This is a genomic window from Vibrio diazotrophicus, from assembly GCF_038452265.1.
GTDB classification, from domain to species: domain Bacteria; phylum Pseudomonadota; class Gammaproteobacteria; order Enterobacterales; family Vibrionaceae; genus Vibrio; species Vibrio diazotrophicus.
In genome coordinates, this window is the sequence record NZ_CP151842.1 from 2,883,568 (window position 1) to 3,324,879 (window position 441,312).

Sequence of the window (441,312 nt, forward strand, 5' to 3'; positions counted from 1 at the left end):
CGCTTCAATGATAACCAAGATAAAGCTCAGTTAGAAAAGCAAGCTAATGAACTGGTTGAACAACTCAACTCCGGTGCTGACTTTAGTAAAATGGCGTACAGCTACTCCAAAGGGCCAAAAGCACTGGAAGGCGGTAACTGGGGTTGGATGCGTAAAGAAGAGATGCCAACCATTTTTGCCGACCAAATCAAGATGCAAAACAAAGGTAGCATTATCGGACCATTCCGCAGCGGTGTTGGTTTTCATATCTTAAAAATTGATGATGTTAAAGGCTTAGAAACCGTTGCGGTAACTGAAGTAAATACTCGCCATATTCTGATCAAGCCAACCATTATTCTGAGTGATGAAGGCGCGAAGAAGAGACTTGAAGGTTTTATCGAGCAGATTAAAGCTGGTAACGCAAACTTTGGCGACCTAGCACAGCAATACAGCCAAGACCCAGGGTCCGCTGCACAACACGGTGAGCTAGGTTACCAAACGCCAGATTTGTACGTTCCAGAATTTAAACATCAGGTAGAAACACTACCTGTCGGACAAATCAGTGAACCATTTAAAACAGTACACGGCTGGCACATAGTAGAAGTACTTGATAGACGCGAAGTAGACCGAACAGACTCTGCGTTGAAGAACAAAGCCTACGGTATTCTGTTCAACCGTAAATTCAACGAAGAAGCTGGTGCTTGGATACAAGAACTGCGAGCAAGTGCATTTGTTGAAGAGTTAAAAGGTGATCAGGATGAAAATTAAACGCATCGTGGTTACCGCTGGTGAGCCTGCGGGTATTGGACCCGATCTTGTTTTAGCGCTATCTAAAGAAGACTGGACGCATCAAATCGTTGTCTGTGCGGATAAAAACATGTTGGCGGAAAGAGCAACAGCGCTCGGCATCAATGTTGAACTGCTTGATTACAATGCAGAGCTAACGCCACAACCTCAAAAAGCAGGCACACTGGTCGTCGACCACATAGCGACCGCCGCACCTGTTGTTGCAGGTCAGCTCGATGAACAAAACGGACATTACGTATTAAAAACATTAGAAAGAGCCGCTTTGGGCTGTATGAATAATGAATTTGATGCTATTGTCACCGGCCCTGTACACAAAGGGGTGATCAACCGAGCCGGAGTTGCCTTTAGTGGCCACACTGAGTTTTTTGCCGAGCAATCTAATACACCTCTGGTGGTGATGATGCTGGCAACGGAAGGATTACGAGTTGCACTTGTAACCACGCATATACCATTGGCTTACGTTTCTAAAGCGGTAACCAGTGAGCGTCTAGAAAAGATCATTCATATTCTCCACAAGGATCTCGTTGAGAAATTTGCGATTGAGCAGCCTACTATATATGTATGCGGCCTTAATCCTCATGCAGGTGAAGATGGCGTACTGGGTCGAGAAGAAATCGACACCATTACTCCAACATTGGAAAAATTACGTCAGCAAGATGGCATAAATCTGATTGGTCCACTGCCAGCAGACACCATCTTCAACGACAAATACTTGCAAAAAGCGGATGCCGTTTTAGGTATGTACCATGATCAAGTTCTCCCTGTATTGAAATACAAAGGCTTTGGTCGTTCTGTGAATATCACATTAGGTCTGCCTTTTATCCGAACGTCTGTCGACCACGGAACAGCGTTAGATCTTGCTGCTACGGGTAGAGCCGATATTGGTAGTTTCAGAACAGCACTCGCTCAAGCTATTGAATTAGTTGATAAGAAAACGAATTAACTTCGAGAACACTATGAGAAATGATGTCCACTTAGGACACAAAGCGCGTAAACGTTTTGGTCAAAACTTTCTAAACGATCCTTATATTATCGACGGTATCGTTTCAGCAATAAATCCACGTCCGGGTCAAAACTTGGTTGAAATCGGTCCGGGTCTTGGCGCTATCACTGAGCCCGTTGGTCGTGAAGTAGATAAGTTCACAGTAATCGAGCTAGACCGTGACTTGGCCGAACGTCTGCGTAACCATCCTGAATTGGCAGATAAACTGACCATTCATGAAGGTGATGCAATGCGTTTTGACTTTACTCAGTTAGTAAAGCCAAACAACAAACTGCGTATTTTTGGTAACCTGCCATACAATATTTCTACCCCACTGATGTTCCACTTGTTTGAATATCATAAAGACATCCAAGATATGCACTTTATGCTACAAAAAGAAGTGGTGAACCGCCTCGCTGCAGGTCCAGGTAGCAAAGCGTATGGTCGCTTAACAGTTATGGCTCAGTACTACTGCAAAGTAGTGCCAGTACTTGAAGTGCCACCAACAGCATTTGTTCCGCCACCAAAAGTAGATTCAGCAGTTGTGCGCTTGGTTCCTTATGAAGAATTGCCTCACCCAGCGACGAGCCTGAAATGGCTAGATCGCGTAGTTCGTGAAGGTTTCAACCAGCGTCGTAAGACTGTACGTAACTGCTACAAAGCATTAATGCCGCTTGAAGTGTTAGAAGAGCTTGGCGTGAACGCTTCCATGCGTCCAGAAAACCTAACTCTGCCTCAGTTTGTTGCGATGGCAAACTGGCTAGACGCAAATGCTTCTGATAGCAATAAGAGCGACGAGTAGTAAACTAAAAACAGGACGACATAGCTCGTCCTGTTGTTTTTCCTATCTTGATAAGGAGTTCACATGGATGATGTCTCTGCGCCTTGTATTAAGATTCAAGTTCATACCAAATATATCCCTGAACAATCGACTCCTGAGCAGATGCGCTACGTATTCGCGTACCTGATTACCATTAAAAACCTGAGCCCTGAAACCGTACAACTCATCAGCCGTCGTTGGTTAATTACTGACGCCAATGGTAAGCAACTGGTTATAGAAGGTGATGGCGTGGTCGGCGAACAACCTTTTATTGATGCCAATGATGAGTACACCTATACCAGTGGAACGGCAATTGAAACACCTGTTGGCGTAATGCAAGGGCACTACATCATGCACGATCATGAGGGTAAAGAGTTCATCGCCAATATCGAGCCTTTCCGTTTGGCCGTCCCTAACGTTTTAAACTAACCGGAGTAACAGTGGCGAATTATATTGTTGGTGATATCCAAGGCTGTTTTGACGAACTTCAGTTACTGCTTGAACAAGTTAATTTCGATCCGAAAGAAGATATCTTGTGGGTAGCGGGTGATCTCGTTGCTCGCGGCCCTAAATCTTTAGAAACGTTGCGCTTCATTCGTTCGTTGGGTGATGCCGCAAAAGTCGTTTTGGGTAATCACGATTTGCATCTCCTTGCGGTCGCCTGTGGCATTCATCCAATTAAAAGCAAAGATAAAACACGACCAATATTAGAAGCAGAAGACAGAGATGAACTCCTGCACTGGTTACGTAAACAGCCATTGTTTTTAGAACACGATGAGTTTGTTGTTTGTCACGCAGGAATCTCACCTAAGTGGGATTTAGACACTGCGCGTGAATGTGCAAAAGAGATCGAATCCATACTGCAAAGTGATCGTTGGATGTGGCTGATTGAAAACATGTATTCCAACCAACCAGATCAATGGCGATCTGATCTTAAAGATCTGGATCGCTATCGCTATATCATTAACGCTTATACTCGCATGAGATTCTGTTTTATCGATGGAAGACTGGATATGAAGTGCAAACTTCCTCCGACGGAAGTCAGTGGTAATCTGCTACAGCCTTGGTTCGATCTCAAAAACAGAGTACCAATTGAAAAGACCGTTCTGTTTGGACACTGGGCAGCACTGGAAGGTTATCACGGCAAAGATGTAATTGGACTTGATACAGGATGTGTGTGGGGTGGACATTTGACTCTGCTGCACTGGGAAGAAAAGAAGTTCTTCACTCAGGATGCACTCAGCGCCGCCGTTGAATAGAACTCAAATAAACAAAGCCCAGCGATAATGCTGGGCTTTGTTTTTTTATCCAATGATTTAGTGACGTTCTAGAATCACAAACTTCATATCGTAGGCGTTCTTTTCATCAGCCGAAAAGGTTTCTCTATGGCTTTCCAGCCAACCATCTCCCCAATCAGGGAACTGAGTATCACCTTCAACATTGGCATCAATATAGGTAACATACAGACGGTCAGCCTTAGGCAGACAAGTCGCATACACACTACCGCCACCAATGATCATCACCTCTTCAACGTCACCAGCTAGTTTAATAGCTTCTTCAATTGAAGTAGTCACCTTCACGCCTTCAAAGTTCAGACTAGGATCACGACTGATCACAATATTCTGCCGTCCCGGTAGAGGGCGTCCAATCGATTCGTAAGTTTTACGCCCCATGATAACGGGCTTACCTAAAGTACAACGCTTAAACCAAGCGAAATCAGCAGGTAAGTGCCAAGGCATTTGGTTATCTTTGCCAATAATTCGATCATTTGCCATCGCGGCAATCATACTGATGATCATTATTCTTCCCTATTAGACGATTACTTCTTCAAACTGTCCGTTTTTTAAACCACGGGTTTGCGGCGATAGAATAACAGCCCCGGCACCGCAAGACCAACTGCTAGGCCAGCGATAATAAACATCGCCTTGAGGAAGTTCTCAAATAAAGTTTCTAACAGTTCTGGTCGAAAACCTAAATGGTTGATTTCCACCATAGCGATCATCGCCTTATAAGTGAAAACACCGGGCACCATTGGAATAAGTGCGGCGACAGTAAACACTTTAGGATGAGCCAAAAACTTATGCGACCAGTGAACACCTATCATGCCGACAATTGTGGCGGCAAAGAAGGTTGCCCACTCAATAGGAATGCCAAACTGCATCATTAAAAAGCGCGAGCCATGGCCTATAGCGCCACCCAGTGCACAATATTTCAGCGCAGGAACAGGGACGTTAAAAACCAAAGCAAAGCCAACCGCCGGAATGGCAGCAAAAAACATGTCATTAATAAGACCAAACAGCAATTGCCAACTTAACATCTCTACCACCCCCACACGCCAGTAATACTCATGGCAGCAATAATTCCCAAACAGGTTGCTAGAGTCAGAAGGCTTGCCATCACGAAACGGGCAATACCCACGTTTACAAAGCCTTTGAGCATATCAGCAACAGAGTTTATTAATGGAAAACCGGGTACCAGCATCAGCACCGAAGATGCCATAACGATGGTTGGCTTATTGCCGAGTTGATAGATCACAGCTTGAGCGGAAATGACTGACGTGACAAAAGCGGTCGCCGCAAAATTTAACAGCGGATTGAAATGACGGTGTCCTATTTCCTGACGAACAAACATACCGACAGCTGAAGCAACAAAGGTAATAGCAAATACAGTCCAGTCACCACCAGCGAGGCGGGAAAAAGAGGAACAGGACAGGCCAATCATCAATACCACTAACCAACGGTTGTAACGCTCAGGGCTAATCTGGTTAAGTTTCTTCTGCGCTAAGGAGTGATCAAGCAGACCTTTTTCCATCATGATGCAAATACGCTGAATCTGAGTCACAGCGCGCATGTTGATACCACGATCAGCGCAGCGTCTGGTGGTAGTAATACAGTGGTCACTTTCCAGTGTCGTGACAACCAAAGATCCTGCTGAGAGTGAAACTTCCACCTCTGTCATGCCACAGGCACGCCCCATCCTTTCCATGATCCCAACCACCAAAGCGCTTTCAGCGCCGTGAGCCAGTAACATTTGACCTGCTTGTGCGATTAACCTCGATACGGCTCTCTGTCTGGATGCCATGATTCCTTTCCTAACGTCCTAAGGGTAAAAACTGTGAAGCACTAGTTTGCATGAAAATCATATCGTGAAATATGATTTAGACACAAAAAAGCCGCAATAAATCATTGCGGCTAATGTCAGTAAGCAGAACTATTCACGTACATAGATAACGTGACCGTCATCTTCTTCGTCGTCCCAGTCATCCCAATCGTCATCATCATCTTCAGTGATAACATTGCGACCTGCCATTGCGTCTTTGTGGTAATCATCCCACATAAACTCAACTTTTTGCTCTTCGCTTAACTCTTCTTCTGCACGAGGTAGAGTTTCCATGAAGTCAGCCAATTCGCGACAAAGCTCAGCAGTACCCTGTTTGTTTACTGCTGAAATTTTGAAGTGTGGGCCTTCCCAAGCTAGCGCTTCTAAGATCTCTTGGATCTTTTCATCCGCTTCTTCTTCAAGCATCAGATCCGCTTTGTTAAATACTAACCAAACTGGCTTCTTCGCTAGTTTTTCGCTGTACTGTTCAAGCTCATCCATAATGGTCAGAGCATTTTGTGCAGGCTCACTTCCATCAATAGGTAAAATATCGATCATGTGAAGCAGTACGCGACAACGCTCTAGGTGTTTCAAGAAACGAATACCTAGACCAGCACCTTCTGCTGCACCTTCAATAAGTCCAGGGATGTCAGCAACAACAAAGCTTTTCTCAGGTACAACACTCACTACACCCAAGCTTGGGATCAATGTCGTAAATGGATAATCCGCTACCTTTGGTTTCGCCGCTGATACAGAGCGAATAAAGGTTGATTTACCTGCGTTTGGCAAACCTAGCATACCTACGTCAGCAAGCAGCAATAGCTCAAGACGAAGTTCACGAACCTCACCTTTCGTACCCATGGTCTTTTGACGTGGAGCACGGTTTACAGACGATTTAAAACGAGTGTTACCTAGGCCGTGCCAACCACCTTTAGCGACCATCACTTTCTTGCCGTGTTCAGCTACTTCACCAACGATTTCGTTAGTGTGAATATCCACTGCGCGAGTACCTACAGGTACTTTCAGAGTAATATCTTTACCACGCTTACCAGTACAGTTACCGCCACCACCATTTTGGCCGCGTTCAGCTGCGTAAAAACGCTGGAAACGATAGTCAACCAGTGTATTCAAGTTCTCATCAGCTTCGATGTAGACATCACCACCATCGCCGCCGTCGCCACCATCAGGGCCGCCTTTCGTTACGAATTTTTCACGCCAAAAGCTAACAACGCCGTTACCGCCATCGCCCGCTTCGACTTTAATTACCGCTTCATCAACGAATTTCATTACTTACTCCGCATTACTTGCGTTGCAATATCACTTATTACCAGTGATATAAATTTTAGCAGATCCAGATTCATCGCGTGACGAGGGATCTAAACCTACATATTGGAACAGATAAGGAGGGACTCTATATTCTTCTACTGAAGAACCCCTTCTTTTTTGTTCTGCATAAATAAAAAACCCCACCGTAACGGTAGGGCTTTTGAATTCAGTTAGGTATTAAATTTATTCAGCTTCGATGCTAACAAATTTACGGTTTTTAGGACCTTTAACTTCAAATTTCACTTTACCTTCAGTAAGAGCGAAAAGAGTGTGGTCTTTACCGATACCAACGTTAGTGCCAGCGTGGAACTTAGTACCACGTTGACGAACGATGATGTTACCTGCTAATACAGATTCACCACCGAAACGCTTAACACCAAGACGTTTACTTTCTGAATCACGGCCGTTACGAGTAGAACCGCCAGCTTTTTTGTGTGCCATTGTTAAACTCTCCTAAGTTACTTAAGCGTTGATGCCAGTAATTTTCACTTCAGTGAACCACTGACGGTGGCCTTGTTGTTTACGAGAGTGCTTACGACGACGGAACTTAACGATTTTAACTTTATCGCCACGGCCGTGTTGTACTACTTCAGCAGTAATTTTACCGCCTTCAACAAGAGGTGCACCAACAGTGATTTCTTCACCGTTAGCAACTAGAAGAACTTTATCAAATTCAACAGTTGCACCAGTTTCAACGTCTAATTTCTCTAAACGAAGAGTTTGACCTTCGCTTACACGGTGTTGTTTACCACCAGATTGGAAAACAGCGTACATATTTTACTCCGCTCTTTCCGCACAGCCTATGCCATATGTGAGCAATGAGGGTGTGCGCTAAACTAATCATCAATAGGGCGCAGATTCTACGTGAATGATGGTCCTATGACAAGCCATATTTTAAAAAAATTGGCGAAAAGCTAATCGCCAAACAAAAGTGCCGCAATCATGCCTTTATGGCGTGTATTAATCAATGCTTTTTAGTGTATTATTCAACAATTCTAGAAGACAAAATGCCTTACAAGCTCTAACTTCAGCCGGATGTACAATGGATTTTAAAGCTATCCAAGCGCTTACTGCCGATGACATGGCAAAAGTGAATGAAACAATTCAAGCTCAGCTCAACTCTGATGTGTCTTTGATCAATCAACTCGGGTTCTATATTGTCGGTAGTGGCGGCAAGCGTCTAAGGCCTTTACTGGCTGTATTGTCAGCCAAAGCCCTAGGTTACGAAGGCACCGCACATACAACCGCTGCGGCATTTATCGAATTTATTCATACTGCAACCCTGTTGCACGACGATGTCGTCGATGAATCAGACATGCGTCGAGGTAAAGAAACAGCCAATGCTGCATTTGGAAATGCTGCCAGTGTGTTAGTCGGCGACTTTATCTATACTCGCTCATTTCAGATGATGACAGAGCTAGGATCAATGAAGATCCTTAAGCTTATGAGCGATGCAGTAAACGTGATTGCGGAAGGTGAAGTTCAGCAATTAATGAACTGCAACGATCCGAATACCACTGAAGAATTGTATATGCAGGTTATCTATTCTAAAACTGCTCGCCTGTTCGAAGCGGCAACTCAAATCGGTGCGATTTTAGTTGAGGCTCCAGAAGAAGTAGAAACGGCTTTGCAGAACTACGGTAAATATTTAGGTACCGCATTCCAGCTAATTGATGATGTGATGGATTACACTTCTGACGGCGAAGAAATGGGTAAAAATGTCGGCGATGACCTAGCAGAAGGAAAACCGACTCTGCCGCTACTGCACGCAATGCGCAATGGCACACCGGAACAAGCTGAAATGATTCGCGACGCAATTGAGCATGCAAACGGTATGGAACGTCTGAACGATATCCTCGCTGCGATGGAGCAAACAGGTTCCCTCACATATACCGTGAACAAAGCATTGGAAGAAGCAGATAAAGCGATTGCACAGCTAGAAGTTTTACCAGAGAGCGAATATAAGCAGGCATTAGTTACTCTTGCCCATATGGCAGTGAATCGCAGTAAATAATCATAAATAAGTAGTCATAAAAAAGCCGCTCCATCTAGGAGCGGCTAGAAAATTATTTAAATACAGAATTACTTAACGAACTCAACACCAGTTTGAATATCGCCGTTAAGTGTTTCTAACATGCCATCCAACGCAGCTTTTTCAAACTGGCTAAGCGGACCGTAGCTCAACACTTCTTCTATTCCGTTTTTACCCAACTTAACTGGTTGAGCAAAGAAAGGTGCATGTTCGCCGCTACCTTCAACATACGCGTATTCAATAACATCTTCGCCTTGTAGAGCTTTCACTAGAGACAAACCAAATCGGCAAGCCGCTTGTCCCATAGATAGCGTTGCACTACCGCCACCCGCTTTTGCTTCTACAACTTCTGTACCCGCGTTTTGAATGCGCTTAGTCAATGCTTCCACTTCTGCATCTGTGAATTCAACACCTTCTACTTGAGAAAGAAGAGGAAGAATCGTCACACCGGAGTGACCGCCAATCACAGGAACTCGAACATCACCTGGATCTTTCTGTTTCAGTTCCGCAACGAAAGTCTCAGCACGAATAACGTCCAGAGTAGTAACACCAAACAGTTTGCGCTTGTCGTAGACACCCGCTTTTTTCAAAACTTCAGCAGCGATAGGAACAGTGGTATTCACAGGGTTGGTAATAATACCCACACACGCATTTGGACAAACTACTGCAATGCGTTCAGCCAGAGATCTTACAATCCCAGCATTCACATTAAATAGATCCGCACGATCCATGCCCGGTTTACGAGCGACACCAGCGGAAATTAAAACAACATCAGAGCCTTCAAGGGCAGGAGTTGGATCCTCACCACAATAGCCTTTGATAGATACAGGGGTTGGTATATGACTTAAGTCCGCGGCAACACCAGGTGTTACCGGAGCAATATCATACAGGGCAAGATCTGAACCTGCCGGTAAACGGTTTTTAAGCAATAAAGCGAGGGCTTGACCAATGCCGCCAGCGGCGCCAATTACAGAGACTTTCATTATCGTTCTCCTTGTGAGTTTTTGTCTTATTTATGTTTTGTAGGGTAGTGTAATATCTGACCAAAAAATTATAGTAATCACAAGTTGATTACAAACAGTTAACGCCAGCTTTGCGACTTCGAACACTTCCTAAATAACTTGCATATCGTTAACTGAGTATTGACATATCCCTTGCCCCTTTAAATCTTCCTATTTCTCTCTCCTTGAGCTCGAATTGTATCTATTTAAAGTGACCTTTTAGACAGTTTTGAACCTTAATTTGCCTGTAAGTGAATATCTATGCGAGAATATGCACCATTATTGAATTAGTGGTAACCAAAATATGCGTAGTGCAGATAAACAAGACAACCTAGTCCGCGCTTTTAAAGCTTTATTAAAAGAAGAACGATTTGGCTCCCAAGGCGATATCGTTGACGCTCTTAAAAATGAAGGCTTTGACAATATTAACCAATCTAAAGTCTCTCGCATGCTTACGAAGTTCGGTGCTGTACGCACACGTAACGCAAAAATGGAGATGGTCTATTGCTTACCCGCTGAATTAGGCGTTCCGACTGTATCAAGCTCTCTGAGAGAACTCGTACTGGATGTTGACTACAACAATGCACTCGTGGTTATCCACACAGGCCCAGGGGCTGCTCAACTTATCGCGCGTTTACTTGATTCTCTAGGTAAATCTGAAGGTATCCTTGGCGTTGTCGCTGGTGACGATACTATCTTCATTACCCCTACACTAAACATTACAACTAAGCAGCTATTTACCTCTGTTTGTGAACTGTTTGAGTACGCTGGTTAAATAGCTATCTGAGTGTAACTCATTAATCGATATACATTATTACCTTTCTAGAAGTCACGTACTGGGATCAGTACGTGACTTTTTTCTATCTATAATCCTCAAAATCAACAATTGTTTGCTCACTCAAAACTAATGCAACCCGTGAATTACAAAATTGAAACATGATGAAACAATTCATTCTAAGTTAGTGGTAATACTTAGCTTTTATGACTACATTTTTAAACATCACTATTATTATGTGATGCTTTTTTGCTATTATCCTGACACTTTTTCAACATAATGATTGAAAAAGATACTGTTTCTCATGAAGAAACGACCAAAGCAGCTACACTTGTTTTGGGTAATTATGAATGAAGGAAGGGAAATTCATGGCATTGAATAAAATCATAAAGGTCGGCGCTATTGCTGCAACAATTCTTGGTGCAGGCGCTGTTAACGCGCAAGAGTTCATCACAATCGGTACCGGTTCTGTCACTGGTGTTTATTACCCAACTGGTGGTGCAATCTGTAAGCTTGTTAACAAAGACCGTAAAGAACACAACATTCGCTGCTCTGTAGAATCTACCGGCGGTTCTATTTACAACGTAAATACAATTCGCTCAGGCGAGCTTGATTTCGGTATCGTGCAGTCTGACTGGCAATACCACGGCTACAACGGTACAAGTGAATTTGCAGAACAAGGCCCATTCAATAAATTACGCGCGATGTTCTCTCTTCACACAGAACCTTTTAACATCATCGCTCGCACTGATGCTGGCATTAATGGTGTGGCAGATCTTGCTGGTAAACGTGTAAACATTGGTAACCCAGGCTCTGGCGACCGCGCAACAATGCAAGTCGTTATGGATGCATTTGGCTGGACAAATGACAGCTTCACATTGGCTTCTGAGCTAAAAGGCTCTGAGCGTTCTCAAGCATTGTGTGATAACAAAATTGACGCATTCATCTACATGGTTGGTCACCCAAATGGCTCAATCAAAGAAGCAACTACATCATGTGACGCTAAGCTAGTTCCTGCGACTGGCGAGCAGATCGACAAGATCGTTGCGGGCAACCCATACTACGCATACAGCACAGTTCCAGCTGGTATGTACCGTGGTACAGATCAAGATGTGAATAGCTTCGGTGTAGCCGCGACTCTAGTAACAACGTCTGATGTTTCTGATGAAGTCGCTTACAACGTTGCAAAAGCGGTATTTGAAAACTTCGAAACTTTCACTCGTTTGCACCCTGCATTTGCAAACTTGAAGAAAGAAGACATGGTTAAAGCGGGTCTTTCTATCCCTCTTCACCCAGGTGCTGCGAAGTACTACAAAGAAATCGGTCTGCTAAAATAATTACTGGCAACTCCGACAATAAGGAGGCTTAGAGCCTCCTTATTGTTAATCACTATTTACGTTCAATATTTTGGGTTTTCGCTCATATTTAGAAAACCTCTCTTCGTTGTAACTCTTTACCATCATTAAAAGGATAATGTACATGACGCAGACAAATTCTCCGTCTCAAGATGTGCAAGAGATGGTCGCACAAGCGGATACAGGCGCCAGAAACCCAAGTGGTATTCCGGGTCGCATTTTGTGGTTTGTGCCACTATGTTGGTCATTGTTCCAGCTTTGGTACGCATCTCCGTTACCGTTCATTTTTAACTTCGGCGTACTTAACGATACTCAAGCAAGAGCAATTCATTTATCGTTTGCTGTCTTTCTTGCCTTTACAGCCTATCCGGCTCTAAAGAACTCTTCACGAGACCGAATCCCGCTTATTGACTGGGTATTCGCACTTGTAGGTAGCTTTTGTGCTTCATATATTTATATCTTCTACGCACAGTTAGCAGGCCGCTCAGGTGCCCCAACCTTGCTTGATGTAGTTACCGCATCTGCCGGTATGCTATTGCTGCTGGAAGCAACTCGCCGAGCGCTTGGTCCACCGTTAATGGCGGTTGCTGCGGTATTCTTGTTTTACACCTTTGCTGGCCCATATATGCCAGAGGTTATTGCTCACAAAGGTGCGAGCTTAAATAAAGCAATGTCTCACCTATGGCTAACAACAGAAGGTGTGTTCGGTGTAGCTTTAGGTGTTTCTACCTCATTTGTATTCCTGTTCGTGCTCTTTGGTGCAATGCTGGAAAGAGCAGGTGCTGGTTCATACTTCATTAAAGTTGCTTTCTCTTTATTAGGTCACATGCGCGGCGGCCCAGCAAAAGCGGCTGTTGTGGCATCCGGTTTATCAGGGCTGGTTTCTGGTTCATCGATTGCCAACGTTGTGACAACAGGTACGTTTACTATTCCTCTAATGAAGAAAGTTGGCTTCCCAGCATCAAAAGCAGGCGCTGTCGAAGTTGCGGCCTCAACTAATGGTCAGCTCACGCCGCCAATCATGGGTGCGGCTGCATTCTTAATGGTGGAATACGTCGGCATTTCTTATGTAGAAGTTATCAAAGCTGCACTTTTACCTGCGCTAATCTCTTATATCGCTTTGATCTACATTGTCCACTTAGAAGCGTGTAAAGCAGGCATGCAAGGTCTGCCAAGACGACACACTTCGACATTCTTACAAAGCATGCTCTCTTTCACCGGAACTATTCTGGCTATCTGTGTCATTAGTGCAGTGGTTTATTACGGAATTGGCTGGACAAAAGATGTTTTCGGCTCATTAGCAACCGTGCTAGTGGGCATAGCCTTACTTGCTTCCTATATTGCGCTGGTCAAGGTGTCATCTAAATATGCCAAAGAAGGCGGCTTTAATCTTGACGAAGATATTCAGGAGATCCCTGATGTTGGTCCAACAGTAAAATCTGGCCTGCACTTTCTATTACCGATTGTTGTTTTAGTTTGGTGTTTAACCGTTGAACGTTTTTCTCCGGGCTTGTCTGCGTTTTGGGCAACCGTCTTTATGATGTTCATTCTGCTGACACAACGTCCGTTAATGGCAGTGTTTAACCAATCGAATGATGCGGCTGAACAAGCAAAAGTAGGTGTTGTCGATTTGCTTGAAAGTTTAGTGTCTGGTGCTCGAAACATGATTGGTATCGGGGTTGCAACCGCAGCTGCCGGCACGGTCGTGGGTGTGGTAACGCTGACAGGTATTGGTCTTGTGATGACAGACTTCGTTGAGTTCATCTCAGGCGGTAGCGTGATTATGATGCTACTGTTTACTGCTGTGATCAGCCTGATTTTAGGTATGGGCTTACCAACAACAGCAAACTACATTGTGGTTTCAACGCTGATGGCTCCGGTTATCGTCACCCTTGGTGCTCAGCACGGATTAATCATCCCACTTATCGCCGTTCACTTGTTTGTGTTCTATTTCGGTATTTTGGCTGATGATACACCACCTGTAGGTCTGGCTGCATTTGCCGCAGCTGCAATTGCTAAATCCGATCCAATTCGTACCGGTATTCAAGGTTTTACCTACGACATACGAACCGCCATTTTGCCGTTTATGTTTGTATTCAACACCCAGTTACTGTTAATGGGTATTGATACGTGGTGGCATCTTGGACTAACCATCATCTCATCCATTATCGCGATGTTACTGTTCTCAGCCGCGACACAAGGTTGGTGGTTTACCAAGACAAAATGGTGGGAAGTTGTTGCTCTGCTCGCTTTGACATTTACATTCTTCCGTCCGGGTTTCTGGTGGGATATGGTTTACCCAGCACAAGAAGAGCATCCAGGTATAGAACTTGCTCAAATCGTAGAACAGACGCCAATTGGTGAGCCTGTACAACTGCTGGTTGCTGGTGAAACCATTGAAGGCGACTTTGTATCTAAGACGGTACTACTGCCATTTGACGACAGAGCAGTCACCCCAGAAGAACGTATTTCTTCAATGGGCCTAATGCTCAACAATGATGGTGAGAAAATGATCGTTGATATGGTGGAGTTCGGTAGCCCTGCAGAATCAGCAGGTATCGATTTTGGATGGGAAATTGAATCGATCATTATTGATAGTGAACGACCAATGAAAGAATGGGTATTCCTTCCTGCTCTACTACTGACAGTGCTACTTGGCTGGAATCAACGAAGAAGAGCGAAAAAAGAGCAAGTTATAGCCTAACCCTTCGTCTGGCTAATCCATTAACGGAATAGCCAGACTTTATCACTCAGAGAAATGACATTATGTATAAAAACATTCTTGTTCCTGTTGATTTAAATGAGCACGGTTTCTGTGACAAGGCTGTTGAACATGCGGTTTGGCATGCAAAACAGAACAACGCTAAAGTTCATCTGCTCAATGTTCTGCCTGGCATTCACATGTCGATGGTTGCTACCTACTTCCCTAAAGAAGCAGCAAAGCAAATGAAAGAAGATGTGAAACAGCAACTGAAAAAATTTGCACAGCAGTTCAGCACTGACGGCGTTGAATTTGAAGTGTATGTTGCTGAAGGGAAAGCTTATAGCACCATTCTTGATTACGCTAAAAAGGTTCACGCAGATCTGATTATCATGCCAAGTCACAAACGATCTCGAATCGATAAAGTGGTATTAGGTTCTGTCGCCAGCAAAGTTGTTGAAAACTCACCTGTCAATGTACTGGTTATCAAACCAACGGGTCTATAACAGCTTAACAATAGAAAAAGGCGCTCAATGCGCCTTTTTTGTTAGTTTTTGCCTATCACAGTAATTCAAAAATACCACTAGCGTTAATGCGAATAGTTATCAATAATAAACCCAACAAAGAGAGACAAGGTTGGGCACTTTATGAAAAAGACTATCAGTTTTGCAGCATTACATTTCAGCATTGCATTTACCGTTGCATACGTACTGACAGGCGACATCATTCTAGGTAGCCTGATCGCAATGCTTGAGCCAATGGTGAACACCGTAGCATTCTACTTCCACGAGAAAGTTTGGGACAGACACGCTCCGCTACAGCGCTATGCTCATAACCCAAGAATCAAAACCATGAGCTTTGCTGTTATTCACTACACAGTGGCATTTAATGTGGCCTACATGCTAACAGGTAGCTGGTTAATTGGCGGCGTTATGGCACTGATTGAGCCAAGTTTTAACACTTGTGCTTACTACTTCCATGAAAAATTCTGGCAAAGTAAAGCCGATCATAATCACTGGCAATGTGTTCACTAAGAGAAAACCCCAACTCTAAGAGCTGGGGTTTTTGGTTTCTACTCTATACGAAGTGAGTCACGCAGAACTCTCTAGATAGACCGAGCTGGCACACTTTTCTCTGCCCATCCAACTGGATGCTTAACTCATAAAGATCTTTCGGATTTGGATTAGCTTTATCGTAATACTTCGGGGCGTCGACCTGAAACAGTGCACTGACATGGTCACTACGGATATCAATTGGCAGCTGATACGTCATGCCATCAAACTTGACCGCTGCTGATACTAGACCCGGAAAGAACGTAGTGAAGTGCAAATTCACCAGCAACTCACAACCACCACCGTAGTGCCAGATTTGTTCTGTAGTGACAGCACCTAAACGTACATGACGGATAAATTGCAAATAAGGCTCACGCCATATGCCTATTCTGTCATCGTACTTATTCACCTCTTCACTCAACAAACAAACTTCAGCGTCTTCTTCATCCAGCAGGCAATCTTCATCTTGTTCCAGAAAGAGGATCTCAAAACGATTTCTTCCTAGTGTTAGCTGCGGAAGAACATCTTTTCGATAAATCTTCTGAGAGCCGTCACAATCAAACAGAGCGACACCGTTCAAACGGACTTCCGCATGATAATCGATACCTTCCAGAACAAGGTCGACGGCTCCGAAGTTCAACATGCTCTCATCGACTTCAATATCGTGCATGAGATGCCATTCCTGATGTGCAATCTCGTCTTCAGACAAAGTTTGAGGTAACACAGCACTGAGTGGTGACGGAAAAGTGATATCGTCCTGCGGTATGGATAAATCGGTGAGCGGTGAAAGTTGCCATAAACCGGCGAGAGAAAGCTGCATAATATTCTTATTGAATGATTTTCTTTTAGGAGAGTTGGCACCATTTAAACATAGTGGCAATAAAAAATACCAGCCTAGGCTGGTATCTATATTAAGACTTACTCTTCATCATCGTCTTCATCTTCGTCAGGGTACAAGGCATCTTCGCCCTCGTAGTAAGTACCCCACCCGTCATAGATGATGTCGTATTTTTCAGCCAGATTAACCAGTTTTTCAACTTGAGCGTCGATCGCTGCTGGATCAAGAGCAGACTGCATAGTTGCATCAAAGCACAGCAGTTTGCTGCCGTCTTCATCTTCTGCTTCTTCAGCTTCAAGAACTTCAAAGCCCATTTTAAAAGCTTCAACAGCAGCTTTTTCTAGCTTTTCGAAATCTTCAGCGAAAAAGTGGTGTTCAATCTCATACAGCGCTTCAGGATCACTGCCATCTTCCAGCAGTGCTTGAATGATTTCGCGAGTATCTTCCTTTTGAATTTCTAGGAAGTCTTCCACTGATAGATAATCATCTTGTTGAGGCATAAAAATGTGCTCCAAAGTGTACAAAAAGGGTATCAATTTAATTGCGCGCAATATCGCATGGATCGTTGTGAATTACCACCTGCATGACGATCTTAAAACGATCTTTCTGGTAATACACAATTTATTGCTAACAAGTCATTCTCTGTTAACAAGCAACAAAGCCTACAATATTCCATAGGCTTTGATTTAATGCTCACGATTTGGAGGACACGGTTATTCCGTGCCACCCACTGTCAACGCATCCAGTTTCAGTGTCGGCTGACCAACACCTACAGGCACACTTTGTCCAGCCTTGCCGCACACACCAACACCACGGTCAATGCTCAGGTCATTACCCACCATAGAGACTTGCTGCATTGCTTCAATGCCAGAGCCAATTAAGGTTGCGCCTTTAATTGGGCGAGTCACTTTACCGTTTTCAATTAAGTAAGCTTCGGATGCTGAAAACACGAACTTACCGGAAGTGATATCAACCTGACCACCACCGAAGTTAGGCGCATACACCCCTTTCTTAACCGTAGAAATGATCTCTTCAGGAGTATGTTGACCCGGCAGCATGTAAGTGTTGGTCATACGAGGCATTGGCAAATGAGCGTAAGACTCTCGGCGGCCGTTACCCGTTGGAGCAACACCCATTAAACGCGCGTTGAGCTTATCTTGCATATAGCCTTTAAGAACACCGTTTTCGATCAGTACATTGTATTGACCATTCACACCTTCATCGTCCACGTTCAGTGAACCACGAAGATCTTTCAAAGTGCCATCATCGACAATAGTACAAAGATCGGAGGTCACCTTCTGTCCGATTTTTCCAGAGAATACTGATGACTCTTTACGGTTGAAGTCGCCTTCTAGACCATGGCCTACCGCTTCATGCAGTAGAACACCCGGCCAACCAGAGCCTAATACCACTGGCATAGTGCCCGCAGGTGCTGCATCAGCTTCTAGGTTAACCAGTGCCTGACGGATCGCTTCATCAGCATAAGCAAAAACGATCTTCTGTCCGTTCTCTTCATTTAAGAAATAGTCGTAGGTAAAACGGCCACCGCCACCAGCACTGCCGCGTTCACGGCGATCGCCACGTTGCGCTAATACGCTGATAGATAAACGAACTAATGGACGAATATCGCCAGCATAAGTACCGTCTGTCGCCGCAACTAACACTTGTTCATGCACGCCACTCAGGCTAACAGAGACTTCTTGAACGAGTGGTTCTTTGGTACGGATGTAAGCATCTATCTGCTGTAGTAATTCTGTTTTCTTCTGTTTTTCCCAGCTTTCTAATGGGTTAACAGCCGCATAATAGGTTTGGTTACTATTGCGTTTAAAGGCTTGTACAGATGCATTCTGCCCTTGTTGTGCAATACCGCGCGCAGCAATCGCACTTTGCTGTAAACCTTCTAACTGGATTTGGTCGGAATACGCGAAACCTGTTTTCTCGCCAGTGACAGCTCGCACGCCCACACCACAGTCGATGTTGAATGAACCATCTTTGATAATGCTGTCTTCTAAAATCAAAGACTCATGCCAGCTAGACTGGAAATAAATATCTGCATAATCAATCTGGCGGGTTGCGATGCTCGACAGAGTATCGGCAATGTCTTGCTCAGTAAGCCCTGCCGGTTTTAATAATGCTTCTTCAATGCGGGTTATACTCATGTTTAGCTCTTTTTCTCTATAAATTGATTATGAAAGCGTGTGTGGGCACTAATAGGCATAGCAGCACGCACACTCTCTATTTGTTCTAACTCGATATCAACAATCAGACTTGCAGCATCTTGCTCTAGTGAAGCAATGATCTCACCCCAAGGACTGATCACCATTGAGTGTCCCCAAGTTTCTCTTCCGCAAGCATGATGGCCACCTTGACCAACTGCGATAACCCAACACTGGTTTTCTATCGCACGAGCCCTTAGAAGAACTTCCCAATGCGCCTTACCAGTTACGGCGGTAAACGCAGCAGGTACCAACAGTATCTGGGCTCCTAATCGACGTAATTCTGCATACAGATTAGGGAAACGAACATCATAACAGATGGACAATCCCAGCTTAGCAAAGGGCGTTTCTGCCACAACGATATCGTTACCCGGCGTAAACGTTTCTGATTCACGATAACGCTTGTGGCCATCAGCAACGTTAACATCAAACATGTGCAGCTTATCATAGTGAGCCACAATATGACCTTGCGGATTAAACAGAACGGATGTGGTAGTCACGCCTTGAGTCTCCGCTGAAGTTCGGCGAATCGGCATACTACCGATGAGAACCCAAACCTGCTGCTCTACAGCTAAGCGCGATATTCTTGCCTGAACAGGCCCATCACCCAGTTCTTCAGCACTGTTGTGGTAATCCTCTTTGTTACCAAACACTACCGCATTTTCTGGGGTAACCACCCATTTAGCACCTTGCTTTGCCAGCAGTCTGGTTTGCTGTTCAATATAAGTGAGATTCTCATTCACATCCGAGCTGGATGTCATTTGAATTAAACCAATACGTTCCATGTAAATAGCCCAACCTACTTTTGTCTGACTTATTGTGCGAGATCTCTAAGTTTTTTCGGCAGCTTAAATTCACCGCGACTACGAGAGAGTTCTTTTACTGTCGGTGAATCCATCGGACCTTTCACCTCATAATTTACTTCGGTGAAAACTTCGACTACAGGTGCTATCACCGTGGTAATCGCCAACACATATAACGCCGTTTGCGGCGTTACCGCAAATGCGGTCAGTACCGGAATACCAGAAGTAATGTCCGGTACAAAGTTAACTTCTGCATCTACGGTACGAGTATTGAGATCCGCTAATCCCTTAATGGTCATGTCACCAGCAATAGCATCCATCTTTATATCATTGGTAACAAAAATGCCTTTATCAACTTCACCGCTGCCAGTGATCGAATCAAAGGCCATACCTTTATCGAATACATCACTGAAATCGAGCTGCATTTTACGAATGATAGAGTCTAAGCTGAACAGGCCCAAGAACTTCGCAGCGCCGCTGACATCGGATATCACCCCTTTACCCAGCTCCGTTTTTACATTGCCTTGAACGGTATTGACCTTCATCGACCAAGGAGCGCCATCCCATTGCAAGTCACTCCACATGTTGAACGAAGCTTTTTGAATTCCTGAACTGATACCGAATCGTTCCATCAGGTCGCTGTTGTTTTCACCCTGAACTTCAAACTTTAGCTTAGTGTGGCTGGTTGTGTCAGTCAGTGTCCAGTCGCCACTCATATGAACAGTATTAGTACCACTCACCACATCCACTTTTTTCCACTCCAGAGTGTTGCCTCTACGCTGGAAATCCATATTCACTTTGCCAACTTTATAACCTTGCAGCCAAAAGTCGTTAATGACCAGAGTAAGATTCGGCATCAGGCGATGAAACTCTCGGTCAAACTCGGAAATCAGAGGGTCCGATTGTTTAGTATGCGCCGCCAATAAAGGTTTCGGCTGTTCTTCATCTAACGATGGAACAAACACATGCAGACGATCGAAAGAGACCGATAAATCATAAGGCTGAATATAATTGGCTTGCCCTTTTGCTTCTTGGCTTTCCAAGTTCATCACCCAGCCAAGACCTTTCCGACGCGCATTAAAGTCAACATCGTGCCACTCAATATCGGCAAGGGTCAGTTCTTGAGTTTTTAGATCGACACGTTGCGGAACTGGAATCTCCGGAGTGTTCATTTTATCTAGACTTGACTTGCCCGCTTTAGCGACAGGCACATCATTCATCACAGCAATCCAGTCATCTAAGTTAAATCGGTCAAGACGAACCTGAGCATGGTGCCCAACAACAGGACTGATTTTAAAACCACCTTGCCCAAGCACTAAGTTGGTCGCTGTTAACACTGGCGTTTTAGGTCTGATATCAATCTCAGCCTGATACTTGGCTTGAGGAAGCTGAAGACGCGCAGTAATCGATTCCTGATTCCCTGAAGCCTGCAGATGCGCTTTGCCCGCTGCTTTCGTTTTCTTTGCCAATGGGTACGGGTATTCACTCGCAACCATTTTCAGGTCTGCGGTACTATCTATCTGGTAAGTAAAGCCAACATCATTTAACTGCAAAGCCACACTGGTTTGCCACGGTGCGTGACCTTTCAGACGCTTGAGCCAACGTTCTCCAACATAAGGCACCAGAGGTTTCACATCCCAGTCACCGATAACATCAATGTTTACCGCATAACCTTGAGGCGTACTTTCGCCCTGAAAATCAAAGGAGATCGGTTGCTTTAACAACTTCGATGACAAGCCCGCAGCGGTAATCACATCGTTGTCGAAGTTAATTCGACCGGATACCGAATCCAACATCATTGGTGGAGCATCAATATCCACATGATTTTTTGATAATTCAGCCCACCCCCAAGCGCGAGGTTCTTTGTCTCGGGTAAAAGGAATATTTAACTGAAATTCAGAAGTGACTTCACCGCTCACTTGAACGGCGTTAAGCGCCGCCCCCACAGAATCAACCAGCGGGGTCGCCGTCATATACGCTCGAACGGCATTCCCTTCCGCCACAGCACTGGCTTCAATCTCGATATGACCATCCGGAGCTAAACTTGGGATGCGCCCTGTGATTCGTTTGGCGTTCACATCCATTAACGTTGCCGCATTTGAATCTAAATACATGGCATCGTTTTCGAACAACAAATCCAATTGCAGATTAGTGATCGTCGGCCAAGCGGTATCAAAACTAAACTTGCCTTCTTTCAGCCCAACCCATGCCTGAAATACACCATTATGCTCCTGATACGGAAATGAGCCTAAATCGCCATACCAAATCAGTTTGGCGGTATCGACTCGACCACCTTGAATGGCGGTAGACAAGTAGTCAGTCAAGTCATCGCCCAGCGCAAGAGTTGGCAAATAACGCCAAGTTTCACCCGCGTTATAAGCATCCGCTTCTAGATAGAATGACAGGAAAGGACTTTTATCGTGAGGGAAATCGAGACGAAATGCGCCTAATGCCTGCAAGTCAGGAGTCGCAACGGTGACTTTATCAGCCCAAAGCGACCAACCGTCACTGCCCGTTTGCCAAACCAAATTCACATCACCATGGCGAATGTTCAGTGGTGCCTGAAATACATCGCCATACGGCAAGGTATCATCAATCAAGGTGGCATGAATTTTTGCAATATCGGCAGAACCGCTAATCTTTGCCTGAAGTTGATGCACTTCAGGAAGTAAGTACCATTGTGCGATCCGGCCGTCTGTTAGCTGCGCTGAATAACGCAGTGAGTCGATGGTTTGCCCCATAGAAACTCGGATATCTTCCAGTAATCCGCCCGGCTTCAGGTCATGAATCAGCTTGGTTGATTGCTGAGAATCTGGCATCAAAGCCGCCAGAGGCAAGAGCGTTTCTACATCAATTTGAGAAAGATTTAACGTCCAGCCTTCTGGTTGCCAATCGAGAGCAACATCGAGATCTGGCCAAGCCGTATCATTAGTTCGTAGCTGTAAAGAGTGGGCATTAACCTGCCACCCTTTATCAGTAGGCATTAGCTTAACAATGCCAGACTCCAGTAATAGTTCGTTGGAACTGCCTTCTTCCCCCCAGATAAGCTCTGACGGTTTCAGTTCAACATACCCATCAACAGGTTGATTGTGATTCAGGGTCATCCACGCGTTAAAGCTTACTCTTCCGCGCTCAATACCTGTTTCTTCCTTTAGGTAGCGAGTTAACCAAGGGGTAACACGAAGATTGTCGGCACTCGCGTAGAAATCACCAGAAATATCAAGCAGCGAGCCATGGTCTTCAAAGTCAGCACTCACTAACAGAGAGTTGATATTGGCATCCGCCAAGCTCACTTCACCTTCTGCAAAATGGTGAGAGCCTTTGTTTCGCCAACGCAGCTTAGCGATATCAAGCTGACGGATTTCGCCGGCCATTGTCTGGTACAAAATGGTTGAGTTAAGAAGCGAAAAATTATCTAGCTGGCGTAAAAACAGGTCGTCCAGCAGTTGCACAACTTGTCCTTCATTGCTCGCCTCAGTGTTTGCATCAGCGCTATCGTCCCGATCAGAATCAGCAATACGGTTCCAGTCAATGGAACTGATATCTAACTTCATGCCATGAATGCTCATATCCGCTATCACCGGCTGGCGATTTAGCAAAGACTGAAATAAGTCAAATTCGATATCAATTTGCTGAGTAGATATGTGGATTTTACTGCTTACGGGAAGTTCCGCTCTTACTGCTTTAAGAGCGAGTGAAGGGTGCGTGTTTTTCCAAAAACCACGCACATCGGTCACTTTAAACTGTATGTTGGTTTGCTGAGTCGCCCAGCGCTCGATTTCACTTTGGTAGCGATTCATTTCAGGCAGCAGTACCCGCAAAGCAGTTACCACAACAGCCAATAACACCAATAGGCTAACAATAAGCCATAAAATAAATCGCCCAAGGCGGGTAAAGGTTGAGCTCACTCAATATCCTTTTACATCATCACAACATCAAATTGTTCTTGGATATACAGAGGTTCCGCTTGAATACGAACTTCTTTACCAATAAACAGCTCCAGCTCAGCAAGCGCATGAGACTCATCTCCTTGCAAAGTCTCTGCCACTGCCGGAGATGCGTACACAACAAACTTGTCTGAGTCGTAGGCTCGGTTCACTCGCGTAATTTCACGCAGTATTTCAAAACAAACCGTTTCAACGGTTTTCACCGCTCCACGACCTTCACAAGTTGGACAAGTAGAACACAGAACATGTTCAATACTTTCTCGTGTACGTTTACGAGTCATCTCAACTAATCCCAACTGCGTAAATCCGTTGATATTCGTTTTGACTCGGTCTTTGCTGAGCGCAGCTTCCAGCGAAGCAAGTACTCGCTTGCGGTGATCATCGGAAGCCATATCGATAAAGTCGATGATGATGATGCCGCCCAGATTTCGTAAACGCAGCTGGCGAGCAATAGCCTGTGTTGCTTCGATGTTGGTGTTGAATATGGTCTCTTCGAGATTACGGCGGCCGACAAAAGCGCCAGTGTTGATATCAACCGTCGTCATGGCTTCTGTCTGATCGATAATCAAATAGCCGCCAGATTTAAGCTCGACTTTACGCTCCAAAGAACGTTGAATTTCGTTCTCCGTGTCGTACATATCGAAAATGGGTTTATCACCTTCGTATAGCTCAAGTTTGTCGGTCAGCTCTGGAACGAACTCGGACGTGAACTCTTTGAGGTTTTCGAATTCCAGACGTGAATCAACCAAGATGCTGGTCAGTTCTGTGCCGACAAAATCACGAATAATACGTTGAGACAGCCCAGGTTCACCGTACAGCGTTGAACGAGTTTTGTATTTCGCACGACGCTCCATGACTTTAACCCAGAGGCGTTTGAGGAAAGCCGCATCTTGCGCCAATTCTTTTTCGTCCGCACCTTCAGCCGCGGTACGAATGATGAATCCACCATTCTCGTCGCAATACTGTGCCACTACTGCTTTTAGGCGATTACGTTCAGCTTCACTTTCAATTCGCTGAGAAACACCTACGTGCGCAGAACCCGGCATATAGACCAAGTAACGCGATGGTAAAGTGATATCTGTGGTTAAACGGGCACCTTTGGTTCCCAAAGGATCTTTCACGACTTGCACAACAATATCCTGACCTTGGCGAACCAATTCAGAAATATCGCGCACTTGGAACTGTTGTTTTTCATTTTCCGCCACACATTCTGTGTGAGGAACGATATCTGAAGCGTGTAAAAAAGCTGCTTTGTCTAGGCCAATATCCACAAAAGCCGCTTGCATACCGGGTAGAACTCGACTGACTTTACCCTTGTAGATGTTTCCGACAATGCCTCTTTTTGCTTCACGTTCAATATGGATCTCTTGAAGGACTCCACCTTCGATCATTGCCACCCGTGTTTCACTCGGTGTGACATTCAAGATCAACTCTGCACTCATGAGCGCACCTCAATTTTTAATAATACTAAAATATAAATTCGTGCAAGAGCTGGTCAGTTTCATAGAGCGGTAATCCCACCACTGCGTGGTAGCTACCTTCAATCCTAGTTACAAATCGCCCACCCAATCCTTGAATGCCATAACTGCCAGCTTTATCGCAAGGCTCACCACTTTGCCAATATTGTTCTATTTCTTGCTCTGACAAGGGTTTGAACCATACATCTGTGGTCACGACCACAGAACGATGTTTTTCTTTTGCAGCGACCGTCACGGCCGTCATTACTTGATGCTGAGTCCCCGAAAGATACTCAAGCATCTCTTTGGCGTGAGAAAAGTTTTGTGGCTTTTCTAATACGCGATTGTCTTGAACCACTATTGTGTCCGAGCCTAAAACCACATAGTCCTGCTCGTTCACATTAAGATTAGCCGCGTTTTGCTTAGCCAATTCTAGGCCAGCTAGAGCTTTATCGCGGGACAAACGTTCTACATATTGAACGGGAGATTCACCGTCTAAACGCTTCTCTTCAACATTTGGGACTAACACGTCAAACTGATATCCCAATTGAGAGAGTAGTTCTCGGCGTCTAGGTGAACCAGACGCCAGAATTAATCGTTGTTTGTTCATTCTATTTTATGTGCCAATGACGTCGAACTCGACGCAGCAATAAAAACATCCATGGCCAAAGTATACAGCTAATTAAACCACTCCAGAGAGATAATGGGTTAAATGTGACATCCTGAATGAGATATTCTCCAAAGAAAATCAACACTTCAAGCGCCATAGCGAGCAGACCAACCACAAAAGCTTGCTGCCAAAGTGCCATATTTCGCATTACGAGGAAGTTCATGGCGACAATGTAAATCACGATGGACATCATCATCCCTCGGATACCGAGAGTCGAGCCTAATAACAAATCCCAAAGAAGACCTAGCACCAGAGCAGAACCCACATTGACACGGTGAGGCAGAGCAAGAACCCAATAACAGGTCACCAACAAGATCCATGATGGTCTCAACAGATCAAGGGAACCCGGCCAAGGGATCGTCTGGAAAATTAAGGCACACAGGAAAGAGCCCCAAATAACAAATCGGCCTCCCCAATCACTACTGCCCATCTGTTACGCCCTCTTCAATATCTTCTGGGTTTGCGAGTAATACTTTTTGTTGGCGGTCTTCATTCGGCCAAATCAATAACAGGTAACGTAAGCGATCAAAATCGACTACAGGCTTAGCTTTTATCGAGGCAAATTCGCGACGTGTATCTTTATCAACATCGGTAATGTAAGCCACCGGATATCCTTCCGGATAGACACCACCAAGACCAGACGTTACCAGCATGTCACCGACATCGATATCGGTACTGGTTGGAATATGCTCTAACTGGATTTCGTCACTTTGTCCGTTACCGGAAGCGATCACTCGAATATCGTTGCGGATATTCTGCACTGGAATAGCGTTGTTCGGGTCGATAAGCAGTAATACACGGCTGTTGTGCGCGGCAACAAACGTTACCTGTCCGACAATACCTTTCTCATTGATAACAGGCTGACCTTCGTAGACACCGTCCGTTCTGCCTTTATCAATCACCACCTGATGGCGATATGGTGATGTATCAACAGCCATTACTTCTGTAACAACTTTCTTCTCATCACGGACAAACTCAGAACCAAGCAATTTTCGTAAACGTTGGTTTTCTTCACGGTATTGATCAAGCAGGGTTAAGTCGCTTTTAAGCGTCATCACTTCACGTTTAAGATTCTGATTCGAATTCAACAGTTGATCACGAGTGCTGAACAGAGAGTAAAAGTCGTTAAACATGGTACGCGGCAAATCTGCAGCATACTGAATAGGCGCTACTAGGCTATTGAGCAAATAACGTACATTTGCGAATGCTCCTAAACGACTATCAGCCAGCATTAGGCTGGCTGATAACATGACCGCGAAGAACAGTCGTTGTTGGAGAGATGGTCCTCGACCAAATATTGGCTTCATCTTATAACAATCCTATTGGGCACCTCATTACAAGGTGCCTGACAAGCCATTACTCATCGCTGAACAGATCACCGCCATGCATATCGATCATTTCTAAAGCTTTACCGCCGCCACGAGCCACACAAGTTAGTGGTTCTTCAGCGATCACAACAGGAATGCCGGTTTCTTCCGTTAATAGACGATCAAGATCTTTCAGTAGTGCACCACCACCAGTCAGAACCATACCGTTTTCAGAGATATCAGAAGCCAGTTCTGGTGGACATTGCTCAAGCGCAACCATCACAGCAGAAACGATACCCGTTAGCGGCTCTTGCAGTGCTTCCAAAATTTCGTTTGAGTTTAGTGTAAAGCTACGTGGAACACCTTCAGCGAGGTTACGGCCACGAACTTCAATTTCCATCACTTCATCGCCAGGGTAAGCCGAACCGATTTCGTGCTTAATTTTCTCAGCGGTTGCTTCACCGATTAAGCTGCCGTAGTTACGACGAACATAGTTGATGATAGCTTCATCAAAACGGTCACCACCGATACGAACAGAAGAAGAGTAAACAACACCGTTCAATGAGATAACTGCAACTTCAGTTGTACCACCACCGATATCGACCACCATTGAACCTGTTGGCTCAGAAACACGTAGGCCAGCACCAATTGCTGCTGCCATTGGTTCATCAATAAGGTGCACTTCGCGTGCGCCTGCACCTAGTGCAGATTCACGAATCGCACGGCGCTCAACTTGAGTGGAACCACAAGGAACACAAACAAGTACGCGTGGGCTTGGTTTTAGAAAACTGTTGTCATGCACTTGACGGATAAAATGCTGAAGCATTTTTTCAGTCACGTAGAAGTCAGCAATAACACCATCTTTCATAGGACGAATTGCAGAGATATTACCCGGCGTACGACCTAACATTTGCTTAGCTGCATGACCGACAGCCGCTACAGTTTTTCCACCACGGCCTTTGTCTTGGCGAATAGCAACTACAGATGGTTCATCAAGGACAATGCCTTGACCTTTAACATAAATAAGAGTGTTGGCAGTACCTAAGTCAATTGATAGGTCGTTTGAAAACATGCCACGAAGTTTTTTGAACATATTCTTCGTTCATCCTGCAAGAATTGAAGATAAAAATTGCACTAAATGTACCAACGCCTTGCCGTCACAGCAAGGCATTGACGCATAAACATGGACTCAAACACGCAATTTCTAACATATTCCTAACTTAGGTTAAGAAAAATTGCTTGCTATTGTCCTGTTAGCCCACTTTCCCCTCGGAAAATAATGCGGTCATTACCACGATAGACCCCGAAAGTCACAACGGCGGACGGATCTTCATCGCCCCGATCGCGCCAGTTGTATTGTAACCAAGGTTGATTTGTATAACTTGTACCACAGCTTACATTCATTTCTGATAATTGTGGTGAAGTATCTGACATTCTGAGCCAAAAACGGATTTGCTCCCTCAAAGAGCTGGCATCCACATTAGAATGCGGCTTAGCAGAAAGCTTATTGCTAACACCATTTGTTACTGCAACGGCAGGATCAGCTCCTTGAAGTGATGCACTCGAAGCCGAGCCAGAACCAGACCAAACTGTTTGCTGACACACATATCCTCCGAGTGAAACAAACGTCGAACCAGAGTCTTGCTCGTTTCCGATAAACCGCGAGCCATTCCAGTATTCGGTGCGCAGAGGAATATAAATGGTACTGGTTGAGGTTCCGCCCACATCATCGAGCACCATGCGACCGTAACGGATATCGGGTTGAGCTGAAAATGGCTTACCTGTGTCCAACGTGACGCCTGAACTGTTGAGCTCTAAGTTAGGTGCTTCTGATGTTTTGAAATCCACGCCATCGGCTTTCACTCCTGATGAATTTGCTGTGACACGAAGTCCAAAACCATCTTCATACGGGCCATCTGCACGGGTAATTAAAGGACTAGAGGTGGTTTGTAACTTGTTAAATTGAAATGGTGCATCACTCACCTGCAACTCAGCACCAGACCATTGACTGCTGCCATCCCAGAAATGCAGATCATAATCTTCGACACGAGAGCCGAATTCACTGTTGTCATCAGAAGTGTCAACCGCAAGAAGCTTCACATCCGCAATCAGGCTCGGACTAAAACTGCTGTAGTTGGTCGTCGCCCCGCCCTGCATATTTTGTGCTTCAACGACAAAATCATAGGCAATGGACTGCCCCATATACATGAATTCATCATGGTTTGATGAGTAATTCCAGTTGTTGCTGATAAGCGATAACCACGCCGGATAGAAACGGCCAATGTCTCGATATCCCTGATTGACGTTCATGCCCAAATAGCTTGCCTGAGTATCAGCATTTACACGCAGAACACCGACTTCACTCCACGCTAAACCGCCAAATGGCAAGTAGCTATTGCTAACGCCTTCGCTATTGCTAAGCGCGAGCGTTCCTGACAATGTTCCATCCGCACCGCCACTTGGTTGGGCAACAGCATGAGTCAGTTCAACAGTGGATTTCAGCTCACTACCTGCAATGAAAAAATTCTGTGTAACGGGAGAACTACAGTAACTCGACGTTTCTATGGCTTCGCTACCACTGACGGGATCACTGTCATTGCCAGTTGAAACCCAACGCAGTGGTCGAACATTTAGCGCAAACACATTACCGGCCGAGGTAAATCCTGTGCTCGAAGCATCGGTGATATTGCCGTTCATGGGTGTATTATTTGGCGAGCAAATTGCGAATGTCCACGGACGAGAGTAAACCGTGAACTGGCCTTTTAGCGTATCTCCGTCAATAGGACAATGATCACCTGTACAACTAAAATTTTCATCCGCCATAGTAACAAGGTACTCACCAGATTCTTCCAAGGTAAGTTCTGAGGTTGACTGACCATTATTAAATACAGGCGAGTAACTTAAACTTCCGAGTCCCGTAGATGGCCTCACCCAAGAGGATTGGATTGTTGGAGAACCGTTGTAGCCAAGATCCACAACAGCACCATTATCATCACAGGCCTGTGCAAACGCAGAAACTTCAACTGGTTTGTTCGCTATAACGTATTGTGATTCAACATTCAGCTTATAAGGGACAAATTCATAGCTACCACTCACAGTGTTATTTGCTTCATCACCTTCTATGTAAGCCAAAACCGATACCTTTTTACTTTCGGTGGTGCTAAGAAGTAAAGACAGGTTAAAAATACCATTCGTTACCGAGTAAGGGGTTGTCACTCCATCTACCGTTACAACAACGGTACCCGTAAAATCTCTCGCCAACATACCTTCCGAGAAAACAGATAGCTCAGGCTTTAATGTCTGACACACAAGGGCAATATCAGATTTAGGTTGCAGTATCAGATTGTAATTTTTGTTTGTATCGGTCTCGTTCCAACATTCAGGATCGGCTGAATCACGGGCTACCGTAACATTCCCGACCACGTTTAAAGTGTGTGCAGTAATCGATCCTTTTATCGATATACCGACATCGAAGTTCATTGATTTAGCCAGCAAATACGCTTCGAGAACCCCACTTGCCTTTATGTGGTAGTTTGCGGCTGGGCCGTAAAATAGAGGTTTCTTATAGTTTGATGAACCACTTGATGGATAGATTGGAATAAACCTAATCGGTCCTGTCGTTAAGTCGCTGGTGGTATCATTACCATCGCCTGCAATACTAATAACTGAATCGCTGCCTAAGTAGACCTGAGTATCTCCCCACTCACCTATAGAAGCAGTTCCCAATAACACGGAACTATCCTCAGCAAAATACACAGCCGTATTACCATTTACTGAAAACTTCTCGATTTTTAGACCAGGCGAAAGACGAACATTTAGTTTTTTATCACTCCGTACATTTTGCACTGTCAGGGATTTTAAGTTTTTAAGTATGGTTAATTCGAAAGCCCCCCCCGTATCGGCGTATGAACATAGTCCATTGTTATTACAAAAAGAACTAAAGTCAGTCGAACTACTGTTAACTTGAATATATAAATCATTGATGGAATCAAACGATACATTTAACGGCTCTGGCGGCTCAGCCTTTCTCTCTTCAAACAAACCATCGTCAATATTGTAATCAGCCCCTTCAAATGTTACGTGCAGAGATTTTGTACCGCATCCGTAACCCTGACAGTTAGCAATGTATGTATTACTATTTTGGGTCGTATCAAAACCAATTCGCAGTGCTTGTCTTTCGGCAGCCCCCCACCATGGCTGGTAGCGGAACACATTTTGTGCATCGTTAACGTAATTGTCAGACCACCCTACGATATTCTCAGTGGCATTGGATGCGGTAAACGAACTTGGCCCATAGCTCGAGTAGACTGTCCCTTCTGTTTTCCAGCTCTGGACCGCTTGTGGGAAATACTCACATTGTTCAAAGGTCGGCGGAATATAGTCTTCAATATCTTCGGGTTCTACCGCTTCACAAGTGAGATCAGCGCCATCATTAGTCTGAACCGTAACATTTCCGGGCTTCATCTCCATATTCATTGAATCAATAAGCGCCCAACTGTTCACATTTGAGTCTAAGTTCTTACGGTAATAGCGACTAGGGATCGAGCCCGTGGCCTCGTTGAGAATTCGCACTCTATATCGAGTACTTTGCTGCAGAGTGTGATCATTAAAAAAGTAGAGGCTGTCAGATACGTGCTCTTCGGTGTACCACAACGTTTTTAGCGGATTATTCCCCGACTCTTGGAAAGTTGCAGACTGAAAGATTCCTGGGCTACCCACAACCGTGAATTCAATAACGGCAAATTTTTGACCTTTGAACGTACATATTTCAGCAAAAGCACTCTGTATAAAAAACAAAAGTAACAGTGGCAGACAACGAAATAACTTAGCCATGCTTACTCCTTCACCCAAACTTCTTGCTTACGCTCAACCTGATACTGCCCGCTGCCACAAACAGCGACGCTCTCAACTTTGTAATAATTCACGGAATCTAATGCTCCCAGTGAATAACACTGAGTGTTCACAGAGCAACCTACAAATTGAGTCATCAAATTATTTGCCTTAGTTTGCACATTTCCCCAATTGCTAAGACACACATTAGCAACCACGCTGTTAGCCGTGTTCAATGGATACAACTGAGTAAGTGCTAACTCATTAACTGAGTGAGCAACAAACCATGCTCTTGTTCCCAACAGATCTTTCGATAGTGCATCTCGGTTTGACCATTCCATACGAGCAAGCGCATTGGCAAGAAAGCCCATCACCACAATCACAAAGATAGCAACGATATAGAGATTACCAGCCTGCTTTTTAACGCTAGGGAACATACGTTTTCTATGGAACATTCAGCACCTGCACATCAATATCAAAGTGGCTGGATTCGCCATTTTGAGCAAAAGTTAATGCCAGATGCACCACGCCACCTCTTTGCAGAGTAGGTTGTGCGTAACTGAACTCTCCCGTATTAACGCTATCAGCAACTTGGATACCATTACGAGTCACGCTTTGTGCAGAAAAATCTAAGCAATAACTCACCAAATCTTTGTATATGAACTGCCTTTGGGCAACCGACTGACTCGGTAACGGAGAAGAAAGAGTAAAAGTGGTGTTGCTACCGCTCAATGGGAAGTTCGTATTTTGCCCCACAGCAAAATCCGTTTGTCTCGACGGATTAATAATCATCCTTAGCCCATCAAAACTAGAAGGAGCTGGTGTATTACCGACAATAAAACTCATGGTCTTATTGTTACTACCGGACACAGAATAAAAACCAGAATAAACAATGGGATAAAACGATAAACATTGCTGTCCGGCAGAACTACTAACAGCAAAGCTGTTTGGTACTGCATGGCGAATCTCACGGGTCATTTTTTCTAATACAAATTTGGCTTGAGTCTGCAATCTTTGCCTTGCTACGGTATCGGAATAGCCTTTACTGCCCAGTTCCACAAACCCCGCAATACCCAAAACCAAAATAGCGCCCACCACCATGGTCAAGACCATTTCAACCAGAGTGAAACCACGAACTTTCATTAGTAGTTTCCTCGAAAACCAGTGAAATCAAACTCACCGTAACGCCCAGTATCAATCTTGATCTGGATTTTCTTCATGGTCGCAGTGTCGTAGTTAACATCAATTGTTACCGTGAAATGCGCATACTTACTCGCTATCTCAGTGCCCAGAATATTGCTAAGAGGGTACCCTGAGCCGCCACAATCGTTCGTGCTGTCTGTCCACCAGCAACCGATGTAGTCATCAACATCGTTGAACTGAGCGGGGTTACTTTCGCCAGAATCACGTCCCAAAGTAGTAGAACATGGGTTAGCTACCCCATTCCTATCCGGTTCATCACAGCGATATTGCCCACCATCAAAATCGCTGTGGTTATCAAAGCCTCGTGCAAGAATTTGGCTCATCAGGCTTTGTCCTAAGTTAGCCGCACGAGTTTGATAATGCGGCGTCGCAGAACGCTCAATTTGAGGGTAAAGAAAACTCACGAGAGTCACCATGGCAAACCCAAGGATCACCATAGCCATAATACTTTCAACCAGCGTAAATCCGTTGCTACGTTTCATCAGCAACTTCCTTTCGCCACATAGCCTTCCGAGTTCAAACATAGTGATGTCGAGTTTGCAGATGAGGCAATATTGATTGTCACGCCATTAGACGCACCACCTAAAGGATTCCCCAACAGGCTAAATTCAATAACGGAGAGAGAAGGCGAGCTGGTGAATGTGAGTTCATCATTCCGCAACAAGTCACTTCTTCGGTCATCATTAGCAGAGCTGCATGCCTGTACTGAGCCGATACAGTGGTTGGTTATTTGCAAAGCATAATCACTGTCTGCTGAAGTGGATGATAAGTTGGATTGCATTCGGTCAATTTGAATTTGACGAATAATAGAGATGATTTGCTCTTGTGCGGCAAACGCAGAAACACTGGAAATACCGGAAAAACGGCTGGCAGCATAAACAGAGAGAATTGATACAAGCAGTATTACCACGATCAATTCAACTAAGGTAAAACCTCGCATTCGTTGCTGGTTTCTCTGCATTGGCTTGCTCACCATGTTAGCCAGTAAGTATTTAAAATTTTAGATGAAATGGCGCAGACCAGAAGGGGCTGCGCCAAGCAAAATCATATAATTCAATACTGAACAATTAACAGCCAGTTGATACGACCGTTGTAGTTGCTGCGTCAGCTACAGCTGCAGTAGTAGCTTCGTTATATCGAATATAGCAATTGGTCGCTATTATAGCTGCGCCACTATCCGTTGAATTATCACCTACAGTGATAGTAGTACCGGAAGGAAATGTGGCTACTAAAGTTGTACCAGAGGACGCAGCCCACCCCCAATCGGTATTTAGACCTTTAACCGACGAAACGATACCAGTAGCGTCAGCAGAAGGGTATCCAAAATCAGTTGTAACTAAAATTGTTGTACCATTAGTATCTAATAAAGATTGACCAGCCAGACCTTCAAGACCTTGAATAGCGGCTTTACCATAAACAATACCAGCAGCTCCATCCATTGCGCCTTTTAACCCCTGTAGCGCGGAAACACGAGCATCACCTTGTAGGTTTAGGAAACGAGGAGCAGCTGTCACTGCAAGGATACCCAGAATTACAATGACTACGACCAATTCGATAAGGGTGAAACCACCTTGTCTTTTCATGAACTATCTCTCTTTCTAACAAGCTAAAAATTAATTGAAAGTGACCGCTACGCGACCAGTTTTTATGTTGTACACAAACTGATGTGCACTGCTCTTTTCTTGTTGTATATAGGTACAACTAGCATTGGCATTATCAGCGATGGCTGAATACTGTAGTGAGACATCACTACTTACTTCAGCGGCGGTCCCTACCTTTGGAGAGCTATGAAGCAAGTTCTCCATCAAATCCACACAGGTTTGATCAGTAATCGTTTCCGAATAAACGCTTTGTCTTAAAGCTAGCGGATAACCATCACTGAATCCCGTACTGCTACCTGCACTCGTTTTTGAACGAGTGAGCCAAAACTCCACACCGTCATAGTCGACGAGGTTATATTTTTCACCACCAGATATTACCGATGGCCTTGCCTGAGCTTCCCATTGAGTCCGCGCAGCCATAACAGCAGATAAAAAACCACTGGCAACGCCTTGAATACTCGCCTCTCTCGCATCGTCAATCGTACCTAATAACCTAGGTAAAGCCGTCACAGCTAATAAGGCGACAATAACGATAACAATAATTAATTCGAGTAAAGAAAAACCCGGCACTCTCTTATTCATTTTAGAACCAATACCTCTTCAGCAGAGGAATTATACCTACCCTCATACGAAATATCGCATGCGCTACGTCAATAAAACATTAAAGCTAATGTTTTTAAAGGATTTTTTAACCACCTATCCTTTCATCGCATCCATCATGTTCCACATAGGTAAGAAAATACCCAAAGCCAGAATCAATACCATACCAGCAACAATCACCAGTAAAATCGGCTCAATCCGAGCGGTTAAGGTTTTTAAGTCATAATCCACTTCTCGGTCATAAAAATCCGAGACTTCCAGCAACAACTCATCAATTCGCCCCGTTTCTTCGCCTACAGAGATCATTTGAATCACCAGAGGCGTAAAAATATTGGCATTAATTGCCGTTGATGAAACGCTGCTACCAGCTTCAATTGCAGATTTCATTTCCATTAAGCGAGCTTCGAGGAATTTATTATCCAAAGCCTCAGCTGACAATGCCAAAGACTGATTTAACGGAACGCCTGAGTGCAACATCAGAGAAAACGTACGTGAGAATCGAGATAACTGTGCTCGATTGACGATTCCACCAACTATAGGCATTCGCAAACGAAACTTATCCCAGCGCTCTCTTCCTTTCGATGTCCCCAACCAAGATCGAAAACCGAAAAACGCTATCGCCATTGCCACCAGCATAAACATCCAGTAGTTGACGAAAAAATTCGACATACCAATCAAAATTCTGGTTGGCAAAGGCAAGTCCACACCAAAGCGATTAAACATGGTCGCAAACTGCGGTATTACCTTGACGTTCAAAATGAACATAGCAATAACAATAAAGCCAATAACAAAAGTGGGGTAACGCATTGCGGTCTTAATTCGCTTACGGGTTTCCACTTCTTGTTCATAGTAGTTCGCCAATTGCAGCAGAGCTTGATCCAATCGACCGGTGTTCTCACCCACATGCACCATAGAAACAAACAGTGAGCTAAACACTTTCGTGTGCATCTGCATTGCAGCGGAAAGACTGCGACCATTGGTCACTTCACTACAAATTTGTTCCAATGCATCTTTTAACTGCTTGTTTTCACAGTTCTGCGCCAGACCTCTCATTGAACGCAGTAAAGGCACGCCGGCTTTGGTTAAGCTGTACAGCTGGCGACAAAAAATCACCAATACTTCCAGTGGAACAACTGGAGCAAACAACTCTTTCCAATCAATAGTGGCCATACCAACACCGGATGCCCCTTCACTAATAGAAGTAGGGATAATCCCTTTATTGATCAATGTTTCAGCAGCTACATCTTCGTTAACTGCTTCTAAGCTGCCTTTCGTAGCGCTGCCATCTAAATTGCGTCCTTGGTACTGATAAGTCGGCATACCTTTCCTTACAGATAAATAGGCTCAGCGGCTGTGTGAGCTTCACCTTCACCCAACGCCATGACTTCATCAATACTGACGATACCTTTAACTGCCAGCTCCATCGCTGATGCGAGCAATGGCTTATAGTTCTCTGAAGCTCGGGCGGCTTTGGCAAAGCCGATAGAATCATCAGCGCGCAATGCATCCATCATATGGTGCTCAAGCTCCAGCATTTCGAAGACACCAATACGACCTTTATAACCCGTTAGGTTACAGTTCTGACAGCCACGACCATGGACAAACGGTGAATTAACTTGGTTAGGAAAACGAACCGCAAGCCACTGCTTCTGAGCTTCATCCAACTCATCATGCGTCTTACAATCTGGGCAAACTTTACGTACCAGACGCTGAGCAATCACAGCTCGAACAGCACTTGCGACCAAATAACCAGGAGCCCCCATATCAATTAAACGTAATGCGGTTTCCACAGCATCATTGGTGTGTAATGTACTCAATACTAAGTGACCAGTTAGTGCGGCTCTCAAACCGATCTCCACCGTTTCTTGGTCACGCATCTCACCAATCAGAATAATATCGGGGTCTTGGCGTAAGAAGGTTCTCAACAAGGTCGAGAAATCCAGCCCAATTCGAGAGTTCACCTGTACTTGGTTGACTCGCGGCAGTCGGTATTCCACTGGGTCTTCTGCGGTAATGATTTTTTTGCCCACTTCATTCAGTTCACTTAGCGCGCCGTACAAAGTGGTCGTTTTACCCGAACCGGTCGGTCCAGTGACGAGGATCATACCATGCGGGCGCTTAAGCTGACGTCGGAAGCGCAGTAACAGCTCGTCAGGAATGCCTGATTTATCCAGCTCCCGAATACCAGAGGACTGGTTTAATAAACGCATTACAACCGATTCACCATATTGCACAGGCATTGTCGACATACGAATATCAACCGACTGCCCTTTAGCTCGGATGTTAAATCGGCCATCTTGCGGCAGACGTTTTTCAGAAATATCGAGATTAGCCATCAGCTTCAGTCGCGAAACGAGCGCTGATGCGATACCCACTTCATTTAGAACCGTTTCATGAAGAATACCGTCCACACGCTGACGAATACGCAATATCTTTGAATCTGGCTCGATGTGAATATCCGACGCCCCCACCTGAATTGCATCTTCAAACAGCGAGTTAATCAGCTTAACAACCGTTACTTCTTCGCTGTCATCATTCGCGATATCAAAGTCGAACGCTTCTGTAACTTGGTGTTCAGCCTGTAACTGTTCAGCGAAAGAGGCAATTTCTTTGGTACGGCGGTAATAACGGTCAAAACCATCCACCAGTTGCTTTTCTGGTGCGATAACAAACTCAAAGCTGTACTGAGACAGTTGGTTGAGGAGAGACTCCTGAGCAAACAAATCCGCAGGGTCACTCATTGCGACACGCAGAGTATCGCCATTGCGGCCAATCACTAGTGCACGCAGACGGCGTGCATGAACTTCGGAAAGCAGCTGTACCGCGTCAATATCGACCGTCGCACGGCTCAAATCAATCAGCGGAATCGCCAGTTGCTGAGACAAAAAGCTCAGCATTTGCTGTTCAGATAAGAAGCCTAACTCAATTAAGGTATCACCCAGCTTACGACCAGTATTCTTCTGAGCTGACAATGCCTGCCCAATCTGTTCGTCAGTAACAATGCCCTCTTCGACCAGCAAGTCACCCAGTCGTTTTCTTAACTTAATTTGCATTGTTGTTCTCCTCGAGGTGATTCAGCACATCTAGACGATTACGAATAAAGGCTTGTGACTGAATCGATACCCCAACCTTTGTTAACGCCTTTTGATAAGACGCTTTCGCCTCTTCTAACAAAAACGAACGCTCTTGCTGAATCGCTAAACCAAGCCACCAGCGACCATTGTTCGCCTCTTTCTCTGTTAGCTTCTGATAGCTTTCTAGTGCAATTTCATTCTGTTTCACTTTTTGCGCCAACGCCGCGCGTAATGAAAGATACTCCACACTTACCGATGCAGGTAAATAAGCGAGCGGTGTTAATGCCGCTTCTGCTTGCTGCTCTTTCATCAGCAATTTTGACAGCGCAATTCTCAAAGTTTCACCTTCAGGGTTTATTTCGATACCACGCTGCATCAAATCAAATGCTTTGCGCACTTCACCTTTACCGTAATACAACGCCGCCAATTTTTGACGTACAGATTCATTATCCGGTGTATAGCGAAGAGCCTCGCTGTAAGCACTGACAGCATTTTGAAAATCGCTAGAATCCATTGCTTTATTTGCTCGGGAAATTGCTTTTTCTGCCAGTTTTTCAGGGCTCATTTCTACCTGTTCAATGGTTACCGTGTTCTCTTGTGCGCTTTTCGATTCTGAAGACACCGTTACAGGCGCCTGAGTTGCTGAACCTGAGTTCACTGATGCAGAAGTGGTATTGCTCGCTAACAACACAGGCTTTTGAATGAGTGTTTGATTCCCTGCCGCCTCATTTAAAGCAATGGCCTTTGGCGTTGAGATTGCTGGTTCAACAGGCAGTGCAAAATCGGTAGCTTCTGTTGCTTCTTCTGTAACTTGACGAGATTCCAATAGCGGCTCTTCAATCGGCGCCGAGTGATAAACCACCACTGATGCCTGATTTACTTTCTGTGTTGGCGAAGCAACAACAGGAGCAGGTTCAACAAACGCCTTTACTTGCATTGGTTGACTGATAATTTGGGCATTCTGTACTTCAGGCGCTTGCTGCGACACAGCCCAACCGCCAACGCCTAAACTCAGACCAAACCCTGCCATCATCCATACCCAAACTGGACGTGTTTTGATTGGCTCAACGTGCGCTTTCTCGATCGGATCAAGTGATGATTGCTGCTTATCGGCAAGTTGAGATAAAGCTTTGTTCATAACACTCATCAATGGCTCCATCCCCAGATAACTGGAGTTTTATGTTTGGGTTTACAAGTATCGTACGTATCGTGAATAGCGGCGTATAGCTGCTGATTTTTCACCCGCTGGGTCTTTTCGTAGAACGCAAGCAACAGGGTTTTATGGCACACCTGATTGATAAGGCGAGGTGTTCCCTGACACGCTTTCCAAATCGCTTTCTTCTGATTCAAACTGAACAGCTCACCTTGATAACCGGATTTAGACAGTCGATTGTCAATATAAGCAACGGTTTCCGCCATATCTAATGGTCTTAACTTGGCACTAAAGGTAATTCGCTGACGAAACTGCCTTAAATGGTATTGTTCGAGTCTTTCATCCAGTTCTGGCTGCCCAATCAAAACCAGTTGTAAAAGCTTGGTTTGTTCGGTCTCCAGATTGCCAAACAACCGCAACACTTCCAACGCTTCATCAGAAAGCGCTTGGGCTTCATCCAGTAAAGCAACCACTCTTTTACCACTGGTATGGAATTCAATGAGTCGCTCTTGAATTGCTTCGACCAAACCAACTTTTGAACTGTCATTGATGTTCAGTTCTTTTGCTATCGCCGTACGTAAATCGTCACCATTCAAGGCAGGATTGGGCAAATATATCAGCTGGACATACTCTTTAAGATGAGTCAGCAACATCCGACACACCATGGTTTTTCCCGTTCCGATTTCACCAGTTACTTTTATGACACCTTCACCCATTTGCAGAGCCGCGCTGACGGTTTGAATCGCTTCATAATGCGGGTCTAGCCCCAGAAACAAACCAGTATCAGGCGTTAATTGAAAAGGCTGTTGTGTAAAACCAAAGTGCTCCAAATACATATTCATTACTCAGAGTCAGGGAACCACTCCTGCAACAAATCACGTGAGCGCTCCAACTCTTTTTGCCACGTATTGACACCAACTACCGTTGGTTTTAGCAAGATGACCAATTCTGTTTTCTGTGTCACTTGAGATGTGTTGCGAAACGCATGCCCTAACACTGGGATGTCCCCTAAAAACGGGACTTTCGATGTTTGGTTCAAGGTATTGGTTTTCATCAGACCACCAATTACAACCACATCGCCATCTTTGGCACGAATTACAGAGTCAGATTCGCGGATAGAGCTTCTCGCCAGCGGCAGAGAAATCACTTTGTTGTTGTAAGTGATGGTTTTGTTCTGTTGCTCCACTTCAATAACAGCAGGGTGAACATGCAGCAGTACATGGCCTTTGTCGTCAATTTGAGGAGTTACATCCAGTGAAATACCCGAGAAAAATGGCGTCAGTTCCACATCAGGAGATGCTTCAGAATTATCGCCATTACCAACGACACTGGATAAATCGGTAACGTAATACTCATCCGTCCCCACTTTGATCACTGCTTTCTGGTTATTTGCAGCGGTAACGCGAGGGCTTGATAGCACATTTAAGTCGCCTTGCGTTGCCATAAAGCTCAATACCGACTCAAAGCTGCCACTCGACATAACAATGTTGGTTTGCCCGCCCAGCAGTGTACCAATAGTGTCAATACCGGGTAGCGCAGCAATGGTACCTAGACCATTGCTGATTGCAGAGCCAGCGCCCGATGTGTCACCAGTACCAATTCGGTAGTTAACACCATTAGAGGTAAACATCTTGCTCCAGTTAATTCCTTGCTGGTAGCCGTCATTTAAAGTGACCTCTAGAATCTTCGCTTCCATAATCACTTGGCGATGCATACGCTCTTGAGAAATACCTAAAAATCGGCGAACTTCGCGAATTTCATCTGGATACGCACGCAACGTAATCACACTCGCTTGCGGTGTTACAACCACGCTTTGACCACGACCAGAGCCCACCAACTGGGCTACAGCGGTTTGTAGCTGTGGCCAGAAATCACTCTCGCTCAACGTTTCAATCTCTGTACCACCTCGGTCCGACGTGGCATTACTATCACTGTTGTTCGAATTATTGTTATTCGAACTACTTGAAGACGAAGAAGAGCTGTCGCTTGAAGAATTGGTGTCCGTATTGGTAATAGTACCTGTAGTGATGGTTGTCAGTGAGCGACCACTTCGTTTAAATTGCAGGTAATCAACAGGGATAGTCACCGTGCGTAAGCCCGCTGGATAAACTTGGATAACCTTACCGACTTTTTCAATTTGGTAACCGTAAAGATCGCGAACCACATCTAACACTTCATCAAGTGTGACTTCCGATAAATTGACAGTGACAGTGCCATCCACCATCGGATGAATTGCAACGCTGTATTCTGTACCTTTCACTAAGCTGGTAAAAAAAGCTTTCGCCTGAACACCGTTCGCCTGAATACGAAAACGCTTCAAGCTAGGATCCGATGTCGCTATTGCTCCGTCCATATCAGGCATAAGATCCGCTTCTACCGATGGCGGTAGATTTTCTAAATTGCGGCTATTCGCTTCATTAATAGCCTGATTCAGCGACTGTTTGGCTTCCACTGGGTCACGATGCCCCATAGAGCAGCCCACTAAACTCACCATCACTACGCCGATGATCATATTACGCATATGAATTCTTAACCTTATTTCTTAATGTCCAGAGAGAACAGCTTCAAAGTCCAACTTTTACTGCCTTGCTTAAGTTCGACCTGCGATGGCGTGACTTTAGACACTTTATAGCCTGACACACTATCGCCCTTGTCCACGACCTTATCATTTAAAATGGCATAGCATTGATTATCATCTTTACAAACAATGCTTTGCAGTTCAGGTACAGGTACGTTTCTTTTTGCTTTTTTAACTTGTTCTGTTTTCATCCAACCTAATGGCGCGGTTGGATCTTGTTCTTGGCTCGCCGAGACAGAAACCGAAACGGCAGCAAGTATCATTAACCACCATGCCTTATTTAGCATCGATATCCTAGCCACCGATAAACTCCTCACGGGTTCCAAGTGTGTAGACTTCTAATACCAACTTGGCATTAGGGTAGGTTTCAACTTGATAGTGAAAACTACGCCAATAATATTTCACAGGCAGGCTTTCTAACGCGTGCAAATAATCCCTGATAGCGAAATAAGTGCCATTCAGTTCCATCCGAACCGGATGTAGGAAATATTCGGCATTGCTATCTGTCTCATTAATTGGACTAGCTGGCAATGATGTCAAGCTCACTAATTTCAATTTAGCACTATGATCCAATACGCTTTGTAGCAAATTAGCCATCTGTGATGGTGAGACCAAATTACTCATAACTTCAGAAAGCTGCATAGACAGTTCCTGACTCTGCTGTTGCAGTTGTTCTAACTCTTTAATTATCTCTGCGTTGGGATCTTTAGCCAGTTCGCGCTGCAAAATGATGATTTCACTTTCCATTCGCTGATTAGCGGATTGCTGCGACATTAACTTCTGTTGGGCGTCTTTTCTCTGCTGCAATAGTGGGTCGATTAACAGTGTCTGCAACACCATCGTAATCAAAATCAAACCACAAATGGCGATTAACCACTTTTCGCGCGGAGCTCTGCCTTCGAACTGTTGACTCCATTTCTGCCAGCGTTCGTTCATTTCTCCACACCTCGTTTTGATTTCAATTCAAACGTCACTATGTCTTGCTCGTCACGACCAATCGTGAGTTGTTCGAAACTACGTCCAGTCAAACTCACTTCATCCTTAAATTGCGCAATCCATGTTGGTATAACGTTGGCATCTCTCGCCATACCTTTTACATCCAACGTTGCTTCATTTATCTCTATCTCACTTAAGCTAATATCACGGCGGGAAAGTTTTGCTAAACCATCCATCACTCCGGAATAGCCCAACTGTCGCGAAGCGTCATACTGGCCAATCGCAGCTAGTGATGCTTGCTGTGATTCAATCTCTTTCTTTAAACGAGCTGAAGCCGCCACTTTGTCTGCTGAAGGCAGATGCGCCGCATGCTTTTGTTTCAGCTCTCCAAGTTGCGCCGTCAGTTGGGTATTTTGTTGGTTGGCTTGTTTAAGTTGTTGCTGATATTGAATATTTTGAAATTGAAACCATGCAAAGAAGCATAGCATAACAACAGCAACAGCCCCCCAGACAGCAGTGATGGATGATAGCGTCATCAACTCTTTCTTTGGCTTCAGGTGCTCTTGATAAAAGTTGATCGCATCAGCAGGAACAAACAGTGCTTTTTCTGCCAACACTTGGCCAGAAACGATATGCTCAGCACCTTCAACCAGAGGGGCAACCTTGACACTTAAACGCTCACCCAATGCTTGAACGAGTTCAGCGTGTTCTTCTTCATCACAACACACTTTTAGCTGATGCAGAGAGGTGCCTTTGAAATGAGAAGACAAATAGTCGATTGAACGTTGCAGCTCTAGCGCAAGACCATCAAGTTGAAGTGCTGTACTAGCAACGCCTGTAATCGGTGCGACAACACCACGCAGTGTACGTTGGAAAATACAACGCTCATTGACGAACGCTTCTAATTTAAAATGGCTGCCTTTGCTGCGTTGCACTAATAAGTAATTTTTCAGCTCACCATTGTTTCGGCCCCAAACTTCTTGTTCAGGAACAACACTCTCGAGACTACACCCCATACTCTCAAGTAAACTGCTCGCTTCTAAAACGACCTTTTTGTTAATCACGTAGGCTTGCGCCTTATTGCCGCCGTCGAGCGGGTAAGCATCCGCAATTACATCTGAAGATTTTTCGGTAATCAGGTCTTTTAACAAAAATGGCAGCGCACTTGACCACTCTTGCTGAGGAATAGATGGCTTATCAATTTGATAGCTTTGAAACAGTTGGGCGTGCAACACCACGTGAACACTCAACCCTTTCGCTCCGGCGGTAAGAAGTGCATTCACTAAGGCATTAGGCCAAGTATTATTGGCCAAAGGGTAATGTTCAGGCAAGGCAAGGGATTCTGATGACGAGAAATAAATCGCATCAGGTTGAACCACCGCAAACACTGCCATCTGCTTAGATTTTTTTCTGGTGAACCGCTTTAACAATGCTTCAATCTTCATTTATCTCTACTTTGTGCGCCATCGGTTTCGTTTACCGGGTTTAACTTGACGTTCCGCCACAGGTAACTTGCTCGGATTTAGTGGTTGTTCAGTATCAAATAACCGCCCTTGAACACCATCAACCCCAAGATTATGCAAAACCTGTAACTCTGACTGGTTTTCAACCCCTACGGCAATGACTTTTGTTTGTGTGCCTTTGCAGACCCCTAACAGGCTACGCACTATCAACTGATTTTCATGTCTTTGATCGATTTGCTTTATTAGGCTTCGATGCAATTTAAGATAGTTGATCTTTAAGTCTTTGATATAGTGGGTTGCAACGATTGTTCGCCCTGCTTGTCCAACTATCAACTCGCACCCAAGTGCGGATATTGTTCTGAGTACCGGACGCATATAATCCAGATGTTGAACTAAATGCCCTTCGGTAAATTCAAACGATAACTGACCACGCTGGCGGAAGGTTAACTGCATTAACTCATTACGGAACCAGCGAAAATATTGTTTATCAGAAAAAGGAAGTACATACAGGTTTACCGACAACGCGGATTCGTTAACTGAAGACTTAATCAGTTGTAACGTTCTTCTCATCACCGCTTTATCTAGGACAGCTTCATAGCCAACGGTTTCTATAGCTGAACTAAATCGAGACGCTTTCAACACCCCTTTGTCAGGGTCGTTAATTCTAGCGAACAATTCGTTATGCAATAATTCTAAGTGATTAGAACGACCGGACAAATAGCAAGCCTGTCGGAATAGGATGATATTGTCATCAATAAGAGCCTTATCGAATAGAGTCCGCCAGCGTACGCTGCCTCTGTCTTCGGAAACCGCCGCTTTTTCAAAGCGACTCCAAGCATTGACTCTCTGCAACTGAGCACTTTTCAAAGCCGTTTCTGTCTCATCAATAATTCGACCTCTACGCTCACCTTCCTTGTACATACTGACACCAATGTGGAACCAATTATCTTTATCTAGTGGCTCCGGCGGCGTTAGACGTTCAATAAATTTCAGGCATTGAGAAGCAACATGAGAGACATCTTTTGCTGTTTGGTGTGGCATAAAGAGAGCAAATACAGAATCATAGTAACGAGACAAAATTACGTCTGGATAACGAGCAATGACGTTTGAGATACACTGACCAACTTCAACAACAAAATCATCAATGACGCGTTTCTCGTTTTCTTCTTTCGCTACATCAAGATCATCAATACGTAGCATCAAAACGCCACCTTGAGCGCCGCTCTCCTGCAACGCCGATTCTAATTTGCTGTCGAACAGGACTCGATTTGCCGTACCCGTTAACTGGTCGAGAAATGTCTGTGTACGGATAAAAGTATCAAAACGGCTACGCTCTTGACGCGCATCTTGTAACTCTTCGATCAGAACATCTAAAGCTTCACTGGCAGTATATGGCCACTCTCTGTCATCGCCTTTTGCGTATTGCTCAACTCTACCGGCCAATATCATTCGCCCACGCTCTTCCAGCATTTCCGATCCCAAAAGCTGAAAACGCAACCACTTAACACTCTGTACCAAGCAGAAAACAATGAATAAAACAGCGACTGTTATCGACCACATAGCACCGATGGAATAGCTAAAGCCAACATAAGGCGGTACGACTTTAAAGTGCACCGAATAACCTTGAATGCGTTGCAAAGGAAAATCGGCTTGATACAGCCGTGCAGGGTCGATTTTTGAGGAGGTGTCTTTAAAACGGTAAATAATGCCAGCTTGAGATGACAGTTCCATCTCAACAATATTACTTGCTTGCAGCATCTTGGGCATCCAACGCTGCATAGAATAGGCAGCATCTGGGTCTTCCATCTCTTTATCCACCACTTCCACTATGCCCTGCATGTAGTGGTTGAGATATTCCTGCCCTAACCGCTGAAAGGATAAGGTCCCACCTATAAACAAAATGAACATCGCACTGGTCACAATCAGAGTGACGAAAACCACTAAACGTGTACTGAGTTTTAGCGTAGGCGTGTAGCGCATAGAAATTGAATTCCCTTTCAATTTATCGATGGGTGGCATTATTCATCGAAGAAGGCTGCTCGCAAAAATTATGTAAACAGTGCGCTAAGTATATAAAAAAAGCCACAAAATTGCGGCTTTTTTAAAATCGAGACAATTAAAACGGGATGTCGTCGTCAAAATCCATTGGCGGCTCATTGTATTGAGGCTGAGGAGCTTGTTGAGGTGCTTGCTGAGCAGCTGGCTGATACGCTGGTTGGCTCTGTCTCGCTGGCTGTTGAGGTTGCCCCCATCCGCCTTGTTGCTGAGGTTGACCTTGACCCGCGCCTCCAGCTTGTTGCTGACGACCACCAAGCATTTGCATAATGCCGTTGTAACCTTGCACAACTACTTCTGTTGAGTAACGATCTTGACCACTTTGATCTTGCCACTTACGAGTTTGTAACTGACCCTCAATGTAAACTTGAGAACCTTTACGCAGGTACTCACCCGCTACTTCTGCAAGTTTTCCATAAAGAGCAACTCGGTGCCACTCAGTTTTCTCACGCTGTTCGCCCGTTGCTTTATCACGCCATGTTTCTGACGTTGCAATGGTGATGTTTGCAACAGCACCGCCACTTGGCATATAGCGAACTTCAGGATCTCCACCCAAGTTGCCCACCAAAATTACTTTATTCACGCCACGGCTTGCCATGTTTCGCTCCGTCTTTAAATCGTATAATTTTTGAAAAAATTTCAAACAGTCAGTTAGGATAACACGCTTTTTCTCGAGCTTAAATGTCCGGTCGAATTGTTATCAAAAACTCATTCCAATTTCATTTTTAAGCTTCTAATTTTCGGGGGAAATCTTCCATTTGCAATTTGATATAAAACTCATTTACTCAATCGATTGAAATCCCACGCAAACTCGCTATCCCAATTCGCTCTATCTTTTAATTTTAGGCATTGTTGACGCATTTCACCGCATCCTACTAAGGAATAATCCATGCCAAAACACAACTATGCCAGAACCATATATTTTCTTTGCATGGACGACACATGCGTCCCTGAGCAATTAGAAAAAGCTCTAGAACTTCTTGCTTTGCCAATACCTCAAATTCTCCCTGAGCAGTTACTTCGAAATTATCACACAGATAAACACAAAATTTTGCTGATTAACTATCAGGAACATCATCTGATTAGACAAAATTTAAAAGCGTTAAAGATTACGAGTCCTCACTTTGAAACGATTCTGTTTAACGTTGATAAAAGGCTGCATACAGAAGAATTGCTCACTTTTGGTAACTTAAAAGGGCTGTTTTATCAGGATGATACTCCCGAGAGTATCTGTGAAGGCTTGGGAGAAATAATCAACGGACAAAATTGGCTTCCACGTCATGCATCAAGCCAGCTTCTACATTATTACCGATATCATTTTCAGGCCCACCACGCACAAGCTTCGGTTGACCTCACAGCAAGAGAAATCCAGATTTTGCGTTGCTTACAGACTGGGGCATCAAATATGCAAATGGCAGAAAGTCTTTTTATCAGCGAGTTTACAGTGAAGTCTCATTTGTATCAGATATTTAAAAAGCTTTCGGTGAAAAACCGAGTTCAAGCCATCAGTTGGGCAAATCAAAATCTACTTTCATAAATGCGCCTTTCAGCACATTTTCATTTTCATGACGCAGAATGTGCTGAATCTCACGAAAGTATCATGCTAAAGTCTGCAGTAAATCTATGTTTAAATATGACAACTCCGTTTTAAGACAAAAACAGATAGTTTAGCAGGGCGAAAAAATGATCAAAAAATGCCTATTTCCGGCAGCTGGCTACGGCACTCGCTTTTTACCAGCAACCAAATCAATGCCAAAAGAAATGATGCCAGTAGTAAACAAACCTCTAATTGAATATGGTGTAGAGGAAGCAATTCAAGCCGGAATGAACGGAATGTGTATTGTGACGGGTCGAGGTAAGCATTCGATCATGGATCACTTTGACATGAACTACGAGCTTGAGCACCAAATCCAAGGAACGAACAAAGAAGACCTACTTGTTGATATCCGAGACATTATCGAAACGGCTAACTTTACTTTCATTCGTCAACGAGAAATGAAAGGCTTAGGGCACGCGATTCTCACAGGCAGAGAGCTCGTGGGAGACGAACCCTTTGCTGTTGTTTTAGCGGATGATCTTTGTGTCAATGAAGAGAAAGGTGTTCTGGCACAGATGGTAGCACTGTACAACCAATTCCGCTGTTCAATCGTTGCAGTACAAGAAGTTCCCGCAGACGAAACACACAAGTATGGTGTGATCTCGGGTGAAATGATCAAAGACGACCTTTTCCGCGTGGATGACATGGTAGAAAAGCCAGAACCGGGTACAGCCCCAAGCAATCTGGCTATCATTGGTCGTTATATTCTAACTCCTGATATTTTCGAGTTAATCGAACAAACTGAGCCAGGCAAAGGCGGTGAAATCCAAATCACTGACGCGCTATTAAAACAAGCAAAATCAGGTTGCGTTTTGGCCTATAAATTTAAAGGTAAACGCTTTGATTGCGGTAGCGTAGAAGGTTATATCGAAGCGACAAACTACTGTTTTGAAAATTTATACAAGAAAAACGAACAACAAGTTGCTTTAGCGAAACACTCTACCCAGAAGAGCTAATACTCATCGCCAATAATCTTCAAAAGAGCGGCAATCAAGCGGCTCTTTATTTATTGATTAACTGTTTTTATATCCAGTATTTCTTGCACATTTCTCACTCTATGTAATACTTGCTCGACTTAGCCTTTAACGAAGCCAAAGACAGAGCAAATCAAATGGACAAAATTGAAGTACGTGGTGCTCGAACCCATAACCTGAAAAATATCAATCTCACGATTCCCCGTGACAAGCTGATCGTCATTACCGGACTTTCTGGTTCAGGGAAATCATCTTTAGCCTTTGATACTTTATATGCCGAAGGTCAGAGACGTTATGTTGAATCTCTCTCTGCCTACGCTCGCCAGTTCCTGTCTTTGATGGAAAAGCCCGATGTAGACCATATTGAAGGTCTATCGCCGGCGATCTCTATTGAGCAAAAGTCGACATCACACAACCCGCGTTCAACAGTGGGCACCATTACCGAAATCTACGATTATCTGCGCTTGCTGTTTGCTCGTGTTGGTGAACCTCGTTGCCCAGAACATAAAGTTCCGCTTGCCGCTCAAACAATCAGCCAAATGGTTGACAAAGTATTAGAGCTTCCTGAAGGCTCAAAACTGATGTTGCTTGCTCCTATCGTGAAAGAGCGTAAAGGTGAGCATGTTAAAACTCTGGAAAATTTAGCGGCTCAAGGTTTTATTCGTGCACGAATTGATGGTGAGATTTGCGATTTGTCCGATCCACCGACGCTTGAACTGCATAAAAAGCACACGATTGAAGTTGTAGTTGACCGATTTAAAGTGCGTTCTGACTTGCAACAACGTCTAGCCGAATCATTTGAGACAGCTCTGGAACTCTCTGGCGGCAACGTTGTGGTTGCCCCGATGGATGAGGAAGGCGAGGAGCAAATATTCTCAGCCAACTTTGCCTGCCCACATTGTGGTTACAGCTTGCGTGAACTTGAGCCTCGCTTGTTCTCATTCAACAACCCGGCTGGTGCATGTCCAACGTGTGATGGTCTTGGTGTACAACAGTATTTTGACCCAAGTCGAGTGATTCAGGATGAGAAACTGAGTTTGGCTGAAGGCGCAATTCGCGGTTGGGATCAAAAGAACTACTATTACTTCCAGATGCTCAGCTCTTTAGCGGCCCATTACGACTTTGATTTGCAAACGCCTTTCAACAAACTGGGCAAGAAAATCCAAGAGATCATTCTTCATGGCTCTGGTCGCACCGAAATCGAATTTAACTATATCAATGACCGGGGTGACATCCGCGTTAAGCGTCATCCGTTTGAAGGAATTCTCAATAATCTCGAGCGTCGCTATCGTGATACTGAATCCAATTCGGTTCGTGAAGAGTTAGTGAAATACATTTCTAACAAACCGTGCAGCCATTGTGAGGGTACGCGTTTACGTCTTGAAGCTCGCAACGTATTCGTCAATGACACACCACTACCGCAAGTTGTAGAACTCAGCATTGCTGATGCGCTGCAGTTTTTTCAATCTCTGACACTTGAAGGTCAGCGAGCTCAAATTGCAGAAAAGATCATGAAAGAAGTGAATGATCGTTTGCAGTTTTTGGTCAATGTTGGTTTGAACTATTTAAACTTATCGCGCAGTGCAGAAACACTCTCTGGTGGTGAAGCGCAACGAATCCGCTTAGCGAGCCAAATTGGCGCAGGGCTGGTTGGTGTGATGTATGTACTCGATGAACCTTCCATCGGTCTCCACCAGCGAGATAACGAAAGATTGTTAAAAACCCTAGAACATCTGCGCGATTTGGGAAATACCGTTCTTGTGGTTGAGCATGATGAGGATGCCATTCGCATGGCTGACCATGTGATTGATATCGGCCCTGGCGCTGGTGTACATGGTGGTAACGTAGTGGCTGAAGGTAATGTTACGGATATCATAAACAACCCGAACTCCCTTACAGGCCAATACCTAAGTGGTGTGAAAGAGATTGAAATACCTAAACAGAGAACACCAAAAGACGCGAAGAAAACAGTCGAGCTTCTTGGTGCATCTGGCAACAACCTAAAAGATGTCAATCTTTCTATCCCAGTCGGATTATTTACTTGTGTAACAGGAGTTTCAGGTTCAGGTAAATCAACACTGATCAACGATACTTTCTTTAATATCGCGCATATCGCATTAAATGGCGCAACCACATCAACACCCGCGCCATACAAATCGATAAAAGGATTAGAGCATTTCGATAAAGTTATCGATATTGACCAGAGTCCTATAGGCCGCACACCTCGCTCAAACCCTGCGACCTATACCGGTATTTTCACTCCAATTCGTGAGCTGTTTTCAGGCACGCAAGAGTCTCGTTCACGTGGTTACAAGCCGGGACGCTTTAGTTTTAACGTTCGAGGTGGTCGCTGTGAAGCGTGTCAGGGCGATGGCGTAATCAAAGTTGAAATGCACTTCTTACCCGATGTGTACGTTCCTTGTGATGTGTGTAAAGGAAAACGCTACAACCGCGAAACATTAGAAGTTCGTTACAAAGGCAAAACGATTGATGAAGTTCTCAACATGACCGTTGAAGACGCTCATGAGTTCTTTGAGCCAGTACCTGTGATAGCACGTAAACTGCAAACGCTAATGGACGTAGGTTTGTCGTACATCCGGCTTGGTCAGTCTGCTACGACATTGTCTGGTGGTGAGGCTCAACGCGTCAAACTCTCGCGAGAGCTGTCCAAACGTGACACTGGTAAAACACTGTATATTTTGGATGAGCCAACCACAGGTTTGCATTTCCATGATATTCAACAACTACTCAATGTATTGCACCGTCTGCGTGATCACGGGAACACAGTTGTCGTTATTGAGCACAACCTTGATGTGATTAAAACCGCAGACTGGATAGTAGATTTGGGCCCCGAAGGTGGGCAAGGTGGCGGTGAAATTATTGCGGAAGGTACTCCTGAAGATGTGGCGAAAAGCAAAGTTTCCCATACCGCTCGTTTCTTAAAACCGATGTTGAAATAGAAAAAATCTGTAGAAACTGAAAAAAAACGGTAAATTAGGGCCTGTCAGCCCTAATTTGCCTGCTCCAATAAAGCAGGTTTCTTCGTAAAGGACATTGAACCCCCTATGGCAACCTTGCTGTTAAGCGGAACACAACTTGAACCACAAGCACCGAGTGTGCCTAAAAACAAACCGTTCCTGATAGCGGTTAGCTTTGTTTATCTCATAGCAATGCACGTTTTTATGCCCAATTTAGGCGGTGATGGATTGTCGTTACCCTTCAATGCAGCGACTTGGATTGCTATCAGTATTCCCTTAGCAATCGGCCTATATCAAATGAGCAGCTATCAGCGTTTGAGATATTCCAAACTGACTATCGGTCTTTGGATCTGCTGTGTGATCATGACGCTTCCGCTGTTTTTTGCTAACGCGCAGTGGTACAACGAATTAACCAGAATCATTGGTTTATGGGCTGGATTTTCACTTTTCTTAGTACTACAACAATTTCATTTCAGTAATAAAAACAAACAGAAGTTACTTCTGTTTGTTGTCTTTGCTAGCCTCATTGAAGCTCTATTTGGTGTTTATCAATTCAGCGTTTTACACGCTGACAATATCTTTAAGTATGACACTGTAAAAAACCTGCCTTACGGCATTTTTCAGCACCCTGATGCCATGGCCAGCTTCCTTACTACCGGTCTAGTGCTTTCAGGGTACTTATTGGCTCGCCAACCGAAAAAATACAATAAAAAACTCAGTGAAGTGAGCTTACTGTACATAACGCCTGTGGTTTCTATCCCACTAATAATCGTCTTGCATTCTCTGGTTGGTTGGATATCTGCTGTAGTAGGTGTGTTACTTATTCTTCCATATCTGTATCGTTTTTCACCTCGTCAACGTTTTATAAACTGGGTTTTAGCAACGGTTTCAGGATTAATCATTGGCCTAGGTGCGCTGTATTTATCCCACAATCAAGATCGCGATGTAGAGCCTTACCTTTCATCCGTTCCTTATAGCAGCGTTCTTCCTCAATCCATCGATATGCTGATTGAAAAGCCATTTACAGGCTATGGTTACGGTAAGTTTGAATCAAGTTATATCCTGTATACCGCTAGACAACATCAACTCAATCCAAACTACAAAGTAGGAATTCCATCGATGGAACATCCTCATAATGAGTTTCTATTTTGGGGGATTGAAGGCGGATTATTACCCGTATTAGGAATGGCTTTAGCGGCGAGCTTTGTACTGATTCGGATATACTCAGCGAAGAAAGGTACCCGATTGGCCATGTTCGCTTTGTTACTGCCAATCGTCATTCACAGCCTAGTCGATGCACCTTTCTACCAGTCAAGCATTCACTGGTTAACCTTCATGATATTACTGTTCTGGATTGACCAGCGCGTAGCGAAATATCGTGTGTTTCGTTTTAGCAAACTCAGCAAAACACTATTACGAATCACAAGTTTGACTCTGCCAATCGTCACCTGTTTTTATATGGTGAGTGTGCTGCATACCAATTTCTACCTGACTAAATTTGAAACATCCAACCCAAAGCAACTGGATATATTGAATAAAGTCGTCAATCCAGTGCTCATCAAAGACAGATTGGATTGGGAGATGTACAGCACTTATTTAGATCTAGGGTTAAACGAGAAGAAATACGAGTACATCCAGCCTTATATCGACTGGTCTTTGAAGATTATTCAAAGCAAACCGAGACCAGGATTGTATGAGAAGTTGATCATGGCTTATCAAGCAATTGGCGATACCAGCCGAGCTGAACAAACTAAAACTGAGGCCGAGTTTCTGTTTCCTGAATTAGATTTTAGCCATATACAATACCAGAGCTTATTCGATAACTCGGAGCAATCTGAGACAGATATTGAGTAAAAAGAAAGGTGGCAAAAGCCACCTTTATTAACCAAAGTTTTATTGAGTAAGAGATTCTTCCAGTGCTCTGAGACACAAAGCGATATTTTCAGAACGGGCGCCATAACCCATAACACCAATACGCCACGCCTTACCAGCTAACGCACCGAGCCCTGCACCAATTTCCAAATTGTATTCATTGAGAAGATGGCTACGAACTTTAGCGTCATCAACACCTTCTGGAATATACACCGCATTCAGTTGTGGTAAGCGATATCCTTCTTCCACCACAAATTTGAAACCCATTTGTTCTAAACCAAGCTTGAGTTTTTCATGCATCGCTTGATGACGAGACCAAGCATTCTCCAACCCTTCATTTTTCAAAATCAGCAATGCTTCGTGCAGTGCGTATAAGCTGTTCACGGGCGCAGTATGATGATAGCTGCGTTTATTACCACCACTCCAATACCCCAACACTAAACTCTGATCTAAGAACCAACTTTGGATCGGCGTCTTTCTCGCTTGGATCTTTTCGATCGCTGTTGCTGACAGAGTCAAAGGAGATAGCCCCGGCACACAAGAAAGGCACTTCTGACTTCCAGAATAAACTGCATCCAATTGCCATTCATCCACCAGCAGTGGAACGCCACCTAATGAAGTCACGGCATCAACAATCGTCAGCATATTATTTTGCTTAGCCAAAGCGCCAAGTGTTTGAGCGTCACTCAAAGCCCCTGTTGATGTTTCAGCATGGACGAAAGCAAGAATTTTTGCATCGGGATGTTGGCTGATGGTTTGCTCTACTTTGCTAACAGAGACTGGCGTTCCCCACTCATCATCGACTGTGATAGCAATACCGCCACAACGGACAACATTTTCACGCATACGCTCGCCAAAGACACCGTTGCGGCAAACAATCACTTTATCGCCGGGCTCAACCAAATTGACGAAACACGCCTCCATACCCGCACTACCCGGTGCTGATACCGCAATGGTGAACTCGTTTTCAGTCTGGAAAGCATATTTAAGTAGCACCTTTAGCTCATCCATCATAGCGACAAACAACGGGTCTAAATGCCCAACAGTTGGACGACTAAGAGCCTGTAATACTTGAGGAGAGATATCCGAAGGACCTGGTCCCATAAGAGTTCGGTGCGGAGGGATGAAGCTTTGTATAGTCATAGGTGCTCCCAGTTATTATTAGTAATAAGCTTTCACGTACGAAAATGTAGAGTACGGCAGAATCAAGACGGCGACAATTCGACAGAGGTCTATGCTGCCTGACAATTTCGACACATTTATTTTCATTTATCACAAATTTACAATTGACAACAGTTTCACAAAACCGTTCAATGAGTGAGCTATTTATCCCTTACTCATTAGGGTTGTATACGTGAGCTGATTTGAGCACAAATCGTAGCCGCACAGATACAACACTAAGCAGGATGGGATAACAGAAGAGGAGCACTGCCCAGGCAGATGTTTTGTGGAGCCTCAACTCCAAAACAAAACATTCAGGGGGAGCAGTGCCGAGATAAATCAAAGTTGTGGATTTGGTTTATCGGTTGTCAGGGTTGAATCCCTTCAACTGTCATCGGTGCTATGCTGATGAAGAGCTTCTGAGGAATTTTATACAACCTGCCTGTTGTTACTCCCCTCTATTTTGCTCTAAGAAACTCTCTTCAAAACATTGGAAGTTGGATTACCAACCTTTTTTATTTCTAGGAAGTCCGGGAGAAATGTAGTGAGCGCATTCAATGTCGCCAAGTTTGGTGGAACAAGTGTTGCAAATTTTGAAGCAATGAGCCGTTGCTCTGCAATTATCGAAAATAACCCACAAACACGATTAGTCGTCAGCAGTGCTTGCTCTGGCGTAACGAACTTACTTGTTGAACTTGCTAATGGCGTTCAGGATGCAGACCAAAGATTAAGCATCATGAAACAGTTGGCTGATATTCATGATTCGATTATCGACCAATTGTCTGAACCGACCCAAGTAGAAAAAGAAGTTCATTCGATGCTAGATAGCATCGCTAGCGCTGCCGAAGCTGCATCATTTCAGTCCAGCAAAAAGCTGACAGATCATTTGGTCGCTTGCGGCGAACTGATGTCGACGTATATCTTGACCCAGTTAATGCGTGAGCGCGGTGTTAATGCCGTTCGCTTTGATATTCGTGAAGTATTAAGAACAGACAGCCATTACGGCCGAGCCGAACCACAAATCGAAGAGATCGCGAAACTGGCTCAAGAAAAACTTGCACCACTTTGTGCGGAATATGTGGTGGTTACTCAAGGTTTCATCGGTTCTGATGAACAAGGTAATACCACAACACTTGGTCGTGGCGGCAGTGATTACTCTGCAGCTCTGATTGCGGAATCGGTAAAAGCTTCCGGCTTAGAGATTTGGACGGATGTTCCGGGAATTTACACAACAGATCCTCGCATTGCACCTAAAGCTGCGCCAATTCCAGAGATCAGCTTTAGTGAAGCCTCTGAAATGGCGAACTTTGGTGCGAAGATCCTACACCCTTCAACACTGGTGCCTGCGCTGCGTCATGAAATCCCTGTTTTTGTCGGTTCTTCTAAAGAGCCAGAAAAAGGTGGCACCTGGATTCGTCAACAAGTCGAGAACTCACCGCAGTTCCGAGCGCTAGCACTACGTTGCAATCAAACTATGGTGACGTTACGCAGTGCGAAGATGTTCCATGCGTATGGTTTCTTAGCGAAAGTATTCGAAGTTTTGGCAAAATACAAAATCTCGGTAGACCTTATCACCACATCTGAAATCAGTGTGTCGCTGACGCTAGATAAAACGGACACATCAGGCGGTGCGCCTGAGCTGCCACAAGAAGCAAGAGAAGAGTTACAAGAGCTTTGTACTGTAGAAGTTGAGCATAACCTTTGCCTAGTAGCATTGATTGGTAACCATATGGAAACCAAAGGCTATGCGAAAGAAGTGTTCAGCACCTTAGGTGATTTTAACTTGCGTATGATCTGCTACGGAGCAAGCGACCACAACCTTTGCTTCCTCGTCGATGCTCCTGAATCTAAAGCCGTTATTCAGAAGCTACATTTGGATCTGTTCGAGAATCGATAATCAGATAACTCACACGTAAAACAAAGGTCACCAAGCGGTGACCTTTTTCGTTTCTATGCTCGGTAATCCTAACCGTTAATGCTAGGACCCAACCATTTTTCAGCTTCAAGTATGTCCCAGCCTTTACGCTGTGAGTAACTCTGAACTTGATCACCTTGGATCTGAGCAACGGCAAAGTAACGAGAATCAGGATGTGAGAAATACCAGCCAGAAACAGATGCACCCGGCATCATGGCGTAGCTGGTTGTCAGTTCCATACCTATCTTCTCTTGAACGCCTAATAGCTCCCAAATCGCACCTTTCTCCGTATGCTCAGGGCAAGCCGCATAACCCGGAGCAGGGCGAATACCCTGATACTTCTCGCGAATCAACTCTTCATTACTTAGATTTTCATCAGGAGCATAACCCCAAATCTCAGTACGCACTTTCATATGCAGATATTCAGCAAACGCTTCTGCCAAACGGTCAGCAACCGCTTGAACCATAATCGCGTTGTAATCGTCACCTTTGGCTTTGAAGTCGTCAGCCAGTTCACGTTCACCAATACCGCCTGTCACAGCAAACATACCAATCCAGTCTTGTTTGCCACTGTGCTTAGACGCCACAAAATCGGACAGACAGTAGTTCGCACCTTTTGGCTTCTCGGTTTGCTGACGCAAGTTATGCAGCACTTTAATCACTTGTTGGCGTGATTCATCCGCATACACTTCAATGTCGTCATCCACACTTGCCGCAGGGAACAGACCACAAATACCGTTCGCCTTCATAAGCCCTTCACTTTCGATACGGTCAATCCAGTCATTCGCATCTTTGAACAGCTTACGGGCCTCTTCCCCGACCAATTCATGGTCAAGAATTGCAGGATATTTTCCAGACAGCGACCAAGTCATAAAGAATGGTGTCCAGTCGATGTACTGACGTAAGACTGAAACATCAAAATCTTTAAATACATGAATACCCGGTTTAACTGGTGCCGGTGGTGTGTATATCTGCCAATCTATTGCAGCCTTGTTTGCTCGGGCTTGCTCTAAAGTCACAGGGCGGCTCTTCGGCTTTTTACGTGCGTGCTGTTCACGCGTTCTTTCGTAATCAAGATTCAGACGCTCAACAAATTCAGGACGACGTTCATCAGAAAGCAATGCGGAACATACGCCTACCGCGCGTGACGCATTGTTTACATACACCACTGGCTGATGATAGTTCTGCTCAATCTTAACAGCCGTATGCGCCTTTGATGTGGTTGCGCCACCAATCAGTAGTGGTAACTCAAATCCTTGGCGCTCCATCTCTTTCGCTACGTGAACCATTTCGTCCAAAGACGGCGTAATCAAACCTGACAGACCGATAATGTCGACATTCTGCTCGCGAGCCACTTTCAGAATTGTCTCGCACGGCACCATTACGCCAAGGTCGATGATTTCATAGTTGTTACATTGCAGTACAACACCAACGATATTTTTACCGATATCGTGAACATCACCTTTCACGGTTGCTAATAGGATCTTACCGTTTGTCGACCCTGCTTGTTTCAGCGCATTGATGTAGGGCTCTAGGTACGCAACAGCCTGCTTCATCACACGGGCAGATTTCACCACCTGCGGCAGGAACATTTTCCCTTCACCAAACAAGTCACCGACGACATTCATGCCGTCCATTAATGGACCTTCGATAACTTCAAGAGGCTTGGTCGCTTTAGCTCTCGCTTCTTCAGTATCTTCAACGATAAATTCGGTAATACCTTTAACAAGTGCGTGCTCTAAACGCTTTTCAACTGGCCAAGTACGCCATTCCAGTAAAGAGGCATCTTCCTCTTTGCCAACAGCGTTTTCACGATACTCTTCAGCGATTTCCAACAGACGCTCAGTGGCACCGTCGTCGCGGTTCAAAATGACATCTTCAACCGCATTACGCAGTTTATCTGGCACGTTGTCGTATATCTCTAACTGACCAGCGTTGACGATGCCCATGTCCATACCATTCTTAAAACAGTGGTATAGGAACACCGCATGAATCGCTTCACGTACGTAGTTGTTACCGCGGAAAGAGAAAGAGACGTTAGACACACCACCAGAAATCATTGCATGTGGAAGTTCTCGCTTGATATCTGCAACGGCGTTGATGAAATCGAGAGCATAGTTGTTGTGCTCATCAATACCGGTAGCAACGGCAAAGATGTTCGGGTCAAAAATAATATCTTCCGCAGGAAAACCCACTTGGTCGACAAGAATATGATAGGCGCGACGACAGATTTCTATCTTACGTTCACGAGTATCCGCCTGCCCTACTTCGTCAAAGGCCATAACGATAACGGCAGCACCATAGCGACGAATCAATTTCGCCTGATGAATAAATTTTTCTTCGCCTTCTTTTAGCGATATTGAGTTAACGATACCTTTGCCCTGAATACATTTCAGGCCGGCTTCAATCACTTCCCATTTCGATGAGTCAACCATGATTGGCACTTTCGAGATCTCTGGTTCTGATGCACACAACTTAAGGAATCGTTCCATACAAGCCATCGCATCCAACATGCCTTCATCCATGTTGATATCAATGATCTGTGCGCCATTCTCGACTTGCTCACGAGCAACATCTAAAGCCTCATCATAGAGTTCTTCTTTAATAAGACGTTTGAAGCGGGCTGAACCCGTAACGTTAGTACGCTCACCAACGTTAACGAACAATGTTTCTGGAGCAATGCTCAGAGGCTCTAAACCAGACAGTCGACACTCTACGCTGATCTCCGGAATAGCGCGAGGAGCTACCCCTTCAACCACTTTAGCCATTGCTGCGATATGCTCAGGGGTGGTACCACAACAACCGCCAACTAAGTTGAGGAACCCTGCTTGAGCCCATTCACCAATGTGCTCCGCCATATCTTCTGGTGATAAGTCATATTCACCAAATGCATTTGGTAATCCCGCATTCGGGTGAGCAGAAACATAACTTTCTGAAATGCGAGAAAGCTCTTCTACGTATTGACGCAGCTCATCCGGGCCCAAAGCACAGTTCAAACCAAACGAAATTGGGCGAACATGGCGCAAGGAGTTATAGAATGCTTCTGTGGTTTGGCCGGACAGAGTTCGACCTGATGCATCAGTGATAGTACCTGAGATCATGACAGGCAATTCGATGCCAAGTTCTTCAAACACAGCATCAACAGCAAAGGCACATGCTTTCGCATTCAAAGTATCGAAAATAGTTTCGATCAAAATCAGATCGCTGCCGCCTCTAATTAAAGCACGTGTAGATTCAGAGTAAGCTGTGACTAGCTGATCAAACTCGACATTACGGTAACCGGGATCATTTACATCTGGAGAGATAGAACACGTACGGTTGGTTGGCCCTAACACACCTGCAACGTAGCGAGGTTTATCCGGTGTTTTTGCCGTCCATTCATCCGCAACTTCACGAGCCAATTTGGCTGCGGCAAAGTTAATTTCTTCGCTCAAAGACTGCATGTCGTAATCAGCCATTGCAATCGTGGTCGCGTTGAAGGTATTGGTTTCAAGGATATCAGCCCCTGCTTGCAAATAAGCAGAGTGAATTCCTCTAATTAACTGAGGCTGAGTGAGAACTAAGAGATCGTTATTTCCTTTTAGATCACAATGCCAATTGGCAAAACGTTCACCACGATAATCTTCCTCTTGCAATCTATGCTCTTGGATCATGGTGCCCATGCCACCATCAATCAACATAATACGTTGCTTCAATTGCGCTTCGATCTGGTGCTTTAGATTACTACCCACAGTACAGCCTCATTATTCCTTTATTGCTTGTTCGACATCCTATCATACATTGATTAGAAATCTAGACGTCTAAAACATCTAATTACCACAAATGCGTTCGTTATAAAATTGATAAATCTATAGGTAAAAAGTGTTTGCTATTTGTTCATCATCAAAGGACAATTTCTCTCACATTTAGTTACATTTGAAGAAGAAAATGTCGGTCTACTATACCCTGTGCTTTCTATCTGCTGCTGCAATGATGATTGCTTTTTTAAACAGCAAGATAGGTAAAATGCAAACCACAATAGCCATTACTGCTGGCTCTATGGTGCTCTCATTACTTATCCTTATTGCTGGTCAAAATGACTGGTTCCATCTCACTCAAATTGCAACTGAAACAGTGACCAGTATAAATTTTGAGAGCTTTCTGCTAAAAGGCATTTTGGGCTTCCTTCTATTTGCTGGCGGCCTCGGTATTAAACTCCCTCACTTAAAAGATCAAAAATGGGAGATTACCGTACTCGCACTTGGGGCAACTCTGTTCTCTACTTTCTTCATCGGATTTGGCCTTTACGGCTTCTGTTACTTTATCGGTATTCATTTAGATCTTGTTTACTGTTTATTGTTTGGTTCGCTGATTTCACCAACCGACCCAATCGCAGTACTGGCTATCGTGAAAAAGCTAAACGCGCCTAAGCGAATCTCGACCCAAATCGAAGGTGAGTCGCTGTTTAACGACGGCTTCGGTTTAGTCATATTTGTAACTATCTTTACCGTCGCATTCGGCAAAGAAGCACCAACAGTAGGAAGTGTAGTCGCATTATTTGCACAAGAAGCGCTTGGCGGCATCGTTTACGGCTTTCTATTAGGGTTACTGTTCCACTATTTAATTAGCGCAACCAACGACCACTCAATGGAGCTCTTACTGACTATCGGTGTGCCAACCGCTGGTTATGTATTTGCAGACGTAATACACGTGTCTGGTCCATTAGCCATGGTGGTATCAGGAATAATGATTGGTAACTGGACTCGCTTTATTGGTTTCTCTAAAGAGAGTGAGGAACATCTCGATCACTTCTGGGAGTTAGTGGATGAATTCTTAAACGGCGTCTTGTTCCTTTTAATCGGTATGTCGATGCTTCTTTTCGAATTCCACGAAGAAGACTGGATCCTAATGGCTTTTGCTGTTCCTCTAGTACTGGCAGCCCGTTACTCTAGCGTGTTTGTCTCTTATATAGGCTTCAAGCGTTACCGTAAATATAACCCTTGGTCGATAAAGATCTTAACTTGGGGTGGACTACGCGGAGGATTAGCTTTAGCGATGGCACTATCGATTCCTTCAGGAATGATGGTCATCCCAGATAAGCTTATCGACGTTAAAGAGCTGATTCTGGTAATGACCTACGCTGTCGTGGTGTTCTCTATCCTGATTCAAGGTTCTACAATCACTCCGATGATTGAAAAAGCCAAACTGAAAGAGAAAGAGATGGAAGAAGAAAGTGCTCAACACAGCGACGTACAAGAAAGCCAACAACAAAATGTCTAAGCATTAATCTTCTGGAAAGCAGCAACCTCGGTTGCTGCTTTTTTTATGCCATTTGATATGCACCAAAACAGCATGGCGAATTTGCCTAAGCTCCCTTCTTTTACTATCCAGAATTTCCCCACCACTAGTGCTCCGTTCATCTCCTTTACCATAAGCACGTAATACTCGCTGCTCTATGATCTTATAAGAGGCTCTAAACTAACCATTATTTATAGAGAGCAATAAGCACTAATCCACGTAGACTCATCAACGAACGCATCCTCAAGTATCGAAGCTTTAGTATCACTCTATATCGTTGAGTGGAGAGGGAATGAAGAATCTGGAAAGTGACAGCTCTGTTTATGAGCAGAAAAGATCATGTTTTTAAAGTAAAACATACGTTAGAGCTCAGGGGGCTTTAAATATACTACTTTGATACTCTATAGGCGTTGAGCCTGCTTAGACTTAAACAAAACCAACTGTCGAACTATATAAGTCGCGTGTTCATGAAGGCCATCATTTATGACGAGGCTTTAGATAATGGCGGAGAAAACTAGACTTACTATCATCTTACTTAGCGCTTCCCCGGTGTAACAGACCAGCTTTCTGTTAAACAAAGAGCAACCCACTGAGCTGCCGCTTCGTGTTGGTTCGTCTTTCTCCAGACGCAAAAAAGCCCCGTCATTTCTGACGAGGCTTCAAATAGTGGCGGAGCGGACGGGACTCGAACCCGCGACCCCCGGCGTGACAGGCCGGTATTCTAACCAACTGAACTACCGCTCCGCATTGGTTAGCGCTTGGTGCTAAATAAAAGCCTGGCGATGTCCTACTCTCACATGGGGAGACCCCACACTACCATCGGCGCTAATTCGTTTCACTTCTGAGTTCGGCATGGAATCAGGTGGGTCCAAATCGCTATGGTCGCCAAGCAAAATTTTAAAATTCGGAAAGCTGTTAATGTTCTCTACACATTCAATTCTGTTCTTGCTTTGAGTCCACAAAACCCCTTGGGTGTTGTATGGTTAAGCCTCACGGGCAATTAGTACAGGTTAGCTCAATGCCTCACAGCACTTACACACCCTGCCTATCAACGTTCTAGTCTCGAACAACCCTTTAGGACACTTAAAGTGCCAGGGAGAACTCATCTCAGGGCTTGCTTCCCGCTTAGATGCTTTCAGCGGTTATCAATTCCGAACTTAGCTACCGGGCAATGCTACTGGCGTAACAACCCGAACACCAGAGGTTCGTCCACTCCGGTCCTCTCGTACTAGGAGCAGCCCCCTTCAATTCTCCAACGCCCACGGCAGATAGGGACCGAACTGTCTCACGACGTTCTAAACCCAGCTCGCGTACCACTTTAAATGGCGAACAGCCATACCCTTGGGACCGACTTCAGCCCCAGGATGTGATGAGCCGACATCGAGGTGCCAAACACCGCCGTCGATATGAACTCTTGGGCGGTATCAGCCTGTTATCCCCGGAGTACCTTTTATCCGTTGAGCGATGGCCCTTCCATTCAGAACCACCGGATCACTATGACCTGCTTTCGCACCTGCTCGAATTGTCATTCTCGCAGTCAAGCGGGCTTATGCCATTGCACTAACCACACGATGTCCAACCGTGTTTAGCCCACCTTCGTGCTCCTCCGTTACTCTTTGGGAGGAGACCGCCCCAGTCAAACTACCCACCAGGCACTGTCCTCGACCCGGATAACGGGTCTGAGTTAGAACATCAAACATACAAGGGTGGTATTTCAAGGACGGCTCCACACAAACTAGCGTCTGCGCTTCAAAGCCTCCCACCTATCCTACACATGTAGGTTCAATGTTCAGTGCCAAGCTGTAGTAAAGGTTCACGGGGTCTTTCCGTCTAGCCGCGGGTACACTGCATCTTCACAGCGATTTCAATTTCACTGAGTCTCGGGTGGAGACAGCGTGGCCATCATTACGCCATTCGTGCAGGTCGGAACTTACCCGACAAGGAATTTCGCTACCTTAGGACCGTTATAGTTACGGCCGCCGTTTACCGGGGCTTCGATCAAGAGCTTCGACCGAAGTCTAACCCCATCAATTAACCTTCCGGCACCGGGCAGGCGTCACACCGTATACGTCATCTTACGATTTTGCACAGTGCTGTGTTTTTAATAAACAGTTGCAGCCACCTGGTATCTGCGACTCTCATCAGCTCCATCCGCGAGGGACTTCACCGTCAAGAGCGTACCTTCTCCCGAAGTTACGGTACCATTTTGCCTAGTTCCTTCACCCGAGTTCTCTCAAGCGCCTTGGTATTCTCTACCCGACCACCTGTGTCGGTTTGGGGTACGATTCCTTACAATCTGAAGCTTAGAGGCTTTTCCTGGAAGCATGGCATCAATGACTTCACTACCGTAGTAGCTCGACATCGTGTCTCAGCCTTAAAGAGAGCCGGATTTACCTAACTCTCAAGCCTACGCACTTGAACCTGGACAACCGTCGCCAGGCCCACCTAGCCTTCTCCGTCCCCCCATCGCAATTGTAAGAAGTACGGGAATATTAACCCGTTTCCCATCGACTACGCCTTTCGGCCTCGCCTTAGGGGTCGACTCACCCTGCCCCGATTAACGTTGGACAGGAACCCTTGGTCTTCCGGCGAGGAGGTTTTTCACCCCCTTTATCGTTACTCATGTCAGCATTCGCACTTCTGATACCTCCAGCATGCTTTACAACACACCTTCAACGGCTTACAGAACGCTCCCCTACCCAATACAATAAATTGCATTGCCGCAGCTTCGGTTGATTACTTAGCCCCGTTACATCTTCCGCGCAGGCCGACTCGACTAGTGAGCTATTACGCTTTCTTTAAATGATGGCTGCTTCTAAGCCAACATCCTAGCTGTCTGAGCCTTCCCACATCGTTTCCCACTTAGTAATCATTTGGGACCTTAGCTGGCGGTCTGGGTTGTTTCCCTCTCCACGACGGACGTTAGCACCCGCCGTGTGTCTCCCGGATAGTACTTACTGGTATTCGGAGTTTGCAAAGGGTTGGTAAGTCGGGATGACCCCCTAGCCTTAACAGTGCTCTACCCCCAGTAGTATTCGTCCGAGGCGCTACCTAAATAGCTTTCGGGGAGAACCAGCTATCTCCGAGTTTGATTGGCCTTTCACCCCTAGCCACAAGTCATCCGCTAATTTTTCAACATTAGTCGGTTCGGTCCTCCAATTGATGTTACTCAATCTTCAACCTGCCCATGGCTAGATCACTCGGTTTCGGGTCTATATCCAGAGACTAAAGCGCCCAGTTAAGACTCGGTTTCCCTACGGCTCCCCTATACGGTTAACCTTGCCACTGAATATAAGTCGCTGACCCATTATACAAAAGGTACGCAGTCACCCCACGAAGAGGCTCCTACTGCTTGTACGTACACGGTTTCAGGTTCTATTTCACTCCCCTCACAGGGGTTCTTTTCGCCTTTCCCTCACGGTACTGGTTCACTATCGGTCAGTCAGGAGTATTTAGCCTTGGAGGATGGTCCCCCCATATTCAAACAGGATATCACGTGTCCCGCCTTACTCGTTTTCACTCAAAATGACATGTCGGTTACGGGGCTATCACCCGGTATCGCGATACTTTCCAGAATCTTCACCTGTGTCATTAAAAGCTTAAGGGCTAATCCAATTTCGCTCGCCGCTACTTTCGGAATCTCAATTGATTTCTTTTCCTCGGGGTACTTAGATGTTTCAGTTCTCCCGGTTCGCCTCATTAACCTATGTATTCAGTTAATGATACTCACTTATGTGAGTGGGTTTCCCCATTCGGAAATCGTAGACTCAAGTGGCTTTTACTGCCTTATCTACGCTTATCGCAAGTTAATACGTCCTTCATCGCCTCTGACTGCCAAGGCATCCACCGTGTACGCTTAGTCACTTAACCATACAACCCCAAGAGGTCTTTATGTATGGCAAACAACCAAGGTTTAGTTGTCTCTCATTATTTGAATGAGCGAGAGACATTTCGATTTTGCCGGACTCAAATATGAATACTTACTTAAAAAGTAAGATTCCCAAGAACACTTGAATGTGTATTGGTACCTAAATGACTATGTCATCTAGGATTTGAGAACTTTTAATAGTTAATAATTAATCAAATTATTAACTGTCAGCTTTCCAAATTGTTAAAGAGCAAAGTGCATTTTCATCACTTTTTAAGGATTCTCGTCGTCAAAAGTCCGAACCACGTACGTTTTATTGAAGTGGTTTGGATTCTTTATCCAAAAATGCTTAAAGAGTGGTGGGCGATACCGGGTTCGAACCAGTGACCCCCTGCTTGTAAGGCAGGTGCTCTCCCAACTGAGCTAATCGCCCACATTTTCTAACTTGTCTTCACTTTAAAAAGTGAAATCAAACTAGTTTCCTGTGGAAGGAAATGGTGGGTCGTGCAGGATTCGAACCTGCGACCAATTGATTAAAAGTCAACTGCTCTACCAACTGAGCTAACGACCCATGGTATCCCGTAGGGGAGTCGAACCCCTGTTACCGCCGTGAAAGGGCGGTGTCCTAGGCCTCTAGACGAACGGGACACTAAGATACTCTTATCTTTCTAAACCTAATCAATCTGTGTGGACACTCATCAAGAGAATCTTTACGTAAGGAGGTGATCCAGCGCCAGGTTCCCCTAGCGCTACCTTGTTACGACTTCACCCCAGTCATGAACCACAAAGTGGCAAGCGTCCTCCCGAAGGTTAAACTACCTGCTTCTTTTGCAGCCCACTCCCATGGTGTGACGGGCGGTGTGTACAAGGCCCGGGAACGTATTCACCGTGACATTCTGATTCACGATTACTAGCGATTCCGACTTCATGGAGTCGAGTTGCAGACTCCAATCCGGACTACGACGCACTTTTTGGGATTCGCTTACTATCGCTAGTTCGCTGCCCTCTGTATGCGCCATTGTAGCACGTGTGTAGCCCTACTCGTAAGGGCCATGATGACTTGACGTCGTCCCCACCTTCCTCCGGTTTATCACCGGCAGTCTCCCTGGAGTTCCCGACATGACTCGCTGGCAAACAAGGATAAGGGTTGCGCTCGTTGCGGGACTTAACCCAACATTTCACAACACGAGCTGACGACAGCCATGCAGCACCTGTCTTACAGTTCCCGAAGGCACTCCCGCGTCTCCGCAGGATTCTGTAGATGTCAAGAGTAGGTAAGGTTCTTCGCGTTGCATCGAATTAAACCACATGCTCCACCGCTTGTGCGGGCCCCCGTCAATTCATTTGAGTTTTAATCTTGCGACCGTACTCCCCAGGCGGTCTACTTAACGCGTTAGCTCCGAAAGCCACGGCTCAAGGCCACAACCTCCAAGTAGACATCGTTTACGGCGTGGACTACCAGGGTATCTAATCCTGTTTGCTCCCCACGCTTTCGCATCTGAGTGTCAGTATCTGTCCAGGGGGCCGCCTTCGCCACCGGTATTCCTTCAGATCTCTACGCATTTCACCGCTACACCTGAAATTCTACCCCCCTCTACAGTACTCTAGCTTGCCAGTTTCAAATGCTATTCCGAGGTTGAGCCCCGGGCTTTCACATCTGACTTAACAAACCACCTGCATGCGCTTTACGCCCAGTAATTCCGATTAACGCTCGCACCCTCCGTATTACCGCGGCTGCTGGCACGGAGTTAGCCGGTGCTTCTTCTGTCGCTAACGTCAAATGATGCTGCTATTAACAACACCACCTTCCTCACGACTGAAAGTGCTTTACAACCCGAAGGCCTTCTTCACACACGCGGCATGGCTGCATCAGGCTTGCGCCCATTGTGCAATATTCCCCACTGCTGCCTCCCGTAGGAGTCTGGACCGTGTCTCAGTTCCAGTGTGGCTGATCATCCTCTCAGACCAGCTAGGGATCGTCGCCTTGGTGAGCCATTACCTCACCAACTAGCTAATCCCACCTGGGCATATCCTGACGCGAGAGGCCCGAAGGTCCCCCTCTTTGAGCCGAAGCTATTATGCGGTATTAGCCATCGTTTCCAATGGTTATCCCCCACATCAGGGCAATTTCCCAGGCATTACTCACCCGTCCGCCGCTCGCCACCCGAGAAACAAGTTTCTCTGTGCTGCCGCTCGACTTGCATGTGTTAGGCCTGCCGCCAGCGTTCAATCTGAGCCATGATCAAACTCTTCAATTTAAGATTTTGTCGGCTCAACGAATACTGACTTCAAAACTGCTCTTACTCGAAAGTAAGACGTAATTTTAAAGCTATTACCATTCCAACAGAATGGTAATGAATTGACTGTGCCAAATAACCGAAGTTATTTGTATTGGTCACTCAGTTCATTGAAACCTAAGTTGCTTTGTTACAAGAACAAAGACTTAACTTTGATTTTCATCAACGAGTGCCCACACAGATTGATAGGTTTAAATTGTTAAAGAGCTTTGCTTTCAGTGCCTTAGCACTTGGGCAGGACGCGTATATTACGCTTCATGCTTTGAAAGTCAACATAAAATTCTAAACATTTTAGAACTCTATGTTGACTCGCTTAATAAGTAAGCAAGTCATGAATATGAGCCTGGCGATGTCCTACTCTCACATGGGGAGACCCCACACTACCATCGGCGCTAATTCGTTTCACTTCTGAGTTCGGCATGGAATCAGGTGGGTCCAAATCGCTATGGTCGCCAAGCAAAATTTAAAATTCGGAAAGCTGTTAATGTTCTCTACACATTCAATTCTGTTCTTGCTTTGAGTCCACAAAACCCCTTGGGTGTTGTATGGTTAAGCCTCACGGGCAATTAGTACAGGTTAGCTCAATGCCTCACAGCACTTACACACCCTGCCTATCAACGTTCTAGTCTCGAACAACCCTTTAGGACACTTAAAGTGCCAGGGAGAACTCATCTCAGGGCTTGCTTCCCGCTTAGATGCTTTCAGCGGTTATCAATTCCGAACTTAGCTACCGGGCAATGCTACTGGCGTAACAACCCGAACACCAGAGGTTCGTCCACTCCGGTCCTCTCGTACTAGGAGCAGCCCCCTTCAATTCTCCAACGCCCACGGCAGATAGGGACCGAACTGTCTCACGACGTTCTAAACCCAGCTCGCGTACCACTTTAAATGGCGAACAGCCATACCCTTGGGACCGACTTCAGCCCCAGGATGTGATGAGCCGACATCGAGGTGCCAAACACCGCCGTCGATATGAACTCTTGGGCGGTATCAGCCTGTTATCCCCGGAGTACCTTTTATCCGTTGAGCGATGGCCCTTCCATTCAGAACCACCGGATCACTATGACCTGCTTTCGCACCTGCTCGAATTGTCATTCTCGCAGTCAAGCGGGCTTATGCCATTGCACTAACCACACGATGTCCAACCGTGTTTAGCCCACCTTCGTGCTCCTCCGTTACTCTTTGGGAGGAGACCGCCCCAGTCAAACTACCCACCAGGCACTGTCCTCGACCCGGATAACGGGTCTGAGTTAGAACATCAAACATACAAGGGTGGTATTTCAAGGACGGCTCCACACAAACTAGCGTCTGCGCTTCAAAGCCTCCCACCTATCCTACACATGTAGGTTCAATGTTCAGTGCCAAGCTGTAGTAAAGGTTCACGGGGTCTTTCCGTCTAGCCGCGGGTACACTGCATCTTCACAGCGATTTCAATTTCACTGAGTCTCGGGTGGAGACAGCGTGGCCATCATTACGCCATTCGTGCAGGTCGGAACTTACCCGACAAGGAATTTCGCTACCTTAGGACCGTTATAGTTACGGCCGCCGTTTACCGGGGCTTCGATCAAGAGCTTCGACCGAAGTCTAACCCCATCAATTAACCTTCCGGCACCGGGCAGGCGTCACACCGTATACGTCATCTTACGATTTTGCACAGTGCTGTGTTTTTAATAAACAGTTGCAGCCACCTGGTATCTGCGACTCTCATCAGCTCCATCCGCGAGGGACTTCACCGTCAAGAGCGTACCTTCTCCCGAAGTTACGGTACCATTTTGCCTAGTTCCTTCACCCGAGTTCTCTCAAGCGCCTTGGTATTCTCTACCCGACCACCTGTGTCGGTTTGGGGTACGATTCCTTACAATCTGAAGCTTAGAGGCTTTTCCTGGAAGCATGGCATCAATGACTTCACTACCGTAGTAGCTCGACATCGTGTCTCAGCCTTAAAGAGAGCCGGATTTACCTAACTCTCAAGCCTACGCACTTGAACCTGGACAACCGTCGCCAGGCCCACCTAGCCTTCTCCGTCCCCCCATCGCAATTGTAAGAAGTACGGGAATATTAACCCGTTTCCCATCGACTACGCCTTTCGGCCTCGCCTTAGGGGTCGACTCACCCTGCCCCGATTAACGTTGGACAGGAACCCTTGGTCTTCCGGCGAGGAGGTTTTTCACCCCCTTTATCGTTACTCATGTCAGCATTCGCACTTCTGATACCTCCAGCATGCTTTACAACACACCTTCAACGGCTTACAGAACGCTCCCCTACCCAATACAATAAATTGCATTGCCGCAGCTTCGGTTGATTACTTAGCCCCGTTACATCTTCCGCGCAGGCCGACTCGACTAGTGAGCTATTACGCTTTCTTTAAATGATGGCTGCTTCTAAGCCAACATCCTAGCTGTCTGAGCCTTCCCACATCGTTTCCCACTTAGTAATCATTTGGGACCTTAGCTGGCGGTCTGGGTTGTTTCCCTCTCCACGACGGACGTTAGCACCCGCCGTGTGTCTCCCGGATAGTACTTACTGGTATTCGGAGTTTGCAAAGGGTTGGTAAGTCGGGATGACCCCCTAGCCTTAACAGTGCTCTACCCCCAGTAGTATTCGTCCGAGGCGCTACCTAAATAGCTTTCGGGGAGAACCAGCTATCTCCGAGTTTGATTGGCCTTTCACCCCTAGCCACAAGTCATCCGCTAATTTTTCAACATTAGTCGGTTCGGTCCTCCAATTGATGTTACTCAATCTTCAACCTGCCCATGGCTAGATCACTCGGTTTCGGGTCTATATCCAGAGACTGAACGCCCAGTTAAGACTCGGTTTCCCTACGGCTCCCCTATACGGTTAACCTTGCCACTGAATATAAGTCGCTGACCCATTATACAAAAGGTACGCAGTCACCCCACGAAGAGGCTCCTACTGCTTGTACGTACACGGTTTCAGGTTCTATTTCACTCCCCTCACAGGGGTTCTTTTCGCCTTTCCCTCACGGTACTGGTTCACTATCGGTCAGTCAGGAGTATTTAGCCTTGGAGGATGGTCCCCCCATATTCAAACAGGATATCACGTGTCCCGCCTTACTCGTTTTCACTCAAAATGACATGTCGGTTACGGGGCTATCACCCGGTATCGCGGCACTTTCCAGAGCCTTCACCTGTGTCATTAAAAGCTTAAGGGCTAATCCAATTTCGCTCGCCGCTACTTTCGGAATCTCAATTGATTTCTTTTCCTCGGGGTACTTAGATGTTTCAGTTCTCCCGGTTCGCCTCATTAACCTATGTATTCAGTTAATGATACTCACTTATGTGAGTGGGTTTCCCCATTCGGAAATCGTAGACTCAAGTGGCTTTTACTGCCTTATCTACGCTTATCGCAAGTTAATACGTCCTTCATCGCCTCTGACTGCCAAGGCATCCACCGTGTACGCTTAGTCACTTAACCATACAACCCCAAGAGGTTTCTGTTTGCTTTTACTTTTGAAAGTGAAGACAAAAAGGTGTATGGCAAACAACCAAGGTTAGTTGTCTCTCATTATTTGAATGAGCGAGAGACATTTCGATTTTGCCGGACTCAAATATGAATACTTACTTATAAAGTAAGATTCCCAAGAACACTTGAATGTGTATTGGTACCTACATCCTTTCTCTAATAAAAGAGTGAGACATAGGATTTGAGAACTTTTAATAGTTAATAATTAATCAAATTATTAACTGTCAGCTTTCCAAATTGTTAAAGAGCAAGATTTTCTAACGAAAACCATTTTTAAAAGCACTCATCGAATGCGCTTAAAGATGGTGGAGCTATGCGGGATCGAACCGCAGACCTCCTGCGTGCAAGGCAGGCGCTCTCCCAGCTGAGCTATAACCCCATCAGGTGTCGATACTGTTCAATCTTCACAAGGAAAGATTGGTGGGTCTGAGTGGACTTGAACCACCGACCTCTCGCTTATCAGGCGAACGCTCTAACCACCTGAGCTACAGACCCAATATCGTCTCTTTACTTTCTAAACCTAATCAATCTGTGTGGACACTCATCAAGAGAATCTTTACGTAAGGAGGTGATCCAGCGCCAGGTTCCCCTAGCGCTACCTTGTTACGACTTCACCCCAGTCATGAACCACAAAGTGGCAAGCGTCCTCCCGAAGGTTAAACTACCTGCTTCTTTTGCAGCCCACTCCCATGGTGTGACGGGCGGTGTGTACAAGGCCCGGGAACGTATTCACCGTGACATTCTGATTCACGATTACTAGCGATTCCGACTTCATGGAGTCGAGTTGCAGACTCCAATCCGGACTACGACGCACTTTTTGGGATTCGCTTACTATCGCTAGTTCGCTGCCCTCTGTATGCGCCATTGTAGCACGTGTGTAGCCCTACTCGTAAGGGCCATGATGACTTGACGTCGTCCCCACCTTCCTCCGGTTTATCACCGGCAGTCTCCCTGGAGTTCCCGACATGACTCGCTGGCAAACAAGGATAAGGGTTGCGCTCGTTGCGGGACTTAACCCAACATTTCACAACACGAGCTGACGACAGCCATGCAGCACCTGTCTTACAGTTCCCGAAGGCACTCCCGCGTCTCCGCAGGATTCTGTAGATGTCAAGAGTAGGTAAGGTTCTTCGCGTTGCATCGAATTAAACCACATGCTCCACCGCTTGTGCGGGCCCCCGTCAATTCATTTGAGTTTTAATCTTGCGACCGTACTCCCCAGGCGGTCTACTTAACGCGTTAGCTCCGAAAGCCACGGCTCAAGGCCACAACCTCCAAGTAGACATCGTTTACGGCGTGGACTACCAGGGTATCTAATCCTGTTTGCTCCCCACGCTTTCGCATCTGAGTGTCAGTATCTGTCCAGGGGGCCGCCTTCGCCACCGGTATTCCTTCAGATCTCTACGCATTTCACCGCTACACCTGAAATTCTACCCCCCTCTACAGTACTCTAGCTTGCCAGTTTCAAATGCTATTCCGAGGTTGAGCCCCGGGCTTTCACATCTGACTTAACAAACCACCTGCATGCGCTTTACGCCCAGTAATTCCGATTAACGCTCGCACCCTCCGTATTACCGCGGCTGCTGGCACGGAGTTAGCCGGTGCTTCTTCTGTCGCTAACGTCAAATGATGCTGCTATTAACAACACCACCTTCCTCACGACTGAAAGTGCTTTACAACCCGAAGGCCTTCTTCACACACGCGGCATGGCTGCATCAGGCTTGCGCCCATTGTGCAATATTCCCCACTGCTGCCTCCCGTAGGAGTCTGGACCGTGTCTCAGTTCCAGTGTGGCTGATCATCCTCTCAGACCAGCTAGGGATCGTCGCCTTGGTGAGCCATTACCTCACCAACTAGCTAATCCCACCTGGGCATATCCTGACGCGAGAGGCCCGAAGGTCCCCCTCTTTGAGCCGAAGCTATTATGCGGTATTAGCCATCGTTTCCAATGGTTATCCCCCACATCAGGGCAATTTCCCAGGCATTACTCACCCGTCCGCCGCTCGCCACCCGAGAAACAAGTTTCTCTGTGCTGCCGCTCGACTTGCATGTGTTAGGCCTGCCGCCAGCGTTCAATCTGAGCCATGATCAAACTCTTCAATTTAAGATTTTGTCGGCTCAACGAATACTGACTTCAAAACTGCTCTTACTCGAAAGTAAGAAGTAATTTTAAAGCTATTACCATTCCAACAGAATGGTAATGAATTGACTGTGCCAAATAACCGAAGTTATTTGTATTGGTCACTCAGTTCATTGAAACCTAAGTTGCTTTGCTACTAGAACAAAGACTTAACTTTGATTTTCATCAACGAGTGCCCACACAGATTGATAGGTTTAAATTGTTAAAGAGCTTTCTACCGTTCTTAGTGACTTAGGTCACTTCGGAAGAGGCGGCCATTCTAGCTGGAAATTAATTCGTGTCAAACACTTTTTTAATTTTCTTTTTTGGCCTGTTGAAGCGGCTTAGTGGCTTGCTAGCCCTTGCTGCGTCAACGAGGAGGCATTATAGGGATCCAAATCACACTGGCAAGTATTATTTTGCAAAAAATACAAAAATAATGCTTAACCGGAGAAAACATCGCCAAAGCCTTATTTATCCAACTTTACCCAAAAGTTGAATACAAGTTATCCACAGAGTTATCCTTTTTGTTGCTTATCCAGTCGCTGATCAGGCTTAATAAAAAAGCTGCGATTGCAGCTTTTTTATTGGTAGATAGAAAATTAACTAATTAAAACGGACGCTTTTCTTAGTTGTTATCTTCATGAAGACCACATTCTCGCTTCAAGCCGAAGAAACGAGTTTCCTCTTCTGCCATTCCAGGCTCCCATTTACGAGTTGTGTGTGTATCACCAACCGACAGGTAACCTTGTTCCCAAAGAGGATGATATGGAAGGTCATTATCTTTTAGGTAATAGTGGACATCTTTATTCGTCCAATCGATAACAGGGAGAAACTTAAACACGCCATTTTGAACCGCTAATATAGGCAACGTTGCTCTAGATTGAGATTGCTCTCGGCGCAAACCTGAAAACCAAACTCCGACAGACAGTTCTTCTAAAGCTTTGCGCATTGGCTCTACTTTATTAAGACGGTTGTATTGTTCGATCCCCTCGACACCCTGCTCCCAAAGTTTACCAAAACGCGCTTCTTGCCATGCTGGCGTCAGTTCAGACTTATAGATTTGCAAATTCAGATTCAAACGCTGAGTTAACTCATCAATAAACTGATAGGTTTCTGGGAACAAGTAGCCTGTATCCGTCAAGACTACAGGCACATCAGCTTTAATACTCGATACAAGATGTAGCATTAAAGCTGCTTGAATACCGAAACTTGAAGATACTGCATGAGTGCCCGGTAAGTTTTCGAATGCCCATTCCACACGTTCTTGAGCGGTTAAACTTTCAAGATAAGCATTAACTTCTGCAAGACGAAGTGTTTGTTCCACTTTTGTCAGAGTGAGCAGTTCTGACAAATCAGGCACAGAGACAGTATCAAGCATAAAAGTCCCTCTTAGATACAACAACTTCTTGAATGATCCCAGCTCGGATAGTGAAATCGCCAAAACCTTCACCTGCTTCACGCTCTTTCGACCAGCGCTCCACTAGCTGATCGATCTCTTCTAAGATCTGTTGCTCAGTGATGTTCTCTTTATACATCTTAGGAATTCGCGTACCCGCTCTGTTACCACCGAGATGCAAGTTATAACGACCTGGCGCTTTACCCACCAGACCAAGTTCCGCCAACATCGCACGGCCACAACCATTTGGACAGCCTGTGACACGCAAGATGATGTTGTCTTCTTTTGGCAGATTGTGTTTTTCGAGAATTCCCTCAACATCAGTAACAAAAGAAGGAAGGAAACGTTCTGCTTCTGCCATTGCAAGCGGACACGTTGGAAACGCCACACACGCCATTGAATTCTTACGCTGCTCGCTGACAGAGTCATCCATCAAACCATGTTCACGTGCAATCTTCTCAATCAGATCTTTTTGGTCGGCAAGTACACCCGCAACAATTAAGTTCTGGTTTGCAGTCATGCGGAAGTCACCTTTGTGGATCTTCGCAATTTCAGCAACGCCCGTTTTTAGAGGTTTACCAGGATAATCAAGTAAACGGCCATTCTCTATAAATAGAGAGAGATGGAACTTGCCATCGATACCTTCTACCCAACCAATACGATCGCCACGCTCAGTGAACTCATAAGGACGACTTGCTTCAAACTGAATTCCAGCCCGCTTCTCGACTTCAGCTTTAAATACATCAACACCCACACGATCTAGTGTGTATTTGGTTTTCGCATTCTTACGATTTGAACGGTTACCCCAATCACGTTGAGTTGTCACCACTGCCGCTGCTACGTCTAATGTTTTTTCTGCTGGAATATAACCTAAGTCATCCGCACGACGAGGGTAAGTAGACGTATCACCATGAGTCATGGCTAGACCACCTCCTACGAGAACATTGAAGCCCACCAGCTTGCCGTTATCAGCAATAGCAACAAAGCTAAGATCGTTAGCATGCACGTCGATGTCATTATGAGGAGGGATCACAACCGTTGTTTTGAACTTACGAGGAAGATAAGTGCTTCCGAGAATAGGTTCTTCGTCCGTTGTTTCTACTTTCTCACCATCTAACCAAATTTCCGCATAAGCACGAGTTTTTGGTAGTAAATGTTCACTAATTTTCGCCGCCCATTCATAAGCTTCTCGATGCAACTCAGATTCAACAGGGTTAGACGTACATAATACGTTTCGGTTTACGTCGCCCGCGGTAGCAATTGAATCAATACCAATACTATTGAGTGTCTGATGCATCAGCTTAATATTTGGTTTTAATACACCGTGGAACTGGAAAGTCTGGCGAGTCGTCAAACGAATACTTCCATACATAGTATGTTCAGTGGCGAACTTGTCGATAGCTAGCCATTGCTTAGGCTGAATAATCCCGCCAGGCATACGAGCTCGAAGCATCACATTATGTAATGGTTCCAGCTTTTGCTTAGTTCGTTCGTTGCGAATATCACGGTCGTCTTGCTGATACATACCGTGGAAACGAATAAGCTGGAAGTTATCTGCTGTGAATCCGCCAGTGATACGATCTTGCAGATCTTGCTCGATCGTTCCACGTAGGAAATTACTTTCTCTTTTTAAACGCTCGTTATCCGACAGAGGGCCAAGCACTTCGCCCAATACTTCTTGGCTGTTGTTTTCGATTTTAGTGCTCATTAATAAACATCCCTTTGGTAACGTTTCGCTTTACGAAGTTCATTCAAATACTCTTCAGCCTTTTCTCGAGTCAGGCCACCTTGCTGCTCTGCAACAATAACTAGTGCTTCATGGACATCTTTCGCCATACGAGTTGCATCGCCACAGATATAGATATACGCGCCTTCTTGAAGCCACTGCCAAACCTGTTCGGCTTGCTCAAGAATGCGGTGCTGAACATACACTTTTTCATGTTGGTCACGGCTAAATGCCACATCCAAACGACTCAAAGCGCCTGACTTCAGATATTTCTGCCACTCTACTTGATACAAGAAATCTTGAGTGAAAGTACGATCACCGAAGAACAACCAGTTCTTACCCTCTGCGCCACGATTATCACGCTCTTGGATGAAACTGCGGAATGGTGCAATGCCAGTACCCGGACCAACCATGATGATCGGTGTAGAGTCATCCTGTGGCAGTTTGAAGTTGTTATTGTGTTCGATGAAAATTTTAACTTCATCGCCCTCTTCCAGTCTGCGACCTAAGAAGCTAGAAGCTCCGCCTTGGCGAACTTCTTCACCTTGTTCGTATTCAACGATACCAACTGTCAAATGCACTTCTTCATCCACTTCGGACTGACTGGATGCAATAGAATAAAGACGAGGCGTTAAACGACGTAACAAAGAGACTAGCTCTTCAGCTGACAGCTTGGTTTGCTTCTCTTTTAATACATCAAGAATTTGAGTATTTGATGAGTACTCACGAAGTTTATCTTTGTCTGCGACCAGAGCTTGTAGCTTTTCACTGCCCGATAGCTCAGCAAACTTAGTGATGAACTGAGGATTTGCTGCAGTAATTTCATATTTACTGACCAGAGCGCTATGAATAGAAAGACTTTCTCCATCAACATCTACACTTTCAACGCCTGATAAGCCTACGGCCCCTGCTACAGCGCTTGCCAATTCAGAACTGTTCTCATACCAAACACCTAGAGCGTCACCCGGCTGATAAGTCAAACCTGAGCTTTCTAAATCAATTTCAATATGACGAACGTCTTTTCCTGAATCGCGACCTGTGATTTTTTGGCTAGTCAGTAAGGTTGCTGTATACGGATTTTGTTTTGTGTATTGAGAGTGAGAGACTGACGTCTGACCGACTGGCAGTTGAACAACTTCAGCTTGAGTACTTGCCAACGATTCTTTGACAATTTCAATGACTTTAGCTCGCCACTCTGCTGCAGGCTGATCGTAATCAACGTCACAGTCAACTCGGTCGATAAAACGTTTCGCGCCTAACTTTTCTAGGAATGCATCGAAGTCTTTACCCGTCTGGCAGAAAAACTCATAGCTGGAATCACCCAAACCAATCACACCATATTCCAAATTCGGCAGCTTTGGTGCTTTCTTTGATTGTAGAAATTCATGCAACTCGAGAGCATTATCTGGCGCTTCACCTTCACCGTTGGTTGAAGCGACGAAAATAACGTGCGTCTCTTTGGCTAAGTCTTTGCCTTTGTAATCACTTGCGTCAAACAGACGAACTGCAACACCAGCAGCTTGCGCCTCATGCTCAAGCGCTTCTGCAACACCTTTTGCATTACCCGTTTGCGAAGCATAGATGATGGTTAACTGGCTATCTGGTTTAGCAATAGCAAATGCTGAAGCCTGATTAAGAGGTGAGTTCGTTGTCACTGATTGAGATTGACTTAAACCCCAAAAATAACCGCTCACCCACGCTAGTTGCTGAGGTGAAAGTTGTGAAACCGTTTGTTGCAGCTGATTTAACTGCGAGTCGTTTAGCGGGCCAGTTAAACTAACCAGCTCTTTTGGTATGGTATTTCCTGAAGACATTGTCACGACTTCCTTATTCATTGCGTGACGATAGATTAACCACTCTCCTTAATAACAAGAAAGAATAGAAGAGAATGTTTTATAACTTTTTGGAAGTAAGAAGGTTAAAAACTCAATCTCTGGTTGATTCCACCCTGACTTGTTTGAAACCTACCGCCATCGCCGATTTCGATGCCAGGTCCAAATCTGCATAGTGGCATTCTTCACCGCTGGCATTTGTTAGCAGAACAAAACCACCCGCTTGATGGCGAAATTCTACTATCCACGAGCCTTCGTGAGCGGAGGGCTCTATGATCGCCTCCACCAGCATCTTCTCACGATACAAGTTTCTCAGTTCCGCGATTGTCATTCCCTATACTCTCACCTAGCTAAGTCCACTTCTTAAGCATGGCTCAATTATGATGAAGTACTAAATAACGATGAGAAATAATTTCTAACGGCTAGATGTAAAAAAAGTCACGTCGTGCGTGGCTTTTTATTTTGAATCAGGGTTAAAACTTAAACTGAGTGCCTAGGAACCAACCGTCTGCGAACACATATGACATTTTGTTGTTCGGGGAAGCGGTCGCTAAATCGGTGAATTCAAGGTCAATCACTCGATAGCCGCCGCGGAAAGAAAGATCGCCCTCAGCTAAAGGCACAACATACTGAACCCCAGCAATCACATCCGAACTCTTTATGCCGTCACTATCACCAAACTCAAATTGACCAATGATGTCGAAATTGGTTTCCGGAACAGAGATTTCAGCATGTGCATACCAGTTAAACGTCAGATCATCGAACGAGTACTTCTGCCCATCTGTTGCTTTATATTCACTGTTCGCATACTGGGTCATCGAAATGCCCGCATCGAACGTCATCAAATCACGCTCTAAGATATTGTAATAGAAGGTGTAGTCGAGTTTATCGTAAGAAGCATAGTCGGCATCCATATTGGTATACCTAACACTAATATTAGGCAAATACGGTAGCTGATGCTCGAACGCCAAATTCAAGACAGGAGAGTTCGCGTCATCACGACGTGTATTATCAATTTTAGTACTTGGTAACCACATATCAGCGGCAACGTTCACCCCAACAGGCGAGTTGGCACACCAAACAGGAGCCGAGCCTATCATGAGTAGAGAAGTAAATACGGCTACGATAGGTTTGTTCATCCTATGTTTGCTCCAAAAATTTTCACTAACGAATAAACGTGATACTAGCATATTCCCTATGCGGGAAAACGCATATTCATAAGAATTAACGTGGCGCTTTATCTCCCTGACGAAAAATCCACACAATCACTGCAATCGCCAATATCCAAGGTAACAGTTTAATCGCCATGCCAAACATACCGAGCACCAGCATCACTAATAAAGATAAGCCAATCGCGGCAAACACACTCATAAGAGTTAGCCCTGTCACCAGCAATGTCGCCACAAAAACCAATATAAAGATAATCTCGAACATCATTCACTCTCCTTTTAGCTATGCTTTTTTCATCATGCTGCAGAAGTATTAGCAGTATTCATTCCAAGTTTATAAAAGATGTAATTAGCTGAATTTAAAAAATAAAAAAGCCAACACATCAAAGACTGTTGGCTCTCAATAAAATTTAGAGGTAAAAATCACTAACTAGTGGTGAGATTTACACACCCAAATCTTGGTATGGGATTTTGGCTAAAGCGGCTTCAACAACTTCAATACCAGCTCCAGCCTTGTGTGCATTTTCACTGATGTGACGGCGCCATTGACGCGCACCCGGCATACTTTGGAACATACCAAGCATGTGGCGAGTAATGTGACCAAGATAAGCGCCTTGTGATAATTGCTGCTCAATGTATGAGAACATTTCAAAAATCACTTCAGAACGTTTCTTAACTGGTGCATCTAAACCGAATATCTGTTGATCAACTTCAGCCAGAATATAAGGACTTTGGTACGCTTCTCGGCCAATCATTACACCGTCTAAATGAGCTAAATGCAGTTTCGCTTCTTCCAGACTTTTCACACCGCCATTGATAGCGATGTTTAAGTGAGAGAAATCTTTCTTGATTTGATATGCGCGGTTGTAATCCAACGGTGGAATTTCGCGGTTCTCTTTCGGACTCAATCCACTCAGCCAAGCTTTACGAGCATGAATCGTAAACTGCTCACAGCCACCTTTCTCTGACACTATGGAGATGAAATCTGTCAGAAACTCATACGAATCTTGATCATCTATGCCAATGCGTGTTTTTACCGTCACAGGTACATCAACAACCTCTTTCATCGCAGCAACACAATCTGCAACCAACTGAGGTTCAGCCATTAAGCACGCACCGAAGCGACCATTCTGAACACGGTCTGACGGGCAGCCAACATTGAGGTTAATTTCATCATAGCCACGCTCTTGAGCCAGCTTTGCACAATGGGCAAGATCAACCGGGTTTGAACCACCGAGTTGCAGCGCTACTGGATGTTCTTCTTGGTTATACGCAAGAAAATCACCTTTACCGTGAATAATCGCACCGGTAGTCACCATTTCGGTATACAACAGAGTTTGCGATGTCATGAGTCGGTGGAAGTAACGACAATGGCGATCCGTCCAATCCAACATGGGAGCGACTGAAAGGCGGTTAGCTTTATATGTTGAAGTGTCTTTAGCAATAGTCATGATTTATATCGAATTCAGATACCGTGATGAAATACTTCGCTAGCAGAAGTTAGCTGCCAGCCCAGTCAAAAATAGAACGAATTTATACGCTTACATTAATGACCGAAGATAGCGTGCAAAACGGTTCCTTCGCTTTACATCTCAGAGAGCGGCGATTATACACACAGAGCGGAGAAATTCATAAAAAAGCGAGCTAACGCTCTCGATGTAGCGTCTGAAAAGTGCAAATTATGTCAACGAGCTCAACGAACAGTTGTTATATAGTATCGTTTTTTGGCGATATAAGGTAAGTTACCGCTAATTCGTTTTTTATCGATACACCATGTTCTTCAAGCGTCATTATTTTAAGAATGCGCTTTATTCACTAAGAAATGGTATATCATTACTAAAGTCCAAAGATTATGGTGATAGAATTGGACACTAAGCTAACTAAGCAAGTAGAAGAAATTTGTGCAGCACGAGGAGTCAGACTGACCTCTCAACGTAAGCGTGTGTTTGAGCTTATTTGTGCAAGTGAAAAAGCGTCAAGTGCTTATGAATTGCTGGACGACTTAAAAAAGAGTGAACCTCAGGCTAAGCCACCAACGGTCTATCGAGCGTTAGACTTCTTAATGGAGCAAGGCTTTATCCATAGAGTGGAATCCACAAACAGTTTTATTTCTTGCTGCTCTTGCAATGCACATAAGCATTTTTCACAACTATTAATTTGTGACCAGTGTGGTAATGTCGTAGAGCTACAAGATGATAATCTGATTGCCCAGCTGGCGAAGAATGCTGAGCAACACGGTTTTACCATTAGCAACCAAGTGATCGAATCACACGGTGTGTGTAAAACCTGTTCCTCGAAATAATTTTTTGATTCAGATAGAAGAAGGTTATGCGCGCTGAATTTGTAAATCCGTTTCTAGCGTCCTTAATGAACGTTTTAAAAACGATGGCTTCATTAGAATTGAAGCCTCAGAAGCCTCGTCTAAAGAAAGATGAGATTGCCCGTGGAGATGTCTCGGGGCTAATTGGCATGGTCGGCAGTCAAACGCGTGGCTCAATGTCTATTACATTTGATGAAAACCTAGCATTAGAAATCATGCAGAATATGTTGGGTGAGAGGCCAAATGGCCTAAATGAAGAAGTTACCGATATGGTTGGCGAGATTACCAATATGGTCACAGGTGGCGCTAAACGAATTCTGGCTGAAAGCGGCTTTGATTTCGATATGGCAACACCAGTGGTTGTCTCTGGTAAAGGGCATACGATTCGTCACAAATGTGAAGGCTCGATCATTATCATGCCGTTTTCTTCACAATGGGGTAATGCTTTCATCGAAATCTGTTTCGAGTAGCGAGCACTCAACATCCCGTTCCATTGAACTAGAAAAGGCTGATGTAAAATACATCAGCCTTTTTGCATTCTAAATGCCCATGTAAAACACAGGCTCTAGTCAATATTAGCTACGCAATGCTTTGAATGCGTTGATCAGACCGTTAGTTGAGCTGTCATGTGAAGTGATTTCAGATGCATCAGTCAACTCTGGCAGAATTTGGTTTGCTAGTTGCTTACCAAGTTCTACGCCCCATTGGTCAAATGTAAAGATGTTCCAGATGATGCCTTGAACGAAGATTTTATGTTCGTACATTGCAATCAAGTTACCTAGTGAACGAGGCGTAATTTGCTTAACCAGAATAGAGTTGGTTGGGCGGTTACCTTCGAATACTTTGAATGGAACAAGCTTCGCTACTTCTTCTGCGTTCATACCCGCTTTTTCAAGCTCAGCTTTTACAGTTTCAGCCGATTTACCAAACGCTAACGCTTCAGTTTGAGCAAAGAAGTTAGACATCAGTTTTTGGTGATGATCGCTGGTTGGGTTGTGAGTCACTGCTGGAGCAATGAAGTCACAAGGGATCATCTTAGTACCTTGGTGGATCAACTGATAGAAAGCGTGTTGACCGTTAGTACCAGGCTCACCCCAAATAATTGGGCCAGTTTGGTAAGTTACTGGGTTACCGTCACGATCTGTGTATTTACCGTTTGATTCCATGTTGCCTTGTTGGAAGTAAGCAGCAAAACGGTGCATGTATTGATCGTATGGAAGAATCGCTTCTGATTCCGCACCGTGGAAGTTGTTGTACCAAATACCAATCAACGCCAAGATCACTGGAATGTTGCTTTCAAATGAAGTTTCAACGAAGTGGTTATCCATTTCGTGAGCACCCGTTAAAAGCTCAACGAAGTTCTCGTAACCGATTGAAAGAATAATAGACAGACCGATAGCAGACCATAGTGAGTAACGGCCACCAACCCAGTCCCAGAAACCAAACATGTTGTCAGTATCAATACCAAACTCTGAAACAGCGCCAGCGTTAGTAGAAAGAGCCGCAAAGTGCTTAGCTACATGAGCTTCATCACCAGCCGATTTCAAGAACCAATCACGAGCAGAGTGCGCGTTAGTCATCGTCTCTTGAGTAGTGAAAGTCTTAGATGCAACTAGGAATAGCGTTGTTTCTGGGTTCACTTTTTTCAACGTTTCAGCGATATGAGTACCGTCAACGTTAGAAACAAAATGCATAGTCAGATGGTTTTTGTATGGCGTTAGAGCTTCAGTCACCATGTATGGACCTAAGTCTGAACCACCGATACCGATGTTAACAACATCAGTAATTGCCTTACCTGTGTAACCTTTCCATTCGCCACCAATAACGCGTTCAGAGAAAGCTTTCATCTTTTCAAGCACAGCATTTACTTCTGGCATTACATCTTTACCGTAAGCCAAAACTGGCTTGTTGCTACGGTTACGTAAAGCAGTGTGAAGTACTGCACGGCCTTCAGTTTGGTTAATAGCTTCGCCACTGAACATCGCTTGAATCGCGCCTTTTACGTCAGTTTCTTCAGCTAATGCAAACAGGTGCTTCATCGTTTCTTCGTTTACAAGGTTCTTTGAATAGTCGACAAGAATGTCGCTACCAAATTTTGCTGAATACTTAGCGAAGCGCTCACTATCTTCTGCGAACAAAGAGTTAAGGTTCATGCCTTGCACTGACTCAAAATGCGCAGTCAGAGCTTTCCAAGCTTGAGTTTGCGTTGGATTGATGTTTTTCAACATGGTATCTATCCCGATATGACTGTAGGTTTTGTTCAAACAATCTTAGCCTCTCTTCATCGATGAAGCACAGGTGATTGTTCGACCCCCGATTAATAAAAATAAAAAGTAAAAATGCTACCAACAAGAGTAGCAAAAAATGTAATTAATTTTCAGTACATAATTATGACTCAACCTTTAATCACTCGCTTTGAGTTAAGTCAGTAAAGAGCCGCCGCTAACGCCATAATTATTATCGTAAGGCGCTCACCATAACGCTAAACTATCTGTTTGCCAATTAGATTATGGAACTCGGAAATGTGGACACAAACTCATATTCATTTGCCTTCATACCCTAGAGGTTTTCATTTAATAACCGACGAAGTTGAACGTCAGTTACCAGATTTGAAGAAAGTTTCAGTTGGCATAGTGCATCTGTTCATTCAGCACACCTCTGCGAGCTTAACCATCAACGAAAATGCGGATCCGACCGTACGTTCCGATATGGAGCAGCACTTTAATCATTTTGTTCCAGAAAGAGCACCATACTACGTGCACACATACGAGGGTGATGATGATATGCCAGCACATATTAAAGCATCGCTACTGGGGTCAAGTATCACAATCCCAGTTTCAAATGGGCGGCTGGCATTAGGAACTTGGCAGGGAATCTATCTTGGAGAACATCGTAACCACGGTGGAAAAAGAAGAGTGATAGCTACCATTCAGGGCGAATAAACAAAAAACAGCAGGTTGATTAGCCTGCTGTTTTCTATTGCCAATAAATGATAACTATGTGATTGGGGAGAATAAGTGAAACCAAAGCCCCTAGAGTTTCAAACAGGCAGGATGATGATTATTCGTTGTCGAAATCGAATGCAGGTCCCGCATAGTTATCAAATCGCGAATACTGACCTTGGAATGTCAGACGTACCGAACCGATAGGACCGTTACGCTGCTTACCGATAATAATTTCAGCCGTACCTTTCAAAGCACTATCTGGGTGGTAAACCTCATCACGATATATGAACATGATTAAGTCTGCATCCTGCTCGATAGAGCCCGATTCACGTAAGTCCGAGTTAACCGGACGCTTATCAGCACGTTGCTCAAGAGAGCGGTTAAGCTGAGAAAGTGCCACCACAGGTACGTTCAATTCTTTAGCTAACGCTTTCAGTGAGCGCGAAATTTCCGCGATTTCTAAAGTACGGTTATCAGACAAAGCAGGTACACGCATTAACTGCAGGTAGTCGACCATGATAAGTGATAAACCACCACGTTCACGGGCAATACGTCTTGCTCGCGAACGCACTTCTGTAGGCGTCAGGCCTGAGCTGTCATCGATATACATGTTTTTCTTCTCCATCAAAATACCCATGGTAGAAGAAATACGCGCCCAATCTTCATCATCCAATTGACCAGTACGGATTTTGGTTTGGTCAACGCGAGACAGAGACGCGAGCATACGCATCATGATCTGTTCGGCTGGCATCTCTAGAGAGAAGATCAAAACAGGCTTGTCTTGCTCCATCGCTGCGTTTTCACATAAGTTCATCGCAAAGGTCGTTTTACCCATCGATGGACGAGCCGCGACAATAACCAAATCTGAACCTTGAAGACCCGCTGTTTTCTTGTTTAGGTCGGTAAAACCAGTGTTTACACCTGTAACACCATCTTGTGGGCTCTTATAAAGCAGTTCGATACGCTCTAGAGTCTTCTCAAGAATGTTATCGACGTTCTGAGGGCCTTCATTTTCATTGGTGCGCGCTTCAGCGATCGCGAAAACTTTACTTTCTGCTAAGTCCAGTAAATCTTCTGAACTGCGACCCTGAGGATCATAACCTGCATCCGCAATCTCATTGGCGACACCAATCAGGCTACGAACCAGAGCTCGTTCTGCCACGATTTCAGCGTACGCATTAATGTTCGCCGCACTCGGTGTATTCTTAGCAAGATCGGCTAAGTAAGCAAAACCACCAACATCTTCAAGTTGCTCACGCTGCTCTAAGTATTCTGAAAGCGTAATCAGATCGAGAGGCTTACCTGCTTCAAGAATGGATTTAACTGCTTCAAAAATATGTCGATGTGGGCGGCTGTAAAAGTCAGACGACACAACACGTTCAGAAACGGTATCCCAACGTTCATTATCCAGAAGCAGACCACCGATAACCGACTGTTCAGCTTCCAATGAATGAGGTGGAACTTTGATAGCATCAACTTGTGCATCTGCAGTTTTACGATATCGATTCTCTATACGGGGTTCTGCCATTATCTTACTCAATAATTCTGGGGCCGGATTTGGCCTTAAGAGGTGAATTGCCTTAGAGCTATACCCTAAATTGCCGTTTATTATACCCAAGTCCCTTCAATATGCGAGAGCGTGGACAAATGCGCATAAAAACAAAGATCATGAGGGCATGTGTATTGCTGTCATATTCAATAAAAGCAACAACTTCTCGTTAGCAATTGGGCACTTTTCATCTTCTAATGGCGGATTTTTCCTAATCTCACAGCCAGTGCTCTACTTTCAATATCCTTTGGTGCAGAATTAACGTTAATCTGACTAAAGAACCATCAGCTGCATTTATGATTTGCGGCCTATTATGATTCACCGAGGTACTCTGTGTCCAAACTGTGGCTTCTCAGTATTAGCTTGCTAGCGTTCAATGCAGCTTATGCAACGGAAGATGCGAACAAAGATAAGGACATTGAAGTGCCCTCCCCATGGGATACCCAAGTTGAGTTTGGCTATCAAGCTCACTCAGGCAACACCACATCTGAAGCTCTGAATTCACGCCTAAAATCGGAATACACATCGGGTCGCTACCGAACTACCGGCGACTGGAAGTTCTATCGGCTTGAAAAAAACGGTAAAGAAACCAAACGTCAATCTACGTATTCGCTACAAAGTGACTATAAGCTGGGTTCAGATACTTATCTTTACAGTAGCTTCAAAGGCATGGATTCACAGTACACCGCCTATTTTAAAGACTTCACAGTGTCCGGTGGTTTGGGTTATCAGGTAGCAAACAGTAAGAACTTGTTGCTTGAAGTAGAGCTAGGACCGGGTTATCGATATCAGGAACCAAACTTAGATGAGATCGATGATGATGACATTGTGTTTCCTGATGTGGTTCAGGAACCGATTTTCCGCACCAACGTCCGGGGAAACTGGCAGGTACTGGATAATTTGAAATTTGGTATCGACATTACCCACGTCACAGGTGAAAGCAATACCATGTGGGACAGTGACATCAGCATTACCAACAATATTACCGATGACATCGCATTAAAGCTTAGCCAATCGCGCCAGTATCACGACAAAGTACCAGAAGGCTTAAGCAAAGCAGACAGTATCTTTTCGATCAACTTGCTGTTTATCTTCTAGAACATCGTATATTTCAGACATAAAAAAACACCAGCCGAGGCTGGTGTTTTTAAGCTTGCGTAAACTGAATTACTCAGCAACAACTTGTAGTTTAACTTCAGCAAAAACTTCAGAGTGAAGTTGAACGCTGATTTCGAACTCACCAGTGTTACGTAGAGCGCCTTCAGGTAGACGAACTTCGCTCTTAGTTACTGCAACGCCAGCCGCTGTAATAGCGTCAGCGATATCGCGAGTACCGATAGAACCGAATAGTTTACCTTCGTCACCAGCTTTAGAAGCGATAACAACAGCTTCTAGTGCGTTAACTTGGTCAGCACGAGCTTGAGCAGCAGCTAGTTGCTCAGCAACTTTAGCTTCTAGCTCAGCACGACGGCCTTCAAACATTTCAACGTTAGCTTTAGTTGCCATAACAGCCTTACCTTGAGGGATAAGGAAGTTACGAGCGTAACCAGATTTAACGTTTACAGTATCGCCAAGACCACCTAGGTTACCGATTTTATCAAGTAGAATAACTTGCATTGCTTAATCCTCTTTCTAATAAACGGTGCCGATTACTGATGTTTGTCAGTGTATGGCAGAATAGCTAGGTAGCGAGCACGTTTGATTGCGCGAGCTAGCTGACGCTGGTATTTAGCGCTAGTACCAGTGATACGGCTAGGTACGATTTTGCCAGCTTCAGTGATGTAGTTTTTAAGAGTTGCTACATCTTTGTAGTCAATCTCTTGTACGCCTTCTGCAGTAAAACGGCAGAATTTACGACGACGGAAGAAACGAGCCATGGGCTATCTCCTGATCTAAATTTGAATAATGTTGTCGGCGTGTAGTACTAATTTCCCCAAACCATTTCGGCCGGTTTGATAAGCGACAAAGCCACTTACCTGAATACTACTGCCTTGTACTAAGTCTTGAGTTAAGATTTTTGACCGCTGCCCACTCACTACCACCGGAATTCGACAATAAACTTGTCGCGGGAAGTCAGCTTCAACCACCGTAGAGCGATGCTCTAGCCAAAAATGACAGTGTTCAACACCCGATGGACTTTGGCTTCGAATCGGAGGTTTAGCGACTGAGCCACTTAACTCCATTCGATTGGTCATAAATTCAATTACTCAGCAGCTTCTTCTGAACGGTCTTCAAACTGTTCGCGACGAGGAGCACGCTCTTCTTTCGCTTTTAGCATGATTGAAGGTTCAGTGATCGCTGATTTAGTACGCATGATCATGTTACGTAGAACTGCATCGTTGAAACGGAAAGCAGTTTCTAGCTCGTCAATCACAGCTTGGTCAGCTTCAACGTTCATTAGAACGTAGTGAGCTTTGTGCAGCTTGTTGATTGGGTAAGCCATTTGACGACGACCCCAATCTTCTAGACGGTGTACTTTACCGCCAGCTTCAGTGATAGAACCAGTGTAACGCTCGATCATGCCAGCAACTTGCTCACTTTGATCAGGGTGCACCATGAATACGATTTCGTAATGACGCATTTATTGCTCCTTACGGATTATTAGCTTCCAAAGTTGGCCCGGTCATCCACAGGAAGCAAGGAACTAATGATAATTGACCGAGAATAAAGGAGCACGAATAGTACAGAATGTCAGCAGTGTTAGCAAGGGAAATTGTTGGGGATACGTGAGAATTAAATCGCTAGCGAGTAATGATTCTCGCCAGCGTTAAAGGCATTAATCTTCATCGACAAATTGCGCCTGAAGATAGTTTTCAATACCGGTTTTTTCAATCAGACCAAGCTGGGTTTCAAGCCAGTCAACATGCTCTTCTTCATCTTCCAGAATGTCTAGGAAGAGATCTCGAGACACATAATCACGAATGTCTTCTGCATACGCTATTGCGTCTTTCAAATCAGGAATCGCTGCCATCTCTAACTTGAGATCGCATTCGAGCATTTCTTTGGTATCTTCACCTATCATCAATTTACCGAGGTCCTGCAGGTTTGGTAAACCTTCCAAAAACAAAATCCGTTCGATTAGGTGATCTGCGTGTTTCATTTCATCAATAGATTCATGGTACTCCTTGTCAGCAAGATGCTTTAATCCCCAATCTTTGTACATGCGTGCATGTAAAAAGTATTGGTTTATAGCAACCAGCTCATTACCAAGAATTTTATTGAGATGTTGGATTATTATTGGATCGCCTTTCATGACAAAGCCCTCCTCTTTGGCTCTTATAACTTTAGAACCAATTAAGAGAGTGTCAAAAAAGTCACACCATTTAGTCGTTCTTTATCTCGACTAAACTGCTCGTCGCTAACTCGCTTGTTGCAGCTGAATAACCTCAACTTCACTTAATATTTCTTTTGCCTGACGTACACACTTACCACACTGAGAGCCCAGTGGTGTGCATTGCCTGATCCCACGGATATCAGTAATACCTTGCTCAATAGCAAGCTTCTTTATTTTCTTATCAGAAATACCGTGACACAAACAAACGTACATACTGCAACCTTATTAACGACCTTTGTCCGAAATATAAAAAAGAATCGTTCTTATTACCAGTAAGTTTTATCCGTTATTCAGATCGATTAGTTATAAAAAAAGCAGCGAATACGGACCGAAAAACACTTAGGTCAACCACCATAAAGAATTCAGAAATTAAGCGACTGTTTTTATGAAGGTTATGGATAGATGTGTGAATAGATATAGATAAAATCTTTATAACTAAAGCAGATTATTGAGTGAAAACAGGTATGCAATGAAAAAGCAAAAGGGAAGCCAAAGCTTCCCTTTTTAATGCGATATTCGCAGTAAAGATTTGCGATTAAGCAATAACTTTAGCTACAACACCAGCACCAACTGTACGGCCACCTTCGCGGATCGCGAAACGTAGACCTTCATCCATTGCGATTGGAGCGATTAGCTCTACAACCATTTGGATGTTGTCGCCAGGCATTACCATTTCTACGCCTTCTGGTAGAGAGATATCACCAGTTACGTCAGTTGTACGGAAGTAGAACTGTGGACGGTAGCCTTTGAAGAATGGAGTATGACGGCCACCTTCATCTTTAGACAGTACGTATACTTCTGATTCAAAAGTAGTGTGTGGAGTGATTGAACCTGGTTTCGCTAGTACTTGACCACGTTCAACTTCGTCACGTTTAGTACCACGTAGAAGTGCACCAACGTTCTCACCCGCACGACCTTCGTCTAGAAGCTTACGGAACATCTCAACACCAGTACATGTAGTAGTTGTAGTGTCGTGGATACCAACGATCGCTACTTCATCACCTACACGTAGAATACCGCGCTCGATACGGCCAGTTACTACTGTACCACGACCTTGGATTGAGAATACGTCTTCGATTGGCATTAGGAACGGCATGTCTACTGCACGCTCTGGCTCTGGAATGTACTCATCTAGTGCTTTAGCAAGCTCGATGATTTTCTCTTCCCACTGTGCTTCGCCGTTTAGCGCGCCTAGTGCTGAACCTTGGATAACTGGTAGGTCATCACCTGGGAAATCGTACTCAGATAGAAGTTCACGAACTTCCATTTCTACTAGTTCTAGTAGCTCTTCGTCATCTACCATGTCACATTTGTTCATGAATACGATGATGTAAGGGATACCAACCTGACGGCCTAGTAGGATGTGCTCACGAGTTTGTGGCATTGGACCATCTGTTGCAGCAACAACTAAGATACCACCGTCCATTTGCGCAGCACCAGTGATCATGTTTTTAACATAGTCAGCGTGTCCTGGGCAGTCTACGTGTGCGTAGTGACGAGCTGGAGTATCGTACTCTACGTGTGAAGTAGAGATTGTGATACCGCGCTCACGCTCTTCTGGAGCGTTATCGATAGATGCGAAGTCACGAGCTGAACCACCGTATACTTTTGATAGAGTAGTACAGATAGCTGCTGTTAGAGTTGTTTTACCGTGGTCAACGTGGCCGATAGTACCAACGTTTACGTGCGGTTTCGTACGTTCAAATTTTTCTTTAGACACGATCGTGTTCCTTCCTAGTTATGATTCACCTTAAGTCACGTACACTCAAGGCGCGCCAGAAATTGCTATTTTATGCGCCAACGCTCGTCAGCGCAATAGATTCGTTATTAATCAAATAACGTTAACCGCGTTCCGCAATAATTGCTTCTGCAATATTTTTAGGAACCTCAGAGTACTCAGCAAACTCCATAGAGTAAGAAGCACGTCCTTGGGTCGCAGAACGTAGGTCCGTTGCGTAACCAAACATCTCAGATAGAGGTACCTTAGCATGGATAATTTTCAGACCAGCAAGGCCATCATCCATACCTTCGATCATGCCGCGACGACGGTTTATGTCACCAACAACATCACCCATCCAATCTTCTGGAGTGGTTACTTCAACTTTCATTAGCGGTTCAAGAATGACTGGGTTTGCTTCGAGCGCACCTTTCTTGAATGCCATTGAGCCAGCGATTTTAAACGCCATCTCACTTGAGTCGACATCGTGGAATGAACCATCGAATAGTGTTGCCTTAACATCCAATACAGGATAGCCAGCTAACACACCGTTGTTCATTTGCTCCTCGATACCTTTCGCTACCGGGCTAATGAATTCCTTAGGAATTGCACCACCAACGATCTCATCAACGAAGACAAAGCCCTGACCTACTTCAGCAGGTTCAATCTTCAGCCAAACGTGACCGTATTGACCACGACCGCCAGACTGACGAACAAATTTGCCTTCAACTTCCGATTTACCACGAATGGTTTCACGGTAAGCAACCTGAGGTTTACCCACGTTGCAGTCAACGTTGAATTCGCGTTTCATACGATCAACGATGATGTCTAGGTGAAGTTCGCCCATACCAGAGATAAGCGTTTGACCCGTTTCTTGGTCTGTTTCAACGCGGAAAGATGGGTCTTCTGCTGCTAGTTTACCTAGCGCGATTGCCATTTTCTCTTGGTCGGCTTGAGAACGAGGCTCTACGGCGATCTGAATAACAGGTTCAGGGAATTCCATACGCTCCAAAATCACTTTGTGATTTTGGTCGCACAGAGTATCACCTGTCGTTACATCTTTCAGACCGATAGCCGCAGCGATATCGCCTGCACGAACTTCTTTAACTTCTTCACGCTTGTTAGCGTGCATTTGCACGATACGACCAAAACGCTCACGCTTTTGTTTTACTGAGTTGTATACAGCATCGCCTGAATTCACAACACCAGAATAAACGCGCATGAAGGTTAGAGAACCTACAAATGGGTCAGTCGCAATCTTAAATGCTAATGCTGAAAACGGTTCGTTGTCGTCAGCATGACGCTCAACTTCGTTGTCGTTTTCATCGATACCTTTGATTGAAGGTACGTCAATAGGTGCTGGTAGATATTCAATCACCGCATCCAGAACCGCTTGCACACCTTTGTTTTTGAACGCACTACCACAAGTAGCCAGCACGATTTCGTTATTCAGTGTACGTTGACGTAACGCTTGTTTGATTTCAGCTTCAGTTAACTCGCCATCATCAAGGTATTTTTCCATCAATTCTTCGCTTGCTTCAGCGGCAGTTTCAACCAAGTGGCTGCGCCATTCTTCAGCAAGTTCTTGCATGTCAGCCGGAATGTCTTCGTATGTAAACGTCATGCCTTGATCGGCTTCATTCCAGTTGATTGCTTTCATCTTGATAAGGTCGATAACACCTTTAAACTCTTCTTCTGCACCAATGTTTAGTTGGATTGGAACCGGAGTTGCACCAAGACGATGTTTAATTTGGTCTACAACGCGTAAGAAGTCTGCGCCTGCACGGTCCATTTTGTTTACAAATACAATACGTGGTACGTGGTATTTGTTTGCTTGACGCCATACAGTTTCAGACTGAGGTTCAACGCCTGATGCTCCACAGAACACAACCACTGCACCATCAAGTACACGCAGTGAACGCTCTACTTCAATAGTAAAGTCTACGTGTCCTGGGGTATCAATGATGTTGATGCGATGATCTTGGAACTGTGCTTCCATACCACGCCAGAAAGTCGTAGTCGCAGCTGAAGTGATAGTGATACCACGTTCCTGCTCCTGCTCCATCCAGTCCATGGTTGCGGCACCATCGTGAACTTCGCCGATTTTGTGAGAAAGGCCAGTGTAGAACAGAATACGCTCAGTAGTGGTAGTTTTACCTGCATCTACGTGAGCACAGATACCGATGTTACGGTAGCGCTCAATAGGAGTTTTGCGAGCCACGATTGAATCCTCTTATTAGAGATAGGGACTATTGCTATAGCTAAAAACGATTCTCAGCTAAAAAACTATCTTCGAGAAAAATACTGTCCTCTAGATATAGCAATAGTTCCTAGCATAAGCATAGGAACTAAAAAAGTGCTGCAAGGAACCTTGCAGCACTGAAAAGGTATTACCAACGGTAATGAGCAAACGCTTTGTTCGCTTCAGCCATACGGTGAACGTCTTCACGTTTCTTAACAGCTGTACCTTTGTTTTCTGACGCGTCTAGCATTTCAGCAGCTAGGCGAGCAGCCATAGATTTTTCACCACGCTTGCGCGCAGCTTCAACTAACCAACGCATAGCAAGTGCGTTACGGCGAACCGGACGTACTTCTACTGGTACTTGGTAAGTTGAACCACCAACACGGCGAGACTTAACTTCTACCGCTGGGCGTACATTTTCAAGAGCTTCTTCAAATACAGCTAAGTGATCTTTACCAGATTTCTCAGCCATAGTGTCTAGTGCAGTGTAAACAATTTTTTCTGCAGTAGATTTTTTACCGTCAACCATAAGGATGTTAACGAATTTTGCCAGCAGTTCTGATTTGAACTTTGGATCTGGAAGGATCTTACGCTGACCAATAACGCGACGACGTGGCATGGATTTTCTCCGTTGTCTTCTTCAGGTTTTATCCAAAACTTTTCAGTTTTATCAAAAAATACAAATTAATTTAGTGTTTGGCCTTACTTAACGCTTTCTTTACAGAGAAAAATTAAGACTTAGGACGCTTCACACCGTACTTAGAACGAGCCTGTTTACGGTCGTTCACGCCAGCACAGTCAAGTGCACCGCGAACAGTGTGGTAACGCACACCTGGAAGGTCTTTAACACGACCACCACGGATTAGAACAACTGAGTGCTCTTGAAGGTTGTGACCTTCACCGCCGATGTACGAAGTCACTTCGAAGCCGTTTGTTAGACGTACACGACAAACTTTACGAAGTGCTGAGTTAGGTTTTTTAGGTGTAGTAGTGTAAACACGAGTACATACACCACGTTTTTGTGGGCACGCTTCTAGTGCAGGCACGTTGCTTTTAACAACTTGCTTTACACGAGGCTTACGTACCAACTGGTTAATAGTTGCCATTAACTAGCTCCTGATTTGCTGAAATTAGCTTTGTGAAAAATCTATCCCTACTCACAATGCGTAAATAGGGACGCAAAATTCTATGCAGCAGTGGGATGTGTGTCAAGAAATATACAGATCTTTTTTTAGCCCATTGCTGAGGATAAAAATGAGAGAAAATTGATAAAGAGATGAATAGCTACCAAGATATTGATTTTGCGTGACTTACCGTTAGCTCAACAAACTCGAATTTATTGATAATTTGAATGTTTTCCGCCGTCTTTTTCGACCACCCTCTCGCCAGAAGATCCTCTTCCAAAACAAATACCAGATTTGCCTGTGCAATTTGCTTGAAATACTCAGAATGTTCACTGGTTGCGTAAACGGCATTCTCCACCAGCAATAACGCATCTTCTTGTAGCAGATAACGAGACACAAGCTTCAGTTTTTCCAAAGATTTTACAATGTGTAGCACGCGAGCCCCTCAGAAAGTTAAAAGTTGGTCGAACTCATTCCAATGAGCTGCGATTTGCTGTGAGGACAGAACTTCTCCCTCAATAATTAAGTCGCTCGGCTCAAGCCCCCAGTCTTGTAGGCTTTGAGAGCAAATATAACGCTGCTCAATATCATATAAATCAAGCAGTTTATAAGCGCTAATGTAATCGCGACTCAATACTTGAGACGATTCCTGAGCCTTGAGGAGTTGTAGAACCCCTTCTCCTACGAAAAAAATGGCTAAATCTTCTGAATAGGCAGAAGCGGCTAAAATTGCGTCCAGCCCTTCACGTGCGGAAGATGTAGCATGAGGAGGAGTATGAAAAATAAAGGCGACTTTTTTCAAAACTGAATCACTCTATCCTGACTAAGCAACGCTTCGGCTAGACTACCCAGCCCAGATTGCTCAAAGTGCTCTGCAAGATTATCTGAAGGCAATTGATGCTGACTTGCTTCTTCTTTGCCAATCACACCACGACGTAATGCTGCAGCTACGCACGTTTCCAAACGAACCTGATGCTTAGTCGCCAGTGATTGCCATGCTTTGACCAGATCAAACTCATCGTTGGCGGGAACCGTCAGTGATGATGCATTGAACACACCGTCTTGATAGAAGAAGACACTTTTTAGCTGGTGCCCTTTTTCTATCAAAGCTTGTGCAAACAAATAGGCATTACGTGCAGACTGAGTTCCGTACACAGACCCATTGACCACCAAGGTATAAGTCAACGAAGTGTGAATCGAACTCACGCTTCATCATCCTCAGTCTTACGCTGACGGATATACAGATAAACAGTGTGCTTAGAAATATTCAGACGGTCCGCAACGCGGTTAATCGCATCTTTAATATCGAAGATACCTTTATCGAACAGAGCCATAACAATCTGACGGTTCTTCGTATTATTCGATACCGTTTTGTCAGTGTTGATTTCTTCAATTGTGCGTTCAACCGTTTGGTCCACAAGCTCTTCGACATCGCTCGCGAAGTTAACTGAAGATGCTGCGTCTTGTGCTTCTTGAGTTGGCATAAAAGATTGAAGAACTTGAGAGAATGGAGCATCAAGGTTGACGTTAATACACAGCAAACCAATAACACGATTCTCACCATTACGAATTGCAACCGTAATGGATTTCATCAAGACACCACCCTTCGCGCGGGTAAAGTAAGAACGAGAAAAATTGCGTTCTGAACCTTCAATATCTCTCAGCATCTTAAGCGCAAGGTCGGTGATCGGTGAGCCGACTTGTCGACCTGTGTTTTCACCATTGGCGATTTTAATTGCAGAGGTATTTAAATCTTCTAATGAGTGCAAAACAATCTCACAAAAAGGACCAATCAAGCTGGCGATACCATCTACAACAGCTTCATAAGAGCGCAAAATCACCTTGTCGTGCTCAGTGAATGGTTTCACGTGCACGGATTCCATTTCGAGCAGCATGTCTGCATTATTAAATGTTTCTGTTGTTGTCACTGTACTTTGACCTTAAAACGCAAAATCAACAAATTGTTGTAAGTCTATCAGAAAATTTTATTTGAATGCTTAGCTATATCACTAACAAGTGATTTGAGACAAATTATGTGCTCAAACTCACTGAAAGAAAAAAGACCTGAACAAGTCAGGCCTTTATCAACGATTAAAGATAACTTATTGAGCCGCAGCGTCACCGTTATCAATTTTCAGTAACTCAACTTCAAATACCAGTGTTGAGTTCGCTGGAATTGTTGGCGTGTCTTGTTCGCCATATGCAAGTTCAGGCGGAATAACGAACTTGAATTTTGAACCAACAGGCATCAACTGAACACCTTCTGTCCAACCCGGAATAACTCGGTTTAGAGGGAATGTTGCTGGCTCACCACGATCGTATGAACTGTCGAACTGAGTACCGTCAGTCAAAGTACCTTTGTAATGTACTTGAACAGTATCGGTTTCTTTTGGCTTATCACCTTCTGCTGGCGTGATCACTTGGTACAGTAGGCCAGATTCAGTTTTCTTCACACCTTCTTGCGCTTCAAACTCAGAGCGGAACTTATCGCCCGCTTCTTTGCTTGCTGCTGCTTTCTCAGCCGCTTTCGCTTGCATGGTTTCAGCCACACGTTTGTCCAACGCTTCTAGTGCTGCGCGAGTATCTTCTTCAGTAAGTTCTGCTTTGCCAGCAAAAACGTGTTCAATACCCTGAAGTACAAGATCTTTGTTTAGTTCGATACCAATTTCACGAGGCTTGTCTAAGCTGGTGTTTAGGTAGTTAGCGAAAGAAACACCAATAGCGTATGCCGCTTTATCATCGTCCGTTTTAAAAGTGACTGCCTGAGCTTGCTCTTGTGCTGCCGGGGTCGCTTCCGCTTTCGGTGCTTCATCTTTCTGGCAGCCGACTGCAAGAATGACTGTTGCAGCTAGCAGTGACACTTTAAATAGTGATTTCATTGAATTCTCCAAATTGTTGGCAAAGCTTTTGTTATCATGCACAAAAACAGTTATCTAACTGGTGCATAACAAAAAGTTGTACCAATATAGCGGTATGTTTTGAGATTGTCTCTACGGATAATTAGACCTAATGCGGATAATTTACCATCTCACACTCTGTTTTACTGTCATCGTTGCGTTAAACGGCTGCTTTTTCTCTGGAAAAGAGCTAGAGCGCTGGGATTTAGAACCTAATGGTTCTGCCAGCTTCGGCTTAAGTCGTGATGGCCGATTTGCTCTTATCTATTCTCAAGAACACCAATTGGTTCTCTGGGATTTAAACTCTCGCGAGCAACTCGCGGAGCTCGGCGCTCAGGATCCTCAGCAAAACACCGTATCACGTATTCGAATTTCGGATAACGGACAATTTGCCGTTACAGCTAGCCAAATTAACTTTGCCGTTTGGAATCTCGCTTGGTCACAAGCAAAAGGGCTGTGGTCCATATCCGATGGATTAATCCGTGATATTGATATCAGCAGCGATGGTCAACAAGTCTTACTCGGTCTGTCTAATGGCAAAGCCATCTACGTCGATTTAGTCAGCGGAAGACGGATGGAGTTCCTCGCACACCAAGAAAAAGTCAATTCTGTCGCTCTTTCACCGAACGGACGCTATGCCCTCACCGGTGGCAATGACTATAAAGCTTACTTTTGGGACACAAAAACAGGACAAATCATACACACCTTTGAACATCAGCAAAGAGTCAATCGAGTCGCACTGCAACGTGATGGTAAATTCGCTTTTACTTCTGATGGTGGAGATGAATCTTTTATCTGGCAACTACCAAGTGGAACTCAGCAAGCACAGTTACACAGCTTTTCTCGCCAATTAATATTTTCTACAGCCCGCTTTTCTGATGACGGAACTTTATTAGTCACAGGAACTCCATCAAGCAGAATAGAAGTTTGGGACAGTAAAACCGGCGATAAACTGGATAGCTTTGAAGCTGAGCCGAGAAAAGATGCGCGCCCTCCGCGAGCAGTAGTGTATGATGCCGCTTTCGATTCAAAGCAGCGAATCATATCAGGCACCTCCGCAGGCATAGCACAAGCTTGGCAGATGAGTAATTAAACCTGTAGAACGAACAACTGTAGACCATGACGATGTGGGTATTACGATGACAGAACAACACACAGTACAGTTACAGCAACGTATTGATGATTTGGAATGCAAAGTCGCGTTTCAAGAACAGACGATTGATGAGTTAAACGAAGCTCTTGCTCAGCAGCAGTTATTGATCAACAAAATGAAAGATCAAATGAAGTATGTCGTTGGAAAAATGAAAAATATGGAAACGTCAAATATGGCGGATCCAAGTAAAGAGCCACCACCGCCACATTACTAGCGTTCTTTGGTAAATCATGGGGTTTAAGCAAAGTAATACGCGATAACGGCACCCGCTACCACTAGGCACCCACCAAGGCGACGAAGCTGATTATCCGGTTGTTCACTAAGTTGAGCGACCATTTGCCGCCAACCGTTGGGGGCAATTAAAGGGCCAAGTCCTTCTGCCACCAGCACAAGTCCCAGTGCCATCCAAAGTGAATTCGACATTATTTGTTCCCATAAAGAAAGGCTCCCAAAGGAGCCTTTTTAGTCAAATTTAAATACGTTATTTCGCAACAGCGCCTTTTGCATTATTCATGTACTGGAAGAAGTCACTCTTCGGATCCAACACTAGAATGTCGCCTTTATTGCTGAACGATTTCTCATAAGCTTTTAACGAACGTACGAAACTGAAGAACTCAGGATCTTTGTTATACGCTTCAGAGTAAATTTTCGCCGCTTTTGCGTCAGCTTCACCGCGAGTAACACGCGCTGTTTTATCTGCTTCGGCTAGAATAGTCGCCACTTCAAGTTCTGCTTGAGCACGGATAACTTCCGCTTTCTCACGACCTTGAGAACGGTGTTTACGAGCAACAGATTCACGTTCTGCACGCATACGACGATAGATAGACTCACTGATTTCGTCAGGTAAGTTGATTTTCTTCATACGGAAGTCAACCACTTCAACACCTAAGTCTTTCATCGCACTCTTACGAGTATCGTTAAGCACGTTTTCCATGATCTGATCACGCTGACCATCAATTTCTAACGCTTGCTTCGCCGCTTCAGTTGTCACAACTTCAGCATCTGCACTGTCTGGTAATACATCTTTGTTGCGAGGACCAGAAACGATCTGCTTGATTTCGCGCGAACCGATTTCAGAACGTAGTACGTCAGTCACTTTACGCTCAAGTAGCGCTTCAGCAGTCAGGGCATTACCGCCACCTGTTGCTAAGTAGTATTGACCGAAGTCTTTGATACGCCACTTAACATAAGTATCGATAATTACGTCTTTTTTCTCTGACGTTACGAAACGGTCAGAACGGCCATCCATCGTTTGAATACGTGCGTCTAAAGATTTCACACGGTCAAACAAAGGCATTTTCATGTGTAGGCCAGGTTCGTAAATTTTCGCCGCATCGTTAGCATCTTTCATTACTCGGCCAAAGCGAATAACAAAGCCGCGCTCACCTTCCGGGATGACGAATACTGACATCAACAACAAAGCAAGAACAACAACCACTACAGGGATCATTAACTTACGCATAATTAGTATCTCCCTTGACGTGAAGTAGTTGAACGATTTTGAGTATCGGTCTCGTTATCTGTAGCTGTACGTTGAGACTCTAACTCAATGTGGTCATAAGTCGCTGAAGACTTGTCTGAACGTTTGGTCGGCGTTGTTTGTTGACCTACTAACTTATCCATTGGCAAGTAAAGCAGATTACCGCTTGATTCAGAGTCAATCAGCACTTTAGAAGTATTGCTGTACACTTCTTCCATCGTGTCTAGATACATACGGTTACGTGTAACTTCAGGTGCCGCTTTGTATTCAGGTAACAGTTTTTCAAACTGAGCAACTTGACCCAATGATTCGTTAACTACTCGCTCACTATAACCCAACGCTTCTTTTTTCAGACGTTCTGCACGACCAGTCGCTTTAGGAAGAATCTCGTTTTTGTAAGCTTCTGCTTCACGAATGAAACGCTCTTCATCCTCACGAGCCGCAATCGCATCGTCAAAGGCATCTTTAACTTGCTCTGGCGGACGAGCAGACTGGAAGTTCACGTCAACAATCATTAAGCCCATATCGTAGCTATCAATGACTTGATTTAGCGTCTCTTGAGTGCTTTGACGAATTTGTTGGCGGCCACTTGTCAGGATGCTATCCATCAATGAGTCACCAATCACCGCACGTAGCGCTGAATCTGTCGCTTGGCGTAAGCTGTCGTCAGCATTGGTCACACGGTATAAATACTTGAACGGGTCAGCAACACGGTATTGAACATCCATTGCTACCGTCACAACGTTCTCATCTTTAGTCAACATAAGACCTGATGCACGCATTGAACGGATTGCCTGAATGTTTACTGGTGTAACTTCATCAATAAAGCGAGGACGCCAGTTCAGACCTGGGTCAACAATACGGTCGTATTTACCTAGTCGTAAAACCACGCCGCGCTCAGCTTCGCTGATGGTATAGAAACCAGCAAAGAACCAGATAGCAATAGCGATAACTGCGATAACACCAAAACCAATGGCACCACCACCAGGGAAAGAAGGCCCTTTACCGCTTCCACCTTTGTTACCAAATTTTCCGCCCAGTTTTTGACTTAGCTTGTTAAATACTTCGTCCAAATCTGGCGGACCTTGCTCACGGCCGCCTTTGTCACCACGATTATTGTTATTACCCCAAGGGTCATTATCGCGGCCATTGTTGCCGTTGTTATTTCCGGGCTCATTCCACGCCATTAGAAAGCTCCATCATTTGATATGACGTTATACTTTAGCAGTCCTTTAAGTAACTATAAAGTCACGTAAAACTGCCTCTTCTCTTTTTTCTAGTCTAGACCAATCTACTTGCTGCATACGAATAGATATCAGCAAATTGCCATCAGAATCATACTCTTCGTCTTGAATGCACTTCATTTGGAAGAACGTACTGCGAATTCTACCTTGATGTTGTGGTGGAACACACAATCTGTATTCAACTATTTGGCTAGCCAGACGCTCTGTCAGAGCTTGGAATAGCAGATCAATGCCTAAACCATCCATCGCCGAAATCCATACGGTTCTCGGCAAACCTTCATCATCTCTTTCAATGCGAGGTTCTTGAACGTCTAGATTGTCAATCTTGTTCATGACTAGCAGGGTTGGCACTTCGTTAGCGTCAATCTCCTGTAACACATCATTTACAGCTTGAATATTCTCACGAAAACGGTCATCGCTGGCATCAACAACATGTAACAAAATGTCAGCTTCTTGCGTTTCTTGTAACGTCGCCTTAAATGCCGCTACCAAATCATGCGGTAGATGACGAATAAACCCTACAGTATCAGCCAAGATTGCAGGGCCGACATCCTTGAGTTCAATTTTTCTAAGCGTAGGGTCCAGCGTTGCAAACAATTGGTCTGCAGCATATACCCCAGCTTCAGTGATTCGGTTAAATAGGGTCGATTTACCCGCGTTGGTATAACCAACCAATGACACCGTAGGTATCTCTGCACGGGTTCTAGCACGCCTACCTTGCTCACGCTGCTTAGCTACTCGATCTAAACGGCGCAAAATCGCTTTAATACGTTCACGCAGTAAACGTCTGTCGGTCTCTAACTGAGTTTCACCCGGTCCACGTAAACCGATACCACCTTTCTGACGCTCCAAGTGAGTCCAACCACGAATCAAACGAGTCGAGATGTGACGTAACTGAGCTAACTCAACTTGCAACTTACCTTCATGGGTACGAGCGCGTTGAGCAAAGATATCGAGGATCAAACCCGTTCTGTCTATGACACGACACTGGCAAAGATGTTCGAGGTTACGTTCTTGGGCAGGAGAAAGAGAATGGTTAAAGATCACGACATCTGCTTCTGTCGCTTGAACCGCTTGTGCGATCTCTTGGGCTTTACCTTCACCAACATAATATTTAGGGTGAGGAGATTGACGACTTCCTGTTACAACTTGAAGTGTCTCTACTCCTGCAGAAGATACCAGCATTTGACACTCGCTGAGATCTTCCCATTCACCCTGTTGCGTGAAGTTGATATGAACAAGTACGGCTCGCTCACCGGCTTCATAACGGTCAAACAAGCTATCAACTCCTTAATAAATATAGCTTTATGTTACTATTAATCTTCTGATTTCTCTGAAGGACGATCTGAAGGAGAACGCTCTGCAGTGTGGTGACTTACTGGACGAGCAGGTACCACAGTAGAAATTGCGTGCTTGTAAACCATTTGGTTAACAGTGTTCTTCAGTAGGATCACAAATTGATCGAAAGACTCAATTTGGCCTTGTAGCTTAATGCCGTTAACCAGATAGATAGACACTGGAATACGCTCGCGACGTAATGCATTTAAGAATGGGTCTTGTAGAGATTGCCCCTTAGCCATTTTATTTTCCTTATTTGTATTTTGTTGTAGTTATTTAGCTAGCGGTGCACTAAAAGTCTGTGCAGACCATGCCTATGAGCTAAATGAATAAAACCCCGTTGTTACTAGATATGGTGATAAAAACACCAAAAACAAGTAACGATCCCTGACAGGGTAAATTACGCAAAAGCGATCACATTATACACAGCGAAATCAATCTAACGCTATGGCATTTGAAACTGTTTCGAATGCAAGATCAATGTTTTCACTATCTAACCAAGTTAGATCATCCCAGCTGCGCAACCAAGTGATCTGGCGCTTGGCCAATTGACGGGTTGCACAGACTCCACGAAAGATCGCTTCATCTAAAGTACAGTTCCCATCTAAATAGTCCCACATCTGTCTGTAGCCAACACATCGAATCGACGGCAGATCAGGATGAAGATCTTTTCGAGCATAGAGTGCTTTCATTTCATCTTCAAATCCATTCTCAACCATTTTTTCGAATCTTAGCTCAATTCGACGATGGAGCTCTGCCCTTTCCTTGGGTGCTATTGCAAACTGCTTAACTCGAAATGGAAGTGGTTCTCCTTTCGTTTTAGTCAGCTCAGTTAGAGTTTTACCTGAAATTCGATAAACTTCCAATGCCCGTGACAATCTTTGTGGATCATTTGGGTGGATTCTCTCAGCAGAAACCGGATCGATTGCTTTTAACTGGTCATGCAAAGCATCCCAACCCAGTTCGATCGCTTCTTTTTCAATCTGTTGACGAATTTCTGGATCCGCCGCCGGAAGTGGCGATAACCCCTCCAACAGCGCTTTGTAATAAAGCATTGTGCCGCCCACCAGCAGTGGGATCTTGCCCTCGGCAACGATGTCGTTCATTTCTTTTAGTGCATCGCGTCTAAAATCCGCAGCAGAATAAGATTCACTCGGATCCAAAATATCAATTAAGCGATGCGGAGCAAGTTCTTGCTCGCGAGCGTCAGGCTTCGCTGTACCAATATCCATACCTTTATAAATCAAAGCCGAATCGACACTGATGATTTCAATCGGGTACTTTTGGCGCAGGCGTATTGCCAGCTCTGTTTTGCCCGATGCGGTTGGCCCCATAAGAAACAGAGCTAAAGGTAATTGTTTGGTCATGAGTTTTGCTTAAATGTTTAATGCTTGGATAGTCGCTGTAAAATCTACAGGCTTAACAAAATGAGCATCATGCAAAGGCAACTTGCCTTGCCATAACTGCTCTAATTCAGCAATCAACTGAATCGCTTCAGACAAAGTGTAGCTGGATTTGTTCACGGTCACATGATCACTTAACCACTGAGCGAGCACTTGAGTATCAAGCTCACTTTCAGCCTGCGCTAAGTTTGAAGCGGCGTAAGATAACAGATCTTCAACTAAATTTTGTAAGTTTTGCTGGCGCAATGGTTGGGGCACACCCATCAACATGACGCTTTGTGCTGAGCGACGCTGAAACTCAATACCAAACCTAGCAAATACAGCCTGATAATGCTCTAAGGCTGAAACTTCTTGTGACGATATTTTTAGTGATAACGGGACGAGCAGCGGCTGGCTTTTTAACGCCCCTTGCTCAACATTCAGTTGCCCAAGCACTTTGAACCATTCCGCTTTGTGCAGTGAGATCAGAACACAACCACTAGGGGAGTTCATCAGCAAATATCGCTCTTGAACAATAGAGATCGCTTTGCCCAGTTGCTCAATAAGCACAGGTTCGAGAGAAGATTGAGAAGAACCTGTTATTTCAAGCTCGCGTTTATCAACGTTGTTTACCGGTGCAGTTGCTGGCTTTTCAGTATGCTCAGGTGTTTTCATTAATTCCTGATAGGCATAAACCTCAGCTTTGCTCGGCGATTTAGAAAGCACTCTCTCCTGAGACGATTTACTCTTCGCTCTATCGGATTCCATCCACTCACTACGTTGCGCATTTTCTCGCACCTGATAGGAATCGCTTTGTGGTGAATAACTTCGCTCTGAACTCGCCTTTCTTGGATAGGCCGGTGAATTCTCGACCGCTTGCCTAGCTCTTTCCGCAGCCTCTTCAGACCGCTTGACGGGTTCTTGAGTATCTTGCGTATGATTCAGTTCGTCAGGAGAGTGGAACGCTCCCTCATTAATGCTTGGAGCATCAATATGCTGACTCTCAGCCAACGCGCTGCTTAACGCTTGATAAATAAAATCATGCACTAAACGAGCTTGATGGAATCGCACTTCGTGTTTAGCAGGATGGACATTGACATCCACCTGATGAGGATCGATTTCGATATAAAGCACATAAGTAGCGAATTGATCCGCACGCAGACTACTTTCATAGCTTTGACGAATGGCATGATTGATCAACTTATCGCGCATCATGCGTCCGTTGACGTAGCAATACTGAATATCGCTTTGCTGACGGGCACCTTCAGGCGTCGTGATCCAACCATGCAAACGCAAGCCCTGATGCTCAAGCTCAATCTTCAGCATTGAACGAACAAAGGCGCTACCACACACTGCGGCGATGCGTTTTTCCGCCTGAATTTCTGTTTTGGCGGCTCGGTACTGACGCACCATTTTCCCGTTGTGTCGCAGGTTGAATGTCACATCAAAACGACTTAATGCAATGCGCTTCAGAAGTTCATCAATGTGAGTAAATTCGGTTTTCTCGGTACGCAGAAATTTTCGGCGAGCAGGAGTGTTGAAAAACAAATCCAGAACTTCAACCGTGGAACCAATGGGATGCGCTGCTGGTTGAAGCTTAACTTCCATCTCGCGCCCTTCGCTATAAGCGGACCAAGCTTCTTCTTGAGTAGCAGGACGCGAAGTCAGCGTTAAACGAGAAACAGAGCTGATACTAGCCAGCGCTTCGCCTCGGAACCCGAGGCTGATAATCGCTTCAAGATCATCCAAAGTATGGATTTTTGACGTCGCATGGCGACTCAACGCCAAACCAAGTTCCTCTTTTGCTATTCCACAACCGTTATCGCGGATACGAATAAGCTTAGCGCCACCCTTCTCGATATCGATATCGATTCGTGTAGCGCCAGAGTCTAAACTGTTTTCCACCAGCTCTTTCACTACTGATGCAGGTCTTTCCACTACCTCGCCCGCAGCGATTTGGTTTGCTAAACGGGCGGGTAATATTTGGATGGTCATAATCTTGATTACTTGTTTGGAATAATGAGCACTTGTCCGACGGCGAGCTGATCGGAGCGTAAATTGTTCGCTTTTCTGACACTATCAACATCGACGCCATACTGGCTAGATATCTTGCCTAAGTATTCGCCTCTTTTCACTGTATGTTTGCGTAAAGGCTTATCTTTCAGGCTCACCGTAATTCTCAATTTCTGCCCTAGTTTAAGAGTGTCAGATTTTAAACTGTTTTCACGCTTAATCTCAGCCACAGAAACTTTATAAGTACTGGCGATCTTACCCAAGTAATCACCTTTCGCGACCGTGTGGGTAATTGTTTCGGTTTCTACCGGATTAATCACGACAGGAACCGGAATCGGGCTTGAAATACCACCCGGAATAGTGATGACTTGTCCAACTGATAAACTGTTACTGGTTAATTTATTGGTTCGTTTAATCGCTTCAATGCTCGTGCCGTATTTGTGGGCAATAGCAGAGAGTGAATCGCCTCGCTGCACTTTGTATTTCTGAGTCTTATTACGATTCGCGAAAAGAGTTCCTTCTGGCGGGTTCTCTTCAAAATATTGGGTTATCGCCTTTGCAAGCGCACGAGCCAGTTTGTCTTGATGGCTACGTTGGAAGAGTAACTGCTCTTCAGTAGGGTTAGAGATAAACCCAGTTTCCACAAGAACTGAAGGAATATCCGGTGATTTCAGAACAGCAAGGCTGGCATTGACCGGATCAGCTTTGTGCAGGTGTGCCACTTTACCCATTTCGCTCAGGATGTTGGTAGCCACCTTGTAGCCTTCTTTTTGCGAATGGCTAAACTGTAAATCCAATAAGGTTTGGCTTACGTTTCGGTCACTGTTGTTCTTAGCTAATACCTGTCCAGCACCACCAAGCAACTCGGATTGCTGCTCATGATTCTCAACCCAACGGGCAATTTCTGTATTCGCACGACGTGTATTGAGAACGAACACAGAAGCTCCCCTCGGTTTCGGCGAGCTAAATGCGTCAGCGTGAATCGAAACCAACAAATGGGCTTTATTCTTACGAGCAATTTCGGAACGTTTATTGAGGTTAACGAAGTAATCTCCGCGACGGGTGAGCACACCTTTAATTCCCGGAACTGCATCCAACTGGTCAACTAACTTCTTTGAGATACTCAGTGTGGCATTCTTTTCGTATTTGCGAGTCGGGCCAATTGAACCTGGGTCTTCGCCACCATGTCCAGCGTCAATAGCAACGACAATATTGGCATTGCCATAAAATTGAGAGGCATCTCTGCTCACCTGAGTTGGAGAGCCAGAGCTAGAACTGCCTTGTGAAGAGACATCATCATGAGGTAGGTCAACGACCAGACGGTGCCCATATTGTCCGCCGGGAGTCGGCGCTAATGTGAATAGTTTAGCTGGGGATTTTTTCTTTAACTCAAACACCAGACGATAAGTGCCCTTGTCTGGAGGAGAACTGGCACGAATCTTCGTCAATACATCACTGTCCGTTACCTTCATCGGTAACTTGGATTTAGATGAGGTATTTTTAAGATCAATCACTAGCCTTTCGGGGCTAGTCAGAGTGAAATAGGTAAAACTAACTTCCGATTGAACATCTATCACCACTCGAGTTTCGTCTGGAGAGGGCCAAACACGAACCCCCTCTAGAACATTGGCACTCGCATTAGAAGTGATGAATGCTATCGCTAAAGTGAAAAAAACTACAAAAAGGCGCAGGCGCGATCCTATCAACATAACTCCAACTGACTCAGTAACGTACGTCCATAATCGTTATTAGCTGTCAGCAACGCTTGGCGTTGTTCACCATCGTAACGAATTTCAATATCTATATCCGATGTCGGCAATAGCCCTTGGCCTTTCTCTGGCCATTCCACCAAACAAATTGCATCGGCTGTAAAATAGTCGCGGATCCCCATGAACTCTAGTTCTTCAGGATCAGCCAAACGGTAAAGATCAAAGTGATAAACCTGCCAATCAGCCAATTGGTAAGGCTCAACCAGTGTATATGTTGGGCTTTTCACATTACCTTGATGGCCTAAAGCACGAATAAAACCACGGCTAAAAGTTGTTTTGCCAGCACCAAGATCTCCGTGCAAATAGAGGGTCGTTTGCTGAGAACACAACTTTGATAGCGCTGTGCCAAGTTTTACCGTCTCTTGCTCATCTTTTAAAATAAACGTCTTAGTGCTCATTCAATACTTTCTCAAATTCATCTCAGGATCGTTAGATCCCAATGACTATATAAAAACCAATAGAAACCGAATAGTAAACTGGTATCGAATTGAGAGACAAGATCTCTTGTGTAAGCAAACAGAAAAATGTCTGTATGAACTCGCTAAATAACGTAAAGATCCTATCTTTTTACCTTGAGTGGTTCGAGTTTGAACTAGATCCACTTGGTGAGATCCGTTAAGATCCGATCCCTTTTAGGCTATTAATCCTAGTACATACTTCGCCATGAACTATCAAGCACTCGCTGATCAAATAAAACAATGGGCTACTGAACTCGGTTTCGAGAAAGTAGGCATCTGCGATATTGATCTTCATGAGCATGAAGCGGCTCTGCAAAAGTGGTTAGATGCCGGATATCATGGCGAGATGGATTGGATGGCAAGGCACGGGATGATGCGTGCTCGCCCAGCGGAGCTTTTTCCTGGAACAATCCGAGTTATTAGTGCACGGATGAACTACCTGCCTCCACAAGCACAATTCGCTTCGAACTTGTCTGATCCGACTCAAGCCTATATAAGCCGATATGCTCTTGGACGTGACTATCACAAATTAGTTCGCAACCAATTGAAAAAACTCGGTGAAAAGATAGAAAAGGAAGTCGAAAAGTTAAGTTATCGTCCTTTTGTCGACTCAGCGCCAATCCTGGAACGCCCTCTTGCCCAAAAAGCAGGATTGGGTTGGACAGGTAAGCATTCGCTTATTCTCGACAAAGACGCTGGCTCTTGGTTTTTCCTTGGTGAACTATTGGTAGATATTCCTCTACCCGTGGATACACCGTCGGAAAATGAATGTGGCAAATGCAAAGCCTGCATCACCTCTTGCCCAACAGGTGCAATTATCGCTGATGGTATTGTCGACGCAAGGAAGTGCATCTCCTATCTCACCATAGAGTTCGACGGTATTATTCCTGAAGAATTTCGTACAGCGATGGGAAATCGTATTTATGGATGTGACGATTGTCAGCTCGTCTGCCCTTGGAATCGCTTTTCCGAACTCACGCAGAAAAAAGACTTTCATCGCAGAGAGTCTTTTGAATCACCAGATTTATTGAGTTTGTTCGCATGGGATGAAAAAACCTTCCTGCAAAAAATGGAAGGCTCTGCCATTCGAAGAATTGGTCATCTGCAATGGCAGAGAAATATAGCCATAGCACTAGGCAATGCTCCCTATTCGGAAAAAATTGTTTCTGCTTTAGAAAATGCTAAAGGTCAATCAGAGACTTTAGATGTGCACTTAAATTGGGCTATTGAAAAACAATTGGCGAATCTACCAAGCTCCATCGCGAGCCATCAAAGGCTAATTCGTATTATCGAGAAAGGTCTTCCGAGAGACGCCTAGTGAGCCAATAAACCATCCGATTACGCACAATTAATAAGCATATTCTTTGATACGGTTCTCAAAATGCACCAATGTGGAAAAAATTTTAAAGACGCGTCTATTTTTATATTTGAGAAAAGTTAGTCACATTAGCAGGAAATGATTAGGATCAATGAAAATACAGTTAATGATCGTTTTTTGACTGCCAACGTTAACATCAAGAACATTACATTTTCATTAAAATCATACAGTTAAGGAAAATCCCAGCTATTCGCACAATCTCTATTACCGCAAAAGATCCTACTAGCTCAAGCATTTTTTCTTGTAAAAAACAAATTATTCACTGAGTTATCCACATGAAAAATTTGTGGATAAGTCTGTTAATGAACAGTACAAAGAATGCCTGAACACACAGTATCAAAGGGATAAAGAGGCAAGTTTATGATTTGCGTTTATCTGGGGGTATTCTGCCTATGAAGATAGGAGAATTTCTTATTAGGGGGCTTATGCTTCACAGCATTATAGAAAGAGCATTGGCAGATTGCCAAATAATTGCAGTATTAAAAGAAAAAAAATCTGCGAACAAGCGCAGTTTACTTTTAATATTTTGAAATTGGTTGCGGGGGCCGGATTTGAACCGACGACCTTCGGGTTATGAGCCCGACGAGCTACCAAGCTGCTCCACCCCGCGTCCGTATTGTATCACCGTTAAGCACGATGAAGGCTTTTACTTTCTAATGAAAGAAAGAAACTGGAGCGACACACGAGGTTCGAACTCGTGACCTCAACCTTGGCAAGGTTGCGCTCTACCAACTGAGCTAGTGTCGCACGATTAACCGCATTTTGCGTTTAATCTAAATTTGGTTGCGGGAGCTGGATTTGAACCAACGACCTTCGGGTTATGAGCCCGACGAGCTACCAAGCTGCTCCATCCCGCGTCCGTATCATTGTTAAGCACAATGAGAGCTTTACTTTCTACTTAAAGAAAGGAATTTGTAGTGACACACGAGGTTTCCATTTCTTAACAAAAAGGCGTGACCTCAACCTTGGCAAGCTTGCGCTCTAAAGGGTGTGCAACTCTTCAAACTGGAGCGACACACGAGGTTCGAACTCGTGACCTCAACCTTGGCAAGGTTGCGCTCTACCAACTGAGCTAGTGTCGCACGATTAACCGCATTTTGCGTTTAATCTAAATTTGGTTGCGGGAGCTGGATTTGAACCAACGACCTTCGGGTTATGAGCCCGACGAGCTACCAAGCTGCTCCATCCCGCGTCCGTATCATTGTTAAGCACGATGAGAGCTTTACTTTCTAACTAGAGAAAGTGGAGCGACACACGAGGTTCGAACTCGTGACCTCAACCTTGGCAAGGTTGCGCTCTACCAACTGAGCTAGTGTCGCATGTCATTGTTCAGCACAATGAGAGCTTTCGCTTTCTAACTAAAGAAAGTGGAGCGACACACGAGGTTCGAACTCGTGACCTCAACCTTGGCAAGGTTGCGCTCTACCAACTGAGCTAGTGTCGCATGATTAACCGCATTTTGCGTTTAATCTAAATTTGGTTGCGGGAGCTGGATTTGAACCAACGACCTTCGGGTTATGAGCCCGACGAGCTACCAAGCTGCTCCATCCCGCGTCCGTAATCATTGTTAAGCACAATGAGAGCTTTCGCTTTCTAACTAGAGAAAGTGGAGCGACACACGAGGTTCGAACTCGTGACCTCAACCTTGGCAAGGTTGCGCTCTACCAACTGAGCTAGTGTCGCATCAACAACGTTTCCGTTGTTCAGGGCTGCGAATTATAAGAGCATTTTTGTGTGATGCAAGCCCTTATCGAAAAAAAAATTCTTTTTTTTATCGCTTGACTAAAAAGCATCCGCAAACAGCGCATTTTGCTTAAAAGACCACCAGTCTCGGTTAGTCATTTAAGGTTTCACTTAAATTCGAGCCCACGCATTATGCGAGATAAACCGTTATTCTGACAGAATTATTTGCAACTTATTTTGCGACCGACGTATTTTTAACCGTACAGCACTAAAATCTGCGTAAACTGACATTCGTAAAAGCTTCCATCTTTGAAAGCTTCTGACAAGGAAAGTAAAAAGGAAAATGGATTGAGAAAACTAATCCCTCAGCCACTCAAGCGTGAAATTTCACTACTGCTGGTGCTGATCACCACTTTTTTCTTCCTATCTGGTTGTGGCTCAATGCCAAAACCTATGCGCAATTTAGGGAAAAGTGATGTTGATTTTGTTATGGATGTTCACGCCAAACAGCAAAAACAAATGCTGATGGAATTGACTCGAAAACTTTACGTTCGAAATCCTTGGCAACTCAGAAAAAGTTCCGGCATGAGTGTGGACGCTCGTATGGCACAGATATTCGGTACCTACAATACGATTGAAATTCCCTCTTTGATTTTTGATGAACTAAACGGTGTCACTGGTATTGATGCGATTCTTCTTAGCTTCGATGAAAACTTTCAGGGAGACAGGGTTTTTGCCGCTATGGTTGGATTAACAGAGATGCTCAGGCGATCTTACAACCACCAGCAGGAATTTTTCATTATCGATTCATTAAATGAGCAATCCCTTTATAACAGCGCTCGTAACATTGAAATTTTTGTCTGGCGCCTCTATCAACGCAGAGACAGTAAAGGTGAGTTATTTCTGTTATCAAACCGCATGGGTGAATCAGATTACGACATCAGCTTTGATCGGTTGTTTTCCAAAATGGTGATTGTTCAGGACATGATGGCCTTGATCGTGGCCGATAAAACTAATCGTGGTATTACCAAAGTGGTTCAAAGTGTTGCTCAACTTGCCTTTCTACCCGTTCCATAATCAAACCGCAGCGATTGCTGCGGTTTGATTCATGTATATACGCTTAAATCGACATGATGGTTTGACGATAATACTTAAGCTCTGCGATTGATTCGCGAATATCATCCAACGCCAAGTGACTCCCCTTCTTAGAGAAACCGTCCAACACTTCAGGTTTCCAACGACGAGTCAGCTCTTTCAAAGTACTAACATCGATATAGCGGTAATGGAAATACTCTTCTAATTCCGGCATATGTTTATAGAGAAAACGGCGATCTTGTCCAATACTGTTACCGCAAATCGGTGATTTTCCGCGAGGAACCCATTTTTCTAGAAACTCGATAGTTTGTGCAACGGCTTGTTCTTCTGTCACTGAACTTTGGCGAATACGCTCTACCAGACCGCTACCTGTGTGCGTGTTGGTACACCAATCATCCATTTTGTCTAACTCTGACTCTGGTTGGTGAATCGCCAACACAGGACCTTCCGCTAGAATATTTAACTGACTATCGGTGACAATAGTGGCAATTTCGATGATTTTGTGAGCTTCAGGGTCTAAGCCAGTCATCTCTAAATCGATCCAAATAAGATTTTGATCGCTATAAGACATAAGTGAGTGCCTATATGGGTTTGTCGATAAAAGAGGTACTATACCCAAATTCAGATAGCCAAGAAACCTAGCTCAACGCATTTACTCAAATGTGTACAGCTTCAAATTTGGCACCAAACTCAATCAAATTCATCAGTACCATCGAATTCATAAAAGTAGATCATAGTGGCAAAGAAAAAAAAGCTAACTAAAGGCCAAGTGAGGCGAGTAAGAAACAACCAACATCGCAAACTCAAGCAAGAAGACTCCGTGCAATGGGAAGAATCGATGCTTGAAAGCGCAAAATTAGGCTTGGTTATTACTCGTTTTGGTCAACATGCTGACATTGAAGATCCGGAAACAGGAACGATTCATCGCTGCAACTTACGACGCGGCATTGAAAGTCTCGTCTCTGGTGACAAAGTGATTTGGCGACCGGGCAATGAAATTCTGGCGGGAATATCCGGCGTAGTTGAGGCTGTAGAACCTCGAACCTCAGTATTAACTCGCCCTGATTATTATGACGGTTTAAAACCAGTTGCTGCCAACGTTAATCAGATGATCATCGTCTCTTCTGTATTGCCTGAATTATCGCTCAACATCATTGACCGATACCTAATCGCTTCAGAAACACTGGAAATTGCGCCACTGATTGTCCTCAATAAGATTGATTTATTAACTGACGCTCAGCGCTTGCAGTATCAAGAGTCTCTGGCTGAGTATGAGCGCATCGGTTACGAGGTGCTTTACGTCAGTAAGCAAACTGGCGAAGGCATTAAGGCTTTGGAAGAGAAACTGCGCGATAAGATCAATATCTTCGTGGGTCAGTCAGGCGTGGGCAAATCCAGCTTAGTCAATGCACTAATGCCAGAATTAGCCGAGTCGGTAGAAGAAGGGGCTATCTCTGAAGCTTCAGGTTTAGGTCAACACACAACTACTGCGGCTCGTCTCTACCACATTCCATCTGGCGGTGACTTGATAGACTCTCCGGGAGTTCGTGAGTTTGGTTTATGGCATTTAGAAGCAGATGACATCACAAAAGCTTATGTGGAATTTCGTTCTTATTTAGGCGGTTGTAAATTCAGAGACTGTAAACACGGTGATGATCCTGGATGCATATTACGAGAAGCCGTTGAGAAAGGTGAAGTGAGCCGAACTCGATACGAGAACTATCACAGAATCATCGAAAGTATGGATGAAAACAAAGCCAATCGTCAGTACTCGCGTAATAAGAAAGCGGATCTGTAGCGATATTTTGTTGCCATTTATAACCAAGTTGCTGACACCTGTGGTGAATTTCAGTAACATCTCGCGCCCAAAGCATAAGGTTTGCTGACCTTTTGAACAGAACAAACAATTTGGTTTATTGACCTAAACACATTGGAATGACAGACAATGGATAAAATTAAAGTTGGACTGCAGTATTGGATTCCACAACACGGTTTAACTCGCTTAGTCGGTAAGTTAGCCTCAGCTAAGGCGGGTGGTCTAACTACAGCCGTTATCCGCTGGTTCATCAAACAATATAACGTGAACATGGATGAAGCTCTGCATTCAGATCCAAAGCATTTTAAATCATTTAACGAATTCTTTGTGCGTGAACTAAAGCCTGGCGCTCGCACTATTGTTGAAGATGAATTAGTGATTACTCACCCAGCGGATGCTTGCGTGAGTCAATTTGGCTCTATCAACAATGGGCAGTTAATTCAGGCAAAAGGCCATGACTTCTCAGCACAAGAGCTGTTAGGTGGCGATGCTAAATTGGCTGAAGAGTTCCGTGATGGCGAATTCGCAACACTGTACTTATCTCCTCGCGACTACCACCGAGTGCACATGCCATGTGATGGCACTTTACGCCAGATGATTTACGTACCGGGTGATTTGTTTTCAGTTAACCCACTAACGGCTGAAAACGTACCAAACCTTTTTGCACGCAATGAACGCGTAGTTTGTATCTTTGATACCGAGTTCGGTCCAATGGCTCAGGTATTAGTAGGTGCAACCATCGTTGGTAGTATTGAACTAACTTGGGCAGGAACGGTAACGCCTCCTCGTGGTAACACGGTTTATCGTTGGGATTATCCGGCAACAGGTAACAAAGCAGTTTCATTCAAGAAAGGCGAAGAAATGGGTCGCTTTAAACTTGGTTCAACGGTCATCAACCTGTTTGCTAAAGACGCAATCCGCTTTGATGAGAGCATGAAAAATAATGTACCGACTCAACTAGGTACACCATACGCTCACATCAACAAATAAGCGTGTCTTCATCTTTTAAAATGCCCAGCTAAGTCTGGGCATTTTGTTTTTGACCTAACCCACACATCCGCCTTTTATCTCAGCAAAAAAACAAAACTTTAACCCCGCTCTAAGACCCTATTATTTCAATGGGTTAAGATTTAGCCATTATTCTTGGAGTGAGGATATACCCATGCCGACTTTGCAACCCATGTTGCTCATAAAACTGTTAGTGTGTCTTTTGATTCCTCTTGGTGTCCTGATGATGCCAATAGATGCAATTCCCATTGATAACCTCACTCTGATACAGCATCGATTGCTGGCGATCTTCTTACTTGCAGCGCTCTTATGGGTATTGGAGCCTGTACCTGTGTTTGCAACTTCGATATTCATCATCACTCTTGAGCTCATTATGATCTCAAATAAAGGATTGCATTGGTTTCGTGCACCTTCCGAAGGTCATGAGTTAGGTGTACTCATTCCTTACACTGAAATATTTAGTGCATTCTCCTCTCCCATCATCATTTTATTTATGGGTGGCTTTGCACTGGCAATCGCGGCATCAAAATATGAGTTGGACAACAACTTAGCCCGAGTACTGCTCAAGCCTTTTGGTACTCAACCTAGATTTATCATGCTTGGTCTAATGTTGATTACCTCTGTGTTTTCAATGTTTATGTCCAACACCGCAACCACGGTAATGATGCTGGCGTTATTAGGACCTATTGTGGCATCGGCACCCAAGGGCGATTTAGGTATTAAAGCTTTAGTGTTGTGCATCCCTATTGCGGCAAACACAGGTGGTATTGCCACGCCAATAGGTACACCACCCAATGCTATCGCACTGCAGTATCTAACGGGTGAGCACAGCATCAGCTTCTTATCTTGGATGAAGATGGGTCTGCCCTTTGTCTTTATCCAGCTCACCTTCGCATGGTTCTTATTACAAAAGTTATTTCCCTCTTCTCAACCATCTATGACGCTTAAACTTGAAGGAACGTTTATGCGCAGCTGGCGAGCTATCGTGGTGTACATCACTTTTGCTGCAACCATACTTCTATGGATGACAACCTCGCTACACGGTATGAACACCTACGTTGTAGCTGTAATCCCGCTAGCGATATTTACCTTAACTGGCATTATGGGCAAGGAAGAGCTCAAACAAATCAACTGGGACGTACTCTGGCTGGTTGCCGGTGGTATCGCCATTGGCATTGGCTTAGAACAAACCGGTTTAGCAAAAGCTCTCGCGCACGCGATTGATTATGAGTCTCTATCACCAATGTCCGTTGTTATTACGCTCTCAATCATCTGCTGGTTAATGGCGAACTTTATGTCAAATACCGCAACGGCTAACTTGTTGATGCCGATAGCAGCCGCAATTGGCACATCGATGCAAAGCTTATCCGATGTTGGTGGTATTCAGGGATTGCTGGTTGTTGTCGCGTTTTCAGCTTCTTTAGGGATGATTTTGCCCGTCTCTACACCACCGAATTCACTGGCGTATTCAACAGGATTAATCGAAAGCAGAGACATGGCAAAAGCAGGTGTCATCATTGGTGTAGTTGGCTTGTTGATTGTGTATATCGCTACCTGGATACTCACTTAAGCGACTTTTCCCTCTCTCAAAATCTCCCTTGTACAAGGGAGATTTTTGTTTTCAGCTATAAAAAGTTTTCCTGTCACTGCACTACCCATAAAAAGCACCAATAAAGCTGCTGTTGCTTCCATCGTAAATGATATGAATTTACTTTGTTTTCCCATATCTTGATGGCATATTGAGTACCCTTTTCTCTCCCTCTCAAGGATCAATCATGGGCTATGAATGGCTGGCGCTTGCTGCGGCATTTCTGTGGGCTATTGCCAGTTTACTTTCTGTTACTCCCGCCAGACATCTTGGAACCTTTGCCTATAGCCGATGGAGAATGGGGTCGACGTTTACCATTTTAGCCACAATGGCACTGATTACTGGTGGATGGTCAACGGTAGAAGCATCAGCCGTTCCACCAATGATGCTGTCGGGACTTATCGGCATATTCATCGGTGATACCGCACTCTTTGCCTGCTTGAACCGTATGGGGCCTCGCCAGTCCGGTCTACTTTTCTCTTGTCATGCCGTTTTTTCAACGGTGCTGGGATACTTTCTCTTTAGCGAAAGCATGACGCCTCTTGAACTCTTAGGTTCAACGCTGGTTTTCTCTGGTGTATTGACTGCCATCTTTTTCGGCAGAAGAGGACAAGCAAGCAACCATTTAGAAATGGTGCATGGCAACGTTTGGATAGGGCTAAGCTTAGGATTAACCGCGGCGCTATGCCAAGCTTTGGGTGGTGTGATTGCAAAACCAATTATGCAGACAGATATTGATCCTGTAGCTGCATCCTCAATCCGAATGCTGACGGCGTTTGTCGCCCACTGCTTACTGCGAGCGACAGGAACTCGCGTTGCACGCCCGACTCAGAAAATGAACTGGAAAATTTTTGGTATTACTACCATCAACGGCTTTATCGGTATGGCGCTGGGCATGACGTTGATTTTGTATGCCCTGCGTGAGGGGAATGTCGGCATGGTAGCTCTGCTTTCTTCCACTACACCTATCATGCTATTGCCTATACTTTGGATCTATACCAAGCAAAGGCCGAACCGTTTTGCTTGGCTAGGCGCGATTGTCGCCGTCGCTGGAACAAGTATTTTGGTCTACTAACGAACTATTTTTAGTTTACTAACTATAAGAATAAACAAGCAATTTGAGACAATTTTTTTGATCAATTGGCTACATTTTATTGCAACGATAGGGAGAATCATTGATCTTGCCCTACAGTAACGGCTATAAAGTGTAGTAAAATTACGCTAATTTCAGTTTTTAGTTACTTTGAATTTGACGAGGTTATAAGTATGTCAGCTAAGAAGCCAATGGCTCTAGTGATTCTTGACGGTTGGGGTTACCGTGAAGACAGCAGCAACAATGCTATCAACAATGCGAACACTCCTGTGATGGATGCATTGATGGCAAACAACCCAAATACTCTGATTTCGGCTTCTGGTATGGATGTAGGTCTGCCTGACGGTCAAATGGGTAACTCTGAAGTAGGCCACACTAACATCGGCGCAGGTCGTATTGTTTATCAAGACCTAACTCGCATCACTAAATCTATCGCTGACGGTGATTTCCAAACAAACGAAGCACTAGTAACAGCAATTGATAACGCCGTTACTGCTGGTAAAGCGGTTCACCTAATGGGTCTTATGTCTCCAGGTGGTGTTCACTCTCACGAAGATCACATCTACGCAGCTATCGAATTAGCAGCAGCTCGTGGCGCAGAGAAGATTTACCTACACTGCTTCCTAGATGGTCGTGATACACCGCCACGTAGCGCTGAAGGTTCTCTACAACGTTTTGATGAACTGTTCGCAAAACTAGGTAAAGGCCGTATCGCATCTTTAGTTGGTCGTTACTACGCTATGGACCGCGACAACAACTGGGAACGTGTAGAAAAAGCTTACGACCTATTAACTGCAGCTAAAGGTGATTTCACTTTCGACTCTGCTCTAGCAGCTCTAGAAGCGGCATACGCTCGTGATGAAAACGATGAGTTCGTTAAAGCTACAGAACTCCGCGCAGAAGGCCAAGAGTCTGCTGCAATGCAAGACGGTGACGCGGTTCTATTCATGAACTACCGTGCTGACCGTGCGCGTCAAATCACTCGCACTTTCGTTACTGATTTTGCTGGTTTCGAGCGTAAAGTATTCCCTGCTCTTAACTTTGTTATGTTGACTCAATACGCAGCTGACATTCCACTACCAGCCGCTTTCCCACCAGCATCACTAGAAAACACTTACGGTGAATGGTTATCGAAAGCAGGTAAAACTCAGCTACGTATCTCTGAAACTGAGAAATACGCACACGTAACTTTCTTCTTCAACGGTGGCGTTGAGAATGAATTTGCTGGTGAAGAGCGTCAACTTGTTGCTTCACCAAAAGTGGCAACTTACGACCTTCAACCAGAAATGAGCTCTGCTGAGCTAACGGATAAACTTGTAGCGGCTATCAAATCTGGCAAATACGACGCTATCATCTGTAACTACCCGAACGGTGACATGGTTGGTCACACAGGTGTGTACGAAGCGGCAGTTAAAGCTTGTGAAGCGGTTGACGAATGTATCGGTCGTGTTGTTGAAGCAATCAAAGAAGTGGATGGTCAACTACTTATCACAGCTGACCACGGTAACGCAGAAATGATGATCAACCCAGAAACGGGTGGCGTACATACTGCACACACTAGCCTTCCAGTACCTCTAGTGTATGTTGGTAGCAAAGACATCGAGTTTATCGAAGGCGGTAAACTGTCAGACCTAGCACCAACGATGCTTGCTTTGACTGATACTGAAATTCCAGCAGAAATGTCTGGTCAAGTTATTTACAAATAAGTAGAACTTGCGAAGTGATTGTGGAAGCCCTAACTCAGTTAGGGCTTTTTTATCGCCAAATTTCGCTATAAGGCAAATACTATGACAAAGTTTTTGCATCCGGCACTCGCCTCATTCCACTCTTTGAGTATACTGGTTACTCATTGAATCTATTGGCGAACATACTCCCTACATGACAATCACGTTACGACACTACCTAAAGCACAACCTCGTCCACATGACAGTGGCGTTGTTTTTCTGTTTTTCTGTTTTGTCTTTGTCCAATGTTTTTGCAGCTTCGCAGCAAGAACTCAAAGGCGTGACTGGAGAAATATCTCGCCAGAAACAAGAGTTGACCAAACAACAGAGCCAGCTTGATCAATTACAACAATCTCTGAAACAACAAGAGATTAATATTTCGAATCTTGAAAAGCAGATCAAAGACAGCAAAAGAGAGCTCACATCTGCAAATAAAAACATCAGTAAACTTCACGCGAAAATAAAAGAACTTGAAGCAAAGCGCACACAGCAAGCTGATAAGTTAGAACAACTGCTTCAGACTTATTACATCACTAAAAACTCAACCGCAAACGGCAACTTACTCAACAACAACGTGGAAGAAGACCGCATCAGTCAATACTTCCAACATTTAGCCAAAGCACGTAGTGAGACCATTCAAGCGCTGAAACAGACTAGAGAACAGCTCGAAGAAAGTCAGAAACAAATACAGTTAGAGCGGGACCAAATTGCCTCGTTGTTAGAAGAACAAACCCAAAAACGTGATCAGCTAGCAAAGACCCAGTCTCAGCGTAAAGGCACGGTAAACAAGATTCAGAAGAGCATCTCAGGCGACAAAGTGTATCTTGCAGAGCTGCAACGTAATGAAACACGTCTGAAAGCTGAAATAGCCAAAGCAGCGAAACGTAATGCCATCCCTATGGATGGTATAAGCCAGCAACGCGGCAAACTCGCTTGGCCAATTAAGGGCTCCGTTTTGCATAATTTTGGCGAGCGTCAAACCGGTCAGGTGGATTGGAAAGGCATCGTGATATCTGCCAATTATGGCCAAGCCGTCACTGCGGTCTATCCGGGCACGGTTGTATTTGCGGAATATCTTCGAGGTTATGGTTTAGTCGTCCTGTTAGATCATGGTAAAGGTGACATGACCTTATATGGTTTCAATCAGTCTTTGATGAAAAAAGAGGGCGATAAGGTTACCGCTGGTGAAACCATTGCGTTGGCTGGCGATACCGGCGGTCAATCCCGACCTAGCCTATACTTCGAGGTGCGACGTAATAGCCGTGCTGAAAATCCTCGCACTTGGCTGACTCGATAACCTATTACTGAAACCGACCACTCTGTAACGTCAGTATCCATTGATATCCTAGCGTTGATTTAGCCTCGATTTATAAGCCAAATCTATTAGTTATCTATATTAATTAACCCCATCTTTACTTGTGCCATCTTTCGAATAGGTACAAAGCCAAAGCGTTGTCAGATAACCCTTATCTCTCACTCCACGCCGTAATTCCCTCAGCAAAACAGGTTAAAATTAAACCGTCTATTCACCAAACCCATAATCATTATGTCTATTACTGAAAAAGCGAAAAAGCTCATCACAGATAGCACTGACATTCTAACGGACAATGTCATTACATTAGGGAACCAGTACGGCTATATTGCCTATACATCAAACACCAGTGCGGCTTGGAGAGAGTCCATTGTTGGCGTTTCCAAAGGTTTAAATACTTTGCTATCTAACGACAAAGTACACACCCTTGATCCGAATATCCGTATAGAACTTAATGATTGGGATGAAGAAATCACAGCTTATTTCAGTGATCGTGCCATCGTGCATCAAAAAAGAGCCATAGAGCTCTATATGTACACGGGGTTACTAAAACATTATCGTCAGGCTTACATCACTTTAATTCAATCGCTGGATGCCAGCCATGATGATATTAACTGGTTGATTTCATTAATTCACGGTTACTTTGACCGTGGAGAGGCTATCACCTGTTACGAGTACCAAAAATTATCGTCTAACTCAAACCAAGAACTGGAAGAGATCAAACGGAGCCACAGAGAAGTGCTCAACAACAAGAACCAGTTGCTGTCGATTATCGAAAGTATTGACCAGCCTCTGTTTGGTGTTGATAACCAAGGCTATATCCGCCACGCCAATGGTTTAGGTCACAAGATACTCTCACTACAATCCCTCGAAGGTGATAATCAAAATTATTGGGATGTGAACCTAGACGATAAAGAATTTAACGTTAACAAACTCATCCCTGATTTCAATACCATCAGTGATTCGGATAAAACGAATAAGCACCTGTACAACATCGTCAATATCCACGGTACTCCTTATGAGTTGTATTTCTACAAATACAAAGGCATGGTACGTTATCGCGATGAACATGATTCCATCATAGTGATGCTGCGTGAGATCTCCAGTTTAGTGGCCTATGAAAATCAACTGGAATCAGAACGTCAAAAACGATTTGCAGAAAAACAAGAAATCATCCAAGTTTTGGGCGACATACTTGAAAACCGTTCAGATGAAACGGGGTTGCACGTTCGACGTGTTGCCTGCGTTGCAAGCAAATTAGGTATGCTTTATGGTCTCAGTCATGAAGAGGTGACCACTATTTATACCGCAAGTCCGCTTCACGATGTGGGCAAAATCGCAGTTCCTGATGCGATACTAAACAAAGCGGGCAGACTCACCAAAGAAGAGTTTGAGGTGGTTAAAAAACATTCCGAAGTTGGCCGAAACTTGCTGCAAGGGAGCGATTCACACCTAATGCAGATGGCTTGTATCATCGCGCATGAACATCATGAGAAGTGGGATGGTAACGGCTACCCATGCGGAAAAGCAGGAGAAGAGATCCATATTTTTGCCCGCATTGTGGCGATTGCAGATGTATTTGACGCCCTACTGAGCAAGCGTCCATACAAGAATGCTTGGGCGAAAGAAGAAGTTCTACAAGAATTTATTGACCAAAAAGGTAAGCACTTTGACCCAGAGTTAACTCAGTTACTTATCGATAACTTTGAAGAACTTGCACATTTACATAAAGAGGCTAACGAGTTTAATTTGCCGCAAATTCACCAGTTGCATGCCATTAACTACGCCGCTTAAGCGTTTGCTCAATAGATTCTTGAACAGGAAAGCGATATCGCTTTCCTGTTTTAATTTCCGTAATAGCTTTCTAGCGTGTTAATTAACCTTGATAGCTCCTGCTTGGCTAAACGGTTGATACCACCAGCCGCTTCCCGTCCTCCACCAGTCACAAACTGCGAGCACAACTGCCCTGCACCTTGCTTATTATTTAATGGCGCGCGAAGAGAAACAGCGAAGCTGTTATCGTCAATTTTGGTCAATACAAGGTGAGCTTGAGAAGGCGATTGATTGGCAATTAAGTTGCCATATACACCACTGACACGATGAGAGAAATCCTCATCTGGCAGTTCAAATGCTCGTAAAGTTTCACTCTCATAGAAACTAGGGACAGAGATAGCTTGTGCAACATCCGCTTCATACGCCGCTTTTAGCTGATAAAAAGGCGATGATTTATCTTTTATCACCTCGAATGGCGAAGGATAAGTCAGCAGTATTTGATAGAGCTTTTCAGGGTGAAAATGCAGCTGCTCAGTACTTTTTCCATAACCGTTGTAATTGATAAGGGTGCCGAGCTCTTTAAGCTGCCCTGACTCTTGCTGTGTTAGCCCCAACTCTTTACACAATTCATCAGCAACCCTATTCAAGTTATCGCCGTAAGCGGCAGTAATCGCCCATTCACGGAATCGCCCTTCTAACAATCTGTCGACAATCAAAGCAGTGCACATATCGGGTTCTAAATGAATATGAGCAGATAACAGACTGTGAGAAGGAATATCACCGGCTTGATGATGATCCGCATAAAACACATCGGCACCTGCTTCAAGAGCCGCAAGTAACCCTGCATGGTTTTTCTGCATAGAGATATCAAGCACAGTGAGGGAATCTCCCGCTTTGACATTCAGTTTATCGAGCAACTGAATATCTCTTTTAACACCCGTAACAAGCTGAGCTTCTTTAGGCTGAGCAAGCCTGAGCTGAAGAAGAGAGATGATACCATCGGCATCACCATTAAAAACATCGTAGTGCATGGCTGATAATTCGTTAAAAGTGGGGTTAATCAATAAACTATCAGCGTTTGTTGTTCAGAGACAAGATTGAAAGGTTATAACTCATCACCTTTCAACCCTACGCTTAGTGGTCACTCTTCTAAACATGAAGTGCCAGAATACCATCTTCCAAAAGTTGCAACTGTTCATAACCTTGCGGAGTGGTACAAGGTTTAACGAGTGAGATCATTTGTAACATGCCTTTATAAATCACTTGCTCGGTAATTTCGGTTTTCAATGACATTGCAGATTGATATGCCAGCCAACCTGAATAGACCATATGCAATGAGGTTACCAAGGTTTCTAAATCTTCTTTTTCAACATCAAGAAGCTCCATATCGACGAAGTTTTGCATGATATTGATTAAGTTTACATGCAACTTCTCTTGAGAAGCGATGTATTCAACGTGCAGTTCCTCATCACGCTGTAAGATTTCAGGCAAGTTTGAATAGAAGAAACGATATTTCCACATCAAGTTGAACATTGAATCGAGATAGTGCTTTAACAGAGTTAAGCTTTCATATTGCCCTTGAAGCGGTGTAAATCTTTCAATCAGCTCTTTCGAATAAAGTGCAAAGATCTCTCGTACAATCTCTTGTTTATTGCGGAAGTGGTAATAGAGATTACCCGGGCTAATCTCCAGATGGGCAGCAATATGGTTGGTGGTCATAGCGCGCTCACCGTTTTCATTAAACAGCTCCAAAGCTGCGTGAACGATTCTGTCTCTTGTCTTCATTGGCTCGCCAGATTGTAATTAACTCTATCGCAGTATAAATCAGTGATAGCTAAAGTAAAAAAAAAGCGCTCGATTATGAGCGCTTCGTATGTCATTCATTTATTTGTTATAAGACTGGTTGTGGTAAGGCTTGGATAGCTCATGTACCGCTTCAACAAACACTCCAGCGTTCTCTGGCGGAACGTCCAAGTGAATACCATGACCAAGGTTAAAGACATGACCTGTGCCTTCATCACCAAAACCTTCGAGGATAGAAGCCACTTCTTCGCGAATGCGTTCTGGCTGAGCGTATAAAATCGATGGGTCCATGTTACCTTGCAGCGCAACTTTGTCACCAATACGAGCTTTGGCATCAGCAATGTTGATTGTCCAGTCAAGACCAACGGCATCACAACCTGTTGCTGCAATGCTTTCCAGCCACATACCACCGTTCTTAGTGAACAGAGTAACAGGAACTCGGCGACCTTCGTTTTCACGAATGAGACCATCAACAATCTTATGCATGTATTGCAGTGAGAACAGGTTGTAGTCACGAGGAGTCAGTACGCCGCCCCAAGTATCAAATACCATTACAGATTGCGCACCCGCTTTAATCTGAGCATTTAGGTACTCAATAACACTGTCTGCAAGCTTGTCCAACAATGTATGTAGCGTTGCTGGTTCTGCGTACATCATCTGCTTAATCTTAGTAAAAGCTTTTGAGCTGCCGCCTTCTACCATATAAGTCGCTAATGTCCATGGGCTACCCGAAAAACCGATCAAAGGTACTTCACCTTTAAGGTCTTTGCGGATTTGGCGCACTGCATTCATTACATACTGCAATTCACCTTCTGGATCGGGTAGACCAATTTTATCCACGTCAGCTTTGCAGGTAATAGGACGGTCAAATACAGGACCTTCACCAGCTGAAAAACGTAGCCCTAAACCCATAGCGTCAGGAATAGTCAGAATGTCTGAAAACAGAATCGCAGCATCAAGAGGAAAACGACGTAGTGGCTGTAATGTCACTTCAGAAGCAAGCTCTGCGTTTTTGCACAGCGACATAAAGTCTCCAGCTTGTGCACGTGTCGCACGATACTCTGGCAAATAACGCCCTGCTTGGCGCATCATCCACACTGGAGTACAGTCAACGGGCTGCTTCAACAAAGCACGAAGATAACGGTCATTCTTTAATTCTGTCATTCTGGCTTCCAACTTCTAGGCTTATTTCTTTAGTTTCTTTATTAATTAGGCGCGTATTCTATCACTTATTTCCCTGCAACTGACCATAGATTTACGGTTTGTAGAACAGAGCTTTGCAACCTAGATCATGTTATTAACTTTTAAATCAATGGTTAATTTGCGTGCAAACTGAAACAGTGTTTAAAATCTCGGTGCTAGCGAAAACTACAATAATATACGGGTACTCAGTACTCGACATCTCATAACGACATCTTACTTACCCCCTCCCTCACCGGAGGGTTTTTTTTGCCTGTTTTCTCTCGCTTTTTAATTATATCGACGTCGAATATTCATCTTTGATAGCGTTAACCGTGTGTTCTATCAGCGCTCTGGCAATCGTACCTTTTGGCGCGACCGGCGGCATTTCACTCGGTGTAAACCATTGGGCATCACTCAACTCTGAATAATCAGGGCGAATATCACCACCAGCGAAATCAGCCAAAAATGCCATCATCATACTGGAAGGAAAAGCCCAAGGCTGACTACCAAAGTATCGGATGTTCTTAACGCTAATACCCGTTTCTTCCAACACTTCGCGAGCCACACACTGTTCTAGGGTCTCTCCTACTTCCAAGAATCCTGCAATCACCGTATACATACCCGTTTGATGACGAGGATGTTGTGCCAGAAGAATTTGATTCTCTTTTCTCACCGCAACGATGATGCATGGGAAAATGCGTGGATAATGAATAGTTCGGCAGTCTTGACATTGCATCGCCAGATCACGATGGTTGAGATGGTTACGTCCACCACACTGCGGGCAAAAGCGTAGCGTTTGGCTCATGTGTCCATACTGAACGGCTCGGCTTGCGGCGAAAAATAATGCTTCATCGACAACCAATAATTCGCGCAAAGAGGTCATCTCAAAGTCTTTATCGAGATCGGCGTGATTCAGCCAATAAACCGGATGTCCTTTGTATTGTTCAACTTCGATTGCAGTTTCGATCGGCAGCTCAAGATCTTTTGCCGTTCCGAATGGTACGGTTCCGTCAATGGTCCAAAGTTCACTTCCTGAAACAACACACCAATAAGCTGATTTGAGGTCACTATTTTTTAACATACAAACTCCTGTTGCTTGCAGTTCGCTCATTTTACTGGCAATCTAATTTCATACCAGAGTTTGTCTCTATTTGTTTACCACACATAAACTCTCGTGAAAACAACAGGCTGTATCCTACTCATACAGCGAAATGTGCAAAGGACAGTCTATCCTACGATAGCTCTATCTTGAGGGCGTGGCCATGCTAAAAAAATTCAAACAAACACAAGAGCAATGGGGCGGAGCCAGTGACGTTATCGATCATTGGTTAGAGAAGAGACAGCATGTAGTTGTTGAATATTGCAAAATTGCTGCACTTCAACCTTGTGCTTCTAAAGCCTCGGTTTCAGAACTCCCTTCACCTCAAGAACTTCAGTATTTCTGTCAGGAAATCGTCGACTATATTTCTGAAGGCCATTTTAAGGTCTACGATATGGTGATGAATAAATGGCAATCGACTGGTTTTAAAGCCACTGACGAGATTAATCGAGCTTATTCAGAGATCATCTTAACCACCGTTCCTCTACTGAATTTTACCGATAAGTATGCTGCTGTAAGTGAAGAAGATGAGTTGGAAACTTTCGATGAAGATCTATCTAAAGTTGGGCAAATTTTAGAATCCCGATTTGAGTTAGAAGATCATCTGATCCAGTTAATCATTGATAGCCTTTCGATTCCACCAGGCGCATAAGTTAACTTAGATTCAGTAGCTAACCTCTTTATTTGATTACAAATCTTTTCCAATAAAAAAGGCACCTTTCGGTGCCTTTTTTCATATCGATAGTTCGATTACTCTTCTGAAGAGAAACCAGCGTTCAGTAGCGCAGCTAGGTTATCCGTAGCTTGCTCTGCTGAAGGGCCTTCTTTCTGAGCTTCACGCTTAGATTGACGCTCTTGGTGGTACGCAAAACCAGTACCAGCAGGAATCAAGCGACCAACGATAACGTTCTCTTTCAGACCACGTAGGTCATCACGCTTACCAGATACCGCAGCTTCAGTCAGTACGCGCGTCGTTTCTTGGAACGATGCCGCAGAGATGAACGATTCTGTCGCTAGAGACGCTTTCGTGATACCTAGAAGTTCACGTTCGAAACGTGCTGGCTCTTTGCCTTCTGCTTCTAAAGCACGGTTAGCAATCTTAACTTGTGAGTATTCAACTTGCTCACCAGGTAGGAACTCAGAGTCACCTGCGAAAGTAATTGTACACTTACGTAGCATCTGACGAACGATGGTTTCGATGTGCTTATCGTTAATCTTAACGCCTTGCAGACGGTAAACTTCCTGAACTTCGTTAGCAATGTAAGAAGTTACAGCATGGATACCACGCAGACGTAGGATGTCATGTGGAGACTCTGGACCATCTGCGATCACGTCACCACGTTCGATACGCTCACCTTCAAACACGTTCAACTGACGATGCTTAGGAATCATCTCTTCGTAAACTTCACCGCTGTCGCGAGTGATAACTAGACGACGTTTACCCTTAGTCTCTTTACCGAACGACACAGTACCTGTGTACTCAGCAAGGATTGCAGGCTCTTTCGGCTTACGAGCTTCAAATAGGTCTGCTACGCGAGGTAGACCACCCGTGATGTCTCGGTTACCGCCAGATTTCTGAGGAATACGAGCAAGAGTATCACCCACATTCACTTCAGCGCCATCTTCGATGTTCACGATAGCTTTACCAGGTAGGAAGTATTGAGCTGGCATATCTGTACCAGGGATCACTACATCGTTACCTTTCTCATCCACAAGTTTGATAGCTGGACGCATATCTTTACCTGCTGCTGGACGAGCTGCTGCATCCGTTACTTCGCTTGAAGATAGACCTGTTAGATCATCTGTTTGACGAGAAACGGTTACGCCATCGATCATGTCTACGAACTGGATGCGACCTGCCACTTCAGTGATGATTGGCAATGTGTGCGCTTCCCAGTTTGCTACTGTTTCACCAGCTTCAACTGCGTCGCTATCTGCTTTGCTTAGCAATGAACCGTAAGGAAGTTTGTGCTTCTCTTTGGTACGACCAAATTCGTCAATGATAGTTAGCTCAGATGCACGAGATGTGATTACTAGCTTGCCATCTTTGTTAATTACGAACTTAGCATTGTGTAGCTTAACAGAACCAGTGTTCTTAGCTTGGATGCTGTTCTCTGCTGCTGCCGTAGATGCCGCACCACCGATGTGGAACGTACGCATCGTTAACTGTGTACCCGGTTCACCGATAGACTGAGCAGCGATAACACCTACTGCTTCACCTTGGTTCACTAGGTGACCACGAGCTAGGTCACGACCGTAACATAGTGCACAACAACCGAAGTCTGCGTCACAGGTTACTACTGAACGTACTTTAATACGGTCAACAGAGTTGTCGTTTAGAACCTGACACCATTTCTCATCAAGAAGTGTGTTACGAGGAACTAGAACTTCTTCTGTACCTGGTTTCAGAATGTCTTCTGCAACCACACGACCAAGCGCAAGTTCAGTTAGCGGAACTTTAACGTCACCACCCTCGATGTGAGGCATCATGTCTACACCCTCATGGGTGCCACAGTCGTGCTCATAAACTACTACGTCTTGAGCAACGTCTACTAGACGACGTGTTAGGTAACCTGAGTTCGCTGTCTTCAATGCTGTATCCGCAAGACCCTTACGAGCACCGTGCGTTGAGATAAAGTACTGAAGTACGTTTAGACCTTCTTTAAAGTTCGCAGTGATTGGCGTCTCGATGATTGAACCATCTGGACGAGCCATCAGACCACGCATACCTGCTAGCTGACGAATCTGAGCTGCAGAACCACGAGCACCTGAGTCAGCCATCATATAGATGCTGTTAAATGACTCTTGCTTCTCTTCTTCACCGTCACGGTTAATAACCATTTCAGATGAAAGGTTCTCCATCATCGCTTTTGCTACGCGATCGTTGGTCGATGCCCAAATATCGATCACTTTGTTGTAGCGTTCGCCCGCAGTTACAAGACCAGACTGGAACTGTTCTTGAATTTCGCGTACTTCTTCTTCCGCTTCTGCGATTTCAGTGTATTTCGCAGGTGGTACAACCATATCGTCGATACCAACAGATACACCTGAAAGTGCCGCATAAGCGAAACCAGCGTACATGATTTGGTCAGCGAAGATTACAGTATCTTTCAGACCTAGCTTACGGTATGCCTCGTTAAGTAGGTTAGAAATTTGTTTCTTACCTAGCTTTTGGTTAACGATGCTGTAAGGAAGACCTGACGGTACGATTTGCCACAACATTGCACGGCCGACAGTAGTGTCTACCATCTTAGTTTCTGTTGTGCTGTTACCATCTTCGTCAACAACGGTTTCTGTAATACGTACTTTAACGCGTGCGTGTAGCTCTGCGCTCTTAGTGCGGTATGCCTTTTCAGCCTCTTCTGGGCCAGCAAGGTACATGCCTTCACCTTTCGCGTTGATCTTCTCACGAGTCATGTAGTACAGACCCAATACAACGTCCTGAGAAGGTACGATGATCGGATCACCTGACGCTGGCGACAGAATGTTGTTTGTCGACATCATCAGAGTACGAGCTTCTAGCTGTGCTTCTAGAGTTAGAGGCACGTGCACCGCCATTTGGTCACCATCGAAGTCCGCGTTATACGCCGCACACACTAGTGGGTGTAGCTGAATCGCTTTACCTTCGATAAGTACAGGTTCAAATGCCTGGATACCTAGACGGTGAAGTGTTGGTGCACGGTTAAGTAGCACTGGGTGTTCGCGGATTACTTCATCCAAGATATCCCATACAACAGCTTCTTCACGCTCTACCATTTTCTTAGCTGCTTTGATTGTAGTCGCAAGACCACGAGTCTCTAGCTTGCTGTAGATAAATGGTTTGAATAGCTCAAGTGCCATCTTCTTAGGAAGACCACACTGGTGCAGACGAAGGTATGGACCTACTGTGATTACAGAACGGCCAGAGTAGTCTACACGTTTACCTAGAAGGTTCTGACGGAAACGACCTTGTTTACCCTTGATCATATCAGCAAGAGATTTCAGAGGACGCTTGTTCGAACCTGTGATCGCGCGACCGCGACGACCGTTGTCTAGAAGCGCATCAACAGACTCTTGTAGCATACGTTTTTCGTTGCGTACGATGATGTCTGGAGCAGCAAGCTCAAGAAGACGTTTCAAACGGTTGTTACGGTTAATAACACGACGGTATAGATCGTTCAGATCAGAAGTCGCAAAGCGACCGCCATCTAGTGGTACTAGAGGACGTAGATCTGGCGGAAGCACTGGAAGAACAGTCAGAATCATCCACTCAGGTTTGTTACCTGAACTTACGAATGCTTCAACTAGCTTCAAACGCTTCGTTACTTTCTTACGCTTAGTTTCTGAGTTAGTCGTATCTAGCTCTTCACGCATCTGTTCGATTTCTGCATGAAGGTCCATTGAGCTTAATAGATCTTTGATCGCTTCAGCACCCATCTTAGCGGAGAATTCATCACCCCACTCTTCTAGGCGATCTAGGTACTCTTCCTCAGTCAGCATTTGACCTTTTTCAAGATCAGTCATGCCAGGTTCCGTTACTACGTACATTTCGAAGTAAAGAACGCGCTCGATATCACGTAGCGGCATATCCATTAATAGACCGATACGAGATGGTAGAGATTTTAGGAACCAGATGTGAGCAACTGGAGATGCAAGCTCGATGTGGCCCATACGGTCACGACGAACTTTAGTCTGTGTAACTTCAACGCCACACTTCTCACAGATAACACCACGGTGTTTTAGACGCTTATATTTACCACAAAGACATTCGTAGTCTTTTACTGGGCCAAAAATACGCGCACAAAACAGACCATCACGTTCAGGTTTGAACGTACGATAGTTAATCGTTTCAGGTTTTTTAACTTCACCAAAAGACCATGAACGAATCATGTCTGGTGAAGACAGACCGATTTTGATTGCATCAAATTCTTCGGTCTTATGCTGTGCTTTTAGAAAGTTTAATAAGTCTTTCACAATCAGCTCCTGTAAGGAGTTAAAAGCAGCCAGCCAAACGCCAGCTGCTTTCTACCAGATAATCACATTTCTCTGACGAGAAACGAATTACTCTTCGTCTTCTAGCTCGATGTTGATACCTAGCGAGCGAATCTCTTTCAACAATACGTTGAACGATTCTGGCATGCCAGGTTCCATGCTGTGGTTGCCATCTACGATGTTCTTATACATCTTAGTACGGCCGTTAACGTCATCCGACTTAACTGTTAGCATTTCTTGTAGCGTGTAAGCAGCACCGTAAGCTTCAAGTGCCCATACTTCCATCTCACCGAAACGCTGACCACCGAACTGAGCTTTACCACCAAGTGGTTGCTGAGTAACAAGGCTGTAAGAACCCGTAGAACGAGCATGCATCTTGTCATCAACAAGGTGGTTCAGTTTCAGCATGTACATGTAACCAACAGTTACAGGACGCTCAAACGCATCACCTGTACGACCATCGAACAATGTCAACTGACCAGACGTTGGAAGGTCTGCCAGTGTCAATAGTTCTTTGATTGAAGCTTCGTTCGCGCCATCAAATACTGGTGTTGCAATCGGTAGACCGTTGCGTAGGTTACCAGCCAGCACACGTACTTCTTCATCGCTCATAGAAGCGATGTCAACGTTCTGACGAGTTTCACCAAGATCGTAAACCTTCTGTAGGAATTCGCGCAGCTTAGCAAGCTCTTGCTGTTCCTTAATCATTTGGTTGATCTTGTCACCAATACCTTTAGCCGCCAGACCTAAGTGAACTTCTAGGATCTGACCGATGTTCATACGCGAAGGTACACCCAGTGGGTTAAGTACGATATCGACTGGCTGACCAGTTTCATCGTAAGGCATGTCTTCAACAGGGTTGATCTTAGAGATTACACCCTTGTTACCGTGACGACCCGCCATCTTATCACCCGGTTGGATGCGACGTTTCACCGCTAGGTAAACTTTAACGATCTTCAGTACACCTGGTGCTAGATCATCACCTTGAGTGATCTTGCGACGCTTAGCTTCGAATTTCTTATCGAAGTCAGCTTTCAGTTCGTCGTACTGCTCTGCTAGCTGTTCTAGCTGAGTTTGTAGTTCGTCGTCTTCTAGCGTTTGTTCTAGCAACTGCTTACGGTCGATAGATTCAACTTTAGCTTCGCTGTAGCCTGCAGTAAGTAGCAGAGAACGAACACGTGCAAATAGACCGCCTTCAAGAATTTGGAACTCTTCAGTAAGATCTTTCTTCGCTTCTTTCAGCTGCATTTGTTCGATTTCAAGTGCACGCTTGTCTTTCTCTACGCCATCGCGAGTGAAGACTTGTACATCGATAACCGTACCTGCAACAGAGTTAGGCACACGTAGTGAAGTATCTTTAACGTCAGAAGCTTTTTCACCGAAGATAGCGCGTAGTAGCTTCTCTTCTGGAGTTAGCTGAGTTTCACCTTTAGGTGTTACTTTACCAACTAGGATGTCGCCACCCTTAACTTCTGCACCAATGTAAACGATACCTGACTCATCCAATTTAGATAGAGCAGCTTCACCTACGTTTGGAATATCCGCAGTGATCTCTTCAGCACCAAGCTTAGTATCACGAGCCACACAAGATAGTTCTTGAATGTGGATAGTGGTAAAGCGGTCTTCTTGAACAACACGCTCAGAAACTAAGATCGAGTCTTCGAAGTTGTAACCGTTCCAAGGCATAAATGCGATACGCATGTTTTGGCCAAGAGCCAATTCGCCTAGGTCAGTTGAAGGACCATCTGCAACTACGTCACCACGAGCAACAAGTTCACCTGGCATCACACAAGGACGCTGGTTGATACATGTGTTTTGGTTTGAACGTGTGTACTTAGTTAGGTTGTAGATATCGATACCCGCTTCACCTGGTACCAACTCTTCTTCATTAACCTTAACAACGATACGAGATGCGTCCACAGACTGAACAACACCACCACGTTTAGCAACAGCAGTTACACCTGAGTCAACAGCTACGTTACGTTCAATACCAGTACCAACTAGAGGCTTGTCTGCTCTTAGAGTTGGAACTGCCTGACGTTGCATGTTCGCACCCATCAATGCACGGTTCGCGTCATCGTGTTCTAGGAACGGGATAAGCGAAGCTGCGATAGATACTACTTGGTTTGTAGCAACGTCCATGTAGTCAACGTGTTCACGAGGGTGAAGACCAGATTCACCTTTTTGACGTGCTGTGATCAGTTCGTCAGCAAAAGTGCTTTCTTCTGTCAGCTTCGCGTTCGCCTGAGCGATAACGAATTGACCTTCCTCGATAGCTGATAGGTAATCAACTTCATCAGTAACAACACCATCAACTACACGACGGTACGGAGTTTCTAGGAAACCGTACTCGTTACAACGTGCAAACGCAGATAAAGAGTTGATCAAACCGATGTTTGGACCTTCAGGCGTTTCGATAGGACATAGACGACCGTAGTGAGTTACGTGTACGTCACGTACTTCGAAGCCAGCACGTTCACGAGTAAGGCCACCAGGACCCAATGCAGAAATACGACGTTTGTGCGTAACTTCTGAAAGCGGGTTGTTTTGGTCCATAAATTGTGAAAGCTGTGAAGAACCAAAGAATTCTTTTACAGCAGCAGAAATCGGTTTCGCGTTGATCAGATCTTGTGGCATCACGTTATCTAGATCGCCTAGGCTTAGACGTTCTTTAACTGCGCGTTCAACACGTACAAGACCAACACGGAATTGGTTTTCTGCCATTTCGCCTACGCTACGGATACGACGGTTGCCAAGGTGGTCGATATCGTCCACTTCGCCAATACCGTTACGGATCGCGATAAGCTTCTTCATCACTTCGATGATATCAGTTTCATCAAGAGTGCCTTGCTCACCAGCGTCTTCACGACCGATTGAGCTGTTGAACTTCATACGACCTACAGTTGATAGATCGTAACGTTCTTCAGAGAAGAATAGGCTATTAAATAGCGTTTCAGCCGCTTCTTTCGTTGGCGGCTCGCCAGGGCGCATCATGCGGTAGATTTCTACAAGCGCAGAAATACGGTCAGTTGTGCTGTCAACACGGACAGTGTCAGACATGAATGGACCGTGGTCTAGATCGTTCGTAAATAGAACTTCTAGTTTTTTGTATCCCGCTTGAGATAAGTTCGCTAGTGCTTCTAGGCTAATCTCTTGGTTAGCCGCGATGATTACTTCGCCAGTCGCTTCATTGATGTAATCTTTAGAAGATACTTTACCAACTGTGTATTCAACTGGTACTTCAATGAATTCAACGCCATCTTTTTCAAGTTGACGGATGTGACGAGCCGTAACGCGACGACCTTTCTCTACATAGACCTTGCCATCAGCTTCGATGTCAAACGTAGCCGTTTCACCACGTAGACGCTCAGGCACCAACTCCATCATTAGAGTTTGGTCTTTCACTTCGAAGTTTACTTTTTCGAAGAAGATATCAAGGATCTCTTCAGTCGTCTTACCTAGAGCACGAAGAATGATCGATGCTGGTAGTTTACGACGGCGGTCAATACGTACGTATAGGTTATCCTTTGGATCGAATTCGAAATCCAACCATGAACCACGGTAAGGAATGATACGCGCGTTATATAGAACTTTACCTGAAGAGTGGGTCTTACCCTTATCGCTGTCGAAGAATACGCCTGGGCTTCTGTGCAGCTGGGATACGATAACCCTCTCGGTACCATTAATTACAAAGGTACCATTATCTGTCATGAGTGGAATTTCACCCATGTAGACTTCTTGTTCTTTAATATCTTTGACAGTACCTGCTGGCGCGTCTTTATCAAAAATCACAAGGCGTAGTTTTACGCGCAGTGGTTTTGAATAAGTTACACCACGGATTTGACATTCTTTAACGTCAAAAACTGGCTCACCAAGACGGTAGCTAACGTATTGCAGCTCTGAATTGCCGTTGTAGCTCTGAATTGGAAATACAGAACGAAAAGCAGCTTCAAGACCGTATTGTCCCTCAGGATCCTGTTCGATAAATTTATCGAATGAATCGAGCTGGATCGATAGCAGGTATGGAATGTCCAGTACTTGTGGACGAGTACCAAAGTCCTTACGGATGCGCTTTTTCTCGGTATAAGAGTAAACCATGGGGTTCCTCAGCTCGCTGATAAGTGACCCAAACTGTCCACCTTGAAGGTTTAGGACAGTGACTAAATCGCTGTTTACTGTAGTGACGGTTTGTCAGTTCGACTTCCGCTTTTTGCATGAATATGGGACGCTTAAACAGCGGGAAAATTCGCCCATACCCTACAGCGCAAAAAGGCCGGTGGTTATTAAACCACCAGCCATTAGCCTTTCGGCTAAGAAATTAAGTAATTATTACTTAACTTCAACAGTTGCACCAGCTTCTTCAAGCTCTTTCTTCAGTGCTTCTGCTTCTTCTTTAGAAACAGCTTCTTTCAGAGGAGCTGGAGCGCCGTCAACTAGAGCTTTAGCTTCTTTAAGACCTAGGCCAGTTGCACCACGTACTGCTTTGATTACAGAAACTTTGTTCGCACCAGCAGCAGTTAGGATTACGTTGAATTCAGTTTGCTCTTCAACAGCTGCACCAGCAGCAGCGCCGCCAGCTACAACTGCAGCAGCAGCAGAAACACCGAATTTTTCTTCCATTGCAGTGATTAGTTCAACAACTTGCATTACAGACATTTCTGCAACTGCGTCTAGGATTTGCTCGTTAGTAATAGACATAACAATTCTCTTTTAAGTCAACAATAAGTTTATTTTGCAACCAGTAAAAAGCAAGGCAATTAAGCAGCTTCTTTTTGATCACGGATAGCAGCGATAGTACGTACCAATTTGCCAGCAGAAGCTTCTTTCATGCACATCATTAGTCGTGCGATTGCTTCGTCGTAAGTTGGTAGTGTCGCTAGTACTTCAACGTCAGTGATAGAACCTTCGAATGCAGCAGCTTTGATTTCGAATGCTTTGTTCTCTTTAGCGAAGTCTTTAAAAAGACGTGCTGCAGCACCTGGGTGCTCATTAGAGAAGCCGATCAAAGTTGGACCTACGAATACGTCTTGTAGACATTCGTAAGCTGTGCCTTCTACAGCGCGACGTGCAAGTGTGTTACGAACAACTTTTAGGTAAACACCAGCTTCACGAGCTTGTTTACGTAGAGTTGTCATAGCAGCAACTTGTACACCACGAGAGTCAGCTACAACTGCAGAAAGTGCACCACTGGCCGCTTCGTTGACTTCAGCAACAATTGCTTGTTTGTCTTGAAGGTTTAAAGCCATCTTGGATTACTCCTGGTTGATATTACACCACTCACTATTGTCACAACAGTGAGAGATTATTAGGTGCAGTTCCAGAAGAAAGGTAACCCATTCTTTAAAATAAAAAATGAAATCTTTCTGTCAGGTTCGGGCACCATCTACGTAGGTTGTATTAAGTTATCGAATGATAACGCCTACGGTCTTGGACGGAGACTGAATTCTGATTCAGAGAATCGGGCTTCAGCCCCAACCACAAATATTAGGCGCAAAATTATACACAAATTTTGCGCCTAAGCAAATGCATTATGCTTGAGTGTTCAGAGTATTCTGATCAACAGCAACACCAGCACCCATAGTAGTAGAGATGCTTACCTTCTTCAGGAAAGTACCTTTCGCTGAAGATGGTTTTGCTTTCTTAAGCGCAACTAGTAGAGCTTCTAAGTTCTCTTGTAGTTGGTTAGCTTCGAAAGACACCTTACCAATAGTAGTGTGGATGATACCGTTCTTGTCGTTACGGTAACGAACCTGACCAGCTTTAGCGTTCTTAACCGCTTCAGCAACGTTAGGAGTTACAGTACCAACTTTAGGGTTTGGCATTAGACCACGTGGACCAAGGATGGTACCAAGTTGACCTACAACGCGCATTGCATCTGGAGATGCGATAACTACGTCGAAGTCCATAACACCTTTCTTAACTTGATCAGCTAGGTCTTCCATACCCACTAGGTCAGCGCCTGCAGCTTTAGCAGCTTCAGCGTTTGCACCTTGAGTGAATACAGCAACACGGATATCACGACCAGTACCGTGTGGTAGTACAGTTGCACCACGTACGTTTTGGTCAGATTTACGAGCGTCGATACCTAGGTTAACAGCAACGTCAACAGACTCTACGAATTTTGCAGTTGCTAGTTCTTTAAGAAGAGCAACAGCTTCGTTGATTTCGTACTCTTTAGTTACATCCACTTTCTCGCGGATTGTACGCATACGCTTAGTTAGTTTTGCCATTATATTAACCCTCTACCACTAGGCCCATTGAACGAGCAGTACCAGCGATAGAACGCTTCATCGCTTCGATGTCAGCACCAGTCATATCAGCAGCTTTAGTTTCTGCGATTTCTTGGATTTGAGCGTCAGTGATAGTACCCACTTTTTCAGTGTTTGGACGACCAGAACCAGACTTGATACCAGCTGCTTTCTTAAGAAGAACTGCTGCAGGTGGAGTCTTAGTTTCGAATGTGAAAGAACGGTCGCTGTATACAGTGATAACAACTGGAGTAGGTAGACCTTTCTCGATAGATTCTGTACGTGCGTTGAACGCTTTACAGAATTCCATGATGTTCACACCACGTTGACCTAGAGCAGGACCAACTGGTGGACTTGGGTTAGCCATACCCGCTGCAACTTGCAGCTTGATATAAGCTTCAACTTTCTTAGCCATGATATTTCCTAAATTTTGGGTTCAAACGCTAATTAACAATCAGCTCCCCGAAGTAACAAAACCAATTAAAGGTTTAGAAAACCTGATTCTCAAGTGGTAACACTCAAAAATGGTATTAATACCTGTAAAAAGGCGCGAAATTATAGCTAGCATTCGCGCCTTAAACAAGCCTAAAAGGTGTTTTTTTAGTCAACCTTTTCAACTTGTCCAAATTCAAGCTCAACTGGTGTCGCACGACCAAAGATCGATACAGACACTTTCAGGCGGCTCTTCTCATAATCCACTTCTTCAACCGTACCGTTAAAGTCAGCAAATGGACCTTCGTTAACACGAACCACTTCACCCGCTTCGAACATAGTCTTAGGACGTGGAGCTTCGCTCGCCTTCTCTAGACGGTTCAGAATCGCGTCTGCTTCTTTATCAGTAATTGGCGCTGGACGATCAGAAGTACCACCAATGAAGCCCATTACACGAGGGACGCTACGTACTAAGTGCCAAGATTCATCATTCATAATCATTTGCACAAGCACGTAACCAGGGAAGAATTTACGTTCACTTTTACGGCGTTGACCCGCGCGCATCTCAACAACTTCTTCAGTTGGGACAAGCACTTCACCGAATAGATCTTCCATGCTGTGCATCTTGATATGTTCACGTAGAGATTGTGCTACGCGACCTTCAAAGCCAGAGAAGGCTTGAACTACATACCAGCGTTTTTTTGGAGCTTCACTCATGTATTAAACCCTCTATACCCCAGTAGCAAAGGCCACTAGACGAACCATAATTCCGTCAATGCCCCAAAGTACTAGAGCCATTACAATACTTACCGCTAACACAATTAGTGTTGTTTGCATCGTTTCTTGGCGTGTAGGCCAAACAACTTTACGAACTTCCATTCGTGATTCACGTGCAAAACTAATTGCGGCTTTGCCTTTTGATGTTGTTGCAGCGACGCCTAGCGCAGCAGCAATTAACACAATTACACCTGCAGCGCGAATCACTACAGACAATTCACCATACAGGTAATTACCCACAACAGCGGCAGCTAGCAGAACGAAAGTGACAATCCACTTAAATGTATCTGCTGCATTTGAGCTATCAGGAGCTTCAGCATTTGCTTTCATAAACCAACCTGTCACACAAGTCTTACTATAGACGACAACAACCCCGCTGCTGCAGGGCAAATCCATAACATCAAGGTAAAATACCTCGATGCACTCTCTTTTTTATTTGTTAAAGAGCTAAATTCTTTAACAAATAGTCCTGTTTTCACACTTGCTTGTATAAAAAACTAGCTAATGCTTAATACAGCGCATAAAAAGGGCATCAAATGATGCCCTTTTTACTAGTGTCACGTCAAATCTTATTCAAAGATTTTAGCTACAACACCAGCACCAACTGTACGGCCACCTTCGCGGATCGCGAAACGTAGACCTTCATCCATTGCGATTGGAGCGATTAGCTCTACAATCATTTGGATGTTGTCGCCTGGCATTACCATTTCTACGCCTTCTGGTAGAGAGATATCACCAGTTACGTCAGTTGTACGGAAGTAGAACTGTGGACGGTAGCCTTTGAAGAATGGAGTATGACGGCCACCTTCATCTTTAGACAGTACGTATACTTCTGACTCAAACTTAGTGTGTGGAGTGATTGAACCTGGTTTCGCTAGTACTTGACCACGTTCAACTTCGTCACGCTTAGTACCACGTAGAAGTGCACCAACGTTCTCACCCGCACGACCTTCGTCTAGAAGCTTACGGAACATCTCAACACCAGTACATGTAGTAGTTGTAGTGTCGTGGATACCAACGATCGCTACTTCATCACCTACACGTAGAATACCGCGCTCGATACGGCCAGTTACTACTGTACCACGACCTTGGATTGAGAATACGTCTTCGATTGGCATTAGGAACGGCATGTCTACTGCACGCTCTGGCTCTGGAATGTACTCATCTAGTGCTTTAGCAAGCTCGATGATTTTCTCTTCCCACTGTGCTTCGCCGTTTAGCGCGCCTAGTGCTGAACCTTGGATAACTGGTAGGTCATCACCTGGGAAATCGTACTCAGATAGAAGTTCACGAACTTCCATTTCTACTAGTTCTAGTAGCTCTTCGTCATCTACCATGTCACATTTGTTCATGAATACGATGATGTAAGGGATACCAACCTGACGGCCTAGTAGGATGTGCTCACGAGTTTGTGGCATTGGACCATCTGTTGCAGCAACAACTAAGATACCACCGTCCATTTGCGCAGCACCAGTGATCATGTTTTTAACATAGTCAGCGTGTCCTGGGCAGTCTACGTGTGCGTAGTGACGAGCTGGAGTATCGTACTCTACGTGTGAAGTAGAGATTGTGATACCGCGCTCACGCTCTTCTGGAGCGTTATCGATAGATGCGAAGTCACGAGCTGAACCACCGTATACTTTTGATAGAGTAGTACAGATAGCTGCTGTTAGAGTTGTTTTACCGTGGTCAACGTGGCCGATAGTACCAACGTTTACGTGCGGTTTCGTACGTTCAAATTTTTCTTTAGACATGAGTTGTCCCTCTAGGTACGGATTTAAGTGGCTTTATAAATGACCACGCAACCAAAAATTTGGTAGTAAAAAGTATATATCAAAAGGAAAAGTTTGCTTAGAGCTGGTGCTGATAGGCAGAATCGAACTGCCGACCTCATCCTTACCAAGGATGCGCTCTACCATCTGAGCTATATCAGCACTCTTAAATGGAGTGGAGCGGGCAGCGGGAATCGAACCCGCATCATCAGCTTGGAAGGCTGAGGTAATAGCCATTATACGATGCCCGCAACACGTAACTCTGAGAGCTATTTCCTAATAATATGGTGGAGGGGGACGGATTCGAACCATCGAAGGCGGAGCCGGCAGATTTACAGTCTGCTCCCTTTGGCCACTCGGGAACCCCTCCAAATTTTTACGCCACTTCTCTCATTAATAAGCAGTTTTCATTACAGAAAAGCTCTCACAAAGGAGAAAATGGTGCCGACTACCGGAATCGAACTGGTGACCTACTGATTACAAGTCAGTTGCTCTACCTACTGAGCTAAGTCGGCATAAGTGGTGCGCATTCTAGTGAATGATTTATTGGCTTGCAATACTTATGAGAAAAAAAATGCGAAATTTCGCGTTCTTTTGTTTGTTCGATGATTTTTCAAGCGAATTCACGCCTAAACACTAAATATTCCATCTTTCTCGTTTGAATTGTGGCTACCATATTGTATGTTCGCTGGTCTTACTCTAATTTCGACAATTGAGCATGTTATGACCCCATATTTGTCTTTTGATCGCCAACAATGGTCTGAACTTCGCAATTCAGTGCCAATGATGCTGTCAGAAAGTGATCTGCAAGAGTTGCAAGGTATCAATGAGAATTTGACGGTAAAAGAGACTGTAGAAATCTATCTCCCTCTCGCTCGCCTTCTTAACTTGTATGTCGCGGCAAGACAGAGTCGTAATAGCGTGCTCAATCAGTTTCTCGGTAATAAAGAAAGCGCTCCCCCTTTTATCATTGGGATTGCAGGCAGTGTCGCTGTGGGAAAGAGTACAACAGCTCGCTTACTAAGAGCTTTGCTCGCCCGATGGGAAAACCATTCTAAGGTTGAACTCGTCACGACCGATGGCTTTCTACATCCAAATAGAATATTGGAAGAGCGCGGTATTATGCATAAGAAAGGATTTCCTGAATCTTATGATATACGTAGCCTTGTTCAATTTGTTTCCGATGTCAAAGCAGGGAAACCGAATGTCGAAGTCCCTGTTTATTCACACCTGACTTATGACATCACAGAGCAGAAGAAAGTTGTCGATCGCCCTGACGTATTGATCATAGAAGGGCTCAATGTTCTACAAAGTGGCATGGATTATCCGCACGATCCTCATCGAGTGTTTATTTCTGATTTTCTTGATTTCTCTATCTATGTCGATGCAGATAGCCAGATGATCGAAAAATGGTATGTTGAACGCTTTATGAAATTCAGAGACAGTGCATTCAAAGAGCCGGGTTCTTATTTCAGCCATTACACTTCATTAAGCACAGAAGAAGCCATCGCAAAAGCGAAACAAATTTGGCATTCAATTAATGGTAAGAACCTACAAGGGAACATTCTTCCTACGAAAGAACGGGCTCAACTGATTTTGAAAAAAGGCCTCAACCATACCGTGGAAGAGATACTTCTTCGTAAGTAACGATAAAACATAAAAAGAGGCCTCAGCCTCTTTTTTATTCGTTGTTTCTTAAGGAAATCTCGCCACCGATAAAACTCTTAATGCCTTGTTCTGTTTCCAATAGAACACCACCTTGCTCATCAATACCACGTTCTATTCCCGTGACCTCATTCGTTCCCATAATGAGCTTAACTTTACGCCCGATAAAGTTATCTAAGCGATTCCAACGTTCTACAAAGTTTTGCATACCGTGAATTTCGTAATTCTTTAACGCTGTATCTAGGGTGTTAATAAACTCTGCAGCCAAAACATTGCGATCAATATGATCGGTACCGATCACCTCAGACAAACTTGCCCAAGGCTGATCGATAGCAGAATCACGATCTTGCATCGCCAAATTCATACCCATACCGATAACCAAGTGTGCTGCGCCACCGGCTTGACCTGACATCTCGACTAATATGCCCGCCAGTTTTCGGTCTTGATAATAAAGGTCGTTTGGCCATTTCAGTTTCACACCTTCCAAGCCCATATTTTCTAGAGCCTCTACCATAGCAACACCAACAACAAGGCTAAGCCCCATCGCTGCAGCCATACCAGCATCAAGACGCCAGTACATTGATAAATATAGGTTTGCACCGAATGGCGATACCCAATGGCGTCCACGTCTGCCTCGACCACTCTCTTGATACTCAGCAATACAAACCGTACCGGACTGCAAGTTGGCAGTATTATCAATCAAGTACTGGTTGGTTGAGCCGATTACTGGATGAAGCTCTACCGGATTTGAAACCTTTGATTGGATTAAAGTTTCATCCAACATGATCAGCGGTTGAGACAATTGATATCCTTTTCCTTGAACACGGAAGATATCAACGCCCCACTCCTGAATGCCTTTGATATGCTTACTGATCGCCGCACGAGACATTCCAAGATCTTCGCCTAACGATTCTCCCGAGTGAAAAGAGCCATCAGATAGCTTACTCAGTAACTTTAACTTTACGTCTGGATTTTTCACTCATGATTCTCCAATCAAACAACTCAAATACGTTTCTTTGTCTCGCCCCATGAAGCGAACTTCATGTTCCAACAATACACCATACGTCTCTAGTACTTTACTTCGGACTATGCCAGCCAATTCAACGATATCTTGGGCTGTGGCATTGCCTTTGTTAATCAATACTAAAGACTGATTAGGATGAACCTGAGCTCCGCCATGTACTGTTCCTTTAAGTCCCGCATGTTCAATGAGCCATCCGGCGGCAAGCTTCACACCGTCAGCAACCGGATAGGCGACAATATCTGGAAATGAAGACTTTAGCATTTCAAAATGCTGCTCGATAACAACGGGGTTTTTGAAGAAACTTCCAGCATTTCCGATGACAGCAGGATTAGGTAATTTTTCACTACGAACCTGACATACACGCTCAAACACTTGTCTGGCAGAGCAGTCTTCGCCGAGTTCTTTTAAAGGACCATAGTTAATGTTTGGTTGCCAATGCTTAGTGAGTTTAAGACCCACTGCGACGACGATTGCCTTGTTATAAAGCGTTTTCTTAAAAATAGAATCTCGGTAGCCAAAAGCACATTCTTCTTTAGTGAGACGCTTAACTTGCAATGAATCTAGGCAAAGGTAGTCAACGTATTCACACACATCTTGAAACTCTACCCCATAAGCGCCAATGTTTTGTATTGGAGCAGAACCGGCGCATCCGGGAATCAAAGCCAAGTTCTCTAACCCTGATATATTCTCGTTTATACTCCATTCAACGAGATCCGGCCAATCTTCCCCGCCCTCTACATGCAAATAATGAAAGTCTTCATCTTGAGTGTGCTTAATGCCAAGCATACGGTTAACCATGATCAAACCTTGATAGGTCTCGGTAAAAAGCATGTTGCTCCCCTTACCTAACATCAATTTGGGCAAAGCTTTAAGCAGTGGAGAACGATACACTTCTTTTAGATCATCGACTGTTTCAATGAATACTAATGTATGGCATAACTGCTCAATGCCAAACGTATGATAAGGGGCTAAATTCACATCGTGATGTAATTGCAAAGGGCTATGTAATTGCATGAGACTCTTCAGATAAACTAAACTTCGGACATTCTACAACAGATGCCATGATAAGACACAAATGCCTGAACTCAAGTTTGGACACTTAGATCCAATAAAACTCCCACTGCTTAAACGCTTCTACAAACAACATTACCCAAGCACTAAACCTAAAAGTGACGAATTATCGATTGTTGCGTATAGCGATTTTTCTATGGTTGCTGTAGTACGATTTCGCTCGATTGCAGAATGTAGGTTGCTAACTGGGATGGCTGTAGATGAATCCAAAAGAGGGGAAGGTATAGGCTCTCAACTACTCAACTATTGCTTAAACGAGGTTTTGGCCAAAAATGATTTTTGTTTTTCTTATACCCATCTACAAAACTTCTATGAACAGGCTAACTTCAAAAAAATAGATATTGAAGAATTACCAAATGACCTTAGAACCTTATTTCTTAGATACAGTCAAAACGGTAAAGATCTCATTCCAATGCAGTTTTTTGCCGAGCGCAGTGAAGTTTAAACAGCTTTTCTAGCCTTTTGTTTCACTAGTTTGGTATTATCCGTTGTTCGCACATTTGCACATTTGCACATAAGTAAGGTAAAGCATTCAAAATGATCGCTCGTAGAAACCCATTCGACCAGCTGCCGACTATTGCGCAAGATCCGACTAAATTTGCCATTCTCTTCTCTGCCAAAGAATTTCGTACTCATCTCATTGAGTCAATTCGCCAGGCTAGTAAGCGAATTTACCTTGTAGCCCTATACCTAGAAGACGATGAAGCTGGCCGAGAGATTCTTACTGAGTTGTTCGAAGCTAAGCAACGTAATCCTGGATTAGATATTAATATATGTGTCGATTGGCACCGAGCACAACGCGGCCTAATAGGTAAAGCAACCTCCGAAGGTAATGCTGCGGCTTATAAAAAGTTTAACCAAGAGTACAAACATACCATTCCAACTTATGGAATCCCTGTACGCGGCCGTGAAGTTTTTGGCGTGTTACATCTGAAAGGTTTTGTTATTGATGATACTGTCATATATAGCGGAGCCAGCTTAAACAACGTTTACCTACACTATAAAGAACGTTATCGCTTTGATCGGTACCATTCAATCGAAAATGCCACCTTAGCTGACAGCATGGTCAAATTCGTTCAAGAAGAGATGTTAGCCCATCCTGCGGTTAATGATCTTAGTGCTCAAGATAAACCAGCAACGAAAGAGATCAAAACCGATATTCGTCAATTCAGAGCTTCACTGGCTCAGGCAAGCTACAAGTTTGAACCGGATGTTGTTGCTCAGGACAAAGTTGCTATTACCCCAATTGTTGGTTTAGGTAAGCGTCGTAACAGACTTAACCAATACATCGTACAACTTATCGCTCAAGCGAAAGATGAAGTATTCATCTGCACACCTTATTTTAATTTCCCAAGAAGTATCGCAAAGGAAGTAAAGAAGGCGCTCAAACGTGGCGTTAAAGTACATATCATCATTGGCGATAAAACAGCAAACGACTTCTACATTTCACCGGAAGAAGAATTCAAGACGATTGGCGGGCTACCTTATCTTTATGAGATAAACCTGCGTCGCTTCGCTAAAGCGAATGAAGCTAACATTGCCAGCCGTAAACTGTCCATTCACCTATGGAAGCACGAAGACAATAGCTTCCACCTAAAAGGGATTTGGGTAGACAAACGCTATATGTTGTTAACGGGGAATAACCTAAATCCTAGAGCTTGGAAACTCGATTTAGAGAATGCTCTATTGGTAAAAGATGACTACCACTTGTTAACAGAGCAGTTTGAGAAAGAGATCCAAAACATTCTTCAGCATACTCACTTAGTTTGTACATACAGACAATTAGAGAAGCTTGAAGACTACCCAGAAGCGGTACAACGCTTAGTACGGAAGATCACTCGAGTGAAAGCGGACAGAGTCTTAAAACAAATACTGTAAAAGCACATAATCAAGAAACCGACACCACTGTGTCGGTTTTTTTATATCTGTTTTTAGAGGTAGTGAAACATTTAAGAATGTGTAATGAAAACGATGGAGGTGACTTCTTAAATTAATACCTAGGGCGTGTAAAGCTCAGATATTCTTATCTTGCGCAGCTTACTTTCTATTTTGGTTTAGGGTATACAGCGGAACCGCTGGAACTTCACATAGTTTGCTTTTTGTATCTACGTAGTGACAGACTGTTCGGCTCTTAAACAAAAGCAAGCAGCAGAACTACTGCTCCACATCCGTTCGCCTTTCTCCAAATACAAAATATCCCTGTCATTTCTGACAAGGCTTCAAAATAGTCTCGGAGCGGACGGGACTTCCTATTACTTTACTTGGCGCGCCCCCCGGCGTGACAAGTCGGCTTTCTCTTAAACCAAGTGAAACCCACTGAGCTGCCGCTTCGTGTTGGTTCGTCTTTCTCCAGACGCAAAAAAGCCCCGTCATTTCTGACGAGGCTTCAAATAGTGGCGGAGCGGACGGGACTCGAACCCGCGACCCCCGGCGTGACAGGCCGGTATTCTAACCAACTGAACTACCGCTCCGCATTGGTTAGCGCTTGGTGCTAAATAAAAGCCTGGCGATGTCCTACTCTCACATGGGGAGACCCCACACTACCATCGGCGCTAATTCGTTTCACTTCTGAGTTCGGCATGGAATCAGGTGGGTCCAAATCGCTATGGTCGCCAAGCAAAATTTTAAAATTCGGAAAGCTGTTTTCTCTTTAATAAAGAGCATGTTCTCTACACATTCAATTCTGCTCTTGCTTTGAGCCCACAAAACCCCTTGGGTGTTGTATGGTTAAGCCTCACGGGCAATTAGTACAGGTTAGCTCAATGCCTCACAGCACTTACACACCCTGCCTATCAACGTTCTAGTCTCGAACAACCCTTTAGGACACTTAAAGTGCCAGGGAGAACTCATCTCAGGGCTTGCTTCCCGCTTAGATGCTTTCAGCGGTTATCAATTCCGAACTTAGCTACCGGGCAATGCTACTGGCGTAACAACCCGAACACCAGAGGTTCGTCCACTCCGGTCCTCTCGTACTAGGAGCAGCCCCCTTCAATTCTCCAACGCCCACGGCAGATAGGGACCGAACTGTCTCACGACGTTCTAAACCCAGCTCGCGTACCACTTTAAATGGCGAACAGCCATACCCTTGGGACCGACTTCAGCCCCAGGATGTGATGAGCCGACATCGAGGTGCCAAACACCGCCGTCGATATGAACTCTTGGGCGGTATCAGCCTGTTATCCCCGGAGTACCTTTTATCCGTTGAGCGATGGCCCTTCCATTCAGAACCACCGGATCACTATGACCTGCTTTCGCACCTGCTCGAATTGTCATTCTCGCAGTCAAGCGGGCTTATGCCATTGCACTAACCACACGATGTCCAACCGTGTTTAGCCCACCTTCGTGCTCCTCCGTTACTCTTTGGGAGGAGACCGCCCCAGTCAAACTACCCACCAGGCACTGTCCTCGACCCGGATAACGGGTCTGAGTTAGAACATCAAACATACAAGGGTGGTATTTCAAGGACGGCTCCACACAAACTAGCGTCTGCGCTTCAAAGCCTCCCACCTATCCTACACATGTAGGTTCAATGTTCAGTGCCAAGCTGTAGTAAAGGTTCACGGGGTCTTTCCGTCTAGCCGCGGGTACACTGCATCTTCACAGCGATTTCAATTTCACTGAGTCTCGGGTGGAGACAGCGTGGCCATCATTACGCCATTCGTGCAGGTCGGAACTTACCCGACAAGGAATTTCGCTACCTTAGGACCGTTATAGTTACGGCCGCCGTTTACCGGGGCTTCGATCAAGAGCTTCGACCGAAGTCTAACCCCATCAATTAACCTTCCGGCACCGGGCAGGCGTCACACCGTATACGTCATCTTACGATTTTGCACAGTGCTGTGTTTTTAATAAACAGTTGCAGCCACCTGGTATCTGCGACTCTCATCAGCTCCATCCGCGAGGGACTTCACCGTCAAGAGCGTACCTTCTCCCGAAGTTACGGTACCATTTTGCCTAGTTCCTTCACCCGAGTTCTCTCAAGCGCCTTGGTATTCTCTACCCGACCACCTGTGTCGGTTTGGGGTACGATTCCTTACAATCTGAAGCTTAGAGGCTTTTCCTGGAAGCATGGCATCAATGACTTCACTACCGTAGTAGCTCGACATCGTGTCTCAGCCTTAAAGAGAGCCGGATTTACCTAACTCTCAAGCCTACGCACTTGAACCTGGACAACCGTCGCCAGGCCCACCTAGCCTTCTCCGTCCCCCCATCGCAATTGTAAGAAGTACGGGAATATTAACCCGTTTCCCATCGACTACGCCTTTCGGCCTCGCCTTAGGGGTCGACTCACCCTGCCCCGATTAACGTTGGACAGGAACCCTTGGTCTTCCGGCGAGGAGGTTTTTCACCCCCTTTATCGTTACTCATGTCAGCATTCGCACTTCTGATACCTCCAGCATGCTTTACAACACACCTTCAACGGCTTACAGAACGCTCCCCTACCCAATACAATAAATTGCATTGCCGCAGCTTCGGTTGATTACTTAGCCCCGTTACATCTTCCGCGCAGGCCGACTCGACTAGTGAGCTATTACGCTTTCTTTAAATGATGGCTGCTTCTAAGCCAACATCCTAGCTGTCTGAGCCTTCCCACATCGTTTCCCACTTAGTAATCATTTGGGACCTTAGCTGGCGGTCTGGGTTGTTTCCCTCTCCACGACGGACGTTAGCACCCGCCGTGTGTCTCCCGGATAGTACTTACTGGTATTCGGAGTTTGCAAAGGGTTGGTAAGTCGGGATGACCCCCTAGCCTTAACAGTGCTCTACCCCCAGTAGTATTCGTCCGAGGCGCTACCTAAATAGCTTTCGGGGAGAACCAGCTATCTCCGAGTTTGATTGGCCTTTCACCCCTAGCCACAAGTCATCCGCTAATTTTTCAACATTAGTCGGTTCGGTCCTCCAATTGATGTTACTCAATCTTCAACCTGCCCATGGCTAGATCACTCGGTTTCGGGTCTATATCCAGAGACTGAACGCCCAGTTAAGACTCGGTTTCCCTACGGCTCCCCTATACGGTTAACCTTGCCACTGAATATAAGTCGCTGACCCATTATACAAAAGGTACGCAGTCACCCCACGAAGAGGCTCCTACTGCTTGTACGTACACGGTTTCAGGTTCTATTTCACTCCCCTCACAGGGGTTCTTTTCGCCTTTCCCTCACGGTACTGGTTCACTATCGGTCAGTCAGGAGTATTTAGCCTTGGAGGATGGTCCCCCCATATTCAAACAGGATATCACGTGTCCCGCCTTACTCGTTTTCACTTAAAATGACATGTCGGTTACGGGGCTATCACCCGGTATCGCGGCACTTTCCAGAGCCTTCACCTGTGTCATTAAAAGCTTAAGGGCTAATCCAATTTCGCTCGCCGCTACTTTCGGAATCTCAATTGATTTCTTTTCCTCGGGGTACTTAGATGTTTCAGTTCTCCCGGTTCGCCTCATTAACCTATGTATTCAGTTAATGATACTCACTTATGTGAGTGGGTTTCCCCATTCGGAAATCGTAGACTCAAGTGGCTTTTACTGCCTTATCTACGCTTATCGCAAGTTAATACGTCCTTCATCGCCTCTGACTGCCAAGGCATCCACCGTGTACGCTTAGTCACTTAACCATACAACCCCAAGAGGTCTTTATGTATGGCAAACAACCAAGGTTTAGTTGTCTCTCATTATTTGAATGAGCGAGAGACATTTCGATTTTGCCGGACTCAAATATGAATACTTACTTATAAAGTAAGATTCCCAAGAACACTTGAATGTGTATTGGTACCTAAATGACTAAATCATCTAGGATTTGAGAACTTTTAATAAATAACAATTCAATCAAAAATCGTTATTTGTCAGCTTTCCAAATTGTTAAAGAGCAAGATTCTGTTTTCTATTTAAAGAAATGAACCATTTTTAAAGATTCTTTTTCAAGAACACTTAAAGATGGTGGAGCTATGCGGGATCGAACCGCAGACCTCCTGCGTGCAAGGCAGGCGCTCTCCCAGCTGAGCTATAACCCCATCAGGTGTCGATACTGTTCAATCTTCACAAGGAAAGATTGGTGGGTCTGAGTGGACTTGAACCACCGACCTCTCGCTTATCAGGCGAACGCTCTAACCACCTGAGCTACAGACCCAGTATCGTCTCTTTACTTTCTAAACCTAATCAATCTGTGTGGACACTCATCAAGAGAATCTATACGTAAGGAGGTGATCCAGCGCCAGGTTCCCCTAGCGCTACCTTGTTACGACTTCACCCCAGTCATGAACCACAAAGTGGCAAGCGTCCTCCCGAAGGTTAAACTACCTGCTTCTTTTGCAGCCCACTCCCATGGTGTGACGGGCGGTGTGTACAAGGCCCGGGAACGTATTCACCGTGACATTCTGATTCACGATTACTAGCGATTCCGACTTCATGGAGTCGAGTTGCAGACTCCAATCCGGACTACGACGCACTTTTTGGGATTCGCTTACTATCGCTAGTTCGCTGCCCTCTGTATGCGCCATTGTAGCACGTGTGTAGCCCTACTCGTAAGGGCCATGATGACTTGACGTCGTCCCCACCTTCCTCCGGTTTATCACCGGCAGTCTCCCTGGAGTTCCCGACATGACTCGCTGGCAAACAAGGATAAGGGTTGCGCTCGTTGCGGGACTTAACCCAACATTTCACAACACGAGCTGACGACAGCCATGCAGCACCTGTCTTACAGTTCCCGAAGGCACTCCCGCGTCTCCGCAGGATTCTGTAGATGTCAAGAGTAGGTAAGGTTCTTCGCGTTGCATCGAATTAAACCACATGCTCCACCGCTTGTGCGGGCCCCCGTCAATTCATTTGAGTTTTAATCTTGCGACCGTACTCCCCAGGCGGTCTACTTAACGCGTTAGCTCCGAAAGCCACGGCTCAAGGCCACAACCTCCAAGTAGACATCGTTTACGGCGTGGACTACCAGGGTATCTAATCCTGTTTGCTCCCCACGCTTTCGCATCTGAGTGTCAGTATCTGTCCAGGGGGCCGCCTTCGCCACCGGTATTCCTTCAGATCTCTACGCATTTCACCGCTACACCTGAAATTCTACCCCCCTCTACAGTACTCTAGCTTGCCAGTTTCAAATGCTATTCCGAGGTTGAGCCCCGGGCTTTCACATCTGACTTAACAAACCACCTGCATGCGCTTTACGCCCAGTAATTCCGATTAACGCTCGCACCCTCCGTATTACCGCGGCTGCTGGCACGGAGTTAGCCGGTGCTTCTTCTGTCGCTAACGTCAAATGATGCTGCTATTAACAACACCACCTTCCTCACGACTGAAAGTGCTTTACAACCCGAAGGCCTTCTTCACACACGCGGCATGGCTGCATCAGGCTTGCGCCCATTGTGCAATATTCCCCACTGCTGCCTCCCGTAGGAGTCTGGACCGTGTCTCAGTTCCAGTGTGGCTGATCATCCTCTCAGACCAGCTAGGGATCGTCGCCTTGGTGAGCCATTACCTCACCAACTAGCTAATCCCACCTGGGCATATCCTGACGCGAGAGGCCCGAAGGTCCCCCTCTTTGAGCCGAAGCTATTATGCGGTATTAGCCATCGTTTCCAATGGTTATCCCCCACATCAGGGCAATTTCCCAGGCATTACTCACCCGTCCGCCGCTCGCCACCCGAGAAACAAGTTTCTCTGTGCTGCCGCTCGACTTGCATGTGTTAGGCCTGCCGCCAGCGTTCAATCTGAGCCATGATCAAACTCTTCAATTTAAGATTTTGTCGGCTCAACGAATACTGACTTCAAAACTGCTCTTACTCGAAAGTAAGACGTAATTTTAAAGCTATTACCATTCCAACAGAATGGTAATGAATTGACTGTGCCAAATAACCGAAGTTATTTGTATTGGTCACTCAGTTCATTGAAACCTAAGTTGCTTTGTTACAAGAACAAAGACTTAACTTTGATTTTCATCAACGAGTGCCCACACAGATTGATAGGTTTAAATTGTTAAAGAGCTTTGCTTTCAGTGCCTTAGCACTTGGGCAGGACGCGTATATTACGCTTCATGCTTTGAAAGTCAACATAAAATTCTAAACATTGTAGAACTCTATGTTGACTCGCTTAATAAGTAAGCAAGTCATGAATATAAGCCTGGCGATGTCCTACTCTCACATGGGGAGACCCCACACTACCATCGGCGCTAATTCGTTTCACTTCTGAGTTCGGCATGGAATCAGGTGGGTCCAAATCGCTATGGTCGCCAAGCAAAATTTTAAAATTCGGAAAGCTGTTTTCTCTTAAATAAAGAGCATGTTCTCTACACATTCAATTCTGCTCTTGCTTTGAGCCCACAAAACCCCTTGGGTGTTGTATGGTTAAGCCTCACGGGCAATTAGTACAGGTTAGCTCAATGCCTCACAGCACTTACACACCCTGCCTATCAACGTTCTAGTCTCGAACAACCCTTTAGGACACTTAAAGTGCCAGGGAGAACTCATCTCAGGGCTTGCTTCCCGCTTAGATGCTTTCAGCGGTTATCAATTCCGAACTTAGCTACCGGGCAATGCTACTGGCGTAACAACCCGAACACCAGAGGTTCGTCCACTCCGGTCCTCTCGTACTAGGAGCAGCCCCCTTCAATTCTCCAACGCCCACGGCAGATAGGGACCGAACTGTCTCACGACGTTCTAAACCCAGCTCGCGTACCACTTTAAATGGCGAACAGCCATACCCTTGGGACCGACTTCAGCCCCAGGATGTGATGAGCCGACATCGAGGTGCCAAACACCGCCGTCGATATGAACTCTTGGGCGGTATCAGCCTGTTATCCCCGGAGTACCTTTTATCCGTTGAGCGATGGCCCTTCCATTCAGAACCACCGGATCACTATGACCTGCTTTCGCACCTGCTCGAATTGTCATTCTCGCAGTCAAGCGGGCTTATGCCATTGCACTAACCACACGATGTCCAACCGTGTTTAGCCCACCTTCGTGCTCCTCCGTTACTCTTTGGGAGGAGACCGCCCCAGTCAAACTACCCACCAGGCACTGTCCTCGACCCGGATAACGGGTCTGAGTTAGAACATCAAACATACAAGGGTGGTATTTCAAGGACGGCTCCACACAAACTAGCGTCTGCGCTTCAAAGCCTCCCACCTATCCTACACATGTAGGTTCAATGTTCAGTGCCAAGCTGTAGTAAAGGTTCACGGGGTCTTTCCGTCTAGCCGCGGGTACACTGCATCTTCACAGCGATTTCAATTTCACTGAGTCTCGGGTGGAGACAGCGTGGCCATCATTACGCCATTCGTGCAGGTCGGAACTTACCCGACAAGGAATTTCGCTACCTTAGGACCGTTATAGTTACGGCCGCCGTTTACCGGGGCTTCGATCAAGAGCTTCGACCGAAGTCTAACCCCATCAATTAACCTTCCGGCACCGGGCAGGCGTCACACCGTATACGTCATCTTACGATTTTGCACAGTGCTGTGTTTTTAATAAACAGTTGCAGCCACCTGGTATCTGCGACTCTCATCAGCTCCATCCGCGAGGGACTTCACCGTCAAGAGCGTACCTTCTCCCGAAGTTACGGTACCATTTTGCCTAGTTCCTTCACCCGAGTTCTCTCAAGCGCCTTGGTATTCTCTACCCGACCACCTGTGTCGGTTTGGGGTACGATTCCTTACAATCTGAAGCTTAGAGGCTTTTCCTGGAAGCATGGCATCAATGACTTCACTACCGTAGTAGCTCGACATCGTGTCTCAGCCTTAAAGAGAGCCGGATTTACCTAACTCTCAAGCCTACGCACTTGAACCTGGACAACCGTCGCCAGGCCCACCTAGCCTTCTCCGTCCCCCCATCGCAATTGTAAGAAGTACGGGAATATTAACCCGTTTCCCATCGACTACGCCTTTCGGCCTCGCCTTAGGGGTCGACTCACCCTGCCCCGATTAACGTTGGACAGGAACCCTTGGTCTTCCGGCGAGGAGGTTTTTCACCCCCTTTATCGTTACTCATGTCAGCATTCGCACTTCTGATACCTCCAGCATGCTTTACAACACACCTTCAACGGCTTACAGAACGCTCCCCTACCCAATACAATAAATTGCATTGCCGCAGCTTCGGTTGATTACTTAGCCCCGTTACATCTTCCGCGCAGGCCGACTCGACTAGTGAGCTATTACGCTTTCTTTAAATGATGGCTGCTTCTAAGCCAACATCCTAGCTGTCTGAGCCTTCCCACATCGTTTCCCACTTAGTAATCATTTGGGACCTTAGCTGGCGGTCTGGGTTGTTTCCCTCTCCACGACGGACGTTAGCACCCGCCGTGTGTCTCCCGGATAGTACTTACTGGTATTCGGAGTTTGCAAAGGGTTGGTAAGTCGGGATGACCCCCTAGCCTTAACAGTGCTCTACCCCCAGTAGTATTCGTCCGAGGCGCTACCTAAATAGCTTTCGGGGAGAACCAGCTATCTCCGAGTTTGATTGGCCTTTCACCCCTAGCCACAAGTCATCCGCTAATTTTTCAACATTAGTCGGTTCGGTCCTCCAATTGATGTTACTCAATCTTCAACCTGCCCATGGCTAGATCACTCGGTTTCGGGTCTATATCCAGAGACTGAACGCCCAGTTAAGACTCGGTTTCCCTACGGCTCCCCTATACGGTTAACCTTGCCACTGAATATAAGTCGCTGACCCATTATACAAAAGGTACGCAGTCACCCCACGAAGAGGCTCCTACTGCTTGTACGTACACGGTTTCAGGTTCTATTTCACTCCCCTCACAGGGGTTCTTTTCGCCTTTCCCTCACGGTACTGGTTCACTATCGGTCAGTCAGGAGTATTTAGCCTTGGAGGATGGTCCCCCCATATTCAAACAGGATATCACGTGTCCCGCCTTACTCGTTTTCACTTAAAATGACATGTCGGTTACGGGGCTATCACCCGGTATCGCGATACTTTCCAGAATCTTCACCTGTGTCATTAAAAGCTTAAGGGCTAATCCAATTTCGCTCGCCGCTACTTTCGGAATCTCAATTGATTTCTTTTCCTCGGGGTACTTAGATGTTTCAGTTCTCCCGGTTCGCCTCATTAACCTATGTATTCAGTTAATGATACTCACTTATGTGAGTGGGTTTCCCCATTCGGAAATCGTAGACTCAAGTGGCTTTTACTGCCTTATCTACGCTTATCGCAAGTTAATACGTCCTTCATCGCCTCTGACTGCCAAGGCATCCACCGTGTACGCTTAGTCACTTAACCATACAACCCCAAGAGGTCTTTATGTATGGCAAACAACCAAGGTTTAGTTGTCTCTCATTATTTGAATGAGCGAGAGACATTTCGATTTTGCCGGACTCAAATATGAACAACATCAATGATGTTATTCCCAAGAACACTTGAATGTGTATTGGTACCTACATCTCTAAGAGACATAGGATTTGAGAACTTTTAATAAATAACGATTAATCAAATCGTTATTTGTCAGCTTTCCAAATTGTTAAAGAGCAAGAGTTTTTATAAACAAAGAGTTTACGAAAACCATTTTTAAACACACTCGTAAGAATGCTTAAAGATGGTATCCCGTAGGGGAGTCGAACCCCTGTTACCGCCGTGAAAGGGCGGTGTCCTAGGCCTCTAGACGAACGGGACACTAAGATACTCTTATCTTTCTAAACCTAATCAATCTGTGTGGACACTCATCAAGAGAATCTTTACGTAAGGAGGTGATCCAGCGCCAGGTTCCCCTAGCGCTACCTTGTTACGACTTCACCCCAGTCATGAACCACAAAGTGGCAAGCGTCCTCCCGAAGGTTAAACTACCTGCTTCTTTTGCAGCCCACTCCCATGGTGTGACGGGCGGTGTGTACAAGGCCCGGGAACGTATTCACCGTGACATTCTGATTCACGATTACTAGCGATTCCGACTTCATGGAGTCGAGTTGCAGACTCCAATCCGGACTACGACGCACTTTTTGGGATTCGCTTACTATCGCTAGTTCGCTGCCCTCTGTATGCGCCATTGTAGCACGTGTGTAGCCCTACTCGTAAGGGCCATGATGACTTGACGTCGTCCCCACCTTCCTCCGGTTTATCACCGGCAGTCTCCCTGGAGTTCCCGACATGACTCGCTGGCAAACAAGGATAAGGGTTGCGCTCGTTGCGGGACTTAACCCAACATTTCACAACACGAGCTGACGACAGCCATGCAGCACCTGTCTTACAGTTCCCGAAGGCACTCCCGCGTCTCCGCAGGATTCTGTAGATGTCAAGAGTAGGTAAGGTTCTTCGCGTTGCATCGAATTAAACCACATGCTCCACCGCTTGTGCGGGCCCCCGTCAATTCATTTGAGTTTTAATCTTGCGACCGTACTCCCCAGGCGGTCTACTTAACGCGTTAGCTCCGAAAGCCACGGCTCAAGGCCACAACCTCCAAGTAGACATCGTTTACGGCGTGGACTACCAGGGTATCTAATCCTGTTTGCTCCCCACGCTTTCGCATCTGAGTGTCAGTATCTGTCCAGGGGGCCGCCTTCGCCACCGGTATTCCTTCAGATCTCTACGCATTTCACCGCTACACCTGAAATTCTACCCCCCTCTACAGTACTCTAGCTTGCCAGTTTCAAATGCTATTCCGAGGTTGAGCCCCGGGCTTTCACATCTGACTTAACAAACCACCTGCATGCGCTTTACGCCCAGTAATTCCGATTAACGCTCGCACCCTCCGTATTACCGCGGCTGCTGGCACGGAGTTAGCCGGTGCTTCTTCTGTCGCTAACGTCAAATGATGCTGCTATTAACAACACCACCTTCCTCACGACTGAAAGTGCTTTACAACCCGAAGGCCTTCTTCACACACGCGGCATGGCTGCATCAGGCTTGCGCCCATTGTGCAATATTCCCCACTGCTGCCTCCCGTAGGAGTCTGGACCGTGTCTCAGTTCCAGTGTGGCTGATCATCCTCTCAGACCAGCTAGGGATCGTCGCCTTGGTGAGCCATTACCTCACCAACTAGCTAATCCCACCTGGGCATATCCTGACGCGAGAGGCCCGAAGGTCCCCCTCTTTGAGCCGAAGCTATTATGCGGTATTAGCCATCGTTTCCAATGGTTATCCCCCACATCAGGGCAATTTCCCAGGCATTACTCACCCGTCCGCCGCTCGCCACCCGAGAAACAAGTTTCTCTGTGCTGCCGCTCGACTTGCATGTGTTAGGCCTGCCGCCAGCGTTCAATCTGAGCCATGATCAAACTCTTCAATTTAAGATTTTGTCGGCTCAACGAATACTGACTTCAAAACTGCTCTTACTCGAAAGTAAGACGTAATTTTAAAGCTATTACCATTCCAACAGAATGATAATGAATTGACTGTGCCAAGACCGAAGTCTTGATTGGTCACTCAGTTCATTGAAACCTAAGTTGCTTTGTTACAAGAACAAAGACTTAACTTTGATTTTCATCAACGAGTGCCCACACAGATTGATAGGTTTAAATTGTTAAAGAGCGTTGCTTTGCAGAAACTTTCTTCTCAAAGCGGAGGTGCATTCTAGCTAGATAACTGTCAGTGTCAAACACTTTTTCAATTTTTCTTTTTTAGAAGTCTTATCCTCTACCAACACCTGCTGAAGCCTTGCGACGTCTGCCGTGTCAGTGAGGCGGCATTATAGGGAGGAATTAAAACCGCGCAAGTGCTTTTTTTAAAAAAAATTGAAAAAACAGCTCATTCGTTTAAGAAAGCAGCAAAAATAACAAAAAGAGGGCTTTTAGCCCTCTTTTTTATCTCGAATTGAGTAAGTTTTTATATAAAAGCGTATGCATCCGCAAACATCTTTTCACTCAACGCTTGTTTATTTTGCGTAAATTGTTCTCTCGCAGCACCAGCCATTTCAAAGCGTCCGGCAATATAGATATCAAAATCTGCCAAAGAATCGAAATCAGAGCTTATTGCTTGCAGCACATTACCTACTTTTCCTTGCCAGTTTGTGCCAGCTTCTTCAACTACTGGAATAAAATGAACATTTTCATGTTTCGCAGCTACTTGCTCTAATTCAGTCAAAGCATAAAGTTGGCTTTCGTCACGAGCCCCCCAATATAAATAGATAGGATTAGCTTTATTTTGGGCGATGCAGTGATCCAAGATTGAACGAACGTAGCTAAAACCAGTGCCGCCAGCAATAAGCAATATCGGGCTTTTACTCTCTTCTCTAACCCATGCATCGCCATGTGGTGCATCAATTTCAACTTCAAGTTGCTTCTCTAAAGCTTCACGCATCAGTTGAACAACTTCAATTGCGTAAGCATTATGCTCCGCAGCACCAATGTGCAACTCAAGCTCGCCCTCGTGACGACAAGGACTACTCGCGATTGAAAAAGGACGCTTATCTTTCTCGCCCATCACCACCATTAAGTACTGACCAGCTTTGAAAGTGACTGGCTGTTCAGGATGGAGCAATATTTGATATGTGTTACTGGCTAAAGACTGTATCGACTTTACTTTACATTTAATGGTCATATTTATCCTTCTTACTTACTCTTCAAAAGTAAGTACCAAATGACTTTCTGCTATAGCTTGGCAGGGGAATATCCATCCTTCAGCTTGCTCTTTCTCTGTAAGCATAGGCTCTAGATGGTAAGTTACATCACCTTCCACTTTACGGCACAGGCATGCAGCACATGCCCCAACTTGGCAACGATGAGGAAATGGAATCTGCTGGTTGAGCGCAGCCTCCAATATCGTTTGCCCTTTTTCAACTTCAAACTGAAGCTCGCTTGGCAGCAAACGTACAGTAAAAGTCATAGAATTCCTAGTTCATCCCAAAGGGCATCGATTTTCGCTACCAACTTAGGATCTTTATGAATTGGTGTTCCCCACTCCCGAAATACTTCACCCTCAAATTTATTGGTTGCGTCCAAACCTAGTTTTGACACAGCTCCATTTGTAGCAGGAATGACGTAGGTATCTCGAGCAGGATCCATTCTTGTTGTGATAGCCCAGATAATATCATTCCAATCTCGGACATTCACATCATCATCGCACAATACAACGAACTTAGCGTCCGTGTACTCTGCCAAAAATGTCCACACTGATTCCAACAGAGCTTTTGACTCACCGGCAGCATATTTACGCATTGAAACTATGGCGATGCGATTTTCAGTTGTCGGCGGGAAATAGATATCTTCAACTTGCGGATAACGTCGTTTGAACTCTTCAATATCCGCACTCTTTATTTCGTGCGAAGGTCGAGCTTCGACTTTAGGCGTCATCGCAAGTTCCGCATCCCATTTAATCGTTGCATCTAAGCCCATCTTGGAACCTAAACCAGCCACAGGAGAAGCAAAATCCAACGAATCGATTGGCGTATTCTCTATCATTAATGTATCGCGTGCCGGATCCATATGTTCACACATGGCTTGGGTCACGGAATTCCAGTCTCGAGAATTTACGCTTTCATCAAGCACAACAACATATTTGGTGTACATGAACTGACGTAAGAAAGACCACACTCCCATCATGACTCGCTTAGCATGACCTGGGTATTGCTTTTTCATTGTCACTACAGCCATACGGTAAGAACAACCTTCGGGCGGTAGGTAGAAGTCTACGATTTCAGGAAACTGCTTTTGAAGAATAGGCACAAAGACTTCATTAAGCGCAACACCTAGAACTGCGGGTTCATCTGGCGGACGACCAGTATAAGTACTGTGGTAAATAGGCTCATTACGCATAGTAATGTGAGTCACAGTGAAGACATGATGTCTTTCTACTTCATTATAGTAACCCGTGTGATCACCATAAGGGCCTTCGTCCGCGTACTCATTCGGGTCAATGTAACCTTCCAGTACTATTTCAGCACTGGCTGGCACCTCCAAATCATTGCTGATTGATTTAACCACTTCGGTTTTGCTGCCTCGTAGTAAACCTGCGAAAGCATATTCGGATAGCGTATCCGGCACTGGGGTAACAGCACCTAAGATAGTGGCAGGATCAGCACCAAAAGCGACCGAAACAGGGAAGTTCTTTCCTGGATTTGCTTCCATCCACTCTCTAAGGTCAAGCGCTCCGCCACGATGAGCTAACCAGCGCATAATAACTTTATTCTTCGCGATCTTTTGTTGACGATAGATGCCCAGATTCTGGCGTTTTTTATTTGGGCCTCTAGTGATGGTCAACCCCCAAGTTAAAAGAGGAGCAACATCATCAGCCCAACAACTCATCACCGGAATTTTATCTAAATCAACATCCCCTCCCTGCCAAATTATGTCCTGACACGGTGCTTTACGCAGCTTTTTGGCTGGCATGTTCAGAACTTGCTTGAAGACTGGGAGTTTATCCAGAGCATCACGAAACCCACGAGGCGGCTCGGGCTCTTTCAGATATGCCAACAGTTTTCCAACTTCACGTAAATCCTGAACGTTTTCACGTCCCATCCCTATGGCAACACGCTCTGGCGTACCAAATAGGTTCGTCAGTACAGGAACATCGTAACCAATAGGGTTTTCAAACAGCAAAGCCGGACCAGCTTGACGTAGTGTTCGGTCACTGATTTCCGTCATTTCATAATGCGGATCAATGGGATGAGAAATACGTTTGAGTTGTCCGTGTGCTTCGAGATGGTCTAAGAAATCACGTAAGTTTTTAAAGCTCATATCTGCTCTATGAATGATTAAACTGCAAGCAGTATAACAAAAAACACTATGCTATCGATTTCTCTTTTCTAAAAAGTGTTGCGCTTTTGTAGAGAGATTGTTCCGAGGGTGATGAACGCTTATTGCTGAGAAAGAACCTGTAAGATCGCTTGGCTTTCAACACGACGATTACTGTTCAAGAGTTCTTTCAGCCAAGATTGATATCCTTGTTCCACAAGCGCTTGAGCCACAATGGGGGCATCTGAAGAATTTTCTAAGCGTTTCACCAAAAACTGCTTCACTTGCTCAGAAAAAGGTTTCGGTATTTTGACTAAATACTGCAATGCATTGTTCGCTAACCTTGGATTGTCTGCGGCTAACATAATTTGATTAATGGCAAAATCATCAGCGACATTTGCTAAACGCTCAAGCTCTTGCTCGACATAAAAATCCGCGCGCATCAACCACAACAACTTATATAGCTGAAGGTCACCAGTTACTTGTGCCATTTTGACCATCACACTAGAAGACGGCAACCAAACAACGACATTAACCTGAGTCAGTTGTTGAACGAGATCGTGCTGAACTTTCGCAGACAAATTATCGAATTCACTCAGCAGCAAATTTTCTCGCTCCTGTACTAAATAGTCAGGCCCGGACAACCATTCATCCAGTATCAACTCACCACTTTCGGCTTTTAGGATGAAGTTAAGCACGCTCTGCTCTTGCTTCCATTGCTTTGTTAAGCGGTGAGCAATAGCAATGTAGTCAAATGCAGGGACGGAGAATTCATACCCTTCCCCTTTCTCCAATACTTGATAAACAGGAACGATGTTTTTTTGCTTTTCCACAAAATGGAACAAATTCTCAGACAGGGCGACTTGCTGTTGTTCTAAGTGCTGCAGTAATAGAAAGCGAGCGGCTTCCTGCTGCGGCAACGATATACGTTCTACAGCAAATGAAAGGGCATCAATATCGTCTTTTATCGCCAAGTCGACCAGTTCTGAGACCTTCTGCTGTAGCAGATGATCTTGCAGGAACTTTTGCTGACTTGCTGATGAAACCTCAACAGCAGAAGCAGGTGTCCAAGCAAATAAAAGAGAGAGGAATAAACTAAACAACAGTCCTTGTTGCATATTAACCTCCTGTTAACATTCCTCATAATTGTCGTGTGGTAATGAAAAGAATGCAAACAAAAACACCACCCAATGGGTGGTGCTTCAAAATAATCAATGTTTATTCATTACTGACGGCGCATTGCGTCAAAGAATTCATCATTGGTTTTGGTCATTGCCAGCTTGTCGATGAGGAATTCCATTGCGTCACTTTCGCCCATAGGGTGAACAATCTTACGCAGAATCCACATTTTTTGCAGCTCATCAGGCTTAGTTAATAACTCTTCACGACGAGTACCAGAACGGTTGAAGTCAATTGCAGGGAAAACGCGTTTTTCTGCAATCTTACGGTTCAAGTGCAGTTCCATGTTACCTGTACCTTTGAACTCTTCGTAAATCACTTCATCCATCTTAGAACCAGTATCAACTAGCGCTGTAGCAATGATAGTTAAGCTACCACCTTCTTCTACATTACGAGCTGCACCGAAGAAACGTTTTGGACGGTGCAATGCGTTAGCGTCCACACCACCGGTAAGAACTTTACCTGATGAAGGGATTACTGTGTTGTATGCACGCGCTAGACGGGTGATAGAGTCAAGAAGGATAACAACGTCCTTCTTGTGTTCAACAAGACGTTTGGCTTTTTCAATAACCATTTCTGCAACTTGAACGTGACGAGACGCTGGCTCATCAAACGTTGAAGCGATCACTTCACCTTTTACAAGGCGTTGCATCTCTGTTACTTCTTCAGGACGTTCGTCAATAAGAAGTACCATCAATTCACATTCTGGGTGGTTATTAGCAATACTTTGGGCGATGTTTTGTAGCAACATAGTTTTACCCGCTTTTGGCGGAGCTACAATCAGACCACGTTGACCTTTACCGATAGGAGAAGCAAGATCAAGAACACGTGCTGTAATGTCTTCAGTCGAGCCATTACCACGCTCCATTACCATACGCTCATTGGCGTGTAGCGGAGTTAAGTTCTCAAATAGGATTTTGTTACGTGCGTTATCAGGTTTGTCGTGGTTAACAGTGTTCACTTTCAATAGTGCAAAGTAACGTTCACCTTCTTTTGGCGGGCGAATTTTCCCGGCAATCGAATCACCTGTACGTAGGTTGAAACGACGAATTTGGCTTGGAGATACGTAGATATCATCTGGGCCAGCAAGGTAGGAACTGTCCGCGCTGCGCAAGAAACCAAAACCGTCTTGAAGAATTTCCAAAACACCGTCGCCGAAGATATCTTCACCGCTCTTCGCGTGCGCTTTTAAGATGGCAAAAATAATGTCTTGTTTTCTCAGGCGCGCAAGGTTTTCTAAGCCTAGGCTCTCACCAAGTTTGACAAGATCAGATACGGGTCTGTTCTTCAGTTCTGTTAGATTCATTGTGGTGGATACTTGTTTAGTCAAAATAGGATCTATTTTCTAGTTAAGATGGATTTGGTCTCAGGATTGACCAAGAAGTGAACACTTGTTTAATTTACGTGCGATAAACTAGCACTAAATATTAGCCTAGTCTAGAAATTGTTTTTTACAAAAACAAAACCGTACATATTTCTATGTACGGTAAAGTTATGGCGAATTATAGGTTTGCGTCCAAGAACTCTTTTAGTTGAGTTTTAGACAGCGCACCTACTTTTGTCGCTGCTACGCTGCCATCTTTAAATAGCAATAGCGTAGGAATACCACGAATACCGAACTTAGGTGGCGTACCTGCGTTGTGGTCGATATTCAATTTACCGATAGTGAGTTTACCTTCGTATTCTTCTGCGATTTCATCAAGAATAGGAGCAATCATCTTACAAGGACCACACCATTCTGCCCAAAAATCAACTAGAACAGGACCTGCAGCTTTGATTACATCGTTCTCGAAACCATCATCAGATAGCTGCAAAATTTTATCACTCATCTTCCACTCCAATGTGCTTTTTTCTGCACTGATTATTAACAATCATTAGACTGATTATCGACTAACCAGTAAATAGATGCCCTATTGGAATGTATTTACTTCCGTATTGCAAGTGGAAGCTGATATTCTATAGCAATGAAAAAGACACATATCACAGAGCAAAAATTCGCCGACTTGGATTTACATCCCCAAGTAATTGAAGGATTGGAAAAAAAAGGGTTCGAATTCTGTACCCCTATCCAAGCGTTGGCGTTGCCGGTACTGCTCACCGGCCAAGACATTGCAGGCCAGGCCCAAACGGGAACTGGTAAAACCATCGCGTTTCTCGCTGCGACTTTTAACCATTTGCTAAAAACACCCGAAATTGAAGGACGTAAAGTCACTCAGCCTCGTGCAATTATTATGGCTCCGACGCGTGAACTCGCGATTCAGATCTTTAATGATGCAGACTCGCTTGTGGCGAGTACCGGTCTTAAAGCTGCACTGGCTTATGGTGGCGAAAGCTACGATAAACAGCTAGGTAAACTTCAAGAAGGCGTGGATATCCTGATTGGCACAACAGGCCGTATCATCGATTTCTACAAGCAACGCGTTTTCAATTTGAACAACATTCAAGCTGTGGTTCTGGATGAAGCAGACCGTATGTTTGATTTGGGTTTCATTAAAGACATCCGTTTCTTATTCCGCCGTATGCCTGAACCGAAAGATCGTTTGAACATGCTGTTCTCTGCGACCTTATCTTACCGCGTTCAAGAATTGGCATTTGAACACATGCATAACCCAGAGCACGTGGTGGTAGAGCCTGAACAGAAAACAGGTCACCGTATTAAAGAAGAGTTGTTCTACCCTTCTAATGAACACAAAATGGCACTTCTACAAACTTTGGTTGAGGAAGATTGGCCGGATCGCGCCATTATTTTTGCAAACACTAAACACCGTTGTGAAAACATCTGGGGTGCTCTTGCAGCCGATGGTCATCGTGTAGGCTTGCTAACAGGTGATGTTCCACAGAAAAAACGTGAACGCATTTTAGAGCAGTTTACTCAAGGGGAAGTAGATATTCTGGTTGCTACAGATGTGGCAGCGCGTGGTCTACACATCCCACAAGTAACACACGTATTTAACTACGATCTACCAGATGATTGTGAAGATTACGTTCACCGTATTGGCCGTACTGGTCGTGCAGGTGCAAGTGGTCACTCAATTTCATTTGCATGTGAAGAGTATGCTATCAACCTGACTGCAATTGAAGAATACACTGGACACTCTATTCCTGTGTCTGATTACGATCCATCCGCACTACTGACGAATTTGCCGAAACCTTTAACGTTACGCTCATCGTCACCACAGCGCCGCACGAATACAGGCGGTTCTCGCAACGGAAATCGTAAGCCACAAAGACGCCCTCGCGCGCCACAAAAGCCAAAGGATTCGTAATTCATCTATGAGCCAAACTGTTTCTTCACCGTTATATGCCGCGATTGATTTAGGCTCTAACAGCTTCCATATGCTGGTAGTGCGCCACGTCGACGGTAGCGTTCAAACCATGGCTAAGATTAAGCGTAAAGTGCGTCTTGCCGCCGGTTTAGATGACAATAACGCGTTAAGTCATGAAGCCATGCAACGCGGTTGGGATTGTTTAAGTTTGTTTGCTGAACGCTTACAAGACATCCCACACGAGAATATTCGTATCGTAGGTACTGCAACATTGCGTACAGCGACGAACATCAATGATTTCCTAGTGAAAGCGAATGAAATTCTAGGACATTCGATTGAAGTCATCTCAGGTGAAGAAGAGGCTGCCACTATCTATAAAGGTGTCGCTCACACCTCTGGAGGCGTTGGGCGTCGATTAGTGGTGGATATTGGCGGAGCCAGTACCGAAGTAATTATCGGTGAGGGCTTTGAAGCAAAAGCGTTAACCAGCTTAAAGATGGGATGTGTGACTTGGCTTGAACGTCATTTTAAAGATCGCCAGCTCAACAGCACCAACTTTAACAACGCAATAGATGCAGCGAAAAAACGCTTAGCTCCCGTGTTAGAACAATATACCCAGTTAGGCTGGGATGTGTGTGTGGGAGCAAGCGGCACTGTTCAAGCTCTGCAAGAGATCATGTTGGCTCAGGGGATGGACGAAGTCATCACTTTGGCAAAGTTAAATCGCCTTAAAAAGCAGGCAATGCAGTCTGATCATCTTGAAGAGCTTGAAATTGAAGGTCTAACTCTAGAGAGGGCATTAGTCTTCCCTAGTGGTTTATCGATTCTTATCGCTATTTTCGAATCGTTAAACATTGAATCTATGACTCTAGCTGGCGGCGCTTTGCGTGAAGGCCTGGTCTACGACATGATGGATAACTTGCGCCAAGACGACATTCGTTCGCGCACGATTCACAGTGTCCAGATTCGCTATCAGATAGACCAATGCTACGCACAACAAGTTTCTGATCTTGCCAGCAAACTGCTTACTCAGTGTGGTGGGCAAGATTGGATTTCTGAGCCACAAGCAGAGATGCTTCTGCTTACTGCTGCTCAGTTACATGAAATTGGTCTCTCTATCGATTTTAAAAAAGGCGGTGAGCATAACGCTTACCTGTTACAGAATCTTGATTTACCCGGGTTCACTCGTGCACAGAAGCACTTACTTGCTGAATTGACAAGACGCTACCGCGAACAGTTAACAAGCTTGCCTGAACAACATGCGTTGTCCGTAACCAGCAGTAAGCGAGTATTACGCCTATTACGTTTAGCTGTACTTCTGAGTCACCGTCGTTGCGTAGAGTTAGAACCGAATATAATTCTCACTGCCGAAGATGACGAATTGACGTTATCTATCGACAAACAGTGGCTACAAGCAAATCCATTAACACGCGCGGAACTTGAACTTGAAGCAAACCGTCAAACAGATATGGGTTGGCCGTTGAACATTCAAGCGAATGAATAAACGAACAATAGCTTTACCGTAATACGCTCAAATATTAAGAAGCCCTCAAATGAGGGCTATCTTTTATCCAATACGATTCAATAGAGCTCTTAACTTCAACGGTTTAACGGGTTTGGCCATAAAGCTAAAGCCGTTGGATTTAATACCATCCAGAATATCCGGACTGCGGTCGGCACTGATGATCACCCCTTCAAAGCAATCACCTAGACGCAATCGGCACTGCTGGAGCACTTCTAATCCGGTACGTCCATTATCAAGGCGATAATCAGAGAAAATCACATCAGGGATCCATTGGTTATCAAGAGCCTTCATACTCTGCTTGATGTCGAGCGCCGTTTTTACCTCACACCCCCAGCGTTCCAACAAGGTCTGCATGCCCACTAAAATGTCTTGTTCGTTATCCACACACAACACACGTAAATGCGCCAAATCATGCACCGCTTCCAATACCGCTGCTTTTTGCGGAACCACCTCATGTGGCTCAGCTTTATCCAAAGTAAGCGAGAACACACTGCCTTGATCCGGCCAAGAACGCATTGATATTTCATGGCCTAACACAAACGCAATCCCTTTCGAAATCGCTAAGCCTAATCCTAAACCTTGGTCTGAACGTACTTGACTGCCTCGGTTAAATTCTTCGAAAATCTCTTGTTGTTTATCTTGTTCTATCCCGATGCCGTTGTCCCAAACATCGATACGCACCCTACCAGCGACTCTTCTTACACCTAATACAACCTTGCCTTTCGGGTTGTAGCGAAAAGCATTGGTTAAGAAATTTTGAATAACTCTACGCAGCAGCTTAGGATCAGAGTGAACATACAACGAGGAAGATACCGTACTGAAATTGACCCCTTGTTGATGTGCCAGCGCTTCGAATTCCGCTTTCAAATTGGAAAGCACATCATTCACCTTGAAGCTCTGCAAATGCACTTCAAGTTTGCCAGACTCCAAACGAGAAATATCGAGTAAGTCACCAATCAAATCTTCAGCAGCACTAAGCGCACTTTCAATATGACGAGACAAACGCTTCGACTCTTCTTCCTGAGCAACCTCGGAAAGTGAAGATGCAAATAATCTTGCAGCATTGAGCGGCTGCATCAAATCGTGGCTGACCGCAGCTAAAAATCGCGATTTAGATTGCGATTCTTGCTCAGAACGCTGTGTGGCGGAAACGAGTTTTTTGTTCAGTGCTTCCAGCTCGCGAGTCCGCTCTAGTACTCTTTCTTCAAGATTTTCATTCGCTTCTTTCAGTGTACGCTCTGCATCTCGGAACACAGTGATATCGGTAAAGCTCATAACGAAACCACCACCGGGCATTGGGTTTCCTTGTACTTCAATCACTCGGCCATCAGGGCGAATACGCGAAGAGGTATGGCGAGTCCCTTGCTCTAAGTGATAAACCCTTCGACGTACATGTTCTTCAGGATCGCCCGGTCCACACAAACCCTGTTGAGCATTATGACGAATGACATCGGCTATCGGTCTTCCGACTTGTATCAGACCCGGAGGAAAATCAAACAGTTCCAGATAACGTTGGTTCCAAGCCACCAGCCGAAGTTGTTTATCGACTACCGCAATGCCCTGCCCAATATGTTCTATCGCCCCCTGCAACAAGCCGCGGGTGAAGTCATAAAGTTCAGAGGCTTCATCAACGATGGTTGCCACCTCTTCCAGCTGCATATTGCGGCCTTGCAAAGCAGAAGTAAGCACTAACTTGGCAGACGAAGCGCCAAACACACCAGCAAGAACACGTTCCGTATGACGAATTAATGTTGCCGGTGCTTGCTGATTGGGCATCAGAGTTTCACGTTGCTGATCCCAATACTGACCAAATGCCGCGCGCACTCTTTGTCGTCCAACAAATCGCGATGCCAGCATTTCAAGCTCGGCGACGGTTACACGGCTTTGATACAAACTGATGTTTTCGTTTTCCGGCAACGGTGTGCCAACGAAAGATGCCGACTGTAATCGCTCACTTAAACTTGAGCGTGTCGCGATAGAAATCACCACATAACAGATACTGTTCAGAGTAACGCTCAGCAACATACCCCAGTCGGAATTTTCTAACCCCATGTTGCCAAGGAACTGAGGCGGCGTGATCACCCACAACAGCACGTTACTTTCATGGTCGCCCGCCAGCATATTGGTTGCGCTCATCAGAGTGATCAGCCACAAGGTGAAGCCCACCAAGAGACCGACATAAACCCCTTTGCGGTTTCCTTCTCGCCAGTACATACCACCAATTAATGCAGGAGCAAACTGAGTAATGGCAGAGAAAGACAAAAAGCCAATGGCAGACAGCGAAGGAATAGTATCCAAAACCAGATAGAATCCCCACGCCCCCATCAATAACAACAAGATCAAAGTGCGACGAATGATGACCAGCAGACCGGAAAAGTGTCGGTGATTTCGCTGTGACAAGCGCATGCGACGCAGCAGTAAAGGCATTACCAGATCATTGGACGCCATAATCGCTAATGCGATAGTCGAGACAATCACCATTCCAGAAGCGGCAGAAGTGCCACCAAGGAACGCCAGCAAAGCAATATCATTCGCACCTACAGCAACAGGGACACTAATAACGAAAGTATCCGGTGATGTGCCACTCAATAAACTCTGCCCCACCCATGCAATCGGCAGAACGAATATTCCCATCAGAATCAAATAAGAAGGGAAAAGCCAACGCGCAGTGTGCAGGTCTTGCGCACGCTCGTTTTCTACCACCATGGTATGAAACTGACGAGGCAAGCAGATGATGGCTATCATAGTTAAAACGGTGTGGATAATTAACGTTGGCCAGTTCGGAGCCTGATAGGTTTCTCGCGCCACATCCAACAACGCGACATCTTGTTCTCGTAATGCAAGATAGAGGATGAACATTCCCACGACCAGAAACGCAACCAGCTTGACGATCGATTCAAAAGCAATCGCCATCATCATGCCTCGGTGGTGTTCGGTATTATCAATATGGCGGGTACCAAACAGCATGGTAAACAGCGCTAATGCCAGAACCACAAACCAAGAAACATTGTCATCCTGATAACCAAAATGCGTACCCAGATCAGGAGCAATGATATTTAACCCCATGGTAATACCGCGCAGCTGCAACGCGATATACGGCAGTATGCCAGCAACCGCAATCAGAGTGACGGCAACTGCTAAGCCCTGCGATTTCCCATAACGTGCGGCAATAAAGTCAGCAATTGAAGTGATGTGTTCCCGTTTCGCAATCAGGATCAGACGAGCTAATATGCGCCAGCCAAACGTAAAGACGATAATTGGGGCGATATAAATCGGTAAAAATGACCACGGGTTCTCACTGGCTTGCCCCACCGTGCCATAAAAGGTCCATGAGGTGCAGTAAACCGCAATCGATAGGCTGTATATCCAAGGTCGCCATTTCGCCAACCAACGAGTTTGACGATCGCCATACCATGCGATAAGAAACAGCACGCCTAAATAAGCGAGTGAGACTGGAACCACCAACCAACCCTGCATCCGACTTCCCTATTCCCTGTGAAATCTTTGAATGTTCTAAAGCCGCCAGTGCGGCTTATAAAGAAATAAAGCTTCTCCAATAGCCTATACCCAAATAACCTCAAGATACTTGTTCAGCGAGAATTTATTCACTTTTAGCCAAGGCACTGATTTGAATACATAGTCATTCTACGTTGAGAATCAGTAACACAGGATAAAAGTGAATAAAACTCGCCCTTTGGGAGCTCATCTACGAACCCATTTCTTCGCTAAATAACATTGAAAGGGTTAACATTCCTACTGTTATTTAACCTTGATCTGGGCTCGTAGATGAAGCTCTGAATCCTGCATCTTGGGGTTATTTGGGTATATAAGAAGCTTTATTAAACAGGTATGGGATTTTATCTCAATCTGATTGGGTTAATTTTGTGCTTCAGGCTCCGCTTTATGCACTGAAACATCATTAACTTGTGATTGAAGTAATTCGACTTTCACAAACAGCGCAAGCAAGCCCATCAACGCCATTCCCCAGAACACACCTGCGCCCCAGCTTTCGTAGCCCCAGCCGCTCAGCGTCGTCATCATTGCAATCACTGCGCCAAGAGGGATCGCGTTATACAGCGCCTGAAGTGCAACCATTTTATGTTGCGGTGCGTGCTGAATGTATTTAATCGTCGCGATATGAGCCAAAGCAAAAGTCACCCCATGCAAGGATTGAATCGCCACCAATGCCACTAATGCCGTTGTTGATGCCGTTAATCCCCAGCGTACAATGACCCCTAACGCAGATATGATAAACAGGGTGCGGATATTCCAGTTGGAAAACACTCGCTTGCTGATAGCAAACACCAGAATTTCGGAAACAACCCCTAAGCTCCACAAGTAACCAATGATATCTTCTGAATGACCGGCCGCACGCCAGTGGATAGAACTAAAGCTGTAATACGCCGCATGGCTACCTTGGATCAGAGCGACCAAAAGCAAAAACTTAATCACCGGCCATTCGCGAAGTAACTCCGTTAGCTTAGGGCGAATTTTATGTTCGTGACTTTCTGTAACAGGCATAACCTTAGGATTGCGCAGACTGATCAACAAGGTGACCAGTGTGCCGAACAGTGCGGTGTAAACGATCATGTCTGAACCATAAAGCACAATCAGATACCCCACCACAGTAGAGCCTGCGATAAAGGCGATCGAGCCCCAGAGACGAGTGCGTCCATAATCGAGCATATTGCGCTTGGCATAGTGGTTAGCAACAGAATCCGACAACGGTAATACTGGGCCACACATCATATTGAAAAGAACCGTCGCCAAAGCTAGTAGCCAAAAACTACCACCAGTGAAAAAGTGAAAAGCGGTAAATAACATCAGTGCGAATGTCACCCAGCGAAGTGCTGGCAGAAGATGTTCCACTTTATGAATACGAGGTGTAATAACCAAGTTTGCGACACAACGTGTTGCAAAACCAATCCCCACTAACACACCGATGTCACTGGCAGACACACCCTGCCCTTCAAACCATAGCGCCCAAAACGGTAGATATACGCCGTAAGCAAAGAAGAAACCGAAAAAGTATTGAGAGATCCATCCGTAGGGAGAGGGCTTAAACATTAGTTATCCTAAACAACATGAGAAAAATAAACGCGCCCATTATGCAACGAGTCACGTCCACGAAAAAGGGAACTTTGTTAAACGAACTGTTTCCCCTATCACAACTTTCATCAGGTGAAAAATGGCGTCATTAGACCAAAGTCGTCTGGAGGGCTGAGGGAAATTTGTCACACTTACCCTAGATACCTCTCACTGACGAACTTTTGTGATGCCCAATTCAATAAGCATTTCAGCAAAGTAAAAAGTGAATGAGCCCCCATGAACACAGAGAATTAATTGCAGATAAACTATCTGCCTGTATTAAAGTTCAGTGTGATTGGGGCAAATGAACGCAGCGAATGTAGCGGCAGCTTCAAGTAGGAAGGGTATATGCCTGATAAATTCAACATGCAATCTCCACCCTTTGATCGTTTAACCTCTGATCAACAGAAAAAACTTCGCGCCTCATTAGATGTGGCTTATTACCGACAAGGCGCCCCCCTACTAAAAAGCGGTCAAACCAGCACCCATTTACACGTCCTTATTAAGGGAACGGTAGAAGAACGCTCCACATCTGGAAAAGAAATATTCGCTCATTACGCCAACGACGACATGTTCGATGTGCGCGCCTTATTTGAAGAGCATACCCGCCACCAGTACATTGCGTTAGAAGATACGCTGTCTTACCTGATCCCAAGAGAAATCTTTCTTTCCCTCTATTCTGAAAATGGGCAGTTTGCCGCTTACTTCGATAACAACTTAGCCAAAAGACAAGAGCTGATTGAAGCGGCACAGCAACAGAAAAACATCGCTGAATTCATCCTGACCAAGGTCGACAACTCCATTTATTCTCCACCAATGATTGTCACTCCTGAGCAATCATTGAAAACGGTCACCATGCAGATGAAAGAAAACGGTGTCGATGCCGCACTGGTCGAGCTGGCTGAATCCGATATTCGCTTAATTGACTCTACTCATCATCCGTATGCCATCGTCACCCGAACTAATATGCTGCATGCTGTGATGCTGGAGAACCATCCGCTTGATACACCCGTAGGCAAAATAGCGACATTCCCTGTCATGCATGTCGATGAAGGGGATTTTCTGTTTAATGCCATGGTGATGATGACCCGTAATCGAGTCAAACGCGTGATGGTATGCGATGGTAACAATGCCATTGGTATGCTGGATATGACGCAGATCCTCAGTACCTTCTCTACCCACTCGCATGTACTAACACTGGCAATTGCACGAGCCTCCAGCGTTGAAGAGCTGGCCTTAGCATCCAATAAACAAATAGAGTTGATCGAAAGCTTGCTCAGCCGAGGCGTCCGCACCCGTTTTATCATGGAACTCATTTCTGCGGTCAATGAGCAGATAATCGAGAAAGCATTTGAACTCGTGGTGCCACCAGCACTGCATGATCACTGTTGTTTCATCGTGTTAGGGTCAGAAGGACGCGGAGAACAAATACTCAAAACCGATCAAGACAACGCTTTAATTATTAAAGACGGGTTGGAATGGCATCAGTGTGAAAACGTCATGCATGAGCTAACCCATACCTTGTTGCAGCTTGGTTATCCTCTATGTCCTGGCAAGGTGATGGTGAACAACCCTAAATGGGTTAAAAGCCAGTCACAGTGGAAAAAAATGCTCAGCAGTTGGGTCAATGCCGCTAAGCCTGAACAAGTGATGGATATTGCTATCATGGCTGATGCTCATGCGATTGCAGGTAATAAGTCCTTGCTCGCTCCTATCAAGTCACATTTGAGTCACCTGATGGCCGATCAGGAACTGATTCTTACCGAATTTACCCGTCCTGCGCTGAATTTTTCCGTGCCGCTCACTTTATTCGGGAACGTGAAGAATTCGAAAACCGGTTTGGATATCAAGCAAGGCGGTATATTCCCTATCGTTCACGGCATTCGTGCCTTGAGCTTAGAACACATGATTGAAGTAAATAACACCTTCGACAGAATCAGCGAGCTGGTAAAACGTCGTGTACTGGAAAAACAGACTGGCGATAACCTAAGCGAAGCGCTGAAGCAGTTTTTCAAATTACGTCTCGCGCAGCAACTCGCCCATCCTGTCGGTGCAGACACAAAAGGCACGAACAACATCGACATAAACTTGCTTGACCGAACTGAGCGAGACTTACTGAGACACAGCCTGCACGTCGTGAAGAAATTTAAACAGTGGCTTGGCTATCATTACCAAATCAGAGACTAGGCATATCAGAGATAAACGGGCAGTACTATGAATTGGATAAGTCGCCGCTATTGGCAGCATAAGCTTAAAGGATCTCATTATCAGTCACTGTTTGAACCAAGCAGTGGCAATGAGTATGTCTCGCTCGACTGTGAGACCACCAGCCTAGACCCAAACAGAGCGGAACTGGTGACCATCGCGGCAACCAAAATTATTGATAATCGCATTATCACTAGCCAACCTTTCGAAGTGAGGTTAAGGGCACCGCAGTCCCTTGACTCCAGTTCAGTCCGTATTCACCGTATGCGCCATCAAGACTTAATTGACGGTATTTCAGAAAAAGAAGCGCTCATTCAACTCATCGCCTTTATTGGTAACCGCCCTCTGGTTGGCTATCACATCCGTTATGACAAAAAGATCTTGGATATTGCTTGTCGTAAACAGCTTGGTTTTCCGCTGCCAAACGAACTGATTGAAGTCAGTCAGATTTATCACGATAAACTTGAGCGCCATCTGCCTAACGCTTATATCGATTTGAGTTTGGATGCTATTTGCAAACATCTCGGTCTGCCACAACAAGACAAACACGATGCACTGCAAGATGCCATCTCAGCCGCTTTGGTTTATGTACGCCTAACTCATGGAGACTTACCGACTTTCACCTCGTCCTATCACTAAAGTCTGATTTGTGGGTCATTTCCCTTTTCAAACAAACGCCTAATCAAACAAAAATCCGTTTTATTCCGCCTTAAACAAACCGCATTTATCCTAAAGTCTAATTGTGAAACTTCCCCTTGTGACTAAGAGTTATAGCTATAACGATATTCCTTGCTGAGTGTTTTAAACGCCATCAAGGTAATCGCCGTATTCACAAGGAGAATTTGTAATGAGTGAAGCCCACATTTATCCGGTAAAAGAAAATATTAAATCTCACACGCATGCGGATAATGACACTTACCTAGCCATGTACCAGCAATCAGTTTCCGATCCTGAAGGGTTCTGGAGCGAACACGGTAAGATTGTGGATTGGATTAAACCATTCACTAAAGTAAAACAGACTTCTTTCGATACTGGACATGTCGACATTCGCTGGTTTGAAGACGGCACACTAAACGTTTCTGCTAACTGTATCGACCGTCATCTTGCTGAACGTGGTGATGACGTTGCCATCATTTGGGAAGGCGACAATCCTGAAGAAGACAAGACGCTTACTTTTAAGCAGTTGCATGAGCAAGTCTGTCGCTTCTCAAACGCAATGAAAGAGCAAGGCGTTCGCAAAGGCGATGTGGTGTGTCTATACATGCCAATGGTTCCAGAAGCCGCGATTGCAATGCTGGCTTGTACACGTATTGGTGCCGTGCATACGGTAGTATTTGGTGGCTTCTCTCCAGAAGCACTGTCAGGCCGTATCATCGACTCTAACGCGAAACTGGTTATCACTGCCGATGAAGGTGTTCGTGGTGGCCGCGCAGTTCCTCTGAAGAAAAACGTCGACGAAGCACTGACTAACCCTGAAATCAAAAACATCAGCAAAGTTATTGTGTTTAAACGTACTGGTGGTGATGTTGCATGGCATGAGCATCGCGATGTTTGGTGGCATGAAGCAACAGCAAAAGTATCTGCTGACTGCCCTCCTGAAGAGATGAAAGCGGAAGATCCTCTATTCATCCTTTACACCTCAGGTTCAACAGGTAAACCAAAAGGCGTACTGCACACCACGGGTGGCTACCTTGTTTACGCGACCATGACGTTTAAATACGTGTTCGACTACCAACCAGGTGAAACTTTCTGGTGTACTGCCGATGTGGGCTGGATTACGGGGCATACTTATCTGATTTACGGACCGCTGGCGAACGGCGCGAAAACCATTCTGTTTGAAGGTGTACCAAACTACCCTGATACAAACCGTATGAGCCAAGTTGTCGACAAACATCAGGTCAATATCCTTTACACAGCGCCAACGGCAATACGTGCTCTAATGGCAAAAGGCGATGAAGCGGTAAAAGACACTCATCGTAATAGCCTTCGCATCATGGGCTCAGTAGGTGAACCAATCAACCCAGAAGCTTGGGAGTGGTACTACAAGACCATTGGTAACGAGAAATCTCCAATTGTGGATACTTGGTGGCAGACAGAAACTGGCGGTATTTTGATTACGCCGCTTCCGGGCGCAACAGATTTGAAACCGGGCTCAGCGACTCGTCCATTCTTTGGCGTGCAACCTGCGCTGGTTGATAACATGGGTGAAATCGTAGATGGCGCGGCTGAAGGCAACCTAGTCATTCTGGACTCATGGCCGGGTCAAATGCGCACTGTGTATGGTGACCACGAACGCTTCGAGCAAACTTACTTCTCTACCTTTAAAGGCATGTACTTTACTGGTGACGGTGCTCGCCGCGATGAAGATGGTTATTACTGGATCACTGGTCGTGTCGATGACGTACTCAACGTATCTGGTCACCGCATGGGTACTGCTGAAATCGAATCTGCTCTGGTTGCATTCGAGAAAATTGCGGAAGCAGCTGTCGTTGGTGTACCTCACGACATTAAAGGCCAAGCGATTTACGCTTACATCACGCTCAATGATGGTGTATATCCAACAGCGGAACTGCACAAAGAAGTGAAAGACTGGGTGCGTAAAGAAATTGGTCCTATCGCAACACCTGATGTGCTGCACTGGACAGATGCGCTACCGAAAACACGTTCAGGTAAAATCATGCGTCGTATTCTACGTAAGATTGCTACTGGTGATACCGGAAACTTGGGTGATACCTCGACCCTAGCGGATCCAAGTGTTGTCGATAAACTGATCGCTGAGAAAGCCGAGCTAGTTTAACCACACAAACGAATATCGAAATATCGAAAATTAGAAAGCCCCAATTCGTTGGGGCTTTTGTTTATCTCGACATCAATATTTGTCTCAATATTAATCTCGTCGACTTCGCTCAATTAGTTAAATTGGTAGGTGTATGACGCAATAACGCGTTTATCGGCTTCATCTAAGTAAGTATTGTTGTCCATCATAAAACTCATCAAGCTGAATGAGTGGTTCTTGTTGGCTAAATAGCTGACACCACCACCAAGGAAGAAACCTTTATAGTTTTCACCTTCATCGTTTTCAGATCCATAAGTGCCAGCCGCAAAGCCCATCAATGTCACTTCTTGCGATAGCGGTTTCAAACCAAAAGCACCCACATAGCCACTACTGCCCGCAGAGTCTGCCATATAGAAGCCATTTTCAGCACTTGGTGTATCGATGAAAGTCACATCTGCACATGCACCAATACCATCACAGCGAGGAGACTCACCATCGTTGTAGGTGTAACCCGCCATTGGGAACAACTGAACACCCAAAGGTTCAATGCCAAATAAACTCAGAGGAATAAAAGTACCCACACTGTAGTTAGTTTGTGTAGCGCCGTTAGTGTACTCATTCTTACCAAAGTTAAAGTTCAAGATACCAACTGGAAATAACCAAGAGCCGCCCACACGCCATTCACTCGCATCTGAATTAAGACGAACGTTAATCTTTCTCGCAGGGTCAAACGCTAATGATCCAGAAAAAGAGACGTTTGAGTCATCAAAATCATAGTTATTCGCATAAGACACACCCACTTTGGTTACTACCTTGGTTGGGTCATCTGCTAACTTAGATTCATTATCTTTAATATCCGAGTTTGGCGCCGCATGCACTGCACTAGCGAAAACTAACGTTGCTATCGATATAAATGGGGCTGTTTTCATTTTTAAATACCTTCATTGAGAAGAAATGCTTGAATGCAGGAGTCTGCCCCCTTCAATCAAATTCGCTCTTCTACTAGACCACTGACTTGAGTGTAACAACACTTTTTAAAGCCGAATTCATAAACTATAGTTTTTGATTGAGTCTCGAATATCAGATTAATAACAATATTCTGAATTTTCAGACAAATCTGATATTAGCTTACTCATAAAAGAATGAAAGACTGATGGATCGAGCCACTGTGTGCTGTTCCTTCCATTTCATCTATACTTAAAAGCTAAATAAAAGTGATAAGACCAGTAATTTGCTGCCATTTGCTGTGAATTAGCTATAATCTTGGTCAATTTAAAAATTTCTACGAATTTTTGACAAAAAATAGTGTCGAATACGAGAAGATTCCCAAGAATCTCCGATTCGCTCCACATTAGAGGAAGATAACGACACAATGGCTGCCAAATCACGCATTCTTGTCTTAAACGGCCCCAACCTAAACCTTTTAGGTTTACGTGAGCCGACACATTATGGTTCTAACACCTTAGAGCACATTGTCGCGACTTTACGTGAAAATGCGGAAAAAGCAGGTGTTGAGTTGGAACATCTTCAATCTAATCGCGAATATGAGTTGATAGAAGCCATTCATCAGGCTCATGGCAATGTGGATTTCATTATTATCAACCCAGCAGCATTTACGCACACCAGTGTCGCTATTCGTGACGCTTTGCTCGGCGTTGCCATTCCGTTTATCGAAGTGCATTTGTCGAACGTGCATGCTCGTGAGCCATTCCGTCATCACTCTTACTTGTCCGATAAGGCGCAAGGAGTGATTTGCGGTCTAGGCGCACAAGGTTATGAATTTGCTTTGTCTGCAGCCATAAAAACTCTGCAGGCAAAGTAACCAAACACTCTGCAGTTCTAACGAACTGTCTTACTCAACAAGATAAAAGAGAAAAGAAACAATGGATATTCGTAAAATCAAGAAGCTAATCGAGTTAGTTGAAGAATCAGGCATCGCTGAGCTAGAAATCTCAGAAGGCGAAGAGTCGGTACGAATCAGTCGTCACGGTGTTGCTGCGCCAGCACCAATTCACTATGCGGCGGCACCAGCTCCTGTAGCTGCACCTGCACCAGTAGCGGCACCAGCTCCTGCTGCTGCACCAGCAGCATCTGCAGAGCCAAGTGCACCTGCAGGTCATAGCGTTCTTTCTCCAATGGTTGGTACGTTCTACCGCTCACCAAGTCCAGATTCAAAACCATTCATCGAAGTGGGTCAAAAAGTGTCTGTTGGCGATACTCTATGTATCGTTGAAGCGATGAAAATGATGAACCAAATCGAATCAGACAAATCTGGTGTTGTTACTGCGATCCTACTTGAAGACGGTCAACCTGTTGAATTCGACCAACCACTTGTTGTTATCGAATAATAGAGGCCTTTTCTATGTTAGATAAAGTAGTCATCGCGAACCGAGGTGAAATTGCACTTCGTATTCTTCGCGCATGTAAAGAATTAGGGATCAAAACGGTTGCTGTTCACTCAACAGCAGACCGCGATCTAAAACATGTATTGCTAGCAGATGAGTCTATCTGTATCGGTCCAGCATCAAGCATGGAAAGTTACCTAAACATTCCACGCATCATTTCTGCTGCAGAGGTGACAGGTGCTGTTGCGATTCACCCAGGATACGGCTTCCTATCTGAGAACGCAGACTTTGCTGAACAAGTAGAGAAAAGCGGCTTTATTTTCGTTGGCCCTAGAGCAGAAACCATTCGCCTAATGGGTGACAAAGTTTCAGCAATCAACTCAATGAAAAAAGCTGGCGTACCTTGTGTTCCGGGTTCTGACGGTCCTCTGGACAATGACGAAGCGAAAAACAAAGCTCACGCTAAACGCATTGGTTACCCAGTAATCATTAAAGCGTCTGGCGGCGGCGGCGGTCGTGGTATGCGTGTTGTTCGCTCTGAAGCAGAACTTGTTAACGCAATCAGCATGACTCGTGCAGAAGCAAAAGCAGCCTTCAACAACGACATGGTTTACATGGAAAAATTCCTAGAAAACCCTCGCCACGTTGAAGTTCAGGTTCTTGCTGATGGCCAAGGTGGCGCAATTCACTTAGGTGAGCGTGACTGTTCAATGCAGCGTCGTCACCAGAAAGTTGTTGAAGAAGCTCCAGCTCCAGGTATCACTGAAGAGATGCGTAAATACATCGGCGAACGTTGTACTCGTGCATGTATCGAGATCGGCTACCGCGGTGCAGGTACATTCGAATTCCTATACGAAAATGGCGAGTTCTACTTCATCGAAATGAACACGCGTATTCAGGTTGAACACCCAGTAACCGAAATGGTAACTGGCGTAGACTTGATTAAAGAGCAACTTCGTATTGCAGCTGGTCAGCCTCTGTCATTTACTCAAAGTGACATCAAGATCCGCGGCCATGCAGTTGAGTGTCGTATCAACGCTGAAGACCCAGTACGCTTCCTGCCAAGCCCAGGTAAGATTACTCGTCTACACACTCCGGGTGGTATGGGCGTTCGTTGGGAATCGCACATCTACTCTGGTTACACAGTTCCACCGTACTACGATTCAATGATCGGTAAGCTGATCACTTTCGGTGAGAACCGTGATGTAGCGATCGCACGTATGCGTAACGCGCTGAACGAAATGATTGTAGAAGGCATCAAAACAAACGTACCTCTACAACAAGAAATCATGAAGGATGAGAACTTCCAACATGGTGGCGCAAACATTCACTACCTAGAGAAAAAACTGGGTTTGAATAAGTCTTGATAGACAAATTGAAAGAAATGCCCACTTCGGTGGGCATTTTTATTTCTGTGATTTTTTCTTTTTGTGGCTTTTCTTTTTGTGATGGCCGTCATTAACGAACAAAGTTGCAGCAGCATCAGTGCGAGAGTAAACTCTGCGCCAACATAAAGTACGAAGAGAGCAATAACATGCCTTGGATTCAAATTAAGCTTAACGCGACTAATGAAAACGCCGAACAAATTAGCGATATGCTAATGGAAGAGACTGGCGCGTTATCCGTCACTTTCCTAGATGCAAAAGATACCCCTGTATTCGAACCTTTACCGGGTGAAACTCGCTTATGGGGTGATACAGACGTATTAGCTCTCTACGACGCTGAAGTGGATACCGCACTCATCATCAGCCAAATTCGCGACAGCCAGCTTCTTCCTGAAGGTTTTGCACATAAAGTTGAACAGATTGAAGATAAAGACTGGGAACGTGAATGGATGGATAACTTCCACCCAATGAAGTTCGGTGAACGCTTATGGATTTGCCCAAGCTGGCGTGATGTTCCAGATCCAAGTGCTGTTAACGTGATGCTCGATCCGGGTCTTGCATTCGGTACGGGTACTCACCCAACCACAGCACTGTGTCTTGAGTGGCTTGAGTCCCTCGATTTAAGCGGCAAAACCGTCATCGATTTCGGTTGTGGTTCAGGCATCCTAGCTATTGCAGCGATCAAACTCGGCGCAGCAAAAGTTATCGGTATCGATATCGATCCTCAAGCTCTGCTTGCTTCTAAAGACAATGCTGGTCGTAACGGCGTTGAAGACCAAATCGAAGTCTATCTGCCTCAAGACCAACCAGAAGGTCTAGTAGCTGACGTTGTCGTGGCAAATATTCTTGCTGGTCCACTGCGTGAGCTTTCTGGTGTTATCAAAGGGCTTATGAAACCAAATGGTCTGTTAGCAATGTCTGGCGTGCTAGATACTCAAGCCGAAGACGTCGCCAACTACTACCGAGATGAACTGCGTGTTGACCCTATTGTGGAGCTCAATGAGTGGTGCAGAATCTCTGGACAGAAATTAAGCTAAAGATAAGTTATCTGCTTAATTGATTGAAAATTGGACTATTTACAAAAACAATTTGTAAATGCTCAAATATTAGTCTTTTCACGCAGTAAAAAAATGCGTAAAATGCGCGCCCTTGCTGGTACTAAGCTGTGAAGACGTTTTGAAGATCGGAAATTATCAACTTAAGAACAATCTTATCGTTGCCCCTATGGCAGGTGTCACTGATAGACCTTTTCGTGAGTTGTGTCTTCAATATGGTGCAGGAATGGCCGTCAGTGAAATGATGTCTTCCAACCCTGCACTGTGGAATACCGATAAATCAAAAAACCGTATGGTACATGAAGGCGAATCGGGCATTCGTTCGGTACAAATTGCGGGAAGTGATCCACAGCTTATGGCTGATGCGGCTCAATTCAGTGTTGAAAACGGTGCGCAAATCATCGACATCAACATGGGCTGCCCAGCGAAAAAAGTGAATAAGAAGCTAGCCGGCTCTGCACTACTTCGTTTTCCAGATCTTATAGAAGAGATTTTAAAAACGGTGGTAGATGCGGTGAATGTCCCAGTGACACTCAAAACCCGCACTGGCTGGGATACAGACAATAAAAACTGTGTCTACATCGCTCAATTAGCCGAAGACTGCGGCATACAGGCATTAGCACTCCACGGGAGAACGCGAGCTTGTATGTACAAAGGTGAGGCCGAATACGACAGCATTAAAGCGGCGAAAGAGGCAATCAGTATTCCGGTTATCGCTAACGGTGATATCGATTCTCCGGAGAAAGCCAAATATGTGCTTGAGTACACAGGCGCTGACGCTTTAATGATTGGACGCCCTGCCCAAGGTCGTCCGTGGATTTTCCAGGAAATCCAACACTATTTGGAAAACGGCACCACAATGCCCGACCTTCCTCTTGAGGAAGTGAAAAGTATTATGCTTGGTCATGTGACAGCTCTGCATGGTTTCTATGGAGAGTATTTAGGGCCACGAATCGCGCGTAAGCACGTGGGTTGGTACTTAAAAGAACATGAAGAAGCGAGTGAGTTTCGCCGTACCTTCAACGCCATAGAGGCAGCATCGCTGCAATTGGAAGCGCTTGAAGGTTATTTTGATAACGTTGCATCATAATTAAGAGAAGAGCTAGACCGAATATGTTCGAACAAAATCTGACTTCAGAAGCTTTAACAGTAACTACAGTAACTTCACAAGACCAAATCACGCAAAAGCCACTACGTGATTCCGTTAAAGCATCTCTTAAAAACTATCTTGCTCAGTTAAATGGCCAAGAAGTAACAGAACTATACGAGTTAGTTCTAGCGGAAGTTGAACAGCCACTATTAGACACAATCATGCAGTACACTCGCGGTAACCAAACTCGCGCAGCAACTATGATGGGTATCAACCGCGGCACTCTTCGTAAGAAACTTAAAAAATACGGCATGAACTAATAGAAAGTGCTAACTAATTGAATCTAAAAAGCTCAGCTAGAAGTAGTTGAGCTTTTTTATTGCATCTTTGCCAAGCCTCTGTCCCATCATCAAATTCTCGCTACAACACCCACGCCAAATTTCAACTAATAATTGTTAGATCTCACCAACAGTTTTTACTTTTCTATCCTTTAGTCTCATATACAAATCAAAAGCCACATTGTTACATTAATGTTAACAACACAACTCAATATTCAGTTTGCTAGCCCGAATTGCCGTATTACAAGGAGTGGCTTTATGATTTTTGTCTCTTTACGCCGAATCAGCATCCGTGCTCGCTTATATCTGCTTAGTGGGATGATCACTCTATTCCTTCTATTTCCGCTTATGGTAATGGTGCAGGATTATCAAAGTGACCTAATAAAAGCCAAACAGACTCAAACTCGCCATTTGGTTGAAAACACCCACTCTCTGCTCAACCACTTCTATCAACTCCAGACTCAAGGAACCTTGAGCGAACAACAAGCTCAAGACCAAGCCAGACAAGCCGTAGCCCAGTTGCGTTATGGAGAAGAGGACTACTTCTGGATGAATGATCTGACTCCGACAATGATCATGCACCCATTTAAGCCTCAACTTGATGGAAAAAACCTTTCTGCTGTGAAAGATCCACAAGGCAAAGCCTTATTTGTCGAAATGGCGAACATTGCCCGTGAGCAAGGCGAAGGAACCGTTTATTACATGTGGCCTAAACCAGGTTCAGACACTGACGTTGAAAAAGTCTCTTACGTTAAACTGTTTGAGCCGTGGGGCTGGATTGTCGGTTCAGGGGTTTATATTGATGATGTAAACGCTTTGGTTTGGCAACGTCTGCAAAGTGTATTTACTGGCTTAGCTATCGTACTGGTAGCTATGTTGACTCTTGCGTATTTGATCGGTCTAAGTATTACCAAACCATGTGTTGCGACATTGCAGGCGATGGAAGATATCGCTAAAGGTGAAGGAGATCTTACTAAACAACTTGATGCATCAGGCAAAGACGAACTGTCTCGTATCGCTCAAGCCTTCAACCAGTTTACTCATAAGCTTCGCCATATAGTGTTGGATATCGTGCCAGTAACGGATGGGGTGACCGGTTCAGCACTTGAGCTGACTCATGTTGCTCAAAATGCGGCAGGTAAAGCAATGGAACAACAGCAATCGGTGGATACCGTTGCTTCAGCCATGAACCAACTTCACTCCAGCAATCAGGAAGTGGCTAACGCGGCACAAAATGCGGCAATTGCAGCTCAAACTGCTAATGAAAAAAGCCAGCAAGGGCGTGATGTCATTAATCAAGTATCCGTTTATATGGATTCACTATCAGAAAGACTTACCGCTACCGACAGCAACACCCAAGCCTTAGCCAAAGAGATTCAGCAAGTAAGTGCGGTACTTGAGGTGATCTACGGCGTAGCAGAACAAACTAACCTGTTGGCTCTCAACGCAGCCATTGAAGCAGCTCGTGCTGGCGAGCAAGGGAGAGGTTTTGCGGTAGTTGCTGATGAAGTGCGTTCACTGGCAACCCGCACTCAGAGCAGCACTCAACAAATAGAACAGATCATTGCAGGGCTACAAGAGCGAGCACATCAGGTGAGCGCGTCAATGGACGAAACTCAGCTACAATCGAAAGGTACTCAAGAGCAAGCAGAAAAAGCTCAGCAGGCATTAGATGATATTGATCAGCAGATTCGACAAATCCTGCAATTGAATGAACATATTGCCGAAGCCAGTGCCCAGCAATCTTTGGCAACAGATGAAATCAGCCGGAACCTTACCCTGATAGCCGATCACAGTGCTCAAGCGGCCATTCAGGCAGAGCAAGTAACGGCAGCAAGCGAGCAGCTACAAGAAAACGGGCAACGTCTAACTCATAGCTTTTCTGTGTTTAAGGTTTAAAGGAGAAGTGGGCAAATGCCCACTTTTTTCTTTCTCACATCGAGCTTTAACTTGTTAACGCATCTATATCTTATTTTCTGACTACAATATCAACAGCTCAATCCACTCCCACTTCCCAACTAGAAATAACTTGCTTTATTTACCTCTTCGTTACTTTTTTCTCTTGAAAAACCTGTTTTTAGATATTATTTTCCCCATGCCAAACGATTGCGCGAGATCTTTTGTAATAAATTGGTTAGAATACGCGCCATCCGAAATCTGGAAGACTATTGATACAGATATAGGGTCTTTACCAAAACTGACCAAGCTGTGATGAATCACCATTACCCATGAACAGTTTTGGCAAACACCTTTCGTATCAACTCCATGAATTAAAGGAAAATGGAAGCATGAGTAACGCTCGTCCAATTCGCCGCGCACTGATCAGTGTTTCAGATAAAACTGGCATCGTTGAGTTCGCCCAAGCGCTAGCACAGCGCGGTGTCGATATCCTATCTACTGGCGGTACCGCTCGCCTGCTTGCAGAAAAAGGCATCGCTGTAACTGAAGTTTCAGACTACACCGGTTTCCCGGAAATGATGGACGGGCGTGTAAAAACGCTACACCCGAAAGTTCATGGTGGCGTATTAGGCCGTCGCGGCCAAGATGATGAAATAATGGCTACTCATGGCATCAACCCTATCGATATGGTGGTTGTTAACCTTTACCCATTCGCTGAAACAGTCGCGAAAGAAGGTTGTACGCTAGAAGATGCTGTTGAAAACATCGATATCGGTGGTCCAACAATGGTTCGTTCTGCAGCGAAAAACCATAAAGATGTCACTATCGTAGTTAATGCTTCAGATTACGACCGCGTTATTGCTGAAATGGATGAGAACGAAAAATCTCTGACTCTTGCTACTCGTTTTGACCTCGCTATCGCAGCATTCGAGCACACAGCAGCATACGACGGCATGATCGCTAACTACTTTGGCACAATGGTTCCATCTTACGGTGAGAACAAAGAAGGTGATGAAGAGAGTAAATTCCCTCGCACATTCAACATGCAGTTCGAGAAGAAACAAGACATGCGCTACGGTGAAAACAGCCACCAAGCAGCGGCTTTCTATGTTGAAGCTAATCCGCAAGAAGCGTCTGTTTCTACAGCTAAGCAAATTCAAGGTAAAGCGCTTTCTTACAACAACATCGCAGATACAGATGCTGCGCTAGAGTGTGTTAAAGAGTTCGCTGAACCAGCATGTGTGATCGTAAAACACGCAAACCCATGTGGTGTAGCACTAGGTAAAGATATTCTTGAAGCCTACAACCGCGCTTACCAAACTGACCCAACGTCAGCATTCGGCGGCATCATCGCATTCAACCAAGAGTTAGATGCAGCAACAGCTTCCGCTATTGTTGAGCGTCAGTTCGTTGAAGTAATCATCGCACCAAAAGTTTCTGCTGAAGCGATTGAAGTTGTCGCAGCGAAGAAAAACGTTCGTCTACTAGAGTGTGGCGAATGGTCAACGAAAACAACTGGCTTTGATGTTAAACGCGTTAACGGCGGCCTTCTTGTTCAAGACCGCGACCAAGGCATGGTTTCACTTGATGACCTGAAAGTGGTTTCTAAACGTCAACCAACTGAAGAAGAGCTGAAAGATGCCCTATTCTGCTGGAAAGTTGCAAAATACGTGAAATCAAACGCGATTGTTTACGCAAAAGGCGATATGACAATTGGTGTCGGCGCAGGCCAAATGAGCCGCGTATACTCAGCTAAAATTGCAGGCATCAAAGCAGCAGACGAAGGTCTTGAAGTTGCGGGTAGCGTAATGGCTTCTGACGCATTCTTCCCATTCCGCGATGGTATCGATGCAGCCGCAGAAGCTGGCATTAAGTGCGTAATTCAACCGGGTGGCTCAATGCGCGATGACGAAGTAATTGCAGCAGCAGACGAACACGGCATGGCGATGATCTTTACGGGTATGCGTCATTTCCGCCACTAATTTAAGGATTTTAAAGAATGAATGTATTAATTATTGGTTCCGGCGGCCGTGAACACGCCCTTGGTTGGAAAGTTGCTCAAAATCCGAACGTTAAAAACATCTTTATCGCACCGGGTAATGCAGGTACAGCTCTTGAACCTAAACTACAAAATGTGGCGATTCAGGTAGAAGATGTTGCTGGTTTAGTCGCATTCGCAAAAGAAAACGCAATTGACTTAACGATTGTTGGCCCAGAAGCGCCACTAGTCATCGGCGTAGTTGATGCTTTCCGTGCAGCAGGCTTACCAATTTTTGGCCCAACGCAAGCCGCGGCTCAGTTAGAAGGTTCAAAAGCGTTCACGAAGGACTTCCTAGCTCGCCACAACATTCCAACAGCGGCATACGCAAACTTCACGGAAATTGAGCCAGCATTGGCTTACGTTCGTGAACAAGGTGCGCCTATCGTTGTTAAAGCAGATGGCCTTGCGGCTGGTAAAGGCGTGATTGTCGCTATGACGCTGGAAGAAGCAGAAGATGCGATTAAAGATATGCTCGCTGGCAATGCATTCGGTGATGCTGGCAGCCGTGTTGTAGTGGAAGAGTTCCTTGATGGTGAAGAAGCAAGCTTCATCGTAATGGTTGATGGTGTAAATGTGCTACCTATGGCCACCAGCCAAGACCATAAACGCGTAGGCGACAAAGATACAGGTCCTAACACTGGTGGTATGGGTGCTTATTCTCCAGCTCCAGTGGTTACTCAAGAAATTCATGACCGTATCATGCAGGAAGTGATTTACCCAACAGTACGCGGTATGGCTGCAGAAGGTAATCCATACACAGGTTTCTTGTATGCTGGCCTTATGATTGACAAAGCGGGTACACCTAAAGTTATCGAATACAACTGCCGCTTCGGCGATCCAGAAACTCAACCTATCATGATGCGAATGCAATCAGACCTAGTTGAACTTTGTCTGGCCGCTATTGATGGCAAGTTAGACCAAATGGAATCTAAGTGGGATCCACGCGCTTCTATCGGTATTGTACTTGCTGCGAGTGGCTACCCTGGCGATTACAACAAAGGTGATGTGATTTCTGGCTTACCAACCGTTGAAGTTGAAGGTCAAAAAGTTTTCCACGCTGGTACAACTGACAAAGACGGCAATGTTGTGACTAACGGCGGTCGTGTTCTTTGTGCAACGGCACTAGGCAACACAGTATCAGAAGCACAACAACGCGCTTATGAGCTAACAAAACAAATTCAGTGGGACGGTGTTTTCTACCGTAACGACATCGGCTACCGTGCTATCGCGCGCGAGCAACAAGCTGATAAGTAATAGCTAAAGTAAGTAAGATTAAGGCGCTGTGGAAACTCAGCGTCTTTTTTATTGGTTGAAAACTCAAAAAACGTTATTCAGTTATCAACTGAGGCCTTTCGATACAGTCGTGATCGTCATCTGCAAGAATGAGCAATTCATCGATATAAACGGTGTTATTGCGGATTTTCCCTAGAAAACCAATATAGTTATCCAGCGTAGACAAACGGCTCATAACAAAATTCGGAAGCGTATGGTTAAACTCAACCTTGTTGTAATCGGGTCCGTTACAACGTTCAAACGTCGAACCATCCCAATACCCCTGAATAAATTCAAGACCTTGTTTATTTTGGTCTTTCGTCATTTTGGTAATGGCTTTTGCTTCTAAAACGTAGCGTTCTAATTGCCCTTCGTTGAGAGGCAAAATTTTCTTGTTCACTCGGTACTGCTGATATACCGCTTCGCCATCCTTATTAAAACGGACATGTGCAGTATAAGGTACCAAGTCACCATCTTTGAGTTGCTCACCTTTACGAACCACTTCACGCACACTTCCTTCATCCCAACGGTAAGAGGTTTCATACCAGCCATAGGTTTCAGAGGTAACATGATCAGAAGCAGATAAAGCTTGAGAGGTACTTTCGGTGTACCAGTAATAACTGGTTGCGTCTCCGGTACGTTGACCACCAGAAAACTGACTCATTTGAGTGAAGTTAGATGTGTCGACGGAAGAAGAACATCCCGCAATAAGAGTGGCAGCGATAAAAGAGGAAAGAATTTTTTTCATAGAAAAGAACGCCGAGATAAGACTACCTCGGCGTAGTATAGATTACTTAACAGAATCTTTCAGTGCTTTACCTGCTACGAATGCAGGTACATTTGCTGCAGCGATTTGAATCTCAGCACCAGTTTTTGGGTTACGGCCAGTGCGAGCTGCACGATGATTTACTTTGAATGTACCAAAACCAATTAGTTGAACTTGGTCACCATCTTTTAGTGCACCTTCAACTGCGCCTAGAGTCGCTTCAAGAGCAGCTTTAGCTTGAGATTTAGATAGGTCTGCTTTTTCTGCGATAAAGTCGATTAATTGGGTCTTGTTCATTAGTTTTCCCTTCTGATAGGTTATCGAATTCGCTTCACTCTAAAGCATAAGTGACCCAGCTGGCAAAGGTTTGTCACGCAAGATCCGCTTATCTGACGTAGTTTTAACCATATTCTGAGCATTAACTCACAATTTGCTAAATCAATTGGCTGCATATCCCCTTGCTTTACCACAAAAAAGCCTTATTAAATAAGCATCAATGCGTTGAAACATCTGAAATATTAGGGTGTATTTCGCTCTCTTACCTAAGGAGTATTCATGTTTCTACTCGCGATTTACGTCTTGATTGCGATTGGCGTGTCGTTTATTTGTTCGATTCTTGAAGCCGTGATACTGAGTATTACGCCAAGTTATTTGGCACAGTTACGTCAGCAAAACCACCCTTGCGCCCAAAAGCTTGAACGCTTAAAAGCGGATATTGACCAGCCTTTGGCCTCAATTTTGACGCTAAACACAATTGCGCATACAGCAGGCGCTGCGGGAGCAGGCGCTCAGGCATCTGTCGTATTTGGCAGTCAGTGGCTGGGGTTATTTTCTGCCATATTAACGCTGGGTATCCTTTTTCTTTCAGAAATAGTGCCTAAAACTATTGGTGCAACATACTGGCGACAACTTGCTCCTGCGACCGCAAAAATTCTGCACTGGATGGTGTTGTTGCTTTTGCCTTTCGTTTGGATGTCAAAAAAGATCACACATGTACTTACGCGAAATCGAATAACACCTAAAGTTCGAGAAGAGTTGTCAGCCATGGCTCAACTCGCCCATGAGAGCGGTGAGTTTACGTCTGGTGAATCCAAAATCCTCTACAACCTATTAAACATTCAAAACGTGCCAGCAATACAGGCAATGACCCCGAGAAGGGTGCTCTTTAGAGTTGATGCCACAATGACTATCAATGAGTTTTTGACCCAACATAAAAACACACCGTTTTCTCGACCACTGATCTACAGCGAGAACAAGGACAACATCCTCGGTTTTGTGCACCGACTAGAGCTGTTTAGACTGCAACAAAAGGGAAAGGGAGAAAAGCAAATAGGCAGTGTTATGCGTCCACTGCATGTTCTGCTGAACACAATCACTTTACCCAAAGCTTTTGAACAAATGATAGAAAGCCGTTCACAACTGGCAATGTTGGTTGACGAATATGGAACCGTTCAAGGCCTGTTAACGTTAGAGGATATTTTTGAGCATTTAATTGGTGAAGAAATTATTGATGAAGCAGACCGTACGACCAACATGCAAAAATTAGCAGCAGAACGTTGGGAGCGATGGAAACAAGCACACCGTGTAATTGAAAGTCGTGACCACGACGAGTAGAAGAAAACACAGACGGATAACTGAAAGAGATGACGATTGCCCTTGGCGTCACTCACTAAGGGCAATATAAAAAAGAATGGTTACTTCACCCGCAAGAGATGATGCGTCTGCTGACCAAAATGAAAGATACGAACCTGAGAACGCTGCATATCCTCGACCTGTTCTAGCATCACGGGAGTGTAATTACGACGCTTCATCCACTGTAAAGGCTCTTGAAAGCTATCTTCGTTAATAACAAAGGACTCATCTTTCAATCTTGATTCCGATATTCGAATCACCCAAATGCGCGAATGAAAATCTAACGCTCGTACAACCTTGCTACTTACTGCACTTTTCAACTGCGCTAATTTTTTAGACAGAAACATAGCTCGTTAAACCTAAACCGAGTTAGAGAGTCACACCAATATTGCTTACGCCTTCATCACGAAGTTCTTGGCGCAAATCTTTAATTAGATTGATATCACGACCTTCAGCTTCACGCAGAGGACGATAAATTGCCCACTGAACGTCCCATTCAGCACAAACGGCTTCGTTCTGCTTTTGGTTTTCGTTAGTGATCTCTTCACCCGTTTGAGCTTCTTCCAATTGAGCGACTGTAGTTACCGATATCTGGCTGACTTCTAACATGTTTTCAAACAGGTAGTCACGGTCCAGCAGGCCGTGTAGCAAGGTAGACAAAGCTACACAAGCATCGATAGCAGGATAAACAGCATACATATCGAAATCTTCAGAATTCGGGATAATCTCTTCTAATTTCTCTAATTGATGCTCAAAGTTCACTTTGGCCGTTTTGACTGTGAGCTGCTCCCACACGCTGTCTAAAATATCGCGATAAACACGGGCATGAGCAAATTCAGTATTTTCACAAAACATGGCATAGTTAGGGTACATACGCTCACACAAGCAAGCCATGAAGGTAATTTGTTGCCAAGGCTCGAACTTTTCTAGACGAACCTGTACAGGATTTTGGAGCATAAGCACTCAACCGTTGAGGAAAATAGACAGCGGAAGTGTACTGGATAACCAACGGGGAAAAAAGCCGCTCTTATGAACAATTTCACTCACAAGCTTTATATTTTGTCAGAACAAAACGACGTTTATCGAGAAAACGTTGAATCACTGATGCTTGAAGACTTGGTCATCACAGAACAAAGAGAAGAAGCGTCAATACTTTTGGCTGCGCCTCCCATGGCTGCGAAATACCTTGATGATTTCCCAAAGCTAGAATGGCTGCAATCCGCTTATGCAGGTGTGGATGCTTTAACCGCACCTCATCTTCGAAAAGACTATGAGCTGACCAATGTGAAAGGCATCTTCGGCCAGCAAATATCCGAATATGTTTTAGGTTACACAATTAGCCATTTCCGTCACTTTGCAAGGTATGAGAAGCAGCAAGCTCAACATCAATGGCAGCAACACTTATATCAATCCCTTGATACTAAGGTGATGCTGATACTCGGTACTGCCTCTATCAGTTCTCACCTCTCTTCAGCAGCCGCGGCACTAGGTATCAAGGTGATAGGCGTTAACACAACGGGCATTCCTGCAAAATCGGGGAAATTTCATGATACTTACCATATCAATGAACTCGAAAACGCCATGAAACGAGCGGATATCGTCGTTAATACCTTGCCAAATACCGCAGAAACTAAAGGGTTGTTAAACGCTAAAACACTGGGTTACTGCTCAAACGCTCTGCTGTTTAATGTTGGACGTGGTGCTATTTTGATTGAAGAAGATTTGATTCCTGCTATTGAACATGGGCATATCAAACACGCCTTTCTTGATGTGTTCATCAGTGAGCCACTAATACCAGAACACCCTTTCTGGGAACATAGCTGTATCACTATCACACCACACATAGCAGCCTTGAGTTTTCCACATCAGGTGGTTGAAATTTTTGCTCACAACTACCGTTTATGGCGAGATGGCTTCCAACTAGAAAATCGAATTGATTTTGACAAAGGTTACTAATGTTAGATCTTCTACTCAGGGAAATCAGAGCTTGTGATGTATGTGCTCACTCACTTCCCTTAGGTGCAAACCCGGTTATTCAGGCTAACAAAGAGGCTAAGTTGCTCATCATAGGGCAAGCTCCGGGAGTAAAAGTACACGAGACTTCTATTCCTTGGAATGACCCCAGTGGCAATCGACTACGAAGCTGGCTGGATATCGATAAAGAGACATTCTATAACCCAGAGAAAATTGCCATCATGCCAATGGGATTATGCTATCCCGGCAAAGGTAACAGTGGCGACTTACCGCCAAGAAAAGAATGCGCCCCACTCTGGAATCAAAGAGTGCTAGCCGAATTACCGAATATAGAAATGACCTTACTGATCGGTCAGTACGCGCAAAATTACTACCTACAAGATAAACCCGCAACCCTCACAGAAACCGTAAAGCAATGGCAAAAGTGGGCACCAAGGTTTATACCACTTCCACACCCTTCACCTCGGAACACCCTTTGGTTAAAGAAAAACCCTTGGTTTGAAGCAGAGGTTGTAGAGTATACCCGTGATCATTGAAGATGCTTGATTTTCGATAGAATCAGGATCATGCTACGAACCATGAAAATTACACTGACTCCTCAACAGAAACTGCAACTCGAACAAATGCACGACATTGAACGTGATAGTCGAGTTTGCGACCGTATTAAGGCTGTTTTGCTGGCTTCTGAAGGCTGGAGTCAGACTATGATTTCACAAGCTCTTCGTATTCATGAATCGACCGTTGCTCGTCATCTCAGCGACTACGTTCTTTCTGAAAAACTTAAGCCTGAAAATGGCGGAAGCCAAAGCAAGCTTTCTGCTACTCAAACCATGCACCTAATCGAGCATTTGACTGAGAAAACCTATTCTCATACGCATCAAATTGTCACTTACGTTAAAGAGACATTTGGACTGGATTACACGGTTTCTGGTATGAATAAATGGCTTCACCACAATGGTTTTAGCTACAAGTGCGTATTTCGGTGATTGCGATCGCTCGTTTCCCCCCTGTGTCAGCATAGTTGTCGCCTAGATTTTTAAGGAGATAACTATGCCAGCCAATCCAGTTCCAATTGATGTGAAAACGAAAGGCCAAACTTGGCTGTTACCACCATATAATTGGTCTCATCGAAGAATTGCTAAAGAATTAGATGTGAGTCCTTCTGTGGTATCTAAGTGGAGAAATGAACTTGTTGAAAGCGGCCTATTGTCTACAGAGCCGCCGTTAGAAAATACTACTACTGATTATTCAGCGGAGCAGAGATTTTTCATAGTGATTGAAACTGCAACAATGTCTGAACGCGAGTTAGCTGAATACTGTAGGTCTAAAGGGTTATTTGTCGATGACGTTAAAACCTGGCGAGCACTGTCTATCAAGGCGCAGAGTACAACATCGGCTTCAATGTCACACAAAGAAAATAAGCTACTACGTGATGAACGCAGAAAGGTAAAAGCGTTGGAGAAGGAGTTGGCACGTAAAGATAAAGCACTTGCTGAAACGGCTGCGCTACTGGTTTTGCGGGAAAAGTTCAATGCCCTCTGGGAAATCAACGAGGAAGACTGATTCCTATCTCAGAGCGGCTTAAAATAGTCACACTTGTTGATGAAGCTGTACGTAAAGGGGCAACAAAGACAAAGGCTTGTTCCACCGTTGGGTTATCAATACGAACGTTCCAGCGTTGGACACGGAACTCTGCCGAAATCACAAGTGATATGCGTCAGCATCCTCGGCAGCACGAGCCTCATAATAAGCTATCAGAAGCCGAAAGGCAGCAGATATTAGATATCTGCAATACACCAGAGTATGCCGATTTACCTCCGAATATCATCGTTCCAATGTTGGCTGATGAAGGCATTTACATTGCCTCAGAGTCCACATTTTATCGTGTATTAAAAGCAAACAACCAGCTAGGTAAGCGAACTCGTAACCAAGCTGGCACAAGTCCTTCTCGACCAAAGGTTCAAAAAGCCTGCAAACCAAATCAGGTATGGAGCTGGGATATCAGTTATCTGCCATCGAAAATACGAGGGAAGCACTATTACCTCTATTTGATAATGGATATCTTCAGTAGAAAAGTAGTAGGTGCAGAAGTGTATGATCAAGAGCTAGGCGAATATGCAGCGGAGTTACTCCAAAGAACAACATGGCGGGAAAAGTGTGTGCAAGGCAACATTACTTTGCATTCTGACAACGGTGCTCCTATGAGAAGTTACACCATGCTTGCAAAGATGTATGACCTTGGGATTGCAAGCTCTTACTCTAGGCCAAGAGTAAGCAATGACAACCCATACTCTGAGTCGTTGTTCAAAACAATAAAGTATTGTCCTTCATGGCCAATGGATGGGTTTTCTTCCATTGAAGACGCTCGGTGTTGGGTTGGTCATTTTGTTGATTGGTATAACAATGAGCATAAACACAGTGGCATAAAGTATGTAACACCTCAGCAGAGGCATTGCGGGGAGGATAATGAAATTCTCCGACAGCGTATGCAAGTCTACCGACGTGCTCAATTGACTCATCCAGGCAGATGGAGTCGGCAAACGAGAGACTGGAGTTATATCGATGAGGTGTACTTGAACCCTGAAAAGTGTGCAGCGTAATCATTCACGTTACTAAATTGTAAAAAAGACGACAACTTGCTTGAAAAATAGCGGAAATGACTGATCGGAATGCTCCGAAATATGCACTACAAGCAACCGAAAGGCGTACCACACAAGTTTGATGAAGCACAACAGCAAGCATTTATAGAGGCTTATGAAGCGTTAAAGGCAAGCTGTGGCAAGGATAAATCGATAGTCTTTATCGACGCAGTTCACCCAACACTATCAACAAAAATATCTCATGGCTGGATACGAACTGGTCAGGATAAAGTGATTGAAACAACGGGTAATCGTAGCCGATTGAACATTATTGGCGCACTGAACTTGTCGGATATTGGAGCAACCATTGTTCACAACGATGAGAGCATTAACAGTGAATCGATTGTTCGCTTTTTCTGTGAGTTAAGAAAGAGTTATCCCTTAGCCCATAAGCTTCATATCATCTTGGATGGTGCGGGATATCACCGCAGTGACTTAGTCAAAAATGCGGCGTTTGTCCTGAATATTGAACTGCATTATCTTCCACCTTACAGTCCAAACCTCAACCCAATCGAACGGCTATGGAAAGTAATGAATGAGAAGTCGAGGAACAACGTTTACTTCAAAAGAAAACGGGACTTCAAGGCGGCAATAGACCAATTTTTTGCAGTGACTCTTCCAGAGATCGCAGGCTCTTTGACATCTCGAATTAATGATAATTTTCAGGTTCTCAAGCCAGCATCTTCAAGTTGATTCGGTATATATGCGTAAGATGGTTATAGGTGTATTGTGAGGCATGCCTGAATGAGTTTATAAACGCTCTATACCTCCCCTTTTCAAGGGGAGGATAGGTGGGTTTTCCTCCACTAAACGTAAAAGAGTTACAATTCAGTCACCGACCTCACTCAAAATCAAATCAACCACACTATCTAAATCCGACATAACCTGAGAATTAGTTACCCGTAACACTTTCAACCCTAAAGAAATCATACATTCATCCCGAATTTCATCACTTTCTTTTGCTGAATTGGTGAAATGGCTATCTCCATCAATTTCAACAATCAATTTCTTCTTCGGACAATAGAAATCAACAATATATCGACCTATACCATGTTGACGTCGAAACTTAACACCTAAGTGATTATTACGAATACGGAACCACAATCGTTTTTCAGGTTCCGTCATGCTTGTTCTCAAACTCTGGCGAAGCTTTTTATATTGCGGAACATTAAAGATATTATTCATGACAAATTGCTCTTAGTTCTCCCCCTCAGATGAGGGGGAGTTAGAGGGGGTTGTTTCCACGATACTTATTAATAATTGCAATATTTATTAAGTTCCGTGGAAACAACCCCACCCAACCTCCCCTTCAAAAGGGGAGGTGTTTCATCACTCCACTACCTCATACCCTTTACTACGTAATAACTCAGCAAAAGCGAGCTTAGATTTAGACTCTCCGTGAATGAGATGAATCTGCTTAGGTTTGTTTGGTATACCTTCAACAAACTTTAGTAAGTCATCACTATCCGCATGAGCAGAATAGCCTGACATAGTATGAATATGAGCGTTTACTGACACTTCCTCTTCATCAATCCAAACTGTTTTGTTTCCCTGTTGGATACACTTACCTAGCGTCCCCTCAGCCTGGAAGCCTGCAAATATCACATCGGTTCTTTCATCAGGCAAAAGAGCTTTGAGATAATCCATAATTCTCCCGCCTTCGCACATGCCAGAGGCAGCTACCACAATCGCAGGTTCTCCTGTTGAAACCAGACGATTCACCAGTTCCTGATGCGCTTGATGGTCGCCAACCGTAATACATTGTTCAAACGCGAGTGGATGGCGATGCATTTTCAGACGTTGTTTAGCTTCCTCACCCCAAAGACTTCTGAATTTTTGATAAGACAAGGTGACCTTTTGCGCCATGGGTGAATCAAGAATGATAGGCAGTTTAGAATCGAGTTGGTGTTCATGAATCAATTGCTCGATATCGAATAACAACTCTTGAGTTCGACCGACACTAAACGCGGGAATAAGGATTGTGCCACCATCAGACAAAGAACGATCGATGATCTCTTTTAGTTTCTGAGACCTGTGCTCTACCCCTTCATGTTTGGCATCACCGTAAGTCGTTTCAATTACCAGATAGTCTGCTTTTTTAGGAGAAACCGGATCTGGCAATAACGGTGTGTTACTTGGACCTAAATCGCCAGAAAACACTACGAGTTCCTGATTTGGCAATTCCACTTCTAAATATGCAGATCCTAATATATGACCAGCCGGATTAAATCGGCATCGGAAAGTATCGACATCAATCCAGCGATAATAATCCACCGGATGAAGCAGACGAATGATCGCTTCAATGATTGGCTTTCGAGCTTCTAACGTTAGGCCTTGCTGAATTTTCAGCCCATCATCAAGCATTAACGGTACTAACTCTGCCGTCGCTTTGGTGCAGTAAATGGGTTTATCAAACTCCTGAGTGATGAGCCAAGGCAAGCGTCCGATATGGTCAATATGAGCGTGAGTAAGCACTAACGCTTTCACGTTATCTAAAGGAAATGGTTCGGTAAGTTGCTGCGCATCCGCGCCTTGAAACATACCGCAATCAATAAGAATCGAACGGTCACCAAACACGAGTTCGTGACAAGAACCTGTGACTGTGTTTTTACCGCCGTGATGGATGAGTTGCATTGCCAGCACTCCCTATCTTTGTCTTTAATATCAGAGTAATACTCAAGACAAAAATAGGAAGATTAGCATAGTGAAGTTGCGGAGGAAGTCGAGTTAAACTCGATCTCCAGATCCTTTACCTGTCGCTGTTTGGATTAAATAAGTGAAATAGTTCTTCATTGGCATAATAAATTTAGATAAAAACATTCACTTCGAGTAAACAAAAATGATCTATGAGTTTTACCAAGAGCATAAACGTATCTACTATGCTAAAGTGGTTATTAATACAACAAAATACCTTAATGCTAAATTGAAAACCTCAATATCTTTGATATTCAACCTAATCCTTTATACCAACACAAATTTTGCCTAAAAATGCCCAACCTTTTTAAAAAGGTAGTAATGGGTATTTATTCAACCACTTCAGCTTTAGTCGGAACCGAAAAGATCACGAGTGTAAACTTTATCTGCGACATCGGAAAGTTCTTGCGTCATTCGGTTGGAGACAATCACGTCAGACTTAGCCTTAAACTCCTCAAGATTTCGCATAACTTCTGAATGGAAGAACTCATCTTCTTGGAGTACAGGTTCATAAACGATAACCGTAATCCCCTTCGCTTTAAGACGCTTCATAATGCCTTGAATAGAAGAAGCACGGAAATTATCAGACCCAGATTTCATAATTAAACGATAAATACCAACTACTGAAGGGTTACGCTTTAAAATCGAGTCTGCAATAAAATCTTTTCTAGTACGGTTTGCATCAACTATCGCAGAAACAATATTGTTAGGAACATCCTGATAATTAGCTAGTAGCTGCTTAGTGTCTTTAGGTAAACAGTAGCCACCATAACCAAACGAAGGGTTATTATAATGGCTACCAATTCTAGGGTCTAACCCTACCCCTTGGATAATCTGGCGCGAATCCAAACCATGTGCTTCGGCATAGGAATCAAGCTCGTTAAAATAAGCAACACGCATAGCTAGGTAAGTATTTGAGAACAACTTAATTGCTTCAGCCTCAGTCGAGTTTGTCAGTAGCACGTCAATATTCTCTTTTACAGCCCCTTCAACCAACAGACTGGCGAACTCCTGGGCTCGTTCACTTTGCTCGCCTACAATAATACGTGATGGATGCAAATTGTCATAAAGGGCCCTTCCTTCTCTCAGAAATTCGGGAGAGAAAAGTAAGTTCTCACAGCTAAGCTCTTTTTTTATACGTTCAGTATAGCCAACCGGAATTGTTGACTTAATCACCATTATAGCTCGAGGGTTAATAGCCATAACATCATTAATAACTGACTCGACCGAAGACGTATTAAAGTAGTTAGTCTCGGGGTCATAATCAGTTGGTGTAGCAATTACAACAAATTGTGCATCTTGGTAAGCAAGTTTCTTATCAGTCGTTGCAACAAAATTGAGTAATTTACTTGATAAAAAATCTTCAATTTCAGCGTCAACAATAGGAGAGATTTTTTGGTTAAGGAGCTCAACTTTTTTTTCAATAACGTCTAACGCAACCACTTGGTGATTTTGCGCTAGTAACATTGCATTGGAAAGGCCAACATACCCTGTACCCGCTACAGCAATCTTCACAACTTACTCCATTTAACACTCACTTATGTGAGATATAGACTCATTATATCGAGTTATTACTGCTTCGAAACAATGATATTGAACGATTAGATTAACAAGCTCAGCTGAATATCATTAAACTGTGCTAGATGCATAAAGTACCACACAATGCAGACCAAACAAAAAACCTAGACCGCTGTATCAGTGATTTAATTCACCTAGTATTTATAGAATGATATCGAGCAATAGTAGCGCATTGACCGGCCACCCACCTACTAAGAATCGTACATACGTATTTTCCCGCATACGGCGCAAGCCTTTATCGACTAGCGGATGTGATTCATAAGCCGAGCGAATAAACTAACTTATTTAAGGTTGGCCCGGCAGGTCTTTGATTTTAACCTATCGAACATGATCCTAGCGGAGAGCTAGAGGTAATGTCGAATTGATGCACGTTGAATACCGACGAGTAAAAAGGCTCTGAGAGTATATTACTTAATGACTTCAATAACCTTGTGCTTGTCATCAACGATCATAACTTTTGGCTAATAGTAATTTTCAGAGCTTCAGCTTCCATTTTGTCATGTGTAAAACGTTGCAGCCAAGATCTCATGCTTTTGGCAAAGCTCCCGCTTGGGGATAGCAGCTTCCGCATCTTTTAAAATGGCAATGATTTGTTATTCATTGAATTACTTTTTCATATTCATCATATCCTTGATTGGATAAACATTACTAGTGTGTAGACTGGACTAGATTAAGGGGAACAATTCAAGATGAGAAGTCAATCTGGGCTAAAAATCTAGCTCAGATTAACCTGACAGGCACCGAGTCAAAAATGGATAACGGTCATATTACGTCTACTTTAGCTCACTCTAATGAACTATATCTGGATAGCTATCATTTTTATGAAGCTGCTGCCAAACTAGATCGCCGATACCATCGGTAGGATTAAAATCTGCAGGCGCTTCAAGTAACAACTTACGTATCTTATCATGATCAAAGTTATGGCATGCTTTATCTAATTCTTCTAAAAGCTTAACATACTGCTCTAAAGGAAGGAAAATTTCATTTGCCGTCATAATTTGCGAGTGAGCAGTTTCACCGACATTGTCGCCAATAAGTAACTCTTCGAAGAGCTTCTCTCCAGGACGAAGACCTGAAAACTCAATGGCTATATCTCCATAAGGGTTACTTTCATCTTTTACATCCAAGCCCGAAAGATGAATTAAATTGACCGCCAAATCTGTAATTCTTACTGGCTCCCCCATATCAAGAACAAACACATCCCCACCTTTGCCCATTGCACCGGCTTGTATAACTAACTGTGCAGCTTCTGGGATCGTCATAAAATAACGGATTATATCAGGATGAGTCACCGTAACTGGTCCACCACTCGCGATTTGTTTCTTAAACAATGGAATTACTGAGCCGGAAGATCCAAGAACATTCCCAAACCGAACCATACAAAAACGAGTACCACGCTCTTTTGCATTCTCTTGCTCAGCCAATGCTTGTAGAGCTAGCTCTGCCATGCGCTTGGTGGTTCCCATTACATTGGTAGGTCGAACGGCTTTATCCGTAGAAATAAGAACGAAAGACTCAACTTTAGCTTCTATCGCTGCTTTAGCTGAGTAGTAGGTACCAAACACGTTATTTCTAACCCCTTCCACAACATTGTATTCAACCAAGGGAACATGTTTATACGCAGCAGCATGATATACAGTCTGGACAGCGAAACTCTTCATTGTAGTAGCAAGACGATTTATTCTCTGAACCGAACCTAGCAAAGGAACAATTTCTACATTGAGGGCTTCATTCTCTATCAGAGTTGCAAGTTCACTATCGATTTGGTATAGGCTAGGTTCAGATAACTCAAAAAGGATTAAAACTTTAGGCTTTTGTCTAATAATTTGACGACATAGTTCAGAACCAATAGACCCCCCCGCTCCAGTGACCATAACGACTTTGTCTTTGATATTTGCTTCAATCAGAGCTTGCTGAGGAGCAACAGAATCTCTACCAAGTAAATCTTCTATTTGAACATCTTTTAACTCATCAATTTTGGCTTTTCCTTCAACAATATCTTTCATATCAGGAACAGTTAAAACTTCTGCTGAAAGGTGTACTAGAGAATCTAGAATCTCTTTTCGACGAGCCCTTGAAGCACTTGGTACAGCAAGTAAGATTTGACGCACGGAGTGCTTCTCAATTAGAAATTCAGCTCTACTAATACTTTTAACTTTGAGGCCCATAATAATGGTATTGTAGAGCGTTTTATCTTCGTCAATAAAACCTATAACCTTATGTGTATCAGAAGACCGGAGCGCTAATGCGAGTTGCCTGCCAGCCGATCCAGCTCCGTAAATCAGTACATTTTTCATTCCTTTACTGTTAGTTTGAGAAACCAAAACCCTGACAATTAAACGTGAGCCACCACATAGCAAGCATAAAAATGAACCGTAAATAATAGGTACTGAGCGTGGTACTGGTGCACCAAAGTAGAATGCTAAAACTGAAATGGAAACTGCTGAAATAATAGTACCGATACTAACCACAGCCAAAGCGTGGAATGTAAGATAGCGCAGAATAGCCCTATATAAACCCAAACGTGTGAAAGTGACAATGGTGATAATCAACGTCCCAAGCAACACATATTGGTTCAGGACATTTTCAAGAGACGCTATATGACCGACTCGAGCCCAGTACGCAGCATAAAATGATGCAACGATAAAAATGGTATCAATAACAACGCTAATCAGACGCTTATTGAAGCGGGATATCTTCCAGAGATTATTAAACTTAGCCATACTATCTACATAAATTAGAAATACCTTATATTACATAAGGCGTAAAAGAAAATTACTCTGAAAACTAATAATGTTAAACGTACTACTTAACTGCGTCACCTGCCCCTCTACCAGTTAATGTTATAACAATGTATTTAAAATAATCTTTAAGGGTTAACGAATCAATCATCTTTTTATCAGTTATGGCGAGTAAAGTTGGTGTAGACATATCAATATTTTGAATTTGAGCCAACCCAGTAATACCGGGGAGAACCTCATACACGCCTAATGCATCTCGTTCAGCAATTAGGTCTTTTTGACTAAACAAATTTGGCCGAGGACCAACTAAACTCATATCTCCCTTCACAACATTAATCAGTTGTGGCAACTCATCTATCTTAGTCTTACGCAAAAAAGAGCCAAATTGAGTAATAGAAGCAGAGCTAGCGAGATGGCTTGCCACAGATTCTGTATCTAATGACATAGTTCGAAACTTGATAAGTTTAAATGGCTTTTTCTTAAGCCCTACTCGCTCTTGAATAAAAATGGGCGCCCCGGTATCAAAAAGACCTATCAATATCACTAAAATGAATATTGGCCATAAAAAAAGCAAACCCAAAAAGGCTGCGAGAAAATCTATTAGACGAATCATGGTTCCCTATTTATTTTCTAGATTTCTGAAAAGTATCTGCGGTTTGTTTAAAGCCATCTTTAAGGCTTTGTGGTGGAAACCAACCGAGGGTCTTTTTCGTGTGTGTTATGTCTACTTGCAAAGAGCCTATGAGTCTATCTACAACATCAGATCTATTGAAAAGTTTACCTACAATCCAGTAACAATGCGGAGGCATAGGCAATTGCCAAGCTGGCTTACCAAGGGCAATGGCCATCTCTCTCACTATTTCAGATGTAGAAAGATCATAGTCGTCAGAAACCAAGAAAACTTGGTTCACAGCGTTTTTGTGCTCTAAGCATACTACTATTAGGTCAACTAAGTTAGTAACAGATACTAAACTCCTCTTATTCTTAGTTATGCTACCAAATGGTAGAGGAAAGCCTTTTCGAACTAGGGACATCAAGGATGAAAAATTGGCCTTTACTCCAGGACCATATACGAGAGTAGGTCGTATTATGACTATTTCTAGCTCGGTATCTTGTGACAATTTCAACAACTTTGATTCAGCTTCTGCTTTAGATTGCCCGTAGCAATCTTTAGGTGACATTTCATCATTATGAAAAAAAGGCCGACCAAGCATTGTAGAATCACCATTAACTTTAACAGAACTTACAAACACGAACCTCTTAACGCCGCACCTAGCAGCCTGCATTGCTAGATTGATAGTTCCATAAGTATTGACTTTGCGATATTCTTCAATAGGGTCAAAAGAGCTGTCATTCATAATGTGGACTCGAGCAGCGAGATGAACAATTGTGTCAACACCTCTCAAAGCTTCGGAGTAATCAGCGGTACTATCTATTGCTTGTTCGTAATATTGCGAGCTAGGGAAGTTGCAGGGTTTTCGCCGACCTAGCACCTTCGTTGTAGATAAATCTAGTCTCGCAAGTAACTCTGTTCCAATAAAGCCAGATGCCCCTGTAACAAGAACATTCATTTCAGCAACTCCAGGATAGTATTGTGACCGAAAAACCGCTCACATTCATACGGAGTATATTCCATATCTTTCGCTTTATTTATACAACACTCGATTTCACTTAAATCAAAGCACGAGATTGCAAAATTATTATTTTGAACGTACTTCGCCAGCTCAATCTGATGATTATCAGCACGCATCAAGTTAGGCACGACAACTAACCGCTTTCCTTGTTCAAGCATCGAATAAACTGAACCAGCACCTGCATGAGTAACGATCAAATCTGCGCAGTCTATATAAGTTTGGAAACTATCACTAAATTCAAATGAATCGAAGTTTCTTGGTGTATATTTATGGCTCGATGAAATCTGAGCAAGGATTTTTATATTTTCGTCATTTTTGAAGCGTTCATCAACAGCTTTGATTAAATCATCAAAGGCGGTTGTACCGACGGTAACTAATATATTCATACTAAAACCTGCCCACGTACTTCCCGTAAGGTATTGAATCTTTCAATTCGATATTTTGAATAAAGATGTTTTTTGTAAGATACCTCATAACCCGTGTTGTTATTGTCGGTGAATAAAACTTTGACCAAGTTTCAAAATGGATAATAGAGCAGCCTGCAATTTTAGCTGCCACTCCAGCAAAAATTGCAACCCCAGGACCAAAAGAAACCAATGTAGACACCTTGTTTTTTCGAAGAAATTTATACGCGCAATAGGTGTTCAACAAAAATTTAATAAATGATACGGTTTCTCCAGAGTACTTATCTCTAAATGGCCCCAAAGCCAAAAATTTTCCGCACCAAGCCGGAGAATCTCCCTCATCAGTTATACCATGAAACATTATATCCTCGTCATAAGAAAAAGTCTTATAAAACCTATTCGCCTGCTCTCTATGACCACCACAACCAAATACGATAGCAATATTTTTCATTTATATTCTCATTTATCAAAGTAACGTTCGAAAACATGGTAAAGGTCGTCTATCACTTTGACCGAAGAGTAATTACTTGCTACATCTAGCGCTAGTCGACTAAGTTTCAAATAATCCTCACTTGAAACCTTCCTAGTTTTGTTTAGAGCTTCCAAAAGGTCGTTAACATTACCCGGTTCGAAAAAAAATTTACGCATATCTGATATAATATACTCTTCCGTGGCTCCTGCTGTTGTGGACAAAACTGGTATACCACACATCATTGCTTCTATAGGTATTAAACCTAGACTTTCAGGGACTCGAGAAGGAAATACTAGAAAATCAATTGAATTATAAATTTCAGCTAACTGCATTTGACTCGTGCCTTGTATTAAGGTCACACCTGTCATAGTTCTAACCATTTCCTTCAGCTTTACTTCGCAACTGCCGCTACCAACTATAAGAAGCTTTGAGGTTTCATCAATACACTGAAACAAGCGGAATGCTTCAATCAAGTCGAATATACCTTTCTCTTTTTCAATTCTCCCTACATACCCAAAAGTATATTTTTTTTGTACACTAGGCAAAACATGGAAAACCGAACAATCAACCCCTCCGGATGGGCTAACGACGACCTTTTCGTTCGCCACGCCATAATTTTCAGATAAGAAGTTTTTAAAATAGTCAGACGGAGAGACAATTAGTGTCGAAATATCCAATATTTTCTTTGAAAGAATAACCTTGCATTTAGATAAAACATTATTGTCAATGGGGAGAACATCACTTCCATGAACATTTGATACCACTATAAGCTTTTTCTTGGACTTGAAGAAAGAAGCCAAAATCAGACCAAGGGAAGAATGTGATGTATAATGAACGTAATGTACATCCCCCTCAACGGCCCTAATGCCCGAAATAAAAGATCGCATAAAGAACTGTATATAAGCTAAAGTTCTAATGAACTTATTAGATGTAAGTTCATGTAAAGAGATCAGAGATACATTACAACCTTTCCCCTTAAACCCTTCCAGCACATTCCTAACAAATGTCCCTTTAAAGGGTTTATATTTTGAGGGATAAAGGTTTGATACAATTTTCAATTTCATCGTCTAAACTTACGTTGATAAGAGCCCAAAATGCACTTCAGAAAAACTTTAAAGTCTAGCTCAAGAGGATATTTGTAACACTGACCAGTAATGAAAAGACGAAAAAGGTGAGTGCGAGGAAACGAATTTGAAGAGTAATTAATAATACGGTTGAACGTAAACACCGCAATGGATTTTGCCGTCATCAAAGCACGAATCTTATTTAGCCAAACTTCCGCAGGTACGGGATCTACCGATGATGATATCCTCCTTCCCTTATCCTCATTTGTCACATCTACTAGTACTGCCTCAACAAAAGTAAATTTAGCATAGTGTAGCTTTTGAGCACGGATGATGAAATCAGTGTCTTGGAACCTTTCTAGACTAGAGTCAAATCTTACTTTCTTCGCAAAGCTAGCACGCATAAAAAGTGAGGAAGTCTGCATTGCTTGATTCTCTACGAGCAAATATTCGTCCACATTATTGTTATTGTTGAAAGCATATAATGGTTTAGCGCTCCCCCTATCATTTACTTTTGAGTAAAGCACCTCTTTTTCTTCAATGTATCTACTAATACAGGTCTCGATCTTTTCAGGTACCCAAATGTCATCGGAATCCAAAAATGCAATGAATTCGCCGCTTGACGCATCGATTCCGGTATTTCTTGATGCTCCACCATGCCTATTGGTCTCGTGGCGGATATATTGAATGTCCAAATCATATCCATCAATTAGAGTTTTAAGTGCTACGCTGTCGTCAGAGCAATCGTCAACTACAATCACTTCAATATTTTTATATGTTTGACTAGCTACGCTATCAAGCGTGCGCTTGATTACATGAGCCCTATTATATACAGGAATTACAACTGTAACTAACATTCAACAACTCTACTTATAAAGGTGGACTAAACCGGATGCTAAAGATAGCAAATACTAGTAACAACAAAAAGCCTCCTGACGGAAAGGCGTCTCATATAATCAAAGAAATCTAGTAACAAAGACACACTTCTAATCTCAAAGTCCCCGTGATAACCATGAACAAACAACGTTATAACCATGCAGGACAAAATAAATCAAACTCTCTCATACATCGGTTTACGGAGTTGCGAGTATATGTTCAAAAAGTTTAGTACGTCTGTTATCACCTCGACTATATAACTTCAACGCTATCATTCAGCTCAATGAACCTATCCATATATTCAATTCCGTTAATATTCAACAAAATTGTTTTACATCCAAATTCAACACCTTCATACAAGGCAGTCGAGAAAACACCAACCTGATATTCGGAAGAAGCAAACAATTCATATAAAGGAATTTCATCTTTGATTATTGTTACATTTTCAAGAGCGGACAAGATCTTAAGAGATGGATAACTAATGTAACTATCAAATTCGCCCGGATGTAACTTATAAAAAATATCAGCATTATCAAATAGGTGTATATTAGTCAAAAAGTGATTGGCTATCTCTTCACCAATAGCGCCTTGAGATATAACAACAATTTGATTTTCGATTTTTTCTAAGTGTCTAACCCTGGACTTTTCGTGTTCCAAAAATCTAAATTTATCAATTACCATGTTAGAATCAGGTATAGGCATTTCTATCAACTCTTTCCAATATTGATTCCAAACATACATCTTATCGGGAAAATAATCTAAACGCTTTTTCCTTTTTGGAAAACTATAGCCTAAGTGATATTGGCTAAAAGTACCGTGCTGTAACTCTATGACTTCCATATCACAACCTCGGGCAGCACTAATTACGGGAGCATTAAAATAAGAAACTACGATATAAAGAGTCTTAGCTTTAATTTTTTTAAATACTATTCTGTAGATAGTGTCTTTTGCAATAAAATCTTTTAAAGTACCAGCGAAAAGAGATGTCAAATTTATTTTATAACCAAAAAAAACAGAGAACTCTTCTTCCACTAAGGATAATTTCTCTTTTTCTTCATCGCTCATTTTTACATTAATGGTTTTTGCATAGAGGTTTGAAAATAGACTAATCCAATCATTATGATGAGAAAACTTATATTTTCTCTTTTTATGAAAACCATAATTAGGAGATTCTAACTCTGTTAGTTTTACTCCATCTTTCAATAGGTCATCAATAAAAAATTTAGTGTAGATATCAATACATTCACCATCTACTGAAGTAACTCTAGGGTGAGAAAAAACGACAACATCACTTTTCGAAAGAGTAAAGTAGTTATGACTAAAAACTGTTTTCAATAACCAATAAAGCTTCTTCAATATTCCAACATCATTTATATGACAATGAGGTTCTTGCAATGCACCGGATTGTATCGAAAGCATATAATATATCTTCATCCGATTACACTGCCATATATTTACTCCGCTAATCTGAAAATCCAACAATCCATATTTCTCTTCAATATGCCAGATGAATTCACAAATTTCCTTGATAGTATATAGTTTTCTACTCAATGAAACTTACCTTCGCGTTTAAGTCTTTCATAATGAACTGTATCCATTTTATAAAGTTCTTGTACCGGAATAGAACACTATGAGGCATTTTATATAACCACACTCCGATCCAACCTGAAAAGTAGCACCTTCCAAAATTGCGCTCCATTCGTTATTATAACAAGCTCCTCTAGTCAAACTCTTTCTTCGCGCTTGACGTCTTTAGTAATGATTTATCTTGTAGTCATATAATTCCTTTTATGATTTCAATCCCCAAGGCATTGGATATATTTTATTAGATACATACCAAGCAATAACAAGAAAAACTAGCCATGTCGTAATAAGAGAATAAGCTGAACCAAATAAACCAAACCTGTCAATCAGATAATAACTAAGAATCAAAGAAACAATTGAACAAAATGTTGTTAATAAGGAGAGGATATATGTCTTCTTAGTATAAATAATGTAGTTAACTATCATAAAATAAAACCCTTGAAGTAAAAATGCCGTAGATATCAAGGGAAGAAGTTCTTTAGCTTCCATGAATTTTTCGTTAATAATAAAAACTAAAAAATGAGGAGATAATGATATAAAAGACAGATAAAAAACAAACATAGCCAACATTGTTTTATAAGTAAGCTTCACTATTTCAATCTTATTTTCCATTGAAGGATTATTATTAAGCTTTTCGTATAAAATAGGGGACAATGCTTGATTAATGGAGGTAAAAACAATCAGAGTTGCACTTGAAACTTGAAATGCGACACTATATATACCTACGGCATCCGTTCCGAGATGACTAGCTAAAAATATTCTACCAGACATAGATAATAAAACACTCGCTATAGCATGGGGTATAAAAGGAACACCAAACATCAGTGCTTTCTTAAAAATGTCAAAATCGAAGTAAAAGCGTAGTAAGTCAAGCTTAATCAATAATACTAACGCAATTATTGAGAAAATAAAATATGATAATAATATTCCATATAATCTTCCTTGCCATGATAAACTGAACGTAACAATCAATATAATAGATAAAGAAAGGTTTAGTATTGTCAGAGATATTTTATATTTTCCATAATTAAGAGGCTGTTTCTTAGCCTGGAAGATACTCATAACTATAGTTGGAATGGCTTGTACGAAGACAAGTACTGGTATTATAAATAAGAAATCATTAGGTATAGGAAATTTTAATGATATATATTCACTGAATAAATAAAATAATAGTTCTAGAAGGATTAGTGAAAATATTGGGATATATATTATAGAGCTAACTAGGCTCTGAAGTTCAAAATGTGAAAGCTTACTAAATTCAATTTTTACCAACCCGCCAGAATTAAGCATTACTAAGGGCAAGGAGATTGCTACCAAAACTTGAATTAGCGATAAAACTCCATAATCAGAAGGAGATAAAAAGGTTGTCAATATAGGTAATAACATAAATGGAATAGAAGCATTTATGATGTTAACCCCTGCATACGACATCACTTGTTTCTTTATATTCATACTAATTTTCTATATGGGATTTCAAATAATTATTTAGCGCATTGATAGTATATAACCTGTCGATCATAGTTAGTTCATATTTAGATTCAAGTAACGTTAAATCGATTTTAAGCCGGTCAAGTAACGCTACACTTAAACTATCTCTTGAGTTAATTTCATATAGTTTTTTCAACTTCTTCTTATTAGTTCTATATCTAATGAACGATAATATATTATTAACAAATATTAGCCGTTTTAATTTAGATGCAACAACAACCTTTACAACACTAAAATAGGAATTGACTGCTGATAGTGAATTAATAGGGATACCTTCTAGACATGGGGCAAAGTGAATAATCAACTTATCTTGGAAAGTGCCACCTTTTAATTTTTTATCATCCATCATAAGTATTGGATTTACTAAATGCCAATCCATAAAAGGGTGTAGAACACCACCATAAATTGACGATAGCGATACATTTACCCCACCCCATATCCTCATTTTGTCGATTGTGTAAATTAAATTTGTATGTTGGTTGTTACTATTTATTTTGGGATACTTACTGATCTCAGAGATTACGAGTTTTTCATACGTTTCTGTATTGAATAGTCGATCTATTTTCTTCAGCTGATAATATTCTTCCAGACTACTTTGGTTGTAATTTGCACGAATAACCTCTCCACCATAACCCCCGATTACTAAATCAATTTTATTGTACTTATTTCTTAACCTTTGCTGGAATTGCTTTGACCTGAAAATATTTCTTCCAATATTAGTTGCATGTAGTAACCAGCCAATATTAAGATTCTTTATTGGTGTATTATGAATTATATCTAAACCTATCCCCAGTTTTTTCGATATAGTTTTAGAAACAGAAACATCTATTCCACCATCAAACTGGTTAGGATTAGTATTCGCACAAAAGTCTTTTATACAGTGATGTGAACAAGATACAACTAATCTTGTGTCATAACCAGCCGACAAGTCTGAAGTGATCTTGCCCTCAAATTTATTTATTAGCTTAAAGTAGCTACTTACTCTTTCAATATACTCTGATTCGGTTAGCTTCTCACAATCGTAATTATAAAAATTCTCCTCTGATACACTCCCACTTGTTATTGAAAGTTTATTACCTAAACCCAATCTTTTTATTTTGCTAAATACTGTAATTCCACCTACAGTAGACTCTCTATTTAAGAACTGTTTAACTCCTGCTTCTGAAAAGCTAGTATTCCCTGAAGAAATGGAAAGTTGAACTATATCATCTGAGATATGAAAATAACTTGATTCTGGAACATAGTAAACATTAAGCATCCCAATCTTATCTGTAACCACCGATATACTATCTTTCTCTTCAATAATAAAAGTATAGTGACCATATAAGCCATTTGACTGTATCTTTTTAAGTTCATCTAAACTTGAAATTTCATTTAGAACAGATTCTCCAAAACCAGATTTACTAAAGAATGTCCCAAAGCCAAAAATATATCCGTTATCTGTAACCTTTTTTAACACCTGCTTAGTGTAGCCCGAAGAGACAATGATGTTTGCATGTTTAAGATTGAAACAGAGGGAGCTTCCATATAAATTTTTCCAGCTATTTTCAATTAATTCACACTTACTTTTATCATTTGTAATATAAAACATTTTTATCCTTTATTTCATTTGAATCAAAATACAATATGACTCCGAAACTTGTAACCGTTTAAAAATCCTGCCATTTTTTATCCTGAATACGAGAACAGTAAAATTTCATATCTAAAGCTAGCTTATAAACAAATGAGTATAGAACTTAAACCTTTTTAATTTATAAAGTATTAAGTTTTCATCTATAAGCAATTATTCTTTAGCAACTGTAGTGTCTAGAAAATTCCAACCGGAACAATTATCGCTCAAATCAACGTAATCTGTAATTCATATTTCATGATCTCGGAATAAAAATATTAAACTATATTAAATCTCGTTCGCTAGCGAAAATAGTAAAACAACTAGTTTTAACCACATCTAGGTTTCAAGGTAATAATAAGACAAATTTTTTCATCAATCTATAGTTACTATTGATCGCACTTCTTGTTAGCCCTAACCTTGGTAAAGAGTTTTTGAGTTCATAATCAAGTGTCCTTAATATCTCATTAGGCATGTCGTCATTTACTACAAATGAAGAACTTAGATTTAGCTTGTTTAAAATCTTACTATAAAGGCTTGTTTTAACCAGCTCGAATCCATTGACAATAATACCACCAAATACATCCTTAAGTGCTTTTCCTCTACCATCCTCTGTAATTAATACTGATAACTTAGAAACACTCGTCATAAATATGTGGGCATGAACTCGATACCCAATATGAATATCACAATCAGAGTAATGACCTATTAAATTTTCGGCCGATCCTGCTATGTCTTTATAAGATATATCATTATCCTTTAGCCAATTAATGAATGCTAAGTGCCCAGACAAATGCCTTTTAGTTGCATTATGTGTTTCTAGAAAACTGGCCTCTGTTGAATGATGGAATATTACTTCGAATTTTTTTGATTTTCGGAAATATTCTTTTAGCTTCAAAATTGTTTCTTTCATTTGTAGATCCATCTTTTTAGAAGTTAAAAAAGATACACCAAGAGAAAAAGAAACATTGTTAATTTTTTCTGGAAGAACTACTGGTTCTGTAAAACTCTCCTCAACATAACTAGCAGGGCAGCCTGTCATAATTACATTATGATATCCGTAACTACTCAACACATTCAGAGTATGATAATCCCTAACGCTGCTAGTTAATCCATCGTCAGCTATTCTATCCAGCAAAGATAGTGTATGTTCAGATAATGGGTAGTTTTTAGTGTCATTCCAGTTACCCGATAGAGATTTCCATCCAACTCCCATCAGGGAAATTTTTGTTGTGATTTTAGATAAGTCATCAACTAAAGGATAAATTTCTGGATACATATTTTTTTGTAATGCAGGTCCCCCCATCAATAATAATGCTTCAGCCCCATTAACTAATTCTAGAGTAGCTTCATCAAATGGCTTCCAGCCATCGAGATCAATAATGTCTCGATCTGGTCTAAGTTTACCCAAAAGAGCTTTCGCTCTATACTTTATAAGAAAATCACCAGCGTTATTTTTAGAACCAGTCAATATTACGTAGTATGCTTTTTTTTTCATCTTAAGTTAACCTAAAAACCAGCAAGTACTTTGCTGGTTTCGTAGTTTGAATTCTAATATCTATCATTAACTAAACCATATCCCAAGTAAGAACAGTATCTTCCTGCAAGTCTTGTTTTACGGCTCTTCCTACAACTATCCCAATATCGTCAGGACTAATACCTGTTCCTGGTCTTTTGGTCACCAAATGTTGAGTAGTAATTTTCTCGCCTTTTTTTAAATCGCTAGCTAAAACAAGAGATCTGCGAGCTTCTCGTCTAGGAACCATTTCGCACGGCAGTACGGACTTAATTTCGGCACCATATACCTGTCTTATAAGTTCAAAATTTTCACTTGCCCGCTTAAGATCATTACAATCCATAGAATGATAATGATCGTTGCCAGGCAGTGATTTGTCCAAAGTAAAATGCTTTTCAATTACCGTAGCGCCAAGCATATAAGAAGCAGTCAATATTGCCATAGATGGATCAGGTAGAGTATGATCACTATATCCAATTTTTAATTCCGGGAAGATGGCTTTTAAATGTTTAATCATTCCCAAGTTTGCATCTATATTTTTAGTCGGGTAAGAAAGAACACAGTGCATAACACATAGCTCCGTACAACCTGCTTCTAATATTACCCTCACTGCTTTTTCAATTTCTGATATGTAAGCAGCCCCCGTTGATAGATAAATTGGCTTGCCTTTTTCAGCGATATACTTGATAAAAGGTGTATTTGATAAGTCAGATGAAGATATCTTATAGATATCAATCATATCATTAAGATAATCGGCTGATGCATAGTCAAATGGAGTCGACATGAAGTCTATCCCAATCTCACGACTGTAATCGCATAACTCTTGGTAATCTTCTTTGTTAAAGCTGTCATGCTTTTTAAACAAGCCATGTTGAGTTGGAGTTGACTCTTTCGATAAATCCCAGTAAGCAGGAGAGTTCTTTGATACAATCGTATCAGCTTTATAAGACTGGAATTTAACAGCATCTGCACCATTTGCTTTTGCTTCCTTTACATAAAGCTTTGCAGCTTCCATCGGAGTGATATTTAATGATTTCGCAGTATCAAAAAAGTTAACACCAATTTCAGCAATAAGATAAGGTTTATCCATGCTATCCTCTATAAACTGTTAATTAATCCAAGAACACGCTTTCTTCCATTTCGAAGATCATGTTCTAATAGTTTTTCTTGAATTTCCTGCCTATCACTTTTTCCAAGCGATAAATATAAATCTAAATTAGCTTTTATAACGCTATCATTCGGGTTTAGCCCCAAATAATTAAAACCATTTTCTTGACTTACAAAGCCATGCTTCTCTTCTCTGGAATTTTGAGCCATTGCTATTGTTGGCACACCTAATAGTGCCAACTCATATCCTGTTCTCCCCCTAGAAGTAATAGCAATATCACATTTCGACATTAGCTGAGGCATATTACGAACATCATAGAGCACATCAATATTTTTATAGGAATTATACTTTAGGAGGGATTCAACGTTTTCCTTAGCTCGACCTATAACTACAGTAAAATTGTAATTCTTATATTCTGAACTATTTATTATATCCAAGATTCTATCAGTATAATTTTGAGGATCTGCACCACCAAATGAAATAAACACTCTCTGTACGTTATTATGTATTTCAATTGGTTCATAGAACAGAAACGTTTTACCACAAATATAGAAATCTTCACCAGCTTTCATTTGAGGCACTGTAGGGTTTTGATATAATGCGTTAATAACCAAGTCAGCCTTTAATACTCCTTCGCCATCATCTTCAAAGTTGATAATTTTTTTTGCAGGGTTACACGACTTTAGCGCAATCATATAATCAATGGTTGTATTCAAAATATCATTTATAAAAAAATCATACTTCTTGCTCGACAATATCTGAAACAACTCTCCAATACCATTTACACCGACAAAGTTATGTGTACTTTCGCCAAAAATCTCTCTTGTTGTTTGGTTGGTATCATAATAAATATCTGGACTAACACAGAACTCATCAGCAAGCTCAAGGCACCTGTAAACATGTCCAAGACCACGCTTTGTGTTTCCATTTACATAAAATGCCACCTTCTGGTTTGATAGAACGTGTTCAGCAACCTTGAAGTCAGAATAGGTATCTATATCAATAGATTCATCTTCACTTACTTCGAAGACTTCGATATTTTGACCCAGTCTTGACGAAGGCCTAACGAAAGTCCTTTTTGTGATTAAAAAAGCCCCCGTCTCTATGTAATACGGTGGCAAATATTGTCTATTAAGACGCTTCTCATAATCAGGGTATTTACCGCCAGAATCATTTTGACGCCATGCTAGATGTGGCTTATTGACACAAGATATTAGAGTATCGAGTCCTTTATCTTTAAAGTTCCTCAAAGCTGACTCTAGAGTTAGTTTCCGTAAAGTCGGTGATGTTGGCTGCATTGTCACTACAATATCAGTTTCATCCGTATAATGCTTAGTAGCCGCGTCATAGATAACGCCATCTAGAGTTACCTCATCGCCACATAGTTGATCATCACGCCAATGAACCTTCGCGCCCATTTGCTGTGCAATTATCTCCACCTCTTTAGAGTTGGTAGAAACAATAACTTCATCAATCAACTCACAATCTATTGCATTTCTAATAGCATAATAAATTAGCGGCTTTTCATTAAGAAGACGAATGTTCTTGTTTGGTATCCCTTTTGACCCAGCTCTAGCTGGAATTATAGCTATTGTTTTCATTGGCTTTACTATTGCGCTATAGAGTAGATATAGAGCTTATTGTATGGTTCCCAAGGGACATTTGCAATCTTAGCCAAGCCAAGCTCTGAGGTGTTGATGATTCGACAAACACTAAATATGTACTCTACTTTAAGAGAAATTAACGCTTCTTTATCTACTCTTAGCTCCACAGGTTCACAACTAAAAGGCGTATTAGTCTTTCTGTAATTATCCGAATCTTCAAATACATACATCCTTCCACCCCAATGGTCAAAGTATTGACGATGACTCTCATTTACTTCGAGTTGAGGGGCTATAATTTTCCTAAACTGATGTTTGTAATTTAGTGGTGCATAGGTGAAATAGCCATCTAACGTATTAATATTGTTGAAAGTTAAAATGCCTGGATGAAAACCCACAGCTATTGCTAGTTCATCTGTATATCCCAAGTCAGACTTCAATTGTTCAAAGACATTCAAACCGTAGAATTCACTATACTTTACGTATTCAGAGTTAAGCGTGTTACGTAAAAAATCATTGTAGGTGGAAGGAGTAAACAAACTAAAAACTAGTAAACACACCACTATAAATGAAGATTTAACACTATCAATATTCTTTAATGAAAAAGAGAGGACAAACAATAGTCCAACCCCATACATCAATATAAACCTAGACCAGTTAACCATATTAAGTAGCGGAAACGATTCTGTAGCAGAATAAAACCACTCAGTTTTAGCAATAGATGAGATAATCAATACGAGAAAGATATAACCCAATGAAAAAATAATTGGAGCAATATAAAATTTAATTTCCCCATAATCTTTTAATTTAAAAAAGTTAATAATAAAACTAACGAAGATAGCAAAGTAAAAATAAACAGGATATGTTTCCCAATGATAGTGCCCTTGTAATATGTTTATCTTTAGACTCGAGAATAGCTCTTTAGGTGTGCGTACAAACTCGCTTCTAATAGATTCATAATCAGAAAAAATTTGTAGCATAAATATTCTATATTCAAAGAAAAAATAAGAAATCGTGATAAAAAATAAGACTATAAATAGCTTTTTCGCCTTTTCAATATCATAGAAAGATAGGACTATCAGAACTATATAGAGTGATGCAAGAACATACACCCCATGTAAGAAAAGTAGCAGTATAGAAGGGGTTATTAAGAAAAAAATCCAACAAAAAACTTTCTGTCTATTGGTAAACTCTGTCGTTATGTATCTAACCAAAACATATAAAAAAAGTGGTATCCATGCTTGGGATAAATAACCAGAAGGAAAACCGGGTAATATTGAATAAACTAAGCCAAGCAGAATCGCTGGTGCATGATCTAAGGCTATATATTTAGTTCTAAGAAGCAGATAGACTCCAGCCAAAGATATTGCCACTTTAAGTGCAAGTATCAAATAATAGGCATTAATCATATCAAAATGCGCATAGATCTGAGTTACTAAACTATACTCAGACATGAAGGTGTCTCTATCAACCCCAAGAAAAGAGCTCAAATGGCAACTTTGATATATACAACCACTGTCTTTAAGAACTTTGAAATAAACATGGGTAGAATCCAAGTTATCGTGAATTGTTATTATAGAGTTATCACCTTTATAAACCTGAAAAAAATAAAAGATAACGACAGTAATAAGAACAAAAATATTAATCAAAGAGTTAATTCTTTTTTCAGACATTAAAGAACCCTTCAATGGCTTTCACAACCGATGAAACTTCTGAATGTGTTAACGAATCATACATAGGTAATCGCAATAGCTTTTCAGATTCACTGGTAGTGTAAATATCTGCTCCGACAAACTTTGTCTTTTGTTTTCCAAAGTTTGAAGAATGTAAGGGGATATAATGAAACGCAGATTCTATTTCAAAATTTTTTAGATATTTAATTAATTTTGAGCGTTCTGTTTCACTTGACAATTTAATCTGAAACATGTGTGCATTATGAACGCAGTACTTTGGAACTTCAGGTAAACCAACAAAAGTACTTAACGGCGATGATTTAATCAGTGAGTAATACTTATTCCATAAGTCTCGCCTTCTAATGTTAATATCCTCAGCTAATTCTAACTGAGAGTATAAATATGCACCTTGTAACTCGGAAGGTAAAAAGCTACTTCCGATATCAACCCAAGTGTACTTATCCACACTCCCTCTAAAAAACTGTTTTCTGTTCGTCCCCTTATCTCGAATAAATTCAGCTCTTACTGAAAACTGCTCATCATTTATAATAAGCAAGCCACCCTCACCACCTGAAGTATAATTCTTGGTTGCATGAAAGCTATACGTCCCAATGTGACCTATAGTCCCTAGGGGTCTGCCTTCAAAGGTCGACATCATCGCTTGCGCTGCGTCCTCAATAACAAATAGTCCATGTCGCTCTGCAATATCCATTATTGTATCCATTTGACATGCGACGCCAGCATAATGGACAGGAACTATAGCTTTAGTTTTTGAGGTAATCGCTGCTTCTATAAGAGTTTCATCTATATTCATTGTATCTGGATGAATATCTACAAATACGATAGTTGCTCCCCTGAGAACAAAAGCATTTGCTGTAGAAACAAATGTATAGCTAGGCATGATCACTTCATCACCAGGCTGTATATCTATTAATATCGCGGCCATTTCCAATGCAGCTGTACAGCTAGGAGTTAATAAAGCTTTCTGACATCCTAGTTTTTCTTCAAACCACTGATGGCATTTTTTAGTAAAAGGACCGTCTCCAGATAAGTGACTACCATTGATAGCCTGTGTAATATAGGCTTGCTCTTGACCAGTAACTGTTGGTTTAGTAAAGGGGATCATTTTTTCTTTCCAATAACAAATAAGCTGCCACCAAACCAGTTAGGCTTCAGGTAATGCAACCAATTTTCGAAAATGCAAAGTTTATAAAGAATAGTATTTATAAAAGAACTAATGTGAAGTGATTTATTTGTAGTCGTCCCTTTATCATGTTCGTTATCTGGGTCTAAAAATTTTCTCAGTAACAACAACGGGGTAATAGTAGTAAAAAAATACTCATTCTGAATAACTTCAAAGCCATTTCGGAGTAATTCATTTTCAATAAGACTTTTATTATAACGCCTTTTATGCCCCGCAACTTTATCGTCATTGCACCAAAGCCATTCATGTGCAGGAAGAGTCAAAATAACATAGCCTCCAACCGACAGCATTTGCCTCACGTTCTTCAAAGCACGGTTACTATCTTCAATATGCTCAAGTACATCGAACATACATACTGCATCAAATTCATTGCTAAAAGGTGAACGTAGTAAATCAAACTGATAGCATTTCTCTATTCCGTAACTCTTAGCATACTCAAGTCCAGACCGATGCATCTCTCCTACCGATATATTTTTATATCCATTTTCGATTAAATATCGAGAGACACTACCTGTACCGGCTCCAATTTCTATAACTTTACTATTTTTATCAATAATTTTAGACATCATCTTAAAAATAAATTGCCTACGAGCTAGAAACCAAAAATGTTTTTGCTCAAATTGATATAGTTTGTCTAAATTATCAGAATCGTAATCTTCATGCATATCTACAATATCATCATGAAACACAACGATATCATTCACTATTTTATGACTTTTCACCTAGCCTCCAAAATCAATAAACTGACACCAAATACTATCAATGAAAGTGCCAACATTTTCATTACCGAAAAAGACTCACCAAGAAAAAAAATTGCTAATAACGTGGTAAATATAACCAACCCGCTGATAACTATAGGATACGCAAAACTAACTTCAAACTTCGTCATCGCTGCCATCCAAGCTAATGCAGATAGAAATGCTGCCAAAAATCCAGTTAACACAAAAGGGTCAAAAACTAAAGTAAACAACATTTTTAACTTATCAAACCAATAACTAGGTAATTCAACTTGGTTCATTCGCCATTTAATAATTATTTGTCCGTAAACTGTGAAAGCGACTGTAGCTAATAAGTATATATATCCTTGCATTATTGTTTCTCTATTCGATCAATCTTACCACCAATCCTTGCCCCTTCTAATAAGTTATTGTGATAATATTCTCCAAAACCGAAAGCTGATAACCTATTTATAATAGAACTTGGATCGTATGACACCCTATTCAGTTCAATTTGGTTAGTATTTTGACAAAATAAAGCATAAGATGCCGTTGGCTTACCATCTCTAGGTTGACCAACAGAGCCTGGGTTACAATATATCTGCCCATTATCAAAATACTCGACATGTTGTACGTGAGTATGTCCTGAGAAAAAAAACTTATAGTCAAATTTTTCAAAATAAGATTGTGATAATTTATATAAATATTCATCTATAGGATTATTAAAACCAGCATGGGTCATTATTATATTATTTTGCTTATAAAATAAAGGGCTATTAGATAAATATATCAATGCTTCTTGAGATATTTTATTGACAAATAGCGAGCTTAACTCATTTACACTCTTTGACCTAGGACAACCAAGTCCTGATACCAAATAAAAGTCATGATTGCCCATCAAATTTATTACGTTATTTTCCTTAAGTATCATTATACAATCGTCAACAAATGGATAATATCCAGACACATCACCCAAAGAAATTATTTTTTCCACATCATATTTTTTTATACTTTCCAGCACAGCCTTCAGGGCGGGTAAGTTACCATGGATATCAGATATTATCGCTATCATAAGTTACTACCTCATCAATATACCTTTCCGCATAACCATATTTCATTGATTGAACAACAGGAATGCGAGAGAACAAATAATACTCTAAGCACATTTGTGATTCGTTAACTCCAAACTTTTGGCGTATGGATGTCGAAGATGATATTCTAGGATTAACTTCTAGTAATAAATACTTAAGTTTATCTAGATCCAAAATAAACTGAAAATTAGTTGGCCCTACAGGCTTCGTATACTTCACTAAGCTATCAATAACTTCTTTAAAGGGAAGATAGTCAGTCACTTTTGCTTTATGAGTCGCTCCGTCAGGCCCTAATTTTCGTTCAAAAGCTATAGGATTTAAATAGTTGCCATCCCCCACCCCAAATATAGACACCGTAAATTCTTTATCAGAATTAATATATCTTTGAAATATCCCTTTTTTTCTTCTAATAATTCACTGATTTTATTCTTATTATCCAATAAAACAAGCCCCTTTCCAGCATAAGAAGTATATGGCTTATAAATACAAGGTATTCCACATTTATCTATCACGTCTTGTGATGACTTAGCGGAAGCAGAATCAATATATTCGATGAAATCAAGCCCTAATTCTTCTTGAATTTCACTTGTCCTTAACTTATTTCTAAAAACCTTCAAAGCACCAGATGAATTGATAGCAACCAGTTTTTCTGATAGCTCTCCTCTTAATATCATCAAATGCAAAGCATCTACGTCTTGTTCAATTCCTGGAATAATTAGATCAATTTTTTTATCTTCTATAATATTTTCTATAAAACTTGGATACTCAGGAGAATTAGCATAGCATAAACACATTTAACAAACGAATCGCACCAGTGCCTCCCAACCGCATCATTGAATACATCCATACCGATTATATTAATATTTTTTACATTCGAAGCCTTTAAAGATTTAACAATTCCATATCCTATAATTGCACCAACTCCTGTGACGAGTATATTTTTACTATTCATTATTGATAATCTCTTTTATATCTCTAGCAATATCTACGTTCCATTTAGAAATAACATTGTCTACATTAACTGGAACATATATAGATTTTAGCGACTTTTCTTTTTCATTCCAGTGGATTTTAATATTTTTATTTCTAACTTTGGCTACAACGTCAATCAAATTGCTCACACGTAATGTTTCGCCTAATATATATTTATATACAGAATTTGTATCTTTACAGATTATAGCTATAATTCCTTGAGTAACCAAATCAATCGAAACATAATTTCGAACAACATCTCTTGAACCGAATAGTGTTATAGTATTATTATTCTTAGTCTGTTTAATAATATTATATAAAAATGGCTGACTTTTATATGCTTTCCATTCCATATCATATATTTGACTACATCGAACAATATGATACTTAAGACCGATTTCTTCACAAAAATCCTTAACCAGTAACTCACCAGCTAATTTAGAAATAGCATATTTGTTGAAATACTCATTTTCATCTGACAGTTCACAGGATAGTGATGATATGTGAACAAGCTTAGCACCTAGAGAATACGCCAGTTTTGCAACATTTAAAGCACCTATTGTATTAACACTAAATAATTGTTCTTCATCATTACTATTTAACTGAGCTGCACAATTAATAATACAATCAACTGAACCAAGTTGATTAACTAACTCTGGTATGTTTAGATTAGTAACATCACAATCTTTTCGAGTTAAACTATATACCTTATAATCTTTAATACCCGACAGAGCATGCTCTAGTGCTTTACCAACAAGCCCTGAACTGCCAACGATACAAATTTTCATCTAATTTTTGCTTCTAACAATAATCCCGTAGATAATTCTGGATACTCAATCCCTTTTTCCATTAGTGCTTCAAATATTGCATCATCTAATTCTAGCGATAAGAGCTGTGAAGTTGTAAAAGGCTTCAAGAAAAGTCCTTCAATAGATAAAACTTCATACCCACATGATTCTACTAATGATTTTAATGATTCCGGAGTGAAATATCTCAAGTGCCCTAATTCAATATCAGCATCTGATAATCTTAGCATATCGGGCAATATACCAGCTATATTAGCTAACTGTCTATGAAGGGAAGTGGCATTTGGTACCGATACAAATAGCCGCCCCGTTTTACTAAGCATGTTTTTATATTTTTCCAATATATCCTTAGGGTTATTTACATGCTCAAGAACAAACCCCATAACAATATTGTCAAATTTATCATCGGTATGAAAATCTTCAAAATATGTTTCAATTATTTTAACGTGATTAAGATCTGTGTTTGAATTGTAAAACTGTTCTATAACTGCCGGCGAACCTTCAAGAATAGTATAATCACCCAATACTTCTGAAAACTTCCTACTACTATAACCATGTCCAACCCCTAGCTCCAATAAATTCCCTTTCCAAGTTTACTTATTACTCGTTTCGCATACCAATTTAGCATTAGTTTATTATCTAATTCATACTTAAATGATTTATTGTATGCAGATACATGTGTATCTAGATTATTTTCTTTCATATATTTTTCTCACTATATATACAGGCCGATTTTTCACTTCATTAAATATTTTTGACAGATATATACCAATCACTCCTATAGCCATTAAAATAATTCCGGATAAGAACCATATTGATACAATTAATGATGTCCAACCTTCAAGAACGTAACTACTAAGTAATACTCTTATTACCAAAAAAAATGAATATAAGAATGTCAAAAAAGAAATTGTTCCACCTAAATAGAAGAAAATAACTAATGGTACAGAACTAAATGAAACAATTGCTTGAATAAAGAGATTCACTCTTTTTGTAACTGTGTATGATGTCTCTCTTCTGGAAAATTTTTCAACTGTTATCGCTTTTTGCTTAAAGCCTGTTATAGAGAAAAGTCCAGCAAGATATAATTCTTTTTCTTTGTGTAATAATAATGCATCAACATATCTACGAGTCATAATCCTCATGGTCATTACATTATCATCAATACTCACATTTGACATATATTTGAAAAAATTATAGAAAAACTTTCCGCCATATTTTGCTAAGCCAGAATTATTTCTCGAAGACTGAATGCCGTAAATGACATCTATGCTATTTTTATTTTTTTTATTGGTAATACATTCATAAAAATCAATTAATTTTTCTGGCGGTTCTTCTAAATCAACATCCGTTAAGTATACATGTTGACCTATGCTGTTTTCTAAACCCGCGATTATTGCAGAATGATGTCCAAAATTCCTAGAAAGATCTATTATTTTTACTCTTGAATCTTTCTCACTAAGATTAATTAATTTAACGATAGAATTATCGGGAGAGCCATCATTAACGAAAATAATTTCACAGGATTCATCCATGTTTACTTTTTTAATGGATCACAAATCCTTTCGTAAAACTCATCAATAAACGATTCAGATTTATATATAGTTGTTACAATAGATATTTTCATTATATTATTTTTCTTATTAAAAAATCATTGCTTTTTACACCTTGATTAAAAAGAAGATCCACTATTGACACATTATGTGCAAATCCATCCCACAATTGTTCATATTTAGGATAACCACTATAATCAAACCATGTAACCTTTATCCCTGCATCTTCAAATAAATTCACATCTAAGTATTCCTTCGCTGCTGGACCAGAAACATACTCCGTCGCACCAGCTTGTAAACATATGTTAACTAATTTTTCAGACTTACCTTCAACCAAGTCATAATCCCATGAATTTGAAATTTTCGTATCAATTCCAAGATAATCACCAATAAACTCTAAAAACTTTCGATTACATTGGGATAATGTGAGATATTTTTCTTGTATATATAATGGTTCTAAGAGTAAAGTTATCTCATCAAAATACTTCGATTTTCTATAATTTTGACATATTGATTTCCAATGTTTTATCTGCCAAAGATTATTAGATATTTGGGTTTCCCTGATTGTCTGACCAAACTTACCTTTTGTTACTACAGGTATTGTTAACCACTGCAATCCGTTTTTTGTTTTTATTGTATTTCTATTGCGCCAATCATTTTTTGTATATTGCATATCATCATATAATACAAACTCATCCACAGATGAAATCATGTCAAAATATCCTTTCCATGGAATATAATTTGACTGCAAAATGGCTATTTTCTTAGTCATAAAAACCATCCTCTATTAGCTCTAATACATATTTTCCATAGCTATTTTTTTCTGATATGGCATCGCTAGATTTCACTTTATCAGCACTTACCCAGCGATATCGAAGTGCTATTTCTTCCAGACAAGCCACTTTAAACCCTTGGCGGTTCTCCAGTGTTGCCACAAACTGCCCAGCTTCAAGTAAGCTTTCATGTGTGCCGGTATCCAACCATGCAAATCCACGGCCAAGCAGTTTTACTTTAAGAAGTCCTCTCTTTAAGTATTCCTGATTGATGGAAGTAATCTCCAATTCGCCTCTTACTGATGGTGTCACTGATTTAGCAATCTGCACGACATTGTTATCGTAAAAATACAGGCCAGTGACAGCAAAATCAGATTTGGGGTTGGCGGGCTTTTCTTCTATAGAAATTGCATTTAGTTTATCATCAAACTCAACCACACCAAATCGCTCAGGATCATGCACTTTATAACCGAATACAGTCGCACCTTCTAACTGTTGTGCTGCTGAAATTAGCAATGGGGAAAAACCTTGCCCCCAAAATATATTATCTCCAAGGACTAGGCAGACACTTTCGCTACCGATGAACTTTTCGCCAATGATAAAAGCTTGAGCCAATCCTTCCGGTTTTTCTTGTATCGCATAGCTTAACTGAATACCAAACTGGCTCCCATCTCCAAGCAGGCGTATAAAACTGGCTTGATCTTCCGGCGTCGTAATGATCAATACGTCTTTGATACCCGCCAGCATTAATACAGATAGCGGATAATAAATCATAGGCTTATCATAAACAGGTAATAGCTGTTTAGAGACACCTTGCGTTATAGGATACAGCCGGGTTCCGGATCCGCCCGCTAATATAATACCTTTCATAATAATTTTACTTTCCCTAAACGCTCACGGTTATAAGAACCATCTAATACTCTCTGCCACCATTGCGTATTCTTTAAATACCACTCAACGGTTTTCTTTAGCCCTGATTCAAATGTTTCACAAGGGATCCAGCCTAGCTCTCTTTCTATTTTACTGGCATCAATAGCATAACGGATATCGTGTCCAGGTCTATCTGACACAAAAGATATCAAATCTTCATAATATTCAACGTTAGATGATTTTATTGGTACTAACTCTTCCAAATGCGCGCAGATAGTCTTCACAACTTCAATGTTAGTTTTTTCGTTATGACCACCAATATTGTAAGTCTCACCGACGTTACCTTCGGTAACTACTTTATAAAGGGCACGGGCATGGTCTTCAACAAATAACCAATCACGGACTTGTCTACCATCGCCATATATTGGTAGAGGTTTACCATCTAACGCGTTTAATATAATTAATGGAATGAGTTTTTCTGGGAAATGATATGGGCCATAGTTGTTGGAGCAATTTGTCACTATCGTTGGTAGACCAAAGGTTCTTAACCACGCTCTAACTAAATGGTCGCTTGATGCCTTCGAGGCTGAATAAGGAGAGGATGGCTTATATGATGTTTGTTCAGTAAACAAATCGTCCGTACCTTCTAAGTCGCCGTATACTTCATCAGTCGAGATATGGTGAAAACGGAATACTTCTTTCCTGTCTTGATCCAAGCAGTTCCAATAAGAACGCGAAGCTTCTAGCAAAGTGTATGTACCGACAATGTTGGTTTCGATAAATGCTGCAGGCCCATCAATCGAGCGATCAACGTGCGATTCTGCCGCCAGATGCATTACAGCATCAGGTTGATGTTGGTTAAAAACACGTTCGAGTTCAATACGGTCGCAAATATCAACGTGCTCAAATGTATAGCGTTCACATTGAGAAACGCTCTCCAGGGAATCTAAATTTCCAGCGTAAGTCAATTTATCTACATTGATCACGCTGCTCTTTGTATCTGAAATTATGTGACGAACGACAGCAGAGCCGATAAAACCAGCCCCACCAGTGACAAGAATTTTCATGCGTAATTTCTATCCATGAATGACTATATTAGTAAGGTACACTACCGTACTTAGGTTTTGTCTCCTAAATCAAGTATACTGCTCACCCGTATGTTATAACTTTAACTGTTGCGAAGTTTAATCTAAAACCAGTTCAGGTGCGATCACTAGTAATTCTCTACCTAGATTTTGTGACAAGTAGCGCGAGCTTATCAAATATTTACCGAATCAACTTGAAGATGCTGGCTTGAGAACCTGAAAATTATCATTAATTCGAGATGTCAAAGAGCCTGCGATCTCTGGAAGAGTCACTGCAAAAAATTGGTCTATTGCCGCCTTGAAGTCCCGTTTTCTTTTGAAGTAAACGTTGTTCCTCGACTTCTCATTCATTACTTTCCATAGCCGTTCGATTGGGTTGAGGTTTGGACTGTAAGGTGGAAGATAATGCAGTTCAATATTCAGGACAAACGCCGCATTTTTGACTAAGTCACTGCGGTGATATCCCGCACCATCCAAGATGATATGAAGCTTATGGGCTAAGGGATAACTCTTTCTTAACTCACAGAAAAAGCGAACAATCGATTCACTGTTAATGATCTCATAGTTGTGAACAATGGTTGCTCCAATATCCGACAAGTTCAGTGCGCCAATAATGTTCAATCGGCTACGATTACCCGTTGTTTCAATCACTTTATCCTGACCAGTTCGTATCCAGCCATGAGATATTTTTGTTGATAGTGTTGGGTGAACTGCGTCGATAAAGACTATCGATTCATCCTTGCCACAGCTTGCCTTTAACGCTTCATAAGCCTCTATAAATGCTTGCTGTTGTGCTTCATCAAACTTGTGTGGTACGCCTTTCGGTTGCTTGTAGCTAAAACCATTGTGGTGAAGCCATTTATTCATACCAGAAACCGTGTAATCCAGTCCAAATGTCTCTTTAACGTAAGTGACAATTTGATGCGTATGAGAATAGGTTTTCTCAGTCAAATGCTCGATTAGGTGCATGGTTTGAGTAGCAGAAAGCTTGCTTTGGCTTCCGCCATTTTCAGGCTTAAGTTTTTCAGAAAGAACGTAGTCGCTGAGATGACGAGCAACGGTCGATTCATGAATACGAAGAGCTTGTGAAATCATAGTCTGACTCCAGCCTTCAGAAGCCAGCAAAACAGCCTTAATGCGGTCGCAAACTCGACTATCACGTTCAATGTCGTGCATTTGTTCGAGTTGCAGTTTCTGTTGAGGAGTCAGTGTAATTTTCATGGTTCGTAGCATGATCCTGATTCTATCGAAAATCAAGCATCTTCAATGATCACGGGTATTGATATATCTTTTTAATTACTAGGTTCTAATTAATGGATAAGATTGCAAATCGGGGCCCCCTTATGGCATAGCCTCTAGTATTCATAAACTGGACTGTCCCAATTTCTCAGATGACGCATACATTTAGCATGATATACTGACTTCATTAGGCTAATTTTTTAAGGAATAACTATGATCATAGTAACCGGCGGTGCTGGCATGATTGGCAGCAATATCGTTAAAGCACTTAACGAACAAGGTATTAACGACATCTTGGTTGTCGATAACCTAAAGAATGGTAAGAAGTTTCAAAATCTAGTCGACCTTGATATCGCAGATTACATGGATCGTGATGATTTCTTAACTCAAATCATGGCAGGCGATGACTTTGGTACCATTGAAGCAGTCTTCCATGAGGGAGCGTGTTCTGCCACTACAGAGTGGGATGGCAAGTACATGATGCTCAACAACTATGAGTATTCCAAAGAGCTATTACATTACTGTTTAGATCGTCAGATCCCATTCCTTTACGCTTCATCAGCGGCAACTTATGGCGAAACAGACACCTTCATCGAAGAAAAAGAATATGAAGGCGCATTAAACGTATATGGTTACTCAAAACAGCAGTTTGATAATTACGTTCGCCGTATCTGGCAAGAAGCGGAAGAACATGGCGAAAAGCTTTCTCAAGTTACAGGTTTTCGCTACTTCAATGTTTATGGGCCCCGCGAGCAACACAAAGGCTCAATGGCATCTGTTGCATTTCATTTAAATAATCAAATGAACGCTGGAGAGAACCCTAAACTGTTTGCTGGTAGTGAGCATTTTAAACGTGATTTTGTTTATGTAGGTGATGTTGCAGCTGTAAACCTTTGGTTTATGCAGCACGGTAAGTCAGGCATTTTTAATCTTGGAACGGGGAACGCGGAGTCATTTAACGAAGTAGCCAAAGCGGTGATCAAATACCACGGTCAAGGCTCAGTAGAAACAATCCCGTTCCCTGAGCACCTAAAAGGCGCATATCAAGAATATACTCAGGCAGACCTAACTAAGCTGCGCGCCACAGGCTGCGACCACCAGTTCAAAACAGTGGCAGAAGGTGTTGCTGAGTATATGTCGATTATCAATAAGTAACACCACGACTTCAAATATCTAGAGTTCCTGCTTTGAACTCTGGATATTTGCAGATTAGAATACAGCGTTTACAAAAGTATCGTGGGTTAACTGATGAATATTTTAATGGCACTGTCGCAGCTAGAAGTAACTGGAGCGGAAGTGTATGCAACAACTGTCGGCAATCAGCTAACTAAACGTGGCCATACAGTCCATTATGTGTCAGACACACTGACTAAACCTTTCGTTGGTCAATATTTTAAACTTCGCTTCAATAAGCGCAGTATCCTACGCAGATTCTGGCACGTTGCTTATCTTGTTTATCTAATCAAAAAACACCATATTCAACTTGTACATGCCCACTCGCGTGCATCAAGCTGGAGTTGCCACGTGGCCTGTAAAATAACGGGCACGCCAATGGTTACAACAGTGCACGGCCGACAACCAGTACACCGCTCACGTAAAGCGTTTCATGCTATGGGTGATAAAGCTCTACCAGTGTGTGAAGCAATCGAGCAGCAACTTATTGAAGAACTGGATGTACCGGCATCCCAGTTAACCGTAAGTCGTAATGGCATCGAGACCCAAGCTTTTTCGCCTGCAGAACCACCTAACAACGCTAAACCTATCATCACCATTGTCGGTCGCTTAACCGGCCCTAAAGGTGATTTATGTTATCGCTTGTTAGATGAATGCCTCGATCTAGGCAAGTATGATGTGCGTGTTTTGACTGGTTCTGCAATGGAAACAAGGTTTGAGAATTTTACCAAGAAAGCCTCTTTTCTTGGTTATACCAACGATGTCGCTCAAGTACTGCATCAGTCAGACCTAGTCATTGGCGCAGGTCGAGTGGCTATAGAGTCGTTACTTTGTGGCCGCCCAACATTCGCGATTGGCGAAGCTATCTCGATTGGAATTGTCGATGAAAACAACCTACCACATGCTATGGCTACCAACTTTGGTGATATAGGGCCTAATATTCTCGATATCGATTTTGACTCTATCGCTCACGAGGTTGAAAAAGGGCTTGGTCATTCATCATGCAGTCCATCCGTAACAGAAAAAATTCGTGACTACTACAATCTCGATAATATCGTCTCTCAGTTAGAAACTATTTACCAAGATGTGGTCGTCAGTAAACTTCAAAAAGAGATGCCCGTCTTGATGTATCATCGCTTTATCGACAACGAAGCGAAAAAAGGCACACGCGGCCCATACATAGACATTCAACTTTTTGAAAAGCACTTAAAACTTCTTAAGCGAATGGGATTTGAGAGCCTCACTTTTGAAGAACTCGCACGTAAAGGTTCTATCGAAAGATTAAATCCAAATAAGCGTTACTTTATGTTAACTGTGGATGATGGCTTCGTCGACAACTATGAGTTAATGCTACCACTATTGAAGAAGTATAATTTCAAAGCGGTAGTCTATGTTGTAACAGGCGAAACTTACAATCGCTGGGATGTGGAAGCAAACGAAAATCCAGACAAGCCATTTCCACTTATGAGTAGTGAGCAAATTAAAGCGATGGCAGACTCTGGCTTTATTGAGATTGGTGGCCACACACTTAGCCACCCATCCTTAAGTAAACTTTCATATGCAGAGCAAAAGCGTGAAATTGAACAAAACAAGTGTGAATTAGAGTCGATTATTGGTAAGAAGCTAACTTCATTTGCTTACCCCTATGGTGACTTAGACGATAACTCAAAAGCCATCGCTCGCAACTTAGGTTTTGAGTTTGCGGTCGCAACTAATAGCGGCCCTCTTGCATTTCATCAGGACTTATATCAAATACGCCGTATAGCTATTTTTCCTAAAACCTCAGTATTTGGACTGTGGAGAAAAATTTGCGGAAACTACACTTTTAGAAAAAATAATCCTAGATAATGAACAAACTACAACTAACTCAATTCGTAAATGCACTACCGTTTGTATGGCTCTTCTCTGGCTACTTGTTAGTAAGTAATGGACAAACTTACTTAGCGTACTTTCTTATTTTGGCCACTCTATATAATCTATTGACAGGCAACATCCAAAAAGAAAAGGGCAGGGTAAGAAAATCACTAATACTTTGCACAATGATATATATAGCCGTTTTTTTATTAAACTACATATACACATCAAACTTTTGGTTTGTTATCCGTAGTTCTTTGTACTTTTTACCTTTTGCACTGACAACGCCAATCAACAAGAAAACCATCGTTAGAACTATATACATTTTACCATTCACGGCTCTTGCTCTTTCTGTTTTATATTTAATACATAGCGAGTCAAGATACCTAAACAACTCAGGCCTAAATCCTATTCCTTTAGCAACTGTAACAGCTCTTTATTTAGCTTTTTTATTGTATTTATTCTTTAAAGAAAAGGACTGGAAATTCAATAAGTTCATATTATTCTCTGGCAACCTATTTTGTCTTTACATAATAATCAGAACAGAGAGTAGAGGTGTTTGGGTAGCAGTAGCTTTGATGATGATTGTTGCTGTCTTATACGGGATAAAAACAGCGTTAAAGTGTAAATCATACAAACAAATAAGTGGTGTATTCGTGTTCACTATCATATTGGGAGTATTAGCTGCTAGTTCAATTTCTCAGCGCATAGATACTACCTTGCAAGAATTAACTAAGATTGAACAAGGTTTAAATAATACATCTATCGGAGTCAGGCTAGAATTATGGAGAACAAGTTACCAATTAATAGAGAACAATAATTTCATCCTACCAGCAAAGGAAACTGATATTCATGATTTTTTTAAACAAAAGCTAGCTGATAAAAAAATAACTAAAGCGACATTAGACTTTAGTCCAAACGCCCATAACCAATATATTAACTCATGGTTAAGAAGTGGTTTAATCGGACTATTTGCCACATTATTTCTGTTAATCTACCCTTCAATTATAGTGATTAAAGAATACGGCTTTAACTCAAGCATTCTCCCATTAATGATAGTAACCATAATATTAATATGTGGCTTAACTGAGCTACCCCTTACACAAATATCCGCATATCAAGCGTTTTTGATGTCTATGTTGGGTAGCATTATTATGTTGGAACAAAAAGAATGAAGATATTAGTCATTGGCCCTTCTTGGGTAGGAGACATGGTGATGTCTCAAAGCCTCTATAAAACATTAAAGCAACAAAATCCAGATTCGGATCTTCATGTATTAGCACCAGCTTGGTGCAGGCCTATTTTGTCTCGTATGCCAGAGGTTGACAAAACGATCGATATGCCCTTAGGGCACGGTACATTAGATCTAAAAACCAGATATAAAATGGGTCTATCTCTACGTAACGAAATGTACACACACGCATATGTACTACCAAACTCAGCAAAGTCAGCCCTAATTCCTCTGTTTGCTAATATTCCAAACCGAACTGGTTGGAAAGGTGAGTTTCGTTATGGACTGATAAATGACCTTCGCACAAACAAAAAAGTGTTTCAGTTTATGGTGGAACGCTATGTCGCGTTAGCATTTAATAAGCAATCGATGGAATCTATTGTAAAATTAGACAACTGCCCAGTACCAGAGCTTTCTATTGATATTACAAGCCAAAGAAATGTGATGAATAGACTCTATCTAGATTCTACTCGCCCAATATTTGGTATTTGCCCTGGCGCAGAGTTTGGTCCAGCTAAACGTTGGCCTCATAGATACTACGCTGAAGTAGCAAAACACATAATCGAAAATGGTGGCCAAGTGTGGACATTCGGTTCAGCAAAAGACCGAGAAGTAACTCAATCGATACGCAATACATTGTCATCACCTCTTCAGGAATTTTGTTTTGACCTTGCAGGAGAAACATCTTTAGTTGAAGCCGTAGACCTACTCGCAATGTGTAAGGCAGTGATTACCAATGATTCCGGACTCATGCATGTTTCAGCATCTGTAGGAGCTCACGTTATTGCAATTTATGGGTCAAGCTCCCCAAGTTATACCCCTCCTTTAACGAAAAAATTGGATATACTAAACACAGACATTTCATGCCGCCCATGCTTCAAACGCGAATGCCCTTTAGGCCATTTAGAATGTTTGACTAAGCTGTCCCCTGAACAAGTAATTAAAAAACTAGATAAATTACATTTATATGAATAATTTTGGACTGGTTGTAAGCAACCGACTAATTAGACTGATTGGCAACATCTTTAAGATCCTTTCTTATCCATTTCATATTGTTTTCAAAGATAAGCGATTCGTCATTCCTGAATACTCGGCAGCGAAAGTAAAGCCATCATCAAAATCAAAGATACCTCGAGTTATTTGGCAAACTAACTACTCTAACAAATGTGCTTTGCCTGTATATTTAAACTACCTATTTAACCGATTATGTAGTCTCAATTATGACTATCACTACGTTAGCACTGAGGCACGTGAAGAGTATTTAAAAGAAAACGCACCATTGAATTGGTATAAAACATATTGTCGACTGACAAATGGGGCCGCCCAAGCGGATCTTTGGCGATTATTTGTTCTATATAAAGAAGGTGGTATCTACATGGACATAGACGCGACCTTGGTATGGAACCTAGATACGCTTATCAATAATGAAGATTCTCTATATATCCGTGTTAGCAATAATACAGAGATAACCAACTACTTTATCGCTTCACAATCAGGTAATGGCTATCTCAAAGAGTGCTTAGATCTTATTGTGCACAATGTTGAAAACTATGACCCAGAGATGGGGGTTTACCACTCAACTGGTCCTACGGTTCTTAATAAAGTGCTCGAAGGTAAGAAAATTAATGCAAGAGACCGTAAATATGTGTGTATTCAGGGTACCTTTACCAACGAATACTTCCAGTACTTAGATAAACCGCGTGGTAAATGGGTACATATGGATACCAAAGATCTTGTAAAAAAAGACCATGATTAAAGTAACACTCGTTGTATATTCTCTTGTTCTGTACCTAATCGCGCCATTAGCTCTTATAGCTCTAACAAGGAAGCACAGTAACAAGCCCTATATTGGTACGCGATGGAAAGAGTATTTAGGGATACCAAGTGTAGCTAAAAGCGACAAACCTTCTATTTGGATCCACACGGTTTCTGTTGGAGAGGTCATTGCTGCATCGCAAGTAATAAGGGAACTTAGACTTTCATATCCTGACACACCTATTATCATCACTACGACAACCACAACCGGAGCTGAAAGAGTGGTAAACCTTGGTATCGATGTAATTCATCAATACATGCCATTTGACTTTACATGGGCCGTAAGAAAGTTCATCAAGCACCACAACCCTGCCTTTTTAGTCATTATGGAAACCGAGCTTTGGCCAAACACTCTAGTTACTGCTCGCAAAATGGAAGTAGGTGTAGCTGTTTTGAATGCCCGTTTATCCGAAAAATCCTATAAGAACTACGCAAAGTTTCGCACAATATTTAGCAAGCTAATGTCAGGAGTTTCGCTTGTTCTTTGTCAACACAACCAAGATAAACAACGTTTTTCTAAACTTGGAGTTAACCCCAATTCACTACACACAACGGGGTCCATAAAATACGATTTCAAAGTGTCACAAACACAAATCAGAGAGGCTATTCGTCTAAAAAAAATACTTCATCGCAATAAGTATTGTTGGATTGCGTCAAGTACACATGAAGGGGAGGACGAAATTTTATTAAAAATTCACCACTCTCTACTCACTAGCTATCCAGATCTCTTAATGATAATTGTTCCTCGTCATCCAGAACGCTTCAACGATGTCTATAAAATGGCTTTAGGATATGGATTCAGCTCTGTAAGACGTAGCCATATCTGCGAGTCATCCAACACTGAGAAAGTGAATGTTTTAGTTGGTGACTCAATGGGAGAAATGCAGATGTATCTTGCTATGTCAGACATCTGCTTTATGGGAGGAAGCTTACTAGGAGAGGCAGTTGGAGGCCATAACGTCCTAGAGCCCGCTGCACTCAGCATCCCTACAATCACTGGTCCAAGCTATTTTAATTTTAAAGAAATCACCGAGAGCCTTGCTGAACACAATGGTCTGTTCATCGCTAATAACGCCGATGAAATATTCAACTACATTCATAATCTTTTAGCAGATGAACCAAATAGAGCAACGATTGGTCGCAACGCCAACAACGTATTTAAATCAAATCAAGGTTCAACTGCGAAAGCTGTTAACCTTCTTCGAGGTCAAATAAATCTATGAAGAACTTCCTTTTTATCATCGACGATTTATATGGTGGCGGTGCAGAAAAGGTACTGCTTACAGTAGCTAGCGGTCTAGCATCTAGAGGTCATCAAGTAAAAGTATGGTTACTTCGCGACAAAATTGAGCATGAAGTACCACAAAATATCGAACTTGAAGTCCTCAATGTTATTACACCTTTTACTAAAGCAATCCGTACAAAACTCGTTCGTATCTACCAAGCAAAGCAAGTTCAACGTAAGTTAGACAGGCTAAAAATTGACACTTTAATTTGTTGCTCTAGCGAAAACGTTACATCTTTAGTTAATCATCCTAATCAGTATTTTTGGCTACATGCAAATTATGAGCGGACTAAACAGAAACACCTCAAGAAACTTCATGAACGATATACGAATAGAAACATTATTTCCGTGTCGAAAGGTGTTGAAAAAAGCTTACTTGATTTAGGTATAACACCCGCAACAAGCCAAGTATTTTGGAACCCTATAGATTATGATGGAATTCACTGTAAAGCTGAAGAGCTTACTTTTCCTCATACTAAAGACTATTTTGTATGTGTTGCTGCTTTAGAGGAACGAAAAGGACACAAGGAGCTATTGGAAGCCTTCGCCCAAAGTGGTTGTTTTGATGACTTACTATTAATAGGTAAAGGTTCAGAAGAAAATAACTTAAAGCAGTTAGCAAACGAATTGGGATTAGCAAATCAGGTCCATTTTTTAGGCTTTCAGAAAAATCCATATCCTTATATTAAGCATGCTAAAGCTCTGCTTCTTACATCAAAGAACGAAGGAGCTCCACTAGTACTAGTTGAAGCACTAATGCTAGGCACCGCAATCTCTGCTATGGATTGCCCTTCGGGGCCTAGTGAAATTTTGGGCTATGCCGGACTAGAAGAATACTTAGTTAAGCTAGGTGACACCAAAGGTTTTTCTGAATGCATAAAAAGATTAAGCAATAGTCAACCCAAAATAGAACGCTCTCAGTATGAAAAGTTCTTACCCGAGAACGCTCTAAAGCAGTTTGAAAGTCTATAATTTACCAGTTAGCTTGTTATATCTCTTTGCAATACTGTTCTTATATTTTTCAAGCTTCGTTTCTTTTACGACATCAGGAAGATCGTGAGACTGAAGCTTGAACATTTCTACCGCATCATTAAAAGACAGACCTTTCAAAAATACACGCGTAAAGAACTCTGTAATTAAGTTATCCCATTGAGGTTTGTTACCCCAATAGTGCCTAATGCAATCTTCTGCATCTGATAATTTATTAGCTTGCAAGGCTAGCGAGAGAGAGAACTGTTCTATTAATTTACGTTCCATACCATCGTCACACATTGCATCACAAGCAGTAAGTGCGCTATTAAGTGTTTGAACCGGGTCATTTTTTGCAGAAATAGCGACTACTCCCGCGTTCCACATCGCACTTTGCTTGGTCAACGTGAAATCCCCATAAGTTTTCCCTAAACCATGAGTTTTCATTTTTTTACCCGTTCGACCTTTCGTGGATTCAAACTCAAACTCTTTTACATGCATATGGTTTAAACCATTATCGAGTGCATCGTATAAAAGACTAAGGTCGGTGTAAGCTATAGTATCCGTATCAAAGTAAACACAGTGATGCTCACTATTTTTCTTCGCTACATACAAAATAGCTTCGATCTTTATCCGCCAAAAAAAGTCAAAAGGGCCACGCCATTCTGATAAAATACTTTCCTCAACTTGAACGACCGTAAACAGGTCACCATCAAGCCATTGATAAAACTCAGGCTTATCAGTCACAATCGTAAAATGATAGGGACGTTCTAGTGGAGAATGGGCAACTAGACTTATCATCGAATAAATCAGTTGGCTATGATAATGAGTTCTCTCACCAAAAGTTAGAAATATGAATTCAATAGGAGTTTTAGACATAGTTAAACGCTTTAATTAGGTCATGTAATTATTCCAAGAGTAGCTGTGCCATTCTTTCGCGTCAGCTAACTTCTTGTAATGCTCTTCATCTCGATAAGAAAATACTCTCGCAGGATGCCCACCAGCGATTGCTAACGCAGGGATTTTTCCAGTGACCACACTTCTTGCTTGAATAACCGCTCCATCGCCAATTTCAGCGCCACCTAAAATTAAAACGTCTTCACCAATCCAAACATTGTCACCAATAGTTACATCTTTTGAAATCCAACCCTCATCGAATGGAAGCTTTTTCCCTTCGTAATCATGCCAAGATGAAACAATAGTCAAACCGGTCGCTGCGTGGAAATTATCACCTATGGTAATCTTCCCTTCACCACCAAGTTGGGCCCCGTCAAAGCACACGTTGTCTCCTAAGTAAGTGTTTTCACTAACTTTGACCTTTTTATTACACCAGATCCTACCTTTGATGTAAGCAGCTTTTCGACGGACACGTTTTTCATAGAACTGTCTTCTCAACTGCTTTTTCTTTAAGTTTAGATACTTAAACATTTATTCCTCTCGAAGCTGCAACGTTTCATCTATGGCTCGTATTGCTTCTGCTTCTACTTGCTCTATCGAAGCGATACTTTTATCTGGGTTATACACTATGTAATGTGATTCATACGAGGGAAGATAACGAAATGGTACGGTACCAATAAATAATCCAAGTGTAGGAGTATGAGTAGCGATAGCCGCATTTCGAATTCCAGTATCGTTAGATATAACCAATGTTGCTTTAGCAAGGAACTCTACCACATCATCGATGGGCATTCTCTGTTGGTAAGTTACATTTGAGTGACTTTCAAATACGCCTTTCCAAGAGTCATGTGATTCTTCAGATTTCACCCCTTCAAGCAGTACAAACTTTAAATGAGGGTAACGGGTGGCTAATCGCCTAATAACCTCTTTGTATTGTTCCATTGGATAGCATTTACTCGGAGCAGCTGAGCCAGTAAAAAATACTACATATGGACTTTCTGTATCTCTAATTTGACGGTTATCAGGTAAACCGAACTCTAAAGGCAAAGAAGGGCGATGACCAAAGAACATTAACATTTGCAGCATGATTTCTGCTTCGCAGGAGAAAGAACTGCGTTTTAAAGTCACATCGTAAAGTAGTCTTGCCTGATGATCTCTATGGGGATAGCTGACTTTTAATTTTGCCTTAGTCAATAAAGTTACATAGCTAGAGCGATTCGTACATACTAGATCAAAGATTATGTCCTGTGGTGGAAGAGATGCCATTTCTTTAAAACGACTTACTAAACTTTCTTTGCGTCTATCTTTACCAGGGACAATATGAACACTATCAGCCAAATCTACAGGTGCACCAAGCAGAGAGTCTGATGTTGTACTTAATGTAATATGAGCATTTGGAAAGAACTTTCTAACCTCTATCATAAAGGGGCGCGTGACAATCATGTCTCCCAAAGCTGCTTGACGGATAACTGTTACCCTATTTACCTCATTAGGGTGAAACTCATTTAAATACTTTTGCGCTTTTTTACTAATATAAACGCCATCATCATTCCAAAAATAGGGCATACGTTACTCTATAGCTTAAATATAATTATTAAGATTGATGTAAAAAGAAACTAACACTTCTCGTCTCTATATGCACTTTCAATTGCCCCAAAATCAGCTAATTGCCAATATATCTGGCGCTTACCCACTTCCTTAATAAAAGATCGCTTCAATCTTTCTAGGTTTCCTTGTTTCCAACTATCGCCGGATTGCTGGTAACACTTATCAAAATCGATGATCCAAACCTGTTGTTGTTCATCAATCAAGATGTTGTGAATGTTGAGGTCAGTGTGATTGATTTGTGCGTTATGCATTTTCCTGACTTCTCGACCAATTTTTTGGTACATCTCAGTGCAAAGTGGAGTTTGTTGCAAAATAGCTACTAAATCACGTGCGTTAAAGACTTTTTCACTAAGCAAGTCGGCTTTATAAGTAAAACCCGTTCGGATCGCACGTGCCGCTATTGGCCTTGGTACATTAACACCCGACTCTCTCAGTTGCTGTAAAAGCCGAAACTCCTGATAACTGCGAGTCTTTTCCCAGCCACTAAACCAGTAACTATCTGCCACCAACTTACCAAACAAGCCACCACGACGATAATGGCGTAGTGCTGCGGCCACAGTCTCTGTTTGAACGAACCAAGTAGTCCCTCGCCCTATCGCACTGCCAATAACTTTGTCGGTTTTCTGCCAATACTCAGTATCAAAAGCTTTTTCTACTGGCTCTTTCAGCAGTTGTTCATCATACCAAAATGCATGGTTGTTCTCGGTAACACTCTTCATTGTACTTAGCAACGCGACCTAAAATTAGCTGAAATCGGTTCTATTTTACATTTATTCGTTAGCTCTGCATAATTCGATATCACTAACAAAGAGTTATTCGATGCCATGGCCCTTTTTGATACTGCTCCACAATCTCTATGCATATTGCGCCTTTCTGCAATTGGCGATGTGTGTAATACCATCGCTACAGTACAGGCGATCCAACATCAGTGGCCGACTACCCAAATAACTTGGATAACTGGAGCACTAGAGGCTAAGTTGCTTGAGAGTATCGATGGAGTTGAACTGATTGTTTTTGATAAGAAGAAAGGTTGGCGGGCATACCAACAACTTTGGTCCATACTCAAAGGCCGTCAATTTGATGCTTTGCTACACATGCAATACGCTTTTAGAGCAAGTATTGCTACTTTAGGCATCAAAGCCCGATACAAGCTGGGCTTTGATGCTAAGCGCAGCCAAGATTTTCAAACCCTGTTTACTAACGTCAAAGTGCCATCACCAAATAAACCTCATGTCCTTGATGGATTAATGGCTTTTGCTCACGAGATTGGTGTTGAGGATATTACGCCTAAATGGCACTTAAACTACTCACAAAAAGATGGTTCATGGGCGCAAAGTTACTTAAGTACCAGCAAGCGCAATCTTGTATTGGTACCGGGAGCGAGCAAGTCATATAAAAACTGGCATGCTGAAGGCTATAGCCAGCTTATCCAGCATGTAAGAAGCCAAGGTTGGAACGTTATCTTGGCAGGCAGTCCTGCAAAGGTTGAGACAGACTTAGCAGAAAGCATACTAACCCTATACCAAGATGAAGTTACCAACCTTGTAGGTAAAAGCTCATTGATGCAAATGCTGGCCCTATTAGATAAGTGTGATTTAGTCATCGCTCCAGATACCGGTCCTGCCCATATGGCCAATGCGATGAACACACCAATGATTGGCTTGTATGCACACCATAATCCGCAGCGAACCGGTCCGTATCAATATCTCGATTATGTTGTCAGTGTATGGGAACAGGCGATCGAAGAGCAAACTGGGAAATCCACCCAACAACTGAGTTGGCGCTCGCGAGTTAAAGATAAGCACGCCATGAATAGAATTACCTCTGACCAAGTCATATCCATGTTCGACTTGGTCTGTGAAAAAGAGTCATTATTATGAATCAACCCAGTCATAACCGAGCGACGATAGCCGCCGTCATCATCACTAAAAATGAGCAAGACAGTTTACGCGACTGCCTAGAGAGCTTACGTTGGGTCGATGAGATCATCATCGTCGACTCTGGCAGTACCGACAATACAGAAGCAATTGCCCGCGAATATACCGAGCACTTCTATGTGAATGCCCAGTGGCCAGGATTTGGGAAACAGAAGCAGTTAGCACAAAGCTATGCCACCAGTGATTGGGTTTTAGCGGTTGATGCCGATGAACGTATTGATGATACCTTGCGTGAAAACATCCTTACCATGTTGGAAAACCCACCACAAAACACCGTTTATAACCTGAACGAGCTCACTTGGGTATTTGGTCGTTTTCTCAAGCATTCTGGCTGGTACTACCGTCATGTACGCCTCTATCCAAACAAGTTGACCCAATACAATGATAACCTTGTCCATGAATCAGTCATCATTCCACAAGGCTGTCAGATAGCAGAGTTAGATGGAGATATCCTCCACTACTCTTATCAAAACCTAAATCATTACTTGGTAAAGTCGGCAGGTTATGCCAGAGCATGGGCCGATCAACGCCAAGCTCGCGGCAAGAAAGCCTCTCTCTCACAAGGGATTATTCATGCTATCGGATGCTTCCTGAAAATGTACGTACTCAAGCGTGGTTTTCTGGATGGCAAACAAGGTTTCCTTATCGCGTTGCTTTCTGCTCACTCAACTTTTGTTAAGTATGCAGATCTATGGGCTCGAGAGAATGACCCACATTACAAGAACTAAAACCATCAGCGAATTAAAAAGGGCTCATCTGAGTCCTTTTTAATTCAGTATTTGTCGCATCCACGGATTCACTTGCCCGACAACCGTAGCAATATCAATGCGGGTCATGTTCTCTTGGCTTTGCTTGTCTTCTGCTTGTGGGGGGCAAAATGCGATATGACGACCTTCTGAATTCAGAGGACGCCAACGCAGCGGCGTGGCTGAACGCTTAGCAGGGAAGAAACCAACCGTTGGTACATCTAATGTCGCAGCAATGTGCAGTGGTCCTGTTGAGCCCGCAATAAACAGCTGAGCACATGCTATAGAGCGAGTGAAATCCACCAAACCATCGTTTTTATCGTACAGAGCCGATTTACCGCCAAGCTGTTCAATAATGGCTTTTAGTTCTGCGGCCTTAGCTTCTTCTCCCGGGCCTGCCGTCAACACCACTTCATGCTCACCTTCCAAGCCCTGAATTAAATTCGCGTACTGTTCCAAGGTTAGATTGTTTGCCGAGCCACCACTTCCAGCATGAACGAATACCCAAGGCTTATCGGTATCAAGAACAAGTTGCTCTGAGAGTTTGTTTCGCTGAGCTTTCAGTACTTCGTCGCTAAATGACAAATAAGGTGCGGCAGGTTCAACGATTGGTATGCCTGTATCACGCAAAAATGCTCTGACTAAATCCAAATTGTACTCGTACTCCGGCTTGGCCGATTGAGAGCGTTTCTGCTTGATGCGTTTGTTATAGAAGATTTGAGCCAGTTTCGTTGCAGGCGCTAGACGATAACGAATCCCAGCCTTCCACACTAACAACGCATTGTAGGTAGTGGAGAATAAGTTAATTGATGCATCGAAGTCTTGCGCTTTAATCTCATCGATTAACGCTTTCTGAGCGCTTTTATCTGACTTCTCCGTCGGGTCAATCATCACAGCATCAATCCAAGGACATAACTCAGCCAAAGCTGCGGTGTACTTAGGTACCAACGCTGTTATGTGACAATCAGGCATCGATGCTTTTAACATAGCAAAGCTTGGCCACGCCAGCATGAAGTCGCCAATTTTATCGTTGCGAATAACAAGTAACTTTTTCATTCTGTTCTGTTTATACTCTAATTAACTGGTTCAATCATACCGACTTCAAAACCTTTTTGTTAGTATGGCGGACATTCCGTTCACTAAAGAGCAATAGATTGTGAGTCAAAAACGTATTTCTCGAGTGCTTTATCCGGGCACTTTCGACCCGATTACCAACGGTCATTTAGATTTAATTGAACGTGCGGCGAACATGTTTGATGAAGTCATTATTGCGGTAGCGGCAAGTCCTAGTAAACAAACCATGTTTACTTTAGATGAACGAGTGGCCTTCGCCCGCGAAGTAACCAAACATCTTGATAATGTCACCGCGAAAGGTTTTTCGGGACTATTAGTCGATTTCGCTAAGCAAGAACAAGCCAATGTCCTGATTCGAGGCTTACGCACCACGGTCGATTTCGAGTATGAGTTTGGTTTAACCAATATGTACCGACGCTTAATGCCTGGCTTAGAGAGTGTGTTTCTCACTCCAGCCGAAGAGCACGCGTTCATCTCTTCGACTATTGTTCGCGAGGTGGCGATCCATGGCGGTAATGTTGACCAGTTCGTGCCGGAAGTTGTCGCAAATGCTCTGAATACAAAGAAAAAAGTTTAGCAATTTGTCCTAAACCCCTTGTGATATGAGGTATGTAGTGGTCAACTAAATTTGGCCACGGTTTTAGAGTTTTCCCAATACAGTCGTTCAGACTCATTGGGTGTCAGCCCACCATTATATTGATGTGGCCTGAGTTGGCTGTAATAGCCCGTGATGTATCGAGTTATATTCTCTTTTGCTTCGCTAAAATTCCGATAACCTGACACGGGTATCCATTCTGTCTTTAGACTTCTGAAGAACCGTTCCATCGGACTGTTATCCCAGCAATTACCACGCCTAGATAAGCTTTGCTTGATTTGATAACGCCACAACAGTTGTCGATAAAAACGACTTGTGTAATGACTTCCTTGATCACTGTGGAACATCACGCCTTTCGGCTTACTTCTTGACTCGAACGCCATAGCGAGTGCTTTTCCCGTCAACTTGCTATCGGGAGAGACTGACATCGCCCAGCCAATCGGCTTTCTCGCGAATAAGTCAATGACAACAGCAAGGTACATCCACCTCTGTCCCGTCCAGACATATGTCACATCTCCCACCCAGACTTGGTTTGGAGAGGTAACGGCAAATTGTCGAGATAGATGGTTGGGGATCTCTACGTGTTCTTGTGATGCCTTTCTATAACGATGATTCGGTGTTTGGCAGCTTACCAACCCTAATAATTTCATTATCTTAGAAGCTCGATAGCGTGTCAGTTTTATACCTTGAGCCGTCACCATATCGGCAATGCTTCTTGCACCAGCAGAGCCATTGCTTGCCATATGAACTTCTTTAATGAGACTTTTAGTTTCACCAATTCAGGGGATACACGTTTAAGGCGACAACGCCAGTATTTGTAACTGCTGCGGTGGACACTGAACACATGACACAAGGTGGTTATATTAAAGCTCTGCCTGAGTTTCTCGATTATCGCGAGTTGTTCAGTGAGTCCGACATCAAGAGAGCTGTAGCCTTTTTTAATATTTCATTGTGTTCTTCAAGACGGGCTAGTTTCTTCTTCAGCTCACGTATCTCAATTTGCTCTGGTGTCATCGGTGAGGCTTGGGGATTCACTCCCTTTCTTTCTTGTCTAAGTTGCCTTACCCACTTGTCCATTGTCGATTTACCAACACCCATGGCTTTTGCTGCTTCGACAACGGTGTAGTTTTGGTCGAGGACAAGTTGCGCTGCTTCGAGTCTAAATTCCGCACTGAAAGTACGTCTGGTTCGCTTAGTCATAGTTTCACCTGTCATGTTATGAGGTGCATCTTAGCACCTCTAATCAGGTGGCCAAATTCACTATGCCACTACAGTATTCGATGCAAAGCTGAGTATTCTGGGGCACCTAGTTTTGACATAAACCTTTAGAGTTTCAATTTTTGCACCGCCAGAAGTATCAACACACCATCAGGCAGAGCTTTGCTCTGCCTGATGGTGTGTTTTGTCACCGCTACATACGAGATAGAACAGCTTTCAAATTATTAACCATTACACTGATTTGATAGTTTGGGCGGGAATGAGCTCAGCATTCAATAAGTTCACACAAGCAGGTTCAAACGCCTCTCATCTGATCAATAATTACGCCAGCAAAAATCTTTCCTCGATACTTCGCCGTGAACACCAGAGCAAAGCTTGGTCACACTATGCCTTTTCCTGAGGTGGTCTTGAAGTAACTCTTTGCTGTGCGCTCTCACTTTACAAAACTCTTTAAACAAATAGCAGAATGATTTTATGCAAATGAGCACTTAAATGTTAAGAGCAATAAAAATATACATTTATCCAAGGTAAGGGCAACCTGAATTTTTAATAGCAACAGCGTGAGCCTATACGTTTTATGACCAAAAAAGCTCTACATTTAAAGTCTCATAAATACCGCAAGCACAGTGTCACGCTAAATCCCCAAAAGGATTTCAAGCCAATGCTTGGTGTTACAAAAAAGCCACGTAAATACCACAGGCTGAAATAGTACAACTAAATTGCATTACAGCAAGAAGCTCAATCTTCACTAAGCATTTGATAATTTGCTTGATATAAAGCTGAATGCAAAAAATCGCATGGTAAAAAGCATTATTGTCAGTTTGAGTAACACAGGCAAGTTCTAAGCTTCCATTCTCGTTGGTGATTAAGGGCTACCCCAACACCGTTCGTAATTTATCAATTTAAGCTGCAAACCCCAGCATCACCAAAAACGACAAACTTATAATCTCAAAGGACCATTTTTGAGATCCCTTATCCATTTTTCAAAAAAAACATGATCCTCGTTCATAGAAAGTTTTTAACGTCTGATGAATTGTGATTATGATAATAAAACAGGAAACACAATATATCGTAATAATTACTACAACATACACAATATATTGCGATTTAATTCTAATTAAAAAATAGTGCGCCAATTATGAATTCAAAAACAAATAGAATAATTTTTCACACTATAAGACTCCAGATATATTGGAGACTCCACTCATTCACAAAAAATTATCTTTTCGCTTTCATAGGTGCTCACCAGCAGAGTTCGATTTATTCTACAGAGAGTCATCTACCACGAGAACGACACTCACTACCTGTTGTGATTGGCACGCAGCCGCATAGTTTAATGCCTATTCAATATATAGAGAGACTCAGCGATCATTCTGAATACGAGAAGCTATTCATGCCCATGATTATGCGTGAAGACAATGATGTTCACGAAGTCCTAAGCCCTTTCTTGTTTTTAGCTCTCACATGTTTAATCAATGTATTCTCGAATCAGACGCCGAGCAGACATCAGCGTATTAGCCCTATCTCACCACTCAAAATTACTGCACGAACAAAACGGGTAATGGCGACTAACGAAGATTACTCACCTTACGCTTTTAGATAATTCAAAGGGATGCAGCATGGTATCAATTAATCACATTGCCCGTAGAAATCGACAACACAATTCTGGAGGACGCTATCCTGACGCACTTAAGCACGCTACCACGATGGCTATTATGCTACGAAAATTGGCAAAGGAGAGTTCGAAAGACCGCCCGGCAATGACCATTGTGGCGTTACATCTTTGGCTGACTCAGCAATGGCCAAATATTAGATCATCAGAAGATATACCAGATTTTGAGCGGATATCAGGCTCTACGATTTGCCGAAAAAATACCTTTCGAACTTATTATGATGGTTCGTATACATGGACCGAGTATGCGCATGGCTATCAAGACGGAGAGTCGACTCATTATCTTTGGCACCCCCTACCTCCTCATTTCAATGCTTTCTTTCAGCCATTTATCAGTGGCCAAAGCTATGAAACGCCATTCTTGCGCCCTAAGGTCAAAACTCGCCTTTTTCTGTTGATGAATCAAAATTGGAAAACCCCGCCCTCATTAAGTCACTTACCAAGAGTCCGCAAAGATTCATTTCACCGGTATTTGATCAATTGCGCTCTTGTCGACAATACACTTTCAGCCATCCCAAGAGCACAGATAGTAACCAACAATAGAAATCATCACAAACACGCCGAACGATATCAACGAATTGACAGTGACAGAGTCCGATACAAACTCTTCGATGCACAGCATCGCTACATCACCCGCCTAATACAAGCCGCAAGAAGTGCCAATTTATCCACTCACTTCGATGTATTTCACGAAAATCACGCAACTAACCTTATTGCAGATCGCACAAGACTAGCCAGATACCTCACTTCATCAGGACGTATTGCCCAGTATGTTTTAGATACGTCCAATAACGTCAAGCAAACTATTCGCAGCCCCGCTATCAAAATTGGCAGTAAACGTTACCTCGACGAGAATGAAGTCGTGCATTTTTTCGACCTCTTATTTAACTATGTTGAAAAACTCGCCCCAAAAAAATCAGCAAAAAAAAATCTGTGGATAAACTATTTTCAAGCAGCTACTTATCGAGTGGCATTACTTTTTATCTTACTCACCGGTGCGAGACCAACACATGGTATCAGCATTTTGGGAAAGTATTATGCAGGGGGAAACATTGTGTTCATTAAAGATAAAGGTCGACTTAGGCAACTCATTGTTTGTGATTATCTAAAGCGCGAAATCCAACACTATCGTGAACTACAGGCTAAAGTACTTTCGAAGTTTTCTATAAGTAACAATCTTGAAGAATTATGGTATTGCATTGATGACTCAGGACGAACTTTTCGTTTGTCCAACCGTGCTCTCCGTCAATTTATGAACCAACTTTGGCCAGGTGTCATTCCTTATCAACTTCGTCATTTTTTTGCCCAAAGTGCAGTCAATGATCTGTCTTCTGCTAGGTTACTTGATCAAGACATTGACCGAATAATGGGTCATGAAAGCATTGGAGAACATCTGGGGAGAGATGTAGTGTTTCCATTCACTGTCAACACTATAAAAACTTACCTCAACCATTATGCTACTCGACTCTCGCTGAAGGAGTTCATCTATGTCTAGGCGCGACAATCTTCTACTTGCTGGAGCAGTCCAACGCCACTTCGAACAACTTGGTAAAAACTGCGCATACCTAGAAGATCTTCTTTGGTTGCTAGAGCGTTGGAATATTGTTGACCATTGTGAGCGAAGACTGATACAGGCCGACATTCGGTGTGCTAGAAAAATCATCGCAACAGTACCTACAGGAAAACAGCGGCACTATAAACAAGCACTGAACGATATTTTGTTTTACCTGCAGGATGCTTGTCACTGGCGTTTACCAGAGCAAGAACAGGTAGCTATTCGTGATACGGAATTTGGATGGTTCGAATCTATCGCTAAGCAGTCTCAGAAAGCTCATCAGATATTCGACAGTTTTCAGCAACAAAAAAAACAATACTTTGTAGACCGAGGAACGCTGTCTCCAGCATTCATCGCCTTAATGATAGGCTTTGAAATCGCTCCGTTGTCCTTAAGCCACATTGATTGCATTTTAAATGATGTCACTTCTATTACATCTGAGCGACCAATACCTAGACTTCGCTTGACTCATCAGAATACCAGCAAAGATGAGCTTCGAGTAACTCACTATCATTTACCATTGACGAGCTATCGGCTACTTAGCGACTACTATGCCCAACCATCTAAGCATATTAGTGAATCTATGCTTTTTAAACAATTATCGAAATGGCTTGTTGATCACGGCCTTTCTCAGGCTACTCGCGCCGAGTGGTCAAAAAGATTCCAAATCACTTGGTATCTACATCACTACTTGCCGCCAATCCTGCTCAAAGATCTTGCCAACCCAGAGAGACACGTGAGCTTACCTTTGAACATCCAATCATCTAGGCACCAGTTATCTGAAATTTACACCATTGATTGGGATGCCAACTGGTTTATGGGAGCAATTCAGTCAAAAAATAAACATGCTTGGCCCCATAAATTACTACTCAAATCACATGCATCACAGAAAAAGCCCCCTTTGCCACCGAGGTGGGACGCAAATAACCTTTTACCACGATTACTGTATGACTACACTCAGCAGTTGCTGACCCATGGTGGCGTCAAGAAATCCACCTTAGCAGTTAGCTCTATTATTAAGTACACCCAACTTGAACATATTCTTAACCTCTACCCTTTGACTTATGCTCAGGCGATCGACGAAGCTTCCGTCAATTTGTGGGCAAAAAATATCTTTGACTCATTGAATGGCGATGCTCTAAGACAGACCTTTTTCTATTTCTTACGTTTTCTCAGCCATCAAGAGCAAACAGACAGCATTGATTTAACACTTTTTACCATGCCCACAACTGCACCGTCAGTCAGTGCAGGCCGTTTGGACTTGATTGAACTTGATACCCTTATTCAAGCGCTCATCACTCAAAATACGACCCATCCTCTTCGCAGTTTATTCACAGTTATTGCAGCGTTATTAGGTTACTTTGGTATGCTCCGTCGAGGCGAAGTGCTGCGTCTTCGCTGTCAGGACGTACAGTTTGTTCCTAAAACAGGTTTACTTACTCTATTCATTGCAAATACAAAAGAAGGCCGCACAAAGAGCGGGCTGTCACGCGCGGTGTATACCACCATACCTAGTCCCTATAGAAAGCTTTTTCAAGTGATAAAAGCGATAAAAGAGGGAACCTCTCCCGACTGTCCATTAATTGGTTTTGACGATGAAAAATACCATTCTCGGCAACTCTATTACCTATTACCCATCACTAGAGCACTAAAAATCCTCTTCGGTACACACATGCACTTTCACCATCTGCGCCACAGTGGTGTGCATGTTTTCATGATTCAGATGTTACATTTCGTCAGCCGAACCCCTGAAAATGAGCGCGGTAATACACCTTTAGAATGCGAGGTCTTATCACAAAAGTCTATCTGTACCCGTTTCGAATACTGGCTGGAAGGCCGAAGTCCTGATGAGGCGAACGATGGGATCTTCTTTGACGAAGTTTGCAAACAAATTGGTCATACCAATTACGCAACAACAAGATGGTCTTATTTGCACGACATTGATTGGCTGTTACCTATCATAAGTACTGAACATCGACCATATACGCTCCGCTCCTACTCTCACAGCGAACTGCGCTATCTCTTGGGATTATCATCAACATCGCATAATCTCGCACGCAAGCTAAAAACCTTGAGATCTAACATTACATACAAAATGCTCGGAGATAAAAGAATTCAACCAATTCAATTAACCAATTCTCAATTAAGAAGCGCTATTTTCGGACAGTTACAACAACAAAATGAACAGCAATCGTCACTTGACCACTTCAGAAACTGGCAAAACACTATCTATCTTAGTACCAATACATTAATCGGTTTTTTGTTTAAGGCTATGCAGTCCAACGGTTGTCTCGAACTTGCGACGTTAAGCAAAATCTGGAGTCAAAGTTGTCAACACGACATCACTCCTGTTGGCAAAAAACAACGAACAGCACTAAGCAAATTGCCTCAAGTCGAACTCTCAGAAGGCAGCCAAGCACTTCAGATTACGCTTGCCTGCAACGTAAAAAATGCTCGCGCCTTTACCTCATTCTTCCGCCACAAGGACTGGGCGTGGCTCTCGTGTCAGTTTGAGTTGACCGCCCATAGAAACCTTAATCGCGCACGTCAAATAACGCTACTCAAAGAGCACTTTGTACAAGGTGGAGAAGCAATTTCAGTTAAAAATCGTTCTATCGGTAAGACTATGCTTACCATTACTTTACGTCCCAAATTTTCTATTTCAAACCAAACACTTATGTTTACTCAACAATTCATACATTCATTACAATTCAATAAGGATACTCAATGAACATCATTATCCCTGCAAATAAACGCTCTTTGCTTGAAAGCTTATCTCAAGGTATTGATACCCATTTCGCTAACTGTGTCGTAACAGTACTGGTTAATAAAACACAGAATACGATTACCTTCATTAACGGGCAACTCCCCCTTTGTGACCACTATACATTCATGCTAGACGAGCGTTCCATTTCACTAAAAAACAAGCACTTTTCTCTCGATGCTAGTTTTACTAAACAGCTCATTTACTATTTTATACAAGGAGAAGACATAAAACTCGAATTCGAGATTCAGCCATCAGGGACAATGTTCTTAGAGGTGCTAGATAGAAGCACACGGCTCAAAGACGAATTGCAAAGCACTGCTTTACGTCGTTGTCAGTGCAGTGCCCCATCTGATGAACATCTGACTTACTGGGCAAATACACCTAAATGCCCTACAACAAAAACCTCAAAAGCTACCATTGAACGCATCGTATATGAAGCCCATAAAAACCTACCATTTGAGTATCTTCAACTAAACAAGGAAGAAAATTACGTACGTATCCAGCGTCAGGGCGTAGTTGAAGACAAAGCTTTGCCTCTGGATATGAAATTGCCTGTATCCATGGTATTAACACCAGATACAACGATGCAAATGACTAAACTTTGCCAAATGACCTCCGGTAATGAAATCGAAATCGCACAACAAGGTGAAACGATAACATTTAAAACACCAGAGTGTACGTTAACGTGCTCATTAGCGGGTGTTGAAGAATTTTACCAAAAAAAAACCGTTCCCATTCAAGCGCTAAAATACGTTGCACTCAACCTTTTTACATTGAAGAAAGAACTAAATCATTGCGTTAAGGAATACAGCCAAATTAAAAAAGCTGATGAATTTCTTCTATATATAGGCGACGAAAAAGCAGCGATTGCTGTTCTAATTCCTCCATACGCATTTACTAAACTCATTCATGTATTTGAAGTTGGTGAAAGTAAAACTAATGTCGGTTCTTTGTTCCGTTTTTCTCCGAAAGAGCTGGAGGGAGTTAGAGTTAAAAATTTGCAGGAAGCAACAAAAACAAGGTTGGATATTTTTGAAACAGCTCTTGGCGAGTTGAAACTAGGAGTATATTACTCCCTTGAAGATAACCTACCGTACACTACCATCTCTATCGAAAGAGACGAACGACAGTTAGATAGCGTACTCAAAATGATTAAGGATTTAGAAGAAAAACAAACAGATAACAATTCAACTATTAAAGAAAAGCAACAAGACCTTTTTATCTTCAGCGATGAGTGACTTCTCACCACCTTATCAGGCGATGCTTCTTATTTCGTTAGCCGTGGCTCGATAGTATCGAGACTTACATAGCTTCCATAAGCAGAGACGACCGTCCAGCCGCCTTTAATTCTAGAATGCCTTTATCACGAATATTAAGGGCGGCATTTAAGTCGCGATCAATATCCGTTGTACCGCAAGACGGGCAATCCCATTTGCGAACCGATAAGGGCATTTCTTCCATTTTATGACCGCAACAATGGCATGTTTTAGAGCTGGCGTACCACTGGTCGAGCTTTACTAGGTGCTTACCTTGCTCTTTCAGTTTGTATTCTAGTTTCGCAACAAAGCTATGCCATGAGGCATCAGCTATGTGTTTTGCTAGTTTGCGGTTTTTCATCATATTTGCTGATTTCAATCTCTCAACTATCACCGCTTGGTTTTCGTCAACGAGAGTTCGAGAGAGTTTGTGTTGAAAATCAGCGCGAGCATTCACTACCTTTTCATGGCATTTAGCAACAAGTATTCGAGCTTTTGCACGATTAGCACTGCCTTTGGCTTTTCTGGATAGCTGACGCTGCTTACGTCTGAGATTCTTCTCAGCGCGTTTTACAAATCTTGGGTTGGCTGTCTTTCTGCCGTTTGACTCAATCACAAAATGAGACAAACCCAGATCGACACCTGTAACTGTTCTTACTGTGTGGAGTGGTGTTGATGCTTCCACTCCATCATCCGCAAGGATTGATGCGTAGAACTTACCTGTCTTGCTCAGGCTTACAGTGATGCTTTTAACCACACCTGCAATCTCACGGTGAACATTCGCCTCTATAGGCTTCATTTTTGGAAGCTTAATTGCCCCATCAAGTACCTTTACACCCGCACAGTGATAGCTCGACTGCTTGCCATGTCTACGTTTGAATTGTGGGTACTTGGCTTTCGACTTCGGATTAAAGAAGTTATCGAAGGCTTGGTGAAGATTGATCACCGATTGCTGTAAGGCGATTGAATCATATTGCTTCAACCAGTGGTATTGGCGGGATTTCTTGGCAACGGCAAGCAGTGGTTTTATATCCTTTTTTGGATTCAGTGTGAGCAAATTGGTTGTTCATCTGGTATTTACAACGAAGTACAGACGCAAGTTGTTTACTGGAGTTATGATCGAACAGTTAAGGGAAGCTTTTGAGTCAACGTGTGTAAAACTTGAATGCGAATTGAGAGAAATGGATGGTAAACAGGATCACGTTCATTTACTGATCTCATACCCTCCAAAACTTTCAATCAGCGTAATGGTTAACAACTTAAAAGCAGTTTCATCTCGTATGCTACGACTACAAAACACGCACCTTACAAGGCAGAGCAAAAGCTCCGCCCTATGGTCTCGTTCATACTTTGCTTGCACTGCTGGCGGTGCGACTATTGAAACATTAAAAGCTTATGTGGAAAGTCAATCGACCCCAGATTAAGACGCTATCGCGTCTTACGCCTTATATCCCCGCCCTAATCGGGCGAGGGTTTACGGCGAAATGGCTAAAACTTGTCAATGTTTCACGTGATGAACGCGACACCAGTAAAAAAACAACAAAATACTGGACAAAAACACAGTGATCAATATAGTGTAGTAGATGAGATTTTCAACGGTGGTGTTTGAAAAAATATTATTAGGAAAATCAGATAAGCAGTTGGGGTAGGAAGGTTGCCCCCTTCCTACCCCGTACCGGCTGCTCTAACGTTTAATCCCAGCCCAGCCGATAGACAAATTCTAACGAATTCCATCGGTCAGGGACAGATCTATTTACAGTTCTGCAACCAATGGAGGCCATGGCATGGCTCGCTTTTATATTTGTCTAAATGTACATATCTCGTTCTATTATCATCATTTTTGTGAGGATACGAAGATGATGAACAGCATCCAAAACCTAAGTCACACTAATACTATCGTTAATCAGATTAATGCTGATACTACATTAGTAACCTATCAATTTCGATCTCACTTTCCATTTAGTAAGAAAATAGTGCTGTTAAAAGAATTGCTACTCAATAGTGCTGCCGGTCTTGTCTACATCTTCTTAAATCATTTCTCTGATCAGAGGTTAGACCACCAAAGTGATGTTAAGTCATTTATAGCACAAGGAGGATTGTGATGAGTAACTACTATGAACAATTATCCGCACTTCAGCGTATGCTGGATTTTGATAATGCGAGTGCAAATACACTGAGCGTGATGTCACTAGGTGGTCTCTCAGCAAAAGTACGCAATCTCTGGTGGAGTTCTGAAGCGAGCTTCGATGGCTATCCTTCACCACAGCTACAAGATAGCTTATCGGTTTATGCTCAACAATGTTGGCAAGCACACCGCCGTAATCCAGAGATCTATGAATTACTTCAACAACACGTTCAATCGTGTTTCAGCACGGAAATACGCTATCGATTTGATCTCCAAGCTCACGAGGCTTTACCTGAACTATCTTTGATAAAGTTTTGGCTTGCTTCGGCATCATGCTGCTGCCGAACCTATCCGATTGAGCAAGATCAACTCTGGTATCGTCATCTGCAACTTACTCAAGCACTGTGGCTTGCAATAGAAATTCAACACACATTCCCAGAGTCTATCATTGGTTATGCCGAGCAGTCAGTAGCCATCGTGAATTTGGAAAAGCGTCAAGTTATACTTTGCACACAACTTCACTTTGCACCATTTACAACTATGGGCTTTGAATTTATTTATCTGCAATACCCCCAATAACATTGTTATAATAAGCAAGTAGGATATTGCCCGACCATAATGGCGGCCTATCCTCTTGCCTGGTGTATTGGAGAATCGATCAACTACTAACCAAATAAGAAGCATTGCTTGGTAAGGGGTAAGAAATCACTCAAATAAAAGGTACACGCCCCATGATCCCACTGAGCGATATTATTAATGTTTGAAGTTCCAAGGTAGGAGCGCATCGATATCTGGCTCTGCTTTCGCTAGCTCTTTCATGCACTTGACCATGTAGTCGTAAAGAATAAGGCCGTTGGCTTTCGCTGTCTCGACGATACTGTAAAGCATCGCGCTCGCTTCCGCCCCATTAGGGTTGGCCGAGAATAACCAGATGGGGTATGACCTTATATACTAAACATTCAGCTATGGTGTGTTTTTGGAGGTCTCTGATATGGCAAATGTTCACAATTACTCGACTTATGCAGGGCTTGATGCTCATAAAGACACAATTGCAGTTGCAATAGCGAGTCCTGAACGACAGGGATAGGTAAGGTTTTGGGGAAACATATCCTCATCCAAAGATTCTGTCATTAGGCTGATGAAGAAGCTTATGAAGCTATACCCGTCATTCTAATCTGCTATGAAGCCGGGCCTACTGGTTATGATATTTATTGGCTTTTACTGAGTTTGAATATCGATTTTACCGTTTTTACCGTTATTGCCCCTTCTCGAATTCCTAAAATTTCTGCCAATAAGATTGCTCTCATACCCCCCCAAAAAAAACTTCCAATCAGCGTAATGGTTAACAACTTGAAAGCTGTTTCATCTCACATGTCGCGACGACAAAAGACACACCTTACGAGACAGAGCAAAAGCTCCGTCCTATGGTCTCGCTCATACTTTGCTTGCACTGCTGGCGGTGCGACAATTGGAACATTAAAAGCCTATGTAAAGAGTCAATCGACTCCAGATTAAGACGCTATCGCCTCTTATATCTCCGCCCTCATCCTGCGAGGGTTTACGGCGAAATTTCTAACTGAGTATAGTGGTAACAACCTACATACAGCGAAAAATTTAACGCTGGCACTCAGGGCAGAAAAAAGTATTTCTCTGCCCGATTTTTAGATCGATGATCGACTCACCGCAACTTGGGCATGCTTGTTTTACTTTTCCATACACTTGCAGTTCTTGCGCAAAATAGCCCGGTTTGCCATCTGCCTGAGCAAAATCTTTAAGCGTTGTACCGCCTTGAGCTATTGCACCGGTAAGCACCGCTTTGATTTCTGCCACCAGCGTTTTCCACTCGTCCAAAGATAAAGAGCAAGCTGAGCGTTGTGGATGAATTCGAGAACTAAAAAGCGATTCACTGGCATAGATGTTCCCTACACCCACTACAACTTTGTTGTCCATGATGAACTGCTTCACCGCAACACGCTTGTTCTTTGCCTTTCCAGCCATGTATGGCGCATCAAACTCATCCGTCAGTGGCTCTGGACCAATATTACCAAGCACAGAATGTGATTCTCCAATTGGGCACCACAACCACGCGCCAAATCGTCGAGGGTCGTTGTAGCGTAATACTTTGCCATTGCTCAAAGTGAGATCAACATGATCGTGCTTACCTGCGGTAATAAACCCATCCAACACCCGTAATGACCCCGACATCCCAAGATGCACGATTGCCGTACCGATATCGGTTTCAATCAACAAATACTTCGCTCGTCTGGAAATGGAACGGATGACCTGCCCTTCCATCTGTTTCAGTTCAACGGGAATATCCCAACGTAATTTCGGTGTACGAAAGACTAATGACCGCACTTTCTGCCCCACAAGATGAGGCGAAATTCCCATACGACTGACTTCTACTTCTGGGAGTTCTGGCATAACACTTCCTGTCTCATTCTTCTGATTATTCGTTCTCAGGCAACAAGTAGCCTTGTTCAACCGAAATAGCTATCCACTTATCTTGCCAGTTTTTGAACAGCAAAAAACGCGGTGTCTGATAAAAAGTGATCCTATGTGGTTCTTCGCGATCGCTGTACCACACCTCTACCGTTTGTGGATTACGCAGAATAGGCAGAAACGACTGATACGTTTCATCATCAACTTCAGTACCAACCAAATCTTTCCAACGTTCTACCAATATTTCAGGTGCAATACTGCTTGGTGGCGTCGCTCTCCAGCGTCCTTGGTTCTTTTCTAAAGATAGCTGGGGAAAATGTATCGCTTGTAGCTGCCAATCTGCATTGAGCAACGTAGAGTAAGCTGGCGCGGGCGGTTCCATAAAGTAGGTTTTTATCACGGCGGGAAGATTTAATACCCCGATAAATAACACCACAGCCAGAATGAGAATATTGTTCCACCGACGACGGCGACTAGGAGCAACACGCATGAAGCTATCCTTAATCAATGAGGAGATCCATAGTAAAAGCGTGGATGTAGATTAACAGGAAGAAAATACAGATCCTAGAGAGGAGTGTCAGAACAGTGAACCTTTCAAGCGGAAGCTTGCAGAAAAAGATATAGCGTAGAAAAGAAAAAACCCAACCGTATAGGCTGGGTTTTCTTACTACTTAAAGAGAGCAATCAATTACTTGATTTTCGCTTCTTTGTACATAACGTGTTGGCGAACTACTGGATCAAACTTTTTGATCTCGAATTTGCCTGGCATGTTACGCTTGTTTTTGTCAGTAGTGTAGAAGTGACCAGTACCAGCAGATGATACTAGACGAATTTTCTCACGAATGCCTTTAGCCATTGCTTAATTCCTCTTAAACGTTTTCGCCACGTGCACGGATGTCAGCAAGAACAGCATCGATGCCTTTCTTGTCGATAATACGCATGCCTTTAGCAGTTAGACGTAGTTTAACAAAACGTTTTTCGCTCTCTACCCAGAAACGATGAGTTTGTAGGTTCGGCAGAAAACGACGCTTAGTAGCATTTCGTGCGTGTGAACGGTTGTTACCCGTTACTGGACGCTTACCAGTTACTTGGCATACTCGGGACATGAATGTCTTCTCCAAATCGTTTCAGCTCGATATCAACCTTGCTGGCTGAACCCCTTAATGTTCAAAAGAACTGAGGTAAAAACCGCTATGGAAAATCCACGCAAGGCTATCAAAGGTCGCGCATTATACTAACTTGATACCCATTGCTCAAGACCCGAACAGATCCTTTTTGCAGGATTCGCTGATCTTTTTTCTCTGGCGAGCTGAATTAGTGTCAAAAAATGTGTGCGAATCATACCAGAAAACGACAGAAAGCTAAGCATTTTTTACGCATTCAGGCGAAATCATCAACAAATCTCTTTTAAGCGTTGTTTTTTAACATAATGATAGGTTTAAACATTGCATTTTAGACGCGTTCTTTCCTTAGAAAATACAAAACTAGGCAAGGTGTTGTTCTAATTTGCTGCTTGGGTTTGCTCATAAAAAGTGAGAATGAAGCGATCAATGTTTACATCCACCCTCGCTCAGCAAAAGAAACGATTTCTCCGTCCCCAACAACAAAGTGATCCAAGACTCGAATATCCACTAGAGCTAAAGCGTCTGAGATACGACTGGTGATCCTTCTGTCTGATTGACTGGGCTCAGCCATACCTGAAGGATGATTATGCGCCAATATGAGCGCCGCAGCATTGTGGTGAAGCGCGCGTTTTACCACTTCTCTTGGGTAGACACTGGCAGCAACACCAAGTCGTTGGGGGATATTTGGCATACAGAAACGAAATAATCCCCAAAACCGCAACTGGCTTAGGGGATTTTTAGACAGAGTTCAATATTGCTTGAAGCGGGAGTGTTGGTTAAACCTTAAAGTGTCCAACCAGGCTTCCTACTTTGTCTCCAGACTGCGTTAAGCGATGGCTGATCGATTCCGAGTATTTCAGATTTTCACTCAGATCATTCACAATGTGCTGAATGGTCACAAGATTCTGGTTAATCTCTTCAGCTACTGCGCTTTGCTGCTCAGCGGCAGAAGCCGTTTGGGTACTCATATCTTGAATCACTGAAACCGCATTAGAAATACCAGAGAGCGTTTCTTTAATCTGAACTGACTCTAACGCCGTCTTCTCTCCACGTTCTTGGCTGACATTCATACTCGTGACCGCTTTGTTAACACCTTGATGTAACGCTTCAATCATGTCGCCAATCTCTTTTGTACTGTTTTGTGTTCTGCTCGCCAGAGAACGTACTTCATCAGCAACCACCGCAAAACCACGCCCTTGTTCACCCGCTCGCGCCGCTTCGATTGCAGCATTTAGCGCTAACAGGTTAGTTTGATCAGCGATATCACCAATCACTTTAAGAACTTGAGTAATCTTGCTGGTTTGTTGGCTTAGCTCTTGGATAGCATCAGAAGTCAAATCGACTTCATTGACTAGAGCGCCAATGCCTTCAATAGCCAGATTCACTTCTCTCTGAGCTTCGATAATTTGTTGATTAGCAGATTCAATAGCTTGTGCCGTTGCGTTGGTGTTGTTCGCCACCTCGCGAGAGGTCGCACTCATCTCAGTCACCGCTGTGACTACTTTATCGGTTTCTAAACAGTGCTCGTTCATCTGCTGACTGGATTGAGAAGTTTGCTTATCCAGTTCCATAGCTGCACTGCTTACGTCGTCGGCAGAACCTCGAATATCGGCGATCATCGGATGAAGCTTGTCCATGAAATCATTGAATGCTTTCGCCACTTCACCCACTTCGTCGTGACTTTCCACTTTCAAACGAGCCGTTAAATCACCGCCACCCGCAGCCACATCTTTTAGAGAGCCGACAATATGCTGCAACGGTGCTACACCACGAGCCACAAGCAAACTCACAATCAAGCTTGTAATTAACAAACCTAGAAAAGATAAACCCACAGCTGAATAGGTTTGGCCATGCAAAACAGCCAAGCGCTGTGTTTGATATTCGGCAAGCTGAGTATCGATATCATCGATGTAAATACCTGTACCTAACACCCAGTCCCACTTAGGTAAATATTCTGCATAACCTAACTTTGGTGCTTGGGCCTTAATAGAAGGTTTTTGCCAAGAGAAGTATAAGAACCCATCACCCGTTTTAGCCGCATCAATTAAACCAGCAATAACAGGGACGCCATTCTCATCCTTTAATCCGTAAAGGTTTTTACCTTCCAGTGATGCGTTCATTGCGTGAAGGGTATTCACACCTTTTGAATCGTACGCAAAAAAGTAACCATCACTTTCAAAGCGCATCGATTTTAAGATTTCCTTTGCCAACGCTTTATTTTCAGCGCTGCTGTCTTCTTCGTAAAGAGACTTAACCGCCGTCACTCCCATCATCAGGTAGGCTTTTAACTCTTGCTTACGGTTGTTAACTAACTGCTCACGATATTGAGTCAGCTCTTGTTGCAAACTGTTCATCCCTATCCAGTAATACACCATAGAGCTAATACTGGTTATCAAAACTAACGGAACAACAGTTAGCAATAACAACTTGGTACGACTTCTCATCGAACGAAACATAAGTGCTCCAGCGTCTAATTTTTTATATTGGTTTTATTGATACATAAAACATTATCTTCAGGAGGAGCCTTTTCTTAAAGAAAATCTCGCCGATGTGTAAGCAAAATCTCATATATTCCGCCTGTGTGGATTGTTAAGTTGACACAGCTCATACATATTCTGGGAGTTGTGGTGAATCTCCCCCACCCTGATCGGGCGAGGCTTCATAGGTCGTTTGCGCGAGCTTAAAGAAATACTCCTTAAGACTGACGGCGCATCGCTATGCTGAGACGGTGAAACCTTCCGCCTTTAAATCGATAATTCCTGCTAGCCTGATGTTCATTCCTGCATTACGATCTCTATCGTGCAGAGTTAGACATTCCGGACAAATCCAGTGTCGAACTGCAAGTGGCAAGCTTTCCAGCTTATGACCGCAGCAGGAGCAGGTTTTGGAACTCGGTAGCCACTGGCTGATTTGGACAAAATGCTTGCCTGCCCAATCCGCTTTGTACCTTACTTTTTGAACGAAGCTGAACCAAGCAGCATCACCAATGTGTTTAGCGAGTTTTCCGTTTTTCATCATGTTAGACGACTTTAATTTTTCAAATATCAGTGCTTGGTTTTCGTCAACGATACGTTTTGAAAGTTTGTGTTGAAAGTCGTTCCGTGCATTGGTAAGTTTTTCATACGCTTTCGCCACCAGCAACTTTGCTTTTTCTCGGTTGCGAGAGCCTTTAACCTTCCGACTCAATGACTTTTGTTTTTTGCGTAAGTTTCGCTCTGCGCGTAGCAAAAAGAGAGGGTTAGGGATTTTTACTCCATCACTGTCAATCAGATAGTCAGACAACCCTAAATCAAAACCCTTCACCTGTGTGATATGCTTTGGTTTTTCTGGCAGTACCTTTTCTACATCAAATAAAAGTGAGGCGTAATACTTCCCTGTGGATGCTTTGGAAAGAGTAATGCTTTTCAAAACACCCTCAATAGGACGGTGAACTTTGGCTTTGATTCTGGATTTGAGTTTGGGGATCTTAATGCTTTCGCTATCGCAATCTATATTCATGCAATGGTAGCTGGATTGCTTACCTTGTTTCCTTTTAAATTGAGGATATCGAGATTCCATTTCTGGACTGAAAAAGTTATCAAAGGCTTTCTTAAGATTACGAGTCGACTCTTGCAGTGAAATAGAATCAAACTGCTTTAGCCATTCATATTTAGCGTGTTTTTTAGCAACGGAAATAAGGGCTTTTAACTCTTTAGTCGGTGAAAGATTAATGCCTTTCTTTTTGTAATAATGGCTTTTGATATGAAGGGCACGATTGTAAATGAATCTTACCGCACCGAACTGCGCATCAAGGAAACCTTGCTGCTCTCGGTTTGGGAAAATCCGGATTTTTATCGCTCTATTCAAAGTAAAAAACCTTATTTATTCAATATAAATAAAGTACAACAGACAACAGAAAAGCGCAAAGATATAAGCAAAGCTGCCCTAACGGTCATTAATCCTATATTATCGCCCTGATCGGGCGATAATATAGGATTCGTTTGCTAACATAACCCGCAGATTTTTTGAGGAATCCAGAATGCAAACTTTGGCAGGAAAAAAAATTCTGCTTGGCATCAGTGGGGGCATCGCCGCCTACAAATGCGCAGAATTAACGCGACGTTTGATTGAGCGTGGCGCACAAGTTCAAGTAGTAATGACTGATGCTGCGCGTGAGTTCATTACTCCACTTACTATGCAAGCCGTCTCCGGCAATCCCGTTTCTTACAGCTTGCTTGACCCGAGTGCAGAAGCATCAATGAGCCACATTGAGCTGGCCAAATGGGCAGACTTAGTTCTGCTTGCACCAGCAACCGCTGATCTTATTGCACGCATGGCAGCAGGTATGGGTAACGATTTGCTCACCACTTTAGTGCTGGCAACGGACTCACCAGTTGCGGTTTCTCCAGCAATGAATCAGCAGATGTACGGCAACCCGGCAACTCAAGAAAACCTAGTGACCCTTGCTCGCCGTGGCGCAATGATTTGGGGACCGGCTTCTGGTCAACAAGCATGTGGTGATGTGGGTAAAGGCCGCATGTTAGAACCGATGGAATTGGTTCATCACTGTGAAGCATTCTTTGGTCCAAAGCCCTTATCTACTGAAAAACCGTTAGATGGGAAACGCATACTGATCACTGCAGGTCCAACTCGTGAAGCTCTTGATCCTGTTCGTTACGTGACCAATCACAGTTCTGGCAAAATGGGGTTTGCAATTGCAGACGCAGCAGCAAGAATGGGCGCGCAAGTGACTTTAGTCTCAGGGCCTGTAAGTTTGGTTACGCCAGAGCAAGTAAAACGAATCAATGTTGAGAGCGCACTGGACATGCATGGTGCTGTCATGCAAGCCGCAACGGAACATGATGTATTTATTGCTTGTGCGGCTGTAGCAGATTACCGCCCAGAACACGTCGCTGAACAAAAAATTAAGAAAACGGGTGACAACGACACTCTTACCATCACTATGGTTAAAAACCCTGACATTGTCGCTTCCGTTGCAGCTTTAACAGAAAAGCGCCCTTTTACGGTCGGCTTCGCTGCTGAAACGCAAAACGTGGAGCAATACGCACGCGGTAAGTTAACCAGCAAAAACCTCGATATGATCTGTGCTAACGACGTATCTGTCGAAGGACAAGGTTTTAATAGTGATGACAACGCATTAACCGTATATTGGCAACAAGGTGAGCAGGCACTGCCATTGGCAAGTAAAGCTGAACTGGCAAACGCTTTAGTGCTACTAATAAACAGCTTCATCGCTAAAACGGACAGCTAAACGCAAATCGTAGGTGGTGATTCCACCTACTTCCTCATTAAATAATCTCAAACTTACGAAGTAATGGCGTCTATTCCACGCAACCACTACCTCGTGATTAGCAGTGATAACCAGAAGGAAGATACGGGTTATGGCCGGCAATAAAAAAACCAATCGCCGCGAAGAAATTCTCCAAGCTCTTGCTGAAATGCTCGAGTCAAACGAAGGTGCATCGCGCATCACGACTGCAAAACTCGCCGCCCAAGTTGGCGTTTCAGAGGCTGCCTTATATCGCCATTTTCCAAGTAAGGCGCGTATGTTCGAAGGCCTCATCGAGTTTATTGAAGAATCGTTAATGTCACGTATTAATCGCATTGTTGATGAAGAGAAAGATACTCTCAATCGCATTCGATTAGTGATGCAACTTATTCTGGCTTTCTCAGAACGTAACCCTGGGCTGACAAGAATTCTATCAGGACATGCTCTAATGTTTGAGAATGAACGTCTGCGTGACAGAATTAACCAACTGTTTGAACGAATTGAAACCTCTTTGCGCCAAATACTGCGAGAGCGTAAAATTCGTGAAGGCAAATCATTCCCAGTCGATGAAAAAACACTAGCCGCCCAGTTGCTCGGCCAAGTTGAAGGAAGTTTGAACCGTTTTGTACGTTCAGACTTTAAATACCAACCAACCGAAAACTTTGAAGAATATTGGGCATTACTCAGCGCACAAATTAAGTAAAGACAATGAGCACAAAAAGACCCGGCAAACCAGAGTTCTCCTTATCCCTGCTGCATCCTAAATATTGGGGTGTATGGTTTGGATTTGGTCTACTCGCCTTAACCGTTAACCTATTGCCCTACCGTATGTTGCTAAAGCTTGGCCACGCAATCGGGGCTTTTGGCATGCGCTTTGGCAAAAGACGGGTCTTTATTGCTAAAAGAAACTTAGAGCTCGCTTTTCCTGATATGTCAGAAGAACATATCGATAAAATGGTAATCGAAAATTTCAAAAACACTGGAATGGCTCTGATTGAAACCGGTATTACCTGGTTTTGGCCAACTTGGCGTTTTAAGCGCATCTTGGATGAAAAAGATGTTGCGGTTGTACGCAAACATGCAGAAAACGGTAAAGGTGTTTTAATGTGTGGCGTGCACGCTTTGAATTTAGAAATCACCGCTCGCGCCTTTGCGGTTATTGGTCTTAGTGGCTATGGTGTCTATCGTCCGCACAGCAACCCTGCGTATGAATTTATTCAGTACCGTGGCCGAACACGTAATGGTAACCGACTCGTTTATCGTACCGACCTGAAGAAAATGATTCGTGTACTGCGCCAAGGTGAGCTTCTGTTCTATTTGCCAGACCAAGATTACGGACATAACAAATCTGTTTTCGTGCCTTTCTTTGCAGTAGAAGAAGCATGTACCACTACGGGCACCAGTATTCTGGCTTACAGCAGCAAATGTGCGATTGTACCAGTTTCAGGTTTTAGAAATTCACAAGGTAAATATGAGCTTATTGCTGATCAATCCATCGAGGGCCATTACCCTCAACAAGATGAAAAAGCTGCGGCAGCCTACATGAATAAATTTGTTGAAGAGATTATACTTCGCGCCCCAGAACAGTGGATGTGGCTTCATAAGCGGTTTAAATCGCTGCCAGATGAAACACAAACCAATGCCCGATACCAGTAAATAAAAGGTTCTGCTTGTGAGCGACAACGATAACAGCATCAATAAATACTTACATAATCCAACTTTCGAGTGGTCTTTTCTTCATCCGAAACATTGGGGCACGTGGATAGGTATCGCTTTCGCTGCTCTATTCGCTTTTATGCCAGTGTCATGGCGTGACGGATTAGCGCGTAAACTTTCTCGATTTGCCATTAAGAAAAATGGTCGAGTGGTTCGTCGTGCTCGCGTTAACCTAGCTTACTGCTTCCCTGAGAAATCCGAGCAAGAACGTCAGGAAATCTTAGAAAAAACGTTTGTCAAAGCGGCCCAGTACATGTTGGGTTATTCTGAGTTTTTGGCTCGCTCAACCAAACATAACCAAAACCGCGGTGTGATGATTGGCGAAGAAAACCTATTGCCACTTCTTGATGCTGGTGAAAAGGTGATTATCCTTGCACCGCATGCTTGGGCTGTAGATTACCCAGCGGTAATGCTGGCAGCGAAAGGCTACAAAGTAACAACCATCATGAAGCCTCAGCGTAACCCAATCGGCGACTGGTTAATGCACGTTCAGCGTATGCAGTATGGTGGCCGCATCTTCGCTCGTGACGCAGGGGTTAAACCTTTTGTCCGCTCTATCAAAGATGGTTATTTAGGTTACTGGTTACCGGATGAAGATTTCGGCGAGGCGAACTCAGTTTTCGTTCCCTTCTTTGGTACAGAAAAAGCGACCTTAAAAGGCTTTGGTAAAATGGCTCGCCTTTCAAAAGCGAAAGTCGTTCCAGTGCTACCTGCGTATAACGACAAAACACAGAAATATGAAGTACATATTTTACCTGCCTTAGAAAACTTCCCGACAGGTGATGAAGAAGCGGATGCGCGCGCAATGAACCAAGCGATTGAAGACTTAGTTCGCCCTCATCCAGAGCAATATATGTGGCAGTTGTCGCTTCTCAAAACTCGCCGTGATGGCATTGAGATTTATGACAACTCACATGATGGTGACCAAGAAAAACCGTTACCACCGACCCAAAACTAAAAAAGCCCCGTTCGGGGCTTTTTCATATCCATCACGCTTTATCAATTAAGCACTAATGCCATACTCAGCACGGTATGCTTTTACTGCATCAAGATGTTCGTTGTTCGTGCCTTTCTCTTCAAGGTAAGTCACAAGATCAGTCAGGCTGACGATTGAAACTACTGCACAGCCAAAATCACGCTCAACTTCTTGAATAGCAGAAAGCTCGCCCTTACCTTTCTCTTGACGGTCAATCGCAACCAATACTCCCGCTAAATCAGCACCGTTCGCTTTAATGATTTCCATTGATTCACGAATCGCAGTACCAGCGGTGATAACGTCGTCCACCAACATAATACGACCTTCCAGTGCGCTACCGACTAAGTTACCGCCTTCACCGTGGTCTTTCGCTTCTTTACGGTTGAAACAGTAAGGCGTGTCCACATCATGGTGATCAGCCAGAGCCACAGCGGTTGTTGTTGCGATTGGAATACCTTTATAAGCAGGGCCAAACAACACATCGTAATCAATACCTGAGTCCACAAGCGCAGCGGCGTAGAAACGACCTAGGCGAGCCAAATCACGACCAGTGTTAAACAGACCAGCATTAAAAAAATAAGGGCTCTTACGGCCTGATTTCAAAGTAAACTCACCAAATTTTAGCACCTGTTTTTCAAGGGCAAACTCTATAAATTCACGCTGGTATGCTTTCATCTTTCTCTTCTCTTCCGTAGTTACTTAAAAAAACGTTACTTAAAAAAATAGCCCCCAATTGGGAGCTATAAAAACATCATTCTGCCAGAGCCAATTTTTGAACCTGGACGATATCGGCAATGCCTTTCTTGGCAACAGCCAGTAAATCCAGCAGTTGCTCGTGGCTAAACGGTTCGCCTTCAGCTGTGCCTTGAATCTCGATCATCTTGCCTTCTTCTGTCATGACAACGTTCATGTCAGTGTCAGCTGCGGAGTCTTCTACATACTCAAGGTCGCAAAGCACTTCTTCGCCAAGAATGCCTACAGACACTGCGGCTACGTGGCCTTTCATTGGGTTCTTTTTCAAGCGACCGTCAGCAACTAGCTTAGTAAACGCATCCGCCAATGCAACGCTAGCACCAGTGATAGAAGCGGTACGTGTACCACCATCTGCTTGAATAACATCACAGTCCACTGTGATCATCACTTCAGGCATGGCTTCTAAATCCACCACTGCACGTAAGCTACGCGCAATCAGACGTTGAATTTCCATGGTGCGGCCACCCTGTTTGCCACTTGCCGCTTCACGACGAGTGCGTGAGTGTGTTGCACGAGGTAACATGCCATATTCCGCCGTCACCCAGCCTTTACCTTGACCTTTCAACCAACGTGGCACGCCTTCTTCAACGCTGGCATTACACAGCACTTTGGTGTTGCCGAATTCAACTAACACAGAGCCTTCTGCATATGCCGTGTACTGACGAGTGATTTTAATTGGACGAACTTGATCTGCAGCTCGATTGTCTGGACGCATAAGGTATTTACCTGTGTTGTGGAAACAAAGCTGTGTTAGTAAAACTAAGTCGGTAAAAACTCAGCCGGTAACCGAAATTTATTGGGCGAGGATTATATAGGAATTCCGATTCAGTTCCTAGGTGTGAATCTTCAACAACGAGATTAGCGCTCACCTATCCCATGTGTTTGTATGCTACTATTAGCGCTAATTAAATTGCAGAAGATTAATCAAGGATTCACTGATGATTTACAGTATGACGGCGTATGCACGCAAAGAAGTCAAAGGCGATTGGGGTAGCGCAGTATGGGAGATTCGTTCGGTAAACCAGCGTTACCTAGAAACTTATTTCCGCTTACCTGAACAATTTCGTAGCCTAGAGCCTGTGCTTCGTGAGCGTTTTCGTCAGCGTTTAGCGCGCGGTAAAGTCGAGTGTAACCTACGCTTTGAAGCTAACCCTGCTGCGCAAAGTGAACTTAAAATCAATGAAGCATTAGCACACCAAGTGATTAAAGCCGCGGGTCAGGTTATGCACATGACTGGTGAACTGACTCGTATCAACCCATTTCAGGTGATGCAATGGCCGGGTGTAATGGAAACGCCTGAGCAAGATATGGATGCCATTAACCAAACGCTTCTAGAAGCGTTCGACGAAGCGGTTAAAGAGTTTATTGATGCTCGCGGTCGTGAAGGCGAAAACATGAAAAAGTTGATTGAGCAGCGTTTGGTTGCGATCAGCGAAGAAGTAGTGAAAGTTCGCGCACGTATGCCTGAGATTCTGCAATGGCAACGTGAGCGTCTGTTCAACAAGTTTGAAGAAGCAAAAGTTGAGTTAGACCCAACGCGAGTAGAACAAGAGCTGATTCTTCTGGCACAAAAATCCGATGTTGCTGAAGAGCTGGATCGCTTAGATTCTCATGTCAAAGAAGCACGCAATGTGATGAAAAAAGGCGGCGCTTGTGGCCGTAAACTGGACTTCATGATGCAAGAGTTCAACCGTGAATCAAACACGTTGGCATCCAAGTCAATCAGCACTGACATCACCGCTTCAGGTGTAGAACTTAAAGTGCTTATCGAACAAATGCGTGAACAGATTCAAAACATCGAATAACACCAGATCCAAATTCTAAAATGCACAAAGCCCTTATTTATAAGGGCTTTTTCTTATTTCAAAACCAAGCATAATTCATCGTTTCAATCTGCTTTACGACTCTTTACTGACTTGGAAGCAAAAATGTTGGCCAACTCAATTTGGACGTTGAAGGCAAATTTGAGATGACCAACAGACTCGTAAGACAAACAAATTAATTTAGCTTTCCTTCATCCAAAGCAGAAGCAACCCAAACTAAAGGCGCATTCCAGTTAATCGTGATCTCATTGAACGACCACGCATTAATGCTGTCTCTATAGCAGGTTTGACCCACACATAACCCCTTCAGCGTTGCAGCAACAGGATCGCTGTAACTTGTTGAGTTTGGTCCACCCACTAGCGCCCCAGGTGCTGGTTCTGGTGAGTTTTCATCAGCGGCATGTGCCCAAAAACGGTGATGAGGGCTCTTAGCAGCGTTGGTACCGTAACCTGTAATGTAAGAGAGGTTCATTGGGTTAGCGCCAAGTAAGTAATCCATCGCATTTGCAGCCGCTTTCACATACTTAATATCGCCAGTGAAATCATTCGCATAGATTAAGAAGATAGCTCGGTTCACAAAGCTTGAGTTCGATCCCCATGGGTACTCTTCTACCGTGTAAGGAATGTGGTAACCCTCATTCTCAATCTGCCCCACAAAATTATTAGAGGTAGCGATTAGGTTATTTCTTGCTACTTTAATCTGCTCTTCACCCAGTCCGTTAGGAACAACCGCCAAGCTTATCGTTGCTAAAGGTGCTGTGTACCCCCAGAACATTTCATCATCAGCTTCAATGTTGCCTTTTGGAGTCTCTAGATAATGAGGCGAAGCTTTCAGTGCTTTAAGGTACTTGCTATCACCTGTGGTGATATAAAGTTCACTTGCAGCCCAGTAGAACTCGTCTGAAAGCTCTTTATCATCATAAGGACCCGAACCAGTGAAGTTATCATAGGCAAGAATATTAGGATTTTTGCTCGCCGCTTCCCAAGCCTCTTGTGCCGCATTCAAACAGCTTTTCGAAAACTTAGGATCAATCTCTTTCCAAATACGGGCACATTGAGCACCAATCGCAGACAAGTTCAACGTTGCAGCTGTCGTTGGGTAACCCACATATCGTTTTTGGGTGTCCATATGAGGTGGCAACGGCATACCTGTCCAAGCTTCATCAGCAACTTTATGGAAAGCCATACCTTTTGCGTCAATCTTCGTCAGTTTAAGTGTTTTGTCTCCAGACTGGTCACCAACAGGAACAGCGACAGGTTTGTCGCTTTGGTTCTGCATCGCCAACATGAACTCGATATTCCAACGAGCTTCAGACAACAAAGGATTCACACCGTTTCCAGCTTCAGGAATTTTCACCTTCCCTTCGGCAAAAGGAATAGGTGCACTATCTAACCATTTACCTCTTTCAAACAAGTTCAACAGAGTCCAGGTTGAGATACCGCTGTTCACTGTGTACTTACCGTGGTCGCCTGCGTCATACCAACCACCGGTTACATCGACCGTAAAATCACAACCAGGCCATTTATTGCCCCAGCTGTCCGTCTTATCAAAACAGGTCACCACATCGCTCATATGACCGCCCGGGCGAGCTAAATCGTCACGCTGTACCAAAGCTTTATCGATATCGATACCACTGCGGTTTTGATAGAAATAAGACAATGCATCGTATTTCAACTGGTTGTAGATATCTTTGTTGATGCTGAATGGGAAGCTCTCGTCTTCGCCAACTTTCACTTTCAAACCACTCATATCCGATTTGTAGTTTGATAAGTCAATACGGTGAATAAACTCACCTGAAGCCTTGTTAAGACCAAAAACTTCAGTTCTGCCCAAATCGATATTGATATTACTGCTGTTGGTTAGCACCCACTTTAAGGGCTCTTTAGATTCATTAGCGACAAAGACAAACTTATCGGCTTGAGGAAGGTAACCAACTTGGTTGGCGCGAACAGAGCTGGTCTTTAGTTCTTCGATGTATCGTTCGCCAAGAATCGACACATTGCTGACACATATAGTGCCAACTTTCTGTGCGCCCATTTGGAACTGGAATTCTGTCTTCGCATCACTTTCAACATCATGATTGAAGTTAAACTTATAGCTCTTCTTCTGAGTCGAGACCTTTGTTTCATCAATAAAGTAATGCGTGTAAGGAGGCCCTTCATGCTGGATCAGCGTTTTCATTTGAGTGTCGACAGTCGCGTACGCATCAAATGAAACCTGATAATCTGCGTTATTGGCTAAACCAATGCCGCCTTGGCCTAAAATTACATTCCACGAGTTTTCACCCGGATTTCTAATTTCGACGCACGCTTCGCCATTATTGATTTTTACATCTGCACCAGCATTCCACCAGCCATCCATACTACCGTCAAATTTACCGTTAATAAGCTGCTCATTTGCATAAACAGAACACGATGAAAGAATCAGTATGGTTGCCATTGAGAGTTTGAATTTGTGCATAGTTACTCCTAGACATATGAATTACAACACTGTGAAAGTAAGCGATTTCATAGCGAATAGTTTGATGTCTGTGCACAAAAAAAATGCTCTAAAAATGCCTATTTTTACCTTCGTGATACTACTAACACTTGCCTCTGAGCGTATGAATCTGTTTCAAGAAAATCTCATCGATAAATCGACTTGGTAGACTGACGAACGATAAGATCAATCGGAGGTAATCTGACTTCGTGTCGCTCTCCGGAAAGCAAATTCAGCATAGATCTCGCACATAAAGCACCAATTTCTTCTATTGGCTGGCGCAAAGTGGTCAATGCCGGTGTGAAATATTGTGAAACGGGTAAATCATCAAACCCAATCACCGAGACATCTTCTGGTACTTTATAACCATGGTCAGTCAGCGCTTTGATCGCGCCATAAGCCGTTTGGTCATTGGCTGCAAACAGTGCTGAGAAATGGACTTTTGATTCGATTAATTCCACCGTCATTTTATAGCCGGTTTCAGATCTAAAATCGCCCTGCTTAATTAGCTTAGGATTAGGTTTGATATTCGCTTCAAGCAAAGCTTTTTTATAGCCTTTAAGACGTGCTCTTGAGTCTGGTTGACTCTCTAGCCCTTTAATATGAGCGATGTTCATATGACCGAGTTGTAACAAGTGCAACGTTGCAATATAGCCACCCATGACATTGTCCAAATTGAGTGAACGGATGTTTTCGCCCTCGATGTTATAACCCACAGCCACCACAGGGATCGCTTCTGCTGTTTTCAAAATCATTTGTTCGCTTAGGCTACCAGTCACGATGATCAAGCCATCAACTGAGCATTTCATTAAGTATTCAAGCGCATGCATCTCCAGCTTGTTCTGCCAATGCCCGGTCGCCAGCACTAAAGAATAGCCCTGTGCCAACAGAACTCGTTCCATATCATTGAGAATGCTACTGGTGTAAGGACTGTCAGGATGCTGAACTAGGACACCAATCGTCATAGAGCGACGACTTTTATCCTGCTGCATCTGGAAGTTTGGCTTGTAGCCAAGAGTGGTGATGGCTTGTTCGATCTTATGACTCTTCTCTTCCGCAACATAGGTAGTTCGGTTCAAAAAGCGTGAAACAGTGCTGGGTGATACGCCAGCCAATTTTGCTACATCATAAACAGTTGGAGCTTTTTTCTTTTTGTTGGTCATAAGACTTACCCCCTCGTTCTATTTTTATAAGTATATGAAGTATAAAGTGGGATTGGCTTTTACACTCAATCCCACATATTCCACCTTTGAACTACCTAATCACTTTATCTATAGAGATAGGCGTAGATCATTCCAGGTCGGAAATAGCGTCCGGCTGTGTATTTCAAACCAGTACTCAACAACCAAATGTGGAGTTCACGATAGTCGACGTTTGAAGGTAAGTTGGACAAACTCAGCGCAAACTCCTCAATGTTTTGAGTCAGCTCTGGATTCACCCGACCATCAGCAAACAAGTGACCAACCTTCTGTAAGTGCAATAACAACTCACTCGCCATCTCTGACGTTAGGTCAAAGTGTTGTGCAATATCGTTGTCGCTTACAGTAACAGAACAGTTAAACCCTTCCGGAGCAGCGAAAGGAATTTTTGCCATGCTATAAAGTGCCTGATATACCGCGTCCATCAATCGCTCTGCTTGCGCTTGCTTACCCGCAAGACGCAGTGCAGTCGCAACACTAAACTGAACGCCAATCCAAACATCTTGCGCCTGAAACGCATCGTGAGGTCTACCATCTGCCAGCGTCATATTCGCAACCCCCAATTTAGGACTGTTGGTAATAAAGTTGGTTTGATAGATAAAATCTAGCGTACGTTCAATGCGTGATGAATCAAACAAGCCCGGTAAATCGACCAGCTTCAGATAGCTGTCCGCCAATAGTGCGTCACCAAAACTGTTGTCGGAATCCGCTTCCAACTTGGCAAATTCAGCACTGAATGCTTGCGGCGCTAGCTCGATCAGTCGTTGTTTATTAGCCAAACGTTGGTCTCGCTTGCTGATACTACTCTCTACGTCGTAAGCATCTAAATAAGCGTTGACCAAGTTAGCATCATGTACGGTATTACCTGTCAGCGTTAAGCCAAGTTTTTCAAGTGATTCGAAACCGTTTCCGGTTAAATGCTTAGCCTGTACTGGTGTGATGAAGAAATGGTAGTAGCCTTTTTGCTCGTCCCAAAGTCCGCGCTCTAGTGTTTCAAGAGCATCCTTAGAACGTTGTGTATAACCCTGAGCCAGCTCTTCCTCACCGACTAACAACGCCAGCTCACTTGCTGCGCGCAACCCTGCTACCCATAAGCTACCACAGTAGATTGAAACACCATGAGAAGCAAGATTATCAAAGGTATCATCAGTACCGCGGGTCAAAGGCAGAGTGTCTCCATCTTCAATAAGATTGGTCAGGTAATCGATACTCTCTTTCACAGATGACCAACAACTTTCAACCACTTCGCGGTCGCCCGTTTTTTGCCAGTGGCGATACACCATCAGAATGAATTTAGGCGCTAAGTCTTTCCACTCTTTGACGTTATGCCAGCTGTAAGCATCAGGCTCAATATCAAATGGACTGCCCAGATCGTGAATGACCGCCCCACGTTCTGCTCTGCTTCCCTGATATTTCTCGTCCACCAGTTCCGCATAAGGCTTATCTTCATATTCCCAGTAGCGTCGCAGCTTTTCGTCACTGTTTAAGATAGCTTTGGCAAAGTGTTTCATTACGCAGCCATCAAGCTCTGGAAGCAGATAGAGCAGAGAAAATGAACCGTAGAAATACACATCTAGTGAGTTAAAAAATGGGTAATCAACACATTCTTTCACCAGAAGTACATTTTCCTTATCCCATACCGTAGATTCCGCGAGGAAGGACAAGCTGTTCATCGCCATGGTGGCGAAACGAAGCGCACTGTCATTATCAACAAAGGTTTGGCTGGCATTATCAAGGAACTCGCGCTGCTGACTGATAATGTTTTGCTCTATCTCGCTCAGTCTCGGTAAAGTCTGGTTGAGAATAGATTGGGCTCGCGATTGAGCCTCTAAGTAACGGACATAAGCTTTTTCACTTTCCCAACCATCCAATAAGATTTTGCTGTGATCCATCACTTGAGCAAATCGAAGTGCAATCGTCTCACCAGGTTTAAGAGTCACTTGCACACAGACCAAAGCACTTAACGGCTCTCGACCACTATAGATACCACGATCAAAATGCGCATTGGTGCGGCCTGTTTTTAATGCTCGCTCAACTTGTTGATCCGCTTTGCTGCAGTAGACCTGTGGTTTGACGGTCACCGTTACTTGCTCAGCCGTTACCCCTTCAAATTGGGTATGCACGCCATACAAGACCTCACCTGAGATATCGCCATCATAAGGTGAGTTCGATGTCATACTCACGCCATGGAACTCAAAACCAGCACCAGAGATAGTTACTGGCTGATGTTGTTGGCTGATGGCATTTTGAACTAAGTGACAACAAGAATCTTGCACACCTTCACGTGCTTTCTTATAGGTTGAACCAATCAAATTGCGTAACGGTTGAACCAAGGTGACAAGCTGAGTTTTGTCACTACGGTTACTCATCTCGAAGTGGTTCCAGTGCATCGGCAAGCTACAAAGCATTTGGTCGTTTTTCACAATAGGTGAAATGACCTGACGCGTTAGCGCAACAGACTCAAGCCCTCGATATTCGAACTCTGCGATCGGATAAAGAGCACGGTACTCTATGTTGCTTGGATCAATAGATTCAACGCTTGAACCATTATTAGCCGTCAGCGACAGAGCTCGTGCCGAGTTGTTTATCAATAAACCATTGAAGAAATCGATCACAACAAGCAACTGGGTTTCAAGACTAGAAGGATCCTTGGTGATCGCTTGTTGGGTTTTATCGGAAAATTCAATCTGCCAACGTTCAAAGTTGGATTTATTATTTAGATAGAACAAGCCTGAACGCAAACAACCCTTTATTCCAAAAAGAATAGAACCTTTATTATTGGCATGAGAAATATCAAAAGAAAAATCAGCAGGATAATATTTTAAGAACAGTAAAAACTCACCAATATTTGGTATATCCAAATTATCCAGAGAGTGTTCATCCATCACAGAAAAATAAAAGTCATTAAAGTGAATACTTTCATGTTCACAATCAACGAATATGCCTGGAATGAAGCTAAAGTTTGGGGTGTTACCTTGCGGGGTTAAGGTAAATGTCGACCCTATACCACCCACAGCCATCCCTGTATTAGCAGGAGTTGTTGAGATCGGGGTATACCAAGGCTGAAGAAACTCAACGGCATTCCCTTTACTACATAATGCACCCGCTTGACCTGAATACGATGTATATGGAATTTTATTTATCATAATTTCAAATCCAATATTGAATATTTAAACTCATCCTTTAATATCTAAAAAAAGGAGAATATTTATGTTTAAATCAATTAAAAACAATTTTGGGGAACTCAATTCCACAACCATATTAAACTCTGAACTTGGAATTCAAGTCGATATTATTCAAGACTTCGGTGCTATCATTAATCAATATCGAGTTAACCACAGTCCATTTTCATTTATTGTGGGATACCAAGACAGTCAAGATTTAATTCAATCTCATCCTTTCTTTTCACGTAGCGCAAAGCTCTTCCCCTTTCCAAATCGCCTAAAAGCAGGCCAATACCGCTATAGACAACGTGATTACACACTGGCAGCCAACTTTCCATGGTCTGAGCATGCAGTACACGGTTTGCTCTATAACCAACCTTTTAAACTGGTCGCGCATGAAGCCAATAGTGAATACGCCGAGGCCACATTTCGCTTTGAAACCACTAAATTAGCGGATGGGTATCCTTTCGCGTTTCGTCTTGATGTCCGTTATCGGATTGATTATCAAGGAACCTTAAGCTGCAATACGACCATTACCAACTTAGGTACCGAACATTTCCCATTTGGAGATGCATGGCACCCCTACTTTTCTCTCGGCTGTGACCTCAAACATTGTCAGCTCACTATGGCGGCTCATACCGAGCTCGAACACCAACACGATTTACCTAGCGGGCAATATCTCTCTAGCAACGTCTTCTCTACTCCAACTTCATTGGAAGGAGTGAACCTCAATAACTGCTACCAGTTCAGTGACTCATCAGAGCAAACTCTTGAACTGATACGTGATGACAAGAGCGCTTCTTTGCAGTTCAACCAAGGCAAGGGCTATTCGTTCGTGCAACTCTACACGCCTCCTTCAGAGACTAGTATTGCGATTGAGCCAATGACTTGCCCTGCTGATGCATTCAATAATCACATTGGTCTACTGGAGCTGGCTCCAGAGGAAACCGTTCAATTTGAGTGGCAATGCCAAGCCACATTTATCTAGTTCTATTGGCGAGTTCAAAAAGTGGGGAGCGCAATGCTCCCCTCATTCACTAGCCGAGTCTTACCTCTACTTGATGTTCACCTTCAGTAAACACTGGCACTTTGTTCCCTGCTAGGACTTCACCATTCACGCGTAACTCAGCCACACCTTTACTTACTTTGTCTGGGTTGGTTACGTGAATATGGTAGGTAGCACCACGGAACTGGCGTTTAACGCGAAACTCTTTCCATTCAGATGGAATACAAGGATCAACAATCAATCCATCAATGTCAGGACGCACGCCCAAAATCCATTGTGTTCCGGCAACATAAGTCCACGAAGATGTGCCCGACAACCAAGCGTTTCGGCCAAGACCAAACTGCGGATGCTCATCACCAAGAATGTTTTGCGGGTAGCAGTAAGGTTCAGATTCAAAGATATCAATCACATCATTCTTTGATGCAGGGTTGATTTGGCGGTAGTACTCGTAAGCACGATCACCGTTACCCATTTTCGCTTCAGCAATCATCACCCAAGGGTTGGAGTGCAGGAAAATACCGCCATTTTCTTTCGCGCCCGGAGGGTAAGTTGAAACACCACCAAGGTTCGGGTTAAAGCCATTGTAACCAGGGGTTGAAAGCTTAATGCCGTTTGCCGTATTGAGTTTGGTGTATACCGAGTTAAGCGCCTGAGTTGCGCGCTCTTGCTCTGCAAAGCCTGCAATTACTGGCCAGCTTTGACCATTGGTATAGATTTGACCTTGCGCATTGGTATGAGAACCGACAGGTTGTCCCTGCTCGTCAAAGTAACGAACAAACCACTCACCATCCCAGCCACATTGGTTAACGATGGCCTTCATCTGCTCATACTGTGCCTGATATTGCGCGGCACGGTCATCTTCACCACGCAAGCGGCAGAGATCGAGCATATCGAGTAGCGCTTTACCGTACATGCTGGCAACCATTAGAGACTCAGCACCTGTTGGCAAGTTCACTGTATCGTTCCAGTCAGCGAAACCAAGCAGTGGCAAGCCATGTTGACCAGTATTACCACGAGTGAACTCAATCGCGCGGCATAAGTGTTCCCACACGCTCGCCGATTCAAGTGGTTTGCCTTGCTTATCTTTTTGATAGAACGGAATTAGCTTATCGAGAAACGCTGCATTACCTGTTTCTTTGACGTACTGCGTTACTGCATAAACAATCCACAAGTGGTCATCGCCGTAGTAATCAGGGCGGTCTTCTTCTTCACGAGAGTCACCTGCGTTCGCTTCCATCGTAGATGGGAAGAACTGGTGCATCGCTGAGCCATCAACGTTTTGTACTGAAAGCAGACGCTCGATAAACTCACGCGCTTCTTCAGGCATATGAGTGATAACACCAAGAGTGTCTTGCGAAGAGTCTCGGAAACCAATGCCGCGAGCACCGTAGCCAAGCTGATACAAAGACAAATAGCGTGACCAGTTTTTCGTTGTATGACACTGACGCGGGTTGTGAATGTTCAGCATTGAGTTCATTGCAGGATCAGGCGTTTCAACCTGAACTGCCGCAAGATAGTTGTCCCAATGAGTAGCCAGAGCGTCAAACGCCTTATCCACTTCTTGATGATCGCGATACTTCGCAAGCAAAGGTTCAGCTTGTGCTAGGCTCGGCATTTGCGTTAGCTGTACAACGGTACGTTCGTTCTGCTGTGGTGCTAACCAACCTAAACGCAAGTTTAATGCGCCAATGTTGTCACCACGCAGACATTCACTATTACCTAGTTCAGCAGTAAACAGTTTTTCAGGCGCAGCCCAGCTGCCATAACCCATATTACCGAGGAACTTCTGGCGGTCACCATCAAAAGAGGTCGCAGGGCGATCTGCCGTCATCAGGTTTACCGCGTAATCGCGTTTCATAAAGGCATACTGCTCTAGAACTGTATGTCCAGACGCTTGTTGATGCGCTTTTAAAGTCATGGTTTGAGGTACCCAGTCCGCGTTAACCAATTGTTTTAACGCGTCAAAATGGGTAAATTCAAACACAGGCACAACATCTACATGCAGCTCTTCATCACTTATGTTGGTGACTTTGATGTCTTCAAGTAGCACAGGAGCATCTTTAGGCACAAACATAGTAACTTCACATCGAACGCCATAGCCTTCTGAAATGATTTTTGTGTACGAAAGACCAGTGTGGTTTTCGAACTTTTCCAGCGGCTTTAATGTTGGCGTGTAAAAAGGTGAAAATACTTCAACTTTACCTTCACGGTTAGTCACTTTCAGATAAACTGTAGAGCCTTTAAAGTCTGAGTTTGGCAGTTGGGCAATGTATTTGGTGATGCGGTTCAGCGCAGGGTCACCTTTACACAAAACAACACCACCGTTGCTGTCAACCAGACCACCAAACTCCAGTGTACCTACATAGTTACACCACTTAATCGGTGTACAAGGAGTGGTGGCGATATATTCTTTATTGTTATCGTCAAAATATCCGAATTTCATATCACTATCCTTAGCTCCCATACGTGTGGGAGCTAACTATTAAATTGATTCTTGGGTCTTGTATTTAGGCTGGTTACTAGTGAGCCAGTGATTTTTCACTCAGCGCGTCAAACAAGTGAATAGCATCCAGGTCAACGTAAAGCGTCTGTTCTTTGCTCTCCACTTCTGCTGCCTGTGTTTCTACAGTCAAAGGTTGACCGCTCACTTCTGTTCTCAGCAAGATGCTTGCACCAAGCAACTCTTTGTCTTTGATAGTGACTGGAATCGGCAGCACACGGTCATGATCGACTTGCTCTGGACGTAAGTGGATATCGGTTGGTCGAATGCCAAAGTGCAGAGCAAGATTCTTAGAAGCATGCGCTTTAAAGCGCTCAGGGAGTGGAATCTTCACATCACCCAAAAGAATAAAGTATTCATTCTGCTCACTAATCAATTTCGCATCTAACATGTTCATTGACGGGTTACCGATGAACTGAGCAACAAACTTGTTTGCAGGACGTTTAAACACTTCCGTTGGAGTACCAACTTGTGCCACATAGCCATCTTTCAGAATCACGATGCGATCAGCCAATGTCATCGCTTCGATCTGGTCATGAGTTACATAGATAGTGGTTGTTTTCAGCTCACGATGTAGCTGTTTGATCTCTTCACGCATCACACCACGTAGCTTGGCATCAAGGTTAGACAGCGGCTCATCAAACAAGAACACTTTCGGTGTACGTACCATCGCGCGGCCCATCGCAACACGCTGACGTTGACCACCAGAAAGCTCTTTCGGTTTACGGTCCAGTAGCGCTTCTAGCTCCAGCATTTTGGCTGCTTTACGAACTTCCACATCGATGTCTGGTTTCTTCATGCCTTTGAGCTTGAGAGCAAAAGCAATGTTTTCATACACAGTCATATGTGGGTACAAAGCGTAGCTTTGGAACACCATCGCCAAATCACGATCTTTAGCGTCAATCTTGTTCATCAACTTATCGTCAACATAGATTTCGCCAGAAGAGATGTCTTCAAGTCCCGCGAGCATACGTAGCGTAGTTGATTTACCACAGCCAGAAGGACCAAGGAAAACCACAAATTCGCCATCCTTTACTGTGAAATCAAAGTGCTTAACGACATCCACATTTCCAAAAGACTTTTTAATTTTACGAAATTCTACTTTAGCCATTACTTGTTCTCCTCGGCGCGCTCTAGAAGCATATTGCGGTACGCAATAGCGCTCTGCTTCAATGTTCTTTTCTGGGTTGCATAGTCAACATGGACGATGCCGAAACGCTGTTCATAGCCATATGCCCATTCGAAGTTGTCCATTAAACTCCATGCAAAATAACCATCGACACGAACACCTGCGCGGATAGCGTTATCAACCGCTTCTAGGTGAGTTTGGAAATAACGAACACGTTGTTCATCATTGACGACACCATCGATAATTGAATCATTACCAGCTGCACCATTTTCCGTAATGTATAAAGGCGGCACATTGTCGTAACGCTGATCAATTCTTACGAGAAGATCCGTTAGGCCTTGCGGATACATTTCCCAACCGATGTGAGTGTATTCAGCGCCTTCTGGCTTAATTGTTTCAATCTCATTTTGCTCATTGAAACGAGCAACACTGCGGCTGTAATAGTTAATACCGATGTAATCCACCGGTGCCGACATGATTTCTAAGTCGCCCGCTAGGATCATTGGCATATTGGCTTTTTGTTTTTCAACTACAACACTCGGATATTGCCCCTTGAGTACAGGGTCGATGAACCAATGGAAGTTCTCTGCTTCACAGTAGTCAGCCGCCGCTTGGTCTTTATCCGTAGCCGGATAGCTCGGCGTTGCGTTGAATACGATTCCATGCATGGACTCAGGCGCATTTTTTCTTAGCACTGGCATAGCTAAACCATGGCCTAACATCAGGTGGTGGGCTGCTAGATAGCCTTCTTTATCACCTTTAATACCCGGTGCATGTTGACCCCAACGGTAGCCTAAGAAAGCAGCAACGAATGGTTCATTGAGCGTGGTATATACATCGATCTTGTTACCAAAATGCGCGCTGACAACTTCAGCATATTCGGCAAATTTGTACGCTGTTTCACGGTTCAGCCAACCACCTTTGTCTTCCAAATATTGTGGAAGATCCCAATGGTAAAGCGTCACATAAACTTTCAAACCACGAGCATGACACTCATCGATGATCTGCTCATAGAACTTAAGACCTTCAGGATTAACCACGCCGTCTTGAGGAAGGATTCTTGGCCATGCAATCGATAAGCGGTACGCATCCACACCTAGGTCTGCAATCATTTCGATATCTTGCTTCCACAAGTGGTAGTGGTCACAAGCAACATCTCCGTTGTCACCTTTATCTACTTTGCCTGGTACCTTACAAAACGTATCCCAAATAGAAGGTGAACGACCGCCTTCATGAATACCGCCTTCGATCTGATAAGAAGACGTCGCGACACCGAAAACAAAATCTTGAGTAAGTAGTGCCGAATCTTTCGGCAACTGATATTTATTTATTGTCATTTTTTAACCTTTTACTGCACCGGACGTTAAGCCACTAATCATCTGTTTAGACGCAAAGAGATAAGTCACAACCAGAGGAAGAATCGAGATTGTGGTGCCCAACATTACTGCTCCCCAAGGAGTATTAGGAATACCTTGTACACTTCGTAGTGCCTGAGTAATTACATAGTTTTCTGGAGTCATTAGCACCACGAGAGGTTGCATAAACATGTTCCAGAAGAAGACGAACTGAACGATAGCCAGAGTCGCAAGTGCTGGTTTCATCAACGGTAGTACCACGCTCCAATACGTTCTGAACTCACCTGCACCATCCAGTTTTGCCGCTTCTAGCAGCTCTTTCGGAATGGAAGCCACTACGTGCTGACGCATCAGGAAAATACCAAAAGGTGTGGTCGTGAACGGAAGCCATACCGATACATGGTTATCCAGCAAGCCTAAGAACTTAACGATCATGAAATACGGGATCAGGCTTAGCACTGGCGGAATCATCATCGAACCAACCAGCATGCCAAACAGAATGTTTTTGCCACGGAACTTAAATACCGCAAACGCATATCCACCCATACTACAGAACAGCAATGAAATCGTTGTTCCTAAGAATGCAACGTAGATAGAGTTAAACATCGCCTGCCAAAAAGGCATGATCTGTTGCAGTTTGGCGTAGTTGATGGCGAGGCTGTCACCAATAGCAAAACTGATTCCTGTACCGAAGATCTCCCCACGGTCACGTGTCGAAAGCAGAGCAGACCAAATGAACGGGAAAACAGTCACAATCGCTGACACAATCAGGACAAGTGCCAAAATAACCATCAAGATCTTAGTGAAACTTTCAATCGCTCGATCGCTAGGCTTAATCGAAGCCCACAACGACGAGTTTGATGTAACAGATTGAGTCGTCATGTTATTGCTCCCCCAAACCTTTTTTACCGAAGAAGAAGAATTGAACCATGGTACAAGCTGCAATCAGAGCAAACAGCAACCAAGAGATAGCTGACGCCGTACCCATTTCAAGCCATTCCCAGCCCACCTTGTACAAGTACATAGAGATAGTAAGACCAGCCTGACCAGTACCGCCGCCACCACGAGTCAACACAAACGGTTCTTCAAACAACTGCAAGTTACCAATGATGGTCATCGTGACTGCGAAGAAAACAAACGGGCGAATCATAGGCAGTGAAATGTTCCAGAAGCGACGTAGTGCGTTGGCACCGTCCATACGGGCAGCTTCAAGGATATCTTTCGGAATAGTCATTAAGCCAGTGGTGTACAGTACGATATTGAAACCTGTGTACTTCCAGAACACCATGATGGCAATAGATGGCTTAATCAAAGTCGCATCATCCAACCAGCGAATCGGTTGGAAATCATTAACCCAAGCAAATGCCCAACCAAACAGTGAACTGTCTGCCAGTGCTATCAACGTTTGGTTGATGATGCCGGAGTTTGGTGAATACATGTTGAAGAAAATCAGTGATGCCGCAACCGTAGAAGTGATATACGGAAGAAAATACGCTGATGTTAACCAATGACGGATCTTATCCCCCATTGATACAAGAATGTACGCAACTGGAATGGCAATTAAGTGCTGAGCTAGGCCAGAGGTAATCGCTAACCAAAAAGTATTCTTCAGAGAACGCCATAGCCATGGGTCAGTCAGAGCGATATGGTAGTTTTCAACTCCCACATATTCCATCGCTCCCAACCCTTCCACAGGGTTCCATGAGTGAAACGACAAAAAGACAGAAAAAAGTAACGGAAATATTCCAAATACAGAAAAAATAACTAAAAACGGCAACAGAAACGAATACGGTGTAAGCGCTTTCAAATTCAGGCGAGAAAAAAGGCTTTCGCCGCCTGATGTTTTCACTGAGTTACCTGTAGATTGGTTCATAGTAACAACCTCTTACCTAGGGAGGCGTAAGTAACGCCTCCCAAATTTTAAAACGACTTTGGCTTACAGATTGCGCGTACGACGTTTAATCAAGCGCTCTGCTTCTTCAAGCGCAGTCTTGATATCTTTACCTTCATCCAACACTTCCATCAGTGCATTTTCTAGGACGATTGAACGCGCCACGTGGTCACCTTTCGCTGGTGCGACTGGCTTGATGTTTTTCGCCACTTCAGCAAACAGCAAACGAGCTTTCTGACCACCTAAGAAAGGCATTTCTTGTGAGAACAGTGCATCATCGTAAGTAGTTACGTTAGCAGGGAAAGCTGCGATAGTTTCAAAGTGTTTAAGCTGTACATCACGACGAGTTGTCATGTATTCAATTAGCTTCCACGCATCATCTTGCTTGGTAGATTGAGTCGGGATAGAAAGGAAAGAACCACCCCAGCTGCCGTAGATACCATCAGGTAGGTGAGATACGCCCCATTTACCCGCAGTTCCTGGTGCAATCCAGTTGTTTAAGTGGCCAAGTAGCCAAGCACCTGATAGCTGAGTTGCAAACGTACCGTTACGGAAACCTTCATACCACTCGTTTGACCAAGCTAGAATTTTGCCATCTAAGCCTTTGTCACGAATTTTTTTCGCAACTTCAAACGCGTGCACAAAACGCTCAGAAGTGACCACTGGGTTACCTTCTTTGTCGAAATATAGACCTTCGCCTTCAGGTACTGTGGTAAAGATAATGGCTTGCGCTACGTCTGCTGCTGAAGCAATCAACTGGATGTTTTTCGCTTTTAGTTTTTCACCTGCATCGATGTAAGAATCCCAGTCTTTGATCGCTGCATTCACGTCGATACCCGCGTTTTTGAAGATATCAGTACGGTAGTACATAACACCTGGGCCAAGATCGACAGGGATACCGTAAACATCACCATCAGCACCTTTGCCTTGTGTCCAAGCATACGGAGCAAAACGGTCAGCGTATTTGTCTGCACCATATTTTTCCGACAAGTTAACTAAACCACCAGACGCAACAAACGGACCGATTTTCTCTACATCCACCACGATTACATCACCAGCACCTGAACCTGTTGCAAGGTTAGTGGTTAGCTTAGTGTGGTGGTCACCATGGTTGTTCATCAGGTAATCAACCTTAATGCCCGTTTCTTTCTCGAAGTCAGGTAGCAGTACTTTCAAGCTGCTATCAAAATCAGGGAAACCATCAAAACGGATCTGGCTATCAGCTGCGGTTGCCGTTGTAGCAAGTCCCAGCGCAATCGCACTCGAAAGTGCTAAGGTCTTAAATTTCATGCTTTATCCTTAATGTAGTTATAGGGTACTCGTTATGTCCTTGACTGAATCTCGCACTACTAACGCAGGGTTGAGTTTGAAATTCACATCTTGCTTATTCTTGTTAAGCTTTTGCAAAGTGAGCTGTACTGCCTCAATGCTCATCTGCTCAATCGGAAAATTAATCGTGGTTAAAGAGGGAGTGAGATAACGAGCAAAAATGTTATCGTCAAAACCCACAAGTGAGACATCATCAGGAATGGAATAACCGGCTTCCCGTAACACCTCAAATGCTCCAAACGCCATATGATCATTTGACGCAAAAATCGCAGTGAACCGACAGTCTCTCTTCAGCAATTTCTTCATCGCGATAACACCTGTTTCTTCAGTAAAACCTGCTTCAGAAACCAGTGCTTCGTTATACTCCAACCCTGCATCTTCCAAGGCTCTTCGATAGCCTTGTAAGCGTCCTCGAGCATCAGATTTGTCTAAAGGTCCGGTAATACAAGCGATCTCGGTATGGCCTTTCTGTAATAGATACTGCGTAGCGAGTTTTCCCCCCAGCTCGTTATCAATATCAATACAGCTTCGATACATCTCTGGAATAAAGCGGTTCACTAAAACAACAGGAATGCCCTGCTCTTCCAAAGATATTAAGTAATCATCACTCAGGTGCTGAACATGGAGAATCAATGCATCGACTCTGCGCCCTAGCAGAAACTCTACAGACTCGCGTTGTCCCTGTTCAGTATTGGAACCCGCTGTCACGATGGCATGGTAGCCAAAGCGACGTAGGTTCTCTTCCAAGCAATGAAGAATGCCCGAATAAAAAGGCCCACCAAGTTCCGGAACAACAATTCCCACACTGCCAGTACGACTCGATGCTAAAGCCTGAGCGATAGAGTTAGGACGGTAGCCCAGCTCTTTAATCGCTTTTTCGACTTTTAGCTTTTTATCGTGACTCACACGACTAGTACCATTAATTACTCTGGATACTGTCGCCTGAGATACCCCCGCATGCTCAGAGACGTGTTTAATTGTTGCCACCGATACCTCAATACTACTTTTGTTGAAAACGCTTACAAGGCAAGTATTCCGTAGTTAGTGAGAGTAATGAGTGAGTATGGTCACACTAATTTTTGGGAAAAAATAGAGCTTTCATAAAAGTAGAGAGCTCTTACAATTTCATCCCCTTCCATGAAACAGTTTCATGAAACTTATTTTCCCAGTCAGGCATCCTTAGTTATAAATATTCTTATTAAAAAGCTTAAAATATTTAAAACACCAATATTTAATTCTTATTTATACAACTTATTTATTTCTTTCTTCCGATTGCAAAATAAAACTTTCCGTCAATTCAAATTGAATTTCAGCCAAACGCTCTAATTTTTCGCCATGCTCTGCTACTTGGGTTGAGCGCTGTAAATTTTGCTCGGATAACGAATGAATATGACTAACATTTTTCGTCACTTCACTGGCAACGGATTGGTGAACAATCGTTGCGGAAGCGATTTGTTGACTACGATGAGACACTTGATTAAGCAGTTCATGCAATTTCACAAAGCGACCATTAACCTGCTTGGCTTGCTGCATGCTTTGGGTCATGCCAGAAAGGCAGTTGGAAATCTGTTTACCAGCAATGTCCGTTTGACGCTGTAAACGCTCAATTTTATTTTGAATTTCCTTCGCACTATGCGTAGTTTGAGCCGCAAGAATCCTGACCTCATCCGCAACCACTGAAAATCCTCGCCCATATTCACCCGCACGAGCCGCTTCTATCGCAGCATTCAACGCGAGTAAGTTGGTCTGTTCAGAGATACCAGAAATGGTATCCAAGATAGATTCAATGCTGATGCTCTCTTGTTCCAGAGCTTGATTCGTTGCCGTAACCTGATTTAGCTCTTGAGAAAGTCGCTCCAACATAGCCACGTTCTCAGTCATATCCGTTTGCGCCTTATCGGAGTGCTCAACCGCTTCAGTCACTAAGCTCAGTGTGTGCTCTGTCGATTGGGCAATATCCGTCACCGAACATTCAATTTCTTCCATCGCGGAAGCTACTGATACGGTCTGCGAAGTTTGCTCGTAAATAGCGTCATTGAGCTCGGTACTGATACCTTGATTGGTTAAAGACGTGCTGTTGAGCTGGGAACTTGACTGACGTATGCGTTCAATAATCATCGATAGGTGACGAACAACTAGGTTGACCTTTTCAGCCACTTGTCCAAATTCATTGTTTGCCGAATATTCCACTTCCTGAGTCAAATCTTTAGCTGCAATTCGATTTAATGCATTGAGCAAAAGTCCGGTCGCTTTACGTACCATATTGGTAAAACTCAGCACCAGACATGCCGTAATAAAAATGGAGGCCAACGAGATACCAATAAACAGCGAACGAGTCTCGCTCGACGCTTGTCTTGCTTCATCATAGAGTTGGTTGGCGATTTGATTTGCATAACGGGAAAGATTATCGACATTCGCCAACTGAGTATCAATTTTTTGCTCTAATTCAGAGCGTAATTCAGCGAGATTCTCAGCTTGTTCAACCACATCAACATGCATCTTTACGGCACCTGTTGGTTGGAACGTGAGTTGTTTAAGTACGGATAGTGGTGTTTCAAGCGAAGAATAGAGCTTTGAGTGATCTTTGATCAGCAGTTGTTCACTCTCGTCAAGATAACGCTGGCGATTGGTCAGGCGACGCGCAACGGGACGAAGTTCCGTCATATCTTGCAACTTGAACACTTCGTTAGCTTCGTTGTTCAACAAACCAACTTGACTGGTAAGTGCATCCAGGGCTTTTCGCGCCTCTGCCGATTCTGCGCTGCTGCGCGCACGTTGAAGCACATTACCCAACTGAGTGACGAGTGATTGGAACTGAGACTGCAACAGATAGCTCTGGTCTAACTGATCTAAGTAACTGGCATGTGCGTCAATAACAGCATTCAAAACCGCTAATACCTGCTCCCCCTGCACAGTGATTGGCTCTACGTAATCGTGCAAGTCTGGGCGCTGCTGTGTTTGAGCAACAAACCAACGAAGCTGAGTGTTATAAGTCTCGATATTGGCTTGAATTGACTCAACAAAGGGCGGCAATTCATCCAGATACTGCGCCGATAAATACGGCGTCAAACTGCGATTAATGTTAAGAAAATCAATGGTAAGCTGCGCTGAGCGAAGCATCAGCGGCGTTGCATCTTGAGTGATGGATTCCATCTTAGCCGTAACGTTCTGGTTACTACTGACAGATAGCCATGCAGACCCGATCATAATTGCGATAACGCACACACAACCAAGATAGAGACGAGAAACTAACGATTGAAAGGGCATACTCCACCTACTCATAAACAATCCACTACATGCTGTTCTTTGCAAGATAAAAAATGGGCACACATTGGTGCCCAAAGTTGGAGTTAAATTGGTTGGTAAACCAAGCCCCAATAATCTGCCTTTGGGGCTAATACATAGATAGACAGTAAACTATGAGTGGATTACCACCACGCTTCGAACATTGCACCTACTGCAACTGTATCTACAGTTGTTGAAGTAGAAGAACCTGCTCCAGTCGTTTCAACATCACCCACAGTGGTGTAGAAGCGAAGCATTGGACGGCTCCAAGGTAGGCCACCAAGTGAAACGTTTTGAGAGAGTGTTACTTTCCAGCCATTCACTTCTTTACCACTGTCATGGTCTTCCATTGCATAACCCGCTTCTAGCCAAGTTGAATGCACTTCATCCCATTGGTATTGAGGACGAATGATGCCTGAATATTCGTTTCTCTCAAGATTATCACCCGCATCATTTACTACATCTTTACCTGATAGGTTTTTGTATGAAACGAGATAATCGATAATGAACTGATCAGATACTTTGTAGTTACCTTCTAAACTGGTATACAGAACGTTAAAGTCATCGCCTTTTAAATCAAATGCAGAATCATCAGCACCATCAGTGTACTTCATAACCAGTTTGTTTGAGCTGCCTAGGCCCAATACTGCACCCACTTGCCATGACGTTTCATCTGCTTTAGCAGCGCCAGCTTCATCAGAAGCAAAACCATAGTTAGCATACAGATCAAGATTACCGATACCCGCATTGATGCTGTGCAGTCTTGACGTAATAGCGTAAAGACCATTGTCATTGTTCAAGCTACCCTTGTCCGAGTCGACTTTACCGACAAAGCCCATATCTAACTTAGCGCCACCAAGATTTAAGTTGTTGAAGCCCGCCCCTTGACCATCGTGCGTGAATACAAAGTAATCGTTCAGACCTTGTTGTAGACGACCGTGAAAGTCACGACCTGCCCACATATACAGCTCAGGTTGGCTTTCAAATATGTTGGTCACACCTGCGTACGCTTTTTTCAAGCTCACACCTCCGGCAGCAGGCCAATCACGATGAGCCCACTCATCAAACATCACCACTACGTCCCACTTAGCACCATTATCCGCTTGGAATATTTTGCCTAACTGGAACTCACCGCCGTTAGCTTCATTACCAAGACGGCCTACCGCTCTGCCAGTACTACCGACTCCTTCCACATAACGTTTGTCGCTATCTGAATAATGTGCGCCGTAGCGAGCATAACCAGAGAAAATAATTCCTTGAGGTACTTTTGTATCTGGCGTCAATACAGCTTGTTGTTGATCATTTACATAATCAATTTCAACAACCTTAGCTTCCAGCTCTTGAATACGCTTTTCTAAAGCTGACATATCGGTATCTGCCGCGAACACAGAGGCAGAGGATAAAATAGATGCCACAGCAAAAGTTATTGGTAAAACTTTAAAGTTCTTCATGTTATTTCCCTATTAAATTTAGGTTTGTTCTAATTCAGGGAAATAATAAGTAATGAAAGGTTTGAAAATATTTGCCGACTTCACACCCGAGTATCGAAATAAATAGCATGAAACAAGCGCGAAGAGTCTTTGATATGGATATTAAATTGAATTCAACTAGTTAAGAACGATTTTTCTCATTTACTAATAATGAAATCGCTTTCATTTCATGGGGTTTAGCGAATTTAGTCACGAAATATTCGTACTCTTTGTGCTTAAAAAACAAACTGCCCATGAAAACTTTCAACATTATGAAAACTTTCACGGACAACTTTCTTCCACCGTTATATGAAAACAGCTTTATGTTACAGAAGTTTGAACCTAACCCAAGACGATGAACGCCATCTCACCAACATAATGATGCCACGCACCCATTCATCTAAAGCTATCGCCATCCAAGCACCAATGACCCCAAAGCCCCAATGAATACCTAAAAGGTAAGAGAAACACACCCCGACACCCCACATGCACAGTATGCCTATTTGTACAGGGAAACGAACGTCCCCCGCCCCTTTCAAAGCAGAGATAAAAACAAGGTTAAACACACGTCCTGCTTCAAGAATGATCGACCCCATCACTAATGTCCCTGTGAGATACAAGATCTCCGGTTGATGAGTAAACAGAGGCAATATCGAATCTCTAAGCAAATAAATGGCACTGGCCGCAGAAATAGAGACAACAAAACTCACCAAGAAATAGATCTGCACCCGCTTAAGAATACTCTCTATCCAGCCTTTGCCGATGTAGTAACCCGTCTGAATCTGGGTTGCTTGACCTATTGCTAAAGCAAAGGCAAACGAAAAACGCGCGATATTTTGCGCATAGGTAAAAGCAGCAAGCGAAGCGGTTCCCATTTGCACAACAAAGTAGACAATTGCAATCTGTGCCATGTTATAGGACAACACTTCACCCGCATTCATTCCGCCTATTTTAAGAATTTTTTTGTATACCCCAGCAGGAACGTTCTTTAATGAGCCCATCGGCAATGAAATAGGGCTGTATTTCAATATAAAGCCAAGAGTCACCGTTCCAACAACCTGACTCACAACCGTCGCTATCGCTACACCTTGAACCCCGTAAACAGGCAAGCCGAACGGTTGATAAAGCGCAATATAGTTACCAACCACATTCAGCAAACCACTGACCATGTTCACCACCATAGGTGAGCGAGAATAGCCGTAACTGCGCAGAATGGTGGTAAAGACAATACCGATCGTCACGTTAAACGTCATTGCGCCACTGATAATGAGATATTCTTGAGCATAAAGTTCAACTTGAGGCTCGAGACCATAAAAAGAGATAAGATGCACAGCACCCAGCACCGCGGCAATACTGAGCAACACACCGACAACGACGGAAAGCGCAATACTGGCTACGCCCACATTAGTCGCATCTTGAGTTCGCTCCGCTCCATTGTATTGAGCAATAAGAATGCCAGTGCCACTACTGACAAATGTAGAAACAATGATCAGGAAAAAGGTTAGCTGAGTGATGACTCCAACCGCTGAAACCGCTTTATCTGAATAACCAGAAAGCATAAATACATCACTGGTACCGAGTGCAGTCCTCAGCAAAATTTCCACCAATATTGGCCACGTTAAAGCAACAATAGACATACGTTGATGAAATTTTTCATTTTTGGGCATTATTTTGACCTTAAAAGGGATAGTAACGCTGTCCCAGAGTGGGCTGACAGGGTGTCATCACTGGCTAGATAAAAGAGTGGTTAATTCTATATTTTTGCCCGAACGGGATATGCAAGTATGGGTTTGATATTTTTTGGCGCTTAAGTCTATGATAGGCAACAGGCAACTTCTACCAAAAACGCGACCAATAAAAGGAAAATAACGACATGGAGACCACTTATCACCTAAAACGTCATCAGCGTTACCCACACCTGAAGTTTGCTTATCTGGATTGCCATCACTACCATGATTTTGGCTTACACAGTCATGATTACTCTGAACTGTTTTTAGTGATCAGTGGCAAAGGCAACCACTTAGTTTCGTCGCACATTTACCCTCTAAATCCCGGAGATATATTCGTAATAAACGGGGATATTGAACACGCTTTTCAGGATGTCGATAAGCTAAGAATCATTAACTTGATGTTTGAAGCCGATGCCCCATTTTTTGAGACACCTTCACTCAGAAGACTGTCTGGTTATCAAGCGATGTTCAAAGTTGAGCCGATTGCGCGTCAAACCAGTAAGTACCGCTCACAGCTAACTTTAAACGGCGAACAGTTTTCTATCGTTGAACAACTCATTCAGACAATCGGGCAAGAATATGACCGAGCTGAGAACGGTTTTGAGACCATGCTGACCAGTTTGATGCAGCAATTGGCAGTTACCTTGGCGCGAATGTACCAACAACAAACGCAAGACCTTCCTCAAACCACCATGGCTTTAGGCAGAGCGCTGATATTTATTGAACAAAATTTTACCGGCAGCAATATGCATAGTCGCGATATCGCCCAAGCCGCATTTATTAGCCAGCGACAGCTCGAAAGGTTGTTTAAACAGTTTCTCAACACATCGCCGAATCTGTATTTACGAGAGATGCAGCTCAAGTACGCGCACGCCTTACTGACCAATGACAATCCTATGCCGATTCAGCAAGTGGCAGAGCAATCCGGTTTTAGTGACAGCAACTATTTTTCCAAATGCTTTAAGAAGAAATTCGCTTTAAGCCCACGCCAATACATCAAACAAAAAAGAAAACCAGAAACTGAAGATACAGCCCATAGCTAACCCTTAAATAACTAAACCTTAAATAGCTAAAGAAGCAGACAGACCGTACTTACTCATCAACGATTTTCTTTGTGACTTTCTGACTATTGCGTTAACCCAATTTTGAATAACAGACTAAAGACCAACGTAGCTTTTTATACCGTCGAGGAACATCTGCGTAGAAATCATCACCAGCAATAAACCCATCAACCTCTCAACCGCTTTCAAACCACGCTCTCCCAGAATTTTATGGAAGAATCCATTAAACATCAGAATGACGGAAGTTCCCGTCCAGGCAATCATGACAGCCGCAGACAGCTCTAACAGCTGAGTCGGGTTTTGACTAGAGAGTAACAGCAGAGTTGCAATCACGGTAGGTCCCGCAATCAAAGGAATAGCTAAAGGCACAATAAAAGGTTCTTCCCCTGCAGCAAGCCCCGTAATACTGCCTGCGCTAGGGAAAATCATCTTAATCGCGATGATGAAAAGAATAATGCCCCCAGAAATACTCAGTGTTTCAGGCTGGACATGCAGGAAGTCCATTATTGACTGACCAGCAAACAAGAACAGCATCAAAATCGCGAGAGCGAACAGCATCTCCCGAATCAGAACAATACGTCTGCGCTTGGCGTCAATGTGTTTTAGGATCGATAAGAAGATAGGCAAGTTGCCCAATGGATCCATGATGAGAAATAACAAGGTAGCGGCAGATAGGATGTCCATAGTGTCTCAGTGTCAATAAGCATAATGGCGCAGTATATCAACGTACTTCAGATTTTACGATTAGCAACAATCGCGGCCTGAAGCACGAAAAAACTGGCACAACTAATAGACACGGCCATCACTATAGGCACAAATTAATGCTGACAAATCTCTGCCAGATTTAAGTGCCATACACCATCTTTAATGATCACTTTCTGCTTTGCCTGAAAGAACTCAAGCACAGTATCGGTATCCATGCCAGAAAGTTTGCAGGTACGGAAAAGCACTTGGGTGCCAAATTCAGCAGCAATAAACTGACGCAGTTGCTCTTCAGTCATAGGCTGTACCTTCAACTGATTCAAAATTTTATGAGCATGAATGTGTTGTTCCACTTTGACTCTCCTATTGAGTTTTTGAACAGAAGGAGTCTTAGCTTATCGCTGTTATTCAATCGTAGCGTTGATTTAAAACAGCCTTAAATAACAACGGAGGCAACAATTAGCGCTTGGGCGAGTAGATAGCTTCCACCGATTAAGGTTTTGCCATAGCGCAAAGGCTGTCGATAATCATGGATAGCGAGAATGATTGTCGAAACGATAAAACTTAAGCTACCGATAAAACCGAGCAAAGATGCGTGTGTTGGAGTGGTAATCCAAACTTCCCCTGATGCCCATGTCATCTGGAGTAACATCATTCCCATAATGGTTACAGGAAAAATAAGAGTATCGATTTGAGGTAACAAGAGGAAAAACGCCACAATACTTGCGGCAATGAGCAAAGCAGGTAACCACCAGATCATCGGCCCGGTAAGTTGTATCCAAAACGCTTTGCTATAAAAGAGCTGTACGACGAGAAAAGCGCTAAAACAAGCTTTAGCCTGCTTTTGCTGAATTCTATAAATATCTGCAACCACAGAAACGACCAAACCGGCAAGAACCCATAAAGGTGCTACCGACCAATCATCTTGCTGATTACCTATTATCGACAATAACAGCATCAACGATAACAGACCTAAACACAGTGTATTGAACACCACAGCCAGCTTCGCTTTATTGCTTTCAAACGCAGATATGCTGATAAATCCAGATATTAAAGCCGAAATCCAGCCCAACATGCCTATACCTCATTAACAATCTGCCGCCAGTGTAGAGAGGTTAGATCGGATGTCCAGAAATGAAAGACAAAAATTGGATCTTGATTATGATTCATTGCCCTCAACTTTCCTCTGCTACCCATTAAAAACGCCTAAACACACCAATAAAAATGCATTAAACACTAAAGTTAAACCAATAACAAAGGCTAGCCACATTCCCCCCACACAATCACAATAAAACAAAAAGGCAAACGTTTGCCTTTTTAAAACAAAAGAATAAACAATTAAAATAAACCATTAAATTACAATAATTTATATACAACAAACCCCAAAAATGCAAAACACAAACGAGCTAATGACAAAAAACAAAATTAGTAGCCAATAATGGATAATATTTCCCGTGAGAAAGAAAATTAATGAGAAAAGATATCAACAAAGGAAACCATTTCAGGATAAACAACAACAAAATTAACTTAACAAGACCAAACCAGACCAACCGCCCCCCACAATCAAAAAAACGAAATAGAACACTATTAAAAAACATTTAAAAACATAATTTTCATACACTTAAAACCAAATAGAGCAATAAAAAGCCACAAGGGCGATTAAATGAACGCACCAAAAACACACGTAAACATCACCAAAATAGAGCAAATGTGACCAGTTAAAGTTATTATTTTAAGCCATTAGAAAAGAATGTGTTGATCAAGCCATTAAAACAGTGTTAATCTAATTCCACAGGTGAATAGGCAGAAAAGGAGCAGTGTTATGATTTCTTCATCTCAAAAACAAGGTTTGGTAATGATCGCAGTTATCGTTGGCTTGATGACACTGCCAATGATGTACTAACCCAATGTTATACAAATAAAAAAGGACGCAATTGCGTCCTTTTTTATTTTCAAATTGTTAAACGTTTCGCAGCTACTGAATGTGTTTACTTAGCTCTTCCCAATGTATGTAGTAGAAAACGAGAGCCATCATGGTCATGAACATGACTAATGAAATTACAATTCCCCATACAAAACGACTACTGCGAGGTGTGAGCTCTTTTTCACACTCATTACACACAGCTAGAAATGCTCTGCGGTCTTCAAGCTTATAGCGGTCTTCATGCACGACTTTGTTGCGAATTGTCGCGACAAAACGCAGTTTCGCGATAACATCATGGGGTAAACGCTCTTCACAACTGCTGATCAGTTGATGCAGTCCTTTGCCTCGCGCGTGATACTGTTCGCGCAGCAATCTTTCTAACTTTCGAGTACGAAGAACAACTTGTTCTATGTCCGACATCGAAGTTCTCCTTTTAAAATCGCCATCAATGTACTGATTCTTCGACTTTCACTTATGGGCTTTTCTATTTATACGTATCTCACTTTAAGTATTGGCAAAGCCAAGCAACAAAGTGTGAAGTGCGCCGAAAAAATAAGACCAATCAACGCGCTATATCCCTTTTATAACGTTACGTAACACGAAAAATCAAACTAATACGTAAAATGAAACCATCATTTTGCTTTAGGAGTCACTATGCAGATTACTTTACTTGCAACACTCATCATGCTGCTTGTAGTGGCGCTCTTACTTTTTTCTCGCTTCTACCGACACCATATGCAAGGTGAAAACGCTCCAGAGAAACAAGCACAAGTCACCATTCTAGATAAGCAGTCCATCGCGGTAGACAATCCTTTCATCGGAGAAGATGATCAAGAATTTTGGATCTACGTGCAAAAAGGCCGCTTGGGTCCAAAGAGAGAGTTCCAAGTAGGAGCGCACTACTTTCACTCTATTAATTCTGGTGACAAAGGCATACTCACCTATCGAGGAACTCAGTTCATCCACTTTTCTTTACAACGTTAACGAGTCATCAGTGTTATTAAATAAGCCAAGTGGTCTGCACTAAGGCAGCAACCAGCGAGTCTTTGACGACTGTGACAATAACCAACTCACCGCCAACGCACCTGCACCGCTAATGATTATCCATAAAGGTATGACCCATGCCGGATGACCCTGATGCCAACCAAACTCTTTCATTGGCCAAAGGAAAATTGGGTGAAGTAGATAAATACCCAAACTATGCTGGCTGATTACGCTCACCACTTTCTTCGCACCTTCGGATAATGATTCTCCAACAGCACGGCACAACACAAAAACCATACTAGCCGCCACCACTACGTTAAGCGTTTTGTATGAGAACCAGCGACCGACACTGTACTCACCATTTGCGAGACTAAGCTCAACTACCGAATTCACCGTAAAGTAGAAAGAAACACCACCTAAAACAACCGCTAACCCGACCGTTACTGGATTAATCGGCAGCTTCTTATAAAGCAGATATCCAAGCGGTAAATAGCCGATATAAAGCCAAATCTCATAGCTCCAAGGGCCATCAATATGGAACAGGAATAACGTGGTAGTGATTAGCCACATTCCAAGATAGACATACCAAGCCGTGTCATCCGTTCGTTTCATCAACCATTGCAGTACAGGAATAACAAAATAAAGCGGGATGAAATAGTAGAAAAAGCCCAGATGATAGTACGTCTCGTGGTGCGGGCTATTTTGCAGTACTTCCACAGCTAACGCAGAATCGAAGCCAGCAGAACTCCAGCCAGAAAGGTAGGCATAGAAGACAGACCAAGCAATAAAAGGAACGAGTACCTTTCCAAGACGTCTTTTGACGTAATAACCAAAATCAAAAGGACGCGTATCACTCAGCATCAAGGCACCAGAGATCAAAATAAACACAGGTACCGCCCAGCGAGTCATGCCGTTTACCGTAACGGCCGTCGCCCATTCACCATAAGGAATCGAGTTTTGTAGCTCCCGATAAGGGGCTAGGACATGAATCGCAATTACCGCCACCGCAGCCACACAGCGCATTAAATCAAAAAATATTACTCGTTTTGTCATTCAACGATTCTCTCTAGTCAATCTGCACTCGAAACCATTTTTCATTTACAACTATAAAGCACAATTAAAATAATACGTCAGTCAGTGGTAAACCTTAGTCAACATTACACTGATTGAATATCAGGGAGTAAACAAACAGAAAAATTAGACGTAAAAAAAGCCCTCATCGGAGGGCTTAGTGTTAGAACTCACTTCGGTGCAAGAATTCAATGCTCACTGCTAAGTCTTGGTAAACGCAATGAGATGATGCTGGTCACAATTAAAAAGGCTAATGACACCCATAAACAGGCGGCTAAACCACTCACCTGAAAGAGATAACCAGACAATATGGTCCCAATCAGTCGTCCCATCGCATTAGCCATGTAGTAGAAGCCGACATCAAGAGAGACACCGTCTCCTTTGGCGTAGCTGACAATTAAATAGGAATGAAGCGATGAGTTTACCGCGAATACAGCGCCAAACAACATTAAACCAATCACGATCACCCATTGAGGATGCCAGTTTTGGCTGATACCTAACGCCACAGCAGCCGTTACGATACTTAACCCTAACGCCCAACGAAATGCAGCATGCCCATCAGGAACTCGCCCTTGCGCCTTGCCCGTAATTCTTGGAGCTTGGCTTTGCACAATACCGTAACCAATCACCCACAAGGCTAGGAAACCGCCCACCCAAAGGTGATCCCACTCGAACACCGTTCCCAAATAGACCGGCAAAGCAACCACAAACCAAACGTCACGAGCACCAAAAAGAAACATTCGAGCCGCAGAAAGAATATTCACCGCAGGAGACTTAGAAAAAATCTCAGAGAACTTTGGTTTATTCTTCGCTTTACCCAGCTCCTGTTTAAGCCCTGACAAGCTACCAATCAGCACAAGTGTCAAAACTGCAGCCATCAGCAGTACCGCACCTTTAAAGCCAACCGCTGTTAACAACAAGCCGCCAAGGAAAAAGCCTAACCCTTTTAACGCATTTTTTGACCCAGTTAATACTGCAATCCAACGGTACAGAGCCCCCTGTTGCTCATCAGGCACCAGAGTCTTAATCGCACTTTTCGCGCTCATTTTGTTGAGGTCTTTTGCGATACCAGACATCGCCTGAGCAGCCATTACCCATGGGATCGTCAACCAAGCCGGAGGAACAGCCAGCATAACCAGCGCGATGATTTGCATCGCAAGGCCAATATTCATCGTTCTGTTCAGGCCAAGCCTTGCACCTAACCAGCCGCCAATCAGATTGGTCACAACGCCGAAGAACTCATAAAACAAGAACAAAGAAGCTATGGCTAAGGTTCCATAACCCAACTGATGGAAATACAACACCACCAGCATTCTCAATGCGCCATCCGTGAGAGTGAAGTTCCAGTAGTTGAACGTCACTAACATATATTGGCGGATCGATGAATCCAAATTTGAAATCACTTTCAACATAATACTGATCCAAAGGGAGCTTCGGGATCATAATGATCCCAAAGCTTAATTAGCTGATCACTGCTGCTACATGTTCAATATATTCACGTTGCTCGGGCTTGGTGAACGCACCCGGACGTAGCGATTGAACTTGAGAAATAATGGTTTCGAGGTCCCAGTTCATATCCAGCAACAGATGTGCTGCCAATAATCCCGTACGGCCAGAACCACCCATACAATGCAGCGCAACTTTATCGCCTTTTTTGAGCAGATTGCGAAGCTGTGGACTTACGGTTGGCCAATGCTCAGCAAACCTCTCATCAGGCACCGCATCGTCTTCAATCGGCAGGTGAATCCAAGAGATACCGTTGGCTTGCGCGATAACGCCAAGCTCTTCAACGTGTTTTTCATGCATCTCTTCACGGGTAATGGCAGTGACAATCGCTTTCACACCACTTTCTTTTAACTGCTGAATACTTTCCGTTAAACCCAGCTCTTTGGTGCCCGGACAAGGCATCAATACTAATGCTGATGAGTCAACAGTGAGCTCCCAAGTAGGGTGAACCTTGGTTGAATTAGACATTATTGTGCCTCCCCTACTTTACGGACTAGCTCAGCCGTACGGGTTGCGTAGCCCATTTCATTGTCATACCAAGCATAGATTTTCACCATGCGCGTCCCAACAACCATAGTTGATAGAGCATCAACGATGGTTGAACGCTGGTCACCACGATAGTCGATAGACACTAATGGCTTCTCTTCAAAACCTAGAATGCCTTTAAGCTCACCTTCAGATGCTTCTTTCAGCAATGCATTAACTTCTTCAGCTGTGGTATCACGTTTGACGTCAAAAATGATGTCCGTCAGCGATGCGTTCGCTAATGGAACACGTACTGCATGGCCGTTAATTTTGCCTGCTAGTTCAGGGAAAATTTCCACGATAGCGGTTGCACTACCTGTTGTAGTTGGAATTAAGCTCATGCCACATGCGCGAGCACGACGTAGATCTTTATGTGGCGCATCAAGGATAGTTTGAGTGTTGGTTAAATCGTGAATGGTGGTGAAAGAAGATTGCTCGATACCTAATTTCTCATGAATCACTTTTACCACTGGTGCAATACAGTTTGTGGTACAAGAAGCCGCAGTCACAATACGATGCTGTGCTGGGTCAAAAATGTGGTCATTGACACCCACAACAATATTGGCGATACCTTCTTCTTTCACAGGTGCTGAGACAACGACACGCTTTACACCCTGCTCAAGATACTTGTTGAGGAATGAAGTTTTACGGTGAACACCTGTCGATTCAATCACCACATCACAACCAGACCAGTCAATTGCAGCGATATCACGTTCCTGAGTCGTTTTGATGCGCTTTCCAGCAATGACGATTTCATTGCCTTCTGCGGCAACTTCATGGTGCCAGCGACCTTGGATAGAATCGAATTCCAACAAATGCGCCAGTGTGGTGGCATCACCTGCCACATCGTTAATTTGTACGAACTCTAACTCAGGCCAATCGTACGCAGCACGCATCGCTAATCGACCAATACGACCAAAGCCGTTAATACCCACTTTAATTGTCATTCTTTGTTTCCCTAATATCTGAAATTAAAAAGCTTTTGCAGCAAGCGGTTCTTTTAATAAGAAGCGCATGTGGAACAATTCGTTAGCAGCAAGACGGTCTGTCCGTCATATCGCTCAAACGCTGCGTATCGACACTGTATTGCTGCTGTAAACAGTTTGATTGCTTCAAACCATCGATAATCTTGTTTAGCCACCCAGGTAACTGATCAGAAACCTTGTAGTACACCCACTGGCCTTGACGTTCGTCAGTCAAAACACCCGACTGACGCAGCTGGGCAAGATGACGAGAAATTTTAGGCTGGCTTTCATCAAGCGCATGCGTTAACTCACACACGCACAACCTTTGTTCTCTTGCGATTAGCAGTAAACATCTCATTCGAGTTTCATCTGCAAGTAGTTTAAAAAACTGATGAGGTAACATAGCTATCTCTCATATATACGGATATGTGAATATATTAGATATAAAAAAGCACGCGTCAATGCGCGTGCCGTTGCTGTCATCAAAAATTCATCTAACCCAAACCACTGGCGAAAGTTCGCTGGTTATTCGTGGCAAGGGTTATTCATACTTAGTCGCTTATACCAAGCTACTTGTCTCTTGGCTCCAACGCTGTGCTTCGTTGAGATCTCGTGCCACATCTTCATATGAAAGCCCGAGTAACTCGCAGTAATCCTGCACACCTTGCCAGTCTGCTTTTTCAAAGCATTCTTCGAGATTTAGCAACTCTCCAAATGGTCCTAATCGCTTATTCAACGCTTCTTTAACGGACTCGGTCAGTGGCAATTGTTCGACAATAACGTCGAGGGAGATATCTAACATCGCATCCAGCACCGAAAATAAGCCGATTAGAAAAGCTTGATCTTTGTGTTCATCAAACTTGCGGCGGGTAGCGGTGAGTTGACAGAACTGCGCTCGCTGCAACGACAGGTTATACAGTTCTTTAGGTTTATGATTGGAAATATAAGAAGCAACCGCCAGTGATACGAAGATCTTGAGTCGGTCCTGACCAAGATAAACCAAGGCCTGACGAAACGAAGAAATCGGTACCTCAATGCGTTCCGTTATGCTGTTGACAAAACAGAGTAGCTTATAAGAAAGCGCGACATCTTTAGCCACCAGCTGTTCCACTCGTACAAAGTCGACGTGCGGTTTACACACTTCTTGGAAAAGCTGCATAGCCACAATGTGTTTGGGGCTCACATAGCGTTGCTTGATGATTTCAGGCTTACTGAAAAAATAGCCTTGGAAAAATCGGAAGCCGGCCTCTCGCGCTGAACGGAACTCATCTTCCGTCTCAACTCTTTCCGCGAGATAGCGTTTTCTGCTGCCTCTGGCGAGTTGTTTTTTCACCATCGCACAAGCGGCATCAATCCCCATTGCCATAATATCGAGCTTAATAATTTGCACGTAAGGCAGAAATCTTTCCCACTCAGGCGAATAGACAAAGTCATCCAGAGCAATCAAATAACCTTCGTTATTCAGTTCAATAATTGCTTCCAGAAGCTCATCCGTTGGACGGCAAGTTTCCAGTACTTCAATCACTATTTTTTGCTTAGGAAGAGTCAGTGGCAACCTACGTATCAGGCTGTTATAAGGGAAGTTGATAAAGCAACGAGAGTTATCAATCGCAGGATTGGTCCCAATCGAAAGAAAGTTTTCAACAATCAGACGATAAGTAGCACGATCAGCATCCACATGCTGAGGAAAACTATTTTGCTCGCCGTCACGAAACAACAACTCATACCCTAGAGTGTGTCGTTTCGAATTTAATATCGGCTGTCGTGCTACATAAGTGGTGTACATATTACCTTCAACGAATACAGTTCAATTAAGCTCTATTGAGTGCTCAACATTTGCAATTACACTCATAACTATAGAAGTAAATGGCCAAGGCAATTCAACTCTATGCGATCAGTGAACAACTCACTACGACTGCTTAATTTTTACTCTCCACGAGGACAACAAAAATAACATCAATCGGTCTAAAAGCAAGTAGGCAGATCGATTGCATTTCCGCCTAACTCCCTTATTCTTAACATTCAATTTCAGCCACGACGGCTTTCTAGCACGTAAATTATGAGCCAAAAAAATACAACCTGTCACTCTTATACGCAAGAGTCAAACTTTTCCCAACGTATCGAAAATGAAATCAAAGCATTGTGGGAACAGCGACAAGAAGGATTTCTGCAATCATTTGATAGAAAACAACTTTACTGGTGCAAAATCACATCCCAAGAGCACAGCAAAGCCATAGTGGTCGTGAATGGCAGAATTGAATCCTGTTGGAAATACCAAGAACTGTTTTACGATCTCTTCCAGCAAGGCTATGACATTTATTCTTTTGACCATCGAGGACAAGGTCTGTCTGAACGCTTAATCGACAACAAGCAGATGGGTTATGTGGATGAGTTTCAGAATTATCTGACGGATATGAACGATCTGGTTAAGCACTTTAGCCTCAGCCATTATCAACAGCGCTTTGTGCTCGCTCACTCAATGGGCGGCGCAGTGACCGCACGATATCTACAAACGCATCCGCAGCATCCTTTTGATGCCGTCGCTTTTAGTGCTCCAATGTTCGGTATTAACGTTCCATGGCAGATCCGACCGATAGCCATTACCCTGACGCAGGTGTTAACCGCAACGGCCAGCAAGCCAACCTATGCTCCCGGCTATACGGACTACTATCCAAAACCTTTTGAAGATAACCCTCTGACTCAGTGTGAAGTGCGCTATCGCTGGTTCCGTGAGTTATATGAGCAGAAGCCTGAACTGAAACTGGGAGGCCCAAGCACTCGCTGGGTATGGCAAAGCTTGATGGCAACCAAGCAGTGCATTCAGCTCACAAGGCAGATCACCATTCCGACATTAGTGCTGCAAGGTGGCAAAGATACCATCGTCAGTAATGCCGCACAGATAAAGTTTATCGCCCGATTAGCCAAGACCAACCCGAACAGCGAGCTGTTGATGATTCTTGATGCAAAACACGAAATTCTTTTTGAGAAAGATGAATTCCGCAATCAGGCATTGGATGCAGTACTGAAGCATTTCTCCAACGCAGAAAAAGCTGCTGATTAAGCGGCAATCTTGTCTGAGAACAAATAGGGAAATGACGGATAAAAAGGTTTTCCCTCTTTTTTCGATCCTTTTTGGCATACACTTAAGCCCAATGAACGGCAATTAATATCATATCTGACGTAGTTAAGAGAGAGACATGAGCGTAGTAAGTAACGAAAACCCAATCAAAATCGTGGCTTCTGATCTGGATGGCACCCTATTGGCGCCGGATCACAAGCTCAGTGCTTTCTCGAAGAAAACGCTAAAAGAGCTACATGCAAAAGGCTTCACTTTTATCTTTGCAACAGGACGTCACCATGTTGATGTTGCGGGTATTCGCGAAATCGCAGGTATCCCAGCTTATATGATTACCTCTAACGGTGCTCGTGTTCACGACCAGAACGATGCTGAGATGTACAGCAAAAACGTACCTCAGGATTTAGTACAAGCGATTATTGATTTAGTTAAAGAAGATAAACGAATCGTCACTCATATCTACCGTAACGATACTTGGTTGATGAGCCGTGAAGATGAAGCCCTGCGTGAATATCACAACGAGTCTGGCTTCCATTATCAGCTGTTTGATATCAATAATGCTCCTACTGACGGTATCGCAAAAGTCTTCTTCACCAATGAAGACCACGACCATGAAATGCTGGTTGTTTATGAGAATCTGATTAACGAAAAATTCGCAGGTCAAGTGAATGTAGCCTTCTCTACGCCTTATTGCTTGGAGGTGATGGGCGCTGGCGTTTCTAAAGGTGATGCGCTTAAAGCGGTGGCTGAATCTTTGAATCTAACATTGGAAAACTGCATCGCATTTGGTGACGGCATGAACGATGTAGAGATGCTATCCATGGCTGGAAAAGGTCTGGTGATGGGTACCGCTCATGAAAAAGTGATGAAAGCGTTACCTAAAGTCGAAGTGATTGGTAGCCATGCGGATGATGCTGTCGCGCATTACCTTCACGAGCACCTGTTTTAACTGACAGGCCATCCTGAAAGAGTACAAACCGTTTTTTAAAGAGTCCCCCTACTCTTTAATCAGGCAGCACACGCTGCCTGTTTTTTTAGCGTGCAGACTTACCCAACTCTTCTTTACTTAAAATCGCCTGCCACTCTTGCTCTGAAACTGGCATGATCGACAAGCGGTTGCCTTTTTTCACTAACGCTAACTCACTAAGCTCAGGCATAGCCTTTAGTACACCAAGTGGAATCAAACGTTTTGTTTTACGTACAAATTCCACATCCACCATAACCCAGCGTGGATTTTCTGGGCTCGACTTTGCATCGAAATAGTCGCTTTCAGGGTCGAATGCAAAATGGTCTGAATAGGCTTCACGCACGACTTTGGCAATCCCTGCGACCCCCACATTTTTGCAAGATGAATGATAAATTAGAACTAAATCGCCAATTCTGATGTCATCACGTAACATGTTTCTCGCTTGGTAGTTTCTCACCCCTTCCCAGCAAGAAACTTGTTGGATGCGTAAAGTATCAATCGAAAAGGTGTCTGGTTCAGTTTTGAATAACCAATATGCCATAATGAAATCCGTTCGTTTTTGCCATGAGGAAAAGCAACCATGAAGGTGCTGATTACCCCAATTGCCATTTTATCGGCTTGTCTTTTACAAGCTTGTTCAACAACGTCATCTGCGCCTGAGTCTATGCAAGATAACGTAAAAGCCAGTTTAGATCAGCCTTCCAGCGTCAAGCCTCAGACTTTCATCATGCGCGGAGAAGTTGTGGTTGGCAGTGACACACGAACGTTCACGCCTTGTGGCAGCAACCAGCAATTCCTGCTCGATATGCTGGCCTCTTTAGTGCAGCAAACCATGAAGCTTTCTCATTCACCTTATCAGGCCATGTACGGTGAACTGATTGGTCATTTAACACCACCGAGCAAAACCAGCTACAAAGGCGACTACAGTGCGAAATTTGTGGTAGAGAACATCAATATCATCAGTGCAGAAAACCCTAAGCGCTGCCAACGACCAAGTTCTCCAACTACCGCATTCGGTACTGAACCAAACTGGAACATTAAGCTGGGTAAAGACAAATTAACTTTCCAGCCAATGGGTGAAGAACCACAGATCACCACGTTAAAAGGCAGTGAAATTTCACCAGCCACACGCCATTACCAGTTTAAGGGCGGTCAACTTACTCTTGTACGTCAAACCTGTTCTGATGGCATGAGTGACAGTTTGTACGGTTGGTCTTCCAACCTCACCTTGGCCAATCGCAGCTACAAAGGTTGTGCGACGCTAGGCAACAGTGATCCGACACTATCATGGACAGGAGAGTACTTCGCCAGCTCGACACAAAACACCAACTTTAGTGTCAACCTAACGCTGAGCAGCGACCACACAGCAACCACTGAATACACTTATAGCAATGGCGATCCCGCTATAGTTGAAAAAGGCTATTGGCAACAACTGAATCAAACACAAGTACAAGTGGTGATGACTCACCACCAGCAGCAATACTTGGTATCCGAGCGAATTTTCACCAAGCAAGATAAGCAGCTTATTGCTGAGAAAGAACGAGTGGGCAACATCGTCTATCCAATTGCGAACGGCGGCTTAGTTTTGTTTTCTGCCAAAGGCACAACCGAGTAATTGAAAGTATGTCGTTAGATTCAGAGTCTCAAGCTTCAAACGGTGCGTGCCCCAAATGCGGATTGCGTTTGCAATGCGTCTGCCAAAACATCCCGATGTTAGACAGCGACATGCCGTTGTCGCTGCTGATGCATGAAAATGAGTATCTGCGGGAAACCAACACAGGAAAATGGCTGCTTGAAGCTCTGCCTTTGTGCCAAGAGTTCAAATGGAGCCGAGTGGAAGAAAGCCGATCGCTTGTTGCAAGAATTAGCAACAGTGAATACCTCTCTTTTCTGGTATACCCAAGTGAAGAGAGCATTCCTTTAGATGTGGCGTTAGAAACCGCCAAACAACTCAGTAAGAGCGCACATTTTATTGTTCTTGACGGAACCTGGCAGGAAGCGAAGAAAATGGAGCGCAAAAGCCCGTGGCTGGATGATGTTCCAAGAGTTCACCTTACCCCAAGTCAGGTATCAAACTACCAGCTGAGGCGTAATCAAAGCGACGGACACCTATGTACACTAGAGGTTGCCAGCGAGATTCTGGCGATAAGCGGAAACCTTAGTGATGCAGAAAAACTCAATCATTTCCTCGCCCATTTCAGCAAGGTTTATCAGGCGGATAAAAGCGGACATGTCTATTAGTGTCCGCTTGCTTGTAAGGCGAGAAAACTAGCTTAGACGGCTTGGTTGACCAAGATAGAAGCCTTGCAGGTAATCAATGCCCATATCCTCACTGATTCGGCAAACCTCTTCATTGTGAACAAACTCGGCAACCGTTTTTGCATCGAGCACCTGACATAGCCTGACAAGCTGCTGGGCAATTTTACGTTGCTTGACGTCTTTATCGATATTACGAATCAGGCTACCGTCGAGCTTAATAATCTGAGGTTCTAACTTCACAATCTCATCAATATTGGAATAACCGCATCCAAAGTCATCGACAATGATTGAAGCCCCCAGAGAGCGGAAATGATTACACACTTCAATCATGTGCCCGTAATCTTTGATTTGCTCCGTTTCTAACACTTCCAGACCGACTCTGGTTGGGTCAGCCAATTTCTGGATTGCGTCTTCTAAATGACGAAGCGTTTTGTCACTCATAAAATCTTGTGGCGACAAGTTGATAGAAAACGACTCGCTGCGAGAGTGCATTAGCTCAAAAGTTCGAGATATCATTTGGCGACTTAAGCGCGAGTATAGATGCGTCCCTTCGACAATAGGTAGAAAGCGCCCCGGCAGTATTATTTCACCATCATCTTCGATACGAACCAAACATTCATAAGACGACAGTTCATGGGTGTTCGCTTTCACTATCGGCTGAGCAAAAACCTGAACATTATTGCCAAGCACAGCTCTGCTGACACATGATAGCCAGCTTAATTGCTCCTGCCTGACCTGCTCTCGGGTAAGTAAATCACTGGCGCAATAAAAATGTCGGTTCTGATTTTGCGCAAAGCGGCGCGCTTCAATAGATCGCAACAGTAAGTCATCTTTACCTGCATCGGGGAAATCCCTTCGACTGACAAAACCAGCACAGAGTGAGACAGATAAGTAATCCACCTCAGGCAAACCATAAGGTTCAAAGTTGAAGTTTTCTAGCTGCTCAACAAAGGCCGAAAATTGCTGGTGGATGTAGTCGCTACCATAATCACTGCGAAACACACATGCCCACTCACCTACGCCAATCGCATATAATGTGCTTCGCCCCGCCAGCATTTGATTCATATATTGCTGAAAATGGTCGCTCAAGTCTTGCAGAAGTTGGTCACCTACTTGGTAACCGTATTTTTCGTTAATACGGCTGAAGTTGGTTAATTTTAGGGTGATCAGGTGATCGTCCTTACCCATTAATGACAAACGTTCACGCAGTGCTTCTCGGTTTGGTAAACCAGTACGCCTATCAACACGATAACTGGAAGTGAGCAGTGACGCCTGAGTCTGAATCTTCTGCTCAAGGTTCTGATTCATTCTGTCGACATCGGCCAGCGCGTTACGTATTAAGCAGAATAACGGAGCAATAACATTGTGCCCTTGGGCTTCTTCAGATGAGTGGTCTTCAATACTCTCTGCTTCACCTTCGCGTAACGCCAGATAGGTCATGCTGTGATGCAGCACTTGCTGATGTTCACCAGTACGAGTCAATTCACCCGCACAGTAAGTGCCGTAAGAATTAGCCACTCGTTGCAATGGGAGCAACTCCGTGTTTTCTTCCATAAATTGCAGGCGAGACAAACAGTTATATACAAAAATCTGCTCTGGCTGAAATTTCGATAAACGTTCAGCTCCAAGCTGAACCTGACCAAGAGTTAATGAAGGGTGATCGAAGCAAAATCGAACTTCATCGCCGATATGCAATTCACGATTAAGTAAGATGCCGTCTTCAGTAAGACTTAATGGCAAGTAGACATCTTGCTGCTTACTGTCACCTTTAATCAACGGAAAATGTTGCAGCAACTCGACTGGGACAGATTTAGAATCACCCAAATAACGGTCATAAATTGCATGGACAGGTTCACCATCTAGACACTGCAAATTCCGCTCTGAGGATTTCGTTACCCTAAACGGGCGTCCAATAGGGTTCCATTCCGTATAACTGTCGCCCGTGATATGCAGAGATTCACCGTGAAGTGCAGAAGCAACCAACGAGTTTTCATAACACTTATTACCTAATAGCACCCAACGACCATTGTCTGTTGGGCAAGACGCACCACCAAAAATAGGCACGCTTGAAAACTGACTGAACTGGGTAATTCTCTCACGTCGAGTGAACTCCATTCGGTCAGTAAAACAAATGATCGCTTTGGTATCAGCCTTAAGTTTGAGTCTTTGTGCAAGCTTGCTGCAGTCCACAAGCAACTGATCGGTATAGTTCACCACGGTCGAACTCAGCGTCACATTCTGAAACTGAGTAAAAATAAGCAAAGTTGCGTTTTGATGAATTGAACCTTGGTGAATCACATATGATGAGCTCATACCAACAATATGAGCGTTTGGATAGACACCCATGAGTTGGTTAGCAATTTCAACAACTTCGTTCTGCGGCTGATTAGAAAATAACTGAATAAGTGTTATGCCATCATTGTTAACAGCATTTTCATCAATAACATTCTTTACAGATTGCTCAGAGGTGATTAGTAGCGATGACGTGAACATGAACGTTGGCTAGCCCGACTAATGGAGAAAGATTCACATCAAAGCGTTATGAATCTTTTGTTATTATTGTTAATAATTATACTGCATGGACGCATAGGTATGTCATCTTATGAGTTGTGATAATTGCTCAATTTGATTAATTTCGAGATCTGGAAGGATTTTAGCCTTACGCGTTGCAAGTAATGTGAGACCTCGATCATTATACCAACACGCTTGAAAGCCGTGCTTCTTAGCCCCCATCACATCTTTTACGGGATGATCTCCGACATGCAAGATGGATTGCGCGGGCAAGCCTAAAAATTCCTGCGCACGTAAAAACATATCCGGATACGGTTTTGCATGTCCGTCAGGGCCGGCTCTTAATATCAGCTGAAAATACTGGGCTAAACCGATTTTCTCAGGATCAACATTGCCATTAGTAATCGCCACCAACGGAATTTTTGCAGCAAGCTCAGCAAGAACTTTATGTGTCTCATCAGGCACATCCACTAAGTTGCGCAGCCGATGTACTTCCAGCATCGCATCGGTAGCCGCGATACGCGCATCAGTTTCCGAATAACCTAATAACATCAAGCCTTGACGAATTTGCTCAAAACGCCACAAGCTCACATCATGCGGTAACCAAGGGTCATCCTTAGCTAATTTGGCTTTTAATGCTTTCCACCATACTAATGGTTTGCTCGCCGTCACTGGGTGATGCTGAAACAGCCAAAGAGCTACTTGCTCTTCGACATGATGAATGACCGGACGATTGTCATAAAGGGTATCATCCAGATCAAATGTCATCGCCTGAATGGGTGAAAGGCTGCGATAAACTTGCATCACTCACTCCTTATCTTTGTTTTGCTTACGCTTATGAGCTCTTGGATGGGCTTGGTCGTAAACCTGCGCTAAATGTTGGAAATCCAAGTGAGTGTAGATTTGAGTTGTCGAGATATTCTCGTGCCCGAGCAACTCTTGCACAGCCCTAAGGTTATTACTTGATTCCAGTACGTGTGTGGCAAACGAGTGACGCAGTTTGTGAGGGCTGATATGGCTCGGAACCGCTTGTTTCTGTCCCCACTCTGCCATACGTTTTTGCACACTTCGGTGAGAGATTCGGCTACCCAGCTTAGAGACAAATAACCCGTCTTCATCTGCGTTTGCTAGCTGCCCACGAATTTTCAACCAGTTGTTCAGCCACTCTTTCGCCATTCCAGAAAAAGGAGCGACACGTTCTTTGTTCCCTTTACCGACCACACGTATTTCACCAGCGCTGAAGTTAACGTCTTTGACATTAATCGATACCAGCTCAGCCAAACGCAAACCAGCACCATACATCAGCTCCATGATGGCGCGATCACGAATAGACAGAGGGTCATCTTCATTCACTTCGAGCAGTTGCGCCATTTCGTCTACATCAAGGTTTTTCGGCAAAGGACGCTTTTTCCTTGGTGCAGACACCCCTTTGGCGGGATTGGCATTCATTTCGCCACGCAATATCAGAAAATCAAAGAAACTACGCAGTGAAGAAAGACGAGTGGCGATGCTGCTCTCTTTCATTCCCGAACGCATACCTTTACTGGCAAGCTGACGCACCCAACCGGCATCAACATTTATCCAACCGTCGACGCCGACAGACATGAGATACAAACCCATGCTCTCTAACTGCTGCTTATAATTTCGCTGCGTATAAAGACTTAGGCCTTTCTCACTGCGTAAGTACTCATAAAAGCGCTCTAGAGGCTCAGCAAAGTTAGTTGACAAATGAGGTGTTGATTCGCTCATGGGACTCCTGCTGCCAAGGTAAGGTGTCGATTAAATGAGAAACGACTAAAGCAAGATGGCGCAAGAACAGAGTATCCATAGAAGGTTGGAAGTGACCGCCGTCTTCACTAGCAAACGCCAATATCCCCAACGGGTTACGTTTAACTAACGGCAAAATCACGTAAGAGCCCATTTCGGGTGCAAATCGTTCTTCACCGACCAATTTTCCACCAAATAACTGTTCACCAAACAGCAGATGGCGATCAGCTTTTCTCAGGCGGCCAAGGTAAGCGCTTTTGCCATTAAAATGATTGGTCGAAAAACGGCTCCACTGCTCTTTGGATAAGCTGTACTTAGTATCTTGATTGTTCAGCAAACGTACATAACCAATCAGGTTCAATGTACGCGCCTTCTCTTCAATCATGGCACAGACGTCGGCAAAGCATTCACATTTTAATATCTGTTCTTGCAGATCCATGAACTCATGAAAAGTACGATCATTACTCGCAGCTAAAGACATCAAAGAAGTAATTTCTTCTTCTAAATCTTCAATTCGCTGACGCTGACGAGCCATTTGAACGTGAACTAAAGAAACCGAGCCAGACTGCTGGCTCGGTAAAGATAAGCGGTCCACCAACTCTGGGCGGTGCTTAAAAAAGTCTGGGTTATCTTTTAGATACTCAGCAACCACTTCTGCTGTCAGAGCATCTGCTTCCAGTTGTGACAAAACGATGTATTCCTTAACAACAATTCATCCCTTAACTCAGTGGCTTCTTCAATGCAGCCACAAGGAAAAATGAGATTAGCAGGAAACCTGACCGTCATAGACGTGAGTCGCAGGACCTGTCATGTATAACGGATAGCCTAAACCTTTCCACTCGATTTCTAAACGGCCGCCCGGTAGATGAACAACCACTTCGTCATCCAGCAAACCTTGCAGAATACCCACAGCGACTGCCGCACACGCGCCACTTCCGCACGCTTGAGTTTCTCCTGCGCCTCGCTCATAAACACGAAGCTTCACTTCATCACGGCTAACCACTTGCATGAATCCAGCATTGACTCGTTCAGGAAAACGCTCATGGGACTCAAGTAATGGACCTAACGTTTCCACTGCTGCTGTGTCGATATCATCAACAACAGTGACCACGTGTGGGTTACCCATGCTGACAGCGCCGCAAAACAGGGTCTGGTCTTCAACGCGCATGATGTAAGTCTTTTCCATCTGCTTGGCGCGGAAAGGAATTTTGCTTGGTTCGAACTCAGGAACACCCATATTGACAGTGATATCATCGCCATCACCGACATTTAGGATCATCTTGCCCTTTTTGGTGCTGACGCTGATGCTGTACTTATTGGTTAAACCTTTCATACGCACAAAGCGAGCGAAGCAACGGGCACCGTTCCCACACTGTTCTACTTCACTGCCATCAGCATTAAAAATGCGGTAGTGAAAATCCGTTTCCGGATCATAAGGGGCTTCAACCACTAACAGTTGGTCAAACCCCACACCAGTATGACGATCCGCCAAACGGCGGATCAAGTCTGGAGAAAAATAGGTGTTCTGAGTAATGCAATCCACAACCATGAAGTCATTACCCAAACCATGCATTTTAGAAAAGTGGAAGTGCATAATAGGTCACTTTACTCCGGCAAAATATTTTCTAGAGCCCATAGGCTACTTAATTCTTCACGCTTACGCACAAGGTGAACCTTATCGCCATCAACCATCACTTCCGCCGCTCGGGCACGAGTGTTGTAGTTTGATGACATGGTAAAGCCATAAGCCCCCGCAGAACGCACTGCCAGAAGATCACCCGCTTCCAATACCAAAGAACGGTCTTTACCTAGGAAGTCGCCAGTTTCACAAACTGGGCCAACTAAATCGTAAGTTGTTGGCTCACCTTCACGAGGAACCAGCGGAATGATGTCTTGCCAAGCTTGGTAAAGCGCAGGACGAATCAAATCGTTCATTGCCGCATCAATAATGGCGAAGTTCTTGTGTTCAGTGTGTTTCAGGAATTCGACTTTGGTTAACAACACACCCGCGTTAGCCGCAATCGCACGTCCCGGCTCAAAAATCAGCTCAAGGTCTTGATGGTTCTGCAAACGAGCAAGCAGTGCTTTCGCATAGTCAGAAGGTTGCGGAGGTAGTTCATCGCGATAGATAACACCTAAGCCACCACCCACATCAAGGTGCTTAATCTTGATGCCAGAAGCGGTTAACTCATCAATTAACGCCAGCAGACGATCTGTTGCATCAATGAAAGGTTCAATCGCTGTAAGCTGAGAACCGATGTGACAGTCAATACCGCATACCGATAGATTCTCTAAACTTTGAGCCAGACGGTAAGCGTGTGGTGCGCGGTCAAAAGCGATACCAAATTTGTTATCGCGCAAACCTGTCGAAATGTAAGGGTGAGTTTTGGCATCCACATCAGGGTTAATACGCAGTGAAATCGGCGCTTTCACACCAAGCTCACCCGCCACTTTGTTCAAGCGTTCTAGTTCTGGCTCTGACTCTACGTTGAAGCATTTAATCTTAAGCTCCAAAGCGCGTTTCATCTCAGCTTCGGTTTTACCCACACCTGAGAACACCACTTTAGCCGGATCACCACCAGCTGCGATAACACGTTCAAGTTCACCGCCCGAAACAATATCGAAGCCAGAACCCAAACGAGCTAATGTATTTAATACGCCGATGTTTGAGTTTGCTTTCACCGCATAACAAACAAGGTGCGGATGATCTGCCACAGATTTATCAAACGCATGCCAGTGACGTTCTAATGTTGCGCGAGAATACACGTATAAAGGAGTGCCAAACTGCTCCGCAAGTTGCGTTAAAGCGACGTTTTCCGCCCAAAGCTGGCCATCATCCTGATAATTGAAGTAATCCAAAATTCTTTCCCTTATTTTTTCATTCGTTATTTATTAGAGCGTTATTTGCTCTGCTCACTGTTTTGAGCGTCGTCTGGCATATAGAGTGGCCCTGTTTGCCCGCACCCTGCTAATGCAAGTGCAGACAAAAGAAATAGTGCTGTAATGGACTTTTTCATTTTGCATATCGTGATTATTGATTCAATGCCCCCTATAATCGCACCACAATCAGGAAAAGCAATAGGACAGATAGGATGAACGAGACTGAATTTCATCAACTGGTCGATAGCCAGATGCAAATCATCGAACAAGCCATTGATGATTCGGGTGCCGATATCGATTATGAAACGACGGGTAACGTGATGACGTTAGAGTTTGACGACCGCAGCCAAATCATAATCAACCGCCAAGAACCGATGAAAGAGATCTGGCTGGCATCTAAATCAGGCGGTTTCCACTTCCAGTGGCAAGACGAACAATGGATCTGCTCTAAAACGGGTGTTGAGCTTATCAGTATGGTTAAGCAAGAGTGTGAAAAACACGCTGGCGAAGAGATTGACTGGGAATAAAACCCTGCGCCTTACGTGAAATGTTCCCTCTTCAAAGGGCAATGAGAAAAAAAGAGCACCTAGGTGCTCTTTTTTACTTTGATTCTGATTATGTTCATCTGAAGATGACTACCGTTACCCGTTGACCGCTTTCGATGGTCGAGAATAAAGCGATGAGTCGTTACGATAAGGCACAACGTATGTTTCGCCTTCTACTGGATGAACAATCTGGTAATACTGAGGCAAATTGAAGTTGATCAGTTGAGAGGCCAGTTCATTATCATCACGAACCGATGTGTAGAATGAGTTCACGCTGGCGATCATCTCATCTTTCTCACCGTTAAACTGGTGATAGACTTCTACGCGATTGTTTTCATCCAATACGTAAATATTGAAACCCTTCTCTGTATCTTCAAAGAAGAACTGCACCAAACCTTCGCTGGCAAAGCCATCAACCACATCAGGCAGTTGATAATCTTCATCACGGTCAAGCATCAACAACGGCGAGCCTTTGAGCTTGTTGGTTGAAATGCTACGGTAGAAATCCACCGAGTTCTCAAGCTTTTGTACCGACACACCACGACGTTCAAAGAACAGACCGTACATCTGATCGCCAATACGCAACGCTTTGAAGCGACGACGCCTCTCTTGCTCAACTGGCTTCAAACGTAAATCGATACATTCAGCCAGTAGCTGATAAACCAGATTACGCATCACGCCACGTAAGTTCTTGCTGTAGCAGAACACATCCACCGATTCTGGTGGCAAGGCGTCTTGGTGCATTTTACCGAGTACCGTTTTCAGGGCATCCATCATGGCGGTTTCACCCTTGAAGTGCAGGGTACGCACTTCTTGCCATGAATTTCGGTACACCAAATCGACACTGCCGACTAAACATTTCTGTTCTGCACCAAAGCTGAAAATATCCGCGTTCTTCAAGTCAACTTTCAAAGACTTACCGCTTAAATCCGCAGTAGGGTCATTTTCAAAGTTGATGAACATCGCCAACTGGCTAATTTCACACGGGCTCGCCAACGCTTGCATGGTTGGGCGGCGCTTACGCAGCGAGAAGGTATTCCGCAAATCACTCACCATCTGGTAGAACTTATCAATATCCAGATGAGCGCCACGAACCACAGAGTGCAAACGCGTCGATTCAGTGATCATGCCGTTAAAGAATGACCAAGCGACGAGTTTACTGAGGTATTCGTTGTGCTCTAGGTAAGGCTGACCAATGATGCGGTGCGCCTCGATTGGTTGCTTATAAAGGTACCAGCCTGCTTTGTTAGTTCGGCCTTTACTCACCTCGATAAAGGTTAAGTCTGGCTCATGCAGGTCAGGAGAAATTTGTGGGTTTAGCAAGGTGACTTTGCCCGGCAGAACTTCAAAAGCCGCGTATAACTTACGCGCCAAAATCGAAATGTCTTGCGGACTAATTGCCGACGTAATGTCATTACGACGCGCAAACTGAATCAGGTTGCGATAGCTGAGCATCAAAGCATCAAGCAGTGAGTGGTGAACCACTTTCACTTGCTCAACCTTCCAGTGACGACGGTTATCCAGCTCTTCAATCACAGAGCGTGACCATCCCCATTGTTGAGTCAATTCACCAAGAGCCTCACGACGCCACTCAACAGAACCGACACCCGGCTCACGAGACAGCTTTTCATGAGTTTTGAGATAGAAACAGCGGCGCACCAAGTCTAAGCGCGTATCGTCACCAATACGTTCCAGATAACGCGTCACTTTTTCCAGCATCAGATAGTATGAGTCCATACTATAGAGGTCAGGATCATGAGCAAAGAAACGACGCTTGCTGTCGACACTCAATAACTGAGTTTGTGGGTACTCCCACGAATAAGCCTCTAGCAGTATCGCCTTCATTACCGATTTGTACGGTGAATCGATACTCTTATACAGCTGCCATAAGTTCGCACCAAAGTACTCTTCTGCAGGGATATGGTTAAGCTGACCGAAGTCGATCCATTCTGAGCAGTCGATATAGGATTTTGAACACAGCTGAGTGACATATTCGTCGTAGCACTCTTCCATCTCTGGCGGCACAATTTGCCACAAAAGACGCTTACCAGCTAAGCGTACTGCCGAGCGATAAAACTCATCCAATAACAACATATGTTGTGACGAGCCACAGTTTTCGCCCGTCATCTCTTCTGATTGTTTAGAGCGGAATCGTTGCTCATCCATCAAGAAGAAGTTTGCTTCTACACCTTGGCTCTTAGCCCAATCCGTGATCAATAAACACTTATTGGTTAAACGTTCACGCGCTTCACAACTCATCAACGAGCTAATACATACCCAAATATCCAAATCACTAGACGTGCTTTGACCAATAGACGATGTGCTGCCCATGGTATACAGACCCAAAATTTCTGGGCGTTCTGCTGTCGTCAGAGGTTGGTTGAGTGTTAATTCCGCGTCACTAACAAACTGTTGCTGAACATCATTAAGTTCAAAACATTGAATGCCATGTGGAACTTCGTTACTGAAATAGCCGGGAATAAGCGGATGGTTGTAGTGAAATAACGCGGGGATCAGGTGGAATACTCGCTGACTTTGCAAATCCATAAGAGCCAGCGCACGCTGAATGCGTTGCCGGTTTAACTTGTCTAATCTCTGGATTAACGTATGTGTGTAAGCCTGCAAGGGATGGTCCTTGGTTGAAACAAAAATGTGCACTTTGGTTGTATTTCACACTAAAGCGCCATCAAAACGTGATCAATTTAACACTTTAATCAGCACTGGTAAAGCGTTCTTAGTACTATGTCACACTAAAGTATTATTGAACAAGATGGCTTGAAAGCCCATGAAATCAGCGTTGTAACTATCCACCGTAAGTAAATAATAGAATCATCATTAAACAGTGTTAATGGTCACACTTACCCCTCCTTTTTTCGTAATAAAACACCACAAGCACAAGACAAAGAACTAGTAGTGAAACTTTATTTTTTCCAGTGGTAGACTAGGAACCTGTAAATCTTCTAGGTCAATTGCCTTCAAACTAATATTTTTATCAGGATTACCATGACACAGACAACACCTATTCGAATCGCTACTCGTCAAAGCCCACTGGCTTTATGGCAAGCTCACTATGTAAAAGATGCTCTACAAGCTGCCCATCCGGGTCTCGAAGTTGAATTGGTAACCATGGTAACGAAAGGCGACATCATTCTAGATACACCACTAGCGAAAGTGGGTGGCAAAGGTCTATTCGTTAAAGAACTGGAAGTTGCCATGTTGGAAGGTCGCGCAGATTTAGCTGTGCATTCAATGAAAGATGTTCCTGTCGAGTTTCCTGAAGGCCTTGGCTTGGTCACTATCTGCGAACGAGAAGATCCTCGCGACGCTTTTGTGTCAAATACTTACGCTTCTATCGATGAATTACCACAAGGTGCGGTGGTTGGTACTTGTAGCTTACGTCGTCAATGCCAGCTGAAAGAAGCTCGCCCTGACTTAATCATCAAAGAGCTTCGTGGCAACGTCGGAACGCGCTTAGGTAAGCTAGATGCTGGTGAATACGATGCAATCATTCTTGCCGCCGCAGGTTTAAAACGCCTTGAGCTAGAAGAGAGAATCCGCAGTTTTATTGAACCAGAGCAATCACTTCCAGCCGTTGGACAAGGCGCTGTAGGTATTGAGTGTCGCCTAGATGATGAACGTCTGCTAAAACTGCTGGCACCGCTTAACCACGTTGATACAGCTGACCGCGTGAAATGTGAACGCGCAATGAACCTGACATTGGAAGGTGGCTGTCAGGTGCCAATCGGCAGCTATGCACTTCTCGACGGTGATGAACTTTGGCTACGCGCTTTAGTCGGTGAGCCAGATGGCACAACCATCGTTCGCGGTGAAATCCGAGGCGCTCGCCAAGATGCCGAAAGTTTAGGTATTGAGCTTGCCCATCAGCTTCTCGATCAAGGTGCCAAAGAGATCCTCACGAAGCTTTACGCTGAACACGAATAAACTCTGACAGCTGAATAATAGATGGTGGCTAAGTAACTGATGGCGGTACTGGTAACGCGCCCCGAGGCGCAAGGCATAGAGCTGTGCCAACAACTCGAAAATGTGGGCCTCACCGCCCTACACCATCCTCTCATGACTATCGAGGCAGGTACCGACCTGCCTCACCTTCTTCCCGATATAAAGCAATGTGATACCATCATTGCGGTCAGTCAGCACGCTGTTGATTTTAGTGACCAATATTTGAGACAACAGCAATCAAATTGGGCAACATCAACAAGATACCTTGCCGTTGGTCAAAAAACAGCACACCTTTTAAGCAAAGTCACCGGACAATCAGTAAACTACCCTCACGTCAGTGATAGTGAGCATCTGCTTGAACTGGCAGAACTACAATCAGTCTCTGGGCAGAAAATTATTATTTTGCGCGGAAACGGCGGACGTGAACTGATACATGAAACACTGAGTGAACGAGGCGCTTTGGTGGCCTACAAAGAAGTGTATCAACGTAAAGATTTGCCTTTTGACGCCAGTGCTTATTGCAAGCAATGGCAACAGCAAAACGTTGATACCCTAATTATTACCAGTGGTCATCAACTGGCTTTTTTTATGTCTCAACTAGATTACCCTGCAATGGCGTCGTGGGCTCATCAGTTGAAGCTATTGGTACCAAGCGAACGTATCGCCAATGATGCTAGAACAATGGGATTTGAACACATCGTTGTTACTCGCAGTGCAGCGAACCAAGATTTAGTGGCCGCTCTCCAGCCATAACAAACAGGACTCTCAGCAATGACAAGTAAAAAAGATAATCCGCAATCAGAACCGGAAAAAAACCAAGAAAAACTTTCTACTGCTGCTCCAACTGAGACTTCGTCTGACTCAACTTCGTCAAATACGGACTCAAAAGAAGCACCATCAAAAGCGGAAACCGCACCAACTCAAGAAGCTTCTCCAGAGATCAAACCAACAGAGCCTAAGCCAGCAAAAGACAACGTAAAATCCAATGCTGAGCAAATGAACAAGTTAGACAAGCAAAGCAAGAAAGGAACAAAACTGGCAACCGTTGCCATTGTGCTTGCCGCGCTGCTAGGCGGTGGCCTTGCAATTCAGATGCAGCAGCAACAATCGCAGTACGAAGCACAAATGGCCGCACTGCGTGCCGAGTTAAATCAAACTCGCAGCGCCGTTGATACTCAGCTTGCAGAAGTGACCCAACAAGCGGAAGCCAAAGCCACTGAAGTTACTCATCGCGCAGAAACCGTGCTTGAACAACAGCAAAAAAGCATTCAAAGCTTGCAGCTAGCCATGGCTGACGTCAAAGGCCGTCGTCCGAATGATTGGCTGCTGGCAGAAGCAGATTACTTAGTAAAACTGGCCGGACGTAAGCTGTTCCTTGAGCACGATGTGGAAAGTGCAACCCAGTTGATGGAAAGTGCCGATCAGCGTATTGCTTCACTGAATGACCCAAGTTTAACGCCACTGCGTAAAGCAATGGCAAATGACATTACCAAACTAAAATCCGTTCCTCTGATTGATCGTGATGGTCTGGTTCTTCGTCTGATTAGCCTGCAACAACAAGTCGATACCTTACCTCTGGCAAACGCGATCTTGCCTGACGCACCACAAGAGACACAACAAGTCGTCTCTGATGACATCAATAACTGGCAAGACAACTTGATGACCTCACTGAAGGACTTCGCAGAAAACTTCATCACTTTCCGCACTCGTGATGGCAATGTGATTCCACTACTCTCTCCTGAGCAACATTTCTATCTTAAAGAGAACGTGAAGGCGAAGCTTGAAACCGCAATTAAGTCTGTTTATGTGGAACAGCAAGAGATCTACACCACTTCGCTAAAAACGGCTCAAGAGTGGTCAACGTCATTCTTTAATCAAAATGACAATACGGTACAAACCTTCCAATCGACACTGGCTAAACTCGCTGAACAAAAGGTTCAGGTTGATTACCCGGTAAAACTGGAAACGCAAAAACAGTTGTCTGATGTGATTAGTGAGCGCTTACGCCGCGAAGTGACCTCGGTGATTAAGGAGGGCAAAGAATGATTCGTTTAATCTTTCTTTTCGTTGTCCTTGGTGCGGGGCTATTCGTCGGCACTCAATACGCAGGGCAGCAAGGTTATGTTCTCATCTCAATTGCCAATAAAACCATTGAGATGAGCGTTACGACTCTGGTTATCTTTGTTATCGGCGCTTTGGCTGCGCTGTTCGCGCTTGAGTTTATTGTGAAGAAATTCTTCTACATGAGCTTCACAACCTGGAACTGGTTCAGTATCCGTAAACAGCGCCGCTCTCGTCGTTATACCAACCAAGGTATCATCAAGTTACTCGAAGGTGACTGGAAACAGGCGGAGAAAAAAGTAACACGCTGGGCAAGCCACCACGATATGCCTCTGCTCTGCTATCTTGTCGCTTCTGAAGCGGCAAATGGCATGGGTGACCGTGAAAAGCGCGACCGCTACCTAGAGATGGCTGCGAAACAAGAAAATGCGACCTTAGCCGTCGAGCTGACCAGAGCAAAGCAACAAATCAGTGATGGTGATTACGACAAAGCAACGCAAACACTGACGACTTTGCAACATCAGCATCCTAATAACACCATCATCCTGAATTTGTTGAAGCAAGCTTACCTTCAGCAAAAAGAGTGGGCTCCTCTGCTCGAACTTCTGCCTAAACTAGTGAAAGCGAAACGCCTAACAGAACAAGAAGCAGAAAAACTTACATTAACGGCTCAGTGCGGCGCTCTAGAATCGATTGCCAGCCAGAAAGGTACAGAAGGCCTGCTTGCACACTGGAACGGTTTAGCGCGAAAACTAAAGGCAGAACCAGTATTAGTTAATGCCTTGATTCAACAACTGATTAAGCGCAAAGCTGACAATGAAGCATTCACCTTAATCAAAGAGAATCTGAAGAAGCAGGCAACACCTGAGCTTTATGCTTTGATCCCTGAACTCAATATTAGTGACCGCTATCCTGCGATTGTTATGTTGAAAGATGCTGTGAAGAAAAACGACAGCAACGCAGAAGCACACAGTGCTCTCGGACAACTCTATTTCCGCGAACAGGAATGGAAGCTGGCACAGGAACATCTGGAAAAAGCCTTATCGCTCCGCTCTAGTGTTTCCGATTACGCTTATTTAGCCGATGCTTTGCAACATCAGAACATGACTCATGCTGCTCACGATGTTACTCGTAAAGCGCTAAGCCTGTTAGAAACAAACTAAAACGTGTTCTAACTAAAAGTAAAAATCCACCTGCATAGCAGGTGGCTTTGAATGGCCCCCTATAAGGGGGCTCACTGTTAGTTCTCTGACCCTAAAAGCATTTGGCGCGCTTCTTCTTCCTTTCCCACACGCTCTTGGTACCTGACATATCTTCGAATAATTTCCTCGTTCATTCCTACCGAATCAACAAAGTAACCTCGCTGCCAGAAATGATTTTCAGCCTGAATTTGGGCGTCCAAACTATGTGATACTGACATCTATAGTAAACGTGTGAGCTTGAATCATATCTGCTCATGTTCTTTATCTCCTTGATTTGCTGGTTACAAACACTGGATATATTGAACATGAGCGTTCTTCGGGCATAGCCCAAAGGAACGATCACCACCTTCATAGAAGGTGGTTTAGGGGTAGAAAAGCAAAAAGCCAGCAACTAAGCTGGCTTTTATTTTGTTCTCTGTTCGTCGATTTATCTGTTCACTAAATCACGCGTGAGAATTGCTGCTGACGAGCACGTTGACGCAGATACTTGTCAAAACACATACAGATATTACGAATAAGCAAACGACCACGAAGTGTAACTTCAATATACTGATCATCCACAACAACCAATTGGTCATCAATGAAGGTCTGAAGCAACGCTAAATCATGCTTAAAGTATTGGTGGAATCGAACACCAAACTGCTGCTCAATAATTCGCTTATCCAGTTTGAAGTTACAAATCAGCTGCTTAATTACTTCACGACGTAGCAAGTCATCACTATCTAAACTCACACCTTTCCACAAGGCGTGGCGCATCTCATTCACTTGCTCGTAGTACTTTTTCAGCTCTTTTTGATTCTGCGCGTAAGCGTCGCCAATCATTGAGATAGCAGACACACCAAAGCCAACCAAATCACATTCACCTTGGGTGGTATAACCTTGGAAATTACGATGCAAAACACCATTACGCTGAGCAATCGCCAGTTCATCATCCGGCAAAGCGAAATGGTCCATACCGATGAACTGGTAACCCGCTTCGGTTAAGGTTGAAATCGAGTGCTGAAGAATTGCCATTTTTTCATCGGCTGACGGCAAATCCGCATCTTTGATTTTACGCTGAGCAGCAAATAACTGTGGCATGTGTGCATAGTTAAACACTGACAAGCGCCCCGGTTTCATCTCCAGAACTTTTTCGAGTGTCTGACTAAACGTCTCTAATGTTTGCTTAGGCAAGCCGTAAATCAAATCTAGGTTGGTAGAACGGAAACCTAACTGCTTAGCGCGCTCAACAAGCTGTACGATGAACTCTTCGTCTTGCTCACGGTTAACGAGCGCCTGAACTTCTTTATTGAAATCTTGAACACCGATACTCAGACGGTTAAAGCCTTCACTTCTCAAGTGGTCAAGAACACTCAATTCAATTTCACGCGGATCGACTTCAATACTGATTTCCGCGTCATCTTCAAAGAAGAATTCGCTACGCAGTAGCGTCATCAGGCGTGTTATTTGTTTATTGCTCAAGAAAGTCGGAGTACCGCCACCAAAGTGCAACTGAGTGACGCGACGACCTTGCAGTAATGAAGCGCGTTGCTGAATTTCGTGAGTCAGAATGTCCAGATACTCATCCGCTTTGTGCGAATGGCGAGTAATTACTTTGTTACAACCACAGTAGTAGCAAAGCTTGTGACAAAATGGGATATGAACGTAAAGCGACAGCGGTCGCTCTGGGTACTGTGCACATGCCCTATCGTAATCTGCAATGGTAAAAGCTTCATGAAACTCTACCGCAGTAGGATAAGACGTGTAGCGAGGCCCAGAGTAGTTGTACTTGTCTAAAACAGCCTGATCCCAAACGATCTGCTGGCTCGGTACGACTTGCGACGACATAGTGACTCTTTCCGTTATTTAGGGTCTTTTGACCTAGTATCAATAGGTGTATTTTGCCACACGACAAGAAAAGCGGCGGGCAGCAAAATTAAATTTAGCGACAAAATGTTCGAATCTGCTAGCGCGATCACTTACTAGCAGATGAACGATTTATCACACCATTTGAATGGCAATTTGATTATTCAGTGGCTGAACACGTTTTTTCAACGCGTGCAGTTCTTCAATGATGGCGTCATTCAAGCGGCCTTCAGCCTTCTGACGAGTGAGATTTTGTTTCATGCGCTCTTGTTTCGCCATTCCCTGACGAGCTTCGCCACGAGGCATATCTTTAACAATATGATACAGCTCAGAGATCGCAGGGTATTCAGCTTCGAAATCGACGCGCTCTTCGCCTTGCACATAATCCATGATGCAGTAAACGCGAATACTTATCTCAGAAAGGTCACATTGTCCCTGAATACCTGCCATGCACAATACGTTTACACTTTCGAAAATGTTTGCATTGCGCTTTTCAATAGCCAGAGACTGATGTTGCTGCTGCAACACTTTTTGCTTTTTCAGTTGCAGCAGAAGGTAGCCAGCATAAGATGCCAGACCAACAATGATCGCAGCGCCAACTATTACTAATAGGGTTACGTTCATTGAAAATCCTTAGCCTTTATAATCGTTTAGATCGAGGTTTTCGAAATCAGACAGGTAGTCATCATCTGATTTTGGCTGACGTTTAGTCGCTTTCGCCGCTGGTTGTTTGCTAGCAGAAAGTTGCTCTTCTTCGTCTTGCTCGTCTTCAACATCAAGCTCTTCTTCGTAGATGCCCAACTGCTTCATCAACATTTCAATACGGTCTAATTTCTCATCCACGTATTTTTGCAGACCAGCACCCAGCTTCTCGCCGTTGTCGATACGGTCCAACAATACGTTTAATTGAGCATCATTCTCTAGCATTTCCAGCTCTTTCTCAGCCGAAATACGACGCTCTTGTTTTGTTGGTTTCTTAGTATCAACAATCAAAGGAATCTTTTTCTTGCTACCTAGACGAGGGTCACGAGCTTGCGCTGCCGCTCTTTCTGATTGCTGCTTGCCTTCAGAGTGGCGATTACCGCTTTTCAATCCTTTGTGTTTCTTCGCTTTCTTGCGTTCACGACCTTCAACTTCATCATTCTTACGGTTATGTTTACGTGCGAAAACGAGATCGCCGTTAATACCTGTTTTAGTTTTCTTTTCTCTAGACATTACTGGGGTTTCCTCAGCAAAATTACATCGTTGCCTATAAATTCAAGTTCGAGCTTATCTCGCTCAGCCAAAAACTGGAATGTGGCGCGACTAAAGAAGATCACATGTGTGAGGTCATTCTTATAGTGCCAACTAGCAAAAGCATCTCTGTCTTTTACCATTTTGGTCATTAGACCAATCCAGCCTCCGGGTTTAACCAAATTCAACCATTGCTGCCACACCGTATCTGGGTGATGTAAGTGCTCTATCACCTCTGTAGCAGTCATAAAATCATATTCTGTCTGTAGCGCCTGTTCATTTGGATGAAAGAAGATATCGTACAACGCCACGTCGTGGCCTGCTTCTTCTAACATCAAAGAGAGTGTTGGTCCGGGACCACAGCCAAAATCTAACCCTTTCGAATCTGGAGCCAGTCTTTCAAGCATAGGATCACATACACGAGATAAAAAGCGACGATAGCCTGCGTCGTTTGGATCGTTTTCATGTAAGTCATAAAACGCTTTTTCACGCTCAGCACTTAGACGGTGCTGCGGGTTTACAAATACCAACTGACATGTCTGACATTGAAGATACTCTCGATGTTTATCTTCAAAATATGCATCGGTTTTATCGCCATTGCATAAAGGGCAGCGACATTGAGGGCAGTTGTGCATTTCGGCATCCTTTAACGGGGGATGCGAAACATACCAGAAACTGACGCTAGAGTGGAGACTCGACGAACATTTTTTCAACAATTTAGTTAAAAATAAAAAAAGCGATAGGGTTACCTATCGCTTTCTAAGTCGCCACGTATGTGACAAAAAGTGGGTCGTACCGATTCGGTACACCAATATTCCATTTGTTTTTAATGCTTTCCCTGCCAAAAAGTGTGTTTTGTCATCATCCTGATGAATTTTGGCCTTCCCTCTTATTGCTACCTTTTATAGCAAGTGTTACTTCCTGTAGCAAAGCGGTCCTTTGCTCGATCCTTTACACTGTCTTACCTTTAGACGAAGTGACCATCCTTATCCCAATAAGTATCCTACTTATTGTCTGTCCCTTACCGGAATGCAAGCTATCCCTACCTGCTCCTTGGAGACCTTCATGGTCTGAGTTCCTCTGTCAGCATCTTGCCAACACAGGAACTTTACGCCGATGACGCGTTTAAACAATGGATCTAGCTCTAATTTTTAAGCCAATTTTCTCAACCTTAATCAAGCTCTATACAAATCAATTAGTTAAGATTTGGTTAACAATAAGATAAGCAGTCAGTATGGCAAATATCTCACAAGGTCATCAGCCATTTCTGATAATGAGCCTTTATGGAACCATGATTAGAGAAGAAAACTTAGCCCTAAAACGCAACAACCCCGAAGCGGACTTCAGGGTTGTTTACAACATTGCTCGAACTTGGCTAGGCTTCGTTAGTGCAGACCACCAACATATTTAGACAAAATTTCGATGTCAGCATCAGTTAACTTCTTAGCAACATCACGCATCATAGCGTTCATGTCATTACCACGCGAATCATCGCGGAATTTCATCAGCTGAGCTTTAATATAATCAGCATGCTGACCAGAAATTTTAGGGAACCCTGAAAGTTCTGTACCATTACCACGTGGGCCATGACATGCGATACACGCTGTTAGACCACGAGAGGCGTCACCCGCTGTATATAGTGCTTTACCCGTGCTTACTACATCTTCAGGTGTAGAGTTAGAAGAGATAGGGAGTGAAGAGAAGTAAGCGGCCAAGTCAGACATGTCTTCGTCGCTAAGTGGCATCGCCATAGCGCTCATTACAGGGTCGTAACGGCCTTGTTTACCAGCACTCGTCGCACCAAGTTTGAGATCTTTTAGCTGCTTCTCAATATACTTAGCGTGTTGGCCAGCAAGTTTAGGGTAAGTTGTAATTAGACTGTTGCCATCAGCACCGTGACAGGCAACACACGTTTCGGATTTTGCTTTGCCAGCTTCTATGCTGCCTTGGGCCCATACGGAGCAGCTGGCTAAAAGACTCAATATTAGCGCTAATTTATTCATGACATTCCATTTATAATAATCAAGCTTCCAGTACCACTGTGGTACAATTGGCGACCTTATGCCGAGCACGGTTATTTTACACAATTTCACAAAAAAGTAATCAATCGACTACACAAAGTCGAGATGGAGTTAACAGTGAGCGTAAAAATTCATTATCAAAACACGCATTTCATTACCAGTGCACCAGACATTCGCCATCTTCCAGCTGACGAAGGTATCGAAATTGCGTTTGCAGGACGCTCAAATGCTGGCAAATCTAGTTCTCTCAATCGATTAACCAATCAGAAGAGCCTAGCAAAAACCAGTAAAACCCCAGGACGAACTCAGTTAATTAACTTGTTTAAAGTGACCGAAGGTTGCCACATTGTTGACTTACCGGGCTATGGTTTTGCTCAAGTTCCACTAGAAATGAAGAAGAAGTGGCAACAATCTTTAGGTGAGTACTTACAAAAGCGCCAATGCCTAAAAGGTTTGGTGGTTTTGATGGATATTCGTCACCCGATGAAAGATCTCGACCAACAACTCATTGTGTGGGCGGTTGAGTGTGGCATCCCTGTTCAGGTACTACTTACTAAAGCGGACAAGCTAAAGAGCGGCGCACGTAAAGCGCAAATTCTGAAAATCCGTAGTGATGCGAAAGAATTTGGTGGCGACGTAAGTGTTGACGGCTTCTCTTCATTGAGCGGTATCGGCGTTGATATTCTACGCGCTAAGCTTGATGCTTGGTTTGCACCAGCACTTGCTGAGCAATTGGTTGTAGAAGTACTTGAAGACCAACAGCAAGACGCTGAAGAAGAATAAATAGAAGGATTTTGCCTTCTCAGAAATATGAGCCCTGCCAATTGGTGGGGCTTTTTGTTATTTAAAAGTGGCAGATACAAAAATCCCCACCTAAGTGGGGGAATGGAGAGAATAAAAGCTAATCGTTATTGTTATGCGGTTTAGCATTCCCCAAACGCCTAGTAAAAACAATATGGTTTGATCACGAAAAATCCCTTCCACATTAGCTTCACTTTATTTTTATTAAATATCAGATAGTTACAAAACTATTTATAGAATCATTACTCTAATAAGAATCATCAAACGTGCTGATATAAAATTACGAAACTGACATTAGAATTCACGAAAACACTGTGTGGGTATCGGCGGTAAAAGAAGAAAAGCTCAGAAGATTTTTGGTAAAAGAAAGGCAACTTACGAGAAGAAAAAGTTTTGTAGCGCACAAGAAAAAACGCCCCAGTCAAAAAGAGACTGGGGCGGCTGAATCAGCCTAATCCAATAACGTGAAACAAAAGGTCTGAAAGATAGAACATCTTACCTCTGTACCCTACGAAAGTTAATGTACAACAATTGGTCAGAAATGAAAACCACTTTTGTAATTTTTTTTCATTAAGTTTTTATTAAGCTACATAAACATTTGAAATGCGTTTGTTTTTTTATAGGTAAAAATAAAGCCAGCATTTGTGCGCTGGCTCATGTTTATCTCGTGTTTTGGACGATTCAGTGTGATTAGTGTGCCTGATCCCAGTTGTCACCATGCCCTGCTTCGGCAACCAGTGGCACTTTAAGTTCAGCGGCAGATTCCATCAATTCTCGTACTTTACTTTCAATTTCGGATAAAGCTGACTCTTCAACCTCAAACACCAATTCATCGTGCACTTGCATCAGCAGTTTCACTCGACCATCACCCTCTTGGCGAATCCATTCATCAACCAGCAACATGGCTTTCTTGATGATGTCCGCAGCGGTTCCTTGCATAGGTGCGTTGATCGCTGCACGTTCCGCAGCTTTACGACGCATACCGTTGCGAGACTTGATTTCCGGCAAGTGAAGACGACGACCAAAAATGGTTTCAACATAGCCCTGCTCAGAAGCCGCACTGCGTGTATCTTCCATATATTGCATCACGCCAGGGTAGCGTTCGAAGTATCTGTCCATATAGGTTTGTGCTTCACCACGTGGAATGCCCAGTTGTTTAGCCAGACCAAATGCACTCATGCCGTAGATCAAACCGAAGTTAACCGCTTTCGCTCGGCGACGCTGTTCACTGGTAACCTGATCAATACTGACGCCCAAGATCTCCGCAGCCGTTGCCGCATGGATATCTTTACCTTGTTGGAACGCTTCCAATAGTGCTTTGTCACCTGACAGGTGCGCCATAATGCGCAGTTCGATTTGCGAGTAGTCGACAGCCATAATTTTCCAGCCATGCGGAGCAATAAACGCTTGGCGAATACGGCGACCTTCCTCGTTACGAATTGGAATGTTCTGTAAGTTTGGATCGGTTGAAGATAAACGACCTGTTGCCGTTACCGCCTGATGATAAGAAGTATGTACGCGCCCAGTTGTTGGGTTAATCATCTTAGGTAGCTTGTCGGTATAAGTCGATTTCAGCTTCGCCAAACCTCGATATTCCAAGATCACAGCCGGTAGCGGGTAATCCAATGCTAACTCTTGCAGCACTTCCTCGTTGGTTGACGGTGTGCCTGAAGGCGTTTTTTTCACAACCGGAAGCTTCATCTGATCGAACAGAATGGTTTGCAGCTGCTTTGGTGAGCTTAAGTTGAACTCTTGCCCTGCAATTTCAAACGCTTTCTTCTCTAGCTCATCAAGGCGAAGAGCAATTTCTTGTGATTGAGTACCAAGCAGCATGTCATTAATCAACACGCCAGTTCGTTCGATGCGCGAAATCACAGGAACCAGTGGAATTTCAATATCACGGTAGATAGAAAGCAGTTTTTCATCTTGCTCAATTAACGGCCACAAACGATTGTGGAGACAAAGAGTCACATCCGCATCTTCTGCTGCGTATGGCGCCGCTTGCTCTAAATCTATTTGGTTGAAAGTCAGCTGGTTTTTACCTTTGCCCGCCACTTGCTCAAACGAAATACAGCTATGCTGCATAAAGCGCAGCGCCAAGCTGTCCATATCGTGCTTACCGCCCACACTGTTGTAGACGTAAGAGGCCAACATAGTGTCGTGCGCAATGCCGCGCATCTCAATACCATAACGTGCAAGTACGCTCGCATCGTATTTCAGGTTCTGGCCAACTTTATGTTTTGACTCATCTTCTAAAATCGGTTTTAGCTGCTCCAGCACCCATTCACGACTGAGCTGCTCTGGTGCATCAAGGTAGTCATGAGCAACCGGAACATATGCCGCCTCACCTTCCGCCACAGCAAACGACACGCCCACTAAGTTAGCGACCATGTAATCTAGGCTGTCCGTTTCAGTGTCAAATGCAAACAGCTCTGCTGATTGCAATTTCTCCAGCCACGCTTTAAACATTTCTTGATCAAGAATGGTTTGATACTGACTGCGGTCGATTTTTACTGCTGAGGTATCAGCTTGAAGTGCGACACTCGCACTAGACGCTGTGGATGCGGTATCACCGCTCTTCTCAACGGCTTCAACAACACCAGATCCGCCCTCTAGCAACTCAGACAACCAAGATTTGAATGCCATTTTGCCGTACAGCTCAATCAGAGCATCACGATCCGGCGTTTGTTTATGCAGAGATTCAGGTGTATTTTCCAGCTCAACATCGAGCTTAATGGTTGCCAACTTGTAAGACATGTATGCGTTTTCGCGATTATCTTCGAGTTTCTGAGCCATGGTTTTAGAACCACGGAAACCTAAGTCAGCAATCTTATCTAAGTTCTCATAGAGCGCATCCAGACCGCCGATGCCTTGCAGCAGTGCCGTTGCGGTTTTATCACCCACTCCCGGTACACCTGGAATGTTATCGACCTTATCACCCATCAGTGCGAGGTAATCGATAATCAGCTCAGGCGGAATACCAAACTTCTCAATCACGCCTTCCCTGTCCATCACCACATTGGTCATGGTGTTGATTAGAGTGACGTTATCGTCCACCAACTGAGCCATATCTTTATCACCCGTACTGATAAGTACCGGCATGCCCGCTTGTGACGCCTGAGAAGCCAAGGTGCCGATCACGTCGTCCGCTTCCACACCTTCAACAGATAGCAATGGCAAACCCATTGCGCGAATAATGTTGTGTAGCGGCTCAATCTGACAACGCAGGTCATCCGGCATTGGCGGACGATGAGCCTTATATTCTGGAAACATGTCATCACGGAACGTTTTGCCTTTGGCATCAAAAATAACGGCAATACGATCCGAAGCAAATTGGCGCATCATAGAACGGACCATATTCACTACACCGTAAACAGCGTTAGTTGGAATATCCCCATTACTCATGGTGCCTGGATAAGCGTGGAATGCGCGATATAAATAAGAAGAACCGTCGATCAAAATTAACGGATTATCAGGAATGCGAGCCATAGTGTTGCTAGTCCAATGAGAAACAATTGGCGACTAGGATGCCACGACTGTGTTCAGGATTCTATGTTACCTTGCAGACTCAAGTTCACGCTTTCGTCTAATTACTCACCAACACACAAACACTTCTGTGGATAACTCTGTTTATAGATTTTATCCACTGGTTATTAAAGTGTAAAAAACAGCAGAGAAACATTACTTAATTAATTGTTTTTTAAAATAAAAATAAAAGATCTAAGTTTTAAAATACGATCATCCTCCGATCATTAATTGTGGAAAAGACACTCGGTGTCCTTTTAGTCACCTTGAGATCTTGATCCAAAATGAATGATGAATTTTCATACTCTGACACAGAATTCTTACAAAAGAGGATTTTTCTGACGGTGAGAAATCTGGTTAATCACTGAAAATAAAAACTTGTTACTATACATCTCATACCAAACAGAAAAATATAAGATCGTAGCCTCGCCAGAAAGGAGCGGTGGATAAGTGGCATAAAAAAAGCGACATCGTTTGATGTCGCCTAGCAATATAAGGTCAGCCTGAAATAAAACGTTCAGCACTACCGAAAAGCTTAAAATTACACTGGAAGCAATGTGAGCAATGTCGTGTCAAAAAGAATAGGTTCGTTCATTCAGCTGTTCATTCTTTGCAATTAAACAAGTTTAAAAAGCAAGTCACTCACATCCTTATGAAATTCACTCATTCCCTAAGACAAAGTTAATAATAATGATTCTCATTTGACTGTCAACACTAAATGAGAAAAAATCTCATTTATTTTTTAACTGCTTCACAAAGTGGATACGGCTTTCCAATAGCGGCTCATATGGTTCAAAGTTCTCAATCAGGTAGTTATTCCTTAATAGCAGCCTCAACATAGCTGGAAACTGATTGCGCGATTTAACCTTAAGCTGTTGATATCCTTGTTCAATAACCCAAGATTCCTGCACATCTAATAGCTTTTGTGCCAACCCCAAATTGCGAGCTTTAGGCGAAACACCACCAAACCAACTGTAGAAAGTATCTGAATCGAGCTCGTAGCCGATTTTGAAACCTAATATTTGGCCTTGTTGCTCCGCAACCAGAATCAAATGGCGCTTACCTTCTAATCGCTGATCTAAGCTTTGTTCGTTTTCTTTAACAATGAACTCATCAATTTCAGTCACCACGGTTACAACTTCAGACAAACTGCCTTCACGTATCTTCATTATTGTTTCCTTAAATTGAGTTCAAAAAGAAAAGGCTGGTCAATGGCCAGCCTTTAGTGACTTGTTCGTTTTCTGGTTTATTTTAGGGGTTTTACTTTAGAAACTGAGCCGCTTGAGCATTTTCTTCAGCCAGCCACTGTGCGACATCTTTAGCAAAGTAAGTCAAAATGCCGTCCGCGCCCGCGCGCTTAAAGCACAGTAGAGATTCCATCACTGTTTCTTTCTCTGACAACCAGCCATTGAGAATCGCAGCTTTGTGCATCGCGTATTCGCCAGAAACTTGGTAAGCGAAAGTTGGAACTTGCAGTTCTGTCTTAACACGGCGAACCACATCCAGATATGGCATACCCGGTTTCACCATCACCATATCCGCGCCTTCATTCACATCCATCGCCACTTCATGAATCGCTTCATCGCTGTTCGCAGGGTCCATCTGGTAGTTCTTCTTGTTACCACCTTTCAGATTGCTCGCAGAGCCGACTGCATCACGGAACGGGCCGTAATAACAAGAAGCGTATTTTGCTGAGTAAGCCATGATTTGAGTATGAATGTGACCCGCTTCTTCTAGCGCTTCACGGATTTTGCCAATACGACCGTCCATCATGTCTGATGGTGCAACCACATCCGCACCCGCTTCAGCATGAGAAAGCGCTTGTTTGATCAGCACTTCTGTCGTCTCATCATTCATTACATAGCCGGTTTCATCGATAATGCCGTCTTGCCCGTGAGTAGTATAAGGGTCTAAGGCTACATCGGTGATCACGCCCATTTGCGGAACGTGTTCTTTCAACAAACGAACGGCGCGCTGAACCAAACCATCAGGGTTGTAGGCTTCCGCAGCGTCTAAACTTTTTGCATCTTGATTAACCACAGGGAACAGAGCGATAGCAGGAACACCAAGGTTTGCTAGATACAACGCTTCTTCCAACAATAGATCGATAGACAGACGTTCGATTCCCGGCATAGATTCAATCGCTTCACGGCGATCTTTGCCCATCAAAACAAACATCGGGTAAATCAGGTCATTTACCGAAAGCTTGTTTTCGGCCACTAGGCGACGAGAAAAATCGTGTTTACGTATACGGCGTAGACGACGACCTGGGAACTGGCCTTGGATGGATACTGACACTCTACTCTCCTTCTTGGTCTGTCTGATTCAAAGTTCAGACTTTATTTGATATGTAGATTCCCATTCAGACAGAAAGCACTCATAGAAAAGCACTTTAGGTGGAACAGGTTCAGGCGAAATCATATCACTCTCAAACTCTGGTGCTAGAGCCTTTAAGTAAAAATACAAAAAATGACCCGATGCTCACACTCACGTATACTGCTCGCAAACAGAATTTAGCGAGACAACACCATGATTGATACCCATGCCCATATCTATGCCAGCGAATTTGACCAAGACAGAGATGCCGTTGTTCAACGCGCCTTAGAACAAGGTATCAACCAAATCTTGTTGCCAAATATCGACTTAGAATCCATCGAACTTATGCTGGCAACAGAAGCTGCCTATCCAGAGATTTGCCGTTCTATGATGGGGCTTCACCCTTGTTATGTAGACGCTAACGTAAATCAGACTCTGGAAACTATTCGTGCATGGTTTGATAAACACAATTTCATCGCTGTGGGTGAAATTGGTATCGACCTCTACTGGGATAAAACCTATCGCGCAGAACAAGAAATGGCGTTTGTCACTCAGCTTAACTGGGCGAAAGAGATGGACCTTCCTGTGGTGATACACACCCGAGACTCCATTGAGGAAACATTAGCCTTACTGCGTAAAGAGCAAGATGGTTCACTGCGTGGCGTGTTCCACTGCTTTGGTGGCAGTGTAGAAGAAGCCAAAGCGATCAACGATTTGGGCTTTCATCTTGGCTTAGGTGGTGTTTCTACTTTTAAAAATGGTGGTATGGATCAGGTGATTCCTCATCTCGACCTTAACTACGTGATTTTAGAAACCGACTGCCCTTACCTAGCACCGGTTCCTCATCGCGGTAAGCGAAATGAACCCGCTTACACCCAACTCGTCGCGAAACGAGTAGCTGAACTGCGTGAAATGACCATAGAAGAAGTGGATAACCTGACAACTAAAAATGCAAAAAAACTGTTCGGACTATAGACCTTACTAAAAGATAACGTCCCAGTTTATGACAAGCAGCCACCCGCCTTTTTCAAGGCAGGCGTGAAACAGACCCTAACAACGTACTACCCATGTAAACTGCGGATTTGCTTGCCACATACCGGGACGTAGCTCTTTAGATTAAAACCCTATAGACCGAATTCAGGTTAGTTATATTGCCTCACCAAACTGTGGGAGACCATTTTCCCAAGTTAGACGTTTTATGCGTGTATGGCGATTTGGGTCCCACAGAGGGTCTCCTTCAATCTCCGTATAGTCACGTGCGTGATAAACCAGTAAATCGTGGCCCTGCTCATCAACAGTGAAACTGTTATGTCCCGGACCATACACTTTTTTGTCCCAATTAGTTTTAAACACAGGAGACGGAGATTTTACCCAACTCTTCGGATCTAATAGATTACTGTCTTCATCAGCATACAAAAGTCCCATACAATAATTTTCATCTGTCGCACTGGCAGAATAAGTCATCCAGAACTTACCATGACGATGAATTACCGATGGTCCTTCATTCACCCAGAAACCTATCTGCTCCCAGTCAAATTCAGGAATAGTTAAACACTGAGGTGGCGTTTTTAAAATCGTCGGGGTCTCTAGCTCTGCGATATACAAATTCGAGTTTCCCTGAATTTTGTTGTCTTTCTGCGCCCAAACGTAGTAATTAATACCTTTATGAGTAAAGGAAGTCGCGTCTAAACAGAAAGTATCCATTCCGGTCTCAATCTGACCTTCGAATCTCCACTCATCAGTAATCGGATTCGCATTGCCATTGCAAATGGCATACATACGATGTTGGAACAAACCATCAACAATTTCACGTGATGGTGCTGCGGCGAAATACACATACCATGCACCATCAATAAAGTGTAGCTCTGGAGCCCATACCAGGTCACTGTATGGGCCTGTCTCGGGATGATACCACGCATTAATGAGCTCACTGGTCGTGTTTAACTCCTTAATCGTTTTCGCTCTGCGAATTTCGATACGATCATATTCAGGAACTGAAGCGGTAAAGTAGTAATAACCATCCGTATGTTTATAAATATGCGGATCCGCTCTTTGTTCAATAATTGGGTTAATCAAAGTACTCATGATTGATAACCTTAGCTAGCGTAGTTAGTAATGTGTTTTTCAGACTTAACCGTACTTAGGTTTTCTTCAACTTCGAGAATGTTGGTGGCCGTCATTGAATGATAATATTTATCCGTCACTTTGTACTTAAACATCAACACACCCATTAAGAAGTGGAACAAGCCCGGAATCACGGTCAGCATCAAAGCAATACCGGTTAACGCAAATTCTGACTGCTCCTGATTAGGTACATAGTCAAAGTAAGTTAATAACCAGCCTACGATTGCGCCCGCAATACCCATACCAAATTTCTGACTAAACGAGATACCACCAAACGCCAATCCTGAAACGCGGTTACCTGTTTTATATGCACCATAATCCACCGCTTCAGCAATCGCTGACCAAAATACAGGTGCATGTAAATCAACGACAAACGAAACAAGAAAATATAAAACAAATGCTAAAGCGATATCATCACGGCCAACGAACAAGTACAGTGCGGCACTGATCACGAGCACAGCGACCTGCGTATATCGGAACAACTTGATTTTGCAATATTTTTTAGTAATCCATGTTGAAGCGACCATAGCCAAAATCGCAGCAACCACACCGGTCGCTAAGAAAGCAGAAATCATCGCTTCATCGCCACCCAGATAATACTTGGCGTAGTACACAGCAACAGAACCACGAATAACATAGCCAACAGTACCGACAACACACACCATGCATAGGATAAACCACTGGTCGTTACGCATTAAAATCTTAACTTGCTCAACAAATGGTTTTTTATCCACGACATGTTCAATTCTTTCCTTCGTCGTAGCGAAGCAGAACAAAAATAGTAGCGTTCCCATTAAGCCCATCAGACCCATTGAGTACTGATAACCTAATTGAATATTGTCCGCTCCCCATTGAGCAGATAACTGAGGCACAATGATCGTGACTAAGAATGCAGCAATTTTGGCAAAAAAGAGTCGGTAACCATTCGCCGATAAACGTTCTTTAGGGTCATCCGTAAGTACACTAATTAGAGAAATATAGGGAATAGTGACTGCGGTAAACATCACCGTCACTAAAATGTAAGTCGCATAGGCGTAAACAAGTTTCGTGTTGTAATCACCATCTGGCGTACTAAACGCGAGGTAAACAGACAACCCAAATGGTACCGCTAAAAAAAGCATGTACTGGCGGTAGCGCCCCCAGCGAGAGGTAAATTTGTCAGTAATCATCCCCATCAGAGGATCAGTTACCGCGTCAATCAATCGAAAAACAATGAACAACAATGCAAGATCTTCAGGTTTGATACCAAAAATATCCGTATAGAAAAAAGTGATAATCAGCATCATTGATGATATGACCACATTCACAGCCATATCGCCGGCTCCAAAACCGACTTTTTCTAGCACGGGCAGCTTGTACTTATACATAAGGTTCTATCCTGTAATCATTATTTTTTTAATAATATTAGTAATAATATTAGTAATAATATAACTACAACTGGCTTATAAGGATGTTACATTCATCAAACTGGCTTTTTCGTAGCAATTTTGTACATAAACTCAGCAAAGTAGTTTATAAAAACCCATAAAAACGGAAACCAAGAGTTAATCAACGCGCAGAAACATACATATTTCATTATCGCTATAGCTGGGGGGGGGGAGAGACATAAAATGTATATTCGAAAAAACCTTTAACCAAAAAGAAAGCCCCCATGATGCTTTCTGCTCAGAGGGGCTCTACACCTAGATATTTGACGACTTTCAACTATGTTCGATGATCCTCCTCATACCCGGTAATCATGGTTTTGATATGACTGGTTGGCGTTGGGCCCGTCGTTGTCATGTATACATGCCCTATCAAGAACACCACAAACAGAAAAGCCACAAACAAATGCATCCCCGATAATGTGCCCAAAGGAATGACTTCAACACCGAAAGGGTGAAGTAGTAACAACGCGCCAGAAACCCAAATTAAAGGGGCTAATATCAGCTTAAAGCCCAGATAGAAAAAGCGCTGCAAAGGATTGTGCTTTCTCTCTGGTGTCGCTTGATACGGATGTGACTGCCCAAGGAAAATACCGCGCACATAGAAACTCACCACATCAGAGAGCTTGTCGGTCGTTGGCATATATTGCCGCCATTCCCCTGTCGTGAAATGCCAGAAAATGGCAAACAACCATAGAACAATCAGCGTGACGGCACACAACTCATGCCAGAACAAAGCATCTTCGAAACCTAACCACTGGTAAGAGCCATGAATTTCAAATCCGGTCACTATCATCGCGATAATCAGTAAGCTCTGTGCCCAGTGCCAGAAGCGTTCAAAGCGTTTATAAACCATATGACGCATAACCTACTCCTTACCTTGCGGATAACGCGAGAACAACCTTAACAAGCCATGTATTGCGGCTGCCAACACAGTCAGAGCAACCAACCACCACAAATACTGACTATTACCATCAAGGGCATCATCACGGCCGGGAATATAGAAACCAGCAATTTTCGCCATTCGCCCATCTTTGCTGTGGCAGTCTTGGCATTCCAATGCTTTCTCTGCTGGAGCCACCATATGGGTTATCGGGAAGTGATAATCGGTGTCGACAAACGCCATCTCACCGCCAAACTCCAATCCACTCGCCACCATACCTGCTGTTGCAGCCGCAGACCAATCATAAGATTTCCAATAAGCTGAACTATCTTTACCGAACAGATGTGGCGTTATCATCAGTTGATTTTTCACATCATAAGGCTGTTTTCCTTTCATCACTTTAAACGGCCAAATGCGAGTCCCTTCTTCACCACAAGTTCCCTGAACTTTGGTCAGTTCAATTACACCATTTGCATTAGGCTCAACCTTCTCACCCACTGTGGTGTAATCAATCTCGCCATTAAAACAGGCATATTCAGGAACCACGTTTTTCTCCCAAACGAAATCCCCTTTTTTCGGATCGTAAAGTGGATTACCCCACTCATCTTTGGTCATTGGCCGTTTCTTGTCGCCAGCAGTAGACCAATCCCAGAAGGTTTTTGTCGCTTTTTCACGGGCAAATTCTGGAATATGGCATGTCTGACAAGCGACATTTTCTGCATGCTGATTAAGGCGAATCGCTTCACGTGAACCTTGGTGAGGCGCGGCACTATGGCAAGATTCGCAAGTCGCACGACTCATGTCAGTGTGTCCGGGAATGTCGATACCAGAGGTATCTTTTGCATTCATCGAGTAGCGAGAACCCTGAGTAATGTGCGCACTGGTGGTATGGCAGTCCTGGCACTTCAAATTAGCGCCCTCTTTGGCAAGATGCACATCGAGTTCAGGAGAGGCGGTATTAAGACTTGAATCCATATCGCCGTGTTTGACGGCATCACCACCACCACCAAAGAAATGACAACTGCCGCAGTTCTTTACTTCTGGCGTTGCAACACTTTTGGCGGATTGTGCTAAATCAACTGCAGGGAGAATTTTCCCTGAGCCAACAGGCCATTCTGTATCGACATAATTGGGATGACCGGCTGCGGTAGGAAATTTTCGGTATTGACCGGATTGATCATGGCAGACCAAACAGTCGATACTCTCTTGTTTGGTGAAATCAAATTGGTCGTCTTTCCAGCCATATCCGGTGTGGCAGCTAGTACAGCGAGGTTCATTGGAAGCAGTAGAGATGCAGAAGTTATTGACGACGTTTTTCTTGCCGTAAATCTCATCTGAACTGATCTGTTCATGCTCCCACGTCCAATGGGTTGAAGCCTGAATCTGCTCGCCCGCTTTGGTGTGGCATTCCAAACACGCTTTTGTCACTTCCTGCGCTTTGTTAAAAGGCCCGTTCAGTTGTTCAAAGGTTTGGTGATCAGCCGTTGACGCATAAGCCAATGACATAGTTACGGTGAAAAACACCGTAAGTAACAGCAATAACACCGAGCTGTGTCTAATCGTTATAGTTTTCATTCCGAACATACCTTCCTGGTAAATTAGAATTCGCTTATATAATTAGACAAAAGAATTTCAAATGCGAAAGCAGATCGCAGCACAATTGTTTTAAATCAAACTATTGTGCAAAAAACCATCAATGACGCATCAGATCGTAAAACTGTGATGGATATAGAATTTGCTCAACCAGCGGGCACAAAAAAGGAGCCAAAGCTCCTTTTCATCTCGATGTTCACTGCGGCCTATCGGCCTATTCTTCCACTTCCTCTTCATCCGCTTCTTTCTTGGTATAGAAACGAGCAAAGATAAGTCCGACTTCAAACAGCAAGCACATTGGAATTGCCAATAAGGTCTGTGAAATCATATCCGGCGGCGTAAGCAGCATACCGACAACAAACGCTGCCACAATGATGTACGGGCGCTTAGTTGCCAAAGACTTAGGTGTGGTTGCACCTGTCCAGCAAAGCAAGCAGATGGCGACGGGTACTTCAAACGCGATACCAAACGCCAAGAAAAGCGCTAAGACGAAATCAAGATAACTGGCAATGTCGGTTGCGATTTCCACACCACCCAATGCAATAGCGGTAAAGAAACCAAACACCAGCGGGAATACCACGAAGTAAGCGAAAGCAACACCGCAGTAAAACAATAGCGAGCTAGAAAACAGCAGAGGGAAAATTAAGCGACGCTCATGTTTATACAAACCCGGAGCCACAAATGCCCATACCTGATAAAGGATATAAGGCACAGAGAGAAACACAGCAACAATCAGAGTCAGCTTAAGTGGTGTAAAGAACGGTGAAGCAACATCGGTTGCAATCATTGTCGCGCCTTCCGGCAGACGTTCCACCAGCGGCTTGGAGACAAACTCGTAAATTTCACCGGAGAAATAGATCAAAGCAAGAAACACAACCAGCACGCCCGCGATACTGTGCAATAAGCGGTTACGTAGCTCGAGAAGGTGACTAATTAAAGGCTGCGTCTGTTCTACAGAAGACATTGGAACCTCATGTGACAGCTCATATAACTGAGATCATAAAACAGAAAATGAAGAGCAACGTGTGCTCTTCATTTGATGGCTTATTCGGCTTTCTTTTCTGCCGATTTAGACTCTTCCTCAGTTGGCTGAGTTTGAGCTTGCGCAGTAACATTTATCGTTTCTGAACCATTCATTGACTCTGAAACATCCATAGTTTCTGCGCTCGTTGCGGCTGAATTATCCGCTGTTTGCGTATTGTTCGATGCAGCATAAGGACGCTGAACATCTTGCGCCGCTTGCTTTAGCTTATCGACCGATTCTTGAAGTTCAGGTGAAAGATTTTTCATACCCATTTGCTCAGCTTTGCGCAAGTTTTCTTGTAACTCTTGCACTTTCAGCTCATGAGCCAACTCATCTTTCACACTGTTCGCCATACTTTTCGCCGCACCAATAAATTTGGTCACGCTGCGAATAGCATGTGGCAAACGTTCAGGACCTAATACCACTAAAGCAACAACAGAGATTAATACCAGCTCCCAAAAACCGATATCGAACACTCTTTACGCCTGCTCTTTGTCTTTTTTGGTTTCAGTTGAAGCAGCTGTTTTTTGTTGCTCCAAGTTCTTTGGTTCAAAGTCAGCGTCTTTTTCTTCTGGCTTCTCTTCTTCAGCCATCGCCTTTTTGAAACCTTTTACTGCACCACCAAGATCACCGCCGATGCCACGTAATTTCTTTGTACCAAACAATAGAACTACGATCACAGCAATGATAAGAAGTTGCCAAATACTGATACCACCCATTATTTCTACCTCGGGGTTATTTACTCATAATGATTTCTGAAGTTTATCGCCTAACGACGATAAGCCCGCCAACTAAACAGCCAAAATGTGAAGCCTGCAACCGCACTGCCCACAGCTAACTGCTCAAAGTGACTGGCGACCAGTATTGCCGAGCATACGACTAATGTGGCGCCAATACCAAATAAAAACTTGCCTGTAGCCTGCTGACGTTTTGTTTCTCGATACCCTTGGTAAAGCTGATCAATACGCTGATTCATCACTTTACCTTGGCGTAAACTGTCGTATAGCAGCTCTGGTAACTCAGGTAATTTTTCTGCCCAGAATGGCGCACGCTCTTTCAGTGCGTTGATGACAGCTTGCGGCCCCACTTGGTTCATCATCCATTTTTCTAGGAAAGGTTTCGCCGTTTGCCACAAATCGAGTTGCGGATAAAGCTGGCGGCCAAGCCCTTCAACATAAAGCAGAGTTTTCTGCAGCAATACCAATTGTGGCTGAACTTCCATATTGAATCGGCGCGCTGTATTGAACAGGTTCAACAGCACGTGGCCAAACGAAATTTCACAAAGAGGTTTTGCAAATATAGGTTCACAGACGATACGAATTGCGACTTCAAACTCATCAATATTGGTATCGTGAGGTACCCAGCCAGAATCAACGTGCAGCTCAGCGACTTTGCGGTAATCTCGGTTAAAGAATGCCAAGAAGTTTTCGGCTAAATAACGTTTATCTTCGCTGTTGAGTGTGCCTACGATGCCACAGTCCAAGCCAATCCACTGTGGATTTTCTGGATGTTCAGGGTTCACAAACACGTTGCCCGGATGCATGTCGGCATGGAAGAAACTATCGCGGAACACCTGAGTGAAAAACACGCTCACTCCGCGTTCAGCTAACAGCTTCATATTGGTGCCATTTGCTTGCAAACGTTCTACGTCAGAAACCTGAATGCCGTATATTCGCTCAGAAACCATGACAGTTTCATTACTCAAATCGCTAATTATTTCAGGAACGTAAAGTTCTTCACTGTCTTCGAAGTTACGACGCAAGCGAATTGCGTTGGCCGCTTCTCTGCGCAAATCCAACTCATCGATCAGCGTTTTTTCGTACTCTCGTACCACTTCGACTGGCTTGAGACGTTTAGTCTCCGGAGTCGCTTTGGCAACAATCCGCGCCATGCGATACATCAACTTAATATCGGCATCAATCACAGGGCGAATATCAGGACGAATCACTTTTAAAACGATCTCGCGGCCGTTTTCTTTTAGTTTCGCAGTGTGCACCTGAGCAATTGAAGCTGACGCCAGCGGTTCGATATCAAAATCGTCAAACCAAGTTTCTAAGCTGCCGCCGAGCGCTTTTTCCATCTGCTGTTTTGCCTGCTTGCCGTCAAATGGCGCAACCTTGTCTTGCAGCAGCGCAAGCTGATCAGCGATATGTGGCGGGAACAGATCACGACGAGTCGACATCATCTGACCAAACTTAATCCATACTGGCCCCAACTCTTGCAGCGCAAGACGCAGACGTTCACCTAACGGCTTATCACTGTGCTGATTACGAATCCAAAACAGCGACTTACGCAACAATCGTGGTGCTTTTGCTAATTGATGATCAGGAAGAAATTCATCCAGCCCATATTCGAGCTGAACTTTGATAATTCTATATAGGCGCTTAAGTTCTGAAGGCGTCATAAGTTATTTGGCAACCTCAGCGTTTTCCTTGCTTATTTTCTCTAGCAGTGCCGCTAGCTTTGCTTCTAAACGTGCAGCCTGACTTTTCACGTCATCGACTTGATCGCAGAAATAGGCGATCTCTAACGGAGCGGGTGCAATGCGCCACTCTTCAGTCAGCACTTGAGCCAGATGGTTCTGATGCTTATTAAACTGAGACGTCAGCAAAGAGCCGACGTTCTTCGCCCCCTGAACCACTGTATGAGCAACCACATCACCAGTGACTCGTGATAGCCATTCTTCAATGTCAGGTTTGCAATCTGTCATCAACTGAGAAAATTTCTGAGCCAGTTGGATATCACCTTCCAGCACCAACTTATCTTGTTTGATGAGTTTAGTGATATTGGCTTGTTCACGCAGTTCTGGCAGTACAGACAGATGCAGTGACAAGTAACAGTCTGGCTTGCCTTCATAATTTGCCAGTACATCGATCTGTTGGCTGAAAACAAACGTTAGAGTCTTATTCAGTTCTTTGAGATGCACTTGAATCACTTGCCCTTTAAGGCGAGCAAGACGACGACCCAAGTTAGGGTCGTCTTTAATCAGGGTATTTAGAGAGGTTTCAATCACCGCGGTGACGAGAGGTTCAAACGGCATAAGCGGTCCTTAGAATTTGTAACCGCGGTGCAGTGCGACGATACCACCAGTCAGGTTGTAGTAGCTTGCTTGCTCGAAGCCTGCTTCAACCATCATACCTTTTAAGGTTTCTTGGTCTGGATGCATGCGAATTGATTCTGCTAAATAACGGTAGCTGTCTGCATCGTTAGCAATCAGTTCACCCATTTTTGGCAAGATATGGAACGAATAAGCATCATAAATTTTAGAAAGCGGATCTAAAACAGGCTTAGAAAACTCAAGCACTAACAGACGACCACCCGGTTTTAAAACGCGGTACATAGAGCGCAGTGCTTTATCTTTATCTGTTACGTTACGCAGACAGAAGCTGATAGTAATGCAGTCAAAATGGTTATCTGGGAACGGCAGTTCTTCCGCGTTCGCTTGTACGAAATCAATGTTGCCGACAATGCCGCGGTCACGCAGTTTATCGCGACCTACGTTAAGCATTGAGTTATTGATGTCCGCCAGAATAACGTGGCCTTTATCGCCAACAATACGAGAAAACTTCGCAGCCAGATCACCAGTACCGCCACCAAGATCGAGAATTTTTTGTCCCGGACGTGCGCCTGAGCAATCAATCGTAAAACGCTTCCATAGTCGATGAACACCACCCGACATTAAGTCATTCATGATGTCGTATTTCGCTGCTACAGAGTGAAATACCTGAGCGACTTTGGTTGCTTTTTCTTCTTTACGAACGGTTTCGAAACCGAAATGCGTTGTGTCTTGATCTGTCATTGCTGTATTCGTTTGCACGCTACTACTGTCCGTCATCGTTTCTATCCGTCATTGTGGTCGCTATATTCTTCCTACTTGAAGCTGCAGCGCTTTATGTTTTGGTATAGGGGCTACGTTCGGTCACCCCAATCACATAGTTATCTATGCTCATGGGGATTCACTCACTTGCCGCCTACCTGCAACTCCAAGTAGTTTGAGTATATTGCGCCCGCCATCATTCGTTTCTTTTCAATTTGGTTGCTATGCAGCGCACTCTTTGTTTGAGTACTTTCCTTTTGAAAAAAGCGTTCAAAAAAGTGACTAAACTGCCGCGGGCAATCAGTTTACTTTATCCTCTCCTTGATGTCTTTCTACTAAAGGGGCATTTTCAAAATCTTCGCCAATTTGTGCCTTTTCCGCCCACTGAGAATGGATAGAACGTTTCACTTCAACCCCAAGCTGCTTAAAGCTTTCTGCCTGACTGATAGCATTTCCGCGACCAGTGACAAGCTTGTTCATCGCACCCTGATAATTTTGGTTGGCTCTGTCTAACGCAGAACCCAATCCTTCCATATCATCAACGAACAGGCGTAGCTTGTCGTAAAGCTTGCTGGCACGCTCGGCAATGAGACGAGCATTTTGGTTCTGGCGATCATTACGCCATAGGTTGTCAATGGTGCGCAGCGCCACCAGCAATGTGGTTGGACTGACAAGGATAATATTTTGCTCCATCGCATCTTTCACCAAGCTTGGTTCAGCCTGAATCGCGACTTGGAATGCAGGTTCCACCGGAATAAACATCAGCACATAATCGAGGCTCTCAATGCCGCGAAGCTGATGGTAGTCTTTCTGGCTTAAGCCTTTGATGTGATTACGTAGTGCAAGCAAGTGATCGCGCAGAGCAGCATCACGCTCTTCATCGGTTTCTGCATGGAAATAGCGCTCATAAGCCACCAGCGCCATTTTCGAATCCACCACCACTTGTTTATCTTGTGGCAGATGAACAATCACATCCGGCTGATAACGCTTGCCCATATCATTTTGCAAACTAACCTGTGTTTCGTACTCATGGCCTTCACGCAAGCCTGATTCTGCCAGCACGCGAGCCAGTACGACCTCTCCCCAGTTACCCTGCTGCTTGTTGTCGCCTTTTAGTGCCTGAGTAAGGTTCAACGCCTCTTTTGCCATCTGTTCATTGAGGTTTTGCAAATTACGCAGCTCGTGCACCAAGGTGTGACGCTCTTTGGCTTCGTTGTTGAAGTTGTCATTCACCTGTTTACGGAAACCTTCTAACTGCTCTTTTAGCGGACTCAACAAACCATCAAGGCTCTGTTTGTTCTGTTGATCCACTTTTGCCGCTTTATCTTCAAACACTTGGTTAGCAAGGTGTTCAAATTGCTGTTTCAAACGTTCTTCGGCGGTTTCCAGTAAACGTAATTTCTCTGAGTTCGATTCAAGCTGCTGTTGATGACGCGCTTCTTGCTCACGCAATTGGACATCAAGCTGCGCTTTTAGCTCGCGTAAGTGGTTCAACTCATCGTTGTACTGATCTCGTTCAAGCTTCACGGCATCGAAATAGCGCAGTTTTTCCATAGCAGCCATCAGTTTGCCGTGCAGTTGTTTTAGCTCGAACTCTGCTTTATCACGCTCTTGATCCAGCTCTTCCAGCTCACCCAAACTGTTGTTCAAGCTTACCTTCAGTTGCTCGATTTGCTGTTGATACCAGCGAGCATCATTAATAATTTGCTGATCGAGCAGCTGGGTTCTGACTTGCATTTTTTGCTTAACCCAAAGCCCAATCACGCCCCCAGATATTATCGCACTCGCGAGTGCAGGAGCCCAAAGCAGTATGTTGTTGATAATCCATTGCATCATAAAGGTTTACTTCGTCTAGTCGTGACTTAAGTCTGTTGACAAAAATGGTATTTCCATACTGGATAAATGTCCAGTTTGTGGCGCATTTATTCCACCGTTAGACTAGCCAAATAACGTCAAATAAAGTTAGGGAAAACCAATGAACGAGCGTCGCGCATTAGGGCTAGGACTGTCCGCAGTTCTGCTTTGGTCCACCGTTGCCACAGCTTTTAAACTCACTCTGGCAGAATTCACGCCGATTCAAATGCTCACTATCGCAAGTATTGTCTCAGCACTGGCTTTATTCATTATTTGCGCCCTAAGAGGTCATCTAAATCTGATCGCCAGCACCTTTTTTGCTAACCCTTGGTACTACTTGCTTCTAGGGCTGGTTAACCCTCTGGCTTACTATTTAATTTTATTTAAAGCGTATGCTTTACTTCCAGCTTCGCAAGCTCAGTCCATTAATTATAGCTGGGCAATCACCTTAACGTTGATGGCAGCGGTTTTCTTGGGTCAAACTATCAGAAAGCAAGATTGGCTCGCCTGTATTCTCAGCTACTTAGGCGTTATTGTCATTGCCACCAAAGGCGATGTACTGGGTTTGAAATTTGACAGCCCACTTGGCGTCGGTTTAGCGCTGCTTTCCACATTGCTTTGGGCCGGATACTGGATTCTCAACACCAAAAACCAGGCAGAACCCGTTGTCGGTGTACTACTTGGGTTCCTTGTGGCCATTCCGTTTACTATCGGTTTGAACCTTTATGAAAGCGCTCCATGGAGCCAGATAACCTTTAACGGTTGGGCGGCAGTAACCTACGTAGGGCTATTTGAAATGGGCATTACCTTTGTGCTCTGGCTCGGCGCATTGAAAAGCACCAACAACACCGCACGCATCAGCAACCTGATTTTTGCCTCTCCGTTTATCTCTCTCATACTGCTGGCAACGATTATTGGTGAGGAGATTCACCCTTCAACCTTAATCGGCTTAGTGATGATCATCATTGGTCTTGTTGTGCAACAACTGAAGTTTTCTCGCAAGCAACCCAGCTCGGTTTCATCTTCGTGACTATGTTTTATTTACAAGACTTTACACCTCCCCTCTAAATTCCCCCCTCAACAGAGGGGGAGAACCAAGAGCAACAGGTTTTGCGGTGGATTTAAAACAATTGGTGAGCAAGCTCCACCCCATGCCCCCTAACTTGGTCAATTTCAATATAAACATCAGATGATAACGCCAAGGCCTTCGCTGCTGGGTGACGAGTGAGGAAGGCTCGTTTTTCTCGTTCATCAAACAGTGAGTCCCATCTTTTATGGATTTCGCGCGCTAAAAACAGCACACAGGCCAGACGTTTAGCTTCCGTTGCCTTCCCCGGATGATTCACATTTTCTATCGCATCCGCCATATCTGAAGGAAACTGCCACTCGCGAGCTAGCCTTGCCCCAAGCTCCTGAGCATCGGTATCGAGCAGCTCTTTTTGTACCGCAATCAACTCCTCACCATGATCAACGCGGTATTTTATTTGTGACGCAATATCTGGCTCTAATGCATGAATCATAAGTTCACCGATATTGTGTAGCACTCCGGTCGTAAAGGCTTCATTCGGGTCTAAGCGTGCGGCTCGCGCCAGCTTGCTGGCTATCATGGCAATTTCAAAAGTATTGGCCCAATAGTCTTTGATATTGAGGGTGGCGAGTTTAGGGAAAACACCAGACACAACCGAAGAAGAGATCAGCGTTCGCACCGCACCGCTGCCGACACGAATAATCGCTTCGTTAATCGTTGAAACACCATGCGCGCCACCAAACTGGGCTGAATTTGCCATCCGCAAAACTCGGGCACTAAGCACTTGGTCCATCGACATCTTACGCGAAAGCTCACTGAAGTTGAGGTTCTCACTGTTCACCATGTTCAGTAGCTCTTGTTGAATACTTTCAATACGAGGTAATTCATTAAAACGAGAGAGCAAGGCTTCTTGATTCATTCTGGCTACTCCTTTTGCCAACCAACAAATCAACTATAGTTTAGAAATAATCATTGTTGAAAATGCCATGCGCTTTGCAGCTAAAGCTGGAATCTAGCTCAAGATACTTGCTCTGATCATTGTTATTTAGCCAGTAAAAACAAAGCCAGAGAAGGTCTCCGGCTTTGTTTTAGATAATTTATCAGGTGATTTTCTCTCGATATAGTTTCGGGCTAACACCCGCTTTGCGCTTGAACACGCGAGAGAAATAAAGGGGATCGGAATAGCCGACTATTCGACCAATATGGTTAACTGAATAGTGAGTAGTCACTAACAATTGCTTCGCTCGGCTAATACGTTGGTCATCGCGCCATTGGGTAATGGTCATCTTCATTTCGTCGCGGAACAAGTGTCCTAAGCGAGATGGCGACAAGCAGGTATGCGCAGCAATTTCCTCAAGAGTGAAATCCTGATTGAGGTTTTGCGTCATGTAGTTAATCGCTTGAATGATTCGCGGATCAAGCGGTTTGCAGACCACATCCGGTTGTACTGATTTACAACGGATCAGTAACTGCTCAAGTAAGTTGATTGCTAAATCATCCCGATAGGGAAGGTCCGATTTAGCCGTATATTCGATATCAACAAACAAGCTTTCAATGTGTTCGATATCCTGCGCAGACAAGCCGCTGGTGACATAAACACCATTACGCTCTTCCTGCCAGTTTAACCAGTCATTCCAAAATGCACGCGGCCGGAAATACACCCAACGGTGAAACCATGAAGCGTTGTCTTCTTTGCGACGGTAATAATGGGCGGCGCTAGGAGGAAACAGGAGTAAGTCTCCCGCTTTAACATGAAATTCATGTTCACCGGAAAAAATGGTGCCTTCACCTTTGCTGGTGATATTGATGATGTACCCTTTCATGCCGTTTGGACGATCAATGGTGTAGTCGAGCTCGTCACCTTCGATAATGGGTGTGAGACCTGCGACTAAATGCGCATCAAAGTCATACCCCGGCTTGAGTGGATCTGTGTTTTGCATAGACCAACAATCATTAGAATTTTTTCTAGTGTATGTTGAGCCCGGAAGTATTGCGATTTTCGACATCACATTTTATCTAATACGATCCACTGAGTCGCTGAAAAAGCTTCGCGAAATAGATCAGGTTTAATGGAGTGACGAATAGATTCACTAGGAAGACCATGACGACAGCGCTGCCAATCCGGTTGTTCTGATTGTGGCGGTTGATCATTCTCCACGCTATCCAGCGGCACTATCTCATGTCTAATGTCTAAACGTGTTGGAATACTATTGCGCGCCAAATACTCAATCACCACTGCTTTATCGTGAAAGTAGTAGTTCATGTTGACGGATAGCTTGTCGACATGGTGCAGCTGACACCACTGTTCTATTCGATCATGGCGATGACGAAACTTCCACTGAGCCTCAGAAACATCCAACGGCTCACCATTGTTAATCAGTTCCAGCTTACCTTGATACAACACCTTATCCGCATACAGAAGTTCAAACTTCTCCGGATTCTGGCATGCGACTCGCAGTGTCCACTGGTGGTAGTTAATATCAAGCGGACTGTGAACATCGAAGCCCGGCTCTGTTTTAGATTCGTCAACCGCCATAAATACCTCTACAACCTCTCCCTCACAGCCGTATCACTGTGAGGGAGAATCTATCGATTAAACACCTGAAGCTAGACGGTAGTACAAGCTGTTCGTTTTCAGCTCTTGCTTAAACTTACGAGTCTCAGTGCTTTCGTCGATCACAACCATTTCCATTCCCAGAATGTCCGCATAATCCGCCAACATATCCACACTCACCTGTTGGCTGTACGCACTGTGGTGCGCGCCACCCGCGTGAATCCAAGTCGCCGCAGCCACTTGTAGGTTTGGCATTGGTTCCCATAACGCGTGTGCAACTGGAAGATGAGGCATGCTTTGCGGTGGAGCAACGGTTTTCAACGTGTTCACTACCATGCGGAAGCGATTCCCAAGATCAATCACAGACACGTTTAGCGCATTGCCTTCTTTACCGCTGAACAGCAAACGAGGAACATCACACTTCAATCCAATGGTATGACGGTGGATTTCGAGACGAGGTTTGGCTGCCGCAATTGACGGACACACTTCTAGCATGTGCGCGCCTAATGCTTGGTCAGTGGCACCGAAGTTATAGGTGTAGTCTTCCATAAATGAAGTACCACCTTGGCGACCTTTACCCATCTGCTTCATGATGTGAACCATTGCAGAAGTCTTCCAGTCACCTTCACCGCCGTAACCAAAGCCTTTCGCCATTAGACGTTGTGTTGCAAGGCCTGGCAGAGAACCCAAACCGGTTAGGTTTTCGAAGGTGTTAGTAAATGCGCTGGCACCTACGTCAGTTAAGAAACGTTCCATACCCATTTCTAGGCGTGCTTCGTGCTGCATCAGTTTTAGCAGAGCGGCATCTGTCAGCAGCTCAGGTTTCATTTCATAGGTTGATGCGTATTCATCAAGCAGACGAGAGACATCCGCATCCGAAACTGATTGAACCGCTTCAGTCAGTTCACCCAAGCCGTAAGCGTTCACTTCGTAGCCGAACTGGATTTGAGCAGAAACTTTGTTGCCTTCGGTGACCGCAACTTGGCGCATGTTGTCACCAAAACGCGCCACTTTAAGATTCTGACCAGCGTTAATACCGATAGCAGCGCGGCACCAGTCATCAATTTCCGCGTGAACATTTGGATTCTGCCAGTGACCAACCACCACTTTACGGTCAATCCCCATACGAGTACCGATAAAGCCAAACTCACGACAACCATGAGCACTTTGGTGAGTGTTCATGTAGTTCATGTCAATGTCGTCCCAAGGAAGTGCGGCATTGAACTGAGTATGCAGATGAAGGAATGGTTTGTTCAGTTGAGATAGACCCGCAATCCACATTTTCGCTGGAGAGAAGGTGTGCATCCAAAGCACCAAACCAACACAGTCAGGATCGTTGTTCGCCGCACGGCACACATTTAAGATTTCATCAGGAGACTTCACCGTACCTTTATCTAGCATAGGTACTGAGATAGCGTTGCTTTGATTGAAACTAGCAACGATCTGCGCGCTGTCTTGCGCGACATTTTCTAACACTTTTGGTCCGTATAGCGTTTGTGAACCAGTGACAAACCAAACTTGTTTTTCATTAAATACTTTCATGACTTACCCTTTATTCTTAGCTGACTGACCGTAATAAGCATTCGCTCCGTGTTTACGTAGATAATGCTTGTCGAGCAATGCTTGATTGATATATTCCACCGCAGGATTGATCTGCAGAGTTTGCATGGCCATACCGGCAACAACCTCTGTCACTACTGCGTTGTGCACCGCTTGATGAGCATCTTTGCCCCAGCAGAACGGCGCGTGTTCTTTGACGAGAATTCCCGGAACTGCAATTGGGTCGTTGTCGCCGATGGTTTCTGCGATCACTAGACCAGTATTCAGTTCATAATCGGAAGCGATCTCTTGATTGGTTAGCGCACGAGTACATGGAATGCTGCCGTAGAAGTAATCCGCATGAGTGGTGCCTAAAGCAGGAATCGCTTTACCCGCTTGCGCCCAAGCGGTTGCTTGTGGTGAATGGGTATGAACCACACCGCCGATTTTGGCGTAGGTACGATAGAGAACGAGGTGCGTTGCGGTGTCAGAAGACGGATTCAGCCCGCCTTCCACCACATTGCCTTGCAGATCGACCACCACCATGTTTTCGGCGCTTAAATCTTCGTAAGCCACACCGCTTGGTTTAATGACAACCAAACCAGATTCTCGGTCGATAGCCGACACATTGCCCCAAGTGAACGTCACCAGCTTGTGACGTTCGAGATCCAAGTTAGCTTGCCACACATCATGGCGAAGCTTTTTCAGGCGCTCTTGTTGGTTCAACAAATCACCCATGATTACGCTCCTGAGCATGTTTTGCTTCAGAGATTTGCTCTAGGTGTTGACCCAGTTCACGGTAAGCAGAGTAACGTTGTTCACGTAGCACTTTTGCTGCCGCATTCGGCTTGTAAACTTGGCTGATTGGGCTAGCCATCGCTTTCTGTGCTTGCTGAGCATCGTCGTAAATACCTGCGGCAACCGCGGCGAAAATAGCAGCACCCAAGGCACAACATTGCTCAGAGCTCGCTACCGCAATATCACGGCCGATAACGTCTGCACACATCTGCATCACGTAAGGCGACTTTTGCGAAATACCGCCGATAGCGATAACGCGCTCTACGTCCATGCCTTGGTCAACAAAGCAATCAACAATCGCTTTCGCGCCGTGAGCGGTTGATTCAACCAGAGCAGCAAACATCGCTGGTGCGGTTGAACCCAAGTTCAAATCGGTAACTGCGCCTTTGAGGCGTTGGTTGGCGTAAGGAGTACGACGACCGTTGTGCCAGTCCATTGCCAGTGGCGAGTTGTCGTTGAATCCATATTGCTGCGCAGAATCCGCAAGCATTGGAATAATCGCTTTATCCAATTGCTCCATCACTTTGGCCGCTTCTGGATTGGTTTTCGCTAATGCTTGAAGTGGCCACATCAGCACGCGCTTATACCAAGCGTAAACATCGCCGAATGCCGACTGACCAGCTTCCAGTGCCATCAAACTTGGCAAGGCACTGCCTTTGACCTGACCACAAATACCGTGAATGGTGCGGTCGCCAACTTGGTCTGCATCAACCATTAAAATGTCGCAAGTAGAGGTACCAATCACTTTTACCAAGTCATGTTTACCAGCACCTGCACCGACAGCCCCCATATGACAGTCGAACTCGCCGACCGCAATGGCTAAACCAGCAGGCAAGCCCAGTTTTTCAGCCCACTCTTGTGTTAAGTAACCTGCGACATCTTCAGAGGTATAAACCTCATCAAACATACGCTCACGAATACCATCAAGAGTTGGCGAAATTGCAGAGAGGAATTTTTGATCCGGTAGGCCACCCCAGCTGTCATGCCACATCGCTTTATGACCAGCAGCACAGATACCGTGGCGGAACTTGCTTGGGTGTTCGTTGCCAGACAGCAGCGCTGGGATCCAGTCACACAGTTCCACCCAACTATGAGCGGCTTTCGCTACTTGTTCGTCTTGTTCACTGACCCAAGCCGCTTTTGCCCAGAACCATTCTGATGAGTAAATACCACCAATGTATTTGGTGTAGTCGATGAACTCGCCACCGTGAGCCAGTTCATTAATCAAATCCGCTTTGGATACTGAAGTATGGTCTTTCCACAAAATGAACATCGCGTTCGGGTTTTCTGCAAATTCAGGTAACAACGCTAAGACATTACCTTGCGCATCAACGGGGGCTGGCGTAGAGCCAGTTGTATCGACACCGATACCCACTACAGACTGAGCAATGTCCGCAGGAACTTGTTCAAGCGCTTCACGTATCGCTTGAGTCATCGCTTCTATGTAGTCTTTCGGGTGGTGACGAAACTGAGATTGCTCAGGCTCGTTATACTGGCCTTCCATCCAACGTGGGTAGTAAGTGACACCAGATGCCACCTCCTCACCACTAACAGCGTTGACCAATAATGCACGCACCGAATCCGAACCAAAGTCCAGACCAATCACGTGTGCAGGTTGTGTCGCTAAATGCTTCATAACAACTCCATGTAGGGTGATATTTTTGTTTGTTATACCCCTGCATGGATGATTCAGCCATGACATTGCCTGCTAGATGTATGGACAAATTCGCCAAATACACATTTCTGTGCAGCTGTTTAAAAAACGTTCTAACCCTTTATAAATAAGGCCAAATCGCGGGTGTAAATGATTACACTTGCCCCAAAAGTAATCAGAAATGCACTAAAACGTAACATTTGAGATCACCATCATGTTCACCTCCGCTAAATGAATGGACAAAATTGCTACATTTTTTTGGTGTGATTTCCATCACTTCAACTTCAAATTAAATCTTCAAAGATGTCGGTGAAACAAACCCCCTACCCAGCGGATGGAATAACAATGAAACTAAAAACCTTAATAACAGCAACAGCCTTATCAGGGCTGACTCTACTTAGCGCTTCTGCCAATGCATTCTTTGGTTCAAGCGACGACATGCGACTAGGCTACCTAGTTAAACAGCCAGAAGAACCATGGTTCCAAACGGAATGGTCATTTGCAGAGAAAGCCGGCAAAGACTTAGGTTTTGAAGTGGTAAAAATGGCTGTGCCAGATGGTGAAAAAACATTGAACGCTATCGATACTCTTGCCGCTCAAGGCGCGAAGGGTTTCGTTATCTGTACTCCTGACCCTAAATTAGGTCCAGCAATCATGGCGAAAGCAAAAAGCTATGATCTTAAAGTCGTGACCGTTGATGACCAATTCCTAAACGCTAAAGGCGAGCCTATGGTTGACGTACCTTTGGTTATGATGGCAGCAACCGCTATCGGTGAGCGCCAAGGTTCTGAACTTTATAAAGAAATGACAAAACGCAACTGGGACGTTTCTACAACAGGTGTAATGGCAATCACTGCTGATGAGCTAGACACTGCACGTCGTCGTGTTGATGGTTCTATCTCTGCTCTAAAACAAGCGGGTTTCCCAGAAGGTCAAATCTATCGCGTACCAACAAAAACTAACGACATCCCAGGAGCGCTCGACGCTGCAAACTCTCTACTTGTTCAATACCCAAATGTTAAACAATGGCTTGTGGTTGGTATGAACGATAACACTGTTCTTGGTGGCATCCGTGCGACTGAAGGTCAAGGCTTCGGTGCTGACAACATTATCGGTATTGGTATCAACGGTGTAGATGCGGTGAACGAACTGGCTAAAGCAAATGCTACTGGCTTCTACGGCTCTCTACTTCCAAGCCCAGACGTACACGGCTACAAGAGTATTGAATCACTTTACAAATGGGTAAAAGACGGCGTTGAACCAAGTAAATTCGTTGAAGTTACTGACGTAGTTCTTATCACTCGTGACAACTTCAAAGACGAACTAGCGAAAAAAGGGCTATAAGCTCAATTTCGGTGACGGCTACTTTGGCCGTCACCCTCTTGATTTAACGGAGAGAATGTCATGGCGAAGTCCCCTTCTTACATAGAGTTTTGTAATATTTCGAAGCACTTCCCAGGTGTAAAAGCACTGAACAACGTCAGTTTCCGCGCAAGCGCAGGCAGTGTTCACGCTTTAATGGGAGAAAACGGTGCAGGAAAATCAACTCTACTTAAAACCTTGAGTGGGTTCCACCAGCCAACAGAAGGTCATATCGCGATTGACGGTAAAGAAATCAACCTTACCTCAACCAACGATGCACTTGAGCACGGTATCGCTATTATCTACCAAGAACTGAACTTAGTTCCTGAGCTAACCGTTGCTGAAAATATTTATCTTGGGCAGCTTCCAACCAAAGGTGGCCGAGTGGATACCGAAACGCTAAACAAAAATGCACGTGTGCAGTTAGAGCGTCTCGGTGAAACTTTCGACCCTGCATGCCAACTAAAAGAATTATCTATCGGCCAATGGCAAATGGTGGAAATCGCCAAAGCCCTTAGCCGCAACGCGCAAATTATCGCGTTCGATGAACCGACCAGTAGCTTGTCTCAGCGTGAGATCCAAAACCTGTTCAAGGTTATCCGTGAGTTAAGAGATGCTGGCAAAGTCATCATGTATGTCTCTCACCGTATGGAAGAGATTTTCGATCTCTGTGATGCCATTACCATCTTCAAAGATGGTCAACACGTTCGTTCATTTGAAGACATGTCGGAACTGACTCACGATCGTCTCGTAGAACTGATGGTTGGCCGCGAAATTAACGACATCTACAACTACCGCTCTAGAGAACTGGGCAAAAGTGGCTTACGCCTAGAAAACATTCAAGGCCCTGGGCTTTCTGCTCCGGTTTCATTGGATATCAAACAAGGTGAAATTCTTGGCTTGTTTGGTCTTGTCGGCGCGGGACGTACCGAACTGACCCGCTTGGTGTTTGGTGCGGAACGTAAAACGGCGGGCGACCTTTACCTTCACGATGTGAAAATTGGCATTAAATCGCCACAAGACGCGATTCGGGCAGGCATAACTCTTTGCTCTGAAGACCGCAAAGCACATGGCATTGTGCCAATCATGTCGGTGCAAGAAAACACCAACATCAGTGCACGTCCATGGCACCTTAAATTTAACAGCCTGATCGATTTCGGTTGGGAAAAAGAGAACGCAACCAAGCAAAAAAAAGCATTGAATGTTAAGGCAGCATCACTTGAACAGCCTATCGGCAAACTGTCTGGCGGTAACCAACAAAAAGTGATTCTTGGTCGTTGGTTGTCTACCGCGATGAGCGTGATCTTACTGGATGAACCGACACGCGGTATCGATGTGGGTGCAAAATCTGAAATTTACGAATTGATTTTTAAGCTGGCGGAAAACGGAGTCACCGTATTGGTCGTTTCCAGCGATTTACCTGAAGTGTTGGGGATCTCTGACCGCATACTTGTCATGAAAGATGGCGCAGTAACGGGCGAACTTCAACGAGATGAATTTAACGAACAAACTGCTCTTCGTCTTGCGATGCTCGACAAAGAGTCAGCAGCAGCTTAAACCTGAGGAATATCATTATGTCTTTATCTAGCCCTACTAAAGCGATGGCATCAGAGGAGAAATCCGGCGGATTTCACTTCTCTAAAATCTGGGACAAATTTGGAATGCTGATGGTGTTTGCAGGTCTGTTTCTGCTTTGCGCACTGTTTGTTCCTTACTTCGCAACCTTCATCAATATGAAAGGCCTAGGCTTGGCGATTTCAATGAGCGGTATGGTGGCGTGCGCCATGTTGTTCTGTCTGGCTTGTGGCGACTTGGACCTTTCCGTTGCCTCTATTATTGCCTGTTCTGGCGTTGTAACCGCAGTGGCTATCAACGCTACAAGTAGCGTGGTTCTCGGCATCGGTGCTGGCTTGCTTTCTGGTGTGGTATTTGGTCTGCTAAACGGCTTCGTTATCGCCAAACTGCAAATCAACGCACTGATCACGACACTGGCAACGATGCAAATTGCCCGTGGTCTAGGCTATATCATCTCTGACGGTAAAGCCGTAGGTATCACAGAAGAGAGCTTCTTCACCCTTGGCAACTCTTCTATTCTGGGTATCCCGACTCCAATATGGTTAACGCTGATCACTTTCGGTGTGTTTGCTTTCCTTCTCAACCGCACCGTATATGGCCGCAACACACTGGCGATTGGCGGTAATGAAGAAGCGGCACGTCTGGCGGGTGTGAATGTAGTCAAAACCAAGATGATGATTTTCACCATCTCTGGTTTTATCTCTGCACTGGCGGGCGTCATCCTCGCAGCACGTATGACTTCAGGTCAGCCAATGACTTCTGTTGGTTTCGAGCTAGTGGTTATCTCAGCGTGTGTTTTGGGTGGGGTTTCACTGAAAGGCGGTATTGGTAAAGTTTCTTACGTTATCGCAGGTGTCCTAATCCTCGGTACAGTAGAAAACGCGATGAACTTGTTGAACATGTCTCCATTTGCTCAATATGTTGTTCGCGGTGCAATTCTGCTTGCTGCGGTTATTTTCGACCGTTACAAACAGAAATCTCAGTAAAAATATTTACCAAACTATTTGGCATTGCAGATAAGTATCTGTCTGAGTCGATTAATCATAGCAATCTCTGTGATTGGGCAAACAAAGAAAGCCATTACGACTGCAATATCAAATAGAAAGGATAAATAAAACCTCCATTTATATACCTTTCTCATGTTGCCCTCTGTTATAAGAGGGCTTTTTTTATTCAAGAAAATAAAGTTCGTAATCGCTACTCAATAAAATGCAATATTTTGATTGCACTTAGGTATTAGTTTTTTGGGAATAAGTTGCTAATAAAATGGACTATTTTGCTACCAAATTTTTTATGTGATTAAAATCTAACCACCGATAATTTATGCGTCTTAATATTTCATTGCTCATAGCTATTTTAATAATTTTTAATAATGAGCAATACGTGAAACAAGAATTTCTCAAGGTCTTTGAAATGTCAGTTAAGCAAAAGTGAACAGGTATCCTTAGCGTAGAACCGATGTAATGACATCTATGTTGCGGAGTAAGTACATTCATAAAAACGCTGTCGTTTCTTGAACGGAGAGAGAGTTAAACAAGATAGGGATTTAATCATGTTAAAAAAACTCACTTTAGCAACTGCTGTCAGTACCATCCTAATGTCTGGTTCACTAATGGCTGCCTCATTAACCGTTGGTTTTTCACAAATTGGATCTGAATCAGGCTGGCGAGCAGCTGAAACAGCAGTATCCAAAGTTGAAGCTGAAAAACGCGGTGTGACACTGAAAATTTCTGATGCACAACAAAAGCAAGAGAACCAAATCAAAGCGGTACGCTCTTTCATCGCACAAGGTGTAGACGCCATCTTTATCGCACCTGTAGTACAAACCGGTTGGGGACCAGTGCTTGAAGAAGCAAAAGATTACGGCATTCCCGTGTTCCTGCTAGACCGTGGTATCACAGTAGAAGATGACTCGCTTTATATGACTGCAGTCACCGCCGATAACGTGCTGGAAGGCGCTGTAGCGGGTAAATGGCTAATCGACAAAGTAGCTGGCAAACCATGTAACGTGGTTGAACTGCAAGGCACCGTGGGTGCAAGTGTGGCTATCGACCGTAAAAAAGGCTTCAGCGACACTGTAGACACAGTCGACAATATTAAGATTGTGCGTACTCAGTCAGGCGAATTTACCCGTAGTAAAGGTAAAGAAGTTATGGAAAGCTTTATTAAAGCAGAGAATAACGGCAAAAATATTTGTGCGGTATTCGCCCATAACGATGATATGGCAATCGGTGCGATTCAAGCAATTAAAGAAGCAGGTTTAAAACCGGGCAGCGATATTTTAATTGTCTCTATTGATGCAGTTCCAGATATATTTAAAGCGATGATGAACGGTGAAGCGAATGCGACCGTTGAACTTACTCCAAATATGGCTGGCCCTGCTCTTGATGCACTAATGGCTTATAAAGATAAAGGCACAATTCCACCGAAGAAAATTGTTACCGAGTCCAATTTATATTTACCAGCTGATGCAAAAGCTCAGTTAGAAATGAAAAAAGACTTAGGTTATTAATTTTATTATCACCCTCCCATTAGGGAGGCATGCTTTATACTCAAACCACTTGGAGTTGCAGGTAGGCGGCAAGTAAGTGAATCCCCATGAGCATAGATAAGTTATGTGATTGGGGTGAACGAACGTAGCCAACGCCGCTGCAGCTTCAAGTGGGAAGAGTATAGATTGTTGGAGTTATTATGCCGTTAAACAATCAGCAAGATGTCATATTAGACGCCAAAGGGATCTGCAAATATTTCCCTGGCGTTAAAGCGCTAGAAAATGTCGATTTCAGTCTGAGAAAAGGCGAAATTATGGCGTTATTGGGGGAAAATGGCGCAGGTAAATCAACGTTAGTGAAAACCTTAACGGGTGTGTATCAACGTGATGGCGGCGAAATTACTCTCGATGGTCAATCCATCTCTCCACAGAATACCGCTCATGCACAACATCTCGGAATCGGCACGGTTTATCAGGAAGTCAACCTGCTACCGAACATGTCCGTGATGGACAACCTTTTCATCGGCAATGAACCTAAAAAATGGGGCTTTGTTGACCGTAAAACCATGGCTGAAAAAGCACGTAGAATCGTCACTAGCTATGGCTTAGATATTGATGTGACTCAGCCTCTCAACCAGTTCTCCGTTGCAATTCAGCAAGTGATTGCGATTGCCAGAGCGATTTCACTGTCGGCCAAAATACTGATTCTTGATGAGCCGACAGCCAGCCTTGATAGCAACGAAGTGAAAATGTTATTTAACATAATGCTAGGGCTCAAAGAGAAAGGCGTGAGCCTAATTTTCATCACTCACTTTCTTGATCAAGTTTATGAAGTCAGTGATCGCATTACCGTATTACGCAACGGTCAGTTGGTTGGCACCAAAGAAACCCGTGAACTACCACAAATTGAGCTGGTTAAAATGATGCTCGGCCGCGAGCTGGAAGATACGGCTCTGAAACGTGCGGGTAAAACGCGTAAACACAATGAGCCGATGGTGTCCTTCACTAACTATGGCAAAAAAGGCACCATCCACCCCTTCAATCTCGAAGTTCATGCCGGAGAAATTGTAGGTTTGGCTGGGTTATTAGGTTCCGGCCGTACCGAAACTGCGAAAGTGATTTTTGGTATTGATCCAAGCGATTCCGGCACCTGTTCTCTGAAGGGGCGCCCTATTCAGGTTCGATCAGCTCGTCAAGCCTCCCATCTGGGCTTTGGATACTGCCCTGAAGATCGCAAAACCGACGGCATCATTGGCGCGGCTTCTGTTCGTGAAAATATTATTCTGGCTTTACAAGCACAACGCGGCTGGTTTAAACCCATCTCTCGTAAAGAGCAGGAAGCGGTGGCACAACGCTATATCGACCAGTTAGCCATCAAAACTCCGAGCCTTGACCAACCTGTAGAGTTCCTCTCTGGCGGTAATCAGCAAAAGGTTCTACTTGCTCGATGGTTGCTTACTAAACCGAAGTTCCTGATTCTCGATGAACCCACACGAGGTATCGACGTCGGCGCACATGCCGAGATCATTCGTCTGATTGAAAGTCTTTGTGCTAACGGGCTCGCTCTGTTGGTTATCTCTTCCGAACTCGAAGAACTGGTTGGTTACGCCGACCGCGTCATCGTGTTACGAGACAGAAAACCAGTAGCAGAGATACCCACTGAAGAACTTTCCGTACCAGCCATAATGCAAGCGATTGCGAGTTGAGGTGATTATGAATACGCTCAATCCACTGCAGTCAGTCAAGAAGCCCGAGCAGCGCAATAGATTTACACTGCCAAAAGGCACGCCACAGCTTGCTGCTCTTATTCTGCTGTTCATTGTGAACAGTTTGATTGCTGATAACTTTTTCTCTATTCACATTCAAGATGACCGTTTGTTTGGCAGTGTCATCGATATTTTTAACCGCGGTGCACCTGTTGCACTGCTTACCATCGGGATGACACTGGTTATCGCAACTGGCGGTATCGACCTTTCCGTCGGTGCGGTGATGGCGATAAGCGGAGCCGTGCTGGCTAGTATGGCAGAGCAAGGCTATGCGCCAGCGACCATTCTGCTCTGTTCAGTGTTAGCGGGTGTGGCATGTGGTTTATGGAACGGCTTCCTTGTTGCGGTGTGTAAAATCCAACCCATTGTCGCCACCTTGATTTTGATGGTCGCAGGGCGCGGTGTCGCACAGCTCATCACAGAAGGGCAAATCATCACCTTTAACAATGACACTTTGTCTTGGTTTGGTAGTGGTTCACTGTTCTATTTCCCTACCCCAATCCTGTTGTTGGCGTGTGCCTTATTGATTGTTTGGGCACTCACCAAGAAAACAGCATTGGGGCTCTTTATCGAGTCTGTGGGTATCAATATCAAAGCTGCCAAAAACGCAGGTATTAACACCCCAGCAATTGTGATGTCTGTGTATGTCATCAGTGGTGTGATGGCGTCTATCGCAGGGATCATTGTCGCAGCAGATATCAAAGGCGCTGATGCCAACAACGCCGGTTTATGGTTAGAAATGGACGCCATTTTAGCGGTGGTTATTGGTGGAACATCTCTGATGGGTGGCCGTTTTAATCTGTTACTCGCATTGGTTGGCGCTTTTATCATCCAAAGTATCAACACGGGTATTCTGTTGTCAGGTTATCAGCCGCAATGGAACCACATTGTGAAATCGCTTGTGGTGTTAACCGTGTTGATACTGCAATCCCCGACAGTTATTCAATTGATTAAGAGGAAATAGATGATGATAAAACGTAACTTTCCTCTGTTTATCACCATCGCAGTGTTCCTGATTGGCTACGCGTTTTGCATGGTAGAGTTCCCAGCCTTCATGAGCACTCGGGTGATTTGTAACATTCTGACAGATAATGCTTTCTTAGGCATACTCGCCGTTGGTATGACTTTCGTCATCCTCTCTGGTGGTATTGACCTGTCAGTGGGTTCAGTAGTCGCATTTACCGGTATCTTCCTAGCCACGGTAATAGGTGAATGGGGCGTTCACCCTTTCACAGCCATTATCATGGTATTGGTGATGGGCTCATTGTTTGGCGGTTTAATGGGCTGGATTATCGATACCTTAAAAATCCCAGCCTTTATCGTCACTCTGGCTGGTATGTTCTTTCTGCGCGGAGTGAGCTTTTTAATCTCAGAGCAGTCCATTCCAATTGAGCATCCTATCTATCGTGAGATGTCTCGCTTTTCATGGCACATCATAGGCGGTGGTCGATTAAGCTTGTTGGCAGTGGTAATGCTTATCGTCGTTGCCATCGGGATGCTTGTGGCTCACCGCACCCGTTTTGGTAACAACGTGTACGCGATTGGCGGTAATGCGACTTCTGCGGGGTTGATGGGGATTCCGGTGAAACGCACCACAATCGGTATCTACATGCTTTCCACTTTCTTGGCCACCTGTGCGGGCATTGTGTTCTCTATCTACACCTCTGCGGGCTATCCGCTCGCTGCTGTCGGTGTTGAGCTTGATGCAATTGCGGCAGTGGTTATCGGTGGTACTTTGCTATCCGGCGGTGTCGGCACTGTGTTTGGCTCGTTATTTGGCGTGCTTATCCAAGGACTTATCCAAACCTACATCACCTTTGACGGCACGTTGAGCTCTTGGTGGACTAAAATTATCGTCGGTATTTTGCTGTTCAGCTTTATCGCTCTGCAACGTCTGCTGATCATCATGAGCGAACGCCGCAAAGTGGTGAATACCAGCCGGATAGGCTCACTGGCAACCGGAGATTCTTAGTTATCTTCGACTTAGAAGCATCTTTATCCCAGAGTTAAAAGCAAAGAAGCCAGTCATATGACTGGCTTCTCTTTTGGCTGTGGGTTATCGGTTCTCAAACCGGTTGTAATCAAGTAAGCCAAACTCGATGGGCTGATCTTGCTTATACCACTGATGAACTTTATCACTGAACGACCAGAAGTCTGGTGAGCTGCGACGAACCGCAAACCGATCCAGTAACTGAACATAACTTTCTTCACCATCCAGTGTTTTCAAACGTGCCACCAGCTCAGGAATTTCCGTTTCTCTTAGCGATAAATAGGCTGCCGGATAACTGCCCAAAACACCTCTTACCAAGGTTAACGTATCGTTTTCTGGAACTCGGTTGTTCTCTTCATCAAACAAGCTGGAAATATTACTGTGAGCGTTGTTGTGGATCAGAGTAAACAGTTGCGACTCGCCCGACTTGGATTCAATCATCAGCATCATTAACTGAGGGATCGGTAGGATGCCCTCTCCTTTAATATAATTGATGCTGTTAAGTGCGTATTCATGATCAGCGGTAAACCCAGTATCAACGATGTCATATCGCTGACTAAGTACTGGCTGGACATGTTCGCGTAGCTTATCAAACAACTCTGATTTCGGGTCATCCGTGGTGTACTCGATATTACTCGGCTCATCAAATGGCTTCACGTTACGCAATAGAAACTCAGTGAAATACGCACTTTGATCCTCATACCAGCTCGACAGTTCCTCGTGTCGTGTTTTCTGTGGCAGTAAGGTAACGAAGTTACTTTCACCTTCTAAGCGCAAGAAATCCATGAACATACGGGTCACGAGCTGATGACCGAAGTTTCCATAGACATCAAAGCCCGCCACCAGCAAATAATGAATGCGCTCAAGCAAAGCGTAATCTAGCACCCAAGCGGTTTTTGGTTTTCGCCCTACCAAACCTTGCGCCACAGAGGCACTGTCAAAGTGACGGAAAATGGTTAACGCTGCATTGGGGTTAGTACCATCACCAGACCAAATCAAATCCGTCGTCACGTAGCGGCCATCTTTAAATTGCTTAGCCGTGAACTCAGATTTCTCTTCCAGATAACGAGCTTGCTGCTTGGCATAGCTAATCCAAGTAGAAATTGGGTTGATGGTGTCCTCACGCTCCGCCGGCAGTTTTAAGTTATCCGCTTGAGAACGGTAAAACTCGTTGACCTCAGTAATGTCGGCTTTGTCTGGGTCTAAGAAGAAGACCCAAAAATCATCATTGATAACGTTTAGCGCCAGTTGGCCTCGGCAGACCGGACCTTTAATAAACGCCATAACGGTATTCTGAGCGTTATCCAATAAGAAACGATAACGAGCATTGACGGGTAAATCGATAAAGGCCGTCATCGGATTAGCCGCAACCGAAGACTCGTAACTTGGCAGTTCGTTGATCTTGTAATCCGCTTCTATAAACCAAGCTTTCCAATCGTGAAGTCGCTTTTTATTCAATGCATAAGGCATATGGGTTTTATCAACGATTGTGCCTTGCTCAGGGATAATACGATAGTAAACGCGGTCAACTTGCGGATCATCATATGGGCGACGAGTCGCAATACGTTTAACAGGTTCACCCGGTGGTGTTGCAGAACGAACAAGCGTAAATAAACGCGGAGTTTTCTCATTCAGATCAGAGAAATATAAATGGAATAAGAACAAATGCTCATAGATATAGCGAGCCGCTAACTGGTTCTTCTTACCGTCGGCATTTAACAGTGTTTCGTAGTTATCAACTAAGGTCTGTTGCGATGCTGTCAGCGGTATGTGTTCATTCATCTGAGCGCCGTTTTCCAACCATGCCATTAGCTTGTTGTACTCACTCTTATTGAGGTTTGGCATGCCAAAAGGCATTCCCCAGTCAGGATAATCCTGCTGGTAAGCTTCATGCTCTTCTAATGTCGGACATTGCTGCTCTCGATAAATCGAAAAATCGAACCCTTCCAGCTGATCTTGCTGTTGCTGAGGGTGTAACTCTTTTTGTTTTAGTAGTCTTGCCACCAAACCCGCTTCAAGGTTTGCCCGTGTGATTTGGTCTCGTTCATTCAGCACAGGATGAAAACCAAAATCACGCCACTCTTGGGTTGTTTGAGCATCTTCAAACAAGCGAGTTGGCGTTGCCGCGCTTAAACGCGTCCCTTCATAAACTTGGGTTTTGCTTGCGCCGCGATCAATCCCTTCCACCGAAGAGAGTTTCAACTGACAAGGTGCGTCATAGCAGGCATGACAAACCACACAGCGGTTATCGATGATGGGTTTCACCTCTTGCATAAAATACTGAGCTTGAGGCGAGTCTAAAGCCACCTGACGCTCTCGAACTTCAGGTGCACCAAACAGTTCATCGTAGTTAAGCCCAGCATAAGTGGCACAACCAGAGAAAACTAATACCAAAAAGACAAAAAAGAGTTTTCGTAAATTCATATAGTTATATGTTTATGTAAACCAACGTTAATTAAAGTAGAGAGTACTATATTTTCAATATACAAACGAAAATACCATGTGAAATCTATCTTTCTGACTACGCTCTGTCGCTATTTATTACACAAATCATTTTTACTTAAGGCAATTGAATGAAATAATTCTTCGCGATGTTGTCAAACATCCTATATAACGACTGATTGATAGAGAACTCGCTTCGAAAAATCAGGAAAAGTAGATAAACTTTAACTAACTGAGCAGAGAAAAATGTTCTGCTGCGTCTTTACCTAATTTTGAAGAGTGGCTAAAGCCAAATTAACTAAGATGACGAATCACACTGAGCAAAGACAATATTTTCGTCTAAGTTACAAGACCAAAGTCGCCATGCCTACATTCCGAGTTCAAAGCAAAGAGTTTAAAGTCAGCGAAATATCGGAACAGGGCATGCGTGTGATTGTGCGTGATACTTCATTGTTTAGCCCCAACGACACTGTTGAAGGTGAAATTCTTCTCAATGCCTTTGACACCAATATTCCAGTTAAAGGCAAAGTACTGAGAACGGTCGGTAATGAAGTGATTTTCCTGCTATCGGAAGGCCTGTCATTCAAAGAGATGATTGGCGAGCAAAGGTATATGCGTAAGCACCATCCCAACGTGTTTCCCAAGAACTCTCAACTGATAGAGAACAAATAAAACCCCGCAATTCACTGAATAACATTCTTCGGGGTTTAATATGCTTCAATACCGATCTTTGTTTAGGCACAATAAAGTTTGTACACTAAATCAATTTTGGAATAATAAAGTTTGTACACTATATTATTCACAACGTCAGATTCATTCTCTATCATCTCCCAATCTAACTTGATGGGCTGATATTTTCAGCTTTTTTGAGGGATAAACCATCACATTCAATGCGCAATAAGTATCTAATTGCGTTTTAAGACAAATAGATTCTGTACTTAGCCTAATTTACACAAAACGTGAATTTACATGAATCATGTAAATATTCTTTCCGTGTAAATTTGATCACTATCCCTCATTTATCCATGAAATCCATCTATCTTTCTAGAAAATTACACTTCCCCATGAATCCATAAGAGGTCTCTGATGAACGAAAATCTCGATGAGTTGCTCCCTATACTAAAAGAATTCAACCTAGAAAATGTATCGTTTAAGGTGGTCGACCCATCGCTATTACCAGAAAAAACGCTAAAGTCTTTCAATATCTTCATGTCAGGTTCAACTGTCCCACACAGGACTTATGTATACAGTCATGATTATGCAAGATTTTGTATGCTTGTTCGTAGGGGCGATATACTCATAGTATAGCGAGCACACACTGATTTCGTGTTAATTACACATTAACTATCAATCAGTTACACATAAAATAGCAAGCCAATACAAATCATGGGGCGCATACACACGAAAATGTCCAGAAACGATTTATGACGGGGCAGATCGCTAAAACGGAATTGCCCCATTCTGTATATGGAATCCACGTATTTACAAAGTGATTTGGCAAATAAAGAGTTAAGATGCGTACGTATATTCGGTTTCTTGTGAAGGAGCGACCTTCTAACCTTTGATGTTTGCGCACCTACTGTCCTCATCGAGTTTACAGCTTGTTAAGCATGACAGAATGGTCAGGTTTTCAGTAGGTTGGTCTTACCTTTTATGCATCATCATTTCGTAAAATTTGGTTTAATTAATTGGTTAGCAATATTGGCTTATATTTAGTTTCGTAACGAAGTATTGCCCATGCTGTTCGGACTATTTTATTGGCGAGTGCAATACAGGCTTTCTTGTACCCAATGCGTTTGATGATTTTAGCTAGCCAAGCGTCTTTTTGAGTTTTAGGTGTTTCTGGCAGTCGGCCAACGTAGGACATCGCCCCAAGATAAAGTAAAGAACGTAATTCTTTAACCCCTCCGCATTTATCAATTCCTATCATAAACACTTTTCCGCCCGAGCTATGTTGCTTAGGTGTCAGTCCAACGAATGCTGAAGCTTGTCTTCCATTTTTGAACTGCTTGCCATCGCCAAGAGTGGTGTAAAGCATCGCTGCTGTTGTCTCGCCAACCCCTTCGATTTCCATTAATCTTTGGCATGGTTCAATCTGGCGAGTTAAGGCATTTTTCTCTTTTTCAAATTCAATTAATTTAGACTTGAGTAGTTTGTATTGTTCCCACAACATGGCAAGAACAGAAACCACATTAGCTGGTATTGGAGTTTCACCATCTAACACGGATTGAATGGAGGCTTTTAATCCTTTTTCGCCTCTTGGGTTTGCTATCCCGTAGCCCAAGATCGTTCCTCTGATATGCTGCCCAAGTGATACGACACTACGAGATAAAAAGCGTCGACTGCTTTCCAAAGAGTGCATAGCTTGTTGTTCTAATGTTTTAGGTCGGCTGTATTTTATACCAATTTGTATAGCTGCATTAGCAATGGCAAGAGCATCATTGTGGTCGGTTTTATGGCCTTCTAAGTAGCCTTTTACTTTCTTGGGATTAATAATTCTGACCTCATGACCACATTTCTCAGCTAACTGTCCCCAATAATGGCAGCCACAACAACCTTCCATCGCAACGATAGATGGTTTCGTTGTAGTAAGAAACTCTTTTGCTTTTTGTCGGCTTAAAGCTCGATTAAAAAGTAACTCGCCATGAACGCTGATATGGCAGATTTGAAGGACGTTTTTAGCTAAGTCGATAGCAATAACATTGTTGGTCAGCATGTTGGAACCCTCGGGTATTTATCTCATCCTGCTAAGTTTAGATTGGCAGGGGAAGAGTGGATTCCATACATCATGTTTCGTCGATTAGGTGAATGCACAAACAGAGTACCCTTTTGACTTACTTTTTCTCATGCTTTTTCAAACCCATGGACATACTTGCGATTCCATTTGTATTTGTATGTTCATACAGTGTATCACTGCAGTAAATGACCCAAAGAGCACCTCTGAGGGGTACCTGCCCAACACCTTGGCTAGAAAACGACACTTCAGAAGAATAGGAAGTGTTTGGTTTTTCTAGTATAAGCCTATGCAATTGGTCACATTTACTAAGTAAATCAAATGATTAACACTGGGCCTTAGTGTAACCTGTTATCAGGTATGTGCATGTTTGCACTAATATGTTGTTAGCTTATAAGGAAATGTCATGGCATTTAATTTAACACGAATGACTGTTTATGCTCTAATTTCTTCAGTAGAAGAAGACCTTAGAGAAATTATTAAATCCCATATATCTGATAAATCGTTATTTCCAATCGAATTACATGACAGATGCCTTGGTCGTATTGAAAAGGACATAGGGGCCGTATTTGGTGACATTACCTTAGATGAAATGGTCGATTACTTTGATCTGGGAGACACATTTCAGACTATAAATAGCAATCAAAAAGAATTTCCATCCAATATAGCTAGTTCCATTAAAAAATTGACTAAAGATTTTGAAACTCTTATTCCGATTAGAAATAGAGTTATGCATATACGCCCTTTGAACTTTGATGATTTGACAAAAACCTCAGAAATATGTGGAAGACTAAAAACATCAACGGAGTATTCTTGGAACAAAGTTACTGAAACTATCGATAAACTAAGTGAAGATTCAAGTTTTTTATTTGGGTTGGAAGTTAAAAACTACGATGATCTTAGCTTGGTAAGCCACAATTTACCGATGCCAGATTTTGATGAAACGGGCCTTATCGGTAGAGACGAAGAAATCAAGAAGATAAAACAACTTTGTTATGGTGGATTCCCAGTAATTTCCATCGTAGGTGAAGGCGGTGTCGGAAAATCAGCGTTAGCATTAAAAGTTGCATATGAGTTAGTTGAGGATGATAACCCTAAATTTGATGCGGTCGTATGGGTTACGTCAAAAACAACACAAATAACAGTTAATGAAATAAAAGAAATTGATGGAGCAATCTCTGATTCACTAGGCGTTATACAGGAAATATCAACACAAACAGCAGGTGAAAGTTCATCCTTTGATGATGTTATTGATTACTTAGCGAACTTTAAAATTGCATTATTTATAGATAATTTAGAAACCATTCTTGATGATAATATCAAAAATTTCGTCAGTTCTTTGCCTATTGGAAGTAAAATAATTATTACTTCTAGGATAGGGTTAGGTGCTTTTGAATTCCCAGTTAAGTTGGAAGGTATTGAAGAGAATTACGCCTCTCAACTTTTGAGAAGTACTGCTAAAGCTAGAGGGGTTGATGCATTAGCAAAGATCGAAGAAAAAGTTAGCCGAAGATACGTAGGAAGAATGCATCGGAACCCTAGCTATATAAAGTGGTTTGTAAGTTGTGTTCAAACTGGTAAAGCTCCTGAAGCAGTGCTTCAAAATTCAGATTTATTTCTGGATTTTTGTATGTCTAATGTATATGACTTCTTGTCAGAATCAGCGCAACAATTAACATCTTCATTGCTGTGTGCACCGGGACTTAAAGATATTGCTGAACTAGCATATTTAAATGGTTTTAATTCCCTTGAAGTACAAAAGTCTATTCAAGAGCTAATGGCAACGAATATGCTTAGCCAAGCATCTAAATCTAAAGGTGCAAGTATTAAAACAACCTATGAACTCTCTGAATTAGCCCGTTCATACTTAGGGAAACACCACAAACCAACACAAAAATTTCAAAAATTAATAAGGGATAAACGAAATAAGTTAAATTCGTTGTTTGAACAGCAGATGTCTAAAAGAAACGGAAATAACTACTCTATAAAGAATGTGAAATTTCGAGATAAGGCAGACCGAATAATCGTCAAAATGCTAATGGATTCTTTTGGGTTTATAAGTTCAGGAAAACATAACCAAGCAATCACAATCCTTGAGGAGGCACATAGACTTGCACCTGATTACTTTGAAGTTGCTAGGTTTATGGCTTATTTCCACCAAAAAAGTGGCAACTTAAATGATGCTAGAAAACAATATGAATTAGCTATTGTATTAGCACCTGATACACCACAACTTCACTTTTGGTTTGGCAAATTTTTATTACATGAAGAAGAGAATGTTGATGAAGCAGTTGAGCAATTCAAACTAGCCCACAAACTTGATAGAGATTCTATAGATGTTGCATTGGCTCTAGCTCGAGGGTATTTGTTTCAGCATAACTTTAAGGGAACAGAGCAAACACTTCGTTCTATTGAAAGCTCAATTGAACAAAGTGATCTTCATCAGCAGAAAATGTATTACGACACAGAAATACAAATTCACTACAGAACCGCTGATAATCTTGCCCTAGAAGGACAATATAGAGAGTCATTACAATCATTTGAAAAGATGAAAAATACTTTTGATGATTTGGATGACTCATTTAAAGACCACCATATACGAAAAAAATTGAAAAAAAGTCAATTTACTATCAATAAACTTTTGAAAAACCTTCAAGGGGATGAGCTAGATAGAGTAAATGGTTTTAATAAGTGGCTTGAAAAAGAAAGTGTGAGCTAACAAGTTCGTCAAATAGACAATAAAACTCGATTTTTCTTGAGCGTAGCTAAATCTATCCAACGATTTTAATGCTGCTAGCAAAGCGTTACTTTTTAACACATCTGCTAGTCCGAGAGCTAGTAAATTTGCGAGCTCATTTTTGTCCATAGATAAGCAACAGGCCACTGCATAGAAGCGGTGGCTTTCTACATTTTTGAATACGAAAAGTTATCCGATGGGTAGGTTTCATTTCTCATTGCTAAATGATTTCTGTCCAGAAATGAGTCACAACTAAATGGTGATTTTTTCGCATGCTCTTGAATTAGTATGGTATCACAGATTGGTAGCTCAGCATGAACATTAACCTGTTGAATCTTTGTTGAAAAAATCAATGACGAGTTTGGACATCTCCTTTCTACGCAACGTTGGCAACACCTGCTTGAATCAACCCAGAAAGGAGCAGATATACATGCTTTCTCACGTACTCCAAACCTGAGCTCAATACATTTTCCGTAGCACTCAATAAACGAACTGAAAGTGTCTCTCTTTACGGTAAATAAGCCTTTTAACAAGTTTCCGAGATGAACTGGGTGAGTATCCTTAAATCTGCCATCAACATGAATAAAATGGGAGGACAATGCATTCAAACTGCGATACCCAGAAGCTTCCGCCAGCTCTTCAGTGAGAAGATGGAGTCTACGTCTTATCCACTTTAATAAGCTTTGTGCTAAACAGGGAGCAGCTTTCAAGCTGAATACATTTTCATCACTTTGGCATGGCAAAGCAGGACGGTCACAGACGAGTGAACTCAGTTTCTTTGAACCAAGAAAACTACCAGCTAAAACAGCTCTTAACTCAGCATAATGATTTCGTTTTAATAAAACTTTAACGAGCAAGACTTCATTGTGAATTCTACACTTGCGATCGACTAGCCAGTCGTACTTAAAGTAAGCAGCACCATATTGCTTGATCTGCTCTTGTATGCAAGTTGGACAGAAGGCTATCGGGTAATCACCAAACTTTTTAGCAGTTGACCTTGCTGTATAGAATACGTCAGAGAGGCCTCTTGTAATGAGCCTTGGATCAGAAAATACCGTAGTGCTGGGTTTAGCAATACCGGAGTTTTTAACTAAAAGATAAAGGCTATGTTCACTAAATGGCTCATACCAATAGAGTGTTGAGCGCAAAACTCCGGGGGTGTGTATCCATCTGCCGGAACATCCAATAATATTAGAGATGTCACAAACCCCATATATTATGTGGTGCCTAAGGATGAAACTATGCGCAGACTCTCCTGGCAGCGGGACTATCATATATTTAACTCATCCTCCCTCCTTCAACAGACCCATGCTCACTATTATCCACCCCATTAACTAATGGCTCAATACATACTTTATGAGGACTAGATAAACGAAAGCTCTTCTATAGTGTTGATTTGCTTAACCATGGATACTCAATGGCTGCATAGCGTGCAGGTGCATTATCAAAAGGATCTTATGGGAAAATTTCTAGAGTAGAGCATGGTGACAAACTAGGTTCGTTGTTTTCCACACGGCCTCGGCTGTGTCGCAGGAGGTAACATGAGCTCTAACCATTCATGATCATTATGATAAAGCCAGAAAAAAGCCGCACTGCAATCTCTTTTGATTTCCCGCCTCAATGCTCTTGGGTTCATCTGTCGATAACGTAGAACTTGAACCCTACTTCGACGCCGCTTCGATTCAAAGTGGCACAGCTTGCGCCATTTAACTAGATCAGGATCTGTTGATATCAACTGTTCGACCGAGCCGACACCGATGCTACAAATTTGAGATATTCGCCGTCGGTGCACCCCAAGGCCCGCTAGCCTGAAGATTCTCTGTTGAAGTTTTTCATTCAACTGCTTTGGCTTAAGGTTTAATTTGACTCCGTATACTGCTGCCAAACGCTTAAGGTAGCATCGGCTCTTTCCTGTCATCCTGTAAACGGCTGCCAGAGAGAAGCCTTGCTTCAGTAACGTCAAACCTTGTTTTTCATCCTCCCTTTGCTTGTTGTTTGTCGCTTCATGTGAGTTGGACTCTGCAATCGGTGCAGGATATAGCAGCATATCTTCCGCTGACCTGAACAACCATGCTCCAAATAAGAGATGCCTAAACGGGTGACAACTAGCCCCGTTGGACAATAATGTTGATATGTAGTGATAGTCACTATTGTGTCGCGGAAAAAGCGACTTCTGAGGCGGGTACGTTGCTAGTCCAGATGTGAATGCCCTCATTAGAGGTTTTCTTCGAACACATCCATTTGGTGTAATATAGCCAAGTTCATATAGTCTTGTACGGTATTTCTCCGCCATATCACCGGTAGCAGTCTGCGGGCGCTTAAGATGAAACAACAGTTCTGCACCAAACTGTGCGACATCGTTTTCAAAAGCGGTAGCAGCCTGGGCCTTACGAGGGTCTAAAGGCGGGAGCCCTTCATTTAACCGCTGCCTCGTTTTCAATTCAGTGGACATTAGCCGCACACGGTGTATCCAACATGAAGTTGTGCCAGGGATTTGATGCGCCCGATGCCAATAAGCGACACCAACTCTGAACAAGTCTTCTGAAACACAAAGAGGACACCACTTTAAGTGCAACGCCCCACCACCACAAAAAGATGGCAGTTGGCTGTGACGAATCGCTCTTGCACCATCTCCTCGTAGTAAATCCTCTTTCAGTGAACTTGCATGTTGTGGAAGGTAGAAGAAAAACAGTGGTGCCAATGTCTGGCATGTTAGTAACTTTCCAGCATCTTCATTGGCTAATTTAGCGATGCTGGAGATACCCGCCGTTAAGAAAGGATGTAAGGAAGAGCGGCTGGAGCCTAATACTCGTAGGCAAAAAGAACACGAAGACTCTCCACTCAAGAGAAGGTGACGTATCAAGCGTCCTAAAAGGAGTTCATCTGGAAAGGCCCGAGGCAGCTCCATACACCCCTCAAAACCTACCCAAAGATCTGCAGAGGGTCATCACAGAGAACACCTGCTTTTTTCACTATTTCGAGCGGGTTCTTTGCATCCGATGCTCTCTGGAAAAGGTCGAAGTCCTTAATCTCCTCATAAAGGTTATCCAGATTCTTTAACTCAATTATTCGATCAGCAAATTCAGGGTGATGTGGTTTGGTTAAATCGCCTGGAATGGTGACTAGTTTTCCTTTTGATGTTGTCAACTGAGGCTTAGGCTTACCTGCATTTTCGTTAGCTGACGGTAAGGGAGCCTTTGGCTCCGAAGACTCACTGCGCCGTTTAAGCACCGAAATTTTGCTGTCTCGTTTGATTTTATCTACTGCTGGTTTGGATAAGCGGATAACAATACTTGCGCCATGTCTCAAGGCACTTGGAGTCAATACTTCATCGCCACTACCTATTAGTGCCCGTTGCGTCGCCTGATAAATCCTTACCGCTAAATCCATATTGCCGACTGACAAATCAAATAATGTATCGCTTAGCTCGTCAGTCAAAGGTGTGGGAACATTTGTCCATTGCAACTGCCAAAGCTCCGCGATAAACAGCTCCCATTCTTCATCATTTTTCATCAACTCGACATCAAAGTATCCACTGCTTTCTGCACGACGCGCTGCTTTTAGTGTTTTGCTTAGCAGGTTGTTGAAAGGTGGGTTAGCACAGAACAGTAGGGGTATACCGAGGTTATTGACTAGATTGTGCAAAAAACCAATTAATCTATCTGCGCCTCCCGCTTTTGCTAGATTGAGGTTTTGCATCTCATCAATGACGAGAATACCCAAAAAGCTCGATTTCATCTTTGCTTCAATTTGGCTGATCAAAGCTGCGATGGTGCTTGCTGGTTTCGTCTGTGGTATGCCAAGTTTTCGATCAAGTTCTTCGAGTATCCGATAGCAAAGTCCCTTTACACTTGAATCATCAGGACAGTCGACCTTTATCCATATAACTTGACGCAGGGGAAGCAGTTTGTCTTCATAATATGAATGCTCCACTGTATCTGGAAAACACCCTAGAACTTGCTCCAGCATACAGGTTTTTCCCACTCCACTTTCTCCAATCACGGTAATGCCAGAACCTTTTGGCTTAAAGTATCCCGTGACAGGTTCTATGTCTGGACGTTCCTCTTCTGAATAATGTAGAAAGTTCATCGTAGTTGGCGACAAAGGATTTTTCGCTGAATAACCTTCCTTTATCGCAATTTCAACAGCCCGAAAAACCTCTAAGTAAACAGGCAATGGCTGTCTTAATTCTCTAAGGCGAGATACATATTCAACCCTTTCTAACGGACCCAACTGAGTCTCTTCATAGTGACAAGAGGGATAGTAGCTCAGCTTTTCTGCCAACTCGCTATCACGTAATTTGGGAGGAAGAGCCTCGATTAGAGGGTTACCACAATGCTCAGGCAGAATTGCTCTTTGATAAACGGCCGCTGCTCTATTCATTCAGACTCACCTTTCTTGCGCTTTAACAGAGAGACGACATTCTTTCTTCTTTCGTCATTGAGTTTGTCAAGCTCTGGCATTTCGGGGGCATGACACATATCATCCGCCGGTTCTGCCGTTACTCGAGCCTCAAGCACAGACTGCCTGCGGCGCTCCTTCATGCCTCTTATCTTTTCTGCTTTTGATTTTAAAGGGGGAGCTTTCGCTGATTCAGTTTGAGCATTTTGAGTAATTTCTTTTCGGCGTTGATGGCGCTCAACAGACTTAGCGGTCGGCTTGGCACGATGCTTTTCCAGTTTCTTCCAGTCCTCAAAAAATAAAATATCTGCGTGATGGCGCTCGTCAAATGATTTTGATGCCTTACGGAGCCAACATGGGGAGAAACCCTCATCTGGTTTAAATCGAACATAGATAAAGGAAGAGTTGTCCTGATCTATTCTTGCTTCTAAGCGCCAACTACCATCACTGCGAGCGATGACTTTCCAGTCTTCAAAGTTGGGGTGATCAGACGCATAGTACATATCGTCATTTAACCTCACCCCCTTGCTTGTCATCGAAACCCAATCTGCAGGTAGAAGGCGTGCTCTAATGGTTGCCTCGTCCAGTGTACTCAAGGCATGTCGATGCTTTTGAAGATGAATGTTCCAATAATTAATAGGGGTGGGTGCTAACTCTTCCTCGATGAGCAAACTGCATTGACCCGCTAAGCTCTCAAAAACTTGACTGTTGTGTTCAAGAACCGCATCAATCAACAACGTATTAACCTCATCAAGAGTTAATACCGCTTCCATTCTTGGATCTTTATCACCGCGAATATAGTGGCGCCCCCGGGTTGTCCCCATCAAATCATGGATAAGCTTTTCGTTTAATATGTTAAAACGATGCTCCACTATGCCTTTGAGTTCAGCTCGATAAGGCGGAGCTATACTCAGGTGTCCAATCAAAGGAACAGCAAGATTTTCTGCATCCTGACAAATAAATTCACCACGATCGCATAGAAGTCTCTGCGGTATGTGGTGACATGGCCATTCACTGTCCTCAATCTCGATGCCATATCGAGCACAGTATTCCTTTTTAGATGTGAACGCATTGACCAACGCCTGACGGCCAGCTCGCCAAGATGCATATTCGAGAGACACATGAATGCCGACAATCATTCGGCTTTCTTTATCAACCACACAGTAAACAGTTGGCCTACCAAGCACATGATTACGACGGAACTCAGAAACCACATGTACATCCAAAACAGTCGCATCAAGCTCAAAACAGCTGCCAGGAACAGCCGTATGATCAGTAGCGGCCCCGCGAAGACCACGGCGATTTCGTTCAAAATCACCAGGTGAAGTTTGCTTCAGAATCAACTCCTGCAGAGGAATAAGCCTTTTAACCCAATATAAAAATGCTCGATATTGAGGAACGAGTGCTACCCTACCTTCCAAATCAGCGGCAATTAGTTCCTTTGCATAGAACTCCGTTAACATCTGGTCATAAACCTTCCGGAATGTCACTTTCTTACCTTTCATTCCGAAACGCTTCATAGCCTTTAGGAATATGGTTTTATCTTTCTCGCTAGTGTTAACACTTGGCGGCGCAGCAAGGCTTGGTGTGGATAGCCTTATTGGTGCCCCGCGTTTTACTTTACCCGCTACTCGCGCTTTTCCTGCTCCTCCAGAGTTCGTATAAGCCGGTAGGAGTGCATTGTATTCCTGACCATATTTCCAGTAGAGATTAAGAGAACGGTACAACGCCTGAACATAAACTCCCTGTTTTTTGGCATGTTCAGCAACTACTTTTGAACGTAAATCAGTAACAAGTTTTAAAAGAAACCAGGGATCCGATATCAAGTCTTTGATTTGCTTTATACGGATATCACGTTTTTGCAGATGAGCAGACGGTACGTTTCTATCATCAGACTGCTGGTAATGCGGATTCGGGTATTTTTCGGGGCTGATCGCCCCTTCTTCAGCCTGTCGGAGAAAAAATGGCAAATCGACAGCAGCTGGCCTTTGTAGTTTTGAGCCTTCCACAATTTGAAAGAGGACTGCCATGGCATAATCAGGATAGCAAGCCAATACTCGGTAGAGGCCATCATCAAAACCATCTACACCTGCAAATTTCCAAACACTATTGATCTCAACCTGCATAGTTCTGCTCCGAGTCATTCATCTCTACGCACATGACTTTGATTAAGCCTGTTTCCTCAATAGGATTGTTGAGATCAACAGTTACTTGCTTTGTTGCTAAGAGAATCTTCAATAACATCAAGGACTCGTCTGAATCGATATCTAATGCCTCAATAAATTCCTTACAAACGTCCTCAACCAAATATGTTCCCGTGCCGACTAGCGACCTTGCTTTATGCGTCAGTGCTCTTGGATATTGACACCCTTGCCGAAGAGGAGAGGTGAACCACTGAATGTTTTTTGACTGAATCTGATTGTCTTCAGACATGACGTAAATATGAAAGGGGATACCCAGCAATTGCCACCATACTCTCTCAATATCGAGCTTTTCAGCCGTTCTCTTGTTGACGAGATTAGCAGCTGGTTTAACGCTTACAGCCTCATACCATTGTTTAACACCATCCGATCTGGTCAATAGAAAGTCTGTTGTGATTACGTTCCATTCTTTTGGCTTTGAGTAAGCAATGACAGGATGGTCGACACCCAGTAACTGAGCGATTTTGGTAGATAAATCTAAAGGTATTAGAGGGAACTGTTCGCGAATATCAATGATGGTGTCGCTAAACTCTGCGAGATAAAAAAACGAAGATTCATGTTCAGAAAGTGTGTGATGTACACGCCCTGTTTTTATGCCTTGAATCTTAGCACTGTGGCCATATGAACTTACATCTTGGACGCGAAGCCACGGCTTGTAGGCCTCTCGCACTCCCAAGCCGTACTTCTGCTTCAATGCTCGCTGGAAATCTGATAGCGAATCTAGTTTTCTGCGCCCAGCCAAAATGACCTCTATCCATCAGGTGTTTTAAAGGTCATTATAGCTTAGTGTACAAACTTTATTATTCCAAAATGACCTTTATGTACAAACTTTAGCGCTTGTGTACAAACTTTATTGTTCCAAAACAATCTTATACGTTCAGCCCAGCAACATAGCCGCTCGACCATGCCCATTGGAAGTTGTAGCCACCTAGCCAGCCAGTCACATCCATCACTTCACCAACGAAATACAGACCTTTGATGTCTTTGCATTCCATCGTTTTAGAAGAAAGAACATCGGTGTCCACGCCGCCAAGGGTCACTTCAGCCGTTCGATAGCCTTCTGTTCCGTTTGGTACCACACGCCACTGTTCTAAAGTCTCTCTTATTGCTTCCAGCTCTTTCGGATTAAACTGTTTGAGAGGTTTGTCTACCAGCAACTTACGTTCGATAAACACTTCCACTAAACGCTTAGGCAGGACGCGAGCTAAGGTGTTTTTGAGTGTCTGGTTCGGGTGCTTTTCTCGGGAACGAGTTAATAGTTCATCAACATCGACTTCAGGCACCAAGTTAATGGTAACCGCTTGTCCCGGCTTCCAGTACGAAGAAATCTGCAAAACTGACGGGCCAGATAAGCCGCGATGGGTAAACAGCAGCGCTTCTTTAAAGCTTTTTCCACATTCTGCCTGAATTTCAGCAGGAACAGCGATACCCGAAAGCTCCGCTAGTGCGTCTTTGTCTTCAACATGCAGAGTAAAAGGCACTAAGCCTGCGGTAGTTGAAATAACAGGTAAACCAAACTGCTCAGCAATCTTGTAACCAAACGGTGTTGCTCCTAGCTTTGGCATTGAAAGACCGCCGGTCGCCATGACCAATGACTCACACTCAATATCGCCCTGTGTGGTGTGCAACAAGAAACCTTGTTCGGTTTTTTGAATATCGAGCGTCTCGACTTGATAGCGCTGACTAATGTTTGGAAGATCGCACTCTTCGAGCAACATTTTTACGATGTCTTTCGCCGAGTCTAAACAGAAAAGCTGACCATGAGATCGCTCTTCGAACTCAATACCATACTTACTCACCATCGAGATGAAATCCCAGTTGGTATACTGCGAAAGCGCCGATTTCACGAAGTGCGGATTGCGGCAAAGGTAGTTTTGAGCCGAGACATCGTAGTTGGTGAAGTTACAGCGACCACCACCGGAGATAAGAATCTTACGGCCTGGTTTTTTCGCATGATCAATCACCATCACACGGCGTCCACGTTTTCCGGCTTGAGCAGCACACATTAGGCCAGCCGCTCCGGCGCCTATGATGACAACATCTACTTTTTCACTCATGACTCATACCAATGCCAGTAATCAGAACTCTACCCGTCTAGAACTATGTCAGTAGTAAGAACAGGCAATAAAAAAGGACGTACAGCGGTACGTCCTCACTCACTTGAAGCGGCATTTTAACGGTAAACGTTCACTCTTACCAATGCGTTTATCCAAACTCCTATTCTTCAAAAAAGCACAGAAGTTCTCCTAGATCATAAACGCAACCACAGAGGTAAACACCACGAGAGACGAAGAGAGAATGAAAAGCTCACGCACACGATCACACTTGCCAGTAAACACTTCATCGTGGTGATGAAGGTACTCTTTACTTTTTAAGTAGTGATATAGGCGAACCTGCTTAGACATGTTGCCATGTGTGGTGAAAAAACCCCGTCCATCAACTTGTTGGTAAAGCAACGGGTGAGCTTCTCGCATGATATAAATCAGAGCTCGCAGCGCGGTAAGGTATCTTGCTACGTTAATACCAGTAACAATCATTAGCGCTAGTAGAATGGTATCTCCACTGATCATCTTTTCCTCCCTACATCCAAAGTAAGAGGGCTACCCGGAGAAAAAGACGATCGTGTTCAGAGTCTTTTTACTGCAATTAAGCAGCAGGGGCATCCATTACCGAAGATGAGCCTTTTTGTGCCAAAGCAGCTAGATCTTTGTCGATAAAGAACAACGCTTTACCATCTTCACCAACCAGTTCTAGCTTGTCTAAAATCCCTTTAAACAACTTCTCTTCTTCATGTTGCTCCGCAACGTACCACTGAAGGAAGTTAAATGTTGAGTAGTCTTGCGATGTGAATGCCGCATGAGCCAATTTGTTGATTTTTTCTGTAATCATTTGCTCATGTTCGTAGGTTTCACGGAACACATCACCTAAGCTTGCAAAGTTATGTCGAGGAGCCTCTATCGCGCCTAAAATCGGCAATGAGCCTGTTTCGCTGACATAAGTAAACAGTCTTTGCATGTGCTGCATTTCTTCAGCTGCATGAACTCTTAAAAACTCAGCTGCTCCTTCGAATCCTTTATCTTCACACCAAGCACTCATTTGTAAGTATAGATTGGATGAGAAAAATTCGAGGTTAATTTGATCATTCAATTGATCAACCATCGTTTGTGAAAGCATAAAACGCTCCTAAATCATTGTGCAAACTGGAAGTCACTATAACACGATCATTAGTATTTGTTAGTTTGAGCCACCCTCTCATTCAATATGGATATGAGATCATCATGGCAAAAATGTTTCTAACTAGGTGCTAAAGTTTAATTAACCTAACTTGAGGACAATTAAATGGAGAAGGCATCATGAGCTATAAACACATCTTAGTAGCTGTTGACCTATCTGAAGATAGCAAATTGCTGGTAGAAAAAGCCGTTGCACTCGCGACACCTCTCAATGCTGCTGTCTCGTTTATCCATATCGACGTCAACTATGCCGAACTGTATACCGGACTAATTGATATCAATTTGGCGGAAACTCAGCATCACGCAATGGAAGCATCGCAAACTCAGTTAAAAGAACTGGCAGATCATGCCAATTACCCGATTAACCACACTTTAGTAGGCAGTGGTGACTTGAGTAATGAGCTGTGTGACACCATCAATGAGTTCAATATTGACCTTGTGGTTTGTGGCCATCACCAAGATTTTTGGAGCAAGTTACTCTCTTCAACAAGACAGCTCATAAATTGCTCACCTGTCGACATGTTGGTAGTACCACTTAATGACTGACGAGCAATAATAAATCAGATAGACTGCGGATAATTTCAAACATCCACTTATAGAAATATCCGGGATTATGTTTTATTTATCTGCAGTTACCCTACTTTGGGCATTTTCATTTAGCCTGATCGGCGTTTATCTGGCGGGTCAGGTTGACTCTTGGTTCTCAGTGTTCATGCGCGTTGCACTGGCAAGCGTTGTCTTCCTGCCGTTTTTGAAATTCAAGCAAGTACCAAAAAAACTGATTGTTCAGCTAATGTCTATCGGTGGTATCCAACTTGGATTGATGTATTGCTTCTATTACCAATCGTTTTTACTGCTCTCTGTTCCAGAAGTATTACTGTTTACCGTATTCACACCTATTTACGTCACTTTGATTTACGATTTGCTTAAAGCACGTTTCTCTCCGTGGTATCTGGTTACAGCCGCTATCGCAGTAGCTGGTGCGGTGTTCATTAAGTTTGCTGGCATCAATGAGAACTTCGTGATTGGCTTCTTTGTTGTACAAGGTGCCAACCTCTGTTTTGCAATCGGTCAGGTGGCTTATAAATATGTTATGGAAAACCAAAGCGTAGAGCTTCCTCAACGTACGGTATTTGGTTATTTCTACTTAGGCGCACTGGTTGTGGCAACCATAGCGTTCACGCTGTTAGGTAACCCATCGAAGCTACCAACCACCTCACTGCAATGGGGTATTCTGATTTACCTTGGTGTGATTGCATCTGGTCTAGGTTATTTCGTGTGGAACAAGGGCGCGTGTTTGGTTAACGCGGGTGCGTTGGCGATCATGAATAACGCTTTGGTTCCAGCAGGTTTAATCGTCAACATCGTTATTTGGAACCGCGATGTGGATGTCGCTCGTCTGACTATTGGCGGCATCATCATTTTGTTCTCACTGTGGGTTAACGAAACTTGGGTGAAACGTAAAGTTGCTCAAAGCTACAAAGAAGCCGAAAGCGCTTAATCACAGGTAAGAAAGAATCGCATAGCAAAACGCCCATCAGGTTAAGCCGATGGGCGTTTTTGTATTTGAGGCTTTAAGTAGCCGTTAGTGATACTGGGAAGTAAGTGAATACTCACTGCTTGTTGCCTGATTTAACTTGGCAAACTTCAACTGCAGAGCTTGCTGTTTCTTGGCAAGCTTGCGTTGTTTCTTCAGCACTTTTTCCAGTTTCTTTTGATACTTTTTCTGCGCTTTTAGCGTTTTCTTAGCAACTTTTAACGCCGCTTTGCTGCTCTTATCAACACTCTTGTCAACGGTAGTACTTTCTTTCGCAACCGGAGCATTCACAGAAAAAGCCTGAGGTTTGCACAATCTCTTTTTGTCGGAAGATGAACGAGCGCACGAGCGACATAAGTACTTAGGTGCAACAACGATTCGCTGAATATCTGACAACGAAGCAGTGATATCGTGACGACTTAATTTACATAAACGCTGAGCCATAAATACAACCAAACAAAAATGATAATGATTCTTGGTTATATATAACCCTCTGCTAATAAAAAGGCAAGCGTACTATTCGTCTGATGTTTTCGTCTGATGTTTCCGCCTGTTATTATTCGCCCGTCATCGCTGCAATCACATAAACATCAAAGCGGTTCTTTTTGGTTTCTATTGCCATACTTGGCTTTTGCTCTGCCAGCCAATTTGCGTAATCAGGACGCTTCACCACCACTCGTTTAGTCGCAAGTTGCAATGCGGGTTCTAATAGCGCGTCAGCGTCGTTATCTGCGCCGACAAGAGATTGGAATACGCGCATCTCTTTCTTAACCAAAGCGCTTTTCTTTTTGTTCTCAGGATGCGGATACATAGGATCGAGATACACCACATCTGGGCGAACGAAGCTTTCGTCATTGGCTAATTTATTGAGAGCATCGTGACTGGATGCGTGCAGTAGCGTCACGCGCTCTGATACCCAACCACCAATTTCACTGTCCTGCTTGGCTCGATTTAATCCATCATCCAACAATGCCGCAACCACAGGATGACGCTCCACCATTTGTACTTTGCAGCCCAAAGAGGCTAAAACAAATGCATCTCGGCCTAAACCAGCCGTCCCATCCAGCACCGTAGGTGTGGCACCTTTATTGAGCCCTGCAGCTTTTGCAATGGATTGACCTTTACCGCCACCAAACTTACGACGATGCGCCACCGCCCCGGTGACCCAATCAACGAAGATGGCTCCCAGCTTAGGTTCATCGACTTTACGCAGTTCTAATTGCTCGCTGGTGAGTACCAGCGCAAAAACGCTTTCATCACTGTGTGTAAGCTTCCAGCGTGTTGCTATTTCATCAAGCTCAGAAGCGCGTTCAGGGGCTTCACAAATCAGTTGTAGCTGCAAAGTGTCATTCCATAATGAGTTTCAAAAATCGCTGCCAGTGTAGCGGATTTTCATCAGAAACCTAAGGTTTCAGTGTGATAAGATGCGGAAGAATCTTCGTTGAATAAGTGAACTAGGAACCTGTATGCAAGTCGCCTCTACAAAGCTCGACGAGCTTGATCGCGCTATTCTGAAAATCTTAATGGATGATGCACGTACGCCCTATGCAGAAATGGCGAAGCAATTTAATGTCAGCCCTGCCACTATTCACGTACGCATCGAGAAAATGAAAGCTGCGGATATCATTCAAGGCACAGAAGTTGTCGTGAATACCAAGAAGCTCGGCTATGACGTGTGCTGTTTTATTGGTATTAACCTGAAAGCCGCGCGTGATTACCATTCCGCGCTGGAAAAGCTTAATGCTCTCGATGAAGTGGTTGAAGCTTACTACACCACAGGTGCTTACAGTATTTTCGTCAAGTTGATGTGCCGTTCGATTGAAGAACTGCAGTTTGTATTGATCGACAAATTGCAGGCAATTGACGAAGTTCAGTCGACAGAGACGCTGATCTCGCTACAGAATCCAATCAACCGCAATGTGATTCCTTAAATCAGCGCTAAAAGATAGCAAGTTCAAAAAGCAGAAAAGACAAAAAACCCAAGTTTCAAACTTGGGTTCTTGTTATAGCATCAATTATTTTTTCAGGTAGTTCATCAGCTCTTCTGCTGAGATACCTTGTTGTGCTAATTGCTTAGCCAGCAAATCGACTTGCTCGCCTTTACGCGAATCTATCACTTGTTGAAATTGATAAACGAGATCGCGCAGAACTGGTAGTGGGACTTGTTTAGCAGCACTACGTACTCGCTCACTGCTTTGATTACCTAACTCATTAAGTAACTTACCAAACATCACTTTTTCTGGTGATTCTTCTAACTGCTCGAGAATACGAGCCATTTCATAGGTAGTTAGGGACACTGTATTTCGATTCCAAGACGCTATTTCTAATGATAGTGAGCGAAATAATATACACCTGTTACCCTGATTAGAAAATAGCACGTCAGACTATTTACAAAACCTTGTAACTCTTCACTATTTCTTTGAGTGAACGACGTTGCTATTTCCTGTTCCTGCCAACCACATCACTGAAATGCTAAGCGATGCCACTCTTTGCCCGCTTTAGACAGCAAAATAATCAGCGCAGGGGCAACAATCCACATTTGAAGTGCAATCATCATCTGCGGTTCAAGCTCTAAACGTTGTAGTGTGCCTACCACCAGACCAGCACCACTCATCTGGAACAACCCCAACAGTGCAGCGGCTGTGCCCGCTTTGTCGCCAAATGGAGCCAATGCTTTACCCGCAGCCGAACCCAGAATCCAAGCAAAACCTACCGATGAAAAGAAGATTGGCAGCATAAAGGCTAAAGCAGTGCCTTGAGACTTCATTCCGACCATCAGGCCACCAGCCACTAATAACATCACGATTCCAGAGAACAGAATTTTATGTGTTCCCCATTTGTCCATCAGCTTAGGAGCAGACAAACAAGCCGCGATGTTAACCACAGCGTTAATGCCAAACCAGAAAGTAAACTCATTCATGGTTAAGCCTAAGTTTTCCATCAGAACCACAGGGGCTGAAGTGACATAAGCCAAGATAACCGCCATCGCCAGCATACAAAGCGAAGCATGGAACAAAAATGAAGGGACTTTTAACACAGACCAATAACGCGACAGCTTAAACACGGCTTGCTTTTCAGTACTTGGATTGGTCTCTTTCATACGAATCAACAACCAGAATCCAACGAATACACCAAAGCCTGCCATAAAGCTGAAGTTAGAACGCCAGCCAAATTGCTGTGTTAACCAGCTTCCCAGAATTGGCGCTAAAGCAGGAATAAAGCAAATTGCACCATTAAGGTAGCTGATCATCTTGCCACTGCGCTCAGGGCCAAAGATATCGCGAACTGTCGCAAAGGCTGCTACAGACGTTGCACACGCACCCAATCCTTGTAGCAAACGAGACATTAACATCCACTCAATACTCTGAGCGCCCCACGCCAATAAAGCGCTCAAGATGTAGATGCTAACGCCAGCCAATGCAACAGTTCGACGTCCGAGTTTATCTGCTAAAGGGCCAGCAAACAGTTGCCCGACACCCATAGCAAATAAGAACCAAGTAATCGTATCTTGAGCTAAGGCATGTTCCACGTGAAACGCTTGCGAGATTTGTGGCAATGCAGGCAAGTAAATATCGATTGCCAACGGACTAAACAGTACCAACAAAGTCAGTAGAATCATTTGCTGTTTGCTTTGCACAGAAGACTCTTTCACAGAAGAAGTTACGCTCAAAATAGGTTCCAAAAATTGAATAATAAAGAGCGTGCATGATAGAAGAATGCTGTTATTCGAACAAATGGCTTATAATCATCAGTAATATTCCTCAATGGAAAATCACATGAACATTGATAAATTGGCGCGAATTGACCTTAACTTGCTTGTTTGTTTACAAGTTCTTGGAGAGGAACTCAGCGTTACACGCGCTTCGAGCCGGCTGCATCTGAGTCAGTCTGCGGTCAGTAAGTCGCTGGCGAAACTACGCGAACAATTCGATGATCCACTTTTCATCCGAACCTCCCATGGCCTAAAACCGACACCAAAAATGTTGTTTTTAAAGCCTAAATTGGAAACCTTGGTTGATCAGCTAGAGCTGATTACTCAGCCAGAGCAGTTTTCGCCTCAGTCGAGTGAATACCGATTCCATATTGCGGCTGTCGAAAGTGTCTACCCATTAATCCTGCCCCATTTTTTGCCAGCGATATTCATGCAGGGCCCGAACCTCAATATCAGTACCCACTCTTGGACGGACCAAACTTTTAAAAAGCTGCAAATGGGCGAGCTTGATATTGGTATCACAGGTAAAGACATCGATATCAACGATGCGAAGTTAACCATGCTTCCACCAAAAGATATCTGCGAGCAAGAGATCTATCGCGATTCACAAATGTGTGTCGTTCGACGAGATCACCCTGTTTTAAAACAGCAATGGAATTTGGAACGCTATCTAACCCTTCGACATGTACAAGTTCGCTGTGATGGCAGTGACCGCTGGCTGCTGGACTACCGCTTGGCTGACTTAGGTTATCAGCGTGATATTGCGATTACCGTCCCCGACTTTAACAGTGCCGCCAGTTTATGCAGCTACACAGACTTTGTGTTTACCGCGCCGAGCCATTTCACACATCTGGTCGCCAAACATCTCGATCTGGTGGTGCTGCCACTGCCTCTTGAGTTCCCGCCAATGGCTTATACGCTGTTCTGGCACAGAGACAGAGAAAACGACCCGGCACTCTCTTGGTTAAGGCAAATCATTCAGACGAAAACCTTACATTTGCGTTAAACAAATGCCCTATAACACTATTGATAAGATTAAGTTCAGCACATTTGCACACTCACTACAAAACGAGTAGCTTATCGGTTCACGTCCTGCACTATATAGATAGGCAAAGTGGGTATATCAAGAGAACGGATATATCGGCATCAGCTGAACAAAAGGACAATTATTAGGAGAATAGCAAGATGTACCAATCCATCTCCCAGCGTGTAACGGAACTTCGTAACTGGTTAACACGTAACGGTTTAGACGCACTCATTATTCCTCATGAAGATGAGTATCTTGGCGAATACGTACCAGAACACAACGAACGATTACATTGGTTAACTGGATTTACTGGTTCAGCGGGTGCCGCTGTGATTACTCAAACCTCGGCAGCCATTTTTGTTGATGGCCGCTATACCGTTCAGGTTCGCAAGCAGGTTCCACAAGAACTGTTTGAGTACCGTCATCTGATTGAAGAACCGTATTTAGATTGGCTACAAAGTCATTTGCCTACAGGTAGCAAAGTGGGCTACGACCCAAGAATGCACCGTGCAAGTTGGTTAACGGCAACTCAAAGTAAACTTGCCGGCGAGCTAGAATTAGTTGCGACCGAAGGCAATGCTATCGACCAACTTTGGCATGATCGCCCTGCTCCTGTTGTCTCTGACATGCGTTTAATGAGTGATGAGCTGGTTGGTGTAAACAGCGCGACGAAACGTCAGCGTATTGCAGACATCTTGCGCTCTAAAAAAGCAGATAGCGCAGTGCTGACAGAATTAGATTCTATCTGTTGGCTGTTGAATATTCGTGGTCTAGACGTATCACGCTTACCGGTATTGCTATCGCACGCCATTGTTCATGCTGACGCAAGTGTCGACTTCTTCCTCTACCCAGCTCGATTAGCCGAAGGCTTTGAGAATCACGTTGGTGCAGGTGTACGAGTTCATCATCCAGATACGCTGCAAACAGAACTTGAGAAACTTTCAGGCAAGAAAGTGATTGTAGACCCAGCCACCAGCAACGCTTGGTTCACACTGACACTGCAGAATGTAAACGCTGAACTCATTAAAGACGCCGATCCTTGCTTGTTACCAAAAGCCGCAAAAAACGCGACTGAAATTAAAGGTATGAAAGCGTGTCATGTTCGCGATGGTGCCGCAATGGCGAAGTTCCTATCTTGGCTAGACAGCGAAGTGGCGGCTGGCAAACTGCATAACGAAGCGCAACTGGCTGATAAGCTTCAAGCATTCCGCGAGCTTGACCCAACATTAGCAGACCTGAGCTTTGACACCATTTCAGCAGCAACCACGAATGCGGCTATGTGTCACTACAACCACATGAACCAACCAGAGCCAGGTAAGCTAGAAATGAACACGCTTTACCTTGTTGATTCAGGTGGCCAATATACCGATGGTACAACCGACATCACCCGTACCATTGCGATTGGTGAAGTCAGTGACGAAATGAAGCAACAGTTCACCTTAGTTCTAAAAGGTCATATTGCTTTGGCTAAAGCTCGATTCCCGAAAGGCACTTGTGGCCACCAACTTGATGTTTTAGCCCGCCAACATTTATGGGCAAACGGCTACGATTATGATCACGGTACGGGTCACGGTGTTGGTCACTTCCTCAGTGTTCACGAAGGGCCTCAACGTATTAGTAAAGTGTTTAACAACGTTGCCTTGCTACCGGGCATGGTGTTGTCGAACGAACCGGGTTACTACCGAGCTGACGGCTTTGGTATTCGTATCGAAAACTTAGAATTAGTTGTAGAAGTCGAAACCCAAGGCGACTTCCATGTTCATGGCTTCGAATCACTCACTCGCTGCCCTATTGATGTTCGCGCTATCAATGTCAACATGCTGACAAAACCTGAACTTAACTGGCTGAATGACTACCACCAAAAAGTGTGGGACGACGTTAGCCCTCTAGTTGAAGGTGATGTTAAGCAGTGGCTAAAACAGGCAACTCAGCCAATCGCCCATTAATAACAATTCATTTACTTTTTAATTCAATCCCTTAGTGAGAAATCACTAAGGGATTTTTTATTTCTAACTCGTTAATCAACGAAACAATCTTACTCTAATCATTTAATTATTTTTTAAATCACATAAACAACTGATTTTAATTAAATTAAACACAAAACCAAAACAAAACCATACAAAAATCCCTTCAAATTAATTTGAGATCTAACGATTATTTTGTTTAACTTATATTTAACTAATCGTTCAATTAAAAAAATTAAGGAGTGATTGTGCCTAAAGTTGGAATGCCTAGCATACGCAAACCACAACTCGTCAATGCCACTATGACAGTGATTGAACGTGTCGGTTTACACGCAGCAAGCATCGCATTAATTAGTCGCGAAGCAGGTGTATCCACAGGCATCATCAATCACTACTTTGGCGGTAAACATGGCTTGCTTGAAGAAACCATGCGAGCAATCTTGCGCGAGCACTCTGAAACGGTAATGCAATTGCTGTCCGCGATTCCTAAGCACCAACATCAAAAGCGTATCCATGCAATTGTTGAAGCCAACTTCTCCGATTTCCAAGCATCCAACAAGGTTGCAAAAACATGGTTGGCATTCTGGTCTTACTCAATGCATGACTCGCAACTTCACCGCTTGCAACGCGTGAACGAAAAGCGACTCCTTTCTCACCTCACAATCGAACTCAAAGCCCTATTACCTCATCAACAGGTTAAGCAGGTTGCACAAGGTATTGCCGCACTGATTGACGGTCTTTGGCTACGCGGCGCAATGAACCAAGAAGGTATCAACGCTCAACAGGCGCGTGCATTAATTGGCGATTACTTAGAACTACAACTGGCGCAACACGCGCTGACAACTCGTTAGGTCTTCAAATGGAAAAAGCATCACTTTATATCGATGGTCGTTATCAACAGGCGTCATCGGGCGAAACTTTTATTAGCTATAACCCAGCAACCGGTGAACCTCTGGCCACTCTTGGTCAGGCTAGTGAACAAGATGTTCAGGCAGCGGTAGATTCTGCCAAGCGTGGCTTTGCTGTTTGGTCGGCAATGACAGCCGTAGAACGTAGCCGAATTCTGCTAAAAGCGGTGGCAATCCTTAGAGAACGAAACGATGAACTGGCACTTCTAGAGGTATTGGATACCGGTAAACCAATCCAAGAAGCCAATTGCGTTGATATTGTGACTGGCGCAGATGTTATCGAATACTTTGCTGGTCTTGCACCTGCTCTTCAGGGCGAACAACAATCGCTTTCCGAGAGCCAGTTCTTTTATACACGTAAAGAACCACTAGGCATTTGTGCTGGTATCGGCGCTTGGAACTACCCAATTCAGATTGCCATGTGGAAGTCAGCGCCCGCTCTTGCTGCAGGTAACGCTATGATCTTCAAACCTTCAGAAGAGACACCGCTGACCGCTCTCAAGCTGGCTGAAATCTTTACTGAAGCGGGCGTACCTGATGGCGTATTTAACGTTGTGCAAGGTGATGGTCGTGTTGGACAAATGCTGACAGCCCACCCAGACATCGCAAAAGTATCATTCACCGGTGAAACGGGTACTGGCAAAGCGGTAATGTCTGCCAGCGCCCAAAGTCTGAAATCCGTCACTATGGAACTGGGTGGTAAATCTCCCCTGATTATTTTTGACGACGCAAAGTTAGACCAAGCCGTATCAGGTGCAATGACTGCTAACTTCTACACTCAAGGCGAAGTGTGTACTAACGGTACTCGTGTTTTCGTTCATGAAAATATCTATGACGACTTCATCGCTCAACTAAAAGCCCGCACGGAAAAACTGATCGTAGGCGATCCCCAAGATCCGAACACTCAAGTGGGTGCACTTATCTCTAAAGAGCATTTAGCGAAGGTTCTTGAAGCCATCGAAAGTGCAAAAAACAGCGGCGCCAAATTGTTAACCGGCGGCTATCAAGTCACTGAAGGTGAGTTAACCAAAGGTAACTTTGTTGCCCCCACAGTGTTTGTTGATTGCCAAGACGACATGGATTTCGTCCAGAAGGAAATCTTTGGTCCGGTCATGGCGGTAATTAAGTTTCGCGATGAAGACGAAGCGATTAAGCGAGCCAATGCGACCAACTATGGTCTTGCTGCTGGCGTATTTACACAGAATATCTCCCGTGCACACCGAGTAATCCACCAGCTGCAAGCGGGTATCTGCTGGATTAACACTTGGGGTGATTCTCCTGCTCCTATGCCTGTAGGTGGCTACAAACTCTCTGGCGTTGGCCGTGAGAACGGTATTGAAACCTTAAGCCACTACACACAAACAAAAAGCATCCTGATTGAGCTGGATGACTATGTTGGAGCTTACGAGTAAGGAAGAATGATGAAACAACACTTTGATTATATTGTTATCGGTGCTGGTTCAGCAGGCTGTGTTTTGGCTGATCGCCTAACTGAAAGTGGCGAGCATTCTGTTTTGTTACTGGAAGCCGGAGGCAGCGATAAAAGCATTTTCATCCAAATGCCAACTGCTCTCTCATACCCTATGAATACACCTAAGTATGCATGGCAATTTGAATCTGTAGAAGAACCGGGATTAGATGGCCGCCAACTGCACTGCCCTCGAGGAAAAGTGCTCGGTGGTAGTTCATCAATCAACGGTATGGTTTACGTTCGTGGGCATGCTTGCGACTTTGATGAATGGCAACAACACGGAGCTAACGGCTGGGATTACGCATCTTGCTTACCTTACTTTAAGAAAGCTGAAAGCTGGATTCATGGCGGCGATCAATACCGTGGCGATCAAGGTCCGTTAGCCACTTGTAACGGTAACGATATGGAACTGAACCCGCTCTATCAGGCATTTATTGATGCCGGAGAAGAAGCCGGTTATCCAACGACAAACGATTACAACGGTTACCAGCAAGAAGGCTTCGGCCCGATGCATATGACGGTGGATAAAGGCGTTCGAGCTTCAACTTCGAACGCGTACCTGCGCCGAGCTTTGAAACGCCCAAACCTGACTCTGCTTAAAAATGTGCTGACACATAAAATTGTTATCGAAAACAGTAAAGCAGTCGGTGTGGAGTTTGAACATAAAGGTCAGATCCAAACCGTATTTTCAAACAAAGAAGTGATTTCTAGTGCTGGCTCTATTGGCTCAGTACAGTTGTTACAGTTATCTGGTATCGGCCCTCGCGATGTATTGGAAAACGCGGGTGTCGAAGTAAAACATGAGCTACCCGGTGTAGGCCAGAATCTGCAGGATCACTTGGAAGTCTACTTCCAGTATCGCTGCGAAGAGCCTATCACATTAAACAGCAAGCTAGGCCTTATCAGTAAAGGGATGATAGGTGCTGAATGGCTGCTTACCAAGCGCGGCCTTGGTGCGACAAATCATTTTGAATCTTGTGCGTTCATACGCTCTCGCGCAGGCTTAAAGTGGCCAAACATTCAATACCACTTCTTACCAGCAGCCATGCGGTATGATGGTCGTACAGCGTTTGATGGACACGGTTTCCAAGTGCACGTTGGTCCGAACAAACCACTGAGTCGCGGTCAGGTATGGATTCGTTCAAATGACCCAGCAGACAAACCAGGCATTTTGTTCCGTTATTTATCAGAGCAGCAAGATATTCAGGATTGGCGTGACTGTATCCGCTTAACCCGCGAGATCTTGGCTCAACCTGCGTTAGATAAATACCGTGGCGATGAAATTCAACCGGGGTTCCATATCTCTTCAGATGAAGAGATCGAAGAGTGGGTTAAGCAGAATGTAGAAAGTGCTTACCACCCCTCTTGTAGCTGCAAAATGGGCGCAGACGACGACCCAATGGCAGTTCTCGACAACGAATGTCGCGTACGCGGTGTGCAATCACTGCGAGTGGTGGACTCATCGATTTTCCCAACCATTCCTAACGGTAACCTTAACGCTCCAACCATCATGGTTGCTGAGCGAGCGGCAGACATCATCTTAGGTAAAACTCTTCTTCCTCGTGAGCAAGCACCCGTGTGGATCGCAGAGAACTGGCAACAAGACCAGCGCGAAAACGCACCACGACGCTCATTGGACTCCCTTCAATCTTCAGAAATGAAAGATCAATAAGGAAATAAAACATGCGTAAAGTCATCACTCTTGCAGCAGCAACTATGCTGTCGTTCAACACCTATGCAAACACTTGTGAAACAGTTCGTTTCGCTGATGTCGGCTGGACAGACATCACAGCAACTACCGCTGTCACAACCGAACTGTTAAAAGGTTTGGGCTACCAAACCAAGACTGACCTACTTTCAGTACCAGTTACCTACTCCTCTATGGCCAATGGCGATATCGACGTTTTTCTAGGTAACTGGATGCCAACAATGGAAGGCGATATTGCCAAGTATCGTGATGCAGGAACGGTAGAAACTATTCGCGCCAACCTTGAAGGCGCGAAATACACCCTAGCCGTACCTAAATATGTTTATGACGCAGGCGTAACGTCATTTGCCGACATTGCAAAGCATGCTGATCAATTCAAAGACCGTATTTACGGTATTGAACCTGGTAACGATGGTAACCGACTCATTCAATCAATGATTGATAGCAACGCATTCGACCTTAAAGGTTTCAAACTGGTTGAGTCGAGCGAAGCAGGCATGGTTTCTCAGGTTAAGCGTGCCGTTCGCCGTAACGAATGGATTGCATTCCTCGGTTGGGCGCCACACCCAATGAACAGCAATGTTGAGATGGAATATCTGGCGGGTGGTGATGACTACTTCGGCCCTAACTACGGCGGTGCAAACGTTTATACCAACGTACGCAAAGATTACGTAGCACAGTGCCCGAATGTAGGTCAGTTACTTAACAACCTGTCGTTTAGCCTTGATATGGAAAACGTTCTGATGGAAGCCATTCTTAACGAAAAGAAACAGCCATCAAAAGCGGCTCAGGAATGGCTGCGTGCTAACCCAGAAGCTATCGAGCAGTGGTTACAGAAAGTCACCACTAAAGACGGTAAACCAGCGATAGAAGCGGTAACCGCATATTTGAACAAAGACGCTTAACAAACTGGTTGGCGGGGCTAAATGCCCTGCCACTAAATAAGGAATTCTCGTGAACATTATTACTGAGCATAAAATCCCATTAGGAAGTTGGATGGAAACCGGGGTCGACTGGCTCACCATTAATGCCTCTGGTTTCTTTGATACCATTTCTTTCTTACTTGAAAGCATCATTATGTTGTTGGTTGATGTCTTTAAATGGATGCCACCAGCCGCTCCTATTCTTTTAACCGCCGCTATTGCGTGGTGGTTGCACCGCAGTGTTTCGTTAGTTGTGTTTATCATCGCAGCCCTGTTGCTGATCTTAAACCTTGGCTACTGGCAAGAAATGCTGGAAACCTTTGTTATGGTTTTCTCCGCGACAACGATTTCCGTATTAATTGGCGTCCCACTCGGAATCATGGCGGCACACCGTCCATGGGTTTACACCCTGATGCGTCCTATTTTGGATTTGATGCAGACAGTTCCTACTTTCGTCTATCTGATCCCTACACTGGTATTGTTTGGTTTGGGTGTCGTTCCGGGACTGATTTCTACCATCATCTTTGCCATTGCAGCGCCGATTCGTTTGACTTACTTGGGAGTTACCCGTGTACCGGAAGAACTGATTGAAGCCGGTAAAGCGTTTGGTGCTAACCGCACAAAACTGCTCTACAAAGTCGAACTTCCTGCCGCTCTGCCAAGTATCATGGCGGGTATTACCCAATGCATCATGCTATCACTGTCAATGGTAGTGATTGCAGCCTTAGTTGGCGCAGATGGCTTAGGTAAGCCAGTTGTTCGCGCATTAAACACGGTAAACATTTCGCAAGGTTTCGAAGCGGGTTTAGCGATTGTACTCGTCGCCATCATTCTGGACCGACTGTGTAAAGCACCAAACAGTAAAGAGGTATCATAATGAAAACCATTAATATCGAAAATCTGGACGTCGTGTTTGGTGACCAAACAGCCGCTGCAACAGAGCTACTGGATCAAGGTAAAACTCGTCAGGAAATTATCGATGCGACAGGTTTAGTTGTTGGCGTCGATAACGTAAGCCTTGATGTAAACCAAGGTGAAATTTGTGTCCTTATGGGGTTATCGGGTTCCGGAAAATCGAGCTTACTACGAGCAATTAACGGGCTTAACCCAATTACTCGTGGTTCTCTAGTGGTTCAGGACAAAGAGCAGAGTATCGATTTAGCTACATGTAATGAAACAACTCTGCGAGAACTACGCACCAATAAAGTCTCTATGGTGTTCCAGAAGTTTGCGCTCATGCCTTGGCTAAGTGTCTTGGACAATGTTGCCTTTGGTCTTGAAATGCAGGGACTAGCTAAAAAGGAACGCCGAGCTCGCGCACGTGAAAAACTGGAAATGGTTGGACTTGCAGAATGGGAAGATAAGCTTCCACATGAGCTGTCTGGCGGCATGCAACAACGCGTAGGCTTAGCACGAGCGTTCGCGATGGATAGCGATATTCTGTTAATGGATGAACCCTTCTCTGCACTTGATCCATTGATTCGATCGCAACTTCAGGATGAGCTACTCAGCCTACAAAAACGCTTAAACAAAACCATTGTGTTTGTTAGCCACGATTTAGACGAAGCACTGAAGATTGGATCTCGTATCGCCATTATGGAATCAGGAAAGCTGATCCAATATGGTAAGCCAGAAGAGATTGTTCTCAAGCCAAAGACTCAGTACGTCCAAGATTTCGTTTCTCATACCAACCCATTAAATGTCCTTAAAGGACGATCTTTAATGAACAGTTGTGATGAACTTAAGCAAGAATCTGGTCGCTGGCAGATTTGCCAACAAGCTGATGTTTGGATAGAGAAAAATGACAACAAATGGAATGTATCTTCTTCGCCAAAACTGAAGCTGATTGAATGGAACGAACAGACTAAGTTCGAAGAATTAACCAGTGATTCACTTGTAGTAGCTTCACCAGATATCGAAATGCGTGATGCTATCGAAATTTGCTATCATACTGGTAACCCTATTGTGCTGATAGAGAATGGAGAGTTAGTCGGAACGTTAAGTGACCATGACTTCTACCACGCTCTACTTGGTAAGTATCAGCAAGAGCAAGCTGCTTAGATTAGTAGATTCAGATTGATAAGAGAAAGGCGACTTTATGGTCGCCTTTTTTATGTTTCACGTGAAACATCTTTTGTCTCTATTCTTCTCTCTATCTCAAGATCTCAATCGCCCAAATCGAATAGTCAGCTGGTGGCTTTTATCCTGAATAGGCAAAATGCCAATCTTGCCACACTGCTTCCAGCCCTTTGCTCTTCATCGCCAGCGCCACATCATTTGCAGTGCGTTCATCACTAATTGCAAACTGCTCCAGCTCAACATTTGAATTTGCGTAACCACCGGGTTGAGTTTTAGAAGCAGCAGAAATACTGGTGATTCCCAGCACTGAAACGTTGTCTCTAAAACTAGCAGACTCACGTGTCGATAGAGAGAGTTCTACTTCTCCATTCCATAAGCGATAAGCGCAAATGAGCTGTACAAGCTGTTTATCACTCATGACAGATTTGGGCTGCATGGCTCCTGCACACGGTCTTAATCGTGGAAAGGAAATCGAGTATCGGCTTTGCCAATACGTTTTTTCCAGATAGTCGATATGCGCGGCTACATGGAAGCAGTCCGTTCGCCAATCTTCCAAACCAATCAACGCCCCTAGCCCAATTTTATCTATACCCGCTTTGGCTAACCGCTCCGGTGTGTCTAGGCGATATTGAAAGTCCATCTTCTTACCACGTAAATGATGTTTACTATAAGTCGACGGATGATAGGTCTCTTGATAAACCATGACTGCATCTAAACCTAACGTTTTTAGTTCCGCATACTCAGCTTGGTCTAGAGGCTGAACTTCCATAGCCAGATAGTTAAATGAAGACTTAATCAGAGGAACGGTTCTTCGAAAATAATCCATTCCTACTTTGGTTTCATGTTCGCCAGTTACCAGCAAAACACTATCAAATCCCATTTTTTTAATTGCTTCTACTTCAGCCTCTATCTCATCATCAGTTAAGGTTTTACGTTTGATACGATTGCCCATTGAAAACCCACAATAGGTACAATCGTTAGAACATAAATTTGATAGATAGAGCGGAACATAGAACGACATCGTATTACCGAAGCGCTGGCGAGTTTTCAGGTAAGACTGTTGCGCCATTTGCTCTAAGTAAGGTTCTGCAGCAGGAGAGATCAGCGCTTTAAAATCTTCAAGACTTCGCTTTGACTTACTTAACGCCAGTTCGACATCTTGAGAAGTTTTACTGTATATAGAGAGCTTAATATCATCCCAGTCGAGTTGTTTAAATCGCTCCAGAAAGCTCATCATGCGCCTCCCAAAAACTCTGTAAACGGACTTGACGCTACAGCGTGATTTACCTGACCAGCCAATCCACTTTCAAAAGCAATTCGCCCCGCCTCCACTGCCAGTTTAAATGCTTTGGCCATGGCAATCGGATCACCCGCAGTAGCAATTGCGGTATTCACCAATACAGCGTCCGCCCCTAGTTCCATTGCTAATGCAGCGTCTGACGGTGCGCCAATTCCAGCATCAACAATGACAGGAACATTCGCCTGGTCGATGATAATTTCGAGGAACTCACGTGATACCAATCCCTTATTGGTACCGATAGGCGCTCCCAACGGCATAACGGCAGCACAGCCAACCTCTTCCAACCTTTTACACAGAACAGGGTCTGCATGGCAGTATGGCAATACAATAAAGCCATCTTTTACTAGCTGCTCGGCGGCCAACAACGTTTCTATTGGGTCTGGCATCAGATACTTTGGATCAGGATGAATTTCCAATTTAAGCCAATTTGTACCAAGTGCTTCACGAGCCAAATGCGCCGCAAAAATGGCGTCTTTTGCTGATTTTGCACCTGACGTATTTGGCAATAGATTCACCCCAGCTTCTATTAGCGGAGACAAAATATCATCGTCACGAGTCTCAAGGTTCACTCGCTTGAGGGCCATAGTAACCAATTCAGATTCGCAAGCTTGAATAGCTTTCGTCATAGTATCGCGGTTAGAAAACTTGCCAGTACCGGTGAGTAGTCTCGAGCGAAATGTTTTATCCGCAATTGTTAGTAAATTTTGACCTGAAAGACTGTTATTCGACATAACGTTAGCCTCCTGCTATCGCTTGAAAAAGTGAGATTCGGTCCCCTTCATTGAGCTCCTGAGATGACCACAAGCCTTTAGGGATAATTTGATCATTGATGGCAAAGACGCAACCAACTGCGGGTAAATCTAATTGCTGTTGCAAAGAAGTAAGCGTGGTTTGCTGATTGATCTGCTGAACAACGCCATTAACGGTTACAGTGATGGACATATCACCCCCTCGTTGTTATTAGTATTGGTTTCTTTGGCTCCGCAGACTTCACAATCAGGATCTGCCATCAACTGCCACTTTTGCCAATCTAGGTGTTTAGCGTCGAATGTCATTAACTGATGAGTTTTAAACTCAGGCAACTCAGCCAAATATTGAATGGCCAACAAGGCTTGTAGATTGCCAATCGTTCCAACTACCGGACCAATAATCCCAAGGTCACTGCATTTCCCCACTTGATCGGTATAGTCACGAGGAACCATACAGGCATAGCAGCCAGTTGCTTTGTTTGGTGCGGCAAAATCAAAAGCGATAACCTGACCACTCCAACCAACTGCGGCGCCTGATATAAGTGGAACCTGACACTCAAAGCACACCTGATTAACGAGATGTCGAGTCTTTAGGTTATCCGAACAATCCAACACCACATCCGCCATAGACACTTCCAAAGGCAACAGATTCTTATCAGCTCGTCGTTGTACCGTTCGAATATGACACTCGGGATTTAAAGCTCGTAGTTGTTGCGCCAATGCATCTACTTTTGGTGTTGATACATGCTGGTTACGAAATGCGATTTGACGAGACAAGTTAGAAACTTCTACCTCATCATCATCACAAAGAACCAGCTTTCCTACTCCTGCAGCAGCTAGGTATAGAGCAGCCGAGTTACCTAAGCCTCCACAGCCGATGATTAGTACAGAAGAGTCACACAGTTTTTGTTGCCCTGATTCACCGATCTCAGGTAAGCATACTTGGCGTTGATATCGTAAAAAGGCATTGTCAGATAACATCGAACACCTCCTGTCTGTTCGAGGTGCGGCTAAACTTTGACTGCAACTCTTTTACGTTTGCTTCCACATTTTTTGCTTCGGTAATAGCTCTGACCACAGCAATGCTTGAAACACCTTGATCGAGCACTTGCTGAATATTGTCTAAATCAATACCGCCAATCGCAACACTTGGTACTCCGATGGATTTGCCATAAGGCATACTATCAAGCAGCTTTTGATAAAGACCCAATCGTACTAAGCCTTGTGGTTTTGATTGCATTTGCTTAGTAGTGGTAGGAAATATATGTCCAAGGGCGATGTAGCTCGGTGATAGCTGATGGATACGTAGCAACTCAAAATAGCCATGAGTGGATAACCCCAATGCCATCCCACTCTCTGCGATAAGCTCCAAATCTGCGTCTAGTACATCTTCTTGACCAAGGTGAACACCAAAAGCTTTGTGCTTCAAAGCTAACTGCCAGTAGTCATTAATAAACACTTGTGCCTTGTGTTCTCTACCCAGTCGAATAGCTTTAACGATTTGTCGTTCTAAACTTGGCTCATTTGGGTCTTTAATCCGTAGTTGTATGGTTTTAATTCCCAACTTAAGTAATCTTTCAATCCATTCAACATTGTCAACGACTGGGTATAGACCCAATGATTGTTTACCTAGAGTGGTAAAACCTGTTTGAGCAATAGAAACTGCAGGTTGCTCAATAAACGGAAAATGTTGGAACTGTGTCGGCCATGTTTCACGTGAAACATTCATTGCAGCCCGACTCAAAACAAGGGCATCTTCCAGAGGAAAATCGAGAGCGAGAGAAGCTACGACCCAAGCAAAATGACGCCAAGATTGATTCGTAGATAAGGTCTGACTATGAATCAAGAGCGTTGTTTCATCTAGATGAAGCCAGCTGTCTACCAGACGTTCATCATAAGAAACGCCAATTTGAACAACATTAGGTAGACAAACCTCTTGAGGTTGCCCCCCGTAGAGGAACGTCAGTTCTCTATCTAGACCGCCGTTACCACTTAATTCAAATAAATTGCTGTATAAACGAGAAGTCTCTGTATCAACAAGTTCAATACATTGGGTCGGGCTTACGCCCAACTCAATGTGACTGACATTGAAACCCTGCTCAGCTGCGAGCAGCAAAACTTGTTGAACTTCTCCCGTAAACTCAAGGCAATGAGATGGGATAAGTATCTTCACAAGTTACTCCTCTGTAACGACAGAGTTCTGTTTAACTACTGGATGGTAAAGCTCAGAACCTGACTGCAAGAACTCCTGAGATTTTTGACGCATACCTTGATCCACTTGTTCAAATAGCAGTGGGTCATCCAGCATTTTGATTTCGATTGCTTGGTCAGCGGCAACTTGTTCCTTGTTATTCGCGTATTCTCTAACCTCTTGTGAGATCTTCATTGAGCAGAACTTAGGACCACACATAGAACAGAAATGAGCAACTTTCCCTGACTCTTGAGGAAGTGTTTCGTCATGGAAAGCTCGCGCGGTAACTGGATCGAGAGACAGGTTGAATTGGTCTTCCCAACGGAATTCGAAACGAGCTTTTGACAAAGCGTTATCGCGGACTTGAGCGCCTGGATGCCCTTTAGCAAGGTCAGCGGCGTGAGCAGCAAGCTTGTAAGTAATAAGCCCTGTTTTTACATCTTCTTTGTTAGGAAGTCCTAAATGCTCTTTTGGCGTTACATAGCAAAGCATGGCACAGCCATACCAACCAATCATGGCAGCGCCGATACCAGACGTAATATGATCATAGCCGGGTGCAATATCTGTCGTCAGAGGACCAAGAGTATAGAAAGGCGCTTCGTGGCAGTGCTTCAACTGCTCTTCCATGTTCTCTTTAATCATGTGCATAGGAACATGACCCGGGCCTTCGATAATAACCTGAACATCATATTCCCAAGCGATTTTAGTTAACTCGCCAAGTGTTCTTAACTCAGCAAACTGAGCTTCATCATTCGCATCAGCAACCGAGCCTGGGCGTAAACCATCACCTAACGAAAGCGAAACATCATACTTCGCACAGATTTCGCAAATCTCTCTGAAGTGGGTATAAAGGAAATTTTCCTGATGATGAGCCAGACACCACTTAGCTATGATTGAGCCGCCACGAGAGACAATACCGGTTACGCGTTTAGCAGTCATAGGTACGTATCGAAGAAGCAAACCAGCATGAATTGTGAAGTAATCGACCCCCTGCTCCGCTTGTTCAAGTAAAGTATCGCGCATCACTTCCCAAGTCAGGTTTTCAGCTACACCGTTTACCTTTTCCAGAGCTTGGTACATAGGAACAGTACCAATCGGAACCGGGCTGTTACGTAATATCCACTCACGTGTTTCGTGAATATTTCTGCCAGTAGAAAGGTCCATAACCGTATCAGCACCCCAACGCGTCGCCCATACTAGCTTTTCTACTTCTTCTTCAATTGAAGAGCTCACAGACGAATTGCCAATGTTGGCGTTTACTTTCACTAAGAAGTTACGACCTATAATCATAGGTTCAGCTTCTGGGTGGTTGATATTGCATGGAATCACCGCGCGCCCTTCAGCCACTTCTTTGCGCACGAACTCTGGAGTTATATCTTTAGGTAGATTTGCACCAAAACTCTGTCCTGAATGCTGCTGGTTGAGTTGTTCATCTTGGTAACGGCGATTACCCATGTTCTCTCGCAGCGCAATAAACTCCATTTCAGGAGTAATAATACCCTGACGAGCATAATGCAGCTGAGTAACGCGTTTTCCCTCTTTGGCACGACGAATCGAAGGCAAATTGCCATAACGCAGCTCGTCCAATGTTTCATCTGATAGACGCTCTTGCGCGTATTCAGAACTCATCGATTGCAGAACTTCAGTATCGTTTCGCTCTTCAACCCAGTCGGCTCTTAGTTTAGGTAACCCGCTGTATAAATCGATTTCATGTTCAGGATCGGTATAAACGCCAGAAGTATCGTAAACGCAAATAGGTTCGTTAGGCTCAAATATCGGAGCTTCTTTGCTGCCACCGATTAAGCTATCAGCAAGTGAAATCTCACGCATCGGTACGCGTAAATCGGCACGAGAGCCAACGACATAGGTCTTACTAGAATTTGGATAAGGTTGAACTGAGAGGTTCTCGATAAACTGTTTTGCTTCCAGTCTCGCTTGTTTGCGACTCGACATAGCATTTTCCTTGTATTGTTTTAGGGATAAATGCTTGGCGGAAAAATGTGTCAATAAGAGATGAGTAGACGGATCTTAGGTTTGGGGCTTATAGCCAACCAATCTAGAAAGAGGCTCTTCTCTTGTTCCCTTCGCTGGTATTAACCAGATCAGGTTCAACGGATCCCGAATAAACGGTCTCAGCCTTATGGCACTCCGACAAGTGAAACGATTATAGATAAAGAAACTTAGTTAACCAAGAACAAAAGTAGAGTTTTTAATCAACCTTTTATTAACCATTGATAAGCAAGCCAAGCGGCTGAAATGCTCAACAGCACATTTAGTAGCACGTTAAAACCCATTTTCACAAACGCACCTTGATGCACAAGAAGTACGTTATCCATTGAGAAAGTAGAAAACGTAGTCAGTGCACCAAGAAAACCTAAACCGATAATTTGTCGCCAAGGATAAGGAGCCAGCCACTCATTCTCTACTGCAGCGATCAGCAACCCCATAATAAATGAGCCGACCACGTTAACGGTTAATGTACCATATGGGAAAGATCGTCCGAATAAAGTGACACACATTTCTGATACTAAGTATCGAGAACACGCACCGATCGCACCACCGATCGCAATAAGACCCAAAATTGAAAATTGCCCCATGTACCCTCCCAAAATCATTTCAGCCATTGTACTGATTTATTGAGCACAAAAGAGTCAAAAATGATGAAAATAATGTTCTCATAATAAGAGGAATTACCCTCTATAACTGAATAGTTTTAAAAAGTTACAGGAGTCACTTTAAGCAACTTCGATGTATCCCATCAAACCCGTTTTCATGTGTTCAATCACATGACAGTGATACATCCATCGACCTGGGTTGTCGGCAACGAACGCCGCCTTCGCTGAGCCATTTTTTCCAAGCAATACTGTATCAGTATGAAAAGGAGCATCGACAGGTTTGCCATCCAACTCTAACACGGTAAACGTATGTCCATGCAAGTGAATAGGATGATGATACTGCGTGACATTTTTGAGATTAAAAATATACGTTTTGCCAAGTTCTAAACTAGCGAGTGGTGCAGGAATATTATTGGCGCTCATTCCTTCCCAAGCTCGTTTGTTCATCAGCCAAAAATTAGGTACAGCATGCCCACTTTCATCAGCAGGAGAAACGGCACCTTCCCACTCAAAAACGAAGTCTATGGATTGAGCATTGGCCAAATCAATCTTAGGAATTGGATTGAGAGGCAAAGCTGGGATCTCGGTGTCTTCGCGTAGCTTTGATTGCTGGCATTTAAATTCGCACAGTGGGAACGGGAATTTTCCTTTCATCTGGCGCACGTAAACCACATTTCCAGCCTTAGGCGCAATAAAAGCGATGTCCACTCTCATTCCCGGCCCTATCTTATGCTCTTTTAAAGGATAAGGCGTTTTAATCGGATTACCATCTATAGCCACTACCCACGCTTCAGCACCTTCAACAGCAATTGGATAAGTAATCGTGTTGTCGACATTAGCGATTCTCAATCTGACACTGGCATTTTGCTGCACATCGTAACTAGGATTGTGAATACCATTTACCGTTCCCCACTCCCCCGGAGTACCCATGCGAGCGCTGTAGCGTGGAATCATCAAATCCTTCCATTGACCTTTTTTATCAAGATGCCAATGTTTAAGAACTAACTCATGCTCTTGATCGAAAGTGACTGGTTGCGCTTCTTCCACCACGATAAGACCAACCAGTCCCATACCCAGTTGTTTTACGCTGTTCATATGAGGGTGATACCAGAAGGTGCCCGCATCCGGTGGAGTAAACTCATAAACGAACATCTCACCGGGCATAATCGGCCTCTGGCTTAGAAATGGAACACCATCCATACCAATAGGTATACGCAAGCCATGCCAATGGATTGTTGTCGGTTCATCAAGTTTGTTGGTAAAGCGAATGGTCACTTTTTCCCCCTGACGACAGCGTATTGTCGGAGCGGGTATTGAAGCATTAAAGCCAAGAACAGGAGTGACATAACCCGGAACGATCTCAGCAGAAGAAGCTTCCGCTGTAAGTTCATAAACATATCTTTCCTGATCAGTCCGGATCAATGAACAGGCAGGTAATAACGTAGATAGCCCAAGAGCTGAACTAACTGAAAGAAAGCGGCGACGAGTAATATCCATTTCTGCCTCAGGTAAAGCAACACGATAAAGCGTTAATAAAACTTATTCTCATCACAATGTAAACAATAGTGGTAATTAAATTGCTATCACACACCTATTTCTTAATGATGCAGTTTCTGCCGTTGCGCTTCGCCATATACAGAGCCGAATCCGCTTTACTGAATAAACTATGTAGCGTGTCTTCGTTGCTCACTTCGCTGTAGCCGACACTGATAGTAACGGGGTTAGGAAGCATTACAGATGCTTTGGTTTCAACGGCCCTACTCATCTCTTCTAAAAGCGTTTTAACACTCTCAGAATCGCTCTGAGAAAGAAAAAGAACAAACTCTTCGCCACCGTAACGACCAATCAGATCTTGCTGCCCCATAAATGATGTGAGGATGTTAGAAACTGCAATAAGTGTATTGTCACCGACATCGTGTCCAAAAGAGTCATTTACCTTCTTGAAATGATCGATATCAACAACAGCGATCACACCTCGTGAGCCAGTACTCGATAAAGATTGAGAAATCCGCTCATTGATATAGCGCCTATTGTACAACCCCGTCAGTTCATCACGTATAGAGCGCTCGTAATGCCAATCGATCTGCTTAAACAAAAACAGGGACAATAATGAACCAAGCAAAAAGAAACACACAATGTTCTGAGTTACAACGACTGCCACACGATAGTAATCAGGACTGTTAGTTATAGCCAAAGCGATAGTTGGAAAGCTAGCGGCAACCATACAAACCACAGCAGAGAGCGCCAACATGCGCTCACCTCTTCCGTTCAGATGTCTATTCTTATAACAGACCCAGCACGCTGCTAGATAAACCAGAATAAAGTTAAAAAAAGCTAACTGAACTCTGAACTGAAGGGTTCCAGTCCAGTTATAGTAAATAGCGAACTGAATAATCGTGTAAGTAAGAACGTGGCTTACAGCCAGTTTCCATAGCCAAGACTTTATTGATTTCTTATACCAACTTAGAGTTCCAAACAACAATAGATAAGCCACGCTCATATAGAGCGCATTATTAATTAATACAGAATAGCCAAGAGGAACCCAAGAGCGGATAGCCATGGCAAAAAAAGCAGAACCTAAAAACAGAAAAAATAGGAAAAAATACGACGCTGAGAGTCGCTGATAGCCAGACAAACCACTACGAATTTGTAATAAGAACAAACATCCGACAACACTGCAGATAATATTGTTTAAGACGCTAGCAAAGTTAATGAGATCGGAAGCTGAGTAAATCACGGTATGGCGTTTATGTAAGCAAGTAGGGCGATAATATCACCGATATTAATGATAACAAAGTAACCAATTTGGTAAGCATATTTTCATTACTGGTGTAGAAGCCTACGAACCACTGGCTAATATCACCTACTACTCAATAAATCCCTATTATCCAAACGATAGATGTACAAAAGCCCCAGTCTTTCGACTGAGGCTTCTAATGATTGCAGGGGTGGAGAGATTCGAAATCACAACACGCGCTGATTTTTGGCATTGGCGGAATCCGCGGCTCTACTAATTGAGCATGACAACAACTATCCAAACGACAGATGTAAAAAAAGCCCCAGTCTTTCGACTGAGGCTTCTAATAATGGCAGGGGTGGAGAGATTCGAACTCCCAATACGCGCTGATTTTTGGCATTGGCGGAATCCGCGGCTCTGCCAATTGTGCATTACAACAACTAGTCAAACGACTGATGTGAAAAAGCCCCAGTCTTTCGACTGAGGCTTCTATTAATGGCAGGGGTGGAGAGATTCGAACTCCCAATACGCGCTGATTTTTGGCATTGGCGGAATCCGCGGCTCTGCCAATTAAGCATTACAGCAACTATTCAAACGACAGATGTAAAAAAGCCCCAGTCTTTCGACTGAGGCCTTTAATAATGGCAGGGGTGGAGAGATTCGAACTCCCAACACGCGGATTTGGAATCCGCTGCTCTGCCAATTGGAGCTACACCCCTGCAGAATTTCTTTTCTCTAGATTTGCAAAAACCTCAGCTTTTCAGCTGAGGTTCTTTAAATAAGTGGCGGAGCGGACGGGACTCGAACCCGCGACCCCCGGCGTGACAGGCCGGTATTCTAACCAACTGAACTACCGCTCCGCATTGGTTAGCGCTTGGTGCTAAATAAAAGCCTGGCGATGTCCTACTCTCACATGGGGAGACCCCACACTACCATCGGCGCTAATTCGTTTCACTTCTGAGTTCGGCATGGAATCAGGTGGGTCCAAATCGCTATGGTCGCCAAGCAAAATTTAAAATTCGGAAAGCTGTTAATGTTCTCTACACATTCAATTCTGTTCTTGCTTTGAGTCCACAAAACCCCTTGGGTGTTGTATGGTTAAGCCTCACGGGCAATTAGTACAGGTTAGCTCAATGCCTCACAGCACTTACACACCCTGCCTATCAACGTTCTAGTCTCGAACAACCCTTTAGGACACTTAAAGTGCCAGGGAGAACTCATCTCAGGGCTTGCTTCCCGCTTAGATGCTTTCAGCGGTTATCAATTCCGAACTTAGCTACCGGGCAATGCTACTGGCGTAACAACCCGAACACCAGAGGTTCGTCCACTCCGGTCCTCTCGTACTAGGAGCAGCCCCCTTCAATTCTCCAACGCCCACGGCAGATAGGGACCGAACTGTCTCACGACGTTCTAAACCCAGCTCGCGTACCACTTTAAATGGCGAACAGCCATACCCTTGGGACCGACTTCAGCCCCAGGATGTGATGAGCCGACATCGAGGTGCCAAACACCGCCGTCGATATGAACTCTTGGGCGGTATCAGCCTGTTATCCCCGGAGTACCTTTTATCCGTTGAGCGATGGCCCTTCCATTCAGAACCACCGGATCACTATGACCTGCTTTCGCACCTGCTCGAATTGTCATTCTCGCAGTCAAGCGGGCTTATGCCATTGCACTAACCACACGATGTCCAACCGTGTTTAGCCCACCTTCGTGCTCCTCCGTTACTCTTTGGGAGGAGACCGCCCCAGTCAAACTACCCACCAGGCACTGTCCTCGACCCGGATAACGGGTCTGAGTTAGAACATCAAACATACAAGGGTGGTATTTCAAGGACGGCTCCACACAAACTAGCGTCTGCGCTTCAAAGCCTCCCACCTATCCTACACATGTAGGTTCAATGTTCAGTGCCAAGCTGTAGTAAAGGTTCACGGGGTCTTTCCGTCTAGCCGCGGGTACACTGCATCTTCACAGCGATTTCAATTTCACTGAGTCTCGGGTGGAGACAGCGTGGCCATCATTACGCCATTCGTGCAGGTCGGAACTTACCCGACAAGGAATTTCGCTACCTTAGGACCGTTATAGTTACGGCCGCCGTTTACCGGGGCTTCGATCAAGAGCTTCGACCGAAGTCTAACCCCATCAATTAACCTTCCGGCACCGGGCAGGCGTCACACCGTATACGTCATCTTACGATTTTGCACAGTGCTGTGTTTTTAATAAACAGTTGCAGCCACCTGGTATCTGCGACTCTCATCAGCTCCATCCGCGAGGGACTTCACCGTCAAGAGCGTACCTTCTCCCGAAGTTACGGTACCATTTTGCCTAGTTCCTTCACCCGAGTTCTCTCAAGCGCCTTGGTATTCTCTACCCGACCACCTGTGTCGGTTTGGGGTACGATTCCTTACAATCTGAAGCTTAGAGGCTTTTCCTGGAAGCATGGCATCAATGACTTCACTACCGTAGTAGCTCGACATCGTGTCTCAGCCTTAAAGAGAGCCGGATTTACCTAACTCTCAAGCCTACGCACTTGAACCTGGACAACCGTCGCCAGGCCCACCTAGCCTTCTCCGTCCCCCCATCGCAATTGTAAGAAGTACGGGAATATTAACCCGTTTCCCATCGACTACGCCTTTCGGCCTCGCCTTAGGGGTCGACTCACCCTGCCCCGATTAACGTTGGACAGGAACCCTTGGTCTTCCGGCGAGGAGGTTTTTCACCCCCTTTATCGTTACTCATGTCAGCATTCGCACTTCTGATACCTCCAGCATGCTTTACAACACACCTTCAACGGCTTACAGAACGCTCCCCTACCCAATACAATAAATTGCATTGCCGCAGCTTCGGTTGATTACTTAGCCCCGTTACATCTTCCGCGCAGGCCGACTCGACTAGTGAGCTATTACGCTTTCTTTAAATGATGGCTGCTTCTAAGCCAACATCCTAGCTGTCTGAGCCTTCCCACATCGTTTCCCACTTAGTAATCATTTGGGACCTTAGCTGGCGGTCTGGGTTGTTTCCCTCTCCACGACGGACGTTAGCACCCGCCGTGTGTCTCCCGGATAGTACTTACTGGTATTCGGAGTTTGCAAAGGGTTGGTAAGTCGGGATGACCCCCTAGCCTTAACAGTGCTCTACCCCCAGTAGTATTCGTCCGAGGCGCTACCTAAATAGCTTTCGGGGAGAACCAGCTATCTCCGAGTTTGATTGGCCTTTCACCCCTAGCCACAAGTCATCCGCTAATTTTTCAACATTAGTCGGTTCGGTCCTCCAATTGATGTTACTCAATCTTCAACCTGCCCATGGCTAGATCACTCGGTTTCGGGTCTATATCCAGAGACTAAAGCGCCCAGTTAAGACTCGGTTTCCCTACGGCTCCCCTATACGGTTAACCTTGCCACTGAATATAAGTCGCTGACCCATTATACAAAAGGTACGCAGTCACCCCACGAAGAGGCTCCTACTGCTTGTACGTACACGGTTTCAGGTTCTATTTCACTCCCCTCACAGGGGTTCTTTTCGCCTTTCCCTCACGGTACTGGTTCACTATCGGTCAGTCAGGAGTATTTAGCCTTGGAGGATGGTCCCCCCATATTCAAACAGGATATCACGTGTCCCGCCTTACTCGTTTTCACTCAAAATGACATGTCGGTTACGGGGCTATCACCCGGTATCGCGATACTTTCCAGAATCTTCACCTGTGTCATTAAAAGCTTAAGGGCTAATCCAATTTCGCTCGCCGCTACTTTCGGAATCTCAATTGATTTCTTTTCCTCGGGGTACTTAGATGTTTCAGTTCTCCCGGTTCGCCTCATTAACCTATGTATTCAGTTAATGATACTCACTTATGTGAGTGGGTTTCCCCATTCGGAAATCGTAGACTCAAGTGGCTTTTACTGCCTTATCTACGCTTATCGCAAGTTAATACGTCCTTCATCGCCTCTGACTGCCAAGGCATCCACCGTGTACGCTTAGTCACTTAACCATACAACCCCAAGAGGTCTTTCGTATGGCAAACAACCAAGGTTTAGTTGTCTCTCATTATTTGAATGAGCGAGAGACATTTCGATTTTGCCGGACTCAAATATGAACAACATCAATGATGTTATTCCCAAGAACACTTGAATGTGTATTGGTACCTAAATGACTATGTCATCTAGGATTTGAGAACTTTTAATAGTTAATAATTAATCAAATTATTAACTGTCAGCTTTCCAAATTGTTAAAGAGCAAGAGTTTTTATAAACAAAGAGTTTATGAAAACCATTTTTAAATATTCTTTTTCAAGAACACTTAAAGATGGTGGGCGATACCGGGTTCGAACCAGTGACCCCCTGCTTGTAAGGCAGGTGCTCTCCCAACTGAGCTAATCGCCCATTATTTCACTATCAAGATGGTGGAGCTATGCGGGATCGAACCGCAGACCTCCTGCGTGCAAGGCAGGCGCTCTCCCAGCTGAGCTATAACCCCATACTTGAAGCGATAATGGTGGGTCGTGCAGGATTCGAACCTGCGACCAATTGATTAAAAGTCAACTGCTCTACCAACTGAGCTAACGACCCATGGTATCCCGTAGGGGAGTCGAACCCCTGTTACCGCCGTGAAAGGGCGGTGTCCTAGGCCTCTAGACGAACGGGACACTAAGATACTCTTATCTTTCTAAACCTAATCAATCTGTGTGGACACTCATCAAGAGAATCTTTACGTAAGGAGGTGATCCAGCGCCAGGTTCCCCTAGCGCTACCTTGTTACGACTTCACCCCAGTCATGAACCACAAAGTGGCAAGCGTCCTCCCGAAGGTTAAACTACCTGCTTCTTTTGCAGCCCACTCCCATGGTGTGACGGGCGGTGTGTACAAGGCCCGGGAACGTATTCACCGTGACATTCTGATTCACGATTACTAGCGATTCCGACTTCATGGAGTCGAGTTGCAGACTCCAATCCGGACTACGACGCACTTTTTGGGATTCGCTTACTATCGCTAGTTCGCTGCCCTCTGTATGCGCCATTGTAGCACGTGTGTAGCCCTACTCGTAAGGGCCATGATGACTTGACGTCGTCCCCACCTTCCTCCGGTTTATCACCGGCAGTCTCCCTGGAGTTCCCGACATGACTCGCTGGCAAACAAGGATAAGGGTTGCGCTCGTTGCGGGACTTAACCCAACATTTCACAACACGAGCTGACGACAGCCATGCAGCACCTGTCTTACAGTTCCCGAAGGCACTCCCGCGTCTCCGCAGGATTCTGTAGATGTCAAGAGTAGGTAAGGTTCTTCGCGTTGCATCGAATTAAACCACATGCTCCACCGCTTGTGCGGGCCCCCGTCAATTCATTTGAGTTTTAATCTTGCGACCGTACTCCCCAGGCGGTCTACTTAACGCGTTAGCTCCGAAAGCCACGGCTCAAGGCCACAACCTCCAAGTAGACATCGTTTACGGCGTGGACTACCAGGGTATCTAATCCTGTTTGCTCCCCACGCTTTCGCATCTGAGTGTCAGTATCTGTCCAGGGGGCCGCCTTCGCCACCGGTATTCCTTCAGATCTCTACGCATTTCACCGCTACACCTGAAATTCTACCCCCCTCTACAGTACTCTAGCTTGCCAGTTTCAAATGCTATTCCGAGGTTGAGCCCCGGGCTTTCACATCTGACTTAACAAACCACCTGCATGCGCTTTACGCCCAGTAATTCCGATTAACGCTCGCACCCTCCGTATTACCGCGGCTGCTGGCACGGAGTTAGCCGGTGCTTCTTCTGTCGCTAACGTCAAATGATGCTGCTATTAACAACACCACCTTCCTCACGACTGAAAGTGCTTTACAACCCGAAGGCCTTCTTCACACACGCGGCATGGCTGCATCAGGCTTGCGCCCATTGTGCAATATTCCCCACTGCTGCCTCCCGTAGGAGTCTGGACCGTGTCTCAGTTCCAGTGTGGCTGATCATCCTCTCAGACCAGCTAGGGATCGTCGCCTTGGTGAGCCATTACCTCACCAACTAGCTAATCCCACCTGGGCATATCCTGACGCGAGAGGCCCGAAGGTCCCCCTCTTTGAGCCGAAGCTATTATGCGGTATTAGCCATCGTTTCCAATGGTTATCCCCCACATCAGGGCAATTTCCCAGGCATTACTCACCCGTCCGCCGCTCGCCACCCGAGAAACAAGTTTCTCTGTGCTGCCGCTCGACTTGCATGTGTTAGGCCTGCCGCCAGCGTTCAATCTGAGCCATGATCAAACTCTTCAATTTAAGATTTTGTCGGCTCAACGAATACTGACTTCAAAACTGCTCTTACTCGAAAGTAAGACGTAATTTTAAAGCTATTACCATTCCAACAGAATGGTAATGAATTGACTGTGCCAAATAACCGAAGTTATTTGTATTGGTCACTCAGTTCATTGAAACCTAAGTTGCTTTGTTACAAGAACAAAGACTTAACTTTGATTTTCATCAACGAGTGCCCACACAGATTGATAGGTTTAAATTGTTAAAGAGCTTGGTTTTGCGAGGCATTCCTCTCAAAACGGACGGCTATTTTAGCTAGTTAAGTTTAAGTGTCAAACACTTTTTTAAAACTTTTTCATCGTTAATTGATGCTAGTTAATAAACCGGCTAACTGGTTACATTTCTTATGAACTGTTCCCGTGTCAGCGAGGCGGCATTATAGGGAGATGATCGGAATTGGCAATAGTTTTTTAGCAAAGTTTTTGAAGTTTTTTATCGTTCGAACAAAAAAGAGCCAGCAAGGCTCCTTTTTGCCTGTTTTCTTTACAATTGTTCAAACTTTTTGGCGAATAAAGACACTTTTTCCCAGTCTGTATATTCAACTTCTTTTGTTGTATCCGTTTCACCACCGGTCAATTTCATAATGAAACGAATCATCATTCTATCTATTGGGCGATAACGTGGGTAATAAAGCGCTCCAGCAAACACACCTATCAATGAAGGCTGCCAAGGTGATTTCTTTAGAAACGTTTTTATATAAACGCTTCCTTCAGGAGTATCTTTACCCTGCTCCACTTTACGAGCAGTCAAATTGACACAATAAAAGGCAGCCTTTACTTGTTCTAACTGTTTTATGTGGGCATCGATAAATTGATACAACTTCGCATTTAATTTTCCATAGCGGATAGAGGCACCAATCAACACTTTGTCATATTGCGTTAAATCCATTGTATGGCACTCATGCAGGTCAACAAATTGACATTCATAACCTTGCAACTGCTGCGCAATGTGGTGCATGATTTTTTTTGTCTGACCTTCGCGGGTCGAATATAAAAGAAGTGCTTTCACGCTATATCCCTACTTTGTAACCCTAGCTACGCCAAAACGTAGGCGTTAACAAAATTAATAAAGTAAATATTTCTAGACGACCGAACAACATGGAGACAATAAGCACCCACTTGGCACTATCATTAATGTCAGCAAAGTGGACAGAAACCTCTCCGAGCCCAGGTCCTAAATTATTTAAAGTAGCAGCAACGGCTGAGAACGCGCTGAGTTCATCCATTCCTGTCGCTATCACTGCAAGCATACAAACCACAAACACTAATGCATAAGCAGAGAAGAATCCCCATACCGCATCGACAACACGTTGTGATAACGCACTGTCGCCCAATTTAATAGGGTAGATTGCTCTCGGGTGCACTAAACGTTTCATTTCACGAGCACCTTGCAATGTAAGCAATAACACTCGAATGACTTTCATACCGCCACCGGTTGAGCCAGCACAACCACCTATAAAAGACGAAAACAGTAGAAGCACAGGTAAGAACAGAGGCCATTCTGAAAATCCAGTTGTGGTAAATCCGGCCGTTGTCGATATTGATACCGTTTGGAATATCGCCTGATCAAACGCATCATAAAGAGAATCATAGGTATGGTGCTGCAATAGCATTAAGAAACAGACGACAAATAGAATGACTTGTATCCCGATAAAAGCTCGAAACTCAGGGTCACGCCAATAATATTTTGGATGCACACCGCCCGTTGCCCAAACAGCATAATGCAAGGTGTAGTTACACGCAGATATTAAGAGGAACACTACCGTAATAAGGTTAATCGAATAGCTGTCAAAATACCCCATACTCGCGTCATGGGTTGAGAAACCACCAATAGCGATAGTTGAAAAACTATGGCAGATCGCATCGAAAACCGTCATGCCAGCCAACCAGAACGCTGTAGCACATAGAATGGTTAAACTAAGGTAGATATACCACAACGCTTTTGCCGTCTCAGCAATACGGGGAGTTACTTTCGTGTCTTTAACAGGGCCGGGAACTTCAGCTCGATACAACTGCATACCACCGATACCCAGCACAGGTAAGATAGCGACTGCTAATACGATGATACCCATACCACCAAACCACTGTAGGAACTGACGGTAAAATAGAATCGCCTTAGGTAACTCATCAAGGCCAACTATGACTGTCGCCCCCGTGGTGGTTAATGCGGAGAATGATTCAAAAAAAGCATTAGTGACTGATAGGTTCGGGTTATCAGACAGCAAAAAAGGCATCGCCCCAGCGCTACCGATTACCGTCCAAAAAAGTACAACAATAAGAAAACCGTCTCGGGATTTTAGTTCATGCCGATGGTGACGGTTAGGAAACCAAAGTACCGCGCCAAAAAACAGCAATGCAAAGAAAGTAGTGACAAATGGCACACCCGCACCATCGCGATAGATCAAAGCGACCAGCGCTGGAGCTAGCATTGTAGAGCTAAATATCGCGAGCAGCAGCCCGACAATCCGGATAATTGAACGAAATTGCATTGATAGACAAAATGAAGCCGGGCTTCTTAGTTCCTATATATTGTTTAAATCGGTGACAATAATTTTTGCACCGCTTCGATTAATGATAGTTTGGGTGAAATCTTCAACATGAAGAACTTCCAGCTCCACATCCAATTCCACGTTTGAACCGTATTGAGCGTCAACTTCTGTTCCGTCGAACTGCTTAATAATAGACTGCGCCAGCGGAACTAGGCCGTAGTCTAAACTTAGGTGCAAATTTGTGGTGATTTTTTTCTCAATAGTTTGAAGCAGCTTAAGAGCTTGTTGCACACCACCACCGTACGCCTTAACTAAACCACCAGTTCCAAGACGAATACCGCCATAGTAACGCGTGACTACAGCCGTGATTTCACCAACGCCAGAACCAGATAACTGAGCCAATATCGGCTTACCCGCTGTTCCTGACGGCTCGCCGTCATCACTAAACCCCCAAAGCATCGAATCTTCAGGCCTACCCGCGACAAATCCCCAACAGTTATGCCTCGCATCAGGATGTTTCTGTTTTATTTGTTCCACAAACGCTTTGGCTGCATCACTACTAGGCGTATGTGCAAGATAGGTAATAAACAGGCTCTTTTTTATCTCTTCTTCGAAGATAACCGGCTCATTGGGGATTAAATAGGGTCGAACGTTCATATTTTTCACAAAATCATAAAGATGACCAAGTGTATCACGAGCCCTAAAAATGTGCTCAGGATTGGTATCAGCACACAATGTTAAACACTTGTTTAAAAAATGTATTGAAATTAAACATTCTGCCGTTCAAACTGAAATTACTGGTCACACCAGAAACTAAATACAACAAAAACTCTCACACACAACCCTTCGGTTGTATGTCAAGGAGATAGACAATGATTTACCAAGCCGAAACCCTACAGGTAAAGGAATTAGAGAACGGTATCGCAGAGATAAGCTTCTGCTCACCGCACTCTGTAAACAAACTCGACCTCAACACTCTTAATTCTCTAAACGAGGCTCTTGATGCTCTCCAAACCCATCAAGGTTTAAAAGGTGTTGTGCTCACAACTGATAAAGACTCATTTATTGTCGGTGCCGACATTACTGAGTTTTTAGGACTATTTGCAAAACCAGAAGCAGAACTAAATACGTGGCTTGTTTTTGCAAACAGCATATTTAACAAGCTGGAAGATTTACCGGTACCAACACTCTCTGCGTTAAGAGGTTTCACTCTTGGCGGCGGATGTGAGTGTGTACTTGCTACCGACTTCCGCATTGGTGATAAAACCACCAGCATCGGTTTGCCAGAAACCAAACTCGGTATTATGCCTGGCTTTGGTGGCACGGTTCGCCTGCCAAGAATCATCGGCGCAGACAGCGCGATGGAAATCATCACTCAAGGTAAAGCCTGTAAAGCTGACGAAGCACTAAAACTGGACTTACTCGATGCCATTGTTGAAAGCGACAAGCTCGAAGAATCTGCTATCGCGACGCTAACCCAAGCCATGAATGAGAAAATTGACTGGCAAGCGAGACGTAAGCAAAAAACCTCAGCGCTGACATTAAGCAAGATTGAAGCGATGATGAGCTTTACCATGGCAAAAGGTTTAGTCGCTCAGGTTGCGGGTACTCACTACCCAGCGCCAATGACCGCCGTCAAAACTATCGAACAAGCAGCAAACTGCGATCGCGATGCTGCTTTGGATATTGAGCGTAAACACTTTATCACCCTAGCGAAATCTCAAGAGGCGCAAGCGCTTGTAGGTATCTTCCTGAATGACCAATACATTAAAGGGCTTGCAAAAAAATCTGCGAAATCTGCATCGAAAGATACTCAGCGTGCAGCTGTTCTAGGCGCGGGTATTATGGGTGGTGGTATCGCTTACCAATCCGCGTCAAAAGGCGTTCCGGTAACCATGAAAGACATCGCTCAGTCGTCTCTTGATTTAGGGATGACAGAAGCGTCTAAGTTGCTAAATAAACAACTTGAGCGTGGTAAGATCGATGGCTTTAAGATGGCGTCTGTGATCGCTTCTATTTCACCAACGCTACATTATGCAGGTATAGAGCAATCTGACGTTATTGTGGAAGCTGTGGTTGAGAATCCAAAAGTGAAAGCGGCCGTTCTGAGCGAAGTGGAACAACAAGTTTCAGCAGATACCGTCATCACGTCAAATACCTCGACTATTCCAATTAACTTATTGGCGAAATCGCTTAAGCGCCCAGAAAATTTCTGTGGTATGCACTTCTTTAACCCCGTACACCGCATGCCACTGGTAGAAATTATCCGTGGTGAACATACTTCTGAAGACACCATTAATCGTGTTGTCGCTTACGCTGCGAAAATGGGCAAATCGCCAATCGTGGTTAATGACTGCCCAGGATTCTTCGTAAACCGTGTTTTGTTCCCATACTTTGCGGGCTTTAGCTTATTGATGCGTGATGGCGGTGATTTCACTCACATCGATAAAGTGATGGAACGTCAATTCGGTTGGCCAATGGGCCCTGCCTACTTGTTGGATGTGGTTGGTTTAGATACCGCTCACCATGCACAAGAAGTGATGGCACAAGGCTTCCCTACTCGTATGGCTAAAGAAGGCCCTGACGCGATCAGCGCCCTGTTTGAAGCCCAGAAATACGGTCAGAAAAATGGTAGTGGTTTCTACCAGTACACCGTCGATAAAAAAGGTAAGCCTAAGAAAGCCTTTGATAACAGTGTTCTTACACTGCTTCAAACCGTGTGTGGTGCTTCTGCCGAGTTTGATGACCAAACCATTATTGAACGCATGATGATTCCTATGATCAATGAAGTAGTGCTTTGTTTAGAAGAGAACATCATTGCTTCACCTCAGGAAGCTGATATGGCTCTAGTTTATGGCTTAGGTTTCCCTCCATTCCGTGGTGGTGTGTTCCGTTACCTAGATAGTATTGGTCTAAGTACTTACCTAGAAATGGCGAAAAAACATCAGCATTTAGGTGCGGTTTATCAAGTACCTCAACGCCTGATAGATATGGCTGAGAAAGGTGAAACCTTCTACGGTTCACAACAGGCTGGCTCACACCAAACCGTCTCAAAGCAAATCACTTTGGAAAAGGAATAACAAAATGAATAATGTAGTGATTGTTGATTGCCTTCGTACCCCTATGGGACGTTCCAAAGGCGGGGCGTTTCGCCATCAGAGAGCGGAAGATCTGTCAGCTCATTTGATGAAAGGGATTCTGGCTAGAAACCCACAAGTAAACCCACACGACATTGAAGATATCTACTGGGGCTGTGTGCAACAAACCTTAGAGCAAGGCTTCAACGTTGCACGTAACGCAGCGCTACTGGCGGGCCTGCCGATTGAAATTGGTGCTGTTACGGTTAACCGTCTATGCGGTTCTTCTATGCAGGCTCTTCACGATGCCACTCGTTCTATCATGGTTGGTGATGCAGAGATCTGCCTAGTAGGTGGTGTTGAGCACATGGGACACGTACCGATGAACCATGGCGTGGATTTCCACCCTGGGTTATCAAAGAACGTTGCAAAAGCTGCAGGGATGATGGGTTTAACCGCTGAAATGCTGGGCAAAGTACACGGTATTAGCCGTGAACAACAAGATGCGTTTGCCGCACGTTCACACCACAGAGCGTACGCTGCAACTGTTGAAGGAAGATTCAAGAATGAAATTCTTCCAACAGAAGCTCATGCGGAAGACGGCACTCTATTCACTTTGGATTACGACGAAGTGATCCGCCCAGAAACCACTGTTGAAGGCTTATCTGCTCTTCGACCTGCCTTTGACCCAGTCAATGGTACGGTAACTGCGGGTTCTTCTTCTGCGCTGTCTGACGGTGCATCTGCAATGCTGATCATGAGTGAAGCAAAAGCGCTGGAGTTAGGACTTACTATCCGTGCCAAAGTAAAATCGATGGCGATTGCCGGTTGCGATCCTTCTATCATGGGTTATGGACCTGTTCCTGCTACTCACAAAGCACTGAAACGCGCTGGTCTATCAATGGAAGACATTGATGTGATTGAACTGAACGAAGCGTTTGCTGCTCAGTCTCTACCTTGTGCAAAAGACTTAGGTTTATTCGATAAGATGGATGACAAAGTAAACCTCAATGGTGGTGCAATTGCATTAGGCCACCCATTAGGTTGTTCAGGAACACGGATCTCAACGACGTTGATAAACCTTATGGAAGCAAAACAAGCGAAATACGGCTTGGCAACCATGTGTATTGGTTTAGGCCAAGGTATTGCGACGATTTTCGAACGTCCGTAAATTAGTCAAAAATATAAGGCCACCAGCTATGCTGGTGGTTTTAAAGCCAAACAATAATGCCAGCCCACGCTGGCATTATTCTTAATCCGCTTTTAGCCAGTCTCTATGAAGTTGTTCGCTCGAACCTAAATAATTCACCATCCACTCAATCAAACGGTGATTATCATCTTTACGCCATACGAGGCAGCACTGACTTAATGGTTGTTCATCGGGTAATGTTTTTTCTACCAACAAGCCTTCATCGATCAATGGCAGTGCAATATGACGTGGCATATAGCCCACACCAATCCCCTTTTTCAGGCACTCTATAGCGCTATACCAGTTGGGCAATAATAATCGACGCTGTTGAGGATAATGTCCCGTATGTCTTTTAGGTAAAACACTAGAGGTATCATCAAGACAAATCGCTGGAAACTGACTCACAAAGGCTTCACTCAAATCTCGCTGTTGTGCACACGGATGATCAGGAGACATCACAAATGTCCATTTCAACTCGCCCATATTTCGTACCTCGAAGTCTCCACCAACAGGAACTGCCGAGGTAGCACCAATCACAATATCCGCCCGCTCTTGAGCTATCGCTTCCCATGAACCGTTAAATACTTCCATGTTGATTTGTAGCTCTGCAAATTCAAACTGTTGATAAAAATCTTCCACCAGCGATTTAAGCTTATCGAGTTTCACCACATTATCTAAAGTCAGCTTCAGTGTGGATTGCCAGCCATGAGCGGCTCGGCGAGTTTGCGCATTGATCTCCTCCATCTGCCTCAAGAGTAAACGGGCCTGAGCAATAAATAGCTCACCAGCCGGAGTCAGTTCTACTTTACGAGGTAAACGGCGAAAGAGAACCACATCGAGTTCTTGTTCCACTTGCCGAACACCGTAGCTGATGGCTGAAGGAACTTTATGCAACAGCTCAGCCGCCGCGGTAAAACTGCCTAATCGAGCGACCGCATCCAACATTTCCAACGAAGATTTAGAGTACACACATATACCTTTCGAATTTTTTGAACGATAACCAACAATTTTATCGTTTCATTTTCCTAGTAACGAAAAATAGAATAGCACGGTAAATAAATAGGGGTTGGCGCCAACTGATATTCACGGAACATTAATTAAAATATTTGATTGGTTAAAATGAAAATATCAAAATTACAACTCTTCTATCTTGCAACTCTGTCTATGCTCGGCTTTATAGCCACCGACATGTACTTACCGGCCTTTAAAGCGATGGAAATCGACTTTGCTACCGGACCTGAACAAATAGCCTTGTCTCTAACGATATTCTTGGTCGGGATGGCTATCGGTCAATTGATATGGGGCCTTGCCTCAGATAAGTTTGGCCATCGTAATACGCTTGCGGCAGGCTTAGTACTTTTCACCATCGCATCCTTAGGGCTGGCATTCGCCGATCAGGTTTGGCAACTGTTGACTCTGCGCTTTATCCAAGCGATCGGTGTCTGTGCTCCTGCGGTAATCTGGCAAGCCATGGTTATTCAGCGATATTCAAGCCAAAGCCAACAGATTTTTGCCACGATTATGCCGTTAGTCGCACTCTCTCCTGCTCTAGCACCTCAACTAGGGGTGTTGCTAGCAGAAAACTTCGGCTGGCCGAGTATCTTCGTTGCGCTCACGGTCATCGGCATCGCACTGATTACAGCGACAATGGCACAAGATAATAAAAAGGCGGAGATAAAACAGACCAGCATAACTGCTGATATAAAAGCGCTGCTCGCTTCAAAAGCTTACCTTGGTAATGTGCTGATATATGCTACGGCATCAGCGGCTTTCTTCGCTTACTTAACAGGTATGCCGGAAATCATGGCTCAGTTAGGCTATAGCACAAAAGATATTGGTTTAAGCTTCATCCCACAAACAGTTGCCTTCATGCTAGGTGGTTATTTAGGCAAGGTAGCAGTGAAAAAATTTGGCGATGAGAGAGTACTGCGTCATTTGATCGGCTTATTCAGCGTCGCGTCATTGTTGATTTTTATCGCATCACAATGGCAGTTAGGATCCATTTGGCCAATTCTGACTCCATTCTGTTTGATTGCCGTTGCCAACGGTGCTTTGTACCCAATAGTGGTCAATCGAGCCTTAGCTAATGCCAAACAAGCACCAGCAACTGCTGCAGGGTTACAAAACAGTCTACAAATCTGTATCAGCAGCCTTTCTAGTGCTCTGGTTGCCTCAATGGCAAGCCAAGCACAAATGGTCATAGGCATCGCAATTATTATTTGTACGGCAGGATTTTGGTTCGGATTCGTTGTTTCAAATAAACAGCTATCACAACATTTCACAACACCTGATAATTCGCGTGTTGTCAGTGATGAATAATCCGTAAAAAATATCCCCCATAATTGGGGGATATTTTATAACAGAGCACTTAGATTACTTTTTCTTAACTGGACGTTGCCAGCCAGCAATTTTCTTCTCTTTAGCGCGAGTGATTACTAACTCACCTTCTGCTACATCTTTCGTTAATGTCGTGCCTGCACCGATTGTTGCACCGTTTGCGATAGTAACAGGAGCCACCAGCTGGCAGTCAGAGCCGACAAACACATCATCACCAATAATGGTTTTGTGCTTGTTAACGCCGTCATAGTTACAAGTAATCACACCTGCACCGACGTTTACACGCTGACCAATTTCAGCATCACCAATGTAAGTTAAGTGGTTAGCTTTAGAGCCTTCACCGATACGAGCGTTCTTAACTTCCACGAAGTTACCAACATGAGCATCATTACGTAGATCTGCACCAGGACGAAGGCGAGTAAATGGACCCACAGTACAATCTTCACCCACACTCGCGCCTTCAATCACGCTGTATGGACGAATAACGGTATTGTCATCGATTTCACAGTCTTTCAGGATACAGCCCGCACCGATAACCACGTTATCACCGATAGAAACCGTACCTTCGATAATAACGTTAACGTCAATTTCTACGTCCATACCGCATTGCAATTCACCACGCAGATCAAAACGAGCTGGGTCGCGTAGCATTACGCCTTGTTCTAACAGTTTACTTGCTTGACGAGCTTGGAATGCACGCTCTAAACGAGCCAGTTGAATACGGTCATTTACCCCTTCAACCTCAATTGAACTCACTGGATGTACAGCTTCAACCGCGCGCCCTTCTTCATGTGCAGCAGCAATAACGTCTGTAAGGTAGTATTCACCCTGAGCATTGTTGTTGTTCAAACCTGACAACCAGCGCTTTAGATCACGACCAGTCGCAACCATCACACCAGTGTTAATCTCTTTGATCAGCTTTTGCTCTTCGGTTGCGTCTTTCTGTTCAACGATCGCCACTACAGGGCCGCTCTTACGTACGATACGTCCGTAACCCGTTGGGTTTTTAAGCACCACGGTTAATAAAGCAATACCATCGTTTGGTTGAGCATCTAACAAACTTTCGAGAGTTTCCTCAGAGATCAATGGAACATCACCGTATAAAACGAGGATCTTCTCATCATCCTGAAATTGCGCTGATGCCTGATCAACCGCATGACCAGTACCCAGTTGCTCCGCTTGCAGCACCCAATTAACCTTTTCTTCAGCCAGCGCATGTTGCATTTGATCACCACCGTGGCCATAAACCAAGTGGATATTCTGAGCGCCTAAGCTATTGCACGTATCGATCACGTGTTTGACCATTGGCTTACCAGCAAGGGTGTGAAGGACTTTTGGCATGTTGGAATTCATGCGAGTACCTTTACCCGCGGCCAAAATTACAGCGCTAAATTTCATGTTGAACCTATTTGTTGAGGTAACGACTGAGGGCATTTTAGCGACTTACGGGGAGAGTGTTAATTCTTTGTCGTTAATTTCTATTTAAAATAAAGCAAAAAAGGCGACCAATGGTCGCCTTTTCATGAAACGTGTTAATAAAATTAACGACGTTTCTTAGTCAGCTCAATTACTCGTAGCTGAGCAATGGCTTTAGCCAGTTCACTGGCCGCTTGCGCGAAGTCCATATCGCCATGCTGATTCTGAATTTTCTCCTCAGCGCGACGTTTGGCTTCTTGAGCCTTGGCTGTATCTAGATCTTCACCACGAATTGCTGTGTCAGCCAGTACAGTAGCTGTACCCGGTTGAATTTCAACAATACCACCAGAAACATAAATAATTTCTTCGTGGCCGTGTTGTTTCACTATACGCACCATACCAGGCTTAATAGCGGTCAGCAGCGGTGTGTGACCATGGAAAATACCAAGTTCACCTTCGCTACCGGTCACCTGAAACGTTTCAACACGACCTGAGAAAATTTTCTTCTCTGCGCTCACAACGTCTAGATGAAAGGTTATTGCTGCCATATCGCCTCCTAGTTAGCCTTATAGCTTCTTCGCATTCTCGATAGCTTCGTCGATAGTACCGCAGTACATAAACGCTTGCTCTGGAATGTCGTCGTAGTCACCAGCTAGTAGACCTTTAAAGCCACGTAGTGTTTCTTTAAGTGAAACGTATACACCAGGGTCACCAGTAAATACTTCCGCTACGTGATAAGGCTGAGTTAGGAAACGCTCAATCTTACGTGCACGAGATACAACTTGCTTATCTGATTCAGAAAGCTCGTCCATACCTAGGATCGCAATGATGTCTTTTAGCTCTTTGTAACGCTGAAGCGTTTGCTGAACACCACGCGCAACATCATAGTGCTCTTGACCAACAACCAATGGATCTAGCTGACGTGAAGTCGAATCTAGTGGGTCGATCGCTGGGTATAGACCCATAGCTGCGATGTTACGGTTAAGTACAACTGTTGCATCTAAGTGCGCAAACGTTGTTGCTGGTGATGGGTCAGTCAAGTCATCCGCAGGTACGTATACCGCCTGTACAGACGTGATAGAACCTTGACGAGTTGAAGTGATACGTTCTTGAAGAACACCCATTTCTTCAGCAAGAGTTGGCTGGTAACCTACCGCTGAAGGCATACGACCTAGAAGTGCTGATACTTCAGTACCTGCAAGTGTGTAACGATAGATGTTATCGATAAACAACAGTACATCACGGCCTTCATCACGGAAGCGCTCAGCCATTGTTAGACCAGTCAGTGCAACACGTAGACGGTTACCTGGTGGCTCGTTCATCTGACCGTAAACCATTGCTACTTTAGATTTTTCAGGTTCAGCGATGTTTACAACGCCTGCTTCCTGCATCTCGTAGTAGAAGTCGTTACCTTCACGAGTACGTTCACCAACACCCGCGAATACTGATAGACCAGAGTGTTGTAGTGCGATGTTGTTGATAAGTTCCATCATGTTAACGGTCTTACCTACACCTGCACCACCGAATAGACCGATTTTACCACCCTTAGCGAATGGACAAATCAAGTCGATTACTTTTACACCTGTTTCTAGAAGAGCTGTCTCGTTTGATTGCTCTTCGTAGCTTGGCGCTGCACGGTGGATAGAGTAAAGCTCTTCCGCACCGATTTCACCACGCTCATCAATCGCATCACCAAGCACGTTCATGATACGACCTAGTGTCTTAGTACCTACTGGTACTGAGATTGGAGCGCCAGTGTTTTCAACTACCAAACCGCGACGTAAACCATCAGAGCTACCCATAACGATTGCGCGAATAACGCCACCGCCAAGCTGTTGTTGAACTTCAAGAACTAGACGCTCTTTAGAATCCACAACATTCAGAGCATCGTAAACACTAGGTACTTCGCTCTGTGGGAACTCTACGTCGACTACCGCACCAATGATCTGTACGATCTTACCTGTAGCCATCGTTAATCCTCTAAACTGTTTGTTTTACCTAAGCTTAAACCGCTGCCGCACCAGAAACGATTTCTGATAGTTCTTGTGTAATCGCAGCCTGACGGGCTTTGTTGTACACAAGTTCTAAATCTTCAATCAAGTTGGTTGCGTTATCAGTTGCAGCCTTCATCGCGATCATTCGAGCCGCTTGCTCACAAGCAAGGTTCTCAACTACACCTTGATAAACCTGAGATTCTACGTAACGCACAAGAAGCGTATCCAGTAGAGGCTTTGGTTCAGGCTCATAGATGTAGTCCCATGAATGCGGACGCTGCATCTCTTCGCTTTCCGATTTAGGCAAAGGTAGCAATTGATCGATCGTTGGTTGCTGAACCATAGTGTTTACAAACTCGTTGTAAACGACATATAAGCGGTCCAATTCACCTTCATCGTATTTTTTCAACATTACGCCAACAGAACCGATCAGGTCTTCCAAGCTAGGTGCATCACCTAGACCAGAAACCTGAGCGACGACTTTTGCGCCACTGTTGTTAAAGAAAGCCGTTGCTTTTGAGCCAATTACCGCTAGCTCAATATCAGCACCTTTTGCTTTCCAAGCTTGCATATCAGTTACAGCTTTTTTGAACACGTTAATGTTCAAGCCGCCACACAAGCCACGATCTGTAGAAACGATGATATAACCAACACGTTTAGCTTCACGCTCTGCTAGGTACGGATGACGGTACTCTAGGTTTGCGTTAGCCACATGACCGATCACTTTACGCATTGTTTCAGCGTATGGACGAGAAGCTTCCATTGCGTCTTGAGAGCGACGCATTTTTGAAGCTGCTACCATTTCCATCGCTTTCGTAATTTTCTGAGTGCTTTTAACACTACCGATTTTATTACGTATCTCTTTTGCGCCGGCCATCGTTACTCTCCATTAGTTGGTGGCAGAATCTGCCACCGACTTATTACCAAGTTTGGGTTGCTTTAAAATCGTCAGTCAGTTTCTTCAACTGAGCTTCGATCTCATCGTTGTAAGCACCCGTCTTGTCGATCTCAGCTGCAAAATCTGCGTACTGAGCGCGAGCATACGATAGTAGAGCCGCCTCAAAATCTAGAACTTTTGACAGTTCTACATCATTTAGGTAACCACGCTCTGCAGCATAAATAGTTAGTGCTTGGTCAAATACTGACATTGGAGCATATTGTTTCTGCTTCATTAGCTCAGTAACTTTTTGACCGTGGTCTAACTGACGCTTAGTCGCGTCATCAAGATCAGAAGAGAACTGAGCGAAAGCCGCTAGTTCGCGGTATGCAGCTAGTGCTGTACGGATACCACCTGATAGTTTCTTGATGATTTTCGTCTGCGCAGAACCACCTACACGAGATACTGAGATACCTGGGTCAACAGCTGGGCGAACACCCGCATTGAATAGCTCAGTTTGTAGGAAGATCTGACCGTCGGTAATCGAGATTACGTTTGTCGGTACGAATGCTGAAACGTCACCAGCTTGTGTTTCGATGATAGGTAGTGCAGTTAAAGAACCTGTCTTACCTTTCACTTCACCATTAGTGAAACGTTCTACATACTCTTCGTTTACACGAGCAGCACGCTCAAGTAGACGAGAGTGGAGGTAGAATACGTCACCTGGGAAAGCTTCACGGCCTGGTGGGCGTTTTAGTAGTAGAGAGATCTGACGGTAAGCAACTGCTTGTTTAGATAGATCATCATAAACAATTAGTGCATCTTCACCGCGATCACGGAAGTATTCACCCATCGCACAACCTGCGTAAGGCGCTAGGTATTGTAGCGCTGCAGATTCAGAAGCAGATGCTACAACAACAATAGTGTTCGCTAGTGCGCCATGCTCTTCTAGTTTGCGTACTACGTTAGCGATAGTCGATGCTTTCTGACCGATTGCTACGTAGATTGAGAAAATACCAGAGTTTTTCTGGTTAATGATTGCATCGATCGCCATTGCTGTTTTACCAGTCTGACGGTCACCGATGATAAGTTCACGCTGACCACGACCGATTGGGATCATTGCGTCAACTGACTTATAACCAGTTTGTACAGGTTGATCTACCGATTTACGGTCAATTACACCCGGTGCAATCACTTCTACAGGCGAAGTTAGTTTTGCTTCGATAGGACCTTTACCATCAATAGGCTCACCTAGTGTGTTCACTACGCGACCTAGAAGTTCTGGACCAACTGGTACTTCAAGAATACGACCAGTACCTGTAACTTTCATGCCTTCCTTAAGGTCAGCATAAGGTCCCATTACAACCGCACCTACTGAGTCACGCTCAAGGTTAAGTGCTAGTGCATAACGGCCACCCGGTAATTCAATCATTTCACCCTGCATCACGTCCGCAAGGCCATGAATACGGATAATACCATCGCTTACCGATACGATAGTACCTTCATTGCGAGCTTCACTAACAACGTTGAAAGATTCAATACGTTGTTTAATTAGATCGCTAATTTCCGTGGAATTAAGTTGCATGCTCCAATCCCCATCAAGATTGCAAGGCATCGCTCAGGCGGTTCAAACGACCACGCGCTGAGTTATCGATGACAAGATCTCCGGCTCGAATTACGACCCCACCAAGTAAGGTCTCATCTACACTGCAATTCAGCTGAACTTTACGTTCTAGACGCTGCTCCAGTTTGCTACTGATATCTGAAAGTTGTTGTTCAGAAAGTTCGGTTGCTGAAATCACTTCAACATCGATATTCTTCTCATACTCTTTCTTAAGAGCAACGAATTGCTCAAAAACATCAGGAATAGCTCTTAAACGGCCATTCTCAGCCATCACCTTAATTAGGTTTTGGCCAAATTCATCAAACTGTTCGCCACAAATTGCGATAAAAATTTCTGCAAGTTTCTCAGCAGAAGCAGAACTGGTTAACAGTTCATGTATTTGCTCGTTATTTGTAACTTCGGCAGCGAAAGCTAACATCTCACTCCACTGAGTTAGTTGTTGCTTTTCTACCGCAAAGTCAAAAGCTGCTTTAGCGTAGGGGCGAGCAATAGTAGTCAAATTAGACATTCGCGCCCCCAGACTTAAAGTTTTGCAGTAATGTTGTCGAGAATATCTTTATGCGCATCTTTATCGATAGAACGCTCAAGAATCTTCTCAGCACCAGCAATTGCCAGAGTTGCAACTTGTTTGCGCAGCTCATCTCGGGCACGATTACGTTCAGCTTCAACTTCAGATTCTGCTTGAGCAAGGATTTTCTGGCGCTCTGCCTGAGCTTCCTCACGTGCTTCATCTAGAATTTGAGCTTTGCGTTTGTTCGCTTGCTCGATGACCTCTGTTGCTGTGCGCTTCGCTTCTTTCAAAGAATCGGAAGCGTTGGCTTGTGCTAGATCTAAGTCTTTTTTTGCACGCTCAGCGGCTTGCAAACCATCAGCAATTTTCTTCTGACGTTCTTCAATCGCTTGCATGATTGGCGGCCATACATACTTCATGCAGAACCACACAAATAGTGCGAAAGACAGAGCTTGACCTAGCAGAGTTGCGTTCATATTCACAACAGCTACCCCTCTATATGGACTTAGTATTAATCAATGGCAAACCTAAAAAAGCTTGCCTCTGGCAAAACGTGATTAACCTAATTGACCAACAAATGGGTTCGCGAATGTAAATAGAAGTGCGATAACGATACCGATCATTGGTACCGCATCCAGTAGACCCGCGATGATGAACATCTTAACTTGTAGCATAGGAGCCATTTCTGGTTGACGAGCTGCACCTTCAAGGAATTTACCACCTAGAAGTGCGAAACCAATCGCTGTACCAAGAGAAGCAAGACCGACGATGATACCTACGGCGATTGCAGAAAAGCTCAGTAAAGTTTCCATTACTATCTCCAATTATAGTTGTTGGCTAATTGTGCCCAAATAAAAGCTATATATTAATGATCACTGTCTTCGTGTGCCATTGACAGATAAACGATAGTCAACATCATAAACACAAAGGACTGAATCAGAATTACAAGAATATGGAAAATAGCCCACGGTAGTGAACCCATCCATTGTAAATACCATGGTAGCATCGCTGCGATAAGAATAAATACAACCTCACCTGCGAACATGTTACCGAATAGACGCATACCAAGTGAAAGAGGTTTAGCTAGTAGCGATACCACTTCAATTAGTAGGTTAAACGGAATCATGGTCCAGTGGTTAAATGGATGTAATGCTAATTCTTTCGCAAAACCGCCTAGGCCTTTCACTTTGATGCTGTAATAAATCATCAGAGCAAATACACCTAGTGCCATAGCCATGGTGATGTTCACATCAGCAGAAGGAACCACTTTCAAGTAAGGGATACCTAGCCAATGCTCTGCTGGATACGGCAAGAAATCAATTGGCACTAAGTCCATGATGTTCATTAGCAATACCCAACAAAAGATAGTCAGTGCCAGCGGTGCTATTAGTGGATTGCGTCCATGGAAGGTGTCTTTGACGTTGGTATCGACAAATTCAACCACTATTTCAACAAAACACTGTAGCTTGCCTGGTACACCCGCTGTTGCCTTCTTCGCTACAGAACGGAAAACCCAAAGGAAAATCAGTCCAGTAAACAAAGAAAAAAACAGGCTATCGATATGTACGTTCCAGAAACTTGTTTCCGACCCAACTAAACCCAGCTTGTATAAAGACAGGTTGGTTAGGTGGTGTTCAATGTATCCGGACGATGTTAGCGCTTCACCTGGCGCAGCCATAACTCATCCTATTTTTTGTTGTTAATGAATAGCACTGGCGCACAGATATTAATACCTAGAGCCAGCAAATAGGTTAGTTTCAGGGGAACAAGTTCCACCTGCATATACATGTAAGCAACAGAGAATAAAACGACTGTAATAAGAATTTTAAGTGCTTCACCAGTGTAAAAAGAGACCGCTATACGCTTTGCAGCGCGAGCTCCACTAAACATAAAAGCACACAGCGCAAAAACTGCATTGGCAAAGACACAGATGCCTCCCCCAACCAGCGCTGAAAATCCCCAATCAGCATTTACAGCAATAGTCATCCCTGCTGCCACAACCATAACCGCGCCAGACTGGATCATTAACAATTGCTTTGCAAGCTCTCGTCCTGGCCTAGCCAACGCAGCTACCATGTATTCGTACCTCTAGTTACATTCCCAACACTCAAAAACGTAATGTTGAGAAATTCGCGAAAATTATACGAAGGCGCAAAACTAATGCAACGTAAATACAATCTTATGTTACATTTTTGTTCGCTAACCAACATTTTTCACACAAAATTCTTTTTTCTCAAAAATGTGACGCTGGCCGATTATGTCACTTAGGCTTGCAGCTTTGCAACCAATTGCTCTAGTTTCTGGGGTTCGTCAAGGCTAATCGTTACCTTAGATTTACCATTTTTGGAACGGACAATTGACACTTTTGCACCTAAGTTTTCACTAAGTTTTTGTGATATTTGTTGTATTTCTACGTCTTCAGGCACATTTTTTTCTTCAGTTGTGTCTGAGAGACATTTTTTCACTAATTGCTCAGTCTGACGCACTGTTAATTGCTTTTTAGCAACTCGCTCTGCAATCTCTTCTTGTTGTTCACCTTCCAGCATTAACAGAGCACGAGCATGCCCCATCTCTAACTGTTTGGTTTCAACTAAACGTTTAACAGCATCAGCTAACTGGTTAAGACGAAGTAGATTACTGACCGTTGTTCTCGACTTACCTATCACATCTGCGACTTGTTGGTGAGTCAGTTTAAATTCATCTTGCAGACGCTCTAAAGCTTGTGCTTCTTCAATCGCATTAAGATCTTCACGCTGAATATTTTCGATCAACGCCATCGCGATCGCCGCACGATCATCTACAGGCTTGATCAAGCACGGTACTTGCTTCAAACCCGCCTGCCTTGCAGCTCTCCAACGACGCTCACCCGCAATGATTTCGTAGCCACCAGTATTTAATGGGCGAACTACAATCGGCTGAATAATACCTTGAGATTGAATGGATGCAGACAGCTCTTCCAAAGCTTCAGGAGACATATCTTTACGGGGCTGGTAAATACCCGGTTTCAAGCTCGCAATCGCGATATCCTGCAGCTCACCGTCAGAAGACAGCTCTTGACTGTGTGTTGCGACTTGTTGCTTTTCACGAGCAAGAGAACTGGTTGCCAATAACGCATCCAGTCCTTTTCCTAAACCACGTTTAGACGACATGTAAACGAATTCCTTTATTCTGTGTTAAGCGATAACTTCTTCGCGACGAAGCATTTCTCCAGCCAAAGCTAAATAAGCTTTAGAACCCGCGGAATACTTATCGTAGTACATGGCTGGTTTACCATGACTAGGCGCTTCAGCGAGACGGACATTACGAGGAATAACGGTACGATAGACTTTGTTACCAAAATGCTTCTTCAACTGATCGGAAACTTCATTGGCCAATCGGTTACGAGGATCATACATGGTTCGAAGTAAGCCTTCGATTTTCAATTTATCGTTCACTACCGCAGCAAGTTTGCTGATGGTATCCATTAACGCAGTTAAACCTTCTAATGCGAAATACTCACATTGCATTGGCACTAACACAGAGTCTGCAGCTGCCATCGCGTTGATTGTAAGGAGGTTTAAAGAAGGAGGACAATCAATAAAGATGAAATCATAGTTATCACGAACTGCTGCTAAAGCGTTCTTTAGACGGACTTCGCGAGCGAAAACTTCCATCAATTTGATTTCTGCAGCAGTTACATCGCCATTGGCAGCGATCAAGTCATAATGTCCGGCAGTGTTGCGGCATACCACGTCTTCAAATGGTGTGTCTTCCACTAAGAATTCGTAAACCGTAGCATCGACTTGGTATTTGTCTACACCACTTGCCATTGTGGCGTTGCCCTGAGGGTCAAGATCTATTACCAGAACTTTACGTTTAGTGGCTGCCATAGAAGCAGCTAAATTAACACAAGTTGTTGTTTTTCCTACGCCACCTTTCTGGTTGGCGATCGCTACGATTTTACCCACGGTATGCCTCGCTGTTATCCCTTTCGGGATAAGATTACAAGATGACGCTCGCCTTCTAACTCTGGAATTTTCAAAGCTTTGACATCGGTCACAGAACACCATTCAGGTAACAGGCTTATCTCTTCCTGCGGCAATTGTCCTTTAAGGGCAAAAAACACACCTGAATTAGCTCGCGGTAAGTGCTGGCACCACTCAACCATATCGGACATAGAAGCAAAAGCTCGGCTCAGAACTGCGTCAAATCCGCCTTCCGGATCAAACTCTTCAACACGGCTCTGAACAGCAACGACGTTAACAATACCAAGCTCATGAAGAACTTGCTTAATAAAGCGAATACGTTTACCTAAGCTATCCAGTAAGACAAATTCCTTTTCTGGATTCATGATAGCCAGAGGAATGCCAGGTAAACCTGGCCCTGTTCCAACGTCAATAAAGCGCTCACCATCAAGGTAAGGGCTTACAACTATGCTATCAAGGATATGTTTCACTAACATATCTGCAGGGTCTCTTACTGATGTAAGATTGTACGCTTTGTTCCACTTATTCAGCAGTCCAACATAACCTAGTAGTTGCTCACGTTGCTTATCTGATACGTCTAAGTCAGTTTTGGCAATTAACGAATCTAATTTAGCGCGTAAATCCATTAAGCTGCCTCTCCTTTCTTCAGCATGCCTTGTTTTTTCAGGTGAACCAACAAGATAGAGATCGCTGCAGGAGTAATACCAGAGATACGTGACGCAATACCAACCGTTTCAGGTTTAGCTGCGTTGAGCTTCAAGACTACCTCGTTCGATAGACCTTTAACTTGCTTGTAATCAAGATCCGCTGGCAATTTAGTATTTTCGTGACGCAAAGACTTCTCGATCTCGTCTTTTTGACGCTCGATATAACCTTCGTACTTAACCTGAATCTCCACTTGTTCAGCAGCTTCTGCATCTTCAAGTGCAGGACCAAACTCAGGAAGAGAAACAAGCGCATCGTAATCCACTTCTGGACGACGAAGTAAATCTTCACCACTCGCTTCACGCGACATTGGAGTTTTGAGCAGTGCGTTCAGAGCATCAATGCCTTTCGAGTTCGGGTTCATCCAAGTCTCTTTTAGGCGCTGACGTTCTTTTTCCATATTGTCGATTTTCTGGTTGAAACGAGCCCAACGCTCATCAGACACTAAACCAAGCTCGCGCGCTTTTTCTGTTAAACGAAGATCAGCGTTGTCTTCACGAAGTAACAAACGGTATTCAGCACGTGATGTGAACATGCGGTACGGTTCTTTCGTACCCATGGTCGATAGATCGTCGATCAACACGCCCATGTAGGCTTGATCACGGCGTGGGCTCCAGCCTTCTTTGCCTTGGCTGTACAAACTTGCGTTTAAACCTGCCATCAGACCTTGTGCGGCAGCTTCTTCGTAACCCGTGGTACCGTTAATTTGTCCTGCGAAGAACAAACCTTGAATAAACTTAGTTTCATAAGTCTGTTTCAAATCACGAGGATCGAAGAAATCGTATTCGATTGCATAACCAGGACGAACGATGTGTGCGTTTTCAAAACCTTTCATTGAACGAACAATTTGAACTTGCACATCAAAAGGTAAGCTGGTGGATATACCGTTTGGATAAAGTTCAGTTGTATTTAAACCTTCTGGTTCAATAAAGATTTGGTGGCTGTTTTTATCAGCAAAACGCATCACTTTGTCTTCGATAGACGGACAGTAACGTGGACCAATTCCTTCAATCACACCAGCATACATAGGGCTACGGTCGAGATTAGAACGAATCACATCATGTGTCTGCTCATTGGTATGAGTGATGTAACAAGGAATCTGACGCGGGTGTTGCTCACGTTTGCCCATAAATGAGAAAACAGGCGTTGGATTGTCACCATGCTGAGCTTCCAGCACAGAAAAATCGACACTGTTTGCGTCAATACGTGGTGGCGTACCAGTTTTCAGTCGATCAACTCGGAATGGCAATTCACGTAATCGATCCGCTAAAGCGATCGATGGTGGATCGCCTGCACGACCGCCAGAGAAGTTTTCCATACCAATGTGGATCTTTCCACCAAGGAAGGTACCAACGGTCAACACAACCGCTTTGGAGCGGAATTTAACGCCCATCTGAGTCACCACACCCAGAACTTGATCGTTCTCGACGATAAGATCATCTGCTGCTTGTTGGAAAAGCGTCAGATTTGGTGTGTTTTCCAGTGTGCTGCGAACATAGGCTTTGTATAAAGCTCGGTCAGCTTGCGCGCGAGTTGCACGAACTGCTGGACCTTTAGAAGCATTCAGTGTTCTGAACTGAATACCTGCATGGTCAATAGCTTGCGCCATTAAACCACCCATAGCATCTACTTCTTTAACTAAGTGGCCTTTACCAATGCCACCGATCGCTGGGTTACAAGACATCTGTCCTAGCGTGTCAATATTATGCGTTAGAAGTAACGTACTTTGTCCTGTACGTGCGGCTGCGAGAGCGGCTTCCGTTCCTGCGTGACCGCCACCAACCACAATGACGTCAAATGTTTCGTGATAAAGCATGAACGACCTCAGGTATTCAATGAGATTAAGATTAAACAAAAGAGACGTATTCTACCCTCTTTCCTAAGTCTAGAAAATCGCTTTTCTATATTTTCCTCTCACTACCGATAACTTAATATATATAAGATCTTTATATAGAGATCTTTTATTACTCTTACTATTAGGATCGACGATCTCTGTGGATAAGTGGAAAATGATCAACAAGATCATGGATCTTTAATGGATCAGAACTTGTGATCTACACATGATCTTATTGCGTATTAGCTGGGATCAAAATTGCCACTTATGCACAACCCCCTAAACTGATCAAAGTTGTTATTGGGATAACTATAGGTTGATCACCGGATAAAGGTGTAGTTATCCACAAGTGATTTGTTTGAAATAGCATCAATATTGAATAAGTTTACAGTTCAATTTTAAGTTTTTTTTCTTTCAAGTATAAAAAAAGCAGCGTTTCCGCTGCTGTTCTTATCAATTTTGTGCTTATTTAAGCTGGTGGATGATGCTTTTCAGCCACTCTTCTGCGGCATCTTCAGGAACTGGATGCTCTTGAATATCGATAGTAAAACACTCAGATAGCGGAGTTGCACCGATATCCTCAAGCAGTGCATGAGCATGCTTGCCTGCGGCACAAAAGGTGTCATAGCTTGAATCACCAATCGCAACAACCGCAAATTTTAAGTTGCTGGTTCTCGGTGGTGTATTTTGCAATGCTGCTATAAAAGGCTGAATGTTATCAGGATAATCTCCAGCACCATGAGTCGAGGTGACGATTAGCCAAGTACCGTCTGCTGGAATTTCTTCAAATGCAGGTTGGTTGTGGATCGTCGTTTCCAATGACTGCTCTTGAAGTAAATCACTGAGATGATCGCCCACGTATTCAGCACCGCCAAGGGTGCTACCCGTAATTATATGGATCATAGTGCTCCGCTTTATTTACCAATACAGAAAGATGAGAAGATTCGGCCCAATAGATCGTCTGAGCTGAATTCACCGGTAATTTCGTTTAAGTGTTGCTGAGTAATACGCAGCTCTTCCGCTAAGATTTCACCAGCCATGTAGCCTTCAAGTTGTTGCTGACCTATGTCTAGGTGCTCTGCGGCACGTTCCAGAGCTTCTAAGTGGCGACGACGCGCCATAAAGCCACCTTCTTGGTTACCAGAGAAGCCCATACACTCTTTTAAGTGTGTTCTCAGAGCTTCTACACCTTCGCCAGTCTTCGCTGAAAGACGGATCAATGTTGGTGTGCTCACATGGCAAATGCCCAGCGTTTCACCTGTTTGATCCACTTTATTACGAATAACCGTCATACCCATGTTGTCTGGTAGACGATCAACGAAGTCTGGCCAAATATCTTCAGGGTTAGTGGCATCTGTTGTGGTGCCATCAACCATGAACAGTACTCGGTCAGCTTGCTTTATTTCGTCCCAAGCGCGCTCAATACCGATTTTTTCTACTTCATCTGAAGCATCACGAAGGCCCGCTGTATCAATAATGTGCAGCGGCATACCGTCTATATGGATATGCTCACGCAGAACGTCGCGAGTGGTACCTGCGATATCCGTTACGATAGCGGACTCTTTACCTGACAAAGCATTCAGTAGACTGGACTTACCGGCATTTGGTCGGCCAGCGATTACGACTTTCATGCCTTCACGTAAAATTGCACCTTGGTTGGCCTCTTTACGTACAGCATTCAGGTTATCAATAATTGCTTGCAGATCAGCGGCGACTTTACCATCGGCCAAGAAATCAATTTCTTCTTCTGGAAAGTCAATCGCAGCTTCCACATAGATACGCAGGTAAATAAGTGACTCCACCAGCGTGTTGATACGTTGTGAAAACTGTCCTTGCAAAGATTGCAGTGCTGATTTCGCCGCTTGTTCAGAGCTGGCGTCGATCAAATCCGCAATGGCTTCCGCTTGGGTTAAGTCCATTTTGTCATTAAGGAACGCACGCTCTGAAAACTCACCTGGTCGTGCTGGGCGAACGCCTGAAATTTTCAAAATACGCTTAATCAGCATATCCATTACTACCGGACCACCATGGCCTTGCAGCTCTAATACGTCTTCGCCAGTAAATGAGTTCGGGTTAGGGAAGTAAAGCGCAATGCCTTGGTCCAGCTCTAGACCGCTTTCATCTTTGAAAGGCAAGTACTCCGCATAGCGCGGTTTTAACGTTCGTCCCGTTACTTCTAAAGCAACCTGAGCCGCCTTTGGACCAGAGACACGGATAATGCCTACACCGCCTCGTCCAGGGGCTGTTGCTTGAGCAACGATGGTATCAGTTGTCATAAAGGTTGTTACCTAAATACATTTCGAATTAGCGTCATTGTAATCAGCAAAAAACAAAAAGGCGACCTTTTGGCCGCCTTTGCTGATTCATCATTAACTTACTTAGAGTGTAAGCCTTTCTTCTCTAGCGCTTTGTAAATCAAAGTCTGCTGAATCAGAGTCACGACGTTCGATACCAACCAGTAAAGAACCAGACCTGAAGGGAAGAACAAGAAGAAGAATGTGAACATCACCGGCATGAAAGTCATGATCTTTTGTTGCATTGGATCAGTAACTGTCGTTGGGCTCATCTTCTGAATCATGAACATACTTGCACCCATTAATAGTGGCAAGATGTAGTATGGGTCTTGTGCTGACAAGTCATGAATCCAACCAAAGAATGGTGAGTGACGTAGTTCAACAGATTCCATTAGTGCCCAGTATAGCGAGATGAAAATTGGCATCTGTAGGAAGATTGGTAAACAGCCACCAAGTGGGTTTACTTTCTCTGTCTTGTACAGTTCCATCATCTCTTGGCTCATGCGTTGACGGTCGTCGCCAATACGCTCACGCATTGCTTGCAGTTTAGGTTGCAGCATGCGCATTTTCGCCATAGATGTGTATTGAGCTTTCGTTAGTGGGTACATAGCACCACGAACGATGAAGGTCAGACACATAATTGCTAGACCCCAGTTCACTACAATGCCTTGAATGAAAGAAAGCAGTGAGTGTAGAGGTTTCGCGATGAACCATAACCAACCGTAATCCACTACAAGGTCTAGGCTTGGTGCAACCGCAGCCATTGCATCTTGCAGTTTTGGACCAACCCATAGCGTAGATGTGAAGGTTTCTTGAGTACCATCAGCCAAGGTTTTGTTTGGCATACGAATACCGATATCACCTAAGTTACCGATAATACGAGAGTAGATATTAGTGCCTGGTTCGTTACGTGGAATCCACGCTGTTGCGAAGTAGTGTTGGATCATCGCTGCCCAACCAGTACCGCTTGGTAGGTTGATAGACAGGTTACGATCTTGCATATCGTCGAAGCTGTACTTTTTGTAACGAGTATCTTCACTTGAGTATGCGCCGCCACGATAAGTTGGCATTGCTAAGCTACCGCCAGAATCTTGTAGATTTTGACGTAGGTGCGCGTACATACCCATAGTTGCGTTGCTGCCAGAGTGGTTAACAACGTTGAATTCAACATCGATAGCATAGCTGTCACGCTTGATGATGAAGGTTTTAGTGTACTCAATACCGTTTGCTGAATAAGTCATCGGAACACGAAGTTCGTCCTGACCGTCTGCTAGCGTGTAGCTGTCAGCGTCAACATGATAATTTGGACGTGTAGTGCTGCTTAGGTCGATACCTTGAGGACCGATCAAGCCACTTTGAGCAATAAACTGGTGTCCTTGCTCATTTTTAAGTAGTTGGAATGGAGTCTCTGAATCTAGTTCTTCTGCATACTGATTAAGTTTTGCAGAAACAACATCACCGCCAACTGTGTCAATCGACAGAGTTAGTACATCTGAAGTAACGGTAATCGTTTTTGCAACAGCACTAGTTTGAGATGGTGCTGGGTCAAACTCATCTGCAAATGATGGTGCAGGTACTGTATTGCCTGATTGAGCCTGTTCAACCGCTTGCGGAGCTGGATTCTTAGCTACTTGCCATTGTTGGAAGAGTAAAAAAGAAACCAGAGCCAAAGCGATTAACAGGATATTACGTTGAGAATCCATCGTTAATTATCTCTGTCGTGTTTTTGGATCGGTGGAACGGGGTCAAACCCGCCTTCATTCAAAGGGTGGCATTTTAATAGACGTTTGCCAGATAACCAACACCCTTTTACAAAACCGTGAACTCTCAGAGCTTCTATCGCATATGAGGAACAGGTTGGAGTAAACCGGCAGCGAGGGCCGATAAGCGGACTAATAGTCCATTGGTAAAGTTTTACTAAACCAATGGCTATCCACGTGAAGGGCGAGATAGGCGTTGCCATAACTTTTCGAACAAAGTAAATAGTTCTTCATTGCTCAAATACTGCGCGCTATTTTTCGCTATTACAACAAAATCTTTATTAGGAAGTTTGTGTTGTTGTAGACGAAAACTTTCTCTAGATAAACGCTTAAAGCGGTTACGACCAACGGCAGTTTTAATTTGTTTTTTTGGAACAGCTAAACCTAAACGAGGGTGAGAAAGATTATTGTTGCGGGCAATGATTGTGAAATGAGGAGAGCCAGCTCGATGAGCTTGCTGAAAGACATTTTTATAATGCTCGGGAGTTAACAAGCGTAACTCCCGATTGAATGCGTACGTACTCAAAATAATTTATGGATTATTTTGAAAGGCGCTTACGGCCTTTTGCACGACGTGCATTAATTACTTTACGACCGTTCGCTGTCGCCATGCGAGCACGGAAACCGTGAGTACGCTTGCGCTTTAGAACTGTAGGTTGAAAAGTGCGTTTGCTCATTGTAAATACCTTACTGATCAGTAGTTTTTAGGTTTGTTAAACCCGGCGTGGGCTTTGTGTCTTCTCTTTATATAAAGAAAGGACTATCCGACGCCTCTCAACAAAGAGGCGGAATTGTAATCACTGTCACAAAAGGTGTCAATGATTGGGTTTGCCGAAGTCCTGTTCAGTTTCTCAAATTACTAAGAAATCGAGGCTTCGGTTTTTCCGGTCGGGCGATTATACGGAGTCTCGGTAAAATCTCAAGGATCCTTATTCGATCCCAACCATATTTAAGAATTTCTTTAACCGAGGATCCTGTGGATTACCAAATATATCCTGTGGAGAACCTTGTTCGACGATATTGCCTTCAGCCATGAAGATCACTCTATCCGCGACTTCTCTGGCAAACTGCATCTCGTGAGTAACCACTAACATAGTTTGATGTTGCGTGGCGAGTTTTTTCATCAGCGCAAGAACTTCACCGACCCATTCTGGATCCAGTGCAGATGTTGGCTCATCAAACAGCAGTAGTTCAGGTTGCTGTGCCATTGCTCTGCCAATACCCACACGTTGCTGCTGGCCACCAGAAAGCGCAGAAGGGTAACTGTCCCCCTTGTCGCCAAGTCCAATGTCATCAAGTATCTGTTGAGAACGAGCTAAAGCATCGCTCTTTTTCCAGCCTTTCACTGTAATCAGACCTTCAGCGATGTTCTGTCTTGCTGTCATATGAGAGAACAAGGCGTAGTTCTGAAATACAAACCCCGTTTTGCGTCTAAGCGCTAACACTTCCGATTTGCTGTGTGATTGGCAATCAACGGCCACGTTATCAATAGTGATCGTGCCTTGGTCTGCTTGCTCTAGGAAGTTAACACAACGCAACAGAGTTGATTTACCTGTGCCGCTTGAGCCGATAATAACGATGATCTCACCTTTATTAATAGAGAGATCGATGCCTTTAAGAACTTCGCTATCGCCAAAGCGTTTGTGAATGTTAGTTAATGTGATCATCTTACATACGCCTTGTTGAGTTTATTTTCAGCCCAAATCTGTACTCGTGTCAGAACCACAACCACAGCCCAGTAAATCAATGCTACTGCTAGGAATGCTTCGAAAAAGCGAAAACTGGATGATGCTTCCATCTGAGCTTTAGCCATAATTTCCGCAACACCCAAAGTAAAGGCGAGGGAGGTCGACTTAATCATATCAATGAAGTAGTTCATCAGTGACGGCAAAGCCACACGTGTTGCTTGCGGTAATATAATGCGACGCATGGCCTGACTGGTGGTCATTCCCACAGAGAGGCTGGCTTCCATTTGGCTGCGGTCAATACCAATAATCGCCGCACGAATACTTTCTGCCATGTAGGCGGAGAAATGCAACGTGATACCAATAACCGCGGCACTGAAAGCATCAATACCGACTAGGATCGGGAATATTTGCGGCAAACCATAATAAAGAAGGAACAGCTGTACTAATAGTGGTGTTCCACGGAAGAAGCTGATGTAGAGCTGACTAAGCTGATCAAGAACCGGAACTTTGAACACCCGAATATTGGCCAAGATGACAGAAAGAATCAGAGAGAAAAACATTCCCCATGTCGCCATTTCCATGGTGGTGCCAAGATACTTGAGCAGTATCGGCATCAGATCCAGCATGTATTGAAAGTCAAAACCCATTTACTTCCCCTTAAAGACAACAAAAGGCGGGATCATACAATCCCACCTCTTTAAAAGTACAGTCTAGCTTATTAATTAGTAATATCAGTGCCAAACCACTTGTTAGAGATCGCGCTTAGCGTACCGTCTGCACGGATTGCTGCAAGCGCTTTGTTAACTTCAGCTTGTAGCTTCTGACCTTTTTCGTTGTTCAGGAATGGCCAAGCATTTTCAATGGTTTCGAAAGGCTTACCTGCAAGTTGCAGTGGTAGACCTGTTTTCTCGATAGTCTCTAGCACTGATAGACGGTCCATTACGAATGCGTCAGCACGGCCAAGAGCAACATCATGTTCAATACCAGTGTCGTACGTCTTAATGTTGATTTTACCGTCTTTGTCGTAGTCACGTAGTAGCTGTTCAAAGTTTGAACCTAGGTTAACGGCAACTGTTTTGCCTGCAAGGTCTTCAATACCTTTGATGCTGCTGTTACCTTTACGAACCGCGATCTGTGCACCGTCAATAACATATGGGTCTGCAAACAGGTACTTCGCTTTACGTGCGTCGGTAATAGTTATTTGGTTAGAAATAGTATCGATACGACCTGTTTCTAGCAGACCAAATAGACCAGAGAAGTTTGAAGTAACAAACTCAACCTTGTAATCATTGCGTTTAGCAATTTCATTCCATACATCGACTTCAAAACCTTGAAGTTGGTCTTGCTTAACAAATGTGAATGGGAAGTAACGGCCAGACATGCCGACTTTGATATCTGTTGTTGCTTGAGCTGCTGAAGCTGCCAATACAAGAGTGGCTACTGCGAGTTTAATCCAGTTTTTCATTTTCTAACTCCGAATGAATATAGGGCAGAATGTTACTGGTAAATGTTAGTACAGAACAAATAACCTTATGTTATTAACAATAACCATAATAAGTTTTTATTTTGGGATAACTCACTAATTTTCTGGGATATGTGGGTAAAAATGGGGATGTTTATGTAGATCTTCATAATTGAGACGGAAATATTGTGAATAACTTTGATCTTATTCACTGGATCTTCGATCAATCGCTGGCGATCTTAGTTATCAACAGGTAGAATTATCAACCTTTATCGATCATCAGATTAGAGTGAGAGCACA

General features: G+C 43.9%; 363 protein-coding genes, 29 tRNA genes, 15 rRNA genes, 8 pseudogenes and 2 riboswitches (1 of these 417 only partly in view). Of the genes and pseudogenes, 117 read left to right on the forward strand and 298 right to left on the reverse strand.

Going from position 1 to position 441,312, the window contains the following annotated elements; genetic code table 11:
• The 5 genes from surA to apaH form a co-directional block, all read left to right on the forward strand.
• Positions 1–747, forward strand: the 3' portion of a protein-coding gene (gene surA, locus AAGA51_RS13310) for a peptidylprolyl isomerase SurA (protein ID WP_042489236.1). 549 nt of this gene lie to the left of the window's left edge; only the last 747 of its 1,296 coding nucleotides appear in the window; its start codon lies off the left edge, out of view; the stop codon is at positions 745–747.
• The gene (pdxA, locus tag AAGA51_RS13315; RefSeq protein ID WP_042489239.1) at positions 737–1,729 is read left to right on the forward strand and encodes a 4-hydroxythreonine-4-phosphate dehydrogenase PdxA; all 993 of its coding nucleotides are present in this window, start codon (positions 737–739) and stop codon (positions 1,727–1,729) included. Before surA ends, pdxA begins: the two co-directional genes overlap by 11 nt.
• Positions 1,730–1,742: 13 nt before the next feature.
• Positions 1,743–2,570 (forward strand): 16S rRNA (adenine(1518)-N(6)/adenine(1519)-N(6))-dimethyltransferase RsmA, encoded by an 828-nt coding sequence (rsmA, locus tag AAGA51_RS13320; protein WP_042489242.1) that lies wholly within the window; start codon positions 1,743–1,745, stop codon positions 2,568–2,570.
• Between the two features lie 63 nt (positions 2,571–2,633).
• A complete protein-coding gene (apaG, locus tag AAGA51_RS13325; RefSeq protein WP_042489244.1) occupies positions 2,634–3,017 on the forward strand; it encodes a Co2+/Mg2+ efflux protein ApaG in 384 nt (127 codons plus the stop codon).
• Between the two features lie 11 nt (positions 3,018–3,028).
• The gene (apaH, locus tag AAGA51_RS13330; RefSeq protein ID WP_042489247.1) at positions 3,029–3,847 is read left to right on the forward strand and encodes a bis(5'-nucleosyl)-tetraphosphatase (symmetrical) ApaH; all 819 of its coding nucleotides are present in this window, start codon (positions 3,029–3,031) and stop codon (positions 3,845–3,847) included.
• A 57-nt stretch (positions 3,848–3,904) separates the two neighbouring features.
• Here the strand turns inward: apaH and folA are convergent, their stop codons facing one another.
• The 6 genes from folA to rplU all read right to left on the reverse strand — a co-directional run bounded on the left by folA (position 3,905) and on the right by rplU (position 7,787).
• Positions 3,905–4,387 (reverse strand): type 3 dihydrofolate reductase, encoded by a 483-nt coding sequence (gene folA, locus AAGA51_RS13335; RefSeq protein WP_042489248.1) that lies wholly within the window; start codon positions 4,385–4,387, stop codon positions 3,905–3,907.
• Between the two features lie 44 nt (positions 4,388–4,431).
• Complete coding sequence (locus AAGA51_RS13340) at positions 4,432–4,905, reverse strand: threonine/serine exporter family protein (protein ID WP_042489251.1); 474 nt, start codon at positions 4,903–4,905, stop codon at positions 4,432–4,434.
• Between the two features lie 2 nt (positions 4,906–4,907).
• Complete coding sequence (locus tag AAGA51_RS13345) at positions 4,908–5,669, reverse strand: threonine/serine exporter family protein (RefSeq protein ID WP_042489253.1); 762 nt, start codon at positions 5,667–5,669, stop codon at positions 4,908–4,910.
• A 129-nt stretch (positions 5,670–5,798) separates the two neighbouring features.
• Complete coding sequence (gene cgtA / locus AAGA51_RS13350) at positions 5,799–6,974, reverse strand: Obg family GTPase CgtA (protein WP_042489256.1); 1,176 nt, start codon at positions 6,972–6,974, stop codon at positions 5,799–5,801.
• Positions 6,975–7,196: 222 nt separating this feature from the next.
• Positions 7,197–7,454 carry a 50S ribosomal protein L27 gene (gene rpmA, locus AAGA51_RS13355; RefSeq protein ID WP_004409945.1) on the reverse strand — a complete coding sequence of 86 codons (258 nt, stop codon included), beginning with the start codon at positions 7,452–7,454 and terminating at the stop codon, positions 7,197–7,199.
• Positions 7,455–7,475: 21 nt separating this feature from the next.
• Positions 7,476–7,787, reverse strand: coding sequence for a 50S ribosomal protein L21 (gene rplU / locus AAGA51_RS13360; protein WP_042489259.1), 312 nt, complete (start codon positions 7,785–7,787; stop codon positions 7,476–7,478).
• A gap of 268 nt (positions 7,788–8,055) precedes the next feature.
• On the opposite strand from rplU, the gene ispB reads away from it, so the two are divergent.
• Complete coding sequence (gene ispB, locus AAGA51_RS13365) at positions 8,056–9,027, forward strand: octaprenyl diphosphate synthase (RefSeq protein WP_042489262.1); 972 nt, start codon at positions 8,056–8,058, stop codon at positions 9,025–9,027.
• Positions 9,028–9,095: 68 nt separating this feature from the next.
• On the opposite strand, the gene mdh is transcribed toward ispB, so the two are convergent.
• A complete protein-coding gene (gene mdh, locus AAGA51_RS13370; protein WP_042489265.1) occupies positions 9,096–10,028 on the reverse strand; it encodes a malate dehydrogenase in 933 nt (310 codons plus the stop codon).
• 322 nt (positions 10,029–10,350) lie between these two features.
• On the opposite strand from mdh, the gene argR reads away from it, so the two are divergent.
• The 5 genes from argR (at position 10,351) to AAGA51_RS13395 (ending at position 15,911) form a co-directional block, all read left to right on the forward strand.
• Entirely contained in the window at positions 10,351–10,821 is a 471-nt protein-coding gene (argR, locus tag AAGA51_RS13375; protein WP_042489268.1) for a transcriptional regulator ArgR, read from the forward strand.
• Between the two features lie 368 nt (positions 10,822–11,189).
• Positions 11,190–12,158: a TAXI family TRAP transporter solute-binding subunit gene (locus tag AAGA51_RS13380; RefSeq protein WP_042489270.1), complete on the forward strand. Its 969-nt coding sequence runs from the start codon at positions 11,190–11,192 to the stop codon at positions 12,156–12,158.
• A 142-nt stretch (positions 12,159–12,300) separates the two neighbouring features.
• A complete protein-coding gene (locus AAGA51_RS13385; protein ID WP_042489273.1) occupies positions 12,301–14,880 on the forward strand; it encodes a TRAP transporter permease in 2,580 nt (859 codons plus the stop codon).
• Between the two features lie 62 nt (positions 14,881–14,942).
• Positions 14,943–15,383 carry a universal stress protein gene (locus tag AAGA51_RS13390; RefSeq protein WP_042489276.1) on the forward strand — a complete coding sequence of 147 codons (441 nt, stop codon included), beginning with the start codon at positions 14,943–14,945 and terminating at the stop codon, positions 15,381–15,383.
• A gap of 141 nt (positions 15,384–15,524) precedes the next feature.
• Entirely contained in the window at positions 15,525–15,911 is a 387-nt protein-coding gene (locus AAGA51_RS13395; protein ID WP_042489278.1) for a DUF2061 domain-containing protein, read from the forward strand.
• 43 nt (positions 15,912–15,954) lie between these two features.
• Here AAGA51_RS13395 and AAGA51_RS13400 read toward each other — a convergent pair whose 3' ends face one another.
• The 27 genes from AAGA51_RS13400 to AAGA51_RS13530 all read right to left on the reverse strand — a co-directional run bounded on the left by AAGA51_RS13400 (position 15,955) and on the right by AAGA51_RS13530 (position 47,258).
• On the reverse strand, positions 15,955–16,749 hold the full coding sequence (locus tag AAGA51_RS13400; RefSeq protein ID WP_042489283.1) for a glycosyl hydrolase 2 galactose-binding domain-containing protein: 795 nt from the start codon (positions 16,747–16,749) through the stop codon (positions 15,955–15,957).
• Positions 16,750–16,847: 98 nt separating this feature from the next.
• Positions 16,848–17,267, reverse strand: coding sequence for a ribonuclease E inhibitor RraB (rraB, locus tag AAGA51_RS13405; RefSeq protein ID WP_042489287.1), 420 nt, complete (start codon positions 17,265–17,267; stop codon positions 16,848–16,850).
• Between the two features lie 213 nt (positions 17,268–17,480).
• The gene (gene tldD, locus AAGA51_RS13410) at positions 17,481–18,926 is read right to left on the reverse strand and encodes a metalloprotease TldD (protein WP_042489291.1); all 1,446 of its coding nucleotides are present in this window, start codon (positions 18,924–18,926) and stop codon (positions 17,481–17,483) included.
• A gap of 2 nt (positions 18,927–18,928) precedes the next feature.
• Positions 18,929–19,768: a carbon-nitrogen hydrolase family protein gene (locus AAGA51_RS13415; protein WP_042489293.1), complete on the reverse strand. Its 840-nt coding sequence runs from the start codon at positions 19,766–19,768 to the stop codon at positions 18,929–18,931.
• A gap of 29 nt (positions 19,769–19,797) precedes the next feature.
• A complete protein-coding gene (locus tag AAGA51_RS13420) occupies positions 19,798–23,694 on the reverse strand; it encodes a YhdP family protein (protein WP_042489295.1) in 3,897 nt (1,298 codons plus the stop codon).
• An 11-nt stretch (positions 23,695–23,705) separates the two neighbouring features.
• Complete coding sequence (gene rng, locus AAGA51_RS13425) at positions 23,706–25,175, reverse strand: ribonuclease G (RefSeq protein WP_042489298.1); 1,470 nt, start codon at positions 25,173–25,175, stop codon at positions 23,706–23,708.
• 25 nt (positions 25,176–25,200) lie between these two features.
• The gene (locus AAGA51_RS13430; protein ID WP_042489301.1) at positions 25,201–25,800 is read right to left on the reverse strand and encodes a Maf family protein; all 600 of its coding nucleotides are present in this window, start codon (positions 25,798–25,800) and stop codon (positions 25,201–25,203) included.
• Between the two features lies 1 nt (position 25,801).
• Entirely contained in the window at positions 25,802–26,290 is a 489-nt protein-coding gene (mreD, locus tag AAGA51_RS13435; protein ID WP_042489304.1) for a rod shape-determining protein MreD, read from the reverse strand.
• On the reverse strand, positions 26,280–27,167 hold the full coding sequence (gene mreC, locus AAGA51_RS13440; protein ID WP_042489307.1) for a rod shape-determining protein MreC: 888 nt from the start codon (positions 27,165–27,167) through the stop codon (positions 26,280–26,282). The genes mreD and mreC overlap by 11 nt, the downstream gene beginning before the upstream one ends.
• A gap of 49 nt (positions 27,168–27,216) precedes the next feature.
• Entirely contained in the window at positions 27,217–28,260 is a 1,044-nt protein-coding gene (locus tag AAGA51_RS13445) for a rod shape-determining protein (RefSeq protein ID WP_042489310.1), read from the reverse strand.
• Between the two features lie 149 nt (positions 28,261–28,409).
• Positions 28,410–32,000, reverse strand: a complete 3,591-nt coding sequence (locus AAGA51_RS13450) for a DUF6701 domain-containing protein (protein WP_052404630.1) — start codon at positions 31,998–32,000, stop codon at positions 28,410–28,412.
• Positions 32,001–32,002: 2 nt separating this feature from the next.
• Positions 32,003–32,452 (reverse strand): MSHA biogenesis protein MshP, encoded by a 450-nt coding sequence (locus AAGA51_RS13455; protein ID WP_255209413.1) that lies wholly within the window; start codon positions 32,450–32,452, stop codon positions 32,003–32,005.
• Positions 32,442–33,140: a PilW family protein gene (locus AAGA51_RS13460; protein WP_042489315.1), complete on the reverse strand. Its 699-nt coding sequence runs from the start codon at positions 33,138–33,140 to the stop codon at positions 32,442–32,444. Before AAGA51_RS13460 ends, AAGA51_RS13455 begins: the two co-directional genes overlap by 11 nt.
• A complete protein-coding gene (locus AAGA51_RS13465) occupies positions 33,140–33,682 on the reverse strand; it encodes a type IV pilus modification PilV family protein (protein WP_042489317.1) in 543 nt (180 codons plus the stop codon). The genes AAGA51_RS13460 and AAGA51_RS13465 overlap by 1 nt, the downstream gene beginning before the upstream one ends.
• A complete protein-coding gene (locus tag AAGA51_RS13470; protein ID WP_042489320.1) occupies positions 33,682–34,161 on the reverse strand; it encodes a pilus assembly FimT family protein in 480 nt (159 codons plus the stop codon). Before AAGA51_RS13470 ends, AAGA51_RS13465 begins: the two co-directional genes overlap by 1 nt.
• 106 nt (positions 34,162–34,267) lie before the next feature.
• Entirely contained in the window at positions 34,268–34,783 is a 516-nt protein-coding gene (locus tag AAGA51_RS13475) for a type II secretion system protein (RefSeq protein ID WP_042489324.1), read from the reverse strand.
• Between the two features lie 30 nt (positions 34,784–34,813).
• Positions 34,814–35,383 (reverse strand): pilus assembly FimT family protein, encoded by a 570-nt coding sequence (locus AAGA51_RS13480; protein ID WP_042489327.1) that lies wholly within the window; start codon positions 35,381–35,383, stop codon positions 34,814–34,816.
• Between the two features lie 114 nt (positions 35,384–35,497).
• Entirely contained in the window at positions 35,498–36,721 is a 1,224-nt protein-coding gene (locus tag AAGA51_RS13485) for a type II secretion system F family protein (RefSeq protein ID WP_042489329.1), read from the reverse strand.
• A gap of 8 nt (positions 36,722–36,729) precedes the next feature.
• The gene (locus AAGA51_RS13490) at positions 36,730–38,454 is read right to left on the reverse strand and encodes a GspE/PulE family protein (protein WP_042489332.1); all 1,725 of its coding nucleotides are present in this window, start codon (positions 38,452–38,454) and stop codon (positions 36,730–36,732) included.
• Positions 38,444–39,622 (reverse strand): tetratricopeptide repeat protein, encoded by a 1,179-nt coding sequence (locus AAGA51_RS13495; RefSeq protein ID WP_042489333.1) that lies wholly within the window; start codon positions 39,620–39,622, stop codon positions 38,444–38,446. The genes AAGA51_RS13490 and AAGA51_RS13495 overlap by 11 nt, the downstream gene beginning before the upstream one ends.
• Entirely contained in the window at positions 39,622–40,464 is an 843-nt protein-coding gene (locus AAGA51_RS13500) for an ExeA family protein (RefSeq protein WP_042489378.1), read from the reverse strand. The genes AAGA51_RS13495 and AAGA51_RS13500 overlap by 1 nt, the downstream gene beginning before the upstream one ends.
• A gap of 5 nt (positions 40,465–40,469) precedes the next feature.
• Entirely contained in the window at positions 40,470–42,149 is a 1,680-nt protein-coding gene (gene mshL / locus AAGA51_RS13505) for a pilus (MSHA type) biogenesis protein MshL (RefSeq protein ID WP_042489338.1), read from the reverse strand.
• Positions 42,150–42,163: 14 nt separating this feature from the next.
• Positions 42,164–42,508, reverse strand: a complete 345-nt coding sequence (locus AAGA51_RS13510) for an MSHA biogenesis protein MshK (protein WP_269350805.1) — start codon at positions 42,506–42,508, stop codon at positions 42,164–42,166.
• Positions 42,501–43,142: a type II secretion system protein GspM gene (gene gspM / locus AAGA51_RS13515; RefSeq protein ID WP_042489340.1), complete on the reverse strand. Its 642-nt coding sequence runs from the start codon at positions 43,140–43,142 to the stop codon at positions 42,501–42,503. The genes AAGA51_RS13510 and gspM overlap by 8 nt, the downstream gene beginning before the upstream one ends.
• Positions 43,139–44,587 (reverse strand): hypothetical protein, encoded by a 1,449-nt coding sequence (locus AAGA51_RS13520; protein WP_042489343.1) that lies wholly within the window; start codon positions 44,585–44,587, stop codon positions 43,139–43,141. Before AAGA51_RS13520 ends, gspM begins: the two co-directional genes overlap by 4 nt.
• Positions 44,588–44,593: 6 nt before the next feature.
• Positions 44,594–46,585, reverse strand: coding sequence for an RNase E specificity factor CsrD (gene csrD, locus AAGA51_RS13525; RefSeq protein WP_042489346.1), 1,992 nt, complete (start codon positions 46,583–46,585; stop codon positions 44,594–44,596).
• A 136-nt stretch (positions 46,586–46,721) separates the two neighbouring features.
• Positions 46,722–47,258 carry a single-stranded DNA-binding protein gene (locus AAGA51_RS13530; protein WP_042489350.1) on the reverse strand — a complete coding sequence of 179 codons (537 nt, stop codon included), beginning with the start codon at positions 47,256–47,258 and terminating at the stop codon, positions 46,722–46,724.
• Between the two features lie 291 nt (positions 47,259–47,549).
• On the opposite strand from AAGA51_RS13530, the gene AAGA51_RS13535 reads away from it, so the two are divergent.
• From AAGA51_RS13535 to AAGA51_RS13550, 4 genes are all read left to right on the forward strand, one after another.
• Positions 47,550–48,197, forward strand: a complete 648-nt coding sequence (locus AAGA51_RS13535) for a LuxR C-terminal-related transcriptional regulator (protein ID WP_042489353.1) — start codon at positions 47,550–47,552, stop codon at positions 48,195–48,197.
• Positions 48,198–48,343: 146 nt separating this feature from the next.
• Entirely contained in the window at positions 48,344–49,213 is an 870-nt protein-coding gene (galU, locus tag AAGA51_RS13540; protein ID WP_042489356.1) for a UTP--glucose-1-phosphate uridylyltransferase GalU, read from the forward strand.
• Positions 49,214–49,368: 155 nt separating this feature from the next.
• Positions 49,369–52,191: an excinuclease ABC subunit UvrA gene (uvrA, locus tag AAGA51_RS13545; RefSeq protein ID WP_042489358.1), complete on the forward strand. Its 2,823-nt coding sequence runs from the start codon at positions 49,369–49,371 to the stop codon at positions 52,189–52,191.
• Positions 52,192–52,296: 105 nt separating this feature from the next.
• The gene (locus AAGA51_RS13550; protein ID WP_042489361.1) at positions 52,297–54,063 is read left to right on the forward strand and encodes a PglL family O-oligosaccharyltransferase; all 1,767 of its coding nucleotides are present in this window, start codon (positions 52,297–52,299) and stop codon (positions 54,061–54,063) included.
• Between the two features lie 39 nt (positions 54,064–54,102).
• Here the strand turns inward: AAGA51_RS13550 and AAGA51_RS13555 are convergent, their stop codons facing one another.
• Positions 54,103–55,224 carry a pyridoxal-phosphate-dependent aminotransferase family protein gene (locus AAGA51_RS13555; protein WP_042489364.1) on the reverse strand — a complete coding sequence of 374 codons (1,122 nt, stop codon included), beginning with the start codon at positions 55,222–55,224 and terminating at the stop codon, positions 54,103–54,105.
• Between the two features lie 267 nt (positions 55,225–55,491).
• A riboswitch (Lysine riboswitch) is annotated at positions 55,492–55,669 on the forward strand.
• A 117-nt stretch (positions 55,670–55,786) separates the two neighbouring features.
• On the opposite strand from AAGA51_RS13555, the gene lysC reads away from it, so the two are divergent.
• Entirely contained in the window at positions 55,787–57,139 is a 1,353-nt protein-coding gene (gene lysC / locus AAGA51_RS13560) for a lysine-sensitive aspartokinase 3 (protein ID WP_042489367.1), read from the forward strand.
• A 68-nt stretch (positions 57,140–57,207) separates the two neighbouring features.
• On the opposite strand, the gene metH is transcribed toward lysC, so the two are convergent.
• Complete coding sequence (gene metH / locus AAGA51_RS13565) at positions 57,208–60,888, reverse strand: methionine synthase (protein WP_042489370.1); 3,681 nt, start codon at positions 60,886–60,888, stop codon at positions 57,208–57,210.
• A 196-nt stretch (positions 60,889–61,084) separates the two neighbouring features.
• Between metH and AAGA51_RS13570 the strand changes: the two genes are divergently transcribed.
• Positions 61,085–62,416 (forward strand): cation:proton antiporter, encoded by a 1,332-nt coding sequence (locus tag AAGA51_RS13570; RefSeq protein ID WP_042489373.1) that lies wholly within the window; start codon positions 61,085–61,087, stop codon positions 62,414–62,416.
• Here the strand turns inward: AAGA51_RS13570 and AAGA51_RS13575 are convergent.
• From AAGA51_RS13575 to dusA, 20 genes are all read right to left on the reverse strand, one after another.
• Positions 62,413–62,556, reverse strand: coding sequence for a hypothetical protein (locus AAGA51_RS13575; protein WP_156102083.1), 144 nt, complete (start codon positions 62,554–62,556; stop codon positions 62,413–62,415). The two genes, AAGA51_RS13570 and AAGA51_RS13575, sit on opposite strands and share 4 nt — an antisense overlap.
• Before the next feature lie 545 nt (positions 62,557–63,101).
• A tRNA-Asp gene (locus tag AAGA51_RS13580) sits at positions 63,102–63,178 on the reverse strand.
• Positions 63,179–63,208: 30 nt separating this feature from the next.
• A 5S ribosomal RNA gene (gene rrf, locus AAGA51_RS13585) occupies positions 63,209–63,324 on the reverse strand.
• An 89-nt stretch (positions 63,325–63,413) separates the two neighbouring features.
• Positions 63,414–66,304, reverse strand: a 23S ribosomal RNA gene (locus AAGA51_RS13590).
• Positions 66,305–66,659: 355 nt separating this feature from the next.
• Positions 66,660–66,735, reverse strand: a tRNA-Val gene (locus AAGA51_RS13595).
• Between the two features lie 62 nt (positions 66,736–66,797).
• Positions 66,798–66,873: transfer RNA gene (locus AAGA51_RS13600), tRNA-Lys, on the reverse strand.
• 1 nt (position 66,874) lies between these two features.
• Positions 66,875–66,950, reverse strand: a tRNA-Glu gene (locus AAGA51_RS13605).
• A 67-nt stretch (positions 66,951–67,017) separates the two neighbouring features.
• Positions 67,018–68,560: ribosomal RNA gene (locus AAGA51_RS13610) — 16S ribosomal RNA — on the reverse strand.
• A gap of 380 nt (positions 68,561–68,940) precedes the next feature.
• Positions 68,941–69,056: ribosomal RNA gene (gene rrf / locus AAGA51_RS13615) — 5S ribosomal RNA — on the reverse strand.
• 88 nt (positions 69,057–69,144) lie between these two features.
• Positions 69,145–72,034: ribosomal RNA gene (locus tag AAGA51_RS13620) — 23S ribosomal RNA — on the reverse strand.
• Between the two features lie 351 nt (positions 72,035–72,385).
• Positions 72,386–72,461 (reverse strand) — tRNA-Ala (locus AAGA51_RS13625).
• A gap of 39 nt (positions 72,462–72,500) precedes the next feature.
• A tRNA-Ile gene (locus tag AAGA51_RS13630) sits at positions 72,501–72,577 on the reverse strand.
• Positions 72,578–72,643: 66 nt separating this feature from the next.
• Positions 72,644–74,186, reverse strand: a 16S ribosomal RNA gene (locus tag AAGA51_RS13635).
• The 16S, 23S and 5S rRNA genes sit together here with 6 tRNA genes alongside, the layout of an rRNA operon.
• A 643-nt stretch (positions 74,187–74,829) precedes the next feature.
• Positions 74,830–75,582 (reverse strand): phosphoadenylyl-sulfate reductase, encoded by a 753-nt coding sequence (locus AAGA51_RS13640; protein WP_042490306.1) that lies wholly within the window; start codon positions 75,580–75,582, stop codon positions 74,830–74,832.
• Positions 75,575–77,308 (reverse strand): assimilatory sulfite reductase (NADPH) hemoprotein subunit, encoded by a 1,734-nt coding sequence (gene cysI / locus AAGA51_RS13645; RefSeq protein WP_042490303.1) that lies wholly within the window; start codon positions 77,306–77,308, stop codon positions 75,575–75,577. The genes AAGA51_RS13640 and cysI overlap by 8 nt, the downstream gene beginning before the upstream one ends.
• Entirely contained in the window at positions 77,308–79,161 is a 1,854-nt protein-coding gene (locus AAGA51_RS13650; RefSeq protein ID WP_174435433.1) for an assimilatory sulfite reductase (NADPH) flavoprotein subunit, read from the reverse strand. Before AAGA51_RS13650 ends, cysI begins: the two co-directional genes overlap by 1 nt.
• 91 nt (positions 79,162–79,252) lie before the next feature.
• Complete coding sequence (locus AAGA51_RS13655; RefSeq protein ID WP_042490298.1) at positions 79,253–79,489, reverse strand: hypothetical protein; 237 nt, start codon at positions 79,487–79,489, stop codon at positions 79,253–79,255.
• Positions 79,490–79,631: 142 nt separating this feature from the next.
• Positions 79,632–80,297: a TIGR04219 family outer membrane beta-barrel protein gene (locus AAGA51_RS13660; protein WP_042490296.1), complete on the reverse strand. Its 666-nt coding sequence runs from the start codon at positions 80,295–80,297 to the stop codon at positions 79,632–79,634.
• Positions 80,298–80,382: 85 nt separating this feature from the next.
• On the reverse strand, positions 80,383–80,592 hold the full coding sequence (gene pspG / locus AAGA51_RS13665) for an envelope stress response protein PspG (protein ID WP_042490308.1): 210 nt from the start codon (positions 80,590–80,592) through the stop codon (positions 80,383–80,385).
• A gap of 178 nt (positions 80,593–80,770) precedes the next feature.
• Positions 80,771–81,778 carry a tRNA dihydrouridine(20/20a) synthase DusA gene (gene dusA / locus AAGA51_RS13670; RefSeq protein WP_042490295.1) on the reverse strand — a complete coding sequence of 336 codons (1,008 nt, stop codon included), beginning with the start codon at positions 81,776–81,778 and terminating at the stop codon, positions 80,771–80,773.
• A gap of 401 nt (positions 81,779–82,179) precedes the next feature.
• Here dusA and zur point away from each other — a divergent pair, with 401 nt between their 5' ends.
• Positions 82,180–82,629 carry a zinc uptake transcriptional repressor Zur gene (gene zur / locus AAGA51_RS13675; RefSeq protein ID WP_042490291.1) on the forward strand — a complete coding sequence of 150 codons (450 nt, stop codon included), beginning with the start codon at positions 82,180–82,182 and terminating at the stop codon, positions 82,627–82,629.
• 26 nt (positions 82,630–82,655) lie between these two features.
• A complete protein-coding gene (locus AAGA51_RS13680) occupies positions 82,656–83,117 on the forward strand; it encodes a chemotaxis protein CheX (RefSeq protein ID WP_042490288.1) in 462 nt (153 codons plus the stop codon).
• Between the two features lie 105 nt (positions 83,118–83,222).
• Here AAGA51_RS13680 and pgi read toward each other — a convergent pair whose 3' ends face one another.
• Positions 83,223–84,875, reverse strand: a complete 1,653-nt coding sequence (gene pgi / locus AAGA51_RS13685; RefSeq protein ID WP_042490286.1) for a glucose-6-phosphate isomerase — start codon at positions 84,873–84,875, stop codon at positions 83,223–83,225.
• A gap of 294 nt (positions 84,876–85,169) precedes the next feature.
• Here pgi and AAGA51_RS13690 point away from each other — a divergent pair, with 294 nt between their 5' ends.
• Positions 85,170–85,589, forward strand: coding sequence for a secondary thiamine-phosphate synthase enzyme YjbQ (locus AAGA51_RS13690; protein WP_042490284.1), 420 nt, complete (start codon positions 85,170–85,172; stop codon positions 85,587–85,589).
• 118 nt (positions 85,590–85,707) lie between these two features.
• Here the strand turns inward: AAGA51_RS13690 and AAGA51_RS13695 are convergent, their stop codons facing one another.
• Complete coding sequence (locus AAGA51_RS13695; RefSeq protein WP_042490282.1) at positions 85,708–87,120, reverse strand: replicative DNA helicase; 1,413 nt, start codon at positions 87,118–87,120, stop codon at positions 85,708–85,710.
• A 354-nt stretch (positions 87,121–87,474) separates the two neighbouring features.
• On the opposite strand from AAGA51_RS13695, the gene AAGA51_RS13700 reads away from it, so the two are divergent.
• Positions 87,475–88,239: a DUF481 domain-containing protein gene (locus AAGA51_RS13700; RefSeq protein ID WP_042490281.1), complete on the forward strand. Its 765-nt coding sequence runs from the start codon at positions 87,475–87,477 to the stop codon at positions 88,237–88,239.
• Between the two features lie 69 nt (positions 88,240–88,308).
• Here the strand turns inward: AAGA51_RS13700 and rplI are convergent, their stop codons facing one another.
• The 15 genes from rplI to fkpA form a co-directional block, all read right to left on the reverse strand.
• On the reverse strand, positions 88,309–88,758 hold the full coding sequence (rplI, locus tag AAGA51_RS13705; protein WP_042490280.1) for a 50S ribosomal protein L9: 450 nt from the start codon (positions 88,756–88,758) through the stop codon (positions 88,309–88,311).
• A 32-nt stretch (positions 88,759–88,790) separates the two neighbouring features.
• A complete protein-coding gene (rpsR, locus tag AAGA51_RS13710) occupies positions 88,791–89,018 on the reverse strand; it encodes a 30S ribosomal protein S18 (protein ID WP_042490278.1) in 228 nt (75 codons plus the stop codon).
• 15 nt (positions 89,019–89,033) lie between these two features.
• The gene (gene priB / locus AAGA51_RS13715; RefSeq protein ID WP_102943069.1) at positions 89,034–89,336 is read right to left on the reverse strand and encodes a primosomal replication protein N; all 303 of its coding nucleotides are present in this window, start codon (positions 89,334–89,336) and stop codon (positions 89,034–89,036) included.
• A gap of 8 nt (positions 89,337–89,344) precedes the next feature.
• Positions 89,345–89,722: a 30S ribosomal protein S6 gene (gene rpsF / locus AAGA51_RS13720; protein WP_042490275.1), complete on the reverse strand. Its 378-nt coding sequence runs from the start codon at positions 89,720–89,722 to the stop codon at positions 89,345–89,347.
• Positions 89,723–89,917: 195 nt separating this feature from the next.
• Positions 89,918–90,394 (reverse strand): bacterioferritin, encoded by a 477-nt coding sequence (bfr, locus tag AAGA51_RS13725; protein WP_042490273.1) that lies wholly within the window; start codon positions 90,392–90,394, stop codon positions 89,918–89,920.
• 105 nt (positions 90,395–90,499) lie between these two features.
• The gene (locus AAGA51_RS13730; RefSeq protein WP_042490272.1) at positions 90,500–90,688 is read right to left on the reverse strand and encodes a (2Fe-2S)-binding protein; all 189 of its coding nucleotides are present in this window, start codon (positions 90,686–90,688) and stop codon (positions 90,500–90,502) included.
• 322 nt (positions 90,689–91,010) lie between these two features.
• The gene (tuf, locus tag AAGA51_RS13735) at positions 91,011–92,195 is read right to left on the reverse strand and encodes an elongation factor Tu (protein ID WP_337164282.1); all 1,185 of its coding nucleotides are present in this window, start codon (positions 92,193–92,195) and stop codon (positions 91,011–91,013) included.
• A gap of 121 nt (positions 92,196–92,316) precedes the next feature.
• Positions 92,317–94,413: an elongation factor G gene (fusA, locus tag AAGA51_RS13740; protein ID WP_042490266.1), complete on the reverse strand. Its 2,097-nt coding sequence runs from the start codon at positions 94,411–94,413 to the stop codon at positions 92,317–92,319.
• Between the two features lie 169 nt (positions 94,414–94,582).
• Positions 94,583–95,053, reverse strand: coding sequence for a 30S ribosomal protein S7 (gene rpsG, locus AAGA51_RS13745; RefSeq protein WP_042490263.1), 471 nt, complete (start codon positions 95,051–95,053; stop codon positions 94,583–94,585).
• Positions 95,054–95,165: 112 nt separating this feature from the next.
• Positions 95,166–95,540 carry a 30S ribosomal protein S12 gene (gene rpsL, locus AAGA51_RS13750; protein WP_042490261.1) on the reverse strand — a complete coding sequence of 125 codons (375 nt, stop codon included), beginning with the start codon at positions 95,538–95,540 and terminating at the stop codon, positions 95,166–95,168.
• 178 nt (positions 95,541–95,718) lie between these two features.
• Positions 95,719–95,994, reverse strand: a complete 276-nt coding sequence (gene tusB, locus AAGA51_RS13755) for a sulfurtransferase complex subunit TusB (protein ID WP_042490258.1) — start codon at positions 95,992–95,994, stop codon at positions 95,719–95,721.
• 9 nt (positions 95,995–96,003) lie between these two features.
• Positions 96,004–96,360 (reverse strand): sulfurtransferase complex subunit TusC, encoded by a 357-nt coding sequence (tusC, locus tag AAGA51_RS13760; RefSeq protein ID WP_042490256.1) that lies wholly within the window; start codon positions 96,358–96,360, stop codon positions 96,004–96,006.
• Entirely contained in the window at positions 96,357–96,755 is a 399-nt protein-coding gene (gene tusD / locus AAGA51_RS13765; RefSeq protein ID WP_042490268.1) for a sulfurtransferase complex subunit TusD, read from the reverse strand. Before tusD ends, tusC begins: the two co-directional genes overlap by 4 nt.
• A 5-nt stretch (positions 96,756–96,760) precedes the next feature.
• Positions 96,761–97,486 carry a helix-turn-helix transcriptional regulator gene (locus tag AAGA51_RS13770; protein WP_042490253.1) on the reverse strand — a complete coding sequence of 242 codons (726 nt, stop codon included), beginning with the start codon at positions 97,484–97,486 and terminating at the stop codon, positions 96,761–96,763.
• A 174-nt stretch (positions 97,487–97,660) separates the two neighbouring features.
• Positions 97,661–98,437 carry an FKBP-type peptidyl-prolyl cis-trans isomerase gene (fkpA, locus tag AAGA51_RS13775; RefSeq protein WP_042490250.1) on the reverse strand — a complete coding sequence of 259 codons (777 nt, stop codon included), beginning with the start codon at positions 98,435–98,437 and terminating at the stop codon, positions 97,661–97,663.
• Positions 98,438–98,567: 130 nt separating this feature from the next.
• Here fkpA and AAGA51_RS13780 point away from each other — a divergent pair, with 130 nt between their 5' ends.
• Together AAGA51_RS13780 and AAGA51_RS13785 are read left to right on the forward strand one after the other, a co-directional pair.
• Positions 98,568–99,548: a WD40 repeat domain-containing protein gene (locus AAGA51_RS13780; protein ID WP_042490248.1), complete on the forward strand. Its 981-nt coding sequence runs from the start codon at positions 98,568–98,570 to the stop codon at positions 99,546–99,548.
• Positions 99,549–99,594: 46 nt separating this feature from the next.
• Positions 99,595–99,822, forward strand: coding sequence for a SlyX family protein (locus tag AAGA51_RS13785; protein ID WP_042490246.1), 228 nt, complete (start codon positions 99,595–99,597; stop codon positions 99,820–99,822).
• Positions 99,823–99,845: 23 nt separating this feature from the next.
• Here the strand turns inward: AAGA51_RS13785 and AAGA51_RS13790 are convergent, their stop codons facing one another.
• The 9 genes from AAGA51_RS13790 to tsaE form a co-directional block, all read right to left on the reverse strand.
• Entirely contained in the window at positions 99,846–100,031 is a 186-nt protein-coding gene (locus AAGA51_RS13790; RefSeq protein ID WP_042490244.1) for a DUF2065 domain-containing protein, read from the reverse strand.
• Positions 100,032–100,089: 58 nt separating this feature from the next.
• On the reverse strand, positions 100,090–101,070 hold the full coding sequence (gene hflC, locus AAGA51_RS13795; protein ID WP_042490241.1) for a protease modulator HflC: 981 nt from the start codon (positions 101,068–101,070) through the stop codon (positions 100,090–100,092).
• A gap of 2 nt (positions 101,071–101,072) precedes the next feature.
• Positions 101,073–102,275, reverse strand: coding sequence for an FtsH protease activity modulator HflK (gene hflK, locus AAGA51_RS13800; protein ID WP_042490238.1), 1,203 nt, complete (start codon positions 102,273–102,275; stop codon positions 101,073–101,075).
• 45 nt (positions 102,276–102,320) lie between these two features.
• A complete protein-coding gene (gene hflX, locus AAGA51_RS13805; protein WP_042490237.1) occupies positions 102,321–103,610 on the reverse strand; it encodes a ribosome rescue GTPase HflX in 1,290 nt (429 codons plus the stop codon).
• A 38-nt stretch (positions 103,611–103,648) separates the two neighbouring features.
• Positions 103,649–103,912, reverse strand: coding sequence for an RNA chaperone Hfq (gene hfq, locus AAGA51_RS13810; protein WP_042490235.1), 264 nt, complete (start codon positions 103,910–103,912; stop codon positions 103,649–103,651).
• 192 nt (positions 103,913–104,104) lie between these two features.
• Positions 104,105–105,037, reverse strand: a complete 933-nt coding sequence (gene miaA / locus AAGA51_RS13815; protein ID WP_042490234.1) for a tRNA (adenosine(37)-N6)-dimethylallyltransferase MiaA — start codon at positions 105,035–105,037, stop codon at positions 104,105–104,107.
• Between the two features lie 9 nt (positions 105,038–105,046).
• On the reverse strand, positions 105,047–107,047 hold the full coding sequence (gene mutL, locus AAGA51_RS13820; protein ID WP_042490233.1) for a DNA mismatch repair endonuclease MutL: 2,001 nt from the start codon (positions 107,045–107,047) through the stop codon (positions 105,047–105,049).
• Between the two features lie 8 nt (positions 107,048–107,055).
• Positions 107,056–108,774 carry a LysM peptidoglycan-binding domain-containing protein gene (locus AAGA51_RS13825; protein WP_042490232.1) on the reverse strand — a complete coding sequence of 573 codons (1,719 nt, stop codon included), beginning with the start codon at positions 108,772–108,774 and terminating at the stop codon, positions 107,056–107,058.
• Positions 108,768–109,232, reverse strand: coding sequence for a tRNA (adenosine(37)-N6)-threonylcarbamoyltransferase complex ATPase subunit type 1 TsaE (gene tsaE / locus AAGA51_RS13830; RefSeq protein ID WP_042490231.1), 465 nt, complete (start codon positions 109,230–109,232; stop codon positions 108,768–108,770). Before tsaE ends, AAGA51_RS13825 begins: the two co-directional genes overlap by 7 nt.
• Before the next feature lie 265 nt (positions 109,233–109,497).
• Between tsaE and queG the strand changes: the two genes are divergently transcribed.
• Complete coding sequence (queG, locus tag AAGA51_RS13835) at positions 109,498–110,610, forward strand: tRNA epoxyqueuosine(34) reductase QueG (protein ID WP_042490230.1); 1,113 nt, start codon at positions 109,498–109,500, stop codon at positions 110,608–110,610.
• Between the two features lie 593 nt (positions 110,611–111,203).
• On the opposite strand, the gene AAGA51_RS13840 is transcribed toward queG, so the two are convergent.
• The 9 genes from AAGA51_RS13840 to AAGA51_RS13880 form a co-directional block, all read right to left on the reverse strand.
• Positions 111,204–111,280: transfer RNA gene (locus AAGA51_RS13840), tRNA-Met, on the reverse strand.
• A 61-nt stretch (positions 111,281–111,341) separates the two neighbouring features.
• Positions 111,342–111,417, reverse strand: a tRNA-Gly gene (locus tag AAGA51_RS13845).
• Between the two features lie 33 nt (positions 111,418–111,450).
• Positions 111,451–111,527, reverse strand: a tRNA-Met gene (locus AAGA51_RS13850).
• Between the two features lie 149 nt (positions 111,528–111,676).
• Positions 111,677–111,752: transfer RNA gene (locus tag AAGA51_RS13855), tRNA-Gly, on the reverse strand.
• A gap of 33 nt (positions 111,753–111,785) precedes the next feature.
• Positions 111,786–111,862, reverse strand: a tRNA-Met gene (locus AAGA51_RS13860).
• Positions 111,863–111,913: 51 nt separating this feature from the next.
• A tRNA-Gly gene (locus tag AAGA51_RS13865) sits at positions 111,914–111,989 on the reverse strand.
• A 49-nt stretch (positions 111,990–112,038) separates the two neighbouring features.
• Positions 112,039–112,114: transfer RNA gene (locus AAGA51_RS13870), tRNA-Gly, on the reverse strand.
• A 33-nt stretch (positions 112,115–112,147) separates the two neighbouring features.
• Positions 112,148–112,224, reverse strand: a tRNA-Met gene (locus tag AAGA51_RS13875).
• Positions 112,225–112,277: 53 nt separating this feature from the next.
• Positions 112,278–112,353, reverse strand: a tRNA-Gly gene (locus tag AAGA51_RS13880).
• A 384-nt stretch (positions 112,354–112,737) separates the two neighbouring features.
• Here AAGA51_RS13880 and AAGA51_RS13885 point away from each other — a divergent pair.
• Positions 112,738–113,430 (forward strand): hypothetical protein, encoded by a 693-nt coding sequence (locus AAGA51_RS13885; RefSeq protein WP_042490225.1) that lies wholly within the window; start codon positions 112,738–112,740, stop codon positions 113,428–113,430.
• Positions 113,431–113,473: 43 nt separating this feature from the next.
• Here AAGA51_RS13885 and orn read toward each other — a convergent pair whose 3' ends face one another.
• The gene (gene orn, locus AAGA51_RS13890) at positions 113,474–114,019 is read right to left on the reverse strand and encodes an oligoribonuclease (protein ID WP_042490222.1); all 546 of its coding nucleotides are present in this window, start codon (positions 114,017–114,019) and stop codon (positions 113,474–113,476) included.
• Between the two features lie 165 nt (positions 114,020–114,184).
• Between orn and rsgA the strand changes: the two genes are divergently transcribed.
• From rsgA to AAGA51_RS13925, 7 genes are all read left to right on the forward strand, one after another.
• Positions 114,185–115,246, forward strand: coding sequence for a small ribosomal subunit biogenesis GTPase RsgA (gene rsgA / locus AAGA51_RS13895; protein WP_042490219.1), 1,062 nt, complete (start codon positions 114,185–114,187; stop codon positions 115,244–115,246).
• 147 nt (positions 115,247–115,393) lie between these two features.
• On the forward strand, positions 115,394–116,254 hold the full coding sequence (gene asd, locus AAGA51_RS13900; protein WP_042490217.1) for an archaetidylserine decarboxylase: 861 nt from the start codon (positions 115,394–115,396) through the stop codon (positions 116,252–116,254).
• Positions 116,255–116,426: 172 nt separating this feature from the next.
• Positions 116,427–117,842 carry an SLC13 family permease gene (locus AAGA51_RS13905; RefSeq protein WP_042490215.1) on the forward strand — a complete coding sequence of 472 codons (1,416 nt, stop codon included), beginning with the start codon at positions 116,427–116,429 and terminating at the stop codon, positions 117,840–117,842.
• A gap of 205 nt (positions 117,843–118,047) precedes the next feature.
• On the forward strand, positions 118,048–118,935 hold the full coding sequence (locus AAGA51_RS13910; protein ID WP_042490213.1) for a DMT family transporter: 888 nt from the start codon (positions 118,048–118,050) through the stop codon (positions 118,933–118,935).
• Positions 118,936–119,126: 191 nt separating this feature from the next.
• Positions 119,127–120,659, forward strand: coding sequence for a 2,3-bisphosphoglycerate-independent phosphoglycerate mutase (gene gpmM / locus AAGA51_RS13915; protein ID WP_042490211.1), 1,533 nt, complete (start codon positions 119,127–119,129; stop codon positions 120,657–120,659).
• A 172-nt stretch (positions 120,660–120,831) separates the two neighbouring features.
• Positions 120,832–121,974, forward strand: a complete 1,143-nt coding sequence (locus tag AAGA51_RS13920) for a murein hydrolase activator EnvC family protein (RefSeq protein WP_042490209.1) — start codon at positions 120,832–120,834, stop codon at positions 121,972–121,974.
• Positions 121,975–122,223: 249 nt separating this feature from the next.
• Complete coding sequence (locus AAGA51_RS13925; RefSeq protein WP_052404645.1) at positions 122,224–123,783, forward strand: HD domain-containing phosphohydrolase; 1,560 nt, start codon at positions 122,224–122,226, stop codon at positions 123,781–123,783.
• 50 nt (positions 123,784–123,833) lie between these two features.
• On the opposite strand, the gene AAGA51_RS13930 is transcribed toward AAGA51_RS13925, so the two are convergent.
• The 4 genes from AAGA51_RS13930 to nudC form a co-directional block, all read right to left on the reverse strand.
• Positions 123,834–124,793 carry a hypothetical protein gene (locus AAGA51_RS13930; protein ID WP_042490207.1) on the reverse strand — a complete coding sequence of 320 codons (960 nt, stop codon included), beginning with the start codon at positions 124,791–124,793 and terminating at the stop codon, positions 123,834–123,836.
• A gap of 118 nt (positions 124,794–124,911) precedes the next feature.
• Positions 124,912–125,547, reverse strand: coding sequence for a TetR/AcrR family transcriptional regulator (locus AAGA51_RS13935; protein WP_042490205.1), 636 nt, complete (start codon positions 125,545–125,547; stop codon positions 124,912–124,914).
• A gap of 99 nt (positions 125,548–125,646) precedes the next feature.
• Positions 125,647–126,729: a uroporphyrinogen decarboxylase gene (gene hemE / locus AAGA51_RS13940; protein ID WP_042490203.1), complete on the reverse strand. Its 1,083-nt coding sequence runs from the start codon at positions 126,727–126,729 to the stop codon at positions 125,647–125,649.
• A gap of 310 nt (positions 126,730–127,039) precedes the next feature.
• A complete protein-coding gene (gene nudC, locus AAGA51_RS13945; protein ID WP_415679618.1) occupies positions 127,040–127,858 on the reverse strand; it encodes an NAD(+) diphosphatase in 819 nt (272 codons plus the stop codon).
• A 151-nt stretch (positions 127,859–128,009) separates the two neighbouring features.
• On the opposite strand from nudC, the gene AAGA51_RS13950 reads away from it, so the two are divergent.
• Positions 128,010–128,498, forward strand: a complete 489-nt coding sequence (locus tag AAGA51_RS13950) for an Rsd/AlgQ family anti-sigma factor (RefSeq protein ID WP_081878786.1) — start codon at positions 128,010–128,012, stop codon at positions 128,496–128,498.
• A gap of 98 nt (positions 128,499–128,596) precedes the next feature.
• On the opposite strand, the gene rpoC is transcribed toward AAGA51_RS13950, so the two are convergent.
• The 13 genes from rpoC to AAGA51_RS14015 all read right to left on the reverse strand — a co-directional run bounded on the left by rpoC (position 128,597) and on the right by AAGA51_RS14015 (position 142,561).
• On the reverse strand, positions 128,597–132,799 hold the full coding sequence (gene rpoC, locus AAGA51_RS13955; RefSeq protein WP_042490196.1) for a DNA-directed RNA polymerase subunit beta': 4,203 nt from the start codon (positions 132,797–132,799) through the stop codon (positions 128,597–128,599).
• Between the two features lie 87 nt (positions 132,800–132,886).
• Complete coding sequence (gene rpoB, locus AAGA51_RS13960; RefSeq protein ID WP_042490194.1) at positions 132,887–136,915, reverse strand: DNA-directed RNA polymerase subunit beta; 4,029 nt, start codon at positions 136,913–136,915, stop codon at positions 132,887–132,889.
• Between the two features lie 231 nt (positions 136,916–137,146).
• Positions 137,147–137,515 carry a 50S ribosomal protein L7/L12 gene (gene rplL, locus AAGA51_RS13965; protein WP_042490192.1) on the reverse strand — a complete coding sequence of 123 codons (369 nt, stop codon included), beginning with the start codon at positions 137,513–137,515 and terminating at the stop codon, positions 137,147–137,149.
• Between the two features lie 59 nt (positions 137,516–137,574).
• Positions 137,575–138,063: a 50S ribosomal protein L10 gene (rplJ, locus tag AAGA51_RS13970; protein ID WP_042490190.1), complete on the reverse strand. Its 489-nt coding sequence runs from the start codon at positions 138,061–138,063 to the stop codon at positions 137,575–137,577.
• Positions 138,064–138,345: 282 nt separating this feature from the next.
• Positions 138,346–139,047 carry a 50S ribosomal protein L1 gene (rplA, locus tag AAGA51_RS13975; protein ID WP_042490187.1) on the reverse strand — a complete coding sequence of 234 codons (702 nt, stop codon included), beginning with the start codon at positions 139,045–139,047 and terminating at the stop codon, positions 138,346–138,348.
• Positions 139,048–139,051: 4 nt separating this feature from the next.
• The gene (gene rplK / locus AAGA51_RS13980; RefSeq protein ID WP_042490185.1) at positions 139,052–139,480 is read right to left on the reverse strand and encodes a 50S ribosomal protein L11; all 429 of its coding nucleotides are present in this window, start codon (positions 139,478–139,480) and stop codon (positions 139,052–139,054) included.
• 185 nt (positions 139,481–139,665) lie between these two features.
• Positions 139,666–140,214 (reverse strand): transcription termination/antitermination protein NusG, encoded by a 549-nt coding sequence (gene nusG, locus AAGA51_RS13985; RefSeq protein ID WP_042490183.1) that lies wholly within the window; start codon positions 140,212–140,214, stop codon positions 139,666–139,668.
• 12 nt (positions 140,215–140,226) lie between these two features.
• Complete coding sequence (secE, locus tag AAGA51_RS13990) at positions 140,227–140,604, reverse strand: preprotein translocase subunit SecE (RefSeq protein ID WP_042490180.1); 378 nt, start codon at positions 140,602–140,604, stop codon at positions 140,227–140,229.
• A 239-nt stretch (positions 140,605–140,843) separates the two neighbouring features.
• On the reverse strand, positions 140,844–142,028 hold the full coding sequence (tuf, locus tag AAGA51_RS13995) for an elongation factor Tu (RefSeq protein WP_342291494.1): 1,185 nt from the start codon (positions 142,026–142,028) through the stop codon (positions 140,844–140,846).
• Between the two features lie 104 nt (positions 142,029–142,132).
• Positions 142,133–142,208, reverse strand: a tRNA-Thr gene (locus AAGA51_RS14000).
• 14 nt (positions 142,209–142,222) lie between these two features.
• Positions 142,223–142,297 (reverse strand) — tRNA-Gly (locus AAGA51_RS14005).
• Positions 142,298–142,331: 34 nt separating this feature from the next.
• Positions 142,332–142,416: transfer RNA gene (locus AAGA51_RS14010), tRNA-Tyr, on the reverse strand.
• A 69-nt stretch (positions 142,417–142,485) separates the two neighbouring features.
• A tRNA-Thr gene (locus tag AAGA51_RS14015) sits at positions 142,486–142,561 on the reverse strand.
• A 208-nt stretch (positions 142,562–142,769) separates the two neighbouring features.
• Between AAGA51_RS14015 and coaA the strand changes: the two genes are divergently transcribed.
• Positions 142,770–143,693: a type I pantothenate kinase gene (gene coaA / locus AAGA51_RS14020; protein ID WP_042490401.1), complete on the forward strand. Its 924-nt coding sequence runs from the start codon at positions 142,770–142,772 to the stop codon at positions 143,691–143,693.
• A gap of 34 nt (positions 143,694–143,727) precedes the next feature.
• Here the strand turns inward: coaA and birA are convergent, their stop codons facing one another.
• Entirely contained in the window at positions 143,728–144,690 is a 963-nt protein-coding gene (gene birA / locus AAGA51_RS14025) for a bifunctional biotin--[acetyl-CoA-carboxylase] ligase/biotin operon repressor BirA (RefSeq protein ID WP_042490402.1), read from the reverse strand.
• On the reverse strand, positions 144,691–145,761 hold the full coding sequence (gene murB, locus AAGA51_RS14030; protein ID WP_373279151.1) for a UDP-N-acetylmuramate dehydrogenase: 1,071 nt from the start codon (positions 145,759–145,761) through the stop codon (positions 144,691–144,693).
• A gap of 49 nt (positions 145,762–145,810) precedes the next feature.
• On the opposite strand from murB, the gene AAGA51_RS14035 reads away from it, so the two are divergent.
• Together AAGA51_RS14035 and pssA are read left to right on the forward strand one after the other, a co-directional pair.
• On the forward strand, positions 145,811–146,251 hold the full coding sequence (locus tag AAGA51_RS14035) for a GNAT family N-acetyltransferase (protein WP_042490403.1): 441 nt from the start codon (positions 145,811–145,813) through the stop codon (positions 146,249–146,251).
• A gap of 92 nt (positions 146,252–146,343) precedes the next feature.
• Entirely contained in the window at positions 146,344–147,684 is a 1,341-nt protein-coding gene (gene pssA / locus AAGA51_RS14040) for a CDP-diacylglycerol--serine O-phosphatidyltransferase (protein WP_042490405.1), read from the forward strand.
• A 516-nt stretch (positions 147,685–148,200) separates the two neighbouring features.
• Here the strand turns inward: pssA and AAGA51_RS14045 are convergent.
• The 16 genes from AAGA51_RS14045 to trxA form a co-directional block, all read right to left on the reverse strand.
• A tRNA-Asp gene (locus tag AAGA51_RS14045) sits at positions 148,201–148,277 on the reverse strand.
• A gap of 30 nt (positions 148,278–148,307) precedes the next feature.
• A 5S ribosomal RNA gene (gene rrf, locus AAGA51_RS14050) occupies positions 148,308–148,423 on the reverse strand.
• Positions 148,424–148,529: 106 nt separating this feature from the next.
• Positions 148,530–151,419: ribosomal RNA gene (locus tag AAGA51_RS14055) — 23S ribosomal RNA — on the reverse strand.
• Between the two features lie 320 nt (positions 151,420–151,739).
• Positions 151,740–151,815: transfer RNA gene (locus AAGA51_RS14060), tRNA-Ala, on the reverse strand.
• A 39-nt stretch (positions 151,816–151,854) separates the two neighbouring features.
• Positions 151,855–151,931: transfer RNA gene (locus AAGA51_RS14065), tRNA-Ile, on the reverse strand.
• 66 nt (positions 151,932–151,997) lie between these two features.
• Positions 151,998–153,540: ribosomal RNA gene (locus AAGA51_RS14070) — 16S ribosomal RNA — on the reverse strand.
• Between the two features lie 380 nt (positions 153,541–153,920).
• Positions 153,921–154,036 (reverse strand): 5S ribosomal RNA (gene rrf, locus AAGA51_RS14075).
• Between the two features lie 106 nt (positions 154,037–154,142).
• A 23S ribosomal RNA gene (locus tag AAGA51_RS14080) occupies positions 154,143–157,032 on the reverse strand.
• A gap of 314 nt (positions 157,033–157,346) precedes the next feature.
• Positions 157,347–157,422, reverse strand: a tRNA-Glu gene (locus AAGA51_RS14085).
• A gap of 67 nt (positions 157,423–157,489) precedes the next feature.
• A 16S ribosomal RNA gene (locus AAGA51_RS14090) occupies positions 157,490–159,032 on the reverse strand.
• A 535-nt stretch (positions 159,033–159,567) separates the two neighbouring features.
• Positions 159,568–160,281 (reverse strand): NAD(P)H-flavin reductase, encoded by a 714-nt coding sequence (fre, locus tag AAGA51_RS14095; RefSeq protein WP_042489941.1) that lies wholly within the window; start codon positions 160,279–160,281, stop codon positions 159,568–159,570.
• A gap of 15 nt (positions 160,282–160,296) precedes the next feature.
• Positions 160,297–160,566: a 2Fe-2S iron-sulfur cluster-binding protein gene (locus AAGA51_RS14100; RefSeq protein WP_042489939.1), complete on the reverse strand. Its 270-nt coding sequence runs from the start codon at positions 160,564–160,566 to the stop codon at positions 160,297–160,299.
• Positions 160,563–162,416 carry a 4-hydroxy-3-polyprenylbenzoate decarboxylase gene (gene ubiD, locus AAGA51_RS14105; RefSeq protein ID WP_042489938.1) on the reverse strand — a complete coding sequence of 618 codons (1,854 nt, stop codon included), beginning with the start codon at positions 162,414–162,416 and terminating at the stop codon, positions 160,563–160,565. The genes AAGA51_RS14100 and ubiD overlap by 4 nt, the downstream gene beginning before the upstream one ends.
• A gap of 119 nt (positions 162,417–162,535) precedes the next feature.
• The gene (locus tag AAGA51_RS14110) at positions 162,536–163,531 is read right to left on the reverse strand and encodes a hypothetical protein (protein WP_042489936.1); all 996 of its coding nucleotides are present in this window, start codon (positions 163,529–163,531) and stop codon (positions 162,536–162,538) included.
• Positions 163,532–163,638: 107 nt separating this feature from the next.
• Positions 163,639–164,898 (reverse strand): transcription termination factor Rho, encoded by a 1,260-nt coding sequence (rho, locus tag AAGA51_RS14115; RefSeq protein WP_042489934.1) that lies wholly within the window; start codon positions 164,896–164,898, stop codon positions 163,639–163,641.
• Positions 164,899–165,094: 196 nt separating this feature from the next.
• On the reverse strand, positions 165,095–165,421 hold the full coding sequence (gene trxA, locus AAGA51_RS14120; RefSeq protein ID WP_042489933.1) for a thioredoxin TrxA: 327 nt from the start codon (positions 165,419–165,421) through the stop codon (positions 165,095–165,097).
• A gap of 135 nt (positions 165,422–165,556) precedes the next feature.
• Between trxA and rhlB the strand changes: the two genes are divergently transcribed.
• Positions 165,557–166,858: an ATP-dependent RNA helicase RhlB gene (gene rhlB, locus AAGA51_RS14125; RefSeq protein ID WP_042489932.1), complete on the forward strand. Its 1,302-nt coding sequence runs from the start codon at positions 165,557–165,559 to the stop codon at positions 166,856–166,858.
• 7 nt (positions 166,859–166,865) lie between these two features.
• Positions 166,866–168,362, forward strand: coding sequence for a guanosine-5'-triphosphate,3'-diphosphate diphosphatase (gppA, locus tag AAGA51_RS14130; protein ID WP_042489931.1), 1,497 nt, complete (start codon positions 166,866–166,868; stop codon positions 168,360–168,362).
• A gap of 63 nt (positions 168,363–168,425) precedes the next feature.
• Here gppA and AAGA51_RS14135 read toward each other — a convergent pair whose 3' ends face one another.
• Both AAGA51_RS14135 and AAGA51_RS14140 read right to left on the reverse strand, forming a co-directional pair.
• A complete protein-coding gene (locus AAGA51_RS14135) occupies positions 168,426–171,860 on the reverse strand; it encodes a hybrid sensor histidine kinase/response regulator (protein ID WP_042489929.1) in 3,435 nt (1,144 codons plus the stop codon).
• Positions 171,861–172,259: 399 nt separating this feature from the next.
• Entirely contained in the window at positions 172,260–173,450 is a 1,191-nt protein-coding gene (locus AAGA51_RS14140) for a 3-phenylpropionate MFS transporter (protein ID WP_042489927.1), read from the reverse strand.
• Between the two features lie 369 nt (positions 173,451–173,819).
• Here AAGA51_RS14140 and AAGA51_RS14145 point away from each other — a divergent pair, with 369 nt between their 5' ends.
• The 3 genes from AAGA51_RS14145 to acs all read left to right on the forward strand — a co-directional run bounded on the left by AAGA51_RS14145 (position 173,820) and on the right by acs (position 178,473).
• Positions 173,820–175,658 carry a DUF294 nucleotidyltransferase-like domain-containing protein gene (locus tag AAGA51_RS14145; protein ID WP_042489925.1) on the forward strand — a complete coding sequence of 613 codons (1,839 nt, stop codon included), beginning with the start codon at positions 173,820–173,822 and terminating at the stop codon, positions 175,656–175,658.
• Between the two features lie 27 nt (positions 175,659–175,685).
• Positions 175,686–176,315 carry a 3'-5' exonuclease gene (locus tag AAGA51_RS14150; protein ID WP_042489923.1) on the forward strand — a complete coding sequence of 210 codons (630 nt, stop codon included), beginning with the start codon at positions 175,686–175,688 and terminating at the stop codon, positions 176,313–176,315.
• A gap of 208 nt (positions 176,316–176,523) precedes the next feature.
• Positions 176,524–178,473, forward strand: coding sequence for an acetate--CoA ligase (acs, locus tag AAGA51_RS14155; RefSeq protein WP_042489921.1), 1,950 nt, complete (start codon positions 176,524–176,526; stop codon positions 178,471–178,473).
• Between the two features lie 113 nt (positions 178,474–178,586).
• Here the strand turns inward: acs and AAGA51_RS14160 are convergent, their stop codons facing one another.
• Positions 178,587–179,381, reverse strand: coding sequence for a hypothetical protein (locus tag AAGA51_RS14160; RefSeq protein WP_042489919.1), 795 nt, complete (start codon positions 179,379–179,381; stop codon positions 178,587–178,589).
• 443 nt (positions 179,382–179,824) lie between these two features.
• Between AAGA51_RS14160 and aroQ the strand changes: the two genes are divergently transcribed.
• The 10 genes and pseudogenes from aroQ (at position 179,825) to purD (ending at position 189,859) form a co-directional block, all read left to right on the forward strand.
• Entirely contained in the window at positions 179,825–180,274 is a 450-nt protein-coding gene (gene aroQ / locus AAGA51_RS14165; protein ID WP_042489916.1) for a type II 3-dehydroquinate dehydratase, read from the forward strand.
• A 61-nt stretch (positions 180,275–180,335) separates the two neighbouring features.
• Positions 180,336–180,800, forward strand: a complete 465-nt coding sequence (accB, locus tag AAGA51_RS14170; protein WP_042489914.1) for an acetyl-CoA carboxylase biotin carboxyl carrier protein — start codon at positions 180,336–180,338, stop codon at positions 180,798–180,800.
• Between the two features lie 14 nt (positions 180,801–180,814).
• Positions 180,815–182,164, forward strand: coding sequence for an acetyl-CoA carboxylase biotin carboxylase subunit (accC, locus tag AAGA51_RS14175; RefSeq protein WP_042489912.1), 1,350 nt, complete (start codon positions 180,815–180,817; stop codon positions 182,162–182,164).
• Positions 182,165–182,331: 167 nt separating this feature from the next.
• Positions 182,332–183,219 carry a 50S ribosomal protein L11 methyltransferase gene (gene prmA / locus AAGA51_RS14180; RefSeq protein ID WP_042489909.1) on the forward strand — a complete coding sequence of 296 codons (888 nt, stop codon included), beginning with the start codon at positions 182,332–182,334 and terminating at the stop codon, positions 183,217–183,219.
• Positions 183,220–183,358: 139 nt separating this feature from the next.
• Positions 183,359–184,327 (forward strand): tRNA dihydrouridine synthase DusB, encoded by a 969-nt coding sequence (gene dusB, locus AAGA51_RS14185; RefSeq protein ID WP_042489956.1) that lies wholly within the window; start codon positions 183,359–183,361, stop codon positions 184,325–184,327.
• A 23-nt stretch (positions 184,328–184,350) separates the two neighbouring features.
• Positions 184,351–184,647, forward strand: a complete 297-nt coding sequence (gene fis, locus AAGA51_RS14190; RefSeq protein WP_000462885.1) for a DNA-binding transcriptional regulator Fis — start codon at positions 184,351–184,353, stop codon at positions 184,645–184,647.
• Between the two features lie 276 nt (positions 184,648–184,923).
• Positions 184,924–186,564, forward strand: coding sequence for a methyl-accepting chemotaxis protein (locus AAGA51_RS14195; protein WP_042489906.1), 1,641 nt, complete (start codon positions 184,924–184,926; stop codon positions 186,562–186,564).
• 138 nt (positions 186,565–186,702) lie between these two features.
• A pseudogene (locus tag AAGA51_RS14200) lies at positions 186,703–186,837 on the forward strand (phosphoribosylamine--glycine ligase); the annotation flags it as partial.
• Positions 186,838–186,953: 116 nt separating this feature from the next.
• Entirely contained in the window at positions 186,954–188,546 is a 1,593-nt protein-coding gene (purH, locus tag AAGA51_RS14205) for a bifunctional phosphoribosylaminoimidazolecarboxamide formyltransferase/IMP cyclohydrolase (RefSeq protein WP_042489904.1), read from the forward strand.
• Positions 188,547–188,563: 17 nt separating this feature from the next.
• Entirely contained in the window at positions 188,564–189,859 is a 1,296-nt protein-coding gene (gene purD, locus AAGA51_RS14210; RefSeq protein ID WP_042489903.1) for a phosphoribosylamine--glycine ligase, read from the forward strand.
• 73 nt (positions 189,860–189,932) lie between these two features.
• Here purD and AAGA51_RS14215 read toward each other — a convergent pair whose 3' ends face one another.
• The gene (locus tag AAGA51_RS14215; protein WP_042489900.1) at positions 189,933–190,625 is read right to left on the reverse strand and encodes a DUF1481 domain-containing protein; all 693 of its coding nucleotides are present in this window, start codon (positions 190,623–190,625) and stop codon (positions 189,933–189,935) included.
• A gap of 42 nt (positions 190,626–190,667) precedes the next feature.
• Entirely contained in the window at positions 190,668–190,940 is a 273-nt protein-coding gene (gene hupA / locus AAGA51_RS14220; protein ID WP_042489898.1) for a nucleoid-associated protein HU-alpha, read from the reverse strand.
• A 258-nt stretch (positions 190,941–191,198) separates the two neighbouring features.
• On the opposite strand from hupA, the gene AAGA51_RS14225 reads away from it, so the two are divergent.
• Positions 191,199–192,257 carry a CNNM domain-containing protein gene (locus tag AAGA51_RS14225; RefSeq protein ID WP_042489896.1) on the forward strand — a complete coding sequence of 353 codons (1,059 nt, stop codon included), beginning with the start codon at positions 191,199–191,201 and terminating at the stop codon, positions 192,255–192,257.
• An 80-nt stretch (positions 192,258–192,337) separates the two neighbouring features.
• Here AAGA51_RS14225 and AAGA51_RS14230 read toward each other — a convergent pair whose 3' ends face one another.
• Entirely contained in the window at positions 192,338–192,622 is a 285-nt protein-coding gene (locus AAGA51_RS14230; protein ID WP_174435431.1) for a hypothetical protein, read from the reverse strand.
• Positions 192,623–192,644: 22 nt separating this feature from the next.
• Positions 192,645–193,232, reverse strand: a complete 588-nt coding sequence (locus AAGA51_RS14235) for a YjaG family protein (RefSeq protein WP_042489894.1) — start codon at positions 193,230–193,232, stop codon at positions 192,645–192,647.
• A gap of 72 nt (positions 193,233–193,304) precedes the next feature.
• Here AAGA51_RS14235 and AAGA51_RS14240 point away from each other — a divergent pair, with 72 nt between their 5' ends.
• The 5 genes and pseudogenes from AAGA51_RS14240 to AAGA51_RS14260 all read left to right on the forward strand — a co-directional run.
• The gene (locus tag AAGA51_RS14240; protein ID WP_042489892.1) at positions 193,305–194,231 is read left to right on the forward strand and encodes a D-2-hydroxyacid dehydrogenase; all 927 of its coding nucleotides are present in this window, start codon (positions 193,305–193,307) and stop codon (positions 194,229–194,231) included.
• Positions 194,231–194,785 carry a uracil-DNA glycosylase family protein gene (locus AAGA51_RS14245; protein WP_042489890.1) on the forward strand — a complete coding sequence of 185 codons (555 nt, stop codon included), beginning with the start codon at positions 194,231–194,233 and terminating at the stop codon, positions 194,783–194,785. The genes AAGA51_RS14240 and AAGA51_RS14245 overlap by 1 nt, the downstream gene beginning before the upstream one ends.
• Positions 194,786–194,827: 42 nt before the next feature.
• A pseudogene (locus tag AAGA51_RS14250) lies at positions 194,828–195,220 on the forward strand (helix-turn-helix domain-containing protein); the annotation flags it as partial.
• A gap of 79 nt (positions 195,221–195,299) precedes the next feature.
• Positions 195,300–196,849 (forward strand): IS3 family transposase gene (locus AAGA51_RS14255; RefSeq protein ID WP_415679612.1). Its coding sequence is split into 2 segments (ribosomal slippage): positions 195,300–195,768 and positions 195,768–196,849, totalling 1,551 coding nucleotides; the frame shifts between segments, so codons are not numbered across the junction.
• Between the two features lie 87 nt (positions 196,850–196,936).
• Positions 196,937–197,581 (forward strand): annotated as a pseudogene (locus tag AAGA51_RS14260) (IS630 family transposase); the annotation flags it as partial.
• 135 nt (positions 197,582–197,716) lie between these two features.
• Here the strand turns inward: AAGA51_RS14260 and AAGA51_RS14265 are convergent.
• The 30 genes from AAGA51_RS14265 to AAGA51_RS14410 all read right to left on the reverse strand — a co-directional run bounded on the left by AAGA51_RS14265 (position 197,717) and on the right by AAGA51_RS14410 (position 229,221).
• Positions 197,717–198,073, reverse strand: a complete 357-nt coding sequence (locus tag AAGA51_RS14265) for an endonuclease domain-containing protein (RefSeq protein WP_042489884.1) — start codon at positions 198,071–198,073, stop codon at positions 197,717–197,719.
• A 144-nt stretch (positions 198,074–198,217) separates the two neighbouring features.
• Positions 198,218–199,522, reverse strand: a complete 1,305-nt coding sequence (locus AAGA51_RS14270) for an MBL fold metallo-hydrolase RNA specificity domain-containing protein (RefSeq protein ID WP_042489882.1) — start codon at positions 199,520–199,522, stop codon at positions 198,218–198,220.
• Positions 199,523–199,930: 408 nt separating this feature from the next.
• Positions 199,931–201,097, reverse strand: coding sequence for a nucleotide sugar dehydrogenase (locus tag AAGA51_RS14275; protein ID WP_042489879.1), 1,167 nt, complete (start codon positions 201,095–201,097; stop codon positions 199,931–199,933).
• A gap of 851 nt (positions 201,098–201,948) precedes the next feature.
• Entirely contained in the window at positions 201,949–203,883 is a 1,935-nt protein-coding gene (locus AAGA51_RS14280) for a polysaccharide biosynthesis protein (RefSeq protein WP_042489877.1), read from the reverse strand.
• A gap of 82 nt (positions 203,884–203,965) precedes the next feature.
• The gene (locus AAGA51_RS14285) at positions 203,966–204,514 is read right to left on the reverse strand and encodes a sugar transferase (RefSeq protein ID WP_042489875.1); all 549 of its coding nucleotides are present in this window, start codon (positions 204,512–204,514) and stop codon (positions 203,966–203,968) included.
• 10 nt (positions 204,515–204,524) lie between these two features.
• Positions 204,525–205,472 carry a UDP-glucose 4-epimerase family protein gene (locus AAGA51_RS14290; RefSeq protein ID WP_042489872.1) on the reverse strand — a complete coding sequence of 316 codons (948 nt, stop codon included), beginning with the start codon at positions 205,470–205,472 and terminating at the stop codon, positions 204,525–204,527.
• Positions 205,469–205,921 (reverse strand): PssE/Cps14G family polysaccharide biosynthesis glycosyltransferase, encoded by a 453-nt coding sequence (pssE, locus tag AAGA51_RS14295; protein ID WP_052404638.1) that lies wholly within the window; start codon positions 205,919–205,921, stop codon positions 205,469–205,471. Before pssE ends, AAGA51_RS14290 begins: the two co-directional genes overlap by 4 nt.
• Position 205,922: 1 nt before the next feature.
• The gene (locus tag AAGA51_RS14300; protein ID WP_052404637.1) at positions 205,923–206,390 is read right to left on the reverse strand and encodes a hypothetical protein; all 468 of its coding nucleotides are present in this window, start codon (positions 206,388–206,390) and stop codon (positions 205,923–205,925) included.
• 8 nt (positions 206,391–206,398) lie between these two features.
• Complete coding sequence (locus tag AAGA51_RS14305; protein ID WP_042489870.1) at positions 206,399–207,475, reverse strand: glycosyltransferase; 1,077 nt, start codon at positions 207,473–207,475, stop codon at positions 206,399–206,401.
• Positions 207,472–208,332, reverse strand: a complete 861-nt coding sequence (locus AAGA51_RS14310) for a glycosyltransferase family 2 protein (RefSeq protein ID WP_042489868.1) — start codon at positions 208,330–208,332, stop codon at positions 207,472–207,474. The genes AAGA51_RS14305 and AAGA51_RS14310 overlap by 4 nt, the downstream gene beginning before the upstream one ends.
• A 271-nt stretch (positions 208,333–208,603) precedes the next feature.
• On the reverse strand, positions 208,604–209,902 hold the full coding sequence (locus tag AAGA51_RS14315) for a hypothetical protein (RefSeq protein ID WP_042489866.1): 1,299 nt from the start codon (positions 209,900–209,902) through the stop codon (positions 208,604–208,606).
• Between the two features lie 237 nt (positions 209,903–210,139).
• Positions 210,140–211,387, reverse strand: a complete 1,248-nt coding sequence (locus AAGA51_RS14320; protein ID WP_042489864.1) for a lipopolysaccharide biosynthesis protein — start codon at positions 211,385–211,387, stop codon at positions 210,140–210,142.
• Position 211,388: 1 nt separating this feature from the next.
• On the reverse strand, positions 211,389–213,014 hold the full coding sequence (locus tag AAGA51_RS14325) for a hypothetical protein (RefSeq protein ID WP_042489863.1): 1,626 nt from the start codon (positions 213,012–213,014) through the stop codon (positions 211,389–211,391).
• A gap of 364 nt (positions 213,015–213,378) precedes the next feature.
• The gene (locus tag AAGA51_RS14330; RefSeq protein WP_042489861.1) at positions 213,379–214,530 is read right to left on the reverse strand and encodes a polysaccharide pyruvyl transferase family protein; all 1,152 of its coding nucleotides are present in this window, start codon (positions 214,528–214,530) and stop codon (positions 213,379–213,381) included.
• Between the two features lie 70 nt (positions 214,531–214,600).
• Positions 214,601–215,638, reverse strand: coding sequence for an N-acetylneuraminate synthase family protein (locus AAGA51_RS14335; RefSeq protein ID WP_042489859.1), 1,038 nt, complete (start codon positions 215,636–215,638; stop codon positions 214,601–214,603).
• An 8-nt stretch (positions 215,639–215,646) separates the two neighbouring features.
• Positions 215,647–217,257: a cytidylyltransferase domain-containing protein gene (locus AAGA51_RS14340; protein WP_042489857.1), complete on the reverse strand. Its 1,611-nt coding sequence runs from the start codon at positions 217,255–217,257 to the stop codon at positions 215,647–215,649.
• An 8-nt stretch (positions 217,258–217,265) separates the two neighbouring features.
• Complete coding sequence (locus tag AAGA51_RS14345) at positions 217,266–218,930, reverse strand: DUF6044 family protein (RefSeq protein WP_042489855.1); 1,665 nt, start codon at positions 218,928–218,930, stop codon at positions 217,266–217,268.
• Entirely contained in the window at positions 218,923–220,056 is a 1,134-nt protein-coding gene (rffA, locus tag AAGA51_RS14350) for a dTDP-4-amino-4,6-dideoxygalactose transaminase (protein WP_042489853.1), read from the reverse strand. The genes AAGA51_RS14345 and rffA overlap by 8 nt, the downstream gene beginning before the upstream one ends.
• A complete protein-coding gene (locus AAGA51_RS14355) occupies positions 220,053–220,856 on the reverse strand; it encodes a class I SAM-dependent methyltransferase (protein WP_052404636.1) in 804 nt (267 codons plus the stop codon). The genes rffA and AAGA51_RS14355 overlap by 4 nt, the downstream gene beginning before the upstream one ends.
• The gene (locus AAGA51_RS14360; protein WP_042489851.1) at positions 220,853–221,224 is read right to left on the reverse strand and encodes a membrane protein; all 372 of its coding nucleotides are present in this window, start codon (positions 221,222–221,224) and stop codon (positions 220,853–220,855) included. The genes AAGA51_RS14355 and AAGA51_RS14360 overlap by 4 nt, the downstream gene beginning before the upstream one ends.
• Complete coding sequence (locus tag AAGA51_RS14365; RefSeq protein WP_042489850.1) at positions 221,224–221,922, reverse strand: metallophosphoesterase family protein; 699 nt, start codon at positions 221,920–221,922, stop codon at positions 221,224–221,226. The genes AAGA51_RS14360 and AAGA51_RS14365 overlap by 1 nt, the downstream gene beginning before the upstream one ends.
• On the reverse strand, positions 221,903–222,295 hold the full coding sequence (locus tag AAGA51_RS14370; RefSeq protein WP_342291495.1) for a hypothetical protein: 393 nt from the start codon (positions 222,293–222,295) through the stop codon (positions 221,903–221,905). The genes AAGA51_RS14365 and AAGA51_RS14370 overlap by 20 nt, the downstream gene beginning before the upstream one ends.
• Positions 222,259–222,735 carry a hypothetical protein gene (locus tag AAGA51_RS14375; protein ID WP_342291496.1) on the reverse strand — a complete coding sequence of 159 codons (477 nt, stop codon included), beginning with the start codon at positions 222,733–222,735 and terminating at the stop codon, positions 222,259–222,261. The genes AAGA51_RS14370 and AAGA51_RS14375 overlap by 37 nt, the downstream gene beginning before the upstream one ends.
• 150 nt (positions 222,736–222,885) lie before the next feature.
• On the reverse strand, positions 222,886–223,701 hold the full coding sequence (locus AAGA51_RS14380) for an NAD-dependent epimerase/dehydratase family protein (protein ID WP_042489846.1): 816 nt from the start codon (positions 223,699–223,701) through the stop codon (positions 222,886–222,888).
• Entirely contained in the window at positions 223,698–224,294 is a 597-nt protein-coding gene (locus tag AAGA51_RS14385) for a class I SAM-dependent methyltransferase (protein WP_342291497.1), read from the reverse strand. Before AAGA51_RS14385 ends, AAGA51_RS14380 begins: the two co-directional genes overlap by 4 nt.
• Positions 224,295–224,408: 114 nt before the next feature.
• Positions 224,409–225,254: a glycosyltransferase family 2 protein gene (locus AAGA51_RS14390; RefSeq protein ID WP_342291498.1), complete on the reverse strand. Its 846-nt coding sequence runs from the start codon at positions 225,252–225,254 to the stop codon at positions 224,409–224,411.
• 91 nt (positions 225,255–225,345) lie between these two features.
• Complete coding sequence (locus AAGA51_RS14395) at positions 225,346–226,044, reverse strand: WbqC family protein (protein WP_042489840.1); 699 nt, start codon at positions 226,042–226,044, stop codon at positions 225,346–225,348.
• Positions 226,037–226,915: a glucose-1-phosphate thymidylyltransferase RfbA gene (gene rfbA / locus AAGA51_RS14400; RefSeq protein ID WP_042489838.1), complete on the reverse strand. Its 879-nt coding sequence runs from the start codon at positions 226,913–226,915 to the stop codon at positions 226,037–226,039. The genes AAGA51_RS14395 and rfbA overlap by 8 nt, the downstream gene beginning before the upstream one ends.
• Entirely contained in the window at positions 226,912–227,982 is a 1,071-nt protein-coding gene (rfbB, locus tag AAGA51_RS14405; protein WP_042489836.1) for a dTDP-glucose 4,6-dehydratase, read from the reverse strand. Before rfbB ends, rfbA begins: the two co-directional genes overlap by 4 nt.
• Before the next feature lie 207 nt (positions 227,983–228,189).
• Complete coding sequence (locus AAGA51_RS14410; RefSeq protein ID WP_167828628.1) at positions 228,190–229,221, reverse strand: IS630 family transposase; 1,032 nt, start codon at positions 229,219–229,221, stop codon at positions 228,190–228,192.
• A 231-nt stretch (positions 229,222–229,452) separates the two neighbouring features.
• Here AAGA51_RS14410 and rfaD point away from each other — a divergent pair, with 231 nt between their 5' ends.
• The 7 genes from rfaD (at position 229,453) to AAGA51_RS14445 (ending at position 237,569) form a co-directional block, all read left to right on the forward strand.
• Positions 229,453–230,394: an ADP-glyceromanno-heptose 6-epimerase gene (rfaD, locus tag AAGA51_RS14415; protein WP_042488179.1), complete on the forward strand. Its 942-nt coding sequence runs from the start codon at positions 229,453–229,455 to the stop codon at positions 230,392–230,394.
• 93 nt (positions 230,395–230,487) lie between these two features.
• Positions 230,488–232,260, forward strand: a complete 1,773-nt coding sequence (locus AAGA51_RS14420) for a polysaccharide deacetylase family protein (RefSeq protein ID WP_042488176.1) — start codon at positions 230,488–230,490, stop codon at positions 232,258–232,260.
• A complete protein-coding gene (locus AAGA51_RS14425) occupies positions 232,260–233,441 on the forward strand; it encodes an O-antigen ligase family protein (RefSeq protein ID WP_042488173.1) in 1,182 nt (393 codons plus the stop codon). Before AAGA51_RS14420 ends, AAGA51_RS14425 begins: the two co-directional genes overlap by 1 nt.
• Positions 233,438–234,472 (forward strand): lipopolysaccharide heptosyltransferase II, encoded by a 1,035-nt coding sequence (waaF, locus tag AAGA51_RS14430; protein WP_042488172.1) that lies wholly within the window; start codon positions 233,438–233,440, stop codon positions 234,470–234,472. Before AAGA51_RS14425 ends, waaF begins: the two co-directional genes overlap by 4 nt.
• Positions 234,465–235,253: a glycosyltransferase family 32 protein gene (locus AAGA51_RS14435; RefSeq protein WP_042488169.1), complete on the forward strand. Its 789-nt coding sequence runs from the start codon at positions 234,465–234,467 to the stop codon at positions 235,251–235,253. Before waaF ends, AAGA51_RS14435 begins: the two co-directional genes overlap by 8 nt.
• On the forward strand, positions 235,246–236,535 hold the full coding sequence (gene waaA / locus AAGA51_RS14440) for a lipid IV(A) 3-deoxy-D-manno-octulosonic acid transferase (protein WP_042488166.1): 1,290 nt from the start codon (positions 235,246–235,248) through the stop codon (positions 236,533–236,535). The genes AAGA51_RS14435 and waaA overlap by 8 nt, the downstream gene beginning before the upstream one ends.
• A complete protein-coding gene (locus AAGA51_RS14445; protein ID WP_042488163.1) occupies positions 236,532–237,569 on the forward strand; it encodes a glycosyltransferase in 1,038 nt (345 codons plus the stop codon). The genes waaA and AAGA51_RS14445 overlap by 4 nt, the downstream gene beginning before the upstream one ends.
• Here the strand turns inward: AAGA51_RS14445 and AAGA51_RS14450 are convergent.
• Genes AAGA51_RS14450 through AAGA51_RS14465 form a run of 4 tightly spaced genes read right to left on the reverse strand, consistent with a single transcriptional unit; the run spans position 237,564 to position 240,790 of the window.
• The gene (locus tag AAGA51_RS14450; protein WP_042488160.1) at positions 237,564–238,445 is read right to left on the reverse strand and encodes a hypothetical protein; all 882 of its coding nucleotides are present in this window, start codon (positions 238,443–238,445) and stop codon (positions 237,564–237,566) included. The genes AAGA51_RS14445 and AAGA51_RS14450 overlap by 6 nt on opposite strands.
• A 15-nt stretch (positions 238,446–238,460) precedes the next feature.
• Complete coding sequence (locus tag AAGA51_RS14455) at positions 238,461–238,994, reverse strand: acyltransferase (protein WP_042488158.1); 534 nt, start codon at positions 238,992–238,994, stop codon at positions 238,461–238,463.
• A complete protein-coding gene (locus tag AAGA51_RS14460; protein ID WP_042488156.1) occupies positions 238,995–240,029 on the reverse strand; it encodes a glycosyltransferase family 9 protein in 1,035 nt (344 codons plus the stop codon).
• Between the two features lie 50 nt (positions 240,030–240,079).
• Positions 240,080–240,790 (reverse strand): 3-deoxy-D-manno-octulosonic acid kinase, encoded by a 711-nt coding sequence (locus AAGA51_RS14465; protein ID WP_042488152.1) that lies wholly within the window; start codon positions 240,788–240,790, stop codon positions 240,080–240,082.
• 105 nt (positions 240,791–240,895) lie between these two features.
• Here AAGA51_RS14465 and AAGA51_RS14470 point away from each other — a divergent pair, with 105 nt between their 5' ends.
• Both AAGA51_RS14470 and AAGA51_RS14475 read left to right on the forward strand, forming a co-directional pair.
• A complete protein-coding gene (locus AAGA51_RS14470; RefSeq protein WP_042488149.1) occupies positions 240,896–241,951 on the forward strand; it encodes a glycosyltransferase family 9 protein in 1,056 nt (351 codons plus the stop codon).
• On the forward strand, positions 241,948–242,736 hold the full coding sequence (locus tag AAGA51_RS14475) for a glycosyltransferase family 2 protein (RefSeq protein WP_042488146.1): 789 nt from the start codon (positions 241,948–241,950) through the stop codon (positions 242,734–242,736). Before AAGA51_RS14470 ends, AAGA51_RS14475 begins: the two co-directional genes overlap by 4 nt.
• Positions 242,737–242,775: 39 nt before the next feature.
• Here the strand turns inward: AAGA51_RS14475 and AAGA51_RS14480 are convergent, their stop codons facing one another.
• Positions 242,776–243,810 carry a glycosyltransferase family 9 protein gene (locus tag AAGA51_RS14480; RefSeq protein WP_042488141.1) on the reverse strand — a complete coding sequence of 345 codons (1,035 nt, stop codon included), beginning with the start codon at positions 243,808–243,810 and terminating at the stop codon, positions 242,776–242,778.
• Positions 243,811–243,910: 100 nt separating this feature from the next.
• Here AAGA51_RS14480 and coaD point away from each other — a divergent pair, with 100 nt between their 5' ends.
• Positions 243,911–244,405 carry a pantetheine-phosphate adenylyltransferase gene (gene coaD / locus AAGA51_RS14485; protein WP_042488139.1) on the forward strand — a complete coding sequence of 165 codons (495 nt, stop codon included), beginning with the start codon at positions 243,911–243,913 and terminating at the stop codon, positions 244,403–244,405.
• Between the two features lie 41 nt (positions 244,406–244,446).
• Here the strand turns inward: coaD and AAGA51_RS14490 are convergent.
• Positions 244,447–245,623: pseudogene (locus AAGA51_RS14490) on the reverse strand (IS3 family transposase).
• Positions 245,624–247,260: 1,637 nt separating this feature from the next.
• On the opposite strand from AAGA51_RS14490, the gene AAGA51_RS14495 reads away from it, so the two are divergent.
• From AAGA51_RS14495 to AAGA51_RS14505, 3 genes are read left to right on the forward strand one after another with little or no spacing between them, the layout of a single operon-like run.
• Entirely contained in the window at positions 247,261–248,808 is a 1,548-nt protein-coding gene (locus tag AAGA51_RS14495) for a hypothetical protein (protein WP_042488134.1), read from the forward strand.
• Complete coding sequence (locus AAGA51_RS14500) at positions 248,801–251,599, forward strand: integrase (protein ID WP_042488131.1); 2,799 nt, start codon at positions 248,801–248,803, stop codon at positions 251,597–251,599. The genes AAGA51_RS14495 and AAGA51_RS14500 overlap by 8 nt, the downstream gene beginning before the upstream one ends.
• Positions 251,596–252,873: a hypothetical protein gene (locus AAGA51_RS14505; protein WP_042488128.1), complete on the forward strand. Its 1,278-nt coding sequence runs from the start codon at positions 251,596–251,598 to the stop codon at positions 252,871–252,873. The genes AAGA51_RS14500 and AAGA51_RS14505 overlap by 4 nt, the downstream gene beginning before the upstream one ends.
• A 64-nt stretch (positions 252,874–252,937) precedes the next feature.
• Here AAGA51_RS14505 and AAGA51_RS14510 read toward each other — a convergent pair whose 3' ends face one another.
• A complete protein-coding gene (locus AAGA51_RS14510; RefSeq protein WP_217995517.1) occupies positions 252,938–253,948 on the reverse strand; it encodes an RNA-guided endonuclease TnpB family protein in 1,011 nt (336 codons plus the stop codon).
• Between AAGA51_RS14510 and tnpA the strand changes: the two genes are divergently transcribed.
• Positions 253,896–254,315: an IS200/IS605 family transposase gene (tnpA, locus tag AAGA51_RS14515; RefSeq protein WP_042488125.1), complete on the forward strand. Its 420-nt coding sequence runs from the start codon at positions 253,896–253,898 to the stop codon at positions 254,313–254,315. The two genes, AAGA51_RS14510 and tnpA, sit on opposite strands and share 53 nt — an antisense overlap.
• A gap of 677 nt (positions 254,316–254,992) precedes the next feature.
• The gene (locus AAGA51_RS14520) at positions 254,993–255,595 is read left to right on the forward strand and encodes a hypothetical protein (RefSeq protein ID WP_042488119.1); all 603 of its coding nucleotides are present in this window, start codon (positions 254,993–254,995) and stop codon (positions 255,593–255,595) included.
• A 174-nt stretch (positions 255,596–255,769) separates the two neighbouring features.
• Here AAGA51_RS14520 and AAGA51_RS14525 read toward each other — a convergent pair.
• Positions 255,770–255,946, reverse strand: a pseudogene (locus AAGA51_RS14525) (transposase domain-containing protein); the annotation flags it as partial.
• Positions 255,947–256,324: 378 nt separating this feature from the next.
• Between AAGA51_RS14525 and AAGA51_RS14530 the strand changes: the two are divergent.
• Positions 256,325–256,531, forward strand: a pseudogene (locus tag AAGA51_RS14530) (transposase); the annotation flags it as partial.
• A 99-nt stretch (positions 256,532–256,630) separates the two neighbouring features.
• Here the strand turns inward: AAGA51_RS14530 and mutM are convergent.
• The 7 genes and pseudogenes from mutM to AAGA51_RS14565 all read right to left on the reverse strand — a co-directional run bounded on the left by mutM (position 256,631) and on the right by AAGA51_RS14565 (position 262,428).
• Positions 256,631–257,440, reverse strand: coding sequence for a bifunctional DNA-formamidopyrimidine glycosylase/DNA-(apurinic or apyrimidinic site) lyase (mutM, locus tag AAGA51_RS14535; RefSeq protein WP_042488116.1), 810 nt, complete (start codon positions 257,438–257,440; stop codon positions 256,631–256,633).
• 25 nt (positions 257,441–257,465) lie between these two features.
• The gene (locus AAGA51_RS14540) at positions 257,466–257,948 is read right to left on the reverse strand and encodes a hypothetical protein (RefSeq protein ID WP_042488114.1); all 483 of its coding nucleotides are present in this window, start codon (positions 257,946–257,948) and stop codon (positions 257,466–257,468) included.
• Between the two features lie 198 nt (positions 257,949–258,146).
• Entirely contained in the window at positions 258,147–258,314 is a 168-nt protein-coding gene (rpmG, locus tag AAGA51_RS14545) for a 50S ribosomal protein L33 (protein WP_002535344.1), read from the reverse strand.
• Positions 258,315–258,327: 13 nt separating this feature from the next.
• A complete protein-coding gene (gene rpmB / locus AAGA51_RS14550; RefSeq protein WP_021704597.1) occupies positions 258,328–258,564 on the reverse strand; it encodes a 50S ribosomal protein L28 in 237 nt (78 codons plus the stop codon).
• Positions 258,565–259,012: 448 nt separating this feature from the next.
• Positions 259,013–259,243, reverse strand: a pseudogene (locus AAGA51_RS14555) (JAB domain-containing protein); the annotation flags it as partial.
• A 115-nt stretch (positions 259,244–259,358) separates the two neighbouring features.
• The gene (locus AAGA51_RS14560) at positions 259,359–261,038 is read right to left on the reverse strand and encodes a methyl-accepting chemotaxis protein (RefSeq protein WP_042488108.1); all 1,680 of its coding nucleotides are present in this window, start codon (positions 261,036–261,038) and stop codon (positions 259,359–259,361) included.
• Between the two features lie 259 nt (positions 261,039–261,297).
• Positions 261,298–262,428: an RNA-guided endonuclease TnpB family protein gene (locus AAGA51_RS14565; protein WP_042488104.1), complete on the reverse strand. Its 1,131-nt coding sequence runs from the start codon at positions 262,426–262,428 to the stop codon at positions 261,298–261,300.
• Positions 262,429–262,600: 172 nt separating this feature from the next.
• Here AAGA51_RS14565 and coaBC point away from each other — a divergent pair, with 172 nt between their 5' ends.
• From coaBC to lpxM, 4 genes are all read left to right on the forward strand, one after another.
• Positions 262,601–263,833, forward strand: a complete 1,233-nt coding sequence (coaBC, locus tag AAGA51_RS14570) for a bifunctional phosphopantothenoylcysteine decarboxylase/phosphopantothenate--cysteine ligase CoaBC (protein ID WP_042488103.1) — start codon at positions 262,601–262,603, stop codon at positions 263,831–263,833.
• 130 nt (positions 263,834–263,963) lie between these two features.
• Positions 263,964–264,554, forward strand: coding sequence for a nucleoid occlusion factor SlmA (slmA, locus tag AAGA51_RS14575; protein WP_042488100.1), 591 nt, complete (start codon positions 263,964–263,966; stop codon positions 264,552–264,554).
• Between the two features lie 5 nt (positions 264,555–264,559).
• Positions 264,560–265,507 (forward strand): LpxL/LpxP family Kdo(2)-lipid IV(A) lauroyl/palmitoleoyl acyltransferase, encoded by a 948-nt coding sequence (gene lpxL / locus AAGA51_RS14580; RefSeq protein WP_042488096.1) that lies wholly within the window; start codon positions 264,560–264,562, stop codon positions 265,505–265,507.
• 16 nt (positions 265,508–265,523) lie between these two features.
• Complete coding sequence (lpxM, locus tag AAGA51_RS14585; protein ID WP_042488093.1) at positions 265,524–266,525, forward strand: lauroyl-Kdo(2)-lipid IV(A) myristoyltransferase; 1,002 nt, start codon at positions 265,524–265,526, stop codon at positions 266,523–266,525.
• A gap of 45 nt (positions 266,526–266,570) precedes the next feature.
• Here the strand turns inward: lpxM and pyrE are convergent, their stop codons facing one another.
• A complete protein-coding gene (gene pyrE, locus AAGA51_RS14590; protein WP_042488090.1) occupies positions 266,571–267,218 on the reverse strand; it encodes an orotate phosphoribosyltransferase in 648 nt (215 codons plus the stop codon).
• 76 nt (positions 267,219–267,294) lie between these two features.
• On the reverse strand, positions 267,295–268,011 hold the full coding sequence (rph, locus tag AAGA51_RS14595; RefSeq protein WP_042488085.1) for a ribonuclease PH: 717 nt from the start codon (positions 268,009–268,011) through the stop codon (positions 267,295–267,297).
• A 223-nt stretch (positions 268,012–268,234) separates the two neighbouring features.
• Between rph and AAGA51_RS14600 the strand changes: the two genes are divergently transcribed.
• Positions 268,235–269,101 carry a YicC/YloC family endoribonuclease gene (locus AAGA51_RS14600; RefSeq protein WP_042488082.1) on the forward strand — a complete coding sequence of 289 codons (867 nt, stop codon included), beginning with the start codon at positions 268,235–268,237 and terminating at the stop codon, positions 269,099–269,101.
• 193 nt (positions 269,102–269,294) lie between these two features.
• Here AAGA51_RS14600 and AAGA51_RS14605 read toward each other — a convergent pair whose 3' ends face one another.
• The 3 genes from AAGA51_RS14605 to AAGA51_RS14615 form a co-directional block, all read right to left on the reverse strand.
• Entirely contained in the window at positions 269,295–271,580 is a 2,286-nt protein-coding gene (locus AAGA51_RS14605) for a glycoside hydrolase family 9 protein (RefSeq protein WP_042488079.1), read from the reverse strand.
• Positions 271,581–271,744: 164 nt separating this feature from the next.
• Positions 271,745–272,761: a LacI family DNA-binding transcriptional regulator gene (locus AAGA51_RS14610; RefSeq protein WP_042488078.1), complete on the reverse strand. Its 1,017-nt coding sequence runs from the start codon at positions 272,759–272,761 to the stop codon at positions 271,745–271,747.
• Between the two features lie 104 nt (positions 272,762–272,865).
• Complete coding sequence (locus AAGA51_RS14615) at positions 272,866–275,943, reverse strand: GH116 family glycosyl hydrolase (RefSeq protein WP_042488075.1); 3,078 nt, start codon at positions 275,941–275,943, stop codon at positions 272,866–272,868.
• A 64-nt stretch (positions 275,944–276,007) separates the two neighbouring features.
• Here AAGA51_RS14615 and AAGA51_RS14620 point away from each other — a divergent pair, with 64 nt between their 5' ends.
• On the forward strand, positions 276,008–276,949 hold the full coding sequence (locus AAGA51_RS14620; RefSeq protein ID WP_042488072.1) for an aldose 1-epimerase: 942 nt from the start codon (positions 276,008–276,010) through the stop codon (positions 276,947–276,949).
• Positions 276,950–276,998: 49 nt separating this feature from the next.
• Here the strand turns inward: AAGA51_RS14620 and AAGA51_RS14625 are convergent, their stop codons facing one another.
• From AAGA51_RS14625 to AAGA51_RS14670, 10 genes are all read right to left on the reverse strand, one after another.
• Positions 276,999–279,410, reverse strand: coding sequence for a GH36-type glycosyl hydrolase domain-containing protein (locus tag AAGA51_RS14625; RefSeq protein WP_042488069.1), 2,412 nt, complete (start codon positions 279,408–279,410; stop codon positions 276,999–277,001).
• Positions 279,411–279,486: 76 nt separating this feature from the next.
• A complete protein-coding gene (locus tag AAGA51_RS14630) occupies positions 279,487–280,578 on the reverse strand; it encodes an ABC transporter ATP-binding protein (protein ID WP_042488066.1) in 1,092 nt (363 codons plus the stop codon).
• Complete coding sequence (locus AAGA51_RS14635; RefSeq protein WP_042488195.1) at positions 280,578–281,927, reverse strand: GH1 family beta-glucosidase; 1,350 nt, start codon at positions 281,925–281,927, stop codon at positions 280,578–280,580. The genes AAGA51_RS14630 and AAGA51_RS14635 overlap by 1 nt, the downstream gene beginning before the upstream one ends.
• A gap of 9 nt (positions 281,928–281,936) precedes the next feature.
• Complete coding sequence (locus AAGA51_RS14640) at positions 281,937–282,743, reverse strand: carbohydrate ABC transporter permease (RefSeq protein ID WP_373279509.1); 807 nt, start codon at positions 282,741–282,743, stop codon at positions 281,937–281,939.
• Positions 282,744–282,834: 91 nt separating this feature from the next.
• The gene (locus tag AAGA51_RS14645) at positions 282,835–283,824 is read right to left on the reverse strand and encodes a carbohydrate ABC transporter permease (RefSeq protein ID WP_042488058.1); all 990 of its coding nucleotides are present in this window, start codon (positions 283,822–283,824) and stop codon (positions 282,835–282,837) included.
• A 63-nt stretch (positions 283,825–283,887) separates the two neighbouring features.
• The gene (locus AAGA51_RS14650) at positions 283,888–285,132 is read right to left on the reverse strand and encodes an ABC transporter substrate-binding protein (RefSeq protein ID WP_042488055.1); all 1,245 of its coding nucleotides are present in this window, start codon (positions 285,130–285,132) and stop codon (positions 283,888–283,890) included.
• Positions 285,133–285,150: 18 nt separating this feature from the next.
• Positions 285,151–286,158: a LacI family DNA-binding transcriptional regulator gene (locus tag AAGA51_RS14655; RefSeq protein WP_042488053.1), complete on the reverse strand. Its 1,008-nt coding sequence runs from the start codon at positions 286,156–286,158 to the stop codon at positions 285,151–285,153.
• 264 nt (positions 286,159–286,422) lie between these two features.
• Entirely contained in the window at positions 286,423–288,453 is a 2,031-nt protein-coding gene (locus tag AAGA51_RS14660; RefSeq protein ID WP_255209401.1) for a methyl-accepting chemotaxis protein, read from the reverse strand.
• A 146-nt stretch (positions 288,454–288,599) separates the two neighbouring features.
• Positions 288,600–289,907 carry a carbohydrate porin gene (locus AAGA51_RS14665; protein WP_042488049.1) on the reverse strand — a complete coding sequence of 436 codons (1,308 nt, stop codon included), beginning with the start codon at positions 289,905–289,907 and terminating at the stop codon, positions 288,600–288,602.
• Positions 289,908–290,251: 344 nt separating this feature from the next.
• On the reverse strand, positions 290,252–291,592 hold the full coding sequence (locus AAGA51_RS14670) for an MATE family efflux transporter (protein ID WP_042488047.1): 1,341 nt from the start codon (positions 291,590–291,592) through the stop codon (positions 290,252–290,254).
• A 206-nt stretch (positions 291,593–291,798) separates the two neighbouring features.
• On the opposite strand from AAGA51_RS14670, the gene AAGA51_RS14675 reads away from it, so the two are divergent.
• Positions 291,799–292,698 (forward strand): helix-turn-helix domain-containing protein, encoded by a 900-nt coding sequence (locus tag AAGA51_RS14675; RefSeq protein WP_042488045.1) that lies wholly within the window; start codon positions 291,799–291,801, stop codon positions 292,696–292,698.
• Positions 292,699–292,812: 114 nt separating this feature from the next.
• Here the strand turns inward: AAGA51_RS14675 and AAGA51_RS14680 are convergent, their stop codons facing one another.
• From AAGA51_RS14680 to AAGA51_RS14695, 4 genes are all read right to left on the reverse strand, one after another.
• Positions 292,813–293,400: a YhgN family NAAT transporter gene (locus AAGA51_RS14680; RefSeq protein ID WP_042488042.1), complete on the reverse strand. Its 588-nt coding sequence runs from the start codon at positions 293,398–293,400 to the stop codon at positions 292,813–292,815.
• Between the two features lie 134 nt (positions 293,401–293,534).
• Positions 293,535–293,771: a YecH family metal-binding protein gene (locus AAGA51_RS14685; RefSeq protein WP_081878745.1), complete on the reverse strand. Its 237-nt coding sequence runs from the start codon at positions 293,769–293,771 to the stop codon at positions 293,535–293,537.
• A gap of 83 nt (positions 293,772–293,854) precedes the next feature.
• On the reverse strand, positions 293,855–294,499 hold the full coding sequence (locus AAGA51_RS14690; protein WP_174435424.1) for a lysoplasmalogenase: 645 nt from the start codon (positions 294,497–294,499) through the stop codon (positions 293,855–293,857).
• A gap of 894 nt (positions 294,500–295,393) precedes the next feature.
• Positions 295,394–295,762, reverse strand: a complete 369-nt coding sequence (locus tag AAGA51_RS14695; RefSeq protein WP_042488037.1) for a hypothetical protein — start codon at positions 295,760–295,762, stop codon at positions 295,394–295,396.
• A gap of 234 nt (positions 295,763–295,996) precedes the next feature.
• On the opposite strand from AAGA51_RS14695, the gene AAGA51_RS14700 reads away from it, so the two are divergent.
• Positions 295,997–296,326, forward strand: coding sequence for a DUF2500 domain-containing protein (locus AAGA51_RS14700; RefSeq protein WP_042488035.1), 330 nt, complete (start codon positions 295,997–295,999; stop codon positions 296,324–296,326).
• Between the two features lie 39 nt (positions 296,327–296,365).
• Here the strand turns inward: AAGA51_RS14700 and AAGA51_RS14705 are convergent, their stop codons facing one another.
• From AAGA51_RS14705 to AAGA51_RS14730, 6 genes are all read right to left on the reverse strand, one after another.
• Positions 296,366–297,379, reverse strand: coding sequence for an acyltransferase (locus AAGA51_RS14705; protein ID WP_042488032.1), 1,014 nt, complete (start codon positions 297,377–297,379; stop codon positions 296,366–296,368).
• Positions 297,380–297,585: 206 nt separating this feature from the next.
• The gene (arsJ, locus tag AAGA51_RS14710; protein ID WP_042488029.1) at positions 297,586–298,809 is read right to left on the reverse strand and encodes an organoarsenical effux MFS transporter ArsJ; all 1,224 of its coding nucleotides are present in this window, start codon (positions 298,807–298,809) and stop codon (positions 297,586–297,588) included.
• A gap of 49 nt (positions 298,810–298,858) precedes the next feature.
• Positions 298,859–299,371, reverse strand: a complete 513-nt coding sequence (locus AAGA51_RS14715) for a cyclin-dependent kinase inhibitor 3 family protein (protein ID WP_042488027.1) — start codon at positions 299,369–299,371, stop codon at positions 298,859–298,861.
• On the reverse strand, positions 299,371–300,375 hold the full coding sequence (locus AAGA51_RS14720; RefSeq protein WP_042488023.1) for an ArsJ-associated glyceraldehyde-3-phosphate dehydrogenase: 1,005 nt from the start codon (positions 300,373–300,375) through the stop codon (positions 299,371–299,373). The genes AAGA51_RS14715 and AAGA51_RS14720 overlap by 1 nt, the downstream gene beginning before the upstream one ends.
• A gap of 82 nt (positions 300,376–300,457) precedes the next feature.
• Positions 300,458–300,796, reverse strand: a complete 339-nt coding sequence (locus AAGA51_RS14725) for a metalloregulator ArsR/SmtB family transcription factor (protein WP_042488019.1) — start codon at positions 300,794–300,796, stop codon at positions 300,458–300,460.
• 156 nt (positions 300,797–300,952) lie between these two features.
• Positions 300,953–302,179, reverse strand: a complete 1,227-nt coding sequence (locus AAGA51_RS14730; RefSeq protein ID WP_042488016.1) for an EAL and HDOD domain-containing protein — start codon at positions 302,177–302,179, stop codon at positions 300,953–300,955.
• A gap of 273 nt (positions 302,180–302,452) precedes the next feature.
• Here AAGA51_RS14730 and AAGA51_RS14735 point away from each other — a divergent pair, with 273 nt between their 5' ends.
• Together AAGA51_RS14735 and AAGA51_RS14740 are read left to right on the forward strand one after the other, a co-directional pair.
• Positions 302,453–303,454: an alpha/beta fold hydrolase gene (locus AAGA51_RS14735; protein WP_042488014.1), complete on the forward strand. Its 1,002-nt coding sequence runs from the start codon at positions 302,453–302,455 to the stop codon at positions 303,452–303,454.
• A gap of 136 nt (positions 303,455–303,590) precedes the next feature.
• Positions 303,591–304,418 carry a Cof-type HAD-IIB family hydrolase gene (locus AAGA51_RS14740; RefSeq protein ID WP_042488012.1) on the forward strand — a complete coding sequence of 276 codons (828 nt, stop codon included), beginning with the start codon at positions 303,591–303,593 and terminating at the stop codon, positions 304,416–304,418.
• 85 nt (positions 304,419–304,503) lie between these two features.
• Here AAGA51_RS14740 and AAGA51_RS14745 read toward each other — a convergent pair whose 3' ends face one another.
• A complete protein-coding gene (locus tag AAGA51_RS14745) occupies positions 304,504–304,977 on the reverse strand; it encodes an EVE domain-containing protein (RefSeq protein ID WP_042488009.1) in 474 nt (157 codons plus the stop codon).
• Positions 304,978–305,016: 39 nt separating this feature from the next.
• Between AAGA51_RS14745 and AAGA51_RS14750 the strand changes: the two genes are divergently transcribed.
• Positions 305,017–306,051, forward strand: a complete 1,035-nt coding sequence (locus AAGA51_RS14750) for a COG3650 family protein (protein ID WP_042488006.1) — start codon at positions 305,017–305,019, stop codon at positions 306,049–306,051.
• Positions 306,052–306,059: 8 nt separating this feature from the next.
• Positions 306,060–306,677: a tRNA-uridine aminocarboxypropyltransferase gene (locus AAGA51_RS14755; protein ID WP_081878744.1), complete on the forward strand. Its 618-nt coding sequence runs from the start codon at positions 306,060–306,062 to the stop codon at positions 306,675–306,677.
• 27 nt (positions 306,678–306,704) lie between these two features.
• On the opposite strand, the gene AAGA51_RS14760 is transcribed toward AAGA51_RS14755, so the two are convergent.
• The 7 genes from AAGA51_RS14760 to lptM form a co-directional block, all read right to left on the reverse strand.
• Positions 306,705–309,188 carry a bifunctional diguanylate cyclase/phosphodiesterase gene (locus AAGA51_RS14760; protein WP_042488004.1) on the reverse strand — a complete coding sequence of 828 codons (2,484 nt, stop codon included), beginning with the start codon at positions 309,186–309,188 and terminating at the stop codon, positions 306,705–306,707.
• Positions 309,189–309,290: 102 nt separating this feature from the next.
• A complete protein-coding gene (gene yigB / locus AAGA51_RS14765) occupies positions 309,291–310,010 on the reverse strand; it encodes a 5-amino-6-(5-phospho-D-ribitylamino)uracil phosphatase YigB (protein WP_042488001.1) in 720 nt (239 codons plus the stop codon).
• 3 nt (positions 310,011–310,013) lie between these two features.
• Complete coding sequence (gene xerC, locus AAGA51_RS14770; RefSeq protein ID WP_042487998.1) at positions 310,014–310,955, reverse strand: tyrosine recombinase XerC; 942 nt, start codon at positions 310,953–310,955, stop codon at positions 310,014–310,016.
• Positions 310,924–311,661: a DUF484 family protein gene (locus AAGA51_RS14775; RefSeq protein ID WP_042487995.1), complete on the reverse strand. Its 738-nt coding sequence runs from the start codon at positions 311,659–311,661 to the stop codon at positions 310,924–310,926. The genes xerC and AAGA51_RS14775 overlap by 32 nt, the downstream gene beginning before the upstream one ends.
• 75 nt (positions 311,662–311,736) lie before the next feature.
• Positions 311,737–312,567: a diaminopimelate epimerase gene (dapF, locus tag AAGA51_RS14780; RefSeq protein ID WP_042487992.1), complete on the reverse strand. Its 831-nt coding sequence runs from the start codon at positions 312,565–312,567 to the stop codon at positions 311,737–311,739.
• A gap of 11 nt (positions 312,568–312,578) precedes the next feature.
• The gene (lysA, locus tag AAGA51_RS14785; RefSeq protein WP_042487990.1) at positions 312,579–313,832 is read right to left on the reverse strand and encodes a diaminopimelate decarboxylase; all 1,254 of its coding nucleotides are present in this window, start codon (positions 313,830–313,832) and stop codon (positions 312,579–312,581) included.
• Between the two features lie 41 nt (positions 313,833–313,873).
• Positions 313,874–313,990 carry an LPS translocon maturation chaperone LptM gene (lptM, locus tag AAGA51_RS22030; RefSeq protein WP_414628718.1) on the reverse strand — a complete coding sequence of 39 codons (117 nt, stop codon included), beginning with the start codon at positions 313,988–313,990 and terminating at the stop codon, positions 313,874–313,876.
• Positions 313,991–314,065: 75 nt separating this feature from the next.
• On the opposite strand from lptM, the gene cyaY reads away from it, so the two are divergent.
• Positions 314,066–314,380, forward strand: coding sequence for an iron donor protein CyaY (cyaY, locus tag AAGA51_RS14795; RefSeq protein ID WP_042487987.1), 315 nt, complete (start codon positions 314,066–314,068; stop codon positions 314,378–314,380).
• 114 nt (positions 314,381–314,494) lie between these two features.
• Here the strand turns inward: cyaY and AAGA51_RS14800 are convergent, their stop codons facing one another.
• Complete coding sequence (locus AAGA51_RS14800) at positions 314,495–317,023, reverse strand: class I adenylate cyclase (protein WP_042487984.1); 2,529 nt, start codon at positions 317,021–317,023, stop codon at positions 314,495–314,497.
• A gap of 378 nt (positions 317,024–317,401) precedes the next feature.
• Here AAGA51_RS14800 and hemC point away from each other — a divergent pair, with 378 nt between their 5' ends.
• Genes hemC through AAGA51_RS14820 form a run of 4 tightly spaced genes read left to right on the forward strand, consistent with a single transcriptional unit; the run spans position 317,402 to position 321,582 of the window.
• Positions 317,402–318,340 (forward strand): hydroxymethylbilane synthase, encoded by a 939-nt coding sequence (gene hemC, locus AAGA51_RS14805; protein WP_042487981.1) that lies wholly within the window; start codon positions 317,402–317,404, stop codon positions 318,338–318,340.
• 39 nt (positions 318,341–318,379) lie between these two features.
• Positions 318,380–319,111 (forward strand): uroporphyrinogen-III synthase, encoded by a 732-nt coding sequence (locus tag AAGA51_RS14810; protein WP_042487978.1) that lies wholly within the window; start codon positions 318,380–318,382, stop codon positions 319,109–319,111.
• A gap of 18 nt (positions 319,112–319,129) precedes the next feature.
• Entirely contained in the window at positions 319,130–320,404 is a 1,275-nt protein-coding gene (locus AAGA51_RS14815; RefSeq protein ID WP_042487974.1) for a uroporphyrinogen-III C-methyltransferase, read from the forward strand.
• Positions 320,401–321,582: a heme biosynthesis protein HemY gene (locus tag AAGA51_RS14820; RefSeq protein WP_042487972.1), complete on the forward strand. Its 1,182-nt coding sequence runs from the start codon at positions 320,401–320,403 to the stop codon at positions 321,580–321,582. The genes AAGA51_RS14815 and AAGA51_RS14820 overlap by 4 nt, the downstream gene beginning before the upstream one ends.
• A 77-nt stretch (positions 321,583–321,659) precedes the next feature.
• On the opposite strand, the pseudogene AAGA51_RS14825 reads toward AAGA51_RS14820, so the two are convergent.
• The 5 genes and pseudogenes from AAGA51_RS14825 to AAGA51_RS14845 all read right to left on the reverse strand — a co-directional run bounded on the left by AAGA51_RS14825 (position 321,660) and on the right by AAGA51_RS14845 (position 325,334).
• Positions 321,660–321,877: pseudogene (locus AAGA51_RS14825) on the reverse strand (transposase).
• Between the two features lie 182 nt (positions 321,878–322,059).
• The gene (gene hemN, locus AAGA51_RS14830; protein WP_042487969.1) at positions 322,060–323,448 is read right to left on the reverse strand and encodes an oxygen-independent coproporphyrinogen III oxidase; all 1,389 of its coding nucleotides are present in this window, start codon (positions 323,446–323,448) and stop codon (positions 322,060–322,062) included.
• A 153-nt stretch (positions 323,449–323,601) separates the two neighbouring features.
• The gene (locus AAGA51_RS14835) at positions 323,602–324,090 is read right to left on the reverse strand and encodes a DUF2489 domain-containing protein (protein ID WP_042487966.1); all 489 of its coding nucleotides are present in this window, start codon (positions 324,088–324,090) and stop codon (positions 323,602–323,604) included.
• A 9-nt stretch (positions 324,091–324,099) separates the two neighbouring features.
• Positions 324,100–324,681, reverse strand: coding sequence for a Der GTPase-activating protein YihI (yihI, locus tag AAGA51_RS14840; protein ID WP_042487964.1), 582 nt, complete (start codon positions 324,679–324,681; stop codon positions 324,100–324,102).
• Positions 324,681–325,334: a class I SAM-dependent methyltransferase gene (locus tag AAGA51_RS14845; RefSeq protein WP_042487961.1), complete on the reverse strand. Its 654-nt coding sequence runs from the start codon at positions 325,332–325,334 to the stop codon at positions 324,681–324,683. Before AAGA51_RS14845 ends, yihI begins: the two co-directional genes overlap by 1 nt.
• A 599-nt stretch (positions 325,335–325,933) precedes the next feature.
• Between AAGA51_RS14845 and AAGA51_RS14850 the strand changes: the two genes are divergently transcribed.
• Positions 325,934–326,110, forward strand: coding sequence for a hypothetical protein (locus AAGA51_RS14850; RefSeq protein ID WP_156102065.1), 177 nt, complete (start codon positions 325,934–325,936; stop codon positions 326,108–326,110).
• On the opposite strand, the gene AAGA51_RS14855 is transcribed toward AAGA51_RS14850, so the two are convergent.
• On the reverse strand, positions 326,085–326,702 hold the full coding sequence (locus AAGA51_RS14855) for a c-type cytochrome (RefSeq protein WP_042487956.1): 618 nt from the start codon (positions 326,700–326,702) through the stop codon (positions 326,085–326,087). The two genes, AAGA51_RS14850 and AAGA51_RS14855, sit on opposite strands and share 26 nt — an antisense overlap.
• 135 nt (positions 326,703–326,837) lie before the next feature.
• Between AAGA51_RS14855 and yihA the strand changes: the two genes are divergently transcribed.
• Positions 326,838–327,503 (forward strand): ribosome biogenesis GTP-binding protein YihA/YsxC, encoded by a 666-nt coding sequence (gene yihA / locus AAGA51_RS14860; protein ID WP_042487953.1) that lies wholly within the window; start codon positions 326,838–326,840, stop codon positions 327,501–327,503.
• A 708-nt stretch (positions 327,504–328,211) separates the two neighbouring features.
• On the opposite strand, the gene polA is transcribed toward yihA, so the two are convergent.
• From polA to hemB, 3 genes are all read right to left on the reverse strand, one after another.
• On the reverse strand, positions 328,212–331,010 hold the full coding sequence (gene polA, locus AAGA51_RS14865; protein WP_042487950.1) for a DNA polymerase I: 2,799 nt from the start codon (positions 331,008–331,010) through the stop codon (positions 328,212–328,214).
• 767 nt (positions 331,011–331,777) lie between these two features.
• Entirely contained in the window at positions 331,778–332,215 is a 438-nt protein-coding gene (locus AAGA51_RS14870) for a GNAT family N-acetyltransferase (protein ID WP_042487948.1), read from the reverse strand.
• Between the two features lie 91 nt (positions 332,216–332,306).
• On the reverse strand, positions 332,307–333,344 hold the full coding sequence (hemB, locus tag AAGA51_RS14875) for a porphobilinogen synthase (RefSeq protein ID WP_042487945.1): 1,038 nt from the start codon (positions 333,342–333,344) through the stop codon (positions 332,307–332,309).
• Positions 333,345–333,575: 231 nt separating this feature from the next.
• On the opposite strand from hemB, the gene AAGA51_RS14880 reads away from it, so the two are divergent.
• On the forward strand, positions 333,576–334,337 hold the full coding sequence (locus AAGA51_RS14880; protein WP_042487942.1) for a TatD family hydrolase: 762 nt from the start codon (positions 333,576–333,578) through the stop codon (positions 334,335–334,337).
• A 171-nt stretch (positions 334,338–334,508) separates the two neighbouring features.
• On the opposite strand, the gene AAGA51_RS14885 is transcribed toward AAGA51_RS14880, so the two are convergent.
• The 11 genes from AAGA51_RS14885 to rmuC form a co-directional block, all read right to left on the reverse strand.
• Positions 334,509–335,447: a glycoside hydrolase family 43 protein gene (locus tag AAGA51_RS14885; protein WP_042487939.1), complete on the reverse strand. Its 939-nt coding sequence runs from the start codon at positions 335,445–335,447 to the stop codon at positions 334,509–334,511.
• Positions 335,448–335,458: 11 nt separating this feature from the next.
• Positions 335,459–336,853, reverse strand: coding sequence for an MFS transporter (locus AAGA51_RS14890; protein ID WP_042487936.1), 1,395 nt, complete (start codon positions 336,851–336,853; stop codon positions 335,459–335,461).
• Between the two features lie 337 nt (positions 336,854–337,190).
• On the reverse strand, positions 337,191–337,775 hold the full coding sequence (locus AAGA51_RS14895) for a cytochrome b/b6 domain-containing protein (RefSeq protein ID WP_042487934.1): 585 nt from the start codon (positions 337,773–337,775) through the stop codon (positions 337,191–337,193).
• 3 nt (positions 337,776–337,778) lie between these two features.
• Positions 337,779–339,368 carry a tetrathionate reductase family octaheme c-type cytochrome gene (locus tag AAGA51_RS14900; RefSeq protein ID WP_052404622.1) on the reverse strand — a complete coding sequence of 530 codons (1,590 nt, stop codon included), beginning with the start codon at positions 339,366–339,368 and terminating at the stop codon, positions 337,779–337,781.
• A 232-nt stretch (positions 339,369–339,600) separates the two neighbouring features.
• The gene (gene tatC, locus AAGA51_RS14905) at positions 339,601–340,350 is read right to left on the reverse strand and encodes a twin-arginine translocase subunit TatC (protein WP_042487929.1); all 750 of its coding nucleotides are present in this window, start codon (positions 340,348–340,350) and stop codon (positions 339,601–339,603) included.
• A gap of 80 nt (positions 340,351–340,430) precedes the next feature.
• Positions 340,431–340,886 (reverse strand): Sec-independent protein translocase protein TatB, encoded by a 456-nt coding sequence (gene tatB, locus AAGA51_RS14910; protein ID WP_042487925.1) that lies wholly within the window; start codon positions 340,884–340,886, stop codon positions 340,431–340,433.
• A 3-nt stretch (positions 340,887–340,889) separates the two neighbouring features.
• The gene (gene tatA / locus AAGA51_RS14915) at positions 340,890–341,129 is read right to left on the reverse strand and encodes a Sec-independent protein translocase subunit TatA (protein WP_042487922.1); all 240 of its coding nucleotides are present in this window, start codon (positions 341,127–341,129) and stop codon (positions 340,890–340,892) included.
• A 50-nt stretch (positions 341,130–341,179) separates the two neighbouring features.
• On the reverse strand, positions 341,180–342,814 hold the full coding sequence (ubiB, locus tag AAGA51_RS14920; RefSeq protein ID WP_042487919.1) for a ubiquinone biosynthesis regulatory protein kinase UbiB: 1,635 nt from the start codon (positions 342,812–342,814) through the stop codon (positions 341,180–341,182).
• Positions 342,815–342,817: 3 nt separating this feature from the next.
• Positions 342,818–343,450: a ubiquinone biosynthesis accessory factor UbiJ gene (locus AAGA51_RS14925; protein WP_042487916.1), complete on the reverse strand. Its 633-nt coding sequence runs from the start codon at positions 343,448–343,450 to the stop codon at positions 342,818–342,820.
• 9 nt (positions 343,451–343,459) lie between these two features.
• On the reverse strand, positions 343,460–344,245 hold the full coding sequence (gene ubiE, locus AAGA51_RS14930) for a bifunctional demethylmenaquinone methyltransferase/2-methoxy-6-polyprenyl-1,4-benzoquinol methylase UbiE (protein WP_042487914.1): 786 nt from the start codon (positions 344,243–344,245) through the stop codon (positions 343,460–343,462).
• A gap of 282 nt (positions 344,246–344,527) precedes the next feature.
• Positions 344,528–346,060, reverse strand: coding sequence for a DNA recombination protein RmuC (gene rmuC / locus AAGA51_RS14935; RefSeq protein ID WP_042488184.1), 1,533 nt, complete (start codon positions 346,058–346,060; stop codon positions 344,528–344,530).
• 142 nt (positions 346,061–346,202) lie between these two features.
• Here rmuC and AAGA51_RS14940 point away from each other — a divergent pair, with 142 nt between their 5' ends.
• Positions 346,203–347,111, forward strand: coding sequence for a DMT family transporter (locus tag AAGA51_RS14940; RefSeq protein ID WP_042487911.1), 909 nt, complete (start codon positions 346,203–346,205; stop codon positions 347,109–347,111).
• Between the two features lie 91 nt (positions 347,112–347,202).
• On the opposite strand, the gene AAGA51_RS14945 is transcribed toward AAGA51_RS14940, so the two are convergent.
• The 6 genes from AAGA51_RS14945 to AAGA51_RS14970 all read right to left on the reverse strand — a co-directional run bounded on the left by AAGA51_RS14945 (position 347,203) and on the right by AAGA51_RS14970 (position 353,635).
• Positions 347,203–348,027: an HDOD domain-containing protein gene (locus tag AAGA51_RS14945; RefSeq protein ID WP_042487908.1), complete on the reverse strand. Its 825-nt coding sequence runs from the start codon at positions 348,025–348,027 to the stop codon at positions 347,203–347,205.
• 181 nt (positions 348,028–348,208) lie between these two features.
• Positions 348,209–349,048 carry an arabinose operon transcriptional regulator AraC gene (araC, locus tag AAGA51_RS14950; RefSeq protein ID WP_042487905.1) on the reverse strand — a complete coding sequence of 280 codons (840 nt, stop codon included), beginning with the start codon at positions 349,046–349,048 and terminating at the stop codon, positions 348,209–348,211.
• A 65-nt stretch (positions 349,049–349,113) separates the two neighbouring features.
• The gene (locus tag AAGA51_RS14955; protein ID WP_042487902.1) at positions 349,114–349,644 is read right to left on the reverse strand and encodes a hypothetical protein; all 531 of its coding nucleotides are present in this window, start codon (positions 349,642–349,644) and stop codon (positions 349,114–349,116) included.
• 57 nt (positions 349,645–349,701) lie between these two features.
• Positions 349,702–351,204, reverse strand: coding sequence for an L-arabinose isomerase (gene araA / locus AAGA51_RS14960; protein ID WP_042487899.1), 1,503 nt, complete (start codon positions 351,202–351,204; stop codon positions 349,702–349,704).
• Positions 351,205–351,207: 3 nt separating this feature from the next.
• Positions 351,208–351,939, reverse strand: coding sequence for an L-ribulose-5-phosphate 4-epimerase (locus tag AAGA51_RS14965; RefSeq protein ID WP_167828613.1), 732 nt, complete (start codon positions 351,937–351,939; stop codon positions 351,208–351,210).
• On the reverse strand, positions 351,932–353,635 hold the full coding sequence (locus AAGA51_RS14970) for a ribulokinase (RefSeq protein ID WP_042487893.1): 1,704 nt from the start codon (positions 353,633–353,635) through the stop codon (positions 351,932–351,934). Before AAGA51_RS14970 ends, AAGA51_RS14965 begins: the two co-directional genes overlap by 8 nt.
• A gap of 363 nt (positions 353,636–353,998) precedes the next feature.
• On the opposite strand from AAGA51_RS14970, the gene AAGA51_RS14975 reads away from it, so the two are divergent.
• From AAGA51_RS14975 to yjfF, 7 genes are all read left to right on the forward strand, one after another.
• Positions 353,999–354,997 carry an arabinose ABC transporter substrate-binding protein gene (locus AAGA51_RS14975; RefSeq protein ID WP_042487890.1) on the forward strand — a complete coding sequence of 333 codons (999 nt, stop codon included), beginning with the start codon at positions 353,999–354,001 and terminating at the stop codon, positions 354,995–354,997.
• Positions 354,998–355,057: 60 nt separating this feature from the next.
• Positions 355,058–356,572, forward strand: a complete 1,515-nt coding sequence (gene araG, locus AAGA51_RS14980) for an L-arabinose ABC transporter ATP-binding protein AraG (RefSeq protein WP_042487887.1) — start codon at positions 355,058–355,060, stop codon at positions 356,570–356,572.
• A gap of 17 nt (positions 356,573–356,589) precedes the next feature.
• Entirely contained in the window at positions 356,590–357,576 is a 987-nt protein-coding gene (gene araH, locus AAGA51_RS14985; RefSeq protein ID WP_042487882.1) for an L-arabinose ABC transporter permease AraH, read from the forward strand.
• 566 nt (positions 357,577–358,142) lie between these two features.
• On the forward strand, positions 358,143–359,102 hold the full coding sequence (gene ytfQ / locus AAGA51_RS14990; protein WP_042487879.1) for a galactofuranose ABC transporter, galactofuranose-binding protein YtfQ: 960 nt from the start codon (positions 358,143–358,145) through the stop codon (positions 359,100–359,102).
• Positions 359,103–359,281: 179 nt separating this feature from the next.
• Positions 359,282–360,787 carry a galactofuranose ABC transporter, ATP-binding protein YtfR gene (gene ytfR, locus AAGA51_RS14995; RefSeq protein WP_042487876.1) on the forward strand — a complete coding sequence of 502 codons (1,506 nt, stop codon included), beginning with the start codon at positions 359,282–359,284 and terminating at the stop codon, positions 360,785–360,787.
• Positions 360,788–360,794: 7 nt separating this feature from the next.
• Complete coding sequence (gene ytfT / locus AAGA51_RS15000; RefSeq protein ID WP_042487872.1) at positions 360,795–361,811, forward strand: galactofuranose ABC transporter, ATP-binding protein YtfT; 1,017 nt, start codon at positions 360,795–360,797, stop codon at positions 361,809–361,811.
• A complete protein-coding gene (yjfF, locus tag AAGA51_RS15005; RefSeq protein WP_255209400.1) occupies positions 361,812–362,819 on the forward strand; it encodes a galactofuranose ABC transporter, permease protein YjfF in 1,008 nt (335 codons plus the stop codon). It abuts the gene before it with no gap.
• An 84-nt stretch (positions 362,820–362,903) separates the two neighbouring features.
• On the opposite strand, the gene AAGA51_RS15010 is transcribed toward yjfF, so the two are convergent.
• Positions 362,904–365,261: a fatty acid cis/trans isomerase gene (locus tag AAGA51_RS15010; RefSeq protein ID WP_042487869.1), complete on the reverse strand. Its 2,358-nt coding sequence runs from the start codon at positions 365,259–365,261 to the stop codon at positions 362,904–362,906.
• 321 nt (positions 365,262–365,582) lie between these two features.
• On the opposite strand from AAGA51_RS15010, the gene AAGA51_RS15015 reads away from it, so the two are divergent.
• Entirely contained in the window at positions 365,583–365,951 is a 369-nt protein-coding gene (locus AAGA51_RS15015; protein ID WP_042487866.1) for a PilZ domain-containing protein, read from the forward strand.
• Positions 365,952–366,963: 1,012 nt separating this feature from the next.
• Here the strand turns inward: AAGA51_RS15015 and AAGA51_RS15025 are convergent.
• Entirely contained in the window at positions 366,964–367,995 is a 1,032-nt protein-coding gene (locus tag AAGA51_RS15025; protein WP_042490479.1) for an IS110 family transposase, read from the reverse strand.
• A 424-nt stretch (positions 367,996–368,419) separates the two neighbouring features.
• On the opposite strand from AAGA51_RS15025, the gene AAGA51_RS15030 reads away from it, so the two are divergent.
• Positions 368,420–370,732 carry a tetratricopeptide repeat protein gene (locus AAGA51_RS15030; protein WP_042490054.1) on the forward strand — a complete coding sequence of 771 codons (2,313 nt, stop codon included), beginning with the start codon at positions 368,420–368,422 and terminating at the stop codon, positions 370,730–370,732.
• 185 nt (positions 370,733–370,917) lie between these two features.
• On the opposite strand, the gene AAGA51_RS15035 is transcribed toward AAGA51_RS15030, so the two are convergent.
• From AAGA51_RS15035 to ftnA, 8 genes are all read right to left on the reverse strand, one after another.
• Positions 370,918–371,898 (reverse strand): hypothetical protein, encoded by a 981-nt coding sequence (locus AAGA51_RS15035; protein WP_156102091.1) that lies wholly within the window; start codon positions 371,896–371,898, stop codon positions 370,918–370,920.
• A gap of 344 nt (positions 371,899–372,242) precedes the next feature.
• Positions 372,243–373,658 carry a TnsD family Tn7-like transposition protein gene (locus AAGA51_RS22035; RefSeq protein ID WP_042490059.1) on the reverse strand — a complete coding sequence of 472 codons (1,416 nt, stop codon included), beginning with the start codon at positions 373,656–373,658 and terminating at the stop codon, positions 372,243–372,245.
• A 14-nt stretch (positions 373,659–373,672) separates the two neighbouring features.
• A complete protein-coding gene (locus AAGA51_RS15040) occupies positions 373,673–375,133 on the reverse strand; it encodes an ATP-binding protein (protein ID WP_042490062.1) in 1,461 nt (486 codons plus the stop codon).
• Positions 375,130–377,277: a DDE-type integrase/transposase/recombinase gene (locus tag AAGA51_RS15045; protein ID WP_042490065.1), complete on the reverse strand. Its 2,148-nt coding sequence runs from the start codon at positions 377,275–377,277 to the stop codon at positions 375,130–375,132. The genes AAGA51_RS15040 and AAGA51_RS15045 overlap by 4 nt, the downstream gene beginning before the upstream one ends.
• Positions 377,267–378,094 carry a TnsA endonuclease N-terminal domain-containing protein gene (locus tag AAGA51_RS15050; RefSeq protein WP_042490066.1) on the reverse strand — a complete coding sequence of 276 codons (828 nt, stop codon included), beginning with the start codon at positions 378,092–378,094 and terminating at the stop codon, positions 377,267–377,269. Before AAGA51_RS15050 ends, AAGA51_RS15045 begins: the two co-directional genes overlap by 11 nt.
• A gap of 127 nt (positions 378,095–378,221) precedes the next feature.
• A complete protein-coding gene (locus tag AAGA51_RS15055; RefSeq protein ID WP_042490069.1) occupies positions 378,222–379,409 on the reverse strand; it encodes an NAD(P)/FAD-dependent oxidoreductase in 1,188 nt (395 codons plus the stop codon).
• A 189-nt stretch (positions 379,410–379,598) separates the two neighbouring features.
• A complete protein-coding gene (gene uspB / locus AAGA51_RS15060) occupies positions 379,599–379,922 on the reverse strand; it encodes a universal stress protein UspB (protein ID WP_042490071.1) in 324 nt (107 codons plus the stop codon).
• A gap of 76 nt (positions 379,923–379,998) precedes the next feature.
• Positions 379,999–380,526, reverse strand: coding sequence for a non-heme ferritin (gene ftnA / locus AAGA51_RS15065; RefSeq protein WP_042490073.1), 528 nt, complete (start codon positions 380,524–380,526; stop codon positions 379,999–380,001).
• A gap of 179 nt (positions 380,527–380,705) precedes the next feature.
• On the opposite strand from ftnA, the gene uspA reads away from it, so the two are divergent.
• Both uspA and AAGA51_RS15075 read left to right on the forward strand, forming a co-directional pair.
• Positions 380,706–381,131 (forward strand): universal stress protein UspA, encoded by a 426-nt coding sequence (gene uspA / locus AAGA51_RS15070; protein WP_042490075.1) that lies wholly within the window; start codon positions 380,706–380,708, stop codon positions 381,129–381,131.
• Positions 381,132–381,198: 67 nt separating this feature from the next.
• Positions 381,199–382,086 (forward strand): carboxylate/amino acid/amine transporter, encoded by an 888-nt coding sequence (locus AAGA51_RS15075; RefSeq protein ID WP_042490077.1) that lies wholly within the window; start codon positions 381,199–381,201, stop codon positions 382,084–382,086.
• Between the two features lie 84 nt (positions 382,087–382,170).
• On the opposite strand, the gene AAGA51_RS15080 is transcribed toward AAGA51_RS15075, so the two are convergent.
• Positions 382,171–382,566 (reverse strand): hypothetical protein, encoded by a 396-nt coding sequence (locus AAGA51_RS15080; RefSeq protein ID WP_042490080.1) that lies wholly within the window; start codon positions 382,564–382,566, stop codon positions 382,171–382,173.
• 112 nt (positions 382,567–382,678) lie between these two features.
• Positions 382,679–383,464 carry a class I SAM-dependent methyltransferase gene (locus AAGA51_RS15085; RefSeq protein ID WP_042490082.1) on the reverse strand — a complete coding sequence of 262 codons (786 nt, stop codon included), beginning with the start codon at positions 383,462–383,464 and terminating at the stop codon, positions 382,679–382,681.
• Between the two features lie 124 nt (positions 383,465–383,588).
• On the opposite strand from AAGA51_RS15085, the gene asnC reads away from it, so the two are divergent.
• Positions 383,589–384,053, forward strand: a complete 465-nt coding sequence (gene asnC, locus AAGA51_RS15090; protein WP_042490084.1) for a transcriptional regulator AsnC — start codon at positions 383,589–383,591, stop codon at positions 384,051–384,053.
• An 84-nt stretch (positions 384,054–384,137) separates the two neighbouring features.
• On the opposite strand, the gene AAGA51_RS15095 is transcribed toward asnC, so the two are convergent.
• Both AAGA51_RS15095 and AAGA51_RS15100 read right to left on the reverse strand, forming a co-directional pair.
• The gene (locus AAGA51_RS15095) at positions 384,138–384,419 is read right to left on the reverse strand and encodes a hypothetical protein (protein ID WP_042490086.1); all 282 of its coding nucleotides are present in this window, start codon (positions 384,417–384,419) and stop codon (positions 384,138–384,140) included.
• 164 nt (positions 384,420–384,583) lie between these two features.
• Positions 384,584–385,741, reverse strand: a complete 1,158-nt coding sequence (locus AAGA51_RS15100; RefSeq protein WP_081878784.1) for a multidrug effflux MFS transporter — start codon at positions 385,739–385,741, stop codon at positions 384,584–384,586.
• A gap of 157 nt (positions 385,742–385,898) precedes the next feature.
• Here AAGA51_RS15100 and AAGA51_RS15105 point away from each other — a divergent pair, with 157 nt between their 5' ends.
• The 8 genes from AAGA51_RS15105 (at position 385,899) to choV (ending at position 395,896) form a co-directional block, all read left to right on the forward strand.
• On the forward strand, positions 385,899–386,840 hold the full coding sequence (locus AAGA51_RS15105) for a LysR substrate-binding domain-containing protein (protein WP_042490091.1): 942 nt from the start codon (positions 385,899–385,901) through the stop codon (positions 386,838–386,840).
• A 179-nt stretch (positions 386,841–387,019) separates the two neighbouring features.
• Positions 387,020–388,807 carry an aminopeptidase P family protein gene (locus AAGA51_RS15110; RefSeq protein ID WP_042490093.1) on the forward strand — a complete coding sequence of 596 codons (1,788 nt, stop codon included), beginning with the start codon at positions 387,020–387,022 and terminating at the stop codon, positions 388,805–388,807.
• A gap of 266 nt (positions 388,808–389,073) precedes the next feature.
• The gene (betI, locus tag AAGA51_RS15115; protein WP_042490095.1) at positions 389,074–389,676 is read left to right on the forward strand and encodes a transcriptional regulator BetI; all 603 of its coding nucleotides are present in this window, start codon (positions 389,074–389,076) and stop codon (positions 389,674–389,676) included.
• A gap of 8 nt (positions 389,677–389,684) precedes the next feature.
• Positions 389,685–391,145: a betaine-aldehyde dehydrogenase gene (gene betB / locus AAGA51_RS15120; RefSeq protein WP_042490097.1), complete on the forward strand. Its 1,461-nt coding sequence runs from the start codon at positions 389,685–389,687 to the stop codon at positions 391,143–391,145.
• A 9-nt stretch (positions 391,146–391,154) separates the two neighbouring features.
• Positions 391,155–392,876 carry a choline dehydrogenase gene (gene betA, locus AAGA51_RS15125; protein WP_042490100.1) on the forward strand — a complete coding sequence of 574 codons (1,722 nt, stop codon included), beginning with the start codon at positions 391,155–391,157 and terminating at the stop codon, positions 392,874–392,876.
• Positions 392,877–392,887: 11 nt separating this feature from the next.
• Entirely contained in the window at positions 392,888–393,817 is a 930-nt protein-coding gene (locus tag AAGA51_RS15130) for a choline ABC transporter substrate-binding protein (RefSeq protein ID WP_042490101.1), read from the forward strand.
• A 49-nt stretch (positions 393,818–393,866) separates the two neighbouring features.
• The gene (gene choW, locus AAGA51_RS15135; protein WP_042490103.1) at positions 393,867–394,712 is read left to right on the forward strand and encodes a choline ABC transporter permease subunit; all 846 of its coding nucleotides are present in this window, start codon (positions 393,867–393,869) and stop codon (positions 394,710–394,712) included.
• Positions 394,712–395,896, forward strand: a complete 1,185-nt coding sequence (choV, locus tag AAGA51_RS15140; RefSeq protein WP_042490105.1) for a choline ABC transporter ATP-binding protein — start codon at positions 394,712–394,714, stop codon at positions 395,894–395,896. Before choW ends, choV begins: the two co-directional genes overlap by 1 nt.
• Positions 395,897–396,035: 139 nt before the next feature.
• On the opposite strand, the gene thiH is transcribed toward choV, so the two are convergent.
• The 21 genes from thiH to AAGA51_RS15245 form a co-directional block, all read right to left on the reverse strand.
• Positions 396,036–397,148: a 2-iminoacetate synthase ThiH gene (gene thiH / locus AAGA51_RS15145; RefSeq protein WP_042490107.1), complete on the reverse strand. Its 1,113-nt coding sequence runs from the start codon at positions 397,146–397,148 to the stop codon at positions 396,036–396,038.
• The gene (locus AAGA51_RS15150) at positions 397,148–397,945 is read right to left on the reverse strand and encodes a thiazole synthase (RefSeq protein WP_042490109.1); all 798 of its coding nucleotides are present in this window, start codon (positions 397,943–397,945) and stop codon (positions 397,148–397,150) included. Before AAGA51_RS15150 ends, thiH begins: the two co-directional genes overlap by 1 nt.
• Positions 397,946–397,949: 4 nt before the next feature.
• Positions 397,950–398,156 (reverse strand): sulfur carrier protein ThiS, encoded by a 207-nt coding sequence (gene thiS / locus AAGA51_RS15155; RefSeq protein ID WP_042490110.1) that lies wholly within the window; start codon positions 398,154–398,156, stop codon positions 397,950–397,952.
• Positions 398,141–398,944 carry a HesA/MoeB/ThiF family protein gene (locus AAGA51_RS15160; protein ID WP_042490112.1) on the reverse strand — a complete coding sequence of 268 codons (804 nt, stop codon included), beginning with the start codon at positions 398,942–398,944 and terminating at the stop codon, positions 398,141–398,143. The genes thiS and AAGA51_RS15160 overlap by 16 nt, the downstream gene beginning before the upstream one ends.
• Positions 398,934–400,136 carry a thiamine phosphate synthase gene (gene thiE, locus AAGA51_RS15165; RefSeq protein ID WP_042490113.1) on the reverse strand — a complete coding sequence of 401 codons (1,203 nt, stop codon included), beginning with the start codon at positions 400,134–400,136 and terminating at the stop codon, positions 398,934–398,936. The genes AAGA51_RS15160 and thiE overlap by 11 nt, the downstream gene beginning before the upstream one ends.
• 3 nt (positions 400,137–400,139) lie before the next feature.
• Positions 400,140–402,107, reverse strand: coding sequence for a phosphomethylpyrimidine synthase ThiC (gene thiC / locus AAGA51_RS15170; protein WP_042490115.1), 1,968 nt, complete (start codon positions 402,105–402,107; stop codon positions 400,140–400,142).
• Between the two features lie 109 nt (positions 402,108–402,216).
• Positions 402,217–402,315, reverse strand: a riboswitch (TPP riboswitch).
• Between the two features lie 52 nt (positions 402,316–402,367).
• Positions 402,368–402,751, reverse strand: coding sequence for a fluoride efflux transporter CrcB (gene crcB, locus AAGA51_RS15175; RefSeq protein ID WP_042490117.1), 384 nt, complete (start codon positions 402,749–402,751; stop codon positions 402,368–402,370).
• Between the two features lie 138 nt (positions 402,752–402,889).
• Positions 402,890–404,266: a multicopper oxidase family protein gene (locus AAGA51_RS15180; protein WP_042490119.1), complete on the reverse strand. Its 1,377-nt coding sequence runs from the start codon at positions 404,264–404,266 to the stop codon at positions 402,890–402,892.
• Positions 404,267–404,360: 94 nt separating this feature from the next.
• Positions 404,361–405,431 carry a GGDEF domain-containing protein gene (locus AAGA51_RS15185; RefSeq protein WP_255209419.1) on the reverse strand — a complete coding sequence of 357 codons (1,071 nt, stop codon included), beginning with the start codon at positions 405,429–405,431 and terminating at the stop codon, positions 404,361–404,363.
• Between the two features lie 717 nt (positions 405,432–406,148).
• Positions 406,149–406,225: transfer RNA gene (locus tag AAGA51_RS15190), tRNA-Trp, on the reverse strand.
• Positions 406,226–406,289: 64 nt separating this feature from the next.
• Positions 406,290–406,366: transfer RNA gene (locus tag AAGA51_RS15195), tRNA-Asp, on the reverse strand.
• 30 nt (positions 406,367–406,396) lie between these two features.
• A 5S ribosomal RNA gene (rrf, locus tag AAGA51_RS15200) occupies positions 406,397–406,512 on the reverse strand.
• Positions 406,513–406,600: 88 nt separating this feature from the next.
• A 23S ribosomal RNA gene (locus AAGA51_RS15205) occupies positions 406,601–409,491 on the reverse strand.
• Positions 409,492–409,806: 315 nt separating this feature from the next.
• A tRNA-Val gene (locus AAGA51_RS15210) sits at positions 409,807–409,882 on the reverse strand.
• Between the two features lie 18 nt (positions 409,883–409,900).
• Positions 409,901–409,976, reverse strand: a tRNA-Ala gene (locus AAGA51_RS15215).
• 16 nt (positions 409,977–409,992) lie between these two features.
• A tRNA-Lys gene (locus AAGA51_RS15220) sits at positions 409,993–410,068 on the reverse strand.
• Between the two features lies 1 nt (position 410,069).
• A tRNA-Glu gene (locus AAGA51_RS15225) sits at positions 410,070–410,145 on the reverse strand.
• A gap of 67 nt (positions 410,146–410,212) precedes the next feature.
• Positions 410,213–411,755: ribosomal RNA gene (locus tag AAGA51_RS15230) — 16S ribosomal RNA — on the reverse strand.
• A 519-nt stretch (positions 411,756–412,274) separates the two neighbouring features.
• The gene (hemG, locus tag AAGA51_RS15235) at positions 412,275–412,748 is read right to left on the reverse strand and encodes a menaquinone-dependent protoporphyrinogen IX dehydrogenase (protein ID WP_342291572.1); all 474 of its coding nucleotides are present in this window, start codon (positions 412,746–412,748) and stop codon (positions 412,275–412,277) included.
• Between the two features lie 73 nt (positions 412,749–412,821).
• Complete coding sequence (locus AAGA51_RS15240; RefSeq protein WP_042489580.1) at positions 412,822–414,279, reverse strand: TrkH family potassium uptake protein; 1,458 nt, start codon at positions 414,277–414,279, stop codon at positions 412,822–412,824.
• 33 nt (positions 414,280–414,312) lie between these two features.
• A complete protein-coding gene (locus tag AAGA51_RS15245; RefSeq protein WP_042489585.1) occupies positions 414,313–414,936 on the reverse strand; it encodes a YigZ family protein in 624 nt (207 codons plus the stop codon).
• A 215-nt stretch (positions 414,937–415,151) separates the two neighbouring features.
• Here AAGA51_RS15245 and fadB point away from each other — a divergent pair, with 215 nt between their 5' ends.
• Positions 415,152–417,359 (forward strand): fatty acid oxidation complex subunit alpha FadB, encoded by a 2,208-nt coding sequence (fadB, locus tag AAGA51_RS15250; RefSeq protein WP_042489578.1) that lies wholly within the window; start codon positions 415,152–415,154, stop codon positions 417,357–417,359.
• A gap of 4 nt (positions 417,360–417,363) precedes the next feature.
• Complete coding sequence (gene fadA, locus AAGA51_RS15255) at positions 417,364–418,527, forward strand: acetyl-CoA C-acyltransferase FadA (RefSeq protein WP_042489575.1); 1,164 nt, start codon at positions 417,364–417,366, stop codon at positions 418,525–418,527.
• Between the two features lie 81 nt (positions 418,528–418,608).
• On the opposite strand, the gene punR is transcribed toward fadA, so the two are convergent.
• Positions 418,609–419,514, reverse strand: coding sequence for a DNA-binding transcriptional activator PunR (gene punR / locus AAGA51_RS15260; RefSeq protein ID WP_042489572.1), 906 nt, complete (start codon positions 419,512–419,514; stop codon positions 418,609–418,611).
• A 150-nt stretch (positions 419,515–419,664) separates the two neighbouring features.
• Here punR and punC point away from each other — a divergent pair, with 150 nt between their 5' ends.
• Positions 419,665–420,864 carry a purine nucleoside transporter PunC gene (gene punC / locus AAGA51_RS15265; protein ID WP_042489569.1) on the forward strand — a complete coding sequence of 400 codons (1,200 nt, stop codon included), beginning with the start codon at positions 419,665–419,667 and terminating at the stop codon, positions 420,862–420,864.
• Between the two features lie 54 nt (positions 420,865–420,918).
• On the opposite strand, the gene glmU is transcribed toward punC, so the two are convergent.
• The 23 genes from glmU to AAGA51_RS15380 all read right to left on the reverse strand — a co-directional run bounded on the left by glmU (position 420,919) and on the right by AAGA51_RS15380 (position 441,015).
• Positions 420,919–422,280 carry a bifunctional UDP-N-acetylglucosamine diphosphorylase/glucosamine-1-phosphate N-acetyltransferase GlmU gene (gene glmU / locus AAGA51_RS15270; RefSeq protein ID WP_042489567.1) on the reverse strand — a complete coding sequence of 454 codons (1,362 nt, stop codon included), beginning with the start codon at positions 422,278–422,280 and terminating at the stop codon, positions 420,919–420,921.
• Positions 422,281–422,423: 143 nt separating this feature from the next.
• On the reverse strand, positions 422,424–422,846 hold the full coding sequence (locus AAGA51_RS15275) for a F0F1 ATP synthase subunit epsilon (protein WP_042489563.1): 423 nt from the start codon (positions 422,844–422,846) through the stop codon (positions 422,424–422,426).
• Positions 422,847–422,864: 18 nt separating this feature from the next.
• The gene (gene atpD, locus AAGA51_RS15280) at positions 422,865–424,268 is read right to left on the reverse strand and encodes a F0F1 ATP synthase subunit beta (protein ID WP_042489561.1); all 1,404 of its coding nucleotides are present in this window, start codon (positions 424,266–424,268) and stop codon (positions 422,865–422,867) included.
• 34 nt (positions 424,269–424,302) lie between these two features.
• Positions 424,303–425,169 (reverse strand): F0F1 ATP synthase subunit gamma, encoded by an 867-nt coding sequence (gene atpG / locus AAGA51_RS15285; protein ID WP_042489558.1) that lies wholly within the window; start codon positions 425,167–425,169, stop codon positions 424,303–424,305.
• Between the two features lie 43 nt (positions 425,170–425,212).
• On the reverse strand, positions 425,213–426,754 hold the full coding sequence (atpA, locus tag AAGA51_RS15290; RefSeq protein ID WP_042489555.1) for a F0F1 ATP synthase subunit alpha: 1,542 nt from the start codon (positions 426,752–426,754) through the stop codon (positions 425,213–425,215).
• Between the two features lie 13 nt (positions 426,755–426,767).
• The gene (atpH, locus tag AAGA51_RS15295; RefSeq protein WP_042489553.1) at positions 426,768–427,301 is read right to left on the reverse strand and encodes a F0F1 ATP synthase subunit delta; all 534 of its coding nucleotides are present in this window, start codon (positions 427,299–427,301) and stop codon (positions 426,768–426,770) included.
• 14 nt (positions 427,302–427,315) lie between these two features.
• Positions 427,316–427,786: a F0F1 ATP synthase subunit B gene (atpF, locus tag AAGA51_RS15300; protein ID WP_042489550.1), complete on the reverse strand. Its 471-nt coding sequence runs from the start codon at positions 427,784–427,786 to the stop codon at positions 427,316–427,318.
• Between the two features lie 75 nt (positions 427,787–427,861).
• Entirely contained in the window at positions 427,862–428,116 is a 255-nt protein-coding gene (gene atpE, locus AAGA51_RS15305; RefSeq protein WP_002540812.1) for a F0F1 ATP synthase subunit C, read from the reverse strand.
• Positions 428,117–428,169: 53 nt separating this feature from the next.
• On the reverse strand, positions 428,170–428,982 hold the full coding sequence (gene atpB, locus AAGA51_RS15310) for a F0F1 ATP synthase subunit A (protein ID WP_042489544.1): 813 nt from the start codon (positions 428,980–428,982) through the stop codon (positions 428,170–428,172).
• 8 nt (positions 428,983–428,990) lie between these two features.
• A complete protein-coding gene (locus tag AAGA51_RS15315; protein ID WP_042489541.1) occupies positions 428,991–429,380 on the reverse strand; it encodes a F0F1 ATP synthase subunit I in 390 nt (129 codons plus the stop codon).
• A 188-nt stretch (positions 429,381–429,568) separates the two neighbouring features.
• Complete coding sequence (locus tag AAGA51_RS15320; protein ID WP_042489539.1) at positions 429,569–430,453, reverse strand: ParB/RepB/Spo0J family partition protein; 885 nt, start codon at positions 430,451–430,453, stop codon at positions 429,569–429,571.
• Positions 430,454–430,477: 24 nt separating this feature from the next.
• Positions 430,478–431,251, reverse strand: coding sequence for a ParA family protein (locus AAGA51_RS15325; RefSeq protein WP_042489536.1), 774 nt, complete (start codon positions 431,249–431,251; stop codon positions 430,478–430,480).
• A gap of 14 nt (positions 431,252–431,265) precedes the next feature.
• Positions 431,266–431,895: a 16S rRNA (guanine(527)-N(7))-methyltransferase RsmG gene (rsmG, locus tag AAGA51_RS15330; protein WP_042489534.1), complete on the reverse strand. Its 630-nt coding sequence runs from the start codon at positions 431,893–431,895 to the stop codon at positions 431,266–431,268.
• The gene (gene mnmG / locus AAGA51_RS15335) at positions 431,895–433,790 is read right to left on the reverse strand and encodes a tRNA uridine-5-carboxymethylaminomethyl(34) synthesis enzyme MnmG (protein ID WP_042489532.1); all 1,896 of its coding nucleotides are present in this window, start codon (positions 433,788–433,790) and stop codon (positions 431,895–431,897) included. The genes rsmG and mnmG overlap by 1 nt, the downstream gene beginning before the upstream one ends.
• Before the next feature lie 483 nt (positions 433,791–434,273).
• Positions 434,274–434,711: an FMN-binding protein MioC gene (gene mioC, locus AAGA51_RS15340; protein ID WP_042489530.1), complete on the reverse strand. Its 438-nt coding sequence runs from the start codon at positions 434,709–434,711 to the stop codon at positions 434,274–434,276.
• Positions 434,712–434,722: 11 nt separating this feature from the next.
• Positions 434,723–436,084, reverse strand: a complete 1,362-nt coding sequence (gene mnmE / locus AAGA51_RS15345; RefSeq protein ID WP_042489528.1) for a tRNA uridine-5-carboxymethylaminomethyl(34) synthesis GTPase MnmE — start codon at positions 436,082–436,084, stop codon at positions 434,723–434,725.
• Between the two features lie 98 nt (positions 436,085–436,182).
• On the reverse strand, positions 436,183–437,805 hold the full coding sequence (gene yidC / locus AAGA51_RS15350) for a membrane protein insertase YidC (protein WP_042489526.1): 1,623 nt from the start codon (positions 437,803–437,805) through the stop codon (positions 436,183–436,185).
• Positions 437,806–437,807: 2 nt separating this feature from the next.
• Positions 437,808–438,065 carry a membrane protein insertion efficiency factor YidD gene (gene yidD / locus AAGA51_RS15355; RefSeq protein ID WP_081878773.1) on the reverse strand — a complete coding sequence of 86 codons (258 nt, stop codon included), beginning with the start codon at positions 438,063–438,065 and terminating at the stop codon, positions 437,808–437,810.
• Entirely contained in the window at positions 438,032–438,355 is a 324-nt protein-coding gene (gene rnpA / locus AAGA51_RS15360; protein WP_237292831.1) for a ribonuclease P protein component, read from the reverse strand. The genes yidD and rnpA overlap by 34 nt, the downstream gene beginning before the upstream one ends.
• Positions 438,356–438,401: 46 nt before the next feature.
• Positions 438,402–438,539 (reverse strand): 50S ribosomal protein L34, encoded by a 138-nt coding sequence (gene rpmH / locus AAGA51_RS15365; RefSeq protein WP_004728723.1) that lies wholly within the window; start codon positions 438,537–438,539, stop codon positions 438,402–438,404.
• A 252-nt stretch (positions 438,540–438,791) separates the two neighbouring features.
• Entirely contained in the window at positions 438,792–439,529 is a 738-nt protein-coding gene (locus AAGA51_RS15370) for an amino acid ABC transporter ATP-binding protein (RefSeq protein ID WP_042489521.1), read from the reverse strand.
• Positions 439,526–440,197 (reverse strand): amino acid ABC transporter permease, encoded by a 672-nt coding sequence (locus AAGA51_RS15375; RefSeq protein ID WP_042489518.1) that lies wholly within the window; start codon positions 440,195–440,197, stop codon positions 439,526–439,528. The genes AAGA51_RS15370 and AAGA51_RS15375 overlap by 4 nt, the downstream gene beginning before the upstream one ends.
• Positions 440,198–440,268: 71 nt before the next feature.
• Entirely contained in the window at positions 440,269–441,015 is a 747-nt protein-coding gene (locus AAGA51_RS15380; RefSeq protein ID WP_042489515.1) for an amino acid ABC transporter substrate-binding protein, read from the reverse strand.
• Positions 441,016–441,312: the final 297 nt, after the last annotated feature.

Bases quoted from the DNA above. Each gene is read 5' to 3' on its own strand.
- cgtA (WP_042489256.1), bottom strand. From the start codon at position 6,974: ATGAAATTCGTTGATGAAGCGGTAATTAAAGTCGAAGCGGGCGATGGC.
- rpmA (WP_004409945.1), bottom strand. From the start codon at position 7,454: ATGGCACACAAAAAAGCTGGCGGTTCTACTCGTAACGGCCGTGATTCA.
- rplA (WP_042490187.1), bottom strand. From the start codon at position 139,047: ATGGCAAAACTAACTAAGCGTATGCGTACAATCCGCGAGAAAGTGGAT.
- atpH (WP_042489553.1), bottom strand. From the start codon at position 427,301: ATGTCTAATTTGACTACTATTGCTCGCCCCTACGCTAAAGCAGCTTTT.
- AAGA51_RS14700 (WP_042488035.1), top strand. From the start codon at position 295,997: ATGCAGATTACTTTACTTGCAACACTCATCATGCTGCTTGTAGTGGCG.
- AAGA51_RS14345 (WP_042489855.1), bottom strand. From the start codon at position 218,930: ATGTCTGAAAAAAGAATTAACTCTTTGATTAATATTTTTGTTCTTATT.
- hemE (WP_042490203.1), bottom strand. From the start codon at position 126,729: ATGACAGAATTAAAGAATGACCGTTATCTTCGTGCTTTGTTGAAGCAG.
- AAGA51_RS14310 (WP_042489868.1), bottom strand. From the start codon at position 208,332: ATGTTAGTTACAGTTGTAATTCCTGTATATAATAGGGCTCATGTAATC.
- AAGA51_RS14435 (WP_042488169.1), top strand. From the start codon at position 234,465: ATGAATAATTTTGGACTGGTTGTAAGCAACCGACTAATTAGACTGATT.
- AAGA51_RS14745 (WP_042488009.1), bottom strand. From the start codon at position 304,977: ATGGCATATTGGTTATTCAAAACTGAACCAGACACCTTTTCGATTGAT.
- pspG (WP_042490308.1), bottom strand. From the start codon at position 80,592: ATGTTCGAGATTATCTTTATATTGGTTTTTGTGGCGACATTGCTGGTG.
- AAGA51_RS14835 (WP_042487966.1), bottom strand. From the start codon at position 324,090: ATGAACGTAACCCTATTAGTAATAGTTGGCGCTGCGATCATTGTTGGT.
- hemC (WP_042487981.1), top strand. From the start codon at position 317,402: ATGACACAGACAACACCTATTCGAATCGCTACTCGTCAAAGCCCACTG.
- miaA (WP_042490234.1), bottom strand. From the start codon at position 105,037: ATGACCAAACAATTACCTTTAGCTCTGTTTCTTATGGGGCCAACCGCA.
- AAGA51_RS13380 (WP_042489270.1), top strand. From the start codon at position 11,190: ATGGCATTGAATAAAATCATAAAGGTCGGCGCTATTGCTGCAACAATT.
- rpmB (WP_021704597.1), bottom strand. From the start codon at position 258,564: ATGTCCCGAGTATGCCAAGTAACTGGTAAGCGTCCAGTAACGGGTAAC.
- AAGA51_RS14615 (WP_042488075.1), bottom strand. From the start codon at position 275,943: ATGATAAATAAAATTCCATATACATCGTATTCAGGTCAAGCGGGTGCA.
- hflC (WP_042490241.1), bottom strand. From the start codon at position 101,070: ATGCGTAAGTTAATGATCCCTGTAGTGGTTGTTGTTCTTGCTTTGTTG.
- choV (WP_042490105.1), top strand. From the start codon at position 394,712: ATGAAAACCATTAATATCGAAAATCTGGACGTCGTGTTTGGTGACCAA.
- rho (WP_042489934.1), bottom strand. From the start codon at position 164,898: ATGAATCTAACAGAACTGAAGAACAGACCCGTATCTGATCTTGTCAAA.
- rplU (WP_042489259.1), bottom strand. From the start codon at position 7,787: ATGTACGCTGTTTTCCAATCTGGTGGTAAACAACACCGTGTAAGCGAA.
- AAGA51_RS13690 (WP_042490284.1), top strand. From the start codon at position 85,170: ATGTGGACACAAACTCATATTCATTTGCCTTCATACCCTAGAGGTTTT.
- ytfQ (WP_042487879.1), top strand. From the start codon at position 358,143: ATGTTAAAAAAACTCACTTTAGCAACTGCTGTCAGTACCATCCTAATG.
- dapF (WP_042487992.1), bottom strand. From the start codon at position 312,567: ATGCACTTCCACTTTTCTAAAATGCATGGTTTGGGTAATGACTTCATG.
- AAGA51_RS14850 (WP_156102065.1), top strand. From the start codon at position 325,934: ATGGCAAATATCTCACAAGGTCATCAGCCATTTCTGATAATGAGCCTT.
- coaA (WP_042490401.1), top strand. From the start codon at position 142,770: ATGACCCCATATTTGTCTTTTGATCGCCAACAATGGTCTGAACTTCGC.
- purH (WP_042489904.1), top strand. From the start codon at position 186,954: ATGAGTAACGCTCGTCCAATTCGCCGCGCACTGATCAGTGTTTCAGAT.
- AAGA51_RS14945 (WP_042487908.1), bottom strand. From the start codon at position 348,027: ATGAATCAAGAAGCCTTGCTCTCTCGTTTTAATGAATTACCTCGTATT.
- AAGA51_RS13575 (WP_156102083.1), bottom strand. From the start codon at position 62,556: ATGAACGGAGCACTAGTGGTGGGGAAATTCTGGATAGTAAAAGAAGGG.
- atpA (WP_042489555.1), bottom strand. From the start codon at position 426,754: ATGCAACTTAATTCCACGGAAATTAGCGATCTAATTAAACAACGTATT.
- crcB (WP_042490117.1), bottom strand. From the start codon at position 402,751: ATGGGGCAATTTTCAATTTTGGGTCTTATTGCGATCGGTGGTGCGATC.
- AAGA51_RS14625 (WP_042488069.1), bottom strand. From the start codon at position 279,410: ATGAAATTCGGATATTTTGACGATAACAATAAAGAATATATCGCCACC.
- AAGA51_RS13695 (WP_042490282.1), bottom strand. From the start codon at position 87,120: ATGGCAGAACCCCGTATAGAGAATCGATATCGTAAAACTGCAGATGCA.
- AAGA51_RS14480 (WP_042488141.1), bottom strand. From the start codon at position 243,810: ATGAAAAAGTTACTTGTTATTCGCAACGATAAAATTGGCGACTTCATG.
- AAGA51_RS13470 (WP_042489320.1), bottom strand. From the start codon at position 34,161: ATGCAGAGAAACCAGCAACGAATGCGAGGTTTTACCTTAGTTGAATTG.
- priB (WP_102943069.1), bottom strand. From the start codon at position 89,336: ATGACCAATCGAATGGAGTTAAGTGGCTCAGTCGCTAAACCTCCGATT.
- AAGA51_RS15320 (WP_042489539.1), bottom strand. From the start codon at position 430,453: ATGTCGTCTAAACGTGGTTTAGGAAAAGGACTGGATGCGTTATTGGCA.
- AAGA51_RS13920 (WP_042490209.1), top strand. From the start codon at position 120,832: ATGACAATCACGTTACGACACTACCTAAAGCACAACCTCGTCCACATG.
- AAGA51_RS13460 (WP_042489315.1), bottom strand. From the start codon at position 33,140: ATGAAAGTTCGTGGTTTCACTCTGGTTGAAATGGTCTTGACCATGGTG.
- AAGA51_RS14890 (WP_042487936.1), bottom strand. From the start codon at position 336,853: ATGTATAAGTACAAGCTGCCCGTGCTAGAAAAAGTCGGTTTTGGAGCC.
- AAGA51_RS14640 (WP_373279509.1), bottom strand. From the start codon at position 282,743: ATGGTTATTTTGGCACTTGTCCTGATTGTGTCAGCGATTGTGACTGTT.
- rpoB (WP_042490194.1), bottom strand. From the start codon at position 136,915: ATGGTTTACTCTTATACCGAGAAAAAGCGCATCCGTAAGGACTTTGGT.
- AAGA51_RS13555 (WP_042489364.1), bottom strand. From the start codon at position 55,224: ATGACTATACAAAGCTTCATCCCTCCGCACCGAACTCTTATGGGACCA.
- AAGA51_RS14725 (WP_042488019.1), bottom strand. From the start codon at position 300,796: ATGTTACCTCATCAGTTTTTTAAACTACTTGCAGATGAAACTCGAATG.
- rpsF (WP_042490275.1), bottom strand. From the start codon at position 89,722: ATGCGTCATTACGAAATCGTATTCATGGTGCACCCTGATCAAAGTGAG.
- araG (WP_042487887.1), top strand. From the start codon at position 355,058: ATGGCGAAGTCCCCTTCTTACATAGAGTTTTGTAATATTTCGAAGCAC.
- hupA (WP_042489898.1), bottom strand. From the start codon at position 190,940: ATGAACAAGACCCAATTAATCGACTTTATCGCAGAAAAAGCAGACCTA.
- rplJ (WP_042490190.1), bottom strand. From the start codon at position 138,063: ATGGCTTTAAACCTTCAAGACAAACAAGCAATTGTTGCTGAAGTCAAC.
- AAGA51_RS14870 (WP_042487948.1), bottom strand. From the start codon at position 332,215: ATGAAGATACGTGAAGGCAGTTTGTCTGAAGTTGTAACCGTGGTGACT.
- araA (WP_042487899.1), bottom strand. From the start codon at position 351,204: ATGAAAGTATTTAATGAAAAACAAGTTTGGTTTGTCACTGGTTCACAA.
- gpmM (WP_042490211.1), top strand. From the start codon at position 119,127: ATGTCAGCTAAGAAGCCAATGGCTCTAGTGATTCTTGACGGTTGGGGT.
- AAGA51_RS13490 (WP_042489332.1), bottom strand. From the start codon at position 38,454: ATGCAAATTAAGTTAAGAAAACGACTGGGTGACTTGCTGGTCGAAGAG.
- thiS (WP_042490110.1), bottom strand. From the start codon at position 398,156: ATGTCCATCACTGTAACCGTTAATGGCGTTGTTCAGCAGATCAATCAG.
- AAGA51_RS14560 (WP_042488108.1), bottom strand. From the start codon at position 261,038: ATGTTTCGTTCGATGAGAAGTCGTACCAAGTTGTTATTGCTAACTGTT.
- AAGA51_RS15315 (WP_042489541.1), bottom strand. From the start codon at position 429,380: ATGGTAGCTGCGTTGGCTAGGCCAGGACGAGAGCTTGCAAAGCAATTG.
- rplL (WP_042490192.1), bottom strand. From the start codon at position 137,515: ATGTCTATTACTAACGAGCAAATCCTAGACGCAGTTGCAGAAATGTCT.
- argR (WP_042489268.1), top strand. From the start codon at position 10,351: ATGCGTAGTGCAGATAAACAAGACAACCTAGTCCGCGCTTTTAAAGCT.
- rplK (WP_042490185.1), bottom strand. From the start codon at position 139,480: ATGGCTAAGAAAGTTGAAGCTTATATCAAGCTGCAAGTTGCAGCGGGT.
- AAGA51_RS14235 (WP_042489894.1), bottom strand. From the start codon at position 193,232: ATGCTCCAAAATCCTGTACAGGTTCGTCTAGAAAAGTTCGAGCCTTGG.
- AAGA51_RS14970 (WP_042487893.1), bottom strand. From the start codon at position 353,635: ATGAAGCATTTAGCGACACAACCTGCACACGTGATTGGTCTGGACTTT.
- AAGA51_RS14520 (WP_042488119.1), top strand. From the start codon at position 254,993: ATGAGTAACTACTATGAACAATTATCCGCACTTCAGCGTATGCTGGAT.
- AAGA51_RS14720 (WP_042488023.1), bottom strand. From the start codon at position 300,375: ATGACAATTAAAGTGGGTATTAACGGCTTTGGTCGTATTGGTCGATTA.
- slmA (WP_042488100.1), top strand. From the start codon at position 263,964: ATGGCCGGCAATAAAAAAACCAATCGCCGCGAAGAAATTCTCCAAGCT.
- secE (WP_042490180.1), bottom strand. From the start codon at position 140,604: ATGAAAGCAAATGCTGAAGCTCCTGATAGCTCAAATGCAGCAGATACA.
- pgi (WP_042490286.1), bottom strand. From the start codon at position 84,875: ATGTTGAAAAACATCAATCCAACGCAAACTCAAGCTTGGAAAGCTCTG.
- AAGA51_RS14410 (WP_167828628.1), bottom strand. From the start codon at position 229,221: ATGAAAATTACACTGACTCCTCAACAGAAACTGCAACTCGAACAAATG.
- AAGA51_RS14395 (WP_042489840.1), bottom strand. From the start codon at position 226,044: ATGACTAAGAAAATAGCCATTTTGCAGTCAAATTATATTCCATGGAAA.
- AAGA51_RS14665 (WP_042488049.1), bottom strand. From the start codon at position 289,907: ATGAAGAACTTTAAAGTTTTACCAATAACTTTTGCTGTGGCATCTATT.
- AAGA51_RS14815 (WP_042487974.1), top strand. From the start codon at position 319,130: ATGACAAGTAAAAAAGATAATCCGCAATCAGAACCGGAAAAAAACCAA.
- AAGA51_RS13390 (WP_042489276.1), top strand. From the start codon at position 14,943: ATGTATAAAAACATTCTTGTTCCTGTTGATTTAAATGAGCACGGTTTC.
- hfq (WP_042490235.1), bottom strand. From the start codon at position 103,912: ATGGCTAAGGGGCAATCTCTACAAGACCCATTCTTAAATGCATTACGT.
- dusA (WP_042490295.1), bottom strand. From the start codon at position 81,778: ATGACTATTGCTAAAGACACTTCAACATATAAAGCTAACCGCCTTTCA.
- AAGA51_RS14620 (WP_042488072.1), top strand. From the start codon at position 276,008: ATGTTTAAATCAATTAAAAACAATTTTGGGGAACTCAATTCCACAACC.
- ubiD (WP_042489938.1), bottom strand. From the start codon at position 162,416: ATGAGCTTTAAAAACTTACGTGATTTCTTAGACCATCTCGAAGCACAC.
- folA (WP_042489248.1), bottom strand. From the start codon at position 4,387: ATGATCATCAGTATGATTGCCGCGATGGCAAATGATCGAATTATTGGC.
- AAGA51_RS15030 (WP_042490054.1), top strand. From the start codon at position 368,420: ATGGCATTTAATTTAACACGAATGACTGTTTATGCTCTAATTTCTTCA.
- AAGA51_RS13485 (WP_042489329.1), bottom strand. From the start codon at position 36,721: ATGCCGACTTATCAGTACCAAGGACGCAATTTAGATGGCAGCGCTACG.
- AAGA51_RS15380 (WP_042489515.1), bottom strand. From the start codon at position 441,015: ATGAAAAACTGGATTAAACTCGCAGTAGCCACTCTTGTATTGGCAGCT.
- thiH (WP_042490107.1), bottom strand. From the start codon at position 397,148: ATGAGCTTTCTGGAGCGATTTAAACAACTCGACTGGGATGATATTAAG.
- gppA (WP_042489931.1), top strand. From the start codon at position 166,866: ATGAGCCAAACTGTTTCTTCACCGTTATATGCCGCGATTGATTTAGGC.
- cyaY (WP_042487987.1), top strand. From the start codon at position 314,066: ATGAACGAGACTGAATTTCATCAACTGGTCGATAGCCAGATGCAAATC.
- AAGA51_RS14160 (WP_042489919.1), bottom strand. From the start codon at position 179,381: ATGAAAACAGCCCCATTTATATCGATAGCAACGTTAGTTTTCGCTAGT.
- aroQ (WP_042489916.1), top strand. From the start codon at position 179,825: ATGGCTGCCAAATCACGCATTCTTGTCTTAAACGGCCCCAACCTAAAC.
- AAGA51_RS14100 (WP_042489939.1), bottom strand. From the start codon at position 160,566: ATGACTTTTACTGTACGTTTGCTGCCAAGCGAGCTTCAGTTTGAAGTT.
- fkpA (WP_042490250.1), bottom strand. From the start codon at position 98,437: ATGAAATCACTATTTAAAGTGTCACTGCTAGCTGCAACAGTCATTCTT.
- lpxL (WP_042488096.1), top strand. From the start codon at position 264,560: ATGAGCACAAAAAGACCCGGCAAACCAGAGTTCTCCTTATCCCTGCTG.
- nusG (WP_042490183.1), bottom strand. From the start codon at position 140,214: ATGAGTGAAGCTCCAAAAAAACGCTGGTATGTAGTTCAAGCCTTCTCT.
- uspB (WP_042490071.1), bottom strand. From the start codon at position 379,922: ATGATCAGTGGAGATACCATTCTACTAGCGCTAATGATTGTTACTGGT.
- AAGA51_RS14240 (WP_042489892.1), top strand. From the start codon at position 193,305: ATGAACAATTTCACTCACAAGCTTTATATTTTGTCAGAACAAAACGAC.
- atpE (WP_002540812.1), bottom strand. From the start codon at position 428,116: ATGGAAACTTTACTGAGCTTTTCTGCAATCGCCGTAGGTATCATCGTC.
- AAGA51_RS14455 (WP_042488158.1), bottom strand. From the start codon at position 238,994: ATGTTTAAGTATCTAAACTTAAAGAAAAAGCAGTTGAGAAGACAGTTC.
- mutM (WP_042488116.1), bottom strand. From the start codon at position 257,440: ATGCCAGAACTCCCAGAAGTAGAAGTCAGTCGTATGGGAATTTCGCCT.
- fadB (WP_042489578.1), top strand. From the start codon at position 415,152: ATGATTTACCAAGCCGAAACCCTACAGGTAAAGGAATTAGAGAACGGT.
- AAGA51_RS13535 (WP_042489353.1), top strand. From the start codon at position 47,550: ATGCCAAAACACAACTATGCCAGAACCATATATTTTCTTTGCATGGAC.
- tuf (WP_342291494.1), bottom strand. From the start codon at position 142,028: ATGTCTAAAGAAAAATTTGAACGTACGAAACCGCACGTAAACGTTGGT.
- AAGA51_RS13650 (WP_174435433.1), bottom strand. From the start codon at position 79,161: ATGAATAAGGAAGTCGTGACAATGTCTTCAGGAAATACCATACCAAAA.
- csrD (WP_042489346.1), bottom strand. From the start codon at position 46,585: ATGCGCTACACGCCTACGCTAAAACTCAGTACACGTTTAGTGGTTTTC.
- AAGA51_RS13660 (WP_042490296.1), bottom strand. From the start codon at position 80,297: ATGAACAAACCTATCGTAGCCGTATTTACTTCTCTACTCATGATAGGC.
- rfbA (WP_042489838.1), bottom strand. From the start codon at position 226,915: ATGAAAGGTATTATATTAGCGGGCGGATCCGGAACCCGGCTGTATCCT.
- purD (WP_042489903.1), top strand. From the start codon at position 188,564: ATGAATGTATTAATTATTGGTTCCGGCGGCCGTGAACACGCCCTTGGT.
- AAGA51_RS14460 (WP_042488156.1), bottom strand. From the start codon at position 240,029: ATGCCCTATTTTTGGAATGATGATGGCGTTTATATTAGTAAAAAAGCG.
- AAGA51_RS14330 (WP_042489861.1), bottom strand. From the start codon at position 214,530: ATGAAAAAAAAAGCATACTACGTAATATTGACTGGTTCTAAAAATAAC.
- AAGA51_RS14895 (WP_042487934.1), bottom strand. From the start codon at position 337,775: ATGCGTCATATGGTTTATAAACGCTTTGAACGCTTCTGGCACTGGGCA.
- AAGA51_RS14265 (WP_042489884.1), bottom strand. From the start codon at position 198,073: ATGAATAATATCTTTAATGTTCCGCAATATAAAAAGCTTCGCCAGAGT.
- AAGA51_RS14335 (WP_042489859.1), bottom strand. From the start codon at position 215,638: ATGGATAAACCTTATCTTATTGCTGAAATTGGTGTTAACTTTTTTGAT.
- mioC (WP_042489530.1), bottom strand. From the start codon at position 434,711: ATGATCCATATAATTACGGGTAGCACCCTTGGCGGTGCTGAATACGTG.
- uspA (WP_042490075.1), top strand. From the start codon at position 380,706: ATGAGCTATAAACACATCTTAGTAGCTGTTGACCTATCTGAAGATAGC.
- acs (WP_042489921.1), top strand. From the start codon at position 176,524: ATGAGTGAAGCCCACATTTATCCGGTAAAAGAAAATATTAAATCTCAC.
- rpmH (WP_004728723.1), bottom strand. From the start codon at position 438,539: ATGAGCAAACGCACTTTTCAACCTACAGTTCTAAAGCGCAAGCGTACT.
- AAGA51_RS14705 (WP_042488032.1), bottom strand. From the start codon at position 297,379: ATGACAAAACGAGTAATATTTTTTGATTTAATGCGCTGTGTGGCTGCG.
- rplI (WP_042490280.1), bottom strand. From the start codon at position 88,758: ATGCAAGTTATTCTACTTGATAAAATCGGTAACCTAGGTGGTCTTGGC.
- AAGA51_RS13910 (WP_042490213.1), top strand. From the start codon at position 118,048: ATGGGCTATGAATGGCTGGCGCTTGCTGCGGCATTTCTGTGGGCTATT.
- zur (WP_042490291.1), top strand. From the start codon at position 82,180: ATGGTGATAGAATTGGACACTAAGCTAACTAAGCAAGTAGAAGAAATT.
- rsmG (WP_042489534.1), bottom strand. From the start codon at position 431,895: ATGGATTTACGCGCTAAATTAGATTCGTTAATTGCCAAAACTGACTTA.
- AAGA51_RS14940 (WP_042487911.1), top strand. From the start codon at position 346,203: ATGAACGAGCGTCGCGCATTAGGGCTAGGACTGTCCGCAGTTCTGCTT.
- tsaE (WP_042490231.1), bottom strand. From the start codon at position 109,232: ATGAGCACTAAGACGTTTATTTTAAAAGATGAGCAAGAGACGGTAAAA.
- AAGA51_RS15100 (WP_081878784.1), bottom strand. From the start codon at position 385,741: ATGATTCTACTGACTTTGTTGGTACTGTTTAGTCCGTTGGCAATCGAT.
- AAGA51_RS14270 (WP_042489882.1), bottom strand. From the start codon at position 199,522: ATGCAACTCATCCATCACGGCGGTAAAAACACAGTCACAGGTTCTTGT.
- AAGA51_RS15275 (WP_042489563.1), bottom strand. From the start codon at position 422,846: ATGGCAGCAATAACCTTTCATCTAGACGTTGTGAGCGCAGAGAAGAAA.
- mutL (WP_042490233.1), bottom strand. From the start codon at position 107,047: ATGACCATCCAAATATTACCCGCCCGTTTAGCAAACCAAATCGCTGCG.
- mdh (WP_042489265.1), bottom strand. From the start codon at position 10,028: ATGAAAGTCTCTGTAATTGGCGCCGCTGGCGGCATTGGTCAAGCCCTC.
- AAGA51_RS14340 (WP_042489857.1), bottom strand. From the start codon at position 217,257: ATGAAAACAATAGCTATAATTCCAGCTAGAGCTGGGTCAAAAGGGATA.
- AAGA51_RS14605 (WP_042488079.1), bottom strand. From the start codon at position 271,580: ATGCACAAATTCAAACTCTCAATGGCAACCATACTGATTCTTTCATCG.
- mnmG (WP_042489532.1), bottom strand. From the start codon at position 433,790: ATGCTTTATCACGAAACATTTGACGTCATTGTGGTTGGTGGCGGTCAC.
- yidD (WP_081878773.1), bottom strand. From the start codon at position 438,065: ATGGCAACGCCTATCTCGCCCTTCACGTGGATAGCCATTGGTTTAGTA.
- AAGA51_RS15240 (WP_042489580.1), bottom strand. From the start codon at position 414,279: ATGCAATTTCGTTCAATTATCCGGATTGTCGGGCTGCTGCTCGCGATA.
- glmU (WP_042489567.1), bottom strand. From the start codon at position 422,280: ATGAAATTTAGCGCTGTAATTTTGGCCGCGGGTAAAGGTACTCGCATG.
- AAGA51_RS14320 (WP_042489864.1), bottom strand. From the start codon at position 211,387: ATGAATATAAAGAAACAAGTGATGTCGTATGCAGGGGTTAACATCATA.
- AAGA51_RS14900 (WP_052404622.1), bottom strand. From the start codon at position 339,368: ATGAAAACTATAACGATTAGACACAGCTCGGTGTTATTGCTGTTACTT.
- AAGA51_RS15055 (WP_042490069.1), bottom strand. From the start codon at position 379,409: ATGAGTGAAAAAGTAGATGTTGTCATCATAGGCGCCGGAGCGGCTGGC.
- AAGA51_RS14470 (WP_042488149.1), top strand. From the start codon at position 240,896: ATGGCCCTTTTTGATACTGCTCCACAATCTCTATGCATATTGCGCCTT.
- uvrA (WP_042489358.1), top strand. From the start codon at position 49,369: ATGGACAAAATTGAAGTACGTGGTGCTCGAACCCATAACCTGAAAAAT.
- AAGA51_RS13530 (WP_042489350.1), bottom strand. From the start codon at position 47,258: ATGGCAAGCCGTGGCGTGAATAAAGTAATTTTGGTGGGCAACTTGGGT.
- bfr (WP_042490273.1), bottom strand. From the start codon at position 90,394: ATGAAAGGCGATCCAATAATAATCCAACATCTCAATAAAATTCTTGGT.
- AAGA51_RS14810 (WP_042487978.1), top strand. From the start codon at position 318,380: ATGGCGGTACTGGTAACGCGCCCCGAGGCGCAAGGCATAGAGCTGTGC.
- AAGA51_RS14140 (WP_042489927.1), bottom strand. From the start codon at position 173,450: ATGTTTAAGCCCTCTCCCTACGGATGGATCTCTCAATACTTTTTCGGT.
- waaA (WP_042488166.1), top strand. From the start codon at position 235,246: ATGATTAAAGTAACACTCGTTGTATATTCTCTTGTTCTGTACCTAATC.
- punC (WP_042489569.1), top strand. From the start codon at position 419,665: ATGAAAATATCAAAATTACAACTCTTCTATCTTGCAACTCTGTCTATG.
- AAGA51_RS15370 (WP_042489521.1), bottom strand. From the start codon at position 439,529: ATGATCACATTAACTAACATTCACAAACGCTTTGGCGATAGCGAAGTT.
- accB (WP_042489914.1), top strand. From the start codon at position 180,336: ATGGATATTCGTAAAATCAAGAAGCTAATCGAGTTAGTTGAAGAATCA.
- rfbB (WP_042489836.1), bottom strand. From the start codon at position 227,982: ATGAAAATTCTTGTCACTGGTGGGGCTGGTTTTATCGGCTCTGCTGTC.
- AAGA51_RS13455 (WP_255209413.1), bottom strand. From the start codon at position 32,452: ATGTTCCATAGAAAACGTATGTTCCCTAGCGTTAAAAAGCAGGCTGGT.
- mreD (WP_042489304.1), bottom strand. From the start codon at position 26,290: ATGGGCAGTAGTGATTGGGGAGGCCGATTTGTTATTTGGGGCTCTTTC.
- rraB (WP_042489287.1), bottom strand. From the start codon at position 17,267: ATGCCTCAACAAGATGATTATCTATCAGTGGAAGACTTCCTAGAAATT.
- prmA (WP_042489909.1), top strand. From the start codon at position 182,332: ATGCCTTGGATTCAAATTAAGCTTAACGCGACTAATGAAAACGCCGAA.
- AAGA51_RS14730 (WP_042488016.1), bottom strand. From the start codon at position 302,179: ATGTACACCACTTATGTAGCACGACAGCCGATATTAAATTCGAAACGA.
- orn (WP_042490222.1), bottom strand. From the start codon at position 114,019: ATGTCTTATAGCGATCAAAATCTTATTTGGATCGATTTAGAGATGACT.
- AAGA51_RS14300 (WP_052404637.1), bottom strand. From the start codon at position 206,390: ATGAAAAATATTGCTATCGTATTTGGTTGTGGTGGTCATAGAGAGCAG.
- mnmE (WP_042489528.1), bottom strand. From the start codon at position 436,084: ATGACAACTGATACCATCGTTGCTCAAGCAACAGCCCCTGGACGAGGC.
- AAGA51_RS14110 (WP_042489936.1), bottom strand. From the start codon at position 163,531: ATGCAACAAGGACTGTTGTTTAGTTTATTCCTCTCTCTTTTATTTGCT.
- pyrE (WP_042488090.1), bottom strand. From the start codon at position 267,218: ATGAAAGCATACCAGCGTGAATTTATAGAGTTTGCCCTTGAAAAACAG.
- xerC (WP_042487998.1), bottom strand. From the start codon at position 310,955: ATGAGCGAATCAACACCTCATTTGTCAACTAACTTTGCTGAGCCTCTA.
- nudC (WP_415679618.1), bottom strand. From the start codon at position 127,858: ATGAGCGAACTGCAAGCAACAGGAGTTTGTATGTTAAAAAATAGTGAC.
- AAGA51_RS13385 (WP_042489273.1), top strand. From the start codon at position 12,301: ATGACGCAGACAAATTCTCCGTCTCAAGATGTGCAAGAGATGGTCGCA.
- AAGA51_RS14135 (WP_042489929.1), bottom strand. From the start codon at position 171,860: ATGCAGGGTTGGTTGGTGGTTCCAGTCTCACTCGCTTATTTAGGCGTG.
- AAGA51_RS14610 (WP_042488078.1), bottom strand. From the start codon at position 272,761: ATGACCAACAAAAAGAAAAAAGCTCCAACTGTTTATGATGTAGCAAAA.
- AAGA51_RS14600 (WP_042488082.1), top strand. From the start codon at position 268,235: ATGATTTACAGTATGACGGCGTATGCACGCAAAGAAGTCAAAGGCGAT.
- hemN (WP_042487969.1), bottom strand. From the start codon at position 323,448: ATGTCGTCGCAAGTCGTACCGAGCCAGCAGATCGTTTGGGATCAGGCT.
- AAGA51_RS13500 (WP_042489378.1), bottom strand. From the start codon at position 40,464: ATGTATTTGGAGCACTTTGGTTTTACACAACAGCCTTTTCAATTAACG.
- AAGA51_RS14285 (WP_042489875.1), bottom strand. From the start codon at position 204,514: ATGATTCGTCTAATAGATTTTCTCGCAGCCTTTTTGGGTTTGCTTTTT.
- AAGA51_RS13935 (WP_042490205.1), bottom strand. From the start codon at position 125,547: ATGAAGACAAGAGACAGAATCGTTCACGCAGCTTTGGAGCTGTTTAAT.
- AAGA51_RS22035 (WP_042490059.1), bottom strand. From the start codon at position 373,658: ATGGAGCTGCCTCGGGCCTTTCCAGATGAACTCCTTTTAGGACGCTTG.
- AAGA51_RS14675 (WP_042488045.1), top strand. From the start codon at position 291,799: ATGGAGACCACTTATCACCTAAAACGTCATCAGCGTTACCCACACCTG.
- AAGA51_RS13825 (WP_042490232.1), bottom strand. From the start codon at position 108,774: ATGTTGATAGGATCGCGCCTGCGCCTTTTTGTAGTTTTTTTCACTTTA.
- AAGA51_RS14500 (WP_042488131.1), top strand. From the start codon at position 248,801: ATGTCTAGGCGCGACAATCTTCTACTTGCTGGAGCAGTCCAACGCCAC.
- AAGA51_RS13905 (WP_042490215.1), top strand. From the start codon at position 116,427: ATGCCGACTTTGCAACCCATGTTGCTCATAAAACTGTTAGTGTGTCTT.
- AAGA51_RS15180 (WP_042490119.1), bottom strand. From the start codon at position 404,266: ATGGATATTACTCGTCGCCGCTTTCTTTCAGTTAGTTCAGCTCTTGGG.
- AAGA51_RS13465 (WP_042489317.1), bottom strand. From the start codon at position 33,682: ATGAAACGTAGCAACGGATTTACGCTGGTTGAAAGTATTATGGCTATG.
- AAGA51_RS15045 (WP_042490065.1), bottom strand. From the start codon at position 377,277: ATGCAGGTTGAGATCAATAGTGTTTGGAAATTTGCAGGTGTAGATGGT.
- AAGA51_RS14680 (WP_042488042.1), bottom strand. From the start codon at position 293,400: ATGGACATCCTATCTGCCGCTACCTTGTTATTTCTCATCATGGATCCA.
- ftnA (WP_042490073.1), bottom strand. From the start codon at position 380,526: ATGCTTTCACAAACGATGGTTGATCAATTGAATGATCAAATTAACCTC.
- AAGA51_RS13520 (WP_042489343.1), bottom strand. From the start codon at position 44,587: ATGAAGATTGAAGCATTGTTAAAGCGGTTCACCAGAAAAAAATCTAAG.
- AAGA51_RS13790 (WP_042490244.1), bottom strand. From the start codon at position 100,031: ATGTCGAATTCACTTTGGATGGCACTGGGACTTGTGCTGGTGGCAGAA.
- hemG (WP_342291572.1), bottom strand. From the start codon at position 412,748: ATGCACCACATTGCGCAGCAGTTGCAAGGTTATGAATGTCAATTTGTT.
- AAGA51_RS14855 (WP_042487956.1), bottom strand. From the start codon at position 326,702: ATGAATAAATTAGCGCTAATATTGAGTCTTTTAGCCAGCTGCTCCGTA.
- AAGA51_RS14360 (WP_042489851.1), bottom strand. From the start codon at position 221,224: ATGCAAGGATATATATACTTATTAGCTACAGTCGCTTTCACAGTTTAC.
- AAGA51_RS14445 (WP_042488163.1), top strand. From the start codon at position 236,532: ATGAAGAACTTCCTTTTTATCATCGACGATTTATATGGTGGCGGTGCA.
- yidC (WP_042489526.1), bottom strand. From the start codon at position 437,805: ATGGATTCTCAACGTAATATCCTGTTAATCGCTTTGGCTCTGGTTTCT.
- pssE (WP_052404638.1), bottom strand. From the start codon at position 205,921: ATGAATATATTAGTTACCGTCGGTACAACCGCCTTTGATGATTTAATC.
- AAGA51_RS13925 (WP_052404645.1), top strand. From the start codon at position 122,224: ATGTCTATTACTGAAAAAGCGAAAAAGCTCATCACAGATAGCACTGAC.
- AAGA51_RS14645 (WP_042488058.1), bottom strand. From the start codon at position 283,824: ATGAACCAATCTACAGGTAACTCAGTGAAAACATCAGGCGGCGAAAGC.
- ytfT (WP_042487872.1), top strand. From the start codon at position 360,795: ATGAATACGCTCAATCCACTGCAGTCAGTCAAGAAGCCCGAGCAGCGC.
- AAGA51_RS13445 (WP_042489310.1), bottom strand. From the start codon at position 28,260: ATGTTCAAAAAACTTCGTGGCATGTTTTCAAACGACCTATCAATTGAC.
- yigB (WP_042488001.1), bottom strand. From the start codon at position 310,010: ATGCAAGTTTATCGCAGCCTTTCACCCATTCAGGCGATGACATTTGAT.
- AAGA51_RS15105 (WP_042490091.1), top strand. From the start codon at position 385,899: ATGAACATTGATAAATTGGCGCGAATTGACCTTAACTTGCTTGTTTGT.
- AAGA51_RS13495 (WP_042489333.1), bottom strand. From the start codon at position 39,622: ATGAGTGTTATGAACAAAGCTTTATCTCAACTTGCCGATAAGCAGCAA.
- AAGA51_RS14740 (WP_042488012.1), top strand. From the start codon at position 303,591: ATGAGCGTAGTAAGTAACGAAAACCCAATCAAAATCGTGGCTTCTGAT.
- AAGA51_RS14390 (WP_342291498.1), bottom strand. From the start codon at position 225,254: ATGGATGAATCCTGTGAAATTATTTTCGTTAATGATGGCTCTCCCGAT.
- AAGA51_RS15110 (WP_042490093.1), top strand. From the start codon at position 387,020: ATGTACCAATCCATCTCCCAGCGTGTAACGGAACTTCGTAACTGGTTA.
- ubiB (WP_042487919.1), bottom strand. From the start codon at position 342,814: ATGACGCCTTCAGAACTTAAGCGCCTATATAGAATTATCAAAGTTCAG.
- AAGA51_RS13785 (WP_042490246.1), top strand. From the start codon at position 99,595: ATGACAGAACAACACACAGTACAGTTACAGCAACGTATTGATGATTTG.
- AAGA51_RS15040 (WP_042490062.1), bottom strand. From the start codon at position 375,133: ATGAATAGAGCAGCGGCCGTTTATCAAAGAGCAATTCTGCCTGAGCAT.
- AAGA51_RS14755 (WP_081878744.1), top strand. From the start codon at position 306,060: ATGTCGTTAGATTCAGAGTCTCAAGCTTCAAACGGTGCGTGCCCCAAA.
- AAGA51_RS14475 (WP_042488146.1), top strand. From the start codon at position 241,948: ATGAATCAACCCAGTCATAACCGAGCGACGATAGCCGCCGTCATCATC.
- coaBC (WP_042488103.1), top strand. From the start codon at position 262,601: ATGCAAACTTTGGCAGGAAAAAAAATTCTGCTTGGCATCAGTGGGGGC.
- AAGA51_RS14880 (WP_042487942.1), top strand. From the start codon at position 333,576: ATGATTGATACCCATGCCCATATCTATGCCAGCGAATTTGACCAAGAC.
- fre (WP_042489941.1), bottom strand. From the start codon at position 160,281: ATGACCATTAAATGTAAAGTAAAGTCGATACAGTCTTTAGCCAGTAAC.
- AAGA51_RS14735 (WP_042488014.1), top strand. From the start codon at position 302,453: ATGAGCCAAAAAAATACAACCTGTCACTCTTATACGCAAGAGTCAAAC.
- ispB (WP_042489262.1), top strand. From the start codon at position 8,056: ATGGATTTTAAAGCTATCCAAGCGCTTACTGCCGATGACATGGCAAAA.
- galU (WP_042489356.1), top strand. From the start codon at position 48,344: ATGATCAAAAAATGCCTATTTCCGGCAGCTGGCTACGGCACTCGCTTT.
- hflK (WP_042490238.1), bottom strand. From the start codon at position 102,275: ATGGCGTGGAATGAGCCCGGAAATAACAACGGCAACAATGGCCGCGAT.
- AAGA51_RS13570 (WP_042489373.1), top strand. From the start codon at position 61,085: ATGTCGGTCTACTATACCCTGTGCTTTCTATCTGCTGCTGCAATGATG.
- AAGA51_RS14195 (WP_042489906.1), top strand. From the start codon at position 184,924: ATGATTTTTGTCTCTTTACGCCGAATCAGCATCCGTGCTCGCTTATAT.
- AAGA51_RS14845 (WP_042487961.1), bottom strand. From the start codon at position 325,334: ATGCACAACTGCCCTCAATGTCGCTGCCCTTTATGCAATGGCGATAAA.
- AAGA51_RS14885 (WP_042487939.1), bottom strand. From the start codon at position 335,447: ATGAGTACTTTGATTAACCCAATTATTGAACAAAGAGCGGATCCGCAT.
- AAGA51_RS14925 (WP_042487916.1), bottom strand. From the start codon at position 343,450: ATGCCGTTTGAACCTCTCGTCACCGCGGTGATTGAAACCTCTCTAAAT.
- atpG (WP_042489558.1), bottom strand. From the start codon at position 425,169: ATGGCCGGCGCAAAAGAGATACGTAATAAAATCGGTAGTGTTAAAAGC.
- AAGA51_RS14650 (WP_042488055.1), bottom strand. From the start codon at position 285,132: ATGAAATTTAAGACCTTAGCACTTTCGAGTGCGATTGCGCTGGGACTT.
- asnC (WP_042490084.1), top strand. From the start codon at position 383,589: ATGCAAGTCGCCTCTACAAAGCTCGACGAGCTTGATCGCGCTATTCTG.
- AAGA51_RS13475 (WP_042489324.1), bottom strand. From the start codon at position 34,783: ATGAAAAGACAAGGTGGTTTCACCCTTATCGAATTGGTCGTAGTCATT.
- AAGA51_RS14965 (WP_167828613.1), bottom strand. From the start codon at position 351,939: ATGGGTGATTTGTTGAACCAACAAGAGCGCCTGAAAAAGCTTCGCCAT.
- atpB (WP_042489544.1), bottom strand. From the start codon at position 428,982: ATGGCTGCGCCAGGTGAAGCGCTAACATCGTCCGGATACATTGAACAC.
- asd (WP_042490217.1), top strand. From the start codon at position 115,394: ATGGATAAAATTAAAGTTGGACTGCAGTATTGGATTCCACAACACGGT.
- AAGA51_RS13550 (WP_042489361.1), top strand. From the start codon at position 52,297: ATGGCAACCTTGCTGTTAAGCGGAACACAACTTGAACCACAAGCACCG.
- AAGA51_RS15080 (WP_042490080.1), bottom strand. From the start codon at position 382,566: ATGGCTCAGCGTTTATGTAAATTAAGTCGTCACGATATCACTGCTTCG.
- AAGA51_RS15010 (WP_042487869.1), bottom strand. From the start codon at position 365,261: ATGAATTTACGAAAACTCTTTTTTGTCTTTTTGGTATTAGTTTTCTCT.
- arsJ (WP_042488029.1), bottom strand. From the start codon at position 298,809: ATGTTGAAAGTGATTTCAAATTTGGATTCATCGATCCGCCAATATATG.
- betB (WP_042490097.1), top strand. From the start codon at position 389,685: ATGGAAAAAGCATCACTTTATATCGATGGTCGTTATCAACAGGCGTCA.
- AAGA51_RS15150 (WP_042490109.1), bottom strand. From the start codon at position 397,945: ATGTCGAATAACAGTCTTTCAGGTCAAAATTTACTAACAATTGCGGAT.
- rmuC (WP_042488184.1), bottom strand. From the start codon at position 346,060: ATGCAATGGATTATCAACAACATACTGCTTTGGGCTCCTGCACTCGCG.
- AAGA51_RS14660 (WP_255209401.1), bottom strand. From the start codon at position 288,453: ATGAGTAGGTGGAGTATGCCCTTTCAATCGTTAGTTTCTCGTCTCTAT.
- mreC (WP_042489307.1), bottom strand. From the start codon at position 27,167: ATGAAGCCAATATTTGGTCGAGGACCATCTCTCCAACAACGACTGTTC.
- AAGA51_RS13780 (WP_042490248.1), top strand. From the start codon at position 98,568: ATGCGGATAATTTACCATCTCACACTCTGTTTTACTGTCATCGTTGCG.
- AAGA51_RS13400 (WP_042489283.1), bottom strand. From the start codon at position 16,749: ATGCAGCTTTCTCTCGCCGGTTTATGGCAACTTTCACCGCTCACCGAT.
- AAGA51_RS14715 (WP_042488027.1), bottom strand. From the start codon at position 299,371: ATGTCTAATTCAACCAAGGTTCACCCTACTTGGGAGCTCACTGTTGAC.
- queG (WP_042490230.1), top strand. From the start codon at position 109,498: ATGAACTATCAAGCACTCGCTGATCAAATAAAACAATGGGCTACTGAA.
- tatC (WP_042487929.1), bottom strand. From the start codon at position 340,350: ATGTCTTCTGTAGAACAGACGCAGCCTTTAATTAGTCACCTTCTCGAG.
- AAGA51_RS13340 (WP_042489251.1), bottom strand. From the start codon at position 4,905: ATGTTAAGTTGGCAATTGCTGTTTGGTCTTATTAATGACATGTTTTTT.
- fis (WP_000462885.1), top strand. From the start codon at position 184,351: ATGTTCGAACAAAATCTGACTTCAGAAGCTTTAACAGTAACTACAGTA.
- AAGA51_RS15130 (WP_042490101.1), top strand. From the start codon at position 392,888: ATGCGTAAAGTCATCACTCTTGCAGCAGCAACTATGCTGTCGTTCAAC.
- AAGA51_RS14305 (WP_042489870.1), bottom strand. From the start codon at position 207,475: ATGAAATTGAAAATTGTATCAAACCTTTATCCCTCAAAATATAAACCC.
- AAGA51_RS14420 (WP_042488176.1), top strand. From the start codon at position 230,488: ATGAATATTTTAATGGCACTGTCGCAGCTAGAAGTAACTGGAGCGGAA.
- rfaD (WP_042488179.1), top strand. From the start codon at position 229,453: ATGATCATAGTAACCGGCGGTGCTGGCATGATTGGCAGCAATATCGTT.
- AAGA51_RS14290 (WP_042489872.1), bottom strand. From the start codon at position 205,472: ATGAATGTTCTTGTTACAGGGGCATCTGGCTTTATTGGAACAGAGTTA.
- AAGA51_RS14465 (WP_042488152.1), bottom strand. From the start codon at position 240,790: ATGAAGAGTGTTACCGAGAACAACCATGCATTTTGGTATGATGAACAA.
- waaF (WP_042488172.1), top strand. From the start codon at position 233,438: ATGAAGATATTAGTCATTGGCCCTTCTTGGGTAGGAGACATGGTGATG.
- thiC (WP_042490115.1), bottom strand. From the start codon at position 402,107: ATGTCGAGTCGCAAACAAGCGAGACTGGAAGCAAAACAGTTTATCGAG.
- AAGA51_RS15025 (WP_042490479.1), bottom strand. From the start codon at position 367,995: ATGCTGACCAACAATGTTATTGCTATCGACTTAGCTAAAAACGTCCTT.
- AAGA51_RS13950 (WP_081878786.1), top strand. From the start codon at position 128,010: ATGCTAAAAAAATTCAAACAAACACAAGAGCAATGGGGCGGAGCCAGT.
- AAGA51_RS14230 (WP_174435431.1), bottom strand. From the start codon at position 192,622: ATGTTTCTGTCTAAAAAATTAGCGCAGTTGAAAAGTGCAGTAAGTAGC.
- yihI (WP_042487964.1), bottom strand. From the start codon at position 324,681: ATGTCTAGAGAAAAGAAAACTAAAACAGGTATTAACGGCGATCTCGTT.
- lptM (WP_414628718.1), bottom strand. From the start codon at position 313,990: ATGAAAAAGTCCATTACAGCACTATTTCTTTTGTCTGCACTTGCATTA.
- pssA (WP_042490405.1), top strand. From the start codon at position 146,344: ATGATCGCTCGTAGAAACCCATTCGACCAGCTGCCGACTATTGCGCAA.
- AAGA51_RS14750 (WP_042488006.1), top strand. From the start codon at position 305,017: ATGAAGGTGCTGATTACCCCAATTGCCATTTTATCGGCTTGTCTTTTA.
- AAGA51_RS13655 (WP_042490298.1), bottom strand. From the start codon at position 79,489: ATGACAATCGCGGAACTGAGAAACTTGTATCGTGAGAAGATGCTGGTG.
- fadA (WP_042489575.1), top strand. From the start codon at position 417,364: ATGAATAATGTAGTGATTGTTGATTGCCTTCGTACCCCTATGGGACGT.
- AAGA51_RS14245 (WP_042489890.1), top strand. From the start codon at position 194,231: ATGTTAGATCTTCTACTCAGGGAAATCAGAGCTTGTGATGTATGTGCT.
- AAGA51_RS14145 (WP_042489925.1), top strand. From the start codon at position 173,820: ATGCCTGATAAATTCAACATGCAATCTCCACCCTTTGATCGTTTAACC.
- AAGA51_RS13730 (WP_042490272.1), bottom strand. From the start codon at position 90,688: ATGTACGTTTGTTTGTGTCACGGTATTTCTGATAAGAAAATAAAGAAG.
- tldD (WP_042489291.1), bottom strand. From the start codon at position 18,926: ATGAGTATAACCCGCATTGAAGAAGCATTATTAAAACCGGCAGGGCTT.
- rph (WP_042488085.1), bottom strand. From the start codon at position 268,011: ATGCGTCCAGACAATCGAGCTGCAGATCAAGTTCGTCCAATTAAAATC.
- AAGA51_RS15015 (WP_042487866.1), top strand. From the start codon at position 365,583: ATGACGAATCACACTGAGCAAAGACAATATTTTCGTCTAAGTTACAAG.
- AAGA51_RS14425 (WP_042488173.1), top strand. From the start codon at position 232,260: ATGAACAAACTACAACTAACTCAATTCGTAAATGCACTACCGTTTGTA.
- AAGA51_RS14450 (WP_042488160.1), bottom strand. From the start codon at position 238,445: ATGTCTAAAACTCCTATTGAATTCATATTTCTAACTTTTGGTGAGAGA.
- rpsR (WP_042490278.1), bottom strand. From the start codon at position 89,018: ATGGCTCGTTTCTTCCGTCGTCGTAAATTCTGCCGTTTTACTGCAGAA.
- AAGA51_RS13345 (WP_042489253.1), bottom strand. From the start codon at position 5,669: ATGGCATCCAGACAGAGAGCCGTATCGAGGTTAATCGCACAAGCAGGT.
- trxA (WP_042489933.1), bottom strand. From the start codon at position 165,421: ATGAGTGATAAAATTTTGCAGCTATCTGATGATGGTTTCGAGAACGAT.
- AAGA51_RS14035 (WP_042490403.1), top strand. From the start codon at position 145,811: ATGCCTGAACTCAAGTTTGGACACTTAGATCCAATAAAACTCCCACTG.
- pdxA (WP_042489239.1), top strand. From the start codon at position 737: ATGAAAATTAAACGCATCGTGGTTACCGCTGGTGAGCCTGCGGGTATT.
- AAGA51_RS15160 (WP_042490112.1), bottom strand. From the start codon at position 398,944: ATGTTATCTGACAATGCCTTTTTACGATATCAACGCCAAGTATGCTTA.
- atpD (WP_042489561.1), bottom strand. From the start codon at position 424,268: ATGGCTACAGGTAAGATCGTACAGATCATTGGTGCGGTAGTCGACGTA.
- polA (WP_042487950.1), bottom strand. From the start codon at position 331,010: ATGGCTCGCATTCCTGATAATCCGTTAATTTTGATCGACGGTTCTTCT.
- AAGA51_RS13395 (WP_042489278.1), top strand. From the start codon at position 15,525: ATGAAAAAGACTATCAGTTTTGCAGCATTACATTTCAGCATTGCATTT.
- AAGA51_RS14325 (WP_042489863.1), bottom strand. From the start codon at position 213,014: ATGTTTTATATTACAAATGATAAAAGTAAGTGTGAATTAATTGAAAAT.
- rhlB (WP_042489932.1), top strand. From the start codon at position 165,557: ATGAAAAAGACACATATCACAGAGCAAAAATTCGCCGACTTGGATTTA.
- AAGA51_RS14630 (WP_042488066.1), bottom strand. From the start codon at position 280,578: ATGGCTAAAGTAGAATTTCGTAAAATTAAAAAGTCTTTTGGAAATGTG.
- araC (WP_042487905.1), bottom strand. From the start codon at position 349,048: ATGCAAAACACAGATCCACTCAAGCCGGGGTATGACTTTGATGCGCAT.
- rsmA (WP_042489242.1), top strand. From the start codon at position 1,743: ATGAGAAATGATGTCCACTTAGGACACAAAGCGCGTAAACGTTTTGGT.
- rpsL (WP_042490261.1), bottom strand. From the start codon at position 95,540: ATGGCAACTATTAACCAGTTGGTACGTAAGCCTCGTGTAAAGCAAGTT.
- rffA (WP_042489853.1), bottom strand. From the start codon at position 220,056: ATGATCCCCTTTACTAAACCAACAGTTACTGGTCAAGAGCAAGCCTAT.
- accC (WP_042489912.1), top strand. From the start codon at position 180,815: ATGTTAGATAAAGTAGTCATCGCGAACCGAGGTGAAATTGCACTTCGT.
- apaG (WP_042489244.1), top strand. From the start codon at position 2,634: ATGGATGATGTCTCTGCGCCTTGTATTAAGATTCAAGTTCATACCAAA.
- rpsG (WP_042490263.1), bottom strand. From the start codon at position 95,053: ATGCCACGTCGTCGCGTTATTGGTCAGCGTAAGATCCTTCCAGATCCA.
- AAGA51_RS14150 (WP_042489923.1), top strand. From the start codon at position 175,686: ATGAATTGGATAAGTCGCCGCTATTGGCAGCATAAGCTTAAAGGATCT.
- tatA (WP_042487922.1), bottom strand. From the start codon at position 341,129: ATGGGTGGTATCAGTATTTGGCAACTTCTTATCATTGCTGTGATCGTA.
- AAGA51_RS14375 (WP_342291496.1), bottom strand. From the start codon at position 222,735: ATGTGTTTATGCTATGCTAATTCTCCTGAGTATCCAAGTTTTATAGAA.
- ubiE (WP_042487914.1), bottom strand. From the start codon at position 344,245: ATGACGGACAGTAGTAGCGTGCAAACGAATACAGCAATGACAGATCAA.
- AAGA51_RS14215 (WP_042489900.1), bottom strand. From the start codon at position 190,625: ATGAAAAAAATTCTTTCCTCTTTTATCGCTGCCACTCTTATTGCGGGA.
- AAGA51_RS14540 (WP_042488114.1), bottom strand. From the start codon at position 257,948: ATGCGTGTTGCTCCTAGTCGCCGTCGTCGGTGGAACAATATTCTCATT.
- mshL (WP_042489338.1), bottom strand. From the start codon at position 42,149: ATGCGTAATATGATCATCGGCGTAGTGATGGTGAGTTTAGTGGGCTGC.
- AAGA51_RS14505 (WP_042488128.1), top strand. From the start codon at position 251,596: ATGAACATCATTATCCCTGCAAATAAACGCTCTTTGCTTGAAAGCTTA.
- AAGA51_RS15375 (WP_042489518.1), bottom strand. From the start codon at position 440,197: ATGGGTTTTGACTTTCAATACATGCTGGATCTGATGCCGATACTGCTC.
- rng (WP_042489298.1), bottom strand. From the start codon at position 25,175: ATGAGTGCAGAGTTGATCTTGAATGTCACACCGAGTGAAACACGGGTG.
- AAGA51_RS14380 (WP_042489846.1), bottom strand. From the start codon at position 223,701: ATGAAAATTTGTATCGTTGGCAGTTCAGGGCTTGTTGGTAAAGCACTA.
- AAGA51_RS15075 (WP_042490077.1), top strand. From the start codon at position 381,199: ATGTTTTATTTATCTGCAGTTACCCTACTTTGGGCATTTTCATTTAGC.
- AAGA51_RS13930 (WP_042490207.1), bottom strand. From the start codon at position 124,793: ATGCACTACGATGTTTTTAATGGTGATGCCGATGGTATCATCTCTCTT.
- AAGA51_RS13430 (WP_042489301.1), bottom strand. From the start codon at position 25,800: ATGAACAAACAACGATTAATTCTGGCGTCTGGTTCACCTAGACGCCGA.
- AAGA51_RS14975 (WP_042487890.1), top strand. From the start codon at position 353,999: ATGAAACTAAAAACCTTAATAACAGCAACAGCCTTATCAGGGCTGACT.
- AAGA51_RS15245 (WP_042489585.1), bottom strand. From the start codon at position 414,936: ATGAACGTTCGACCCTATTTAATCCCCAATGAGCCGGTTATCTTCGAA.
- AAGA51_RS14955 (WP_042487902.1), bottom strand. From the start codon at position 349,644: ATGGCGGTTGACGAATCTAAAACAGAGCCGGGCTTCGATGTTCACAGT.
- gspM (WP_042489340.1), bottom strand. From the start codon at position 43,142: ATGAACGAACGCTGGCAGAAATGGAGTCAACAGTTCGAAGGCAGAGCT.
- AAGA51_RS14225 (WP_042489896.1), top strand. From the start codon at position 191,199: ATGTTTCTACTCGCGATTTACGTCTTGATTGCGATTGGCGTGTCGTTT.
- rpmG (WP_002535344.1), bottom strand. From the start codon at position 258,314: ATGGCTAAAGGCATTCGTGAGAAAATTCGTCTAGTATCATCTGCTGGT.
- AAGA51_RS13480 (WP_042489327.1), bottom strand. From the start codon at position 35,383: ATGAATAAGAGAGTGCCGGGTTTTTCTTTACTCGAATTAATTATTGTT.
- AAGA51_RS14280 (WP_042489877.1), bottom strand. From the start codon at position 203,883: ATGGCTAAGTTTAATAATCTCTGGAAGATATCCCGCTTCAATAAGCGT.
- AAGA51_RS14820 (WP_042487972.1), top strand. From the start codon at position 320,401: ATGATTCGTTTAATCTTTCTTTTCGTTGTCCTTGGTGCGGGGCTATTC.
- betA (WP_042490100.1), top strand. From the start codon at position 391,155: ATGAAACAACACTTTGATTATATTGTTATCGGTGCTGGTTCAGCAGGC.
- AAGA51_RS14365 (WP_042489850.1), bottom strand. From the start codon at position 221,922: ATGATAGCGATAATATCTGATATCCATGGTAACTTACCCGCCCTGAAG.
- AAGA51_RS13680 (WP_042490288.1), top strand. From the start codon at position 82,656: ATGCGCGCTGAATTTGTAAATCCGTTTCTAGCGTCCTTAATGAACGTT.
- araH (WP_042487882.1), top strand. From the start codon at position 356,590: ATGTCTTTATCTAGCCCTACTAAAGCGATGGCATCAGAGGAGAAATCC.
- ytfR (WP_042487876.1), top strand. From the start codon at position 359,282: ATGCCGTTAAACAATCAGCAAGATGTCATATTAGACGCCAAAGGGATC.
- cysI (WP_042490303.1), bottom strand. From the start codon at position 77,308: ATGAGCACTAAAATCGAAAACAACAGCCAAGAAGTATTGGGCGAAGTG.
- AAGA51_RS14670 (WP_042488047.1), bottom strand. From the start codon at position 291,592: ATGCCCAAAAATGAAAAATTTCATCAACGTATGTCTATTGTTGCTTTA.
- AAGA51_RS13415 (WP_042489293.1), bottom strand. From the start codon at position 19,768: ATGGAACGTATTGGTTTAATTCAAATGACATCCAGCTCGGATGTGAAT.
- AAGA51_RS14495 (WP_042488134.1), top strand. From the start codon at position 247,261: ATGGTATCAATTAATCACATTGCCCGTAGAAATCGACAACACAATTCT.
- AAGA51_RS13450 (WP_052404630.1), bottom strand. From the start codon at position 32,000: ATGGCTAAGTTATTTCGTTGTCTGCCACTGTTACTTTTGTTTTTTATA.
- AAGA51_RS14760 (WP_042488004.1), bottom strand. From the start codon at position 309,188: ATGTTCACGTCATCGCTACTAATCACCTCTGAGCAATCTGTAAAGAAT.
- AAGA51_RS13640 (WP_042490306.1), bottom strand. From the start codon at position 75,582: ATGCTTGATACTGTCTCTGTGCCTGATTTGTCAGAACTGCTCACTCTG.
- AAGA51_RS14695 (WP_042488037.1), bottom strand. From the start codon at position 295,762: ATGTCGGACATAGAACAAGTTGTTCTTCGTACTCGAAAGTTAGAAAGA.
- yjfF (WP_255209400.1), top strand. From the start codon at position 361,812: ATGATGATAAAACGTAACTTTCCTCTGTTTATCACCATCGCAGTGTTC.